Origin of the sequence: Burkholderia sp. BCC0397, from assembly GCF_902832865.1 — a bacterium.
Lineage (GTDB): Bacteria > Pseudomonadota > Gammaproteobacteria > Burkholderiales > Burkholderiaceae > Burkholderia.
The window spans coordinates 1-442,581 of record NZ_CADFDL010000005.1 but is presented as its reverse complement, the minus strand read 5'-3'; the positions used below and the strand labels follow the sequence as shown (position 1 = coordinate 442,581).

Below are 442,581 nucleotides of genomic sequence, written 5' to 3'. Positions count from 1 at the left end.
CGCGACGCTGCCTGCGATCAAATCGGCAGCATGATTGCCTCGGACGTTCCACTTAAAAATCTCAGAAAACTGTCCGAATGAGCGAGGCCACCTCTCGGCTTTGGAATGTCCTATACACAATTCTCCTATTCCGGCTTGCAATGGCACCACGACGGACGCGCTCTGACCGCGGTCTTTACGATCAGCAACACCGGAAAGCGCTCAGGATCCGACGTTGCGCAGCTCTATGTTCGATTGCCTGATACCGCGGGCGAGCCCTGGAAGCGCCTGGTCGGTTGGAAAAGAGTTTCGCTTGCCGCAGGCGAGTCAAAACAGGTTGAGATCACGGTACCTCGGCAGCGATTGGCAATCTGGGATGCGGCGAATCACGGTTGGAGCGTTCCAACCGGGAGGTATGACGTGGTCGTCGGGCCTTCCTACAGCGAGGATGCTCTCGCCGACAGTTTCGCGATTCACTGAGGGCGAGCCGTTGCATCGGGTCACCGACGTCGTGAGGCCGGCCCAATTTCCATCCCGATCTTAGTTGGAAAATTCCGGCTCTTCGGGGCGGGCCGAATCGGCCCGATCGGTGCACTGGCAGGCGAATTCCGCCGTCGCAACGCATGGCTGGCGACTCAAGCCGCGCCGAACGCCGCCTTGACGCGCTGTGGCGTCATCGGCAAATCACGCACGCGGCCGCCTGTCGCTGCGGCTACCGCATTAGCGAGCGCCGCCGCGGCGGGGCCCACCGAGAACTCTCCCGCACCGAGCGACGGCATCTCCGGTCTGTCGATCAGCACGATGTCGACCGGCGGCACGTCCTCGAACGTAAAGATCGGATAGTCGGCCCAGCCGCGCGTCGTGATCTCGCGCCGGTCGAAATTCACGCGCTCCTTGAGCGACCAGCTGAGCGCCTGCAGCGCACCGCCCTCGATCTGGTTTTTCGCGCCATCGGGGTTGATGACACGACCGAGATCGGCCGCAATGGTGACGCGCGTGATCTTCACCACACCGCTCTCGCGCTCCACGTCTACGTCGACGACCACCGCCGCATACGCCTGAATGCTCTTGTAGCGCGAATAGGCGAGACCGCGCCCGCGCCCCGGCGGCAACTTCTCGTCCGCGCGCCAGTTCGCCTTCGCGAGCGCCGCATCGAGCACGGCGAGCGCGCGCGGATCGGTCAGATGCCTGCGTCGGAACGCCGCGGGATCGACATTCGCGATGAGCGCGAGTTCGTCCATGAACGACTCGATTGCGAAGATGTTGCCGAACGCGCCGAGCGTGCGCAGCGAACTCGTGCGAATCGGCGAATCGAGCAACAGATGATTGACGACGCGCTGCCGTGGCAACGCGTACACCGACACCGCATTGCGATCGCCGTTACCGTACGGTTGAGGAATGCGCAGGAACGGGGACGGCGTGAAAGGCTTGTACAGATGCCATGCCGCGAGCAGATTGATGCCGCCGTGCTGACCCGGACGCGCCGCATGCGTGTTGCTCCATACGTCGTACTGCCAGTCGGCGATGCGGCCTTGCGGCGTCAATGCGGCGCGGATGCGCATGGACATGGCCGGACTGATCGGCGCCCACGCAAACTCATCGTCGCGCATCCATTGCAGCTTCACGGGCCGGCCCGCAACCGCGCGGGCGACGAGCGCCGCATCGAGCGCCACGTCGTCCGCGCCGTTGTGGCCGTAGCAGCCCGAACCCGGCACGTGCACCACGTCGACAGAATCGACGGGCATGCCGAGCACCGTCGCAAGATCGCAGCGCAGCGGATACGCACCCTGTGTGTGCGACCACACCGTCATGTGCGCGCCCTTGAACCAGGCGACCGCACAGGAAGGTCCGATCGACGCCTGCGACAGATAAGGCCGAGAATAATTCGCGTCGATCCAGCGAACATCCGAGGGCGCCGGTACGTCCTGACCGGTTGCCGCCGCGACCGTGTCTTCGATGTGCCAGCTGCGCAGCGCGGCCGGCAATGCGTCGACATCGGGAAGATCGGCGTGGGCATCGCTCCAGCGGGCGGTATTCGCGAGCACTGCGCGCGCGGCGATTGCCTGTTCTTCGCGTCCGGCGGCGAGCGCGAGAAAGTCCCCGTCGCGGACCACTGCGACGACGCCCGGCATCGACCGCGCTCTCGCGAGATCGACATCGATCAGATTGGCGCCCGCGCGAGGCGGCCGCACGACGCGGCCGAACAGCATGCCGGGCAAGCGCATGTCCTGCACGAAGGCAGCCTCGCCCGTGAACTTTGCCGGCAGATCGATGCGCGCAATGGAATGGCCAATCAACCGGTAGTCGGTGGGCCGCTTGAGGGGCGCATCGGCTGTCACCGCGCCCTCCAGCAGCGATCTTGCGCCGCGCGCGAGATCGCCGTAGCGTACGGTGCGGCCATCAGGCGCGTAGATTACGCCGGCACGCACAGTGAGCCCATCCGCTGGAACGCCGAGTTGCCGTGCCGCAGTGCCGACGAGCACCGCGCGCGCCTGCGCGCTGGCAGCCTGCAATGCCGCGCCGCTTTGTTCGACGGACTGACTGCCATATGTATAGCCCTCGTTCGGGCCTCGCGACGTGTCGGCAGAAACGATCGATACGCTCGCAAAGTCGACGTCCATTTGTTCCGCGGCGATTTGCGTCAGCGCGGTGAGGATGCCCTGTCCGAGTTCAGCCTTGCCGGTGAACACGGTCACATGCCCTCGTTCGTCGACGCGAATCCAGCCGTCGAGCCGCGGGTTCTCACGAAAGCTGGCCGGCAGCGGTGCCTTCTGCACGGTCTGCAGAGGCGTTTGCGCACGCGCAGCAAACGGCGCAAGGGAGAACAACGCCACCAACGCGCCCGCCTGTTGACCGAAGCGGCGGCGCGGCGCTGAAAATTCCGGGGATCGCATTGCTCTGGCTTTCATGAACGCATCGCCTCCGCGGCGCGCAGCACGGCGCGCACGATCCGATTGTGCGCGCCGCAACGACACTTCTGGCCCGCCAGTGCGCTGCGCACGGCCGTCTCGTCTGCGTGCGGGTTCGCGTCCAGCAATGCCTTGGCCGCCATCAGCATGCCGCTCGAACAGTAGCCGCACTGCGCCGCCTGTTCGTCGAGGAAGGCCTGCTGCAACGGGTGCAAATGCCCTGGCGAGCCGAGCCCCTCGACGGTCGTGACCGACTGCCCGCGCAACGCGCCGACCGGAAATACACACGACCGCACCGGCGTCTCGCCGAGCATGACCGTACACGCGCCGCATTGCGCCTGTCCGCAGCCGAACTTGGCGCCGTTCAGCCCCAGATCATTGCGTAGTACATAAAGCAGAGGTGTGTCGGGCGACGCGGGGACGGTGCGCCGTTGCCGGTTCACCAGCAGCGAAATCGTCATCTGAATACTCCAGTGGTACAGCAGAAAACACGACGGCCGCGCCAGTGGCGCATTCGGGATCAGGCGGCTTCCGTCGATGGCTTGCGCGTCGGCGCGAGGCGGCGCTCGCGCGACATGGCGTACAACATCACGGCCGACAGGAGCGCCGGGACGGCCGCCGCGCAGAACAGTTGCTGCGCGCTCCAGTGCAGTTGCATCAGCGCACCCGCCACGATCGGTCCGACGATCGACCCGGCGCGGCCGATGCCGAGGCTCCAGCCGACTCCGGTCGCGCGCAGCGTCACCGGATAGAGCGCCGCGGAAAGCGCGTTGTTCGCGGGTTGTCCGCCGACGATCGTGAAACCACTCGCCGCGACGACCGCCAGCAGCATCGCGAGCGAGACAGCGGCGACGTGGCTGATGGACAGGATCGTGACGGTCGCGACCAGATACGCCGGTACGAGCACGCGAAAGAAGCCCCAACGGTCGATCAGCGGCCCCATGACAAGCGTGCCGATCACGCCGCCGACCTGCAACGTCGTGCCGATGACAGCCGCCTCGGCGAGGCCGTAGCCGAAGTCGATTGCAAGGGTCGGCAGCCAGTTCGCCAGGAAGAACAGGTTCAGCAGGTTCATGAAGTTGACGCCCCACGCAAGCACCGTGACGCGTGCTCGACCGTCGGCGAAGAGCGCGGCGACGGCGTTTCCGTCGTGGGTGCGCGCCGGCGCGATGAAGCGCGTGTGCGCCGCCACGTGTACGGCAGGCGCGACGCGTTGCAACAACACGCCGATACGTTCGGCATGTGCACCGCGCGCGATCAGGAATTGCATCGACTCGGGCAGAGCAAACATCATTGCCGCGGCGATCAGCAGCGGCACCACACCGCCGAGCGCAAACACCGCGCGCCAGCCGGCAAGCGGAATCAATACCGCCGACACGACGCCGCCGAACACCGCACCGAGCGTGAAGCCGCACGACACCCACATCGTCAACGTCGCGCGCTTGCGCGCCGGGCTGTACTCGCTCACGAGCGCAACGGCGTTTCCCATGATTCCGCCGAGACCGCAGCCGGTCAGGAAGCGCAACGCGAGCAGATGCGCGAGCGAGCCCGCGAACGCGGTTGCGATCATCATCGCGCCGACGAACGCCGTGCAGCCGAGCAGCACGGGGCGACGACCGACACGATCAGCGAGGGGCCCCATCGCGAGCGCGCCGATCAGCATGCCGACGAGGCTCGCGCCGAATACCGGCCCCATCGCCGCGCGCGACACGTGCCACGATGCGATCAACGCCGGGGCGACGAACCCCATCGACTGCACGTCGTATCCGTCGATCACCACGCACAGTGCGATCAATGCCATCAGCCGCTTCTGGAAAGCGCCGACGGGCTGCGCGTCGATGGTGGCCGCGACGTCGATTGCGTCCGGCTTTTGCGCGTATATGCTCATGCAAGACCAAACAATCGGCGCGCGTTGTCCCGGCCGATCTTGCGCCGGTCGTTCTCGCTGATTTCGCAGCGATCGAACCAGCGCGCCGCGTCCTCGTGCTTCTCGAACGGGTAGTCGACCGAGTACATGATCCTGTCGCTGCCGACCTCGAGCATCGTCGAAAGAAGGGTCGGCGTACGGAAATTGCCGCTTGTCGTGATGTACACGTTCTCGCGCAGGTAGTCGCCGATCTCACGTTCGCACGGCATGCCGCGGCGGCCTTTGCGCAGGATGTGATCGACGCGCCAGACGTTGAACGGGATGCCTTCGCCGAAATGTCCGAGGATCATCTGCAACCGCGGATGACGGTCGAAGAGCCCGCTCGACAGCAGGCGCAGCGCATGCATGCTGGTTTCCGCCGCGAATGCCCACGTCGGCCCGGTCAACCAGTGCGCGCCGTCGAACACCTTCGCGTGCGCCAGAAGCGGATCGCGCGGATGCATGTAGAACGGCCGGTTCAGCGCAGCGGCGCGCGCCCAGAATCCGTCGAAGCGCGGATCGTCGTAGTAGACGGCCGTGTCCGTGTCGCCGACCTGCGAAAAACCGTTGACGAGAAAGCCGTGAAACCCCAGCTCGTTCACGCAGCGTTCGAGTTCCCGAGCGGCGAGTTCGGGATCCTGCATCGGCAACGCGGCAAAGCCGCCGAAGCGCGTCGGGTGACGGCCGATCTGTTCGGCGAGAACGTCGTTGGCGCGGCGCGCGACATCGTTGGCACGGCCGGCATCCGGAATCGCCTGCACCGCGGGCGAATTCAACGACAGGATCGAATACGCGGTGCCCCACTCTTCCATCTGCTCGAGGCGCTGCTGCTCGAAGTCGAGCAGGTTTGCGCGCAGCGTCGTCCATACCTCCGGACGCGCATAGACCTGCGAATCGCCGATGGTCTGCTCGATGGCGAAGTGTTCTTCCAGCGCGATCTTGTCTTTCATGGCATGCGTCCACGGAAATTTACTTGAAAAATCATCTAAACTGCTGGCGAGTATATACTTGATTTTTCAACTATGCACTGGGGACTACCCGAACGGCATCACGCTGGACCAGATCATTTCTCCCTGAATGAAGACAGGATATCCGTGAGAACGGCCGCGTCGGCGACGGCGGTATATACTTGAGCCTTCAACTATTAAGCCGCATGATGGACATGAAGAAACCGAACCCGCCGCTCATCGAACACGATCTCGAACGCGCCATTCCGTACCTGGTCGCGCGCGCGGGCAGTCGGATGGGCAGTTCGTTCTCGAAAGTGCTGCGCGGCTACGGTCTGTCGCTTAGCGAATGGCGCGTGTGCGCGTCGCTCGGTCATCGCCCGCATCAACGCCTGTCGGAGCTGGTCGACCGTGCCTGCGTCGACATGTCGGCGCTGTCGCGGATCGTCGATCGCCTCATCGCGCAAGGCTTGGTGCTGCGCGAGAAAAGTTCGTCGGATGGGCGCGCCGTGCAGCTATCGCTCACCGCCGAGGGCGCGAAGCTGACACGCAAGATCGTGCCGCTCGCGAAGCACTTCGAGGTCACGGCGCTGAACTGCTTCAGTCAGGTGGAAATCGACTTTCTGCGCGATCTGCTGGAGCGCCTGTATGCGAACGCCGAGTCGCTCGAGCATTTCACCGAGGTTCCGATGGAAACGGCTGCAGAGTCGAACCGATAGCCTCGACTTCCCCGCGAACGCCGCCGCGCTCACTGCCCGCGTCTTCAGAAGCAGTGCGTGAGATATGACGATATGCGGTCGACGAATGTCCGGACAGGCGCTTGAACGCGTTACTGAATGCGCTTACGGACGAATAGCCGAGTGACGGAACTCATCGCATGCGTCATCGGCCGTCAGCATCGGCTGCGCCACGGGCCATCGCGCCTGCCCGCAATCGGTACAGGCACTTTCGCATCAGGCTGACATGGCGCTCTATCGCGCGAAGCGCGAAAGGTCAAACTCGGGGTTGTTGCGCGGAAGCTGAACCGTTCGTAGGCTCGGCGTGATCGGCTCCGGTCGAATCAAGATTTTCCAACGAGCGCCACCCATACCGAGATCACCCCGGCGGCGCTCGTTCATCACGAACTGACACGAAAAGTTGGCGCCGCCTCCCTACCGCCCCAAAATCCGCTCCACCAACCTCACGAAATAACTCGCGCCCACCGGCAGCAACGCATCGTTGAAGTCATAACTGGCGTTATGCAGCAGGCAAGGCCCGCCGCCATGCCCATGCACGCGATGATCGCCCACTCCATTCCCGAGGAACGCATAGCAACCCGGCTTCTCTCGCAGCATGAACGAGAAATCCTCCGCCGCCATGGTCGGATCGACGGCCGCATTCACATGCGCGTCGCCCACCAGTTCGCGCATCGCCGCCACCGCGACCGCTGTCTGTTCGGCGTCGTTCACGGTAGCCGGATACTGGCGCTGGAAATCCACCTCGCTCTCGCAGTCGAAGGCCGCGGCCGTCGCGGCCACCACGGCGCGCATGCGCGTCTCGATCAGGTCGAGCGTCGCATCGGAGAAGGTCCGCACCGTGCCGCCGAGCCAGGCATCGGTCGGCACCACATTCATCGCCTCGCCCGCATGCACCTGCGTGACCGACAGCACCGCGCCGTCGATCGGATTACGGTTGCGCGTGACGATCCCCTGCAGGGCGCTCAGCACCTGTCCCGCCGCGAACACCGGATCGCGGCCCAGGTGCGGCATGGCCGCGTGGCAGCCGGCACCGCGCAAGTCGATCCGGAACAGGCTGGTCGAGGCCATCAGCGGCCCCGGCCGCACCGCGAAATCGCCGGCCGCGATGCCGGGCCAGTTGTGCAGCCCGAACACGGCATCCACCGGGAAACGCTCGAACAGGCCGTCCTCGATCATCGCGCGCGCGCCGCCGCCCGACTCCTCGGCCGGCTGGAAGAACAACTGCACGGTGCCGTCGAACTCGCCATGCCGCGCCAGATGGCGCGCGGCCCCCAGCAGCATGGCGGTGTGCCCGTCGTGGCCGCACGCGTGCATCGCGCCGGGCACCGTCGAACGATGCGCAAAGGTGTTGGCCTCCTGCACGGGCAGCGCATCCATGTCGGCGCGCAGGCCGATCGCGCGCGCGCTGCCGCCGCGCTTCAAGGTGCCCACCACGCCGGTGCGGCCGACGCCGCGCGTGACGGCGTAACCCCATTGCTCGAGCCGCTCGGCGACGAGTTCGGCGGTGCGGAACACGTCGTAGCCCACCTCGGGATGGGCATGGATATCACGGCGTATCGCCGTCAGTTCGTCGGCGTGCGCGACGATGGAATCGATCAGTTTCATGCGGATGGGAACGCGCTTGTCGGTCGTCGCGGCACGGCGGCGGGCCGGTTCATGCCGCCCGCCGCCGCGCCGCGAGAGGAGAGATCAGATATGGAACAGCTGCGCCACCAGGGTCGCGCCGATGAAGGTGCCGGCATTGGCCACGAAGGACACCAGCACGATGCGCCAGCCGAGCCGGCGGAAAGCCGGGATGTCCTTGGCGATCGACAGCCCCGCGAACACCAGCATCGGCGTGGTCACCCCGAGGAAATCGTTGTGCGAGCTGAGCGCGGCGATCTGCGAAGCCCACGGGCACCACGGCGAGGTCAGGAACATCGCCACCACCGATACCCAGCAGACCGCCGGAATCCGCCGCCCCGTCACGCGCGCCAGCGCATCGCCGACGATCGTCGCGCACACCATGATCGCGATTCCCGGCAGCCCCGCCAGCGGTGTGGTGCCGTGGGTGATCCAGTCGCACACCAGCGCCATCGCGGCCGTCACGATCCAGGCCAGCAGCTTGCCGCCGTAGCCGAGCGCGGGCGCCTCGGTCCGCACTTCGCCCAGCGACGGGCTGGCCGCCTCGGGCTGCGCCGATGCCTTGGTGGTGCGGCCGATCAGCGGCTCCAGCACGCGATAGCCCCAGACCGCGAGCGGCAGCGAGATGAACAGCGTGAAGTAGGTACCGATGGTGGTGGTGATCAGGTTGCTGGCCGCGGCGAACGCGAGCACCGATTTCGCCGTCTCCGGGTCCTGCTGCGCGGCGATCGCGCCCGAGGCGGCCGCCATCATGCTGCCCGAGCCGACGCCCGAACCCATCGCCAGCGCGAGCGGATCGAAGATGCCGAGGCTGCTCACGAAACCCGCGAACACGGCGATGAACACCGCACCGAACACGGTGCCGGTCAGGTACTCGGCCAGCACGCCGCGGCCCTCGGCCGAATCCATGCCGTACTTCTCGCCGATGATCGCCAGGCTCGGCTCGCGGCCCACCGAGAAGGTTGCGCCAATCGCCTCGCGCTTGATGCCGAGCAGCAACGCGAGCGGCAGGCCGAGCAGGATGGTGCCGACGAAGTGGCCGAATTCCTGGAAGGCCAGCGCCCAGCCCGCCGAAGCCAGCTTGGGCAGCGCGCTGCCCACCATCAGCCCGAGCTTGGAGACGAACAGCAGCAGCGCCGGCTGCAGGATCGCGGCCGCGAAGAACTGGTCGGGCACGCTCAGGCGCGCGCTGCTGTTCCAGCGCGCGCTGGCCAGCCCCACCGCGGCGCCGAGCAGCAGCGCCCAGATCATCGGCAGCAGCACGACCTTGCCCGGTCCGAGCTTGAACGTGAACGAGCCGATCCATTCGGCGACCAGCAGGATGCCGGCCGCGTAAAGCAGGACCTTGGCGGTGGCCGCGCCGCCAAGCTCGCGGCGCTCGATACCCAGTGCGTGTTCCATGACGAGTCTCCCCTTGAAGCCCGGCTGCCGTCGAATGCGGGCCGGTAGTTACAGATAACCGAACGCGGTGGGCGGCGCTTCGGCCGTCTCGACCCACACGCTCTTGGTCTGCGTGTATTCGTACAGCGCCTCGACCCCGCTCGAGCGGCCGTAGCCGCTCATGCCGTAGCCGCCGAACGGGGAAGCCACGTTGATGGTCTTGTAGCCGTTGACCCAGAAGGTGCCGGCATTCACCTGCGCGGCCACGCGATGCGCGCGCGCCACGTCGGTGGTCCAGGCCGCGCCGGCCAGGCCGAAGTCGGTGTCGTTGGCGATCGCGATCGCCTCCTCCTCGGTGTCGAACGGGATGGCGGCCACCACCGGCCCGAAGATCTCGGTGCGCGCCACCTCCATCGCGTTCGACACGCCGGCGAGCACGGTGGGTGCCACGAAGTAGCCGCCGCGGCTCTCCCCGACTCGCTCGGCCGAGCCGCAGGCGAGCGTGGCGCCAGCCTCCACCCCGCGCGCAATCATCGACATCACGTGGTCGTACTGCTTGCGATTGTTGATCGGGCCCACCTCGGTCGCATCGTCGAGGGGCGCGCCGACACGGATCTTCTTCGCCCCGGCAGCCACCATCGCGACGAATTCGTCGTAGACGGCGCGCTGCACCAGCAGACGCGAGCCGGCCACGCAGCTCTGGCCCGCGCCGGCGAAGATCGCCGCCTGGGCGGTCAGCGCGGCGCGCTTGAGGTCGGCATCGGCGAACACGATATTGGCCGACTTGCCGCCCAGCTCCAGCACGCAGGGCAGCACGCGGCGCGCGGCGGCCTCGGCGATGCGCGCGCCGGTGGCCGGCGAGCCGACGAACACCACCTTGCTCACCACGCGATGCGCGATCGCGGCCTGTCCGGCGGTGTGACCGAAGCCGGCCAGCACGTTGACCAGGCCGCGCGGCAGCCCGGCCCGCTCGCCGAGTCTGGCGACCGCCAGCGAGGTGAAGGGCGTCAGCTCCGAGGGCTTGAGCAGCACGCCGTTGCCCATCGCCACCGCGGGCGCCACCTGCCAGCCGCAGGTGAACACCGGCGCGTTCCAGGGCGTGATCTGCAGCACCACGCCGGCCGGCTCGCGGCGCGTGTAGTTGAGGTGCGAGGTCGGCACCGGGATCACGCTGCCGTAGAACTTGTCGGTCCAGCCCGCGTAGTACTCGAACATCTCGGCGACCTTGGCCACCTCGCCCCGGCAGTCGCGGATCGGCTTGCCCGAGCCCAGCGCCTCCAGCCGCGCGATCGCCTCGGCCTCGGCGCGGATCGCGCGCGCCACCTCCTGCATCACGCGGCCGCGCGCGGCATGCGTGAGCGCCCACCATTCGCGCTGCGCGCGGCGCGCGCTTTCGGCGGCATGGTCGATCACGGCTGCGCCGGCGTCGCGATAGGCAAGCGTGGCCTCGCCCGTCGCCGCATCGTCAAGCTGGATCGTATCGCCCTGGCCGGCGACGAGCTCGCCGTCGATATACGAGCCGATCGTGGCGGCACCGGGGAAGAAATGCGCGAAGGCGGCGAGCAACTGGTCTGCGTGCTGGGTCATGTCGGGTTTCCGTATAGGTGGGTCGAGCGGGATCGTGACGCGGGCTGCCCGGCCTCAGGCAGGGTCGACGAAGTCGACGATGCGGTTGAAGTCCTCGCCGTCGGCGACGGATACCTCGCTGGCGGCCCACACGCGCGCCGCCTCGCGCGCCACCGGCGCGACGCTGTCGAACTGGTCGAGCAGCCCCAGCGCGAGCCGCACGTCCTTGCGCATCAGCTTCATGGTGAAACCGGAATCGAACTTGCCGTTGAAGATCCACGTCGGGTAGTTGGTCAGCGTCGCGCTGTTGCGGCCCGAGCCGCCGTTGAGCGCCTCGACCAGCTTTTCCGGATCGACGCCGGCCGCGCGCGCGGTGCGCACCGCCTCGCTGGCGGCCAGCAGGTGCACGCCGGTCAGCAGATTGTTGAGCAGCTTGGTGACGTGGCCGGCGCCCACCGGGCCCACATGCACGCGCTTGGCGCTGATCACCGCGAGGATCGGCTCGATGGCCGCGATATCGCTGCCCGAGCCGCCCAGCACCATGGTCATGGTGGCGCTGGCCGCGCCCTTCGGGCCGCCGCTCACCGGGCCGTCGACGAAACCGATGCCGCGCTCGGCCAGGGCCGCCGCCACGCGCCGCGTGCTGTCCGGATCGGCCGTGGTGGTGTCGATCACGATGCTGCCCGGCCTCGCGTTCTCGAGCACGCCGCCCGCGCCCAGCACCACCGCCTCCACCACCGCCGAGGTCGGCAGCGACAGCAGCAGCACGTCGGCGTCGCGCGCGATCTCGGCCACCGAATCGCGCGCCGACAGCACCGCCTGCCCGGCCAGCGCGAGCGCCACGCCGGGCGCCGCGTCGTAGCCGAGCACCGTATAGCCGCCGCGCCGCAGTGAACCCGCCATGCCGCGCCCCATGTTGCCCAGACCGATCACGCCCACCGTTTTCATCCGACGACTCCTGATAGCTGTTGGTTCGAGGCCGGCGCGCCAGCTTGCGCCCGCCATGCATGACAACGATGTTCGGTCCGGCGATCCGTATAATCAATCAACGCCAATATTGATATTGTTCTCTTTTTTAGAACACCCAGATCATGAGCGATACCCTCACCGACAGCCGGATCGTCTATTTCTACGAGGCCGTGCGCTGCGGCACGATCCGCGCCGCGGCCGACTGGCTCGACGTGGCGCCCTCGGCCGTAAGCCGCCAGATCGGGCTGCTGGAGAAGGAGCTCGACGCCACCCTGGTGGAGCGCCACGCGCGCGGCGTGACGCCCACCGAGGCGGGACGCTGCGTGATCGAGTATTTCCGCGAGCAGCTCGCGCACCGCGACGACCTGATCTCGCGCCTGCAGGAGCTGCGCGGGCTCAAGACCGGCCAGGTCAGCCTGGTGCTCGGCGAGGGTTTCGTCTCGGACCTGCTGGCCGGGCCAATGCAGCAGTTCTGCCGGCAGTTCCCCGGGATCCGCGTCAACCTCGACGTGGGCAGCACCAACGACGTGATCCGAAAAATCTCGAACGACGAGGGCGAGATCGGCCTGGTCTACAACCCGCCCGCCGAGCCCAAGCTGGTGTCGCGCGCCTCGAAGCGGCAGCCGATGATGGCAATCGTCGGCCCCGACTTCCCGCGCCGCAGCCACAAGGTGCTGACGGTGCAGCAGCTCGCCACCTACCCGATGGCGGCCACCCACCCGTCCTACGGCACGCGACAGATGATGGAGGCGGTGGAATACGCCGAGCGCGTACGGCTCGCGCCGATCATCACCACCAATTCCTTCGCGATCCTGAAGGAATTCGTGAAATCCGGGCTCGGCATCTCGGTGATGCCGGCCTTCGCGGTGACGGCCGAACTGCAGGCCAGGGAGTTGTTCGCGATCGAGATCGCGCATCCGATCCTCGAGAACGCCGAGGCGCACATGGTCACGCGCGTGGGCCGCAAGCTCTCGGTGGCTGCCAACAAGATGCTGCAGATGATGACGGGGCAGATGCGGGCGTTCCGCTAGCGGGGCCTGCCCTGGCCCGTGCTCCTGCCCGCGACGCGAGTTCACCTTCGAAACAACGAGAAGGTTAACAGGGACGATCGAAAGTAAACAACCCCGAGCGTCATTTTGTTGAGGCTTCCTAGCCCTGACGTCCAGGTCATGGCCGGCCCCGTGACCGGACAGGTGCCGGCCACGCTTCTTACCGCCTGCAGGGGTAAGCAGTCTTCAATGCCTGTGTGATCATGGTCGCAGCCGGGGCGTCCAGGTCGCGCGATGGAAGCTTGGTCAGATACCCGTAGGTCGCGACAACCAGCTCGGTTGTTGCCATCTTGGGCGGCGGGCACCATGCCTTACCGGCGGTCGTGTCGGCCACTCCGTAGATAAAACTCGTGGCCCTGTTCGTCGAGATGGTTCGTTGCCTCACCTCTCCTTCTTCGGCGCCTGCCAGCGTGCCATTGTCGATTCCGGAGAGCAGAGCCTCTGCCGTTAAAGGACGATAAACGTCTGCGGATGGCGTTGCCGCCCTTGCCTGCGTAATCGAAACGAATCCACTGAACGTAGTTGCGGCCACCATCGCTACAAATAGTCGAGTGTACCAACGCATCGGATCTCCTATTGGGTGAGAGGTGGATTTGGGGTTAGTCGCACTGATAGAGCGATTGCGCCTTGTCGAACCGATGACTCAGCAGATCCTCGCGATGAATCATAAGGTAGGTGGTCCCGTCTCCACCGGAGGGCGCGTGCATCCGCCGGGTGCCTGCGTAGTATTCGCCGCCCCAGGAAAAGAGGTGACGAATCCTGTCGTCCCCGGGGTTGAGAAAACTGTGCGCATCCCCGATGAACATGCGTTCCGGATCGGCCTGGATCGGCTTCGGCCAGCCGCCGAGGCGGTCGCCGAAATTGCCGGCCTGCTCGCCTTCGATGACATCCGGCTGGGGGAAATGGCCGCCGACAGGCCTGTGCAGGAAATCGAATACCGCGTTTCGCCGGGGGCCGCCGGCCTCGATCCAGTGAAAAGGCACGACCAACGTGGAATGTGGCTGCAATACTTCCGCCATCGTCTGTTCGTGCCAAGGAAAATCCGGTTGCCGGGCGTCGGACAATTCGATCAACGTCGCGGGGGGCGCTTGGCGCTCAAGCGTCTCGGCGGCGACGTCGAACCAATGCAACTGGAACGAGCCGTCGCCATCGCGAGCCGTCAGATCCTCGAACAGGCTGAGAACGCCGCGCCGAGGTAAATCACCGTCGAAGCCTGATTCATTCGACAAAGCGCCGAGGTTGATCTGTGCAAGAAAAGCCAGCGGGAATTCGCGGCCCAAAGCAACTGCCATCAGGTCGTCGTAACGATCCTCTTGAGCCTGGATGGCCCTGAGCTTGTCTGGATCGGGGCGGCTGGCTTCTATCGAGCGAAGCCACGCATCCCGCTCGTGTTCCGACAGCAAGACCAGGAGGTCGTCACTGGGCCGTTGCGATCTGGACGAGGCCGAGCGCTCCCGGTGGCGAATGCGCTGTTCGCGCAATGCCCGAATCCGTGTATCGGCATCCGCCGGCGATCGCCGGTGTGGCCACGCGAAGCCCGGTGGCAGATCGGGAAGGCCGCCGATCTTGCTCGTGCCAGGCGGCAGTGCGTCGTCGGGCTGCTGTCGGCGAACGAACTGAATGGCGGGACGCATCGTCGCCACGATCCGGTCCGCCAACGCGTCCAATCCGGCCTCGCTCAATGCGTGCCGAAGATCTTGTTCGGTGCGGAATGTGCTCATCCGATAATCCTTTCTATAGCCGGCCAAAAGTTGAGTCAGTGGTCGCTCGTAGCCGGCGCAGCCAGATCTTTCGCTTCGAACAGGCTATCGCCCTCAAACATCCGGATCCGGAATCCGCGCCGACTGAATCACCACCAGCGTATCGCCCGCCTCGATCCTGCACGGCGGATCCTCGTAAAACGAATAGATCTTCCCGCAGCGATCGAGCCCGACCACGATCGCGCCCGGCACGACGTTCGTCAGGCAGCCGATTTCATGCGGCAACGCCTCGCGCTCCAGCAGCGTCGCGCGACCGCGCGTCGACAGCATGTCGTTCACGAACGGCACGATGTAGCGGCTATAGACCGCATCCGCCAGCAACAGCGCGCCGATCTTCGTCGACGACACGATCACGTCCGCGCCGGCCTGCCGCAATTGCCGCTGGTACAGGTTCTCCTGGATCCGCACGACGATCTTCGTATCGGGCGCGATGCTGCGCACCGACAGCGTCAGCAGGATCGCGGTCGGATCGTCGGTCACCGAAATGATCACGGCCTTCGCCGCGCGCACCTGCGCCTGCTGCAGCAGATCCTCGTGCGCCGGATCGCCGAGCAATCCCGTCACGCCGAGCGACGTCGCCGCCTCGAGGGCCTGCTGCTGCGAATCGATCACGATGATCGCCGCCGGATCGACGCCGCTCTCCAGCAACTCGCGCACCGCGATCGACCCCGACAGGCCATAACCGCACACGACGATGTGATCGGACAGTTGCTTCTGCAGGCGTTTCATGCGGAATTCCTCGACGACGCGCTGGATCACGAACTGATACGCCGTGCCCAGGAAAATGAACCAGATGCCGATGCGGATCGGCACGATGAAGAATGCATCGAGCAGGCGCGCCCGCGCCGTGACGGGCACGATATCGCCGTAGCCGACCGTCGCGACCGTGACCATCGTGAAGTACACGAGATCGGCCACGGTCATCGGCGTGCTCTTGGTCGAATCGCGCAGGCCGTCTCGATCGAGATACAGCACGAGAAACGCAAGCGTGCACAACAGCACGACCGCGCCGAGACGGAACAGCAGCGTGCGGTGCGGCGATGTCGCGGGGCGCGTGAACAGCGTGCGCGTACGCGGCGCCTGCCACGGATTGCGGGCGCGACGCAGGCGCTGGCGCAACGAGCGGCGCTGATCGGATGGCGTTGCCAACGGAAAGTCTCCTGAAGGATGCGGGCTCGATTCTACGACGGGAACGCATGCACCCGGCCAGTCACAGCATGCTGCGCGGCCGCACCATCGTCCCGTCGACGAAACGCCGCGCGCGAAACGCCGACAGGTCGAGCGACGGCGCGCCCGTGTCGATCCATTCGGCGAGCAGCCGGCCGACGATCGGCCCCATCGCGAAACCGTGCCCGCAGAACCCTGTCGCAATCGCGAGCCCCGACGGCGTGGCGGGCGCATCGATCACCGGAATGCCGTCGGGCAGTACGTCGATCAGGCCGGCCCACGCCTCGACGACCTGCGCATCCTTCAGCGCGGGAAAGATCGCCTTGAGCTTCGCGAGCGCGCGCGGCGCATGCGCGCGATTCGGCTGCGGCTGCGGATCGCGCGGCTCGATCGGCCCGGTCGCGCCGTTGATGCGTGCGAGCACGTCGCGCCAGACGGACGCATTCAGGTGCAGCCGGAATTTGTCGCGCTGCGACCAGAATTCCGGCCAGAAGAGGCTCAATCCACGCAGGTGGCCGAGCGTCAGATCGACGTCGACCTGCATGTCGTCGGCGAGATTGATCGCGCCGTTCTTGCGCTGCCGGATGCCTAGACCATGGCCCCACACCGTCGCCGCGGACACCGGTGGAACCACGTTGGTGCGCATGCAGGTGCCGCGCACGGCCTGCTGCGGCAGCCGGATGCCGACGCCGTCGAGCAGCCGGAAACTGGTCGCGCCGGCCGCGCAGATCACGCGCCGCGTGCGGATCGTGCCGCGTTCGGTCGCGACACCGACGACCGCGCCGCCCGCCGTCTCGATCGCGGTCACGCCGCAGCCTTCGAAGAAACGCGCGCCGGCCTCGGTCGCGCGCGCCGCGAATGCGGCAGCCACGCGACGCGGCTCGGCCTGCCCGTCGGTCGCCGTATACAAGCCGCCGAGCGTACGCGCCTGCGTCGACAGCCCGTTCACGCGTTCGTCGATCTGCGCGCGCGTCAGCGTGCGCGTGTCGAGCCCGTGCTCGCGCGCGACGGCGAGCCATGCCTGGAACGACGCCCAGCCGTCTTCGTTGTCCGCCATGTAGAGGCAGCCGCCCTGCCGCCATTCGAGATCGAAGCCGAGTTGTTGCTCCAGGCCCTCCCAGATTCGCATGCCGGCCATCATCAGCGGCACTTCGGCGGATTCGCGCCCCTGCTGTCGCACGAAGCCCCACGCGCGCGTCGATTGCTGACCGGCGATGCGCGACTTGTCGAGCACGACGGCTTTCAGGCCGCGCAGGCCGAGGTAGTAAGCGGCCGCGCAGCCCATGATGCCGGCGCCGGCGATCACGACGTCGGCTTCAGGCGGAAACGCCGTATCGGCGTGGCTCAATGCGTCGTGCAGCGGATAGGTGGTGGTCATTGTTTTGTGTCGGGTGTCGATGCATGACCGGCAAAGCTTATCGCGGCCACGTCGCCGCATGAAGCGATAAATTGCGGAAACCGGTCATTCGGCCATCTCTTCCGCGTCCACCATCGCATTGACGCCGACTGCGGTGACGTGGCCTGCCGAAGCCACGGCGCCGGAACCGCGTGTTGCACCGACGGTTGCCGTCGCTTGCGCGTCGATACCGGCAGCGGTGGAATTGTCGGTCGATGCCGGCTCTCCGGCACCCAACGCCGTTGCGGATATTCCATTCGACGATGCGAGGTCGCAGAGCGCAACACGAACTGCTGCGTCGAGAGAGACTCGCCGCCCGACGCGATCGTCTCCTCGCGCATCCGGATTTTTTATCGATCAGGACTGCAAATGTAATGGCAGACAATGCCCGATCGATGCCGGAGCTGTTCGCGCTGGATCAACTCCAGCGGCTGCTGTCCGTCGAGCAGGACGACGGCGCGCCGCCGTTCACGTATATGCCGACGTAGCGCGAACGCGCAATCAATGCGCGTCGGCTCGACGGCGTCGACGGCGACATGTCGAACGCTCGATAAACCACGCGGCCATTCAGCCAGGGCTTCGCGGTCTGCACGGGGGCACCGCTACGCCAGCGTCCTCAGTGCGAATAGCGCGTTTGAGTACCTGCCGTGCGTTCGAACGGCTGCAGCCTCGCAAGCTGCTCGATCGACATCGAGACGACTTCGAGAACATGCCGCGCGATTTCGTCGTCGGCCATGCCGGCGTTGACGTACCGCTCGATGCTCATCGTGCGGGGCGGATAGCTGCCGGCTTCATCATCGATGATGTCGATCCTGGCGGTACGCTGCTCGGGCGACAGCACGATCTGGACAGTTTTGCCGTGAACGACGGTCTGCATGCACAAAGTGGACATTCGCAGTCTCCAAATTGCGTTGCCTTCGGACGATCGATATCTCTCAACAGGAGTCGTCAATCTACAAATTTCCCGACGCATTCGCAATATCCAGGCAGGAATTTCCCGTCGTTCGGGGCGCCGTACCGCCGGTCAACCCGATGCCCGCATTGCACGGGCGTGGGCACGCGCCGCGCTACGCATAGCGGCTCAGCCACTCTTCGGAGAATTGTTTCGCGTACGCGACCGCTTCGGCTTCGGTCTCGAATTCACCCAGCTTGCGGAACGCAGCCTCACGGCTGAAACCCACCTTCGTGACCTCGACCTGCGCGGCATATTTGCCGGCCTCCGTCACGCGCGGCTCGCAGTTCATTTCGTATCCGCGCATCAAGAATGTCTTCTGCATCGGTTCAACACTTTTTTGAGACGGCGAAATCGTAGCACCCAGCTGCGCTGGCTTAAAAAATGTATCTATGTTGGTTACACTAGAGGAAACCGTCGATCGATCGATCGTCCTGCAAGGGTCTCGGCCGGCCGTCGCGCGATATCCTGCAAAATGGGTCGGATACATCGGTCCGGGCGAGTACGCGCCCTGCGTTGGTGCATCGTGCGACGATTACCTGTCGCCCCGTGCGGAATCACATCCCGGTCGTTGAAATCCCGACCTGAAGGTGTCGAACGTACGTTCGCGCACACGCGCCAAGGCAGGCCGAGCGTAACTTCATGACACACCTTTCACACAAACGCACCTTTCACAACACTGAATGACGACCATTTTGCGGTAAAGTTATCTTTTCCGTGCGTGGCCGGTCGGCTCGCCCCTGGACGTCATGAAGACTGTCCGCCGAGACTGCCGCAAGGCGTCGTTCTGAACGTCACGATCCGTTCCCGTAGCATGACCACTGAAGCAATCACCACGGATTCCCTCGCGGTTGCCGAGCGCGTGCGCGAGCTGATGACCCGCAACGGCATCGGCAAGCGCCAGCAGACTACCGAGCTGTGCCGCATCCTCGACCTGAGTTTTTCGCAAGGCCACCGCAAACTGCGCGGTAGCAGCCCCTGGACGCTCGCGCAGATCAAGAAAGTCGCCGAAGCGTACGGCGAACCCGCCGCGCAGTTGTTCGGCGCGCAAACGCTCGACCCCGGCATGGTCGGCGCCTATTCCCAGGAAGCCGTCCTGTATGCCGGCGTCGCCGAGATTCCGTGCACCGCCTGGATCGGCGCGCCGCTCGAAGCCGGCGCGCGTCCCGAGTTCGTCGCGTACGAACAGAACGGCCGCTGGCGCGTGCTGCGCCATACCGGCGTGCTGTACCAGAACGCGTACGACGTGCACAAGATCGAGATCTACCCGCGCCGCGCGGAGAGCGACAAGCTCGTCGTCGCGGTGATCGATCCCGATCGCGTCAGCGCGACCGAGCTGTGCCGCTATCTCGAACGGCAGGGTTTCGCGACGGCCGCGTTCGACGGGCTCGCAGCGTTCGTCGACGCGCTGCAGGGCCAGGCCTTCGACGCGGTCCTGACCGAATGGCTGTTCGACGACGGGACGGCCGCCACCGCGATCAAGGCCGTGCGCACGTCCGACAACCCGGGCGCGCCGATTTTCGTGCTGACGGGCGACCTGCTCACCGGCCGCGCGAGCGAAGCCGACATCAGCGAAGTGATTCGCGCGTTCGACGTGGTGTGCTACGAAAAACCCGCGCGCATGGCGATTCTCAGCGCCGATCTCGCGAAGCGGCTCACGCGCGGCTGACGTCCGCCGGGCCGGCCGCCCGTCGAATGGCCAACGCACGCGCGTCGCCGCGGGCATGAACCGGTTCCTCAGTACAATAGCCGCACCCGTTCACGCCCACGCCGGCATCCGCCGCCCGACGCCATGGCCCGCCTCATCCCCGACGACTGGAAAAGCCTCGCCGCGACCGGCGCGGCCGAACGCGAGCGCGAAACGCTCGCCGCGCTCGAACACGCGCTGCCCGATAGCTACACCGTGTATCACGGCGTCCACTGGACGCGCGCCGACCAGGCGTTCTCGGTGTTCGGCGAAGCCGCGTTCGTCGTCGTGAGCCCGGCCGGCCGCGTGCTGCTGACCGAGCAGAAGGCCGGCTTCCTGCGCGAAACCCCGAAAGGGCTCGTGAAGGTCTACCTGCAGAAGGAGCGCAATGTCCCGATCCAGCTCGCGCGCACGCAGGAGACGCTGCACCGGCGCCTGACGGCCGCGCTCGGCGCGGGCGTCTACGGCGTCGAGGCGCTGCTGTACTGCCCCGACTACTCGATCCGCGACGCGTCGATCGCCGGCGTCGCGCCCGACCGCATCGTCGATGCGTCGCGCAAGGCGCAGCTCGCGCAAGTGATCCTGCAGATCCTGCCCGAAGACGACGAGCACTTTCCGAATGCGCCGAAGCTCCACCATTTCCTTGCGGACGAGCTCGCGCTCACGCCCGACACGAGCGCGCTCGTCGGACAGGCCGGCACGCTCGTCACCCGGCTGTCGGGTGGGCTCGCCGCATGGGCGCGCCAGCTCGAATTCACGCCGTTCCGGCTGCGCGTCACCGGCACCGCCGGCTCGGGCAAGACGCAGCTTGCGGTGCAGGTGATGCGCGATGCCGTCGCGGCCGGCCAGCGCGTGCTCTACGTATGCTTCAACCGGCCGCTCGCCGATTACATCGCGCGCATCGCGCCGCCCGGCGCGAAGATCGCGAACTACCACCAGTTGTGCGACTGGGTCGCGCGCGACGGCGGCTATACGCCCGACTTCCAGGTGCCCGGCGAATTCGAGCGGCTCGAGGCGCGCTTCGCGCAAGCGCCGATTCCCGAACGCTGGCGCTTCGACGTGCTGGTCGTCGACGAAGGGCAAGATTTCCATGCGCCGTGGGCGGCCGCGCTGGAGCGCTTGCTCGCGCCGGACGGCGCATGGTGGTGGCTGGAAGATCCGCTGCAGAACCTGTACATGCGCGAACCCGTCGCGCTGCCCGGCTGGGTCACGCTCAAGGCGCTCACGAATTACCGCAGCCCGCGCGACCTGCTCGAATTCGTGCGCGACGTCGTGGGCCGGGCCGAGCCGCTCGCGGCCGAACTGCGCTCGGGCAGCCCGTTCGACGGCTCCGATCCGTCGGTGTCGGCATACGGGGACGATGGCGCGTCGAGCGACGCATTGGCGCAAGCCTGCATCGACGCGACCAAGCGTGCGATCACGCATGCGCTGTCGCTCGGCTTCCGCAAGCAGGACATCGCGGTGCTGTCGTACCGCGGCCGCGAAGGCTCGGTGCTCGCCCCGCTCGACCAGCTCGGCCCGCACCGGATCAAGCGCTTCACCGGCAAGTACGACCTGTTCGGCAACCCCGAGTATCGCGAAGGCGACGTGCTGCTCGATTCGATCTACCGCTTCAAGGGCCAGTCGGCGCCGTGCGTTATCCTCACCGAAGTCGACTTCGACACGCTCGACGCGCGTGCCGCGCGCAAGCTGTTCGTCGGCGCGACGCGTGCGACGATGAAGCTGCTGATCGTCGCGTCGTCGCGCGCGGCCGCGCAACTGGCGGACGCGGCCGGTTGACGCGGCGGGCGGGCGAACGCCTGTCCGCCCCCGGGACACTCTCCGATATCGTGGTCGTTGACACAATCGGGCACATTTCTCGATGCTCCGGACCCTTGTCCACGCTCGTTTCGATCTGTTTCGGCAATACCGGGCGGTTTGTCCGCTTGCAACCGGCCTCTACGATGCCAGGCCATTCGTTGCAAACGGAATAGTCCATGGCCGACGTAAAAAAGCTGCCGTACTACAAACCGAAAAAGGGGTTGTTCGGATCGGAGTTGAGGGAATACAAGGGTTCCCAAGGGTGCGTCCCGCTTGATACGCAAAGGAGCGTATCGATCGACCGGCTTGCACCGGGGGAAAAGCCGCCGCCACCGCCTCCGAAAGCGATTTCCAGGCCTTCGAATGTCCCGAAGCCTCCTGCAGCACCTCAACCGCCGCCGCAAGCCAATCAGGCAATAACCAAAGCACCACCAACGCAGGCGGAATCGGAGGTTTGCGAAAACCCGCCGCCTTTCGATCTCCAGGACGTGCCGATTGCGATGGACAATCTGGGCTGGAAGGTTTCAGCCAGACTTGCGCGGATCTGGTTTGCGGGCGCTGCGCATACCTACAATGACGATCCAACGTCGGCCCAGCCGATGAACAACGATGACGTTACCCTTGACTGGGTGTTGAAATTCGGAAATGTCAGGAAAAAATACGAGAAACTTCTTACGAGCGATATCTACAGCGAGCGCGCGATACGCACAGCATCAGATATCACGAAGTCTTTTGTCAAAGAGCTATTTTTTTACAGAAATTCGACATTCAATTTCAACACCACCTCGTTTACAGGAAATTTGCAAAAATTTCACAACACCTGGCAATTTCAACTATCTAAAATAGGAAATTTTGACACCCTGGAAAATCTTTCCCCAACGGATCTCACAGGGGCATTGGCCAATTTCAACATTTATGCAGCCATTGGAAATGTTGAAATTTCCAGCGAAAAATACTTCAAATATGAAAAATCAAGCACCTTTTATTGCCTGAGCGCCACAGGGAAAATTACGCACATCTATATTTACGTGAAAGACAACTACTCATTCAACGGAAAACAATATTTAGGCCACTGGAACAAGCATGGAGTGATCATTGCGACAGGGTCGCTTCTCACCGGATCAGGATCGCCAAGGCGAGAATTCGACATTGATATTTGGTCAAAAAATATCAACAAACCAGTCGACACCCGAAGAAGCATGTTCGGAAAATTCAAAAGATCCGACGTTTACTTTCCGATCTACAACGCAGATTACAGTCGCTGGAGAGAGAGGCACCACAGAGGCAGAGACTTCATGATATATTCAAAGCCAGTCTATTTTAAGCTGAATAAGCCGATCGACCTTAATCTTGGTGAAATATGCCGAATAGAGCCATCAGATACATTGGCCTAGCCATTGCCATTTACGTATGCGCAGGTTTGATCATTCATTTCAGTCGCCCCGCCTACGGACGATGCGATTTCTATGATCGCGCGGATACATTGGATGGCGGCACAAAAAACATGAATGGCGTTTGGTATCGATTCAAGCTGTGTGGCACTGGCGGGAATGATCAGGACGCGACCGACGACAACATCGAACTAAGCGTGTTTAGTGAAAATGGCGAGCTTCTTGCGAGACGATATTTCTCCGTCAACTGGTATCACGGAGATAGCTCTCACCCGCCCCTGCGTTACGAGGGCAACCTGGTTCGCTATATCGACTTGACCGATGAATCGAATATAAAAAAACATCTGATGATCCCCCCCTCCAAGTGGGATTGGCTTCGCGCCAGATTGCCTTTGTTTTAAAGGTTACAACCTAAGTTTTTGATTTATAAGAAACAAAGCCCCGCTAGCGGGGCTTTGTTTCTCGACAGACTGCGCGCTCGGATCACCGACGAGAGCATCGACCAACCCGTAAAACAGGTCACATCAGCCGACAAATCCGCGGCGACTCACCTCGAACCCGCTCAAGCCACCCGAAACGCCCCCACCGTGCGACGCAGCCCATCAGCCTGTTCCTCGAGCGACGCGGCAGCCGCGGCCGCCTGCTCGACCAGCGCCGCGTTCTGCTGCGACACCTGATCCATCTGCGACACCGCGCGGTTCACCTGCTCGATCCCGTCGCGCTGCTCGCTCGATGCGGCCGCGATCTCCGTCATGATGCCCGTCACGCGCCCGATCGCCTGCTGGATGTCCTGCATCGTCGCGCCGGCCGTACCGACGAGCCGCGAGCCGGTCGCGACACGTTCGACCGATTCGCCGATCAGCGTGCGGATTTCCTTCGCCGCGGACGCCGAGCGTTGCGCCAGCGTGCGCACCTCGCCCGCGACCACCGCGAAGCCGCGGCCCTGCTCGCCCGCGCGTGCGGCTTCGACCGCCGCATTCAGCGCGAGGATGTTGGTCTGGAACGCGATCCCCTCGATCGTGCCGATGATGTCGGCGACCTTCTGCGAGCTCCGGTCGATCTCGTTCATCGTGCCGATCACCTCGCCGACGACCGTCGCGCCGCGCGTCGCGATCTCGCTCGCGCTGTCCGCGCACGCCTGCGCCTCGAGCGCGTGGTCGGCGTTCTGCTTCACGGTTGCCGTCAATTGCTCCATGCTCGCGGCCGTCTCCTGCAGCGCCGACGCCTGTTCCTCGGTGCGCTGCGACAGATCGGTGTTGCCGGCCGCGATCTGGTGCGTCGCCGTCGAAATCGCTTCCGAACCCTGGGTCACCTGGCGCACCGTATCCGCGAGGCTGCGCTGCATGCCGGTCACGCCCTTGACCAGTTCGGCCATCTCGTCGCGCGACGACCAGCGCAATTCCGACGTGAGGTCGCCGTCCGACAGCCGGCGGAAATGCGACAGCAGGCGATTCACCGGTTGCGTGATCGCGAAATGCAGGCCGATCGCGCAACCGAGGCACGCGGCCAGGCCAAATGCGATGCCCGCGATCGCGCCCATGCGCATCCAGCCGTAATAGGTCTGCGCGGTGTCGTACACGTCCTTGCCGCGGGCGGCCTGGTACGCATCGAGCGCATCGGTCGCCTGCGTGAGCGCGACCGACAGCGGTGGTGCAACCGTCATCAGCAGCCGGTCGGCTTCGTCGCGCCGCCCTTCGCGGATCGCATCGGTCATCGGCTTCAGCGCCTGTCCGATCAGCGCCTGGCGCGCGGCATCGAGGCGGCTCGCGAGCGGGCCTTCGTCGTCGCCGTGCGGCATCGCCGCGTAGTTGCGCCAGGCCGTGTCGGCCTTCGCGAGATAGCCGTCGGCCTTCTTCACGAGATCGAGCACCTCCGGCGCTTCCGGATGCAGCAGCGCACGGTCGAGCGTCGTGCGCACGATCGTCAGGTTCAGGCTCGCCGCGGACAACGCGGTCTTCGCCGCCAGTTGCCGCGTATAGGCTTCGTCGAGGGCGCGGTTCGAGCTCTGCATGCCCGCGAGGCCGATCAGCCCCGACACGACGAGCAGCGCGGCAACGAGGCCGAGCGTGGAGAAGATCCGCGTACGGATCGAGAAACGGGAAAACAGGGCGTTCAGGTTCATGACGGGACGTGAGCGATGAAAAATGCCGCGGCAATCGGTCCGCGGCACTCTGTATTACGGTTTGCCTGCGAAAAACTTGAGTCCGTCCCTGCTTTGCAGCTGATCGTGGTCAATTTTTCGGGCGGGCAATCTCCTGTTACGACTGCAACATATCGAGGCTGAGCAGAAATTGACCAGTCAACCATCTATGGCTATATTTCGACTCAATTCCCTGCCATGGCAGATATCTCGATGACAACGAACACCCTCCTCACTCCGCCGGCCGCCGACGCGGCCCGCCGCGACGCGTCGACCGGGCTGATCGTCGCCGCGCTGCTGCTCGTCATGCTGCTGTCCGCGCTCGACCAGACGATCGTGTCGACCGCGCTGCCGACGATCGTCGGCGAACTCGGCGGGCTCGACCAGTTGTCGTGGGTCGTCACCGCGTACCTGCTGTCGTCCACCGTCGTGCTGCCGCTGTACGGCAAGCTCGGCGACCTGTACGGCCGCAAGATCGTGCTGCAGGCGGCGATCGTGCTGTTCCTCGCTGGCTCCGCGCTGTGCGGCATCGCGCAGGACATGACGCAACTGATCGTGCTGCGCGCGCTGCAGGGGCTCGGCGGCGGCGGCCTGATGGTCGTCACGATGGCCGCGATCGGCGATCTGGTCCCGCCCGATCGCCGGGCGCGCTACCAGGGGATGTTCGGCGGCGTCTACGGCCTCGCGACGATCGTCGGCCCGCTGCTCGGCGGCTTCCTGGTCGAGCATCTTTCATGGCGCTGGATCTTCACGATCAACCTGCCGCTCGGCTTGCTCGCGCTCGCGGTGATCGGCATGGCGTTCCGGCCGCACACCACGCACGTGAAGCACCGGATCGACTACATGGGCGCCGCGTTCCTCGCGACCGCCCTCACCTGCGTGATCCTGTTCACGAGCGAAGGCGGCTCGCTGCTGCCGTGGACGTCGCCGCAGCTGTGGATGACGCTCGCGCTCGGCCTCGTCGCGATCGGCGGCTTCATTTATGAGGAGCGCGTCGCGGCCGAGCCGATCATGCCGCTCGACCTGTTCCGTCATCGCACCTTCGTGCTGGTCAGCCTGATCGGCTTCGTGGTCGGCATCGCGCTGTTCGGTTCGGTCACGTTCATCCCGCTCTACCTGCAGGTCGTGAAAGGCTCGACGCCGTCGCAGGCCGGCATGCAGTTGCTGCCGATGATGGGCGGGATGCTCGTGACGTCGATCGTCAGCGGGCGGCTGATCTCGCGGCTCGGCTCGTACCGGCCGTTCCCGATCGCGGGGACGCTGATCGGCGGCGTCGCGATGGCGCTGCTGTCGACGCTGACGCTCGATACGCCGCTGCACACGATGTACGCGTATATGGCGTTGCTCGGGATCGGACTCGGGATGGTGATGCCCGTGCTGACGCTCGCCGTGCAGAACACGGTCGAATTCCGGCACATGGGCGTGGCGACGTCGGGCGCGACGCTGTTCCGCTCGATCGGCGGCTCGCTCGGCGTCGCCGCGTTCGGCGCGCTGTTCTCGCACGGGCTGCAGTCGCGCATGATGCACGCGCTGCCGGCCGGCACCGAGCTGCCGCCCGCGCTCGGCCCGGCCGCCGTGCACCAGTTGCCGGATGCCGTGCGCGACGCGTACCTGCACGCGTTCGCCGGCTCGCTGCACGTCGTATATCTGTCGGCCGCGACGGTCATTGCGATCGCGTTCGTGCTCGCGTGGTTCGTCGAGGATGCGCCGCTGCGCAAGCACAACTGAGCGCCCGCGGCTCGCGATCCGCCCGCGCCCGCCGTCACGCCAGCAGCACGACCCCGCCCGTCGTCGCGCGCGACTCCAGCAACCGGTGCGCATCGGCCGCCTGTTCGAGCGGCAGCCGCGCGCCGATCTCGACGTGCATCCCGCCCGCCAGCCGGTCGAGCGTCGCACGCGCGGCGTCCCGATACGCGCCGACGTCGCGCGCGATGAACCCGAGCACGCTCGGCCGCGCAAGCGCAATCGAGCGGGCCGGGCCCAACTCGTCGAGGTCGAACGTCTGCCGCGCGCCGATCGCGGCCACCTGCCCGATGCTCGCGACCATGCCGAACGGACGAATCGCCCCGAGCGTGCGGGTCAGCACGTCGCCGCCGATTCCGTCGATCGCATAGTCGACGCCTGCACCGCCGCCGAACGCACGCACGGCCGCGACGAAATCCTCCTCGCGATAATCGACCACCGCTTCGGCGCCGTGCGTGCGCACGAGCGCGGCTTTCGCGGCCGATCCAACCGTGCCGATCACCCGCGCGCCGAGCGCACGCGCCCACTGCGTCGCCAGCAGCCCGACGCCGCCGGCCGCCGCATGCACGAGCACCGTATCGCCGGCGCCGACCTGCCGGACGCGATGCAGCAGCATGTAGACGGTGATCCCTTTCAGCAGCCCGGCGGCGGCGGCTTCGTCGCTCAGCCCGTCGGGAATCGGCAGCACGCGCTCGGCCGGCATCGTGCGCAGGCTCGCATAGCTGCCGGTCGGCATGCCGGCATACGCGACACGCTGACCGGGCACGAGATCCGTCACGCCCGGCCCCACCGCGTCGATCACGCCGGCCGCCTCGACGCCGAGCGCCTCCGGCAGCGCGGGCAACGCGTGCGCGCCCGTCCTGAAATAGATGTCGACGAAATTCACGCCGATCGCGGTCTGGCGAATCCGCACTTCGCCGGCCCCCGGCGGCGCGACGGGCGCATCGACGCGGCGCAGCACGCCGGCGTCGCCGTAACGGTCGATCCCGATCCGGATGGCATGGGCAGTTTGGGTCATGACGTTCTCGCTATCGAATGAAGTGACACGATCATCCCATCGTGCATAATCGAACGGAATTCACGTTGAACGCCCATCTACTGTGCAAAATTCGACCGATCACGATGCTGCCGCCGCCCCCTCGCTGCCGATGAGCTGGGACGACATCCGCTACTTTCTGGCGGTGATACGCGGCGGCAGCCTGTCGGCCGCCGCCCGGGCGCTGCAGGTCCAGCATTCGACGGTCGCGCGGCGCATCGACGCGCTGGAGTCGGCGCTCGGGATCCGGCTGTTCGACCGGCTACCGCGCGGCTGGCCGCCGACCGACGAAGGAGGGCTGCACCTCGCCGAACACGCCGCGCGCCTCGAAGCCGACGCGCATGCGTTCGCGCGCGCGGCGCAGGGCGCGGCCGCGCTCGACGGTGTGGTGCGGGTATCGGCGTCGCCGGTATTCGCCAGCCATTTCCTTGCGCCGCGCCTGGCCCGTGCGCAGCGCGCGTGGCCGGCGCTGCGGATCGACCTGATGGGCGAGATGCATGCGGCGAACCTGTACGCGCGCGAAGCCGATCTCGCGGTGCGGCTGTCGCGGCCGAGCGAACCGGGGCTTGCCGCGCGCCGGCTCGGCACGATGCGCTTCGCGCTGTGCGCGTCGCCCGACTGGGCCGCCGTGCCACCCGACACCTGGGCGTTTCTCGGCTACGACGACGCGCTCGCGCAAATGCCGCAACAGCAGTGGCTCGAACGCTTCGCGGCCGGGCGCCGGTTTGCGTTCATCGCCAACGATCTGGCCGCGCTGCATCGCGCGTGCGTGGCCGGCGCGGGGATCGCGTTGCTGCCGCGCTTTCTCGTCGACGATTTGGCGGCGAGCGCAGATGGGGGCGCGGGCGCGCCGGCCGCGGCCGCTGCGTCGTCGTCGGTGCCAACACCGCTCGTCGAGTTGACGTCCGCGCCCCGGTGCGATGTCGAGCGCGAGATCTGGCTCGTCGTCCACCCCGACGTGCGGCGCTCGCCGCGCGTGCAGCGCGTCGCGGACGCGATCGCCGACGCGGTGCGCGATGCGGACGGCCACCTGTAGGCCGAGCTCTGCAGGTACACAACGCGGTCGACGCCTTTACCGCGCCACCCGATGGCCGGCATAGTAACGGTTTCATCCGCCCACTCCGCCACCATGCCTACCGCTCCCGCCTGCGTCGTCCGCGACGCGACCGATGCCGATCTCGACGCCATTCACGCGATCTATGCGCACCACGTTCACCACAGCGTCGCGTCGTTCGAGGAAACGCCGCCCGACGTCGCCGAACTGCGCGCACGCCGCGACGCGGTGCTGCGCCACGGGTTGCCGTATCTCGTCGCCGAATGCGACGGCCGCGTGGCCGGCTACGCATACGCGACGCCGTACCGCACGCGCAGCGCATACCGCTTCACGATCGAGGATTCGATCTACATCGACGATGCGCAGCGCGGGCGCGGAATCGGCCGCGCATTGCTCGCGGCACTGATCGCGCACTGCGAAGGCGGCCCGTGGCGACAGATGATCGCGGTGATCGCCGACGGCGGCACCGGCGGCTCGACGGCGCTGCATCGCGCGTTCGGCTTCGAACCGGCCGGCCTGCTGAAAGCGGTCGGTTTCAAGCACGGCCGCTGGATCGACACGGCGCTGCTGCAGCGCCCGCTCGGCGACGGCGCGGACACGCGCCCCGCCTCGCCCGAGCCTGCCGCGGCGCGCTAAAATGACCGCATGTCAAAACAGACTCATTCCACGCCTGACGAGGCCGCGCCGGATTCCCGCAACGAGTACACGGTCGACGAACTCGCGCGCGTGTCCGATACCACCGTGCGCAACGTCCGCGCCTACCAGGATCGCGGGCTGCTCGCGCCGCCGGAGAAACGCGGACGCGTCGGTATCTACGACGACACGCACGTCGCGCGCCTGAAGCTGATCAACCATCTGCTCGCGCGCGGCTACACGCTGTCGAACATCCAGGACCTGATCAAGGCGATCGACGAAGGCCACGACCTGCGCTCGATCCTCGGCCTCGAAAACGCGATCGGCGGCCGCTGGTCGCACGAGCTGCCGAAAACCTATTCGCTCGCCGCGCTCGCGCAGATGTTCGGCCCGCAGGCGACCACGCAACTGTCGCGCGTGACCGAGCTCGGGCTGCTCGAACGGCGCGGCCTGTCGTTCGTCGCGAAAAGCCCCGCGCTGCTTGAGGCGGCGGCCGCGATGACGAAGGAAGGGATTCCGCCGCGCGAGCTGCTCGACGTGATCAGCCTCGCGCGCCCGCATTTCGACGCAATCGCGCGGCTGCTCGTCGATCTCGTCGTGAAGCGGCTCGACCGCTACGACGCCGGCACGCTGCCGCCGGCCACCGACGTGCCCGAACTGGTCGACGCGATCTGGCGCCTGCGCCCGCTCGCGGCCGTGTTCGTCGAAGGCGAGACGAACCGCGCGCTCGAAACCGCGGCCAGCGCGTATCTCGGCGGGCGGGTCGCGACGATCCTCGACAAGAAGCTCAGCGACGAAGCGGCGCGGCAGTCCGGTACGAGCGATACGCAAGGCGACGGCGACAACACCTGAGGCCACCGCCGTCATGCATGCGTCGGCTTGTCGCTACGACGCGTGCGTATCCGGTTCGCGGAAAAACCGACGGCCGTTGCCGGTGACAACCGCCGCTCGCATGGGTCGGCGAATGGCCGGCAGCGCCGTTCGGCCCTCATTCCAGCCCGACGGCGCCGCATCGCTCCGCCCACAGTAACCGGCCGCGCCGCGAAACAGTTACAAGTTATCGGTTGACGCAAACCCGCCCGGCGGTTAATGTTTGCGCCGAAGTCCAAGAAGTTAGATTGCTGTTCATCAATTGCTCGCTCCTCCCAGCGGTATTCGTTGTCCTCTCCCTCCTTGACGCTTCAGGCGCTCTTCAACAGAGCAAATCTTCGTATATTTTTCTCAAGGAATCTTCATGGATACCGGTATCGTCAAGTGGTTCAACGACAGCAAAGGCTTTGGCTTCATCACTCCGGACAAGGGCGGCGACGACCTGTTCGCTCACTTCTCCGAAATTCGCGCCGACGGCTTCAAGACGCTGGCTGAGAATCAAAAAGTGAGCTTCGAAACGAAGCAGGGCCCGAAGGGTCTGCAAGCGGCCAACATCAAGCCGCTGTAAAGTTTGAAGGGCCCGGCCTCCCGCGACGGACGCCGGGTCGCAGCGACATCCCCACGGAGCTTCGTCTCCTAAAGTTGGCGCGATCGGCTTGAGCTGCATCTGTTTAGTTAGCAGCTTGCCAGACGCCACACGTCTCGTTGCACTTCATCCCCCCTCTGGCCGCAACGCCTTATTTTCGCTTTCCGACTGCGTCAGATTCCGCTCGCAATGGCGTTGAATCAGCGTACCCGTGCGCATTTCGCACGGCACGCGCGCACTCGATCATCATTAAAATTAAAATGCATAACCAACGAATTCAACAGTACAACGGCTATGCCGTCCAACCCTCGGCGCATCGCCTGCCCGACGGGCGCTTTTCATCCAACCTGCTGCTCGAACGTGCCGATAGCACGCGCGACGAAGGCCGCTACCAGTTCTATTCGCTCGATTACTTCGCGAGCGAAGCGCAGGCGCTGGCGCATTCGGCACGCTGGGCACGCAACTGGGTCGATACGCGCGGTTAACGGCAGCGCCCCTATACCGGCACGCATCGCGCATGAGTCATCGATGCGGTCGGTTCGAACTTCCGGATCGCCCCTCCGACGTCGTCGTCAAGCTGCGCCCTCTCCGCGTGGACGTTGACGACGTCCCTGCGATTTCAGAGCAGCTGACAGGCATAAAAAACGGCGGGCAACCTGCCCGCCTTTTGCACTGACGCCCGTTCACCTACTTCACCGCCCCCGCCACCTTCTTGTGCCGCCACAAGCACAGCAGATCGCAAGCCACATGCGCAGCCGCGATCGCCGTGATGTCCGCGTGATCGTACGCAGGCGCCACCTCCACCACATCCGCCCCGACCAGATTCACCGCGCCGAGCCCCCGCACGATCGCCAGCGCCTGCGCTGACGACAACCCGCCCGCGACCGGCGTCCCCGTCCCCGGCGCGAATGCGGGATCGAGACAATCGATATCGAACGTCAGATACGCAGGCCGCGCGCCGACGATCCCGACGATCCGCTCGACCGCCGCCCGCGAACCATGGTCATGCACCCACGCGGCATCGAGCCGCTCGATCCCGAGAAAGTCGTCGTTCCACGTGCGGATCCCGACCTGCACCGACGTCGCAGGATCGATCAGCCCTTCCTTCACCGCCTTGTAGAACATCGTCCCGTGATTGAGGCTGTCCGGATCGTCGTCGGCCCACGTATCGCAGTGCGCGTCGAAATGGATCAGCGACAGCGGCTTGCCGTAGCGCTCCGCGTGCGCGACCAGCAGCGGATACGTGATGTAGTGGTCGCCGCCGAGCGTCAGCATCTTCGCGCCCCAGCGCAGGATCGTGCGCGCATGCTCGACGATCGCCGGCTTGATCGACAGCGGGTTGTGCGCGTCGAACCAGCAGTCGCCGTAGTCGACGGCCGCGAGATCGTCGAACGGATCGAAGCCCCACGGGTAAGGATTGAGTTCCGCGAGCTGCACGCTCGCCGCGCGGATCGCGGCCGGCCCGAGCCGCGCACCGGAACGATAGGTCGTCGCGAGATCGAGCGGCACGCCGGAGATCGCGACATCGACGCCGTCGAGCGCGCGCGAGTAATTGCGGCGCATGAACGACAGCACGCCCGCATAGGTGTTTTCGATCGAGGAACCGTACGGCGTCGTGCGACGGATCGCGCCGTCGCCGTGGAGAAGTTCGGTCATGGTCGGACCTGTTTTCGTGGTGACCGGGCCGCCCCGCTTCGACAGAGCGCGCGGGCCGGGCACGGCGGGGATTCATCGGGCATGCACCGGCTCGCGCATCCAGTCGCGACGCAAGGCGGGACATCGACAGCGGCAACGGCAATACCGCGGCGATCATAGCAAGCCGATTCGCAGCCGTTGCCCCGGTTCAGCCGGGGCAACACGCGGAAAAATCCGGTGGCGGCATCGCGGCCCGTCGCCGTCGTTTCCTAGAAGGATTCGCCGGTTTTCGCGCACCCGTTCTTCCGGATAATGGCCGGCAGCCGCGCCGTCGAGCGCGCGCCGTCCGCCGCAGAGAACAACCAACCGGAGACACCCGCCTTGATCGCCACGCTTCCCGCCACCTACCGCCGGCTCTGGCCGCTCGCCATCGCCGCGGCGCTGCTGTACGGGCTGTCGCTCGCCGCCGCGCCCTATCCGGGCCAGGCCGCCGCGAAAGCCGCGATGGGCATCCTGCTGCTCGCGGCGGGCAGCACCTGCGGCGCGCCGCGCGAACGCGCGTGGCTGTGCGCGGCGCTCGCGACCGCCGTGCTCGGCGACGTGCTGCTCGCGCTGCCCGACTGGCCGCTGTCGTTCGTCCTCGGCCTCGGCGCGTTCCTGCTCACGCACCTGTGTTATTGCGCGATCTTCTTCCGATGGCGCGCGCGGCCGCACGGCTGGCGCATCGTTGCGCTCGTCGGGCTGTGGATTGCCGCGCCGGCGTTCTACCTCGCGTTCCTCCCGCACCTCGGCGAGCTGCTGGCGCCGGTCGCCGTCTACATGCTCGTGCTGTGCGTGATGGCGAGTTTCGCGCTCGCCGCCCGCACGCGCGGCTCGCTGGTCGCGATCGGCAGCCTGATCTTCGTCGGCTCCGACACGCTGATCGGCGTCGGCCGGTTCCTCGGCGGTTTTCCGGGCATCGACTATTTGATCTGGGGCCTCTATGCGCTCGCGCAGGTCACGATCGTGGCCGGGGTTTTCCATGAGACGGCTGCCCGCTCGATCCGTCCGTGATTCGAGTCCAAATCGACCGGGCCCTCCGTGGTCTACCACGGTGCATCACCCATGATCGACAACCACGGCCGCGCTATCCTCAAGTCATCTTTCGACATGCCGGATGTCGACAACTTCAGTCGTACGGCTCGTTGACGCTCGCTATGCTGCAGGAATCTCGTATTCGACGAGTTCCAAGCCACCATCGGCGTCTTCGAAAATCTCAAGCTCCAAATTGATCAACGCCTCCCTCGGCGCCACTTCGTCAAGCACGGCTCGAAAGAGGCGATGCTGACGCGGTATGTCCATGCTGTACGTCGGAATTGAGACAAATGAGGCCAGCATGTATCTCCTCGCGCCGATGAAGGCCTCCAGGACCGTCATTGGCAAGTCCACGGAAATCCTTGCTGTTGCACGTCACGAGTATGAAGTCGCCATCGATCACATGACGCATCAGTTCATGGTCCTTGAGCCCAAGCCAACCTCGATTACGCACGCAGGTCGACTCCGTATGTCCTGCCTCGATTGCAGCATCCAACAGTTCGGGTGAGAGACACTCGTCAATGAGGAACCTAAGGCTCATGCGTCCGCCGATCCTGAGCGAATCGACTTACGGGACACCTGCTTCCAGCCCGACGCGGCGCCATCAAGTCTGCGTGGGCGGCCACGACGCGGATGAACCTTCAGATAAACCTGCGCATCTTCAATCAGAGATTCCGTCAGGAACGGCCAAGACGATTTGAGACGCTCAAATTCGACGCCGGAGGCAAGTGAACTGATGACGATATCAATGGGCACGCGCGTGCCAGCAAATATCGGGGCCCCACCCATGATTTCCGGATCGGAGACAATGGTCCGACTGGCGCGATCGGCCTCAGCGGCGCGCTCCTGCACCACGACCAGAAATGGGACCATTTCAATCCGGAGATAGCTGCGTTGTACCTGCCACTCGACCGGTTCCCATGAATTCAGGTTGCTCAGCGTCAGATACAGCCGCCGGTCATCCACGCTCATCGTAAGCAGACGATCCGTGAGTTCACTGATGACCGACTTCCGGATCTCGCTCGTCAGGCTTTCACTAGTTGCGAAGTAAAACCGCGCAAAAGCCGCAGCGATTCTCTCGAACCAACGCCCGTCCTCAACACGGAAAAGCGGATCGGGCAGGATTTTCTCGTCGACCAGGCGATTGATTTCGCGATCGCTGACGCCTGCTATGAACGCCACTTCCGCCGTGGATACCATTTCACGGGTGGCTTGCATGGTAAACCTCTCTCAAAAATATTCCGACGTATCGGATATTTTATTCCAACTCTTGGCTTTCTTCAAAATGCATCCGGCTCGTTCCGCAGTCGAGATGCATGCCCCGTCTCAACGAATCTCCGCCTCGGCGGGCTGCTGCGATGGGTGAAAGTACGGGGGCCGGGGTTTTCCATGAGACGGCCGCCCAAACGATCCGTCCCTGATACCGTTTCAAACAGGCCGCCGCGCGCCGGCGGTCCTGCTTCCTCCCTGTCTCGCCCTGCCGACGGCCTTTTCCGCTCATCCCGCATCGCGGAAACCGGACCGTTCCAAACCCCGCTCAGCCTTTTCCCGCTTGGTTTCCGGTCCTTAGAGCGCCGCTTCTAGTCTCTTGCGGTTTCCAGGTTCAGCCACTATCGTTACATCAACCAATGTAACATTAAAAAATGAGCCAAATCGGAGACACCCGGATGAATGCTCGCACGTTGCCTTTCGGTCCACCCGGCCATGACGGCCTGGACGAAACCATCGACATCGCCATCATCGGCACCGGCTTTGCCGGTCTCGGGATGGCGATCCGCCTGAAACAAACCGGTGTGACCGACTTCGTCGTCCTCGAGAAGGCCGCGTCGGTCGGCGGCACATGGCGCGACAATCATTACCCCGGGTGTGCATGCGACGTGCAATCGCACGTCTATTCGTTCTCGTTCGCGCTGAACCCGCGCTGGACGCGCATGTTCGCGCCGCAGCCGGAAATCCGCGCGTATCTGGAAGACTGCGTGCAGCGCTTCGGCGTCGGCCCGCACCTGCGGATGAATCACGAACTGCAGCGCGCCGAATACGACGAAGCCGCGCAACGCTGGCGCCTCACGTTCGCGAACGGCAAGCGGCTGTCCACGCGCGTGCTGGTATCGGGAATGGGCGGCCTGTCGCGCGCCGCGCTGCCGGCGATTCCCGGCGTCGAGAATTTCCAGGGCCGCGCATTCCATTCGCAGCAGTGGGATCACGACTACGCGCTCGAAGGCAAGCGCGTCGCGGTGATCGGCACCGGCGCGAGCGCGATCCAGTTCGTGCCGCAGATCGCGCCGCGCGTGAAGGCGCTCGCGCTGTTCCAGCGCACGCCGCCATGGATCATGCCGAAGCCCGACCGCAACCTGACCGGCATCGAGAAATGGCTGTTCCGCACGCTGCCGTTCACGCAGAAGGTCGTGCGCGGCGGCATCTACTGGATGCTCGAATCGCGCGTGCTCGGCTTCGCGATCCATCCGTCGCTGATGAAGAACGTGCAGAAGCTCGCGCTGCGCCACATCCGCAAGCAGATTCCCGATCCGGAACTGCGCAAGACGGTCACGCCGAACTACACGCTCGGCTGCAAGCGCGTGCTGATCTCGAACGACTACTACCCGGCGCTGTCGCGCAAGAACGTCGACGTGATCACGACCGGCATCGACCATATCGAAGCCGACGCGGTCGTGACGACCGACGGCAAGCGTCATGAAGTCGACTGCCTGATCTACGGCACCGGCTTCCAGGTGGCCGACCCGTATCCGCGCGGCGCGATCATCGGCCGCGGCGGGCTCGACATCGTCGACGCGTGGCGCGACGGCGCGCACGCGTATCTCGGCACGACGCTGCCCGGCTACCCGAACTTCTTCATGATCGTCGGCCCGAACACGGGCCTCGGCCACAACTCGATGGTGTTCATGATCGAGTCGCAGATCGAATACATCCTCGGCGCGCTGCAGGCGATGCATCGCGAACGCGCGGAGGCGATCGAGGTGCGCCCGCTCGTCGAAGCGCAGTTCAACAGCGACCTGCAAGGCAAGCTCAAGAAGGCGATCTGGTCGACGGGCGGCTGCAAGAGCTGGTACCTCGATCCGCGCACCGGCAAGAACACGACGCTGTGGCCCGGCTTCACGTGGCGCTTCCGCCAGGTCACCGCGCACTTCTCGATCGCCGATTACCACGCGTATCGCGCACCGCAACACGACACGACCGCGCGGCCCGTCGCCGCGCCGGCCGCCTCCGCTTCCGCTTCCACGTCCGCCGAAGCGGCCTGAGCCAGACAAGGAGCCACCGACATGAGAGATTTCGCCAACAAGGTCGCCGCGATCACGGGTGCCGGCTCGGGCATGGGCCGCGCGCTCGCGATCCAGCTCGCGCAGGCCGGCTGCCACGTGTCGCTCGCCGACAAGAACGGCGTCGGCCTCGCCGAAACCGAACGGATCGTCCGCGCGATCGCGCCGAGCGTGCGCGTGTCGACGCGCGTGCTCGACGTCGGCGATCGCGACGCGATGTTCGCGTGGGCCGACGACACCGCGAAAGAGCACGGCAAGGTCAACCTGATCTTCAACAATGCGGGCGTCGCGCTGTCGAGCACGATCGAAGGCATGGAATACAGCGATCTCGAGTGGATCGTGAACATCAACTTCTGGGGCGTCGTGCACGGCACGAAGGCGTTCCTGCCGCACCTGAAGGCATCGGGCGACGGCCACGTGATCAACACGTCGAGCATCTTCGGGATCTTCGCGCAGCCGGGCATGAGCGGCTACAACGCGACCAAGTTCGCGGTGCGCGGCTTCACCGAATCGCTGCGCCAGGAACTCGACATGATGAAGTGCGGCGTGTCGGCGACCTGCGTGCATCCGGGCGGCATCCGCACGAACATCGCGCAGTCGAGCCGCGTCGCGAAGAACATGGTCGGCTTCATCGTCGAGAGCGAACAGCAAGGCAAGGACAGCTTCGAGAAGTTCTTCATCACGACCGCCGACGACGCCGCGCGCACGATCCTCGCCGGCGTGCGCAAGAACAAGCGCCGCGTGCTGATCGGCCGCGACGCGAAGGGCGCGGACTGGATGGCGCGCATCCTGCCCGCCGCCTACCAGGCGCTCGTCGTGCTCGCGACGCGCCGCGAGGCCGCGAAGGCCCGCCGCCATGCCGCTCGCGGCACGCCGGCGCCGGCACCGGTGCACGCCACCTACAACAATGCAGGCAATCAGGGAGAACAATCATGACGACACCGAACATGATGCCCATACGGCGCGACATCCGTTTCGCGCTGCCGCCCGAACGCGCGAAGGACTGGCACGTGCAGGGCGTGCCGGTCACGCACTTCATGAACGCGCTGTCGCTGCTGTTCCCGGCTGGCGAACGCTTCTTCATGGATTCGGTGCGCCACTACCGCGACCGGATCGAGGATCCCGAACTGAAGAAGCAGGTGCTCGGCTTCATCGGGCAGGAAGCGATGCACACGCGCGAGCACATCGAGTACAACGACCTGCTGCAGGCGTCCGGCCTGCCCGCGCACAAGCTCGACAAGCGCCTGTGGACGATCCTCGGCTGGTTCAAGAAGGTGCTCCCGCACTCGATGCAGTTGGCGATCACGATCGCGCTCGAGCACTACACGGCAATCCTCGCGAACCAGTTGCTGTCGGGCCACGAGCACCGGATCGACGGCTCGGTCGAAGGCTACCAGCAGATGTGGATGTGGCACGCGATGGAGGAAACCGAGCACAAGGCGGTGTCCTACGACGTGTGGCGCACCGTGATGAAGCCAGGCCTCGGCAGCTACCTGCTGCGCACTGGCACGATGCTGACGACGACCGTATTCTTCTGGGCCATCGTGTTCGACTTCCACGTGCGGCTGATGCGCGCGCACCGTCGCGAACATGGCAAGTTCGGCGGCATGTGGCGCCTCGTGAAGTATCTGTACAGCCCGAAGAACGGGGTGTTCCCGAGCATCGCGCGCGAATGGCTCGACTACTTCCGCCCGGGCTTCCACCCGTGGGATCACGACAACCATCAGTACCTGCAGGAGCTCGACACGCTGCTCGACAACATCGACGCGACCAACGCGCGCTATGCGGCGCAAGCCGCCCCGCGCCGCGTGCCGCTGCATTCGGTGGCGCAGGCATGACGCCATGGCGCGCGCTCACGAGATGCTGACCGTCCAGTCCGGCGACGTGAAACTCGCCGTCTACGTTAGCGGGTCGCGTCGCGCGCCGCCGCTGATCCTCGTGCATGGCTATCCCGACTCGGCGGCCGTGTGGGCGCCGATCCGCGCGCGGCTCGCGAAACGCTACCGCGTGATCGCATACGACGTGCGCGGCGCCGGCGCATCGGATGCGCCGCGCCGCCGGGCCGACTACACGCTCGAACGGCTCGCCGGCGACCTGAAGGCAGTGGCCGATGCGACCTGCGGCGGCCGGCCGTTCCACCTGGTCGGCCACGACTGGGGCTCGATCCAGTGCTGGGAGGCCGTGACCGACCCCGCGTTCCGCGGCCGCATCGCGTCGTACACGTCGATCTCCGGCCCGTGCCTCGATCATGTGTTCCGCGCGAAGATGCGGCTCAAGCAGAGCCTGAAGTCGTGGTACATCGCGTTCTTCCACCTGCCGCTCGTGCCGTCGCTGGTATGGCGGCTCGGCGGCGCCGCGCTGTGGCCGCGCTGGCTGCAGCTCACCGAACGCGTGCGCGCCGAGCGCGATCCCGTGCAACTGAAGAACGCGCTGAACGGGATGCAGATGTACCGCGCGAACTTCCTCGCGCGGGCCCGCAAGCCGCGTGAACGGTACGCGCAGGCGCCGGTGCAGATCCTGGTTCCGGTGCGCGACCGCTACGTGACGCCCGAGATGTCGGTCGGCCTCGACCGCTGGCTCGGCGACCACGTGCGCGAGGAAATCGACGGCACGCACTGGATCGTGCTGCGTCACCCGAACATGATCGCGTCGCGGATCGACCGCTTCGCGTCCGCGCAGGAGCGGCCGGCAGTGACGAACGCCGCGGTTCAGCGCGCCGTCGGCGGCGCCGGCAGGCGTCTGAACAGCGTCTCGTAATCGACGACGAGCCCGTCGTCGTCGATGTCCATCTCCGCGGTGAAATTCCGGAAGATCCCTTCGTAGCGATAGCGGCGGCCCGGTTCGATGCACGCATAAGCCTGCTTGACTAGCGTGACCGTCAAGTCCGGCGTCGAGATGTACACGACGTCGATCGGCCGCCGCTCGCCGCGCGCGAGCCCGAGGCGGCCGATCGGCAGCGAATTCGTGAACGGCGTCGCGGCAATGTCGATGTCGATGCAGCCATCCAGTTCCGGCAGTGCACGGCCTGAACCGTCGCGCCAATGCCCCGCCCCGTCGCCATGCAGTTCGAGCGTGCCGCCGCCCATCACCTTGAGCACCGCGTAAGTCACGCGCCATTGCGCATCGCACTCGACGCGATACGCGAGCCCGTATGCGCGACCGTACCGCTGGCCGACCACCGCGCTTTCGACGACGATCGCGCCGCCGCTCCGGTCGAACGTCAGATGTTCGACCCCGTCGCCTTCGAGCGACGCCCACCGCACTTCACGCATCGTCCCGCCTCCTTGGTATCCCGCGTCGGGGCATCGTCACATAAATCCTCGTTATCCGGAATGCCACCGTCGATGAGCACAGCGCTCAGTGTCCAGCCTCTCGAACGGCGATCGCTCGCTGGAGCTGTGAAACCGACGTGCATGGATCAGTCGCGTGACGAACAGCATGCACACGAAAACAATAGCGACGACCCGAATTTGGTATTGAATCGCCAAAATCTCGCGAAAACGCTAAAAAACATCTCGAATACGCGCGTTTGGTCTCTCCGCGCCTCAATTTGGGGCATCCGCCACAAATCCTGACTATCCAGCATTCCCTATTCCGGTGCATCCCAGAGTGTCCTATGCTCGCGGCTCATCCTGTTCCGCCGCCCTCATGCCTACCGCCCGCCCCGCCTCGCCGTCGATCGACCTGCGCATTCTGCTGCGCGGCATCGGGCAGATCGTGCTGCAGGCGAACGCGCTCACCGGCGCGCTGCTGCTCGCCGCGCTGGCGCTGACCGACCTGCGGCTCGCGTGCGCGGCGCTGGTCGGCTCGGCCGCCGCCAGCATGACGGCCGTGCTGACGGGCGCCGAACGCCGCAACGTCGAACAGGGGCTGCACGGCTTCAACGGTGCGCTGGCCGCGCTGATCGCCGTGCTGTTCGCGCCCTATCCACTCGCCGCCGTCGCGCTGGTGCCGCTGGTGGCGATCGGCGCGGCGCTCGTGCAACGCGCGATGCGGGTGTCGCTCGCCCGCTGGCGCCAGTGCCCGTATTCGAGCCCGTGCCTGGCCGTCACCGCGCTGTGGCTCCCGTTTGTCGCGTTGCAGCATGCGGACGGCGCGACTGCCGTCCCGCTGCTGACGCTCGCTTCCGCAGCCGACGCGCTGCTGTCGGGCGTCGCTCAGACCACCTTCGCGCAAGGCGCATGGGCCGGCGCGCTAGTCGTCGCCGGCCTCGCCGTCGCATCACGCCGCGCAGCCGCGTTCGCGCTTGGCGGCGCGATCGTGTCGACCGTGCTGCTGGTCGCGCTGGGCGCAAGCGACGCGTCGTTCGCCGACGGCCTGCTCGGCGTCAACGGCGCGCTCGCCGCGCTCGCGCTGATGCCGCGCGGCCCGCGTGCGGCGCTCGCGGCCGCCGCACTCGCCGCGCTGATCCAGTGGCTCGCGATGCGCGCGGGCATCCCCGTGTTCACGGCCCCGTTCGCGCTCGCGTCGTGGATCACGGTGGCCGTCGCGCGCCGCCTCACCCTCGGAGAACCCGATGTCATTCGCACACCGTCCTGATGCCGTGAAGCCCGGCGGCCCGATCTCGGGCGCCGAGCGCCGACTGCGCGTCGACCTCGCCGCCGCCTATCGCCTCGTCGCGCTGAACGGCTGGGACGACCTGATCTACACGCATCTGTCCGCGACCGTGCCCGGCGAGCCCGGCCACTTCCTGATCAACCCGTTCGGCCTCACGTTCGACGAGGTTTGCGCATCGAATCTCGTGAAGATCGACCTGGCCGGCCACCGGATCGGCGACGGCGAACACGCGGTCAACGTGACCGGCTTCGCGCTGCATGCGGCCGTGCATGCCGCGCGCGCCGACGCCGTCTGCGTGATGCACCTGCACAATACGGCCGGCATCGCCGTGTCGATCCAGCGCGACGGGCTGCTGCCGGCGTCGCAGCACGCATTGCGCTTTCATGGCGATCTCGCGTACCACGACTACGAAGCGCTCGCGTTCTCGCCGGCCGAAGGCGCGCGGCTGACCGCGAGCCTCGGCGCGAAATCCGCGATGCTGCTGCGCAATCACGGCACGCTGACGGTCGGCCGGACCGTCGCCGAAGCCTACGTGCTGATGGATACGCTGATCAAGGCGTGCGACATCCAGTTGCGCGCGCAGGCAGGCGGCGGGCCGCTCGTGCTGCCGCAGCCGGCCGTCGCCGACCGCACCGCCGAACAGCTGCGCGACGGCGGCGCGATCGAAGGCGAACTGGAATGGCCGGCGCTGCTGCGCCGGCTCGACCGGATCGATCCGTCGTATCGCGACTGACGCCGCCGCCGCACCCGACCGAATCGTCAATCGTTCAATCCCAACCGGAGCATGTGTCATGCCGACTTTCAATATCCAGCTGTTCGAAGGCCGCACCGTCGAGCAGAAGCGCGCATTCGTCGAAGCAATCACGCGCGTCACGTGCGAGACGCTCGGCTGCGCGCCGGGCTCGGTCGACATCATCCTGACCGACGTAAAGAAGGAGAACTGGGCGACCGCCGGCAAGCTGTGGAGCGACGAGCGCTGAGCGCCGAGGGAGCGTCGCTTCGGCGTCGCCTGCCCTGCGCTGAACCACACACCGCGGCGCGCTCGACGGGCGCTGCACGCGGGCGGCTCCGCCCACCGCCGTTGTGCGCCCGCACATCGCTTTGTCACGCAATCGGCGCATAATGCCGGACAGACGCAGCAGCCAATGGCCACCCGACGGAGACCGCCATGGAAGCGAAGAACGAGGAAGTCGTCGCACACCTGCTCTCCGATGTCGTCGAATTCGCGCGCGGGCGGCTGCCCGAAGCCACGTTCCAGATCGTCGAACCTTTCCTGCGTCATTACTACGATTTCGTCGATGCCGACGATCTGCAGAACCGCGGCATCGCCGACCTGTACGGCGCCGCGATGGCGCACTGGCAGACCGCCCAGAAATACGTGCCCGGCAGCGAACGCCTGCGCGTGTACAACCCGATCCTCGAACAGCACGGCTGGCATTCCGACCACACGGTGATCGAGATCGTCAACGACGACATGCCGTTCCTGGTCGACTCGGTGACGATGGCCATCAACCGTCTCGGGCTCGCGCTGCATTCGGCGCTGCATCCGGTGTTCCGCATCTGGCGCGGCGCCGGCGGCGGCATCGAGCGGGTCGACGCGGGCGGCGCGACGTCCGGCTCCGGCGACGGCCAGTCGCAGCTCGCGTCGTTCATCCATTTCGAAGTCGACCGCTGCGGCGACGCCGCATTGCTCGACACGCTGCGCGAGGACATCGCGCGCGTGCTCGGCGACGTACGCGCGTCGGTCGAGGACTGGCCGAAGATCGTCGACATCGCCCGCGCGACGATCAAGGAGATGAAGGCGCGCGAATCGACCGCGGAGGACCTCGAGGCGCGCGCGTTCGTCGAATGGATGGCCGCCGATCACTTCACGTTCCTCGGCCAGCGCGACTACGCGCTCGTATCGGACGGCACGGGCTTCGGCCTGCGCGGCATCGAGGGCTCGGGCTTCGGCATCCTGCGCGAATCGCTGCGCACGTCCGGCGCGCCCGACGTGACGCCGCTGCCGCCCGCCGCCGCCGAAATCATCACCGGCCCCTGGCCGATCTTCCTGACCAAGGCGAATTCGCGCGCGACCGTGCACCGCCCCGGCTATCTCGACTACGTCGGCGTGAAACTCGTCGGCGCCGATGGCAAAGTGATCGGCGAGCGCCGCTTCATCGGGCTCTACACGTCGACCGCGTACATGGTGTCGAGCGCCGAGATCCCGATCGTGCGCCGCAAGTGCGCGAACATCGTGCGGCGCGCGGGCTTCTTGCCGAAGGGACATCTCGGCAAGACGCTCGTGACGGTGCTCGAAACCTATCCGCGCGACGAACTGTTCCAGGCCGACGAAGACCAGCTCTACGACATCGCGCTCGGTATCCTGCGCTTGCAGGAACACCAGCGCACGCGCCTGTTCGTGCGCCGCGACCGGTTCGACCGCTTCGTGTCGTGTCTCGTGTTCGTGCCACGCGACAAGTACAACACCGACCTGCGCCGCCGCATCGCGAAGCTGCTCGTCGACGCGTACAACGGCGTGAACGTCGAATTCACGCCGCTGCTGTCGGAATCGGCGATCGCGCGGATTCATTTCGTCGTCCATGCGGAACCGGGCACGATGCCCGACGTCGACACGCGCGAACTCGAAACGCGGCTCGTGCAGGTCGCGCGCCGCTGGCAGGACGATCTCGCCGACGCGCTGCTCGACGCATTCGGCGAAGAGCAAGGCAACCGCCTGCTGCAACGCTATGCCGATTCGTTCCCGGCCGGCTATCGCGACGACTATCCGGCGCGCACGGCCGTGCGCGACATCGAGCTGATCGAGCGCGTGAAGGATTCGGGCCAGCTCGCGATGAACCTGTACCGGCCGATCGAGGCCGAGGCGCGCGCGTTCCGCTTCAAGGTGTATCGCGCGGGCGACCCGATCGCGCTATCGCGCAGCCTGCCGATGCTCGAACATCTCGGCGTGCGCGTCGACGAGGAACGGCCGTACCGGATCCAGACGCAGGACGCCGCGCACGCGTGGGTGCACGACTTCGGCCTCGAGCTCGCCGACGATACCGAATTCGACATCGAGCGCGTGAAGGGGCTGTTCGAGGATGCGTTCGACCGGATCTGGAGCGGCCGGATCGAGAACGACGACTTCAACCGTCTCGTGCTGCGCGCGCACCTGAGCGCACGCGAAGTGACGATCCTGCGCGCGTATGCGAAATACCTGCGGCAGGTCGGTTCGACCTTCAGCGACGCGTATATCGAACGCGCGCTGACCGGCAATCCGGCGATCGCGCGGCAACTCGTCGAGCTGTTCCTGCTGCGCTTCGACCCGCGCATCGGCGACACGCGCGACGTGCAGGCCGAACGGCTGCTGAAGGCGATCGAAGGTGCGCTGGACCAGGTGCCGAACCTCGACGAGGACCGCATCCTGCGCCAGTTCCTCGGCGTGATCAACGCGACCGAGCGCACGAACTACTTCCTCGCCGACGCGAACGGCGAATCGAAGCCGTACCTGTCGTTCAAGTTCAACCCGGCGAAGGTGCCCGGCCTGCCCGAACCGAAGCCGATGTTCGAGATCTGGGTGTATTCGCCGCGTGTCGAGGGCGTGCACCTGCGCGGCGGGCGCGTCGCGCGCGGCGGCCTGCGCTGGTCGGATCGCCGCGAGGATTTCCGCACCGAGGTGCTCGGGCTGATGAAGGCGCAGATGGTGAAGAACGTCGTGATCGTGCCGGTCGGCTCGAAAGGCGGCTTCGTCGTGAAGAACCCGCCTTCGCCGAGCGATCGCGAAGCATGGATGCGCGAAGGCATCGCGTGCTACCAGACGTTCCTGCGCGGGCTGCTCGACCTCACCGACAACCTCGCCGGCAACACGATCGTGCCGCCGCCCGACGTGGTGCGTCACGACCCCGACGATCCATACCTGGTCGTCGCCGCCGACAAGGGCACGGCCACCTTCTCCGACTACGCGAACGCGATCTCGCACGAATACGGCTTCTGGCTCGACGATGCGTTCGCATCCGGCGGCTCGGTCGGCTACGACCACAAGAAGATGGCGATCACCGCGCGCGGCGCGTGGGAATCGGTGAAGCGGCACTTCCGCGAGATGGGCGTCGACACGCAGACCACCGACTTCACCGTGGTCGGCGTCGGCGACATGTCAGGCGACGTGTTCGGCAACGGGATGCTGCTGTCGCCGCATATCCGGCTCGTCGCCGCGTTCGATCACCGGCACGTGTTCCTCGACCCGAACCCCGACCCGGCGACGAGCTTCGCGGAGCGTGAGCGCATGTTCGCGCTCGAACGCTCGAGCTGGGCCGACTACGACACGGCCGCGATTTCGCCGGGCGGCGGCGTGTATCCGCGCACCGCGAAGACGATCCCGCTGTCGCCGGCCGTGCAGGCCGTGCTCGGCATCGACGCGCACGCGCTGCCGCCGACCGAGCTGATCCGCGCGATCCTGCAGGCGCCGGTCGACCTGCTGTACAACGGCGGCATCGGCACCTACGTGAAGGCGGCGCGCGAAACCCACGCGCAGGTCGGCGACCGCGCGAACGACGCGGTGCGCGTGAACGGCGCGGACCTGCGCTGCAAGGTCGTCGGCGAAGGCGGCAACCTCGGCTGCACGCAGTTCGGCCGCATCGAATTCGCGCAGCGCGGCGGCCGCATCAACACCGATGCGATCGACAACTCGGCCGGCGTCGATTGTTCGGATCACGAAGTCAACATCAAGATCCTGCTCGGGCTCGTCGTGTCCGACGGCGAGATGACCGAGAAGCAGCGCAACGCGCTGCTCGCCGAGATGACCGACGAAGTCGGGCTGCTCGTGCTGCGCGACAACTACTACCAGACGCAGGCGCTGTCGATCGCGGGCCGCTATGCGGTCGAATTGCTCGACGCCGAGGCGCGCCTGATGCGCTGGCTCGAACGCGCGGGCCGCCTGAACCGCGTGATCGAATTCCTGCCGACCGACGATGAAGTCGCCGAGCGCCAGGCCGCGAAGCTCGGCCTCACGTCGCCGGAGCGCGCGGTGCTGCTCGCGTACAGCAAGATGTGGCTCTACGACGCGCTGCTCGAATCCGACGTGCCCGAGGATCCGCTGGTGGCCACGATGCTCGTCGACTACTTCCCGAAGCCGCTGCAACAGCGCTTCAGCGAGCCGATGTGCCGCCATCCGCTGCGCCGCGAGATTCTCGCGACGCACCTGACCAACGCGCTCGTGAACCGCGTCGGCTGCGCGTTCGTGCACCGGCTGATGGAGGAAACCGACGCGAAGCCTGGCGACATCGTGCGCGCGTGCATCATGGCGCGCGACGTGTTCGACCTCGATGCGGTATGGCGCGACATCGACGCGCTCGACAACCGCGTCGCCGACGACGTGCAGGCGCGCATGTTCGTCGACGTCGCGCGGCTGCTGGAGCGCGCGGCGCTGTGGTTCCTGCGGCATCTGCAGTCGGGTGCGGTGACCGACGGCGGCGTCACCGGATTGATCGCGCGCTGCCGCGACGCGGTGCAGCGCATCGCGCCGCAACTGCCGTCGCTGCTGCCGGCCGACGATCTCGATGCACTGTCCGAGCGGCAGCGCGTGCTGGTCGACGCCGGCGTCGACAGCGCGCTCGCGATACGCGTCGCGAGCGGCGACATCTCGGCCGCGCTGCTCGACATCGCCGAAGTGGCAGCGACCTGCAACCGCAGCCTCGAACTCGTCGCGGGCGTCTATTTCTCGCTCGGCACGCTGCTCAATTACGGGTGGATCGGCGAACGCGCGGCAACCCTGCCGACGCCGACGCACTGGGACATGCTCGCGCGCGCCGCCGCACTTGCGGAAGTCGCGCGGCTGAAGCGCACGCTCGCGACCAGCGCGCTCGCGGAATCGCCGGATTCGACCACGCCGGACACGATCGTCGGCGCGTGGCGCACGCGCCGCGAGGCCGCGCTTGAGCGCTACGAGCACCTGCTCGCGGACCTGCGCGCATCCGGCGGCGCGAGCCTCGCAGTGCTGCTCGTGGTCGTGCGGGAGATGGCCGTGCTCGAACGCGCGTGACGAGAGTGGCGAGCGTGACGGGTCAGACCGTCGCAACGAGCAATTCTTCCGCGCGGTTCGGCGGCCGCAGACCGTCCGTGCGCTCGGCGAAATAACGGCGCGTCAGCTCGGCGGCCGACACGTGTTCGGCCTTCGCAAAGCCGGCCTCCCGTGCGAGCGCCTGGATCTGGTCCGGCATGAAGAAGCTGATGAACGGCGTGCCGCTCGCCCGCGCGCCCTTCGCGGCCATTTCCATTCCCGGGCGCACGTCCGGATCCGCATTTTCCAGCGGCAGCAGGAACGTCATCGCGAACGTCGAACCCGGCGCGAGCGACGCGACTTCGCGCAGCGCGGCCGCATTCGCTTCGCGCGTCAGGTACATGCTGACGCCGGTGGACACCACGACCGCCGGCTGGCCGACATCGAAGCCCGCGCCGACGAGCGCGTCGCGCCACGACTGCTTCGCCTCGAAATCGACCGGCACGAAGCGCAGCCAGTCGGGCACGCCGAAACCGAGTTCGACGAGGCGCCGCTGCTTCCAGCGCTGCGGCGCCGGCGGGTCGACTTCGAACACGGTCACGCGCGACGCCATGTCCGGCCGGCGCTGCACGAAGCTGTCGAGCCCCGCGCCGAGGATCACGTACTGGCTCACGCCGCGCGCGGCCTGCTCGGCCACGAGATCCTCGATGAAACGCGCCCGCGCGACGATCGATGCGCGAAACGGCCGCGTGAACTGCGGATCCATGTCACCGCGCTGCTGCCAGCCGGGTTCCGGCGCGAGCAATCGAAGCCCGATTTCGTCGGCGAGCACAGGCGGCGGCGCATCGAGCTCGACGTGCAGCGCGCGCCACAGCGCGACGCGCGCGGCCGTGCTGTCGGGCGCGTCGTCTTCGCGGATATCCGTCATGTCGACCTCACGCGCCCGGCTTGCCTGGCGCCTGCAGGCGCCACAAGCGGCCGTCCGGATCGCGCACGGTCATGTCGCGCGTGCCCCAGTGCGTGTCCTCGAACGGCGTGACGACATCGACGATCGGCTGAGGCTGCACCGCCTGCTCGTCGGCCACCTTGATCACGACCTGCATGTCGGGCTTTTCGCTCGGCGGCACTTCGGCGATGAACAGGAACGGGCCGTCGCCGCTGCGCAACTGGCCCGAGTGGTGATCGGTTTCGAATTCCAGCGTGAAGCCCAGCGCCTGAAAGAACTTCGCCGACTTGCCCCAGTTGTGGGTGGTCAGATACACGGCTTCGATTCGCTCGGATGACATGTCACTCCTCCTTGTCGGACGGTCCCGCGCCGGGCGGCGGCGCGGCCAGGTACGCGCGCAACGCGTCGGCCACGAGCGCGGACAGCGATTGCTCCGTCTCGATGGCGCGATGCTTGACCTGCCGGATCAGGCCAAGCGGCAGGTACACGTTGAATTGCTTCACTTCTTCGTCGGTCATGGATGCTAGTATGCTAGCAATCTAGCAAAAGTCAAATACGGGCAATGACGGAGGGGGTCGACTCGGGCGCGGCCCGTGTCGGGGCCGCCGTCGGATTGCGTGCGTCCGCGTTACCTCGCGGGACGCGTCGCGAGCCGCGCGAACAGCGCGTCGAAATCGAATCCCGCCGTATTGACGCCGATCGTGTCGCGCAGGCACGCCGCCCAGTCGGCTGCATTGTCGAACGTGATCGTGCGCCCGGCCCCCGCCGCGTCGCGCAGCGTCAGCACGGTGTTGAGCAGCGCCGCGCGGCCGTCCGGCAGCACGCGGCACGCGATCAGGTCGTTCACGAAGATCGATTCGGGATACGTCGACGTGAACCAGTTCGCGGCCTCGTAATCGATCCATTCGGCCGGCTTCAACGAGAAGCGGTAGGTCGTCTGCCAGCCGTCGGGGATCTCGAACTGCATGTCGAATTCGCCGTCGACCGGCGCGTCGATCACGCGAAACGCGCCGTGCGGCGTCAATTGCCGCTCGCCCGGCACGAAGCGTAGCGGCGCGGTCAGCGTCGCGCTGCCGAAGCCGATGTCCGCGAGCCACGCCGCGCCGTCGAGGTCGATGCGCAGCAGCATATGCGTCTGCGCGGTGACGATCTCGGGCGGCCGCATCCAGCGCACGCGCGCGATCAGCGGCGTCACGCGAAAACCGATCGTCGTGAGCGCGGTGTAGAACAGCTTGTTGAGTTCGAAGCAGTAGCCGCCGCGACGGCGTTCGATCACCTTGTCGACGATCGTGGGCAGGTCGAGCGCGACGCGCGCGCCGGTCAGCGGATTGAGGTTTTCGAACGGAATCGCCTGCGGATGCAGCAGATGCAGCCGGCGCAGCACGTCCAGCGTCGGCTCGGCCGGGCCGTCGTAGCCGATGCGGGAGAAATAGCGCGAGAGGTCGAACGAGTCAGTCATGAACCGGCACCGATAAAGGAACACGCCACGATAGCATCGCGCGAAATCCCCATGTTGTGCGGGACCATGGTTCGTTGCTGGCGCACGCGATGCCAACCACGCATCGTGCACGCCTGCGCCTCGCGTTACGGCAGCAGCTTCAGCGCGGACGACGCAACCGACGGCACCGAAATACCCTGGCTCGTCGCGAACTGCACGGCCTGGCCGAGCGTCGCGGCAAGCGACTGCAACTGGCCCGGCGCGCTTTGCGCGATATACGACGCGGCCTGCATGTTCTGCGGATTCAGGCCCGATTGCAGCAGCGACGCGGCGCTCGTCGAGCCGAGATTGCCGAGCCCCGACTGCAGTTGCGAATACTGCGTGAGCCCCTGCCCCAGCGACGCGAGGCCGTTGCTGAACGCCTGCTTGTCGATCGGGCCGTGCGTGGCGCCGCCGCTCGCGAACGCCTGGCCGAGCGCCTGCGACACCGATTGCTGCGCGCCGCCCATCTGCGACAGCGTGGCCGGCGACAGCGCATCGCCGCCGGACAACTGGCTCGCGGCCTGCTGCGCCTGCCCGGCCGCCCCCGTCAGCCCCATCGCCGACGCGAGCGACGACTGGCCATTCAGCACCTGCTGGTTCGCACCGACATAGGCCTGCAGCAACTGCGCGACACCGCCCTGCGCAGGCGCCGCCTGCTGCTGCCCGCCGCCGAGCAGCGACGCGCCGATCGACTGCAGGTCGAGCTGCGCGTGTGCGGCGCCGCTCACCAGGATGCCGAACGCGATGCCTGCCGAGGCCAGATGCCGGCCCGTCGCGCGAATGTGCTTCATGTGTTTCCCTCGTGCCCGAATTGTCGAGGCGATATTGTCGAAGCGCGTCGCGCGCCGCCGCAACGACTGAAACACCTCGAAACGAAATCGGGCCGCGCCGCCGCTTGCAATTCGGCGGCCGACGGGCGCCGTCACGCAGATTCGCGCGCGTTTGCCGCGCGATGCCGCGCACGTACCGCGATTCTTTCTCCGGTTGCATCAATGGACGCCGGTTTCGGCCTGCGTCGGCGCGCTTCGCGTCGAGCGATGCAAAACGAAACGGGCAGCCCGTCGCCGCCCGTTTCGTCACCCGGCTTACCGGCTGCCTGCCGGCCGCGGTATTACGCTGCCATCCACGCCGGCACCCGCCGGGCCACCCAGTCGGCCGCCTGCTCGTAGCCGCGCGCAAGCTGCAGCACGGCGAGATCGGCGCGCGGACGCCCGATCAGTTGCATCCCCATCGGCAACCCTGCGTCGTTGAAACCGACCGGCACGTTGATCACCGGGCAGCCGGCCAGCGTCCACGGCACGACCGTTTCCATCCAGCGGTGATACGTGTCCATCGCGCGGCCCGCGATCTCCTTCGGCCAGCGCTGGTCGACGTCGAACGGGAACACCTGCGCGGTCGGCGCCGCGATAAAGTCGTAACGGTCGAAGAAGCTCAGCACCGCCTGATGCCACGCGGTCCGTTCGACGCTCGCGTCGAACACCGCCGCACCCTGCATCGCGAGCAAACCTTCGACCTCGTAGATCGCCTCGGACTTCAGCAGCGCGCGGCGCGCCGGGTCGCGATAGTGCGCGAGCAGCCCGCCGCCCGACAGCAAGTGCCGGTGCGCGAGCCACAGGCGCCAGATCCGGTCGGGCGCGAACGCCGGCAGCGCGGCATCGACGTCGCAACCGATCTCGCGCAGCGTCGCCAGCCCGTGCTCGCACTGCGCGAGCACGCCGGCCTCCGTCGCGAGATAGCCGTTCCAGTCGCCGACCCACGCGACGCGCTTGCCGCGCAGGTCCGCGTCGAGCGGCTGCGCGAACACGGCCGGATCTTCCGCGAGCGACAGCGGATCGTTGCGATCGTAGCCGGCCTGGATCGCGAGCAGCTGCGCGACGTCGCCGACGGTGCGGCCCATCGGCCCTTCGATGCCGAGCTGCTGCACGAACACGTCGACGCCCGGCCAGCGCGGCACGCGGCCCTGCGACGGACGGAAGCCGACGACGTTGCAGAACGCGGCCGGATTACGCAGCGAACCGCCGAAATCGCTGCCGTCCGCCACCGGCAGCATCCGCGACGCGAGCGCCGCCGCCGTGCCGCCGCTGCTGCCGCCCGCGCTCTTCGTCAAGTCGTACGGGTTGCGCGTCGCGCCGTAGACCTCGTTGAACGTGTGCGAACCGAGCCCGAACTCGGGCGTATTGGTCTTGCCGATGAAGATCGCGCCGGCCGCGCGCATCCGCGCGACGCCGACGGAATCGGCCTGCGGCACGTTCTCGCGGAAGATCGGCGAGCCGTAGGTCGTCCGCAGCCCCTTCGTCATCGCCAGATCCTTCGGCGCCTGCGGCATCCCGTGCAGCCAGCCGCGGTACTCGCCGCGCGCCAGCTCCGCATCCTTTTCCGCGGCTTCGGCCAGCAGCGCATCGCGGTCGCGCAGCGCGACGATCGCGTTGACCGCGCCGTTCACGCGCTCGATGTGATCGAGATACGCACGCATCGTCTCGACGCACGAAACCGCCTTGCTGCGGATCGCCGACGCGAGCTCGCCGGCAGACAGGCGCACGATCGGATCGACGGAAATGGAAGCGGGAGCGAGAAACTGCGGGGCGCCGTGCGGCATGCGGGGTCTCCTGGGAAGCGGTATCGGATGGCGCGCCGCCGGGCGGCGGCCGACGCTCTACTCTACGCGACGCCATCCGGGCGACCTCCGATATTTTGCGGCGCAATTCATTGCGGATCCGACTGAATCGCGATGGTGCGGACAGCCGGCGACGACCGGGCGGGGCCGGCGCCGCCGCTCGCTGCCGTTTATGCGCATAAACTTAAATTTCTTATATTTTTAGTCGGTGCGTCACAGGACAGGACCGCGCGTGTTAACGACATTTTTATGCGGCCGGCCGATCTCTTTAGATCGTTTCGTCCGGCCGCCCGCTACGCTGGAAGCACTTCGTTTCCGGGTTTATCGTCCATGCTCAAGCTGCTGGTTCCGGTCGGCCATTCACCGCGCTCGCTTCAGGCCGTCCGGCACGCGACGTTTCTGTATCGCGAGCGCTGCGCATCGGAAATCGTGCTGATCAACGTGCAGGCGCCGCTGGAATCGACGCGGCTCGAGGCCTATCACCCGCTGTCGCGGTTGCGCGCGATCGAGACACGATTCGCGGCCGACGATCTCGCGATGGCCGAGCGGATCCTGCGCGATGCGGACGTGAAGTTCAGCGTCGTGATGAAGGTCGGGCCGGTGGCCGATACGATCGCGGCCGCGGCGGCCGAAACCGGGTGCGACGAGATCGTCGTGGCCGGGCCGAGACGCGATCCGCTGCATGCATTGATGTCGGTGTTCCGGCGCAGCGTGATGGCCCGGCTGGTGCGGATTTCGAATGTGCCGGTGACGGCGGTGCAATGACCGGCACGGCGCGTCACGCGTGCGCACGCTGTCGCGCAGCGCTTAGTCGATGACCTTGCGCCAGAACACGAAATAGGCGGCCGCCGAAGAAGCCAGCAGCAGGATGGCCCACATCGGGGCAAGGCTGATCAGGACGGAAGAGACGTTCAACATTTGGATTCCTCACTATTTCGACAGCGATATTCAACACCTGCCTGCTTGCCGGACCCGGTGCGTCGACCCCGCATCGCGTTCCGTCAAATCATGCAGTCATGCTATCGCCTTGAACGGCCGCGCGACCGCTACCGCCCGCCCGCACCCTGACATTCGTCAAACTCGCGCGCATTGCCCGCCCGTCGAGCGGCGACGGAAAAACAGGACAGGATCACCCTGCCCCGCTACGGCTTTCAGCAGACGTTTACCGGGGGAAGCCCCAAGTGCTTCGTCGAACGTGTCCGCGTTACGCTTGAGCAACGAGGAGACGAACCATGAGACGATCCGTACATATCGCTGTTTTCGCCCTGCTGGCCTATCTCATCGGCGATCGCGCGATCCTGCACGCGCAGGGCCGCGACGCCAGCCCGCTCGCGTGCGAGCAAGGCGCCGCTCAGGTGAAGGCCGATGCCCTCGGTCGCGGCTTCGGCGAGGCCGCCGCCGGCAGCCAGAGCGAGGCCTTCATGTCGGGCTGCCTGGTGACGGGACGGAGTAACCAGGACGTCGCGATGGCGGCCCGCTGACGCGTATCATCCGGCGGCGAGCCAGCTACGCCCGAAGTCGCAAGCACGGGCGCCGGTTCGTGCTGCCTGCCGCCACGTCCCGATCGACGTTTCGACGGACGTCACCGTCCGCCCTCCCTTCCCCGTTACGCCCGACATGACTGATCCGAACACCGCGTTGATCCAGCGCTTCTACACGGCCTTCCAGCAGCGCGACATCGACGCGATGCTCGCGTGCTATGCCGACGACGTCGTATTCAGCGATCCCGCATTCGGCGAACTGCGCGGCGAACTCGCGCGCGACATGTGGCGGATGCTGGTCGCGCGGGCCCAGGAGTTCTCGCTGACGTTCGGCGAAGTCGCCGCGGACGAGCAGGCCGGGCGTGCGACGTGGAGCGCGCACTACCGGTTCGCCGCGACCGGACGGTGGGTGGTCAACCGGATCGATGCGCGCTTCCGGTTTCGCGACGGACGCATCGTCGAGCATCGCGACCATTTCGACCTGTGGCGCTGGGCGCGTCAGGCACTCGGGATGAAAGGCGCGCTGCTGGGCTGGACGCCATTCATGCAGCGCGCGATCCGCGCGCAGGCCCGGAAAAATCTCGACGCGTATCGCGCCAAACGCAAATAAGCCGCGCGCCGCGGCACCCCCGCTACGGGTTCATCGTCGCGTCGATCAGATCGTAGGCCCTCTCCGGCAACACACCGTCCGGATTCTCTAGGCCGTTCTGGCGATACCCGTCTTCATCGACCTCCGGATGCGGGCCGGCGCGGCCGACGCGCCCCTTGCCGTCACGGTACGTGGCGGCCGCGATGCCCTTGTTCGGATAGGTCGCCGGCACGACCCCGCCGGCGCCGGCCGGCGCGGCCGGCAGCATCGCGCCGTCCCGTGTGCCGTTTTCTGCGGGCTTGTGCAGATATGTGCGACGCCGGCCACCTGAACCGACACCCTGCATCCGCGCGCCGCGCCATGCCCGACAAGGCCGCCCCCCCCATCCCGCCGCGCCTTCCGTCTTTCGCGCCATCAACTCTTATATAAGACATAAGACATTTGACGTTCCACACCATTGAGATTAGAATCCCGCTCAAAGCAGTGCCTGGAATAGCCCCGGAGTGCCGGCAAGGCCTTCCCCTCAAACGCAATATCAGCAGGTCTCCCCATGCTTGAAAACTTTCGTGCTCACGTGGCCGCCCGCGCCGCGCTCGGTATTCCTCCCCTGCCGCTGACGGCTCAGCAAACCGCCGAACTGGTGGAACTGCTGGCGAACCCGCCCGCCGGCGAAGAGCAGACGCTGCTCGACCTGATCACCTATCGCGTGCCCGCCGGCGTCGACGAAGCCGCCCGCGTGAAGGCCGGCTTCCTGGCCGCCGTCGCGAAGGGCGAGACCGCCTGCCCGCTGATCTCGCGCGAACGCGCGACCGAGCTGCTCGGCACGATGCTGGGCGGCTACAACATCCAGCCGCTGATCGAGCTGCTGTCCGACGAAGCAGTCGCGGCCGTGGCTGCCGACGCGCTGAAGAAAACCCTGCTGATGTTCGACCAGTTCCATGACGTGAAGGAACTCGCCGACAACGGCAACGCGCACGCGAAGGCCGTGCTGCAGAGCTGGGCCGATGCCGAATGGTTCACGAGCCGTCCGGAAGTGCCGGAAAGCCTGACCATCACCGTGTTCAAGGTCACGGGCGAAACCAACACCGACGACTTGTCGCCGGCACCGGACGCCACCACCCGCCCGGACATCCCGATGCACGCGCTGGCGATGCTGAAGAACGCGCGCCCGGGCATCACGCCGGAGGAAGACGGCAAGCGCGGCCCGGTCAAGTTCATCGAATCGCTGAAGGAAAAGGGCCACCTGGTCGCCTACGTCGGCGACGTGGTCGGCACCGGCTCCTCGCGCAAGTCGGCCACCAACTCGGTGCTGTGGTTCACCGGCGAAGACATCCCGTTCGTCCCGAACAAGCGCTTCGGCGGCGTGTGCCTCGGCGGCAAGATCGCCCCGATCTTCTACAACACGATGGAAGACGCCGGCGCGCTGCCGATCGAGCTCGACGTGTCGCAGATGGAAATGGGCGACGTGGTCGAACTGCGCCCGTACGAAGGCAAGGCGCTGAAGGACGGCAAGGTCATCGCCGAATTCCAGGTGAAGTCCGACGTGCTGTTCGACGAAGTGCGCGCCGGCGGCCGCATTCCGCTGATCATCGGCCGCGGCCTGACCGCGAAGGCGCGTGAGGCGCTGGGCCTCGCGCCATCGACGCTGTTCCGCCTGCCGCACCAGCCGGCCGACAGCGGCAAGGGCTTCTCGCTCGCGCAGAAGATGGTCGGCCGCGCCTGCGGTCTGCCGGAAGGCCAGGGCGTGCGCCCGGGCACGTACTGCGAACCGAAGATGACCTCGGTCGGCTCGCAGGACACCACCGGCCCGATGACCCGCGACGAACTGAAGGACCTCGCGTGCCTCGGCTTCTCGGCCGACCTCGTGATGCAGTCGTTCTGCCACACCGCCGCGTATCCGAAGCCGGTCGACGTGAAGACGCACCAGACGCTGCCGAACTTCATCAGCACGCGCGGCGGCATCGCGCTGCGTCCGGGCGACGGCGTGATCCACTCGTGGCTGAACCGCATGCTGCTGCCCGACACCGTCGGCACCGGCGGCGATTCGCACACGCGCTTCCCGATCGGCATCAGCTTCCCGGCAGGCTCGGGCCTGGTCGCGTTCGCGGCCGCCACCGGCACGATGCCGCTGGACATGCCGGAATCGGTGCTGGTCCGCTTCAAGGGCAAGATGCAGCCGGGCGTCACGCTGCGCGACCTCGTCAACGCGATTCCGCTGTACGCGATCAAGCAAGGCATGCTGACGGTCGCCAAGCAGGGCAAGAAGAACATCTTCTCGGGCCGCATTCTCGAAATCGAAGGCCTGCCCGACCTGAAGGTCGAGCAAGCGTTCGAGCTGTCGGATGCGTCCGCCGAGCGTTCGGCAGCCGGTTGCACGGTGCACCTGAACAAGGAACCAATCATCGAATACCTGAACAGCAACGTCACGCTGCTCAAGTGGATGATCGCGCAGGGCTACCAGGATCCGCGCAGCCTGCAGCGCCGCATCGCGGCGATGGAACAGTGGCTGGCCGACCCGCAACTGCTGTCGCCGGATGCCGACGCCGAATACGCGGCCGTCATCGAGATCGACCTCGCCGACATCCACGAGCCGATCGTCGCCTGCCCGAACGACCCGGACGACGTGAAGACGCTGTCGGACGTCGCCGGTGCGAAGATCGACGAAGTGTTCATCGGCTCGTGCATGACCAACATCGGCCACTTCCGTGCCGCGTCGAAGCTGCTGGAAGGCAAGCGCGACATTCCGGTCAAGCTGTGGGTCGCGCCGCCGACCAAGATGGACCAGAAGCAGCTGACGGAAGAAGGTCACTACGGCGTGTTCGGCACGGCCGGCGCCCGCACCGAAATGCCGGGCTGCTCGCTGTGCATGGGTAACCAGGCACAGGTGCGCGAAGGCGCGACGGTGATGTCGACGTCGACCCGCAACTTCCCGAACCGTCTCGGCAAGAACACGAACGTGTATCTCGGCTCGGCGGAACTGGCGGCGATCTGCTCGCGTCTGGGCAAGATCCCGACCAAGGACGAGTACATGGCCGACATGGGCGTGCTCACCGCGAACGGCGACAAGATCTACCAGTACATGAACTTCGACCAGATCGAAGACTTCAAGGAAGTGGCCGACACCGTGCAGATGTAAGCACGCAGTCGGGCTGCGGCGGGTGGTCGACGTCGCAGCGCACTGAAAGGCGCCGCGGGCCGAATGGCCGCGGCGCTTTTTTTCATGCGTTCGCGAACGGAAGCGCTCGCCCGGTCAGTCGTACAGCGCGTGTAGCCGCTCAACCACGTCGAACGGCAAGCCTTCGTCATACCCGTCCGCTTCGTCGAGATCGACGTACTCGCGGCCGTCGGTCGGCTGCAGCATCAGTGCCGGCACGGGCCGCGCGACCGGTACGTCCGGATAATCGTTCGGCCCCGCGCCATCGAAGTCATGCGGATCGAACCAGATTCCGTGATTGGCGTAATAGCCATCGGCGTAACGTTGCTCGATTTCGCGAAGCAACCGGAACGTATCGAGTTGATACGACGCGTCGCCCAGATCGCTTTCGTTCGCATACTGCACGAACCACGCGGCGCCGAGATTCCAGTAGATCAGCAGTGCGGTCGCGCGATCGACGTTGCGGTTGTCCAGCAGCCAGCGCAACGCGCGGCCGTTGCCGTCGTAATTGGAGCGTGCGGCGAACCGGTGCCACTGCTCGGGTGTCGCGCCTTCGAGCCAGGCCCGGACGATGTCCCACGCCTTCTGTTCGATTTCGGTGTCGTCCATGGATTGCGTCTTGCGGAATGAGCGGTAAAGGGAAAGTCTTCGATGAGCGGCGATTCTAGCGCCGCTGCCCATTCACGTGGCGTCGCCGCCCGACTCGCGACGGATCACCAGTTCGTTGAAGCCGGTGCCCGCATCCGGCTCGCGCGAGAAGCGATGCGCGGGCAGCAGCGCGAGCAGGATCTCGGCCGTCGTGCGCACCACGCAGCCGCTCGCGACATGGCCGCCCGTCACGCGGCCGTCCGCACCCGAGATCGACATGTGCAGATGCGCGCCGTCCGGCGACACCGAGCCGGCCAGCGTCAGGATTTCGAGGTCGCCGCGCAGCTCGGTCGGCTGGTCGACGCCGGCGAAGCGCAACTGCGCGACGCTCAGGCTGCCGATGCCCTGGATCACGAAGGCCGCGTGCAAATCGTGGCGACGCAACGCTGCTTCGATCGCGCCGCGCAGATCGTCGCCGGGGGAAAGACGCAGAGGATGAGCTTGCATGGTCGAGAACCTGTTGATCGATCGTGGTGTCGACCAAGCGTACGTTCACTCGGCGAATCAGGCAAGTCGGCCACTTACGCGCCGCGATCGCTCGCCAGCAACCCGTACAACGCGCTGTCCGACACTTCGTCGCCGACGATCCAGCGTTCGCGCAGCAGCCCTTCCCGCACGAAGCCGAGCCGTTCGAGCAGCCGCGCCGACGCGGCGTTGCGCGGATCGATATCGGCCTCGATCCGGTTCAGCTTCAGTGCACCGAATGCATGCTCGATCACGGCCGACGCCGCTTCGCGCATGTATCCGCCGCGCCAGAATGTGCGCCGCAGGCTGAAGCCGATCTCGGCGCGCCGGCACTGCTCGTTCGCGTGGAACAGCGAGCACTCGCCGAGCGCTTCACCGGTTTCCCGCAGTTCGAGCACGCAGATCAGGCCCTGCCCGCTCGCGGACGTCTTCAGGTTGCGCGCGACGCGCTCCGCCGCCTGCTCGATCTGCGTCATCGGCGAGAATGAGAAATAGCGCATCGCTTCCGCATCCGACCAGATCTCGAAGAACGCCTGCGCATCTGCTTCGCGAAGCGGGCGCAGGACGAGGCGAGAGGTATGCAGCGTGACGGGTTCGAACAGGGGCATGGCGCGGCCTGATGAAAATCGGGACCGTGAATTAGAACACGCCAGCCGTGCGCCAACAATCGCGCGACCACTCGGCACCCTGCACGCCACTGCGGGAGTGCCCCGAAACAAAAAGACCCGGCGCACATCGCCCGGGCCTTTCCGTTCACTTCATCCACCGCTGCGGAATACGCTTACGCTTCAAGCGCTTCCAACACCTTGCCTTTCGTCTCGATCCCGACGAAGTGCACCGTCAGCGCCGCGATCAGCGGCACGATGCCGATCAGGTAGAACGCCGGCGCGAGATTCCCGCCGATGATCGCGTGCGGCACGATCATCGGCGCGGCGAACGACGCGATCTTCAGCCACGCGCTGCCGAGCCCGCAGCCGGACGCGCGGATGCTCGTCGGATACTGTTCCGGCGTATAGACGTACGCGGTAATGAACCCCGACGCCATCAGCCCGAGCGACAGCGAGCAGAAGATCGCGACCACATACACCGACGACGCGTGATAGATGCCCGCGAGCGCCAGCGACAACGCGCACAGCACGAACGACCACACGATCACCGGCTTGCGGCCGAGCTTGTCGACCAGCAGCGCGGAGGCCAGCGACCCGAGCACGCCCATCACCGAGCCGATCACCGCGAGGTTCAGCGCGAGCTGCAGCGGCGCGTGATAGAAGTTCTTGTAGATCGTCGGCAGCCACGTCGACAACCCGTACTGGATGAATCCGCAGGTCGCCCACAGCGTCGCCACCGCGAGCGTGCGCTTGCGGTACGCTGCGCTGAACAGGTCGCTCATCCGGCGCTTCGGATGCTGGCGCACCATCTCGTCGAACGCGGCCACCTGCGTGACCGGCGGCAGTTCGCCGCGCACCGATCCTTCGAACACGCCGACCGCGCGCCCGGCTTCCGCGAGCCGTCCGCGCGACGCGAGCCAGCGCGGCGATTCCGGCACGAGGTGCGTGAGCACGAGCGACAGGATCAGCGGCAGCCCGCCGACGAAGTACATGATTTCCCAGCCGAAGCGCGGCACGAGCCACGCGCCGAGCGCCATCGACACGAGCAGGCCGATCGGGAACACGATCTCGTACAGCAGCACGAAGCGGCCGCGGCCATGTGCGCGCGTGATCTCGTTGATGTACGTGGCGGCAACCGGCAACTCGCCGCCGAGCCCGAGCCCCTGCAGGATCCGCAGCAGCACGAACACCTCGAACGTCGGCGCGAAGCCGCATGCGATGCTCGTGATGCCGATCACGGCCGAGCTCCACGCGATCGCCTTCACGCGGCCATGTTTTTCCGCGAGCGCGGGAAACAGGAATGCGCCGATCAGCTGACCGATCGCGCCGGACGCGATCAGCATGCCGATCTGCGTCGGCGACAGCCCCCATTTGTGAATCAGCAGCGGCAGCGTCGCCGCGATCGTGATCACGTCGAAGCCGTCGAAGAACGTCGCGGTGCCGATCAGCACGCGTGCGCGGATCTGCATCGCGTTGGCCGGAAGCCGCTCGAGCCGCGCGATGATCGCGCCGGGCGTGGAGGCGGCAGCTTCCATCGTGGCCCTGCCGGCCACGACGTTGTCGAAAGTGCTCATGCGGGATGTCTCCTGGATCTCTTTCCGGTTGGGCCGGTCAGGCAAGCGCTCGGGTCGTGTCTGCCAGGGCTTCCGTATCCACTGCCCGGCCCTGGTTCATCCACTTGCGCGCGAGCTTCAGCTCGCGTGCGTTGTTGACGGCGATGACACCTCTCACATGCCCATCGCCCAAGAAAAACAGCGTCGCGCGGCGCGCGGCGAGATCGCCGCGCACGACGAGCTGCGCATCGGCCGGCAGATCACCGAGGATCTGCAGGTTCACGTCGTATTGATCGGACCAGAACCATGGAATCTCCGCGTACGGTGCGCGCACGCCGAGCACGGCTTTCGCCGCCGCGATCGCCTGGTTCTGCGCGTTCGCCCACGATTCGAGCCGCACGCGCCGCTTCAGCCAGCCGTTGTGATGGTTCGCGACGTCGCCGCACGCGAAGATCGCCGGGTCGCTGGTCGCGCCGTATTCGTCGACGACGATGCCGTCGTCGAGCGCCAGCCCCGCATCGCTCGCGAGCGACGCGTTCAGCGCGAGACCGATGCCGGCCACCGCGAAATCGGCGTCGATCGTCGTGCCGTCGGCGAGCGTCGCGCGCACCTTCGACGCGTCGTTCGGCTGCGGGTCGAGCGACGCGAGCGCCGCGCCCGTCCGCACGTCGACACCGTTCGAACGATGCAGGTCGAGCAGGAAGTCGGACACGATCTGCGGCACCGAGCGGCCGCACAGCCGCGGTGCGCCTTCGACCACGACGGCTTCGACGCCGAGCTTGCGCGCGGTCGCCGCGACCTCGAGGCCGATCCAGCCGCCGCCGATCACGAGCACGCGCCGGCTCGCGCGCAGCTTCTCGCCGAGCGCGGCCGCTTCGTCGAGCGTGCGCAGGTAATGCAGGTTCGGCGTGTTGACGATCGCATCGGGCAAGCGGCGCGACGTGCCGCCGGTCGCGATCACGAGCCGGTCGTATTCGATCTCGCGGCCGCTTTCGGTTTTCACCACGCGGCGCGCGCGGTCGATCGAGGCCGCGCGTTCCGGCTGCCACGCTTCGACGTTCAGCGCGTCGAATTCGTCGGGTCGCACGACGCGCACGGTTTCGATATCGGCGTCGCCGGCCAGCACGGCCTTCGACAGCGGCGGGCGCTCGTACGGCAGGTGCGGCTCGTCGGCGATCATCACGAGGCGGCCCGCGAAACCTTCCGCGCGCAACGTCTTCAGCACCCAGCCGGCGGCCTGGCCGCCGCCGATCACGACGACCGTGCTCGGCGCGGCCAATTCCTGCGTGTTTGCTTCGCTCACGATTTCCGCTCCGTCATGAACTTGCCTTCCGGCGCCTTCGCGTTCTTCTGCCGGCGCGTATTGCCGTCGAGGCCGCCGTCGACGGCCCACTCGGCGAACACGGTCGGGCCCGGCTCGAATTCGCGCGGCTGCCATTCGGGCGTCAGCACGTCTTCATCCGCGTAGTACTCGATCAGCGCGCCGGCCGGATTCTGGAAGTACCAGAAGTACGCGGACGACACCGGGTGACGCCCCGGGCCAAGTTGCGTTTCCCAGCCGCAGCGGTCGATGTGCATGCCGCCGCCGAACACTTCGTGAATGTCGCGCACGGTGAACGCGACGTGGTTCAGGCCGCGTTTGCCATTCGGCAGCGCGAGCAGGAACAGGTCGTGATGGCCGCCGTGCGGCGCGCAGCGCATGAACGCGCCGCGGCCCGGATAGCGATCCGACGTCTCGAAGCCGAGCAGCGCGTGATAGAACTTTTCCTGCGCGTCGAGGCAGTTCGAGAAGAACACGACATGCCCGACCTCCACCGGCTCCGCACGTGCATAGATCGGACTCGGCTGGTCGACGCGCAGCGTCTGGCCCCACACGTTCGACGGCGAGCCGGTGATGTCGAGTGCGCGCTTGCGCGTGACTTCGATGCGAATCGCCATCCCGTTCGGATCGATGCAGCCGACCGCATCGTCCTGCGCGTAATAGCCGGGCTGGCCGGCCAGCTTCGTGCGCAGCGCGTCGAGTTCGCCTTGCGTCGCGACGCCCCACGTGACTTCCCGCAGCGTCGGGCCTGCTTCGAACGCGGGCGGCAGCGACGGATCGTCGGCTTTCACGACCAGCACGGTGCAACCGTTCAGCGTCTCGAAGCGTGCGCGCGTGTCGTCGTGCGCGACTTCCTTCATCCCCCAGTCGGCGAAAAAGCGCCGGCACGTCGCGAGGTCATCGACACCGTACGTGATCTGCTCGATTCCCAAGATGCTCATTGCGTCATTCCCCTTCGCTCAGTTCGCCCACGGCAGCGGCGCGTCGTTCAAGCCCCAGTAGAGGCTCTTCTGCTGCATGTATTCGCGGATGCCGAGACGCCCCTTCTCCCGCCCCATCCCGCTCTCCTTCCAGCCCGAGAACGGCGTGGAGATCGAGAACAGCTTGTACGTGTTGATCCAGACGGTGCCCGTCTCGAGCGCGCGCGCGATGCGCCACGCGCGCTTGTAGTCGCGCGTCCAGATGCCGGCGGCGAGACCGAACACGCTGTCGTTCGCCTGCGCGATCAGCGACGCTTCGTCGTCGAACGGCATCGCGACCAGCACCGGCCCGAAGATTTCTTCCTGACAGATACGCGCACTGTTCGGCAAGCCTTCGAGGATCGTCGGCTGATAGAAGAAACCGTCCTCGCGCCCGTCGCCCGACGGCCGCTCGCCGCCGCACAACAGGCGGCCGCCTTCTTCCAGCCCGAGCGCGACGTAGCGTTCGACCGACTCGCGATGCTTCGCGGTGATCAGCGGGCCCATCTGCGTGTCGGGCCGCGTCGGGTCGCCCACGCGCAGCTTGCGGGCGCCGGCCACCAGCCGCTGCATGAATGCGTCGTACACCGCGCGCTGCACGAACAGCCGCGAACCGGCGATGCATGCTTCGCCCGACGAGCTGAAGATGCCGTACAGCACGCCGTTGACCGCGTGATCGAGATCGGCGTCGTCGCATACGATCGTCGGCGACTTGCCGCCGAGTTCGAGCGACACGGGCATCAGCTTCTCGGCCGCGATGCGGGCGATGCCGCGGCCCACTTCGGTGCCGCCCGTGAACGACACCTTCTTCACCAGCGGATGACGCACCAGCACGTCGCCGATCACCGAGCCCTTGCCCGGCAGCACGCTCAACACGCCCTTCGGCACGCCGGCTTCCTCGCAGATGCGCGCCAGCGCGAGCGACACGAGCGGCGTGACTTCGGCCGGCTTGAGCACCACCGCGTTGCCGCCGGCCAGCGCCGGCGCGAGCTTCTGCGCATCGGATGCGATCGGCGAATTCCACGGCGTGATCGCGGCGATCACGCCGATCGGCTCGTACACGCTCATCGTCAGGTAGTCGCCGCGTGACGGCGTCAGCTCCTCGTCGAGCGTTTCGAGGCACGCCGCGAAATAGCGGAACGTGTTGGCCGCGCTGGCCACCAGCACGCGCGTCTCGCCGATCGGCTTGCCGTTGTCGCGGCGCTGCAGGTTGGCGAGCGCCTCGTGGCGCTGCATGATCAGGTCGGCGATGCGGTACAGCACCTGCGCACGCTGGTGCGGCTTCAGGCCGGCCCAGTCGGCGCGGCGCCACGCGGCATCGGCCGCCACGACGGCGTCTGTCGCGTCTTCCGCGCTCGCCGTCGACACTTCCATGTTCACCGACTGGTCGGCCGGATAGATGCTCGTGTAAGGCGCGCCACGGCCGCGCCGCCACTCGCCGCCGATCAGGATGTTGCCGTCGGGTACGAGGCTCGTATCGAAAGAAGTCATGTCACAAGTCCCACAAATCTGTCTCTGCACGTCCGCCCTCGCCGTGGCGCGGGCGGACGCTCGATGGTCCGGTCAGATCACGCAGCAGGCCGCGCGGTTGCGCAGCGCGCGGATCGCGCTGTACGCCGTCAGCGCGGACGTCTTCGGGTTGTCGGGCAGCGGCTTGCCGCTCATTTCCAGCGACATCTCGCCGAATGCGCCGCGCGCGGTGATGCGGTGCACGTTGCGCTCGACCGCCGGATCGGCGATCAGGCGCACGTGCGTCGCGTCGAGGCCGAGGCCCGCGAGCGCAACCGTCGCCGCGACATTCGCGTTCTTCGGGTACAGCCGCGCGGCGTCGCGCGCGGTGCCTTCGAAGATCACCTTTTCCTCGGTCATCGCGCGCAGGTCGCACTGCGCCTCGGCCGGCGTGCCGAGCCAGCCGAGCGGCGGCTTGCGGCCGACGTACAGCACTTCGTCGAGGCCGCCCTGCTTCGCGGACGCCAGCGCATCGATGCCGCCGATCGCGCCCGACAGCAGCGTCACCGTCGAGCTGCCCTCGTCGGCCGCTTGCGACAGCATGTCGAGCAGCACGAGATCGGACAGCGCGCCGATCGACGCGACCGCGCAGTCGGTACCGGCCTTCAGCAGCGGCACGACGTGATCGACGAGCGCGCTGTGGCCCGCGCATTCGAGCGCGAACTCGGGGCGGCGGGCCAGTACGTCGACCGACGACACGACCTCCACCGCGCTGCCGAGCGCGCCCTGCACCGCCGCGCGCTGGTGCTCCGGTACGATCACGTGCGCAACGCGCAGCGACGTATCGTGCTCGACCGCGCGGTACACGGCCGCGCCGATCGCGCCGAAGCCGATCATCGCGACGTCGATGGGGGCGTGCGTGTTACGCATACTGGCGCTCCGTCGGCGCTTCCTTCTTCACCGGCGGGCCCGCGAATGCCGACGCGAACGAGCCGACCGACAGCATGTCGACCTCGACCATCACCGGCCCCTCCTTCGCGATCCCTTCGCGCACGATCGCTTCGGCCTGGTCGAGCGACGTGATCCGGTAGTGCGTGAGGCCGAAGCTCGCGCAGAACTGCGCGAAATCGGGCTGGTGCAGCTGCACGAAGCAGCGGCGGCCGCCGTAGTGCGCGTCCTGGATGTTGCGGATCACGCCGTAGCACTGGTCGTTCATCAGCACGATCATCACGTTCGCGTTTTCCTGCACGGCCGTCACGAGCTCGCCGACGTTGACCATCAGGCCGCCGTCGCCGACCAGGCACACCGTCTTCGCCGCCGCGCCCGCGAGCGCCGCGCCGATGCCCATCTGGATACCCTGGCCGATGCCGCCGCCGAGCGCATGCACGCCCGAGCGCGGCTCGAAGATCTTCAGCAGGCGGTTGCCCCACGTGCTGTTCGAGATCGTCACATCGCGCACCCAGTTGTAGTCGCGGCCGACGGCACCCTGCAGCGTGTCGACGAGCTTCTTGTACGGCCCGAGGCCCTTCGCCACGTCGGCCACCGCGTCCTCGCGGGCCGCCGCGAGGTCGGCGGCGAATTGCGGATCGACCGACAGGCGGCCTTCGAGGCGGTCGGCCAGCTCGGCCAGCACGCGCTTCGAATCGCCATGCACGAACAGCGCGTTGCGATAGCCGCGGTTGTCGGCGAGCGCATCGGCATCGACGCGGAACAGCGGCTGCGGCAACGCGAGCTTGTATTTCAGCGTTTCGTTGCCGCGCAGGCGCGAGCCGACCACGACGAGCGCGTCGCAGGTCTTGTAGAACGCTTCGACGGACGCATGCACGTTGAACGCGCCGAGCGTCGCCGGATGATCTTCGGGCAGCACGCCGCGGCCCTGCACGCTCGTCACGACACCGAAGCCGAGCTTCACCAGGCGTTCGACTTCCGCGCGGGCATGACGCGCGCCGCCGCCGAGCCACAGCAGCGGGCGGCGCTTGGCCGCGAGTGCGTCGGCGAGCTTCGCGACGCGTGCTTCGTCGTGCTCGCACACCGCGACGTGTGCCGGTGCGAGGTCTTCCGGCCATTCGATTTCGGCCGCCTGGATGTCGATCGGAATCTCGACGGACACGGGGCCCGTCGGCGCGGTCTGCGCGATGCGCACGGCTTCGCGGATCGTCGGCAGCACGGTTTCGACGGTGCGCACACGGAACGCGGCCTTCGAGATCGAGTCGAGCATCGACAACTGGTCGGGCGCTTCGTGGATGTACGCCAGATCCTGGTCGAGGTACGGCGTCTCGATCTGCCCGGTGATGTGCAGCAGCGCGGTGCCGGCCGTCAGCGCCTCGACCATCGCGCCGGCGGCATTGCCTGCCGCCGTGCCCGTGCTCGTGAACGCGACGCCGAGGCCGCCCGACACGCGGGCCAGCCCGTCGGCCATGTTCAGCGCACCCGCTTCACCGCGTGCACCGACATACCGGATGTTGCCGCGCGAGTTGATCGCGTCGAGGATCGGCATGTTGTGGATCGAGATGACACCGAATGCGGTTTTCACGCCGCACTGCTCGAGAAAGGCGGCAATCAGCTCGCCAACCGTGGTTTTTTCAGACATGGCGTGCAAAGCCTCCAGAAACGTCGATATGGCTGCCCGTCGTGTAGGACGACAGATACGTTGCGAGATAAAAAAGTGCCCAGGCGGCCTCGTCGGGCTTGCCGAAGCGGTTCAGCGGAATGTTCTTCTTGCGGGCGAGCGCGCCCGTCCAGTCCTCCCAGCTTTCGCCGGCCTGCGCCTGCGTGTCGTAGCGGCGACGCCACTGCCCCGACTCGACGATGCCGATCAGGATCGAGTTCACGCGGATCCGCTGCGGCGCCAGTTCGGTCGCGAGCGACTTCACGAGGCTCAGCACGCCGGCACGCGCCGACGACGTCGCGACCATGTGCGGCTCGGGCTGCAGCGCGAGCAGCGAGTTCACGCAGGTGATCGTCGGCGCCTGCGCGTCGCGCAGCAGCGGCAGGAATGCGCGCGTCGGGCGGATGATGCTGAAGTACTTCAGTTCGAGCTCGTCGCGCCATGCGTCGTCGGTCGTGTCGGCGAAGGTCGACACGCGGCCCTGGCCGGCGTTGTTGACGAGCATGTCGGCGCGGCCGAAGCGGTCGGACACGGCTTGCGCGAATGCGGTCAAGTCGGCTTCGTCGAGCACGTTGCAGCGCGCGGCCAGCAGTTGTGCGCCTGCGTACTTGTTGCGCAGCATCGCTTCGGCGCGTGCGAGGCGGTCGCCGTCGCGGCCGCAGATCGCGACCGACGCGCCGGCCTGCAGGAACCGTTCGGCCGTCGCGAGGCCGATGCCGGACGAGCCGCCCGTCACCACCGCCACCTGCTCGGTCAGATCGATCTCAATCATCGGAGTCCTAACGCCTTCATAAACGTGTGCTCGTCATCCGAGCGGTAATTGAGCCGCCGCGACAGTTCCGCCGCCGCGCGCTGCACCTTGTCGATCAGCCCGTCCGCGATCAGCGCCGCGTCGATCTCCGGACGCGGCACCGTCACCGTGATGCACGCGACGATCCGTTGCGTCTCGTTGCGCACCGGCGCCGTGACGACCGAGATCCCGCGCTCGAACGACGAATTGCTGACGCCGTAACCGCGCAGCGCATCCTCGCGGATCACGTCGTACAGCGCATCGACCGTTTCCGGCGTCGCGCTCGTCATCCGGTTCAGCGCGCCTTCCGGATACAGCGCATGCAGTTCCTTCAGCGACAGGTCGCCCATCAGCACGTGGCCGTGGGTCGTCGCATAGGCGGGCAGCCGCGTGCCGACGTTCACGCGGATCGAGCTGAACACCGGCGACTGGCTCTGCGCCTTCGCGACGAACACCACGTCGCGGCCGTCGCGGATCACGATGTGCGTCGTGAAGCCGGTCGCGTCACGCAGGCTCTCGATCACCGGCAGGCCGAGATCGGTCAGCTCCAGCGAGCTCAGGTATTCGAAGCCGAGCCGCAGCACGGCGATGCCGAGCTTGTAGTTGCGATCCTTGTCCGCGCGTTCGAGAAAGCCGAGCGATTCGAGCGTCTGCAGCAGACGGAACACCGTCGTGCGCGGAATGCCGAGCCGCTTCGACAACTCGGGCGCGCCGAGCACGGGCTCGCGCGGCGAGAATTCGGCGAGGATGCGCAGCCCGCGCTCGAGGCCCGGCACCACGTAGCTGGCTTCGGCCTTCGTGTTGTCTGCGTCCTGCTGTTGCAACGGTTCGCTCATACCAGCCCCCGCTGTTGATCGCATTGGCGACAGAAACTGTCGATCAGCGCGGAATAAGCGGCCGGCGCTTCCACATAACCCGCATGCCCCGCCTGCGGAATCACCTGCAGCCCGACGTGCGCGACCGCGGCGATCCGCTCGCAAGCAGCCGGCGGCGTGATCGCATCGTTCGCGCCGACCGCCACCGCCGTGCGGCCGCGGAAACCGGCGAGATCGGCCGCAAGATCGGCGTTCGCGAGCAGATGCGTGGCCTGCGCATAACCGGCCGGCACGATGCGCGCCATGTTCCAGCGCACCCACGCCCGCGCCTCCTCGTTCGCGAACCCCGACAGCATGTTGCCGCTGCGCTGCTCGGCGAGCCCGGCCGGGCCGAGTTCCGCGAGCATCGCGAGCCGCGCGTCGCGGCGCGTGTCGCGCGTTTCGGCCGGTGCGCTGCCGTAGCCGCCCGCGGGCGAGATCAGCAGCAGGCCGGCAATTCGCGCGGGCATCAGGCGGGCCAGCCCACCCGCGATGATCGCGCCGAGCGAATGCCCGACCAGCACGCAGCGTTCGATGCCGAGTGCCTCGAGCCACGCGTTCAGCGACGCCGCGTAATCGGCGGCGGCCGGCGACGCGCCGTGCACGGGCGTCGACACGCCGTAACCGGGCGCATCCCACGCAAGCACGCGGCGCGATGCGCCGAGTGTGTCGAGCTGGCGGACCCACGATGCGGCGCCCGAGCCGATCCCGTGCAGCAGCACGACGGGCAGCGCGCGGCCCGCCTGCTGCGCGCCGGCTTCGCCTGCGCCAGCCTCACGGTAGCCGATCGTGCCCGCCGCGCCGGCTTCGCAACGCTGCTCGGGAAACTGCGCGAGCAGCGCGGCGAACGCCGCGGTGCGGTCGCGTTCACGTTTGTCGATGACACTCATTGCTTTACCCGCCCCGTCTCAACGCTTGATCTTCGCGAGCGGCGAATCGGGTGGATACGTCGGCGTGATCGGCTTCGACGAACCGAGCATCACGCACATCAGCGCGTCTTCCTCGCCGATGTTGATTTCCGTGCGATACACGCCCGGCGGCACCGAGATCAGGTCGCGCTCGCCGAGGATCGCTTCCCACGTCTCGCCGTCGCGCTCGCAGATCACCTTCATCTTGCCGCGCAGCACGAAGAAGATTTCCTCGACGTCGATGTGGATGTGGCTCGGGCCGATGTTGCCGGCCGGGATGACCATCGTCGAAAACGTGAAGTTGCCGGCCGGCACCGTGTTGACGTCCTTCGCGACGCCCGTGCCGCCCGTGCCGACGTAGCGCATCTGCGCACGGCGGTACTTCGGGTCGTAGTCGGCCTGGAACTTCAGCGCGTCCCAGTCGTAGCGCCGCGTCGCGTAGCGCGCGACGCGCCCTTCCATCCAGTCGCCGAAGCTTGCGTCTTCCGGCTGGTCCCACGACTTGCGTTCGAGATCTGCATCCGCCATCGTCCTCTCCTTCATTCCGAGTGAAAACTTCAATTCATTACGAAGCCGCCGTTGACCGGCAGCAGTTGGCCCGTCACGAAGCGCGCGCCGTCCGACAGCAGGAACAGCACCGGGCCCGTCACGTCCTCGGGCACCTGCGCGCGCGTCAGCGCACGGCCCTCCATGTAGAACGCGTGACGCTCGGCCGGCACGTAGGCGGTCGCCTCGACTTCGGTCAGCCCCGGCGCGATCGCGTTGACCGTCACGCCGTGCGCGCCGAACTCGCGTGCCTGCGCATGCGTCATCGCGATCACGGCGCCCTTGCTCGCGACGTACGCGAGCAGCTTCGGCGCGCCCCACAGCGCGGTGTCCGACGCAAGGTTCACGATCGCGCCGCGGCCCGACTGCGCAAGGTGCGGCAACGCCGCATTGCTGACGAGCCACACGCCGCGCACGTTCACGTTCATCACGGCATCCCAGGTCGACACGTCGAGTTCCGTCGACAGCTTGCCGCCCGAGTTCGTGATCGCCGCGTTGTTGATCAGCGCGTCGATACCGCCGAGCGCCGCCGCGCCCTGCGCGACGAATGCGTCGATGCTGGCCGGGTCGGCGAGGTCGAGTGCGAAGAAATGTGCGGTGTGGCCGGCTTGCGCGAGCTGCGCGGCCAGCGCGCGGCCCTCTTCCACGAGCACGTCGCCGAACGCGACCTGCGCACCCGCTTCGACCAGCGCCTTCACGAAGGCGGCGCCGAGACCGCGCGCGCCGCCCGTGACGAGCACGCGGCGACCAGGCAGCGCCACGACCGGAGCGAACTCAGCCATTCGCGGGCTCCGAAGTGGCATGCGCCGCGCGATGCGCATCGAGCGCGGACAGGTGCTCCTGCGCACGCTGGCGCAGCATCCGGCGCACGCGCGTGATGCCGACGTCGTGCTGGTACAGGTATTCGTGATCGCGCGCATGCGGCGCGAGGCTTTCGAGGACGTAGCGGTCCTGCTCGAGCACGTCCCAGTGCAGGCCTTCGAGGCGGTTGCGGTACATGAAGCGCCACACGTCGCGCTGCCAGCCGCTGACCTTGCGGGTACGCCAGAAGTAGACCTGGCAGTGGTCGCCGTCGACCGGCGTCGCGAAGCCGATGATCCCGAAGTTGCCGCCCGGGCCGAACTTCTGCTTGTACGGAATCGCAAGGCGCATCCACAGGCAGCCGGTTTCGCCGAGTTCGACCCAGTCGAAGTTCACGTCGCGCTGGCCGACCTTCTCGAACATCAGGCCCGTTTCCGTCTTGCGCACGCGCATCTCGGCCTGCTTGTCGCCTTCGGCCATCGAGTGCGACGTCGCGTGCAGATACGCGCCGTGCATCGGGTCCATCACGTTGTCGATCGCGTACTGGTAATTGCACGTCCAGTTCGACACGCACAGGAAGTGGCCGTATTCGTCGGCGACCAGTTCTTCCGGCAGGTTCAGCGGCGCCGGCTCGCCGTGCGCTTCGTCGCCGAACCACAGGAAGATCGCACCGGCCTTCTCTTCGACCGGATACGACTTCACGCACTTGGTGCCCTCGAGCGGACAGTTCGACACGGCCGGCACACGGTTGACCGTGCCGCCGCCGTCGATTTCGATGCCGTGATACCAGCACGCGATGTTGCCGCCGAGATTCCAGCCGAGCGACAGGCGCGCGCCGCGATGCGGGCAGCGATCTTCCAGCGCATGGACTTTGCCGTCGTGATCGCGCCACAGCACGATCTGCTCGGACAGGCGCGTGAGGCCGACGGGCGCGTTCGACACCTGCCAGCTCGGCGCGACGGGATACCAGTAGTTCTTGATGCCGCGATCGAGATAGTCGCGGACCGGGTCGTGTTGGGCTTCGTGTTGTACGGGGGACGTCATCAGTGTGCTCCGGATGCGGTTGTCGGGTCGGCGCTCAGGCGCGCGGCGCGGTCGGCGCGCTCATTCCGCCAGCGAGGCCATTTCGGCGCGGAAACGCTCAGGTGTCCAAACCGTGCCGTCCGGCGCGCGGAAGCCGATGCGGTTCAGGCCCGCGACGACATCGTCCAGCTCGGTCGCGCCGCTCTCGAACACGCGTTCGAGCGCATCGCCGAGGTCGTTCTCGTACTGGGTCGGTTCGGCCTTGCGGTTCTGCCAGACCTGGTTCTCGGCCTGGCCGGGGATCTCGATCTGCCCCTTGCCCGCGATGTTGTTCGGCTGCGGCGCCACCCACGGCTTCAGGAACGGATTGAAGTTGACGGTCGCTTCTTTCATGTCATTCCACCTTTACTTGGATTTCTTCGCCGGCCAGGCGCACCGCGTACTGCTTCAGCGCACGTCCGCCCGGCCCCTTCAGGCATTCGCCCGTCTTGATGTCGAACACGGCCTCGTGCAGCGGGCATTCGACCGTGCCTTCGTCGACGAACCCCTGCGTCAGCAGCGCGTACGCATGCGGGCACACGTTCTCGAGCGCATACACGTCGTCGCCGACGCGGTAGATCCCGATTTCCACGCCGTCGGTCCGCTTGAACTCGATCGGCGTGTCTTCCGACAGCGCGCCGGCGTGACCGGCGCAAACCCATTGTTCAGACATCTCGCACCCTTCCTTCTGATCGACTCTCGGCCTGCTCCGATTTGTTCCATATTAGGAACAGCAGTTTATGGATGGTGATTATAGAAGTGACTTTCCACGAGTAAAACAAAAAGCTGCATGTCCTAGGGAAAACACCGACCGGCGGGTCGACGATCGCCGCCGCCGCTCTCGTCGAATGTAATTTTTTGTTTGACTGCGGGGATTTAAGTCTGTTTTTCTGGATTCTCGGACCCGTGTCGCGGATCATCGCGCACCCCATCCGGCCCGATAAATTTATTTTTGACCACGCGTGCGACACCTCTATACTCCATTCCATCAGAGGCACGTTGTTCCTTATATGGAACGCACGAATGCCCACTCAGTGATGAACGTGCGCGACGGCCGGCCGTCCCCGCGCAGGCCGTCACAACACGTTTTCATCAGGTTGGAGAGTCAGGAGACAAAATGGTCAAGCATGCGGTAGCAGCGGCAGTCATCGGAATGGGCGCCGCGTCGGGCGCGTGGGCGCAGAGCAGCGTGGTGCTGTACGGCAGCCTGGATGCGGGTGTCGCGTACGTGAACAACGTCGGCGGCCACGCGAAGTGGGCGATGATCCAGGGCAATACGCAGCCCGATCGCTGGGGCCTGAAGGGCAAGGAAGATCTCGGCAGCGGGCTGTCGGCAATCTTCCAGCTGGAAAACGGCTTCTATACGAACAACGGCCAGTTCGCGACCGCGAACACGATCTGGAACCGCGCGGCGTTCGTCGGCCTCAGCTCGGAGCGCTACGGCACGCTGACGCTCGGCCGCCAGACCCCGCTGGCGTTCGACTATCTCGATCCGCTCAGCACCGCGTACCTCGCGATGAGCTGGTATGCGTTCCACCCGGGCAACATCGACGGGCTCGCCGCGACCGGCAACGTGCCGTACAACAACGCGGTCAAGTACCGTTCGCCGAGCTTCGCGGGCTTCTCGGCCGCGGCGACGCTCGCGCTCGGCAACACGACGAACTTCTCGACCGGCAAATCGGTCGGCGTCGCGCTGAACTATGCGAACGGGCCGTTCAAGGCGTCGGCCGTCTACTCGAACGAGCACGACCGCTCGATCCTGATCGGCCAGGCCGGCATCACGTCGTTCCAGGGGCAAAACACCGCGAACGGCTACCTCGCGAACAAGGTCGAGAACATCGGCGCGGGCGCCTCGTACCAGATCGGCGACTTCCTCGTGCACGGCCTCTACACGCGCGTGAAGATGCAGTCGAACGGGTTTTCCGACACGTTCCAGAGCTACGACGCGGGCGTGAACTACCGCAGCAGCGCGTTCAACACGATCGCGGGCGGCGCGGCGACCACGACGCTGGCCGGCCGCCGCTGGACCCAGGTCGAACTCGGCGACATCTACGCGTTGTCGAAGCGCACGCAGCTGTATGCGAACGTGCTTTATGAACATGGTTCGGGAGGCGCAAAGGCCGCGTTCTTCACGGCCGGCACGTCGAGCACCGCGAACCAGGTGATCGTGCTGACCGGCATTCATCACTCGTTCTGAGCGACGGCGGACGCCGTTGCCCGATGCCGGAAACAAAAAGAGCAGCCCGCGGGCTGCTCTTTTCTCATTGGCGACGGCTTGTCGGCGATCGCCGATCGGCGAAGCCGCACGATGCGGCGCGTTCGACGGATCAGAACATCGCGACGCGATGGCGCGCATGCGCGAACGTCGGGTCGCTTTCGAGCGGTCGATAGTTCAGCCGTTGCGACAGGTCGACCGCCGCGCCGCACACGGCTTCGACGAGCCGCTCCTTCTCGCCGGCGTCGCCGATCTCCGAGCGCGGCACCGTCGCGGTGATCGCGGCGACGATCGAGCCCGAATGATCGCGCACGGGCGCGGTCACGGCCGAAATGCCGCTCTCGAACGCCGCCTCGCTGACCGCGTAGCCGAGCCGTGCGTAGTGACGCACGCGTTCGTACAGTTCGTCGACGGTGCCGGGCGTGCGCTCGGTGAACTGTTCGAGTTTCTTCTCCGGATAGAGCTGCCGCAGCGCATCGCGCGTCAGGTCGCCCATCAGCACGTGGCCGTGCACGGTCGCATGCGCGGGCAGGCGCGTGCCGACGTGCACCTTCACCGAACCGAACATCGACGCATTGCTCTGCGCCTTCGCGACGAACACCACGTCACGCTGGTCGCGGATCAGCAGGTGCGTCGACAGGCCGGTCGAATCGCGCAGCCGTTCGAGCACGGGCGCGCCGAGATCGGTCAGTTCGAGCGAATTCAGGTATTCGAAGCCGAGCCGCAGCACGCCGACGCCGAGCCGGAAATAGCGGTCGCCGTTCACGCGTTCGAGGAAACCGAGCGCCTCGAGCGTCTGCAGCAGGCGGAACGTGGTCGTGCGCGGAATGCCGATGCGCTTCGACAGCTCGGGCGCGCCGAGCACGGGCTCGCGCGCGGAGAATTCGGCGAGGATCCGCAGCCCGCGTTCGAGCCCCGGCACCAGATAGGACGAACCGCCGCCCGACGGCTCGTCGTCGCCGGGCGCCGCCGGATCGGGTGCATCGCTCATCTTTGTCTTGACCATGTGGACATGGACGGAAGGAAGTCAGTCACGAAACAGGCCATGGATCGTCGTGGATATTCAGTCATGCTACCTCAGTGCGCGCGTGGGCTCGCACCGGCGCGCGCCGCCGCGAGGCGGCATGCGCGTCCACGCCGCCATGGCGCGTCATTCAAGGTCGAGAGGATAGCAGCGTTGGACCGCGCAACGCCATGCGGATATCGCCGAACGGCGGGAAGGCGGCCGCGCGGCGCTTGGGCGCGGCCGCCATCGGCTGGCGGGGGAGACAGCGTGAGATTTAACGCCGGACAGCCTACAGACGCGACAGATAGACGCGAATGGTCGTGCGGTCGTACGTGAAGCCGCCGGCCGGATCCGGCTGCAGCACGCGTGCCAGATCGACCGGATGCAGCCATCCGGCGCCCAGCAGGCCGCCGTTGATCCCGCGGATCCGGGTGCCGCCGACGGCGATCGCGGCGTGAAAGACATTGGCGCCGCGGGCAAAGCCGACCGCGGTGCCCGCCGGAATGCTCGCGCGCCCGTCCCACTGATCGCCGGTCTCGAAGTTGAAGCGCGTCTTCCACAACTGGCCGATCGTATCGAGCAGCGCGGCGGGCGCGATCATCGCGTCGGCGCGCAGCAGATACCGGACATACGCCGCGGCGTCGTAGCAGACGCCGCCGGACATGTACTCGTCGATGTTCGCCATCCCGAACATCAGCGCCTGCGCGTGTTTTTGCCGCTCGGCGATGCCGGATTGGGCGACATGCCCGCCTAACTGGGTCAGTTGCATGGATAGCTCCTTTCAGGAATGCGGGACATCATCGTCCCGCCGATGCGATAACGTCATATCTTATTATGATATCCGCTGACGTCGATCCGATCCGATCCAGGACGTCACGGCGTGCGCGCCGCCGGCGACGCCGATTCCGGTGCAGCCGCCGCCGCGTCCGGATTCGGCGCGAGCCGCAGCCGCACGCGCAGCGGCTGCAGCATGTCGGGCGGCGGCGGCTCGGCCAGCGGGCCGGCCGTGAGAAGTTGCCGCAGCGTCGCGTCCGCATCCGGATCGCCGAGCGACGCGAACTCGACGCGTGTCACGACGCCGTTCGCGCCGATCCATGCACGCACGACGATCGCGGGCGGCGGCGCATCGGCGCGCGCGTTCAGCACGCGCGTCTCGAGATAGCGGTGCAGCCGATCGGCCGCATCGCCGTCCGCTTCGAGCCACGTCTGAAACTGCTGTCCGGCGAGCTGGCCATAGCGGATCCACGTTGGCGGCACGTCGGCCGTCTGCGCGACGGCCGGTGCGGCACCCCCTGCCAGCACGGATACGACTACGACGATCGCCCCCAGCCATCCCGATGCGCCCCGCTTCCGCATACGCTTCATCCCGCCTCCCGTTTCGACGATGGGTCCACCCGGCCGATCTCGATCGGCACATACAGCCGCGTACCGCCACGCTGCACCAGCAGCGCGACGTTGCCGTGCGCGGCGTCGATCCCGGCCATCAGCGCGCCGATGCTCGCGACCGGCACGCCATTGACCGACAGCACGACATCGCCGGGCTGCAACCCCGCGCGCGCGGCCTGGCCGCTCGCCTGCTCGACGACGAGGGCCTGGCCGATGCCGAGCCGCTGGCGCTCCTGCTCCGTCGCCGCCCGCAGCGCGAGCCCGAACCGCGCGGGCCCCTGTTCGCCGCCTGCCGGCCCCGTGCCGCTGTCGAATGCGCCGACCGTCGCGATCACGTGCATCGCCCGGCCCGCGCGCCATACGAGCAGATCGGTTTGCCGCCCCGCCCGCATGCCCGCAACCGTGCCGAGCAGGTCCGCCGATTCCGCGACCGGCTTGCCGTCGACCGCGAGCACGACGTCGCCTGCCTGCAGGCCCGCGCGCGCGGCCGGGCCGTCCGGCTCGACCATCGTGATCAGCGCGCCGTCCGGGCTCGCGAGCCCGAACGAACGCGCGAGCGCCTGGCTCACTTCCTGCAGCGCCACGCCGAGCCGGCCGCGCGTGACCTTGCCGGTGCGCAGCAACTGGTCCTTCACGTCGAGCGCGATGTCGATCGGAATCGCGAACGCGAGCCCCTGGTAGCCGCCCGTCTTCGAGAAGATCATCGAGTTGATCGCGATCACGCGGCCGTCGAGATCGAACAGCGGGCCGCCCGAATTGCCGGGATTGATCGGCACGTCGGTCTGGATGAACGGAATCGCCTGCTCGCCGGGCAACGAACGCGATTTCGCGCTGACGATGCCCTGCGTGACGGTATTCGCGAACCCGTACGGCGACCCGATCGCCATCACCCAGTCGCCGACCTCGGTGCGCGCCGGGTCGCCGGTCGCGACGACCGGCAGGTCGTGCGCGTCGATGCGGATCACCGCGACGTCGGATACGGGATCGCTGCCGATCACGCGCCCCTTGAACTGGCGCTTGTCGGTCAGCTTCACGTCGATGGCGACCGCGTCGCCGACCACGTGCCGGTTGGTCAGGATCACGCCGTCCGCGCTGACGATGAAGCCGGAGCCGAGGCTCACCTCCTCGCGGTTGCCGATCACGCGCCGCGCGAGAAACGGCGCGAGCGGATGATCGGGCGCGATGCCCGGCGGCAACTGGATGCCCATCTGCGTGACTTCGCGCGTGACGCTGATGTTGACGACGGCCGGGCCGACGCGCCTGACCAGCGCGGCGAAGTTCGGCAGCGCGACGGTCAGCGGTGCGGCGGTCGGCGGCGCGGCGACCGCCTGCGCGGGCGGCTCGGCGGACTGTGCCGCCATGCAAGCGCAAGCGAACGCGAGCGCGCCCGCAATCGCCCGCAGCACCACCGCCCGGCCCGTGTGCCTGCCCGCTTTCAAGTGACTGCTCCTCGTCGGTTCGCGCCGGCACGCCGCCGGCTCGTCGCTGCTCCGCGCCGCGTGACCGGCTGCGCCATGACTTACCTCGGCGGCACCGCAACCGGTGCATCGGGCCGTTGCGGCGTCACCGACCGGCCCCAGTTCGACCCGAAGCGATTCTTCTCGGTCGACAGGTTGAACGTGCCGAGCCGGTTCGACGGCTGTTTCGACAGCCGTTCCGAATCCGTTTGCGACGCGCCCGCCTGCGGCTCGGCCTTCGGCTTCAGTTGTTCGCTCAGGCAGTCGTATGACAGCGCGCGCTTGCCGTCGACTTCCGCGTCGACGCATACCGGCTTCGCCGCCGAATCCGAACCCGAACCCGGACCGGCCGACGCGGGTGCACCCACGCCCGCGCGGCTGCTCTGCGCCTGTACGCCGGCCGCCAGCAGCAGGCAAGCGATCGCCGCGATGCCGTTTCGTCGCATCTTCATCCGCGCCTCCGTCGGTAATGATTCCATCGCGCGCATGCCGTCATGCTCCCGCGCCGGCCCCCGGCGCGCGGGCCAGGAAGCGTCCGAACGCCGCGCGATCGGCTGTGTCGACGGCCGCTTCGCCCGCATCGACATGCCGCGCCCACGCATCGCGCATGCCGTCGACCGGCTGCCACGCGTGCACCTGCGCGCCGGTCGGATACGGCGTGACGAGCGGCTCCCGGTAGTCGACGCGAAACAGCGGCGACGCGTCGTTGCCGGCCGCCCATAGATCGCCGACGTCGCGCACGCTCGCGTCGAACCAGAAGCGCACCCAGCGAACCGCTGGCGCGCGCGCATCGTCGGCCGGCGTACCGGCAGCGGGCGTACCGGCAACGGGCGCAGCGGTGCCCGACGCATCCGGCACACGCAGGAAACCGGCCAGCACGAGCAGCACGGCCGCGAGATCGTCGTCGCGCAACGTCCGGTACGACCAGAGATCCGCGACATCCGCGCACGAGAGCACCGCGATGAAGCGCCCGATCGTGAGCGCAGGCCACGCGCGCCGCATCAGCGCGTAATGGCGCGGCCACTGCGCGATGAAACGGTCCCGATGACGAGCCGCGACCTGCACGTCGCGCGAGCCGCGAATCGTCAGCTCCTCCGGTTGATACTGGCGTGTGGTGAGCACGCACTGCGCGGAACATCGCGCGCTCCGGTGCCGCGCATAGCCGCCCGCACCGGGCAGCGGCTCCAGCGCGCCGAAGCACAGCGGACAATGCGTCGGCCACTCGCCGGGCCGGCCCGGCCACGGGTTCGCCTTCGGCAGGCGCGGACGGTCGGAGGCGGTGGCGGAGCGACGACGCCCCGGCGTGCGCGCGTCGGGCGCCTCGACGCGCGGCGTCGAACGGAGCGTTGCCATGAGCGCGCCTACCGAGCCGACGCGAGCGCTTTCTTCAGCGCGTCTTCGTTGATCGGTGCGTTCGCGGCCAGCTTCGCGAGATACGCCTGTGCATTCTGCTGCGTGCGCTGTGCACGCAGCATCGCGCGCAGTTGCTCCTTCACGTCGGCCAGCGGACGCGGCGCGGCCGCGCGTATCTCGATCAGCTTCACGACGTGAAAACCGGCCGGCGTCTGGATCGGTGCGGAGACCTGGCCCGGCTTCAACGCGTCGGCTGCCTGACGGACCGCCGGCACCATCATCTGATCGGGCACGAAACCGAGATCGCCGCCGTTCGCGGCGCTCGCCTTGTCCTGCGAGCTCACCTTCGCCAGCGCCGCGAAATCGCCGTTGCGTGCGCGGCTCGCGAGATCGGCGGCCTGCTTGCGCGCCTTGTCGAGTGTCGCGGCATCCGCGTTCGGCGGCACCGCGATATAGATCTGCGCGACGTGCAGCGCGCGCGGCGCCGTGAACGCCGCGCGGTTCTTGTCATAGGCGGACTGGAGCTCCGCGTCCGACGGGTAGTCGGCCGGCGGTGCATTCACCGACGCCAGATAGCTGCGCACGACGATGTCGCGCTGCTCCTGCTCGACGGCCGCCTGCACCTGCGGCTGCTTGTCCCAGCCCTTCGATTTCGCCTCGGCCAGCACGGCCTTCTGCGCGAGCGTCGAACGCACGACCTGGTCCAGCGCCGCGGGATCGGCCGCGAGACGCTCGCGCCCTTCCGCGCTCACCGCTTTCAACAGCCCGGCGATGTCGGCCTGCGTGACCGACGCCTGCGCGGCATTCGCGATCACGTCGTCCTGCGCGCATGCCACGAGCGGCTCGCCCAGCACGAGACTGCCTGCCACCATCGCCAGCACCTTCATCTTCGTCATCATCGTTCGCCTGCCCTCTGGATTGCTTCTTTTAAATGCGGACGCCGTATCAGCGTGCGCCCGTCAGCATCACGCGCAGGACGAGCGGTTGCGCCATCCCGCGTGGCGGCGCCATGCCGACCTCCCTGCCGGCAAGTGCTGCGTGCAGTGCGGCGTCGAGCGCCGCTTGCCCGGCCGCCGCGCTGTCGACCCGCGTCACCCGCCCGCGCCGGTCGAGCCACGCTCGCACCGGCAGCACCGGCCCGTCGTCGCCGGCATCGGCCAGCGCGTCGGCCCAGCGTTCGACGTCCGCGCGCAGGCGGCCCGCGGCCGCATCGTCGCCATCGAGCGCCGTCTGCAGCCACTGCGCGACGTGTTGCGCGTACAGGCCCCACGCGGCAGGCGCGTCATGCGCGGCCGTCGCGTCGGGTCGCGTGCGGCCCGGCAGCAACGCGCGCAGCGCGGCACCGAGCCGGTGCGCGACGATCATGATTGTGCGGCCGCCTCGACGGCTGCGGCCGTGGCGTGCGGTTCACCGGCCGCGGCCCGCGCCGCCGCTTCCTGCTCGGCCATCGCGGGGCGGTTGCGCAGGTGCAACAGGAATTCCTGGATCAGGCGATCCCACAGCTCGACCGTCGAACGCAGATAGCGCTCGGACACGCCGCCCGCGACGACGACGTCCATCTCCAGCGCGAGAAACTGCCCGTGGCTCGCGAGACGCGCGAAGCGCTTGGTGCGGTTCCAGTCCGCGACGAGTTCGGCCGGCAATTCGCCCTGCACCTGCAGCACGCACGACAGCGTGTAGTCGATGTACGGCAGCGCGGCGAGCGGCGCGTCGGCGCCCTGCGGCGCTGCCGGGTTGCCGAAGCGCACCGCGAAGCCGACGCCCTGGCTCGCGCTCATCAGCTGCACCGCGCCGTTCTGCTCGGCGGCCGTCACGCGGTAGCCCGCACGGCGCAGCACGTCGGCCAGGTGGTCCGCGCTGATCGCCTCGATCGGCGCATCGTGTGCCGCGCGTTCGGCGCCGGCGTTCGGTTGCTTGTCTTGCATGTCGGTGTTCTCCGTATTCGACGAATCGATGGATTCCAATGCGGTATCGGGCTGCGCGCTCACGGTGCGCTCGCCGCCGATGCCGGTGCCGCGGCGGCCGCACGCGCGGCCGGGTCGTACTTGCCCGCATACAGCGCATCGCCGTAGCGCTGCGCGAGATCGTCGTACTTGACGCGCGCCGACTGCGCGAACGGCTGCCGCGACGAGAGGAACGTGCCGACCCCGACATGCTCGTACGCGTCGAGAATCTCGTGCCCGACGCGATACAGCTCGGCATTGTGTGCCTGGCAGGTTTTCAGTTGCGTGTCACGTGCGGCGACGTCCTTCTGCAGTTGCGTGTGCTGCGCATCGCGGGCGCGCGACACGGCGAGCAGGTCTTCGTAAGAAGACTTGTATTTCGCGAGCGACTTCGCGTCCTGCTCGCGGCCGGCCCGCTCCTGCGCGAGCGCGCGCTTCGTGGCCGCCTCGGCGCCCGAGTCTCCGCGCGCCGCTGCAAGCTGCCCCTGCATCGCCTTCAGTTGCGCGAGCGCATCGTCGCGCTGCTTCTCGGCCGCCGCCTTGTCGCTCTGCAACTGCGCCTGGCCGTCCTGCAACTGGCGCAGCTCCTGCACGGTCGAGCGCAGCTGGCTGCGCAGCTTGTCCTCGATGCTCTGCGCGTGCGCGCCGCCGGCTGCGAACAGCAACGCGCCGGCCACGGCGGCCGCCAGCATCGTGCGAGTGGTCGTGTTCATTCGCGGCTCCGGTCAGAAGCGAGCATTGAGCTCGATCTGCAGCACGTCGATCGACACCGGCGGCCCGTACACTTCCTTCGAGCTCAGATAGCGGGCCGACACCCACGTGTCGCGCGCGACCGCATAGGCTGCGCCGATCACGTAGCCGCGTGCGTTGGTGCCGCCGAGATGGAAATCGGGATCGTTGAACGCGTCGAGCACGGCGTCCGGCTGCAGGTACTTGTACGCGATCGAGAAATTCCACTGGCCCTTCTCGCGCGGCTCCGGCTCGCCGACCGTCGCCTTCGCGAGGAAGCCGTTCGGGCCGCTGCGGTAGTCGGCGCGGGTCGCGTTCACCGACGTCGCTTCGTAGTTGTTGACCGGCAGCGACGCCGCCGCGAACGCCTTGTTGTCGTTGTACGCGAGGTTGCGCACGAATTCGCCGTCCAGACGCAGCTTGAAGCGGTCGGCCACGACCGTATCCCACTGCGCCTTCAGGTCGAGCAGCCGGTAGTTGTATGCGAGCCCGAAGAGCTGCGGCTGCGGCGTCATCCCCGGCGCGAGGTTCGGGTTCTGCACGATGTTGCGCAGCGCGATCAGCGTGTTGCCGCCCTGCATGAACGCGGGCGCCTCGTTGTCGGTGCTGCAGTTGGTCGCGCCGAGATACAGCGCGCACGGCGACGACAGCGTGCCGCGCATGTTCTGGAAGTCGTAGTACGCGACCGCACCGCGCAGCCGGTTCTTCGCATCGATCTTCCAGTCCGCGCCGAATTGCGCGCCGAACATCCACTTCGTGTCGCTGCCGGCCTTGTCGGTGCTGTTCGACGGGAAGTTCTCGCTCGTGTACTGGATCGGAAACACGCCGAGCGTGCCGAACAGCGTTACGTCCGGATTCCACGGCAGCGCATGGCGCAGGTTCGCCGCGAGCCCGTCCATCATCAGGTCGTCGGAGAACACCAGATCCGACTTGAAGAACGGATTGTCGAAACGGCCGGCCGTCAGGTTCAGCCACGACGTCGGCCTGTACGCGAAGAACGCCTTGTTCAGCCAGATGTTCTTCTTCCCCCAACCGCCGCCCGCGGTCGACGTGGTCGACACGGGCCCGTTGTCGTTGCCGCTCGCGAGCTGGAGGCCGGCGATCATCTCGTCGGACAGCGTCGCCGTCACACCGAGCCGCGCGCGGTAGCGCAGCAGGTTGTTGCGGTTCTGCGTGGTGTTCTGCGTCGGCAGCTGCGTCGTATTGGTGTTCGGGTTGATGTCGAACCCGTTGCCCTGGTTGATCGCCGCGAAGTTCGTGACGTTGTTCGCGTTGCGGCTGCCGTAGAAGTGATACTCGTCGCGCACGCGCAAGTCGCCGTCGAGCTTGATGCGCGACACCCAGTCGGGGAACGTGTTCGGCTGCGCCCAGTTCTCGGCCTTCGCCTGCGCGATCACTTCCTGCTTCACCTGGTCGCGAATCTGGTCGCGCACGAGTTGCGGCACATACGGCACCGCGACGTCGCCCGGCTGCGTCGGCGGGTTGACCACGCCGCCCGCCACGACCGGCGCGCCCGACGCGCGTGCCGACCTCGCCTGCACGGCTTCCGTGCGCGCCTCGCTGATCAGCTCGTTCGCGTTCTGCTGCGTGAGCACGCCGCGCTTGACGAGCAGGTTGATCAGGTTGATCACCACGCTTTCCGTCGGCGCGGCCTTCCCCGATGCAGCCTGCGCCTCGAGCGATTGTCCGTGCGCAGCGGACGCGCACGTCAGCCCGAGCATCAGCACCGCCGCGCCGACACGCGACAGGCGCGCGGGCAGCGCGCCGTTGCGGGGCACCCCACCCCGTCCGTTCATCTTCCGAATCATCGAAGCACTCCGAACAATTTTCGTTTCTTTTCCGGCAGCATCCGCATCACGGTGCTGCCCCATGATTCTTTCGTGGTCTCTGGCGCGCATCGTCATGCCGGCTTGCGGCCCTGGAGCTTGACGAGCACCGGGTACGACGTCGCCGGCGGCGGCACTTCGTCGACCTTGCCGAGCGCCTCGACCGCCGCGACGACGGCCGCGTCGATCTTCGCGTCGCCGGTCGACTGCGCGATCGTCACCTTCGTGATCCGCCCCGACGCATCCATCCACAGGTTCAGGCTGCCGGTGAACCGCGCACCGCCCGCCTCCTGCACGCCCTTGTCCTGTTCGATCGCACGCTGCAGCACGTACACCATGTACTGCGCATAGCTCGCGTTGCCGAACTTGCCGCCCCCGCCGCTGCCGATCATTCCCGAGCCGTCGCCCGCGCCGATGTTGAAGCTGTCGGTGCCGGCCTGCGCGGGCGCGTTCATCGTCATCTGCTTCGGCTGGTTGTCCGACGGCTTCGGCGCTTCGGACGGCTTCGGCGCGATCGTCGGCCGGTCGACCGGCGTCTTGACCTCTTCCTTCACCTTCTCGGGCGGCGGCTTCTGTTTCGGCGGCGGCGGGGGTGGCGGCAACGGGATCACCGTCGTCACCTGCGGCGCGCTCACGCGCTTCACGCCCGCCGTATCGCCCGCGAAATGCCAGATCAGCGCGGCTAGCCCCGCGAGCACGAGCGCGATCGCCACCGGCTTCACGAAGCGGCCGGGGCCTTTCTGCGGCGGGCCGCCGTTGTAGGTCATTTCCATCGCGTCAGCCGCCCTGCTTGGCCTTGCCGGTCACGAGCCCGACCTGCGACAGGTCGAGCCGGCGCAGCAGGTCGAGCACGCCCATCACCTTCTGGTACTGCACGGCCGCGTCGCCCTTCAGCACGATCGGGAATTCCGGATTGGTCGCCTTCTCGGTGCGCAGCCGGCTTTCGAGCTCGTCCATCGTCACCGGGTACGCATCGAGGAACACCTGCCCCGAATCGGCGACCGTGATCGCCTTCGTCTTCGGCTTCGCGAGACTCGCGGACGAGCTCGCCTTCGGCAGGTCGACCTTGATGCCCTGCACCGACGCGGTCGTCATGATGATGAAGATGATCAGCAGCACGTACGCGAGGTCGAGCATCGGCGTGATGTTGATGTCGTCGTACGGCTTGTCGTCGTCCTGAACCTGCATGGTGGTCTCCTGCGTGCGGTCAGTCGGCCAGCACCGCGTGATCGGGCGTGCGGTGCGCTTCGGCGAGGCGCGTGACGAATTCGTCGACGAACACCTGCATGTTCGCGGTCACGTTCTTGTTGCGGATCAGCAGGTAGTTGTAGCCGAACAGCGCGGGAATCGCGACGAACAGGCCCGTGACGGTCGCGAGCAGCGCGGCCGCGATACCCGGCGCGATCGCGTTCACGTTCACGTCGCCGGCCGCCGCGATCGCCGCGAACGTGATCATCACGCCGACCACCGTGCCGAGCAGGCCGAGGAACGGGCCGCCCGAGATCGCGATCGTCAGCAGTACCATCGATTTCGACAGCCGCTGGTTCTCGCGCACGAGCGTCGCGTCCATCGACGCGCGGATCGCCTCGATCGATTCGGACGTGATCACCGTGCGGCCGTTGCCGTCCACGCGGCTGTGGATTTCATGCACGCCGGCCTTGTACAGCCGGTACAGCGACGACTGGTACAGCCGGCGGCCGTCGTCGCTCGCTTCGTCGACATGCGCAAGGCCGACCAGATGACGCCCGGCCACTTCGCGGAAGCGCTGCACGAAATACTGGTTCGCCTTGTCGACGGTGCCGACGTAGCGCGCCTTCGTCCACATCACGACCCACGACACGAGCGCCATGCCGAGCAGGATCGCGATCACGACCCATGCGTCGACGGTCACCGACTGCACGATCACGCCGAAGTAGCCGAAGCCGAAGCCCGACTGCTTCTCGTCCGCGCCATACGCGACGAGCTTCGATTCCGAGCCTTGCGCGAGCGCGTCGACCGCGATCGCGGCGGGCGAGCGTGCGATCTTCGACAGGCGCAGTTCATCAAGCGCGCCCGCATACGCGGCGAACCCGGCCGGCGCGCCGGGCGCATCCGCGCCGATCGTCGCCGCGCCGTTCAGTGCAGGCAACGTCGCCGCGACCTGCGCGGCCTGCTTGCCGTTCACGTAGACGGTCAGGCTCTTGCCGTCGGCCGTGACCGCGAGATGGGTCCACTGGTTCGCGGCGACGGGCGGCGCGGCCGGCGTGCGCACCGGCGCCGGATTGTTGGCCGCGCCGGCGACTTCCGCGAACGGCACGCCGTTGTCGAGGCCGATCAGCAGCGCATTCGCGCCGTCGCGGCGGCTGTACAGCAGCGCGTTCGGCGCCAGCGCCGACGGCTTCACCCACGCGCTGAACGTAAAGCTACCGCCGGCCGGCACGTTCAGCGACGCGCTCGCCGGCAGCGTCAGCGACCCCGTGCCGTCGAACCGCGCGCCCTTGCCGACGATGCCGTCCTCGACCGTGCGGAACGTCGCGTTCTGCGCGTTGTTGCCGTATGCGGTCGCGTCCTTCGGCGGGGCGCCTGCCGCGCCGTTGAAGTGATAGACGAGCGTGTAGTCGGCATCGAACGTCTCGGCCGGCTTGCCGCCGTCCGGCGCCTTCTTGTTGCCGTAGTACATCCAGATCGACTCCGCGGCGCCGGCCGGCATCTTCGGCACGTCGACCCAGATCAGCGCGACGCCGAGCACCGGATCGTATTGCTCGACATGGAAATTCAGCGGCGTCTTGTCGTCGGCCGCGACGAAGCGGATATCCGCGCCGTTGTCGGCCAGCCCGTCGAACTGGAAGTTGCCGGAATGCAGGCGAATCAGCAGCGGTACGCGGCCGGCCGATTCCGCGAGGTTCGCGCCCTTCGCGCTCGCGTCGATCGTGATCGCCTTCCGGTACGACCAGTCGTTCTGCCACCATGCGTTCGCAATGCCGGGCAGCACGCCGAGCATCACCGCCAACAGGAAAAACAAGACTCGCTTCACGATCCACTCCCCGAATGGGCGGGCGCCGCGCTCGTCGCATCGCCCTGCCACGATCAAAAAATCCGTCAGAACCCCAGCCTTACGTAGAAATCGAACCGCGGGCTGTACTGCCGCGTATAGACGCCCGCCTTCAACGGCCAGCCGGCCTCGAAATCCGCGCTCGCGTATTTCATCAACTGCAGCCGCGTGCCGACGCCGACGCTCATCAGGTTGAAGCGCGACGTCTGCTCCGGCAGCGGGCTCAGCAGCCACAGGTGCGCCGCGTCGAAGAACGCGTGGAAGCGCCATTCATTCACCCGGCTGCCGACCGCACCGCCAAGCCACTTCGACAGCGACGGGCTGCGCAACTCCAGCGACGCGATCACGCCGCTGTCGGCCGTGTTCTCGGCCTGCATGTAGCCGCGCACGCTGTTCATCCCGCCAGCGGCGAACTGCTCGCTCGACACGAGCGGCGAGTTCGAGATCTGCGCGTTCACGTGCGCATTGGCCTGCATGTCGTTCGCGAAGCGCTGCGTGTGGTTCACGTCGAACTTGCCGTACACGAAATCCGGTGTCGCGTTGTAGCGCTTGTTGTCCCACGCGCCCCAGTCGCTGCCGAGGCCGCGGATGTTCGTCGTCAGCGACGCGGAGAACGAGGTCTGCGAGTTCTTCAGGCTCAACTGGCCGTTATACGACAGCGTCACCGGCACGTAGGTCAGTGGCGCCGTCGAGCTGCCCTGGCCCGGCAGCGACACGTCTTCGTCGTAATGCTTGCGGTCGATCTCGATGCTGACCGAATGCGCGTAGGTCTCCGTTGCCGGCAGCGAATAGATCGCGGTGAAGCCGTACGTGGTGCCCTTGCCGAGCACATTGGTGTTGCCGACCGATGCGACGTTGCTGTCCGAATGCACGACCGTCGCGAGGAAGCTCCAGCGTGTGTCCTTGATCGGCGCGAGATACGAGAACGCGTAGACGCGCGCATCGTTCGGATGCTGCGGCGCGATCACGTAGGTGCCGGAAATCACGTGGCCGAGCTGCCACAGATTCGAATAGCTGAGGCTCGCGGTCGTGCGCAGCGTCGACGTGCCGGGGCTGTTGTCGTTGTTCAGTTCGAGCGAGCCGTGCAGCGGGCTGTGATCGTCGACTTTCAGGTCGACGTCGACCGTCTGCGGCAGCGCGCCGGGCTTGAGCACCGGAATCACCTGGCGGTCCGCCGAGCGGTTCAGGTCGGTGAGCTGCTGCTGTGCCTGGTTGAAATCGGGCACCTTGCCTTCGGCGAGCGCGGGCACCGCGTCGCGGATGTTCTGCGGCGAGTTGTATTGCGCGCCGTCCACGCGCAGGCGCCCGACCTTCGCCTCGGTCACCTGCAGCAGGATCACGCCGTTCTTCACCTGCTGCTGCGGCAGCTCGACGACGACCGACTGGTAGCCGCGATCCTGATAGGCCTTCTGCAACGCGTCGCGGGCCGCGTTCACGTCGGCGAGCGTGCGGCCCGGCCCTTCGAACGGATACACGGCCTTCTCGATCTCGAGCGTCGGCAACGTCGTATTGCCGCGCACCACGAAGGCATTCACGTCGAACGACTGCGGCGCAGCCGGCGCCGCCTTCACGGCCGGCGCGGCTTCCTGCGCATGAATGCCCGGCGCGACGCTCAATCCTCCGGCCAGCACGGCACCAGCCAGGCACCGGCCATTCAGCCGCCATCGTTCGCGTGACTTGCGGTCTACTCTCGGCGGCATGCGCCATTCCCCTTTGTTGTGCCCGAGCGCAGCGAAGCCGCGCTGCACCAGCCGCTCGCCCCGCTATCAGCTGCCTGTTTCACTTTGATGACGATTGATTCGCCATCCTTATCATGAACTGCGCAATGCTTTTTATACTGTCGATCCGAACTCAGCCGTGCTGCGTCAGCGCCGCCTGCGCATCGGCCTGGAAACCGAACTGCGTCACGGCGAACTGCATCAGCATATCGACGCACGTCGCGAGCGGCGAGCGGCCGGTATCGATCGTGAGATCGGCTTCCACCGGCGGTTCGTACGGCGCCGAAACCCCCGTGAATTCCGGCAGCTTGCCGCACCGCGCCTTCGCATACAGCCCTTTCGGATCGCGCGTTTCGCAGCAGGCCAGCGACGTGCTCACATACACCTCACGGAATGCCGGCCCCACGATCGCTCTCGCTTCGTCACGCATCGCCGCGAGCGGCGAAATGACCGCGACGATCGCCAGCGCGCCGGATTCGCTCGTCAGTGCCGCGACTTCTGCGATGCGCCGCACGTTTTCAAAACGATCCTGCACCGTAAAACCGAGATCCCGATTCATCCCCGTGCGCAGCCGGTCGCCGTCGAGCACCACCGGATGCACGCGTCGTTCGCGCAGCCGCGCCGCCACCGCGTCGGCCAGCGTCGTCTTGCCCGCGCCCGACAACCCCGTGAGCCACAACACCCCGCCGGCCCGCCGCGGCGACGCGCCCCGCGCTGCGCGAGCCACGTCTACCGATAAGGACGAAACGACGTCGGGAAACCCGCAACGATCGATCTTCATCACGCGCGCTCCGCCGCCTTCGCGGGTTCGTCGTCCTCGCGCGGACGCGTCTGCCAGAAGCCGCCCTGCATCGTCACGATCGACGGCGTCTCGGCCCATTGTTGCGGGCTCAGGATTTCCGCGCGCCGCACGTTCGGGATCACCTGCACGTCGAAGATCTCGTCGACGCCGTTGAAGAACTGCAGGATGCCGAGCACGTCGCCGGTGTTCGCGTCGAGTGCGGCGACCCCCGCGACCAGCCCATCCGATTCGCTCTCGATCGGCAACCCCTGCGGACCGCGTTTGTCGCGCAACTTCGACAGCCCGACGAACAGCACGCCCCCGTACTCGGCGAGACCGTGCGTAAAGCCCGGCAGCTTCGCGAGCACGCGCCGCGCACCGGACTGCGGATCGATCTGCAGCACGTGGCCGCGGCCGCCTTCGAGCACATGCAGGCGCCCGCCGATCACGCGCGGCGAATGCGGCATCGACAGCCCGGATGCGACGACCCGGCCGGACGGCACCTCCATCACGATGCCGTTGCCGGCCATCCCGCCCCGCCAGCCGAACGGCTCGTTGCTCATGCCGAGCGCCGTCGCGAACCGTACCTTGCCGTCGGCGAACGCCATGCCGTTCAGGTGGCAGCGATCGTCGGGCGCGGTCTCCGTCACGAACGGCGGCTGCCAGATCGGCGTGAAATTGAAATAGCCGTCGATCACGCTGATGCAGGAATAGCGCGTGTTGACCGCGAGCAGCACATGCTTGTCGAACGCCATGTCGTGCAGGTCGAGATCGCCCGTGTAGTACGACATGCGCGGCACGAACATCGCGTCGTAGTGATCCGGTCGGGCCGGATAGTGCGGCGCGAGCGTCGACACGTTGGCGAACACCATCAGCTCGTGCATCGTCGCGACCGCGAGCCGGTTGCCCGACACGGCCATCCCCATCGAGCGCGGCAACAAGCACGCGGACAGCGTGGGCACGCCGTCGTCGACGCCGATCACGGCCACGCCGGACGGGCGGCGACTCACGGCCAGCGAGCACTTGAGCGCCTCGAGCACCTGCAGGATGCGCCCGGTGTCGCGCAGGTTGATGACCGGCGACAACGCTTCCGCCTGCCGCGCCGATACGTCGTCCGGCGGCGCGCCGCTTTCGCCTGCCGGCCGGGTTTCCTCGAACTGTTCCACTGTCATGCACCTGTCGGCTTCACGCCGCCTGATGAGAAAAAATGCCCGCTTGCGTACTCCCGCCCGCCGGCGCGATGCACGCGCATCGGTCGCGAACGGGGCCGCGTACGGCGCACCAAGTCGCAGCTCCCACCTACCTAGACGGAACGAAGCGCGCATTGCCGCAATGTTTTTTTGCGTGACGTCGACCGTTGCGCCGGCACGGGCAAGCGGTCGACGCAAGCGGCCTGCAATGCGCGCGCAGCCGCCCCTCGCGCAAAACGCGCGACACACGGCGCATGACCTTGCGTGGCCCCCGTTTCGTGTACATGTCGTTGCCTGGCCGACGTGCGGCGCAACGGCGGCCCGCCGTTGCGCACGGACCGCCGGCAAACGCGTCGCCGTCCGTCCGACCCACGCGCGAAAACGCGACCGGCCAGCGTGCGGCCCGACAATCCTCGGGTTTCAACCGGGAAGTTTTTGTGACATTCCGCTGAAGATATTCACGAAACACTCGCGAAACACGGGGCGCGATCGTCGGGACCGTTTACGCCGCACCGCAGACCGCCGGCACGCACGAAATCCTGCGGCTTGCGGCTGTTCGCTTCGTCCTAACTATTGAGAACAGAACACGTCAACGACAGGACACTCCATGTCATTCGCTACGATGCTCGTGCGGTGGCTCGCCGGGCGGTTGTCCGGCGCCACCGGAATGCCGGGCCGATCGCTTCCGTCCGCCGCTCATGCCGCGTCGAATCCGCCGCTGCGTTGGCGCGCGCCGTGGCTCGCGTGGCAACTGCTGTCGTGGTCCGCGCTCACGCTGCTCGCGCCGCCGATCTGGATGATCGGCACGCTGCTGCTGATCAATCCGTCGAGTGACCAGCCGCTGTTCTGGGCGCTCGCGATGGCGATCGTGCCGGTCGCCAACGGGGTCGCGATCGTCGCGACGAACCAGCGGCATCACCGCACGCCGTTCACCCGGCGCCCCGCGGTTGCAGCGCACACGTTCGCGATCGCGATGATCGTCAGCTGCACGCTGTTCGTGCTGCTGCTGTGGCGCTCGCACGCGATCGCCGGCCTCGTCGGCCCGCTTGCCGACGACGGCATGCGTCCCGCGACGCTCGCGTGCTGGGTCGCGGGGCTCGCCGCGCTGTTCGGCGTCACGTCATCTGCGCATGCGAGCATCGCGCATGCGTGGCTGGCGTTCGAGGTGTGAGCGCGCCGCGCCGACACTGCGGGGGCACGCGGATGCATCGATACGGGACAGGACGGACGGCGCACGCACGGCGCGAACGCGGCATCGCGATCGTGACGGTGCTGCTCGTCGTCGCGCTGGCGGCCACGCTCGCGGCCACCGTGCTGTGGCGCCAGCAGGTCGCGACGCGCGACGTCGAGAACCAGCGGCTCGCGACACAGACGATGTGGATCGAGCGCGCCGCGGTCGAGTGGGCACGCGCGACGCTGCGCGCGCAAAGCGCGACGTCGAACGTGACGTTCGCCGGCCAGCCGTGGTCGTTGCCGGTCGCCGACGTGCCGCTCTCGGACCTGCTGCCGTCCGACGCGCTGGCGGTCAATGCCGAACTGTCGCGCGCGTCGATCTCGGGCAGCGTCGAGGACGCGCAGGCGCGCTTCAACCTGATGAACCTCGTATCGCGCGCCGCGCCCGGCAAGCCGTGGCAGTCCAGCGGCGAAGGCGTGCTGGCGTACCGGCGCCTGCTCGGCCAGCTGTCGCTCGATCCGGCGCTCGCGCAACCGACGGCCGACTACATGCTGCGCTCGCTGCGCGACGCGAACGGCCCAGGCGGCTGGCCGCTGCAGCTCGTGTCCGTCGACGATCTCGCACGCATTCCCGGCTACGACGCGCATGCGATCGAAGCACTCGCGCCGTTCGTCACGATCCTGCCCGACCTGACCGTCGTCAACGCGAACACCGCGACCGAACCGGTGCTGGTCGCCGCGATCCCGACGCTGTCGGCGAGCCAGGCCAAGCGGCTCGTCGACCGGCGCGCGACTGCATACTTCGTCAGCACCGGCGACATCGCCGAGTACCTGCTGCCCGCGCAGGGCGGCAACCCGACGTTGCCGGACGGCTCGGCCGTCGGCGTGAACAGCGGCTATTTCATCGTGCATTGCCGCGTGCATTCGGCACGGATCAACGCGCGCATCGACACGCTGATCGCGCGCTACGGCAGCGGCAATTTCGCGTGGACGTCGGTCATCTGGGTGCGGCGGCTCACGAGTTGAGGCCGCAGGCCGCATGCGCCGGCGCGGCGAGCCGCCTGCCGGGCCAACCGGCGATCACCGCCCCGCACTTCCGGATCGGCACGCGCTAATTCAGCGACGATTCGCTCAACGTCACCGCGCGGATGCCCAGCGACGCGGCGGCATCGAACGACAGCCGCGTGAGGCTCGTCTCGCGCACTTCGCCGAGCAGCCGGTTCCAGTCGTCGATCGACACGAGCAGCGCGATCGGCCGGTTGTACTTGGTGATCATCACGAGCGCCTCGCCCGCGTGCCGCAGCGCCTTCGACGGATTGCTGCTGAAGTCGCGCGTGGCCATCGCGATCGTGCGCAGGCTGAATACGTGCGCGGCCGGATCGCCACCGTCGTCGTGTAGCAGGCGTTCGAGCGTCGCCGCGCGCAGCAGCGCCTGCGATTTCGCGGACAGCCGGTTGTCGCGGCGCCTGCGCCGTTCGCTGCGAGGATCGACGTGCACGGCCAGCATCCGCACGATCTGGCCGAGCGTCGACGCGGGCAACTGGTCGTAGCGCCGCCACCAGTCGGGCGGCAGCGCGATCATCATCCCCGGGTAGGTGGCCGCGACGCCGTCGGCGATGTGTGCCGGCACGCGTTGCGCGTCGCGTTCGTCGAGGCCGAGCGCGCCGGCGACGACGCGCGTCATCACGCTGAACGCGTTGTATGCGAGTGCCGCGATGCCGCTCGCGAGCAGCGATGCGCGCGCGGGCACGCCGCCGAACGGCGCGCCGCCCGGCACGGGATCGAGCGGCAACGGCAGTGCATCGCGCCAGCGGCGGCGCGACAACTGGATGATCCGGCATGCATCGAACGGGTCGACCGGCAGGTTCGTCAGCACCTCAACCGTCGCAACCGTGTTGCGATCGGGCTCGTGACCGCGCCATTCGATTCGCCTGAGCGTACCGGCCGCGCCGCCGTCGCCCGCGATGCCGACGGCCTGCTCGCGCACGGTACCGCCGTCCAGCAGGCCGGCTTCGCGCCAGTCGCCGAGCGGCCGGCACGCGGCGTGGCCGCCGCCGTCGCGCAGCACGAACGCGCCGCCGCGGCGCGGCCATCCCGACACGATCGCATCGGTATCGAAACGGCCGTCGATGAGCCACAGCTCGCCGGGCCGCACCGTTTCCAGCAGCGCGCCGACGAATGCGCGTTCGTGCGCACGGCCGCGCTCGAGCGGCAGCAGGTCGACGATCATCGCGAGATCCGGATCGTAGACGGGCAACACGCGTGCGCCCGTCATGCCTAGCGCGGCGTCGCGCGCCGGGTCGTCGCAAGCGTGGCCGCAACCGCAACCGGCGGCGCCGGGCGCGCAACCGTCGCCCGCGCCGTCCAGCACGCGCAGCCGCATCCCGCCGGACACGTGCGCCCGTTCGTCCGCTCGCCCCGCCGCGACGGGCAACAGCAGATCGACGCTGTCCCTGACGAGCGCGCGCCCCCAGCCGGCCCGCCATCGGCTCATGCCGTCGTGAAGCGCAGCCACGGCGGCGCCGGACACGGACGATACGTTTCCAGCCCTCGCCTGCGGCGAATGCGGGATATGCGGGGTCTGCAGGTGCGCGGCAATCGCCGCGATCGCGTCGACCGCCAGCGCGAACAGCGTCTCGCGAATCGACTCGTCGTCGGGTTCTTCGTCGGCTTCGGCCGCCGTGCCGATCCAGTCGTCATGCAGCGCACACTGCAGCACGAGCCGCGTCATGATCGTCATCGGGCTCTGTTCGACGAAGCGTTCCACGATCGTGCGCATCATCCGGTCACTCCCCACTGTTCGGCCCGGTGTGCCGGCCAGCCTGCGTCGCGGCGCAATCGCACTTGACGGGCCGCGCGCGACCCCGCAGCATCGTGGGCGACCCGATCCGCGCGACGATGCGCCGTCGCGGCGGTCCGCCCGCAATCGATGCACGAGGCACCGGCATGTACGTAGATCCCCGCGTGGCGCACGGCCGCGCCCGGTTCGACCTGAGCGGCTCCCCGCGGCTCGTCGCCGACGAGCGCCGCTGGGAGATCAGCGACATCGTCACGCGCGGCCTCGACGATTTCACGGGCGTGCGCAATCGCCGCAACCTGCTGCGGCTGCTCGAACGCCAGATCGCGCCGAAACTCGTGCGCCTCGGGCTCGAACCGTACGTCGGCGCGCTCGGTCACGCGGAAGGGCTGTTCGTCCATTTCTCGACGATGAGCGCCGAGCACGGCTTGCGTGAATTCCAGCTTCAGTTGACGGTGCCCGACCTCGTGCTGCGCAGCTTCGCGTCGAACGTGATCCGGCCGCACGCGGTCGCGCGCTGCATGCAGCGCAACGGCGTGATGTCGCTGGCGGAAATCGAGCATGAGACGCGCATCGCGTTCGTCATGGCACGCGTGATGCGCGCGCTGGCCCTCGCGGAGGGCTGGCAGCAGATCGGCGTGCCGACGCCGCACGGGCTGTTCGTCGGCACGCTGACGGACGCGCGCGACGTCGCGATGAATACCTATTTCCGCCCCGGCGACAACGACCGCCCGTCGCGCTGGAGCGGCTTCTCCGCCCTCTTCTCGACGATGCCGGACTGGCGGCCGGAACAGGTCCGGCACGGCGGCGAACTGCTGCAATGGATGGTCAACCATATCGTGGCCCTGCAAGAATCCGCACCGTTCGTCGAACGCTTTCCGTTTCTGCGCGAGCCGCTGCGCGACGCCGACGATCCGCTCGACGCCGCCTGGATCGGCGCGCGCGCCGACCACCGTGCGTGAACGGTGGTCCGGGAGCCCATTCCGGCTCCCGGCCCCGGTCTCCGCCTCTCGGCCCCTCTGTACGGCCCCTCGCTCTCTCGTATACAAGGTCGAAGCGGGCGCGCCTAACCCGCAGACTTTCTTGCGACGCCCGGGCACCGCGTCAATGCGTGCGCGGCGACCCGCCCGGCTCGCCGGGCTCCTGGCGACCGACCGTCTCCAGCACGGCCCACATCCAGATCAGCTCGCGGACCGTGCGCGCATGCTCGTCGCTCTGCGCGCGCCAGCGCCCGAAAGCGTCGCGTTCCCGTTCAGTCGTGTCGCCGGCGCGCAGCCACAGCAGCCAGCGCACCGCGCCCTCGCGGATCGCGTCGGCGCGCGTGTCCGCGTCGCCGGAATCCGACTCCCGTTGCGATTCGTTCATGATCACGCCACCGCCCGAAGCTCCCTCGACACACATCCCCCCACCGCGCATCACCGCGCGGCCGGGGCGCTTGCCACCCACGCCTCGGGTCCGACGACGCCCCGCCGGGCCATCGCGAACGACAGCCCGGCGTTTGCCGGCCCTCATGGATAAGGTCGTATCGAGGGGCCGTAACCCGCAGCGCGGGCGGCCGCGAAGCAGGCGGACGCACCGCCTGGCGAAGACGAGGAGAAAGGAAGAAAGCGGATGACGCGGGAAGCCGCGTCAGCTCAGCAGCACGATGTTGCCGGGCAGGCGCGTGATGTGCGCGCCGTACAGGCGGCCGACCATGTCGATCACGTCGTCGAGCCGCGTGATCGGGAACTGCGCCTGCATCCGGTTCGCGCCGAGCGACGCGCTGCGCAGGATGACCTTGCCGCGCCGGTAGCGGTTGATCTCGTCGACGACGTCCGACAGCGGCACGCCGTTGAACACCAGCATGCCGCGCCGCCACGCGCTGACGGCGACCGGATCGATCCGCGACACCGGCTGCACGCCGCGATCGTCGTAGACGACCTGATCGTCGGCGTTCAACGTACGCGCGCCGCGCGGATGCTCGAGCGCGACCGTGCCGGACAGGCAGGTCACGCACACCTGCGAGCCCGTGCGCCGCACGTTGAAGCGCGCGACCGTCGCCTGCATGCGGCCGCCGCCCGCCACCACCGTGACCGGCTGGATCGGCGTCGCGCGGCCAGCCGGCGGCGCGACCGCATCGATTTCCGCCTCGCCCGCGACGACTTCGACGCCATGCGCGGCATCGCTCGCGGGCAGCACGTCGAGACGCGTTTGCGTATTCAGTTCGACCGTCACGCGCGACGACAGCGCGACGCTGCGCTGTTCGCCGGTACCGGTGTGATAGTCGGCCGCGAGTTCGCCAAGCGACAGCCACATCTGCATCGGTGGGCGCACCGCGAGCCATGACGCGCCGGCCGCGACCGCGAAGCCGATGAACGCGCGCCGCCCGGTGCGCATCGTGCGCTCGCGCTTGGCAACATCTGCCCAGGCAGCGGCCGTGCGTTCCTCGTGCGAAAGCTCGGTCGCCGCCGTACGCAGCGAACTCCAGGTATCGCGCAGCAGATCGGCGGCTTGCGGACGATCGGCACACCAGCGCTCGAACGCATCGGCTTCGGCCTGGCTCGCTTCTCCCGAGCGCAGACGCAGCAGCCACGCACTCGCTTCGTCGAGTTCGTCGTGGGCAGGTTGGGCCTGGGCTTTCGTCATCGTCCGGATGCTCAAAATTTGCGCGGGCCGCCTCGCGTGCCCGTGTACGGATCACCGTCTTCCTGCATGCGTTGCAGGCAGTACTTCATCGCCGCGCTCAGCTCGCTTTCGACGAGCCTCAGCGAAATGCCGAAATGCTCGGCGATCTCGCGGTTCAGCAGGCCGTCCACGCGAGCGGCCAGCAGGATCGCGCGGCGTCGCGGCGGCAGGCCGCGCAGCACGTCCTTCAGCGTCTCGACCTTGCGGCGCGCCGCGACGATGCGCTCGGGATCGGCCAGTTCGTCGGGCATTTCGAGCAGCGTCTCGACGTCGTCGTCGTGCAGATGCCGCCGTTCGCGCCGATGCTGGTCGATCGCGACATTGTTCGCCATCCCGAGTATATAGGCGTCCGCGTTCGTCACCTGCGTGGAGACGTTCGCGTTCTCGAGGCGCAGCCAGGTTTCGTGCAGCGCGTCGGCGGCGCCGTCCTTCGACCCCGTCACGCGTTCGAGCCGCCTGACCAGGTACGCGTAGCGCGTCGCCAGCAGATTCCGGAGCCCGGAGCGGTTGCTGTCGGACATGGCGGCCTAGCCCCGAACGGCCGGCTGCGGCGCCGGGCAACGGAAATGCACGCCGTTGCCGGCCGGGCGCAGCAGGATCGTGACCGGCTGCGGCAAGTCCGCCGGCGGCGCGTCGTCCAGCTTCAGCGCGCGCAGCGCGCGCATCACCGCCGCGTCGCGGACGGCCGAACCGCTCGATGCCACCATGTTGACCGCCACCACCGCCCCCCTGTTGTCGATGCGCACCTGCGCGACGAGTCGATAGCTGCCCGGCACGGCCGCCGGCTGCGCGCACAGCGCATCGATCAGATGCGCCTGCAGCAGGCCCGCGAACGCGCGCCGATCGCCGGCATCGCCGATCCCGTCGATCGGCAGCGCGGCATCCGCCGGCGTGTCGGCCGGAGCAGGCGGCGTCTCGGCGGCCTGCCGCGCGACGATGATCGCTTCGTCCGGACGCGAGAATTCCGCACGCAACCCCGTTCCCGCCAGCATCCGCTCGAGCGCGTCGCGCGGCGCGAAATCGCCCTGGACCGGCGCACTCGTGCGCCCGTCGAGCAGCGGCGCCGGCGCCAGCACGATCAGCTCCGTGAGCCGCGCGAAGTCCTGCAAGGTCTTCGCGAGCGGCTGCGCGGGCAGATCGAAATGCACCGCGCTGCCCGGCTGGCGGCCGATGGAACCGGTCTCCTGCGCGTACGCGCCGCGCATGCACAGCACGACGAACGCGAGCCACGCGACGAGCGCCAGGACACCGGTCGGCGCCCGTGAACGAGTCATGAATCCCTGGACGGAAGTGGAGTTGCACGCTGCGTGCCGAAGCGCGCACCCCCGTGAACGGCTCGGTCGCAAGCGAACGACAGATTGTGAGCGGGCACTGTGACAGTCAGGTGAAGCGTATCGCCGCGCGACTCGATCGCGCCGCACCGCTTTCGTGCATCACCGATTCGCATGCGCACCACGACGCCTGCCGCTCATGGCCGGCGCACGACGAAGTTGCCAATGCCCGTGCCGACGACGGCCATCCGCACATCGCCGGACCACAGCGTGATCGTCACCGGCACATCGATGCTTTCGCTGCCGAGCACGAGCCGCGACGGCGTTTCGCCGCCGCCTGTATAACGCACCGACACGCCCGTCACCTCGCTGCCCCAGCGGCGTGCGCGATACAGGTCGTCGGTCATCGGCGCCCAGCCGCCGCTTTCGGTGCGCTGTACGAAGCGATAGCCGCCGCCGACCGGCTGCCATGCGATCGGCATCGAGCGCACCTGCGCTTCGTCGCCCGCCGATTCGAGCAGGTTCGCCAGGCGCTGCGCCTCCTCGGCGAGATCGGTGCGGCGATTGCGCGACGGCGCGAGCGTCACGACCGCGACCAGCAACCCGACGATCAGCAGCACGACGAGCATCTCCAGCAGCGTGAAGCCTGCTGCACGGCGGGCCACTAGCGGCCGCCGCTTCCCGATGCGCGCGATCGTCATGCCGTCACTGCCACGAGCCGATGTCCGCATCGTTCCCCTCGCCGCCCGGTTTGCCGTCCGCACCGTAGCTGAACACGTCGATCGCGCCGTGCGCGCCCGGGTTCAGGTATTGATACGCATTGCCCCACGGATCTTTGGGCAACCGCTCAAGATAGCCACCGTCCTTCCAGTTGTTCGGCGCCGGATCGACCGTCGGCTTCTGCACCAGCGCGGTCAGCCCCTGCTCCTGCGACGGATAACGCCCGTTGTCGAGGCGATACAAGTTCAGCGACTGCATCATCGTGCCGATGTCCTGCTTCGCGGCGATGCGGCGCGCCTCGTCGGGACGGCTCATGATCTTCGGCACGATCAGCGCCGCGAGAATCCCGAGGATCGCGACCACCACCATGATCTCGATCAGCGTGAAGCCGCGTTGCAGGCGCCGATGCATCGGTCCTCCCGGTCGCGCCACCTGCGATGTGCGCGCTTCGTCGTGCCCCGTCATCATGCATTCACCCTTGCGTCAAAGAATGGAAAGCGTCTTGCGTCTTCTTTCTTCCGTCATCCGAACCGATCGATCGCCATGAAACCGCTCGCCCTGCTCCGTACCATTCCGTCCCCCGCCGATTTCGTGCCCGTCGCCGCCACGCTCGCCGCAGCGGCTGCGCTCGTCGCCGTGTCGCTGTGGGCCGTGCACGTGCTGACCGCGGCCGATGCACCGGTTGCGGCCCCTGCGCCGCGCGCGCCGATCGACGTCACGGCCGGCGCACGACTCTTCGGTGCGAAACCCGACGACGGCCGCGATGCCATCCAGCTGCTCGGCGTGCTCGCGTTCGACGCGCGCCGTGCGGCCGCGATCGTCAGCGTCGGCGGCGATGCATCGCGTGTCGTCTCGCTCGGCGCCACGATCGGCGAAGCCGCGAAGCTCGCCGAGGTGCGCGCGCGCTCGATCGTCGTCGACCGCAACGGGCTGCAACGCGAGATTGCGCTGCCCGCCACCGAGAAAGCCAACGCGTTCGTGCGCTGAGCCGCGCGTCACTGCACCATGTTGTTCAGCTCGATGATCGGCATCATCACCGCGAGCACGATCACGAGCACCACGCCGCCCATCGCGAGGATCAGCAGCGGTTCGAGCAAGCTCGTGAGAAACATCGTGCGGCGCTCCAGTTCGCGCGACTCGCCTTCGGATGCCCGATCGAGCATCGTCGTCACGTCGCCGGTCGCTTCGCCCGAGCGGATCAGGTGCACGAGCACCGGCGGGAACGTCTTCGTATGGGCCAGCGCGCGCGACAGCGCGGAGCCTTCGCGCACGCGGACGATCGCGTCGTCGACGTTCGCGCGCATCGCACGGTTCGACAACGTCTCGCCGGCTGCCTGCAACGCGCGCAGGATCGGCACGCCGGCCGCCGTGAGAATGCCCAGCGTGCTCGCGAAGCGCACCGTGTTGTAGCCGCGCACGAGCTTGCCGGCGAGCGGTGCGGTCAGCACCCACGTGTCGAACCTGAGCCGCGGCGCATCGCGCGACAGCACCTTGCGGATCGCATAGACGATCGCGACCGTCGCCGCGAGCGACGCCCACCACCAGTGCCGCACGAAGTCCGACAGCGCGAGCATCACGACCGTCAGCGTCGGCAGTTGCTGCTTGGTGCTGGTGAATACGTTGGCGACCTGCGGCACCACGTAGCTCAGCAGGAACGTGACGATGCCGAACGCGATCAGCGTGACGATGCCCGGATACGTGAACGCGAGCAGGATCTTTTGTTTCAGCGCGTTGCTTTGTTCGATGTAGTCGGCCAGGCGCGACAGCACGATACCCAGCTTGCCCGTGTGCTCGCCGGCCGCGACGAGCGCTCGATAGATTTCCGGGAAATCGCGCGGATGCTGGCTCAACGCATTCGCGAACGAATGGCCGCCGACGATTTCCGCGCGGATCGACGCCATCAGCTCGCGCACGTATTCGCGCTCGGCCTGCTCGCTCAGCACCGACAGCGATTCGTCGAGCGGCAGGCCCGCGACCAGCAGGCTCGCGAGCTGGCGCGTGAGGATCGCCTGCTCGCGCTGCGACAGCTTGCGGCCGAGCGACAACCGTTGATGACGTTCGCCGTGCAGGCGCTGCGCGGCGAGTTCGACGACGAGCGGCGTGAGCCCCTGCGTGCGCAGATGGCTGCGGCCGGCGCGTGCGCTATCGGCTTCGAGCACGCCTTTCAGCGTGCGGCCGGTGGGATCGATCGCTTCGTAGCGGAATGCCGACATGCCGATGCTCTCCTGTCACGTGCGCGACTGCTTTCGATGGCGTCGCGCAGCATGCCGGACGGAGTCGCCGGGGAAGACTACGGAGCAAACCGGCGCAAATTTGTGACGGATGTTGGGCTACCTTTTTGACGGGCTTTATTACCTGACGTCGTTATTCTTATAACGTAAAAACGATTACACCATTACCCAGCCAATTAATCGATCACACATTAAATACACGCGACGGTCATCGGCCTTCCATTTACAGACTCGCGCGACAACCCGGAGAAATACATCAAAGTGGAAGATATTCATCGACGTGCAGAATGTTCCGTAACATCCGCCACAAAACCGTCTTGAAGTTGGGATAGGCCTGCCCGGACTCGCAGGCTGCGTCAACGGTCTCCATCAAGCATGATGCGGGCCCCCGCGCGCTATCCGCCGAATGATTGCGGCTGAATCCCAGTATCTGGACGCTCCAGCTTGTGCCGAATGACGCTCCCATCGACGCTTTATCAACTCAAATAACTCAATAAATTTCTCGATAAAAATGTTACGCACCATTCGTTATGAAAAATTCACACGCGTCATTCTGATTTCAACCTACATTTACCCGGCGGTCCATAAGCATTCCAACCGCAGTAGCAGGGGTTCCCGTTTATCTTCGTCCAAGGAAATTTCTCATGAAATCCAGCAAGCGCAAGATCTGTCAAGTCCTCGCTCTCGTTGTTTCCGGTCTGGGCGCCACGGCCGCGATGGCCGCGGACATCCACGGCGGCGGTTCGTCGCTCGTCGCCCCGACCATCGGCGCGATCGGCAACGCCGCGACCGAAATCGGCCTGTTCGGCACCGCCGAAGGCTCGTTCACGTATTACTCGGTGGGCTCGGGTGCCGGCCAGAACGCATTCCTGAACAACCAGCCGACGTACTTCGGCTCGACGGTCACGGGCACGGTCCACTTCGCGAACAGCGACGCGGCGCTGTCGAGCGCCCAGCTCACGTCGTACAAGACGAGCCCCGGCCTCGGCGCGACCAACGGTCCGCTGATCCAGATTCCGTACATCGTCACGCCGATCACGATTCCGGTCGTCAACGGCCCGGCCGTGACGAGCACGACGACGCCGCAAACGACGCCGGGTCAGGCGCACAGCATCGCGCTGAACGACGACGATCTGTGCGGGATCTTCTCGGGCAAGCTGACGAACTGGAACCAGGTCATCAACCCGCAAACGGGTTCGGCGTACACGACGACCAGCTCGCCGATCAAGGTCGTCTATCGTGCGGACGGCAGCGGCACGACGGAACTGCTGACCCGACACCTGGCCACGCCCACTGTCTGTACGACGAACAATACGGCGACCGGCGTAACGTTCGTCGATTCGCTGACGTTCACGGCGTCGTTCCCGAGCGGCGTGCCGTCGAACTTCGTTGCGGCTTCCGGCAGCGGCGGCGTGCGCACCGCGCTCACGTCGCTGTCCTCGGCCGGCACGGCCGCGATCGCCTACCTGAGCCCGGACTACACGAACACGTTCCTCGCCCCGTCGAGCACGGTCGTGACGCCGGCCGGCGCACTGCAACTGCCGGTGGCGAGCCTCGTGAACAAGACGAACGGCGTTTACTACGCACCGACGTATGCGAATGCGACGACGGCCCTGAGCACGGCGACGGTTCCGAGCGGCCAGGCTCGCGCCGCCAACCAGGCAAACTGGGTGCCGAACGTCGGCAATCCGGGTTCGGGTTATCCGGTTTCCGGCACCAGCCAGATCATCCTGAGCCAGTGCTACGCGGATTCCACCGTCAAGACCGCTGTGCATGATTTCCTGAACGCTCACTTCACGGATGCCCGCTTCGCGTCGATCGTTCACGGCAACGGTTTCGACACCGTGTCGTCGAACTTCCAAACGGCGATTTCGGCTGACTTCCTGAGCAACACGAGCGGTTACAACCTCGACATCGGCAACACAAGCGTCTGCACGGGCACGGTCACCGGTCGTTAAGCAGTTGGCGGACTGAATGGTCCGCGGCTGACTCGACTGCGCCCCCGGTTACCGGGGGCGCAGTTTTCAACTGTAATATAGATATCACGCTGCAGAATGCAGACATCACGACGTACTAGACCGGCTTTGGCACGACCAACGACCCGCTGATCCGGATTCCGTATGTCATTACGCCGATCACGATTCCTATCGCCAATGGACCGACCGTAACCAGCACGACAACGCCGCAGACGACACCCAACCAAGCACGCTGCATCGCGCTGAACGACGACGATCTCTGTGGCATCTTCTCAGGCAAGCTCACAAACTGGAACCAAGTTTCCAATCCAGAAACTGGTTTGAGCTACTCATTCAATGCTCCGATCACGGTCATCTATCTTCCCGGAGGCGACGAAGGCACGAACAGGATGCCAAGCCGCCATCTGGCCTCCGTCTGCACACCCTCCAATACAGCTTCAGGTGTCACATTTGTCGAGGCCATCATGTTCGCAGCTTCGTTCCCGAACGGACGTGTCCCGGCATAACGCGAGCGTCTGCACGGGTCAGGTTATCGGTCTCCAAGTAATCTTCGAGAATTTCTTGCGCTCGTCACAACTTAGACCCTGAGTCACGATGCACGGAACGTTTCACCCGTGAATCTCCTACGATCGACGCATGCACGGTTCGTCCCCTCTTCAGTCAATATAAACACGAGCCGCCAGCCAGGCTGACGGCTCACGTCCATTGCCTCCTTTCAGATCTTACCTAGCCGCGCGCGCTCTTCGGCCGTGAGCGTTGCCCGTTGCGACGGCCCCGTCTGCCCGAAACCGAGGATCGACACCGCGCTCGACGGGTCATAGCCAACCTGCTGCTTGTGCTTCTTCCCGCCGTCGCCGTTCGCATCGCCGAACCCCTCGACCTGCACCGAGATCGTCCAGCGCCGTACCGCCCCACCTGACGCGTTGTTCTTCGCGATATCCTGCGCAACCTGGGTCGCGGCAGATGCCGCCGAACTCGCGGCCGTCAATGCGCCCGTGTTCACCGCCTGTACGAGCGGAATACCGCTTGCCTTGCCGGTCACCTGTATGTTGTCAGCGTTCACGACGCGCAGCGCCGCAACGTTCAGGTTGCCCGCACGAATTCCCGCATCGCCCGCATCGACCGTGCCGCGCGGCGCGATCAGATTGATCGTCCCGATCGGCACACCCGGTACGCTCTGCAACGTCGCGATGCCCGCTCCCGTGACCTGCCCGCGTGCATCGACCGTGCAGTAGTGGTTCGCATCGCATACGTATTGCGGCGCCGGCGTATCGGCCGACGACTTTGCCCCCTTGCCTGCGTTGATGTCGCCGTTCGAGCTCCAGATCGTCATGTCGCCACCCTGCTCGGTGAAGATCCGGCTCTGCGCCAGCAGGACACTGCGGTCCGTAAAGATGTCGATGTCACCCTTCTCGAGGGTAAGGATCCCCATCGTTCCGGGCCCGGCAATCGTCTTGCCGGTAGTAGCATTGACGATCTGCGGCGGTGCGGATGTACTGCCGATCAGCGCCTGTCCACCCGGGCCGAGAATCGATACGTTACCGCCCTGCTGTGTCTGGATCGTCGTGCTGCGAATGTCCAGGTCGCCCGTATCGATCAACTTGTTCGCACCGTTGCTGCCGCCGCCGAGATTGTTGGCCGTGTAGCCCAGCGAAGCCGGGAACATCGTATTGAGCGCCTCGTAGCCGCGCGCGTATTTCTGATAGTACGGACTGGCCGGGTTGTTGTAATCCTCACCGACGCTGGCCAGCACCTTGAACAGCACCTGCTCGGCAAAGAGCTGCTGGACATACTGCGGCAATGCCTTGAATTTCGACCAGGCCTCGTCCGCACTCAACGGCTTAACCGCCGGCTGATCGTTGACTAGCCCCGTGTCGACCGAGAGCCCCGCCTCGTATTGCTCCATGAACGTGACGAGCGCGGGCGTCGCGCTGGAAACACCCGGCACGGACTTCGCCGGATCGACATACGTCGAAACGAACGACGCAGTGTCGATGCCCGGCCCAACACCGAACAGCACATTGACGCTCGCACTTTCATGCGGCAAATACGGGTTGTTTGCATTCCCGATTGCATCAATCCCCGTCGCAACCCCCTGCCGAGGATAACTTCCGTCACCGAGGCTCGCATAGGCTTGCGCCTGACTCGTCAGCGGCCCGATATTTCTGCCTGCTTCGACATCGAACATCCCGGGGCCGCCGAGCATCAGCGCTGGTATGACCAATCCACCGAACGGCGCGTCGTAGATGTCTCGCCCTGCGACGATGCGCGTCACATCCGACTTGCGTAGGTTTTGTCCAGAGAACGCCAGATTCACGATGTCACGCCCTGCCTGAACCAAAGCGGGCTTGTCTATCACGACAGGTACCAGATTTCCGTAGGAACCGGAGGTACCGCCGGTCGTCTGCAAGACGCCATCGACGATATCGCCATTCAGACTATAGATTCGCGCCGGTACGGTATCGTCGCCATGCAGGGCAACCGGATCATGAGCCGCCGCCGATGCAATCGTCGGGTTCGCGACGAGAACATTCGGCTTCGCCGGGGACGGCATCGAGGACGGATCGACATCGAGCATGCCGAACGCAGGAAACCCGCTGACAATCAATCCGTTGACACTGGACAGATTGACGGACTGGTCGGCAATCAGGCTAAGGTTGCCGTCCGCCGACGGATAGAGCAAGCCGCTCGCCGCCACCGTGATGCCACCGTCAAACGCAGTGAGGTTCACCGACGCCGGCAGAACGGACGACAAATCGTTCACCCCCGGCAGATCCGAATTGGTCGCTCCGCCGCCGATCAGGCCGACTGCCGAGAGCGTGCCGATCGCGACGTCACCCGTCGTCGATACGATATTGACGGCGGACGTCGACGAATAGCCCTTCATGTCGGCCTGTAGCTTGTACGCACCCAACAGCGCATTGCTCTGCGCATACGACGGGTCGAACACGCGCCCGATGCTGACGCCTTGTCGCGCGCTTACGTCGAGCACGCCATCCTGTGTCGCCAGCAGCGTATCCATCGTTACCGGGGGGCTGCCGAGAAATTGCGAAGGCACCGCAATGTCCGATCCGATCTTCCCGCCAGCCGTGATCGTTCCCGTTCCCTTCGCAACGAAATAGCCGCCGCTCAGAATATCGCCGCCGGCCCGCACCGTCAGGTTGCCGCCGCCGACCGTATTGACGGTCGGGGTGTCCGTATTGGCGCTGGTCACCCACCATGTGGTCGGCAACGACACCGACAGGTCCGAGATATTCCCGCCCGCCGACACGGACACATTCCCACCCGCGCTCAACACACCTTGATCGAATGCGCCGAAGTTGATCGACGTCTGGACCGTCTGCATCACGGGATTGGTTGCACCGACCAGGCCCGTCGGATTGCCGATCTGCATCCACTGCCACCAGAACTGGCTGATGTTGGTGCCGGTCCGTCCGGTCACCGTTCCGTTCGTATCGGTCAGGTATTCGGCGCCAGCGATGTCGCCCTGTGCATGGATCGTGATGTCACCTGCCGAATCGGGGCTGACTGTCGGCGTAATCAAAATGTCCTGGTAACCGGTTCCGGCATGCACGATCGCCAACGTGGGGCTGCCCGACGGTGCAGACGCCGCAGGTGCGCCACCCGTATAAATCACGCCCGGAACGACTACATGCGTATCGTTCGCTTGCGCGGCACCCGCATCGAACAATGCGACGTTGCTGCCCGCTGCCACGTCAATCGCTCCCGTGCCTGTACGGATCATCGTCGGTGCAAGCACGGCAAACCCGCTGCTGTCGACGTACGTCGTATGGCCATCGAAGGTCACGCTCTTGCCGCTCGTTGTTCCTCCTGCCGTCAACGGCTGAAGCGCGAGCGGATTCGTGCTGTTCAGATCGGCGCCCGCCACTACACGGAACGAACTGCTTGCTCCGCCTGTCAGCGACGCGGACTGCAACGGGATCGGATTGGTCGCAACGGGTGTCGGTGACGGTGAGTTGTCAGTCACGGCCGGCAAGTCGATCGTGGGCGTCGTGATCACTGCAACGGGTTGAACGGCGGGCGCCGCAGGAACGTCCACCAGAGGAAACTTGGCGGTCTGATCCTTGAATCGAACCGAGTCGGCCAGATATTTCTGATACTCATTCAGATAAATCAGGTAGGACCCGGGATTCGCCGCTTGCTCGGAAGCGGACGGCGCAGTTGGCGCCTTGGGTTGCCCGGCAACCACACCGGCACTGTTGCTCCGCAGCTTGTCGACGATACCGATGTTGGTGAAACTCGGATCCAGTACAAGAATCGACGAAAGACTGGTTGCGGTCTGATCAAGGAAATTGGCATACGCCATATAGAGTGCGTAGTATTCCGCGATTTCGTCCGGAGTACCGCCAACGGGTTGCCCAGGGGCGAACGCCTCATTTTTCTTCGCGTAGTACCAGATTCCATAGCCGTAAACTGCGTTGTAACCTGACGCCAGTTTGAAAATGGCGTACGCCGCGCTCAGCGTCGACAACGGCGGCACCGCAATCGTCCCTCCGCCGCCCAACGGGTTCGCGATCTGGAAGAACCCGTCCGACAGGCTCGCATTCACCTTCACGTTGTTCTCGGCACGCAACGTCACGACCGGCGCCTGCCCGTCGAAGCGAAACGCGAGATTCGTCGGCGATGCACCCGCGCCGAGGTTCCAGTTCGTCAGCACCTGAATATCGCCGCCGTTGATCGCCGGGCTCGGGTTGTCGAGCTCGATCCCCGGCACGATGCGTGCGTTCGCGATGTTCTTGCCGGCAAACGGATCGACCAGCGTATCGAGCCCGTGCTGTACAAACCCCATCAGCGTGCCCGGTGCCGCGGTCGACGCATCGCCGTTCTGATATCCGTAGAAGGTCTGGTGATCCGTATTCGCGCCGCCGCTCGCGGGCGCGAAGTACATGTTGTTCAGCCCGCCAAAGCCAATGTCTTTATCACCGCCTTGAAGCCGCACCTGCGTGATAGTCGACGATACTCCCGTCGTCTGGTTCGTCAGCGTGCCGCCGCCCGAACCGTCAGGCGCGAACGAGAACGTCGCCGGCGTGCCGGACGTTCCTTGTGCCGTGAACGTGCCGGCCAACAGATGCCCGCTCTTGTCATACCATCCCGCCGGGTCGATGACGCCGTCGAAGTGCTGCGCCCCCGTCGTCGCGTCCGTCGTGCTCCATACCGCATATGCCTCGAGCGTCGTCGCGCGCGAGCCGACGATGCCCTTGCCGTCGTTGAACGTATCCGGCAGGTTGACCTTCACGCCGTTGTCGGCCAGTAGCGGCGCGCGGAAATTCACCGTGCCGCCCGACAAACCACCGGCCGTCCCGCCCGACACGTCGATCAGCGCATTCGCGCCGAGCGTAATGGCGCCCGCGTTCGCACGCAGGATGTTCTCGTAACCGTAGGTTGCGTTGTACGCGACCGAGTTGCCGTTCGCGTCGACGATCGTCGGGTCGAACAATGCCGTCGTGCCAATGTTGATCTTGCCGCCGCGCTGGTTCGGATCGGAGCCGCGTGCCAGCAGCGAACCTTCGATGTCCACGCCGTTGCGGCCGTACAGGTCGATCTCGCCGCCTGCCTTGCCGGACGCGTCGATCGTCCCGAGCACGTTCACGTTGCCGTTTGCCGTATCGGCCAAGCTTCCCGAACCGCCGTCGGCCGTCAGCAGCACCGAGTGCGCGGTCAGCGTGTTGCCCTGCGACAGCGTCAGGTTGCCCATCTTCGTGTGGACGGTGATCGCCTGGTTCACGCCGCTCGATGCAAGCGTCTTCGACAGCGCATCGAGGTCCGCAGCACCACCGGTATTCAGCGAGAACGACCCGCCCGCATAACCGCTCGCCGCGCCGCCCTTGATCGTGCCGTTCAGGTTCACGACCTGTTGCGGCGCCGACAGCGAAAGGCTGCCTGCCGCGCCACCGCCGCTGGCCCCGGAGAAATCGAGCGTCGAGCCCACCTGCACGTCGACGGTGCCTGCATCGGCCGTCAGCGTGATCGAGCCTGCCGGCGCGTAGCGCGTCACATCGAAAAACTGTTTCGACACGCCCGCCGCGCTGACCGTCGATCCGCCGCCGATCGTCAGGTTGCCGGTCGTCGCCTCGAGCGTCACGTTGCCGGCCGGCGCGCTGATCGTCGCGCCGTTGTCGACGACGGTACCGCCGATGAAGGTCCATGCGCCGCCGACCACATCGCGCTTCAATGCCGTGCCCGACGCCCCGTTCAGCGTCAGTGCGCCCGTCGTCTTCACGGTGGCGGCCGAGCTCGTATCGGCAAGGTAGACCGGCGCATTGAGCGTGACCGGCAATGCGCCGAAGTCGAACGTGCCGGTACCCTGTCCGACGATGCCGCCCGTCGCGTTCATCACCGCCGAGCCGAAGCCGCTGGCCGCCTTCGTGCCCGTGCCGAAGTCGATCTCTTTCGCGTTGACCGTCAGCGTGCCGTTTCCGGCCGTCGTCGTGCCGGGCGCAGCGCCCATCTCGTTCGTGAACGCGACCTGCTGCGCATTCAGCGTGACGTGGCCGCCATCGCTCGTGAACGTGCCCGCACTCAGATCGACGCCGTTGCCGAACGTCGCGTTCACGTCGCCGACGAAACCGATCGCGCCGTAGCTGCGCAGCGTGACCTGCTGCGCGTTCGCGAACTGCGCGAGGCCGGCCGGATCGACGACGAAGCCCGGCAGGCTCGCCGCCGAGGCACCGCTCGCGTTGGTGAACGTAATCGCGGAGCCGTCCGCCGTGATCGCCTTGGCCGACAGCGCGGCGGACGGATCGACCTTCAGGTCGCCGGACGAATCGAGCAGCAACGCTTGGCCGCCCGCGAGCGTCGCGCCCGCGCCGACCGCCAGCAAGCCATTGCCCGTGCCGCCCGTGCGCGTCAGCGGTGCCATCGCGCCGTTCGACACGCGCAGCAACGCGCCGTCGCCGGCGATCGCGAGCGGCTGATCCTTGGCTGCCGGGTAATCGCCCTGCGCGGCGATCGACGCACCGGCATCGACGCGCAACCCGTTTGCCGCGTTCGGATCCGTGCCGCTGCCGTCGGTTTTCGTGACGAGCAGGATCTCGGGGCCCTTCAGCGCCGTGTTGCCGTCGTTCGACACGACGACGCTGTTCGCGATCGGTGTGATCGTGACACCGCTCGTCGTCGCCGCGCGCGTGCCGCCGATCAGCAGGCTGCCCACGTTCAGCGAATCGAGCGCGTCGCTGCCGATCTGCAGATAGCCCGGCAACGCCGCGCTGCCGTTACCGGTGATCTGGATGTCCTGCGACGCGATGTCGACCTGAGCCGGCGCGCCGCCCGCACCGGCGGCCGCATTCAGCGTCGCGCCGAGCGTCAGCGCCTTCGTCGCCGCCAGCACCAGTTGACCGCCGTCCACCGGTAGCGGCGGCGTCACGTTGCCCTTCGTCGCGGCGAGTTTCGTGAAATACGCGTTCGCGCCCGTCATCGTGTATTGCGAGTACTGCTGCCACACGCTGTTCGACTGCACGTTGAACAGCGTCGGCGTCGCGCTTCGGCTGCCCGTCAACGCGTCGGCGAAATAGCCGGCCGTCACGACCGTGCCGTCCTGCAGCACCTGGCTCGCGCCCGGCACGAGATTGCCGGCCGTGCTCGACACCGTGACGCGATACGCGCCCGGCAGCGTCGCGTACTTGCCCGGCAGCAGCGTGTAGTAGCCGGGCGCCAGCCCAGGCACGCCCGACAGATACACGGCCTTGCCGACCGGGTCGGTCAGGCTCGCCTGCCCGACGCCCATCGTCGCCGTCGCGGTCGTTGCCGTGCCGTTTGCGTTGGTGGAAGGCTGTACCGTCTGTGCGAGGGTCGGGTCATACGCCGCGACCGGCGACTGCTTGCCCGGCACGATCGCATACACGTTCCCAGCCCCGACATTGACCGGCACGGCCGTCCCGCCCTTGCCGCTCGCAAAGCTCACGTTGTATTGCGACAGCACGTCGCGCGTGCCGCCGGTGCCCGGCACCCATTCGATGGCCTGCAGGTCGCCGCCGCCGGACAGGTCGATCGTCGCGCCCTTGTCGAGCGCGACGTTGCTGCCGTTCACGCCGACGTATTTCGCGGGCGGCGCGGTCAGGTCGGGCGTCGTCGTGTTGCCGGCAAGCGGATTGAACTGCCACTCGACCCCGTCGATCGTCGTGCCGTACGGAATGACCGCGCGGCCGTTCGAGACCGACGTCACGCTTCCGTTCGCCAGCTTGACCGAATCCGTTGCAACGAGCGAAAGACCCGCGAACTGCGCTTGCGTCGCCGCATTCGACGGATCGCCCACGCCGAACACGATCGTGCCGGACGGCGCGCGCACCGTGCCGCCCTGCACGATGTTCGTCGCGTCCACGAGCAGCGCGCCGCCCGCCGACAACGGCGTGCCCGACACGCCGTTCGACGCGAACGTGACCGTCGTCGGCGCCAGTTTGCCGGTCGTCGAATCGCTCGGGCCGACCGCAGCGACGACGAACATGCTGCCGGTCGACGGATACAGATCCGCCGCCTTGAAGGCCAGATCGCCTGGCGTATAAAGAATCCCCGGCGGGGTGCCGGCCGCGGACTGACCCGCGTTCGTCGAGCTCAGGCGTATATCGCCGCTGCTCGTGAAGTTCGCATGAGCGAAATTGTTGAGCTGGGCCTGGTTCTTCAGATCGATGAAGGTTGCGTTCACGTTCAGCGTCGCGTCGGACAGTGCCGCGATCGGATTGAACTGGGGCGACTGTGACTGGATGAGCGGCCCCGACAACGCCACGTACGGTGCATCGATCTCGACCGTCGTGCCCAACGATGGCTGCGGTTGCGCGAGCAAGCCGTCGACGGCGGCCGCGAGCGTCCCGTCGGCCTTGCGCGCGGGCGTCGACAACAGCGACGACAGTTGCCCCATGCCGACGGCGGCGACGCGCCCTGTGTTCAACGTCACGGATTCCGGCAACGACAGCGTGACGTTGCCGGCAAACAGGATCGGGGTCGATTGCGCGCCGTTGGGCGGTGTGCCGCTGCCCAATACCAGATTCGCGATACCGGATCCGTCGAGCCGGTCGGCCGCGAATTGAATGATGCCGCTCGACTGCCCGATCGGCAAGCCGGTGGTCGAATCGATCGCCGACGAGAAACTCTGCCCGGGCATCAGGCCCGCCGGCACGAATGTACCGTCCTGCCGCACGACGAGCGCAGTGGCGGTCGAGCCGTTACTCTGCGGGCTCGCCTGGCTCGGCACGATCGTCAGCGTGCCGCCCCGCGCTTGCGCGGCACCCGGACGCCCGGCCAGCGTCGCATCCGCGAACAGGCCGTTCGCCGCCGACAGCGTGATCGAGCCGGCGTCGCTCCAGGCCGGCTGCGACGCGTATGTGCCATTGGACTGCAACTGGTCGAATGTCGTCGACATGCCGGATACGTCGATCTTCGAGCCCGACTGCGCTACCACGTAACCCGTATCGCTCGACATCGTGACCGAGCCGCCCGCCAACACCTTGCCCGTGTTCGGCACGACCGTCGTCGCGCCGATCTTGACCGGCGCCGCAATCGGATTGGTCAATGCGGTGCCCGATACGTCGAGTGACGCGTCCGCACCAAGCCAGACCGACTGGCTCGCGCTCATGAAACCGGTACTGAACTGCCCGGCCTGCGCGTTCGTGCCGTTCCCGTCCGCGCTCAGCGTGATCGACCCGCCCGGCGCGACGATCGAGCCGAGTACGGTTACCTGCGCCGGCGAGCCAAGGCCGATGCTCGCGCCGGCATCCGCGTGAATCGACGCACCTTCCGACAGCGTGACCGCACCGGTCACGCCCGGATACGACGGCGTGGCAGCGGGCTGGCCCTGCCGCCACGACGTATCGTTGCCGGCCGTCAGGACGAGATCCGTTGCCTGCCGGTGATAGGCATCGAGCTGGCCGATCGTGGTCAGGCTGCCCGCCGCCAGGTTCGCACCGGTGGCCGCCTGCTGAAGCGCGAACATGTCCGGAATACGATTCAATTGCGTGACGGCAACCGACGCGCCGGGCGCGACCGTCGTGTCGTAGAACGCATTCAGCACATACTTGCCGAAGCCCTGCCGTGCAAAGAAGCTTTCCGGGAGATAGACGTCCCATGGCGACGCGGCGGCTTCGGCACCGCCGATCCGGAATCCGAGCGCCTGCAGCGTGAGCGTGCCGCCGCCCGAAAACCCTTCGCTCAGGATCGTGCCGCCCAGTGCGATCGTGCCGGCCGTCGGCTGCACGCTGGGCAAGGTCGGCGCGCCGTCCGACCCGCCAAACTGTTTCAGCGGTGTCGCAGAATACGCCTGCAACGTCACATTTCCACCGCGTCCGGCAGGCACGCCGTTCTGCATCAGCAGTTGGCCGTTGGACAACATTTGGCCGCCGCCCGATACGTCCAGTACGCTGCCTGGCTGCAGCAGCACCGAACCCGAGGTGTCGCCCACCAGCCCGCCGCCGATAACGTTCGATCCGAGCAACGCGGAGAGCGTGATGCTGCCGCCGTTGATGAACTGGCTGTTGCCGGGCGTCGTACCCGGTGCCGCCTGCACATCGTTGTTCACCCACTGCCCCGCGGCACTGATCGCGCCCTGCGGGCCGACGATCACGTTGCCGCCGCTCGTGATCGAAATCACGCCCGACGGCGCGGACAGGCGGCCTACCACGTTGACGTCGGTACCGGCCACCGGGCTGTTGACGGTGATGGAACCGCCTGGCTGCAAGTTCAACTGCGTGCCTTGCGGCACGACGATGCCCTTGCCGCCGACCTTGTCCTCGGTCACGTTCAGGTTCGCAAAGCCGCCGTTGTTCAACGTCGCGACCGGCACCACGGTAGTCGTCAACACGTTGCGCGGGTCGTTCGCGGGCAACGCCTGCAGCGCCGTCTTGTCGAGCGGCGTATCGATCGAGAAGCCCGGCGCGATGTCGGCGAGCCGCGGCGCATTGTCCTGCAGCACCACGAGGCCGGCGGTACCCGACGCGACATCGTTGTTGTTCGACGTCAGGTGCACCAGCGCCGCGCCGTCGAGCTTCGGATCGGCGCCGAGGTTGAACGTCCCGCCGCTCGGCAGGCTGTTGCCCTGCATCTGCATCTGCTTCGCGCCGCCGAACGCCTGTGCGCTGATGTCGCCGTCCAGCACCGTGGACTGCAACCCGTAGATATCGAGCGTGCCCGCGTTGCCGCCGACGATGTAGTCGCCCTGATACGTGCCCGTCGTCTGCAGCGGGTTGTACCAGGACTTCGTCACGCCCCAGCGCGGATGCGACTCGACGAACTGGCCCGCGACACCGACGTAGGTGTCGTACGGGCTCGCCTTGTCGATCGGCACGATTGCGCCGTTGGCATCGACCAGCCGCGTCGTGTTGACGATCCCACCGTCGACATGCACATAGCCGCCGTTCAGGTTCATCGACGAACCGGTCGCGGTCATCACCTCGTTGCCCGACAACGTGATCGAACCGCCGTTGGTCAGCAACTGGTCGACGGTGCGCGGAATCAGGTTCACATAGCCCGACAGATTCAGGATCGGGCTGCCGACCCACGATACGCCGTCGCTGCGCGTGCCCGTCAGCGTGCTGTCGAACACGAGATTCTTGTACCCGAGCAGAAACCCGTTGCGCAGCAGCGGCGAATCGGCGAGTTCGTTCTGGCCGATGCGGTCGACCGTCACGAGCGTCTGCGCGATCGGCACCTCGACGTTCGCGAGACCCGACACGTCGATCGTCGCACCGCTGTCGACATAGATCCGGCCCGGCACGGCCGTCTGGCCGGCCGGCGCCTGCGCGCCCGATGCGGAAGGCGTCAGCGCCGTGACGGACACCTTCGAGCCGGGCGCCTCGATCAGCGAGCCGCCCTGGAACCAGACCGAGCCGGCCGTCATCCCGATGCTGCCCGGCGTGAAGGTTGCGCCGGGCGTCGACGGCGTCGTCTGGCCGTTGCCGTCCGGCATCACCGTCGTCACCGAATCGGGCCCGAAGCTCAGCAGGCCCGCGCGACTCGTGGTGCTGCCGGTGCTTTGCTGGCTCGTCGTCACGATCCCCTGCCCGAGATACCCGGCGCCGGTCGGATTGTTGGAGGAATATTCGTCGACCGTGGAAATCGTGATCGTGCCCGGTGAGTTGACGCTCGTCGTCACGCCCACCACGCCGTTCTGCGCGACGCGGCTACCGAGCAGGTTCACGTTGCCGCGCGCGGCCTCGACGATGCCGGTATTGATCAGCGTGCCGGCCGGCGTGATGTCGGTCGTCTGGCCGTTCGGGCCGAGCAGCGCGATCTTTCCGCTGAGCTCCGGCAGCAGCACCTGAGGATTGATCTGCGGGCCGCCTGCAGGCAGCAGACTCACCCCGACGCCGGCCGCGAGCACTACCTGCCCGTCCGTCGCCTTGATATGCCCCGCGTTCGTCACGTTCGGCGCAGCGATCATCACGAAGCCGCCGTCGCTCGCGTTGCCGTTCGCGTGCGTGGTGATCGATGCACCCTGCTCGATGGTGACGTCGCCCCACGGCTGATACTGGCTCGCGGACGTGAGATTGACCTGGTTGCCGAGACCGAGCACCTCGTTCGGAACCCGGCTGTTGCCGTTCGTCCCGGCGGAGCTGCCCGACTCCGGATATGCGAGCCCGCCCGTCGTTCCCGCCGGCAAACTCAGGAACTGCTTGTTGCTCGCGACGATCCCCGCGGCATCCTGCGCGAGACTGCTGTCCGTCACAACCGGAACCCGGTTCTGCAGGGTCTGGTTGTAGTTGTTCATGTTCAGCACGTCGAGCGACGACGCCACCAGCGAATGCACGTTCACCTGCGACCCGGCGCCGAACAGCACGCCGTTCCGGTTGATCACATACACCGCCCCTTGCGCGGTGATGTTCCCGAGAATCTGGCTCGGCCTGCCGCTCGGATCGTTGATCCGGTTCAGCACGGCCCAGTTGTTCGCGCCATTGGTCTGCGTACCGCCCGACTGGTCGAAGTTCAGCGTCGTCTGCCGGCCGACGTTCATCGTCTCCCACGTCAGCACCGCGTTCTGCCCGGTCTGCTTCACGTCGACGTTCACGTGGCCGCTCGCGTCGGTATTCTGCGTCGGCGCATTCGCGTTGAACCACAGCACCGGATTGTTCGTATCGCCCGACGCGCCCGCCGCCACCTGCAGCCCGCCCGGCGCCAGCCCGTTCGGCACGGTCGACGGCAGCTTCGCCGCGGCCGCCGCCGCATTCTGCTGCGCGGCGATCTGCGCGGCGATCGCGTGCGCGGCATAGCCGAGGTTGCGGATCGACGGCTGGCTCGCCTGCAGCGCCTGCTGCGGCGACACGCCGAGATTCGGCATGCCCGGCACCCCGCCGGCACCGCCCGCGCCGCCGCCGGACACACGTGCGGTCGCCTGCCCGAGGTTCGTGATGCCCGCCGCATGCGCATGCGCGGACACGCCCGCCGCGAGCATCAGCACGACCGCCCGGTAAAGCGGGCTCAGCTCCGATTTCAGGACCGACCGCGAGGCCGTTGCGCGAAGTTGCCGTTCCGTACGTGCGCGTGCTGCCATTCTTGCCACCCCGATGCTAGGAATTTGCGCGCGGCGCCGGGCCGGCACCGCACATGTCGTTGCGCCCGAAACAGGCCGCTGGAATCCGAAGACCATACGAAGCGCGAATGGCAGCGACATGGCGACTGTTACGGACCATTCCGGCCGCTGTGAAAAGGTCCGTAGCTTTTGTCATGGAAGGTCGATCACGCCGCCGCGGGGCGTACCGGGCGCGCCGTGCCGAGCACGTCGACCACGCGGCCGATGACAGCCGGCCAGTCTCCCGGCCGCGTCTGCCGAAACAGCGTCGCGGTCGGATACCACGGGCAGTCGTCGCGTTCGAGCAGCCAGCGCCAATCCGGCACGCGCGGCAGCAGCACCCAGACCGGCCGCCCGAGCGCGCCGGCCAGATGCGCGACCGACGTGTCGACGCTGATCACGAGATCCAGCGTGTCGACCAGCGCAGCCGTTTCGGAGAAGTCGTGCAACGCGTCCGCGAACGACAGCACGCCGCTCCCGGCGAATGCGTCGGCATCACGCGCACGCACCTGCGGCTGCAGGCTCACGAACGTCACGTCGAGCGCCTCGCACCCGACGAGCGGCGCGAGCGTGACGAACGGTATCGAGCGGCTTTCGTCATTCGCGTGGCGCGGGTTGCCGGACCACGCGAGCCCGATGCGCAACCGGCCCGGCGGCGACATCGCATCGATGCGCTGCGCCCACGCTTCGCGCCGCCGCGCATCGGCGCGCAGGTACGGCACGTCGGCCGGCACCGTATCGAGCGTCGTGCGGAACGCGTACGGCAGGCTCATCAGCGGACACTGCAGGTCGAACGCCGGCATCGGCTGCCCTTCGGTAACGACCCGGCTTACGCCGCGCAGCGTGCCGAGCAGCTCGCCGAGCGCGGCCGGCGCCTCGACGATCACGGTCGCGCCCGCGTCATGCGCCAGGTTCGCGTAGCGGCAGAACTGCAGCGTGTCGCCGTAGCCCTGTTCCGCGTGCAGCAGCAGCGTGCGGCCCGCGAGCGGTTCGTCGCCGGTCCACCGCGGCCGGTCCGCATGACGCCGGTGCAGCATCACGTCGGCCGCCTCCCAACGCGCCTCGTGCTGCCGCCAGCCTGCGTCGAAATCGCCCGTCAGCAGCCGGCAGAACGCCTCCGAGCGGCGAGCGGCGCCATGATTCGGATCGCGACTGCATGCATCGGCGTAATCGGTCAGCGCCGCTGCGTCGTCGCCGACGTGCTGGCGCGCAAGCGCACGCGTGAACAAGGCCTGCGCCGTGTCCGCCGGCGCGGCCGCCGCCGCCGCATGGCTCGCGAGCGCCTCGTCATAGCGGCCGAGCTGCTGCAGCGCGAGCGCGCGGTTGTAATGCAGCTCCGCATGCGGGCCCGTCAGCGCCAGCGCCGCGTCGTAATCGGCGAGCGCATCGTCGAACCGGCCGAGCGCACGCAGCGCGGCCGCGCGGTTGCGGCGCGCATCGATATCGTCGGGATTGCGTGCCAGCGCTTGCGCGTAGGCTTCGGCGGCTTCCGCATGACGCTCGAGCCCGAGCAGCGCATTGCCGCGCCCGACCCACGCGGCGACGTTGCCGCGATTCAGCGCGAGCAGCCGGTCGCAGCGCTTCAGCAATTCGTCGCGGGCGTGCAGCAGATCCAGTGCGACGCAACTCGCGTACAGCAACTGCTCGTCCTTCGGCAGCCGGGCGAGCCCTTCGTCGAGACACGCGAGCGCATCGGCCGGGCGGCCCAGTTCGGTCATCACGACGCCGCACGCATAAACAAGCTCCGGCGTCTTGCCGCGCACGACCATCGCGAGCTGATAGCTGTGCAGCGCCTGCTCGCGATGGCCGAGTGCGCGCAGCGCATGCCCGCGCTCGATGTTCGCGGCCGCGTCGTTCGGGTCGATCCGCAACGCGCGCTCGATGCTGATCAGCGCATCGGCGGGCCGTTCGAGCCAGCGCAACGTCTCGCCGCGCTTGCGCCACGCCGTGACGTGCGCCGGTTCGCGCACGAGCGCCCGATCGTAGGCCGCCAGCGCCGCGTCGTATTGCCCGAGCGCGAGCAGCGCATCGCCGCGCGCCGCATGCGACGGCGCATGGTCCGGATTGGCCGCGAGTGCGCGATCGGCGAGCGCGAGCGCGTCGCGATGACGGCCGACACCGATCAGCGCCGCCGCGTGGTTCGCCAGATTCCACGGCTGGTTCAAGCCGAACCTCATCGACCGCGCGATCAGCGGCTCGGCCCGTGTGGGATCGCCGAGCTGCAGATACACGAGGCCCAGCAGGTGCAGCGCCTCGACATGATCGGGCGCCATCGTCAGCACGCCTTCGTAGAGCCGTCCAGCCCCCGCGAAGTCGCGCTGTTCGAGACGCGCGCGCGCATTGCGCAGCGCATCGGCGAGCACCGCATGCAGCGGCATGGCCACGGCGCCCGGGACGGCGCCCGCCATCGACGCAGCCTCGCGGCCCGCACTCATCGCGCGCCTCCGCCGACGAGCATCGGCAACTCGGCCGCGATCCGCTCGACGACGGGCGCCCACTGCCCGCCCTCGGGCTGGCGGAACAGCCGCGCGGACGGATACCACGGGCTGTCGTCGCGATCGAGCAGCCATCGGAAATCAGGCGTGTGCGGAATCATCAGTGCAAGCGGCCGGCCGAGCGCGCCGGCGAGGTGCGCGACGGACGTATCGACGCTGACGATGCCGTCCATCAGCGCGGTCAGCGCCGCGGTATCGGCGAAATCCGCGAGCGCATCGCCGACGAAGCGCACCGCGCTCGCGTCGAGCACCGGACGATCCTCGTCGCGGACCACCTTCTGCAGGCTGATCCACTCGTAACGGTCGTCGAACAGCGGCAGCAGATCCGCGAGCGTCATCGAGCGGTTGCGGTCGTTCAGGTGCAGCGGGTTGCCGGACCACACGAGGCCGATACGCGGCCGCGTCGCTGCGCCGAGCCGTTCGCGCCACTGCGCGACACGCACGGAATCGGCGGCGAGATACGGCACGCCGGCCGGAATCGACGCCAGGTCCGTGCGGAATTCGAGCGGCAGGCTCAGCAACGGGCAATGCAGGTCGAACGGCGGCAGCGGCTCGCCGCGCGCGACGAGCGTGTCGACGCCGTCGAGCGTCGCGAACAGCGTCTTCAGTTCGACCGGCGCTTCCAGCACGACGCGTGCGCCGAGCGCTTTCACTAGCGGGACATAGCGGCAGAACTGCAGCGTGTCGCCGAGTCCCTGTTCCGGGTACAGCAGGACCGTCTTGCCGTCGAGCGGCATCCCGTGCGTCCAGCGCGGCTGCGCGAACGTGCGCCGGCTCGCATCGAGCTGCGTGTCGCGCCAGCGCCATTCGTACTCGGCCCAGCCGGCCTCGAAATCGCCAATCGACAAACACAGGAACGCGCGCATGCAGTGCGCGAGCACGTAGTCGGGATCGACGTCGATCGCGTCCGCGTAAGCCTGCCGCGCGGCGTCGTGATGCCGCAGCGCGCGCAACGCATTGCCCTTGTGAAAGTGGGCGAGCTTGTCGCGCGGCGTCGCGTCGATCACGCGTGCGAAATCGTCGAGCGCGGCCGCGTAGCGGTGCGTTTCGAGCGCCACACGGCCGCGCGTGAACCAGGCCGGCACATAGCTTCCAGCAAGTGCGAGCGCGCGGTCGCACATGTCGCGCGCGTCGTCGTGACGCTCGATGCGCATCAGTGCATTCGCGTAGTTGCACAGCACGCCGGGACTACCCGGTTCCACGTCGAGCGCGCGCGCATAGCTGTCGACCGCGTCGCGATAGCGCTCCAGATGACTGGCCGCATTGCCGCGGTTCGCCAGTGCCCGCGCATGATGCGGATCGATCGCGAGCACGCGGTCGCAGCGCACGAGCGCCTCGTCGTGCCGGCCGAGCTGCTCGAGCGCGATCGAACTGTTGAAGATCGCATCGACGAAGGTCGGGCTCACCGCGATCGCCGCGTTGAAATCCGCGAGCGCGCGTTCGGGATCGTTCAGGTCGAGATAGGCGACACCGCGCAGGAACAGCACTTCGGCACTGCCAGGCGTCTGCGCGAGCGCGTAGCCATAGCTGTCGACCGCATCGCGGAAGCGGCCGAGTTCGCGCAGCGCGAGGCCGCGCCCGCGCATCGCATCGAACGAACGCCCGGCCAGCGCGATCGAGCGATCGCAATCGGCGAGCGCCTGTTCGTGGCGGCCAAGCGCGCGCAGCATGTCGCTGCGCTTCACATAGCCGTCGGCGAAACCGGGCGTCAGCTCGAGCAGCCGATCGTAGACCGCACACGCGTCGTCGTACCGCGCGAGTTGCGCGAGCAGGCCCGCGCGCTGAAACAGCACGCGCTGATGGACCGGATTGATCGCGAGCGCTTCGTCGAGCCGCGCGAGCGCGTCGTGCTCGCGCCCGAGCCCGGTCAGCACCGCCGCGTAATTCGCGAGCGCGAGCGGCACCGGCTGACGCTCGATCGAGCGCCGCATCAGCGGCTCGGCATCGTCGAGGCGCCCTTGCTGGAAGCGCACCGCGCCGAGCAGGTGCAGCGCCTCCGGATGCTCGGGATCGAACGTCAGCAGTTCGGCATACGCGCGTTCCGCATGCTGCAGCGCGCCCTCGTGATGCGCCTTGCGCGCGCGCAAGAGCAGCCGTTCGAGTTGCGCGGCGTCGGGCGGACGGCGATCCGGCGCGACCGGCGCGCTCGCGAGTGTCGTCCCTTCCCCGTTCGGTGTCATCGTGTGGCCCTCACTTGTCGCTGTTCGTATCGTGTCTAACGTGTCATCGGCGCGATCGCGGCACGCACCGCGCCGATCGCGCTCGTCCAATCGCCCGGCGCCGCCTGCCGGAACAGCCGCGCAGACGGATACCACGGGCTGTCGCCGCGGGTCCGCATCCAGCGCCATTCCGCCGGCTCGGGAAGCAGCACCCAGACCGCATGGCCCAGCGCGCCCGCCAGGTGCGCAACCGCGGAGTCGACCGCAATCACGAGATCCAGCGCGCCGATCAGCGCGGCCGTGTCAGCAAAATCGCCGAGTTCGTCGTCGACGCGAAGCACCGGCGCCTCCGCGAGCAGCGCCTCGTCGCGTTCGCGCACGGGCTTTTGCAGGCTGATCCAGTCGACGTCGAGATCGAACAGCGGCGCGAGCCGCGCGAAATCGATCGAGCGGTTGTGATCGTTCCGATGCTCCGGATTACCGGCCCAGGCGATCCCGATCCGCGGCCGGCGCCGTTCGCCGAGCAGCGCCTCCCACTGGCGCGTGCGCTGCGGGTCGGCATGCAGATAGGCGCCGGCATACGGAATCGTGGCTTCATCGGTGCGGAACGCATGCGGCAGGCTCAACAGCGGCGCCTGGCAGTCGAACGCCGGCAGCGGTTCGCCGCGCGCGATCACGTCGACCGGCCCGGGCAGCGACGCCATCAGCGCGCGCAGCTGCGGCTGCACCTCGAACACGACCCGCGCACCGCGCGCGGCCACCAGCGGCACATAGCGGCAGAAATGCAGCGTGTCGCCGAACCCTTGTTCCGCATGAATCAGCACCGTCCGGCCGTCGAGCGGTGTGTCGCCCTGCCACGCCGGCTGCGTGAACGGCCGGTAGTGCCGCGCCAGTTGCGCATCGCGCAGCCGCCATTCGTATTCGGGCCAGCCGCGCGTGAAATCGCCTTCGATCAGATACAGCGATGCGCGCGCGAAATGCGCTTCGGCGTAGTCGGGATGCAGCGCGATCGCGCGGTCGTACGCGGCGAGCGCGTCGTCCGCGCGCGCCGTCTCGAAATACAGGTTGCCGCGGTTGAGCCAGTTCGTCGCGTGATCGGGACGCAGCGCAAGCGCACGGTCGAGCGACGCCATCGCTTCGTCGTAGCGATGCAGGTCCTGCAATACGTTGCTGCGGTTGGTCCAGGCCTCGGCGAACCCTGCGTCGCGCGCAAGCGCGGCGTCGTAGCTGGCCAGCGCGTCGTCGTAACGCTTCAGGTAACGCAACGCGGTGCCGCGGTTGCACAACGTCTCCGCCGAGTGCGGATCGAGCGCCAGCGCACGCGCATAGGCCGCCAGCGCGTCGTCGTGGCGCTTGAGCTGCAGCAGCGCGTTGCCGCGACTCGCATGGGCGCGGACATGATCCGGATCGAACGCCAGCACGCGCTCGCAGCGGGCCAGCGCTTCGTCCGCGCGGCCGAGCCGTTCGAGCGCGACCGCGCTGTTGTAGAGCACGTCGATCCGCGCGGGATCGGCCGCGATCGCTTCGTTGAACGCGTCGAGCGCCTCGCCCGGCCGATCGAGATCGATCAACGTACGGCCGCGCTCGGCCATGATCGCGGCCATGCCGGGCCGGATCGCGTTTGCGCGCTCGAAGCACTGCAGCGCATCGGCCGGCCGCTGCAGCTCGCGCAGCACGAGACCGCGGTTGAACCACGATTCGAACGAACGCAGGTCGACCATCAGCGCGCGGTCGTAGGTGTCCAGCGCGTCGTCGAAGCGGCGCAGCGCACGCAGCGCGCTGCCGCGATTGCACAGCGCATCGAGCACGAGCGGCGACACCGCGAGCGCGCGGTCGAACGACGCGAGCGCGTCGTCGTAGCGTCGCAATCCGAGCAGCGTATTGCCGCGGCGCACGAGCGTCTGCACGTCGTCGGGCGTCGCACGCAGCGCTGCCGCGAAATGCTCGAGCGCCTCGCCGACGCGGCCGCGCTCGCCGGCGATCGCGCCGAGATCCGACAGGACGCGCGTGCCGGGTGCGATCGCGACCGACTGGCGCAGCAACGCTTCGGCATCGTCGGCCGCGCCGCGCTGGAACTGCAGCACGCCGTACAGGTGCAATGCCTGGGGGTTGTCCGGCTCCTTCTCGAGCACGGCGAGATAGTCGCGCGCCGCGTCGTCGAACCGTCCGGCGCTGTGCCAGTTTTGTGCGCGGCTCAGGATCGCCGCCGATTGCCGTTGACCGCGCGCGTCGAGTCCCGACGCGCCCGCGTGTGCATCATGCCGGTGCTCGACCGTCACGTTCGCCCCCTTCCCGTTTGCCGATGCCGCCGCTGGCCCGGTTCAATGGAACCGGTCGCGGCGGTCATGCTCGTCACGAGACTAACGGACGGGTAATAACAGACGTATGACGAAAGTTACGGACCATTTTGTCCGGGGGACGGAACACGTTCCGCGCCGTGAGCAACCCGCGCCGTCATCACTGGCCGATCGGGATCGTCCGCACGTATTCGACTGCCGGCGCGCCCATCGTGACCGCGAAGCGCACGCCGCGCGGCAGCGGCATGCCCAGCGACGTGATGTTGCTGACGCCGTGCTGCGCGAGAAACTGCGCATAGCTCTGCTCGATGACGGTCTGGCTCGTCGTCCAGCCGCCCGGTGGAATCCACACGGAAAGCTGCATCGTCCGCGCATCGTTGCTGACCACCACGCGCGCGAACGCATCCATGTGGTGCAGCGCGTCTTCGACTTCGGCCAGCGACGCGAGCGGCTGCGACGCGCTGCGCACGAGTTCGCGCCCGTTGAGCCGGTAGCGCACGACCTGCATCTGCGTCGGCCCGCCGCCGACGCCAAGATGGCGCACCATCACGAGTTCGTTCGGCCGGATGCGCAGCGGCGGCCCGAACACCTCGTCAGCCGTCACGAGGTTGATCAGGTCGAACTGCAACTGGGAGAAATAACGGCCGAGCAGACGCGTTTGCGCCAGATTCGATGCGATATCGTCGCGACCGCGGATCGTCGCGTCGAGGCCGCGCCACGACAGCAGCGCGATCACCGCGAGCAGCGCGATCGCGACCAGCATCTCGATCAGCGTGAAGCCGCGGGCGCGCCCGGCCCCGCGACGTTCAGCGGCGCGCTTCATTCTGGATCACCGTGACGGCTTCGGCGAGCACGTTGCGGCTCGATGCGGACGGATAGACGCTCACCGTCACGCGCCGCACGAGCGGGCTCGGCAGCGCGGCCACCGACTGGCGGCACACGAACCGGTAGCGGCCCTGCGGGCACGCGAACGTGTTGGTGCCGACGGACGGCCAGCTCGACGCGATGCGGATCTCGCCGAGCGCGTTGTCGGCGCTCCACAACGCGAGCAGGCGCATGCGCGCCATGTCAGTGTCCGACGCGAGCGCGCCGATCGCGCGCATCACGGCGCCCAGCGCCACGGCCACGATCGCCAGCGCGATCAGCACCTCGATCAGCGTGAATCCCCGTTCCGGCGCCCGCGTCGGGCGCGGTCCGCCGCGCGCATGGCGGTGGTAGTCGGTTCTGTCGTCGCACATGACCTGCATCATTCTTGTCGATGGGTCGGCGTCCGGCGTTCAAACCGCGGCGCAGGCCGCCTCGCCGACGCGACGGACGCCGTGCTCGGACGTTAAGCGCGACGTATGGCACGCACGTGTCGAATGGTACGGACCATTTGGCGCGGCGCGCGCGGGCGGACAGGCGCGCTGGCGCCCGCACGATGCATGCATCGCGCGGGGCAAAGGACTGAAAACGGAAAACGATCGGGAAAGCACCGCCCGGCAGCGAGCGGCCAAGGGTGAAGGCGATCCTCGGGCGGGACGCCGCGACGGCGTCAGGCCGTCACGGCGGCGTCATATTCGGCGCGGGCAAGCTGGCCGGCGGCGTATGCGTCGGCTTCGCCGCGAAAGCCTTCCGGGCTGAACGCCACGACTTTCACGCCGACACCGGTCGCCCGCTTCACCGTCAGCGCCCATTGCCATCCGCCGTCTTGCTCGAAGACGTGCAGCGAGGGTGCGAAGGAAGGGTCGAGTACGGTCACGCGTTTTGCTCCTGCCCCATTGCGCGCTGCGTCGGCAACACACGGAGGCATGTCGAAAGGGTCGCGCCGGCATGCCGACGCACTTCTGTCATTCGACAGTCTATTCAAGAATTGTTGCGACGCACCATCAGAGGTTTCACTCACCTATCGAAACCGGGCGGTCGATCGAATCTACCTGAAACCCTTGCGGGACGGGCCTCAGCGCCACGCCGGGCCGCCTGGCATCGCTTTCATGCGACAACGCGCCGCACGCCCGGCCGATTGCTTGCATCGACCTTTCGTGGATCAAAAAAACGGGGCGCGACCTATCCGCCCATCATCGACACGCGCCGGAAGGTCAGGTTCACGCGTTCGCCCTGCACGCCCGGCGCCTTCGGCACCCGGTGCTGCCATTCGGCCTGCGTGCGTCCGCGCATCACGAGCAGGCTGCCATGCACGAGGCGGTATGCATGCGTGACGCCGGTCGCGCGATGACGAAGATCGAACACGCGCATCGCGCCGAGGCTCACCGACGCGATCACCGGCGCGTCGCCGAGTTCGGGTTCGTCGTCCGCGTGCCAGCCGAGGCTGTCCAGCCCGTTGCGATAGCGATTGAGCAGCACGCTGTTGAAACGCACGCCGCACGTCGTCTCGACCGCGTGCTTCAGCCCGAGCACGGCCGGCGTCCATGGCTCGGGTACGTTGCGGATGCCCGAGTACACGTACACGGCATCCGGTTCGCCCTGCCATGCGGTGAGCCGCGGCAACGGAATGCGCCCGCGCGGCGTGCGGATCGTGTCCTGCCGCCACGCGACCTCGTCGATCAGCGCGGCCAGCGCGCGGTCGGCCGCGGGCGGCGCCAGCCAGTCCGGGTGCCAGTCCACGTCGGGCACGGGCGTATCAGCGAAGAGATCGGACGTCGACATGTCGGCAGGAACCGGCGAGGAACGGAACGGGCGAGGCATGTCTGCATACTAGCCAACGGCGCCGTGCGCCGCCATGCGCTGTCATTCGACGATCAAGGGAAACCGCCGTGCGCTGCGATGAAGCGCAACCGGGTCGCGATTCCCGGCCACGGCGAGCCGCCCTGTTCCCGCGCACCCCAAGCGACGGCTTCGACGCTATCGCATGCATCGAACAACAGCCGCCTTCCGGCCTCCCGCTAGCCGCGCGTCAGCCGGATCAGCGTGATCTCCGACGGCACGCCGAAGCGGTTCGGCGGCCCCCAGTAGCCGGTGCCTCGGCTGGTATACAGCCACATGTCGCCGAAGCGGTTCAGCCCGCCGATCACCGGCTGCTGCAACCGCACGAACGGCGGCCACGGCAGGAACTGGCCGCCATGCGTGTGCCCCGACAGCTGCACGGTGAAGCCCGCGCGGTTCGCCGCTTCCGCGCTGCGCGGCTGGTGCGCGAGCAGGATCTTCGTGCCGACGTCGCGCGGCGCACCGGCCAGCGCCTGCGCGGGGTCGCTGCGATGGGCGGGATCGAAGCCGCCCGCCGTGAAGTCGGTCACGCCCGCGAGCACCGCCCGCGCGCCGCCGCGCTCGATCAGCACGTGCTCGTTCAGCAGCACCGTCAGCCCGATACGACGAAACTCGTCGATCCACGCATGCGCACCCGCGTAGTACTCGTGGTTGCCCGTCACGAGGAAGGTGCCGTGCCGCGAACGCATCTCGCCGAGCGGCGCCGTGTGTTCGCGCAGGCGCTTGACCGAACCGTCCACCACGTCGCCCGTCACGACCACCAGGTCGGCGTCGAGCGCATTGACCGCGCGCACGATCCGTTCGATGTAGGGCCGCTTGATCGTCGGCCCGACGTGGATGTCGGACAGCTGCACGATCGTCAGCCCGTCGAGCGCGGCCGGCAGCCCCGCGACCGGAATCGACACGCGCTTGACCGCCGCCGTGCGGCGCGCGCCGACGAACCCGATCACGGTCGCAAGCACCGCCGCCGCCAGCACGCCGAGCGCCGTGTCGGGCGCGGCGCCGCTCCACGCGCCGTCATGCCCGAGATGCCGCCACGCGAGCACGCCGAGCAGCACGATTTCGCGCAGGAACGTCAGCACCAGCAGCGACGAAAAGAAGCCCATCGCGAGCGCGCCGGCCCAGCCGACCAGCGTCGCCGCCCACCCTTCGTCGAAGCGGCGCGAGAACATGCCGACCGGAATCAAGATGACGAAACTCGCCAGCACGAGCGCCGCGATCGTGCGCGCGAGCGGCGACACGAACGCATCGGGAATGATCCGCATCCCGACGTACAGATGGAACAGCACGCCGATTGCAATGAACCGGACAAAGAAACTTCGCATGGAACGTTCACCTTCGTTGCACTACCGCTTCCGCGACGCGCGCCGCACCGGCCGTGATGCCCGGTGCCGCGCGTCGTGCCATACGCACGATGGTACACAGATCCCGGCCGCGACGACGGGTCCCGGCCGGCGGTGCAGCGCCGTGCGGCTTCGCGCGATAATCGGCCATCCTCCCGCCGCCACGTCCATGCGCTTCGATCTCGTCGACCTCAAACTTTTCACGCACATCGCGGAAGCGAACAGCCTCACGCGCGGCGCCGAACGCGCGCACCTGTCGGTGCCGGCCGCCAGCACGCGGATCAAGCACCTCGAGGAGCAGGTCGGCGTGAAACTGCTGAGCCGCAGAAGCCAGGGCGTCACGCTGACCGCGCCGGGCGACACGCTGCTCGCGCATGCGCGCCGCGTGCTGCGCCAGCTCGAGCAGCTGACCGGCGACCTGCAGGAATATGCGTCGGGTGTGAAAGGCCACGTGCGCGTGTTCGCGAACACCACGGCGATGAGCGAGTTCCTGCCGGGCGTGCTGCGTCACTATCTCGTCGATCATCCGGACGTGACGATCGACATGCAGGAGCGGCTGAGCCCCGACATCGTACGCGCGGTGCAGGAAGGCATGATCGACATCGGCATCGTCGCCGGCGACGTGCGCACCGACGGGCTGCAGGCGATGCCATACCGGCGCGACCGCCTCGTGCTCGCGACCGCGCTCGGCCACCCGCTCGCCGGTCGGTCATCGACGCCGTTCGTCGCGACGCTCGACCACGACTTCATCGGCCTGCCCGAGGCGAGCGCGATCCACGCCTTCCTGAAACGCGCGGCCGCCGACGTGCAGCGCACGCTGCGCTGGCGCATCCAGGTCAGCAACTTCGAGACGGCCTGCCGGATGATCGAGGCGAACGTCGGCGTCGGCGTGCTGCCCGAAGGCACCGCGCGCCGTCATGCGAAGACGATGGCGCTGCGCCTCGTCGCGCTCGAGGACGACTGGGCCGAGCGCCAGTTGCAGATCTGCGTCGCCGATCTCGATGCGCTGCCGCGCTTCGCACGCGATCTCGTCGACCTGCTCGTCGAGGACGCGTGCGGGCAGCCGGACTGACCGAATTCGCATGCGTTCGAGCGGCAATCGGCGATTTGCGTGCCGATTCCACTGCGTCGGCATCGCAAATTCCGCTGCGTGATTTCGTCTGACGATCCTTTACAGTCCGTTAGCAACCCTACGCGCGCGGGTGCCGGCAGAATCGCCGCGCTCCGGCCATCGCTGCCGACGCGCACGGCCGGACCGTCCGGCATGACCGGCGGCGCGGCCGCGGCCGGCCTCGGCCCATGCCGTGAACGCGTGCCGGATCGCTGGCGATCCGCATCGCGCTGATTTATGATCGGCTCCGTATCCTGGAATCGTCGTCGCGGCCCGGCCGGTCGCGACGATCCGCATTGCGCCGCGCCCGGCATCCACCCCCAACGTCGAGCTCGTCACACCATGAGAAAAACAACGCCGCGCGCGCCCCTGCGCGTCGCCGCCGTCCTGGCGCCCGCCCTGCCGCTCGCGGGCTGCGCATCGCGCGGCGCGCCGTCCTACGTGCTGTTCGGCGCGTATTTCCCGCTGTGGCTCGTCAGCGCGATCGTCGGCATCGTCGGTGCGATCGTCGCGCACCGCGTGTTCGTCGCGACCGGCTGGGCCGCGACGGTGCCCTACCAGCTCGCCGTCTGCACCGCGATCGGGCTCGTGGTCGCCGTGATCGTCTGGCTCGCCGGCACGGGGCCGTTCGCATGAAGGCCGCCGGCATCGCCCGCCCCTCCGTCAAAGGCCGCGTGATCGCGCTCGCGATCGTCGCGCTCGGCATCGCGGCGCTCGCATACGCGTACCACCGCACGACGGCCTACCCGTCCACCGACGACGCGTCGATCGACGCGGATGTCGTGCACGTCGCGTCGCCGGTCGGCGGCCGCATCGTGCAGCTCGCCGTGCATGAAAACCAGCGCGTCGCGAAAGGCGACCTGCTGTACGTGATCGATCCCGTGCCGTACCGGCTGACCGTCGCGCAGGCGCAGGCCGACCTCGAACTCGCGCGCGCATCGCTCGACACGCGCCACCGTTCGCTGATCGGCGAGCGCTCGAATGCGTCCGTCGCCGCCGAGCAGGTCAAGCGCGCGACGCAGAACTACGATCTCGCGACGCGCGACGTGAACCGGCTCGCGCCGCTCGCCGCGCAGGGCTACGTCAGCGCGCAGCAGTTCGACCAGGCGAAGGTGCGCCAGCGCGACGCGTCCGTCTCGCTCGCGCAGGCGCAGGAGCAGCAGCGCGCATCCGCGCAGACGATCGGCGACGACGCCGATGCGATCGCAACGCTGCATGCGCGCGAAGCCGCGCTGGCCCGCGCGCAGCATGCGCTCGACGATACGGTCGTGCGTGCACCGCACAACGGGCTCGTGACGGGCCTGAGCGTGCTTCCCGGCGAAACCCTCGCGCCGAACCAGTCGATCTTCACGCTGATCGACGCGAGCGAATGGTTCGCGGTCGGCAATTTCCGCGAGACGTCGCTCAATCGCATCGCGGTCGGCGACTGCGCGACCGTCTATTCGATGATCGACCGCGACCGCCCGATGACGGGCAAGGTCGTCGGCATCGGCGCCGGCATCGCGGACAGCGACCGCATCAACCTGCCGCGCTCGCTGCCGATCGTGCAGCGCTCGGTGAACTGGGTGCACGTCGCGCAGCGCTTCCCCGTGCGCGTGAAGCTCGACGAACCCGACGGCAAGCTCGTGCGTGTCGGCGCAAGCGCGATCGTCGAGGTCCGGCATGGCTCAGCCTGCCGCTGACGTCCGCTCGCCGGGCCCGCGCGAAGTCCTGCGGCTGCTCGCGCCGTTTCCGGGGCGCGCGGCCATGGCCGTGCGCGTCGCGCTGATCTGTGCGCTAACCGCGCTCGTGACGGCCGCGTACGGCACGCCCGAAGCCGCGTTGTCCGCGTACGTCGTGTTCTTCATGATCCGCGCCGACCGCGTGACGAGCGTCGTGCTCGCGGCCGCGCTGCTGCTGATCGTCACGATCGTGATCGGGCTCGTGCTCGGCATCGCGATCTTCAGCATCGATTATTCGATCCTGCGGGTCGCGTGCATGGCCGTGCTGTCGGTCGCCCTCCTGTACCTGACTTCCGCCAGCAAGCTGCGCCCGGTGGGCGCGATCCTCGCGATGATCGTCGGCTTCGGGCTCGACCAGCTCGGCCTCGCGCCGTTCGGCGAAGCCGCCACCCGCGCGCTGCTGTACATCTGGCTGACGATCGCGATCCCCGTCGGCGTGGCGATCGTCGTCAACCTGCTGATCGCGCCGTCGCCGCGCAAGCTTGCGCATGCGCAGCTCGCGAAGCGGCTGCGGCTCGCCGCACGGCGACTGCGCGGCGACGACGATGCCCGTGCCGCGTTCGACGCGAGCCTGCGCGAAGGCGACAAGCCGTTGCTCACGTGGCTCAAGCTGTCGAAGCTCGAAGGCTCGTCGACCGCCGCCGACGTCGCGGCGCTGCGACGGGCCATCGCGTCGAGCACCGCGCTGATGGTCGGCGTCGCGCTGGCCGATCGCGAGCCGGACGCGCGGCTGCCCGATGCGTTCGCCACGCCGATCGCCGCGACGCTCGACGACATGGCCGCCATTCTCGAATGCGGCGGCTACCCGGTCGACGTGACGCTCGCGCTGCCGCCCTCCGACGCGCTGCCGCCGCTCGCGCGCATCGCCGCGACCGATCTCCAGGCAGCGATCACGCATTTCGCGGAGGCGGGCGCGACGGTGCCGACGGCCGATGCGGCGACGCAGGCTTCGGCCAACGCAACGCCCGCCGCCGCTGCAGCCACGCTTGAAGCACCCGTTGCCGCGCCAGTACCGGCCCCACGCGGCGGCTTCTTCCTGCCCGACGCACGCACCAATCCCGACCACATCCGCTATGCGCTGAAGACGACCGCCGCGGCGATCTTCTGCTACCTGCTGTACTCGCAGCTCGACTGGTCGGGCATTCATACCTGCGTCGTCACCTGCTACATCGTGTCGCTCGGCTCGACGGCCGAAACGGTCGAGAAGCTCACGCTGCGGATCTTCGGCTGCATCATCGGCGCATTGCTCGGCACCGCCGCGCTCGTGTTCGTCGTGCCGGCGCTGTCGTCGGTCGGCCACCTGATGGCGCTGGTGTTCGCCGGCGCGTGGCTGTCCGCGTGGATCGCCTTCGGCTCGCCACGCATCGCGTATGCGGGCTTCCAGGTCGCGTTCGCGTTTTTCCTGTGCGTGATCCAGGGCGCCGGCCCCGGCTTCGACCTGACGATCGCCCGCGACCGTACGATCGGCATCCTGCTCGGCAACGTCGTCGTGTATCTCGTGTTCACGCGCATCTGGCCGGTCAGCATCGGCAAGCAGATCGACGTCGCGTTCGCCGCGCTGCTCGACCAGTGGCGACGCATCGCGCAGATCGCGCAGCCGGCCGAACGGCGCACGCTCGCGGCCGACGCGTTCGCGCGTCACGGGGCGATCTCGCAGGAACTCGGCCTGGTCCATTACGAACCGTCGTGGGTGCGGCCGGCCGCGACGTGGCTCGCCACCCGGCGGCGCGCGCTCGCGGAACTCGGCGCGATCGAAGGCCCGCTGTTCCTGCTCGCCGAACGCCAGCCCGGCGACGCGGCGATCGGCGCGCAACTCGCGCGCGTGACCGAACCGGGCGACGACGACACTGCGCCCCGCACGCATGCCCCGGCGCCACCGACGGACGCCGCCCCCCCCGACCCCGCGCGCGATGCGCTGCTGAACCTGATCGACACGCGGCTCGCGCATATCGCCGACGACGCCCGTCAAGCCACCCCGAAGGAGCCTGCCCCCCATGCGTCGACCTGAACCGCCGGCCGCCTCGATCGCCGTAGCTGCCCTCGCGACCGCCGTCGCGCTGGCCGGTTGCGCGACGTCGTCGATCGATCTGGCGCCGGAGGCATCCGACCGCCCGTGGCAGCCGCAAACGTCGGCTGCGGGCGACATCGTGGCGGCGCCGCCGCGCGCGTCCGCGCAAGGTGCGCACGACTACACGCTGCCTGCATCGCCGGCGCTCGCGTCGGTTTCGGCGCCGGCCGCGCTCGATGCCGCGCATGCGTACACGCTGCCCGAACTGATCGATCTCGCGGAATCTGCGAACCCGCTGACCCGCATCGCATGGAACGACGCGCGCAACGCGGCGCTCGCGGTCGGCCTCGCCAAATCCGCCTATTTGCCGCGCCTGTCGGCGACGGCAATGGGCGCGTACCAGGCGAACCACGGCTCGACGTCGACGATCCTCGGCGATTCATCGAGCAACACCACCGTGCACGGCACGATTTCGGCGCTGTCGCTGCAATGGCTGCTGTTCGATTTCGGCGGCCGCGCGGCGCGCGTCGAAGCGGCCGAACAGGCGTCGATCGCGTCCAACGTCGCGTTCACGGCCGTGCACCAGCAGGTGATCCACGACGTGACGGTCTCGTACTACCGCTACGAAGCCGCACGCTCGCGCGCGCTGAGCGCGCAACAGGGACTCACGAACGCGGATGCGATCCTCGCCGCGTCCCGCGCGCGGCTCAAGCACGGCGTCGGCACGGTCGTCGAGCTCGCGCAGGCGACGCAGAACCGCGCGCAGGCGAACCTCGCGCTCGTGCAAGCGAACGGCGCCGAGAGCGACAGCTACCTCGCGCTCGTCTCCGCGCTCGGCATCTCGCCGCTGTCGAAGCCGACGATCGCCGCGCTGCCGAAGCGGCCGCTGCCGCCCGCGCTCGGTTCGTCGGTCGACGCAATCGTGTCGGACGCGATCGCGCGCCGCCCCGACCTGCAGGGCGCGTTCGCGGTCGAAAAGGCCAATCGCGCGAAGATCAAGGCGGCGGAAGCCGCGTTCATGCCGAAGATTTTCCTGTCCGCGTCGACGTCGTATGCGAGCGGCGGCACGGCCATCTCCGCGCTGCCGGCGATCGGCGACCAGGCGCCGACCGTCAACCTGAACGGCAGCCGCTACGGCGGCGGCGTGTTCGTCGGCGTGACGATCCCGCTGTACGACGGCGGCCTGCGCTCGGCCATATTGATGCAGGCGCGCAACGACGCGGAAAGCGCCTCCGCGCGCCTCACGCGGACCAAGGAGGAAGCCGTGCGCCAGGTCGTCGCCGCGCAGAACGCGGTGCAGACGAGCCTGGCGTCGCACGACGCCGCGAAGGCGCTCGTCGATGCCGCGCAAACGAGCTACGACGCGGCGCTGACCGCGTACCGGAACGGCGTCGGCTCGGTCACCGACGCGACGATCGCGCAAAGCCAGTTGCTCGCCGCGCGCAACGCGGAAGTCGACAGCTATGCCGGCGCCTTGTCGGCCGCCGCCGCGCTCGCGCTCGCGACGGGGACGATCGGCTCGGCGCAGTAGCGCCGCCGCAAGGCGGTTGACGCGGGCGCGCGCCGCCCACTAGAATGCCGCCCATTCTTCCTTCAGGAACCATCGTGGACAGTAGCAGCACTCCGTTGCGTGCGCCGCTTGCCGCCTGAACGCCTGTCCGCCGCAGTTCTCCTGCCCCGGCTCGCGTTCCGCGAGCCGCACGCCATCCGTTTCACATTGAATGACGCATTCGCGCGGTACAGTACCGCGCGATGACGGCTATCGCCGCGTCGCCTTCGGCCTTGCGCCGCGGCGACGCGAGCCGGCATGCGCTTTTCGCACGGCAGGACAACCATGACTTTCGATTTCGCACTCCGTCTTTTCACTGCGTTCGCCTGCGGCGTCGCCATCGGCCTCGAGCGCCAGATGCGCCAGCGCACGGCCGGCCTGCGCACCATCACGCTCGTCGCGAGCGGCGCGTGCCTGTTCGTCACGCTCGGCGTGCTGACCGGCAACGGCGTCGCGGGCGTCACGCAGATCGCCGCGTACGTCGTGTCGGGCGTCGGCTTTCTCGGCGGCGGCGTGATCATGCGCGACAAGGGTTCGATCCAGGGCATCAACACGGCCGCGACGCTATGGTGCTCGGCCGCCGTCGGCGTACTGGCCGGCTCCGGCCACTACGTGCCCGCGCTCGCCGGCACGGGCGTCGTGCTGCTCACCAATACGGTGTTGCGCGGCGTCAGCCAGGCCATCAACGCGACGCCCGTCTCGAATGCCGATCTCGTGCGCGAATACCAGATCACCGTGATCTGCCTCGCCGCCGACGAAGTGCACATCCGCACGCTGCTGTCGAACGCGATGTATGCGAAGCCGCTGTCGTTCCAGAGCCTCACGAGCGAGGACGTGCCCGACCAGCCGGACCGGCTGAAGGTGACCGCGACGCTGAAGCTGCATCCGAAGGATCAGCAGAAGCTCGAGCAGATCGCGAGCCGGATGAGCATGGAGAAAAGCATTTCCAGCGTGAGCTGGACCGCGAAGGAAGCGGAGCCGATGATGGAATGAGCCGCGTGGCGGCCGCCGCGGCCGCCGCATCCGGCGCCGCCGTCGCGTCACGTCACGTCAAGGCGCTTCGATGAGTCCGGCCGAGATCGCCTTGACGACCGCCTGGACCTTGTTGGTCGCGCCGAGCTTCTCGAGGATGTTGTTCACGTGGAAGTTGACCGTCCGCTCCGAGATGCTGAGGATCTGGCCGATTTCGCACGCGGTCTTGCCTTCGGCCGTCCAGCACAGCACCTCGCGCTCGCGCGCGGTCAGCGTGACGCCCGCCGCGGGCGACAGCTTCGGCACCATGAAGCGGCTCATCAGCGAATGCGACAGGTTCGCGAGCCAGTTCGTCTGCAGCGTCAGCATGTTGATCTCGGCCGGCGTCAGCCGGTCGGCATGACGGGCGATGCTCAGCAGGCCGAACGCGCCGCGCGCCGCCCAGCTCGACTGCGCGACGCCCACCGACAGCCCGAAATCGCGCGCGTTCTGCCACAGCGGGCACGGATCGATGTTATCGACGTCCGGCCAGACGATCATGTTGGTGCTGAGCGCGCCGTCGCGAACCGTCGAGTCGATCTCGATATAGTTCTGCGCCTGATAGTGCGCCATCCAGCCGTCCGGATAGGTATTGAAGATGGCGACCGCCGGCTTCGAAACGGGCAGCGGTACGCGAATGCCGTAACAGCAATATTCGAATCCCAGCCGCCTGGAATAGGCGGCGATCCGCTGGAAGAGCTGCTGCTCGTCTTCCGCGGCGCTGAATTGTTGGTAGGCATCCTGCCAGCGCAGTTCCATTCTTTCTCCGACAACGTCACGCTGTCATACTTTCACGCTGTCATACTTGTCAGGTTCCAGCACCCATTCGAGGCTGATACATTCCGCGCATGACTTCACCCTTGCTGCACCCTGTCCCCGGCCCGTCCCCGGACGGCTACGTACGCCTGTCAGAAGGCGCACTGGCCGCACTTGTACTCGACCATGTCGCGAGCGGCCTCGACCCCTCGCTGCTGGCCGAACTGCGCGACAACGCGATCGATGCCCGCCTCGCCGGCTATACCGAATGGCATCGCGCGGCCGGTGCCGGCGTCGCCTACGTGACGGTCGGCTGGGACTGGTACCTCGAACGCGCGACGGGCACGTTCGTGATCGCGGGCGGCGACGTCCGCAGCAACGTGATGGCCATCGACGCCAAGGGCGCCGACATCGGCATGTTCCGCACCGCCGCCGCGCTCGCCGCGCGGCTCGCCGCGATCGACTGGCCTGCCGCGGTCGCGTCCGCCCTGCTCGGGCACAACGACGCCTATCATGCCGGTCCCACGCTCCAGTGACAACTGGCCGCGCATTCCTCTGACGATTTTGCAAGACTGGCGCTCTTTATAAGCAAAAGCGGCCCGGTTTTCAATCCCGTCGATCAAGAAACCGTTACCACCACGCAAATGGCGTCTTTACGACGTCACCCTGTAAGAGTTACCAGTTACAGGCTCCTCGTGCTGCGCGCTGTAATGCGTGCATACAAAAGCACAGATCCGAGGACATCCATGCAGACCTTCGTTCACGAGGAAGGGCGGTTGCCACACGCACTCGCGGCGGATCTCGGGCGCTATCGGCGCCGCGTGTTCGTCGAACAGCTCGGCTGGGCGCTCCCGTCGGCGAACGAAAGTTTCGAGCGTGACCAGTTCGATCGCGACGATACCGTCTACGTGTTCGCGCGCAACGCCGACGGCGACATGTGCGGATGCGCGCGCCTGCTGCCGACGACGCGCCCATATCTGCTGAAGTCGCTGTTCGCCGACCTGGTCGCCGAGGACATGCCGCTGCCGCAATCGGCCGCTGTCTGGGAGCTGTCCCGGTTCGCGGCGACCGACGACGAAGGCGGAGCGGGCAACGCCGAATGGGCGGTGCGCCCGATGCTCGCGGCCGTCGTCGAATGCGCGGCGCAGCTCGGCGCGCGGCAGCTGATCGGCGTGACGTTCGCGAGCATGGAGCGGCTGTTCCGCCGGATCGGCATACACGCGCACCGCGCAGGCCCGCCGAAGCAGGTAGACGGACGTCTGGTGGTCGCGTGCTGGATCGACATCGATCCGCAAACGTTTGCTGCGCTAGGAATCGAGCCGGGGCAGGCTACCCGGCAAGCTATCGCCGCCTGAGCCGGAACGCACGTTTCCGTCCGGGTGGAATCGTAACGAAGGAGAACCAACGTGGACCAGTCCCAGGTCTTTCGCGCGATGATGCCCGGGTTGACGAGCGCCAGCGGCGCCCGCATCGCGGTCGCCTATCCGTCGTTTCCCAGGCCGTTGCCGCTCGTGCGGCTCGATCGCCGCGGGCTCGTGTTTCGTGCCGCCGGCGCCGCGCCGCTCGTGTGCGGGCTGCCGCGCCCGGCCACCCTGCTGGTCGCGGACGAGCCGCTGTGCTCGCTGCGCCTCGTGATCCGCGACATCACCGCGATCGGCGACGGCCGGCACGACCTGACGATGCAGCCGTCCGGCGCCGCCGGCGACGAATTGCTGTGGCACGCATTGCGCGATCGCGAGCCGTACCGGCGGATTCGGCATCCGCTCGCGCCGGTCGATCTGCCCGTCGCCGTCGACCGCGAGCCGCATGCGGCGGCCGGCGAAATCGCGGCGCGCCCGTCGCGCAGCGCGGCTTTCCGCCTGCCCAGCCACAGCGACGCGCTGTTCTTCGCGGACTGGCTCGAATATCACTTCGACGAATTGCGCGCGCTGTCCCAACAGCACGGGCCGCAACTGCAGCTCAATCAGCTCGAACGACAGGTTGACGATGACGAGGTCGGCGTGCGTTTCGTCTACGACATCGACGGGCATGCGACGCGGCACGCATTGACCGACTGCGCGCGCGAGGCGTGTGCATGGATCGAGACGGAGATGCGCAGCAAATATGCGCTGCCTGTCGCGCAAGAGCGGTTCGGCGGGTTCGCGGCGCATGCACGGGCCGCCGCCGGCATGTAAATGAGCCAGGCCGCGCGCGGCCACCAGGCGGGCTGCGCGGCGGCAAGTTGTGCGGATACAACGAGGGCTTGCAAACGTCCGGGTTTTCCCTTAAATTTACGTCTGTCTCCTCCATGTCTCCAAACATGGATTCAGCCCGCTCAAGCAGCGGGCTTTTTTATTGCCTGCGCGGATTGCGGGGCCATATCATTTTCCGCTCCCGCTAACCTGCCGGACGCATGCCGGCCGGGCGTAGCCAGTAGTGATGCACCGCAAATATCAGCGCGACCGCCACGACCACGATCAGCAGCAGGTACAACCAGCCCTTCCTGGTCGACGGCAGGTCCGTCAGGCCGCCGACGTCGCCCGTCAGCGCCGCCAACGCGACCATCGCCAGCCCGGCCAGTACCAACGTCCCCTTTGCCACCCATCCGAAAGCGGCCTCCAGTCCGCCGCCCATCGCGACTGACGATAAGGTCCGGCAACCGGCCGACGCAGATCGGGCTTACCCATTCGTCACCTCCCTACCGGCATGCGCGTATCCGCGCGTCGTACGGCAGGCGCTGCCGAACGCATGCATTCGAAGGTCTTGCTGACGAGTGGCCGCTGCGACGCGGGGTGCCCACACAGGATCGAGAAGTGTCATGTTTTTTCTTTCGCGAAACGAGGCTCGACAATTCGATCCGTTTGGCCGAGCCGAATCGATATCGTTCGATACGGCGAGTATCGCCGGAAACACGATTCGCTTGCCTCGCTCAATCCGGATCGGCCGGCTTATCATTGACCAGCCCGCCACTTCCCGCCGAGGCCATCTTGCACGCCCATCTGCGCATTGCCCGCCCGGTCAGCAACCTCGCCCGCACCGAGCGCATGTATCGCGACGCCCTCGACTTGTCGGTCCTCGCGCGCTTCGAGGATCACGACGGCTTTTCCGGCGTGATCCTCGGACGCGAAGGCCTCGACCATCACTTCGAGTTCACGCATTGCCCCGACCATCCGATCGCGCCGTCACCGACGCCCGAGGACCTGATCGTGTTCTACCTGCCCGATCGTCCGGAATGGGAAGCAGCCTGCGAGCGCGCGACCGCACACGGCTTCATGCCGGTGACGTCGTTCAATCCGTACTGGGAAATATCAGGCCAGACCTTCGAGGATGCCGACGGCTACCGGATCGTGTTGCAGAACGGTACGTGGCGCTGACAGGCAGACACGCGTGAGCCGTTGCACGCCGGCGTGGCTACCCGGGCGATAGCGCATCCGCCGATCGCCGACGATGCAGCGTCAGGCGTTCGTATCGATTCGACGGCGTGATCGTCACGGGAGTACGGAACGGACGGACGCCGCGCGCAATGCAACTGACGTCACGAGAACCCGGAACCGGAACGAATGAGGGGGAGAAAATCGCGATCGTCGCTTGTACCCGCAACGATCGGAAGAACAGATGACGAGAAACGGGCGCCGGCGCGCCCGCTCCAGTTACTCGTTTTCTTCGAAGTAATGCCCGAACTTCGTCTGCTTCGTGCGGATATAACGCTCGTTTTCCTCGCGCACGGGCACCGCGAGCGCCACGCGCTCGCAGACGGGAATGCCGTGCTTCACGAGCGTATCGAACTTCTTCGGATTGTTGCTCATCAGCCGCACCGACGTCACGCCGAGGATGCGCAGGATCGCAGCGGCCGAATCGTATTCGCGAGCGTCGTCGGGCAGGCCGAGATCGAGGTTCGCCTCGACGGTATCGCGCCCCTGCTCCTGCAGCGCGTACGCACGGATCTTGTTGCTCAGGCCGATGCCGCGGCCTTCATGCCCGCGCAGATACAGCAGCACGCCGCGGTCTTCGGCCGCGATGTAACGCAACGCGAGATCGAGTTGCTCGCCGCAATCGCAGCGGTACGAGCCGAACACGTCACCGGTCAGGCATTCGGAATGCAGCCGGGTCAGCACGGACTGCTCGCCTGTCACGTCGCCCATCACGAGCGCGAGATGTTCGGCATCGCTGCCCGATACGCGAAATGCGTATGACGTGAACGTACCGTAGCGCGTAGGCAGCGACGCTGTGGCGACGAGCGTCACGCACTCGTCGGCCTGGCCATTGCCCGGCGTGGGCGATTGGGGACGCGAAGACATCATGAATTCAATCGAAACGTTCAGGAATGTAGGAGTTGTGTGGATGGTGCGTGACGGGAGTTTACCGCTAATCTGGAAACGTCACGCGACTGCCGCCGCCCGCCCGGCTATACTGGGCTCACCGGGTGACGCGCATCACGTCCCGCCTGCCCTGCATCGACCTGCATACGGAGAAAGCGAATGAGCACGACTGTCGCGCAGATTCTCAAGGCCAAGCCGGATTCGGGCCGCACCATCTACACCGTCACGAAGACCGATCTCGTCTACGACGCCATCAAGCTGATGGCGGAAAAGGGCATCGGTGCACTACTCGTCGTGGACGGCGACGACATCGCGGGCATCGTCACCGAGCGCGACTACGCGCGCAAGATCGTCCTGCAGGACCGCTCGTCGAAAGCCACCCGCGTCGAGGAAATCATGACGGCGAAGGTCCGCTACGTCGAACCGTCGCAATCCACCGACGAGTGCATGGCGCTGATGACCGAGCACCGGATGCGCCACTTGCCCGTGCTCGACGACGGCAAGCTGGTCGGCCTCATCTCGATCGGCGACCTCGTGAAGAGCGTGATTGCCGATCAGCAATTCACGATCAGCCAGCTCGAACACTATATCCACGGCACGCCTAACGTCACGTCCGTCTGATCCGCCTCAGCGAAAAAGGCCCAAACGCATCAGCGTCTGGGCGGAAAGCCGCCGGCGTGCGGCGACGGAGGTTCTGCTCCTGCGGGCGAACGACGCGCGCGACTGGCGCGCGTCTCGTCAATTCAGCGGTGCACTCGGGCAGACCCGCGGGGTGTTCAATCAGTTACCGAAGTAGACCGAATTCACGGGATTCGGCGCTTCGCGCGTCACGCGGCGGCCGCCTTGCGCGGCACCCGTCGCCACGGCACCGTAGCCGCTCGTATCGGCTTGCGCGAGCATCGGCTGGTTCGGCTGGATACGCTGCTCGGCGGCCTGGATGTCGCTCGGATATTGCGAATCGCTCGCCAGCGGCTTGTAGCCGTTCTGCTCGAGTTGCACGAGGTCTGCCTTGACCTGAGCGCGGGTCAACCCCTGCTCGGACTGCGCGAACGATGCAATCGGAGCGGCAAGGATGGATGCGGCGATGGCTGCGTAGATGATCGACTTCATGATTTACCTCCGGAATATGTTCTCTTTTGACGTCGCCTCGGCACGACTTGTCTGAAGCGATTGAATGCAGTGTAGTGCTCGTCATTCCAAGGGGAAACCCTTAGTTTGAATATACAGCGTTGCATTTTTGGCAAATATCGCCCACTGTTTCCGGACAGGGTCGCTGCCACTTGCTTCATCTACACAACAATCGCTGACGAAACGCCAACAGTCGGATCACATGTTCGGAAGGTTGTGTTGTAGAATCGTAAGGTTTTATTCGCCAGTCGATATTCCATCCACCATGTACGCGCTCACGCCCCTTTCGGTTTCGCCGTCCGGCCCGGCCGGCGTGCGCGCGTGCGCCGGCCAGCCGGCGCATCCCCTCGTTCGACGCACGGCCCAGGCGCCGCTCGCCCCTGCCCGGCGCCTGATCTGACCGCTCGGTCTCCACCCGGAGCCAGGTTAGACAGGCTCCGGGCGATCCTCATAGGCACGCCACGCCTGCCCCCCTGCCGATCATTTGGAGAACCACCATGAAACAACGCCTTTACCAGCTGACCGAACTCGACGTCGCTCGCCTCGAAAAGCACGCCGAGCACAACCCGCGCTTCCAGACGATGCTCGACACGCTGCTCGAACGCGCCGATATCGTCCAGCCCGACGCCATCAAGGCGAACGTCGTCACGATGAACTCGCAAATCACGCTGCTCGACGAAGCGACCCAGGAACAGGCCACCTGGACGATTGTTTATCCGGATGCCGCCAACCTCGAACTCGGACGCCTGAACGTCTTCTCGCCCGTCGGCATGGCGCTGCTGGGCACGCAACGCGGCCAGATGGTCAAGGTGATGCAGCCGAGCGGCGCCGAAAAGCTGATGAAGGTCGCCGCGATCGTGTTCCAGCCGGAAGCCAAAGGCGAATACACGCGCTGAGCCACCGGCGACCAGCGCCGCGCCATACGGGCGCAGAACGAAAAAAGCGAGGCACAGGCCTCGCTTTTTTGCATCCGGACGATCCGGATTATCGTCATCGCCTTCTGCACACAAAAAAAAGGCGCCCGAAGGCGCCTTTTCGATGCTGCGAAGCGGGTTACCCCGCCCGTCACGCTTAGAAGCGGTGACGCAGACCAACCGTTGCTGCGGTTTGGTTGATCGACGAGCTCGGCAGGTTGTCGTTGAAGCTGTTGCCGTTGTAGATCGACGCGCCGATGCCGTTCTTCGCTGCACGCTGGTACACAGCTTGTGCGTAGACGTCCGTACGCTTCGACAGTGCGTAGTCAGCTTGCAGGCCGAACTGGTTCCAGTGCGTGCTGCCGTTGTTGATCTTCGCGTTCGTGTACGTGTAAGCAGCACCCAGGCCGAGAGCCGGCGTCAGGTTGTACTTTGCGTTGACTTCGTAGTTGTCGGTGCGCAGCGTGCCCAGACCAACTGCGTTGTTGTCGAGACGTGCTTGCGTCCATGCAGCGCCGACTTGTGCCGGGCCGAATGCGTAGCCAGCAGCAGCACCGTACGTGCGGACGCGGCCTTGGTTAGCGATGCCACCGATCGCCGACGACGTTGCGCCGTTTGCGTTCGTACCGTCACCCAGGTTCGCTTGCGAGTATGCAGCAGCCAGCTTCAGACCTTGGAACTGGTATGCAGCACCTGCGCTGTACGCACGGTTGTTGCCGAAGTTCGTGTTGTTCGAGAACGAGTACGTGCCGCCGAATTGCAGGCCAGCGTAGTTCGCGCTCGTGAACTTGATCGTGTTGTTCTGTGCGACATCACCGTTCGTGCTCAGACGGTCGAGGTTCAGCGGGTGCGCGAAGTACGTGCCGCCCCACGAGCCCGTTGCCGTCAGCGGCGCCAGGTAGTCTTGCGTTGCGTCATACTGCTTACCCAGCGTGACCGTGCCGTACTGGCTCGACAGGCCGACGAAAGCCTGGCGGTTGAACATGCCGCCGTTGCCGTTTGCGAAGCGGCCGTTACCGATGTTGAAGCCGCTTTCCAACGTGAAGATTGCCTTCAGGCCGCCACCCAGGTCTTCCGAGCCACGCAGGCCGAAACGGCTCTGGTCAATGCCCGAACCCATCGCCCAACGCGACTTGCCAGCTTGGCCGAGTGCCGGCTGGACGTTGCTCGTGTAGGTGATGCCTGCGTCCAGCACGCCGTACAGCGTGACGCTGCTTTGCGCGTGAGCGACGGTAGCGAACGATGCTGCAGCTGCTGCAACGATCAGAGTCTTGTTCATTCGTGGAGCTCCCTTTTAAAAAGAGGCAGGTCTCGCGACCTTGTTCATAAACGGTCTTCAACCGCCCGGGAGCGCCATCGGTCCTGCTGGCGGCGCCCGGATAGTTGCCCGTTTGGGAACCGTGAGTTTAGGGGTGTACCCTAGGGGAGCGATCCGCAAATAAAGAAATAAGCTTTTCCAGAACTAGAAATAATGAAAGTGGGGCCGCGTCATAAGTATTTGTTTTAACGTTTGTTTTTGACTTCTTGACGAGGTCTTTTTGAAGGCTTTCATCGCACCATTCTTACATGTCATCGTCTTGACGGTTGCATAGAAACAACAAACGGATTCGGTTCGGCACCCCAAATCGGTAATTCCTACCCGACTCGATCTCAAATATTGGCCGTCCCGCATCTACGACGTCCCCGTCGACCGTAAACAAGGAGCGACGCCCGTGCCCCGGCGAGATCCCGTCAGCCGCCAGAAAGGGAAAGGCGGCTCGCGCCTGCCGTGACACTCGGTAACAGCCTTGACCGTCCGCGTAACCCGGCGGGCGTCCCGGCAAGCTAATGTAAGGCGGCCTCGAATCCAGAACAGGAACCGCCATGAATCGACGCTCGCTGCTGCGCGCCATCGGATTGACAGCCGCCTTCGTCGGCACCGGCTGGCTGCGTGCCGCCTCGGCCCAGCCCGCCCCGCCCGTGTACCGGCCGTCCGGCCCGAACCGCGTTCCCGGCGGGCCGCCCTATGCGGATCGCCCCGGCTTCGCGCCGCCGGCGGCACGCCACGACCGTCGCCCGCTCCCACCCCGGCCGCACGGCTATATATGGACGGACGGCTACTGGCGCTGGCAGCGCGGCCGCTATATCTGGGTGTCCGGCCGCTGGGTCGCACGGCGCCCCGGACGCCGCTGGGTGCCCGGCTACTGGCGCCGCCAAGGGCCGGTGTGGGTCTACGTCGACGGTTCGTGGCGGTGAGCAGCGGCTCGGCTCCCGCCGATGAAGGTCCGGAGCCGAGCCGCGCGCGAGAGCCGGCGCCGTCCGCGCCACGGAACCATGCGCTACGGCAGCCGTGCTGCGGTCAACATATCGCCTGGCCGCCGTTCCAATGACATCGTTCGGACAACGAAGTCACGCGATGGCGATGCGAATGCATCCGGACATGCTTCAACCCGTCGCGCTCGTCTGCCGCATACCGTCAGCCAACGAACCGATGCGCGCACCGCGCTCAGCGCACGCCCGCTTCCAGCTCGCGTGCACGACGGCGCGCCGCGCAGATCGCGCGATGGTGTTCGTCGGCCCACCGGATCATCGCCTGCATCGGCGTCAGGAACGAACGCCCGAGGTCGGTCAACGCGTATTCGACACGCGGCGGCACTTCGGCGAACAGCGTGCGACTGACGAAGCCATCCTGTTCGAGCCGCTTCAGCGTACGCGACAGCATCTGGTTCGACACATCGCCGATCGTACGGCCGAGCTCGTTGAAGCGCATCGTTCCGCCGGCCAGCGCCTCGAGCACGAGCAGGCTCCACTGGTCGCCGATGCGGTCGAGCACATCGCGGATCGGGCACGGCTGATCGAGTTCGACGGATTCGTCGGCGGACGGGAGCGGCATGGCGGGATTCTCTTTCACGGGCGAGGCACGGTCATCGCGGCGTGACCTGTTCACACCGCGGTGACTTCTTGTGACGGGTTCGCGGCAACTGTACCATTCGACCGGCCCGACAGCCGCCCGGATTCGCCAGTTCAACGAAGCATGACGAGGCCGCGCGGCCTCGCCCTATCGGCAGCGGCAAACTCATGGTCTCGTCGGCGAATCCTTCATGCCGATACGGCGTGCATGTCGCGGCTACGCCTCCACCGCGTGCCGGTCGTCGCGACCCGCGCAACCCGCAGTCGCGCTCGCACATCCATCCACGCATCGTCAGACAAGGAAAACGCTACATGTCATCGTCCCGCTCCCCCGTTCGCGCCGTTGCTGCATTCGTTTTGCTGGCCGCATCGACGGTTGCGCTGGCCGCCGGCCCGGCCGCGCGCGACCTGGCCGCCGAGGAAGCCAACCGCCAGCTCGTGCTGACGTTCTACGACCGCTTCTTCAACCGGCACGAAGCAGTCGAGGCCGCCGCCGTCGTCGCGGACGACTACAAACAGCACAACCCGCACGTGCCGGACGGCAAGAAGCCGTTCGTGTCGTACTTCGTCGGCGCGTTCCAGAAGAACCCGGCGTCGCGCGCGCGCATCGTCCGCAGCGCGGCCGACGGCGATCTCGTCTATCTGCACGTGCATGCGACCGAACGTCCGGGCGATCGCGGCGAAGCGGTGGTCGACATCTTCCGCGTGAAGGACGGCAAGATCGTCGAACACTGGGACGTGATCCAGCCGGTACCCGAAACATCCGCGAACCGGAACACGATGTTCTGATGCACGCGGCCGGCGCGCGGCACGTTCACGCCAACCCGCGTGATCGAAACGTGCTGCCACAGTGAAGCCGTGTCTGCCGCGCCGGGCCGGGTCGGGCCGACTGCCGCGCGAATCCGGCCGCCATCACGCGACGCCGAGCGCCAGCACCTGCTCGGTCGTCAGCACGTCGCCGAACGTGTCCGACAGCGCGGCCAGCGTCGCACGATGGAGGTCGCGATGCGGCACCGTGCCGCCGTCCGCGACGTCGAGGTCGCGCGTCGCACAGGCATCGTCGACGACGATCACCGCATAGCCGAGCGGCACCGCATCGCGGGCCGCGCCGGCCACGCACGCATGCGTCATCAGGCCGGTGACGATCAGCGTGTCGATGCCGGCCGCCTTCAGCCGCGCATCGAGGTCCGTCGTCGGGAATACGCTCACCGACGTTTTCTTCACGACCGCGTGATGGGGCGCCGGCTGCAGGTCCGCATGAAAGCGGAAGCCGTCGCTGCCGTCGGCGAAGATCGGGCTGTCGGCCGTATCGACGTGCTGGACGTGAAACACCGGAATGCCCGCGCGGTCGGCGAACGCGATCACGCGCCGCGCATTGCCCAGCGCACGCGGCCCGTCCGGAATCGGCAGGCGGCCGCTGAAGTATTCGTTCTGGAAATCGATCACCAGCAGCGCGGTGCGGGCGGCGGCGATCGACGTCGGCGCGCGCGCGCCGGCCAGGGTACGGATGGTCGGATGTTGCATGGAATGCTCTCTCGGTTGGCACATTGACGGAACGGCGCGCCGGGTCTGCCGGCGCCGCCGCACGCGGCCCGGAACCTCCCCGGCCGCGACGCGCCAGTGTCGGGCCGCGCGGCGTGACGCGACAGCGGCGCGCGGGACAACGTCCGACAGGATCGGGCCAACGTGCGTGTGCGCCGCCTACGACAGCACGGCCGTTCGCGCGCCCGGCCGCGTGCGGCCGTACGCGACCATCATCGCGAAGCTGAGCAGGAAACCCGCGCCGCCGATCAGCAACAGTCCAATTTCGCCGAATACGGGCAGCAGGTTCGTCAGCGCGCCCGTCACGACCCACGCGACCGCCATCACCGAGCCCGCGACGCCGAGCGCCCAGCCCTGCCGATCGTCGCTGACGGCATCGGAGAACGCCGTATACATCGTCGTGTACGCAACCATGTCGAAGCAGCCGACGACCATCGCGAGCGCCCACAGCACCGGTTCGTGCGGAAACAGCGCGGACAGGATCTGGCCAACGCCGGCCACGAGCAGGCCCGTCTTCGCGATATCGATCACGCGCCACACGCGCAGCATCAGCCGCACGACGCACAACAGGCCGAACACGAAGCAGATGCCGATCACGCCGCTGAACAGCCCGAGCCGCGCGCTCGTATAGCCGAATTTCGCCTGCAACAGCAGCATGATGGTCTGCAGGTAGAGCCCGTAGCCGACCTGCATCAGGAAGAACACCACCGACAGGAACGCGACGTTGCGCTGCCGCGCCGCCTCCAGGATGATCCGCAGCGGCAGCAGCGGATCGATGCGCGTATCGCCGCGCGGCGCGGCGGAATCGCGATACGACGCCCAGGTCCAGCACGCGCAGATCAGCGACAGCGCGGCGACCAGCACGAACGGCGTGCCGTAGTCGAACAGCGGCGAGATCGTCCGGTCGGACGTGACGCCGCCGAGCACCGGGCCGACGATCACGCCCGCGCTGAACGCGAGCGACATGATGCTCATGTTGTACGCCTTCGTGTCGGGCGTGCTGAGATCGGTGATGGCCGCCTGCGCGATGCCCTGGCAGCCGGCCATCAGGCCGGTGAGCCCGCGGCCGGCCAGCAGCAGCGCGACGCTGGCATGCCACGCGCCGGCCGCCATCATCGCGTAGCCGGCCGCGAGGCCGAGCACGCACAGCAGCAGGATCCGGCGGCGGCCGTAGCGATCGGACAGCTCGCCCATCAGCGACGAGCCGAAGAACATGCACAGCGGGTAGATTCCGTAGCCGAGGCCGAGATAGAAATTGCGCGCGTGCGCGCCGGCGTCGGCCGGCAGGATGCCCGCATGCGGATCGCTGAAGATCGCGGACATCATCGGATAAACGAGCCCGAACCCCATCGCGTCGAGCGCGATGGCGAGCAGGCAGGGGCCGAGCAGTGTGTAGTCGAGCCGGGACATGGCGACCTTCCGGACAGAGTGGATGATCGCCCAAGCGTAATGACCGGGCGGCCGCCGCGGTAGGCCGCCGGCCGCGATGCTAAGCATCGGCTCGCGCAATACCCTGCATGCGGCCCGCGCCGATGGATCGCCGTCCCGGCCGTGCGGCCGCTACTCGACGCTCAGCGGCTCGCGCTGAAACTGTCGGCGCGCGACCACGCACGGCGCGCCGTCGTGCATGAACACGCTGGCGAGCAGCCCGAACGACGCCGCGAACAGCACGTACCACGCGGGCGCGACGGGCGACCCGCTCGCACGCGTCAGCCACGTGACGATGAACGGCGCGAAGCCGCCGAACACCATCACCGCGACGTTGTAGGCCAGCGCGATGCCGGTCGAGCGCGAACGGGTCGCGAACTGCTCGGCCAGCGTGGTCGGCGCGGGGCCGTAGCAGATGCCGATGATCGCGCAGATCACGAGTTGCATCATAAGCAGGCGCCCGATGCCCGGCGCCGCGGCCAGCCACGAGAACAGCGGATACGTGACCGTCAGCAGCGCGAATGTGCCCGCGATCAGGACCGGCCGTCGGCCGACGTGATCGGAGACGATCGCCGCGACGGGTATCGTCACCGTCAGCAGCGCGACTGCCGCCATCTGCACCTTGAACACCTGGTCGAGCGGCAGCCCGAAGGCCTTGTGCACGAACGTCGGCATGTTCACCAGCATCACGTAGAACACGGCCGTGCCGGTGATCGTCTGCCCCATCGACACCAGCACGCCGCGCAGGTTGTCGCGCAGCACGCGCGACACGCTCGCCGGCGGCTCGAGCGTCGACTTGCTCGCGTCGAGAAATGCCTCCGTCTCCTCCATGTGCCGGCGGATCCACAGCCCGACCGGACCGATCAGCAACCCGAGCGCGAACGGCACGCGCCAGCCCCAGCTGTGCAGCGCGGCCTCCGACAGCGACTGCGTGGCCCATGCACCCATCGCGGCGCCCGAGAACACCGCGAGGCACTGGCCGATCAGTTGCCACGATCCGTACAGCCCGCGCCGGTTCGCGGGTGCGCTTTCGACGAGAAATGCGGTCGCGCTCGCGTATTCGCCGCCGGTGGCGAAACCCTGCAGCAGCCGCGCGACGACGATCACGACCGGCGCCGCCGGGCCGATCGCCGCGTACGGTGGCGCGAACGTGATCAGCGCGATCGACAGCGTCATCAGCAGGATGATGAGCTGCATCGCGGCCTTGCGGCCCTTGCGGTCCGCATAGAGGCCGAGCAGGATGCCGCCTACCGGACGCATGAAGAAGCCGACGCCGAACGTCGCGAGCGACATCAGCAGCGACGCGTACTGGCTCTCGGCGGGAAAGAACAGCCGCGCGATGATGCCGGAGAAGAAACCGTAGACGATGAAGTCGTACCACTCGAGGGTATTGCCGACGACGGCGGCGATCACCTGCCGCTGTCGCGAATTCCGACGTGAGTCGCGCATGCTTGTCTCCTGCAGTCTCGTGGTGCCGCGCCGCATGCGTGCCGTCTTCGGTGGCGGGCATGGGCGACCCGGCCGTTCGCATCGCCGCCGATACGGGACAAGTACGACGGACCCTCCCGGCCCATGCACGATCGGCGTGAATCGATCATAGGGATGCCGCAAACCCGCATCAATCAATGCCCACGGCAGATGATTAGCCTGAGATTAAATGTCGTTTCCGCAGGCTTCGCCGCGCGAAAACCCCGGCAATCCGCGCATTGTTGCGGCCGCGGTTCTGCGGCAGAATCGTCGGCCGCCCTTCCCGTCTTCCGCATCATGCGCAACCGCATCAACGAAGAGATCACGTTCCGCAAGCTCGAAGTGCTGCTCGCGTTCATGGAAGCCGGCAGCCTCGCGAAGGCGGCCGAGGCGCTGGGCATCAGCACGGTCAGCGTGCATCGTGCGCTGCATACGCTCGAGGAAGGGATGCACTGCGCGCTGTTCCGCCACGAAGGGCGGAACCTGATGCCGACCGACGCCGCGCAGGTGCTCGCCGAAGTCGCGGGCGAAGTCCTCAAGACGATGACGGACGGGATCCGTTCGACGCGCGAAGCGGCCGGCTATGGCGCGGGCCAGTTGAAGATCGGCTCGCTGTATTCGCTGACGATCCGCACCGTGCCCGAGGTCGTGATCGCGCTGAAGGCGCGCCGCCCCGATTTGCAGGCCGAACTCGTGCTCGGCTCGAACGCCGACCTGCTCGACAAGCTCAGGCACGGCGCGATCGACGCCACGCTGATGGCGTTGCCCGAACCGGACGCCGAGATCGAATCGATCGCGCTGTTCGAGGACGAGATGTTCTTCGCCGCGCCGGTCGATTCGCCGTATGCGCAATGCGATGCGGTCGATCTCCACGCGTGCGGCGCCGAGCCGTTCGTGTCGCTCGGCGAAGGCTTCGCGACGCACCACGGTTTCACGGAAGCGTTCCGCGCGGCCGGCGTCACGCCGAACGTCGTGATGCGGGTGGGCGACATCTTCTCGCTGATCAACCTCGTGTCGGGCGGCGTCGGCTGCTCGCTGCTGCCCGGCCGTGTGCGCGACCTGTTCGCGCACCGGATCGCGCTCGTGCCGCTCGCCGGAGCGACGATCCGTCAGACCTTCGGCCTGAGCTTCCTGCATCGCCGCGAGCGAGACCCGAACCTGCTCGCGCTCGCGACCGTCTGCCGGCTGACGGTCAAGGGGCCGAACGCGCGGTAACGCGTCGAGCGCTTCCCGCGCTTTTCAGCTCGCGCACGCATCGCGTCGGGGCACCGCACCACACGACTCCACGCGCCGCCGCATGCGGCGTTCTCGTCCGGTTGGATAACACGAAGCGCGCCTTGTTGCGATCATGGGCCATGCGGCGCGGGTGATGCGATGTCAGTGCGCCGCCTCGGCCGACGGCGCGCGGCATGCGATCAGGCCCCGTTGAACGGCCGGCCGCGCGGCGATCTCGGCGAGCCAGCGCTCGACGTGCGGAAAGCCGGCAATGTCGAGATCGAGCTCGGCCGCCGTGCGCAGCCACGTAAACGCCGCAATGTCGGCGATCGAATACCGCGACGACGCGAGATGCGCCGATTCCGACAAGCGGCCGTTCACGACCCCGTAGAGACGCAGCGCCTCCTTCCGGTAGCGGTCGATCGCTTCCGCATTGCCCGTCTTCGAGGCGCGCAGGAACCACCACAGCTGGCCGAGCATCGGCCCGATCCCGCCGATCTGGAAATGCAGCCATTGCTGGACCGTCGTGCGCTCGGCCAGCGTGTCAGGCTGCAGGCAGCCCGTCTTCGCGGCGAGATAGCTGAGGATCGCGCCGGATTCGAATACGGCGAGCCCCGTGTCGTGGTCGACGATAGCCGGGATCTTGCCGTTCGGATTGATCGCGAGATACGCCGGGCTACGCTGCTCGCCGGCGGACAGGTTCACCTGCACGCGATCGTGGGCAAGCCCGGCCTCTTCCAGGTAGATCGCGATCTTGTGTCCGTTCGGCGTGTCCGCCGTATAGAACGTGAGGGAGTGCGTCGAGGTCATGTCGGTCCTTGTCATCGGTTTATAGTTGCAACCGCAATCGTTGCAATTGCAATCCTATGCGGAAACCGATGGCGCCAGTGACATGCCAGTACTCGAAGGAGGGATATGCAGACTGCGCGACCCGGTTCGCCCGTGCGGACGCCCGATACCCGCCGGGCCGCAGCAGCCTGCCTCTAACGGCCGACGCCGCGGCGGCTCGCACCGCAAGGCCGCGCGGCGTTTCCGCTCGACGTTCGACGCGCGGCGCGCGGCCGCTCCGTGTGCCGGATATCGTTACTTCGCGTCGGCCGCCGCGTCGCGCGCCGCGGCGGTCGCGCGGTCGAGCCCGGCGGTCATCGCGGCCCGCTCCTTGCCGGTGAACTGGTCGAGAAACAGCTCGGCGACCGTCGACTGGTACACCTTCCACATCTTTTTGCGCAGCGTCCGGCCCTTGTCGGTGATGCTCGCGAACGCGGCGCGGCCGTCATCCGCCGAACGCGTGCGCGTGACGAGCCCCTCCTGTTCGAGCCGGTCGACGAGCCGCGTCAGGTTGTAGCGCTCGAGCGCGAGCACGTCGGCCAGTTCGTGCATGCGACGCGTGCCGTCCGGTCCGCTTTCGAGCCCCCACAGCGCGTCGTACCACGCGTACGCGGGCAGGCGGGCCGCCGCGAGGCGACGCTCGATCTCGCGAATCATCGTCCGGTGTGCGCGGACGAACGAGAACCACAGATCGGGTTCGGTTGCATTCATGTCAGGTCGTTCCTCTCGCTTAATTGCAGTTGCAATTAAATTTTACCGCGAGAGCGATGGCCTTTTCATGCGATTGCAATTACCGCCATCTTGCCCGCCGATCGGCGAGCATTTCGTCGCGCGACGCGGCGCCACGACCGCCGCGTCGCACTGCTCGCACTACTTCCCCGACTGCGCGAGCGGGCCTTGCATGCCCTGCCCCGTGCCCGACGGCCAGCCGCCCGCGAGCGCCTTGTACAGCGCGACCGTCGACGCCGCGCTGCGCATCCGCCCGTCGGCCGCCGCATCCTGCGCCTGCAGCAGCGTCCGTTGCGCGTCGAGCACTTCGTAGTAGTCGATCGCGCCGGCCGAGAAGCGGGCCTGCGCGAGCTGCGCGGCGCGTGCGCTGTCGTCGGCCGCGCGCACGAGGTGCGCGGTCTCGTCACGCGTGCGGGCGACACGCAGCAGCGCGTTCTCGGTTTCCTCCAGCGCGCCGAGTACGGTCTGCCGGTACTGCGCAAGCTGGCCGGCCGCTTCCGCGTCGCTCGCGGCGATCCGTGCACGCACACGGCCGACGTCGAGGAACGACCAGTCGATGCCGAGGGCGATCAGGTTCGTGTCGCTGCCCGCGCGGAAGAACCCGTAGCTGCTCGTCGCGCTGCCGAGCAGCCCCGACAGCGTGAAGCGCGGAAACAGGTCTGCGGTCGCGACGCCGACGCGCGCGGTCGCCGCATGCAGCCGCGCCTCGGCGGCCGCGACATCGGGGCGGCGGCGCAGCAGGTCGCCCGGCGTGCCGGGATCGATGTCGGCCGCGAGCGCCGGCAGCGGGACAGGCGTGCCCGTCGGCGCCGCCGTCTTCGGCAGGTCGAACCGACCGATCAGCGCATCCGGCGTCTGCCCGGTCAACACCGCAAGCCGATGCTCGTCGACGCCGATCGCGGCTTCGTACACGGCGATCCGCGATGTCGTCGATTCGTACTGCGCACGTGCTCGCGCCGCGTCGAGTTCCGAGCCTCGTCCCGCGCCGACACGCGCATTGATCAGCGCGAGCGTCTGCTTCTGGTTGTCGGCGTTCTCGCGGGCGATCCGCAACCGCTCCTGAGAACCACGCAGATCGACGTACGTACTCGCGACCTCCCCCGCGATCGCGACGCGCACCGCGCGTACGTCGGCCGCGCTGGCCGCCGTTTCCGCGCGCTGCGACTCGATCGAGCGGCGCACGCGGCCGAACAGGTCGAGTTCCCACGCGGCATTGATGCCGACGCTCGACGTCGGCGCATCGCGCTGGCTGCGCGGCGCGCCGAACGCCTGATCCTTGCTCATCAGCTGATGGCCGATCTGGCCGCTCGCGGTGATCGTCGGATAGCGGTCGAAAGTCGCCTGCGACAGCAGCGCGTTCGACGCGTCGTAGCGCGACACGGCGACCTGCAAATCCTGGTTCGCCGCGAGCGCCGCATCGATCAACTGCGTCAGCACCGGATCGCCGAACCCGCGCCAGAGCGTGGCATCGGCGTCGGCCGACGCGTCGGGCGGCGTATCGGGCTGTGTATCGGCCGGCGCCGCATCGCGCTGCGTCGCCGGGTGGGCGTCGCGCGCGAACCGCGCGGCGGTGGCCGAGTCGGGCCACTTGAAATCGGGGCCGACCGCGCATGCAGCGAGCGTCACCGACATCGCGAGCGCGGAAAGACGGAAAGCGGCGCTCATCGGTTTTCTCCTTCGAGGGTGCCGTGCTGTTCGCTCCAGACGGCCGGCGTGCCGCCCGCGAGCTTGCGGATCGCCACATAGAACACGGGCGTCAGGAACAGCCCGAACAGCGTGACGCCCAGCATCCCGGCGAACACGGTGACGCCGGTGGCCGCCCGCACTTCGCTGCCCGCGCCGCTGCCGATCAGCAGCGGCACCGAGCCCGCGATGAACGCGACCGACGTCATCACGATCGGACGCAGCCGCAGCTTGCACGCTTCGAGCGCCGCTTCGACCGCGCCTTTGCCCTGGATCTCGAGCTCGCGCGCGAATTCGACGATCAGGATCGCGTTCTTGCACGCCAGCCCCATCAGCACGACCAGACCGACCTGCACGAACACGTTGTTGTCGCCGCCGGACAGCCACACGCCGAACAGCGCCGCGCACATGCACACGGGCACGATCAGGATCACCGCGAGCGGCAGCGTCCAGCTCTCGTACAGCGACGCGAGCACCAGGAACACGAGCATCACGGCCAGCGGGAATACGACGATCGCCGCGTTGCTCTGCGTGACCTGCTGGTAGCTGAGGTCGGTCCATTCGAGCGTGATGCCGGGCGGCAGCACGTCCTTCGCGATCTGCTGGAGCTTCGCGATCGCCTGCGACGACGACATCATCTTCGGATCGGCGTCGCCGATCAGGTCGGCGGCCGGATAGCCGTTGTAGCGGACGACCGGGTCGGGACCGTACGCGGGCCCGACCGTCACCATCGAGCCGATCGGCACCATCTCGCCCTTCGCGTTGCGCGTGCGCAGGTTCGCGATGTCGGCGGCCGTCTGCCGGTGGCCGGCATCCGCTTGCGCCATCACGCGATACACGCGGCCGAACACGTTGAAGTCGTTCACGTACATCGAGCCGAGATAGACCTGCAGCGTATTGAACAGATCGGTCAGCGCGACGCCCTGCGCCTTCGCCTTCAGCCGGTCGACCTTCACCTCGAGCTGCGGGATGTTCGCCTGGTACGAGCTGACGGGATAGCTCATCCCCGGCGTCTTCGCGACCGCGGCCTGGAACGCGGCGAGCGCCTTCTGCAATTCGCCGTAGCCGAGCCCGCCGCGATCCTCCAGGTACAGCGAGTAGCCGGAACCGTTGCCGAGGCCCTGGATCGGCGGCGGCATCAGCGCATAGGTGATGCCGCCGCCGATCGCCGCGAAGCGAGCGTTCAGGTCTGCGTTGATCTGCGCGGCGCTGCGATGACGCTGGTCGAACGGCTTCAGGATCACGTACGAGTTCGTGATGTTCGGCGTGTTCACGCCCTGCAGCGCATTCAGCCCCGCGAACGCCGGCACCATCTCGACGCCGTCGGTGCCGAGCGCGATCTTCGTCATCTGCTCGGTCACCGCGCTGGTACGTGCGAGCGATGCGCCTTCCGGCAGCTTCGCACCCGCGAACAGGTACAGCTTGTCCTGCACGGGGATGAAGCCGCCCGGCACCGCGTTGAACAGCAGCGCGGTCGCCGCGAGCAGCGCCGCATAGACCGCGAACACCACGCCGCGCCGCTTCAGCGTGCGACCGACGACGCCATGATAGCGATCGGCGCTGCGCTCGAAGAAGCGGTTGAACGGATGGAACAGCCAGCCGAATGCGCGATCGAGCGCGCGCGTCAACGCATCCTTCGGCGCGCCGTGCGGACGCAGCAGCTTCGCGGCGAGGGCGGGCGACAGCGTCAGCGAGTTGATCGCGGAGATCACCGTCGAGATCGCGATCGTCACCGCGAACTGCCGGTAGAACTGGCCCGTGACGCCCGACATGAACGCCATCGGCACGAACACCGCGCACAGCACGAGCGCGATCGCGACGATCGGCCCCGACACCTCGCGCATCGCCTGGTGCGCGGCATCGCGCGGGCTCAGCCCCCGAGCGATGTTGCGCTCGACGTTCTCGACGACGACGATCGCATCGTCGACGACGATCCCGATCGCGAGCACGAGCCCGAACAGCGTCAGCGTGTTGATCGAGTAGCCGAGCAGATGGAGAAACGCGAACGTGCCGACCACCGACACGGGCACCGCGACGAGCGGAATGATCGATGCGCGCCACGTTTGCAGGAACAGGATCACGACGAGCACGACCAGCACGACGGCCTCGATCAGCGTGTGCTGCACCGCGCGGATCGATTCGCGCACGAACACCGTCGGGTCCCACACGGGGCGGTACGCGACGCCGGGCGGGAAGCGCTTCGACAGCTCGTCGAGCTTCGCATACACGGCCTTCGCGACGTCGAGCGCGTTCGCACCCGGCGACAGGAAGATGCCGACCACGGCCGAATGCTTGTCGTTGAAATACGAGCGCAGCGTGTAGTCGCCCGCGCCGAGCTCGATGCGAGCGACGTCGGACAGCTTGACCACCTGCCCGTCGTCGCCGTTGCGCAGCACGATGTCGCTGAATTCCTGCACCGTGCGCAGGCGGCCGCGCACGTTGATCGACACGAGGAAGTCGTTTTTCTTCGGCGACGGTTCCGCGCCGAGCTGACCGGCCGACACCTGCACGTTCTGCTCGCGCACGGCCGCGATCACGTCGCTCGCGGTCAGCCCGCGCGACGCGAGCCGGTTCGGGTCGAGCCACAGCCGCATCGCGTAGTCGCCGGAGCCGTACACGCCGACGTCCCCGATGCCGGTGAGCCGCGACAGCTCGTCCTTCACGTGCAGCGTCAGGTAGTTGCGCAGGTACAGCGAATCGCGGCTGTTGTCCGGCGAATAGAGGCTCACGTACATCAGCGGCGTGGGTGACTGCTTCTGCGTGGTCACGCCGTACTGGCGCACCTCGTCGGGCAGGCGCGACAGCGCCTGGCTCACGCGGTTCTGCACGCGCACGGCGGCCGTGTCGGGATCGACACCCTGCAGGAACGTCACGACGACCTGCAGGCTGCCGTCCGAGCCGGCGACCGACTTCATGTACATGATGCCTTCGACGCCGTTGATCGCCTCTTCCAGCGGCTCGGCCACCGATTCGGCGATTTCCTTCGGGTTCGCGCCCGGGTACGTTGCGCGCACGACGACGCTCGGCGGCACGACTTCCGGATATTCGCCGGCCGGCAGCATCGGAATCGAGATCAGGCCGATCGCGAAGATGACGATCGACAGCACGACCGCGAAGATCGGCCGGTCGATGAAGAATCGGGAGAAATCCATCGTATCGCTCCCGTTATTGCGCGGCGGGCGTGCCGGCATCGGCGACCGCCTGCGTCGCGCTGCCCGCATCGGCGCGCGCGGGCAGCGCCTTCGGCTTCACCTGCGCGCCCGGATAGTAGATCCGCTGCACGCCATCGATCACGACGCGGTCGCCCGCCTGCAGCCCCTTCTCGACGATCCGCTCGCCGTCGAGTTCGCGGCCGATCGTCACGTCGCGGCGCAGCGCCTTGTCGCCCGGGCCGATCACGTACACATACTTGCGGTCCTGGTCGGTCAGCACGGCCTTGTCGTCGACCAGCAATGCATCCTGGTCGCGGCCGCTGACGAGCTGCACGCGCGCATACAGGCCCGGCGTAAACGTATGGTCCGCATTCGGCAGCCGCACGCGGGCGCGGATCGTGCCGGTCTGCGAATCGAGCCGGTTGTCGAGGAAATCAACGGTGCCCGCATGCGGGAAGCCCGTCTCGTTCGCGAGGCCGATGCGCACCGGATCGGCGCCGATCGCGCGATGTGTCGGATCGGCGCGCCGCGCGTTGTAGCGCAGGTAGCTCTGCTCGTCGCAATCGAAATACACGTAGACGGGATCCTGCGACACGACGGTCGTCAGCAGCGTGTCGTCCGCGCGCGCGAGGTTGCCGGCGGTCGCGACCGCGCGGCCGACGCGGCCCGCGATCGGCGCGCGTACTTCGGTGAAACCGAGATTGAGCTTCGCGTCGGCAACGGCCGCATCGGCCGCCTGCAGATCGGCGCGTGCCTGCTCGGCCGTGGCGCGCGCGTTGTCGAGTTCTTCCTGCGACGTCGCATGCGCATCGATCAGCGTCTGCACACGCTTGAGCTGCACGTTCGCGAGGCTCGCGGCCGCACGGGCGCGCTGCTGCTGCGCATTTGCACGGTCAAGCGCGATCCGGTACGGGCGCGGATCGATCTCGAACAGCAGCGCGCCCTGCGCGACCACGTCGCCCTCCTTGTACGCGACACGCTGCAGATAGCCGCTCACGCGCGGCCGCAGCTCGACCGCGTCGACCGCTTCGACGCGTCCGTTGAATTCGTCCGCGAGGCGGACGGTACGCGGCGCGACGGTGGCGACGCCGACTTCGGGAAGCGGATGGGCCGACGATGCGCCTTTGCCGTCGTGACAACCCGACAACGCCAGCAACAGGGCACAGGCGGCGCCCAAAGGCGGCGTCCTGCGTAAGGAAAAGGAGAGCATGATGCCTCGCGACGGGTTAAACTGCCGCGTAGCATAAAAGTTGAAGTTAACTTGAAGTCAAGCTTTCCCGGAGGGCGTCATGGGTATCCAGGAAACCCCGCAATGGCCGCTGATGTCGATCCGCGAAGTAGCCGCACGCAGCGGCGTGCCGGCGTCGACGCTGCGCTTCTACGAGATGCGCGGGTTGATCAAGTCGCATCGCAACGGCTCGAGCCATCGCCACTATTCGCGTGCGGTGCTGCGGCTGATCGCGTTCATCGTGTTCGCGCAGAAGATCGGCTATTCGCTCGACGAAATCGCCGAACAGCTCGTCAGCCTGCCCGAGGACACCGCGCCGAGCAACAAGGACTGGCAGCGGCTGTCGCGCGGCTGGAAGCAGCGCGTCGCGAGCCGGATCGAGGAGTTGCAGCGGCTCTACATCAACCTCGACGAATGCATCGGCTGCGGCTGCCTGTCGCTGAAACGCTGCAAGCTGACCAACCCGGAAGACCGCGCGGGCCGCAACGGGCCCGGCGCGCGGCGCTGGCTCGGCGACAAGCCGCCGACCGGTTCCGAATGACGCGCCGGTCGAGCGGGCGCGGCGTCACCCGACGCGCCAGCCACCGTTTACCGCGATCGTCGCGCCCGTGACGAACGACGCGCGCGGCCCGGCGAGCCACGCGACCGCGTCCGCGATGTCGTCCGGCTGCCCGGCGCGGCCGGCCGGCGTCTGCTCGCGGATCGTCGCCGCGATGGCCGGCGCGACCCCGCTGTCGCCGAAGAAACGCGTGTCGGCGATATAGCCGGGCGCGACCGTATTGACCGTCGCACCGCGCGGCCCGAGTTCGCGTGCCAGCGCGACGGTGAAGCCTTCGACGCCGGCCTTCGCGGCCGCATACGCGAGGCCGCCCGGCAACAGGCTGCCGGCGCGCGCCGCGATCGAGCCGATGTTGACGATCCGCGCGGCGTGGTCGGCCAGGTGCGGCAGCACGGCCATCGTCGTCAGGAACAGGCTTTTCAGGTTCGCATGGAACACCGCGTCCCATACGGACTCAGCCTCCGCCGCTTCGGTATCCGCGCCGACGCGCCCGGTCAGCCCCGCGTTGTTGACCAGCACGTCGATGCGCGACCAGCGCGCGACGATCGCGGCGACTACCGCTTCCGCGTCGCGCCGCACGCCCAGGTCGCCAGCCCGCCCGATCGCCGCGCCGCCCAGACGCTCGACGGCCGCCTCGAGCCTTTGCCGGTCGCGCCCGACGATCGCGACGCGATACCCGTCCTGCACCAGCCGGCGCGCGATCGCGAAGCCGATCCCGCTCGACCCGCCCGTGACGATCGCCGTTCGCTGCCGTTCGTTGCCCGTCATGACCTGCCCTCCTTTCCTCGGTGTTGACGATTGGTGACACTGGCAGTCTGGACAACGCACGGCGATAGGTAAAATACGAATTCGATAACCGACTGATACGAAAAAGGTATCACCATGATCGATCTGCGCCAGTTCCGGCAATTCATCGCGGTCGCCGAAACGCTCAGCTTCCGGCGCGCGGCCGAGCGGCTGCACATGGCTCAACCGCCGCTCAGCGCGGCGATCCGCAAGCTCGAGGACGCACTGGGCGTCGCCTTGCTCGAACGCGACAACCGTGGCTCGCGGCTCACGCCGGCCGGCGAAGCATTCCTGCTCGAAGCGCGGCGCGCGCTCGAACAGGCCGAGCGCGCGGTGGCCGTGGCGCGCCGGGCAGGCGCCGGCCTCGGCGGCACGCTGCGGCTGCGCTTCGTCGACAGCACGGTCAATGCGCTGTTGCCGCTGATCCTGCGCGCGTTCCAGGAACGGCATCCGGAGGTCGATTTCCAGCTCGAGGAAGGCACGACCGCCGAGCAGGTGCTCGCGCTGCGTCAGGACCGCACCGACGCCGGCCTCGTCGTGCTGCCGGTGGCCGACGCCGGCGACGTGCGTGTCGAGCCGCTGCTGCGCGACCGGATGGTGGCCGCGCTGCCCGACGGCCACCGGCTCGCGCACCGCCGCCGCATCGCACTGGCCGAACTGGCGGACGAACCCTGGGTCATGTTTGCCGCGCACCACGGGCCCGGCATGCATGCGCTGATCGTGACGGCGTGCGCGCAGGCGGGCTTCGCGCCGCACGTGGTCCAGCAGCCGCGCCAGATGCAGACGACGGCCGGGCTCGTCGCGGGCGGCATCGGCGTCGCACTGATGCCGCGCCTGTTCGTACCGATGCAGCCGCAAGGCATTACGTTCTGCGAACTGAAGGATGCGGGCAGCCCGCTCGCGTACGAACTGGCGCTCGCGTACCGTACGCCGTCACCGCTCGTCGATGCGCTGCGCGACACCGCGCGGAACGCGGTGCGCGAACTGGGGCTGGTTGCCGCGACGTGACCGCGCGCATCGCGCGCGCGGCGCTCAGACGCTCAGGATGCTGAACACGACGCCGAGCACAGCCTCGCGGAACGCCTCCGGCCGCGTCGGCAGCGACGTGTACTCCAGCATCATGTGGCTGTACGACACCGTCGTGCCGATCGCGCTCGCGATCATGAAGAACAGCACGTTCGGATCGACCGGACGGATCGCGCCGGCCTCGACCGCGTCCGCCAGCAGCCGAAACATCGCGTCGTGATACGGGCGCACGATCCGCTCCTGCAATCGATCGAGCCGCCCACCCTCCTCGGTCGCCGCCGTCGAGAAGAACATGCCGATATCCGGCTCCGCGAATTCGTGATCGACGCACAGCTCGAGCGCGCGCCGCACGCGCTCGCGCTGCGGCAGCGACGACGTGCGCAACGCGCGCAGCGCGTCGAACATCGGTTCGGCCAGCTCGACGATCTGCTCGACGACGGCCAGCCACAACGTTTCCTTCGTACCGAAGTGATGGGCGATTAGCGCCGCGTCGATGCCCAGCTCGCGCGCGACTTCGCGCACGCTCGTCGCGTCGTAGCCGCGCTTCGCGAACGTGCGGCGCGCGGCCCGCAATATCACGTCCGGACCGACGGACGCATCCGCCAGCGGCCGTCCGCGCGTACGCCGCTTCGACGGCGCGCGCTCAGTGACTTCTGCCACGTTTTTCCTGCTCCTTGAAACGATTCGAATGCCCGCGTTCGGTCCCCGATATCACGTACGGGAAGCGGGCGGCCTGCCCCGCTCCGTTGACACGCGGAGCCGGGAAGCGCTAGGATCATACCTTATTCATCACGTGATGATTTATCCATGACAACCCTTACACGTATCGTCATCGTCGGCGGCGGGATCGCCGGACTGCAGCTCGCGACCCGTCTGGGCGAGCGTCTCGGCCGGTCCGGGCGGGCGCAGATTACGGTCGTCGACCGCAGTCCGACGCACATCTGGAAGCCGATGCTGCACACGATCGCGGCCGGTACGCGCGACGTCCAGCAGCAGCAGGTGATCTTCCTCGCCCACGCCCGCGATCACGGCTACACGTACCAGCCCGGCGAACTGAAGGGGCTCGATCGCGCGCGCCGCCGCGTGCAGCTCGGCGAGATCCGCTCGCAGGACGGCGACGTCGTGATCGACGCACGCGAACTCGAATACGACGTGCTGATCCTCGCGCTCGGCAGCCAGGCCAACGATTTCGGCGTGCCGGGCGTGCGCGAGCACTGCTACTTCATCGACAGCCAGCAGCAGGCGGAGACCTTCAACGAAGCGTTGCGGATGCGCGTGTTCCGCAGCATCGCGCGCGACGAGCCGTTTCGCGTCGCGATCGTCGGCGCGGGCGCGACGGGCGTGGAACTCGCGGCGGAGTTGAGCCGTTTGCTGGAAGTGGCGGAGGCGTACGGCGACGAAACGGTGCGCGAGCGGCTGCAACTCACGCTGCTCGAAAGCGGCCCGCGCATCCTCAACGCGTTTCCGCCGCGGATTTCCGCGTCGGCGCAGCGGCGGCTCGAACAGATCGGCTTTCACGTGCTGACGTCGACGCGCGTCACGTCGGCCGACGCAAACGGCTTCCACTACGGCGACGGTTCGTTCGCCGAAGCGGACCTGATGGTCTGGGCGGCCGGCGTGAAGGCGCCCGATTTCATGCAGGGGCTGGGCGGGCTCGACACGAACCGCGCGAACCAGATCGTCGTCGGCCCCACGCTGCAGGCGACCGGCGACGAGCACGTGTTCGCGATCGGCGATTGCGGGAGCCTGCTGCCCGACGGCCACGAACGGCCGCTGCCGCCGACCGCGCAGGTCGCGACGCAGCAGGCCGAGCATCTCGCGAAGCACTTGCCCGCGTGGCTCGACGGCACGCCGGTTCCGCCGTTCGCGTTCCACGATTTCGGCGCGCTGGTGTCGATCAGCGATTACGACGCGTTCGGCACGCTCGGGCAGTTCGGGTTCTTCCGCGGCGGCTTCATCCAGGGGCGCTTCGCGCAGTTCAGCCACCTGATGCTCTACCGGCGGCACCAGCAGGCGCTGCACGGTTTCTCCAAGGCGACCTTGCTGTGGATCGCCGAACGGATCAACGGCTGGGTGCAGCCGCGCATCCGCCTGTCGTGATGCCGCGCGTCGCGGCACCGCGTAACGTTTCGAGGAACAGAAACATGAACAACCGTCCAATGCCCTGGCTCATGACCGTCGCCGCAATCAGCAGCTTCGACATGCCGTCCGTCTCGTGGGGCGCGCCGCGGCGGCGCAGCGTCACGCGCGACCGACTGCCGTCGTGGGACGCGACGAGCAAGCCGACCATCAGCGTGCTCGAACGGCCCACGGCCGACACCGTGATGATTTCGTGGCGCGACGCCTGCACCGGGCACTACGGCTACCAGAAGTGGCGCCTGTTCACGACGCGCAAGCGCGGCGTATGCGCGCTGTCGGGGCGACCGATCGAGATCGGCGACAGCGTCTATGCGCCGCAACTGCTCGGCTCGACGCCGGGCAACGCCGCCGCGATGGTGCTCGCGGCGTGCATCGACGACGCGCTGGCGGCCTGAGCGTCAGGTCGACGTGGCCTGACCGGCGCCATAGGCCGGAGCGCGGTTCTGCCGTTCGAGTTCGGCATCGAGGTGCGCGGCATGTGCGTTTGCTTCGGACTCCGACATCAGTTCGCCTTCCCATTTCGCGACCACCGCGCTCGCGATCGAGTTGCCCACCGCGTTCGTGGCCGAGCGGCCCATGTCGAGGAACGTGTCGACACCGAGAATCAGCAGCAGTCCGGCTTCCGGGATGTCGAACTGGTGCAGCGTCGCCGCGATCACGACGAGCGACGCGCGCGGCACGCCGGCCATCCCCTTCGACGTGAGCATCAGGATCAGCAGCATCGTGACCTGCGTGCCGAGCGACAGGTGGATGTTGTAAGCCTGCGCGATGAACAGCGACGCGAACGTGCAGTACATCATCGAGCCGTCGAGATTGAACGAATAGCCCATCGGCATCACGAAGCTCGAGATCTTGCGGCGCACGCCGAACCGGTCGAGCGCGTCGAGGATCTTCGGATACGCGGCTTCCGAGCTCGCGGTCGCGAACGACAGCATGAACGCTTCCTTGATCAGCACAAGCAGCTTGAACACGCGGCGGCCGAGGAACAGCAGCCCGGCCGCGACGAGCGTGGCCCACAACAGCACGAGGCTCACGTAGAAGTCGCCCATGAACACCGCGAACTTCAGCAGGATCGACAACCCGTTGACAGCGACGGTCGACGCCATCGCGGCCATCACCGCGAGCGGCGCGAGCTTCATCACGTAGCCGGTGATCTTCAGCATCACGTGCGCGAGCTGGTCGATCGCGGCGACGAGGATCTTGCCGCGCTCGCCGAGTGCGGCGAGCGCGACGCCGAAGAACATCGAGAACACGACGATCTGCAGGATCTCGTTGTTCGCCATCGCCTCGGCGATCGACTTCGGCACCATGTGCCCGACGAAATCCTTCAGCGTGAACTTGGACGTCGCGAGATGCGCGGACGCGCCGATGTCCGGCAGCGGCAGGCCGAGGTTCTCGCCGGGCCGCAGCAGGTTCGCCATCAGCAGGCCCAGCAGCAGCGAGACCAGCGACGCGGTGACGAACCAGCCGAGCGCCTTCACGAACACGCGCCCGACCGATGATGCATCGCCCATGTGCGCAATGCCGACGACGAGCGTCGAGAACACCAGCGGGCCGATCACCATCTTGATCAGCCGCAGGAATACGTCGGACACGAGCGAGATGTAGCCGGCGATTTCAGCGGCCGACTGCTTGTCCGGAAACTGCGTGTAGATCAGGTAGCCGATCAGGATGCCGGCTGCCATCGCGAGCAGGATCCAGCCTGCCGCAGACATTCGTTTGTTCATGACGGAATTCGCCGCACGGCGATGGAGTTGACGGAAGAAAGGTGCGCGTCCTGCGCCACGGTACGCACGGCGCGAGCCGCTCAGGCTCGCGGAGGTCCGTTGACGGGCGCGCTGTCGCCGCCCCGGCATTCACGTGAACGCGAAGGCCGGTAGCAGCGATTCGGCATGAAGCGATCGGGTCAGTAGCCGATCGCCGAGCCCGCCGGACGGCGCGGGTCGTTGTAGCCGTAGATGAAGCCGACGCGCACGTTGCCGGACACGGACGAATCGTTCCCGGAACTCTGGCGGCTCGCCGCTTCGGTGTCCGGCAGGCCGACCATGATCAGCTCGGCGGCGCCCCACGGCGTCTGCTCGACCATCTTGTAGCCCATGTTGCGCAGGATCGCGAGCGTGTCGGGCGACAGGCCATAGGTTTCGTAATAGACCGCGTCGGGCAGCCACTGATGATGGATGCGCGGCGCGGCGACCGCGTCCTGCGGCGTCATCCCGTAGTCGATCACGTTCAGCACGGTCTGCAGCGTGATCGTGATGATGCGCGAGCCGCCCGGCGAGCCGACCACCATGAACACCTTGCCGTCCTTCTTCACGATGGTCGGCGCCATCGACGACAGCGGACGCTTGCCCGGCGCGATCGAGTTGCGCGTGCCCTGCACGAGGCCGAACAGGTTCTGCGCGCCGACCTTCACGGTGAAGTCGTCCATCTCGTCGTTCAGGAAGAAGCCCGTGCCCGGCGCGATGACCACGGCGCCGAAGCGGCCGTTGACCGTATAGGTCGTCGACACCGCATTGCCGTCGTGGTCGACGATCGAGTAATGCGTCGTTTCCGGCTTCTCGTGCACGCCGACACCGGGCTGCACGTCGACCGACGGCGTCGCCGTATCGGCATGGATGCTCTTGCGGATCTGCGCCGCGTATTCCTTGCTCGTCAGCTTCGCGACCGGGTTATCGATGAAGTTCGGATCGCCGAGCAGCGTGTTGCGGTCTTCGTACGCATGGCGCATCGCTTCGGTCATATAGTGGACCGTCGCGGCCGAGTGGTAGCCGAGCTTGCGCAGGTCATACCCTTCGAGGATGTTCAGCGTCTCGCACATCGTCACGCCGCCCGAGCTCGGCGGCGGCGCCGACACGAACTCGTAGCCGCGATACGTGCACGTCAGCGGCGCCATGTCCTGCGCGCGATAGGACGCGAAATCGGCCGCCGTGATCACGCCGCCGCCGCGCCTGGCCGCCGCCTCGACGATCTTCGGGATCTCGCCGTGATAGAACGCGTCCGGCCCCTGCTCCGCGATGCGCTCGAGCGTGCGTGCCAGGTCCGTCTGCACCAGGCGGTCGCCCGGCTGCAGCGCCGTGCCGTCCGGGCGCAGGAAGATGCGCGCGGCTTCCGGATCCTTCTTGAAGCGCTCGACCGTCGTATCGAGGATGTCGGTATCGCCGCGCGTCAGCACGAAGCCGTCGCGCGCGAGCCGGATCGCCGGCGCCATCACCTGCTTGCGCGTCAGCTTCCCGTACTTGCGCTGCGCGAGATCGAGCCCGGCCACCGTGCCCGGCACGCCGACCGCGCGATAGCCGTACAGGCTCTGGTCCGGGATGACGTTGCCCGCCGCATCGAGATACATGTTCGCGGACGCCGCGGCCGGCGCGGTCTCGCGGAAATTGATGAAGCGGTCGCGACCGCCGGCCAGATGGATGGTCATGAAGCCGCCGCCGCCGATGTTGCCGCAGCACGAGTTGGTCACGGCCTGCGCATAGCCGACGGCCACCGCCGCGTCCACCGCGTTGCCGCCTGCCTTCAGGATGTCGACGCCGATCTGCGACGCGAAGTGCTGCGACGACACGACCATGCCGTTCTTCGCTTCGACCGCAGGGTCCGACGCGGCGAACGCGCACACGCTCATCGCCGACAACAGGGTGAGTACTACGAGCCGCCTCATGACGGAATCCTCCAGACGAATAAACCGGGCCATGCCGGGATGCATCGGCGCGCAACTGCGCATCAACGCTGCCTATCCGACATGTAATAAACGGTACATTTCAGCAAGGCCGCGATCATAACACTCGCTTTTTTGCGCCAAAAACTAGGGTAATCACTGAATTTAAGGCGAATGGACATCGACACGCCTAGTGAGGTATGTTGGTTTTATTACATATATGAACGTGTTCGCCGACCGGGTGATACGTCCCTCTAATTTCAGACCGGACGCGGCCTGCCGCACGTCAATCGGCTAACATGCGTGCAGTTGCCGGCAGGCGCCGGTCTACCGTTTGGTCATTCAATTCGTTCAATTCAGATAGAGAGCCGGAGTGCCGATGGGGACGAGCATCAGGGCGTTGCTGTTATCCCAGATGGATAGCTTCACGCCGTCGGAACAGAAGGTCGCGCAGGCGTTGCTGGATCGCTATCCCAGTCTCGGGCTGGGCCCGATCGCGCAGTTTGCGAAGCAGGCTGAAGTCAGCGACCCGACCGTGTTCCGCTTCGTCGTCCGGATCGGCTTTCCGAACTATTCGTCGTTCCAGCAGGCGCTGTACGACGAGATCGACACCGCGATGAATTCGCCGCTCGCGCGGATGGATGCGTTCCACTCGGAAACGGGCATGCGCGACAGCCATGCGGCGATTTTCCAGCGGCTGTCCGAATCGCTCGCGACCACGATCGAAGGCCTCGACGCGGCCGCGTTCGATGCAGCGGTGGCGGTGCTGGCCGATCCTGACGTTCGCGTGTTCTGCGGCGGCGGGCGCTATACAGCGCCGCTCGCGTCGCTGTTCTCGTTCACGCTGACCTATGCGCGGCCGCATGTGCAGTACGTCGAGCCGAACGTGAATCTCGCCTCCGTCGCGTTGGCCGACATGGGGCGCGACGACGTGCTCGTGATCTTCGACTTTCGCCGCTACCAGAAGGACAGCATCCGCTTCGCGCAGGCCGCGCATCGGCTCGGCGCGCGGATCCTGCTGATCACCGACGAATGGCGCTCGCCGATCGGCGAGTTCGCGGAGATCGTGCTGCGGATCCAGGGTCGCCCTTTCGCGATGCTGCAGACCAACGTGCCGGCGCTGGCGCTCGCCGAAGCGCTGGTGATCGGCGTGACGAACCGGCTGCCGGAACTCGCGCGGCAGCGGATGGAGAAGATCGAGCAGCTCAATGCGGGCGGGATCGAATGGGATACCAACCAGCGCGATTTGCCCGAATGACGACTGGTCGCCATTCGGGCGTGGGTCTCAACTCTCGACATCCTCCAGACTGAACACTTCCGTCTTGTCGTTGTACGAAAAAACTTCGCCGTACCGCCCCCAGTCGATCACCGCATCGAGCGTTTCCTCCGCCGCTTCGTCGGACAGAAAATCCTCCAGCTCCTGCTCGAAGCGCACGCGCGGCGCACGATGGCCCGGACGCTCGTTCAGCACCTTCCGGATCCGGGCAGCAAGCGGTACATGCTTCAGCAGGTGATCGGCGAACATCAGCTTGCGCTCCTGCGTGCCGAATTCCGCGAACACGCGTGCGGGTGGCGTCAGGAACACGTCGCCTTCGCGCACGTCCGCAAAGCCGAGGTACTGCAGCACTTCCGCGATCGGAAACAGTTCGTCGACTTCCAGATGCAGTGAGCGTGCGATTTCCGGCATGTCCGCACGGCCGTGGTACGGCGCCATCGCAAGCGTCTCGATCAGGCCGGCCATCAGGTTGGTCGACACACGCGGCATCCAGCTGCCGAGTTCCAGCCCCTTCTTCGTCGCTTCGCCGGTCTGACGCGCGGTCATCTTCGCGTAGATATCGTCGACGAGCTTGCGGAAATCGGTGTCGAGCCGGTTGCGCGGATGCTTGAACGGCACCTTGATCTCGGCGATCACGCGGCCCGGATTCGACGACAGCACGAGGATCCGGTCGCACATGAATACCGCCTCCTCGATGTTGTGCGTGACGATCAGCACTGACTTGATCGGCATGCGGCCCTGCGTCCACAGATCGAGCAGGTCGGTACGCAGCGTCTCGGCGGTCAGCACGTCGAGCGCGGAGAACGGCTCGTCCATCAGCAGAATGGTCGGATCGACGACGAGCGCACGCGCAAAGCCGACGCGCTGACGCATGCCGCCCGACAGCTCGCGCGGATACGCGTTCTCGAAACCGTCGAGACCAATCAGGTCGATCGCGGCCAGCGCACGCTCGCGCCGCTCGCGTGCGCCGACGCCCAGCGCCTCCAGCCCGGCTTCCACGTTCTGCAGCACGGTAAGCCACGGGAACAGCGCGAAGGTCTGGAACACCATCGCGACGCCTTCGGCCGGGCCGCGCAGCGGCTGGCCGAGATAGGTCACTTCGCCGCCGGTCGGCTCGATCAGCCCGGCGATGATCCGCAGCAGCGTCGACTTGCCCGAGCCCGAGCGGCCGAGCAGGCCGACGATCTCGCCTTCGCGCAGCGACAGGTTCGCGTCGTCGAGCACGAGCAACTCGCCCTGCGTCTTGTTGAAACCGCGGTTCACGTGCTCGACGCGCAGGATTTCTTCACCCAGCCGGGGCGGCTGCAGCGGCTGGGACGTCTTGACGGGGGCGTTGATAACGGTCGAATTTTGCATCGCGCTTACTCTCAATCGAGACGGAGCCGGGATTCCGCATAGGCGTACATCGGACGCCACAGCAGGCGGTTGAACAAGGTAACGAACAGGGACATCACGGCGATGCCGAGGATGATCTTCGGGAAATCGCCGGCGGCGGTCGTTTGCGCGATATACGAGCCAAGGCCGTGCGCGACGACCTTCGTGTCGCCCCACTGCACGAACTCGGACACGATGCTCGCGTTCCACGCGCCGCCCGATGCGGTGATCGCGCCGGTCACGTAGTACGGGAAGATGCCGGGCAGGATCGCCTGGCGCCACCACTGCCAGCCGCGGATGCGGAAATTCTTCGTCGCTTCCTTGTAATCGTTCGGATAGGACATCGCGCCGGCAATCACGTTGAACAGGATGTACCACTGCGTGCCGAGCACGATCAGCGGCGACAGCCAGATATCCGCGTTCAGGTGGAAGCGGACGATCACGATCACGAACACCGGAAACAGCAGGTTCGCCGGGAACGCCGCGAGAAACTGTGCGAGCGGCTGGATCTTCTCGGCCAGCTTCGGGCGCAGCCCGATCAACACGCCGAGCGGCACCCAGATCACCGACGCGATCGCGATCAGCACCAGCACGCGCAGCAGCGTGATCAGGCCGAGCACCAGCACGTGCCCGACCTCGCCCATCGTCACGCCGGTCGCGACGAAGCTGACGACGCGCCACGCGACGTACACCGTCAGCAAGATCACGAACGCGCCCCACACGATGTCGCCGATGCGCGACGAACGGCGCGACGATGCGCCGCGCGCACGCGTGCCCTTCAGCGCCGGCACGCGCAGCGGAATCCGCGCGGCCTGCGACAGCAGCCAGCCGGCCGGCACGAGCAACTGATGGATCAGGTGCGTGCGACGCATCATGTCGAGCAGCCAGGATTGCGGCGCATCGCCCGACGCGGTGTTCTCCATCCGGAACTTGTCGGCCCACGCGACGAGCGGGCGAAACAGGAACTGGTCGTAGGCCAGGATCACGACCGACATCGCGACGATCACCCAGCCGACCGCGCCGAGATTCTTGTCCGAGATCGCCTGCGCGAGATACGCGCCGATGCCCGGCAACGTGATCGTCTGGTTACCAACCGTGATCGCTTCCGATGCGACGACGAAGAACCAGCCGCCCGACATCGACATCATCATGTTCCAGATCAGGCCCGGCATCGAGAACGGCACTTCGAGCTTCCAGAAGCGCTGCCACGACGTCAGGTGAAAGCCTCGCGACACTTCGCTCAGATCACGCGGCACCGTGCGCAGCGACTGGTAGAAGCTGAACGTCATGTTCCATGCCTGGCTCGTGAAGATCGCGAAGATCGCGGCCAGCTCCGCACCGAGCACGCGCCCCGGAAACAGCGCGAGGAAGAACGTGACGGTAAACGAGATGTAGCCGAGCACCGGCACCGACTGCAGGATGTCGAGGATCGGGATCAGCACCATCCCGGCGCGGCGGCTTTTTGCGGCGAGCGTGCCGTAGACGAGCGTGAACACGAGCGACGCGACCATCGCGGCGAGCATCCGCAGCGTGGTGCGCAACGCGTATTCAGGCAGGTTCGACGGATCGAGCGAGATCTTCTGCGTCTGCAGCACGCCGATCGGCGCCATCGTCTGGTGAAACCCGACGATCGCCATCGCGAGTATGCCGATGATCAGCGGAAACGCGATCGCATCCCAGCGGTTGGGCAGCACGCGCCACGCGGACGCGTTGGCGGTGCGATTCGGATCGAAGAAACGGATATCCATCGGTAGCGTCTTGTGTTGAATTGAAAATCGATGGGTCCGGCCGCATGCCGCGCGGTCGGGCGTCGCACCCGCGGTGCGAATCAGAACAGCCCGTGCTGTGTCCGGTATGAGGTGGCCGGCAGCGCGAACGGCAGCACCGAGCCTTCCTTGACGAGGCGAAGATCGGCGCGGGGACGAATGCCGACATGGGCGATGCCGCAGGCCATGATCAGAAAAAACAGCGCGAGGCTGAGGTTGCGCGTGCGGTGACCGACCGCACCGACCGTGTCCGTTGCCGCGAGGTTCGGCATGAAGGGCTCCGGAGAGGTGATTCGGAGTGGGAGGCTATCGGGCGGTCGTGACGCAAATGTGACGTGTCACTTACAGGACATTGACAGGTCATCCGGAGCGAGTCGCGCATCGCCGCGCCGGCCGCCGACACGGATGTTCGATCTCGCAACGGTCGGGAATAAATCCGCCGCTTCGCCGGTATCGCATGCGAAGGCGCCGGCTTATTCCAGGACGATCCGGCCGTCCGGTTTCGTCACACGAATGCGAGGCTTACATGTCTTCATCGACCCCCACCCGCCCGTCGCGCCGCAAGGCCCTGCAATGCATGGCCTTCGGTGGGCTCGGCACGCTGTTCACGCTGTCGGGCGGCATCCTCACGCCGTTCGACCTCGCGCTCGCGCAGACCGGCGACGCGCGCCCGGCCGACGCGGGCCGGCCGCTGTTCGTGCAGATCAGCGATACGCACATCGGCTTCAACAAGGACGCGAATCCCGACGTGTCGGCCACGCTGAAGCAGACGATCGACCTCGTCAACGGGATACCCGCGCTGCCCGCGCTGACGATCCATACCGGCGACATCACGCACCTCTCGAAGCCCGAGGAATTCGACCACGCGTCGCAGTTGCTGTCCGCGCTGCGCGTGCCGGAACTGCATACGGTGCCCGGCGAACACGACGTCACCGACGGTTCGGGCGCCGAATATTTCGGCCGGTTCGGCAAGGCGTCGGACAACCGCGGCTATTACAGCTTCGACCATGCGGGCGTGCACTTCATCGGCCTCGTCAACGTGATGCACTTCAAGCCGAACGGGCTCGGCAGCTTCGGCGACGACCAGCTCGCGTGGCTAGCACAGGACCTCAAAGGCCGCTCGTCGAGCACGCCGATCGTCGTGTTCTCGCACATGCCGATGTGGACCATCTACGAACCGTGGGGCTGGGGCACCGGCGACGCGCCGCAGACGATGGCGCTGCTGCGCCGCTTCGGCTCGGTCACCGTGCTGAACGGGCACATCCACCAGATCGTGTCGAAGGTCGAAGGCAACGTGACGTTCCATACCGCCCGCTCGACCGCGTTCCCGCAGCCGACGGCCGGCAACGGCCCGGGCCCCGTGCCGCTCACGGTGCCGCACGACCGGCTGCCGTCGATGCTCGGCGTGACGACCGTCGAGTTCGCCGGCCACCCGGTCGCGTCGTCGCTGCACGATGCGACGCTCGCCTGATCAATATAAGGAGACCGACATGATCCGCTTCAAGCCATCTCGAATCGTCGCGGCGCTGATCCTGTGCGGCGCGGCCGCCGGCACGCCGCCCGCCGCATTCGCGCAGGGCCCGAACGGCCCGCTCGTGACGATCCGCAATTTCATGTTTTCGCCGATGGCCACCACGATCAAGGCCGGCACGACGATCACGTGGAAGAACCTCGACGCGGAGCCGCACACCATCGTCAACGACGCCGGCATCTTTCGTTCGAAGGCGCTCGACCAGGACGAGACGTACGCGTTCCGCTTCGACAAGCCGGGCGTCTACAAGGTGTTCTGCGGGATTCATCCGTACATGAAGGAGACGATCACCGTCGAATGACGCGGGCCGCCACGAAACGCGCGAGCGAACGACGGGCGGCGGCCGCCTACAATGACCGTCGTCCCATTCGCCCGCGAGGCACGGAGCCGGTCATGCCCAAAATCGATCTCGACGCCGTGCCCGAACGCCGCGGCAGCGGCTACCCGCGGCCGTTCGACGCGCCATGCGCGCAGCGCATCCGCCAGCGTCTCGGCGATGCCGGCGGCCTGCGCGATTTCGGCGTCAACCTGATGCGCGTACCGCCGGGCGGCTGGTCGGCGCAGCGCCACTGGCATTCCGACGAGGACGAATTCGTCTACGTGCTCGAAGGCGAACTCCTGATGATCGAGGACGGCGGCGAAACCGTGCTGCGCGCGGGCGACTGCGCGGCATTTCCAAAAAATTCGGGTAACGGCCATCATCTGGTCAACCGGTCGGATGCGGTCGCCATCTATCTCGAGGTCGGTTCACGCTCGCCGGACGACGTGATCACCTGCCCCGACATCGACATGATGAGTCCGAGCCGCGACGGCCGGTTCCTGCACAAGAACGGCACGCCTTACCCGGACGCGTGACGTCCGTCGCCGGGCCGGCCCGCCGCACCAAAGGGCCGGAAGCGGCCGGCGCAGCAAGAAGCGCAAGCCGCCATGGCGCAGCGGGCCGCCCCGCGCTGCCGATCGCCTACACTGAATCGAACTGTTCGGTTCCGATCCACCGTCACACGCAGCGAGGCAAGCCATGACCGCGAGCCAGCCGGCACGAATGGACCTCCCCGGGCAAGTCGTGCTCGTGCTCCAGGGCGGCGGCGCACTGGGCGCGTTCCAGCTTGGTGTATTCCAGGCGATGGACGAAGCCGGGATCCGGCCCGACTGGGTGGTCGGCACGTCGATCGGCGCGATCAACGCGGCGCTGATCGCGGGGAATCCGCCGGAACGGCGCTACGACAAGCTGTCGGCATTCTGGCATCGCGTGACCGAGCGGACCCGCTTCGACGTCCCGCCGCTGCTGCCCGGCTGGGACCGGGCACTGGCCGAGCTGATGATCATCGGCGGCGGCATCGCGGGATTCTTCCAGCCCAATCCTGCGTCGTGGCTCGGGCCGATGGTGCGGCTCGGCGTCGATCGCGCGTCGTACTACCGGATCGCGCCGCTGCGCGACACGCTGGCGTCGCTGATCGATCCCGACCTGCTGAACGCCGGCCATCCGCGCCTGACCGTCAGCGCGGTCAATGCCTGCACGGGGACGATGCGCTATTTCGATTCGCGCGATACGCGGCTCGGAGTCGAACACATCATGAGCTCGGGCGCGCTGCCGCCCGCGTTCCCGGCGATACGGATCGACGGCGCGCCGTACTGGGACGGCGGCGTGTATTCGAATACGCCGGTCGAGGTCGTGCTCGACGACAACCCGCGCCGCAGCTCGATCATCTTCTCGGTGCAGATGTGGAATCCGGCCGGCCCGGAGCCCGAGAGCATCTGGCAGGTGTCGGAACGACAAAAGGACATCCAGTACGCGAGCCGCACCGACAGCCACATCGCGCGCCAGCAGCAGATTCACCGGTTGCGTCACGTGATCCGCGAACTGGTCCGGCACGTGCCGGAAGCCGACCGCGCATCGCCTGTCGTGCGCCAGCTCGCCGCGTGGGGATGCGAGACCACGATGCACCTGATCAAGCTCGCCGCGCCGCGGCTCGACGGCGACAATCAGTGGAAGGACATCGATTTCACGCCGGCCGGCATCGCGGCCCGCCGGCAGGCTGGCTACGACGCGGCGAAACGGGCCATCGCCGCCCGGCCGTGGGACCTGCCGATGGACCCGACGGAAGGCTTGACGGTGTTCGATCCGGACGCCCCGCCGGTCGCGGAAAAAACGGCATGACGCGCGGGAGACACCGTCGCGCGCCGACTGCCCTGCACGGTCAGGCGCGCGCGGCCCGGATATGCGCGCGGCCGGCTTCGCTCACTTCGACCTCGGCCGCGCCGCCCGGCGCATGATGGCGGACCAGGTAGCCGCGTGCGCAGGCCTCCTCCCACACCGGCAGGCGCGGGCACGACGTGCGCCACGCGTCGATCACCTCATCGTACGGCCGCGCGCCGGGCCCGATCCATTCGAGCAGGTCGAGAATCAACGGCTCGATCGATGCCGCTTCGCGCTCGGGTACGTCCGGGTGGACGACGTGGATCGGCTGCCCATCCGGCTTGCGAGAGTCGTCGAGGATCGGGATGTTCATGGGGACGCTCCTGGGAACGCTGTCATCCTGAACCACGAAGGCCGCGGGGGGAAATGAATTTATCTTGCCGATTCCTGCATTTTTCTGATCGATCGATTTTCGTCGGGCGCACGCAAGTCCGCCGCGGTGCCGGCCACCACCGGACACGACTGCGGCAATACCTGCCCGAACAGCACGGCCAGCCCGCAAGCAGACGTGAACATGCCGAGGCCGTCATGCCCGACGCCCGGCACTTCGACGACCTGCTGCGCGAGATCGTCCGGATGCCGCTTCTTCAGGTAATCGAAATAGGCCAGCCCGCGCGCGAGCCGGTACGGGCCCTGCGCCATCGCCGCACACGAACGGTCGATGAAATGCGTGGTCGGGTTCGTGTCGGCCTGTCCGAGCAGGTACACGACACGGCGCGCGACGTAGCGTGTTTCGAGTTCGCGCACGTCCTGCGACGCCACGTAAGGCGGCGCCGACTTCAGCCCGTATTTCCATTCCGTCGCGCGCGGGCAGGTGTCGCCCGCGATCGCGTCGGCATTCGGACGTTCGTCGTCGAAGTACAGGTAACTCGACGGGTTCGCGACCACATAGCGCACGGCGATGCCGGCCCGCGCGAGCGCGTCGCCTTCGCGCCCGGCTACGGCGTAACGCTGCAGCAACTGCGCGCCGGCGGAGTGGCCGATCAGGACGACCGTTGTCAGTGACGGGTACAGGCTGCGGTCGGCGAAATGCGCGAGCAGCGCGTCGAGCGCGGCAAACGAGCTGATCGGGCCCGGCTGGCGGGCCGGTTCGCCGCCCTTCCATCCTTCCTGGGTCCACGCGAGCGTCGCTGCGGGCAACGAGAGCGCGTGCGTATCGGCACGTGTCAGGAACTGCGGCGCGACGACCATCGTGCCGTTGCCTGCCGCGCCGGCCTTCTCGACGACCTTGCGCCCCGATGCGTAGTAAGCGTCGGCATTGCGCAGCGTGCCGTGAATCACGATGAATACGCGCGTGACGTCGGGCGCCGCTTGGTCGACCGGATGGTCGGCGTACACGGGCAGCATCGCGCTGCCCTGCGGCGTGTCGACGGCCAAACGCTGGTCGGCAACGGCCTTCACCGGCGCTTCGAGACGTTCGCGCTGGGTGGGCGTCGCGGCTTCGGCCCGGTGCGCGCCACCCAGGACGCCGATGGCCGCCGCGAGCGGAATCGCGAACGACAGGAATCGGGCGGCCGGCAACACGCGTGAGCGCCGGATGCTTGCAAAGGCAACGGAAATGACGGACATGGCGGCGGATCGAGTGGCGGATATCGCTTTAACGGCGATGGTCGCAGAATCCGTCGCGCGCCGCCGGCCCGTTGCGGAAACGGGTCAGCCGGCCGGTTGCGCACCGCGTTCGACGTCGGCACACGCTTCGCCCGATCGGCGCTGCATCTGCTACACGATGCCGGCCAGTTCGCCGATATGCGTCGGCACCGCGTGCTTGCCGGCGCGCGCCCACGCGTCGAACGACGTCATGCCGCTCACCGCGCCGACGAACGGCACGCCGGCACGCTCGGCCGCCTGCGCGTCCACCGCGTGGTCGCCGACGTAGACCGCCGCGGCGGCAGACAAACCCAGCCGCGCCAGCGCCTGCGCGAGCCCTTCCGGGTCCGGCTTGTGGCGCTGTACGTCTTCTCCGCCGATCAGCACGTCGACCAGCGATTGCAAGCCGTTGCGTTCGAGAATCGCCTCGATCCGGTAGCGAAACTTCGACGACACGATCGCGACGGCAAGCCCTTGCTCGCGCAACGCCGCAAGCAGCGGCGGCACTTCGGGATAGATGCGGGTACCGGGCACCATGATTTCGTCGGCGCGCGCGACGAAGTACCGCGCGAACGCATCGGCCCGCGCCGCCACGGTTTCGCCCGTCAACGAACGGAACATGTCCGGCAGCGGCAGCCCGATCACGGCGCCGATCTGTGCGGGCGTCGGGCCGGCGGCGCCGAGCTGATGTAGCGCGTACGCGGTGCACGCGATGATCGCGGCGGACGAATCCGCCAGCGTCAGGTCGAAATCGAATATGACGACCCGAACAGACATGAAAGGACTCCGTCAGCAAAGCGCGATGCCACGTATGTTACGCGGGTGGGGATATGGGATCGTCGACGAGATGACCTGAAACCGCGCGGCCGCGTTGACGGCGCTTTGCCCGGATTGATCCGCCCCCGCGATCGCCGCACGCTATCAACCCCATTGCCGACAGTGCTTTCAGACATATCGTCAAAATACGATATAAGATTCGCCCATCGACGATACCCGTTTGCCTGACCGAAACACCCACTCCTTCCATGCCGACCGAACTCGACATCGACGCGATCCTGAAAGCGCTCTCGAACCCCGTGCGCCGGGAGATCCTCGTCTGGCTGAAAACGCCCGGCGAGCATTTTCCGCAACAGACGCTGCCGTACGAACACGGCGTCTGCGCGGGCCAGATCGACGCGCGCTGCGGGCTGTCGCAGTCGACCGTCTCCGCGCACCTCGCCACGTTGCAGCGCGCGGGGCTCGTGACGTCGACGCGGATCGGGCAGTGGGCGTTCTTCCAGCGCAACGAGGCCGTCATCGACGCATTTCACGACGCCCTGCGCCGCGAACTCTAGCCAACGGCCGAACCGGCCATGCGGGACGCCATCGCACATAACGCGACGGCTTCCCCGCCTTTCGTGAAGAGGTTATCTCCATGCCCACGCTGTTCGATCCCGTTACCCTCGGCGACCTGACCCTACCGAACCGCATCGTGATGGCGCCGCTCACCCGCTCCCGTGCGGGCGCGGCGCGCGTGCCGAATGCGCTGATGGCGCGCTACTACGCCGAGCGCGCGTCGGCCGGCCTGATCATTACCGAAGCGACGTCGGTCACGCCGCAAGGCGTCGGCTATGCCGACACGCCGGGCATCTGGTCCGACGAGCAGGTCGAAGGCTGGAAGCAGATCACGCAGGCCGTGCACGCGGCCGGCGGGCGCATCGTGCTGCAACTCTGGCACGTCGGCCGGATCTCCGATCCGATGTTCCTGAACGGCGACCTGCCGGTCGCGCCGAGCGCGATCGCCGCGGGCGGCAACGTGAGCCTGGTGCGTCCGCCGCGTCCGTTCGTGACGCCGCGCGCACTCGAACTCGACGAAATTCCGGGCATCGTCGCCGCGTACCGCAAGGGGGCCGAGAACGCGAAGGCGGCGGGCTTCGACGGCGTGGAGATCCACGGCGCGAACGGCTACCTGCTCGACCAGTTCCTGCAGGACAGCACCAATCGCCGCACCGATGCGTACGGCGGCCCGATCGAGAATCGCGCGCGCCTGCTGCTCGAAGTGGTCGACGCGGCGATCGACGTGTGGGGCGCCGGCCGGGTCGGCGTGCACCTCGCACCGCGCAGCGACGCGCATACGATGGGCGATTCCGATCCGGCGGCCACGTTCGGCTATGTCGCGCGCGAACTCGGCCGCCGCAAGATCGCGTTCATCTTCACGCGCGAATCGTATTCGGGCGACCAGTTGAGCCCGCGCCTGAAGGAAGCGTTCGGCGGCCCGCTGATCGCGAACGAGCAGTTCACGCTCGATACCGCGCAGGCCGCGCTCGCGAGCGGCAGCGCCGACGCGATCGCGTGGGGCAAGCTGTTCATCGCGAACCCGGACCTGCCGCGCCGCCTCGAAATCGATGCGCCGCTCAACAAGCCGGTGCCGGAGACGTTCTACGCGGAAGGCGAAACGGGCTACACCGACTACCCGGCGCTGAGCGACGCGGCCTGACGGTAGACGACACACGCGGCGCACAGCCCGTGCGCCGCGCCCTTCCCGTCGCCTGGACACGCCGTGTCAGCGTGCCGTTTCCTCGCGAAACAACGCCAGGCCGACGAGCGTCGCCACCCCGCCGCCGAGCACGTACCAGGCCGGCGCATAGAAGCTGCCCGTCGCACGCCACAGCGCGCTGACGATCAACTGCGCGAAACCGCCGAAGATCGTCACGCCCAGCGCATAGATCATCCCGAGCGACGTCGCACGGACTTCGGGTCGCAAGGCTTCGAGAATCATCACGAAGCCCGCGGGGCTCGACAGCGTCATCAGACCGATCAGCACGATCACGACCGCCAGCACGGTGAAGACCGACGGCCATGTGCGCATCGCATGAAACGCCGGCAGCACGAGTGCCGTCGAGATCGCGCACACCGTTCGCAGCATCGGCTTGCGGCGGCGCAGGCGGTCCGCGAACCGGCCTGCGAACGGTGAGCCGACCAGCATCACCCCGCCCGCCGTGCAGCCGGACAGCAACGAGACGGAAGCGGGCATGCCGAGTGTCAGCGTCAGGAACGACGGCAGGAAGAACACGATCGTATACATCGTCGACGTGCCGCCGATCACCAGCAACGTGCCGGCCGCGACCTGCCGCCACGGAATGCGGCGGCTGACACGCGGAGCGTTCGCTGCCTCATGCGGCAGCGTGTCGTCGAGATGGCGTCTCAGATAAAACCCGACCGGCCCGATCAGCAGGCCGAGCACGAACGGCACACGCCAGCCCCAGCCTTGCAGCGCATCGGGCGGCAGCCAGCGCGACAGCGTCAACGCGACGAGCGCGCCGGCGAGCGCCGCGCCGCCCTGGCTGGCCATCTGCCAACTGACCAGTTCGCCGCTCCGACGGGCGCCGCCCGACTCCATCAGCAACGTCGTTGCGGCCCCGACCTCGCCACCTGCCGAAAAACCCTGCAGCAGCCGGCCGATCACGATCAGCAGCGGCGCCGCGATGCCGATCTGCGCGTAGGTCGGCGCGAATCCGATGATGCCGGTACCGAGCGCCATCAGCGCGACGGTCAGCACCAGCGCGGGCTTGCGCCCGACACGATCCGCATACGCGCCGATCGCGACGCTGCCGAGCGGCCGCGCAACGAAACCGACGCCGAATGTCGCAAGCGACAGCATCAACGCACCCGCATCGCTGGACGCCGGAAAGAACAGCCGGCCGATCAGCACCGCGAAGAAGCTGTAAACGGTGAAGTCGAAGAATTCGAGTCCGTTGCCGAGCGCAGCCGCGGCGACGGTCCGCCGCATCGCGCGTCGCGCGTCGATTGTCTGCGCGGCAGCCGCGCGATTCAGGGTGCTCATCGGAAGCCCTCGTTCAGAAGTTGTGATACATCCCGAGCGACACCGTCACGGGCGTCGTGCCGGTGCGCGGCGTCGTACCGCCGGGCTCGGTCGGCAACGGATTGCCGTTCAGCAGCACGGTCGACATGCCGTAGTTTCGGATGAACCCTCCCCGCGCGTAGAGGCCGGTACGTTTCGACAACAGGTAGTCGTAGCCGAGCATGACGCCAAGCGCCGAATCCTTCGCCGGCCGGCCGGCGGCATCGCGCACGCCCGACGTATCGCGATAGACGACGGACGCGCGAACCGCATTCACGCCGAACGGCACGATCGTGCCAAGGGTGTACACGCGTGCGATCCCGTCGCCGGCAAGTTTCGGCGCATATTGATTGAACGACGCGGACAGCACGAGCCGCCCCGTGTCGTACACGGCGCCGAGCCCGTACAGGTCGTTGCGTACCGTGCTCGCGCCGTTGACGCCCCACACCTGGTTGTAGCTCGCCGCCAGATAGGTCGTGCCGTTGTACCACTGCAGCAGCGCGCCCTGCGCGGACGCGGCCGGTGCGCGCCCCGCGACATTGCTGGGCGCGTACATCAGCATCAGCGTCGTGGTGCCGGCCACGATCGGCGTGCGATAGGTCATCGCGTTGTCGACGCGTGCCGGCAGTTGCGTCGCGCCCGGTCCGAGGTCGCTGTTGTAGCCGACGCCGCGCGCCGTCTGCACGGCGGCCGCGCCGAGCCACGTGTAAACCGAATTGGTACCCACGGAGCCGAACACGTCGATGAACAGCGGCAGCCCCGTGCCGATCTGCTTGCCGACTCGCAACCGGCCGTAGCGGTCGGACATGAGGCCGATCCACGACTGCCGGTTGAAGAACGACTGCGTATCCTGCTGCGCGCCGTTGTTCGCGAGAAAACCGCTTTCGAGATTGAATTCGGCGCGCCACCCGCCTCCGAGATTCTCGCGCCCGAAGAAGCCGAATTTCGACGTCCACTCGCCGCCGCTCTGGGTCTGCCACATCGACCGTCCACCCACCGTCTGGTAGTTGATCCCCATGTCGACCGAGCCGTACAGCGCCACGCCCTCCTTCAACCCGCCATTGAACTCCGGCACCGCCGCGAGGAGTACGTCCTGATACGGCGCCGCGCAGGCACTGCCGGTGCCCAGCGCCAGACACGCCGCGCCCCATGTCAGTCTCTTCTTCATTCGTTTTCCTTATTTTTCATCGGGAAAATTCCGAATTTCCGCGACGGGCCGACGCTCTCGTCAGACCGCGGCCAGGAAGCGTTCCGCGACGCCGACGAAATAGGCGGCGCCCCAGCCGAGCGCCTCGTCATTGAAGTCGTAGCCCGGGTTGTGAACCGAGCAGCCGCCGTGCGAATCGATACCGTTGCCGAGCATCACGTAGCAACCCGGCACGCGTTCCGTCATCCATGAAAAATCCTCGCTGCCCATCACACCGTCGGCAAGCAGCGTGAACGCACCGGCGCCGGCGAGCGCCGTGATCGTCTCGACCGCGAGATCCGCGGCGGCGGCGTCGTTGACGACCACGCGCGAGATAGCCTGATAATCGACCTGCGCAACGGTCCCGTAGGCCTGCGCCTGCGCGTCGGCGATCCGGCGAATCCGCGCCTCGACCTCGTCGCGCGTGGCCGCATCGAGCGAGCGGACCGACAGTTGCAGCGTCGCGGTCTCCGGAATCACGTTCGGGGCCGTGCCGGCATGGAACGTACCGACGGTCACCACGGCCGCCTTGGCCGGATCGATGTTGCGGGCGACGATCGATTGCAGCGCGGTCACGATGTTCGCCGCCGCAACGATTGGATCGCTCGCGTGCTGCGGCATCGCGCCGTGCCCGCCCTTGCCCGTCACGGTAATCGTCACCGAATCGGACGACGCCATCATCGCTCCGTAGCGCAACGCGAAATGACCGACCGGTACGCCAGGCGCGTTATGCAGCGCATAGACGCGCTCGCAGGGAAAGCGCTCGAACAGGCCCTCCTCGATCATTCGCCTCGCGCCGCCAAGTCCTTCCTCCGCAGGCTGAAAGATCACGTTCAGCGTGCCGTCGAAGCGCCCCTGTCCGGCCAGATAGTGAGCAGCCGCAAGCAGGATTGCCGTATGGCCGTCATGACCGCATGCGTGCATCGTCCCGGCGACCGTGCTCGCATGGGGTAGGCCCGTTTCTTCCCGGATCGGCAGCGCGTCCATGTCGGCGCGCAAGCCGAGCGTGCGCGACGACGTACCGCGCCGCAACCGGCCGACCACGCCGGTGCCGCCGATGCCGGTCGTCACGTCGTAGCCCCATTCGGCCAATTGCGCGGCGACGAGCCGCGCGGTGCGGGTTTCGGCAAAACCGAGCTCCGGGTGGGCATGGATGTCGCGTCGGATCGCGACAAAGCGGGGGGCGGTTTCACGGATCGCCGCGAGCGTCCGGGCAAGGTCCTGCGTCATGTCTGGCTCCATTGGATCGGCTGCATCGCAACCGCTGCGGCCAAGTATGGAGAGACCCATCGGGTCAAAAAACACATCAATTTTGATACGGATAAGATTTGGTTATATCCTCCGCATCATGAAAAACCATCAATTGCGCGCGCTGGTCGCAGTGGCCACGGCGGGCAGCATCAAGGCTGCCGCGAAAACGATGCACGTCAGCCAGCCGGCCGTCAGCAAGGCGATTCAGGAACTGGAAAGCGAATTCGGCGTGGTGCTTCTCGAACGCAAGCCATGGGGTGTCGTGCCGACGCCGGAAGGCGACGTATTGCTCGGCCGCGCGCATGCAGTCGTGCGGGAACTCGAGCGTGCGCGCGACGACATGGCGCATCTGAAAGGGCTGCGTGAAGGCAGGCTGGTGCTCGGCTTCACGCCGATCGTCGCGATAACGGGGTTCGCGCACGCCTATGCCGAATTTCGACGCCACTGGCCGCATGTCGAGTGCGAACTGCGCGAACTATCGTTCAGTCAGTTGACCGAACAGTTGCACAGCCGGACCCTCGATCTCGCGTTCGCGGCCATCACCGGTACGGTCGCCGAGTCCGCCGACGTGAAGACGATCCGCGCCTTCGACACGGCATTCGTCACCCGCGAGAACGGGCGTTTCGCCGGCGCGACATCGCTGGACGCGCTACGCGATGCCGAGTGGATCCACACCGATGCGAGCGACAATTTTCCGACGCACATTCGCGATCTCCATGCGCACGCGGGCCTGCCGGCGCCGCGCTGCATCACGCGCTGCACGTCGTATGCGCTGTTCTACAGCCTGCTTCTCACGACGGATGCCATCTTCTCGTGGACCCGGCACTCGCTGTCGGAAACCGTGTTCGGCCAGGCGCTCACGCCGCTCCCGCTGCCGCTGTCGCCGCCACCTCTGCAGTTCTATCGGCTCACGCCGCCCGGCCTGCAGTTAACGCGCCCCGCAACGGATTTTCTCGCGTACATCGACGCTGCGTTCGCGTCGCGTTCGTTCGGGAGCGGCACGCGGGGCTGACTACGCCGGAATCGGTCCGCATCGTGCATCAGGCCACCACGGCGCGCCGCATGAACACGCGCTGCGTTTCGTCGAGACCGAGCGCGATGTGGTGCGCGCGGATCGCGTGCAGCGCGTCGTCGAGCGCTGCGTCGTCGATGATCCGGAAACCGAGGCGCGCGTAGTACGGCGCGTTCCACGGCGCGTCGCGGAACGTCGACAGCACCACCTGCTCGACGTGCTCCCGCGCCGCGCGCGCCATCACTTGCTCGATCAGCCGCGCGCCGATCCGCTGTCCGGCATGCGACGGCGCGACGTCCAGTTCCTCCAGATACAGCCGCTGCGCATCGAGCAGCCGGTAGAACGCGAATCCGACGCACGTGCCGTGCGGATCGACCGCGACATACGCGCGACCGTCGTCGATCCGCACGCGCACGGCGGCCGCATCGGTCGGCTCGCCGTCGGCGATGTCGGCCATGCCGATCGCGCGAAACCGCTGCGCGGCGGCGACTTCCACGGCGGCCATCGCGGCCGCGTCTTCCCGCGTGGCGGGGCGAATCAGGATCGATGCAGGCATGACGGCAATTCAGGCAGGCAGTCTGGAACGGCCGTCACTATAAGCGAAACTTCAGACGTATCGTTTCGAACGATTTCGAATGCCCGATCCACGCGGTCCGGACGCGGTAGTCCGCGGCGACTCTCCGCCCACTAACAGCGAAACGCCTTGCGCCAGACGCCCTGCTCCGGCGTGTGATCGTTGCATTCGATCAGCGCGCGCACCAGCGCCCAGTCGTCGTCATCGCAGAAATCGAGCAGCACCGCGCCGTACGGGCCGCGCTGCTCGCGCAAGCGCTCGGCCAGTCGCGCATGAATGCCCTGCACCCGGCCATCGCCGTGTGCGACTACCGACGGATTCGCCCCCATCCCCGTGCCACTGCAGAAACTGAGCGCCCAGCGGCCGCTGTCCGGCAACGGCAGATGCGTCAGCAGCGCGTCGATCGCGCGCCACTTCCATGCGATCGACGCGGCCACCGGTACGCGATATTCGTCCTGGATCACGAACGCGCCGTCCGGATGGTCGATCGTAAACGTCGCGTTGTCGGGCCACGCGGTCAGGTCGATGCCGAGCGGCCGGCCACTGCGAAAGCGCCGCAGCAGCACGACCGCGCCGCGCACGTCGCCGAGCGTCGGCAGCGTGCCGCCGGCATGCCAGCGCAGCCGCGGATGACGCGCGCGATGCGCGTCGAACGTCGCATCGAAACTGCGCGTGCACGCATGCGCCGGCCACTCGTCCTTCACCGACATCACGATGCATTCGTGCGGATGCGCGTCGAGAAAGCGCGTACAGGTGGCCAGCACGTCGTCGAACGTCATGCCGAGCGCGATGCCGCCGTGATGGATGTCGAACGCATCGCGCACGTGCCGGCAGCGGATGTCGAGCAGCCGCACGCCATGCGCGAGCTGCGCATCGAGCGGCGCACGCTGCGTGCGCACCAGCCGATCGTCGACCGTATACGCACAGGTGTCATGGCTGCCCGGTAGGATCAGCGTATGCAGCGGCCGCGCGTCGTCGAGCGCCGACATCCAGTCGGCAGGCGGCATGCACGTATCGTGGCTCGAAGGAATCATGAATCGATGAATGACAAGGAAAGAAAACCGTGGGTGACGGCGTCGGATGTCGCGGCGCGGGCCGGCGTGTCGCGCTCCGCGGTGTCGCGCGCGTTCTCGCCGACGGCGAGCATCGCGCCGCAAACGCGCGAACGCGTGATGGTCGCCGCGCGTGCGCTGGGCTACCAGGTCAACCTGATCGCGCGCGACATGATCACGCAGCGCAGCAGCATGATCGGCGTCGTGACGGCCGGGTTCGAGAACCCGTTCCGCGCGCGGCTGCTGTCGGACCTGATGGCCGCACTCGGGCAGCGCGCGCTCACGCCGCTCGTGACCAATGCGGAAGATCCGCGCCAGGTCCGGCAATCGCTCGAACAACTGCTCAGCTACCGGATCGCGGGCCTCGTGATGACGTCCGCGTCGCCACCGCTGTCGGTCGCGCAGCAGTATCTCGAACACCGGATTCCGGTCGTGATGATCAACCGCGAAGCGAACCTGCCGGGCGCGGATGTAGTCGTCAGCGACAACACGGCGGGCGCCGCCCATGCCGCGCAGCGGCTCGTGCAGGCCGGCGCGCGCCGGCTCGCGTTCGTCGGGCCGCGCGGCACGAGCTACAGCGCGCGGTCGCGCGCCACGGCGTTCGAGCAGGCGATCGGGCCACACGACGCGTTCGACGCGACGCTCGTACGCATGCTCGACACGCCGTCCGACACCCATGCCAGCGGGATCGACGCCGCGCGGCAACTGTTCGCGGCCGGCGAGCGGCCCGACGGCGTGTTCTGTTCGTCCGACCTGCTCGCGCTCGGCGTGATCGACGTCGCACGCCGCGAATTCGACTTGCGCGTACCGGACGACCTGCGCGTGATCGGCTTCGACGACATTCCGGCCGCCGAATACGATGCGTATCGGCTCACGACGCTGCGGCAGGACACGCGCGGCCTCGCGCATGCGGCGATCGACTTGCTCGCCGACCGGATGCAGACGTTCGACGGCCCGTCGCGCACGCGCGTCGTGCCGGTCACGCAGGTGGTGCGGGACAGTTGCGCGTGACAATGCAAGACCGGGCGCGGCGACGCCGCGCGTCACTTCAACCCGCCCGCGAACCCGCGTAACAGGTAGCGCTGCACATAGCCGGCCACGGCCAGCGTCGGCAGCGACGCCATCAGCCCCGCGCTCATCAGGTCGCCCCAGTCGATGCCGTTCTCCGTCACGTAGCCGGCAATCGCGAGCGGCAGCGTGAAGCGGCTCGGCGTCGACACGAACAGTAGCGCGATCAGGAATTCGTTCCAGGCCGCGATGAACACGAAGATCGCGGTCGCGATCAGCCCCGGCGCGCACAGCGGCAGCACGATCTGCACGAGCCGCCGCGCGAGCCCCGCGCCGTCGATGCACGCCGCTTCCTCGTATTCGATCGGGACGTCGCGCACGAACGCGAGCAGCATCCAGATCGCCATCGGCAACGCATAGATCTGATACGCGAGCATCAGGCCGAGCGTCGAATCGAGCAGGTGCAGCCGCTTCGCGAGCGCGAACAGCGGCACCGCGATCGTGATCGGCGGCATCAGCTTCAACGCCAGCACGAGCACCAGGAACAGCAGGTCGAGCCGCGCCGGAAACCGCAGCCGCACGAGCGCGTATGCAGCCGGAAACGCGAGCGCCAGCGCAAGCAGCGTCGTGCCAAAGCCGACCAGCAGCGAATTGGCGAGCGGCGCGCCGATGCCGTTCGACCACACCGACACAAAATGCTCGAAGGTCGGCGCGGCCGGCCAGATCCGCAACGGATGATCGAGGCGTTCGAGCGTCGGCATGAAGGCCGCGCCGGCCATCCACAGGCACGGCAGCAGCAACAGCGCGAGCGCGACGACGCGTAGCGCCCACGGCATCGCGCGACCGAATGCGGCACCCGTTCGCGCGTGCGAGATGCCTGCGGCTTGCGTCGTCATGCGCGCCGCTTGCGAACCGTCTGCCATACGTACCCCGAGACCAGCAGCGCGGACGCCGCCAGCATCAGCACCGACGCGGCGCTCGCCGGCCCGACGTTGAAGAAGCGGAAGCCCGTGTCGTAGATATAGGTCGACAGCGTCTGCGTCGCATTGCCGGGGCCGCCGCCCGTCAGCGCATAGACCTTGTCGAACAGCTTGAACGTGTCGATCGAGCGCAGCAGCAGCGCGAGGCCGATCTGCGGCGCCGCGAGCGGCAGCGTGATGTCGCGCAGGCACTGCCACTCGCTCGCGCCGTCGGTGCGCGCGGCTTCGTACAGCTCCTGCGGGATCGACTGCAGCCCGGCCAGCACGATCAGGAACGCCATCGGCGTCCACTGCCACACGTCGACGAGCGCGAGCGACCACAGCGCGAGATGCGGATCGGACAGCCAGCGCACGCCTTCGATGCCGAACGCCGCGAGCAGCGCGTTCAGGAACCCGTCGAAGTTCAGCCAGTTGCGCCAGATCGCCGAGCACACGAGCGTGGACAGCATCATCGGCAGGATCGCGAGCGGCAGCGCGATGCGTCGCCCCGGAAACGCGCGCACGAACAGCAGCGCGAGGCCGAAGCCGAGCGCGACTTCGGCGAGCGACGCGACGATCGTGAAGCGCAGCGTGTTGCCGAAGCCGGCCGTAAATGCCTCGTCGCCGAGCACCGCGCGATAGTTCGCGAGCCCCGCGAACGCGCGGCGGCCCGCCGAGTAATCGACCCGGCAGAACGAGTCGATCAGCACCTGCGCGACCGGATACAGCGCCAACGCGGCGAGCACCAGCAGCGCGGGCCCGAGCAGCGCGACGAACGGCAGGCTGCGGCCGAACGCTTTCATGCGCGACCTCCGGCCGACGGATCGACGTGCGCGGTCACTTGCCGGCCGCGGCCGTCGCCTGCGCGATCTTCTGCTGCGCCTGGCGCAGCGCGGCGTCGGGCGCGGCCTGCCCCGTCAGCGCAAGCTGCAGCTGGTCGCCGAGAATGCTCTCGACCTGCTGCCAGTCCTTCACGCGCGGCCGCGCACGGCCGGCCTCGAGCGCCTTCAGTTGATCGGGATACCACCGGTACTGGCGCACCAGCGCCGGATCGTTGAACACGCTGCGGCGGGTCGGCGGAATGCCGATGCCGGCGAGGCGCGTCTGCGTATCGCGCGCGCTCAGGTAAGCGAGGAAGTCCTGCGCGAGCTTCGCGTGCGGCGCATCCTTCGGAATGCCCATCTGCCAGATGCCGAGCATCGGCGCCGGGCCCGAGGTTTGTCCCGGCGGCGGCTGCAGCGCGATCTGCCCGACCACGCGCGACTGCTTCGGATCGTCGAGCGCCGGCACCCATGCCGGCCACACCTCGATCGACTGCGCGGCCGTGCCGCGCTGCAATGCGTCGCGCACTTCGGCCGCGCCGTACACGTCGACGTCCTTCGGCGCGAACGCCTTCAGCGCGAGGAACGTCTTCAGCGCGGCCTGCGCCTCGCGCGAATCGATCGTCACGTTGCCGGCATGGTCGAACACGTCGCCGCCGTACGCCCACAGGATCGGCAGGAAGCCCGTGACGACCGGGTTGCCCTTCGTGCCGCGAAACACGACGCCCGACACGCTCTTGTCCGCGCCGCCGACGGTCTGCGCGATCTTCAGCACGTCGTCCCAGTTGCGCGGCGGCTGCAACTTGTACTTCGCGAGCAGATCCTTGCGGTACGCGAACATCTCGACGTTGCCGACGATCGGCAGCGCGTACAGCGCGCCGGCCGCATTGCGGCCGAGCGCGACGGCGGACGGCACGAGGTCGGCGTCCGCGAGCGACGCGGGCAGCGGCTTCAGCCAGCCGTTACCGATGAATTCGGGCGCCCACGTGTCGTCCATCATCACGAGGTCGTACGCCCCGGTGCCTTCGCGCATCGACAGCTTGAGCTTCTGGTACAGGTTCGCGTTCGGCAGCTTGAGCAGCTCGATGTCAGTGCCCGGGTGCAGCTTGGTGAAGCCGGCGACGGCGTCGGCCAGGCCCTTGCCGTAGATGTCGTCGCGGCCTGCGATGACGAGATCCGCAGCCACGGCATGCGTGGCGGCGAAGGACAGCGCAACGGCGGCGGACAGCGCGCGCAGGCGGCTCAGCAGGGTCATGGGGTCTCTCTCGTTCGGCGTGGTGGCGGGACGGCCAGGCGTTGCACACGTGTGCAACGCGGGGGATGCGGCTGGCCGCCTGATGCGAACGCCATTGTTCACGCCGATCGTTAAGAATTTATGGCACGCGGCGGGAGAAGCAGCCGATCCGCCCGACTGCCCCGCGCCGCGGGGCCATCGTTGCCCCCGGCCGGACCTCCCCGGCCAGATCAGAAGTTCACGCGGATCCCGGCCATCACCGCCAGTTGCCGGCTCGAATTGCTGTTCGCGAGCACCGGAATCTGCGCATAGTTCGCCGCGTTTCCGTCCGCGTCGGTGCCGAGCCCCGCGCCGCTCGCGATCTGGCCGATCGCGACCGCATACAGCGCGGTGCGCTTCGACAGGCTGTAGTTCGTGCCGACGTTCAACTGGTGGAACCGCGTCGTGCCGCGCCCGGCGGTATGCGCGGCGTTGAAGATATACGCGACGCCGCCTTGCAGCGCCGGCGTGAACATGTACGTGACGTTCAGCTCGCCGATGTCGAACGTGAACGCCTGCGTGCGCGGCTGCGCGGCGGTCGAGAAATAGCGGCTGTCGCCGAGACGCGTATGCGTGTAGGTCAGCGCGACCGTCGCCGCGCCGAGCGTGACCGACCCGCCCGCGCCGAACGCGCGCATCGAGCCGGCATCCTGCAGCAGGCAATACATCGCGCCCGGGTTGCTGCACGCGAAATCGCCGATATAGCCGCTCGCGCCGCCGAGCGCCGCGTCGAGCGGCTGATGCAGGTCGAGGTAGCCGACCGAGAACGCCACCGGCGCCCGCGTGTACGTCGCGGCCACCGCATAGCCGCGCTTCGCGGAAAAATCGCCGGCCTGCCCGCCGAAGCTGAACGTGCCGCCGAACGTGAGCCCGTTGAAATCGGCGCTGGTGAATTTCACCGCGTTGTTGAAATTGAACGCGGCGTTCAGGTTGTCGACGTCGCCGAGATGCGAGCCGTACGGCGTCGCCCAGTTGTTGCTCGACACGTACGCGCCGAGCATGTCGGTGTACGAGTCGTATTGCCGGCCGAGGCCGAGCGTGCCGATCCCGTCCTGGCGCAGCCCGACCCACGCCTGCCGGCTGAACGCGGTGCCGCCCTGCAGCGCCTGCCCGCTCGCCGACAGGAACTGCTGCTCGAGCGTGAATACCGCGTCGAGGCCGCCGCCGAGCGGCTCGGCGCCCTGGAAGCCGAAGCGGGACGGCACGAGGTTGCCGCCGCCCATCTGCCACGCATGGCCGCCGCCCGTGCTGCCGTCGGCGCGCGTGAACTGCTGGTTCGTCGAGTAGATGATGCCGGTGTCCACGGTGCCGTACAGCGTCACGCTCCCCGAAGTCTGCGCATGTGCCGCATGCACGCAAGCCAGCATGGCCGCGGCCGCGGCCGCGGCCGCGGTCAGTCGTCGCCCGTTCTTCATGTCCCGCCCCTCAATGTTCATCGATTCGCAGTGCAAATCGATGGTGTTGTCGATATGGGTGGCAGGACTTTATCCAGCGAAAATTCCGGACCTCTATCCCAAATCAGCAAATGGTGACGAGGACGGGCGATACATGACGGCGCGCGGCGACGCCGCCACGGCGGGAAGACGTCATTCGGGACGCAAGGTTTGCGACGGCAGCTCGCCGAACAGGTCGCGATACTCGCGCGCGAAATAGCCGAGGTGCGTGAAGCCCCAGCTCGCGGCGGCTTCGCCGACGCCGAGCTGCTGCACCGGCGTCGTGCGCAGCAGGCGACGCACCGCGTTCAGCCGGATCGTGCGCAGGTAGCCGACCGGCGTGACGTCGGCCACGCGCTGGAAGCTCGTTTGCAGCGTGCGGCGGCTGCAGCGCAGCGCGCGGCACAGTTCGAGCACGGTGACGGGTTCTTCGGGCCGCTCGCGCAGATGCTTCTCGCAGCGGCTCACGATATCGCTGTAGGTGGCGTGCGTGATGTCGCGGCGCTCGACGCCGATGCCCTGTTCGAGCGCATCGAGGAACATGCCGAGCATCGCGTCGCGAAACATCTTGCGGGTGGCCGCATATTCGAGGCAGCCCGGGTTGCGCTGGGCATCGTCGATCAGCGCCGACAGCCGCACGCCGAGCGCGACGCCCTGCGCATCGGATAGCCGCGTCACGTGCCGCAGCCTGCGCGCGGCGGCCGCGCCGAATTCGGCTTCGCACAGCTCGTCGACCATGTCGGACGCGGCGCTGATCCCGACGAGCCCCATCCCTTCCGGCGTGTGGAATTCGAAATCCTCGCCGGCGCGCAGCGCGAGCAGCGCATAGCCGTCGACCGGCTGGCCCTGGAAGGTGCCCGCGAGCGGCACGGACAGCGGCACCGCGAGCGACGTGCGCCCGACCGGCGCGAGCCCGGTTTGCGCGACGCGCCGGTTGGTCGTCTCGCGAAAGAAGTGGAAATCGTCGTACAGCACCTGCGTGACGGTGCCCTTGAAGGGGCCCGGCGTCATTTGCCGGTAGACCTGATGCCAGCCGGCGATCGCGAGCCCGTGATCGTGCACGTCTTCGTGTGAGCGTGACTGGAACAGCATCGGCGTCTCCGGTAAAACCCTTGGGTGCTGGATGCGGCCGCCGGGTTCGCGCGGCACGCATCGCCATAGCTTACCCTCGCAAAATCCTGCGTAGTGCGGTTTCGAACGCAAGACAGGCCGCCGACAGCGCGGCGGCCTGCTCGTCGATCAGCCTGACATAGCGGCGAAACGACGGCATCCGGTTCACGACCTCGCTGCCGCCGAACGGCACGATCGCGAGCGTCCAGCGGCCGTCGCGCGCGTCGATCGTGCAGTCGGTCAGGTGCAGCGGCCGCAGCGCGTCGGCCAGCGCCGGCTCGGCAAGCAGCGCGGCCAGCGTGTCGATGAAGAGAGGGTCGCATCCGGGCACGGGCATCGCATCGATGCCGGTGCGGCGCAGCCAGCCGGTCTGCCGCACGCGCGCGCTGCCCTGCGCGGCCGGGCCGCGGGCGACTGCCGTCACCTTCACGCTGACCGTATGCATCAGGAACTGGCGCTCGACGCGCTCGTCGACGCTCACACGCACGCCGTTCGGCAGCCGCGCCGTGACGCCACCGACGCCGACGCCACCGTCTGCATCGCGCACGGCCCGCAAGTCGGCGAGCACACGCGCGGCGATCGCGCCGGGCCGATGGCCGCGCGGCGGCGCATCGGGCGCCGCGCGCCACCGGGCAAGCACGGCCTTCACGATGCGACGTGCTCGTTGCGCAGCACGTCCTCGACCGGCACCGGCTTGAACGGATGCCGGCGCTGCACGACGAGCGTCCAGAACAGAGCGTACAGCGCGGTGAGCCCGAGCATCGCGCCGAACGGCACGTAGATGTCCCGAGGGTTCATGCCGGGCGGCGTGATGTACCAGATCGCGAGCACGATGCCGACGCTCGACACGATCTGCGGCAGCGGGAACAGCGGCGAACGGTACGGCCGCGGCAGGTCCGGGCGGCGGATGCGCAGCATCACGACCGACGCGGTGACGAGCAGGTACGCGGTGCCCCACGCGCAGGTCGCGGCGAGCACGAGATGCAGGATGCTGTCGAGATTGCCGTTGATCAGCCACGCATGGACGATCGGCACGATCGCCGCCGCGACGATGCCGACCACCGGCGTCTTGAAACGCGGATGCAGGTACGCGAAGCAGCGCGGCAGCGCGCCGTCGATCGCCATCCCGTACAGGATGCGCGGCAGCCCGGCCATCAGCGTGTTGATCGTCGCGGCGCCCGCGCACAGGAACGCGATGCCGAACCAGATCCGCCCGAACGGTCCGAGCACTTGCAGCGCGAACGCGGGAATCGCGCCCGGCGTGTCGAGCAGGTGCGTGAGGCCGTCGGGGCTCACCGGCACGTTCGCGACCTGGCGCCGGATCGCCGCGCCGTACAGGAACATGCAGATCGCGACGCCGACGAGGCCGAGCGCCATCGCGCGCGGGATCGTGCGGCCCGGCGCCTTCATTTCCGGCGCGAGCGGCGTGACGAACTCGCAACCGACGAACATGAACATCGCCATCCCGACCAGCGACAGCACGGCCGGGATCGACGTGCCGACTTCCGAGCCGCCGAACCAGCCGTCGAGATGCACGGCCGGCGCGGCCGCGAGCCCGAGGATCCCGAAGATCATCAGCGACAGCCACATGCCGGCCGTCAGCACGATCTCGAGCTTGCTGAACACCTTGATGCCGATGATGTTGGTGATCGCGAACGTGACCACGAGGCCGACGCCGACGAGCCACGAACTGTTGTGCTTCTCGAATGCGGCGTTCAGCGATTCGAAATTGACGAGCGCCATGATGCCGCTCAGGATCGTCTCCGCGGTGCCGGCGAACACGTGCACGAGGAAATACGCGGAAATCGTGCCGGTGATCGCCCAGAAGCGGCCCAGCCCGCACGACAGGTAATCGTAAACCGAGCCGGCCGTCGGCAGCATCGCGGCGGCTTCGGAGAACGTGGTGGCCTGCGCCTGCATCATCACGAACGCGATGATCATCGCGACCGCGAACGCCCAGCCGCCCATCCCGAAGCCCGACGTCGCGGTGAGGATCACCGGGCTCGCCATGATGAGGCCGACGGCGCTCGCCAGCGCGGTCGGGAAACCGACCGCACCGGCCTTCAATGCGGCGCCGCCGCCCGCTTCAGCCGGCGAGCCGGCGGGCGTATCGCCCGCGGCGCCAGTCATTCCCGACCATCCCGACATCGTTGTCTCCTTCGTTGGTTGGCCTGAACCGGCGCTTCGTCAGCGGCCGGGGCCAGATGTTTCGCGGTCGGCCCCGGGCGGTACTTCAGCGCTTCGATGCCCGGGCCCCCTGTCGATCACGGCGTGATCCGATGTCGAAAAAATACGCAGGCAAAATAATCCGGTCATAGCGCAAATCGGCAAACCCGCGCTGGCGTTTACCCGCCGCCGCGGGTTTGCCGTCATGCGGTCATGCGGGTCAAGCCGTCATGCGAACGGCACGGCCTCGAAGCCGGCCGCGAGCGCGTCGACGATCCGGTCGAGCTGTTCGCGCTGAATCACGAGCGGCGGCGACAGGATGATCTTCGTGCCGACCGGACGCACCAGCACGCCGTTCTCGCGCGCGACTTCCGCGACCGCGTTCGCATAGCCGGACAGCGGATCGATCGGCTCGCGCGTGTCCTTGTTCGCGACGAGATCGAGCGCGAGCATCAGCCCCTTGCCGCGCACCTCGCCGACCGCCGCGAAGCGTTCCGGGAACGACCGCAGCGCTTCGAGCAGATACGCGCCCTGCTTCGCCGCATTCGCCGGCAGGTCTTCCTTCACGACGATGTCGAGGCTCGCGATCGCGGCCGCGCACGCAACCGGGTGGCCGGCGTACGTGTAGCCGTGCATGATCGCGCCGCCGAAGTCCGCATTCGCGGCGAATGCATCTTCGATCCGTGCGTTCACGACCGTCGCGCCGAGCGGCACGTAGCCCGACGAAATCCCCTTCGCGAGACACATGATGTCCGGGCGCACACCCCAGCCGCGACTGCCGAACAGGCTGCCGCTGCGGCCGAAGCCCGTCACGACTTCGTCGGCGATCAGCAGCACGCCGTAGCGGTCGCACACCTCGCGCACCAGCGGCCAGTAGTTGGCCGGCGGCACGATCACGCCGCCCGCGCCCTGGATCGGCTCCGCGATGAACGCGGCGACGGTGTCCGGGCTCTGGAACTGGATCTCGCGCTCGAGCATTTCCGCGCAGATCCGGCCGAGTTCCTCCGGGTCCTGCGTGAACGGGTTGCGGTACAGCCACGGCGTCTCGACGTGGAAGCAGCCGGGCAGGTTCGGCTCGTAGTTGCGGCGGAACACCGTGTTGCCGTTCACCGACGCGCCGCCGAAGTGCGTGCCGTGATAGCCCTGCTTCAGCGAGATGAACTTCGTGCGATCGGCCTGGCCGCGCACCTTCCAGTACTGGCGCGCGATCTTCAGCGCGGTCTCGATCGCATCGGAACCGCCCGAGCTGTACAGCACGCGGCGCATCCCTTCCGGTTCGAGCATGTCGATCAGCTTCTTCGACAGCTCCTCGGCACGCGGATGCGAAATGCCGTCGAACAGCTGGAAATATTCGAGCTCGTCGAGCTGACGCACGATCGCGTCCTTCACTTCCTGGCGGTTGTGCCCGACGTTCACGTTCCACAGGCCCGCGACGCCGTCGACGAGCTTGCGCCCCTCCTCGTCGAACACGTAGCAGCCGTCGCCGCGCACGATGCGGATCGGCTTGCGCTGTTTCATTTCGTTCGGGTGCAGCATCGGGTGCCAGAATTTCGCTTCGTTGTAGCTCATTGCAATCTCCACTGTCGGATCGGTTGAACCTTGATCGCTCAGGTTCAAGGTTCGAGGTTTTCGGGATTGGCGCAGCGTCAGTGCGCGATGCAGACGGATTTGGTTTCGGTGAAGCCTTCGATCGCGTACTGGCCGAATTCGCGGCCGATACCCGATTGCTTGTAGCCGCCGAACGGCATCGACGGATCGAGCGGGATATGACAGTTCACCCACACGGTGCCGGCCTCGATCTGCGGCACGAGGTTCATCACGCGTTTCAGGTCGTTGCTCCAGATGCTCGCGGCAAGGCCGTACGGCGACGCGTTCGCGAGACGCACGGCGTCGGCCGCGTCGTCGAACGGCACGACGACGATCACCGGGCCGAACACTTCGTCGCGCACGATCGCGCTGTCCGGATGCGGATCGGCGATCACGGCCGGCTTCACGTAATAGCCGGGCAGATCGTCGGCCGGCGTGCCGCCCGCGAGGAACGTGAGACCCGCGCGGCGTGCGCCTTCGATGTGCTCGACGACCTTGTCGCGATGGTGCGCGGAGACCAGCGGGTTGATCTGCGCGGTGGTGTCGAGGCCCGCGCCGAGCTTCATCGACTGCGCGACGCCCGCGAGGCCGTCCGCGAGCTGCGCGAACTTGCTGCGATGCACATAGATGCGCGACGCGGCCGCGCACACCTGCCCCTGGTTGAAGAACGCGCCGGCGGCGACGCCGTCGAGCGCCTGCGCGACGTCGATATCGTCGAGCATCACGATCGGGTTCTTGCCGCCGAGCTCCAGCGAGAAGCGCGTCATGTTCTGCACGGCCGCCGCGCCGACCAGCTTGCCGGTCGCGGTCGAGCCGGTGAACGAGATCTTCGCGATCGACGGATGGCTCGCGAGCGCCGCGCCGCAGACGCGGCCGCCCGTGACGACGTTGAACACGCCGGGCGGCACGCCGGCTTCGCGTGCGAGTTCGGCCAGGCGCAGCGCGGTGAGCGGCGTTTCCGGCGACGGCTTCAGCACGATCGTGCAGCCGGCCGCGAGCGCGGGAACCAGCTTCCACACCGCGATCATCAGCGGGAAATTCCACGGCACGATCGCGGCGACCACGCCGACGGGCTCCTTGCGCGTATAGGCCGTATAGCGCGCGCCGGGCGGAAACGGGATCGACACGTCGAGCGTCTGGCCGGTGATCTTGGTCGCCCAGCCGGCCATGTAGCGCACGTATTCGACACTCGCGCCGACTTCGATCGCGCGCGACACGTGAATCGACTTGCCCTGGTTCAGCGTTTCGAGCTGCGCGAGCGTTTCGGCGTCGGCTTCGATCAGATCGGCGAGTTTCAGCAGGATGCGTTCGCGATCGGCCGGCCGCAGCCCGCTCCAGACGCGCGTGTCGAATGCGTGTTTCGCGCTCGCGACCGCGCGGTCGACGTCGTGTGCGTCTGCATCGGCGACGGTCGCGAGCCGCTCGCCCGTGGCGGGGTCGTACACGTCGAGCCGCGCAGCCGCATGCGCGGGCTGCATGGCACCGTCGATGAAGAGGCCGAAATCGCGCGCAACGAAGGTGCGCACGGTGTCGCTGACGGCGACGAAGTTCGTGTTGCTCATGGGCGTCTCGTTGATTGTCGTGGCTGGACCGCGTGCCGGTGAGGCACGCGGGCGTCGGACCACTGTATCGACGAGGGATCACGCCCGGTGAGCGCAAATTGGCAGCGCGTGGCGTGGCGGAAGGTGGCGGGTGAGAACCCGCGGGGCGGCCCGGGGGCGACGCGCGTGATCGGCCGGGGCTACTGTGCTTTTGGCGCCGGACCGAAGCCCGGCCATTGAATCGTCAGTTTCTGAAACCGTGCGCCATCGACGCGAGGAAGTCGTACGCCTGGTAGTCCAGCCAATAAACGCCCAGCGCAAGCGGAATCAGGAAGTACAGCGAGTCGTAGGTCCCGCTTCTGACGGTCCTGACGATGAAGATCGGCAGCGCAATGCTCAACGCGATGACCAACAACGAAGCGGCAATGATCGCGACGTCCATGTTCCCGGCCCTTTTCTTGATTGTTATCGATATGACGATTGCACATGGTACTGGACAACGTCGAGGGCGGCGTGCAGTACCATGACGGGATCGAAGCGCCGGTCAGCCACTGACCTCCATGCAGCCCGCGAGCCCGACCAGTTCGTTTTCCCCGGCGCTGTGCGATGTGAACAGGCAGAAGCTGGCGCCGAGGTCGCTTTCGAATTCCATCAGGAAGTCCGGCCGGCCGTCGCGATCGAGATCCCCCGCCCAGATCAGGGACGCACGGAATGGCGGCGTGCTGCCACCGAAGTCATGCAGGACCGACCGCTTGCCGCTGCCTTCGGCAATCACCGAACCGGATACCGTGTAGCGCAGCGCGTACTGACGGCCGTGAAAACCGAAACGCAGCGGCTTGACGCCAGGATCGATCGTCCTTCCGTCGCTCGGGAAGCGCAGGTTCGCCGCGTCGACCCTGCCCTTCCCGAGCGGTTTGCAATGAAACAGCGCAACGGCCCTTTTCAGGTCGGACATGATGTCGACGACCTCGCCGTCCGGCTGCGCCGGTTCGAACCGAATGCGGGTCGGCGCGAGCTTCCAGTGGTTTCCGTCCGGTGCCAGTCCGAGCCACCCGTCGCCGGGATAGGCACCGGCCTCGCCGACGTCGTCCGAGGCAATCCGGGTCGGTTGCAGCACGATGCAGGCGTCGCCATCGCCTGCTTGCGCGAAGGCCGCGGAGGAACCCAGCAAAGCGAGCAACATGGCCAGCAGCGGTTTGGTATTCATGAATCCGCGATCGCGAAAGGGAAGATATCCGGACCGCGATTATCCGCTGAATTACAGAAACAACGCCCCCACCAGCTCCGTGCGATTCGACACGCCGAGCTTGCGGTACATGCGCATCAGGTGCGTCTTGATCGTCGGTTGCCCGAGCGCGAGATCGCGCGCGATCTCCTTGTTCGAGCGGCCGTCGCGCACGAGCCGCGCGATCTGCTCCTCGCGGTAGGTCAGCCGTTCCTCGCAACCGATCCGGTGGATCCCGCGCCGCGCGCGCAGCAACGGGCTCAGCGCGGCTTCGGCGACCGGCTGCAACCGCGCGAGCGCGTCGATCTCGCCGGGGGCGAACCGTCCTGCGGTGCGGTTGCCGTTCGCGTCGCCGATGTCGAAGCGCAGCAGCGAGAACGCGCCGACCGTCCGGCCCGCGTCGCGCAGCCAGATTTCGACGACGTCGGCCACGTCGTGGCGCCGCAGAAAACGGGTCCAGTACGCGGATGCAGCGCGTCGTTCGTCAGGCAATTGAGACGCGAGCGTGACGACCGCGCATTCGCCCGCCGCGCAGCGCGACGGATGCAGCGGATCGAGCATCCGGTAGCGGGCGACATAGGTGCGGTGCATCGATTCCGGCATCCCGAACAGCTCGAAATCGGCCGGCTCGCCGCTCTGGTCGAGCCGGTAGAACACGATCGCCGACGGGCTCGCAAACGCGTCGAACGCGTCCACGCATGCGCGCAGCGCGCGTTGCCAGTCGGCGGGAGCGTGGTCGGCGGGAACGGACAAGGTCGGCATGGGGAATCGGCTGGGTGGCGAACGCATCGAATCTCGACGTCCGAGCCAGCCTACCGGCGCCGAAAAGTGCCGGTGAGCACAAATCGGCAAATCGTCCCGGTCCGGCCGCGGTGGTCGGTTCAGCCGGTTCAGCCGGTTCAGCCGGTTCAACCGGTTCAACCGGTTCAACCGGTTCAACCGGTTCAACCGGGACGATACGGGCGCGCGAAGGTGCGCGCGCCTTGTTTCAGCGTGCGTTCGCGGCGAACGTATCGCAGGCGCTCACCTCGCCCGAGTCCATCCCGCGCCGCAGCCAGTACACGCGCTGCTCGCTGGTGCCGTGCGTGAAGCTTTCCGGCACGACGTAGCCCTGCCCTTGCTGCTGCAGCCGGTCGTCGCCGATCGCCGCAGCGGCCTTCAGCCCCTGCTCGAAATCGCCCGGTTCCATCAGCCGCTGGTTCGCGCGCTGCGCGTTGTTCGCCCACACGCCGGCAAAGCAGTCAGCCTGCAACTCCATCCGCACCGACAGCGCATTCGCGCGCGCCTGGCTCGACCGCCGGCGCGCGGCGTCGACCTTGTCGGCAATGCCGAGCAGGTTCTGCACGTGATGGCCGACTTCGTGCGCGATCACGTAGGCCTGCGCGAAATCGCCGCCCGCGCCGAAACGCTTGCGCAGCTCGTCATAGAACCCGAGATCGATATACACGTTGCGGTCGCCCGGGCAGTAGAACGGCCCCATCGCGGTCTGGCCGGTACCGCACGCGGTCGGCGTCGAGTTCGTGAACATCACGAGCTTCGGCGGTTGGTACTGCGCGTGCAGCTGCGTGTTGAACACACCCGTCCACGTGCGTTCGATATTGCCGAGCACCTTGCGCGTGAACACCGCGCCGGGATCGTTCGCCGGTGCGCCCTGGTGCTGGGTCGGCGCGGGCTGCGCCTGCTGCTGGCGGCCCTGCAACGCCGACGCGCCTTCGAGCACCACGCGCGGGTCGATCCCGAAGAAATACGATGCGGCCAGCGCGACCACGATCGTGCCGATGCCGATCGTCGCGCGCCCGCCGCCGAACCCGCCGGCGCCGCGTCGATCCTCGACGTTGGCGCTTTCTCTTTCGTCGTCCAGCCTCATTGCCGGCCCCTCCCTTCCTTGTCGATGTGCTAACCGGACAGCCCCCCCGGCAGGCGATTGATTCCAATGGCGACGGGCAGCGTCCGGCTCGCTATCGCACGGCGGCACCGCCCGGTCATTCGTGCAGACCCGTGCAGACCTCTGTCGATACACGGCGCACGCGGCACCCGGATGACAGGCTGGCGCACGCGCCATTTTGCCGGCCTTGGTGCCTTGTCTCAAAAATATGGAGCATAGAGCGACCGGACCGGCAACATCGTCATTCTTTGCAAAATGACGGCACGTGCTGCCCGGGAGGACGAGATGACCAGTGGAAAACCGGGCTTGCCCGCCCGCCGCACGGCCGGGCCTGCCGCGGCTTACTTCGCGCGACCCCGGCGAACGTCGCTCACTGCGTCGAGCAAGCGATACTTGCGGATCTTTTCATAGAGCGTGCTCTTCGCGATGCCGAGCTGACTCGCCACCTGCGTCAGGTTGCCGGCATGACGCGCAAGCGCGCGGCGGATCGATTCCGCCTCGGCCATCTTCAACGAGTCGCCCGGATCCGACGCGAGCGCGTCGACGGGCCGCGCGGCGCCCGCGTCGATCGACGCCCCCGCGCCGATCTCGGCGGGCAGCTTGTCGGCCCTGATCTCCGGGCTGTCCGACAGCAGCAGCGCCCCCTCGATCGCGTTCCGCAGTTCGCGCACATTGCCGGGCCACGGATAGCGCAACAGGCGCGCATACGCATCGTCGTCGAACGACCGCGGGGAGAGGCCATAGGACTCGCACAGATGCCCGAGCCAATGCGCAATCAGCGCCGGCAGGTCCTCGCCACGCTCGCGCAAGCTCGGAATCGACACGGTCGTGACCGCGATCCGGTAGTACAGATCCATCCGGAACTGGCCTTTCGCGACGGCATCCTTCAGATCCCGGTGCGTCGCCGCGATCAGCCGGAAATTCACCTTACGCGGCGTATTCTCGCCGAGCCGATAGATTTCGCTCTCCTCCAGCACGCGCAGCAGATGCGGCTGGATATCGAGCGGCATCTCCCCGATCTCGTCGAGAAACAGCGTGCCGCCATCGGCCGCTTCGATCTTGCCCGCCGCACCGGACTTGCGTGCGCCGGTAAATGCGCCTTCCGCGTAGCCAAACAACTCGCTGGCGAGGAGGTCTCTCGACAACCCGCCGCAGTTGAGCGCAACGAACGGACCGTCGGCGCGATCGCTCGCCTGATGGATACCCTGCGCGAACAGCTCCTTGCCGACGCCGGTGTCGCCGAGCAGCAGCACCGGCACCCTGGACGGCGCGAGCTGGCGCGCACGATTCACGGCTTCCCGCAAGGCAGCGCTGGCGCCGACGATGCGCTCGAACCCGCGCGGCTCGCCGCCCTGCCGTTCCCGTCCGCGCGCGATCGGGACGGCCCCGCGGGGATTCGCGATGCCCGGCGTTACGATCATGTAGCCGAGCACGTCCGCGCCATCACGCACGGTTTCGATGTGGCTGCGCGACAGCCATGCCGGCGCACTCGCCGGCAGGCGGCCGTCGCCCGCGTAGTGCTGGAGTTCGGGCAGCGCGAACGCCGCGTCGCACCGGATATCGAATCCGAGCCGGCGCAACACCGGAACGACCTGCGCGTTGGCCTTGACGAGTTGGCCGCATTCGTCGACGACGATCACCGCATCGGCGGAAGACGCACCAAAGCGCGACGCGCAGCGGTCGAGCAGGCTCAGGCGGCGCGCCATGCCCTCCTTCGCGAGCCGGCTTTCGATACGGCCCGCAAGCGATACCGCAAGCGCCAGGCTGTATGGGTTGTAGGTCTGCGCGAGCCCCGAAATGTCGATCACGCCCAAGACGCGCCCGTCGCGCGGATCCTGGATGACGGTCGCCGAGCAGGTCCAGCGCTTGATGCCCGCGCAGAAGTGCTCCGCGCCATGGATCTGGACCGGCTGCCTGAGCGCGAGCGCGGTGCCGATCGCATTGGTGCCGCAATTCAGCTCGGTCCACTCGCAGCCCGGAACGAGGCCGACCTCGCGCGCAGGCTCGACGATCCGCATGTCGCCCTCCTGCTGGAGGATCATCCCGCTCGGATCGGCCAGCAGCATCACCGTGCCCGTCTGCGAAAGGAAATCCCGGGTCTGCTGCATCAGCGGCAGACTGGCATCGACGAGGCGACCGCTCGACGTGCGCCACTGCACGAGCCCGTCTTCGTCGAGCGGCGGCGGCGCGCGGTCGACGCCGGGATCGACGCGGCTGACGAGACAGCGCTGCCACGAATCGTCGACCACGCCCCGTACGTCGGGCGAACGCCACTCGCTGCCTGTCACCAGATGCTCCCATGCGGCCATGATGCTCGCGTCATGGTGCGGACTGGGAAACCAGTCCATCGGCGTGCCTCTCTGTTGCATGTCTGTCTCCTGGCGGTTTCGTGGGGGCACGAACCGCAAGGCCGTCACAGCGGCCTTTTTGTCGACTTTGTGGGGCGCCCGACCGCAGCCGGCGGCGAGCGTAGCGACTATCGTACTCCGTCCCGGCACCGCGACGGGCATCCGGACACCCACCACTGCAAGCAATGCGCGCGCCAGCCGGCGGTCGCTCGCCAGTCGTCGCGCGGCCCGGCGCGCCGCCGAAAACCGATGGCCGAAAAGAAACCGGCCGTTCGAAAATCGAACGGCCGGAAATCGAACGCTTCCCGCGAACGAAGCTGAAGCGAGGCCGGCGCACGCCGAGCCCCGCAGACAACGTCAAACGTCAGATCATTGCACGCGCTCCGGAACCGGCAGCTTCACCCATTCCGCGTAGAACGCATCGATGTCGGGTTCGAAATCGTGAATGACCGGGTACCACGGCGTAGGCGCCTCGACGTCGTGCATCGCGCCGCAGGTCGGGCAGTAGTATTCGCGATAGACCTGCCATTGCGTGTCGGGCGCCATCAGGCGTGGATAGACCTCGTCCATCGCCTCGTCGGATTCGCGCACGAAGATGTTCGCGTGCAGCTTCCAGTTGTCGCGGTAATCGCAGAACACGTGGCCGCAGTCGCACTGCGTGACCCAGTGCTTCGTCGCCCATTGCTGCACGATGTACAGGTGCGGGCCCAGCGGCAGCACGATGCGGTCCTTCCAGCCGAGCTTCTGCTGCAGCGCATCGACATACATCCGGAAGCGCTCGCCGTCCTTCGGCATCGACAGCATGCGCAACGTCGTGTCCCAGTCGAGCTTGCCGTCGACCATGTTCCTGATCTGTTCCTTGGTGTAGGTAGACATCTCCAGTCCTCCATGTGGGTGATAGTGCGCAGGGTCCGGCTCACTCCTCGACCAGCACCACCGTATTGACGTCGGGCATCTTCGACAGGTCCATGCGGAATTTCGAGCCATAGGTCGGCACGTCGAGCTCGTCCTCGGTGAGCGTCCACGTGTCCGGCAGCTCCCAGAACGCGCGGAACTGCTGCTCGAATTTCGTCGACAGGCCAAAGCTCGTCGCGAACATGTGCTGCACCTGCGTCGATGCTTGCTTGATCAGGATCCGCTCGCGCTCGCCCTTCATCCATTCGCGGGTCGGTTGCGAGCGCGCGAGACGCGCGTTGCGGATCCCGATGCGCTGCAGCGCGGTCGCTTGCGGATCGACCGTCCAGATGCCGTTGGCATCCCGTGTCGCGACCGCCCCATAGACCTTCTGCGCGTATTCGGGCAGCAGCACCGCGTTGTTGAGATCGCGTTCGATCGCGTCGATCTCGCGGTCGAGCGGATCGCCGAAGCCGGGGCCGCCGCGCAGATAGTTCAGGTAGAGATCGTAGTTGCTGTAGCAGTCCTCCGTGGTCATGCATTGCTGGTCGCGCTTGACGACCGCGCCGGCGTTCAGGTGGTTTTCGTAATCCGGCAGGTCCGGATTCGTATCGCCGCCGAGCGGCAGGCTTTCGCCGAGCGCGATGCGTTCCTTGATGCCCGTGCGATGCGCTTCGAAGCGATAGCCGGTGGCGGGCGGGTAACCGCCCATCAGACCCCAGTCGCTGTTCATGTAGCCGTTGCCCATGAAGAACATCGTCCAGTCCTGCGCCTTCCAGACCATGCGCAGCGTCTCGAAACCGCACCCGCCGCGGTACTTGCCGTAGCCGCCCGAATTCGACTTCACGTTGCGGCCGAGATACAGCAGCGGCTCGGCCATTTCCCAGATCTCGATGTCGCCCATGTCGCCTTCGGGGTTCCAGATCGCGGCCGCGTGATTCAGGCCGTCCTTGATCGCGCACGCGCCGGTGCCGCACGACGAGGCCTCGAAGCTGTTCACCGCATGGATATCGCCGTCCTGGTTGATCCCGCCGCCCTGCAGCCAGTTCGACGTGTTGGCGTTCCCCGCGTTGACTTCCTCGAGATAGCCGCGGCTGAAGTACGCCTGCGACAGCGCGCGCCACATCGCGCTCCAGCCCGACACCAGGAAGTGCCACGCGTAGGCGTGTCCGGTGCGGCGGTCGTCCGGGTTCATCCACGCGCCCTTGGGCAGGTGGAATTCGGTGCCGAAATACGCGCCGTCGTTGATGCGCTGCGTCGGCACCAGCGTCTGCGTCATCATCACCCAGATGCCGCTCGTGAACGCGACCTGGTGCGCGTTGTACGAGTGCCAGCCCCAGCGGCTCGCGCCTTCGAAATCGAGCCGCCACGAGCCGTCCTTGCGGATCTCCATCTCGACCGGCGAATGCATGATCGAGTCGAGCTTCGCAAACGCCGACGACGTCTGCACGTCCGGATGGTTGTACGGCACGTCGACGAACGCGACCTTGCGATACTTGCCCGGCAGCGTCATCGCCTTGATGCGCGTCTGCAGGCCGCGCCGTCCTTCCTCGATCACCTCGAAGCCGAATGCCTCGTATGCATCGAGGCCTTCCTCGTCGATCACTTCCTCGATCAGGTCGCGGATCATGTGGCAGCCGGCGATACGCGTGCGCTCGTCGAGAATCCAGTACTTCGGCGTGCGAACCGAGCGCTGGCTCTCGTGCAGCCAGTCGCGCAGCGGCGTGTCGTTCACCCCTGTCTTGCGGCACGTGATCATGTAACCGTCGCCGAAACGCTGCACCTGGCCCGTCGACATCGAGCCCGGCGTCACCGCGCCGGTATCGATCACGTGCGTGACGCCGCCGACCCAGCCGACCAGCTTGCCGTGGGCGAAAATCGGCACGATGGTCGCGATGTCGCACGGATGGACGTTGCCGATCGAGCAGTCGTTGTTGGTGAACATGTCGCCGGGCTGAATGCCCGGATTGGCTTCCCAGTTGTTCTCGATCATGTACTTGATCGCCGCGCCCATCGTGCCGACGTGGATGATGATCCCGGTCGACGTGAGCACGCAGTCGCCCGCCGCGTTGTAGAGCGTGAAGCACAGCTCCCCTTCCTGTTCGACGATCGGGCTCGCGGCAATCTTCTTGGCCGTTTCGCGCGCATGCACGAGCCCGCCGCGCAGCTTCGAGAACATCTTCTCGTAGCGGATCGGATCGCGCTCGCGCAGCGCGAGCCGTTCGAGCCCGTTGTAATGGCCGGTTTGCGCGGTGCGCTCGAGAATGCCGTCGCGAAACTGCTTGAGCGTCTGGCCGTTCTTCAGCAGATCGGCGAAGCCGACTTCCTGGCTGGACATCATGTTCATCGCATGTCTCCTTACTTGACTTCGCTGAGATGGAAGAGGCGGTGCTTGTCGAGCGTGGTGGCGAAGCCCTTCGGGACGACGAACGTCGTCGCGTCGGATTCGATGATCGCGGGCCCGGTGATCTCGTTGCCCGGCTTGAGCGACTCCATGCGCCAGATCACCGCGTCGTGCCACTGCTTGTGCCGATACAGGCGCCGCGTGCCGACACGCGCGTCCGCCGGCGGCGTGGGGCCGGCGACCGGGTCTTCCGGCAATACCGGCTTCTGCGTGACGACCATGCCGCGCATGATCGCGCCCGTGACCGAGAAGCCCAGCTCCGGCGAGCGCGCGGAGCTCGCGTATACACGGCCGTAGGTGTCTTCGAAGGCCGTCACGATCTTGTCCCAGTCGTCCGCACCGGACGCGTCCGCGATCGGCGATTCGATTTCGAGGTCGTTGAGCTGGCCCATGTACTGCATCCGGAAACCCGGCCGCAGGATCACGTCGCGCTCGCTGAAGCCGTTGATGCGAAACTCGTCGATCACCTTGGCAGTCAGTTCGGCCCATGCTTTCTGGATCGTCTGCGCGGCCCGCGCCTTCTCGGCGTCGGACGCGAGCTGCGGCAGCGCGAGATCGACGCTCTTGTCGTAGCGATACTCGAAATCCGCGCACGCGCAGCCGAAGGCCGAGAAGCCCGCCGCCCACGCCGGCACGACCACATCCTTGAAGCCGAGACCTTCGGTATAGCCATAGGTATGCACCGGCCCCGCGCCGCCGTACGAGAAGCACACGAATTCGGTCGGGTTGTAGCCTTTCGCGCTGACGTTCGAGCGCAGGTATTCGCGCAGCTGCAGGTCGAGCAGTTCGATCACGCCGGCCGCCGCATCCTCCACGGAGAGTCCGAGCGGCTCGGCGATCTGCACGCGGATGTGCTCGCGGGCGCGATTCACGTCGAGCTTGATCTGGCCGCCGAGGAAGTTGTCCGGATTCAGGTAGCCGAGCACGACGTGGCAATCGGACACGGACACCGTCGTCAGGGCGCTGTCGGGCCAGCACGTGCCGACGCGATAGCCGGCGCTGTCCGGCCCGAGCTTGATGGCCCCGCTGTACGGATCGAGCCGCACGAAGCTGCCGGCGCCCGCACCGACCGAATCCATCGTGACGAGCGGCAGCGACAGCACGAGGCGCGCCATGTCCGGGTCGGACGCGATCGCGAATTTGCCCTTCGTGATGAGCGCCATGTCGAACGACGTGCCGCCGATGTCCGAGCATGCGATGTTGTCGTAGCCGAGTGCCTCGCCGAGGAGCTTCGAGCCGATCACGCCGCCGATCGGCCCCGACACGATGGTGCGCGCCAGTTCCTTCGCTTTCCAGCTGATCGTGCCGCCGTGTGTCGCCATCACGCGCAGGTCGAATTTCGCGCCGTGCTTGCGGAAGCGGTCGCTGACTTTCCTGAGCGTCTGCCGCGACGGCTCGGCCGCATACGCTTCGAGCACCGTCGTGTTCATCCGGTGGCTTTCCTTGCGCTGCGGGTAGTAGTCGACCGATGCGAACACCGGGAGATCGACGCCGCGCGCAGCCAGCTCGTCGCGCACGAGGTCCCGCGCCTGGCGCTCGCTCGCCGCGTTCTTGTGCGACTGGAGAAAACAGATGACGATCGCTTTCGCGCCGGCGGCGATGAGCTCCCGCGTGGCCTGCCGCACTTCGTTTTCCCGCAGCGGAATGACGATCTCGCCCTGGACGTCGGTACGCTCGGTAACGCCGCGCGTTCGCGACAGCGGCACGAGCGGCTCGTCGTAGCGGTGCGTATTCAGGTGGATGCGCTCTTCGAGCGCATACCCGAGGTAGCTCTGGATCGCCCGCCCCATCAGGTGCACGTGCTCGAAGCCCTTGTTGACGAGCAGCCCGACGTCGAGCCCCTTGCGCTGCACGACGCGGTTGAGCATCGCCGTGCCGGAATACACGCAGGTGACGAGTTCCGGATAGACGTCGTCGACGTCGCGTTGCCAATGCGCGAGCGCGTCCTGCGACGAGTTGAAGATCGCGAGTGACTCATCCTCCGGATTGCTTTGCGCCTTGCCGACGACAAACCGCCCGTCCTCGCGCACGAAGAAGGTGTCGGTCATCGTGCCGCCCGCGTCGATGCCCAAGACCTGGACTTGCGAAAGTCCTTCCATGGTGATGTCTCCAATGATTGAAGTCGTGATGAGCCGCGTTCCGGTTCGAGCGGGGTCATCGTTCGATCCCGGGCGTCGGCTCACCTGCAAGGAGGCAACAACCGTGCCATTCGGCGGCTCCGGCCGATCGGCGCGACCCGGCCAAGCCAGGCGGGGCGTTCACCGAATGGAGCGGGTTGCGTCGGGCAGGTGACGCACCGGCGGACGTCCGGATTTCGGACTGGTCTGGCGTCCGAATATCAGCCGGCTGCACCGGCAGACGGTCGCATGCTCGCGCCGGATCCGGAACAACGGCAACGCGGGTGCCTCGCCGTGCGGCGTTGCGTCATCGCCGGCTGTCATCTGTCATTCGCGTTCATCCTTTCGGCTGATACCGGCGCGAGCCGGCGCCGCCTAAAGTGACCGGACACGACACCCCTCCGGAGAACGACATGACGCACCCGCAACCCCGCACGATCGCGATCACCGGCGCGGGCACCGGCATCGGCGCCGCGTGTGCGCGCCGCTTCGCCAGCCGCGGCGACCACGTCGTGCTGATCGGGCGGCGTCAGGCGCCGCTCGACGCGCTGGCCGCCGAAACGGGCGGCCTCGCACTCGCCGGCGACGCCGCGAGCACCGACGACTGGGCCGGTTTCCTGCCGCGGATCGCCGACCGCTTCGGCCGCGTCGACGCGCTCGTCGCATGCGCGGGCGGCCACGGCGTCGGCCGCGCGGACGAAACCGACGACGCGCAGTGGCGCGATGCGATGCACGCGAACCTCGACACGGCGTTCGTCAGCGCGCGTGCGTGCGTGCCCGACCTGATCGCGCAACGCGGCAGCATCGTGCTGGTCGCGTCGATCGCGGCGCTCGCGGCCGGGCCCGGCGTGTGCGGCTACACGGTCGGCAAGCACGCTTTGCTCGGGCTCGCGCGGTCGCTCGCGCGCGACTACGGCCCGCACGGCGTGCGGGCGAACGCCGTCTGTCCGGGCTGGGTCCGCACGCCGATGGCCGATGCGGAAATGGAGCCGCTGATGGCCGCGCATGGCGACACGCTCGACGGTGCATACGCACGCGTCAGCGCCGACGTGCCGCTGCGGCGCGCGGCCGATCCGGACGAAATCGCGGCCGTCTGCGCGTTCCTCGCGTCGCCCGATGCGTCGTTCGTGACCGGTGCGACGCTCGTCGCGGACGGCGGCGCGATGGTCGTCGACGTGCCGACGCTTGCGTTCGACAAGCTTTGATTCGCGAGGGCGCGCCGCCCGCGTGACCCATCGCTGCGGGCCGCGTTCCGTGCACGTCGTCCGGCACTTCGCCGCCCGTCCCGGCGCCTGCTACGGCGCGCGCTCCGCACCGCCCGCTCGTTTCCCGTCCCGAAAATCCGCTACCATCGACCGATCCCGCTGCCCCGCCTGGCGCAGCCTCACCGCTCGGACATCGATGAACATCCGGTTTCTGGAAACCTTCGTCTGGCTCGCGAAGCTGGAAAACTTCCGGCTCACGGCCGAGAAACTGCACACGACGCAGGCCGCCGTGTCGAGCCGCATCGCGTCGCTCGAAGAGGCGTTCGACGTGCGCCTGTTCGACCGCAACACGCGCTCGGCCACGCTCACCCCCGCGGGCCGGCGCATGCTGGCCTACGCAGAGCGGATCGTGCGGCTCGACGGCGAAATGCGACGCGACATCGACGCGGCGAGCGATGCGGGCCTGATCCGGATCGGCGTGATCGAATCGATCGTGCACAGCTGGTTCCCGGCGCTGATGGCGCAACTGCGCGAGCGCTATCCGCGCCTCGACGTCGAGATCACGAGCGACACGACGCTGCACCTGATCCGTCTGCTCAGCACCGACGGCGTCGACCTGATCCTGCAGACCGACCCGGTGCCGGGGCCGGATTTCACGAACCTGCCGCTGTGCGAATTTCCGGTGCGCTGGGCCGCGAGCCCGCGCCTCGGGCTCGGCGGCGAGCGGCTCGACGTCGCGCGGCTTGCCGCGTACCCGATCATCAGCTTCTCGCGCCACTCGGGGCCGCACGCGACGATCGAGCGGCTGTTCGCGGCCGTCGAACGGCCGGCCAGCATCAACTGCATCACGTCGGTCGCCGCGATGATCCGCCTCGTCGCCGACGGCTTCGGCGTGGCCGCGCTGCCACCTGCGATCATCGGGCGCGAGCTGCACGAAGGCACGCTCGAACTGCTCGACGTCGAGCCCGAATTCCCGGCGCTGCCGCTCGTCGCGACGTACCGCAGCCAGGGGCTGCCGGTTGCCGCGCGTATCGCGGAACTCGCGAGCGAGGTCGCGCGCGCGATGGCGGCCGCCGCGAACATCGCGAAGCCGGCCGCCGCCGATTCCGCCGACGCAGCGCCCGTCGGGGCAACACCCGCGCGCAAGGCAACCGGGACAAAGACGAACACGTCGGCGAAAACGAAGCGCGCAACGAAAGCCGCCTCGCCTGCCGCACCCGCCGCAAAACGCCGCCCGCGCCGCTCATAAGAAAACCTGTTCACCGCGAATTTGTTTTCTTGTTGGACGGGCGCGGCCCGTCTTCGGGACACTGCGGTTCCTGACACCCCCGTCACGAGGAACCCCGCGATGACCCGCCTTTCCCTTCCGCACGGCCAGCTTTGCGTCTGGACGGATATCGACCCCGCACACGAAGCCGATTTCAACGCGTGGTACGACCGCGAGCACATGCAGGAACGTGTCGCGATTCCCGGCTTCACGCATGCGCGTCGGTTTCGCGCAACCGACGGCGGCCCGCGCCGATACCTCGCGCTGTATGTGACGGACGCGCTCGACGTGTTCCGCGGCGACGCGTACCGGCGCGCGTTCACGCAGCAGACCGCGTGGTCGCTCGCGAACTTCGCGCGCATGACGGGCACGCAGCGGCGCGTCGGCGAGCTGATGATCGAGGCCGGCGACGGCGAAGGCGCGCATCTGGCGCTGTTCGTGCTGCCGCCGGACCGCATCGACGTGCCGCACTTGCGCGAGCGCTTCGACGCTGCGCTGCACGAACCGGGCATCCATGCCGCGCGACTGTTCTGCACCGCGCCCGACCTGTCCGCGCCGATCGGCGCCGATGTCGCCGCCCGCCCGGCCGCTGATGCGCTTGTGCTGATCGAAGGCAGCGACGCAGCCGCGACGCGCCGCGTGGCCGCCGCGCTCGCCGGGCACGACGACGTGCGCACCTTCGACCTGCTGTGGCGCGCCGCCGCGCCGCTGCCGGTTGCACGCCGCGCCGCCGAAGCGGAACCGGCCACCGCCGCCGCGCTGCCTGCCTGAACGCCGACGCCGGCCGGTTCCGCTTCCGCTTCCGCACGCGGCCGACACGCCGGCTCCGCGCTTCATCCCGTCATCCGTCACGACCTGCCCGATACCATGAGCACTCTCGCCCAGCCCGCCGCCCACGCGCCCCGCCGTGTCCGCAACAGCCGACTCGCGACCGCGAGCATGATCGGCACGTCGCTCGAGTGGTACGACTTCACGATCTACAACACGCTCGCCGCGCTCGTTTTCAACCATCTGTTCTTCCCGTCGGTCGATCCGCTGGCCGGCACGATCCTCGCGTTCTCGACCTACGCGGTCGGCTACGTGTCGCGCCCGCTCGGCGGCTTCGTGTTCGGCAACCTCGGCGACCGCATCGGCCGCCGCGCGGTGCTGATGCTCACGCTCGTACTGATGGGCGTGACGACCGCGCTGATGGGCGCGCTGCCGACCTATGCGCAGGCCGGCATCCTGAGCCCGATCCTGCTCGTCGCGCTGCGCTTCGTGCAGGGCGTCGCGCTCGGCGGCGAATGGGCCGGCGCGGTGCTGCTGTCGGTCGAGCACGGCGACCAGAAACGGCGCGGGCTGTCCGCATCGTGGACGCAGATCGGCCCGTCGTTCGGCACGCTGCTCGGCACCGGCTGCATCGCGCTCGTCACGCTGTCGACCACGTCCGACACCTTCCTGTCGTGGGGCTGGCGCGTGCCGTTCGCGGCGAGCGCGCTGCTCGTCGTGTTCGGCTTCTGGCTGCGGCGCGGCGTCGACGAAACGCCGCAGTTCGAGCAGCTCGCCGAATCGCACGCGACCGCCGACGTGCCCGTCGCCGACGTGCTGAAGTATCACTGGAAGCGCCTGCTGATCGCGGGAGGCTCGCGGATCGGCTCGGACGTGCTGTATGCGCTGATCGTCGTGTTCACGCTGACCTACGTGACGACCGTCCTGCACCTGTCGCGCCCCGTCGCGCTGACGGCCGTGATGATCGGCACGGCCTGCAACGCGCTCGCGGTGCCGTTCTTCGGCGCGCTGTCGGACCGTTTCGGCCGCCGGCCCGTGTATCTCGCCGGCGCAATGGCCGGCATCGTGTGGGCGTTCGTGTTCTTCGCGCTGCTCGATTCGGCGCGCCCCGCGGCGATCGTCGCGGCCGTCGCGATCGGCCTCGTGATCCATGCGGTGATGTACGGCCCGCAGGGCGCGTTCGTGACCGAACAGTTCCCGACGCGCGTGCGCTATGCGGGCGCGTCGCTCGCGTACACGCTCGCCGGCATCGTCGGCGGCGGCTTCGCGCCGCTCGTGATCGCCACGCTGTTCCGACAGACGGGCACGACGACGGCCGTGTCGCTGTACGTCACCGTCGCGCTCGTCGTCACGTCGATCGCGCTCGTCGCCGCGCGCGAGACCGCGCACCGGCCGCTCGAGGATTGAGCGCCGCCGCCAGCCGAGTCATTCCTTCGCACTTCAAACGGATAGCTGCATGCCAACCCTGTCGTTCAACGTGATTTCCCTGCACGGCGCGCCGGCCGCCGTCGACGCCGACATCGAACGCGTCGTGATCGCCGGCTGGGCCGGCCGCGACCCGGCCGCGATCCACGCGCACATCGACGAACTCGCGGCGCTCGGCGTCGCGCCGCCGTCGACCACGCCGTGCTTCTATCGCGTGTCGTCCGCGCTGCTCACGCAGGCGCCGTCGATCGGCGTGCTCGGCGCGCGCTCGGGCGGCGAGATCGAATGCGTGCTGGTCGACAGCCCGGCCGGCACGCTGGTCACGGTCGGCTCCGACCACACGGATCGCGAAGTCGAAGCGTACGGGGTCGCCGTGTCGAAGCAGGTATGCGCGAAGCCGCTCGGCCGCGACGCATGGCGTTACGCGGACGTCGCGGAGCACTGGGACGCGATCGAGATGCGGTCGTGGCTGATTGCACGCGATGGCGAACGAATTGCGTACCAGCACGGCGCGGTCAGCGGCCTGCTCGCGCCCGACGTGCTGTGGCAGCGGTTCGACGCGCGCCGCACGATGCCCGCGCGCTGCGCGATGTACGGCGGCACGGTCGCCGTGCACGGCGCGATCGCGGCGATGGGCGACGGCGATGCATTCGAGATGGAACTGCACGATCCGGTGCTCGGACGCAGTCTCACGCATCGCTATGCAGTCGAGGTGTTGCCGGTCGTGGCTTGACGGGCAACGGAAAATCGCACGGCATTAGGGGGGCGACTGCGTTCTGTCGTCGCGCCTGTTCCTACCTGTACGACTCAAAGCAGTGGTAGTCCGGGAAGTTGAATTGCGAGTTGCCGCAGTACAGCACACCTGTCAGGTTGGTACACCCGCTCAACGTGAACATGATGGCCCCCGCAACCGACGCTTTCCATCCGAAATGCGCCATCTCGCCCCCCGTTTTCCGTTGATCGACGTTGACGACATGATGCGCATCGGATGCGCGCGGGTATGTGGAAAATTGTTGTCCCGGGGATTCTTCGGTCCGCCGTAACGCATTTCCGTGCCCGGGCGCAGCCTGTGCTACACCGCCATTGCTCACCCGAGACACCCGAGCCCCGCCAGCGTCGCCTCCACCGCCGTATCGAGCGGCGTCACCGGCTCGCGGCCGAGCACCGCGGTCACGCGCGCGTTGTCCATCCGGATCGGTTCGCGCCACAGGTAGCGCATCTCGAGCAATTCGCGCAGCGTCGTGACGAACGGCGCGGCTACCCACACGAGCCACCACGGGAAATCGCGCAGCGCCGGCCGCATGCCGTGCCGCTGCGCGACGCGTTGCACGGCCTGCGCCATCTGCATGCCGTCTTCATCCCAATGCCCGCCCAGATGAAAACGCGCGAACGGCTCCAGCGTCTCGCGCCGCTCGATCAGCTCGACCATCACGCGGGCCACGTCCGGCACATACGACCATTGATGGCCGACGCCGCGACTCGGCACGCTGATGGCCGCGACCGGCCGCCCCGGCTTGATCAGCCCCTGAGAGAACCAGCTGTTGCCGAGCTGCGGCCCGAAGAAATCGCCAGCGCGCACGACGATCGCCCGCACGCCGTGCGCGCTGGCGTCCTGCAACCGCCGTTCCAGCTCGACGCGAATCGCGCCCTTGCGGGTCGCCGGATGCTGCGGCGCATCTTCCCGCAGCACCGGAAACGCATCGGCGCCGAAGTTGTAGACCGTGCCCGGCAGCACGACGGTCGCCTGCGCGGCCCGGGCCGCCGCGATCGTGTTGTCGATCATCGGCAGCACCTGCGTGGCCCAGTTCCGGTATCCGGGCGGGTTCACCGCATGCACGATCACGCTGCAGCCGCGTGCGGCGCGCACCACCGCATCGCGATCGAGCGCGTCGCCGCGCATCCATGCAATGCCGTCGCGCTCCACGACCTCGGCATCGAGCCCGCGCTTGAGCGCCCGCACCTGCCAGCCCGCAGCGCGCAACTGCCGCGCGACTTCCCCGCCGATCCCGCCGCTCGCGCCGAGCACGAGTGCCTGCCGTTGCGTCCCGCCTGCGTTTCCCGTCATTGCCGCTCTCCTTGAATGGAACCATCACGAACGCATTCTGGCGCGCCGGTCGCTATCAAGGAATTGCCGAACCCCATAGATCAGCTATACATTTATGCATGACCACCGATCTGAACTGGGAACGCTACCGCACCTTCCTCGCGGTGCTGACGGAGGGCTCGCTGTCCGGCGCGGCGCGCGCGCTCGGCATCACGCAGCCGACGGCCGGCCGCCATGTCGCGGCGCTCGAAGCCGCGTTCGGCCAGACGCTGTTCACGCGCTCGCCGTCGGGCCTGCTGCCGACCGAGGCCGCGCTCGCGCTGCGCGGCCATGCGGAGGCGCTGCGCAGCGCGGCGGCCGCGTTCGAGCGCGCGGCGGCCAGCCACGGCGCCGGCGTGCGCGGCATCGTGCGGATCTCGGCCAGCGACGTGATCGCCGTCGAGGTGCTGCCGCCGATGCTCGTGCAGTTGCGGCGCGACCATCCGGGGCTCGTGATCGAACTGGTGCCGACCGACCGCATCCAGGATGTGCTGAAGCGCGAGGCCGATATCGCGGTCCGGATGGCGCCGCCCGCGCAGGACGCGCTCGTCGCGCGGCGGGTCGGTGAAATCGAGGTCGGGCTGTATGCGCGCGACGATTACCTGGCGCACCATGGCGCGCCCGCGACGATCGACGCACTCGCGCATCACGCGCTGATCGGCTTCGATACGGTCACGCCGTTCATCCGCTCGGCTGGGCGCGGCATGCCGCTGTGGAAGCGCGACGCGTTCGCGCTGCGCACCGACAGCAACCTCGCGCAGCTCGCGATGATCCGCGCCGGCTACGGGATCGGCTTCTGCCAGACGGCGCTCGCGAAACGCGACGCGCGGCTCGTGCGCGTGCTGCCGGACGGGCCCGCGATGCGGCTGGAAACCTGGGTCGTGATGCACGAAGACCTGCGGACGAGCCCGCGCTGCCGGGCCGTGTTCGATGCACTGGCCAACGGACTGCGTGCGTATGCGGACGGTGAAGTCGCCGAGTAGCAAGCGGCGCGCGTGAATCGCGCGGGCCGCCTATTCGTAGCTTTTCCCGGCGAACAGGATGTCGGCGATGCGCCGCCACGGGTTGTCGCGCACGTCGTCGCAGCGCAGCTCCTCTTCCGACGCCTCGGCCCAGTCGATCATCGCTTCCAGGTATTCGCCGATCGAACGATTTTCCCAGCCGAGCGCCGCGTGGGCATACGGCGACAGCGGCGCATCGGCCTCGAGCTGCCGCTCCGTGTGCCAGTCATGGCCGAGCACCCGCAGGAAGTGGATCAGCGAACGCTCGTCGACCACGCGCTCCAGCGCGTGCTGCAGCTTCGCGGCCATCTGGTTCTTCAGTTCGTCGTCGTTCATGCCTGTAGCCCCCGGGCGCGCCTGTCGGTGACGCGCGGCATAGTTTTACATCAGCAGTTGGCGCGACAGCACCTCGCGCGCCTGGGTGACGGTCTCGCGCTCGCCCGGCAACGGCGGCGTCAACGAAAACACCGCGTCGGGCAGCGGCGGCAGCCGGTATTTCGTGCCGAGCCGCATCAGGCCGTCGCCGATCGCCGACGCGCACAGGCAACCCACCCCGAGCCCCGCCGCGAGCATCGACTGCAAGCCCGCGACCCCCGACGCGCTGTGCACGAGCACGTACGGCGTGTGCTGTTCGTCGAGCGAGCGCACCGCGACCTGATGCATCATGCAGTCGTCCGGCAGCAGCACCAGCGGCAGCGGTTCGGGCAACTGTTCGGCGAGCGCGGGCGACGCGACCCACGACAGCGGTTCGCGCCGCAGCACCCAGCGCGTGTCGGCCGACGCCGGCCGGAACGGCCCGCTCGACATGTTCATCACGACGCCGAGATCGATCTGCCCGCGTGCGTGCGCCGCTTCGATATCCGCGCTCTTCATCGCGCTCACGTGCAGGCTCAACTGCGGGTAGCACTCGCGCAACCGCGCCAGCATGCCCGCCACTTCATTCGTGCGGTAGTAGTCGGTGATCGCGACGCGCAGTTCGCCCTTGATCGCCTGCCCGCGCAGCTCGTCGAACGCGGCCTCGTTCAGCGCGACGATGCGCCGCGCATGTTGCAGCAGCCGCGAACCGGCCGGCGTCGGTTCGACGCCGCGCTTGCTGCGCACGAACAGCGGCACGCCGGCGCGCGATTCGAGCTTGCGCACCTGCTCGCTGACCGTCGATTGCGACAGGTGCAGCCGCGGCGCGGCGGCCGTCAGGCTGCCGGCGTCCGCGACCGCCGCGAAAGTGCGCAACTGGTCGAGATCGAAACCGCGCATCGTCATTCCTTATCCATCGATTAACCCGATGGATGCTACCACTCTTTCCCGCTTTTCCGAACCATGGGCGATGCCCAGAATAAGGGTCAACGGCCTGTGTGCGTCGATCGCCTATCGGGCCCTCATTTTTTCGGATCCTGCTTTCATGACGAACAACACCCTTGCCCCCTGCGCGCCGGCCGGCGCGGCTGCCGCGGCGACGCCGCGCAGCCATCACGGCTGGGCGCTCGTCGTCCTGCTGGTCGGCGCCATTCTGCCGCCGCTCGACTACTTCATCGTGAACCTCGCGCTCCCGGCCATTCGCGACGGCATCGGCGCGCGCCAGGCCGAGTTGCAGCTCGTCGTGTCGGCCTATGCGTGCGCGAACGCGGTCGTCCAGATCACCGGCGGGCGTCTCGGCGACCTGTACGGACGCAAGCGCATGTTCATGGTCGGCATGGCCGGCTTCGTGCTCGCGTCGACGCTGTGCGGGCTCGCCGACAACGGCACGGTGCTCGTCGGCGGCCGCGTGCTGCAGGGCCTGTTCGCCGCGATCCTCGCGCCGCAGGTGCTCGCGACGATCCGCAGCGTGTTCAGCCCGCAGGAGCAGGTGCGTGTGATGGGCTTCTACGGGTTCGCGTTCGGCCTCGCGGCCGTGATCGGCCAGCTCGGCGGCGGCGCGCTGATCAGCCTGCATCCGTTCGGGCTCGGCTGGCGCGCGATCTTCCTCGTCAATCTGCCGATCGGCATCCTGGCGCTGATCGGCAGCTGGCGCTTCATCCCGGAAAACCGCGCGCCGCGCGGCCAGCGCATCGACGTGCCGGGCACGGTGCTGATGTCGCTGTTCCTGCTGATGCTCGTGTACCCGCTCACGCACGGTCGCGAAGCCGGCTGGCCGCTGTGGATGATCGCGTGCGGCGTCGGCGCGCTGCCGATGCTCGGCGCGCTGCTGACGGTCGAAGCGCGCCGGCTCGCGCGCGGCCACGATCCGCTGCTCGACGTGCGCCTGCTCCGCAACCCGGTCGTCGCGCTCGGGCTGCTGCTCGCGTTCCTGTTCTACATGCTGAGCGCATTCTTCCTGAGCTACGGGATCTATCTGCAGGGCTGCCTGAACTGGTCGCCGCTCGCGTCCGGGTTCGCGATCCTGCCGCTCGGGATCGGCTTCCTCGCGAGCCCGCTGTTGATGCCGCGCCTCGTCGCCCGCTTCGGCGGGTATCGCGTGCTCACGCTCGGCTTCGCGATGCTGGCGGCCGGCGTCGCGATCGCTGCCGCGCTCGCCCGCGACGGCGCGCCGGGGCCCGGCTTCTACGCGGGCATCGCGGCGATCGGCATCGGGCAAGGGCTCGTGCTGCCGTCGGTCGTGCGGATCGTGCTCGCGGAAGTCGATGCGGCCCGCGCTGGGGTCGCGTCGGGGATGGTCAGCGCGATGCTGCAGATCGGCGCGGCGGTCGGCGCCGCGACGATCGGCGGCGTGTTCTTCGCGCGGCTCGGCGTGCATCCGGCCGCGTTTGATTACGTGCAGGGATTCAGGGCGTCGATGTTCACGCTGACGATCGTGTTGCTGGGTTGCATCGCGTTGTCGATGGCGCTCGGGCCGCTGCATCGGCGGCTGCATGCGGATGCGTGACGCGTAACGCGTAACGCGCGACGGAAATGGCCTCGTCAGTCCAACGGCGGCAACCGATGCGGTGCATGCAACGCAGGGCCGCTCGCCGGCATCCGGTTTATTTGCTATGCGCGCGCTGCGCTTGTCGCGCTTCCCATTCGGCCAGCTCGACGCGATAGCGCGCGAGCGCTTCGTCGTACAGGTCGAAAACGCACGGCGAGCAGCCGCTGTTGCAACAGTCTTCCAGCTCGGGTTGTATAGGCGGGGTCGGACGGGGATCGTCGACGGACGGATCTCCGGAAACTTGGTTCGGCACGGCGTGGTCCGGTAATGTGGAGTGGTCAGTATAGGGCGATCCGGGCCGCCGCCGCGTTCGGCAAGCCGGGCGGACCGACGATGAACGCGTCCATCATGGCGCGATCGCCGAACGCGGCACTCCGCTGCGTTCGCCCCATTCCGACCCCACCGGAGCTGCGCGATGGCCGAAGCCGTGAATCCACCGGAAGTCTGGGCGCCGTTCGGCGCGTTCTCGATGGCCATGATCCAGGGCGACGGCCGGATCGTGCATCTGAAGGGGCAGGTCGCGCTCGACCGCGACGGGCAGGTAGTCGGCGCCGGCGACATGCGCGCCCAGGTTCGGCAAACGCTCGACAACATCCGCGACGTGCTGGCCGCACTGGGCGGACAGATGCGCGACGTGATCTCGCTCGTCCATTACGCCAGCGACATCGACGCATTCATGCAGGCCGGCGACATCCGCAAGACCTACTTCGCCGAACCCTATCCGGTGACGACGACCGTCCAGGTCGAGCGTCTCTACCATCCCGACCTGCTGATCGAGATCTCGGCCATCGCCGAGATTCCGCTGGCGCGGTTTCGTCGTCCGCTGTCGCCTGCTTGAAACGCGTCGGGCACGCACGAAAACGCGCGCCGGCCGCTGTATTTCCGACCGGCGCGCGCGTGCTCGCAACCCGCTCGCCTACTTCGCGGGCGCGCCCGGCTTCACCGCCCCCGGCTTGTCGGCCAGCGGCTGCCACGCGGCGCCGAGCGAATACCAGTCGACGCGGCGCGTGAGCGTCATGATGCCGGCGAGAATCGCGAACAGCAGCAGCGAACCGAGCATCAGCGCATTGTCTTCCGACAGCAGCAGCCCGTAGAGCGCCGCGTACAGCATCGCGAGCAGCACCGTGAACGTCGCGCCGCGCTTCACGCTGTGCAGCACGAACGACAGGTAGAAACCGAGCAGGCCGATGCATGCGCCGCTCGCCGCGAGATACGCATAGCCGAACGCAATATGTTCGGACAGGCTCAGCAACAGCAGGAAGAACAGCGCGAGCGACAGGCCAACCAGCGTGTACTGGATCGGGTGAATGCGCAGCCGCTTCACGAGTTCGTACATGAAGAAACTCGCGAACGTGAGCATCACGAACAGCGCGCCATACTTCGTCGCACGCTCGGCCCGCAGATAGACGTTCACGGGTTCGATCACCGACACCGACGCCATCTCGATCTCGCCGCCGCCGTTGCCGGACGCCACTTGCTCGCGCGCCTTCGTGTTGAACGACGTCACGTGCCAGTTGCTGACGAAGCCGCGCGCATCGATCGTGCGTTCGGCCGGCAGGAATTCGCCGCCGAAGCTCGGATGCGGCCACGTCGATTTCAGCGAGAAGTCGTTCTGGTCGCCCACCGGCGCGAACGCGACCGATTCCGCGCCGGCCAGCGGCAGGCCGATGCTGAACGGCACGACCGTCGCCCCCGCGTTTGCCTCCGCCAGCGCCGCGAGATCGACGTTCGCATGCACGCCCTGGCGCAGGCTGTCGAGCCGCGTGCCCTGCTCCACGTCGATCCGCTTGCCGCCGATGCGCAGGTCGGGCTGCGCCTTCAGCCCGCGAAGGTCGCCGATGCCGAGCGCGACGTACGTGCCGTCGATCTTGAAGCTCACGTGGCCGTCGGCCTGCGGCAGCTTCTTCAGGTCCGGCAGCGGCAGCGTGCCCGTCATCCTGCTGTCGAGCCCGTACACGAGCGCCTTGTGAATGCCGCGATAGCGCTCGCTGACCGACAGCGTGCCGTCGACGTTCAGCGTCTTCGGGAACACGAGCAGCCGTTTCGTCTCGCTTTTCAGGGTGGTTTTCGCCTTGCCGCCGGCCCGCACGTCGTCACTCACGCGCGTGACTTCCGTGTAATGGATGACGAGCACCGGCCCCGTCACCGTCTGCGGCCCCGCATAGCTCGCCCAGATGCTCTGCAGCGCACTTTGCCGATAGTCGGCGCGTTCCCGCACGATGCTCTGGACCATCTGTAGCGGGATCAGGATCGCCAGCGCGAGAAACGCGGTAATCATGGACTTGAACAACAGGACTCGATTCATTGCTGGCTGGTACCGGAGTGGAAGGTACGGTCAGCATGAGCGGCTCCGGTGAAGGGCGATTGAAGCCGGCGTGAAGCGAATGTGTGGCGAACGTGAAGCGCGCGGTCAGCCCGCCGACGGCAGCGTGAGCGTCGCGCACGCGCCGCCTTCCGCGCGATTCGCGAGCGCGACCTGGCCGCGGTGCAGCATCGCGACTTCGCGGACGAAGCACAGCCCGAGGCCCGTGCTGCGATCCTGCCCGTCGGGGCGCGGCAGCGAGTAGAAACGCTCGAACACGCGCGACAGCGCATAGTCGGGCACGCCGGGGCCGTCGTCCGCGACGCGCACGATCGCAACGTGCGCCCTGCCCGCCGGCTGCCGCTCGAGCGCGATCCGGATCGTGCTGCCCTGCGGCGCGAAATCCAGCGCGTTGTCGAGCAGGTTGCCGAGCGCCTGCCGCAGCAGGAACGGATCGCCGTCGACGATCGGCGGATCGGCCCCATCGTTCGCATCGTTCGCGTCGATCCGCAGGTTCACGCCGCGCTGCCGCGCGCGCGGCTCGAGATCGTCGACGAGCTGTTCGAGCACCGGCCGCAGCGCGACCGGCTCGTGCACCGACAAGCGCTGCTTCTGCTCGACCTCGGCCAGCGCGAGCAGCTTGCGGATCATCTGTTCGAGGCGGCCGGCCTGGCGGCGGATGTTCTCGGTGAAGCGCCGGCGGTTCGCGACCGGCATGTCTTCCTGCAACAGCTCGGCCGCGCCGCTGATCGCGGCCAGCGGGCTTTTCATCTCATGCGTAAGCGTGTGGATGTAGGTTTCGACGTACTGCCGGTCTTCCAGCCGCTGATGCATGCTTTCCACCGCGCGCCCGAGCTCGGCCAGCTCGTTCGCGCCCTGCAGCGGCATCGATGCGCGTTCGCCGGCCGCGATCGCGCGCGCATAGCGCTGCAGGCGCCGCAGCCCGAGCACCAGCCACCACGTGCACGCGGCGCCGATCAGGATCGCGCCGCCCATCAGCAACGCGCCGTACAGCATGATCTTGCGCTGGCTGCGCGCGATGAACGGCGCGACCGTCTGGTTCGGTTTCGCGATCGTCAGCACGCCGATGATCTCGTTGCCGCGCCGGATCGGTGCCGCCACGTGCATCACGGTGCTGCTGTCGTCGTTCGGATCGCTGCGCGTGCTGCGTGCGCCGTATTCGCCGCGCAGCGTCCGGTACACGTCGTTCCAGCGCGAATAGTCCTGCCCGACCGCGCTGCCGGACGAGTCGTAGCGCACGATGCCGTGCGCGTCGGTGATGTAGAGGCGGTAGCCGATCGCGTTCTTCTGGATCCCCCACACGTTCGCGCTGACCGGGCGCTCGTGCAGTTTCCCGAGCTGCCGCGCAAACGTGCCGTCGGCGATATGCCCGTTCGCCATGTCGTCGGCGGCCAGCGTCGCCAGCACCTGCGCGGTATCGACGAGCGTGTCCTCCATCGCTTCGCGCACGCCGGGCTTCACCTCCTGCACGAACACGCGCAGCGTGATCAGCGCGGCCAGGCCGACGATCAGGAAAAAGCCGAAGAAGATGCGCAGGCCGATATGCATGGGCGGTGCCGGTCGTTACGGTTGCAGCGAATAACCCATCCCGCGATGCGTGCGGATCGGGTCGCGCTCGGGATCGATCGCGCGCAGCTTGGCGCGCAGCGTCTTGATGTGCGTGTCGACCGTGCGGTCAGCCGAATCGAACGCCTCGTGCCACACGAGATCCATCAATTGCTCGCGCGAGTAGATGCGCCCCGGATGCCGCACCAGCAGCGCCAGCAGCCCGAATTCGTAGCGCGTGAGGTCCAGCGCATGGCCGAGCCACGACACGCGCGCGCCGTCGGTGTCGAGCGTGAAGCCGGAGGCGACCGGCGCAGGCGCGCCGGTGGGTGCGGGCGCCTCGGCAGGTGCGAGTGCGGGCGCCGGTTCCGGCGCGGCCGTCCGGTGGAAGCGGCGCAGGATCACGCGCACCCGCGCGGCCAGTTCGCGCGGCGAAAACGGCTTGACGACGTAATCGTCGGCGCCGATCTCGAGCCCGACGATCCGGTCGATCTCGTCGTGCCGCGCGGTCAGGAAGATCACCGGAATATCGGTGAACGTGCGCAGCCGCCGGCATACCTCGAAGCCGCCGAGGTCCGGCAGGCCGACGTCGAGCACCACGAGATCGACACGCGTATCGCGCAGGCGGTCGAGCGCCGCCTGCCCGAGCGTGCAGTGGACGGTCTGCATGCCGTCGGTGCCGAGGGCATAGACGATCGTGTCCGCGATCGCCTGTTCATCTTCGACGATCAGGATGGTGGGCTGAGTCATGGTCTCAGGTTCGGGTCTCGGGTTCGGGTCGCGCAATCCGGTGCGACATTGTACGCACGGCCGGCCCCGGCGAGCCCTCCCCCGGCGCACTACGCCACGCGGCCGCTCACCGGAATCGACGCACCGGTGATCGCCTGCGCGTCGGCCGACAGCAGGAATCCGATCGTCGCCGCGAGCTGTTCGGGCCGGACCCAGCGCGAGAAGTCGGCGTCGGGCATGTCCTTGCGGTTCGGCGGCGTGTCGATGATGCTCGGCAGCAGCGCGTTCACGGTCACGCCGCGATCGAGCAGTTCCGCCGCCAGCGCCTCGGTGAGCCGCGCGACACCTGCCTTCGCGGCCGCATACGCGCCCATTCCCGCGCCGGCCTTGAACGCCGCGCCCGCGCCGATGTTGACGATGCGGCCGGCCTGGCTCGCCACCAGGTACGGCAGCGCGGCCTTCGACGCGTTCAGCGCCGTCTTCACGTTCAGTTCGTACATGCGGTCCCACGTGGCGGCATCGCCGTCGGCGATCGTCTGCCACACGAATGCGCCGGCGATGTTCAGCAGCGCGTCGACCCGGCCGAATTCGCGGTTGATCGTTTCGAGCGCCTGCGCGGCGGCCTGCGGGTCGACGAGATCGATGCCGCCGATGCGCAGCGCATCGGCCGGCACGCCGGGCAGCGCCTGCGCCGCCGGGGCCGCGCCGCGGCCGATCAGCGCGACGCGTGCGCCGCGCGCGCCGAGCCACGCGGCCGTCGCGACGCCCAGATGACCGAAGCCGCCGGTGATCGCGACTGCCTTGCCTTTCAGGTCGTGTTCCATCGATGTGTTCTCCTGGATCGAGGGTGGTGGGATGAAATGCCGACAGCGTAGCGCCGTTCACGCGTTCGTGCGCACGGCGATGAGGGCGCGGTGGCGCAGCTTCCCTGTCGTTTCGCTGTGACCATCGGGCGCAAGCGCGGCTGGCACCGTCGCGAGACGCATCGCGATCCATGCGCCGCAGGACGTCACGACGTTGCCGGCGCGGCTCGGCAAGCGCGCAGTCGGACGGCCGGGCATAATGCGCGATGGTCGCCAGGCGTGGCGCGCGGCGCGACAGCCGGCCCGGCCAGCCCGACGGCCCGCGCCCGCGCCGCCTCGCATCCCGAACCTCAACCCGTCAATCCCATGCAAGTACTCGTCATCGGAACCGGCAAGCTCGCCAACGAGTTGCTCGGCTCGCACAAGCTCGACCCGGCCACCTGTCGCGTGATGCCGTGGTCGGACAGCACGCGAACCGACGCCCGGTCGATCGTCGTCCATGCCGGTTCCGGCCGCGAACTCGCCGCGGCGATCGCGTTCTGCCAGGCCACCGCGTCGCCGCTCGTCGAGTTGTCGACCGGCTCCGACCTCGAAACCGGGACATACGGCTTTCCGGTCGTGCTGTGTCCGAACACGAACATCCTGATGCTCAAGTTCATGAGCATGCTGGAAACCTGCGGCCACCTGTTTCGCGACTGCGAGATCGGCGTGACCGAGTCGCATCAGGCCGGCAAGACGTCCGTCCCCGGCACGGCCGTCGGCATCGCCCAGTCGCTCGGCGTGCAGCCGGAAGACATCCGCTCCGTGCGCGACCCGGCCGTGCAGCGCAGCGAATTCGGCATCCCCGACGATCAGCTCGGCCGCCATGCGGTTCACCGGATCCGCATCGACGACGGCGCATGCAGCCTGCAGTTCGAATCGCGCGTATCCGGCGCGACGCCCTATGCGGATGGCGTATCGCGCATCGTCGAGGCCGTCCGGCAGCACGATCTCGAGCATCGTCGCTATTCGATCGTCGAATTCATCCGCAACGGCTGGCTGTAGTCGCGGCGGCGGCATGCGGCACGGCTTCGCATGGCGCGGGCCGCACCCTATGCCGGCACGGCCTCGCCGCAACCACCGCCCTCGCTGGCTCATCGCTACCCGTCCCCCAGCACCGCCCCGCTCTCCGGCAAGGTCGCCCCGCCGTCGACGACGATCGTCTGCCCGGTGATGTACGCGGCGTCGGCCGATGCGAGAAACAGCATCGCGTTCGCGATGTCCTCCGGCTCGCCCATCCGTGCCAGCGGAATGTCGCGCGCGATCTGCGCCGCGACCGACGCGTCGCCGAGATTGCCGGCCGCCGGCGTGCGGATCATCCCCGGTTCGACGCCGTTGACCGTCACGTTGCGCCGCGCCAGCTCCAGCGCCGCCGCCCGAATGAAGCCGTTCACGCCGGCCTTCGACGCCGCGTAATGCGCCAGCCCCGGATAGGCGACGCGCGGCCCCGTCACCGACGACGTGACGAGCAGCCGCCCGGCCTCCGCGCGCTCGAATGCCGGCAACGCGGCCTGCGCAAGCCAGAACAGCGCCGACAGGTTGACCGACAGCGTGCGGTCGAGCGTCGGCTCGTCGATCTGCATGAACGGCGTCAGCGGAAAATACGCGGCATTGTGGACGACGACATCGAGCCGGCCGCCATCGCGCTCGACGGCCGCAACGAGCGCACCCAGTTCATCCCGGCTCGCGACATCGACCTGATACGCGCGTGCGTCGCCGCCCGCGCTGGCCAGCGCGTCGGCCTGTGCGGCTGCCGCATCACCGTTCAGGTCGGCGACCGCGACGAACGCGTCGGATTCCGCGAAACGGCGCGCGATCGCCGCGCCGATCCCTTGCGCGGCGCCCGTGACGAGCACGACCCGCCCGCTGAAGTCCGCACGCAAGCGGCCGCTGCCCCGCACGGCAGTCATCGCTGCGCCTCGCCGCCGAGCGGGTGCACGGTTTCGTTCAGCACCTGCGCGTAAGCGCCGATCTGGAAATTCGACAGCGTGCCGAAATCGCCGCCCTGATAACCGAAGATCTTGCCGTCGGTCTTGCGCTGCGCGAGGTCGATCAGCACGACGCCGAGCGTCGGCACCACCTTTTCGCGCCACACGAACAGATACAGTTCGTCTGCGATCCTGAAATAGTGACAGCGGTCGACGTCGGCCAGCCCGCCTTCGACGCCCTTCAGGCATTGCCACGCGTAGAAATTCTCGTTCAGGTAGATGTGCTCGTAGCATTCGGTCGGGCTGTAGCGGTACATCGTCCGCTTGCCGATCAGTTCGCGCGTGGGCGCATGCAGCGGCCCCGGCTGCATATGGCCGCCGAGCGTGCCGTGCCGGAATTGCGCATCGACGGCCGTCAGCGGCAGCCCGCGCGCGACGCGCGTGAACGCATCGATGCGCGTGTCGGCTTCCGTCGGCAGCGTACCGACGACCGACGTCCACACGCCGGTGTCGAGATCGATCACGAGGCTCACCGATGTCGCCCGAGCGGTGGCATCGATGTAGTCGACGAAGTACAGGCCGTCGCGCAGCCGCGTCACGCGGCACGGCGCGCGGCCGTCCGTATCGGCGGCCGCATCGCGCCACTGCAGCGCGCCCGGTTCGAACGTATAGACGCGCCACGCGCCCGATGCGTCACCGAGCGCCAGCGTCCGCCCGACGAGCGCGTCGACGGGTGCGAGGACGTTCGCCTCCGGCGCGAAGCCGTCCGCGAGCGCGCCCACCTGAATGAATACCGGATCCTGTCGTTCCACCTGCCGTCTCCCGCGCAGCTTCAGGCCCGGCGGGCCATGTACGCTGCTCATGTGCACATGGTGCGGGCTGCGCGCGCCGCGCGGTATCCGCCAAAAGGATGAAGGGCGCGTGGCGCCGGAACGCGCTAAAGTGCACGTGATCCGCGCCGCAACCGGCGCGAGGAGCGCACATGCACCGTGTCACCCACTACCGACGCACCGGCGAAGGCATCGAGGCAATCAGCCTCGAATCCGATCGCGCGTTTCCGCGCCACGCGCACGACGAATTCGGGGTCGGCGTGATCGTCAGCGGTGCGCACCGGTCGTGGAGCGGCCGCGGGCAGGTCGACGCGCGGGCCGGCGACGCGATCATGGTCAACCCCGGCGAGATGCACGACGGCTCGCCGCTCGAGGCCGGCACCGGCCGGCGCTGGCGGATGCTGTACCTCGCCCCCGCGCTGGTCGCGGGCGTCGCGGCGGAAGAAGGCCTCGGCGGCGTCGAGCTTGCGCATCCGGCCGTGCGCGACACGCGGCTCGCGGCCGCCGTCGGCCGGCTGCATGCACGCATCGTCGCAGGCGAAACCCAGCCGCTGGCCCGCGACGAAGCGCTCGTGATGCTCGTCGCAGGGTTGCTCGCCCGGCACGCGAACCGCACGCTGCCGGTGGCGGGCGTCGCGCCGGCGGTCCGCGTCGCCCGCGAGCGGCTCGACGCGGCGCCGGCCGCCCCCGTGTCGCTCGCCGAGCTGGCGGACCTGAGCGGCGTCAGCCGCTTCCAGTTGCTGCGCGGCTTCGCGCGCGAGCTCGGCATCACGCCGCATGCCTATCTGGTTCAGTCGCGCACGCGGCTGGCGCGCGCGCTGCTGGCCAGCGGCCTGCCGATCGCCGATGCCGCGGCCGAAGCCGGCTTCGCCGATCAGAGCCACCTGACGCGCGCGTTCGCGCGCCAGTTCGGGATCACGCCGGGGCGGTTCACGCAGACGGGTTAAGTAACGCTGTCGCCCGCGCAGTGCGAGGCCGCACTGCATTCGAAATGCGGTTGCCACCTCGACGGCAGCCGCGACCTATTGCGTCCATACATGTCGACGGCGCACCGCATTCAGCACCTCCCTCTGCTGCAATTTCGTTCAAGACGCACCCTGCCGCCGTACGCGACGATGCGGCGCATGAAGACACGACTGATTGGCTATCTCTATCTCGCCGCCGCGATGGCGGGCGTCGGCAGCACCGTCATCGCGAGCCGTCTCGCGGCCGGTGGCCTGCCGCCGTTCGCGGCCACCGCGCTGCGCTTTCTGATCGCGACCCCGCTGCTGTTCGCGCTGATGCGCGCGCAGCGCATGCGCTGGCCACGCATTTCCGCACGCGACGCCGTGCTGCTCGTCATCCAGGCTGCAGCGGGCGGCGTCGGCTATACGGTGCTGCTGATCAGCGGCACGAAGCTGTCGTCGCCGCTCGATGCGGGCGTGATGCTCGGCACGCTGCCGGCCATGTCGACGCTGATCGCGGCCGTCGTGCTGCGCGAGCGGCAGACGCCGCGCGACTGGCTGGCCGCCGCGCTCGCCACGGCCGGCGTGCTGTTCGTCACGTTCGCGCCGGGCCACGCGCCGCCGTCGCTCCAGACGCTTGCCGGCGATGCGCTGGTGCTGGCGGCCGTCGCATGCGAAGCGGTCTTCATCCTGCTCAACCGGCGGCTTGCCGCGCCGTTGCCGCCGCTCGCGCTTTCCACCGCGATGTCGGGCCTCGGCTTCGTGCTCGCACTCGTGCCGGCCGCGCTCGAATGGCGTGCGGCGGCGAGCGGCTGGACCGTCGGCGCCGTGTCGGCGATCGTGTACTACGCGCTGATTCCAACCGTGCTCGGCTACCTGTGCTGGTATGCGGGTTCGGCGCGCACGAGCGGCACCGAGGCGGCCCTGTTCACGGCGGTCGCGCCGGTTTCGGCCGTGCTGTTCGCGGTCGCGCTGTTCGGTGAAACGCTGACCGCCACGCGTGTCGCCGGCATCGCGCTCGTCGTCGCCGGCATGCTCATCGGCGCGACGCGACGGCGCGAGCCCCCCGTCGAATCACGCGGTACGCTCGCCGCGCAGACCGCCATCGACTGACTCGCGTTCATCGCGTCCAGCGGAATCGGCGGCGGCTCCCTCCCGTCGCATCCCCTGTCGGCCCCGCCTTCCCGCCACGCAGCCGGCGACTGTAGGAATGTGTCCGCGCACCGCAAATCCGTTGCGCACGGCTACGCAAGATGCAATATTCGCGTGGCCGAACCCTTTGACAACCATCGAACAACAATCCGCCAGGCAATGAACAGGAAGGAAGCCAAAACAAGAATCGCGGTGCTGCTATCCGCGGGAACGAGGAAGGCCGACGCACTGGCCGAACTGTCCGGACAGGGGCTGAAGGATCGCGTGCTCGCGCACCTGATCGCGTCGAGCCCGGACCCCGAACGCTGCCGCAAGAACAAGGTGCACGTCCGGATCCTGATCGCGCTCGGCATCGCACAGTTGGTCATCAGCCTGATGCTTGCGTACTACTTCTTCGCATCCGGCGCCGGCGGCGTCCTCGTCACCGTCTTCCTCGCGTTGACCGTGCCGCTGTCGCTGCTGTTCATTTGGGGCTTTGCGACCAATCGTGTCGGCGCGTATCACGCGTTCATCCTGCTTTCGCTGCTGCAGGTGCCGAAGACCGTCGCCGATCTCGGGCGCGACCCGGCGGCCGCGCTGCCGAGCCTCGCGATCACGGTCGTGCTGGTCGGTTACGTGTGGTTCGTCCGCAACCGGTTGTTCCCCGACTACGGCTGGTTCACGCCGCGCAAGGTCGAAGGCCGCTACGCGTTCGTGGAACGCGCCTGACGCCGCCCGCATCGACTCGGGCGCAAAAAAAGGCGCCGGGCCGCCCCGCAATTGCGAGGCGGCCCGGCGCCTTCTGCATTCCGGAACCGGTCGGCTTACTTGGCCTTTTCAGCCGAATCGCTGATCGCCTGGCCACCCTTCGAAATGTCCTGGCCCACGCCGGCGACCGTATTGCAACCGGCGAGCGCGGCGGTCACCACCAGCAACATTGCAGCAATCGTACGCGTCATTCTCATTCTCCTTCGAATCAACAAGCCCGACCGGGCGAATCGTTTGTGGCGCGGCGCCCGGCACGCTACCGGACACGGGGCCTGACCTGATTATACGGAGACGCACGCCGCGCGCCAGTACGGCCCCGCCGAGTGTCATGCGCGCCACACCACCCGTGCGCGCAGATTTTTCTTGACTTCACTGCGCCAGGAACTAATATACGCACCGCGTATATTTTCCGCCAGGAGCCGCCGATGACCGTTCCCCAGCAAGCCTTCCTCCGCGACGCGATGCGCCGCCTCAACATGACCCGCGAGGCATTCGCGAATCGCATCGGTGTCAGCCGGCGCGCGCTGGATACCTGGCTGCTTCCGGACGATTCGCAGGAATCGCGCGGGATGCCCGAGATCGTCGAGCGCTTCGTGTCGGAAATCGTCGAACGCTCGGCACCGGACGGCGAGAACTATACGCAAAGCGTAGACAAACAAGGGCTCTCGAAGCAGTTCCTGTTCGAAGGCAAGCCGCAATTGATCTCGGTCGACCAGTTCTCGCGGGATTCGGTCGAGGCGCTGTTCCGCGTGGCCGATGTCATGCAGCCGATCGCGCGACGCCACAAGATTTCGCGCGTGCTCGAAGGCGCCGTGCTCGGCAACCTGTTCTTCGAGGCCAGCACGCGCACGCGCGTGTCGTTCGGCGCGGCCTTCTGCCGGCTCGGCGGCTCGGTGTGCGACACGACGGGCTTCACGTTCTCGTCGATGGCCAAGGGCGAATCGATCTACGACACGAGCCGCGTGATGGCCGGCTACGTCGACGCGCTCGTGATCCGCCATCCGGAAAAAGGCTCGGTGGCCGAATTCGCGCGCGCAACCAACCTGCCGGTGATCAACGGCGGCGACGGCCCCGGCGAGCACCCGAGCCAGGCGCTGCTCGACCTCTACACGATCCAGCGCGAGTTTTCGCGGCTCGGCAAGATCGTCGACGGCGCGCACATCGCGCTGGTCGGCGACCTGAAGTACGGCCGCACCGTGCACTCGCTCGTCAAGCTGCTCGCGCTGTACCGCGGGCTGAAGTTCACGCTCGTATCGCCGCCCACGCTCGAGATGCCGACGTACATCGTCGACCAGATCGCGACGAACGGCCATGTGGTCGAGCAGACGACCGACCTCGCGGCCGGGCTGCGCGGCGCGGATGTCGTCTACGCGACGCGGATCCAGAAGGAGCGCTTCACCGACGAGTCGTTCGAAGGCTACACGCCGGATTTCCAGATCAACCAGGCGCTCGTCGACTCGGTGTGCAAGCCCGACACGCTGATCATGCACCCGCTGCCGCGCGACAGCCGGCCCGGCGCGAACGACCTGTCGGTCGACCTGAACCGCGACCCGCGCCTCGCGATCTTCCGGCAGACCGACAACGGCATTCCGGTGCGGATGGCGATCTTCGCGGTGCTGCTCGGTGTCGAGAATCTCGTCCAGCATTCGATGCGCGACGCGACGTGGCGCCCGCCGGCATACCTCGGGCCGGAGGATGCGGTGTTTCACGGAATCGACTGACGCCGCACCGGAAGTCTCGCGCCCGCCATCGCCTCCGGGAGCGGGCACGCTTGCTCGATTCGAAACGCGCGGTGTTGCACGGCGCGTTTTTCATTTCGGCGCGGTGAAAGAACCGACGATCGCGGACTACTCACCCCATGGGTCGATGACGCGCAGGCCCAACGCCTGGAACGGCGCGACGTCGCGCGTGGCCACGATCAGGCCGTTCGCCTCGGCCGTGGCGGCGATAAAACAATCGACATCCGCGATCGTGTTACCTGCAACACGGGCCCGCGCCCGAAAGCTCGCGTATGCTTTACTCGCCGCATCGTCGAACGGCAGAATCCGGCCTCGAAACAGCGACAACACGCGCTGCTCGATGCCCTGATGCAGCCTGTCTCGCCGTCGCCCTTCCGGCAACGCCGCAATGCCGAATCGAATTTCGGCGAGACTGATCGCGGCGAGAAACAACGTCTCGACGTTCTGCGCATCGAGCCACTCGATCACCGCCGCGTTCGGCTCGCGCCGGAGCGGCTCGGTCATGACATTCGTATCAACAAGGATCATTCGAAGCTCATCGGATGGGTTGGCGTGTTGTCGCGCTCGACGTCGAAATCGACGCCTCCGGCTCCCCGCCCGACTTCTATCAGCAACGTGCCGAGCTTCGGTCGTCCGTCTGGCAAAGCGGCCTGCTCGAGGATGGCGCGCACCTCGGCTTCGGTACTGCGCCCATGCCGGGCTGCACGAATCCGAAGCGCGCGATGCACCTCATCAGGCAAATTTCGAACAGTCATGACGGGCACGTTTCAATCCTTCAAAATACTTTCGATGCATTCATCTTAGCATTTTGCAGTCACTCGGCGGCACGCGACGCAACCACTCTAATCCCACCGCCACACCCTTCATACTCGGCCAATTGGCCATCCTTCCGCGCCCGACAAGCCTTCGCCCTCCGCAACATTCGTCAACAATTCCCTTACAAACGAGAACAAGAACGCTTCTCATTCAACAGAAAATTACATAGAATGCGGCCTGAAAACAAATCGTAATAATTCCCGGCGGCATGCACATTTCCGCAGTACCCCGGGGCCACACCGCGAGGTCGAAGCGCACCATGAAGTCCCGTCCCGACGAGCTGAAGCTCGGTAAATTCACCACCCTGTGCAGCGTGCTCGCCGCGAGCCCCGCCTTTGCCGACGGCACGCCGCCCGCGGCGCCCGCCAGCACCGAAGGCCACCTCGCGCCGATCGAGATCCAGGGCAAGACCGAGCACAGCTACAAGGCCGACTTTTCCGCTTCGGCGAAATTCACCGCGCCGCTCGTCGATACGCCGAAATCCGTCACCGTGATCCCGCAGGAACTGATCCAGAGCAGCGGTGCGGCGACGCTGACCGAAGCGCTGCGCACCGTGCCCGGCATCACGTTCGGCGCCGGCGAAGGCGGCAACCCGCTCGGCGACCGTCCATTCATCCGCGGCTACGACACGCAGGGCAGCATGTTCGTCGACGGCATGCGCGACACGGGCGCCACCACGCGCGAGATCTTCAACACCGAGCGCGTCGAGATCACCAAGGGTTCCGACGGCGCGTACGGCGGCCGCGGCGGCGCCGGCGGCAGCATCAACCTGATCACGAAGGCCCCGCACCTCGGCACGACGGCCGCCGCGAGCGCGGGCCTCGGCACCGACCGCTATCGCCGCTTCACCGCCGACGGCAACTGGCAGTTCGCCGATCACGCCGCGTTCCGCCTGAACCTGATGAGCCACAACAACGACGTCGCCGGCCGCGACGCCGTCAACAACGAGCGCTGGGGCGTCGCGCCGTCGATCGCGTTCGGCCTCGGCACGCCGACGCGCGTGACCGCGAGCTACTACCACCTGCAGACGGACGACATGCCCGACGGCGGCATCCCGTACTTCTACACGACGTCGAACAAGCCCGCGAACGTCGGCACGATCTATCCGGCGCCCGTCGATCGCCACAACTTCTACGGCCTGATCGACCGCGACTTCCGCAAGACCACGTCGGACATCAGCACGATCAAGATCGAGCACGACATCACGCCGAACCTCACGGTGCGCAACACCACGCGCTACACGGAATCGACGCAGGACTACATCTGGACCCAGCCCGACGACAGCCAGGGCAACGTGGTGAACGGCAAGGTCTGGCGCCGCAACAACAACCGCGACAGCTCGATCAACAGCCTCGCGAACCTGACCGAATTGTTCGGCGAATTCCGCACCGGCCCGTTCAAGCACAGCTTCACGACCGGTATCGAGCTGTCGCGCGAATGGGGCAAGCGCGATTCGTACACGGTCGCGACCGACACCGGCAAGATCTGCCAGAAAGGCATCGGCGCGCCATCGGGCTACAACTGCACGAGCCTCTGGTCGCCGAACCCGAACGATCCGTGGGCCGGATCAGTCACGCGCAACAACGACTACGCGCATGCGCGCACCACGACGAAGTCGATCTACGGCTTCGACACGATCGAGCTCACGCCGCGCTGGCAGGTGAACGCCGGCGTGCGCGTCGACGACTACTCGACCCGCTTCACCGACACCAAGGCGAACGGCGGCAAAACCTATACGCGCGACGACACGCTGTTCAACTGGCAGGCCGGCCTCGTATTCAAGCCCGCGCAGAACGGCAGCATCTATGCGTCGTATGCGACGTCGTCGACGCCGGCCGGCATGCTGCTCGGCGAAGGCAGCGAGACGCAGTCGCTCACGCCGGGCCGCGGCGGCGTCGGCCCGAACGCCGACCAGATGGCGCCCGAGAAGAACCGCAGCATCGAGCTCGGCACGAAGTGGAACGTGCTGAACGACAAGCTGTCGCTGACGGCCGCGCTGTTCCAGATCGACACGACGAACGCACGCGTGACGCTGCCGAACAACCAGTACGCGATGGTCGGCAACAAGCGCGTGCAGGGTCTCGAGCTCGGCGTCGCCGGGCAGATCACCAAGCAGTGGCAGGTGTTCGGCGGCTATACGTACATGAAGAGCGCGCTGCGCGACAACGGCAAGGACGCCGCGAACAACGGCAACCGCTTCCCGAACACGCCGAAGCACAGCCTCACGATGTGGTCGAATTACGACGTCACGCCGAAGTTCACCGTCGGCGGCGGTGCGTTCTATATGTCGGAAGTGTTCGGCGATCCCCAGAACCTGCGTGCCGTGCCGTCGTACTGGCGCTTCGATGCGATGGCGCAGTACCGCATCAACAAGAAGCTCGACCTGCAGCTGAACGTGAACAACCTGTTCAACCGGACGTACTTCGATCAGGCGTATCCGGCGCACTACGCGTCGATCGCGCCGGGCCGCTCGGCGTTCGTCACGCTGAACGCGCGCTACTGATCGATGGAGGCCATATCGCTGAAGGCGCTCGCGTCGGTGTCGCCGCGCGAATTCGCCGACATCCTGGCCGGGCCGCCCGAGCGTGCCGCCGCGTGGGTCGCTGCGGCGGCCGATCACGGCATCGTCGACGCGCAGGCCGTCTACGGGCAATACCTGCTCGACGGGCACGGCGTCGCGCGGGATCCGGCCGCCGCGTTCGGCTGGTTCCGGCATGCGGCGCGGGCTGGCCATCCGATGGCGATGAACATGCTCGGCCGCTGCTACGAGTTCGGCTGGGGCACCGCCGCGTGCGCGCCGGTCGCCGTGTACTGGTACCGGCTCGCCGCGCAGGCGGGGCTCGACTGGGGCATGTACAACTACGCGACGGCGCTCGCGCTCGGCAATGGCATCGATGAAGATCGCATCGACGCGCTCGACTGGTTCCGCCGCGCGGCCGCGCTCGGCCATGCGAAGTCGATCAACCTGATCGGCGGCTTCTACGAGGACGGCTGGGTCGTATCGGTCGATATCGACGCCGCGTTCGACCACTATCGCCGCGCCGCCGTTGCCGGCGACTTCCGCGGCCAGTTCAACTATGCGCGGCTGCTCGCCGAGCGCGGGCGCGTCGACGAAGCGCTCGTCTGGCTCGCGCGCGTGCCGGCTACCGCGACTCCCGCGTTCGTCGCGAAGATGCGCGCGTATCTCGTGTCGTCGCCGGTCGACGCTTTTCGTTCGGTGGCCATGCAACTGGCGCCGCACGCCATGGAATCCGCATCATGATGCTTCATATCCCCGGCGTACTGACCCAAGCGCAAGTCGCGCAATGCCGCGACCTGCTCGATGCGGCCGAATGGGTCGACGGCAACGCGACGTCCGGCGCGCAGTCGGCGCTCGCGAAACGCAACCGGCAATTGCCGGAAGGTTCGCCGGCCGCGCGCGCGGTGGGCGACGCGATCCAGGACGCGCTCGCGCGCCATCCGCTGTTCTTTTCGGCGGCACTGCCGCTCAAGGTGTTTCCGCCGCTGTTCAATCGCTATGCAGGCGGCGAAACGTTCGGCACGCACGTCGACAATGCGATCCGGCTGCTGCGCGGCACGGATTTCCGCGTGCGCAGCGATTTGTCGGCGACGCTGTTTCTCGCGGAACCCGATGCGTACGACGGCGGCGAACTGTGCGTCGAGGATACGTACGGCGTGCATCGCGCGAAGCTGCCGGCGGGCGATCTCGTGCTGTATCCGGCGTCGAGCCTGCATCACGTGACGCCGGTGACGCGGGGCGAACGCGTTGCATCGTTCTTCTGGATTCAGAGCATGGTGCGCGACGACGGCGATCGCACGCTGCTGTTCCAGCTCGATACGCAGATTCAGGCTTTGTCGGCGGAAAAAGGAGCGAAGGATCCGATGGTCATTTCACTGACCGGGATTTATCACAACCTGCTGAGACGGTGGGCGGATACCTGAGCCATGTGGCGGGGCCCCGCAACGTCCTGAAACGCGTGCCCCCTTCCGGCCACTGCCCGTCCACCGTCCCACGCAGCCGCCTTATGCCCGCTGCAGGATATCGATCGCCTTGTCTGCATCGTCCATCGAATCGACCGCGAAATAGGCAATGAACTGGGAACCCAGCACCGCGGCCGAGACGCCACGGAGATTGATCGCGCCGTCCGCGAGCATCTGGGTCAGTTGCCCGATGATGCCCATTTGATCCAAACCCATTACGCGGACGGAGTGAACGCTCGGGGTGACGCTGAACCCCACCTGCGTGGCCGCACGAATCACCGCCTCTCCCTGCAGTGGCGCGACAAACACGACGCCCTTGCCCGGCGCCTCCGATGTGCGGCGTGCGACGATGAACTGCAAGTCTGCGCCGGCAGTCCGCAGAGCGCTTAATACTGCCGCGAGGCCGCCCGGCTTGTCCTCGATGGTCGCCGCCCAGACATCGACACGTTCTACGCTCAGTTCCATGGCAGTCCCTCCCACCTGAGAACCCGGATAGAAAAAATCTAGATCACAGCAAGCACGCAAGCAAGGCTGGCAGCGTCTTCCGGCCCCGGCATCGACGCACCCTGTCGCGCTTCGCATGCATCCGGCGACGCTTGACCTTCGAGACTTGCCTCCCTTCGCCGCACCGCCATAAAATGACTATCGTCACATGACCAGGCCCATATCATGATGCCGCACGTTCCCGTTTCGAAATCCGAATTCAAGGCTCGCGCACTCGAATATTTCCGGCTGGTCGAGGCGTCCGGCGAAAGCCTCATCGTCACCGATCACGGCAAGCCGACGCTCGAAATCCGCCCCTATCGCGCACCCGAAGCTCAGCCGTTGGACATATTGCGCGGTTCGGTCTCGCGCTACGACAATCCCATCGATCCGATTGCGGAAGATGATTGGGAGGCGTCGCGGTGATCGTGCTGGATACGCATGCATTGGTGTGGTGGGCCGCTGGCGATCCGGCGCTCAGCAAGAAGGCGCGCAGCGCGATCGACCGCGCGCGCGGCGACAGTGCACTCGTCGCGTCCGCCATCTCCGCATGGGAAATCGCGATGCTTGTGCGTCATGAACGGCTCGTGCTGACGATGGACGTCGATGCGTGGCTCGCGACGGTCGCGCAGATCGACGGCATGCGCTTCGTGCCGATCGACGCCGATATCGCCGCGAAATCTGCGTCGCTCCCCGGCACGTTCCACAAGGATCCGGCCGATCGCATGATCGTCGCGACCGCGCGGCGGCTCGGCGCGCCGCTCGTCACCCGCGACGAAAAAATCCGCGCGTACGCGCACGTCAAGACGCTCTGGTAAGCGTTGCCCGCCCGTGGGTCGAACCACGACACATCCTCCGCCGGACTCAGGCATATTGGCGATTCGTCTGACTAAAACGACCGCGGCCGCCGCACTCGATATCGGCTCGTGGCCCGCAACCGTCCTCGCGCCACTTGTCCGCTACCGTGATACCGCTCTCCGATCCCGCCGTCCGGTCGATCGCCCTGCAGGAGTCGCACGAAGGGTTTGTCGATCTCGCCGCATTCGATGAACGCATCGCCGTCGACCTCTCGCGCAGCGTCGTTTCCAACCCAAGCCCGCATTTCCTGAAGGTGCGCCGCGGTGTCGCCGAACGGCTGGTTGCCGCCGCATACTCATTGCCCGCCGGCCTGCGCCTGTACGTCAAGGAAGGCTACCGCCCCCTCGCGCTCCAGCGTGAATACTTCACAAGCCATCTCGCGCAATTGCGCGCAACGCTGAATCCGCCGCCGCCCGACGACGCGCTGTACGAACTCGCGAGCCACTATGTCGCGCCACCGGAAGTCGCGGGCCATCCGACCGGCGCTGCCGTCGACCTGACGTTGATGTCTGCAGACGGCACCGAGCTCGACATGGGGTGCATGCTCGACGCCACCGACCAGGAATCGTCCGGCGCGTGCTACACGCACAACGCGTTCATCAGCCGCGCGGCCGCGGGAAACCGCAAGATCCTGATCGACGCGCTGACCCGCGCCGGCTTCACGAATTACCCGTCCGAATGGTGGCACTGGTCGTTCGGCGATCGCTATTGGGCCGTCATGCAGAACGAATCGCACGCAATTTACGGTCCTGTCGAGGAAAGCATGCTCGACGAAGCATCGCGATGACAGTTTTCCCGATCCGACACGCGTGACTCGGTAACATCCTCACTTGCCGATCCCAGTGTGCTCCCGCACAATCGCAGCACCTGTCTCATTCCCCCCCGCGCCGATGTCCTATGCGTCACTCGCCACCGGCGTCCTGCTCGCCGGCGGCCTTGGTCAGCGCTTCGACCCAAGCGGTCTGCACAGCAAGCTGCTCGCGCTGCTTCCCGACGGCACGCCGGTTGCGGTCGCCGCCGCCCGTCATCTCGCCGCGGCCACGGCGGACGTAATCGCCGTCGTGCGTCCCGGCGCCGAAAAGCTTGCGATTCTGCTGAACGAAGCCGGCTGCCAGGTCGTCTATGCACCCGACGCATTGCGCGGCATGGGCGCGAGCCTCGCGGCCGGCGTCCGCACGACGCCCGACGCGAACGGCTGGCTCGTCGCGCTCGGCGACATGCCGTGGATTGCCGCTTCCACCTACGAATTGATCACACGCGCGCTCGAAGCCGACCACGCGTCGATCGTCGCGCCGGCGCATCGCGGCGTGCGCGGCCATCCGGTCGGTTTCGCCGCGCACCACTTCGATGCGCTCGCCGCCCTCGACGGCGACACGGGCGCCCGCGCGCTGTTCGCCAGCACGCCGGTGACACTGCTCGACGTCGACGATCCCGGCATCCTGCGCGACGTCGATACACCGGCGGATTTGCGCTGACTTCGATCGAGCGGGCCCGCAAGATCCCGCACGTAAGCCGTCAATGGACGGCTTTCTCCGACGATGGACAACCCGCCGCAAGAATCCCGCTGCAAACGCGCGCCCGATTGCCTATAACGGAGACGAGGCGCCTCCACTGCGCCACCGCCGTCATGCACTGCGCGAGTTCTCCATGAGCGATCACACGACCCCGACGCCCGAGCCACCGGCCGACCCGAACCGCGATCCGGAAGACGATCCGTTCTCGTCGCCGCCCGGTCATCACGACAACCCGCAGCAGCCGGACGGACCGCCGAGCAAGGATCCGGTCTAGCCGCGCGCCGGCCGTTCCGTGAACTCAACCCGCTACTTCGGTGACGGGGTCTAGCGCGCCGTATACCCCCCGTCGATCGGCAACGACACGCCGCTGATCATCGACGCCGCGTCGCTCAGCAAAAACAGGATCGGCTCGACGACTTCGTCCGGCTGCGCGAAACGGCCGATCGGAATCGCGGCCAGCATCGGCGCGCGCTTCTCCGGTTCGCTCCACGCGAACTGCGCCATCGGCGTGAGCGTGACGGTGGGGTTCACACTGTTCACACGAATGCCGTGCGGCCCGAGTTCGATGCACAGCACGCGCGTGATCGCGTCCATCGCCGCCTTCGACGCGCAATAGCTCAGATGCGCGGGCAGGCCGACGAGCGCCGCCTGACTCGACACGTTGACGATGCTGCCGCGCGCACGCGCAGCACCGCGTCCGTCGCGCTCGATCATCTTTCGCGCCACGGCCCGCGCGACGAGCGCCGCGCCGCGCGCATTGACGGCCATCACGCGATCGAAATGCGCGGCGCCGACATCGAGCGCCGGTTCGAGCGACGCGATCCCCGCGCAATTGACGAGGCCGTCGAACGCATCGTACGCGGCGAGTGCGGCATCGATCGCGTGTTCGTCGCCGCCGACATCCATGCGCAACGTATCGCACGCAATCTCGCCGGCGAGCGTGTCGAGCGCGGCCATGTCGCGCCCCGCCGCGACGACGCGCGCGCCCGCGTGCGCCAGCGCGACCGCGCACGCGCGCCCGATGCCGCTCGATGCGCCCGTGACGAGCACCGTTGACCCGCCGAAATCGAATCGTGTGTTCATGATGACGCGCGCAGCCCGTGCATGATCGGCTCGAGTGCCGGATACAGCGCCGTGTACAGCGAAAAGCGCGCATCGTAGGTTTTCGCGCGATCGGCATCGGGCCGTGCGCGCTCGACGAGCGTGACCCAGCCGCCCTGCGCGTCATCGCGCGACACGAGCCCTGCCCCGACACCCGCGAGCAGCGCAGCGCCCATCGCGGCTTCGACGTCCTGCTCGATCGTCCACACCGGAAAACCCGTCACGTCCGCGATGATCTGCATCCACAGCGCCGAATGCGCGGCGCCGCCGACGACGATCAATCGATCGTCCAGCGCCACCGCGCCACGGCGGCCGGCCTCGATGTTGTGGCGCAACGCGTACGCGACGCCTTCGAGCACCGCACGATAAAGATGCGCACGCGTATGCGCGAGACTCAGCCCGACGAACGCGCCGCTCGCCTTCGCATCCCACACGGGGCTGCGCTCGCCCATCAGGTACGGCAGGAACAGCACGCCGTCGGCGCCGGCCGGCACGCGCTCGGCCGCCTCCTCGAGCAGGATGTGCGGATCGCCGTGCGGCAGCAGGCGCGCCGCATCGATTTCCGCGTGACAGAACTGGTCGCGAAACCAGGCGACCGACGCGCCGGCCGTGATCGCGCCGCCGAACACGTACAGGTCGCGCTGCCCGTCGAACACGTGCGGCATGCTGACGAGGCCGTGGCGCGCATCGACATGCCGGTTCACATAGCCCCAGCACATGCTGGTGCCGATCATCGCGACGTGCTGCCCGGTACGCGTCGCGCCGGCCGCGAAGGTCGCCACCGCCGCATCCACGCCGCCCGCGACGACGGGCGTGCCGGCCGGCAGCCCGAGTTGCGCGGTCCATTGCGACAGCAGCCCGCCGACGATGTCCGTCGAGTCGACCAGCCGCTCGGGCATCATCGTCGCCGGAATGCCGAGCATGTCGAGCGCGTCGTCGGACCACTCGCGGCGCGCGACGTCGTACACGCCGCCGATATTGCCGGCCGAACTGTGATCGACCGCCACTTCGCCGGTCAGCAGGTAGATCACATACGCGTTCGGCGGCAGGAAATAGCGCACGTTCGCCCATACGTCCGGCCGCTGGTCGCGCAGCCACAGCATCTTGGTGAACCCGTAGTAGCTGTCGACGCCGTTGCCGGTGATCACGCGCAGCCGCTCGACGTTCACGTGTTCGTTGACCCAGTCGACTTCCGCGGTCGCGCGCCGGTCCATCCAGATCAGGCACGGATGCAGCGGCCGCATGTCGATGTCGACCGGGATGCCCGAGCCGCCGTACAGGCTGCTCACGCACACCGCACGGATCGCATCGGCCGGCACGCCCTGCGCACGCGCGTCGCTCACGCAGCCCGCGATGCAGTCGAGCACCGCGTCGAACCACACCTGCGGCCACTGCTCGGCCCACAGCGGGCGCGGCGTATCGGGCTGGTAGCCGGCCGAGCGCCGCGCGACGATCGTGCCGTGCCGGTCGACGAGCAATGCCTTGGTGCTCTGCGTGCCGATGTCGACGCCTATGACGTATTCCATGATGTCTCCGGTGAGGCGCACGCCGGCCATCAGCGGGCCGGCTTCAGCAGCACCTTGATCGATTCGGGCGATTTCGCGACGCGGATCGCGTCGTCCCAGTCCTCGAGCGCGAAACCGTGCGTGACGATGCCTTTCGACGTGACGAGCCCGCGCGCGAGCAGGTCGATCGCGACCGGATAGCAGTAGGGCCCCAGGTGTGCGCCGCGTACGTCGAGCTCCTTGCGATCGCCGATGATCGACCAATCGGCGGTCGTGTCCTCGCCGAACACGCTGAACTCGACGAAGCGGCCGAGCTTGCGGATCAGGTCGAGCCCCTGGTTCACGCCGACCGGCGCGCCGGTCGTCTCGATGTACACGTCGCAGCCGTAGCCGTCGGTCAGCGCGCGGACGATCTCGCGCGCGTCGTCGCGCTGCGGGTTGATCGTCACGTCGGCGCCGTACTGCCGCGCGAGTTCGAGCCGTTCGTCGATCAGGTCGATCACGACGAGTTTCTTCGGCGTCTTCAGGTGCGCGACCTGCGTCATCATCAGCCCGAGCGGGCCCGCGCCCGCGATCACGACGACGTCGTCGAGCTGGACGTCGCCGCGGTTCACCGTGTGGATCGCGCACGACAGCGGCTCGATGATCGCCGCATCCTCGAGCGATACGCCGAGCGGGATCTTGTGGACGATCGCGGTCGGCGGAATGCGCATGTAGTCGGCCATTCCGCCGTCGGCGACCTCGCGCTGGAAGCCGAAGATGTTGTGCACCTCGCACATCCAGTACTGGCCCGACTTGCAATAGCGGCACTTGCCGCACGGCACGATCTGCTCGGCGATCACGCGGTCGCCCATCGCCACGCCGAAATGCTCGGCCGCGCCGTCGCCGAGCGCCTCGACATAGCCGAAGAATTCATGGCCGGGAATCACCGGCGCCTTCACCCACGGGCTCGGTCCGCCCCAGAACATCTTGGCGCCGGTGTAACACTTGCAGTCGCTCGCGCAGATCCCGCACGCGGCGATGCGGATCACGAGCTCGTTCGTACCGGGGTGCGGCTTCGCGACCTGTTCGACGCGATAGTCCTCGGGGCCGTGGCAGACGACCGCGGTCATGCGCGGCTGGGTGTCGGGTGTCGTCATGGGTAGTCTCTTTCCTGAGTGATTCGGATGACTGATAAATTGATCTTTACCGCGATCGTTCGCGGCTGATATAGATCGCGAGCAGGATGATTCCGCCCTTGATCACGTTCTGCACATACGGGTTCACGCCGATCATGTTCAACCCGTTGTTGAGCACGCCGAGCAGCAGCGCGCCGACCAGCGTGCCGAGGATCGCGCCACGCCCGCCTGAGATCGACGTACCGCCCATCACGACGGCCGCGATCGCGTCGAGCTCGAAGCCCACGCCCGCGTTCGGCTGGCCGCTCATCAGGCGCCCGGTCAGCACGATCGCGGCGAGCGCCGACGTGAGCCCGGCCAGCGTGTAGACGATCAGCTTCACGCGCGCGACCCGCACGCCGGTGAGCCGCGTCGCCTGCTCGTTGCCGCCGATCGCGTACACGTAGCGGCCGAACGGCATCCGGTCGAGCAACAGCCACGCGATCGCATAGACCACCAGCATGATCAGCACCGGCGCCTGGATGCCGAGCACCTTGCCGCTGCCGAAGAACGCGACCCAGTCGGGCAGCCCGTCGATCGGATAGCCGCCCGTGTAGATCAGCGCGAGGCCGCGCGCGATGCCCATCGTCGCGAGCGTGACGATGATCGGCGGCATCCCCGCGAACGCGACGAACACGCCGTTCAGGAAACCGAAGCCGAGGCCGACCGCGATACCGATCGCCAGCGCGGCGACCGCGTTGACGCCCGCGACCATCAGCCCGGCCGCGAGCGTGCCCGACAGCGCCATCACCGAGCCGACCGACAGGTCGATCCCGCCCGTCAGGATCACGCAGGTCATGCCGACCGCGATGATCGCGTTGATCGAGACCTGGCGCAGCACGTTTTCGAGGTTCGCGGCGGACAGGAAGCTCGGGCTCGCGATCATCATCGCGATGCACACGACGATGAGGCCGACGAGCGGATAGAACAGCGTCGAGCGGCGCAGTTGCGCCCACATCGCGCGGGGCGGCGGCGCATCGGCGGCCGTGGCCGCGAGCGTCGTGGAAGGCGTGGAAGAAGAATCAGGCAGGTTCATGGGTCGCTCCTCGCGTGCCGGCCGTGGCATAGGTCATGACCGTGTCGGGATCGATCTCGTCGCCTTCGAGCGTCGCCTCGATGCGGCCCTGCCGGAACACGGCGACGCGATCGCACATGCCGACGATTTCCGGCAATTCGGACGAGATCATGATGATGGCGTAGCCGCGCGCGGTGAGTTCGCGCATCAGCCCGTAAATTTCGGCTTTCGCGCCGACGTCGATGCCGCGCGTCGGCTCGTCGAAGATCAGCACCGACGTGTGATGGTTCAGCCAGCGCGCGATCACGACCTTCTGCTGGTTGCCGCCGGACAGCGTCGCGACCTCGGTGTGGATCGACGGCGCCTTCACGCCGACGCGCCGCATCACGTCGTGCGTCGTACGCGCCTCGCCGCGCCGGTCGATCAGCCAGCGCATCGACCGGTACTTGCCGAGGTTGTTCAGCGAGATGTTGTCGCGGATCGAGAACGACGTGACGAGCCCTTCCGTCTTGCGGCTTTCCGGCAGGATGCCGATACCGGCGCGCAGCGCGTCGGCCGGATCGGCAAGCTTCGCCGCCGCGCCGCGTACGCGCAGTTCCTTGCGATGCGCGCGCGTCGCGCCGATCACCGCGAGTGCGGTTTCCGTGCGGCCCGAGCCGACCAGCCCCGCGAAGCCGAGGATCTCGCCGGCCCGGAGCGCGAAACGGTTCACCGGGCCGTCGCGCTCGATCTGCAGCGCATCGACCTCGAGCACGGCCGGCGCGTCGGCCGGCAGCGCCGGCTTCGGCGGAAAGCTGCTTTCGATCCGGCGGCCGACCATCATCCGCACCAGTTGCTCGACGTCGGTGCGCGCGACGTCGGTCGTCGCGACGTACTGGCCGTCGCGCAGTACCGTGATGCGGTCGCACACGGCGAAAATTTCGTCGAGATGATGCGAGATGAAGATCATCGCGACGCCCTGCCGCTTCAGCTCGCGCATGATCGCGAACAGGTGCTCGGCCTCGGCCGGCGTGAGCGTGGCGGTCGGTTCGTCGAGGATCAGGATGCGCGCGTCGAGCGACAGCGCCTTGCCGATCTCGACGAATTGCTGCTGCGCGACCGACAGCGTGCGGATCGGCGCGTCGAGATCGATCGCCACGCCGAGCCGCGCGAAGATGGCCGCCGCGGCAGCGCGCATCCGCTTGCGGTCTCGCGCGCCCCAGCGGTTGCGCAGCTCGCGGCCGAGGAACAGGTTGTCGACGGCATCGAGGTGCGGAATCAGGCTGAATTCCTGGAACACGATGCCGACGCCGGCCGCGACCGCGTCGTGATAATCCGTGAAATGGCGCGCGGTGCCGTCGATCTCGATCGTGCCGGTATCCGGCTGGTGGATGCCGCACAGGATCTTCATCAGCGTCGACTTGCCCGCGCCGTTCTCGCCGAGCAGCGCATGGATCTCGCCGCGCGCGATCTCCAGATGAATGTCGGACAGCGCCTTCACGCCCGGAAAGCTTTTCGTGATGTGGCTGAGCCTGAGTATCGTGTCCATCGGCTTCTCCGTGCGAAGGGCGTCGGCCGCGCCGCCGCCCTTCGCGTCGCGTCGCACGTCGTTCACCAGCTGAAACCCTTCGCGTTGCCGCGATCGACGACCTTCACGTCGACCGGAATCGCCTTCGGCACCGTCGCGCCCCACTTGCGCGCGATCGCGATGCCGAGCGCGATGCGCACCTGGTCGGCCGGGAACTGCGCGGTCGTCTCGATGAACTTCGAGTTCGGCTTCTGGATCGCGGCGATCGCCTCGGGCGCGCCGTCGACGCTCGTCAGCTTGATGTCCTTGCCGGAACCCTCGATCGCGGCGAGCGCGCCCATCGAGCCGCCGTCGTTCACGCTGAAGATGCCCTTCAGGTTCGGATGCGCGGAGATCATGTTTTCGGTCACCGACAGCGCGGTCGCACGCTCCTGCTTGCCGTTCTGCGTGTCGACGAGCTTCACGTTCGGGAATTTCGCGAGCCCGGCCTTGCAGCCGCGCACGCGTTCGAGAATCGGCACGACCGGAATGCCGTCGAGGATCGCGACTTCGCCGCTGCCGCCGATCGCCTTCGCGAGGTATTCGCACGACATCACGCCCGCGTCGTAATTTTTCGAGCCGACGAACGAATCGACCGGGCCGTTCGCGTTCGCATCGACGGCCACGACCACCGCGCCGGCCTTCTTCGCCTGCGTGATCGCCGACTGGATGCCGGTCGAATCGGTCGGGTTCACGAGCAGGATGTCGATTTTCTTCTGCAGCATGTCCTCGACGTCGCTCACCTGCTTGCTGACGTCGTGATGCGCATCGGTAACGACGACCTGCGCGCCGATCGACGCGGCCGCGTCGTTCAGCGCCTTCTGCATCGTCACGAAGTACGGATTGTTCAGTTCCTGGAACGTCATGCCGATCCGCAGCGGCGCGGCGTGCGCGGCGGTGGCGGGCAACAGGGCCGCGACGGCGAGCGCGGCAACGACCGCCACGCGGGCGGCGCGGCGGGGGGAGGAAGCGGGCAATGCGTTCGTCATGACGGTGTCTCCAGAATTGTGTGCAGCTTTTTCGTGGGTGAATGCGCCCCTCGCGACGTGAGCGACGCGATCGGCTGGGTAAAACGACGGGGAAAACTCGGGCGGGCGGCGGCCCGGCGATCATCCGGGCTGCGGCGCGAGCTCGGGTGCACCGGGCGTCAGCACGCGCGGCGGCAGCGGGTTACCGGTAGGCGCCGCATGCAGCGCCAGCTCGCGGCTGCGCGCGTTCAGGCGCTGCAGCGCGCGGAATTCGGATGGCGCCATCCCCTTCACCGCGCGGAACTGGCGGTTGAAGTTCGACACGTTGTTGAAGCCGGCCTGGAAACAGATGTCGGTGATGCTCGCGTCGTCGGCGAGCAGCATCTGGCAGGCGGATTCAATCCGCAGACGATTCACGTACTGGACGAACGGCATGCCCGTGTGGCGATGGAACGCGCGAGAGAACGCGCTGACGCTCTGGCCGGTCAGTTGCGCGAGATCGGATTCGCGCAGCTCGGATGCGAGGTTCTTGCCGATATACGACAGCGCATGGCTGAGCCGCGTCGGCGTGACGTCGGCCTGATCGTATGCGGGGCTCGCGAGCAGCGTGCGTTCGGCCGCGCCGCACAGCCGCTCGAGGATCGTCATGAACAGCGCGATGCGACGCATGCCGCGCGCGGTCAACAGTTCGTCGAACAGCGGCGCGATCGCGGCGCTCGTCGCCGCGTCGAAGCCGACCCCGCGCCGCGCATCGTCGAGCAGCGTCTGCGCGTCGCGGCATTCGGGAAACGCATCCATGCAGCGGCGCACGAACGACGGATCGAACTGGATCACGAGATTGCGCCGCTCGACGGTTTCGCCTTCGGCCATGTCGCTGACCCAGTTGTGCGGCAGGTTCGGGCCGAGCAGCACGAGATGGCCGGGGCCGAACGAGCCGATGTGATCGCCGACGAAATACTTGCCGTGCGTCGCGACGATCAGGTGCAGCTCGAATTCGGGATGGAAATGCCAGCGGATCGTGCGATACGGATAGCCGTGCGACCAGACCTTGAACGACTCGTCGCGTCGCACTTCGACCACTTCGAGATCGGGGTGCATCATGTTGGCGTCTCCATTCCCATGTATCGCTGGCCGGCCTGTTCGGCTCGTTCGCGCGTCCGCCGGCGGTTTCGCACGGCGAGGCGGACCGGTCGCATGGGAAGCAATGTAGGTCGATCGCGCGCGCGGCTCCACCAACTTTACGCCTGATTTCCGATACTTTTTTGCGCAATCCGGCCGGAAATGGCGCCGGACGGCAAATTTGTTGCAGCGCGGAACGGCGCGGACGGCCGCCCGCGCCGGCTTACGCCGCCGCGTGCTCGCGTGCCGTGCGCGCCTCGTAGGCCTTCAGATGGTTGTACGCGATCCGCAGCAGCGACAGCGTATCGGCCGCCTGCGGGTCGCGCCGCGCGAGCAGGTCGCCGATCACGTGATCGGCTTCGACGCGCGCATGGTTCTCGACGTCGCGCAGCATCGATGCGGTCAGCGGCGACGGCGTCAGCACCATCCGCTGCATCCGCTCGCTGGCCGACGAGTCGGGCCGGTGGCCATTGTGTTCGGCGATCGCGCTGCATTCGGCGAGCATCGTTTCGAGCAGGCGGCGGCCGTCCGGCGCGGCGAGAATGTCGCCGATCGAACCGCGAAACAGCGACGTGCTCGCGGCGAGCGTCGCGAGGAACACCCACTTCTCCCACATCCGCGCGGCGATGTCGTCGCTGAGCGTGGCGTCGAAGCCCGCACCGCCGAGCACGTCGGCCACCGCGTGCACGCGCGGCGATTCGCCGCCGGCAAGCTCGCCGAACGATACGCCGTGCGTGTCGTTCAGATGCACGATGCGCTGCTCGCGATCGAGCGTCGCCGCGATCACGCACAACCCGCCGAGCACCTGCGCGGCGCCGAAGCGCTCGCGCAGCACGTCGAGGTGGCGCATCCCGTTGAGCATCGGCAGGATCAGCGTCTGCGGCCCGACGAACGGCGCGAACGACAGAATCGCATCGTCGAGGCTGTACGCCTTGCAGCTCAGCAGCACGAGATCGAACGGCGCGACGCCGGCGCCGGCATCGCCCGCGCGCACGGTCTGCACGTTCGCGAGCGCCAGGTCGCCGCGCGGGCTGCGGATCAGCAACCCGTCGCGCGCAAGCGCGGCCGCGCGGCCGTCGCGCACCAGGAACGTCACGTCGCGCCCCGCCGCGGCCAGCCGGCCGCCGAAGTATCCGCCGACCGCGCCGGCCCCTACCACCAGAATCCGCATCGTTGCCTCCTTTCGGTTTCGTTCGGTGTCGCGCTGCCGCCCGTGCGGGCGCGACGCACACACCATCGCCCGACAGTATAGCGGTCGCTGTTATGCATATGCATAGATGCCCGCGCCCGCATCGCGGGCATCGGGAAAAGACGGCGTCTAAGGGATTTCCCGCCTACGGCGACACGCATCGCGCGCCGTCAAGACACTTACCCCGTCACGCCGTCCCGGCGAGCTTCCTCGACTGACCGACCTCATACCATGCGCAACCTTTCCCTGAATCAGAAACTCGCCTCGATGATCGTCATCCTGTGGCTCGGCCTGCTCGTGATCGCCGGGCTCGGCGCATGGCAGACCCGCGCGTCGATGATCGCGGACCGCCGCGACCAGCTTGCGTCGCTGGTCGCGCAGGCCGCGAGCGTGACCGACCATTACTACAAGCTGTCGCAGCAGAACGCGCTGCCGGAAGCCGATGCGAAGCAGAAGGCGCTCGAGGCGATCGCCGCGATGCGCCACGGCGCCGACGGCTATATCTCGGTCAACGATTCGAAGCCGGTGATCGTGATGCATCCGATCAAGGCCGATCTCAACGGCAAGGACGTGTCGAATTTCACCGATCCGAACGGCAAGCACCTGTTCGTCGAGATCGTAAAGGCCGGCAACGCGGAAGGCGGCAAGGGCTTCGTCGAATATCTGTGGCCGAAGCCGGGCGCGGACAAGCCGCAGGAGAAGACCAGCGCCGTGGAGCGCTTCGCGCCGTGGGACTGGTATCTGGTGACCGGCATGTACATGAACGACGTGCGCTCGGCGGTGCTCGCGAGCATCGGCCGCTGGCTCGCGATGACGGCCGTGCTCGGCGCGATCGCGACGGCCGTGATGGTGCTGGTGCTGAAAAGCGTGCGCGCGAGCCTCGGCGGCGAGCTCGAAGCGGCGCTCGACGCCGCGCAGCGCATCGCGCAGGGCGACCTGACCGCGCGCGTGAGCGTGAAGCACGACGATCGCGGCAGCCTGCTGCATGCGCTGCACACGATGCAGGGCGGGCTGATCGACATGGTGTCGCGCGTGCGGATGGGCACCGAAAACATCAACGTCGGCGCGAGCGAGATCGCATCCGGCAACACGGACCTGTCGCAGCGCACCGAGGAACAGGCGGCCGCGCTCGTGCAGACCGCGTCGAGCATGGACGAGATGACCGCGAACGTGAAGCAGAACGCGGACAGCGCCACGCAGGCCGCGTCGCTCGCCGGCCAGGCCGCGCAGGTCGCGACGCGCGGCAGCGCGGTAGTCGACGACGTCGTACGCACCATGAACGAGATCACCGACCGCTCGCACAAGATCGGCGACATCATCGGCGTGATCGACGGGATCGCGTTCCAGACCAACATCCTCGCGCTGAACGCGGCCGTCGAAGCGGCACGGGCGGGCGAACAGGGCCGCGGCTTCGCGGTGGTCGCGGCCGAGGTGCGCTCGCTCGCGCAACGCTCGGCGACGGCGGCCAAGGAGATCAAGTCGCTGATCGTGTCGTCGAACGAGACGGTCCAGCACGGCGCGACGCTCGTCACGCACGCGGGCGAGACGATGGCCGAGATCGTGCAGTCGGTGCGGCGCGTCAACGAGATCCTCGACGAAATCAGCCACGCGTCGCGCGAGCAGAGCGCCGGGATCGAGCAGGTCAACCGCGCGGTGGGCGAGATGGACCAGGTCACGCAGCAGAACGCGGCACTCGTCGAACAGGCCGCGGCGGCCGCGCATTCGCTGCGCGATCAGGCCGAGGCGCTGCGCGACGCGGTGACGCGGTTCGCGTTGCCGGCCTGACAGCGCCTCGCCCCACCCTGCATTCACGCCGCGCTGCCCGCCCGCAGCGCGGCCTCGCCGCTACCGAGCCCCAGCCCCGCCGCGCGCTGGATCAGCTCGACGTCGTTGCTCGCGCCGAGCTTCTTCATCGCGCTGATCTTCTGCGCGCTGACCGTCTGCTTGCCCTTGCTCAGGCGCTGCGCGATCGTCTTGATCGGCACGCCCGACAGATACAGGCGAATCACCTCGATCTCGCGCGCCGACAGCTTCACGGGTGCGTCGCCGCGCGTGCCGAGCGCATCGACCGCTCGGCGAACGGACGGCGATACATAGGCCGCGCCGCTGTAGCTCGAATGGATCGCCGTGACGATATGGCCAACCTCGTCGAGCTTGCTGACGACGCTCACGCCGCCGATCGCGAAAATCGACCGGAAGATCAGCGGGTTCTCGTTCGCGACCAGCGCGACGATCCCGACGTTCGGCCGCGTGCGGCGCAGCCAGTCGAACAGCGCGAGGCCGTCCATCTGCTCGTCGCCGCGAATCGCGTAGTCGACCAGCACGACATCGCAATCGATGCCGCCGAGCGACGCGACCAGTTCGGCCGCGCTCCGGTAGACCGCGGCGAGCTCGATCGCGCAGGCGCCGCCGGCGATCTGCTCGATACCGGCCAGCGTCAACGGCCAGTCGTACGCGAAGACGATGCGAACATTGAATTTCCTCATGCGGAGTTCCTGGTGGTTCACCGGCCGCGCCACGTTGAACGGGCGACCAGTTGGGCGTTGAAAGGACATTCAGGCTATTTTTAGCCTGAATGTCGATTCTATGAACGTATGCGCGAGCGCGATATCGGACGGCGTACGAATTGGCTGCCGAAGACGTAATACGGGTTTGATATTTGCACCGGTTCAACACCCGGCGGCCGGCGGTCGACCGTCGCGGCATCGGCCCGATGGCCGGTGTTGCGCGCCGCACGGCCGGCCAGCAGGTAAAATTGCGCGTTTGCATGCCACCCCGGCCCGCCGGCGGCGAGCGACGCGCCGATGCCGGCCGCGCGCCACCGCCCGTTCGCCGGCTTGCCCGACCTCCCCGCTTTCCTCATGACCGATTCCGACCTGCAATCCGACGACACCTCCATCCACGAAGACGGCCTCTGGCGCGACAACGGCTGGACGGCCCGCATCATCAAGAACGAAGACGACGACGGCTGGGCCGTCGAGATGGTCAAGGACGGCGAGTCCGAACCCGCGCTCGTCGGGCCGTGGACCATGGGCCGCGACAAGAAGAACCCGAAGCCGATGGACGCGAACGCGTTCCGCACGCTCGTGAAGACCGCGACCGAAGTGCTGATGCGGCACGAACAGCAGCGGCGCGCGATGCTGCACAAGGAAGTGACGGTGCAGGACGAAACCGGACAGGATGTGTCGGTGACGCTCGACATCGTGCCGGACGAGTTCGAGCCGTATGCGCAGCTCAAGGCGTTCGATCCGTATGGCGGGCTGCTGGCCGAAGCGAAGGTGTCGGCCGGGTTCAAGCTCAACAAGGCCAGCGCCGAACGCTGGGCCGCGTCGGGCTTCGACCGGCCGGCATAGGGCCTGTTCACGCGCCGAAGCGCGCGATCAGGCGCCGGCGCCCCGCTCCGCGCGCGCAAGCCGGCGGGCGGCCAGCTTGCGCCGCACGAGGGCCTCGAACTGCGGCGTCGCGACCTCCGGGTCGCGTGCGGCCAGGCCCAGCAGGTTGCGCGCGAGCTGGATCGGCGTCAGCACGATGCCCCACGGCAGCCCCCACCAGCCGAGCGTGGCCGACGCGAGCAGCGCGACCGCCTGCTTCCTGCGGCCGCAGCGGCGGCAGCACACGTGGCGCCGCGTCGCCCAGCGCGTGACGAACACGAGCGACACGACGCGATGCGACGCGTGGACGTCGACCGGCTGCCCTTCGCGCAGGCAGATCGGGCATGGCCCGTAGCGCCAGTCGTCGACGTACTGCCGCACCTTCGCGTCGGGCACCCGTTCGGCCTCGACGACGACCGGATGCGCCTGTGCGCACACCGGACTGCAATAGCGGCGGCCGTCGATCGACCGACCGCCGACCAGGAACGTCCTGCCGCACTGACTGCACTCTGCCACGATGACCTCGGATAAGCGTGATGCGCCACGTGCCGGTTGCGCGCACCTCGATGCGCGCGCTCCGGCCGGGCCATTTCATGTTTTAACGGCTGCCGTCGCGAGGTCTTGAGCGGTCGCGCACCGCGGCGTGTCAGCCATGCAGCCCGTGCGCGGTCATCAAACGGTACAGCGTCGCGCGCGAGATGCCGAGCTCCGCCGCGACGTCCGCATGCTGGTGGCGGTGACGCAGCAGCGTTTCCTCGATCGCGTGCCGCTCGGCCTGCCGGCGCGCCTGCGCGAGCGTCGGCGGCCGCAGTGCCGTGTACGGGCGCAGTTCGAGATCGGCGGCCGAGATCAGCGGGCCGTTCGTCATCACGACCGCGAAGCGGATCCGGTTGATCAGCTCGCGCACGTTGCCGGGCCACGGATAGTTGTGGATCGCCTCGATCGCGCACGGCGTGAAGCCGCGAATCCGGTACGAGCCGTCGCCGCGATAGCGCCGCAGCACGTCATCGGCGAGCAGCATGATGTCGCGGCCGCGCATGCGCAGCGGCGGTTCGTCGATACGCAGCACGCACAGGCGGTAGTACAGGTCGGCGCGGAATCGGCCGGCCTGCATCGCGGCGTCGAGATCGACGTGAGTCGCCGACACGATCCGCACGTCGACCGGAATCGACGCATGTCCGCCGAGCCGCTCGATCTTGCCCTCCTGCAGGAACCGCAGCAGGCCCGCCTGGCTCTCGAACGGCATATCGCCGATTTCGTCGAGAAACAGCGTGCCGCCGTGCGCGGCCTCGATGCGGCCGATCTTGCGCTGGTGCGCGCCGGTGAACGCGCCGCGCTCGTGCCCGAACAGTTCGGCCTGCAGCAGCGTCGGCGGGATGGCCGCGCAGTTCACGGCGACGAACGGTGCGTCGGCACGCGACGACTGCCGGTGGATCGCCGCCGCCGTCAGCTCCTTGCCGGTGCCGGATTCGCCGGCAATGAACACGGTCGCCTCGGTGTTCGCGACCTTGCGGATCGTCGCGAACAGCCGGCGCATCGCGTCGCACGCGCCGATCATCGCGCTGCCGGGCGGCGGCGCCTCCGCGGCCGGGTCGCCGTCCGCGAGCTTCAGCATCCCGTATGCATGGCCGACGAGATAACCGATCGTCGTGTAGGCCGTCGCATTGCGCACGTAGTCGAAGCAGCACCGGCGGATCAGGCGCGCGATCGTGATGTTGCGCAGCCGCTCGCCGTCGGCGAGCGCGACCCAGCCGACGCGCGGGTCGCGCAGCAGCGCCTCGAACGACGCGACGTCCAGCGACGCGAAGCTGCCGAAATCGACGATGCCCGCATGCGGACGGTTCGCCTTGACGAGATTCAGCGCATCCGCCACGGTTTTGGCGCGCCACACGTCCCAGCCGCGCGACGCGAGCACATCGACGAGCGCGGCATCGTGTTGCTGCGACAGGTAGACGAGCGGCCGCGACGACGCGACATGGTTGCGCCGGACCGCGATGAACGGCAGCGTGCTCACCTCCCGTTCGAGATCCTGCGGGCCTGGCATGCCGAGCTGACAGCAATGGTTCACGATCGTCTCGCCCCATAAGGTTGTGTATCGAAGCGGCCGTTGGCCGATCGCGCGTGGCGGGGCCCATGGCCCTGCGGCGCGGCGCCGCTCCGTCCTCGAATCGATGCCGCGTTATCGGCAGAACACGACGCGCTGCATGTAGATCTGCGGCTCGATGACGGGCTTCGCCGATCCGTTGAGATCGTCGCGATAGGCGCGGTAGGTCTTGCCGTTGACCGTCACGTCCGACGCGCGGGCCGTCTCGATCCTGTCGAGCCCGGTGTGCCGCCATTCGTTCACCTGGTTCGCCGCCGTGACGCTCGACTCGCCCGCGATCTTCTGCGTGATCGCGCTGCCGTCGCTCCACGGTTGCGTCTGCATGTCCTCGGTGTGCTGCATCGCGCCGACCGTCTTGCCGGTCGACTTCGGCCCGTTCTGCGCGTCGAACGGCGCACCGCGGCCGTACACCGGCGATTGCCACGACGGCGCATGACCCGCTTCCGGCATCATGTAGACCATCTGCGGGTCGCCGATCATCATCATCGGCGCGCATGCGGTGTTGTCGGGACGGCCGAGCGTCGACAGCGCCTGCTGGACGCTCGCGGCGTTCGCGAGGGTCTGCTCGTTCAGGATGACGAAGACCGCGGGATTCTGGAAAACCGACTGCGCAGCGGCTTGCACGCTGGCCAGCAGCAAAGCGACCAAAAAGATCCTCATGGTTGAGGCCTCCTTGCATCCTCGTCACGCAAAAAGAGGTGTTGACCTCGGGGATGGGAGCAACACCCGTCAAACAGGAAAAGACTGTCGGGCAGCGAGCTCCGCGGCGGCCGTGCGACCGGCGCTCCGGTCGCACGGCAGGCCGGCCCGCATGCCTACGACGAGGTACTCGTCGAGATGACGGTCGGTGCCGGCGCGACCGGTGCAGCCGGTGCGGCCTGCTGGTCGACCGTGGCCGGCGACAACGCTTGCGCCGGATCGGTCAACGACGGCATGCCGGCGGCTCGTGCGGCCGCTATGCCAGCCGATTCGACCGCGTCCGGCACTTTCGCGTCCGCTGCCGGCACGTCGGCGGGCGCCGCGGCGACGGCAGGCTGCGCGGCCTCCGGTGCAGGCGCTTCGGCTGCCGGCGCCGCGACGACGGCAGCCGCCGGCATCGGTTCCGCAACCGGCGCGCCTGCGGCCTGCACCGGGTCGGTCGCGGCCGGCATCGGGTCCGGTGCCTTGTCGGCGACGGGCTGTGCAGGCTCGGGCGTCTTGTCCGCGACGGCCGGCACCGGCTCGGGCGCCTTGTCGGCAACTGCCGGGGCAAGCTCGGGCGCTTTGTCGGCGACTGCCGGGGCAGGCTCGGGCGCTTTGTCGGCGACTGCCGGGGCAGGCTCGGACGCCTTGTCGGCGACCGGCTGCGCGGGCTCCGGCGCCTTCGTATCGGCGACCGGTGCGGCAGGCGCCGGCGATGCCTTGTCCGCCACAGCCAGCGCGGCGATGACGGCGGCAGCCGGCACGGCGGCCATTGTGGCGGCCGGTACGACCGACGCTGCGGGCGCGGCAGCGGCGACGACGGCAGGCACCGCCGCAGCCGCAGGTGCCGCGCCCGCAGGGACTGCGGCGGCAACGGCCGGCGCTGCAACAACCGGTGCTGTAACTGCCGGTGCGGCTGCGGCAACAGTCGGCGTCGCAACGGCCGGTGCGGCTGCGGCAATAGCCGGCGTCGCGGCGGCCGGAGCGGCGGCGACAGGCGCCATCGCCGGGACCGGCACCGGCACCGAAACGGGCGCAGCGCGCATCGAAGCCGTCTCGACCGGGCGCGTCGGTGCGGGCGCCAGCGCGGCCGAGCCGAGCGGCGGCAGGCCCATCCGGTCGCGCACGATCGGATCGCGATACTTGATGTCGTCCGCGACGGTCGCTTCGACGCTGGGCGCCACGTTCGAACGCGCGAGCGGTGCGGTCGTGCCCGGGCACAGGTGCCCGGTCGCTTCCACCGCGCGCCGGTTCGCGTCGCTCTGGCACAGCAGCGCGAGCGCCACGTCGGTCAGGCCCATCGCACGGAATTCGCGCGCATCTAGACGCCGCACGCAGGCCTGGTCGACCAGCGTCGTGCCGCCCGTCGCACCGAACCCCGGGAACGACACGCCGACGCTCACCGAGCCCATGCAGGTATCGGACAGCGTGGTCGTGAGGCCGGGCGCCTGGATCGACGGGTTCGTCTTGATCGTCTGCGTGCCGGAGTAATTGACGTTTTCCGTCGCCTGGGTGTTGTACGGGCTGGTGCCCGGTGCGCTGGTCGCGAGCGCGTTCGTGCTCTGCGGCGTCACGTTGCCGCCGGCCGTGCCGGACGGCATCGTCACGTTGACGTTCACGCTCGAATTGCCGCTGCCGCGCACCCCGCTGGAGCTGCTGGCATTGCCGCCGCGCGAACTCGTCGTATTCGTGTTCATGCTCGAGCCGCCGCCCTGGCTGATCGCAGTCGACGATGTCGACGATTGCGCGCTCGACGTCGAATCGGCGGTTTGCGCGTGGGCACCGATCGTGGTCATCGCGAACATCGCCGCACATGCCACCTTGATCCTGTTGCTGTTCATTTCATTCTCCGGACGAGGTTTGACCTCCCACCCAGGCAACCGTACTAATTCCCCTGAATGCCTTCAGTTTTTGCTGCTTCCCCGAACTGCTTCCAGCCGCTGCCCAGCTGGGACCACGAGCCGGCCGACATGCCCTGCCATTGCTGGGGGTTCGGTCCGCCGATGGCACTGCCCGACGAAAGCGTTTGTTGTTCTGACGGTTTGGTTGTCTGAGAAGGGTTGTTTGACGTCTGCATATTCGATTGCCCACCATCGGCAGCACGGTCAGCGCCATACGCCGTCAGGGACGCAAGCATCAGAGCGGCGGCAATCAGGTTCTGCTTCATGCCAACTCCTTACGTGACAACGATGCGGAAAAGAGACCAGCGTCGTTGGGAAACTGGTCCCCCCACACCTGACTAATGACTGCTCCCGGTCGCGCTCGAGTCGCCCTGGCTTCCGCCCGATGCGGACGGCGAACCGGCCGGACCGGTACTCCACACGGTCGACGCGTTGGTGTGATTCGAACCCGCGATCGCGCCCGACCCGCCACCGCCCGTCCACCCCACGGCACCCGCGTTGGCCATGCCGTGGTCGTTCGCGCCCGTGGCCGTGTAGTGGTTCGCGCCGAGTACGATCGTGGCGGTCACCCCTCCCGAAAGCGCATTCGCGTTCTCGTTCGTGCTGCCGTTTCCGGCGAACGAGCCTGCGGCACCGATACCGCCGCCTGCCGCGAACGCGCCCCCGTTCGTGCCCGAACCGCTGGCCGTCGAAGTCGAGTTGTGAAAAGCGGACGCCGTGCCGGCGGAGCCGGCGGGTGTCACGGTACTTCCTGCATTCGCGCCGGCCGTCGAAGTCGAATTGCTGGTATAGCTGCCGGAGCCGACCAGCACCGAACCGGAAACACCCGCCGCAACGGATTGCGTCTGGTTGGTCGTGGACGATCCGGCCGCCAACGCAGCGGACGAAATGACGGTGAGCGCCGTCGCTAACATGACTTTGGCTTTCATAGCAATTCCTTGCTGTGAGGAAGTTCGACGGTGGCGGAGCCGGGCCTGCCCTTGCGGGACAAAACCCGGCATCCGTACCGCCAGCCAATGACGAACGCTACGCGTCGCGGCTTAGTGGTGATACGTCCAGCCGGTCGAGCCCGCGTTCGCGCCGCTGCTGCCGCCTGCTTGTGCGCCGCCGAAGCCGAAGCCGCCGACCGTCGACGTTTGCGTGTGGTTCGTGTACGAGATCGAACCGCTGCTGCCGCCACCGGCCATTGCACCGGCTGCGCCGAGTGCCGAGCCGGAATCGGTTGCGGTGAAGTGGCCGAACCCGGCGACCCCGGCCATCGTCTGGCCACCGCTCGACGAATTGCTGCTCGACACCGTGCCGCTCGCTGCAAACGCTGCACCCGAAACCGCCAGAACTGCTGCTGCAATCAGAAGCTTCTTCATGGTGGACTCCATAACGGCGTGGAGAGAATCAGCATGGAAGATCGCACGCCATCAATCTTCCTGCCTCGAGCAATCCTTAAAAATAAGGATTACTATCAAATCAATAAATTATTGTTGGCTCATAAATTTGCTTTTTGTTTTTTTGGCCAACCGAAGTCTAGTTTTATGTTTTTAAGTTGTCCAAAATTTATGCGCAGGTGTTTTCTATTATTTTTATGAACATTAATATTTCTTCAAAACACCCTTGATTTAATCAACCGAAATGACGCACACATCTTTCCGGCTCGCTATTTTCAATACCCCGTCGAAAACCGATGCCGGCACTGGCAGCCGTTTCCGGAATTGAAAATGAGAGAATCTATTAACTACCGCAAAATGCAGCGCCCGCTCGACAAGCACCCTTCAGCCGGGCGACGACGAGCCTGCATTGCAGCCAGACGACATGCCTGCTCCCAGAGCTAACGAAGAAAGGCCTTCCGGATAACCCGGCCGACGCGCGTTCGATCTAATCCGGCCGGCGCCGGCACTGGCCCGGCGCGATCGAAACGGCTCTGCACGGTTGAAGAGGAATCGGCGCCACGCTGTCCGGCACGAACAGCGTGCCCCATCCGGGAACGCTGAATGAAGTCGAGCATCGCTGTCGCCGGGCTGTCGCGCGAAACGACAACCGCTCCAGCACGCGACGCCCGCGGAGGGCGGGAAATCTGCAAGGCGCTACCGACGACGCTGGCACTGCGTCGCAAGCGCTACCCCGATCGTGCCGACTACCCCTGTGGTGCGCTAGAAACGCGCGGATCAAGCCACTGCTTATAGTGTTCATCGCCGCTTCCCCGACTGGCTTGTGACGAACTGGCCGCCCCCACATCGTTGTTGCATCGTGTCGACCGCTCGCCGGTGCGTCCAATGTCGCAAACCGCATGCCATGCGATATTCCACCGAGCATTGCGTGCGGCGTATGGCCGTCAGGCCCGACCATTTCGCCAGGAACGGCATTTTTTGTTTCAGGAATGTATCGCGATAACGGGGCGCTCGCGGCAGCGATCCTTGAACAGCGTGACGCAATGCCATGATTTGACGGACGAATTCGGCGCGCCGGGCCTTGCCGGACGCCCCTGCGAACGGCTGTTTCAAACTTGAGAAGCGAACCTCGACTCACGGCTCGTGGTTCGCGCGTTTCCGCTGACAAACCGCGTGTTGCGGCATGCCGGCAGCCGTCCATTACCCCGGCGAACGGGGATCCAGTCGCTCGATGCTCCATGCCGAACAGCCACCGATACGGCAGAACACGGGTTCCCTCCGAAATACGAAACGAATTTGATTCATCCGTGAAAATACCCACACGATCATGCGGTGAAAAACCTTGCCATCCGGCACGCTGCGGCGCGCAATAATTAAAACAAATTTAAACGCGCGATCCCGACCAAAACGCGCTCGTCATTTTTTATTTCCATTCAACCAGCCTTTCACTCATGGAACTCCGACGAGCGATTCATTGAGACGTCTTCGACCAGTTGCCCGCTTGATTCTCATCACTGAAACATGTCGATTCAAAACAGATTTCACGTCGTCAATCTCGTAAAGGCCTGATTTATCGCGCGTTTCGTCGGCTCGAACCGTATCGATCCCGTGATCGCGGCGAGCGCTTCCCTGTCCCCACAATTCATGCGTGAAACACGAACGTGCATGCCGAACGGTCATCAAGCGGCCACGCCCGCATGCAGCGGGACTGCGTCATGCATGGCATGCCGATTGCCTGATGTCCGGCGCTCATCGAGCGGCACGCCACGGCACACGCAATACAGGCGGCGGCCCCTCGTCAATCTGCGTGTCGGGGAAAAGGCGATGAAGATCACCACCGATCGATCGATGCTTGCGTCGTTCGAGCATCAACGGGGTTGTCAGCGAAACCGGAGCGCCTGTCGCGGCGCTTCGTCGACATCGGCACATGCGGACCGGCGCCTGCCGAAGCGATGCCCGTGCAGCGGGATGGAACGCGTGCGCGACGCCGTCGAGCAAATCGACGTGTGGTTCCTCGAGATGCTCGACGAAGAAGAAAGCCATGAATGATGCTCGGTCGCCGCGCTGGAGCTCGGCTGACAGCCGGTGCTCGATATCGATATCGACGAAAACCTGCGTCGGACGCTCGACCCTTTCAGTCGCGAACCGTGGCACGAGCCAGCGCTGCGCAGGACCGGAACGGTCGCATGAAGGTGCTCGTGACACGGGGAGCGGGCAATATCGGCAGCCATCCGTGCAAGGCGCTCGCGAAAGCGGAACACGAGCCGTGTCGCATACGACAACCCCTCGCCCGGCCATTGCGACGCAGTCCGCAGTGGGCTTGTCGCGGCCGACATCCTCGACCGCAACGCGCTGTCGTCGCGAAATAACGATCGATGACCGGCCGGCCGCCCGTCAGCCGAGCAGCTCCTTCTTCCGCAGATGCACGACGTCGCGCATCGGCGGCGCGCCGAACAGCCGGCTATATTCGCGGCTGAACTGCGACGCACTTTCGTAGCCGACGACGGCCGCCACCGACCCGACGTCACCGCCCTGCCGCAGCAACAGCCGCCGGGCCTCGTGCAGCCGCAGCTGCTTCTGGTATTGCAGCGGGCTCAGCGTCGTCACGTGCTTGAAATGATGGTGCAGCGACGACACGCTCATGTTGACCGCCTGCGCGAGCGACTCGACGCGCATCGGCTCCGCGAAGTGATCGCGGATCCATTCGATCGCACGCGCGATCCGGTGCGTCTGGCTGCCCGCGATCGCCATGTGCCGCAACCGCGTGCCCTGCCCGCTCGTCATCAGCCGGTACAGCACTTCCTTCTCGATCAGCGGCGCGACGACCGCGATGTCGGCCGGCGTATCGAGCAGCCGCAGCAGCCGCAACGCCGCATCGAGCAGCGGCGGCGTCAGCTCCGCGAGCGCGATCCCCTCTCCTTCCGGGCCCGCGTCGGGCTCGGGCAGCCGCATCTCGGCCGCCAGCTCGACGATGCGCTGCGGATCGAGCGTCAGCGACAGGCACAGGTACGGTTCGTCCGCCGACGCACGCGTCACGCGCGAGAGGATCGGCAAGTCGATCGACGTAATCAGGCAATTGTGGGTGTCGTATTCATAAGCGTGGCCGGCCACGATCACGCGCTTCGCTCCCTGCGCGGCGATCACCAGCGCCGCGCGCGACACGGTGCAGCCGAGATCCACCGGCCGCGTGTGCCGATGCAGCATCAGGCCCGGCACGGCCGTCGAATGCGAGCCGTCCGCCGGCGCGAAACGGCTGATCAGCGACGCCAGTTCGCGCCGCCCGGATTCGCGCGACGCCACGATATCGGTCATGTCCATGACGCATCCTCGAATGATTTCCCGTGTCGCGCGAGCATAGCGAAACGGCTCGCGGCGTGCGGGGGATTTGCAGGATTGTTCAATAAATTTGCAGGATTGGGTAGACGCAAAAACCGATGCCTCGCGCACACTGCCGGCTAATCCGGCCCATGCCGGGTTTCCCCCCACGGAGACAATCAAAATGCCTACCTCGTTTGTCCTGAACGGCAAAAACGTCACGCTCGACGCCGATCCGTCGATGCCCGTCCTCTGGGCGATTCGCGAACACGCGGGACTGACCGGCACGAAATTCGGCTGCGGCATGGCGCAGTGCGGCGCGTGCACGGTGCATCTCGAAGGCCAGGCCGTCCGCTCGTGCGTGCTGCCGCTCGCCGGCATCGCGGGCAAGCACATCACGACGATCGAAGGCCTGCAGAGCAAGCCCGCGCAGGCCGTGCAGGCCGCATGGGTCAAGCTGCAGGTGCCGCAATGCGGCTACTGCCAGTCCGGCCAGGTCATGTCGGCCACCGCGTTGCTCGAACAGAATCCGAAGCCGACCGACGCGGACATCGACGCCGCGATGAACGGCAACCTCTGCCGCTGTGCGACCTACGCCCGCATCCGGGCCGCGATCCACGACGCGGCCGCGACGCTGGGAGCCTGACCATGACGATCGAACTCGACAACACCGATTCGGTGCGCCCGTCGCGCCGCACGTTCCTGAAGGCCGCGGGGGCTGCCGCCGCCGTCAGCCTGACCATCGGCTTCGACTGGGCCGGCCTCGGCCGCCGCGCGCTCGCCGCGACCGCGCCGGCCGGCGATTTCGCGCCGAACGCCTTCCTGCGCATCACGCCCGACGGCGCCGTCACGGTCATCGCTAAGCACGTCGAAATGGGCCAGGGCGCGTATACGGGCATTGCGACGATCGTCGCCGAGGAGCTCGACGCCGACTGGTCGAGCGTGCGCGTCGAAAGCGCGCCGGCCGATGCGAAGCGCTACGCGAACCTCGCGTTCGGCACGATGCAGGGCACGGGCGGCAGCTCGGCCATGTCGAACTCGTGGCAGCAATTGCGCGAAGCGGGCGGCAAGGCGCGCGCGATGCTCGTGTCGGCCGCGGCGGCCCGCTGGAAGGTGCCGGCCGCCGAGCTGACCACCGCCAACGGCGTCGTCACGCACACGAAGAGCGGCAAGACGGCCGCGTACGGCACGCTCGTCGCCGATGCGTCGAAGCTCCCCGTGCCCGACAAGGTCACGCTGAAGCAGCCGGCCGATTTCAAGCTGATCGGGCACCGGATTCCGCGCGTCGACGGGTCGTCGAAATCGAACGGCACCGCGCATTTCACGCTCGACACGACGTTTCCCGGCATGCGCGTCGCGCTGCTGCAGCGGCCGCCGCGCTTCGGCGCGACGGTGAAATCGTTCGATGCGACGGCCGCGAAGGCCGTGCCGGGCGTCGTCTCGGTCGTGCAGGTGCCGGGCGGCGTCGCGGTCGTCGCGACCGGCTTCTGGGCCGCGAAACAGGGCCGCGACGCGCTGAAGATCGACTGGGACGAAACGAAGGCGGAGAAGCGCGGCTCGGATGAGCTGATGCGCGAATACCGGCAACTCGCCGAGAAGCCGGGCACGTCGGCGCGCAAGGACGGCGATGCCGATGCGGCGATCGCCGGCGCGGCGCGCAAGATCAGCGCGACGTACGAATTTCCGTATCTCGCGCATGCGCCGATGGAGCCGCTCGACGCGGTCGTCAAGCTGACGGCCAACAGCTGCGAGATCTGGGCCGGCGACCAGTTCCAGACGGTCGACCAGGGCAACGCGGCCAGGACGGCCGGACTGAAACCCGAACAGGTGCGGATCCACACGCTGTATGCGGGCGGCAGCTTCGGCCGGCGCGCGAATGCGTGGTCGGATTACGTGGTCGAGGCCGTGTCGATCGCGAAGGCGCTCGGCGCGGATGGCAAGCCCGTCAAGCTGCAGTGGACGCGCGAGGACGACATCCAGGGCGGCTTCTACCGGCCGATGTACTTCCACAAGCTCGACGCGGGCCTGACCGCGGACGGCCGGCTGGTCGGCTGGCGCCATCGGATCGTCGGCCAGTCGATCCTCGCCGGCACGCCGTTCGAGGCATTCATGGTCAAGAACGGCGTCGACGCGACGTCGGTCGAGGGCGCCGCGAACCTGCCGTACGCGGTGCCGAACGTGTCGGTCGAGCTGACCACCACCCAGGTCGGCCTGCCGGTGCTGTGGTGGCGCGTGGTCGGCAGTTCGCACACGGCCTACGCGGTCGAGGCGTTCATCGACGAAGCCGCGCACGCGGCCGGCAAGGACCCGTATGCGTTCCGCCGCGACCTGCTCGCGAAGGAGCCGCGCATGCGCGCGGTGCTGGAGCTGGCCGCGCAAAAGGCCGGCTGGGATCCGGCCAAGCCGCTGCCGAAGGGCCGCGGGCGCGGGATCGCGGTGGCCGAGGCGTTCAAGAGCTATGTCGCGCAGGTGGCCGAGGTATCGGTCGACGCGGACGGCAAGGTGAAGGTCGAGCGCGTGGTGTGCGCGGTCGACTGCGGGATCGCGATCAATCCCGACATCGTCGCCGCGCAGATGGAAGGCGGCATCGGTTTCGGGCTCGGTGCGGCGATGCACAGCGCGATCACGCTGAAGGACGGCCGGGTCGAGCAGCGCAACTTCGACGGCTATCACGTGCTGCGGATGGCCGAGATGCCGAAGGTCGAGGTGCATATCGTGCCGTCGGCCGAGGCGCCGACCGGGGTCGGCGAGCCGGGTGTCGCGCCGGTCGGGCCGGCCGTGGCGAACGCGATCTTCGCGGCGACGGGCAAGCGGCATTACGTGCTGCCGTTCGATTCGGCGGATAGCGCGAAGGCTTGATGCGCCGGAACGCCGGCTGCGGGGCGAGGCATGCCCTGTGGCCGGCGTTTTTCCGATGCCGATGTAGGGTTCGATGTCGGCAAAAATCTTCGCCAACCGATTGATTCGAAAAGAAAACCCAGCAAACCCGGTAGGGTTCGATGTAGGGTTCGTTATCCGGCCGAAACCTCGTCCGCCCACCCCCCGAAGTCCGTACCTCCCCCACGTTACGTCGGACGTAACGCCCGTAACGTCGCGGCGCGATGCTACGTAACAATCCTTCAGCATTGCTCCGCCCCTTTCATCGATCGTCCGGCGTTTCCCGTTAAAAATTCTTTTAAATTCAAGGCTGCCGCGCCGTCCGCGCCGCTACCGCCGGCTGTTACCACCTGACGCGCCTCCCCCTGGCCCGGAAGTTGCAGCACAAGGCCCGCAAACACTCCTTTACGGACATGCGAGGGCCACCATGGATTGCAAATACCTGTACATCGACAACATAAAAATCAACTTCGTGCGCCGCACGATCGAAATCGACAACAAGGTCGTCGACGTTACGCCGCGCGAATTCGACGTCGTCGAATTCCTGCTCGACAACATGAACAAGATCGTGCCGCGGCAGGCAATCCAGGAAGCCGTGTGGGGTCGCGAGCTCGGCGTGTCGTCGCGCACGCTCGACACCCATATCTCGCGGATCCGCTCGAAGCTGCAGCTCGAACACGACAAGAACCTGCGGATCATCCCGATCTACGCGGTCGGCTATCGGCTGGTGCTGTTCGGTGCGGCGATGACGCACGTCGAACGCCACGACGCGGCGCCGATGCTGCGCATGGCGCCGCAGCCCGCGATGGCCGCCGACTACGCGTAACGCGTCACCGGCGCGCCGCCCGTTCGCGGCACGCCGGCAACGCTTCCCCCACCGCGCTGCGCGGATTCGCAGCACCTCGCGGCCTGCCAGCCGGATGCGGCCTGCACGCCGCCCGGCCCGCCAGCCAGTCGCGCCCCAACCGCCGCCTCCGGGCGGCGCTTGCTTTTGACCGCCAGCCGTCGCACCGCCCGCTTCATCGCGCTCCGCCGCAGTTCATCACGCTTCGTAGCGCCCCGCTCCCGCCGTCTCCGCGCGATGGGCGCGACTACGGATTCCGGCGCGGCACGCGGCTATCGCCGTCCCTACAATCGACGCAGCAGCCGCGCGCCCCTCGGCGCCGCCGGCCCCAGAACAACCCGTCGAACCAACGCCGAATCCGCCCCGATCCCGCCGTGCCTGCGCTGTTCCTGACGAATGCCGACGCCGGCGACGCCGCGAACCGGGCCATGCCCGCCGCTTCCCCGCCGCCCGCCGCCGCGCCGGCCGCGGTCGCGCTCGACGCGTCGCCCTACCTGCCGCGCCTGTCCGCCGCCGCCGCGCGCGGGCTGTCGCATGCATACGGCGCGACCGGCGCCGTCCCGGTCACGCTCGGCGAGCATGCATACGAGGTGCGCTGGCGCGTCGACGCCGAGCCGGCCGCCGATGCGCACGCGTACCGCTTCGTCGTCGGCCCGGCCGCCGGCACACTGTGGATCGACCCGCTCGCGGAAACCGAATGGCTCGGCGACGCGGCCGACCCGGCGGTCCCGGCCGTGATCCGCGCGGCGTTGCTCGCCGACCTGTGCGCGCCGCTCGCGGCCGTGCTGCAGGCGGCGACGCGGCAGCGTGTGGAACTGCTGCCGCCGCCCGACGGCGCGCCCGCCTGGCACGCCTCGCCGGCTGCGCTCCGGTTCGAGCTGCGGCGCGCCGACGGCGCATGGCGCTGCCACGGCGCGCTGCTGTTCGACGCGCAGGATGCGCTGGCCGTGTTCTTCGCGGCCGCGCCGGCCGCGCTCGCCGACGCGCGCGCGGCCTACGCGAGCCTGCCCGTGCCGCTCGTGTTCGAGATCGGCCGCACCGAGCTGACGGCGGCCGAGCTGGCCGACGTCGTCGGCGGCGACATCATCGCGATCGAGCGCTGGCAGGCGCACGAGCAGAACCTGCTGTGCGTCGCGCGGCTGCCGGCCGCGCCGGCGTGGGAGATCACCGGACGGCCGTCGGGCAACCGGCTGACCGTCGAACGAATCAGGGAGATGCCTTTGGAACCGACCCGCACCGACTCCGCGCCGCCGACGACGCACGACGCGCCACCCGCCGACGCGCCGCGCTCGCTCGACGGCCTCGCCGTCGACCTGCGCTTCGAGCTGCCGCCCACGTCGATGCCGCTCGGCGAACTGAGCGCGCTGCAGCCGGGCGCCGTGATCGAGCTGCAGCAAGGCATCAACCAGAGCGTGATCCATCTCGTCGCGAACGGGATGCTGATCGGCACCGGCCACCTGATCGCGGTCGGCCAGAAGCTCGGCGTGCGCGTCGTCACGCTGACGCAACCCGCGCCGCGCGAGCGCTGAACGATGGGCAACCTGCCGAATCCGGTCGCGCTGATCGCGGTGATCGCCGCGCTCGGCATCGCGCCGTTCGCGGCGCTGATGGTGACGAGCTACACGAAGCTGGTGGTCGTGCTCGGCCTGCTGCGCTCCGCACTCGGGATCCAGCAGGTGCCGCCGAACCTCGTGCTGAACGGCATCGCGCTGATCCTGTCGCTGTTCATCATGGCGCCCGTCGGGATGTCGATCCGCGACGCGCTGCAGGCGCATCACTTCGATGCGTCGGGGCAATTGTCGACTTCGGACATCGGCGTGCTCGCCGATGCCGCGCTGCCGCCGATCAAGGATTTCCTCGTGTCGCATACGCGGCAGCGCGACCGCGAATTCTTCGTGCGCACCGCGACGTCGGTGTGGCCGAAGAACCGCGCGGACGGCATCAAGGACGACGACCTGCTCGTGCTGGTGCCGAGCTTCACGCTCGCCGAACTGACGAAGGCGTTCCAGATCGGCTTCGTGATCTATATCGTGTTCATCGTCGTCGACCTGCTGGTCGCGAACATCCTGCTCGCGCTCGGGATGCAGATGATCTCGCCGACGACGATCTCGGTACCGTTCAAGCTGCTGCTGTTCGTCGCACTCGACGGCTGGTCGCTGCTCGTGCACGGGCTCGTGCTGTCGTACCGCGTGGCGGGTGCGGGATGAACGCGCGCCGCCTGCGGACATTCGCTGCGTGCCTGTGCGCGCTGGCCATGCTCGCGCTCGCATGCCTGCCGGCGCGCGTCGCGCAGGCGGCAGGCGGCGCCGGTTTCGCGCAACTGGCGCGCGCCTGCGCGCCGAACGTCGATCCCGCGACGCTCGCCGCGCTCGTGCGTACCGAGTCGGGTTTCAATCCGTATGCGATCGGCGTGGTCGGCGGGCACCTGACGCGCCAGCCCGCATCGCTCGACGAGGCGCGTGCGACCGCGCGCGAACTGTCGTCGCGCGGCTTCAGCTACAGCGTCGGCCTCGCGCAGGTGAACGAACGCAATTTCGCGAAATACGGGCTCGATGAAGCGACGATGTTCGAGCCGTGCCGCAACCTGCAGGCCGGCGGCGCGATCCTGACCGAATGCTTCGCGCGCTCGTCGGGCACCGGCCGCGCCACGCAGGCCGCGTTGCGCGCGGCGCTGTCGTGCTACTACAGCGGCAACTTCACGACCGGCTTCTCGAGCGGCTACGTGAGCCGCGTGGTCGCGAGCGCGCAGCGCAATGCGCGCGAAGGCGGCGTCGAACCGATTCCCGTCGTGAGCGACACGCCGCCGCCCGAGCGCCAGCGGCGCATGGCCGCGGCCGCCACGACGCCGCCCGAACGCGCGCGCCGCCTGCCGTCGGCCGCCGCGTCCGCCGATGCGCCGTCGTGCCATGCGCGCCCGGTGGTGATGATGTGCCGCGGGCTGCCGGCGAACCAGGCGAAGCGGCTCTGTGTGCGGTGTCTCGATCAGTGACGACGTGCGGCACGGGCCGCCGTGCGCTGATCGAACGCCCGGCCGTGCGCGCCTCGTAGCACGCGTCGCGCGCGTGTCCCGACCGCGCCGCCACGCTACGAAACAGCGGCATGCCGGCCGCGATGCGTCTCCTTACACTTGAAAGCTGGCGGCGCGGCATCCCGTGCGCCGGGTGCCCCGCGCGTCGCGCGGCTCAACGGAGACGAGCATGCTGTTGATCGACGGAATGGGACTGGGCGTCAACTGGCAGCGCTTCCTGTCGGAAACGCTGAATCCTGTCGTCGCGCCCCCGCCGCCATCGCCGCCGAAACAGGACGATCCGGCGGCCGGCCCCGCGAACCCGGTCACCGCCCCGCCGATTCCCGTCAACGCGTCGCTTTCCACCGATCCGTCGAAACCGACCAACGCGGAGATCGCCGACGCGACGTCGCTGATGCAGCGCATGGCCGCGCAATATACGGCGCCGCCGCCCGACATCACCGTCGAGAACGAGACGACGCAAGCCGTGCGGCAGGCGATCCAGGACGCGCAGACGAAATACGACGACGCGTCGAAATCGCTGCAGGGCGCGCAGAACGTGCTGCACGTGGTCAACCGCGATCCCGAATCGACGCCGGAAGCCCGCAAGGCCGCGCAGGCCGATTACGCGAAAGCGCGCACGGCGGCCGACACCGCCCAGCGCGAGCTGAACGTGACGACCGACGCCGGCTACACGATCCTGTACCGCGAACAGGCCGACGCCGACAAGCCGTCAGGCATCCAGATCGACGACGACGGCAAGGTGACGAACCCGGGCGACGCGCAGAACGCGGCCAACGACAAGCTCAAGGCGCTGCAGGCCACCTTTCCCGACCACGTGAACGACCCGCAGTGGGTACCGAAGCCGGGTGACTGCAAGACCCCGGAGCAATCGAAGCTTTACGACGACTGGAAAAGCGCCGACGCGCACGCGGCCGCCGGTACCGCGAAATACTTTTCGGATCTGTCGAACGCGTACCTCGCCCGTACGCAGCTCCGGTCGTACCTCGTCGATCCCGACTACAAGGCGGCACTCGACGCAGGCATCGGCCGGCTGAACACCGCGTTGGCGAAGCAGGATCTGCAGGTGAACCTGCCGGAGGCGCCCGAATCGCCGGAAGCCGCGCAAAAGGACGTCACGGCTGCGGCGAAATCGGCGAACCTCACGAACGCGGCGGTCGCTGCGGCCAACGACGCCATCGCGCTCGCGCAGGCACAGCAGAAATTCGACGTGGTCGCCGGCAGGCAGGGGACGGTGATCGTCGCGCCGAATTCGGCGTCGGACGCGAACGCCGCGCTCAAGCGCGCGCAGACGGCCGCGAACACGAGCGGCGGCTATCTGCAGATGCTGGCCACGCAGCAACGGGTCGACGGCGCACAGGACGACTGTGCGGTCGCCCAGCAGGCGTCCGACAAGTGGCACAAGGACAACCCGCCGCCGCCGCACCTGCCGCCCGTCGACGCGAAGGTCGATCTCGATCTCGCCGACGCGTACGCGAAGCTCTACAAGGCGAAACAGCAGGCGAGCATCGCGCACGACAGCTTCGTCGCCGCGTACGGTGCGACGCTCGCGCAGCAGTACGACGATCAGGCGTCGAAGATCAGCGCGCAGGTGAAGGCGCAGCAGCCGCTGCTGAAGCCGTTCTTCCAGCAACCGCCGCAATTGACGTCGACCGCCGCCGCGCAGCCGGGCCCGTCATCGTCGCTGTCGACGGCCGCCGGCGCCGCGCCGGGCACGAGCCCGTGGCTGCCCACGGCCTTCCCGGCCCCTGCGCCGACCGGCAAGGATGCCGCGTCGTCGCCGATCCTGCCGCTGACCGACCCGTCTCGATCGACGACGCCGCTGCCGGCTGCGCCGAGCGGCCCCACGCAGCTCGACGCCACGCGCCTGCAGGTGGTCGCCGGCGCGCTGCGGATGGCCAGCAACCGGCTGTCGGACGACGTCAATTCGCGTGCGGCCGACGCCGCCCTGAACAACGCACAGGGCGACGTCGACCAAGCCAAGCGCGCGCTCGCCGCCAAGCAGAAGCAGTACGACGAATGGGCCGCCGCCAACCCCGCGCCGGTGCGGCTGCGCACGCTGCCGGACGGCGATGTGATTCCCGCGCCATCGTATCGCCCGAACCTGTATCAATCCGAGCTGAACGACGCGCGGACCGCCGTCACGAAGGCGGAGAACGCCGTCGCGCAACTGAAGCTGCTGCGCGACACGTCGCGCCAGCAGGTGCTGCTCGATCAGTTCGACGCGGGCCTCGACGAGCGGCTGCGCTATGTCGACGAGAAGTCCGACGCGGCGGACGACTACAAGAAGGCGATGCACGACTTCTACGAAGCGCATCGCACCGAAATGTCGAACTCGATGCTCGACGCGGCGAGCCTGAGCACGCAGAACGGCGGCACGATCGCGTTCGGCTCGCTCAACGAAAACCAGCAGCGCAACCTGATCGGCGTCGCGCTCGGGCAACAGCCGGACGTGCCGGCCGATGCATCGTCGCCATCCGTATCGGCCGCCGACGATTCGACTGCGCGCTTCGTCGACAAGGACAAGCTGTCGGCGATCGACACCGTGCGCGACAAGCTGCTGTCGGTCGGCGGCGGCAAGGACACACGGATCAGCGTGCTGCCGATGGTGTATGCCGCGAAGGAAACCGGCACGATGACGAGCGCGCTGTTCAAGGTAACGGACCAGGACGGCAAAACGCACTACATCGACGAATCGGCCGGCAACTACGACAGCGTCGACGACTATCTCGACAGCAACCAGCTGTCGTCGGACGGCACAGTCGACATCCTGACCGGCCACAACGAGGACGGCTCGCAGCAGGTCGTGTCGAAGGCCGCGCACAACGACAGTACGTTCGACTCCGTGCTGAATTTCTTCACGGGCACCGACGTCAACGTGGGAATGCTGCTCGGCGGGATGGCGCTCGAGGTGATCGGCACGGCGCTCGACGGCACGGTGATCGGCGCGGCGATCGGCGTGCCGCTGAACATCATCGGCGCGGGGATGACCTACACGGCGATCGGTTCCGCGATGACGAAAGCGGGCCTCGATCTCGCCAACCGCGTCCAGCACGACCAGAGCATCAGTCCGTTCGACGCCGGCGCCCGCGCCGACTACATCAACCTCGTGCCGATGGCTGCCGGCGGCGCCGCGAAACTCGCAGGCACGAAGCTGTTCGAGCGCGCGGTCACGACGAAGGTCGCATCGGTGATCGCCAAGGGTGCGCAACGGACGGCGTTCGCGACCGGTATCGCCGGCGCCGGCGAGGCGTTCGTCGAATCCGGTGTCGACCTGTTGCAAGGCAATACGAAGGCGGCCGGCGAAGCGTTCGAATCCGGCGTCATCAATACCGCGCTGATGGGCGCGGGGGTCGCGAAGCAACGCGCGGTCACGGGCATCCGCACCCGCACCGGACGGCCGATTGCCGCGCATACGACGGATGGCAACGTCGTCAAGGTCGATGACCAGACGATCGGCCAAATCCTGAACAGGGACGGCGCCGCGTCGCTGTCGGCCGGCCGTACACGTGCGACGCTCGACGGCGAGGCCGTGAAGGTCGCGCCCAACGGCGTACTGATGGTCGGCGACAAGGTGCTGACCTACGAAGACCAGCCGATCCGCGTGCTCGACAAGGCGTCGGCGAAGCGGATGCCGCCCGGCAAGTCGGTGGTGCTCGGCCAGGACGGCACGCTGTCCGTCGTGTCGGCTTCACCGAAAGCCTGGACCCACGGCACGCGGGTCGACAGCGTGACGGACACCGGCGAGCGCATGACGTTCGCCCCGGACGGCGCCATCGGCACGACGTCGAACATCGTCGCGAAATCGCGGCTCGACAGGCTGGACGAGGTCATCGACCAAGGCAAGGACCTGCACCACCAGTTGCGTGACGCCGCGGCGAGGGAGGCGCGCCGCGTCCAGCAGGCCGCCGCCGAAGGCGAAAGCGCGAATGCGGCACACGATGCCCACAGTACGCAGCGCACGAGCGAGGCGCGCGTGCAGGCCGACCGGCAGCACGACGACGTCGACGCGGACCGCACGACGGCCACCCGCAGCGCCGCCGCGCGCGCCGCCGATATCGACGAACCGGCCGGCGCCGGCTCGCGCACGCAGCCGGACGGCACGCCGCCGCGCGTCAATGTGCGGGTCGTCGACCTGACGGACGAAGCGCCCGCCACCCGGCCGGCGACATCCGACCCGGCCGGCATCGCAGTGCCGCGCGGGCCGAGCGTCGAGCCGATGCAGGTCGGCGAGCGCACGGTCTATCTCGTGCGCAACGGCGCGGCACACGATCCGGGCGCGCCTGCCCCGCGTCCGCAGAATCTTGACGAACCCGTGATCGTCGTCGCCGGCGAGCACGACGCGGCACTCGCGCCCGAGCTGGCGAACCGCTGGCAGAAACCCGTCTACGCGGCCGCGCCCGACGCATTCGGCGCCGATGGACAGTTGCGCGCCGACGCGCGGGTGCTGCGCTTCGATCCGGAGCCGGAAACGGTGGCGACGGAAAACGGCCCTTCCGCAGCCGGCTCGGCCGCGGCCGAAGAAGCATCGCCGGCGTCGGCGCACCCCGCTGCGCCCGACGAAACGGTGATCGTGCTCGCCGGCAAGCGCGGCCCGAACGAGCCGGCGATGCCGCGCGCGGCCGCGACGCCCGAACCCGTCACCGCGCACGACGGCCTATTCAGCGCGCCGAACCGCGTGCTCGTGGTGGTCACGCCGGACCACCCCGTCACGGCCAAAGCAGCGGCCGAACCCGCAGTGGCGCGCGGGTCGGCCGTCGCCGCTCGGGGCGACGAGACGCCCGCCGAAGCCGCCCGCGGCAAGACCGTCGGCACACATGCCGGCGAAGAACGCCCGCCCGCGCCGACCGACGATCCGGCGCGCGCGGCACCCGCGGACACACCCGGCGCCGCGCCGCCCGATTACGCCACCCCGCATCCCGGCTGGATCACGCGGATGCAGATGCGCCTGGGCGGCGCACCGCTGCCGGAAGCCGTACAAGCGCTCGCGATGCAGTCGGGCACGCTCGCGACGCAGTTGCGCATGCTGCAGGACGCCGGCTGGCGCGTGACGATCGGCAAGCGCGGCCGCGGCAGCCACGTCGATACGCGCAAGCGCCGCGTGACGATCGACGGCGGCCTCCGCGATGCCGGCAGCATCACGTACGTGCTCGCGCGCGAATCGCGCAAGGCCGTCGAAGCGATGGCCGGCGTACTGGACCACGACTACGGGCAGCGCGGCGGCTTCACGCGCAAGGCGCTCGAGGCCGAGGCACGCGCGCAGATCAGCGCGTTCGAGGCCCGCTACGAAATCAAGCTGACAAGCGGCACCGACATTGCCGCACACCTCGTTCACCCGGACGCCATCGCGCGCGAGGGCGCGAACTGGCGCGGACGGTCGCACGACTACGCAGGCACGGTCGACCGGCTGGCGAGCACGCTGGGCGGCGTGCATACGTCGGGCGCGGACGGGCCGACCTATCGCGCGTTCTACAACGACGCGTGGTCGCGCCAGAAGGGGCGCGGCGGTATGCCGCGCCGGATGCCCGCGCCGCGGATGGACGAAACCGGCACCGCCCCGCGCGGTGTCGCCCGCTTCGATGCGCGCGTCGCCTGGAGTCGCGCGCATGCCGAGATCGCGTCGCCGTACCGCGCGGGCGAGCGCCCCGATGCGGCCGAGCTTGCCGCCGCGCGCACGCGTCATTTCACGATCGATCCCGAACGCCGCGTGGTCGTGCTGCACGCCGACACGCGCGCGGACGGCACCTTGCTCGTCGACGGCCAGCCGGTCAGCGCGCACGAATACCTGCTCGAGATGGCGCCGCCGTTCGTGGTGCAGGAAGGCTATGCGATCGTGCTCGCCGCGAAGCACGACGGCGCCGCGCATGCGGCGCGGCTCGCGAACCTGTGGCAACGGCCCGTGTATGCGGCGCCCGCGGAGGCGGTCGGCGCGCACGGCGCGCTGCTCGATACCGGCACATTCCATCGTCTCGATCCGGCGCCCGCCGCGCCGCACGATCTCGGCCCGCTGAACGCCGACCCGCTCGGCGTCTATGCGCACGGCGACCGCAACACGCGCGTCGACGTCGCACACGAAGCCGGCGAACTGCTCGGCGCCGGCGGCGAAAAAACCGTATTCGCGCTCGGCGACGACGCCGCGCTCGGCATCTACGATCGCCACGCACACCCGGAATCCGGTCACGTACGCGCGGCTGTCGACGAACGGCTCGCGCTCGGCGATCTGCGTTCGTACGGATTGCAGACGGTCACGATGAGCGGCCCGTTCTCGGTGCTCGGCCGCGTCGGCGTCCTGTACCGCCCGCTCGGCGTCCTGCATACGCACACGATGGTCGCGACCGGCGCGCTGCCGCGCGTCGTCACGCGGGCCGCACTGGAACACGTCCGGAAGATTCGCGCGGTCGTCGAACGCGAAGGCCTCGCGTTCGACCTGCAGGGCATCTTTACGCGCAAGGGCGACTTCCTGCTGAGCGATCCCGGCCCGGTGTCGCGCGACCCGATCGAACACCTGCACACGCTCGAGAAACTCACCGAACTCGAACGGCTGCTCACGCACGGCCTCGAACAGGGCGACATCGCGATCGCGCGCCCGGTCATCGCCGACACGCTGCCGCCCGATGCGTTCGTTCAAAAGCCGTCCGTCATCACGCAGATCCGGATGCGGTTCGGCGGCGCGCCGCTGTCGAAGGAAGCGCTCGCGCTCGTCGACCGCTCGACGCTGCTGAGCGGGCAGCTGGCGCAGGCGCAGGCCGCCGGCTGGAAAGTCGTGGTCGGCCGGCCCGGGCGCGGCAGCCGGATCGATACGGACAAGCAGCGCATCGTGCTCGACGGCCGGATGCGCCACACCGGTACGCTCGTGTACGCGCTCGCGCATGAAGCGCAGCATGCGGTCGATGCGATCGCCGGACGCCTGCTGCTCGACGGCGCGCCCGGCGACACGCTGGTCGATCGCGCGCTGATGGCCGAAGCGCGTGCGCAGGCGAACGCGTTCGCGGTGCGCCGCGAGCTCATCGACGACATGGGCATCGACATCTCGCAGGATGTCCTTCTGCCCGACGGGATCGCGCGCGAAGCCGACCGCGTGATGCCCGGCGACGAAGCCGGCTTGCGCCGGCTCGCGGATGCATTCGGCGACGTCGAGCCGTCGGTGCCCGGCTACGCGACCTATCGCGACTACTACGCGAGCCAGATCGCGCGCATGCAGGCCGGCGGCGTACCGCGCGAAATGGCCGCGCCGGCCTCCCCGGCGCATCGACCGGCGCGCGGGCTCGCCGCTCGCAAGGCCGCCAAGCGCGAACAGCGCGCGCTCGATCTGCTCGCGTCGCACGGCAGGCGCGACCTGCTGCGCGTCGACGGCGACCAGCTCGACAGCATCGACGCGATGAAGGCCGCGTTCGGCACCGACGCGCATGTGCTGATCGCGCTGCGCACCGACCGCCCCGCCGACCAGCGCGACGCGATCCACCCGCGGCCCGAATTCATCGCAAGCTTCCGGACCAACGCACAGGGCAGGTTCGTCGACAAGACGGCGGCATCGGCCGATATCGATCCGCAGCGGTTGCAGGACGCGTTTCTCGCACTGAAGGACAAAGGCGCCGCGAGCCGCGGGGATTACGATTACTACGTGTCGCCCGTCACGCTCGCCGAGTTGCGCAAATTCGGCGGCGCCGCGCGTGTCGACGCGTATTTCGGCGAACGCCGCGCGTGGGACGTCGAGCCGTCGGACACGGGGGTCGACGCGGAAGTCGTCGCGAACGTGAGTCAGCTCGACAGCGCGCCGCGCTTCACGCGGCCGAAACCGGCGGCACGGCATGCGCGCACCGATCCCGGTGCGGACACCACCGTCTATGCGATCGAACGCGAGACCGGCAAGATGCTCGGCTATGCGACGCTCGAGAACGGGGAATGGACGTACGTCGAAACGACGGAGCTCGGCAACGCGGAGATCCAGTCGCGCGAACTCGCCGCCGCATTCCGGCGCCGCTGCTGGATGCTGCCCGGCGGGCGGCGCGGCGTGCGTTTCGTCGTCGCGAACGTCAAGCACGACGTCGTCGAAAGCTACGGCGGCTTCGCGCCGGCCAAGATGCGCCGCCCGATCAGCAAGCCGAAGACGCCGCTGTCGAAGCCGGACGTGTACGTGCAGCGCTTGCTCGGGAGCACACATCCATCGCTGCGGCGCCAGAACCGCGCGGCGGCCGAGGCGGACCTGCCCGACATTCTCCCGACGACGGCGGACAGCGCGCTCGACTTCAACGCGCACCACGCGGACGAGCTGAAACGCGCGCTCGAGATGGGCAAGATTCCCGACGGACACTACGTGTACGTGTACGACCACGAAGGCACGGTCACCGATGTGCTGACCGGGTCGCCGACCGGCCTCATCGCGGTGGAGAACGGCACGGTGCGCTGGTACGACGACGTCGGCCAGTTCCGCGATCCGGACAATCCCGGCCTGCCGCTGGAGCGGGCGACGATCGGCCGCGGGCCGTATGGCGGCAATCAGCATTTCCTGCTGTCCAAGCTCACCCCCGACGTGTTCGCGCCGCGCGCCGCCGCGCTCAAGGCGGCCGCGCTGCAAGCCGCGCAGCCGGCAGCAGCAGCAGCGCCCTCGCCCGCTGCGCGCCCAAGCGGCACAGGCCCGCAAGCGGGCAAAGGCGGCAAGGCCGGCCGAAAAGGTCGCAAAGGCAAGCAGGCCGCGCGCGGCGGCCAGCAAACGCAGCCGGCCGCCGCACCGGCCAGGCCGACCGCCGCGCCTGCCGCGCCGCCCCCGAAGCCGATCGTGCTCAAGCCGTTCCAGCCCGCGTACGTATCGGGCGCGATCGTCGAATCGGTCACGCGCTACGGCAACGCGAAGATCGCCGATTTCGCGTCGACGCTCGAGCGTCTCACCGAATGGGGCAAGCGCGACGCGGGGCGCAAGGAAGGCAACGGCCTCACGTTCACCGACGCGCCGAAGGCCATCCTCGCCGATGCCGTGCTGGCGAAGAAGATCTTCGGGACGCTGCACATGTGGCGTGAAGCATCGAGCCTGCACCCGCACGGCGCTTTCACGCGCGTCCCCGCCGAGCGCAATCTGGTCATGCGGGGCGCGCAATGGATCGGCGCCGCGCGCAGCACGGATAGAAAACTGATCAGGCAATACGTGAGGCTGGCCACGCAGGCCGATCTCGCCGACCGCTTCGTCCCGATGTCGCGCTCGTTCTCGCTGCGCGACGATCCCGAGCAGATGAAGCGCTACATCAAGCGGTATGGCGGCGCGCTGCCGGCCGTCGCGCTGGAGGTCGATCCGTATTCGCTCGCCGCCGCGATGGGCGCGCTGCAGGATCCGGGGTTCATCCAGCGCGCCAAACGCTTCGGCGATCCGTCCGGCGCGCGCTACGACGACGAGACGGCGACGCTCACGCGCACGGACGCCGACGGCACGCAGCACACGCTCGAACTCGACGATCTCGCCCACTTGCACAAGTGGCTCACGGCGGCCTCGGAATACGGCTTCCTGCTGCGCATCGAAGCCGCCCCGTCGCGGCCCCGCGTGTCGCTGGAAGACGGCCATGCGATGGCCGGCACGAACAACGGCTACGCGGAAATGCGGCGCATCGGCGAGGCGCTCGAAGGGTGGGCGGCGCAGAACGGCGGCAAACCCTCACCGCTCGTGCTGCTGACCTTCCACGGTTCGGACGCCGTGCTCGAGCCGGTGCCGGGCGAAGGCCACGTCGCGTTGCTCGACGCGATCCTGAGCCGCAAGCAGCTCGACTGGGTGCATGTCGGCCTGTCGTGGGGCACGCACGGCGACGACTTCATCGCGAATGCGGACCTGACGCGCGCCTTGGCGGCGAAGATCGCCGACTACAAGAAAAACGCCCCTGAAAAATTCGCGCGACTGCACGGCGGCGATGCGCTGACGCGCGTGTTCGAACCGGTCGGCGCGCAGGACTTCGCGAACCAGCAGCGATTCCTGTTCTCGGAAATCGAGCGCATCGCGAAAAAGGTGCACCAGATGTCCGACGCCGAGATCGCGGAACTACGCGACGCGCTGTACGAAGGCAACACGTCGACGCTGCTGAATCTGGCACGCCGGGCGACGAACGAGACGTCGCAAACGCGATGGAACGACAAGGCGCCCCACAACCGGCTCGCCAAGCGGGCTCACGAGGCCGGCAAGAAATGGCTCGACCGCTATCGCGGCAGCGTTCCCGAGCGTCCGTCGCTTGCATCGGTATCGGCGGCCGACAGTCACGAATACTGGAAGGACGTCACCGGCCAGAAAGCGCTGCAGTATGACGCGTCGCTGCCGATCGGCGCCGCACGCAAGGCCATCGCGCAGCCGGATACGCCGAGCGCCACGATGGACGAGGCCAGCGCACGGCTCAACGCGCTGCGTGTGCACCGACTGTCGAAAGAGCCGGCCGACCTGCGCAAGGCGAAGATCGCGGGCGGGATCGTCCTCGGCACATCCAGCCTGATCGGCCTGGGCGCCTGGGTGCATCGGCTGGACACGACCGCACTGGGTAACGCATCGTCGTCGTTTTCGCTCGCGTCGCGTCTCGGACGCGTGTTCCAGGTGATGCATCAGGGCGCCATCCGCAGCCTCCAGTCGGGCGACCCGAGGGCCGCGGTGGCGGCCCTCACGAGCCTCGGCACCACGCTCGCGCGCCAGTTCAACTCCACGACGCATGACTACGGCGCGCATCGGCTCGCTCAGCTGGAGTCCGCGGTACGCCATGCGCAGGCAAAGGCGACGCAATACGTCGAGCAATACCAGCAGGGGACGATGAGCTTCGACGACGCGAAGACGAACATCACCGCGCTCGCCGAGGACGTGCTCACGCAAATGCAGGGGTTCGTCGGCGGCACGTCGCTGCAGCAACTGCATGCGGGCAATCCGCGCAGCACGCTGGGCATCACGGCGCGCGCGGGCATGACCGTCGCGTCGGTTGCGACGGTCGCGACCGGATTCCTCAAGCTCTTCCATCCGGCCCACCCGCTCACGGCACTCGACGTCACGACGGGCTGGACGGCCATCGCCAGCGGCGTGATCGGCACCGCCTACGCCGGTACGTCGCTCCTGATGGTGTCGCGACGCGTGAACGCGGACAAACGCAGCCGCGTCGTGCGCCTGCTCGATTCGACGGGCGACTTCACGTCGGTCGCGCTCGGCGGACTCTCCACTGTGTCTCAATGGCAACAGGGCGACTACAATCTCGCGATCGCAACCGGCACCATGACCTCGCTGCTGCTCGCCGGCCGGCTCAATACGCACTTCCCGAACGCGACGCCGTTCGTCAAGAAGATCCCGACCGCGGTGATCATGATTCCGGTCGCCGCCTACGGCTACAAGTTCGTCATCGGCATCGCGCCCGTGATCGGCGGGGTAATCAACTGGCTTTTCGGCGGCGGATCATCGCAGTCGAACGTCGCGCCGGGCGCATCGTCGAGTGCTTCGCCCAGTGCATCGCCAAGCGCGTCGCCGTCGCCGTCGACGACCGCCTCGCCGTCCCAGCCGCAACCGTCGCCAGGCACGCCGTCGAGCCCGCCGTCACCGTCGAACACCGCGCAGCCCTATATCGTCGTCGACGGCGATTCGCTGTGGGTGATCGCGGATCAGCATCGCCAATCGCTGCTCGACGCCGCGCATGTATCGCGTGCCGACCAGCAGGCGATGACGCGCGGCGAGCAGGATGCGCGTGCGCTGAACGAGATCCTGCAGCTCAATCCGTCGGCCGCGCGCGATCCCGCGCACTTGCCGATCGGCACGCCGCTCGTGGTCGGATGACGGTCGGCCCGCCGCGCATCACGGGCGGCGGGCACGACGAGGCCGTCACCCCGCGCGCTGCGCCTCCAGCCACGCCTGGAACATCAGCACCGTCCACAACTGGTGCTGCCAGTTCATCCGGCCCGTCTGGTGCTGGCGCCACAGCCGCTCGACCGCCGCCGCATCGAAGAAGCCTTCTTCGCGCAAGCGCGACGGCCGCAGCAGCGCCTCGGCCCAGTCGCGCAACGCGCCGCGCAGCCAGTGGTCGACGGGCGCGCAGAAGCCCTGCTTCGGCCGGTCGATCAGCGCGGACGGCACGTACCGGTCGAGCAGCCGGCGCAGCAGCGCCTTCGACTGCCCTTCCGGCAAGCGCACCGACGCCGGCACGCGCCACGCGAATTCGACGACGTGATGATCGAGGAACGGCATGCGCGTCTCGAGGCTCACGGCCATCGCCGCGCGATCGACCTTCGCGAGGATGTCGGTCGGCAGGTACGTGAGCGTGTCGATCGCCATCGCCTGCTCGGCGAAGCTCAGGTGCGCGGGCCACGCGGACACCGTGTCGAGCGGCGTCGGCGGCTCCTGCCCCGACAGCGCGATGCGCTCCGGATGATGCACCGACGACATCAGCAGCCGGTACAACCCGATGCGGCTCTCGGCCGTCATCACATGGCCGAGCTTGTGCAGGCGATCGCCGATGCGCGACGACGATTCGCGCGCCTCCACGCCGCCGCCCCACGCGCCCTGCGCGACGGCCGCGAGCTGGTCCGCGTGATCGGGCCGCAGCGCATGCAACGCGGCGGCGATCCGCGCGCGCACGGCGGCCGGCACGCGATGCAGCTTGCGCCACAGGCGCGGCGTCAGGAAATAGCGCGTATAGCCGCCGAACAGCTCGTCGCCGCCGTCGCCGGACAGGCTCACCTTCACGTGCCGGCGCGTCAGTTCGGAGACCAGAAAGGTCGGGATCTGCGACGCATCGGCGAACGGCTCGTCGTAGATCGACGGCAGCTTCGGTACGACGCCGAGCGCATGGTCGGCCGTCACGTAAAGCTCGGTATGGCGCGTGCCGAGATGGCGCGCGACCGCCTTCGCGTAACCGGCCTCGTCGTAGCCGGCCTCGTGAAAGCCGATCGTAAACGTGTCGACCGGCGTCGCCGATTGCGCCTGCATCAGCGCGACGATCGCCGACGAATCGATGCCGCCCGACAGGAACGCGCCGAGCGGCACGTCGGCTTCCATCTGCCGCGCGACGGCCTGACGCAGGATCGTGTCGAGCTGGCCGACGGCTTCGTCGGCGCTGCCCTCGAACGGCTCCGCGCGGCCCGCCTCGATCGCCTGTTCGAGCGTCCAGTACGCCCGCAGGCGCGGTGTGTCGCGCGCATGTTCGAACTGGATGTACGTGCCGGGCGGCAGCTTGCGGATGCCGCGATAGATCGTGTAAGGCGCGGGCACGCTCGACTGGCGCAGGTACAGGCACAGCGCGTCGCGGTCGACCGTGCCGTCGAAGCCCGGATAGCCGCGCAGCGCCTTCAGCTCGGACGCGAACACGAGCGCGTCGCCGATCCGGCCGTAGTAGAGCGGCTTCTCGCCGATCCGGTCGCGCGCGAGCGTCAGCACCCGCGACGCGCGATTCCACAGCGCGAACGCGAACATGCCGGTCGCGCGGCGCAACGTGGCCTCGACGCCCCACGCGACGATCGCCGCGATCAGCACCTCGCTGTCGGAGTGGCCGCGCCATGCCGGTGCGCGCCCCGCGCGCTCGAGCTCGGCGCGCAGTTCGCGATGGTTGTAGATTTCGCCATTGAAGACGAGGACGTAGCGGCCGCACGCGGAAGCCATCGGCTGCCGGCCGTGCACCGACAGGTCGACGATCGCGAGCCGCCGGTGGCCGAGCGCGATGCCGGCTTCCGGGTCGACCCAGATCCCCTGCCCGTCCGGCCCGCGATGCGCGAGGCTCGCCGTCATTCGCGCAAGCGTGCCGCGCGCTGTCTCCTCATCGAAGGCGACGCTATTCAGAAAGCCGTCGATTCCGCACATTGATTTGTCTGCCCCTGTTGACCTGTTCCGTCACGCGCGGCGCCACCTCGCGGGCCGCCGTCGGGCATGACGGTCGAGCCATATTACGAAGAAATAAATCAGCAATAATTCACCAGTGAATGTCGGCAGGGTTCGGAAAAAAATGGACGTCAAGCGCCGCGTGCACATGGCCGTATGACGGGGCCATATCGAATCGGACCAGATGGCCGGCAAGCATGGCAGACAAAAAAGGGGCCGCATGCCGACGTGACGCCACCCCGCCCCGCCGCGTCAACCCGCGCCGGTCGCCCATTTCAGCAATTGCGCGACCTCGCGGAAATGCTGCGGCTGGATCGTGCCGTTCTCGGGCGTCGTCTCGTACAGCGCCTGCGCGAGCCCGACGTTCGCGAGCGTCGGGCGCAGCGCGTCGCGGGCCAGCCGCACGATCCGCTCGGCCGCGTCGCCCTCGCCGCGCGCGAGCACCCACGGCAGCGAGCCCATCCCGCCGTAGTAGAGCGCGACCGCGACGCGCGGCGAATAGACGACCACCGACGCATAGCCGATCCGGTCGGGCAGCGACGCGAACTGCGCTTCGCGCGCGAGCTGGCGGCGCTTCGCCTGGACGTGCGGATCGCCTTCGTCCTCCTTGTGCTCGCGCCGCACTTCGTCGATCGACATCTTCATCTTCTGGTTGAACTCGTGCCGCTGGTGCACGATGTCGATCAGCGCCATCACGATGTAGATCAGCGCGGCCCAGCCGAACAGCAGCATCAGCAGCTTCACGATCAGCGCGAGGATCGAGACCGGCCGCGTGAAGCCCGACTGCACGGCCGGATCGAGCGACTCGACGATCAGCCAGCCGAGCGTCGCGACGAGCAGCGCCGTTTTCAGCAGCATCTTCGCGAGGTTGACGAGGTTGCGCAGCGACCACAGGTTCTTCATCCCCTCGGCCGGGTTGAGCCGCGACAACTGCGGCACGAGGCGGCTCCATGCCATCACGCCGCCCACCTGCACGAAGCCCGCGAGCAGCCCCGCCAGCAGGCCGGCGGCGACGATCTGCGCGGACAGCGTCGCCCAGTCGCGCGCGGCGCCGTCGATCAGCGTCGCGAGCCGCGCGGACGGGTCGGCCGCGCCGACCGCGTCGAACACGAGCCGGAACAGCGCCTGCAATCGCGCGAACAGCGAACCGATGCCCACCGCGAGCGCCACGCACACGCCGACGAAGAACGCCGACGACACCGTCTCCGCGCTCTTCGGCACCTCGCCTTTCTCGCGCGCCTCGCGCAGGCGCTTCGCGGTCGGCTTCTGGTCCTTTTCGGCCATCTCGGCTCCGGCGCGCTCAGCCGCCGCCGTGCGCGGCGAACAGCGCGCGCAGCAGCGCCATCAGCCCGCTGTCGGGGCTCAGCAGCGAATGCAGCGACGCGTACACCACCGGCAGGAACAGGATCATCATCAGCAGCGCGAGCGCGCTCTTCAGCGGCTGCGAGAACACGAAGATGTTGAGCTGCGGCACCGCGCGCCCGACCAGGCCGACGCCGAGCTCGACGAGCACCAGCACGATCGTGACCGGCGCGGCGAGCTTCACCATCCATTCGAAGATCGTGTCGGTCTGCCGCACGATGAAGGTCTGCAGCATCGACGAGAAATCGGGGCCGAGCGAGCCGATCGGCCACCATGCGTACGACTGCGCGAACAGTTGCACGAGCACCTGCAACCCGCCCGCCGTGACGAACAGCGCGATCGCGACGAAATTCAGGAATCCAGAGGTCGGGCCGCCCTCGTGCCCGCCCATCGGATCGAAGAACGCGGCGCTGCCGCTGCCGGTCTGGAAATCGATCAGGTAGCCGACGCCCTGGATCGCGAACAGCACCGCGCTGAACGCGCCCGCGAGCAGCATGCCGACCATCGCCTCCTTCGCGACCAGCAGGCACCACATCAGGAACGGCAGCGCGGCCACCTGCGCGGCATCGATCGTCGGCGCGACGAACGCGGCGATCACGACCGCGATCCCGTTGCGCACGAGGCCCGTGATGATCTGCTCGTTGAACACCGGCACGACGAACATGATCGGCAGCAGGCGCGGCATCACGTAGAGCAGCGGCCGCAGCATGCCGGCGACGTCGTTGAAGCCCGCGGCCTGGTCTAGCATCGGCGCTCCGCGGCGGCGGGCGGGGCGGGATCGTCGGGCGCGGCGGAGGTGTCGGCTTCAGCGGCGATGTCGGCGCCCGTTTCCGCGTCGGTCATTGCCGCATCGAACGCGGCGGCGGCCTCCGGCGGCGCGGACGCATGACCGGCCGCGTCACCCGCGCCGGCCACCCAGGTGCCGCCGGTCGCGAAGCGCCGCACCGCATAGCCGTCCGCGACGTCGTCGGCATCGCGCTCCACCCGCGCGGCGCGCGCGTGCAGCGCCTTCTCGCCGGCTTTCTCCAGCTTGTCCTCGGCGGCCTTCGCCTTGCGCGCGGCGCGCTGCAGGTCGGCGAGCGTCGCCTCGTGGCCGCGATGCACGTGCGCGGCTTCGCTCACCGACGCGTTCGCGGTGCCGATATGCCGGTCGAACGTGCGCGTATCGGCCGCCGCGTTCTGCAATGCACGCGCTTCGCGCACGTCGTCGGCGAGGCGCGTCTGGATCGCCGCCTTCGCGGCGACCTGCTGCGCGAGTTGCGCCTGCGCGGCCGCCAGCGCGCGCCGGCTCTGCGCGGCGATGCCCTGCTGGCGTGCGGCCGCGACACGCGCGATCTGGCTGCGCATCTCGCGCACACGCTTCAGGCGGGCGAGCGTCGCGAGCACGACGCGGTCGTCGGCTTCAGACATGATCGTTCGCCAGCTTCGTCAGCTTCGCGAGCAGCGCGTCGAAACGCACGTCCTCGTCCGACGCCTGCGCGCAGAACGCGCCGATTGCGTCGCGCGCGCGCAGCGCGAGATCGCCGAGCCGGTCGCTGCCTTCGCGATACTCGCCGATCTGCACGAGCAGCTCGATCTCCTGGTACTTCGCGATCAGCTCGCGCACGCGCGCGGCCGCAAGCTGGTGCGCGCGGCTCGCGACGAGCGGCATCACGCGCGACAGGCTCGCGAGCACGTCGATCGCCGGATAGCGGTTCGCGAGCGCGATCTTGCGCGACAGCACGATATGGCCGTCGAGGATCGAGCGCACTTCCTCGGCGATCGGATCGGACTCCTCGTCGCCTTCGACGAGCACCGTGTAGAGCGCGGTGATCGACCCGTGCGCGCCCTGCCCCGCGCGTTCGAGCAGGCGCGGCAGCACCGCGAACGTCGACGGCGGAAAGCTGCGCCGCGTCGGCGGCTCGCCGCTCGCGAGGCCGACCTCGCGCTGCGCGCGTGCGAAGCGCGTCAGCGAATCGACCAGCAGCAGCACGCGCTTGCCCGCATCGCGGAAGTGCTCGGCGATCGCGGTCGCGACCAGCGCGGATTTCACGCGCTCCATCGCCGGACGGTCCGACGTCGACACGACGACGATCGAACGCGCGCGCACCTCGGGCGACAGGCTGTGCTCGATGAATTCGCGCACTTCGCGGCCGCGTTCGCCGACCAGCGCGATCACGTTCACGTCGGCCTGCGCGCCGCGCGCGATCATTCCGAGCAGCGTGCTCTTGCCGACGCCCGACGGCGCGAAGATGCCGACGCGCTGCCCGATGCCGAGCGTCATCAGGCCGTCGATCACGCGCACGCCGGTCGGAAACGGCGTGTCGATCATCTGGCGCGCGAGCGGGTTCGGCGGATCCTGCTGCGTCGATACCCACGCGGCGCCCGTCACCGGCCCGCGATCGTCGAGCGGCCGACCGAGCCCGTCGAGCACGCGGCCGAACAGCCCTTCGCCCACCGGAAACACATGCTCGCGCCCGGACGGCACGACGATCGTCTCCGGCGACAGCCCGGCCACGTCGCCGAGCGGCGTGAGCAGCGTCGTCTGCCGCGAAAAGCCGACCACCTCCGCGAGCAGCGTCGGCTGGTTCGGCGTGCGCAGCTCGCAGATCTCGCCGAGCCGCGCGCGAATGCCCGTCGCATTCAATATCTGCCCGACCGCGTGGTTGACGCGGCCCTGCACCGACACCGGCGAGAAGAACGCGAGCCCCGCGTCGAGTTCGCCGACGAGGCGGCCGCGATCGAACGGCGCGCCGTCGTCATCGCCGAACGATGGCTGGTCGTCGAGCGGCGCGCTCATCGCGCGGCGCCCTTCAGCGCGTCGCGGCGGATCGCCTGGCGCAACGCGTCGATCTGCAGGTCGAGGCTCGCGTCGATGCGTCCGGACGGCGTCTCGACCGTGCATGCGTGGCGTTCGAGCTGCGCGTCCTCGACGATGCGGATCTTCTGCCGGCTCGACTGCCCCGCGAACGCGCCGTCGAGCGCATCGCGCATCTCGTCCGTGCGGCCGGGCGCGATGCGCACGATCAGGAACGCCTCGTCGCGCACGAGCGGCGCGATCCGCGCGAGCGCGGCCTCGTACAGCTTCTGCGTGCTCATCTCGCCGACGATCGCGCGTACGGCCTTCACGACGATATCGGCCATCGCGTCCTTCATCGTCTCCATCGTGCGCGTGGCGGCGAGCGCCTGCGTGTAGGCCTGCGCGGCCTGCTCGCGCTGCGCGCGGCGCATGCCTTCGTCGTAGCCGGCCGCCTGGCGCTTGTCGAATTCGCGCTGCGCATCGGCGACGATGCGCGCCGCCTCCTCATGCGCGGTCGCGATCACCGCGGACGCGTCGAGCAGCGCCGCGTATTCGCGCTCCTTGAGCACCTTGCGCTCCGACAGCAGTTGCAGGTTGTCGCTCGTGATCAGAAAAGCCAGTCCCATGACGCAAGCCTCTCGGGAATCAGAAACAGGAACATCAGTTCGCCGAACTGGTCGCGCTGCGCGCGGTTCAGCCAGTACGGCGCTTCGTCGTCGATCGCGCGGTTGAATTTCAGGCGCACGCGCCGCGCCACCGCGTCGCCGGCCACGCCGATGAAATCGGCGAGCAGCCGGCCGCCGCGCGCGCGGATCACGACCGGCAGCGCGGCGGGATCGGCGCGCCACGGTTCGAGCGTTTCGGCGAGCGCGCCGAATTCCGGCGCGCGTTCGAGCGCGAGTTCGAGCGCATCGCCGCCGAGCCGCGCCGCGACTTCCGCGCGAATGCGCCGCCCGGCCAGCGCGTCGCGCAGCCAGGCGCGATGCAGCAGCAGCCCCGCATACGCGGCCAGTTGCTCGAGCGCCGCGCCCGGCAGCAGCGCGAGCCGCGCGCACGGGTTCGCCACGTCGAAGTCGTGCCGGTCGGCCACGCCGTTGACGTCGAGCAGGTGCCGCGCGAGCAGCTTGCGGCCGGCCGCGCCGAACGCGTCCGGCGAACGGTAGCGCGCGGGCCAGTCGGCCGGCACGCGCGTCACGTGCAGATAGCGGTCGGGCCGCAGGTTGAAGTCGCAAACCAGCGCATGAAACGCGGCGGCACGTGCGGCCGGCGGCGCCGCAAGCGGCTGCAGCCACGGCAGCAGCGCTGCCTCGACTGCGGCGGCCGTATCGCCCGGCGGCAGCGCGTGCGGATCGCTCATGCGCCGTCGCGCGCGCCGTCCGGCGTACGCAGCCCGCCGCCGGCCTGCTGCGCGGCCGCGCCGCCGCCACCGTTCGCGCCGCGCGGCGCGCCGAGCAGGCCCGCGAGCCGCACGCCGAACATCCCGCGCCGGGCGGCCGACAGCGCGATCACCGCGCAGGTCAGCAGGATCAGCGCGAACACGAGCCAGCCGAGCGGCGAGCGCAGCCGCAGGATGTCCGACACCGCGCTGCCGATCCCGTCCACCCGCGTCGCGCGTGCGGCGGCCGGCTGCAGGAACAGCGACACGTTGTCGTACTGCAGCCCTTCGATGCTGTGCGCGACGAGATCCTTGACCATCGGCGCCATCGCGCGCAGGTCGACGCCCTGCCGGTAGCGGATGTACACCGCCGCCGACGACGGCTTGATCTTGTCCGCGAGCGGATCGTTCTCCGGAATCACGACCTGCACGCGCGCGACCACCACGCCTTCGATGTCCTGCAACGTGCGCGACAGGTCCTGCGACACGCCGTACAGGTAGCGCACGCGCTCCTCGGCCGGCGTCGACACGAGGCCCTGTTTCTGGAACAGCTCGCCGAGGCTCGCATAGCTCGGCTTCGGCAGCCCGTTCGCCTGCAGCACCGCGAGCGCCGACTGCATGTCGCCGTCCGCGACGCTCACGAGCCACGCGTTGCGGTCCGACGTGTCGCGCGCATCGTTGTCCTTCGACGCGCTGATGCCCGCGTCGCCGAGCACCGCGACCATCTGGTTCGCGTCGCGCTCCGACAGGCCCGAGTACAGCTCCTTCTGGCACCCGGCCAACAGCACGAGCAGCCCCGCGAGCAGCGCGCGCGCCGCCCGGCTGCGCCACGCATGCATGCGCGGCGTCGAATCGATCGTCGTCATCGTTTGTCCGCTTCAGGGCGCGTGAGGCCATATCCGGCCCACGCGCACTATCACTCCTGCGTCTTCAACACGGTATGCGTGAAGCCGTTCGCCGCCTGCGCAACCGACAGGCTCAACTGGTATTCCGAAATCGTGGTGGTTGCCGTCCACTGGAAATCCATCGCCTTCACCATCGTCATCAGCGGGTCGCTGCGGCTGTCCGCCATCGACGTCAGCATCTCGCTGCGGTGCTTGTCGATGTTCGCGTACCGCGAATCGAGATCGTTGCCGTACGTGCGCAACCGCTCGACGAGCGACGACTGGTTCGCCTGCGCGGGCGTCATCTGCACGGCCGGCGCCGCATCCGCCGGCGCGCGCGACATCGCGACGCCCGACGAAGACGGCGGGGCGGCCGCCGACGCGCCCGGCTGCATCAGCGCATCGAACTGGCGCACCTGCGCCGGATCGGACGTCGCGCCCGTTTGCTGCGCGGCACTCGCGAGCGCAGCTGCGCCCGGCGGCGCCGCGCCTACGCCTGTTACCGACATGATCGTGTCCTCCTTGACCGGCAGAGCCGGGAACGGGCCGGCCGGCACGCACATACGCCACGCCGGGCGCCCGTCATGGGCGGCCCCGGCACTCGGCGTCGCGCGGCACGGCCGGCGACCGGCGTCACGCGCGGCCGGCGGAACTCAGGTGTTGCGCAACCTGGGCGTTCGCCGTCCCTTCCTGCGCGGTCACTGCGTTGCTGGTTTCGAACGTCGCAGTCGATTGCTGAACCTGGAAGTTGATCTTCGTCAGTTCGAGCTGCGTCTTGGTCAGGTCGTCGGCCTGCTGCTGGACCTGCTTCGTGTCGGTTGCACTACCCGTGGGACCCGGCATGATTCGCTCCTTTACGTGAAGTTCACTTGCGTTGCCGGCGGCAGCCCCATGCCCCGCCGATGACGTGACGCGCCGCCTGCCGGCGACGTGTCGCGTAATGCGCGCATCGCGAAACGCGCTGCGCCTGATCCGTCGCGACGCTAATGCGCCGCCTCCTTCGTCGATACACCGGCCGCCGGCTCGCCCGGCAACAGCGTCGGCCCCGGCACCGGCTGCGCGACGCCCGCGGCCGCGCCGCTCGCGAGCGGCGCCACGGGCGGCGCCGGCGCCTGCTCGGGCGCACGCGCCGACGGGCCGCCGAGCGGCATCGTGATGCGCTGGCCGTTGCGTTCGAACACCACTTCGTCCGGCCCGATCGACACGACGGTCGCGCCCTCCTTGAGCCGCGCGCCTTCGAAATAGCGGCTGCCGTCGACCGTCTCGATGTAGCGCTGGTCGCCGTCGCCGGCGAACACGGTCGTGATCTCCGGAATGCCGGCCGTGCCGCCGAGCGTCGTCGCCGTGCGCGGCGCGGCCGCATCGGCATCGCGCACGTGATCGACCACCTCGAGCGCCGGGCGGGCGTCCTTCATGTAGTTGCGGATGCGCGGCTCGATCTGCGCGCGCGCGGCCGTGCCCGTCAGCTCGATCCGGCCGCGGCCGAGATACGTGACCGTCAGCGCCGTATCGCTGAAATAGGTCTGCGCGGTCGCGACCAGATCGCTGACCACATAGATGTTGCCGAGCGCCGCGTTGTCGACGCCCGCGACGATCTGCGCGACGCGCTCGCGCGCGGCCGGGTCGCTCACGTAGCCCGACACGATCACGCCGTCGTCGCGCGGCGCGACGGCCAGCTCCGGATACGCGTGCAGCAGTTGCTGCAGCCGGTGCGTGCGCGCGAGCACCGATTCGTGCTGCCACGGCAGCCGCCCCGACCACGCGACAAAGCCGTAGCCGAGCGCGCCGAGCAGCACGCCTACCCACAGCGCGACCAGCGCGATCACGAGCCGCCGGCTGCCGAGGCGGCGCAGCCCGCCGGTGAGCCAGCCGAGCCACGCGGCTTCGCGCGCGGCGTCCGGCGCATCGGTTTCGTCGGGCACCGCGACACTCGCCTGCGCATGCCGCGCGATGCCGAGCCGGATCGAGCCGACCGTCACGACGTCGTTCGGCGTCAGCGAGCGGCGCCCGCTGCCGAGCGGCGCGTCGTTGAACAGCACCGGCGCGCCGGTGTCGCCGCCGTGGTTCTGCACCGTCACCGCGAGCGCGCCGACCTGCAGGCACACCTGTTTCGCGCCGATCTCGCGATCGGGCAGGATCACTTCGCAGTCGGCCGCCGTGCCGACCCAGTTCGCGCCGCGCGCGAGCGACATCGTGCGGCCGTACATCGGCCCGCTCAGGAAGCACAGGTTCCACGGCGACGCGAGCGCGGCCGCGCCGGCCCCTGCGCCTCCCGCGCCGCCGGGCAATGCGCCTTCGCCGTGCGAATCAATGATGCTCGTCGACATGCGTGACCACTCCTGCGGTCGTCGCCGGCTGCGACGCGGCACCCTGCGGCGGCGGCAACGCGGGCGGACCGAACTTCGTGCCGGGCAGCGGCTTCGGTGTCAGCGGCACCGCGACGTCGTTGTCCGGCGGGCGATACATCGACATCCCTTCCTGGCTCGCCGGACCGTCGGCGCCCGGGTTCACGGGCGCGCCGTCCGGCGCGTACATCGACGCGCTCGTCACGACGCGCGGCGTCAGCAGGTAGAACCGCTCCATGTGGTTGCCCGACTTGTCGGTGTACTTGAACAGGTTGCCGATCAGCGGGATGTCGGACAGCCAGGGCACGCCGCTCTTGTTCAGCCGCACCTCGTCGTCGTTGAACCCGGCGATCAGCAGGCTCTTGCCTTCGTCGATCATCGTCTTGGTGACGATGTTGCGCTGCTGGATCACCGGCACGTTCGACACGGCCTGCCCCGGCACGATGTTGCCGTCCTGGATGTCGATCGACATCATCACGCTCTGCGGGTTGCCGGACACGGCCGCCGCGTTGCGGATCGCCTCGTCGACGATCATCGGCGTCACCTTGATGCTCGTGCCGGTCGTCACGCTGTACAGCGACGAATCCTGGTAGCCCGGCACCTGCACGTAGAACTGCGTGAGGTTCTCGAGGATCGCCTCGGTGTTGTCGAGCGCGAGCACCTTCGGCTTCGATCGCAGTTGCGCCTGGCCCTTCTGGGCGAGCGCGTTCACGCGCGTGAGCAGGTAGTTGCGCAGCGACCCGCCGATCGACGCGGTCAGCGCGATGCCGGTCGGCATGAAGGTGCCCGTCTGCCCGGTTTCCGACGTGCCGATGCCGAACGTCAGCGGCGGGTTGCCGACGCCGTTGTACTGCGTGTTGCCGTTCAGCGCGTTCTGGCCGTTGCCGATCTGCACGTCGCCGTGCGTCGTGTGCAGGCGCCAGTCGATCCCGAGGCTGTCGAGCGAATCCTCGTTGATGTCGATGATCGTCACGTTGATCTCGACGATGCGCGGCCGCTCGTCGAGCTGGCCGATCAGCGACTGGTAGCGATACATGTTCTCCGGCAGGTCGCGCACGATCACGGCATTGATCGCCGGATCGGCGACGATCTGCGGCAGCGTGTCGCCGCCGTTGTTCGAGAACGGCGAGAACCCGCCGCCCGTGCTGCCGTCCGCCCCGCCATAACCGCCCTGCCGCGGGCCGCCGGAGATGTCGGGAAAGTCGAGCCGCGGCACCGCGATCGTCAGCCCCGAGCCGAGCTTCACCTGACGCGCGGCCTGCCCGAGCGGCGTGCTCGACGGCGCCGCGGTCGTGCCGCCGCCCTTGCCGAACAGCTTGCGCAGGATCGTCGCGACGCCCGGCACCGTCACTTCCTTGCCCGAGCGGTTGATCGTGAAGTCCGACGCCCAGCCGTATTTCAGCCGGAACGCGCGGATATCCGCATGCGCGCCGTTCGCCGCCGGATCGCCGACCGAGCCGACCGCCTGCCGCACGAGTTCGACATAGCGACGCGGGCCGGCCACGTACACGCTGTTCGCGCGGTCGTTGATCACCAGCGTGTAGCGCTTGTCCGGAATCTGCATCGCCTGCAGCGCGCGGCCGATTTCGCCGGATGCGTTCGGCGGGATCGGGATCATCTGCGTCTGCGACTGGTCGGCCGGATCGACGTACAGGAACGAGCCGTCGTAGTACCACGTGAGCCCGTAGGTCGAGCAGATCGTGTCGAGCGTCTGCTGCGGCGTGCCGGAGAAGCGGCCGCTGATCACGCCGTCGACCTTCGGGTCGACCACCGCCGTCACGCCCTGCGACGACGCAAGCTCGCGGATGAAGTCGCCGATCTTCTTGCCGTTCGCGACGATCGTGAACGGCTTGTTGCGCCAGCGCAGGTCCGCGGCGCGCGCAGGCTGCGCGGGCGCCATGCACAGCGACGCCGTGAGCAGCGCGGTCGCGCACACGGCAAGCGCGGCCCGTTGCAGGCTGCGCGGTTGAAACCGGATCGAGGCGACGCGTCGACGCATCAAAGGACTCCTGTGGAAGAAACGAACATGCGTTCCAGCGCCTGCTGCGCGAAGCGCAGCACTTCGCCGCCGAGCCAGCCCGACAGCAGGACGAGCGCGACCATCACGGCGATCAGCCGCACCGCGATGCCGATATTGGCGTCCTGCACCTGCGTGACGGCCTGCAGGATCGCGACGACGAGGCCCGTGACGGTCGCGATCAGCACGATCGGCAGCGACAGCAGCAGCACGAGCATCAGCGCCTGGCGCGTCAGGTCGAGGATCGTCGAGCTCGTCATTGCATGGCGCCCGGCGCGCGCACGTCGGCGCCCGCGCCGACCGTGCCGTCGTCCGGCGGGTTCTTCACCCAGCCGACCGTATGCAACTGCACGTCCTCCTCGACTTCCTGGTACGACAGCACCGCGAGTTCGGGCAGCACCGGCTGCAGGATCGTCTTCACGTAGCGGCGCGCGCCGAGCGCGACCATCACCGCGAGCCGCGCGGCGCCCTGCGCGTTGCCGTGGCCGCCGGGGCCGGCCGCCTGCGCCGCCTGCACGATCGCGCGCACCTGCTCGCCGATGTCCTGCTTGACCGCGCTCGACAGCGCGAGGAAATTGCCCTGCTTGGTGCGCATCACCGCGCTCTCGATCCGCTCCTGCAGGTTCTGCTCGAACAGCACGACCCGCAGCTGGCGCGCCGTGCCCGCGTGACGGTCGGTGATCATCCGGCGCAGGTCGACGCGCACGAGTTCGACCAGCGCGATCACGTCGTCGGGCTCGTTCGGCGCCCACGTGATCAGGCTCTCGAAGATTACGCGCAGGTTGCGGATCGGCACCTGTTCGGCGAGCAGCCGCCGCAGCACTTCGGTCACGCGCTGCAGCGGCACGAGCCGCGTCAGTTCGCCGACGAGCTCCGGATGATCGCGGCGCACCAGATGCACGAGCGCCTGCGTCTCCTGGATGCCGAGCAGCTCGTCCGCATGCTGGCGCACGATCTGCTCGACGTGCGCGGCAAGCGCGCTCTCGCTCGACAGCCACTTGCCGTCCGGCGCCGCGCCGTCCGGCTTGATCCACAGCGCGGTCGAGAACGGGCCGAACGCCTCGGCCGGCTGGCGCTCCGCGCGCTCGGGCAGCGGCGCGACGCCGTCCCACAGCAGCCAGCCCGGCTTCAGCGCGCCGTGCGCGACGAGCACGTCCTGCAGGTAGATCCGGTACGTGCCGGCCGCCGCGCCCTCGTCGTCGTTCAGCGTGATGCGCGGAAACACCGTGCCGATGTCCGCATCGACGCGCGCCTTCGCGCTCGACAGCGCCGCCTGCAGTTGCGCGAGGTTCAGGCTCGTGCGCAGGTCGTCGGACAGCGATACCGCGATCAGCGACGTGACGCCCGCCGCGTGCGACACCTTCGCGGGCTCGCCGTCGTCGGCCGCGCCGACGCGCCCGGCGACATGAATCAGGTTGAAGCTCGGCGCGGACGTCTTGCGCTTGAGCTGCGAGACCGCGAAGGCGCCGAGGCCGAACGCGATCAGCGCGAACGACCATTTCGGAAAACCGGGCACGACGAGAAAACCGGTCAGCACGAACGCCGCGATCAGCAGCGCGCGCGGATGCGCGCCCAGTTGCTCGCCGAGCTGTTCGCCGAGCTGGCGCTGCCGCGCATCGCGCGTCGCGACGCGCGTCGTCACGATGCCGGCCGCGATCGACACGAGCAGCGACGGAATCTGCGACGCCATCCCGTCGCCGACCGTCAGGATCGCGTAACGCTGCAGCGCCTCGCCGATGTCCATCCCGTGCATCAGCGTGCCGACCGCGATCCCCGCGACGATGTTGATGAACGCGATCACGAGGCCCGCGATCGCGTCGCCCTTCACGAACTTCATCGCGCCGTCCATCGCGCCGTGCATCTGCGATTCCTGCTCGAGCTTCTCGCGGCGCTCGCGCGCTTCGTCGGCGCTGATAATGCCCGCGCGCAGGTCGGCGTCGATGCTCATCTGCTTGCCCGGCATCGCGTCGAGCGAGAAGCGCGCGCCGACTTCGGCCACCCGCTCCGACCCTTTCGCGATCACGATGAACTGCACGACCGCGATCACGAGGAACACCACGCCGCCCACCACCACGTTGTTGCCGACCACCAGCCGCCCGAACGCGTCGATCACGTGGCCGGCGTTCGCATGCAGCAGGATCAGCTTGCACGACGCGATGTTCAGCGCGAGCCGGAACAGCGTCGTGAACAGCAGCAGCGCGGGAAACGACGAGAAGCTGACCGCCGACGGCACGTAGGTCGACACCGTCAGCAGCACGACGCTCGCCGCGAGATTCAGCGAGATCATCCCGTCGAGCGCGGCCTGCGGCAGCGGCAGGATGAACAGCGCGACGACCGCGACGATGAAGGTCGCGAGAAACAGGTCGGCGCGCGGCGAGGCGCCCCCGAGGCGCCGTCCGGACACGCCGCGGCCGGCGGAAAACAACCGCTGCCAGTCGCGGGGAAGCGCCTTCGGTTCAGCCATCGTGCCGTTGTCCTGTCGTTATCGCCGGCTGGCACGGGCAACCCTTCCCCGTGCTGCGCGGACCGTTGAATGGGACGAGTGTAGCGACGGGAAACGGCGGAAAAAGAAGCGCGCCTCGTAGCGTGAAAGCGCGTTTTCCTCAGACGATCGAATCGGACTACGAAACCCGGCGGCCGGTTCGGGCACGCGCCGCCGGAACCGCTTCCATCGCGCGCCGGGCGGCCGGCGCGCGCCTCCGGCAGGGGTCGGTCAGGACGGCAGCCGCCGCGCGGCGAGGTACGCGAGCTGTGCGCGGTTCTGCACGTTGAAGTGCTTTTCGAGCGAGCGGATATGGTGCCCGACCTTGTGCAGCGACGTCCGCAGCGCGCTCGCGATCTCCTGGTCGGACAGCCCGTGCACGAGCCGGTCGAGCACCTGCTGCTGCTCGTCGGCGAGCGCGAAGCCGCGCATGCGCGCGACACGCGCCTCGAGGAACGGCAGCGCGACGCGATGCACGGCAAGACTGACCGACAGCGCGCCGCCGATCACGCGATCGTCGATCCAGTCGGTGCCGTGCGTTTCCGACGTCAGGTTCACCGCGACGCGCAGGTCGAGGCGCGGCGCCGACAGGCTGAAGATCACACCGCTGTTCATCGCATGCGCGCGCAGATGGCCGGCGAGCGCCAGCACCTTGCGGTCGCCGCTGCCCTGCGCGGCCGCCTCGATCTCGTCAAGCCGCCACGCGACCGGGAAGCCGCTCTGCCGCACCTGCGCGAAGCGCGGGTCGCTTTCATACAGCATCCCTTCGATGAACGGCTGCATGAACGTCGCCGGCGCGAGGTCGCGCAGCAGATGCGCGCGCAGAATGCGCCGCCCGATCATTTCGTAGGCGCCGTAACCGAGCGTACTAAATCCGATTTGTCGCAATCGCGCATGGCATTGCGCGAAGTCGAATGACGCAAGGTCGCTTTTACCTGCTGTTATTTGAATACCGGTAAAAACGTCACGCTCGATTGCGTGATATTCGTTCGAATAAGCGGCAGCGGCCGCTATATCGGATTGTGAGAACCACTCGACGCGTGGTGCGCCGTCAGCATATGTCATGAGGAGCCCGCCCTTTCCCAATATGTGAAACTGCGCCCCGTCACGATCTGGTCTTTTCTTTATGATTTTCTGGTCGTCGTTATATGCGTGCGAACATGAACCTTTCGCCGACATTAGTATTACGGCATATTACGCGCACACCGGCATTTTTGTACAATGCCCCCGCGTTTCGTCAGGGATGACGATCGGCGCATATCACAACGATGCTCGGTCGCACCGCCGCGAATGCCGTACACGATACGGCCGCCGCAGGCGATGCGCGTCGATTCCGAGGGATGGCTCATGTCCGATATTGCATTGCATGAAGAAGCGGTCGCCCCAACCACCATGCCGCGCTCGTCGCGCGGATTGAACGCAGGCGCGGACGCGCTGCGCGAGCGCACCGTGCAGGTCGTCTGGTGCGACGACGTGAAACGCGGCGACGACGCGCAGCCGCACGCGCCGAAGCTCGGCGTCGCCGATACGCTCGCGCATGCGCAGAGCACGGCCGAGCGCAACCGGATCGTCACGAGCCTGCTGCATCTGACGGGCTTCTCGACGTTCGCGTACTTCGCGCTCGAATTCTCGCGAGAGCGCGTCGAAAGTCTTTACCTGCACGAAGCGTTCACGCCGGCCACCTATCGCGGCGACTACGTGCGGCACAACCATCACGACGTCGATCCGCGCACGCTCGGCGCGCGCGTGTGCAACATGCCGATCGTGTGGGACCTGCAGCAATTGCGCCGCGAACACCGCGAGCGCGACGACGCGCCACGCGTGAGCCCGGCCGCGCTCGACGGCTTCCTGCAGACGATGCAGGACGACGGGATGTGCAGCGGCATCATGTATTCGATGGCCGTGCCCGGCACGCGGCTGCACGCGTTCATGAGCTTCACCGCACCGCGCCGCACGCGCGAATGGATCACGCCGGCGACGATCGAGCAGGCGCTGTCGATCGGGCTGTCGGTCCACAAGTTCGCGTCGCCGCAACTGATCGCGACGTCGCGCGAGCGCACGGTGAACGGGCTCACGCCGTTCGAGCAGGAGCTGCTGCTCGGCATCGCCGAAGGCGCGTCCGACAAGGAAATCGGCCGGCGCCTCGACACCAGCGCGCACAACGTCGACTATCACCTGCGCAAGCTGCGCAAGCGCTTCGGCGTCGCGAACCGGATCCAGCTCACGTACCTGACGTCGAAGCTCGAGCTGATCTGAGCACGGGCGCCGTTTCCTGAAACCGGGCACGTAAACGCGCATGCCGGCCTCGCGGGCCGGCATGCATGGGTTGCGGCGCGGCGCCGGGTCCGGCGCCGCCTCCTGACAGACGGGCTGCGTTACTTCAGCAGCGTCATCTGAACGACCTTCACGATCACGAGGCCGACCGCGATCACCAGATAGCCGCGCAGCACGGCCATCCAGATCCGCGTCGCGAGCGTCATGTTCTGCGGCTCGAGCGTGTCGAGCGGCGGCATGCGCCACGTGTCGCGCAGCGAACGATCGACGGCCGGCTCGACGACGCGTTTGTTGCGGCGAATCAGCACCGTCGCGAGATAGCCCGCGATGGCGAGCACGGTGCCGCCCACCAGCACGTCGACGATCGCTTCGCCGCTGATATCCGGATACATCACCGATGCGGTCAGGATGATCGAAAGCAGCACCAGCACCCAGATCACCGCGCCCGTGAACACGTTGAACTTCGTCGAGTTGACCCAGGGCCCAAGCACCTGGCGGTCGTTGCACAGCACGAGCAGGAACACCGTCGCGCTCGGCAGCAGCACGCCGGCCAGCGTCTGCACGGCTTCGGTCAGCAGGCCGAGCGGGCTGCCCGGGATCAGCACGAGCGTGGCCGCGGCCGCGACGATGCCGAAGTAGACGAGATAGAAGCCCTTCGCGTCGGTCACGCCGCGGTGCAGCGAGTGGCGGATCTTGAACACGTCGCCGATCGCGTACGCGGTCGACAGCGACACGGCCGCCGCGCCGATGATGCACGCGTCGAGCAGCGCGACCGCGAACAGCGTCGCGCTCGTGCGGCCCGCATACCTCTCGAGGCCCGCGATGATGCCGCCCGCGTCGGTGAAGTTGCCGGCTTCCGGATGGCCGCCGAACAACGCCGAGCTGAAGCCGATCATCGCGACCGCACCCACCAGCACGAACGCGATGCCGATCCACAAGTCGGCCTTTTCATATTTCATGAAGCGCGGCGTGATGCGCTTGTCGATCACGTAGCTCTGCTGGAAGAACAGTTGCCACGGCGCGACCGTCGTGCCGACGATGCCGATCACGAGCAGCATCACGTCCGACAGCTTCGCGTGCGCGGGCCAGTTCGGCACGAAGAAATCGCGCGTCATCTGCGCGACGGGCGGGTGGATCGACACGAGCACCGGCACCAGCAGCAAGCTCAGCACGCACAGCCCGATCGCGAACCGCTCGAAGCGCCGGAAATCGCCGGTACTGACCGCGGCCATCGTCAGCGCGGCCGCCACGCACACGCCGGCCACCTTCGGCAATCCGAAGAAATCCAGCACGAACGTGATACCGATGAACTCGGTGACGATGGTCAGTGCGTTGAGCAGGAACAGGTCGATCACGCTGAACGCGCCCCAGAACTTGCCGAAGCGTTCGAAGATCAGGCGCGCATGGCCGACGCCCGTGACCGCGCCGAGGCGCAGCACCATTTCCTGGTTCACGTACAGCACGGGCACGAGCAGCAGCAACGTCCACAGCAGCGTCGTACCGTAGTTCTGGCCGGCCTGCGTATAGGTGCCGAATGCACCGGCGTCGTTGTCGCCGACCATCACGATCAGGCCCGGGCCGATGATCGCGAGCAGCGTGCGCAGGCGCGCCCACCACGTGCCGCGCGCGCCGGTGTCGTGGTGGGCGATCGTGCCGAGCGCACCGCGGATGTCGCCCAGGTGGGCTTCGTCGAGCACGGCGCCGCGATCGACCGCGATCGGTGGAGAGACGTTGGAGGGCGTGGACATGATGTGTTCCGTACGGCTAAGGGTTATTCGATAAACGTGTGACCTTGGAATGCGCACGCGGCGCTTGCCCGCAGGCAGCCGCGCGTGCGCATGCCGAGGCGCGCTCGGCGTTTCTTTTCAGCGGATCAACGATTTCAGCTGGTTCAGCAGGCGGGAGAACACCCGCGGACGGGCGTCGAGCGTCAGCATCGTGTCGTAGTGGTGGCGCGATTCCGTGACGTGCGGAAGGGTCGACAGCAGAAGGCCGAAGTTCATGGTCTGGCTCCGTGCGGCGACGGCAGGCGTGCCGGCCGCGTGGTGGGCGCGGGCCAGTCCGGGGCCTGAACGACGTGTCAGGCTAGTCGGCCGGATTGTCCCCGCGACCCGGGTTCAAAAGGGTCTGCGTATGCAACGGGCATAAGGGACAACTGTCACTGTCGTTCATGGCGGCTCCTGTGCGGTGTTCCGGGGAACACGGTTGACCGCCGTCCAGCGTGCGGGCCGGCATTCGCACGCCCGGAGAACGGATGCGCGAACGCGGCCGCCTGCCAGGCGGCGGTGAAACCGGGCAACGCATGCGAAAACGCATCACGCTAACCGGCGCGAATCAGGGTGCACGTAGGGAGTTGCTGCGGAATACTGCTGCGCGCACCGTTTGCCCGGGAGACAAACGGCGGCTTCGATGAGGCGCGGACGTCGGTCGCTCAGGCGGAAATTTCGTTCGAAGATCGACTACTGCAGGCGTCCAAGGCGGCGGCCCCAAGAGTGAAGATGGCGGATTCTATGGACCGCGCGAAAGTGAAGTCAACCCCTTGAAACCCCATTTTTCGAAATAAATTTCCCGCCTGACGCGACTGAAAGATTTGCCCTTGAAATAACGTTCCGTAACCTTTCAGCGCCGTCATGACGCAACCCCGCGCCGATGCGTGCGAGCAACGGCCCGGCCCCCTGCTGCGCCTCCTTTGCACCATCGCCGGGTGGCCGTGTGGCGGCCCCGCTCCGCTGCGACGCACACACCACGCAGCGCATCTTTCGTGCGTTTTCTACTTGCGCCGCAGCAAAAGTCGCGACTACAATCCGCCCCAATTCATTACGGGAGTCCCTCCGTGGACACATGCTCTAGTTGCAGTTCGATGCCGGTCCAGGCCGGCCAAGCCATCGCGAGATAGCAGCCAGACGCATGTCTTTTGCCGCTAGCTCGCACTCGTCGGGTTAGCGCGCCTCCACCCGGGCCGGCCATCGCCGGTTCGTCAGTCGCACGCTCCGTCATGTTCCATCCTCCGATCGCAGGCCGCGTCACGCGCCCGCGCTCGATCACGTCGTCCGGCGTTCGCCGGACGGAACGGAGGCAGCGTCATGCTCTTTCAATCGTTCGCGGTCAGACTCAAGCGCATCGTGCACGTCACGTGCAACCGCTCGTTTTCCGGCCGCTCGCCGTTCGCCCGGGCATTCAGCCACTGGCGCGGCCTGGCCCTCGCCCATGTGCCGGCGGCGCCCCGCCCGCTCGATTGCGTGCTGATCGCCGCGACGGCGGCCGCGGTCGCGCTCGTCGCGCTGCTGTGCTCGGTCGCGCCACACGTCGGCTTCGCGCAGGCGTGGCGCGTCGGCGGCTGGCTGCCGTAAGCCCTCTCCGTCCGTGCGGGCCGTCTCGCCATGCGTCCCGCATCCCGTTCCCGTTTCTTCAGCCTAACTAATCAAACTGCCAACGGAATCGAAATGAAGAACCCTCTCGCCCCCGTCCCGCGCAAGCGTCGCGTCGATGCGCTCGCCGCGCTGCTACTGTCGTTCGCCGCCGCGCCCGCATTCGCGCAAGCGACGTCTCCCGTCACAACCGAACCGGCGGCCGGCGCGAGCGATGCCGCCGCCCCCGCACAACAGGCCGCCGATGCTGCCGCGCCCGCTCCCACCGGCTTGTGGGAACGCTCGAATCTGCTCGGCAACATGGGCGGCCTGCGTGACGTGCTCGACGAGCATGGCGTCACGCTGAGCCTGCAGGAAACCAGCGAGTACCTGTACAACACGTCCGGCGGCACGGGTCGCGGCGGCGCGTACCAGGGGCTCACGCAATTCGGCTTCAACGTCGACACCGGCAAGGCGATCGGCCTGCCGGGCGGCACATTCAACGTGTCGGGGCTGCAGATCCACGGCACCAGCCTCACGCAGCGCTACCTGCAGACGATGCAGACCGCGACCGGCATCGAGGCCAATTCGACCACGCGCCTGTGGGAACTCTGGTACCAGCAGTCGCTGCTCGACGGCAAGGTCGACGTGAAAGTCGGCCAGCAGAGCGTCGACCAGGAATTCATGGTGAGCGAGAACGCGGCGACGTTCATGAACGCGACGTTCGGCTGGCCCGTGCTGCCGTCCACCGACCTGCCGTCCGGCGGCCCCGCGTATCCGCTGTCGTCGCTCGGCGTGCGGCTGCGCGTGAAGCCGGCCGACGCGTGGACCGCGATGGTCGGCGTGTTCGACGGCAACCCGGCCGGCCGCAGCGACGGCGACGCGCAGGTGCTGAACGCGCACGGCACCAACTTCAACCTGCGCAGCGGCGCATTCGTGATCGGCGAAGTGCAGTACGCGCTGAACGCGCCGCCCGCCGATCCGAAGGCGCCGCAGCCGGCCGGCCTGCCCGGCACGTACAAGCTCGGCTTCTGGTATCACTCGCAGCACGCGAACGATCCGCGCTACGGCACCGACGGGTTGTCGCTCGCCGATCCGGCAAGCAACGGCACACCGGCCACGCATCGCGGCAACTACGGCTTCTATGCGGTCGCGGATCAGATGGTGTGGCGGCCGGCCGCCGACAGCCCGCGCTCGATCGGCGTGTTCGCACGCGTGATGGGCTCGCCGGGCAACCGCAATCTCGTCGATTTCGCGGCCAACGCCGGCGTGACGCTGAAGGCGCCGTTCGCCGGACGCGACAACGACGTCGCCGGCATCGCGGTCGGCTACGCGAAGATCGGCTCGCATGCGCGCGGCCTCGACGGCGACACCGGCGCGTACACGACGCCCGGCTATCCGGTGCGCCGCGCGGAGACGGTCGTCGAAGCGACCTACCAGTACCAGGTCGCGCCGTGGTGGCAGGTGCAGGCCGACCTGCAGCACTTCTTCCGTCCGGGCGGCGGCATCCCGAACCCGAACGCGGCCGGCGCGCGCATCGGCGACGAAACGGTGGTCGGCGTGCGCACGACGATCACGTTCTGATGCCAGCCGCATGAAAACACGGGCCGGACGGCCGCTTGCGCGACGGTCCGGCCCGTGCGGTTGCCTGCCGTGCGGGCACGCGGCCCACGCCGCGCCTTACTCGCCGTGCATGAGTCGCTTGTGCATTACTCGCCGTACAGCCCGAGCAGCTTCAGCGTGACGCCGTTGGTCCAGCCGAAGCCGTCCTGCAACGGATATTCGCCGCCTCCGCCGCCGCCCGTGCCGGTGCCCTCGACCACGTACTTCTCGACGAGCTTGCCTTCGGTCGCGTACACGTGCTTCACGTCGGACAGGAAACGCGTGCCGATGTCCTTCGCGAGCGCCGGTTCGCCGTAACGGCGCAGCCCGTCGATCGCGATCCACTGCAGCGGCGCCCAGCCGTTCGGCGCATCCCACTGCTGGCCCGTGTTCTCGGTCGTCGTCGCGAGGCCGCCCGGCTGCAGCAGCGTCTTGCGCACTTCGCGCGCGGTCGCCTTCGCGCGCTCCGGCCACGCGACGCCCGCGAACAGCGGATACAGCGCGGCCGCCGTCACGCCGTCGCGCGGCTTGCGCAACTGCCAGTCATAGTCGCCGTAATAGCCGCGACGGTTCCACAGGTAGTGATTGATCGCGGCCGCACGCCGCGCCGCGCGCCCTGAAAAATCGGCCACGCAGGCGATGTCGCGCGTGACCGCACAACCCTTCACGATCGTCGTCTCGAGATGGAACATCAGGCTGTTCAGGTCGACCGGCACGATCGCGGTCGTGCGGATCGTCGCGAGCGTCTTGCCGTCGCCGAACCAGCGCGAGCTGTAGTCCCAGCCGCTTTCGGCGCCCGCGCGCAGGTCGCGGTACACCTCGTTCGCCGGCCGGGACGGCACCGATTTCGCGGTGGTCACGTCCTCGAGATACGACTCGTCGCGCGGCGTGTCGCTCGCATCCCAGTAGCGGTTCAGCACGGCGCCGTCGGGCATCGCGACCACGTTGCGTGCGGCCTGCCCGCGCGGCGTCGTGGTTTCGCCCTGCATCCAGTACGCATGCTCCTTGCGCAGCGCCGGCAGGTATTTCTGGTAGACCTTGTCGCCTTCGGCCTGCGCGGCGAGCGTAACCATGTACGCGAAGAACGGCGGCTGCGAGCGGCTCGCGTAGTACGTGCGGTTGCCGTTCGGGATGTGCCCGATCGTATCGATCAGGTATGCGAAGTTGTCGAGCATGTCGTCGACGAGATCCTCGCGCCCCGACACCTGCAGCCCGAGCATCGTGAAATAGGTATCCCAGTAGTAGCCTTCGCGGAAGCGGCCGCCCGGCACGACGTACGGCTTCGGCATCGGGATCAGCGAACTGTATGGGGGCGCCGTGACGCTCGTGCGCGTGAGCTGCGGCCACAGCCAGTCGATGTGCTGGCGCAGCGTCTGGTTCGGCGGCGGCGTCACGCCACCTGCCGGGGGCGGCGTGAAATGCTGGTCGACGAACGTCTTCAGCGAGAAGCCCGGCTGCGATTTCTGTTGCTGATACAACTGCACGATCGTCGCGGGATTGGTATCGGGCGTGGCATCGACGAAGGTCTTCTGGTCGGGATAGAGCTGCGCGGTCTGCACCGCGACGAACAGGTCGCCGTAGAGCTGGCTCGGCGGCGGCAGCAGCGCGCCCGACGCGGGAGCGGGAGCCGCTGCGGTGGCGGCAGGCATCGCGGACTGGCCGGCCGCTTGCGCGGCGGCCTGGTTCGCATTGTCGGCCTGCGCGGCGCAACCGGCGACGGCGAGATAGGCGATGGCCAGTGCGGCGGCCCAGCGCAGACGCGGCGCGGGCGGTGACTGACGCGACGGGAAGCGAGATGCAAGCGGTGCGGCACGACGTGACGTCATGGCGTGTCCCCTCCTTTCGATGGTGAGTGGATCGGCACGAGGTCTCGTTCGCGCGCGCGTTCGTCTCGATGGCCTTCGATCGATACGCGTCGTGTTGTGGTGCGAGTGGGTCCGACTGTCGCACAAAACATGCATGTCAAGCAAGTTTCTCGGCCAGCGTGACCGGACCGTCATGTGTCATCCGTCATGTGTCATGTCACGCACGACGGACGAGGCGGCAGTCGTCTCACCTTCCGAACGCGGAAACAGGAACGACTGTTGCAACATGCGGAACAACTGTTGTCGTACGTGACGCAACGGTCACATTGTGGGCATAATGGCGTCTTTACCGCGCGCCCTGCCCATGTCGCCCGTCTTTCTAGCACCGCTCATCGTTGCCTGTGCGTTGTTCATGGAAAGCGTCGACGCGAACATCATCGTCACCGCGCTGCCTGCGATGGCGAGAGACTTCGGGCACAACCCCGTCACACTGAACATCGCGATCACGGCCTACGTGGTCGGCCTCGGCGTGTTCATCCCGATCTGCGGCTGGCTCGCCGACCGCTTCAGCGCGCGCGCCGTGTTCCGCACCGCAATCGGCATCTTCGTCGTCGGCTCGCTGATGTGCGCGGCGTCCAACTCCCTCGGCTTGCTCACGTTCGCGCGCTTCATACAGGGCGTCGGCGGCGCGATGATGGTGCCGGTCGGCCGCATCATCATCTTCCGCGCGGTGCCGCGCTCCGATCTCGTGCGCGCGATGAACTACCTCGCGATTCCCGCGCTGTTCGGGCCCACGGTCGGGCCGCTCGTCGGCGGCTTCATCACGACCTACCTGCACTGGCGGATGATCTTCTTCATCAACGTGCCGATCGGCATCTACGGGATCTACCTCGCGAGCAAGCATATCGCGAACACGCACGAGCCCGATCCCGGCCCGCTCGACTGGTTCGGCTTCCTGCTGTCGGCCAGCGGCGCCGCGCTGCTGCTGATGGGCCTCACGCTGATCGACGGCTCGCTCACGTCGCGCTCGAACGCCATCATCATGTGCGCGGCTGGCGCGGCGATGCTCGCGCTCTACGTGCCGTACGCGCGCCGCAAGGCGCGCCCGGTGCTCGACCTCAGTTTCCTGAAGATCCCGACGTACCACGCAAGCGTCGTCGGCGGGTCGCTGTTCCGCATCGGGCTCGGCGCGGTGCCGTTCCTGCTGCCGCTTGCGCTGCAGGAAGGGCTCGGCATGAGCGCGTTCCACTCGGGGCTCATCACGTGCGCGTCCGCGCTCGGCGGCGCGGTCAGCCGCTCGACGGCCACGCATACGCTGCGCCGCTTCGGTTTTCGCACGGTGCTGATCTACAACGCGGCATTCGCGGGCCTCGCGATCGCCGCGTACGGCGTGTTCCATCCCGGCATGGCGACCTGGGCGATCTGGCTGATCGTGCTCGTCGGCGGCATCTTCCCCGCGCTGCAATTCACGAGCCTGAATTCGATGATCTATGCGGACATCTCGCCGCGCGACGCAGGCCGCGCGACGAGCCTCGGCAGCGTCGTGCAGCAGATGTCGCTCGGCCTCGGCGTGACGGTGGCCGGCCTCGTGCTGCACGTGTCGCACTGGCTCCAGGGCCATCAGGCAATGGTGTGGTCGGATTTCTGGCCCGCGTTCCTCGTGGTCGGGCTGTGCTCGTTCGCATCGATTCCGATCACGCGGCGGCTGCCGCCCGGCGCCGGCGACGAAGTCGCGCGCGGCAAGCGGCAATGAATGGCCGGCGCGACGGCATGACCTGTCGCGCGGCAACGGATGAAAACCGGAAAAACAAAAAAATCAGCGGACATCCACACGGGGCCGGTGCACAGCCGCATGGATGTCCGCTCAGGGCTCCGGGTCTCCCGATGGGGTCGGGAATCCCGGATTCGCTTCCTGCGTGCCATGGACATATGTGCGTCGGAAGCGGAATCGTTGCGCGCACGTGTCGTCGCGCCATGAACTGCACTATAGGGAAACTTGCAAAACGCATCTGTCAAGCATTGTCAGACGCGTTGCAGCCGCGCGTCGCACGCGCGCGCCGCTTTCGCGCTAAAGTGGTTCCCGATCGCCACCCTCAACCGTCCTTCCGATGCTCACGCTCTCGCCCGCCGCCGCCCGCGCACTGCATCTCGCCGCCCAGGGCCTGCTCACACCGCCGCGCCGCAAGGCGACCAAGTCCGACGTGCTCGACACGATCCGCCGGATGGCGCAGTTGCAGATCGACACCATCCACGTCGTCGCGCGCAGCCCGTATCTCGTGCTGTTCAGCCGTCTCGGCGATTTCTCGCCGCACTGGCTCGACGAACATCTCGCCGAGGCGCGCCTGTTCGAATACTGGTCGCACGAAGCGTGTTTCCTGCCGATCGAGCAGTTCGGGCTGATGCGCTACAAGATGCTCGATCCGTCGGGAATGGGCTGGAAATATGCGGCCGAATGGCATGAGCAGAATCGTCCTGAGATCGAACGGCTGCTGGCGCGGATTCGCGAAGAAGGCCCGGTGCGGTCGGCCGATTTCGCCCGTGAGGATGGCGTGAAGGGCAACGGCTGGTGGGATCGCAAGCCGGAAAAGCGTCACCTGGAAGTGCTGTTCACGACGGGCGACCTGATGGTGTCGGAGCGCCGCAATTTCCAGCGCGTGTACGACGTGCGCGAACGCGTGCTGCCCGGCTGGGACGATACGCGCGACCTGCCGCCGCGCGATGCCGTGCTGCCTGCGCTGCTCGGCTACACGTGTCGCGCGCTCGGCGTCGTGCGCGCGGACTGGGTGGCCGACTACTATCGGCTGCCGCGCCGTTCGTATCGCGCGGAACTCGAGCGGCTCGCCGAGGCCGGCGACCTGATTCCGGTGCAGATCGACGACTGGAAGGAACCGGCCTACGTGCATCGCTCGCTCGATGCGCTACTGCCGGCGGCGGCTGCCGACACGCTGCGCTCGACGGTCACGACGCTGCTGTCGCCGTTCGATCCGGTCGTGTGGGATCGCCGGCGCGCATCGACGCTGTTCGGTTTCGATTACACGATCGAGTGCTATACACCCGGGCACAAGCGGCGCTACGGCTATTTCTGCCTGCCCGTGCTGCATCGCGGCCGGCTGGTGGGCCGCATCGACGCGAAAGCGCATCGCACGCTCGGCACGTTCGAGCTGAAGGCCGTGCACGTCGAGCCGGGCGTACGGTTCGGCACCGGGCTCGCGACCGACGTCGCGAAAGCAGTGAAGAAACTCGCGGCGTGGCACGGCACGCCGGAGGTCACGGTCGCCCACGCGCCGCCGGCCCTCGTACAGGCATTCGCGCGCACCTGACGGTCGCGTGCCGCCGGCACGCCTGGGCCTGTTCACGCTAATGACGGGCTTGCGCCGGCCCTAGCCGAGCATGTGCATGCCGGCGTCGATATAGTGCGTGCCGCCCGTGATCGCCCGTGCGCCGTCGCTGGCAAGAAACGCGCAGAACGCGCCGACGTCGTCGATGTCCAGCGCGTGATGCAGCGGCGCCCGGCGCGCGGTGTCGTCAAGCAGCCGGCCGAAATCCGGCAGGCCCGACGCCGCGCGCGTCGGCAGCACGCCCGGCGAAATCGCGTTGACGCGAATGCCCGCGCCGCCGAGTTCGGCCGCCAGGTACCGCACGCTCGCTTCGAGCGCGGCCTTGACCGGCCCCATCACCCCGTAATTCGCGACGACCTGCTCCGCGCCGAGATAGCTCATCGCCATCAGGCTCCCGCCTCGCGTCATCAGCGGCTCGGCGAGCCGCGCCATCCGGATGAACGAATGGCACGAGGTATCCATCGCCAACGAAAAGCCTTCCGGCGAACTGTCGACCACGCGGCCCTGCAGATCGGCCTTCGGTGCATACGCCACCGAATGCAGCACGAAGTCGATCGCGCCCCATTGCACCGCGATCGCGTCGAACACCGCCGCCATCTGGTCGGGCCGCCCGACGTCGAGCGGCATCCGGATCGGCGCATCGAGTTGCGCGAACAGCGGCTCGACGTGCGGCAAGGTCTTGTCCGACTGCCAGGTCACCGCGAGCGTGGCGCCCGCCCGGCAAAACGCGCGCGCGCATCCCCACGCGATGCTCTGTTCGTTCGCGATACCGACGACGAGCCCCCGCTTGTGTCGCAACGTCATGTCGCCTCCCTTGCCGATCCGCGCCGGCCTAGCGTTGCGCCGCGATCCATCGCGCGATGTCCGGCCACACCGTCTTCAGCGTGCGCGACCCCATGAACAGGCCGATATGGCCGCCCGGCACGAGCCGGGTCTCGATCCGCGACGCGGGCGTCCCGAGAAGATCGTGCGCGCCGAACACCTGCTCCGGCGTCGTGATGTCGTCGGCCTCGCCGGCGAGCAGATAGGCCGGGCACGCGACGTTCTTCAGGTCGAGCGTGCGCCCGAGCGCGACGAACGTGCCCTTCGCGAGCCGGTTCTCCTTGAAGATCTGCACGATCGCCTGCAGGTACCAGCGTCCCGGCAGGTCGATCGGGCTTTCGTACCAGTTCGCGAACACCTCGCGCTTGCGCAGGTATTCGGGATCGTCGAGATGCTCGTACAGGTCGACGTGCTCGGCGAGATAGTGCTGGTCGGGATGCATGTTCTTCCAGCCGCGCAGCATGAAGCGCCCGCGCATCAGCCCGCCGCCCATCGCGACGAGTTCCTCGTAGAACGACGTTGGATACGTGTGCACCATCCGCTTGATCGGGCCGTCGCCCGCGTCGGTGTCGATCGGCGAGCCTGCCAGCACGAGGCTCGCGACCTTGTGCGGGAAACGCGCCGCATACATCGCGGACATCCAGCCGCCCTGGCACAGCCCGACGAGATTCACGCGGCCGCCGAGTTCGTCGACGCACACGTTCAGCTCGGCCAGATACTGGTCGATCTCGAGGTCCTTCATGTCCTCGGTGGCCGAGCGCCAGTCGGTCAGGTACAGACGCGTCACGCCGTGCTCGCGCAGCGTCTGCATCAGGCTCTGCCCCGGCTGGTAGTCGGCGATCATCGCGCTGTGCCCCGCGTACGGCGCATCGACGATCGTCGGCAGCCCGTGCGCCGGCGCGACCGAATAATCGCGAAACGTCATCGTCCGCAGTTCCAGCAACGGCCGGTTCGCCGATGCCAGCGCCGGGTGCGCTTCGAAATGAAGCTTCTCCTCTTCCGCGAGGAAGCGGAGATTGCGCGCCGCAATCTCGGAGCCGGCCGCAAACATCGCGGTAGCGGCGGCCATCGGCCAGAAAATCGGCAGCGCGGGGGCGCTGACGGCAGGGAAAGATGTGTCGCGGGCTGTCATCGAAGGTCTCACCGGGTCGGATACGGCGTGGAAGGGATCGCGTCGTCCAGCACGCGGCGCGTGTGCCGCGCGATCATCAGGTTCTCGTCGGTCGGGATCACGCGCACCGTCACGCGCGACGCGTCGCTCGAAATCACCGGCAGGCCGGCAGCGTTCGCCGCGTCGTCGAGCACGATGCCGAGCCACGCGGCGCGGCTGCAGATCCGTTCGCGCACGCGCGGTGCGTGCTCGCCGATGCCCGCCGTGAACACGAGCGTGTCGAGACCGCCGAGCACGCCGGCCAGCGCGGCGAGTTCGCGGGCCGCGCGATAGGCGAACAGCTCGACCGCATGCGCGGCCGACGGTGCGTCGCTCGCGAGCAGCGTGCGCATGTCGCTCGACACGCCGGACACGCCGAGCAAGCCCGATTCGGCATAGATCAGATGCTCGACCTCGTCGAGCGACCGGCCTGCGTGACGCTGCAGGTACAGGATCACGCCCGGATCCAGCGCGCCCGTGCGCGTGCCCATCGGCAGCCCGTCGACGGCCGTGAACCCCATCGTCGTCGCGACGCTGCGGCCGTTCGCGAGCGCACACAGGCTCGCGCCGTTGCCGAGGTGCGCGACAACCGTCCGGTGCTGCACCCACGATGGATCGAGGGCCGCGAGCGCCGTCGCGATGTACTCGTACGACAGCCCGTGAAACCCGTAGCGCACGATGCCCTGTTCGGTCAGCGCGCGCGGCAACGCGAACTCCCGTTCGAGCGCCGGCACCGTCGAATGGAACGCGGTGTCGAAACACGCGACCTGCGGCAGGTTCGGCGCAACCGCGGCCACCGCGCGAATCGCATCGACGTGATGCGGCTGGTGCAGCGGCGCGAGCGGCGAAAGCGACGCTATCGCATCGAGCACGCGCGCGTCGATCCGCACCGGCGCGGTGAAATACGGGCCGCCATGCACGACCCGGTGCCCGACGCCGTCGAACGCAGCCTCCTGCCCGACGTGAGCGGCGAACCACGCGTGCAGCGCCTCGATCGCGCCTTGATGCCCCGGTCGCGCGACGGGGCGGTCGGCGAGCGCCGCGCCGTGCGCATCGGCCACGAACAGATGCGGTGTGCCATGCAGGTTCTCGACCTGCCCGTGCAGGCCCGCATCGAGCGAGCGATCCTCGCGCGTGTCGTAGACCGAGAACTTGAGGCTCGACGAGCCGGCGTTGAGCACCAGGACGGGATGTCGCATCGCGGCCCCGTCAGTGTGCGTCGGCCACAACCGCCGGCGCGGCCACCGGCGGCGCCGTGGCGCGCGCCGCCGCCGCGACGAGCGCCGCGACCGCGCAGCTCGCCAGGCGCGTGCGTTCGCTGTCGGCACGACTCGTCAGGATCACCGGCACGCGCGCGCCGAGCACGATGCCGGCTGCATCGGCATTCGCCAGGAACGTCAACTCCTTCGCGAGCATGTTGCCGGCCTCGAGGTCGGGCACGAGGAGGATGTCCGCATCGCCCGCGACCGCGGAACCGAGATGCTTGAGCCGCGCGGCCTCCGGGCTGATCGCGTTGTCGAGCGCGAGCGGCCCGTCGAGCAGCGCGCCGGTGATCTGGCCGCGCTCGGCCATCTTGCACAGCGCGGCCGCGTCGAGCGTCGACGGCAGCTTCGAGCTGACCGTCTCGACCGCCGACAGGATCGCCACCTTCGGCCGGGCGATGCCGAGCGCGTGCGCGAGATCGATCGCGTTCTGCGCGATGTCGACCTTCTGCTCGAGCGTCGGACGGATATTGACGGCCGCGTCGGTGATGAACAGCGGCTTGTGGTAAGTCGGCACGTCCATGATGAACACGTGGCTCAGGCGCCGCCCGGTGCGCAGCCCCGTATCGGCGCGCACCACCTCCTCCAGCAATTCGTCGGTATGCAGGCTGCCCTTCATCAGCGCCTGCGCATCGCCCGCGCGCACCAGCTCGACGGCGCGCGCCGCCGACGCATGACTGTGCGGCGCATCCACGAGCCGATAGCCGGACAGGTCGATACCGAGCGTCGCGGCGAGCATCGTGATCCGCGCCACCGGGCCGACCAGGACGGGCACGACGATGCCGACCCGAGCGGCAGCGGCCGCCGCGTGCAGCGATACCTCGTCGCAAGGATGCGCGACCGCGACCGTCACCGGGCGTAATGCGCGGCAACGCGCAATCAGCGCTTCGTATTTCTGATGCGTGCGCAAATCGGTCATCGACTCCCCCTTCGCAAGGATCACGTGAACGGATTCTGGTGCGGGACCGGACGAAGTCGTTTGATTTCCGTCAATCGTTTCAGGTGAAGTCCCGATAGCATGAAGCCGCACGATGACATCCGGATGGCCGCAACGCCCCCCCTGACATGCACATACGCGAAATCCGCTCGAAGATCGCCAGTACCTCGTCCACGCGCAAGATCACCAAGGCGATGGAAATGATGGCGCGCACCAAGATGGCGAGCGCGCAGCGACGCGCGCGCGAGTTCCGCCCGTACGCGGCGCGCATCGGCGCGATGGCGGAACGCGTGCTGCGCGACCGCCCCGACCACGTATCCGCGCTGATGGCGCGACGCGATACCGTGCGCCGCGTCGGCCTGATCGTCGTCAGCACCGATCGCGGGCTGTGCGGCCCGCTCAATGCGCGGCTACTCGTCGAATGTGTGGATGCGATCGAACGCTGGGACCGGGCCGGCGTCGCATGCGAACTGAGCGTGATCGGTGCGCGCGGCCTCGCGCCGCTGCTGCGCCACGGCGCGACCATCGCGGCACGTGCGAGCGGCCTGGCCGCCGAGCCGCACTTCGAACAGTTGCTCGGTGCGCTGCTCGTGCCGCTGACCGCGTTCGTCAACGGCGAGCTCGACGAAGTGCACGTCGCGTACAACCGGCTGACGAGCCCGCTCGCGTACGAGCCGCGCATCGATGCGATGCTGCCGATCGCGGGGCTCGACACCGGCGCGCCGACCGACGGCGCGGCCGCGTCCGACTATCTGTACGAGCCCGCGCCCAAACCGGTCGTGGACACGTTGCTGCTGCGCTACGTCGAGGCGACGCTCTATCAGGCCGTCGTCGAAAACTACGCGTGCGAGCAATGCGCGCGGATGTTCAGCATGCAGACCGCGACGGACAACGCCGACCGCGTGTTGCGCGAACTGCGGCACCTGTACCAGAAGACGCGACAGGCGCAGATCACCACCGAGCTGTGCGAAATCGTCGCCGGCGCGGCGGCAGTCTGAAGGAGTGCGCATGAAGACGTCGATGAGGCTCGACATCGTGAGCGTGGAAGCGGTGCTGTATGCCGGCGACGCGCATTTCGTCGTCGTCCCGGGGGAAAGCGGAGAACTGGGGATCTACCCGCACCACGCGCCGCTGCTCACGCGGATCCGGCCGGGCGTCGTGATGCTCGTCGATGCGCCGACTGGCGAGCATCGCCGCCTCCTCGTCGCGGGCGGCGTGCTGGAGGTCAGCCGCGACGGCGTGACGCTGATCGCCGATCACGCACTGCGCACGCCCGAACTCGACGATCTGCGCGCACGCGAGGCGCGGCATGCGGCCGACGACTGGCGCCGGCGCTACGCGCACGAAAACCGGCGCGCGTTCGATTTCGCGTCGGCCCGCGCGGAATTGATGGATGAAATCCGGCGCTTCTTTGCGATGGCGCTGCGGCAACAGGGGCCGCACGACAAGCCGGGCGGCGTCGGTTAGGGCCTGTTCCGGTGCCGCCCGCTCAGTCGCGCAGCTTGCGAAAACGCGGCGTGCCGTCTTCGAGATTGCCGTTGAACATCGCTTCCGGCCGCACCCACAGGCCGCGCGCATGCGGCCACAGATGCTCGTATACGACCACCGATTCCTCGGTTTCGGAATGGCGGGCCACGCCGATGTAGCGGCAAAGGCCGCCCTTGTAGTGGCGGTGCGTCGCGAGTTGTTCGGCTTCCTGTTCGGTCATGGTGTGCTTCTCTTCGGCAAAAACGGAAAGCGCGTATTGTATGCGCTGCGCCGCGCGTCAGCGTTTCGTGTAGATGTCGGGGCGGCGGATCTCCATCAGCCGCTCGGGGTTCGCGGACGGGCCGAAGCCGACCGGCCGGTACAGCGCGTGTGCGTCGGTCGTGACGAGCATGATGCGGCGCAGGCGCTGCACCATCTCCTGCGCGAATATATGGTCGATCAGTGCGCGGCCGTAGCCGTGGCCGCGTTCGGCCGGCAGCACGAACACGTCGCACAGGTACGCGAACGTCGCGTGATCGGTGACGAGCCGCGCGAACCCGACGAGCCGGTCGCCGACATACGCGCCGAAGCACAGCGAGCCCTCGATCGCCCGCTCGACCACGTCGCGCGGAATGCCCTGCGACCAGTACGCGTCGCGATGCAGGAAGTCGAAGATCGCGTCGATGTCGAGTTCGCGCTTGTCGGTGGAAAATCTCAGCGTGGCGGGGATGGCTGCGGGCACGTCTGTTCTCCGGTTCGAGTGGCGGAAAGCGGAGCATCGACGATACCGCGCTGCTCAGTGCGGGACAAGAGCGCGGCCGGGCCGCCGCGGGAGAATAGACGCGCATCACCCTGCCGCATGGCGCCGTTCAACATGCACGGCGCCTCGAGACCTGTACAGCATTTTGTACATATATCTGGTCAGTGCTATACTTGTACTTTTACACGTACAAGTGAGGCATACCATGCGCACGATTCATTTTTCGGATGCCCGTGGCAATCTGAAGACCGTCATCGACCAGGTCGTCGACGATGCAGACGTGACGCTCATCACACGCCGCGATGCACCGAACGCCGTCATCATGTCGCAGGACTATTACGACAGCCTGATGGAGACGGTTCACCTGCTGCGCTCGCCGGCCAACGTCGCCCATCTCGAACGTTCGATCGCGCAACTGCGCAAGGGCAAAGCGAAAGAACACAAGCTCGCCGAGGATGATGAATGAGCGTACGTCGCGTGCTCTTTACTTCCGACGCATGGGACGACTATGTCTACTGGCAAGGGCAGGATCGCAAGACGCTCAAGCGCATCAACCAGCTCATTCGCGAAACCCAGCGAACGCCGTTCGAAGGCATCGGCAAGCCCGAGCCATTGAAGGCCAATCTCTCCGGCTTCTGGTCGCGCCGTATCGACGATACGAACCGTCTGGTCTACGAGGCTGACGACTTTCAGATCAGCATCGTGTCCTGCCGCTACCACTACGCGTAGTACCACGTACCGATGCGCGCCCAAGCCGCACTCACCGTCCCGGCCACCCGCCATCCCGTCGCGCGCCGCGTTCCGGCTCGCTGCCGCAGCACTCGCATCTGCCGCACTGCCCGCCTCGATTCGGTGACAATGTCGTCCACCCGATAAACCCGCCACGCTGCTTCATGACCTACCGCCTCGTCGCTTTCGACTTCGACGGCACGCTTGCCGATTCGCTCGACAGTTTTCTCGCCGCGCTGTCGGAGGCGTCACGCCTGCACGGCTTTCGCGACGCCACGCCCGAACTGCGCCCGGCGCTGCGCGGCATGTCGGCGCGCGACATCATTCGCGCGCTCGACGTGCCGATGTGGAAAGTGCCGCGCGTGACGATCGACATGCGTCGCCTGATGGGGCCGCGCGTGGCCCACGTGAAGCTGTTCCCCGGCGTCGACGAAACGTTCGACGCGCTCGCCGCGCGCGGCATCCGCATCGCGATCGCCACGTCGAATACCGAAGAGATCGTGCGTGACCGGCTCGGCCCGCGCGCCGGCGCGCGCGTCGACCATTTCGCATGCGGCATTCCGCTGTTCGGCAAGGCGCGCCGTCTGCGCGCGCTCGTGCGCGAGGCCGGTGTGCGCGCCGACGAAGTGCTGTACGTCGGCGACGAAATCCGCGACGCCGACGCGGCACGGCGTGCACGTATCGCGTTCCAGGGCGTCGCGTGGGGCTACACCGCGCCCGACGCGTTGCAGGCACATTGCGCGACGCCGTTGCTGCCGCGCCTCGATGCGCTGCTCGATCGCGTGTAACGCTTTCTTTCACGCACGCCACACACACGCAGCCCTCTCGCCCGACGCGCCGCCACGGCAGCGGCCACGACAACATCACGCCGATGAAATGCCGATGACACGTACGTGCATCTCATGCATTGCATGCGCCCCGCGCGCGCAAAAATTGCCGCTGCCGCATGCGCATCAGGTACGCACTACCTGCCTGCGCCTCTGCCCATCGATTCGTCTTACCAACCGTTACACAAGCCACAGCACGGTTGCACCTGCTACCCGACCGCTCTCCTAGAATCAGTCGGGCCGGGAAACACTTCGAACGCCGCCGCGGCAGAGCGGCCATCGAATCCGGCCCGGGCGCGCCCGGTCTCTCGCACAGCGACGGATCACACGATCCGTTTTTTAACCAGAGCCCCGATCGAGGAGGTCCCCCATGAACCGCTTTCCCCACATTTCGCGCCTTGCTTTGTCTGCCGCTGGCCTGCTTCTCGTCGCCGTGACGGCGACCGCGCAAACCGCACAACCGGCACCCGCCGCGTCCGCTGCGCCGGCCGCGACCGCGACGCGCATCCACGAAGCCGACCAAACCTTCATCACGGACGGCACGAAGACCGTGTCGACCCAGCACGACGCCGCGCGCATCGCCGATTCGCGCACGTCGGACAGCCAGGTCAAGGCGTTCGCGCAACGCGTGTCGACCGACGATGCAAAGATCATCCAGGCGATGCGCGCAGCGAGCCCGCGCGGCGTCGACGTGCCGGCCAACGACCCGGACACGACCGTGCTGAGCAGCATCAAGAGCCTGCGTGGCGCCGAGTTCGACAAGGCGTATATCGAACAGGTCGCGCTCGCCGGCCAGCAGAAGGCGATCTCGGCGTTCCAGGCCGAAATCGCATCGGGCCGCGACACCAAGCTGAAGGAAGTCGCACGCCAGGCGCTGCCGATCCTGCAAGCGCACTACGCGGACGCGCAGAAGCTCGCGCAGCGTCATCACCTCGCATCGGCGCAGTAAGGCGATGCAGCGCCGCGCATCGTGCGCGGCGCACCGTTTCCCCCGCCGTCGCGCTGCCGCCTCCCCTGCCGGCGGCGCGACGCACGTCGCGCATCAAGCGTCCCGCGTCACCCGTTACGTCGCCAGCTTCGCTTCGAGTCGCGCACGCACTTCCGGCCATTCGTCGTCGATGATGCTGAAGCGCACTGAATTGCGCTTGCGGCCGTCCGGCATGATCCGTTCGTGACGCACGATGCCCTCCTGTTTCGCACCGAGCCGCAGGATCGCCGCGCGCGATTTCTCGTTCAGCTCGTCCGTCGTGAACTGCACGCGCACGCATTGCAGCGTGTCGAACGCATAAGCCAGCAGCAACCACTTCGCTTCGGTATTCGCGCGCGTACGCTGCGCCGATTCGCCCAGCCACGTATGGCCGATCTCGAGCTTGCGATTCTTGCGGTCGATCTTCCAGAAGCGCGTACTGCCGATCACGCGGCCCGACGCGCGATCGACGATCACGAACGGCATCACGGTGCCGACCGCCCGCCCTTGCAACGCCGTGTCGATGTAGGCGTCGATCGTGTGCGCGCCCGGCACGACCGTGACTGTCAGGTTCCACAACTCGCCGTCGGCCGCGGCGTCCAGCAGCGCCTGCCGGTCGGATGCATCGAGCGGGCGCAGGACGACGCGTTCGCCGGTGAGGGTCGGTTGTTCGAGGGCAGACGATGCGTCGGTCATGACGGGATTCCGGAAAATGAGGACGATGGCGGCGAAACGTCGATCATACGGTGGCGCCGCTAGCCGAGGTGTGCGGCGAGCCGACGGCGGATCGCCTTCGCTTCGCCGCGCAGCGCATCCGCGAACGCATCGACGAGCAGGCTCTTCGGCCGGTGCTCGGGCACGATCACGCTGACCCGGTACGGAAACGAGCGCGTCAGCGGCCGCACGTGCAGGTCGCGGCCGACGAAATCGAGCGCCGTGAGCGGGTTGACGATCGCGGCCCCGAGCCCTTGCCGCACGAACGCGCACACCGACACGGCCGACGGCGTGTCGACCACCGAACGCGGCGCGACGCCGAGCTGCGCGAACGCCTCGTCGATCAGGATGCGGTACGGATCGTTCAGCGACAGGCTCACGAACGGACGGTCGGCGAGATCCAGCAGGTCGATCGCGTCCTGCGCGAGCAGCGGATGGCCATCTGGCAGCACGCACACCTCATCGACTTCGAGCAGCGGCGTGAGCACCGTGCCGGCCGGCGCGACATCGTGCTCGGTCAGCCCGAGGTCGTAACGTTGGGCAGTGAGCCACTCCTCGAGCACCGGCGATTCCTGCGTCGCGACCGACACGCTGACGCCCGCATGCGCGTCGTGAAAGCGCCGGCACGCACCGGGCAGGATCGCGTGCGAGAACGCCGGCAGCGCGATCACCGACAGTTGCCCGTCGCGAAACTCGCGCAGGCGCGCGGCCGTCGCCGCGACGCGTTCGAGCCCCACATACGCGAGCCGCACGTCGTCGAACAGCGTGAGCGCGGCCATCGTCGGGCGCAGCCGGCCGTGCGCGCGTTCGAACAGCGCAAAGCCGACGACCTGCTCCATCCGCGCCAGCTCGCGGCTGATGGTCGGCTGCGACGTGTACAGCATCTCGGCCGCACGCGTCGTGCTGCCGGTGACCATCAGCGCACGAAAAACCTCGATATGACGGTGCGTCAGCATGAACGTATATATCAAAAATGAATCGAGTATCGATAGATAGGCATTTTACTGTATAGCCGATCAGGCGCATCATCCGGCTATCCGTTCATTCAAACCGATTCATCCGCCATGTCCCTCGATTCCCGCCAGCTCGCGACGCTCGCGCAGCAATACGGCACCCCGCTGTGGGTGTACGACGCCGACGTCATCCGCGACCGCATCGCCCAACTGCGCCAGTTCGACGTGATTCGCTATGCGCAGAAGGCGAATTCGAACATCCATATCCTGAAGCTGATGCGCGAGGAAGGCGCGTGTGTCGACGCCGTGTCGCTCGGCGAGATCGAGCGCAGCCTCGCGGCGGGGTTCAGTCCGGCAGGCGATCCTGCGGCAGGCGAGCCGGAAGGCGTCGTGTTCACGGCCGACCTGATCGACCGCCCGACGCTCGCGGCGGTGCTGAAGCACGGCGTGACCGTGAACGCCGGTTCGCTCGACATGCTCGCGCGCATCGGCGAGCATGCGCCCGGCCACCGCGTGTGGCTGCGCGTCAACCCCGGTTTCGGCCACGGCCACAGCAACAAGACCAACACCGGCGGCCCGCAGAGCAAGCACGGCATCTGGATCGACGACATACCGCGCGCGATCGAGATCGTGCGCCAGTACGGGCTGAAGCTGGTCGGCATCCACATGCACATCGGTTCGGGCGTCGACTACGGCCACCTGTCACAGGTGTGCGATGCGATGGTCGATCTCGTCACGTCGCTCGGCCACGACATCGACGCGATCTCGGCCGGCGGCGGCCTGTCGATTCCGTATCGCGACGGCGAGCCGCGTGTCGACGTCGGTCACTACTTCAGCCAGTGGGACGCCGCGCGCAAGCGGATCGAACGGCATCTCGGCCACCCGGTGCGCATCGAGATCGAACCGGGCCGCTTTCTCGTCGCCGAAGCCGGCACGCTCGTCACCGAAGTGCAGGCCGTCAACCGTCGGCCGAAACACGATTTCGTGCTGATCGACGCGGGCTTCAACGACCTGATGCGCCCGTCGATGTACGGCAGCTATCACGCGGTGTCGGTGCACGCGCACGATGGCGCGCCGCCGGCCGGCCGGCCGCTCGTCGATCTCGCGATCGCCGGGCCGCTGTGCGAATCGGGCGACGTGTTCACGCAGGATGCAGGCGGCGTGGTCACGCACCGCAAGCTCGCGCAGCCGCAGATCGGCGACCTGCTGTTCCTGCACGACGCGGGCGCGTACGGTGCGTCGATGTCCTCGAACTACAACAGCCGGCCGCTCGCGCCGGAAGTGCTCGTCGATCGCGGCACGCCGCGGCTGATCCGCCGCCGGCAGACGATCGGCGAATTGCTCGCGCTGGAAACGTTCGAGTAACCCGCGCCCGGCGTGACGAACGCCAACGGCCAGGCTTGCCGCTACCGGCAGCCTGGCCGTTTTGCTTTGGGTCGCGGCGTCGGGCGCACGATCGCGATCATGCGCACCGGCAGCAACCGGCTTGCCGCAAGCCTCGCGCCCGGTTATGTCAGCCTGATGCGCGGCACGCCGCCGCGCCTGCGTCATCCCGCGCGCTGCACGGGCGCCATCTTCGAGAAGTACTTCGCGCCCGCCACGCAGCCAACCACCACGACCGTCACGACGACCATCGACGGCGGCACCGTCTCGTGCAGCAGCCCGGCCGCGAGCAGGAAGCCGAAGAACGGCTGCAGCAGCTGCAACTGGCCGACGCCCGCGATCCCGCCGAGCGCAAGCCCGCGATACCAGAACACGAAGCCGATCAACATGCTGAACAGCGACACGTACGCGAGCCCCCACAGCACGGCGGCATCGATGCCGTCGAACGACGCGGGCCAGGTCAGCCACGTGAGCGGCAGCATCAGCGGCAGCGACAGCACGAGCGCCCACGAGATCACCTGCCAGCCGCCGAGCTGGCGCGACAGCCGCGCGCCTTCCGCATAACCGAGCCCGCACGCGACAATCGCGGCCAGCATCAGCGCATCGCCGACCACCGACGCCTGCCCGCCGTTGCGCAGCGCAAACGCGGCCACCGCGCCGCTGCCGACGATCGAGAAGATCCAGAACGGCAGCCGCGGCCGCTCGCCGCCGCGCCACACGCCGAACAGCGCGGTCGCGAGCGGCAGCAGCCCGACGAACACGATCGCATGCGCCGACGTCACGTGCTTCAGCGCAAGCGCCGTCAGCAACGGGAAACCGACCACGACACCGAGCGCGACGATGGCCAGCGACACGGCCTCGGCACGCGATGGCCGCTTCTGCTTCAGCACGACGAGCAGCAGCAGGCCGAGCGCGCCGGCGATCGTCGCGCGGGCGAACGTGAGAAACAGCGGATCGAGCCCTTGCACCGCGACACGCGTCGCGGGCAGCGAGCCACTGAAGATGATCACGCCCAGCAGGCCGCTGAGCCATCCGTCGGTCGTCTTTTGCACGGTCAACCCTGAATGGAGGTAGATGACCGATGATCCGCCGCCGGCGAAAACGGCGTAAGCTACAGCCCAATACAATTCAGACAAACTGTACTGAACAACCAGCCGTACAGTTCATCGTCCATCATGAGCCCTTCCGCCCCGACTCCCGCTCCGCCCGCGCCGTCGCGCACGCGCGTGGAAACCGTCATGGATACCCTGCGCGCGCGGATCGCGAGCCGCGCGCTGATGCCCGGCGCGCGCGTGCCGTCGATCCGGATGATGGCCGACGCGCTCGGCGTGTCGAAATCGACGGTCGTCGATGCGTACGAGCGGCTCGCGAGCGAAGGCGTGCTCGCCGCACGGCGCGGTTCGGGCTTCTACGTGTCGGGCCACGCACCGCCGCTCGCGCTCGCCGAGCTGGGCCCGCGCCTCGATCGCGAGCTCGATCCGCTGTGGCTGTCGCGCCAGTCGCTCGAAGCGGCGCCCACGTCGATGAAGCCCGGCTGCGGATGGCTGCCGTCGTCGTGGCTGCCAGACGAGAGCCTGCGCCGCGCGCTGCGCGCCGTGTCGCGCGACGAATCCGATGCGCTGACCGACTATGCGACGCCGCTCGGCCTGCCCGCGCTGCGCCAGCAGCTTGCATGGCGGCTCGCGCAGCACGGCGTCCACGCGGAACCCGCGCAGATCATGCTGACCGACGGCGGCACGCACGCGCTCGACCTCGTGTGCCGCCTGCTGCTGGAACCCGGCGATACCGTCGTGCTCGACGATCCGTGCTACTTCAACTTCCAGGCGCTGCTGCGCGCGCACCGCGCACGGATCGTCAGCGTTCCGTTCACGCCGAACGGCCCCGATCTCGTGCGCTTCGAACAGGTGCTCGCCGAGTACCGGCCGCGCCTGTACATCACCAACGCCGCGCTGCACAACCCGACCGGCGCGACGCTCGCGCCGCCCGTCGCGCACCGGCTGCTGACGCTCGCGGCCGAGCACGGGCTGCTGATCGTCGAGGACGACATCTTCGCGGATTTCGAGAGCACGCCCGCGCCGCGCCTCGCGGCGTTCGACGGGCTGTCGCGCGTCGTGTCGATCGGCAGCTTCTCGAAGACGCTGTCGGCCGCGATCCGCTGCGGTTATGTCGCCGCGCGCCCGGAATGGATCGACGCGCTCGTCGACCTGAAGCTCGCGACGTCGTTCGGCAATGCGCAGATCGGCGCGAACGTCGTGCACCGGCTGCTGATCGACGGCACGTACCGGCGCCATCTCGACAGCCTGCGCGCGCGTCTCGCGGATGCGATGGGCGAAACGATCCGGCGCCTCGCGCGAGCCGGCCTCGGGATCTGGACGGAGCCGCGCGGCGGGTTGTTCGTGTGGGCGCAATTGCCGGACGGGCTCGACGCCGCGCGCGTCGCACGCCACGCGCTGGACCACGACGTGGTGCTCGCACCCGGCGACGTATTCAGCGCGTCGCGCAGCGCGACGTCGTACATGCGCTTCAACGTGTCGCGCTGCAAGGGGCCCGCTGTGTTCGATGCGCTTGCGCGGGCGATGGAGGCGGCGCGTGTGGTGGAGCGCGGCGGTGTGCCGGCGGATGCCGGCGGCCGTGTGCTGGCTGATGAATGATCGAGGCCGGCAAAATTCCTCTTGCCGAACAGATCCGCACTGCGCAATTTGCCTCGATCAAGATGCCGTGATTCACCCTTCTAAAATCGTACCTGTCTCATAGACGGGCATGCCTTCTTGAATCGATAGTCATCCCCTCCTTCCGGATAACTATCGAGTCCATGGGCATAACCTTCCATTCACCCGACACCACACGCCAAGAAGAAGACGAAGAGTGGATTTGCGTCGGGACCACCTGTACGAACACAATACCCGGCTCCACTCACACCATCGAACTCGACATGACGCAAATCTGCGAGAACATGTCGAACAAAACGTTCAGGCGGTTAATTGCACGTCTGCGCGACGCTGCAGTCGTCCTGATTCGCGAGCGGATGGAGAGGCTCGCCGCCTGGGACCACGAAGAACAAAGCCGCGTCCGGACCTGGTTCGGGCGATCTGACGAAACAGTCCGGCAACGTTTGAGCATTGGGTTACCCAAGCTTCTAGGCGTCATGCAGCAACTCGAACCCGAAAACGTCATCAGATGGGACGAGCAAACGCAGAGGAACATAACGTGCACCGTGTTTCCCGACAATGGAATCACGGATGCAGCAGTATGCAAACCTGACTCACACAAACGAATAATTGCGATTTACCCGCACTTCTGCACGCTTCCCGATGCTCGGCTTTCTACGAACTGCAAGCTGAAAGTTCTGATTCACGAGTGCACGCACTATATCGATACCTTCGATTCAAACGACGAAATCTATGGATTCGGCACCGGCCTGAAATACTGGGCTCAGACACACGCGGATGTGGCAATCGACAATGCAGACAGCCTCGCTTGCTATATTTCATTTTTCGACGACCGGACCCTGTGGTGATATCTCCCGCTCGCGTGATCAGCATGGCAATCTGTACATGCCTCTCATTCCCGATTCCGTCCGCTGCATGTACCGTTTCCGAAGACATGCTCGACAGCGTCCCGCTCAATTCCGATGCGATTCCCAACAAGGATCGCGTCAGAATCGCGGAGATGGTCATCCGTGCTCGCGAGTGGCCTGACGCCGAAATTCGAGGCATCGTCACGGCCGGCGCCTACATTGGCGAGACGAATCCGCAGGCACTCGCGCAGCAAAGATCGGTGCACTTGAAAGAGTATCTGGTTCAACTCGGCATCAGGAGCGAGAACATATGGTCGGACACCCACATGATTTCGAAACCGTATCCGAAAGACAGTGCTGGTTACGAAGGCTATCTTCAGATTGGCGTGACGCTGGTCCCCATTTGCAAGGACGGATGCCGGCATCTGTGCGGTGACCCGCGTATCACGCCGACATCCCGGGCGCTCCAGTGACGAGGTGGGCCGTTAGACGATATCTCCGTTGCAGCTTGCCAGCGCCAAAGTACCGGAAACGTGTCTCACGGCCTCGTCTGCGTCACACCTCCCCCGCGTGCGCCCTCGCCCGCACCTCGGCGAACGACGTATCGACGAGCAGACGCCCGGTGTCGAACACCGTCTCGAGCGCCTCGTCCCATTCGCCTTCCAGCGCACGATCGTCCCACGCAACCGGCAATGTCACCGTCCGATACTCGCCGGTGCGGCGATTGCGCAGCAGCGTGAGCCGCCCCCGCTTCGAGCGCTTGCCCTGATCGGTGACCGGATCCTTGCTGACGTCGTGCCACACGCCGCCGCGCCGGATCGCCGAACACTTCATCGCAAAGCGCTGCGTATCGCGGTTCACGCGCTGCAACAACGCACCACCCATGCCGAATACGACGTTGCCGGCCGCGTAGCCCGCGTCGTCGAGTGCGGCGAGGATTGCTTCGATCGACTGCTCGTCGACGCCGTCGCCCTGGATCACACGCACGCGGTTCAGCACGCGCCGCCCCTTGCCGTTCACGGTCGAACCGAACGACGCATCGAGCGCCCGCACGGTCTGCATCACGATCGTCACCGGGTCGCCGGAATCGGGACGCACGACGAGCGTCGCGCCCGAATCGATCACCGCCTGCCGAAGTTCGCCGCCCCACAGATCGAGCGCGGCAAACAGATCATAGGAGTCCGACACGACCGATACGATCGCACCCGGCAAACCGAAGCGGCTGATCATGTTGCGGTATGCATCGGCCTCGCCTTCGCGCCCCCACGACGTGATCGTGCTGTGCTCGGCCGCCGGCACCGAGTATGCGGCCATCGGCTCGCGATAGAAGCGGTTCGCGGCCAGCACGCCGAGCACCGTGTCCGAGCCCATGAAGCTCACGAGGTGCGCGGCGCCGCCGATCGCGGCCGATTCCGCGCTCGACACGCCGCGCGCGCCGAAGTCGTGCAGCTTGAACGGCAGTTGCGCGAGATCGTCGTCGGTCCTTTCGAGGAAGCGGCGAATCGTTTGCCGCAGGTGCCAGCTGCGGGTCGCTACCGTCACCGGATACCAGATGCGCAACAGCATCGTCTCGAGATACGACGCGAGCCAGAACACCTGCGGATCGTCGCATTCGACCGTCATCAGCACGTTGTGCACCGGCACGATCGAACCTTCCGGCACCGCGCGGATCTTCACCGGCAGGTAGCCGTCGTAGTGCTCGACGATATGGCGCCATCCTGCTTCGTTGAACGGCTCGCCGTGCACCGTGAAGAAATCGCACGCCTCGTCGATCATCGCGTGCGTGACCGGCTTGCGCAGATACTCCTTCAGCAGCATCTGCAGGCCGAAGAACAGCGTGCGGTCGTAACGGCCGCCGCGCGATTCGACGTACGAGAACATCGCCGAGGCGTCCGGCGGATATTGCAGGAAGTGGGAAGCCTTGTACGAATCCGTGTTGAGAATCGGATTGGCGAGAACCGCGGCAAAGCCGCCGGGATCGTTTTGCATGGCTAGAGCTCCTCTAGGCCGTTGAAGTGCCGCCGCGTCTGTCGCGGCGGACCGAATGCGGGGAATCAGCGCGTCACAGCTTCCCCAGGAAGTGATACGCGATGTCGAAGTGATCCTCGAACATCACGTTGCGCATCTGCGCGAATTCGTTGAGCGGCACCCAGCGCGCCTTGTCGGCGTCGTCGCTGCCCTTCACGCGCGGCAGCTCGCCGGTCGGGAAGTTGAACAGGCACGCATGCGTGATCGTGCGGCCGCGCAGCGAACGCGTCGGGTGATCGAACACCTGGCGATCCTTGATCGAGCCGCGCAGCACGGGCTCCGGCAGCTTGAGGCCGGTTTCCTCGCGCAATTCGCGAATGCACGCCGCATCGAGCCGCTCGTCCTGGTTCACGAACCCGCCCGGCAGCGCCCACAGGCCGCGGCCCGGTTCGCTGCGGCGGCGCACGAGCAGGATATGCCCGGAGTGCACGACCACCGCGTCGACCGTCACGAACGTGACGGGATACGGCGCGGCCGCCCAGGCCTTGCGATACGCAGCAATGAATTCGGCTTCCGATTTCAGTTGCGCGAATTCCGGCTGTGTGCGGAACCGCTCGAGCCAGCCGAACACGGGTTCCGGCACGGCCCACTGCACGAAGCTGTTGGTCCGTTCGGCGAAATACTGGTCGCGGATTTCGGTGGCGGAAATGTCTTCCGTCGCGTCGACGTCGACGAGCTCCCATTGCGGGAACATCCGCAGGTAATACGACGTGGCGTCCTTCTCGTGGCCGATCAGCCCGACCTTGCGCTGCGCGATATCGCCGAGCATGGACGCGACGACCTCCTGCACCCAGCGCACCCAGTCGCCGTCGTTGTAGGTCGAATCCTGCAGCGGGGCGATCGTCACGCGATCGCGCTCGGACACATCGAGCAGCGAAGCCAGCATCTGGCGGCGCTCGTCGAACGAAAACGGATCCTTGATGGTGCGGGGCTTGTCGGTCGACCCGATCAGCACGCACACGCGCTCGGCCCGGCTCAGTGCCGACTTCAGCACATTCAGGTGACCACGATGCGGAGGCTGGAAACGACCAATGAAAACGAGCGCGTCGAAGCGCCGGTTCTGTTGCGTACTCATGAGGCTCCCTCAAGAGATTGAAACGCTTCGGGTCTTTCCCGAAGGCATGGGATTAATCCTAGGGGAAATCCCGAGGTGCGTCAATCGAGCCTATTCGAGCACGCGCTCGACTTGACGAACTCTGACAAACACGTGTTATTGGCGCGGTACACTCGATCGCATCCCAATCCGCACCCTGGCGCCCGCCCTCATGAGGATCTCAGTCAGCCGGACCGTCGGCGTCGATCGCAGACGCCTGTTCACGTGGTCGCAGGACTACGGACGGCGGCTCGTGTGGGACAACTTCCTCATCGATGCGTATCTGCTCGACGAAACGACCGCCGATGTCGGCGTCGACGCGTTCTGCCGCAGCCAGTCGGGCGCGACGATGGTGTCGCGCTACATCTCGTACCGTCCGCCGCAGGTCGCCGCCGTCGAAATGGTCGAAGGACCGAAGGTGCTCGAACGCTTCAGCGGCAGCTGGAACTTCACCGAGCACACGCCCGGGTCGACCGAGGTGAAATTCACGTACCACTTCCGTGCACAGCCGTCGTGGCTGCGCTGGCTGCTCGAACCGCTGATCGGCGCGTTCTATCTCGTGCAGACGCGCCGGCGTCTCGATTCGTTCAAGCGCTGGGCCGAAGCCGAAGCGCTGCCGCGCTGACCGGCGCGCGCCGGCGGCCGCGCCATCGGATATTTGCCAGATTCGCCGAACCCGGGGAAACTACGGGCGGCCGCCATCCCGACGGCCAGGCCCTGACCGAGAGAACAGGGCTCCCTCCCTGTAACGGCATCGACACAAACAACATCCGATGAGCCTGATATCCCGATTCTTTGGCCGCAAGGAAGAGCCCGACCACCCCGTCGCACTGGTCGCCGCACCCGACGTCGAGCATCCGCTGAGCGTGGCGGTCGTCTTCGACGGTCCGCTGCAGGTCGATATCGCCGCGCTGACGGCCGCGCTGCGCGCGTATCACCCGAGCATGAAGCAGGCGCGCGTCGAAACCGAACCGACGCTGGAACAGGTATTCGGTCTCGCCGGCTGGGGCAACCACGTCGTCCGGCTGGTCGGCTTCGATTCGCCCTACCCGGCCGACGCGCTGGAAGCGTGCGTCGCGCCCGCTCACTACGGGCAAGACCTGAAGCAGCAGGTACGCGCGAACCGCAGCCACGTGATCCTGTACTACGCCGGGCATGAAGCGAATCCGCTCGACCAGTATGTCGCGCTGGCGGCCGTCGCCGGCGCGCTGGCGGAACAGAACGGCCTCGCGGTGCTGAACGAGCACGCGCATACGTCGCTGCCGGCCGGCGTGTTCGATGCGAAGGAACTCGGCGACGAAAGCCTCGAAGTGCTGCGGGATATCCCGCTGAACCTGTTTTTCTGCGGCTTCGTGAAATACGAAGTCGAAGGCGTCGACGGCGTATGGATGCGCACCTATGGCGCGGACGTGTTCGGCCTGCCCGATTTCGCCGCGCTCGCCGCCGGCCATCACGAAGGCGAACGCTACTCGGGCATCTTCAACAACGTGATGCATTACCTGCTGGACAGCGGCGCGCGCATGCATGCGGGCGAAACGATGCAGATCGGCGCGGAAACGTTCATGAAGCTGCGCGAACCGCTCGAGAGCGAGTACTACCTGCAAGGGCCCGCGCAAGTGCTGGTGGCTGAACTGATCTCGGCGGACGAAATCAATCGCTGACACGCAGGCCGATGCATAGCGCGCATCATCCGTTCAGTCCAATGCGCCGGGACTGCTCGCGCGGCGCGATGCCGACGGCCCGATGGCATTCGCGCATGCCGGCCTGTCCGGGTTGTCGCCGTTCGGGAAAGCGTCGTACTGGGGGCACGCTGGCCTGACGACCGTCGTTCGTCATTGCAGCGCCACCACCAGCCGCTATAATCGCGCGACATTCCGACTGCATTGAGCAGGCCGACGGTGGCGCGCCGTTCGACGCGCCGTACGCCCTTCTCGACAACAACAATGACGAACCGAACCCTTCGACGCCTTCGCCCGGTCGTGCGCGCCGCCGCGCGCGTGCTCGCGTGCGCCCCGCTGCTCGGCGCACCGCTGGCGCTGCACGCGGCCGACACCGCCGGCACTTCCGTTACCGAGCCCGCGACCGGGCGCTATATCGTCGTCGACACCGGCCATACGCCGGCGCATCCGGGCTCCACCGGTGCGAGCGGCCGCGTCGAATACCTGTACAACCTCGACCTGTCCGGCGCGGTCGCCGACAAACTCGCCGCGCATGGCGACCGCGTGCTGCGCACGTCGGCGGACGGCCGCGAGATCGCGCTCGATCAGCGCTCGACGCAAGCGCCCGACGCGAACCTGTTCGTGTCGATCCATCACGACTCGATGCAGCAGCAGTTCATCGACGCGGGCCGGCAGCGCGAATTCCGCGGCTTCTCGGTGTTCGTGTCGGCGCGCAATCCGCACTATGCGGAAAGCCTGCGCTGCGCGAAGGCGATCGCCGAGCGGCTGGTCGCGGCCGGCGAACGGCCGTCGCTGTATCACGCGCAGCCGATCCGCGGCGAGAACCGCCCGCTGATCGATCCGCAACTCGGCATCCACCGCTTCGACGATCTCGTCGTGCTGCGCACCGCGCCGGTTCCGGCCGTGCTCGTCGAAGCCGGCGTGATCGTCAATCCGGACGAAGAAGCGCGGCTCGCGCGGCGCGAGACGATCCAGCGCCTGTCCGCCGCGATCGCGGGCGGCATCGACGCGTGTACGACGCCCGAATAAACGACGGTATTGTCCGTCGAGTTCAACGGTTTTCACCCAGTCAGGAGCATCACCTATGAAGAAGAATCTGCTCGCATCCTGCGCATTGCTCGCGCTTGCCGTTCCGTTCGCCGCGCATGCGGCCGGCTGCGGGAAGCCGCGCAGCGCGTTCGACCAGGTGTATTGCACGAGCACGCAGTTCTCGCAGTCCGACCGCGATCTCAACGACGAATACGGCCGGCTGCGCAAGCAACTGAGCGGCGACCAGCAGGCGACGCTGAAGGCCGGCCAGCTCGCGTGGCTGAAACAACGCGACGCGCAGTGCAGCGAGACGCGCGGCAGCAGCTACCTCGTCGATATCCAGTGCGCGAACGACATGACGCAATCGCGGCTGTCGTTCCTGCGCGAGCGTGAGCGCGAATGCTCGAGCACCGGGTGCGTGGCGTCGAAGCTCGGCGAGTAAGATCGTCGGGCGTGGCGTACCACGACGCATGTCGCGGCACGCCACCTTCGAAAGGAACGACGATGCGGCATGTATTCTCCGAAGTCCTCAACGACCTGATCGACTGTTTCCTCGTCGGCGATCTTCTGCTGCTGAAGCGCTACAAGGAAACACATCGACTGTCGGACGACGTAGCAACCGAGTTCACGATCGGCGACAGCGGCGACAACGCCGTGCTCGAAGGTGTCGTCATTCCGCTGGCCGGTATCGAGAACCATCCGTATACGGTCATCTTCACGCTGGACGACGACACGCCCGAATTGCTCAAGGCCGGAAGCCGCCTGCAGCATCGGCGCGGCGGATACGTGCTGCGCGTCGAGCATCGTTCGGTAATGCTTTACACGTGGCGTATTCTCGAGCGCTTCACCGATGAATCGGTGAACGCGCTGCTTGCGCGTTATCGCGAACCGGGCAGGCCCGTGATCGACATCGACAACGGCTGGTACGACGTCGAAGTCCTCGGTGGCGAATTGCCACGCAACGGCTGGTTCGAGCCCGCGTTCGAGTTCGTACTGAAGAGAACCGACGCGCCGGGCGACGCGTCGCAAGTGGATCTCGGCTACCGTTTCGCAATCGACGGCAGCCTGGACCCGGCGGAATGAATCCTCCGCGTGGCAACGCGGCAAACGGCACACGATCTGGCGAGGTACGCATGGCACCGAACACGACGACGATCGACATCCGCGCGGCCACCTCCGCCGATGCACCGGCCATCGCCGACATCCACGTCGCGTCGTGGCAAGCCACCTACACGGACATCATGCCGGCGCCGTTCCTCGCCGGTCTGTCGGTCGAGAAGCGCACGGCCGCCTGGCGCCAGGCACTTGACGCAGGACGACCGCGCGTCGCGCTCGCGTTCACGAACCACGCACCGACCGGCTGGATCGCGTACGGCCCGACGCGCGACACCGACAAGGATCGTGCGTGGGGCGAAATCGAAGCGATCTATCTGCATCCGTCGCATTGCGGGCAAGGCATCGGCGCGCGGCTGGTCGACCATGCATGCCGAGCGCTGCATGACGCGGGCCATGCTTGGGTGTCGCTGTGGGTACTGGTCAAAAACCGTCGCGCAAGAGCGTTCTACGAACGTGAAGGTTTCGTCGCCGAACACGACATCAAGACATTCGAGATCGACGGTACGCCGATCGAAGAAGTGCGCTACTTGCGCGCCCTACCGAAGTGATCGCGATGGCGGCATCGCCGCCTCCATCGCCAGCCGTTCCTGCATCAGCTGGAGCAACTCGCGAATCTTCGCGTTGACCGAATTCCGGCTCGCGTAAGCGGCATGCAGTTCCAGCGGCGCCGGCGCCCTCTCCAGCGGCACGCGCACCAGCCGCCCTTCGGCAAGCTCGACCGCACACGCACGCTCGACGAGAATCGCGAAGCCGATCCCGTTCACCGCGGCCAAGCCGGCCATCTCGCCACTATTGACGCGATACCGGCTCGCCACCGGAATCTTGTGAATCCACCCGTCGCGGTCGGCGAACTGCCACGGCTGCCCTTTCAGCGTGCTCAACGTCGTGATGCACGGCAACTGCCTGAGCTGCTCCGTCCGTGTGGGCATCCCGACCCGCGCGACGAGCGACGGCGCGGCCACGACGACGCTCGGCAAACTCACGAGCGGCCTGACGACGAACGCGCTGTCGTCCAGCTTCCCGCGATTGACGATGATCGACAGGTCGATATCGTCGCGCAGCGTCGACACGCCCGCGAGGCTGGTATCGCAGTCGATCTCGACATGCGGATGGCGGCTCGCGAACTCCGCGACGATCGGCCCGAGCATACGCGGCCCGATTTCGCCCGGTACGCAAAGCTTCAGCACGCCGCGCAATTCCGTCTGCTGCGACGTCAGCTCGCATTCGGCCTGCGTCAACGCATCGAGCATCGGCCGCGCACGTTCGTGCAGCAAACGCCCGGCCTCCGTCATCCGCAGGTGCCGCGTGCTGCGCTCGAGCAGGCGCACACCGAGCCTCGACTCCAGTTGCGCCACATGGCGGCTCACGTTGGAACCCGGCAGCGCGAGCACGCGCGCCGCGCCGGCAAAGCTGCCTTCGTCGACGACCGACACGAATACGCGCACCGCATTCAGATCCAGCTTGCTACGCATCATTATCCCGTTTCAGATATCAAAGCCTGCCGATTTTCATGGCTTATCCCGCCAGAGACCATAATTTACGATGCTCATCCCGTCAATGCGACGCCGACGCACGAACCCGCGGCCAGGCGAGCGTTCGCACGACACAGGCAAGGAGCATCATGAACATTGCAATCCTGGGCGCAGGCGTGGCCGGCATGAGCACCGCACTCGCGCTCGCCGGACGCGGCCACGAGATCCGGCTGTACGAACGCAGGCCGTCGGAATCGACGATGGGCGCGGGCGTGGTGCTGTGGCCGAATGCCGGCTTCGTCCTCGCGCAGCTTGGCCTGCTGCCGGACATCGTCGAGGCCGGCGGCTACCTGCACGCAATGCGACGCATCGACCGGCACGGCACCCTGCTCAAGGTCACCGAGATCCGCGCGCTCGACCGCCGCATGGGCTTCCCGACGGTGTCGATCCTGCGGCGCGACCTGCAGGCCGTGCTGGCACGGCACCTCGCCACGCGCGGCATCGATGTCCACTTCGGCCATGGCGCAACGACCATCGACGCCGGGGCGGATGGCCGCGCCGTCGTTCGCTTCGACAACGGCACGACGATCGCCCCCGACCTCGTGATCGGCGCGGACGGCCGCATGAACTCCGTTGCGCGACGCCATGTGGTCGGCGACGACACACCGGTCTATCAGGGCTTCGTCAACTGGATCGGCATCGCGCAAGGCGATGCGCCGCTGGTCGACGAAGTGTCGATATTCGATTACTGGGGCCGGCGCGAACGCTTCGGCATCGTCGCGCTGGACCGGCATCGTATGTACTGGGCGGCGGCATGGCCGGAAGCGAACCTGGCCGATGCGGCGGAAGACGATCCACGCGCGATGCTGGAGCGGCGCTTCGCGTCGTGGCCGGCGCCCATCGCGAACGTGATCCGTGCGACGCCAGCGGACACGATCGCGAAGATCCGCGTGCACGATCTCGATCCGGTCGACGTATGGCACCGCGGCAATGTTCTGCTGATCGGCGACGCCGCGCACGCGCCGCTCCCGACCTCCGGACAAGGCGCATGCCAGGCGCTCGAGGATGCGTGGCATCTTGCCCGGTGTCTCGACGAATACGATTCAGGCAACGGCAGCGATCTCGATGCAGCGCTCGCGTCGTTCACGCTACGGCGCAGCGGGAAAACCGCGGCGATCACCGAGCGTGCGCGTGAATTCGCGCACCTGTTATTCGGCGACGACGTGAGCGACAGTGCCCGACAACAGATCGATCCGGTCGCGGAAATCGAAGCGCTGACGAGCGCGTGGAGCGCGCATCTGCCGATGGAGCAGGCGCGCGGCCGATAAGCGGTGCGGACGGCGGCAGGCAATCACAGAAACCACCGATACTCCCGCGCGCCAATCTCGTTGCGGAAATCCAGCTCCTCCTGCCGCTTGTTCTCGCAATACACCATCACGAACTCGCTGCCGAGCCCTTCGCGCACGGCCGGATGATCCTGCATCGCGGCGACCGCCGACAGCATCTCCTTCGGAAAATCGATGCCGCTGCCGCGATCGTCGTTGAGCGGCGCGATCGGCTCGAGCCGCGCATCGAGCCCGTGCTCCATCCCGCTCAGGATCGCCGCAAGCACCAGGTACGGGTTCGCATCCGCGCTCGCGAGCCGGTGCTCGATCCGCAGGTTGCGTGCATCCGACTCCGGAATCCGGATGCATGCGTCGCGATCCTCGAAGCCCCAGCTCGCGCGGCTCGCCGCGTTCACCATCGATCCGTAGCGGCGGAACGCATTGTGATTCGGCGCGAACACGGGCATGCAATGCGGCAGCAGCGCGAGGCAGCCGGCCACCGCATGCCTCAACGGCCGCTGTTCGTCCGCCGCAAGCAGGTTGCGGCCCGCGTCGTCATACAGGCTCACGTGCACGTGCATCCCGCTGCCCGGCGCATGCAGGTACGGCTTGCCCATGAAGCTCGCGCGATAGCCATGCCGCAACGCGACGCCGCGCGTGCTGCGGCAGAACAGCGCCGACCAGTCGGCCGCGCGCAGCCCGTCGTCGGTATGACCGAAATTGATCTCGAACTGGCCAGGCCCGAGCTCGGCGGTTATCACCGTCGCATCGACACCCTGTTCACACGCGGCGTCGACCATCTCGTGCAGCACGTCGGCGAAGCGCGACAGGCGCTCGATATGCATGTTCGGCTGATCGTCGCGGTCGTCGCTCAGGCGGTCGCGCGGATACTGCGGCATGCCTTCCGCGAGCTGCGCGGCGAACAGGTAGAACTCGAGCTCGAAGGCGACGACCGGCCGGATGCCGCGCGCCGCGAATCGCCGCAGCACGCGCGCGAGCACCTCGCGCGGCTCGAATTCGATCGGGGAATCGGTGCCGTCGGAGCTGATCAGCATCTGCGCGAGCGGCTGCCGCTCCCAGCGCACGGGCTTCAGCGTGCCGGGAATCAGGCGGCGCGGCGCATCGGGATCGCCGTCATTGAAGCAGTAATCGCCGATCTTGTAGAGGCCGCCCTGCGTGCCGAGCAACACGCAGTTCTGCGGCAGCTTCAGCAGCGCGCCCGATGCGACTTTTTCCAGCGCGTCGATCGGATAGCGCTTACCGTAGAAATGCCCGGGCAGGTCGAGGCAGATCAGGTCGACATAACGGATCTCGGGGTGCGCCTGCCGGAATGCGCGGACTTCACTGACCAGCGCGGGAACGACGTCAGCCATGTCTCCTCCTCTCCATGTCTTGTATGGCGGCGCCGCAACGCGGCGAACCGGATTCATGCGGTATCCAGCGCAACGCACGCCGCATGTCGATCAGTACTGCAAACAGGCTGCGTGGCGCGACGGCCTGCAACACCGCCTGCCCCGCCTGAAAACTCAGGTGAATACCCAGATCACGCGCGTCGGCGCGTCGGTCAGGTTCGCGTAGCGGAAGCGCTTGTGCGCGGGAAGTTGGAACGCATCGTTCGGGCCGAGCGTGACCGGCGTGTCGTCGCCGTCGATCCAGATCGTCAGTTCTCCTTCGAGCACGAAACCGCCCTGCTCGTCGCTGTCGTCGACCGGCCGCTCGCCGCTGCTCGCGCCCGGATCGAGATGGCTTTCGAGGATCGAGAAGCGCGAACGCATGTTCGGCGACAAGAGGATGTCGGTAATGCCGGCCGCGTAATACACGGTGCGGCGTTCGTCGGGCCGCGTGACCCACGGCACGCTGCGCGGCTTGCTCAGGCTGTAGAAATACGTGGTCGGCACACCGAGCGCCTCGCCGATCGCGGTGAGATCCGCGACCGTCGGGCGCGACAGCCCGCGCTCGACCTGCGACAGAAAGCCGACCGAGCGGCCGATCCGTTCGGCGAGATCGTTCAACGTGACCTTGCGATGCTTGCGCAGGTCGCGGATCAGGATCGCCAGGCTTTCTATCTCTTCCTGTTCATTCATGATGGATTCCGAAGTGACGTCAAACGGTATCGCGCAGCCGGTACCAGGCCTTGCCGATCGCTTCGAGCGGCGCGGCCAGCCGGTCGCCGCCGGGAAAGCGCGGGTTGCGGATGCGCTGGTACTGCGCGAGCAGGTGTGCGTCGCCAAGCACGGCGTCGGCCACAGCGCGCGCGCCGGCGAGCGTCGGCAGCACGCCGTGCCCCGAAAAGCCCTGCAGCCAGAAGCGCTGCCCGCGGCGGCCGATGTCCGGCGTGCGGCGCATGCTGATGTCGATGTGACCGCCCCACGCGTAGTCGAGCGGCACGCCGGCCAGGTGCGGAAACACGCGTTCGAGGTGCGGGCGCGTCGCCGCCGCGATATCGGCCGGGATGCCGCCGAGATAGGTGCAGCCGCCGCCGAACAGCAGCCGGTTGTCGGGGCTCAGGCGGAAATAGTCGGGCACGAACTGGTTGTCGATCACGCAGCTGTTGCGCGGCAGCAGCGCACGCGCGACGTCGGGCGCGAGCGGCGCGGTTGCGACCTGGTACGTGCCGACCGGCAGCAGCCGGCGCGCAAGGTCGCGATCGAGCCGGTCGACGTACGCATTGCAGGCCAGCACCAGCACGTCCGCGCGCACTTCGCCGCGCGCCGTGCGGGCGACGTGGCCGCCCGCCGTCTCGCGACAGTCGAGCACGCGGCTCTGTTCGAAGATGCGGCCGCCCGCGCGCTCGATCGTCTGCGCGAGGCCGAGCGCGAGCTTCAGCGGGTTAAGGTGGCCGGCCTCCGGATCGTGGAGCGCCGCGAGATAGCGCGTGCCGCCGATCCATTCGGGCATCTCGTCACGCCCGATCACGCGCAGCCGGTCGTAGCCCCACCGCTCGGCCGCCTCGTCGCGCGCCTGCGCCAGCATCGCGACGCGCCGCGGCCGCACCGCGGCCCACAGGCTGCCGGGCCGGTAGTCGATGTCGAAACCGTGCCGCGCCGGCAGTTCGCGCACCTCGGCCGCTGCCCAGCGCATGCTGTCCCACAGCAGCCGCGCGCCGTCGCGGCCGAGCGCATCCTCGAGCGGCTGCATGTCGCACGACCAGCCGAGCAGCGCCTGTCCGCCGTTGCGGCCCGACGCGGCCCACGCGACGCGGCTCGCTTCGAGCATGACGACGCGCTTGCCGGCGAGCGCGAGCCGCAGCGCCGTATGCAGCCCGCTGAAGCCCGCGCCGACGACCAGCACGTCGGCGTCGACGCGTTCGTCCAGCGCCGGCCGATGCGGGATCGGCGCCGGGTAGGTGCCGGCGTAGTAGCTTGCGACGTGACGGTCGGACTGCACGAACATGCGGGCTCCCGTGAAAATTTCTCAGAGAAATTTCATGAAAAACTAGCACGACAATTTCATGGAGGCAAGGCCGGGCTGTCGAGATGCATCCAACTTGGAATTTTTTTCGTCCAAGTTGAAACCGACCCTAACCTGAGTCCACAAGACTGTCCCATGTGGAAGTGGAAAATTCCGGCATGACGTTGTCACCGAGACCAGGAGATCATGCCGTGAAGAAGAGAAAGTTCAGCGAAGAACAGATCGCTTATGCATTGCAGCATGCCGAGCTGGGCATGCCGGCAGTCCGGCATGGGCACTGCAGCCATAGGAGACTAGGTCGCAGCAAGTGTGAAGAAAGACGCGACATCTTCATCACCGATAAAGTGCAACCGTTGCTTTGCTCTCGACAGCCCGTAAGCATTCGCGATTCTCCGGCGGATCTGTCAATGCCGCGAACTGCCGCTACTAGGCAAAATTCGGCACAGCATCGACATGATCGTGCGATAGCAGACGCCTCGCACGCAGTCGCGGTGAAGCAGCGTGTGGACTGTCGGCTGCATCAGGCCGGTGCTTCCGAATTCCAACGACCGGCCCGATCCCTCGGGGGTACATTCGCCTTATGGGGAACTGGCACGCTTACCAAACTTCAGACTCCCTATAGCCACTACAGTATTTCTGGCGCCAGATACAATTATGTAAAATAGTTTGAATGCCAAAATTTGCGGTCGCTGGGCACCATTCCTAACATTACTTCGGCGGACACCCTACTAGAGCGTTTCCGCCAAGCGAAATCCCATCGCATAGATCGCCCCCGGATACCATCCGTGCCGGCGCCGGCATCGCGCGAGGTCGCCGAACCGCGTGAAGCTTCCGCCTCTCGCGACGCGATACGTACCGCAGATCCGCAGCAGGTCGTCGTCAATCGTTTCGCCGCCCGGATAGACAGCGTAGTCGTCGGCCGTGTATTCCTCCACGTTGCCGCCCATGTCGTCGATCCCAGCGGCGCTTCGTCCTCGCGGATACATGCCGACCGGGCTTGTGAACAACGGTCCGTCCTCGGCAGTATTCGCGCACGCCGGATCAAACTCGTCGCCCCACGGATACTCGCGCCGTCCGCCGTCCGACGCGGCGTACTCCCATTCAGCTTCGGTCGGCAGCCGAAACCGCCGCCCGGTCCGCTCGTTCAGCCACGCCGCATAGGCGTCGGCGGCGGCCGGCGGAACAGTCCAGACGGGATGATTTGCGAACCACGCCGGATACATGCCAAACTGCCATGAAGTCGGCAGAAGGTCGCTGTGCGTTGCCTCCAGAAACGCGCGATATTCGGCGTTTGTCACGGGAAACCGCGCCAGCGCAAACGGCGCGACGTGGCACTCATACTCAGGACACTCCTTCAGGATCCATTCCCGCTGCACGCCGTGATGCGCCCATTGCGCCACCACCCGCTCGACCCCGTGCCGGCTCAACCCGAGCGTCACCCGCCCGCCGGCCAGCCGGATCATCTGTGGTCGTTCGACCGATATGCGCGGATCGCCGCGCAACCCGAGCATCAACCCCGCTGCGAAGCGGCGTTGGCGGTCCGCCGAGATCGACTCCAGCACTTCGATCAGTCGCACCGCATCGCATTCGACCAGATCCTCATGCGCAGACAGCAGGTTAAGGCCGAGTCGGTCGTGGAATCGGCCGGGCAAACCCATCGCGGTCCGCGGATCAAGCAAGTTCGGATTGCGCATGCGACTCGCCCTGCACGATTTCAGCGGCAACATCCAATTCGTATACGTGTCCGTCGTACGAACTCATCAGGAACGTGCCGCTCGCTGGTCCGTTGCAGATCGACGAAATGCCAGATGTCGTCGGGCGTACCGTCGCGACCCAGCGCGCGTCGATCACATCGAACACCGCAACGACGCCGGAATAGGAACCACTCGCGATGTAGCGCCCGTCGCGCGACGTAGCCACGCACTTGATCGAATGTTCATGTGGCGTATCCAGCGTTTCCACCTGCTCCTCTCGCCAGATGCGCATCTTTCGGTCCCGGCTTACGCTCACGAAGCGACGCTCCGGCAGCGGCGCAGCGCCGTTCGCGATCCGATCGTGTGCGTCGTCAACCCGGCCAATCTCATCAAGGGTATCGACCGAGAACCACGCGGCGCCCCGGTCGGCGCACACTGAGAAAATGACACCGTCGGATACCGCGACAGACTTGACGGCGTTCGTATGGAGCCGCAGGATCCCGACCAGCACGGCCCCGCTGTCCTGCGCCATCCTGAATACGAGGCCTTCACCGGTATAGGTCCCGATTAGTGCATGCGCATGCCCGTCGCGCGTGAACGCGACGCCGCAATTGAGTGGCGAATGATGCTGATAGAGCACTCTGCCTGTCAGCGCGTTCATCACCTGCCCCAATTGGCCGCCGGTGAGGATGTGTCCGTCGGTTAGCGTGATGAAGTTGCACAGGCTGCCGAGATGCGTAACCGGTTGGCCATCGATCGCGAACACACCGTTGTCGCCGACCGTCAGCCGGTGCCCGTCGTGCAGCGCGACCGCGTTAACGCCCGCCGTCGGTCCGACGCGGGTTAGGTCCCAGCTATCGGTGTCGATGTGATACACCGCATAGGAGTTGCCGAACGTCGCGAATGCCAGTGTGGCGCGGTCGATGAACGCGCACGAGCGGGCCCAGATCTCAGCGGGCAGTAACGCCGTGGCGATCTTGTCGAGCGTCTCGCCGACGTGCCATACACACAGTGTGCGGTCATAGCTGAGACTGACGAGCAGCTTCGCACGCGAGTTGTACACTAGACGCTTGATACCCGCCGCATGTGCGCGGATCGTCTCGACGCGACCGCTGCGGATTACTACGATATTGCCCTCGTCGTTGCCTGCGTAAATTCCGCCCGCTGCGTCGATCGCGATCGTGTCTGTTTCGACGCCGCCCACGTCGACGTCGGTCACTAGTTCGCCGGTCTCGAGCGACCAGCGTTTGACGGTGCCGTCGTCGCTCGACGAAATCAGGTAGTCGCCGCACGACGACCACACGACCGAGATTACGTCGGCGCGATGGCCATTGAAGCAGCGCACCAGATTGCCGGTCAGGTTGTAGACCATGATCCGCTGATCGCGCGATGCGGTCGCGATTAGTTCGCGATCCGGGTGGAACACTGCCATCTCCACGTCGTCGACGTGATCGGACAGCACCGCGTGCAGTTTCATATCGGGAAGCATCCATACCCGTGCGGTGTGGTCGCTCGACGCGCTAACGAGATATCGGCCGTCCGGACTGAACTCGACCTGGTTCGCCAAATGGTCGTGCAACCCGCGGCCCAGCGCGCGCTGGGTAAGCGCGTCCCATAGGATCACCTGGTTGTCGTAGCCGGCCGTCGCGACGAAGCGTCCGCCGAATGCGGCTACGCCGCTGATGGGAGAGCGATGCGCGATCATCTGATCACCTCCGGATTGTCCATGCTTATTGTGTGGTGCGCGACCCGCACCTTCGCTTCCAGATAGCGCCGATTGTGCTCGGCGACGAATACACCCGTCGGTATCCGCTCCGCGACGATGATGCCCGCCGCCTCGAGCTGCGCCTGCTTGTCGGGGTTGTTGCTCAACAAGCGGATCCGTGACACGGACAGGGCCACGAGCATCGCCGCCGCACTCCCGTACTCGCGTTCGTCGTCGCGAAAGCCGAGCAGTCGGTTCGCTTCGAACGTGTCATGCCCGTCGTCCTGAAGACGATACGCGGCAAGTTTCTGGTACAGGCCGATTCCCCGCCCTTCCTGCCTCAGATACAACAGGTAGCCGCCCGCGTCGTGCAGGCACTGGATCGCCTCATTCAGTTGAGGGCCGCAGTCGCACCGGATCGATCGGAGCACGTCACCGGTCACGCATTCTGAATGCACGCGAACCAGCGGGCACAGCGGATCGGGCGAACCCAGCACCAATGCGAAATGTTCGAGCCTATCGTGGAGCCCCGAAAAGCTCACGATCTTGCCGGACGAGACGCCGCCGCCCGGCAACTCGAGCGGCAGCGTCACCATCGACCTGATGGTTGCGGATTTCTTCATAGGACACCGTGCATTCCAAGGTCGGCAAGAATCGGCCGACAATCGATGGCCACGTCGCGTGGCATGCTGGCTACCGTCGTACTTCGCGCATGCCGCGCGGCCGGAGCGCTTGCGCGTAGTTCACTACATGCCGTACGGGTAAGCGCCGGCCTCGCTTCCTTGGGACCTGACCTCGGACAACGCGTCCGCATAGCGCGCGAGCTTCCCGATCGCGTAACGGCAACGCTCAGCGATCGGATCGCCGGCGAACTGCGGCGCCGTTGTGAGTGAGTTCTCGACGTCCCGAATAATCACGTGCTCAGGGATGTAGCAGAGTTTCGTGTTCTTGTAGCCGCTCGACCGCAGTTCCGATACGACATACGCACCGCCGACCCCTGCGCTAATGGCCACGATAAGGGCTGGCTTGTCCTCAAGGCTGCCGGTATCGCCGAACAAGAAATAGTTCTTCAAGCGCGGCGGTGCCATCCCGTTCCACTCGGGACAAACAAAGATCAGCGCGTCGGCTTCGCGCTGGTCGCAGCGTACCCGCTCGAGCTTCACATCCCACGGCGATGCGTCGTCCCATACCGTCTCGTCCCAGAACGGAAGATCCATTTCGCTTAGATCGTGGATGGTGATGCTGGAGAAATGTGCGGGCAGGAAATGCTGACACAGGGTTTTCGCCACCCGGCCGCTTTGCGACTGTGCTCGATGGCTACCGCTGACGATCAATGCTTTCAAGATTCACTCCACGAGTGATTGCCGAAGGCTTTCGGAAACAATGCCGCATAATCGGAGGCGCCTTCCTGCTTGTCCTTTCCTAGCAGGTTCCTCAGATGCGGCGCGAACGGGATGATAAGCGTCGCGACTAGCGCACAAGTGAAGAGGCTGCCCAGCAGCGCACCGCTTCCCCACCCGCGAGCGACCCAGCCGGCGACGTACAAGGCGCCCGGCAGAAAGATAGACGAGATGAACATGGTGTTGGCGATGACGCGTGTCCGATAGTCGGGCGGCGTCGCTTGAAGACGCAGCGCGGTGAGATTGGTCGCGACGAGCACCGACGCGAAGCCGAGCGCGAAGCCGCCGGCCACCACCAAGGGCACGACCCTCGCACACGCGAACAGCACGACGAACGCCGCAACGTGCATTAGCAAGCCGAGGACCACCGTGCCATAACGGCCGAATCGTCCGTTCAGCGGTTTCACGACGAGGGTCGCGGCCACGAAGACGCCGAATCCAAACGCACCGTCGACCGCGCCCATTACCCATGCGCCGAGCGTCTCCTGCGCGAGCTGGGGCAGCGCGATCAACATGAACGTGCTTACGGCGACCGTCAGGAACGAGTTGCCGAACGCGATCGCCAGCTCGGTCCGAATCGCGATCACGCTGAGGAAACCATGCGCCAATTCTCGGACCCATCCGCTGGACTTGCGCGACGTAGCACCCACTTGGTCACGAGCGCGCGGGCGTCCCGCGCCGGATGCCATGCACATGTAACCGCCGACGACCAGCGCCGCTGCGGCGAGATACAGCGTGATGGACGGCCCCATCATCGCAGTAACCGCCCCCCCGACAACCGGCCCGAGGATTCGAGACAGCGTGCCAAGCGCCCGACGCACGCGCTCACCGTCGACCAGTGCGTCGTTACCGATCAGTTGCGGAAGCAATGAGTCCGCGAGAGGATCCCGCGCGGCGTCGGCGAGTTGCGAGATCACCAATAGAGGCACGACGGCGACGAGGCTGAACGTCTTCAGAAACAGCGCGGCCGACGCGAGCATGAACAGGCACAGCGCTTGGATCGCGAACGTGACTTTGATCAGCTTTGCGCCGAAGCGATCGCCGAGCGGCGCCGCGAGCGGAACCGCGAGCAGTTCGAGTAGCACGGACGCGGAAATGACCGAGCCGAGCGCCACGGTGCTGTGCGTTTTTGCAAGACACCACCACGACGTGCCCAGGACCATCAGGCGCAATGCAAAATACCCAAATATGATCCCACCTTGGAAGAGATAGAACTGCCGCGGCAACGAAAAATAGATAGGATTCTTGATCATGGTGTCATCCGGAACGGGCATCCGCGTCACGCTGCGTGAAAGATTCAGTGATTCGTCTTCTCGAATATCTTCAGGCAGATCACCTGCGCATCGTGCAGGCAAAACTTCTTCATGATCATGTCGCGGCCGTAGACTAGGAATTCACTCTCCGAGTCTTGGACTCGAATCATCCCCTTCGCGTAGTCGAAGTCCCAGTAGCTCGAACTCAGAAGTTCGCCCGTAGCAACGTCCCACACCATGATCAGTTTGTTATATGTGATGCCGACCAGAAACTTGCCGTTCTCGAGCGCGAGGAAATCCTCGACGGTGTTCGATTGGCCGTTGTAAAAATTCTCGTCATGGCGCCACTTGCCGTCGATGCACGTAATCCTGTCGATCGCGGAGCTGTGCACCGCGAGCAAGACGTCCTGATTCAGCCATTTCATCCGCTTGGGGATGCGCGACGATGTGTCGATCACTTCCTGCATCTCGCCTGCGTCGTCGCGCGTCAGAATGACGATTCGGCCCATCCGCTCGCCGACCGCGACTGTTCGGTTGTCCGGGTGGATCGCCAGCGACCAGAGCGGCTCGCTGGCACTCTTGAAGACCGTCCGGCAGGCGTCGGAATGTCGCCATGGGATCTCGACCAGACTGCCATCCTCCAGGCATGCCAGCACCGTGTCGGCGTCGACGAAGGCCAGATCGCGGACTGCCGCGCCAACTTCGCGGCGGCGGATACCGTCCGGATCGACGAGGACCATCGTCTTCGCAGACGTCCCGCAAGCCAGCTTGTTGCCATGCGACACCAGACGCTTGATGTAGTGACCGCCCGGGACGATGTCGTCGTCGCCCAGCGAGGGCCAGCCGGCGACCGTGTCGCCTACTGCGCGGAACAGCCCCCCCTCGCCACCGATCACCAAATCGTTGCCGAAATAGGCGGCGCTCCATAGAGCGGGAAGCGCCGTATGAATCGCCGCCTCCACGTGCCCGGTGTCGTAATCCACTTTCAGGAAGCTGCCGTTCCGGACTTGCAGGTACAGCTTCACCGCACCCGCTTCCGTGCCGGCCCGGATCCAGCGCAGCTTGAACGGCGCCTTGAATGCGACGCGCGTCGGTGCTAGCGACAAAGGGTCGATCTCGTACACGTTGCGATCGAACGACGACGCGAAGATCTTGCCCGTCGACGGCTCGCGCGTCACGTGCTCGAAATCGTCGTTCGCGAATGGAGGGCCGATCTCATATTCGAGGGTCCGGTCGTCGAACCGAACTAGACGCCGTGCGTCTGTCGCGACAAGCCATGTGCCGGACGGCTCGCGCTCGAACCAGTGAATCGTTTCGTTGATGCCCTCGATGCGGGTCAGTGTCTGGTGCTCGCTCTGATAGTCAAAACGCACAATGCTGCCATCAATCAGGCCAACCAGCAGAACGGTATCGGACGCCCATGCTGCGGTGGTCGGTGCCGCCGGGCTTTCATGCCGCAACGAGCGCCACGCGACGATCTGCATCGCATCGTTCAGATCGAAGATCAGCGTCCGCCCGGTCGGACCGTTCACCGCAATCCGATGGCCACCAGGACTGAACGCTATTTCCTGACTTTCCGAAAAGGCAATCTGATAACCGTCTTCAACCATGTACTCGAGACTGTTGATCGACGTGACGATTTCAAGATTTTCATATGAAACCTTCAATATCGTGATCGTGAAATCCTTGTTCAGTGTGGCCACGAGATGACGCGCGTCGCAAACCGAGATGGCCTGAATCGTTGTGCTGCCAACGCTCGCCAGAGAGACAGTTTTCAGGTCCTCCGACTTAACCAGTTCTACACTTCCTTTCTTGTCGCCTAGAACAAAAAGACCATCCTCTCTGAAATAGGCTAGGGAATTGATATGGTGCATGGTTTATGGTCGCGCATTCGTTCCAATCGACTCCGAACGAGTCGTTCCGCATGGCGCAACACCAAGCCATGCGGAACGACCTACAGATGATGCCGTTACTTTTGCGTGAAGATCTTAACCGCACGATCCGGGCGGGTTGTGCTCGTCTTTTCCATTTTCGTACTCCTAAATGTAAATTAAGAACGCAAAAACCACATGCGCACCATTGGCCGAAATGGCCCTTCACATCGCCGAGGCGAGGTGATCCACTGCCGGATCGAAAAGGTGGGGTCACCTTGATCGAACGGCGATTCCTGAAAAACTGAAAATATTCTGCCTATTGCGCGAAGCGAATCAATGGAGAGCCGTCTCTGTAATTAGGTTCGCTTCGAATGTTCGTATGATATTTCCAGACGAAAAACGTCGCGTCAACATTTTTTTGACCACATCAAAAAAGTTTTGATGCGCGCCAGATCCATCATTATGAAAATGTAATATATCGTTTAATAATAAGTAAGTTATTGATTTGTAAGTATTTCGCTTGAATGCTGGAATAACCAGAGACAAACCCGGCAATGCGTTCAGTGGTTATCGGCCATGCCTCGTATCTGCGGTCACCGTTAGCAGAAACTTCGAACACCAACAGCTTCTGCCAGCGCGGCTTGATGAAGTCAGTCGGCGCGTCCGCAGGCACCTTGCGGGCGTTGCCGCTGTTCATGCCGCGCAACACCTCGATGGCGTCGTGCACATCCTTGGCGGCGGGCGCGGCCCGCAGCTTGAGCACGGCGAGGAGTTCCGGCGCGTACCGGCGCAGCGTCGTGTAGCTCTCGCCGATGCGGTGCAGGAAATCGAAGTCCTCGGGCCGAGCGAGCTTCTGCGCCTCGGTGACGCTTTCGGCGAAAGCATCCCAGGACATGACGGCTTCGATGGCGGCGAAGGGATCACGGCCCGCTTGCTTGGCCTCGATCAGCGCCTGGCCGATGCGCCCGAACAGTCGCACCTTGGCGTTGATTGCCTTGCCGGACGCCTGGAACTGCTGCTGATGCTTGTTCTTGGCGACGTTGAACAGCTTGCCCAGGATGCGGTCGTGCAGGTCGATGATTTACGTCGGTGACGGTACCCTACCTCAACTCGCCGATTATCAGCAGCCGCGGGGCATAGACAAACAGCCCTTCGCTGCGCCTTCGTCAGTGGCCGTCGGCGCGAGGTAGAGTGTTTTCTCATAGCTTGATTGCCAGTGCCACCAACATCAAAATTTACCGGACGCCCGTCCCCGCATCGGATTCGCTGACTCCAAGCATGCCCAAGCATCTCCGAGCCTCGAACGGAAAGTCACGCCTTGCGGCCACGGCGCTCCAGTTCGATCGTAGTTCGCTCCAATTCTCGAGCAAACGTGGCCTCATCCGGCAGGACCATCTGATACTCCGCTGCGAGTATCTTGTTCGGTAGGTTGTCGAGTGCATAATGCGCCTCGGCCGCGCCTTTTTCAGCACACAGAATCAAGCCAAGCGGGGGGTTTTCGCCGGGCTTCATCCAATGTTCACGCGCGTAGTTGAGGTAGAGATGCATCTGCCCCGCGTCCGCATAGCTGAAGCGCCCGACCTTCAAATCGATAATGAGCAGGCATCGCAGGCGCCGGTGAAAAAACACGAGATCGACTCGAAACCAGGTGTCATCGATCCGTAGACGCCGCTGCCGACCTATGAACGCAAAGTCATCGCCGAGCTCGAGGAGGAAATCTGCCAAGTGCTGGATCAAAGCCGCTTCGAGATCCGACTCCGAATATTCGTCCTTCATGTCGAGAAATTCGAGGACAAACGGATCGCGGATCGCGGATCGCTTCCTCAGGCCGATAGAAGATCGCCGGGTTGCGCTACAGCCGCCTTTCCTAGCAAGGACGCTTTGTTGCGTGACATCACCAGCCGCTCATAGAGCTGACTGCTGACCTGACGGCCAAGCTGTCGCACAGACCAGCCCTCACGCAATGCTTCAGCCTCGTAAAAGTCGCGAGCAGCTTGCGCTTTCACCGCGAGGAGGCGAACGTAGACGGACCAGGGCAACGGAAAAGCCTGAGCGATTGAATTTAGCTCAAACGCCACGCCCGTCGACGCCTTCACAGCTGCCTTGGTTGATTTTGCAGACGCTGTCGGGACAATCCGGGCGGGCGTGGATTGTGCAGACAGTGTCTGCACAATCCGATCCGCAGGCCACGTCAAGTAAAAGGCGCGCATCTGTGCGAGATTGCGCCATCCGAAGCCGCGACCGAATCGCTCTGACAGATCGGCGCCCAAACGGCGGATCACCGCCTCGCCATAAGCGGCCCGTCCCTCCCCACCCTGCTCGAACTCAACGATTCGTCGCCCGATCTCCCAATATGTCGCCGTCATCAGGGCGTTCACCATGCGAGCCGTCGCTTCGCGCGCCGACGCGACTACATCAGCAATTTCGCGGTGCAGTCCGGCATAAGCGGCCTGCCCGACATCGCGCTGCGTCACAGTGCGTTCACCGCGTCCTTGAACGCCTTGCCGGCGGTGAACTTCACAGTATTCGCGGCCGGGACGGCAATCTCCGCGCCCGTCGTCGGATTACGTCCCGTGCGGGCGGCTCACTGCCCCTGCGAAAACACGCCGAAACCGATCAGCTGTACCGATTCGCCGCGACTCACGGCGTCCGCGATCGTATCCAGGACCGCCTGGACGGTTTTGCTCGCGTCGGTTTTGGCGACACCCACGCCCGCTGCGACCGCGTCAATGAGTTCCTGCTTGTTCATGAACAGCCTCGGCAACAAAGTCAAAGCTGCACCCTACCTCATCCCGCTGCACACACGAAAATCGCTGGCGATCAGTGCAGCAACGTGTGCATTCCTGGCCAGCTCCTGTTGTGACCACGCCAAAAGTGCTCGCGCAGCCTTCACTTGCTCGGGAAGAACGTTCTCGTCCACGGTCAACCTCATATTTCTAATATGAAGTCAATCCAGGATGCTGATCGAGAGAAGTCAAACTGGACTCACGGGAGATGCGCTCCAGATATTCAGCGGTACTTGCGTACTTTCGCAAAAAGCATCACATGTCGCCAAAGTTCAAGGTTAAGTAAACGGTGAGCGCGCTAGTTCAACGTTACATGAACTACGAGTACAAACTTCGCCGAGCGACGCCTCGGCAGAGCGTTGCCACATCGTGGAGTAACCGTCAAAGGTAAGTGAATCTCGACAACTGGGTCGGGCCGTCCGAATCGTCTGCCGGTTTATTCGCCGCACGCTCCACCGACGCCTGCCCGACGCCCGGCAGGTGTGACGGCAACGAAACGAGCATCGGGAATTCGACGCGATTGCATTCCACGCCATCCAAATGATATGGACTGCGAAGTCAATCGAATCGACCTGGACGACGAAGCGTCGGCCATCCCACCGCGTGTCGCCTCACCACCGACGCGCGATCGTCTTCCGTCATCGAAGCGCCGCGATACCGCCGACGACGGCACGGTGTGACCGCCGTCGTCCGGCAGCCCTCGCTCGCGCCGATGCGCGACGGACATCACGATCACGTCCGGCAATCGCGCTCCGCCGTCCATCGCCTCGCCGCCTGCGCCCGAATCATCCGCCGCTGCACGCCGCCTCGAAGTGCAATAACTGACAGTTTCTCGCCCCCGGGCTTTTCATTAGATTGGCGACACGATCCATGCAAAGCCCCGCGCCCCGACATGACTCTCACTGCCAGCGAAGCACAGCACACGACGACCGCCGCATACCGGGACATCGCCGAACGCCATGCGCGGTCCGCCCCTTGCGGCGCCTTCCATCGCGATGCATGGGATGCATTATCCGACGCGGGACTGTGGCGCCTGCCGGTACCGCGTGAACTCGGCGGCGCGGGAGGCACGTGGCACGACTTCGTCGATGCCTTCGAAGCGGTCGCCGCGACGCTGCGCTCCGTCGGCTTTGCGATGGCGCTCGCCAATCAGGCGACGCTGATTCGCGCGGTCGTCGCATACGGTTCCGACGCGCAGCGCACACGGCATCTGCCGTCGCTGCTGTCCGGCGCCATCGGCGCCACGGCGATCTCGGAGAAAGGTACCGGCACCGAAGTGCGCGCGCTCGAAACATGCCTCGTTCGCGACGGCGACCACTACCGGCTCGACGGCCACAAGTACAACATCAGCCACGCGCCAGAAGCGCGCCTGATGATGATCGTCGCGACCCTGACCGGCGACGGCAAACCGGCCACCGCGCTGGTGCTGATCGATCCCGAACGCGCGGGCGTGCAGCGCAGCGCCCCGCAGGCGACGTTCGGCGTCGCGGATCTTCCGATCGGCGATCTCGCGCTGTCCGGCGTGCGCATCGACGCCGACGAACTGCTCGGCACGCCCGGCGACGGGCTGCGCCTGCTGATGGACATCGCGTCGATGAATCGCGCGCTGTTCGGCCTGCTGTGCGCGAACGTCACCCAGCCGTTTCTCGCCGACGCGCTCGCGCACGCCGGCGCCCGCAAGACGCTCGGCGTCGCGCTGGACGCCCATCAGCACGTGCAGCGCCGGCTGGTCGAGGTTCAGGTCGGCATCGAGCGCACTCGCTCTACGGCGCGCGCTGCGCTCGACCTGCTCGTCGCGCAGCGTCCCGAGGCGCTCGCGAACTGCTCGATCGCGAAGCTCGGGGGCGCGCGCGATCTCGCGCAGGCCGCGCTGCACCTGCTCGCGATTCACGGCAGCGACGGCTACCGGCGCGGCCCGCTCGCCACCTTCGTCGCCGACGCGCTCGCGATGGGCTCGGCCGGCGGCACCGAGGAAATGCATTACCGGAACATCTTCAGCCAGATGCAACGACGCGCGGCCGCCACGGCGCGCGCGGCGTGACCGCTCACCCTCAATCACCCCTTCAGGAGCTGCCCTTGACTATCCAGACTGGCCTGCGTGCCCGCGCCACCCACCGCGTCGACACGATTTCGCTCGCCGATCAATGGGGAGGCGAAGCGCACGCGCTCGCGAGCCCGATCATGATCATCTTCATCGAACAGACCTGCATGCAGGCGACCGACCATCTGCTGCCGGCCGGGCAGATGACGGTCGGCTACAACTTCGAGATCAAGCATCTCGCACCGACGCCGCCCGAATGGGAGGTGACGGTCGACGCCGAACTGATCGAGGTCGACGGCCGCATGATGACGTACCGGGTCGAGGTGCGCGACGCGGTGGGCGTCGTCGGCGAAGGCGTGCATACGCGCTGCGCCGTCAGCCGCGACGGCTTCCACCGCCGCCTGGACGAGCGGCGCGACAGCGCGGCGCTCGCACGCTAACGAGCCGGAGCCCGACCATGATTCCGCTTCCGCTGCAGGGTCTTCGACTGCCGGTGATTGCGTCTCCGATGCTGATCGCGAGCTATCCCGAGATGGTGCTCGCCCAGTGCAGGAGCGGGATCGTCGGCGCATTTCCGGCGCTCAACGCGCGGCTCAGCGCGCAGCTCGGCGACTGGATCGACACGATCGACGGCACGCTGCGCGCGTACCGGGATGCCCATCCCGATGCGCCGGTCGGCCCGTACGCGGTCAACCATATCTGCCATCCGTCGAATCCGCGCGTCGAACAGGACCTGCGCATCTGCATCGACCGGCGCGTGCCGCTGATGATCACGAGCCTGCGCGCACCGTCGCGCGATGTCGTCGACGCGATCCACGCGTACGGCGGGATCGTGCTGCACGACGTCACGACGGTGCGACATGCGCAGAAGGCGCTGGAAGCCGGCGTCGACGGCCTCGTCCTCGTCGCGGCGGGTGCGGGCGGCCACGCCGGCACGCTGTCGCCGTTTGCGCTGGTCACGGAAGTGCGGCGCTTCTACGACGGCTTCATCGCGCTGTCCGGCGCGATCGCGACAGGCGACGCGATCGCCGCCGCGCGCGCGCTCGGCGCCGACTTCGCGTACATCGGGACGCGCTTCCTGGCGTCGCACGAAGCCAACGTGGTGCAGCGCTACAAGGACACGATCGTCGAAGCCAGCGCTGCCGACATCATCTACACCGACGCGTTCACCGGCGTCCACGGCAACTACCTGCGCCAGAGCATCGAGGCGGCCGGGCTCGACGCGCGCCGGCTCGCACGGGTCGACGGCGCGCAGCTCGATTTCTCGCCGGACGGCGGCGCGAAGCAGTGGCGCGACATCTGGGGGGCCGGCCAGGGCGTCGGCGCGATGGACGCGGTACTCAGCGTCGCCGAAATCGTCGAGCGGCTCGAGGCCGAATACGAGCGCGCCGTCGCACGTATGCAGCCGGGCGCGGCGACGCACCTCGCCACGCACCGGCCGGCCGTTTCCCCGACTTCACGGATCGACACGCCATGACGCCGTCCGAACTTGCCGCCCCGTCGTCCGTCGACGATGCGATCGCGCGACGCCGCGCGCAGATCGACGTGATCGACGACCAGCTTCTCGATCTGATCGGCCAGCGCATCGTTCACGCAACCGAGATCGGTCATCTCAAGCGGCATGCGGGGCTCGCGGTGCGACAGCCTGCCCGCGAAGCGTCGATCGTGGCCGAGCTGTGCACGCGCGCGCCGTGGGGGCTGCGCGACCGTGACCTGCGCGCCATCTGGCAGACGCTGTTCAGCGCGAGCCGTGACGCGCAATCGCTGCCGTCCGTCGCGTTCCTCGGCCCGTCGGGCACCTACACCGAAACCGCGATGCTGCGTCACTTCGGCGAGTTCGCCCGCGGGCAGGCGCACGAGACGATCGACGCCGTATTCGAAGCGCTCGCGCGCGGCGACGCGGAATGCGCGGTCGTGCCGGTCGAGAATTCCTCCGAAGGCGGCGTGACCCGCACGCTCGACCTGCTGATCGCGCAAGCGGCGCCCGTCACGGGCGAGATCGAACTGCCGGTCGCGCACTGCCTGCTGAGCGCCAGCGGATCACTCGCCGGCGTCGACAGCGTGGTCGGCCATCCGCAGGCGCTCGCGCAATGCCGCGCGTGGCTCGACGCGCACGCGCCCGACCTGCGCCGCATCCCGGTATCCAGCAACGCGGTGGCCGCACGCGAGGCCGCGCACCTGTATGACTGCGCGGCGATCGCCGGTGAACCCGCGGCTGCACTTTATGGACTGCGAATCGTTGCCAGCGCGATCCAGGATCACCCGGACAACCGCACGCGCTTCGTGATCGTCGGCGGCCAGGCGCCCGCCCCGACCGGCCATGACCGCACGAGCATCGTGCTGCGGCCGACCGATGCGCCCGACGCGCTCGCGCGCGTGTTCGACGCGCTCGCCCACCACCGCGCACCGCTGCTGTGGGTCGACGTGCGCCCGGCACGGGGCGCCGGCCATGCGTATCGGTACTGCATCGATTTCGGCGGGCACCCGCTCGATCCGAACGTGCACGCGGCGCTCGACGAGATTGCGCTCGCCGCTTCCGAGCTGCGCGTCCTCGGCGCCTACCCGCGTGCCGCGGGCGGTACCGACCGGCACGCCGACGGCCCGGTCGCATCATGACGGCGGCGCCCGCTTCGTCCCGCGTCGCCGCCCGGCTGCTCGCGATTCGCGACGGTCGCGACGATCGCCTGCTCGTGCTGTGCGGCATCGCCGCGGCGGACGGCCTGCCGCTCGCCGCCGGGCGATGGCTGCGCGCGCTGCGCGCCGAATACGACGACGAACTGGAGCTGCTGCCGTTCGTGCGCGGCACGCCCGACGCCGCCGGCACCGCGTGCCTGCTGCGGCGCTGCGAGCGTCTCCGCCTTCCGGCGGTGGCGATCGGCGACACCTCGGCGACCGCCTATGGCCGCTGGCGCGCCTGCCTGCCCGCGGCGCCGCTGACCTGGCGGGTGCTCGAAACGTCCGCTGCACGGGCCGCGACGCCGCTGCCCGGCGGGCTGCTGGCGCGCTGGCCGGTACGCCCGGCCGAGCCGGTCGACTGGCCGCGCTCGCGCCGCGTCGTCGCAGATCTCGGCGTTGCGTCACCGGCACTTGGCGCGCGCATCGGCGCGCTCGCCGACGCACTGTGCGACGGCACGCTCGTGGTCGCCGGCATTGCGCTGGACACGGCCCCCAGCGCGCCTCACACCTTCATCACCGATGCGCTCGACCCGCTCGCCAACTACGTGCGGATGCAGCGCATCGCCGCCGTGACACGCCGCGCGCCGTCGCTGCGGAGCCGCCTGTGAGCCCGCGCCCGCATGCCGGCTCGACGCGCATCGCGCTCGTCGGCATGCCCGGCGCCGGCAAGACGACCGTCGGCAGCGCATTGGCCCGCGCGCTCGCGTTGCCGTTCGTCGACGCCGACCGCGAACTCGAACGCCGCTTCGGCGCACCCGTCGCCGCGCAATTCCATGCGGGCGACTTCCGCGCACGCGAAGCCGGCGTCATCGACGCGCTGACGCGTGGGCCGGCGCTCGTGCTCGCGACCGGCGGCGGCGCCGTGCTGCGCGACGACACGCGCGCCCGGCTCGGCCAGCGCTGCTTCGTGATCCATCTCGCGAGCGATCTCGACACCCTATGGCACCGCACGCGCGGCGACGCGTCCCGCCCGCTGCTGAACGTCGCCGACCCGCGTGCGGCGCTCGCCGCGCTGCACGACGCGCGCGAATCGCTGTACCGCGCCTGCGCGCACTGCCGCATCGATACCTCGGGCCAGTCCGTCGCACAAACGCTCGCGGCAGCGCTCGACGCACTCGCCATCGCGTAATCCGCGCGCCTCTGTCCGCCCCCTCCGCTGTTTTCAACGATGCCGGCCGGTGCGGCCGACTGCCATTTCTACCAGTTGCCGATCGCCAAATAATATCTAAAGATATATTTTTAGATACAGATCGTTCGCCTTTACGCGACAGGAAACCGACCATGCCTCTACTCATCGACCGAGCGTGCGGCGCCCGCCGCCTGGTTCCCGCGCTCGCCGCGCTCGCGATCGCCGGCTGCGCCCCGTTCGGCCCGCAACGCCCGGCGGCCCGGATCACGCCCGTCGAGCAGCTCGATGCGGGCGCCGCGATCCGCTCCGCCGGCGCCGGCTCGCCGACGATCGCCGAACGCTGGTGGACCGCGTTCGGCGACGCGCAGCTGGATCGCCTCGTCGACGATGCGCTGGCCGGCGCACCGACGCTGCAGGCGCAGCGCGAACGTGTCGCGCAGGCGCTGGCCGACGCCGACGTCGAAAACGCCGCGCTGCTGCCGCAGCTCGGCGCGACGGCGAGCGCGGTGCCGACGCGCCTGCCGGGCAGCTATCGGACGCCGCCGCCCGCGGCCGGACACTGGCAGGTCGACGCGCAGGCGCTCCTCGGCGCGTCGTGGGATCTCGACATCGCCGGCCGGCAGCAAGCGCTGGCGCGCGCCGCCGCGCTGCGTGCGGACCAGCAGCGCGCGCTCGAGCGCGCAGCTGCCGTGTCGCTGCAGGCGGCGATCGTCGAGACGTACCTGCAGCTCGCGCTCGAACAGCGACTGCTCGCGATCGCGCGCGATACGCTGCAGCAACACAGCTATCTGCTGCGCCTCACGTCGCAACGCGCCGACGCCGGACTCGACATGCAGGTCGCCGTGCTCAAGGCGAGCGAACCGATTCCGCACGCGCAAGCCGACATCGACACGCATGCGGCCGCCTCGGCCCGGCTGCGCCACCGGCTCGCCGCGCTCGTCGGCCGAGCGCCCGGTTACGCCGATGCGCTGACGCCCGCCGCGCCGCCGGCAGCGGCGCTGCCGATGCCGGCCGTCCTGCCCGCGGCGCTGATCGGCCGCCGGCCCGACGTCCTGGCCGCGCGCTACCGGGTCGAAGCCGAAGCGGCGAACATCGACGCGGCGCGCGCCGCGTTCTATCCGGATGTCAACCTGCTGGCCTTCGCCGGCGTGCAGAGCTTCGGCTTCCGCGCGCTGTTCCACGGCAACAGCGGCACGTTCGGCGCGGGCCCCGCGATCACGCTGCCGATTTTCGAGGGCGGGCGCCTGCGTGCCGGCCTGCGTGCGCAAACCGCCGCCTACAACGCCGCCGTCGCGGTGTACGACGACACGGTCGTCAACGCGCTCGCGCAGGTCAGCGACACCCTCGTCCAGATCGACACGCTCGGCCGGCAGCGCGCGCTTCAGCGCGAGGCGCTGTCGCGCGCGCAACAGACCTACACCCTCGAAACGCAGCGCTACCGGAAAGGCATTTCCGGCTACCTCGACGTCCTGCTCGCCGAAGGCCGGCTGCTCGAGGATCGCGCATCGGTCGCCCGTGCGGACGCGTCGTTCGCGATCGAGCATGCCCGCCTGATCGCCGCGCTCGGCGGCGCCACTTCCACTGGAGTCACACAATGAACCGTCCCGAATCTCCCGCCGCCGAGCCCGCGCTGCAACGCGCGCGCCGGCGCTACTTCCGCTGGTTCTTCATCGCGCTCGCCGGCGCGGCCGGTCTCGCCGCCGTCGCGTGGGCCACCACGCGCGGCACCGAGACGACCGACGACGCGTACGTCTCCGGCGACGTCGTGCAGATCTCGCCGCAGATCGGCGGCACCGTCGACGCCGTGCGCGTGCAGAACGCCGACTGGGTCCGTCCCGGCGACCTGCTCTTCAGCGTCGACAAGACCGATGCCCGGCTCGCGCTGGACGAAGCGGTCGCGCAACTCGCGCACGCGGTGCGCCAATACCGCACCGCGCATGCGGACGCGGTGCGCGATGAAGCGCAGATCCGGGTGCGGCGCACCGAATGGTCCAAGGCGAACGACGACCTGCAGCGCCGGCTGAGCCTCGCGCAAGACGGCGGCGTGTCGCGCGAGGATCTTCGCCATGCGCGGGATGCGATGGACGGCGCGGCAGCCGCGCTGAACGCGCAGCAGGCCGCCTACGACGCGACGCTCGCGCGCACCGACGGCACGTCGATCGACACCAATCCGCTCGTGCGCGCGGCGGCGTCCCGGGTCCGCAGCGCGGCGCTCGCGCTGCGCCGCACCGAAATCCACGCGCCGCTCGGCGGGCTCGTCACGCGCCGGGTCGTGCAGGTCGGCCAGCACGTGTCGCCCGGCACGCCGTCGCTGGCGCTCGTGCCGCTCGATCACGTGTGGGTCGAGGCCAACTTCAAGGAATCGCAACTGCGCGGCATGCGCGCCGGGCAGCCGGTCGAGCTGTTCTCGGACCTGTACGGCAGCGACGTGGTGTTCCACGGGCGCGTCGTCGGGCTCGAGGCCGGCACCGGCGCCGCGTTCGCGGCCGTGCCCGCGCAGAACGCGACCGGCAACTGGATCAAGGTCGTCCAGCGCGTGCCGGTCCGGATCGCGCTCGATCCTGCCGAGCTGCGCGCGCACCCGCTGCGTATCGGCCTGTCGATGACGGCCTCGGTGCCGGTCGATCACGGCCCCGGCACCGCATCGGCGTCGCCGCCCGCCCGTCCGTCCGAAGCGCGCCGGTCGATCGACGCCACGTCGATCTATCGTGACGACGACGAAGCGGGCGACGCGCTCGTCATCGAGACGATTCGCGCGAACAGCGGCGCACGCCCGCTCGCACCGGGAGCCTGACGATGCGCTTCTTCGCCCGGAACGCGGCGCCGAAACTGCCGCTGGAGCCGCTCGCCGGCATGCCGCTGGCGCTCGTCGCGATCGCGGTCAGCGTCGCGAATTTCATGCAGACGCTCGACCTGACGATCGCGAACGTCGCCGTCCCGACCATCGCAGGCGATCTCGGCGTCGCACCGGACATGGGTACGTGGATGCTGACCTCGTTCGCGACGCCGCTCGCGATCACGCTGCCGCTCACCGGCTGGCTCACGCAGCGCTTCGGCCAGGTGCGGCTGTTCCGCGTGTCGGTGCTGCTGTTCGTGCTCACGTCGATCCTGTGCGGGATGGCGCCGAACTTCGAGTCGCTGCTGCTGTTTCGCGCGCTCCAGGGCGCCGCGTCGGGCCCGATCACCGCGCTGTCCCAGGCGCTGCTGCTCGCGGTATTCCCGTCGACGCGCCGCCACGTCGCGCTGGCCGTGTGGCAGACCACGACGTTCGTCGCGCCGGTGCTCGGGCCGATCGCCGGCGGCTGGATCACCGACAACCTGAGCTGGCCGTACATCTTCTACGTGAACGTGCCGCCGGGCGTGCTCGTGCTGGGCGTGCTCGCGCGGCTGCTGAAGGGACGCGACAACGCGACGCGGCGGCTGCCGGTCGACATCGTCGGGCTGCTGCTGCTCACCGCCGCGTTCGGTTCGTTCCAGTTGCTGCTCGATCGCGGCCAGAACCTCGACTGGTTCGCCTCCGACGAAATTCGCCTGCTGGCGGTCGTGGCCATCGCGTCGTTCGTCGCGCTGATCCTCTGGGAGCTGACCGACAGCCATCCGATCGTCGACCTGCGGCTATTCGCGGACCGCAACTTCACGACGAGCACGCTCGCGATCACGGTCGGCTTCGGGCTCTACTTCGGCGCGCTGGTGCTCGTGCCGCTGTGGCTGCAGACCCAGCAGGGATACACGGCCACCTGGGCCGGCATCGCCACCGCGCCGCTCGGCGTCGCGGGGATCGTGATCGCGCCGCTGCTCGGCCGCTTCCAGGGCCGCACCGACCCGCGCCTGCTCGCGACCGTCGCGCTCGTCGGCTGGGGCGCGGCCTCGTTCTGGCGCATGCATTTCAACAGCGACGTGACCCTCGGCGACATCGCCGCCAATTCGCTGCTGATGGGCGCCGCCACCGCATTCTTCATCACGCCGCTCGTGTCGCTTTCGCTCGCCGGGCTGCCCCGCGAGCGGCTGCCCGCGGCATCCGGGCTGCAGAACGCGCTGCGCCGGATCGGCACCAGCGTCGCGACCTCGGTCGCGCCGACTTACTTCGAGCGTCGTTCCCGCGTGCACAACACCTATCTCGTCGACCACATCACGCCGTACGATTTCGCGTCCAGCGACTGGTTTGCGCGGCTCGGTCACGCGGGGCTGTCGCCGTCCGCCGCGCTCGCGTCGGTCTCGCATGCGATCGACGTCGAAGCGCACATGCTCGCGCTGAACGATTTCTCGTTCGGCTGCCTGCTGCTGTTCGGCGCGACGCTGCTGACGGTCTGGTCGATCCGCTACCGCCATGCGTGACGCGCGAGGACGAACATCCGGAAGCCTTCTCGCCCGGCGGGAGCGACCGACCGGGTAACCGGGCGGCGGGCGGCAGAAGCCTCTGCCGGATCGCATCGCCGTCACCGATGAATCGACCGCGCGGGCCGCGCTCGACGGCACCCCGAACGAAAAAGGGGCTCCGCGCCGATCGACACGGCGCGGAGCCCCTTCACCTGCGCCGCTTAACGCGGATCGCCGGCCACCGGCACGTAGCCGTCGGCAAGGATGCCGATCGTCCGCGCGGCCGGCTCGCGCAGCCGCTTCGCCGCCTGATAGCCCTCCGACCGATACCACTCGCGGGCGCGCTCCGCCGACTCGAATTCGAGCACGACGACGCGCTTCGGCGCCCAGTCTCCTTCCAGCGTCTCGACTTCGGCGCCGCGCACCAGGAAGCGCCCGCCGTACGCGGCCACCGTCGGCGCGCCGAGCCGGCGGTACGCCTGGTATGCGTCGACGTCGTGCACGTCGATATCGAACACCACGTACGCGCTCATGATCGCGCCTCCGCGGGCGTCGCCGCATCGGCCGGCGCGAGCTGCACGAACACGCGGCCGTTCTCGATCTTCACCGGATAGGTGTGCACGCACGTCGTCAGCGGCGCGCACAGCGCAATGCCGGTCCGCACGCTGAAGCGCCCCTGATGCAGCGGGCATTCGATCTCGTCGTCGAGCAGGAAGCCGTCGCTCAATCGCGCGTCGCCATGCGTGCACTGGTTCTCGGTCGCGAAGATCTCGTCGCCGACCGCATACAGCGCGATGTCGCGGCCGCCCACCCAGACGCCCAGTATTCCGTCGGCGCGCACCGCTTCCGGCGCGACTGCATCGATCCATTCCGTAGTCACTTTCGGCACCTCGTTCAGATCGGATAAATCAGCGAGTTCGGAATCATCTCGCTGTCGTAGACGCAGATGCGCGACTCGAAACGCAGCCCGTGCGGCGTGCGCACGATCCGGTCCAGGTAGCGCCCGGTGTTGTACACGTCGCTCATCTGCTCGGTCTTCGTGCGCAGCACCGCGTAGTTCGTCTCCGCCTCGATCACCGTGTCGTCGAGATACGTGACGAGCGGCAGCCCGATCACGTGACGCTGATAGTACGGATCGAAGAACAGCGTCTCCTTGATCCCGTAGACGCGATCCTTCAGCATGCCCTTGCTCTCGAAGTCCATCACGGCGAGCGGCAGGTTGCGCTCGTGGTTCTCGCGCGGCACCACCGTGTACCGGCATTGCTCGACGAAGAATTCCGGCCACGCGTCCCAGTCGCCGCCGTCGAGCACGGCCGCATACCTCGCATTGAGCTGGACGAGTGAATAGAAATCCTCGAAGTTCGCGCCGCCCGCGTGCGGCTCGGCGGATGGCCGGCCCGTTCGTGTCGTGATCGTGCTCATTCAGGCCTCCATCACTTGGCGCCAGTACTGGTACATGCCGCGCACCAGCGTTTCGCTGACCATATGGTCGGTCTGCTCGTCGATCTGCCGGCCGCCGAGCTCGTTGTAGACGTTGCCGTGCTGGATCTGCTCGAAGCTCTGCTGCACGCATTCGATGACCTCGCCGTCGTCCGCCGACACGAAGCCGGCCGGCCCGAACAGATTGGCCTGACGCAGACGGCGCCGCGTCATTTCCTCGGTGTCGGTCTCGAAACCGAAATGCGTCCACACGTAGTCGAATACGCCCGGGCCGATCGGCCGGATGCGGCGCGTCGACAGCGCATTGACCTGCTGCTGGATGATGACGCTCGGCATCAGCGTGAGCATCACGACGGTCGGATCGCCCCACCATGGTTCGTGCACGACATCGAGGAAGCGGTCGTCGTGCAGCGTCATGCGCTCCTTGAAGCTCGTCACGTTGTGGGTCACCTCGCCGCCACCGCCGCCGCTGCGGATCGACACCATCGCGCCATGCCGGTGATGCGCATCGGTCACGAGCCTCGCGGGATTGTCCGCGCGCCACAGGCCGAAGTTGACGAACCAGGTATGCAGCAGCCCCGCGTGATACGGATCCTTGATGTTCTCGACCATCAGCTTCCAGTTGCTCGGCACGCGCTGCCGCGTGTAGCCGAGCACGGTCAGCTTCGGGCCGTGGAACAGGCGATCGTAGTAAGGCAGGATGCGCGGGCCGAGGAAATCCTCGAACGATTCGACGTTCTCGTCGAACGACGCGAACACGGCACCGCCGCGCGTCGACACGCGCAGGCGCCGCAGCGCATGCTTGCCCGGCTCGAAATCCGCCGGCATGCCGCCGTTGATCGTGCCGCCCTGACGCACGCCGCGCCGGAACGGCACACCGATCAGGTTGCCCTTCAGATCGTAGTTCCACTGGTGATACGGGCAGTGGAAATCCTTCGCTTTCCCCGAGCGCTCGCGGCAGAACTGCATGCCGCGGTGCGCACACGCGTTTTCGAAGACGACGATCTCGCCGTCCTCCGTGCGCGTCATCACGACGGATCGCTCGCCGACTTCCGTGCGCTGGAAATCGCCGGGAGACGGCACTTCGGCCTCGAGGCCGATGTAGCACCAGTGATTCGCGTAGAACAGGCGCTCGAGTTCCCGCTGGTACAGCGCTTCACTCGTATACGCCTCGTATGGTGTGCGGCTGGCGCCGTCGCCTTTCCAGTCGAGCGCGCGGGCAATGTCGATGGGTGAGTTCAAGAGAGCTCCTTTCATTCAGTAAGAAACGGCCTGCCTCGCGACGGCGGCGCCGTGCGCGATGAAGCCGGCTGGCGAACGCCGCCGCGCAACCGCCGCGGCAGCCAACTGCTCGACGAGTTCGGCCGTGTGATCCCAGCCGAGACATGCGTCGGTAATGCTTTGGCCGAACACCGGCGGCGTGCCCGGCACCAGGTCCTGCCGCCCCTCGACGAGGAACGACTCGATCATCACGCCCACGATCGCGCGCTCCCCGCGATGCAGTTGCGCGGCGAGGTTGCCGCAGACGTCGATCTGCGCGCGGGTCTGCTTGCCGCTGTTGCCATGGCTCGCGTCGATCACGACGTACGGGGGAAGATGTGCGTCGCGCAGCGCGGCGCAGGCGGCCGCGACGCTGGCGGCGTCGTAGTTCGGGGTCTTGCCGCCGCGCAAGACGATATGCGTGTCGGGATTGCCGGGCGTGGTCGCGATTTCCACGCTGCCGGACACGGACGACCTCAGGTAACTGTGCGACACGCGCGACGCGCGGATCGCGTCGATCGCGACCTTCACGTTGCCGTCGGTGCCGTTCTTGAAGCCGATCGGCAGGTCGAGCCCCGATGCCGCCTGGCGATGGATCTGCGATTCGGTCGTCCGCGCGCCGATCGCGCCCCAGGACACGAGGTCGTCGAGATACGGCGCGGTCATCGGATCGAGAAATTCGGTCGCGGCCGGCAAGCCCAGCGCATTGATGCCGAGCAGCACCTTGCGCGCGACGCGCAGGCCGTCCTCGATCCGGAAGCTGCCGTCGAGATACGGGTCGTTCAGCAGCCCTTTCCAGCCGACCGTGGTGCGCGGCTTTTCGAAATAGACGCGCATCACGATCTCGAGCACATCGGCGTACCGCTCGCGCAGCGGCGCGAGCCGGCGCGCGAACGCCAGCGCGGCCTCCGCATCATGGATCGAACACGGGCCGACGATCAGCGCAAGCCGGTCGTCCTCGCCCGCGATGATGCGCGCCAATGCGCGCCGCGCATCGCCGATCGACCGTGCCAGGCCGGGATCGCAGGGCAACTCGGTGCGCAACCGCTGCGCACTGATCACCGCCACGCCTTGCGTCAACGCTGCCTCAACGGGTTTTTCCATTTAACGCTCCACTCTCGCTGATCGGATGCCGATTTACGGAGGCAATTAGAGCGCGGTCAAATCCCCGGTGATACTGTCATTTATCTCAGAAGCATTTCACATAGTGGATATCTGTGATTTCCGACAGTATTCCGATATGCGGATCACGTCTAACTTAACTCCTGCAAAAACACGTTCTCACCAGCCGTTCTGCCAAGGAGCCTCGTAATGACAAGGAAATATTTTGAAACCCGAATCGACGTGAAGTATCGGGAAACGGACGCGATGGGCCATGTGAGCAGCCCCGTCTATTACGACTATCTGCAGCACGCGTACCTGACCTACATGCACGATCTGCTCGAGCTGCCCTATTCGGAAAAGCTGCCGCACATCATGGTCAAGACCTCGTGCGAATATCTGAAGCCCGCGCAGTACGGCGATACGATCACGGTCCGCAGCAGCGTCACGCGCTTCGGCTCGAAGAGCTTCGAACTGGAATACCTGATGGTGCGCGACGGGCAGGCGGACACCGACGATTCGGCCGACGATCATGCGGTGGTTGCGCGGGCCGTGTCCACGCATGTGATGTTCGACTACGGGAGCAAGACCACGGTACCCGTGCCGGAAGAGTTCAGGACGCGCGTGCTGTCGTTCCAGGGCGCGATCTGATGCCGCAACCGGGCGTCCACGAACGGACGCCCCGGTGCCGTTCATGCAAACACGATCAGGCCCATCAACACGGCTTTCACGACCGCATTGGTCTTGTTGGACGCGTTGAGCTTGACGATCGATCTCGAAATATGGAAATTGATCGTCCGCTCGGTCAGGCCGAGAATGATGCCGATCTCATACGCTGTCTTCCCCTCCGCCGCCCATCGCAATACCTCGCATTCGCGCATACTCAGCGCGACATCCACGGGAGCCTCTATATTCGCCGCACACTGAATCATTCGTTTCTCCATCCAGAATAAGACGCCAATGTTTCAGATTCATTATTTCCATCGTTCACCTCAATTCACATACCCCTCGGATTGGATGTTTATTATTTAAAGGCGTCACGAATATTCGGCGAATTCAAAAGCAACGATCGTCCTACCCATTATCTCCGGTGTTGTCACAATGGAATCGAGCATACCGAATCGATTTACGCTTCGGAAGATGCATGAGACGCAATGTATCAATGACGTTGACGCACGCCACCAGAGTTGCATGACGCGTCACATTGAAGCGACCGCCTGACTAACGGGCGCGATCGCATCGGCCACGCGCGGTGCGCAGATCCTGCGCACGCAATCGCGCAGCCAGCGATGCGCGGGGTCGCGATCGAAACGCGGGTGCCAGATCTGCGAGACGGTCAGGTCCGCGATCGGCAACGGCAGCGTAAAGCTGTACATGCCGACGCGGGACCGCTCGGTCTGCCGCTCCGGCACGCTGGCGACGAAGTCCGAGCCGCGCGCGAGCGACAGCGCGGTCGGGAAGCTCGACACGACGGTGGTCACCGTGCGCACGATGCCGAGGGAATCGAGCAGCGTATCGATCGGGCCGTTGAACTGCCCGCGGCGCGACACGCTCACTTGCGGAAACGACGCGAAGCGTTGCGGCGTGATTTCGCCGGTCGCCAGCGGATGATCCGCGCGGACCACGCCGATGAAGCGGTCGCGAAACAGCGCCTGCACGCGCAGTTCCGGGCCGGCCTGGCCGATCACGCCGACTTCGAGATCGATGTCGCCGTTGCGCAGCGCATCGACGTGCTTGTTGGGTTTCGGCGCGAAGCGCAGTCGCACGTCGGGCGCGGCGCGCGACGCGTGTTCGAGCAGCGCCGGCGCGAACGTCTCGACGAATGCCTCGTTCGCGCGAATCGAGAACGTGCGCTTGAGCGTACTCATGTCGACCCGCTCGCACGGGCACATGACCGAATGCGCCTCCACGACGAGCGCATGCACCCTGTCGCGCAACTCGAGCGCGCGCGGGGTCGGGACGAGATCGCGCCCTGCCCGCACCAGCAACGGGTCGCCCGTCATCACCCGCAACCGCGCGAGCGAGCGGCTGAGTGCGGACGGACTGAGGCCGAGCGCGTTGGCCGCGCCCACGACGCTGTTCTCGGACAGCAACGCGTCCAGAACGACGAGAAGATTGAGGTCGATGGAAGTCGCCATGTTGCGCTCTGCTGTACTGTCGGGACCGGCCGGCCGATGGGCCAACGGCATCGTGCCTCGAGCGTATGTGCTCCGTGATTCGCGATAGACCGGAAATCGGCAGTCGCGCCGCCGAGCCTGACGCACGATCATGCGTCCGCCGACATGGCGGGCAGTGAATGGCGGGGAGTATTCGTGCCGCTGAGAAAATCCGCTGCGGATTTATTGCACTTGTGAACGATTGTGCACCGCGTTGCAATAAATCGCAACCGGACACGATGCGTATCTGATTTAAATGAAACGATGCACGCGAATGAACAATAAAACAAAACCGATTCGATTGCGTCGATCCGCGCATCGCGCTCGCAAGCCGGCCGGTGAAGCAAAGCCTGCCGCAGCGGAGCCCGCGCGAGCCTCACCAGGCGCTGCATGGCCGACCGGCACGGCTTCCGCGCAAAAACACGGTACATTCAGTGCATTGCGATCGAATGACAGAAATTTTAGACGCTTCTATTGACTTTCACACCGATATTCCGCCTTGGCTCGCCTACGTTTCACGAAATAAATCCCGATCGAAATCCCGATCGACCGATTCGGGAATCCATTTTGTTTCGTGTCTGACCGAAAGCATTCACCTGCCGGGGCGTTTCGACACCTTCCCGAAACGACGCGGCATTACGCGTGTGGCGGAGCTCGATCGCGCCGGCATCAACGTGAGCTTCGGTCAGGTTTCGATCAAGGGTCCGTGGTATCCCGTCGACAGCGGCAACATCCTGCGCATCCTCGACGTCGGCCTGCACGTATGCCACATGCTCGGTTATGACGACTTGCAGGGATGCGTCGACTTCGTCACCGAGCCCAACGCAGATGCGATGTCGCTGGGCGATCGCCATGGCACCGCCGTCGGGCGGCCGGCGAGCCGGCGCGACACGCTCGAGGCGGCCATTCTCTCCGCTGCCGAAGAATCGTTTTCCACGTACGGATTCGAGGGAGTTCCGTTGCGACCATTGACCGCCTCCGTCGTCATTCGTGCACCGCGATCACGGAGGCTTACCCGGCTATCCTCGCCGGGGGACGTGCGGGACGACGTCGCGACGATACTCGCTTCGCCGCCGTGCGCTCGCCCCCACCGCGGCTCGCCGGGGAACCGCGGGTCAGTCGTCGTGCTTGTAGCGCTTTTTGTTCTTGTGCTTGTTGCCGTGGTAATGATCGTTGGAACGCGCGTTGTTGCGCGACACGTGGCCACCGAGCGCCGCACCCGCGCCGCCGCCGACGGCGGCACCGACGAGGCTGCCGGCCGTGCCGCCCATCGCGTTGCCCGCAGCGGCGCCCGCGCCGCCGCCCAGTGCGCCGCCGACGACCGCGCCCGTGCGTTCCCGCTTGTTCGACGTCACCGCACCGCCTGCGCCGCCGCCCACGGCTCCGCCGATGATCGCACCCGTGCTCCCGCCGATCGCGTTGCCGACCGCCGCGCCGCCGACGCCACCCAGCGCGCCGCCCAGTGCGTTGTTCGTGTCGCCTGCCACGGCAGGCAGCGACGCCACCGCAGTCGCACCGACCACCACTGCCATCCCGGCCAATTTCTTCAGCATCTGTCTGCCCCTTTCCGCTTTATGAGATATCGGTGGCGAATCTAGCATCTTTCCGGTAAGCCCATCGTAATGAAGCGTTAAATCGGGGTTTTCCGCCGGATCCGGCCGGCACGTTCGACCCCGCCACGATGCGGCGGACGTTCCGTATCGGCGCGCCGGATTATCCCGCCGCGTTGTTCCTTCCCGCGCCCGCGATCCTGCATTACCATCGTGCGTCCGCCGCGCCTGCCCGCTTCCGGCAAGCAAGCCCCACCTCCCCGTTCCCGCACCGATGCTCGCCCTCATCATCCTCGCCGGCCTCTGGGCCGGCCTCCAGAACGCCCTCGCGGGCGGCGGTTCGTTCGTCACGCTGCCCGCGCTGATCGTGTCGGGGATGTCACCGCTCGCGGCCAACATCACGTCGACGGTCGCACTGTTCCCCGGCCAGGTCACGACGGGCTGGGCGAGCCGGAACATGGTGAGCGGCGTGGGCAGGCTGCCGTTTCGCGCACTGTTCGCGATCAGCGTGGCCGGCGGCGCGCTCGGCGGCCTGCTGCTGCTGAAAACGCCGTCGTCGATCTTCTCGCACCTGGTGCCGTGGCTCGTGCTGTTCGCGACGGTCGTGTTCGCGTGGGGCAGTTTCTTCCGCAAACCGGGCGCCGGCGCGCAACATCTCGGCCCCGTCTCGGCCGGGGTCTCGCAGTTCCTGATCGCGATCTACGGCGGCTACTTCGGCGGCGGCATCGGATTCCTGATGATGGCCGCGCTGACGATGGCCGGCCTGCCGCCACGTCACGCGATGTCGACGAAGAATGCGCTCGCGGGCGTGATGAATGCATCGGCCGTCGTGCTGTTCCTGACGTCGCCGCACCTGCACTGGCGCGCGGCGATCGCGCTCGGCGCCGGCGCAATCGTCGGCGGCCTGCTCGGCGCGTGGGCGCTGCATCGCGTGAACGAACGCGTGCTGCGCATCGCGATCGTCTGCATCGGCGCTGCGCTGACCATCGGGTTGTTCGTCAAACCGATCTGAACCCACGCTCATCCGTGCCGCGACCGCGGCAATTGATGAGCAAACCGCAAGGCAGGCAGCCGGCGCGAAGCGCCGCTGACGCGCGAAAGGCCGACCGGCGTGCGCGTTCCGTTCAGCCGAACGGCCGCACGCCGATCAGCGGGCCGTGCAGGAACAGCGCGAACACGGCCCACGCGACGAGTCCGGCCACAATAGCCGCGACGTCGCCGGCCAGCGCGCCGGCCGGATAGCGGACACCGTCGCGGCGATCCCGCGCACGCGACACGACGAAATCGACGATCGACCACACGAGGAACGCGCCGAACAGCACGACCGCGTGCACGGTGCCGTTCACGAGCAGGTGCGCAACCGCCCAGACCATCACGCCGGCCAGCATCGGATGCCCGACGAGCGTCTTGATCCGGTTGCGCGGCACATACGATGCGGCGATCAGCACGAACGCGACCGCGGTCAGCATGCCCGTCAGGTGGCGCACGCCGACCGGCGACACCCACAGCAACGTCCCGCCCGTACGGGCGATCCCGTACCCCCAGATGATCAGCACGAAGCCGACGATCGACGCGAGCGCGTAACCGCCCTTCCAGCCCTTCTCGCCGATCCGCGCGATCGTCGCGGACCGCCAGCCGTCGGCGACGATCCGAATCGAATGCACACCGAGGAAGATCGCTAAACCGAGAATCAGGACGAGCATCGGCTGTCTCCGTCTGGAATGATGAGTGGGGAAGCGTTCCGCGCGGCGTCCGGTGCGCCGTTCGCGGGGCCGGCGGCGAGGCCGGCGCGGGTCGCGCGAGGCACGGGCGCAACCCGCGCCGATCATAAACGCCGGGGCCGCCGTTGTGAAGCATGCACGATGTGCGGCGCGTCAAGCTCGATGCGTTCGGGCGCCGGATCGTGCGGGCAAATTGTTCGCGCAGCGTGCTGGTCGGCCGCGACGGGCGAGAAAGTAAGGAAAGCGAAAATCGCGAGGCTGTCGCTTCTCGTGATCGGTACTACGTCTGCTTGCGCTTCGTCGCTGGCTTCGGAGTCGGCGCGGGCGATGATTTCGATGCCGGTTTCGTTTTCTGCGCCGACGCCGGTTTCGATGCGGATTTCGCCGCTGGCCTGGATACCTTTTTCGGCTCCGGTTTCGGTGCAGGTTTCGGTGCAGGTTTCGGTGCAGGTTTCGCTGCGGTTTTCGCTGCAGCTTTCGGCGCGGCTTTCGGCCCCGCCCCGGATACCGTCTTCGACGCCGCCCTCGCCTTGCGCTTCGGCGGCCCGGCCAGCAGCGCCGCGCGATACGCGCTGCGGCACCAGTCGAACAGCGCGCCCGCATCCTCGAGCACGTCGGCCGGCGTTTCGTAATAGCCCTCGAGCGCGACGGTGCGCGTGGGCCGTGCATACGAGAACGGCCCCATCCCCGCCGCGACGAACGCCGGGCGGTTCACGTCGTCGACACGCAGGAACAGCGACCCGCGCGACATGAAGCCGAACATCACGCCGTCGAGCCGCAAGGCCGCACCGCTGAAGAACCGTGCGACGGCGACCGTACCGAGCGGCGCAAGCTGATACGCGATTTCCTCGCCGTGCGCCTTCTCCGCCTGCCAGCTCATGCGGATGCCTCGCAGCGCTGCGTCCACGCATCGAGCTCGGCCGCGTCGAAACCGACGGCCGCCGCGCTCTCGCGGATCTGCCGCCACGTCGCGCGGTCGACCGGAATGCCGGCCGTGCCGCGTGTGGCGCGGCTCGCCTCTTCCGGCTCGCCGGGCACCCGCACCGGCGCATCGCCGGCCTGCGGCGACGCCTTCGCCCACGCGACGAATGCATCGGCTTCGCGTTCGGCATCGGCCGCGTCGAACGCTTTCGGATCGATCAGCACCGACAGCATCCCGTTGACGATCGCGCTCGTCTTCTGCAGCGTATCGCCGTACGTCGTATGCCCGCCCACGAGCGCGCCGCCGAAGATCTCGCACATTGCCGCGAGCGCATACCCCTTGTGCAGCCCGAACGGCAGCAGCGCGCCGAACGGCTGCTCGTGCATCACGGCCGGATCGTCGGTCGGCTCGCCGCGATGGTCGATCAGCGACCCGGCCGGCACCCGCTTGCCCTGGTTGTATGCGACCCGCGTCTTGCCGTACGCGATCGCGCTCGTCGCGAAATCGAGCAGCAGCGGCGGCTTGCCCGCCCGCGGATACGCGGCGCAGAACGGGTTCGTGCCGAAACGCGAATCGGTGCCGTGCAGCGGCGCGACCAGCAGGTCGCCCGGCACGTTGACGAAATGGAACGACACGAGCCCCGAGCGCGCACACTGCTCGGCCCAGTGCCCGATGCGGCCGAGGTGATGAACGTCGCGCAGCCCGATCGCGCAGATCCCCATGCGCCGTGCGCGCTCGATCCCTTCGACCATCGCCTCGAACGCGATCACCTGGCCGAAGCCGCGCCCGCCGTCGATCGTCAGCACCGCACCGCCGTCGCGGACGATCGACGCGTGCGCGTTCAGTTGCAACTGCCCTTCCCGCCACGATGCGACGTAATTCGGGATCATCCCGATCCCGTGCGAATCGTGGCCCGCAAGATTCGCGCCGAGCAGGTGATCGGCGACGAGCGTCGCCTCGCGCGGGTGGCTGCCGGCCCGTTCCCAGAGCGCCGCGACGAATGCATGCAGCGGTTCGGCGCGCATGCGCAGCGGTTCGGTATCGGGCGTCGGCAGTGCGGTCATCGGCAACATTCCATCAAGTCAGTTCGGGTCGGGCAATCGGTACGTCGGACGTTGCGACGATCAGCGCGCGGTCGCGATCACGTCGGCCACCGCCGCCGTGAGCTTCTTCGCGTACGGCACGTGCAGGAACTCGTTCGGGCCGTGCGCGTTCGACTTCGGCCCGAGCACGCCGCACACCATGAATTGCGCTGCGGGGAAGCCTTCCTGCAGCACGTTCATCAGCGGGATCGTGCCGCCGAGGCCCATGTACGCGCAATCCGCGCCGAAGTGGCGGCGCGATGCGGCGTCGAGCGACGATGCGAGCCACGGCGCGAGATCGGGCGCCGCCCAGCCCGTCGCGGCGCCCGCGTCCGGCTTGAACGTGACCTTCGCGTTGTACGGCGGATCGAGTTCGAGCAGTTCCTTCAGTTGCTGCACGGCTTGCGCGGCATCGACGAGCGGCGGCAGGCGCAGCGACAGCTTGAACGCGGTGCGCGGACGCAGCACGTTGCCCGCATCGGCGAGCGCCGGCAGGTCGGCCGCGCCCGTCACCGACAGCGACGGACGCCACGTCGAATTCAGCAGCGCCTCGCGCGGATCGGTCGTGGTCGGCAGCACGGGTTTGCCATCCTGGCCGCACGCCCACGGCAGCCCCTTCCACACCGTGTCGCCGAGGATCGCGGCGGCCGCTTCGGCTTCGCGCACGCGGCTCGACGGAATCTCGCAATGGAACGCGCCCGGCAGCAGGTTGCCGTTCTTCGCGTCTTCGAGGCGCTCGAACAGCTGGCGCATCACGCGGAAGCTCGACGGCGCGATGCCGCCGTACACGCCCGAGTGGATGCCTTCTTCCAGCACCTCGACCTGCAGGTCGCCGGACACGAGGCCGCGCAGCGACGTGGTAAGCCACATCTGGTCGTAGTTGCCGGCGCCCGAATCGAGGCACACGACGAGCGATACCTGGCCGAGCCGGTCGCGCAATGCGTCGACGTACGGCAGCAGGTCGTAGCTGCCCGACTCCTCGCAGGTCTCGATCAGGCCGACGCAGCGCGGCCGTTCGATGCCCTGCTCGTCGAGCGCGCCGAGCGCCGCGAGGCTCGCGTAGATCGCATAGCCGTCGTCCGCGCCGCCGCGGCCGTACAGCTTGCCGTTCTCGAACTTCGGCGTCCACGGGCCGAGGTCCGCGCGCCAGCCGTCGAATTCGGGCTGCTTGTCGAGGTGGCCGTACAGCAGGATCGTGTCGGTGCTGCCGGAGCGCGTGGCCGGCGACTCGAAGAAGATCACCGGCGTGCGGCCCGGCAGACGCACGATTTCCAGCTTCAGGCCCTTCACGGGCTGCCGTTCGGCCCACTGCGCGGCGTCGGTGACGACGCGCTCGAGATAACCGTGCTTCGCCCAGTCGGGATCGAATGCGGGGCTCTTCGCGGGAATCTCGATGTAGTCGGTCAGGGCGTGGAGGATTTCATCGTTCCACTTGCGCTCGATGAAGGTCACGAGCTTGTCATGGTCGAGGACGGGGGTAGTGTCGACGGAGGTCATGGTGGGGGTGCCTGGATCGGGCTGACGAAAATCCAGATCATACGCCGATGCTCCCCCGCCGGCGCCCCCTTCCTCGGCCGTTCAGACAGCCTGCGGGAAGGCGTCGCGCAGCCCCGCGGCGCACGCCAGCGCGTCGTCCCACAGGCGCCGCGTCAGTTCACCTGCATCCTCTTCCCGCGCAAGCGCCGCGGCCTCGCCCGACCACAGCAGCGAGAAATCGTCGCGGCCCTGCCGCTCGAACGCGCCGCGCAGCGGATCGACCGCGGCCGTCGCGAGCGGAAACGCGGGCGCGAGCGCACTCATCGGCCCCTGTTCGCGCATGAAGCGCGTCAGCAGCCCCCGTGCGGGACGGCCCGTGTACAGGTTGGTCATGCGCGTGCCGTCGTCGCGGGCGGCGCGCACGGCCGCTCGATGCTGCGCCGAACGGCCGGCCTGCGGCGTCAGCAGGTAGCCGGTGCCGATCTGCACCGCGCGGGCGCCGAGCGCGAACGCGGCCGCGATGCCGCGCCCGTCGGCGATCGCACCGGCTGCGATCACCGGCGCGCGGACTGCATCGACGATCTGCGGCAGCAACGCGAACAGGCCCGGTTGCGCGTGGATATCGTCGGTCAGGAACATCCCGCGATGGCCGCCGGCCTCCGCCCCCTGCGCGACGATCGCGTCGACGCCGCGCGCATCGAGCCAGCGCGCCTCCTCGACGGTCGTCGCGGACGACACCACCTGCGCCCCTGTGCGGCGCACGCGGTCGAGCAGCGCATCGTCCGGCAGTCCGAAATGGAAGCTCACGACGGCCGGCCGCAGTTCCTCGACGACCGCGCACATCGCATCGTCGAACGGCGCGCGGCCGGGGCCGCCTTTCACGTCGGCCGGGTCGAGCCCGGCTTCCGCGTAATAGCCGGCGAGCGCCGCGCGCCAGCGCGCATCGATCTCGGCATCGGGCGCGGGCGGCGCATGACAGAAGAAATTCACGTTGAACGGCGCGGCCGTGCACGCACGGATCGCCGCGATCTCGTCGCGCAACTGCTGCGGGCCGAGCGCCGCGCACGCGAGCGAACCGAGCCCGCCGGCTTCGCACACGGCAATCGCGAGCGGGCTCAGCGAGCCGACCATCGGGGCCTGGATCAACGGCAAACGGGAAGGCAGCATCGTCATCGGCATCCTTTTTCGGAATGAGTGGCCGTCGCCACATGGGTGGTTCTTTTCATCATCGCGCACGAACGGCCGCGTTCGGCGCGTGCTACGTGCCGCCGCGATCCATCCCGCGCCGGTACGCGGCCGGGCTCGTCGCCGCGACGCGCCGGAAATGCCGGCGCAGCGATTCCTCGGAACCGAAGCCGGCACGCGCCGCGATCTGCGCAAGCGACAACGCGGGCTGCGCTTCGAGCATGTCCTTCGCGACGTTCACGCGTTCGCGGATCAGCCACGCGAGCGGCGACATTCCCGTCGCGTCCGCGAACTGACGCTGCAATGTGCGCGTGCTCATCGCAGCCTGCGCGGCGAGCGATGCGAGCGTGTGCGGCTCGGCCGCATGCGCGCGCATCCAGTCGATCAGCTTCGCGAGCCGGTCGGTGCCGCCCGGTGCGACCGGACGCGGCACGAACTGCGCCTGCCCGCCGTCGCGATGCGGCGGCAGCACGAGTCGCTGCGCGACGCGGTTCGCGATCGCGCCGCCGTGATCGCGGCGCACGAGATGCAGCAGCATGTCGAGCCCCGCCGCCGAGCCGGCCGACGTGACGATCTGCCCTTCGTCGACGTACAGCGCATCGGGATTCACGCGCAGCGCCGGATAACGCGCCTGCAGGCGTTCCGCATACCGCCAGTGAGTCGTCACGGTGAGACCGTCGAGCACGCCGGCCGCCGCCAGCACGAACACGCCCGAACAGATCGAGCAGAGCCGCGCACCGCGCCGGTGGGCGGCCCGCAGCTTCTTCAGCAACGGCTCGGGCGGCAGCTCGTCCGGATCGCGCCAGCCGGGAATCACGATGGTGTCCGCGCGATCGAGCGTCGCGAGCCGGTAGGCCGCGGCAACGGTAATGCCGCCCGCCGCGCGCACGGGCCCCGGCTCGCTCGCGCATACCGCGAAGCGATACCAGTCGACGCCAAGTTCCGGGCGCTCGAGCGCGAACAGTTCGACCACGCAGCCGAATTCGAACGTGCAGAGGCGATCGTAGGCGAGCGCGACGACGAGATGATTGTGCATGGCGCGATGTTACTGGAACTTGTCGATCGCGCCACTGCCGCGAAACGCGCCGAACCGCGATACTGCCCTTCATTGCGGCGCGTTCCGTGCCCGTTCAACCAGGAGAGCCTCACCATGTCCTACGTCACCGACGTCCCCGCCGCCGACAGCCCCGCCGCCCTCGCGCATTTCGAGGCATCGCTGCGCTTCGAGACCGATTGCTGGGACGTGCACGACGCATTCGCGTCCGGCACGCCCGATTTCGTGCTGCTCGACGTGCGCGGCCCCGACCAGTTCGCTGCCGGCCACGTGCCCGGCGCGCGCAACCTGCCGCACCGCAAGATCATCGAAAGCAAGCTCGCCGGTTACCCGGCCGGCACGCTGTTCGTCGTCTACTGCGCGGGGCCGCACTGCAACGGCGCCGCGCGCGCGGCGATCCGGCTCGCGCGCCTCGGCCGCCCGGTCAAGCTGATGATCGGCGGCGTGACGGGCTGGCTCGACGAAGGTTTCGCGCTGAGCAACGAAGTGCAGCCGGCGGACGCCGAAGCCGCCTGATCGTCACTAAAAGCGCAACAATCAATTGCCTGCACACAAACGGAAAAAGCGCGACAATCAGCCTCATTGCAGTTCGGACGGAGCAGCACCATGCATGATGCAGTCCTGATTCAAGTGGCCGGTTCAGTCGCAGCGATCGCGCTCTATTTCCTGCCGGCCGTCATTGCCGACCGGCGCGGCCGGCACGACAAGCTGACGATTGCGATGTTCAACGCGCTGTTCGCGTGGACGGGCATCGGCTGGCTGATGACGCTGTACTGGGCGTGCCAGCCGAATCCGAGCACCGACGTCGCGCAGACGATCCTCGCGAAGCGCCGCGGCGTCAGCATGCGGACCTTCTCGACCGGCCTCGTCGAACGCGTGCAGCGCCGCGTCGCCGCCCAGGAGCGATGGGCGGAAAAGCAAGGCTGCCGTTAAGTCCCTCTTTCCCCTTCACCGCATCGCGTCGAACTTCGGCATCCTGACGTTGGTCGACGCGCGGTAATCCCACTTCAGCGCATCGCGCGGCGGCCAGCCGCCCGCGCGCAATCGCGCCGCGAACGCCCCCGCCGTCACCGCCCGTGCGATCCGTTCGCCCGGACATCCATGCGGCCCCGTGCCGAAGCCGAAATTCGGCCCTGCCGTGCGGCCGGGCATCAGCCGGTGCGGATCGCGATGCACGGCCGGATCGCGGTTCGCCGCGGCGAGCACGACGAGGATCGCGTCGCCGGCTTCGACGCTCACGCCTTCGATCGTCGTGCGTGCCGCGACGAAGCGGCGCGTGTTCTGCACCGGTGAATCGAAACGCCCGACTTCGGCGACGAATGCGTCGAGCGCGGCCGCGTCCGGCATCACGCCTGCTTCGCCGTTCCATGCCACGAGTGCATTGCCGAGCCATGCGGCCGTCGCCTCGCACGTCTGCGACAGCAACCCGACGAGATTCGCTACTAGCGCGCCGCTCGCCTGCCAGCCCGACGCGCGGGCTGCCTGCTGCACCGCGGAGACCAGCGTGCCGTCGTGCGCCTGCGACTGCGCGACGCGTTCCGTCATACGGTCGAGCAGTTGCCGCGCAGCGTCGCTCGCTCGCGCCAGCGCCGCGGCATCCGACAGCGGCGACAGCGCGGCGACGAACTCGACGACCCGCGCCGCAACGTCGTCGAGTTGCGTTTCGTCGAAGCCGAGCAGATCGGCGACCGCGCACACGGGCACCGTCATGCACCACGCGTTCAACGCGTCGGCATCGCCGGGCGCGGGCAGCCGTCGCGCGGCAAGCGCGTCGGCGCGATCGCGCAGCGCATCCGTGTCGATCGGCGCGAATGCCGCGCGCAACGCCTGCTTCGGCACGTCGTGTCGCGACGCGCCATCGTTCATGCGCACCAGCTCGCCGAACAGCGCACCGGCCGTCGTGCCGCGCAACGCGGGCGGCACCGGCGCGTCCAGCGGGCGCACCCGGCAGGCCGGATGGCCGAGCACGGCCGTCACGGCTGCCGAGCGGCTCGCGACCCACAGGCCGAGCGTAGCGTCGAACGCCAGCGGCGGCCCGTCGACGAGCGCGGCGTAATAGGGATAGGGATCGCGGTGCGTGACCGCGGCAATCGGATCGGTCGGGTTCATGCGTTCAGTATCGGCGCAGCGCACCGCCGCATGTTTCGGGATGGCGTGAAATGTCGTCGCACGGGCGCCACGCGCCGCCGGCCGCCGGCCGCCCGTCGCCCGGCGGCATTGCAGCGCCCGGCCGGCGTCAGGCCGCCGACCGGTAGCGGTGCGACTGCATGCGCAGCCGGACCCGCCCGGCCGAAATCGCGCGCGGCTCGGGCACCACCGTGTCGTGAGGGAACATTTCCTGCCGGAACTCGCCGTTTTCGTCGAACCACTGGCAGATCAGCCAGTCGCCGTCGTCGAACACGACCGGTCCCGCATACGTGACGGTCATGCGCGGCCCGCCCGTTTTCAGCGTCACGACATCGCCCACGCGAAACCTGACTCGGTGATTTTCTCGGATCGTCATCGCTCTCTCAGCTTTTTATATATTGAATATATTGATATTCCCGGCGGCCCACTCACCGGTCATTGGAACGTGCCGCAGATTATCAATCAAAAAATAATCCGGCAACTCCCCTGCACTGAAACGTTCTGAACGGCAACCTGCAACAATGCGCGGCATCGTCACGTATGACGGCCCGCCGAGCCTCATACCCGGCGCGGTTTGCGCGCCGGCTGCAGCCGATCGGGCGGAATGCGGAGAATAAACGACGATTTTCTCGTCGCCATCGACAATTAATGCGGACGCGAAACCGGTTGATTATTGTCAATCAATGCTTAAGTGGAAACGATTCCTGATTTTATTGGGGCTCATTCATCGAACAAAATCGGTGAATTATCCGGCGCAGCGAACCAGCGGTTGATATCGCGCCCCGGTACGGCCGCCCGGGTAAACGTGAACGTGCCGTCGCGCCTCATCTCCGTCGCCGCGCGCAGGAATGCGCCGAACGCGGCCCGCGCCAGCGCGCCGCCGACGCTGACGCGCTTCACGCCGAGCGCCGCCAGCTCGTCGAGGCTCAGCAACCCGCCCTGCAGGCCCATGACGACATTGACGGGCGCGCCGACCGCCCGGGTCACCGCCGCAATCTCGTCGGCGTCGGTGATGCCCGGCGCATACAGCACGTCGGCGCCGGCGTCGCGATAGGCGACGAGCCGCGCGATCGTGTCGTCGAGATCGCGGCGGCCGTGCAGGTAGTTTTCGCAGCGCGCGGTCAGCGTGAACGGAAACGGCAGCGCGCGCGCCGCGTCGACGGCCGCCGCGATGCGCTCGACCGACGCGTCGCGCGCATAGATCGGCGTATCGGCGCGGCCGGTCGCATCCTCGATCGAGCCGCCGACCGCGCCCGCCTCGGCCGCCAGCCGGATCGTTTCGGCTACCGTGTCGGGCGCGTCGCCGAAGCCGTTCTCGAGATCGGCGCTGACGGGCAGGCCGCCCGCGGCGACGAGATCGGCGATGTGATCGAGCATCGCGTCGCGGTCGATCGCGTTGTCGGGCTGCCCTTTCGAAAACGCGTAGCCGGCGCTGGTCGTGGCAAGCGCCTCGAAGCCGGCCATCGCGAGCAGGCGCGCGGTGCCGGCGTCCCACGGGTTCGGGATGATGAACGCGCCGGGGCGCGTATGCAGCGCACGGAAGGCTTCGGCGTGGCGGGCTTGCAGGTCGGAACGGGGCATCGCGAACTCCGGGAAGGTGTTGACGGTGAGCTTACGCCGGTCGTGCACGCGACGTTTCAGCGTTCGCCGAAATGTCGTCGCGCAACAGGAAAAACTCGCCAGTGCCGACTGCCAGCCGCCACGCATGGCCGCCCGCGTCGGTTCACGTCGATGCCGGCAGCCCGGCGTCGACGCCGAGCAACACGTCGGTGACGGCCTCGGAGAAGCGCATCGCGCGACCGTCGATCAGCACGCCATCTGGATTCGACGGATCGCGCACCGCTGGCGGCACGCCATGCGCGAGCAGCACGCGCGCGCACGCTTCCCAGTCGGCGTCGCCGACGCCCTCCGGTTCGTTGATGGACGCCCACGACAACGTACCGAGCGCGTCGCTGCCGAACCCGTGCAGGTCGCGCCAGCTTGCGCCGTGCGCGAGCAGGAACGCCAGCAGTTCGGCGTCGCCGCGGAACACCGCGTGATTCAGCGCGCTCGCGTCCCAGTCGCCGCCGCGCGCGGCGATCGGCCAGCCCAGTTCGACCATCACCTTCACCGCATCGCGCGAACCCCACGCGGCGGCGTCCGGCAGCAGCCGCAGCCGGTCATCGGACAGCGCACCGGGCAGTTCGCGATGGCGTGCCTGGATGCGCCGCGCGTCGTCGGCATCGGCGCGCGCGCAGGCCGCCACGAACGCGTCTTGCGCATCGAGCGCCTCCTCCGCGCCGGCCGCGCGCAACAGCGCCGCGACGTCGGACAACCCGGTCTGCATCGCGAGCCGGTACGCGCTGACGCCCGCGGCGGTCCGCGCGCGGGGATCGGCGCCGGCCGCCAGCAGCGCGGCAACATGGCGCGCCGGGCAACGCACCGCGATCGCGCGCAGCAACGGCGCGCCCCACATCTTCGTCGGCCCTTCGCCGGCCGGTTCGTTCGGATCGCCGCCATGCGCGAGCAGCCATTCGAGCGCGGCCGCGTCCGGCACGTCGAGGGCGCGCCGCAACGCATTCGTCCCGCTCACGCGTGCGCCGTGCTCGAGCAGCAGGCGCGTGCACGCCGGGTTCTCCACCGAGTGATACAGCGATTCGCCGTCGTTCGGATCGGCGCCGGCTTCCAGCAGCATCGCGGTGAGCGCCGGATCGCGATTGACGCCGGCGGCGCCATACAGCGCCGACAGCGGTGCCGACTCGTCGGGCTCGGCGAGCGAGGCCGGCGGATACCGGTTGCCGATCCGCTGGTTCGGATCGGCGCCCGCATCGAGCAGATGACGGGCGCACGCACGCAGCCTGGCCGCGAATTCGGGAAGCTGCCCGAGCCGCGAATGCGTGACGGCGACGAGCGGCGGCAACTTCAACGCACCGCCGGCGCGCGCGATCCAGCCGGGATCGGCGGCCAGCGCCGCCTTCACCGCGTCGAGATCGCCCGCCGCGCACGCGATGGCCGGGTCCGCCGACACGAGATCGGGATGGTCGAGCAGCAATTGCGCGGCGACGCGCGGCCGGGCCGCGTCGAAGCCGCCGGTCACGTCGGCGCCGTAGGCGAGATCGAGCCAGCGGCGAATCAGCAGCGACCGTGGCTGCCGCGCGAGCGCATGCGTTTCGACGAAAACGCCGAGATCGGCCCATGAAGCAAAACCGTACTCGCGCGCGATGCAGGACTGCGCGTCGTGCAGGCGGAGCCCGAGCGCGAGCGTTTCGTCATGCGTGCGATTCGCGGCGGCGGGCAGAAATTCGACGAAGCGCGCGACGGCATCGGCGTCGCCCTGCCGATACAGGCGCAACAATGCCTTGGCCTGCTTTTTCAGATGATCGGGATGGGCGTGGGGAGGCAGCTTTTTCATGCGGATCCTCGTGCATGGATGGCCGAAGGTCCGCAATACCGCCAGCACAAAGGATGTGGAAAGACTGGATTTGCTGCGACAGGTGGGTTGAACCCTTTCCGCGGACCCGGAAGCGACCTGCGTCGCTGCCCGGTATCGTAGGCGACGGCCGTCGGCATCGTCAACCGTGCGGCGCGGCGCCGCTCAGCCCGCGAGTGTCTTCGTCAGGAAGATGCGGGTGTGCCCGACCGGATAATCGGGCAGCTCGCCGAAGCGGACATAGCCGCGCTTCTCGTAGAACGGCCGCGCCTGGAAGTCGAACGTGTCGAGCCACGCGCTGTGGCAGCCGCGCGCGATGGCCTCTCGTTCGGCCAGATCCATGATGCGCGTGCCGGCGCCCTGGCCGCGCGCGGCCTCGGGCACCACGAGCAGGTCGACATGCAGCCAGCCGAATGCCGTACCGCCCCACAGGCCGCCGACCACCGTGCCGGCCGCGTCGGTCACGATCACGGCCAGCGGCCGGAAGTCGGCCGGGCCGGCCTGGCTTTCGTTGAAGCGGATGAGCGGCGCGACGATCTGCTTGCGCACCTCCGCGTCGCCCGCATCGGTCACTGCATAGGTCAACGTCATCGGTTACGTCGGGTCGTCAATGAAGGTTGGCTGAAACCGCACATCCCGCGCCCGTCAAACGACGTACGCGCCCTTCGCGTGCAGTTCCGCTTCGGTCCGCTCGAGCGCCGCGATCGCATCGCTGCCTTCGAGCGCCAGCAACTGCGCGACCAGCGCCTCGGCCATCGCATGCGCGGCCACCAGCGACGGAAAGAACGACGGGCTGTCGTGCGTGAAGATCAGTTGCGCGTCCGCGTGCAGCGCGATCGGCGACACCGCGCTGTCGGTGATCGCGACGATCCGGCTGCCCTGCGCCTTCGCGGCCTGCGCGACGCGCGTCGCTTCGGCCGAATACGGCGCGAAGCTGATGATCACGGTCACGCTCTGCTTCGCGATCGTTCGCAGCTCCATTTCGAGCGAACCGGCGACGCCGTTGAGCAGCGACACGGTCGGACGGAACAGCCGGTAACCGTAGACGAAACCGAACGCGACCGGATAGCACGAGCGAAACCCCGCCACGTGCACGTGCGATGCCTTGCGGATCAGCCTCGCCGCATCCGCGAGCGCGTGCTCGTTCTGCGCGGCGGTCGCCGACAGGTTGTGCTGCTGCGCGGCGAGCAGGTCGTGCGCGAGCGACGCCTTCGCGTCGGGCCGCACGAGCGAGCGCGCGCGCTGCGTGAGCGGCTCGGGACGCGTGCGCACGCGCGCGACGCACAGGTCGCGCAGCTCGTTCCAGCCGGGAAAGCCGAATTGCTGCGCGAGCCGCACGAGCGACGCAGGCTGCACCTGCGCGCGCTGCGCGACCTTGCGCATCGACGACGTGGCGACTTCGTCGGGATGATCGAGCAGGAAGGCGGCGCCCGCCTGGAATTGCGGGCTCAGCTCGGAAAATTGCGCCCGGATCCGGGACGCGAGTTCGTCGAAATTGGCGGCCATCTTGGTGAGAACGGGAACCGGTCGTCCATGGTATCACCGGCCCCGCGCCCACCGGTCAGCGCAGTACTTCGACGTGATCGGCGTCGACCTTCACGCGGCCCGACCATTTGCGCTCGAATTCGCCGGTCAGCTTCACTTCGTTCTGGTCGCTGACGGGCTGGCCCGCTGCCCACAGCTTGTGGTCGATCTCGACGCGGATCGAGCCGGTGGCGTCGGCGAACTCGTAATCCTCGCCGCCGACGTGCTTGACGATGCGCCCCTGCAACTGCACGTGCTGGTCGTCCCGGCCGTTGGCGAGCAGCTCCTTCACGGTCGTCGTGGTCAGCGCGGACGGCCCCGTGTATTGCGCGTAGACGGCGGCAGGCAGCGCGACGAGCGCCACCGCCAGGATTCTGGCCAGGTGTTTCATGATCGTGGTCCTCTTCTTCGATGCGGCGCCGCGCTCCGTTGAACGCGACGGCGCCAGATTACGGACCGTAAGATTAAGCAAACCTGAAGGGTATACCGAAGCGACACGGTGCCGCATTGGACGAGTACGAAAGCAGGCCGCGCACCGCGCGCATTTAAGCTCGGCCTAAGACGCGTGCGCTTATCATGACAACCCCGGGCGCCGTGGCGCCCCCGTTGGAGAGACACGAATCCATGCGCGTACTGCTCGTCGAGGACGATCCGCTGATCGGCAGCGGGCTCGAACAGGGCCTCAAACAGGAAGGCTTCGCGGTCGACTGGGTGAAGGACGGCGACGCCGCGTCGCTCGCGCTGCGTGCCACCGGCTACGGGCTGCTGCTGCTCGATCTCGGACTGCCGAACCGCGACGGTTTGTCAGTGCTCGCCGCGCTGCGCCGCCGCGACGAAAACCTCCCCGCGATCATCATCACCGCGCGCGATGGCGTGCCCGACCGCATCGCGGGCCTCGACAGCGGCGCGGACGACTATCTCGTCAAGCCGTTCGAGCTCGACGAGCTGCTCGCCCGCATCCGCGCGGTCAGCCGCCGCCATGCAGGCCGCGCGCAGACGACGCTCGCGATCGGCCCGCTGCGGCTCGATCCCGTCAAGCATCTCGTCTGGCTCGACGACGACGAAGTGCCGCTGTCGCCGAAGGAATTCGTGCTGCTGCACGAGCTGATGCGCGAACCGGGCGCGGTGATTTCGCGCGAACAGTTCGAGGAACGGCTGTACAGCTGGGGCGAGGAAATCGAGAGCAACGCTGTGCAGGTGCATATCCACAACCTGCGCAAGAAACTCGGCCACGACATGATCCGCACGGTGCGCGGCGTCGGCTACCGGATCGGTGACGGCACGTGACGCGCATGCAACGCGCGGTCGCGCGCTGGCGCAACGCATCGCTGCGGCGGCGCCTGCTGACGTGGCTGCTGCCGGCCGCGTGCGTGATCGGCCTGGTCGCGAGCGCCGGCACTTACTGGGGCGCGCTGCGCGAACTCGACGACCTGCTCGACGACCAGATGCGCAGCATGTCGAAACAGATCGTCGTCGGCCCGAACGGCGAGCTGTCGTTCAGCAACCACGCCAAAGGCAAGCACGGCTTCGAAGCGAGCGACCCCGATGCGGTACTGCTGCAGGTGTGGCGCAACGGCACGCTCGTGTATTCGACCGACCGCGATTCGAAACTGCCTCCGCCCGCGCAGCAGGGCATCGCGAGCGTCGACGTCGGCGGCCAGCCGTGGCGCACCTATGTGACCGAGCGCGGCGGCACGACGATCCGGCTCGCGCAGGCGCGGCATGCGCGCTGGGAAGCGATCGCGGGCATCGCCGTCCACCTGCTGTGGCCGGTGTTCTCGATGCTGCCGCTGCTCGCGCTCGGCCTGTGGTTCGGCATCGGCGCGGGGCTGCGGCCGCTGCGGGCGATTGCGTCCGGCCTGAAACGCAGGAATGCGAACAACCTCGAGCCGGTCGACGTCGCATCGATGCCGAACGAGGTGCGCCCGCTCGCCGAAGCGATCAACGACCTGCTCGCACGCCTCGACCGCTCGTTCACGTTGCAGCGGCACTTCATCGCCGATGCCGCGCACGAGCTGCGCACGCCGATCATGGGGCTGTCGATCCAGTCGGAATTGCTGCGACGCGCGGCGAGCGCCGACGAACGCGAGCACATCCTCGCGCAAATCCATGCGGGCACGACGCGCCTCGGCCACCTCGCCGAACAGTTGCTGACGCTCGCGCGCCTCGAACCCGATGCGCAGGCGGCCGCCTCTGCGTCGGCGCCGGTCGATCTCGCCGCGCTGTGCCGCTCGGTGGTGTCGGACCGCGCGCGCGTCGCCGACGCGCACCGGATCGATCTCGGTGCGATCGTCGGCGCACCCGTGATGGCCGCGGGCAATGCCGACACGTTGCGCGTGCTGCTGAACAACCTCGTCGACAACGCGATCCGCTATGCGGGCGAAGGCGCGCGCGTCGACGTGTCGGCGCGCATCGACGGCACGACGCCCGTGCTCGAAGTCGCCGACGACGGCCCCGGCATCCCGGAGGCCGAACGCACGGACGTGTGGGAACGCTTCTATCGCGGCGAAGGCGCGCAAGCCGCCACGTCGTCGGGCAGCGGGCTCGGGTTGTCGATCGTCAAGCGGATCGCCGAACAGCATCGCGCGACCGTCGCGCTCGGGACCACGCGCGGCGGGCGCGGGCTGACCGTCACGGTGCGCTTTCCGCGGCCGGCCTGATGCGCGGGCGGCGGGCGGCTTGTCCACAGATAATGTTGGCAAGCTTGTGGACAACCTTCCATTAACGGCACCAAGCCCTTGATCGAAAAGGGTTTGTCGTGCGTGCGCGGCAAATGCGCCGGCGCGGGGCAAGCACGCGCTCGCGTCAGTTGTCCTAGACGATCCGCTCGATCCGAAGGCCGGTCGAGGTTTCGACGATGTTCGCGTGCTTCTCCACGCTGCAATACAACAACCCCTTCGTCTGGTGACGCTCATCCGTCAACTTGACAACCAGTTGTCCATTACGTAAAGTAGTTGTCAATTTACGATCCGAGCTGGATATGACGAAATCCGACAAGTTGACCGCCGTCGCGCTGTCCGTATTCCGGTTGAACGGCCTGCTGATCGAATGGGGCAACACCTTCGCCGGGCCGCACGGCTTGACCAGTGCGCGCTGGCAGGTGCTGGGCGCGATCTCGATGGCGCCGGACGCGCCGAACATTCCGCAGATCGCCGATGCGATGGGCATCACGCGGCAGGCCGTCCTGAAACAGATCAACGTGCTGACCGACGAGGGGCTGGTGCTGTCGTTGCCCAATCCGGCGCACAAGCGCTCGCCGTTGTATGCGCTGACGCCGCGCGGCGAAGTGGCCTATCAGGCCGTGGTCGAGCAGTGGCAGCGGCATGTTCGCGACATCGCCGGCGACTTCAGCTCGACCGATCTCGACGCGGCGCTGCGCGTGCTGTCGGCGATGTCCGGCGCGCACGGCCAAGACGGCCACGCATAGCTGCCCGTTTGCCCTCTACCCCACCAGGAGTGCCCATGCCTCAGTTCAAGCCGATGGATCCGGCCTTTCCGATCCAGCAACAGATCGCGATCGACGCGGCGCCGGTCGTGCTCGTCAACGTGTTCACGCTGGCGCCCGCCGACGAAGCCGACTTTCTCGCCGTCTGGAAGGACGACGCGGCGTTCATGAAGCGGCAGCCGGGATTCATTTCGACGCAGCTTCATCGCGCGCTCGGCGACAGCCCGACCTACCTGAACTACGCGATCTGGGAATCGACGGACGCGTTTCGCGCGGCCTTCACGCATCCGGAGTTCGTCGCGAAGCTGTCGGCCTATCCGTCGTCCGCCGTCGCCAGCCCGCACCTGTTCCAGAAGGTCGGCGTGGCCGGTATCTGCACCGCGTAAGCCCGCGTGCGAAGCGTGGCATCGGCCGCATCGCGAACGCGGACTTCTCCACAGAAAATGTTGGCAAGCTTGTGGATATCCTGCGCACCACGACGCTAAACCCTTGATCCGATGGACTTTGGCACGCGTGATGCAGACGAGGCGCGAGTCATGGCCATCGCGCACACCGCTTCGCCGCACTTCGCATCACGACGCCACGACGAGGTACGTCGTCCGATGCTCGTCGTCACCACCGCAGGCCTGCCGGGCCGGCGCCGCGCCACTTACCCACAGATTTTGTTGGCAAGCGTGTGGATATCCTGCGCAAGCCTGCGCTAACCCGTTGATCGGCCTACGATTCGTGCCGCGCGTCACCGTTTCGGCAACGTGCGGCATCGGCATGCGCGAACACGGACGATCCGGCGCGATCGCAGCGTCCTGCCGATGCCTTGACGCCCGCGCCCGTCACGCCTCAAGATCACGCAAGCCGCACATGGCCGCGCATCGTGAAGCCGCGCGCGATAAATCGGGCCGGGTAAGCGCGATAAATCAGGTGCAGCAATAATTTCGTGTCGGAAAACAGGATTACACCACACGAAACTGACGGTTACCGCCGATCACGAGACGACGACGTCGACCACGTCACCCTCGATAGCAACCGGTGTGCCGGCAGCAACAGGCAGCGCATGGATATGCAGACGCGTTCCCCGGGCGTATGCCGGCAATAACAGCTCAGATCCAACAACCGTCAGCCGGCCGGCAATCGGCACCTGCTGCTCGGGGCCGCCCGCGACAGCGACGCGCACGTCGGCACCGACCGCGCCATCCAGTTCCCACGTCACCCGTTGGCCACCGTCGGCCATTCGCGACGCTGCCAGATTGAACAGACGCGCGACAACCCGCTCGCCGCTCGCCACACCCGGCACGTTGCCGAGTCCCCATTCCAGCGGGTAGTACTCGGCCACCTCGTCGCGTGCCGTGATCCGCACGCGGCGATCGCTGCTCGGCTCCGTTCCGATGATCCGCACTCGCTTGCCCGGCGTCGGCGCGGGGCCGGCCAGCCAAGTCCAGTCCTCGGGCACCGTGTCCTCGTAGAACGAGCTGGCGGCCGAGTTCGGCTCGCTGGCATCGAGCCAGCCCGGGGCGCTGTCGGCCGACCAGACGTCGAGCAGTTCCACCTTGCGAGTTCGCCCCACCGGCCGCGCGCATCGGTACGAGACCGGATCTGCACCTGGAGGCGTCACCATCAACCAGAACTCGGTGTCACCCGGCACTGCCTCGACCTCGGCCGACAACGTCACGCTCCGCACCCGGCCGGCGTCGACGTCGATGGCGATCAGGCGACCGCTGTAAGCCCAACGTGTCAGGTCATGCGCAAGCTGGATCACGTCGCCGGTCGCCACTGTCAGACCGAACGCTGTGCTTTCCCACGTGATCGAGCGCCGGAAGTAGTGCTTGGCTGCAGCGAGTAGATTGACCAGCCGTTGCGCCTGGCTGCGCGGCATCGAATACGCAGCGTCGACCGACTGCCAGTTCACCGGCTGGGTGACGCCGGGCAGCGTTGCGCGTACCTCATCGGGCTGGTAGTCGTTGTCGGCCTGGGTGTAGGACATGACGAATCCGTCGACGGACTCGTCGGTGTCGTAGGCGATCTTGAACGTGCCAGCGACGATGTTACTGGCGCCGAACGCAGCCGTCGAAGGCTGGCCCGCGGCCTCCCACCAGACGCTCAGCTTGCCCGGCGCCCAGCTCATGCGCGCGCGGCCGGCGGCTGCGATCGTGTTGAGCACCGTGAAAACGCTCTTCACGTCGGCCAGGCTGAGATGGCATTCAAGATTCTGCGCTGCGCACCACTGAGCCCAGGCGATCAACGTGCCGTAGTCGATATCGGTGTTGGCGAGGCCCGCGCCGAAGATCCGCTCGCCGTTGGTCGGGTTCGGCTCGTCGAGCCAGCCCGCGAGCCCGAGGTGTGCCGGCGCGGCGCTCGCGTTGAGAAACCCGCCACGGGCGTAGTAGAGATACAGGAACCCAGGATTGACCGACGCCTGCCAGATCCAAGCGCCGTTGCCGGTTCCGGGTATCGACCCGTCCCAAGGCTGATTCGATGCCCACACCCAGCATTTCATTTCGACGAGGGCCGACAGACGATCGACCTGTCCATTGAGCTGGCCAGTCGCGCGAATGATCAACCCTTCACGACGCTGAGCGGGATACAGAGCATCACCATCACGGAAGAATTTGATCCGTATCAGTTGGAGCTCCGAGACCTGGTTCGCATCGGTCGGCTCGACCGTCGTCCGCCGCACGCGGACCTTGATGGCGACTTGGTCGAGGTATGCGGAGAATGTCTCGCGCACGATCCGCGTCGAGCCATTTGTGATCGTCATCGGTGAAAACGGAAACGGCAACCATGTGCTGTTGCCCGGCGTCTGATACTCGGCTTCGAAGGTGCACGACAGGTTGGCGATATTGCCCGCCTCCTGACGTAGCAGGCGACCGCTGATGTCAATCTGGATGAACCGTGCGGCGATCGATCCCTGGCGCTCGATCCAGCCTCCATTCAGCACGTTGGCGTGCTGCTCTAATGCACCGCCCTCGATCGTTTGCACATTGCCCGGATAGCTGTTGCTTGGCCAATTCGGGCTGCTGTAGCCGATCAGTTGGGTGCGATCGCCTTGCCCGGGTGGCACCGAGCTGACATCCAGCTGCACCGCGTTGTACTGCGCCAAGTCGTTCGCGCCAACGCGCCGATCGCTGACAGAAAGGTCGCCGAACCCATAGTTGAAGATGCTGACGAGCTGCTCGGTCTTGTACGTCACCGTGTAGCCGTAGCGCGTGATAACGGCTTGCGGCGTATCCATCGGCAACCATTGCGGCGGGAAAAAACCGGAAGGATCCGCCTGTACGAACTGCTCGTAGGTCGTAGCCTGATCCGGCCCACTGCCGGAACCATCAGTGCTGTGCCTTGCGACGAACGTATGAGGCTGAGTGACCGGTCCGTCCGTTGTCACATACGACCGCACAGCGTTGTCGCCGTAGTAGTCGTAGTTCGCGTCCGAACGGATTAACACCCACGGCTCATCCACCTCTGGCGGAAACCCACTGAACCCGAACTCAGGTGGAACCAGTTGCACCGTCTGCGGTGTGGCGTTGATGACCTCGGTCGTCGTGCTTGGGTCGAGGATAAATTCGCCGAACGGGCGCGAACCGTAGTCGGCAAACACGCGGTGCCGACCGAGCACGATCAGCAGTGGATCGTACGGCCGAGCGCTGTTGCTGCCGCCCTCGATCGAAAATGCGGTCGGCGAATCGTCATTGGAGCCCGAGGAGGTCGACGGCCGGCGGGCGGTTAGCGAGCCAAGGATCGTCGTTGCAACGAAGGCGATCGCCGCACCGACCGCAAAGCTGACCGTCGCACCGATCACGGCGGCCACTGTTGCACCGACCTCTAACTGCATGATGGCCCAGGCTGCAACCTTGCTGGCCTCGACGCCGGCGACCGTCTGGCGAATTACGAGCATGTCGCCACCCGCGACCACCGTGCTCGATAGCAGATCGTTCGGAATCGCGCGCCCATTCAGCAAGACGGCCAAAACCGTACCGCCCAGCCCGATCCGGTCAATGATCGCGCGCACGGTATCGCCGCCTGTCAGCGCGACGCTTCGGCTTTCCCGGTCTGCAGCCGGCCGGAGCGGATTCGGCGAATAGACGACCTGAGCGGCCGGAAGTACGGTTACAGCCATGCGTAATAGCCCTCGATTCGATACCAAGCGGGAAGCCGATGGAGCGGAGACAAGACCGAACTGCCAGTGGCCTGGTCGCTATGCAGGATGTAGGGGATGCCCTCGACGACGACATACAGACCAATGTGAGCGCGGCGGCCGCGCGCCCACATCAACACACCACAACCGTCGACAGGCGCTGCAATCGGTTCCGCGAACTCGGCAGCGTGATCGACGATCAGCGATGAGCGGTGCGCGAGGTCGTCATGTTGACGGCGCGGGAATCGTACGTTGCGGCCGAACTGCTCACGTAACACTCGCTCGACGAGCTGTCCGCAGTCGAGTTCCGCATGCGGGATACCGAGATAGCGCTCAGTCCAGTGCGCCATCAGAAAATCCCCGGCGCCGTTTCCGGCCGATACGTATATGCAGTGCCCGGCATGTCGAGAATTCGTGCATAGCCCAACTGTCCCGATACGGCGACAGTCGTGACCTGGATGTTTCGCAGATCGAGGCGCAATTCGTCTTCAATGAAATCGGGGTTGCTGCGCATGATCTGCCGGGCGGTCACGCGCGTTCCCTTGCCGCCGTGCGTACGCTCGAAGAACGCACCGAGCCCACCGCCGAGATTACCGATTGAGAGTTGCGAGACAGGTGCCTGCTGATCCTGGTCGTCCGGCCACACGAACTGGAAGGCGCAGGCGACGTAGTTGTTGCCGTTGCTCATGATGTCCTGGTTGTCGTTGACGTATCGCAGCGGCTCGGCGAGCAGCGCGTGCGAAATCTCCAGCAGGATGAGCGGCATGTCGGCCGGCGCAAGTTGCTGGGCCGCGCGGCGGAAAATGGGCGACTTACGTGCCACGGGGTTACCTCCAGAATTCGAGGGTGAACGAGACGGAGAAGTTTTGCATCAGCTTGTCGAGCAGCTTGTACGTGACCGTCCCGTTGACGATGCGTGCGCGCCGGACAGCAGTCCCGGCCGGATCGAAGATATCCGGCCAAGCGAAGTAACGGGCGCCCTGGACGAGCTCCGTGCTGCGCCAGTGCTCGAAAGCCTCGCGATCCTCGGGACTGCGGAGCCGATACGTCAGTCCAACCTCGTACCGCGAGAGCGATTGAATCGGCACCTGTGCGATGAAGCCGTCGTCCATCTCGGTGCGCTCGACGCCCGTCGTTGCCTGCAACTGTGTGTCGTCGAGCATGTGCTGTGCATAGGCGGGAAACTTGGTATAGGCCATATCAGCTCCGGCTCAGCGCACCCTTGAGCGCACGCGTCATTGGCCCGTTAGTGTTCGCATCTGCGAGCACCACCCGGGTGACCATGTCTTTCCCGTCGAAATAGGATTCCGCCGAGACTGCGCGCTTGGGCGTGTCCTGGTTGACCAGCTCGACCCGCGTCGAGGTCGCGCTGCTCGTCGTCGGCGTCGCACTGGAGACTGCGCCGCCGGTCGCAAAGCGCGAAGCCGCGCGAGTCGCCGACACGAGCCCGCCGAACGCGAACGCCGGCTTCGGAAGGCGCAGCGTTCGAACGGCCTCCATGAACGGAAGGCCGTAGTGCTGCACCGCGCGTTCGTTCTGGATGAACTCGCCGTTGCTCACGGCGATCGGCCGTGCACCGCCGACCAAAGCCGGAATGCTGTCGCTCGTGCCCGTGCCGGGGCCGCGAATCAGCCCGCCCTCGGCGAATCCGAAAATGCTCTTCACGCCACCGATGATGGACCCGAAGAACGTCGCACCGCCTGCGGTCGAATCGGGCGTGAACAGGTTTGTCAGCAGACGTTTGATGTCGGAGCGCACGATGTCCGCTGCGATCTGTTTGAGCACGGTCGATGCGGCTTGCCCGAGGTTCTCGAAGTTCGACACCGCGGACGCGGCAGCGTCGGCAGCACCGTCGACGAGGGTGTTCTTGAGGCGCGTGCCGAGATCCACGACGACCGGAGTCGCTGCCGCCACCTGGTTCTGCAGCGCACCGACGCTGGTTGACATCTTGTCGATCGCGGCAGCAGCATCCGCCGGCATCGCTCCCTTGATCCGCTGCAATTCGTCGACGATCGCCTGCAGCACGGGAACCTGCGCGGCTCGCGCATGATTGATCTGCGCTTCGGCCTCAATTTGACTGATCTGCCCGCGGGCTGCGCGCTGTTGGTATTCCTGCTCGATCACACCCAGCTGCGCCTGCAGACGCGAAGCTTCTTCCAGCTTCGCATTGAACTCAGCTTGTGCAGAACCGGCCTCGATCAACATCTCGATTCGCTGCTGCGAATCAATGACTTCAGCCGGGTCGCTCAGCGAAAACGATGCTTTGATCTGGTCGGCATACTGCGTCCGCAGTTGCTGCTCGATTGCTGACCGATCGAATTGCCCGGTCAAATTCGCCGTATCGATACGCAGCTTGACAGTAAGATTCGCGAGTTTGAGTTCCTCCTTCCTACGCCAATCGTCAAGTTGGCGGTCGCCCTTGGCAAGCTCAGCGTCGAGACCCTTGATTTGCGCTTGAATCTCGATGCGCCGCTGCTTGCTCGTCTTCGGATTGACGAGTTCGGTCTCAAGGATTTCTCGCTCTGAAGCAACTTCCTTATGCAGTGCATCCGTGCGTTTATCGTAAGCATCGTTGATGGACAGGCGGCCATTTTCGAGCGCCTTGACGATCAGTGCATCGGATTCCTGGAACGTCTTGCGCAACGTTTCGAGATCGGCCTTCGCCTGTGCGGCAGCGATCGCACCGGCATTGCCTCCCTGGCCCCGGTTGGCTCGGTCGGTGACGGCCTTCAGGCGCTCGTTGTACTGAGCCTGTGAAATGCCGCCGCCGGCCGGGCCGGCCGCAAGCAACTGATCGAGCTTCTTCTTCTCGTCGGCGATCTTCTCCCGCGCGGTCTGATACGTCTTCGTCTGCGACTCAAAATCGTCCCGCAAAGCCTTGATGTGCCGATCCTTCGCCGCCTTCGCCTCGGCTTCGTCGGCCGCCTTGTCTTCGGCGGCCTTCTTTTGTTTCAGGTTCGCCAGCTTCGTCTGCTCGTCGGCCAGTGCCTTGTCGGTGCCGAAAAGCGCTGACATGGTTGGCGACGTGTTCCGACTGGTCAGTTGCTCGATCCGCGCCTGAGAATCCTTGATCTGCTGTTCGAGCGACGATTGCTTGCCGAGCGACATCATCCAGCCGACCGCTTCCTTCGCCGCATCGGAGATACCTTTGAGCGCACGCTGCAGCACGCCGAGGTTCTCCGGCAGCAACTTGCCGAAGCGCTGCGCCAATGCCTCGCTGATCTGCAGCTGCGCCTGCTCGGTTTGCCCCTGTTCGATGAGCTGATTGATGTATGCCCGCTGTGCCGGCGTCAGCAGATTGAACTGGTCGTCCAGTTCCTTGATTGCTTGCTTCGGGTCAACAAACATCCGAGCGAGGCTTGCGGCCGCTTTGTCCGTGTCTTGACCGGTCGTCTCTGCATAGCCGGAGATCGCCTTCGTCAGGTTGCCGATTGTCTCGATCCCGAGGCGCCCGGTCTGCACCATCGCAATCGCAGCCGACTGTGCTGCAGCCTCGCTAATCCCGCTGACGTCGTGCGCTGCCTTCGCGACTGATTCGATGCGGCCGAGCGTCGCGCCCGCCGCGTTGCCGGTCGACTGCAGTGCGATATTGAACGCCAGTAACTGCTGTTCGCCCTTGTACACGCTGAGTGCGAATGCCCCGATGGCACCGCCGATGACCGCGATCGCGGCGGTGACAGGGGTGATGAGCGAGAACACACCACGCAACGCGGCACCGAACCCGCCGAACGAATCGCGGATCTGGCCACCCTGCTGAATCGCAACCATCCACACCGGCATGCCTGACGACAGACTGGTGACGACGTCGGTGATCTGCGCCGGCAACTGGCGCATGGCCTGCACGGTCTGACCGGCGGATGCGCCGGTACCTCCAAGCTGCTTTTGTGCCTGCGCCATCAATCGGTTGTGTTGATCGACAGTAATCAGGCCCTTGGAGAGCGCCATGTTGAGCTCGTTCTCTGCTGCGGCCAGGCGCTGCGCGCTGTATGCGGTGGGGTCGAGCTGTCCAATAAGGCGTTGGATCGCTTCGCGCTCGCGATCGGTAGCAGCAGCCGCGGCCGTGGTCGCCTGCGTCTGCTGCTGGGTCTGCGTGGTGAGAGCTGTGGTCTGAGCGGTTGCGCCTTGCGTCGCGGTGGCCTGCTTGGCTGCAGCCTGCGCCGCCTGGCCGGCAGCCTGTGTTTGCTGCTGTAATGCGGTCGTCGCCGTGGCCGAAGCGCTTGCCGCCTGGTTGGCTGCAGCTGCGTTTGGGTCAGTCGCCGACGTCGACGTCGGCGAGCTCCCCGCCGAGCTGACCGCAGCCGTCGTCGATTGCGCGCTCTGGCGCAGGTCGTTGAGTTCCCGCTTGAGTTCGCTGAGCGCGCGCCGGGCATCATCCAGTTTGGGCTGTACGCGCAGTGCGACGGAAAGCTCTGATGTCACGTGGTGCTCCGATTACGATCCATGTCCCGCCAGGGCGGCGACCGTATGGATCGCCTGGTGCTGGGCTTTCAGTTCAGCCTGCTCCGCGATCGCGTGCAGGTATCCGGTCAGCTCGCCGAGGGTGTAGCCGCGGAGGGCACCTCGGTCGTGGCCGGCGCCGATGAGCTGCTGAGCAATGGCGAACCAGTCAACGGCATCCGGTTTCTGATCGCCATACACGTCCTCAGGCTCTGCAAAAAAAAATCCAGATTCACTTCCATGATGAGGAGCACTGCTTCCAGGAGGATCATGACCGGCATCGCCTGGACGTCACTCGCCGAAAGGCGCTTCACGCGAGCTTCCTCGCCCTGTGGCGCGACTTCATCAGTCGGCATCGAAATGCAACCGGTGACAATGCGGTCGATCGCGCTGCGCAAATCACTGTCGGATCGCAGCTTCGCCAGATCCTCAATGGTCGGCATCATGTCGGGGAACTGCTGCATCCACGTGCCGATCGCGATCGCGTCGTCGAACTGGCTCCATGCCAGCAGCGTGACCTCGACGTCGACGTCGCCGAGCTTCTTCGGTGTGGGGCGGTTAAACAGGTTCATCAGAGTCACCACTAATGTAAGAGGTTGTAAATGCGTTGGGCGTTTAAATACTCCGTAGCGCACCCGACAAGTAACTAGCGGCATTCCCGCCTCCGATAGAAGGCGCGCCACTCGTCGCTGCAAGATTTGCGTACGCTTCGACGTAGTCACCCACTGAAAGGACACACTGAGCCGTGAGCTGTATCGTGATGGTGTTCGTTCCAGCTGCGACGTTTTGAACACAAGTCCTCATCTCACCCCCGTTCCGATAGAGCGAGAGCTGATGTGTCGCGAGAGACGAGTTCGTCGCCGTGACTCGGATCAGCACACTGAAGTCGTATACGCCCGGCACCTGGCACGTGAACCGCTGATTCGAAGGTGCGTAGGAGTTGCCGTTTTGGAAGTCAATCGTGTTGAAATTGATCTTCGACCACGTGGCCGGGGTCGGTGCCTGGGCCGCCGACATATACGCATTGAACGTCGGATTGCCCGGGCCGTTTCCGTAGAAAAGCCCGGCAACTCCCTGAACGGCGACGCCGACATGATTGGCGAAGAAGTTCGCGAAGGTGGCCTGCACCGCACCCGTATTGATACTCGGGTTGCTGATGACGTTGCTGTAGCCCTGCAGCGCATCGACCGCATGCGTCATCCCCGGAACGTAAACATGCGTTCCGCCACGCCATTCGTTGTTGTGTGCATTCGGCGTGTCAATCTTGATATTGGATTCGACGTTTTCCTCGAAGTCGATACCGATGAACAGATTCCCGGCGATCGTCCCGTAGGGACTCTCGTTGAACATGAGGTGCATCCCGCGTTGCGCCCACGTTCCCGCTCCGCCGATCCACGTACAAAACGCAGCCGCACAGAGTCTCCATGCGTCACCGCCGTGATTGTTTGCAGCGACGACGTTGTCGAATTTCGATCCCAACACATAGTTGACCTGGATCGCGTTTGCATCCCCAGACGTGCTGTGGTTGCCGACCCACAGGTTGCTGAACTCGATCGCGTTCAACGCTGCGGAATTGTCCGCCGGCCCAAGCATCAGCAACGTGCCCGGCATGTTGCCGCGAATGGCAAAATCTCGGAACGAGCTGTAAAAACCCGCCCCGTCGCTGTCTGGCAAAGCGGTAATGAGGATGGCGGGTGAAGTGGTGACGTCGTTGACGTCGATAAACGACGTCTGCTGCCCATCACCGAATATCTTCAAGCCCTTCGGCGATGCGGAGCTGAGATCAATGACCCATGGCGTCCGGCGCTTGTACACGCCTGCGTCGAGATAACCGCTTCGTCCCGATGCCAGAAGATACGCACACCACAGGTCGAGTGCGTCGTCGTCGTACGTAACGCCATCACCCTTTGCCCCAAACTGTTTTGGGCTCACCGGTGCGATTACCGGAACGCGCCAGCTCGTGCCGGTATTGGTCCAGATCGAGCCGTTCAGTTCGACGAACGTGATGCCCTTGAATGCCGGATAGCGTTTCCATGCGCTCCCGTTATAAATCGCGTATGTACCATCGGTGTAGATTTGACCATCGCCGTTTGCAGCGTCTTCCGGATACGGTTCGTCAGGCGCGACCGGACCGTTCAGCGTATACGGGCCGATGTGGTCGTCGATTAGACGCAAGTTTTCTTCCATCCCGTTCGGGCTCTGGAAGGGATTTTCGATCGTGCCGAATTGGGCAAAGATCCCGCGCGCAAACTGCTGGTTAGGCATAGGCACCTGCCATATGAGTCCCGGTGATGCGGCGATACCAACGGAGATCGCCGCGGCCAAAGCGTACGGGCATGAGGTTGAACGTAAGCGTGACGACGCCGATCGATTCGCTGATCATCGGCATGCCGTCGACAGACGCGATGCTGGCGCGATAGCAGTCCAGACGGACCGCCGATCGGTCGTATCGATTGATCCCGGCGTAGGCGAGGCTCATCTCGCCGATGCGGTAGCTTCCCGACACTTCCTCGGCACCACCGGCCGACGTATACGACACCTGGATCGATGCGCCACTCGGACCACTGGAACCGACCAGGATCTGCGGGCCGTGCTCGGTTCGAGTCCAGTGCACACCTTCTTCCCACGTCGTCCAGCTGGGCTGGCAGATGACAGGAAAATTGACGTCGACAAGATGACGTGTGAAGAGCATGCTGCCGGCCGGCATTGCGGCGTGACTTACCTGGATGACGTCGTCGTGTCGCGTGCCGACCGCCTGACTGTGCGAGCTGCCTAACGCCACGGCGAGGTTCGCTCCACCATGGCCGTACAGCTCCAGCGCGAGCGTGACACCATCGACGATCGTGTTGTCCGTCGCGTCCCACGCAGAGACGTTCAGCCGCGTGAGCTGCGGCGTGACGTCCAGGCGTCGCGCATTGCCGATCGGCCGGCCCGGCGGCAGCTGCAATGCAGATCCGGCCGCACGTTGCTGCCAACCAAGCGCGTCGACCGAGCCGTCGCCTCGCAATGGCCGGCCGACGTGGACAGCACCACGCCCAAAATAGGCAGGGCTGTAGATCGCCTGGTAGTCCGTCAGCATGGTCAGATCTTCAGCGTGCCGAACTGCGAGAACGGATTGCTGAGCGTGCCGGCCGAGCGAGTCGGATCGCGCTCGACCGTGCCTTTCAGCTCGAGCTGCGCGAGGTTGTCGCCGATGACGTTCACGGTCGCAGCCGGGCCGAATACCACGCGGTACAGGTCGAACTGCACCGGCACGACGGGCTTCTCGGCGACGTTGTAGCCGTCGAAATGCAGCGCCATTTCCGGCGTCGGCTTCGAGTACAACTGGATCAGCTGCTGCGATTTGCGCGTGTAGCTGACGTGGATGTTCGGCTGACCGACGCCCAACGTGATGGTCGGTGCCGGAATCGCGCTGCCGTCCAGTGCCCGAATCGACCCAGCCGCCGTCAGCTCGTAGTCGGTACCGGCCACATACGTCGTGTTGCCGTCGACGGACGTGACAATGACCGGCACGGAGTCGTCGATCAGGTTGGCGAGTGGCTCGACCGTACCGGGCCACAACACATGCGGTTCGTCGACGATCGCTTGCGAAGCGACGTCCTGGTCGTCGCCTGCACCGCTCGTCGCGAGCGACCAGTTGCGCGGCGAGTGGCAGCGCAACGTCAGGTCGATCCCGATCGTGTCGATCTCGCGCAGCGTGCACGCGGTGCCGCCTGCCGGGTTCTGGTAATCCTTGACGGTTTCGGTGGTCTCGGTTGCAGTCAGGTTGAAAACCGGAGCGTTGCCGACCGACACGAAGCCGGCCGTGCGCGCGAGACGCTTCGCATATTCGACCAGGCCGATGTCGCCGCGGCCCTTGAAGCAGCAATACTGTTTGGTGGCCATGTCTATCCTCAGGTGGGGGTGGTAGATGACGCGCCAGGCGGTCAGCGCTTGGCGGGCGTCGCGGTGCTCTTGCCGTCTTCGGCCCCGGTGGCTTCCTGGGCGGCCGGCGCGACAGCAGCGGGTGCAGCGGGTGCAGCGGCCGGCGTCGACGGAATGTCGTCGAGCGCGTCCTGCGCCTGCAGAATCTTGATGACGCGATCCGGCGTGCCGGCCGGCAACGGCTTGCCTGCCTCGATCGTCGTGACCGCGCCGCGTGCGTGGATCGCTACGGGGCGCTTGGTGGTAAGTGCCATGTCGGTTCCTTGTCAGAAGTTGCGAGGCGAGCTGCAGTGCGAGCTGCTCGTGCCGAATACCAGCGGGTAGTACGCGAATCGCGCCGGGCTGTAGTACGGCCGCGGCGGTGTGCCAGCGATGAGTGGCTCGCTGCACTCGGGCGGCGTATAGCCATGCAGACCAGACAGCAGCTGTCCGATATACGGGCCGGCCAACTGGTTGAGCGCCTCGGCCTCGCGTTGGCTCGCGGCCGTCCCCATGGCCAGCACGACGAGCCAGCGATGGCTGAGCGACAGCGTGAACTCGTCGGTCTCCGGCAGCACTGCGAAGCCGTCGTACACGACATAGATGGCCGGCACGGTCTGCATTTCCTCGGCGACGGTGGCCAGATCCTTGCGGGTGCCGACAAGGCGTGCCCAGGCGGATCCGGGCGCCTGGCTAATCGCCTTGCTCCGCTCGACGATGCCCGTTTCCGCGACGAGGAAATTCCACGGATGGTCGTTCATCCGAATCCCCGCAACGTTTCATCTCGCACGGCACGGGGCCCGAAGTCGTGCCGAACTTCCATGCCCTGTTGCGCGTCGGCCGCGACCAGTTCACCAGGCGAGCCGCCCCACGGGCACGACAACATCGTCTTGCCGTTGGCGATCGCATCCAGATCCTTCAGCGCCAGTTGGTAACGCCGATGCACTTCGTTCTCCGGTGACAGGTCGTCGTAGAGGTAGAAGCGTGCGATGTCGCAGGTCAGCCGCACCAGGACCGGCGGCATCGCGTATTCCGGATCGGCAGCCGGGATCAGCGGTTTCAGGCACCCGCGCAGCGGCAGGCGATAGACCTGACCGATGTAGCCGTCCACCGCAGCGCTGGCGTCGTCGAGTGCGCCCTGAATCCGCACGTTGTCCATGGCGGACGGCGGGATGTTGTCCCGATCGGTCAGTTGGACCAGCTCCAACTGACCGAACCGGGCCACCATGTCATCGACGATCGCGTAGCTCACGTGCCGGCTCCGATCAGGCGGTGTGCGTGTGACGGTCGATCTCGACCTCGATCAGGTCGCCGGCAAGACCAGCGCCCAACGCACGCGCGCAGTACTCGGTCGCATCGCCGACGATCGCAGTGCCGCTGCCGTCGCCGGCCGGCTTGAGCAGATCGCCAAACGCGACCGTCGCGCCGATGCCGATCTGCACGAGGTACGAATAGCCGGTCACGACCGAGGTTGCTTCGCCAATGTCAGCGGCGAATTCGCTGATGCCCTGGGAATCGTGGACGCCCTTGGCACTCGTCGCGTGTGCGCCGTCGTAGCCGACGAAGCGATTTGCTTCGATGCGTGCGGTCGCGACGACGGTGGTCGCGTGTTGCTTGTCGTATTGGCGTCCGGGGTTGTTCTGAGACGGCATGGCTTGCTCCTGTGATCAGTGGTGGTTCACCGCCCAACCCGGCCCGGTACTCATGACCGGGCCGGGGTCGCTGCTCGCGGGGGTGGTGTGCTATTCCGTCTTCGACTTCTCGTCGGTTTCGGGAACCTGGGTGGATTCGCGCGCCTCGATCACGGCCTGGCGCTCGGCCTCGAACTCGGCGCGAGCGTCGCGCTCGCCCTTGTTGCGCTCCCTCGCAGCCTTCGCTTCGTCGGCCTCGTCGTAAATCAGCCCGGAGAGCTTCAGCTCGCGTGCATCGTGAGCACTCAGGCCCGTGACTTCTTCGCCTGCCGCGATGGAGACGCGCTTGCCGTCGACGACGGTGTCGACGCGTACGTTGGCGATCAGCTTGCCCATTGCGCGCCTCAGTTCGGGTTGGTGAAAAGGAACGCCGCGGCGTTGTACGCGATGTTCGGTTGCCGCTCATACGTCGCGCCGTAGATCCACGACTTCGAACCGTTGTCGTAGTACGGTTGCTCGGCGAACGGATGGCCTTCGAGGACGTTCGTGAACCCGAACGCCGGTTCGGCCAGGCTCAGCGTCGAGCTGCCGTTCGCGGCGATCTTCGGCACGTAGGAGAGGATCGCGTTGTTGCCCCACACGTCCTGCCCGACGTTCTGCCCGTTGATCCAGACCGCATCGCCGACGTCGAGCTGATCGACACCGAAGATCTGCTTCAACTGATCGTCGGTGGCCACACCCTGCTGCGTCGACGGCAGGTAGCTCTTGACCTCGGGATTCGCACGCACGGCCGTCGCGGCATCCGCCGACAGCGTCAGCGTGTTCGGCTTCTTGCCGATCTTCTTCCGGATGGTGTTGGCGGCCGCCCGAATGTCGGTGACCGGCGTGCCCGTAGCGGCCGACCATTTCGTGCCGCCCGCCAGCGCGACGACATGCCCGGCCGCGTACGAATCCGGGTTGGTCGCGATCGACGCCGCTTCGAGCTCGTAGTCGAGCAGCAACACGTCGTTGGCCGTCGTCATCGCGATCTGCGACACGTCGAGGTAGTTGCCGACGTTCAGCTTCTTCGACTCGTCGGCATCACGCAGCAGTTCGCGCGGCATCGGAACCTCGACCGAATACTGCTGGACGTTGTACACAACGCCCTCGAAGCTGATGTCGACGCGCTTCGTTGCCGTGCCTGGGGCGCGACGCAGGTTGTAGCGACGCAGGCGTTCGTCGCCGAGCTTCGCCAGGGTGACCCCGGACAGCGCTTGCGGCAGCGCCGGGAACAGACGGCCGGCAACGAACGTGCCTTGGCCCATACCCAGCAGGAGGCTGGTCAGAACGGGGTTCTGCTTCAGCCGGATTTGTTCGAGCGTCATCATGGTGATGGTGTCCTCGGTGGTAGATGGATCGGCGCGACGGTCAGAACGTCACGGCGCGCAGCGCCTCGGCGTAGCTGACGTTGTGCTTCTTCGCGTGTGCCTGGGCCGCCTTGTCGATCTCGGCGTCCGACTTGCCCTTAGCCGAGTCTTCGGCACCGTCCAGCCGAACGGCGCCGCGCTCGCCGAATTCGACCTTCGGCGCGCTGCCCGAAATCAGGTCTTGCAGCCACTGCGACGGGCTGACCGTGCGGGTCGTGTCGCCTTCGCTGAATTCGACCGGTGCGCTTTCGGCCAAGCGGTCGAGGGTCACGACGAGCATTGCCGAGTCCTTCGGCAGCAGCTTGCCGTCCTTCACGCGTGCTTCGGCGAACGACACATGCGCAGCGTGGCGCTCCGTCTTCTTTGCCTCGGCGAACGCCGCGAGCTGCTCGGCCGCGGTCTTCGCTTGTGCCAACGCATCGTCCGCGCGCTTCGCGGCGGCAGCTGCCGCTGCCTCCGCGTCCGTCTTCGCCTTGTTCGCGGCTTCGAGCTGTTCCTGCAGTTCCTTCGACATATCGGGTTGCTCCTGGTGGTCGTCGGGTTCGGAGAAGTAGACGAGGCCGAACTCGGTGTTGCCGGCATCGCCTTCGGTAAAACTCGGGTCGCGCAAGCCCTTGACCGACGGCGGCTGTGCGCCGAGGAAGCCGACATGGCGCACGTACCACACGCCCGGTTTCGGGTTCGCGGGGTCTTCGGGGTGGTAGAAGGCGGCCGAACGTTTCTTCACGCGGCCGGCAGCCACGTATTCGGCGAATGTCGGATCGACCTGCTGGTGATCGGACTGCAGGACGTCGTTGGCGACGTGCAGTGCCTTGACCCAGCCGTAGGCCGGCTTGTCGTGTTCGGGGTGACCAATGACGAGCGGCGCTTCGTGAATGGTCGGATCGTAGGCAGCAGCGGACGCGGCGAGATCGGCCGGCGTGATGTTGTAGATCTGACCGTCCTGCGCCGTGCGGCGGCCGGCCCGGAAAATCTCTAGGCGGTCAGGCAGCGCCGGCTTCGTCGTAGTGGGTTTGGATGTGCTCATGTCCGGCATCGTGCCGGGGCACGCGCGGACGCACTAAATAAAGGGTTTTAGAGATTTCGCGGCAATGCGCGGATGGGGAGCGAGGTAGCTGCTTTTTCAGCATACCCCGGGTGCGGGTGGAAATGGCAAGCGATCTGCGTGTGCAAAATGTGCCGGGTTCGCGTCAGATCGCTCCCAAAGCCTCCCAAAATGATTTCGCGGGGATTCGGGTGTCTCGGCCCGGTCAGCGGCGCGTGCGCTGCGCCGCGCTCAGGTCACTCGGATGGCAAATCGAGGCTGCCCTGACGGGCGAGAAACTGCTCACGGCGCCAGCTGTCGACGATCTGCCGCACGCGCATCTCGGTCAGCTCATAGCGGTCCGCCAGCTCAGCGTAGTTGTCGCCGCGGAACTCGGCGCACATCTGCTGGTTGCGCGGCGTCAGCCGGTAGCTGACGCCCTTGTGCATGTACATGGTGTGCCCGCCGAAGTCGGCGGACAGACGTTCGGTCTGCGCGATCGCCAGATCGGCCAGCGCCGGCCGCCCAAGTGCGTCGACGAGCTCGACGCGTTCGAGCAGCTCGGCATACAGGCTCGTGGCGATCTCGCGCAGGCGCTCGGGATAGCCGACGTCGAGCTGCCGATTGAGCGGCTCGACGTCGTGTGCGGTCAGCTGGTGGCGGCCGGCGCGCATCGTCATTGCTTCGCGTCCTCCCGCGCGGCCCACTTCTTCAGCGACTCGATCACGGCGTTGATCTGGTAGCCATTCAGCCAGCGCCATTGCTCCGCGCCGGTCTGGCGCTTCACGTACGACAGCAGCGCGGCGTCGGTGTCGACGCGTACGTGGCCGGCCGCGGCGAGCCCGGCCCACAACGCGCGAGCCATGTTCCAGCGGTCGTCGCGCGGATCGTCGGCCGAACGACGCGCTGCCGGCCGCGTTGTGCCTTTCTGGACGCTGTGCAGGTGCTTCAGATATCTGCGGCGCTCGGCGTCCGACATGTCGCCGCTGGACGCTTTGCCGATCACCTGCAGCTTGAGATCGCGCGCGGCGTCGCGGTCGTCGCCGTAGAGCTGCTTCTCGATCATATGGATGGCCGCGAGATCCGCGCGGCGATCGCGCGGTGCCCGGGCAATGTTGCGGGGCGTCGTCATCATCACCTCACGACTGATCGAGCAGCGGCCGCGCTGCGGGTGCGCCGACGCCGCGGTCCAGGCGCGCGCTCTTGCCAGCCCGGAACCCGGCATCCGCGTGACCCTCGCGGGCGACGCGACTGCCGCGGTCGACGATCTCGGCAGTCGCCAGATCCGGGTGGCGCTCGTTCATGTACTGCTGCACGAGCTCGGCATTGGCCGGTTCGATCGTCATGTTGGTTACGAGGCCGCGCACCGCCTGGACCCAACCGCGCGCAAACTCGTCGCCGCGAGCCGTCTTGGTCGACGACTTGCAGCGCTTTGACTGGCGACCGATGTACCACGCGCGCGCCTTCGCGCACTGCCGGCCGAGCACCTCGTATGCGTAGCCGGCGACCTGCGGTGCCGCGTCGATCCCGACGAACACGACGAACCGCACCCGCCGCGTGAACGACTCGTCGAACTGGCGCGACGAGTACACGTCGCAGCCGAACGCTTGGGCGATCAGGCGCGTGAGCGAGGCTTCCCATACGACCATGCCGGACGTGGCGGCCGGGACCGAGATCTCGGACACCGAGAACAGCGCCACATCGGTCTGCGTCGCACCGTACGCGCGCATCAGGCTCTGCGCCTGACGCATCGCCGCCGCAGCCTCATGTTCGTTGGCCGACTTCGCCAGCTCGAGGCACTTCTTGATCTTGCGCAGCACGTCGTCGCGGTTCATGTCGTGCTCCGGTTCGGTTGGTGGATGACGTCGGCGGCCGGTGCCGTGTCGGCGTCGCTGTCCGGGTTCTGGATGCAGGACAGCTGGCCGCGCAGGCTGAAACACCGCACGCCAGCCGCGCGGTGCTCGACGATCCCTGATTCGTCGCCTTCCTCGTGCATGCGTTGCAGAACGCCGGCCAGTACCAGGACAAGCAGCAGGAGGCTGACAACGATCAGCGTGCCGACGATGGCTTTATACGTTGCTTTCATTCGCGAACTCACGGTCAAACGCGCGCAGCTTCTTCAGGCGGGCCAGCACTGCGCGGCGTACGGTTTTCTGGAGATTGGGCACCTTCAGGGCGGCCTCGCACTTCACGCGATCGAAGTCGCGCACCATGCGGATGCGATCGTCGGCCGAGCAGTACTGCGTCTGGACGTCGCCGTAGCGCGGGCCGAGGAACGGGTTGTTGAGCTCTCCCATGGTGAACTCGACTAGATGGCGGCCAGATCAAGACTGATCGGCGTGTACTCGTCGCTGTCGCCAATGCGCTCGTACAGCCGCACATAGGGCTTGCTGCCCGTGACGCGGATGCTGTCGGAGATCGCCTCCATCGCGGTCTTCCACTTCGCATCCTTGATGTCGTAGCGGCGCAGCGCGAGCACACGGCCCGTGTTCACGTTGCCTTCCTTGTCGACCTGGAACGCCTCGTTGACCAGCACCTTGAGGTTGTCGTTGCTGCCTTGCGACCATTCGACGATGCACTGGTCGATCAGTTCTTTGGCCGCCTGCAGCTGTTCGCCGAACTGGATGCGCTCGGCGATCTGGCGCACGACCTTGTAGCGGCCGTCGTACGACACGAGTGTGATGTTGCCCTTGGTGCCGCCGATCTTGACGCCGTACTGTTCGTTGCTGGCCTCGACGAACGCGGCGATATCGGCGAAGGCACGAGCCTTGTACTCGCCCATCAGACGCTGCAGCTTCTTCGCGTCGGTGACGAGCGCCATGATGGTCTGGTCGCGCAACTGGTCGACCGGCTTGACGAGCGCCTCGGGAACGAGACGGCCGCGCGCGTCCCGCACGTAGCCGGCCGGAGTGGTTTCGATAGTCATGGTGCCTCGGTATGGTGAGATGTTTCGGGAGTGGTCAGACGCTTGCCGGAGCACCAGTCGCTGCCGCTTCGCGGTCGAGCTGTTCGCTCGCAGCGAGCAGCAGCGCGGTCGCCTTGTCCAGGTTGCGGCGATCGTCGCCGGGCTTCCACCATTCGGACGCACACGGCCACATGTCGGGCGGTTCGCCAGCCGGATAGTTGGTGGTATCGGCTCCGGCGTAGCAGATCGCGGCGCATATGAGGCGACCGACCTCGTGCTCGTCGTCATGCTCAGGCGTGAAGCCTTCCGCGTCGATCTGGCGGCGACGCTCGGCAAGCGCACGGTGCGCTGCCGGCGTGAGGGCGACAGGCTGATGCGTGTCGGCTTCTCGCAAATGCGCCAGCGGGCTGCCGGACACGGTCAGCGCATCCAGCACGTTGGCTGCGGCTTCGATGGACTGGCCGCCTGGCCGACCCGGAAGTGAGAACGCGGAGATCGCGATTGACAGGAAATGCCGCGTGCGCTCCCACGTCGCCGGATGCGCGACCGCAACGTTCTCCGCTGCCTGCGGCTTGAGCACCAGGTATCGATTCACGATCTGGATGATCCGATCCAGTGCATCGGCCTTGCTGATGCCGACCGGTGCCAGGAAAAGCTCCAGCACGTTGTCGACATCCACCAGCGCCTCGGCGGCGGTGTATTGATCCATGGACATGCAGACCTCTCAATGTGCCCGGCGGGGCACGATTCCTACCGTTTGCGGGTAAGCGACCAGGGCGGCGTCGATCGCAGCCCAATCGCTCGAAAAGAGCCCGTCGAGGGTTCGGCGCGAACCGTCGAGCAGGACGATACGAATGAGGTAGCGGCGCATGGTCAGCAGCCAGCGATGACCTGCGCGTCGACCTTGGGCCAACCCGCACGCGCTGCCGCATTCATGGCGCGCGCGACGAGGTTGTTGACGACGAGCGGGTAACATACGCTGATCGCCTCGGTCGGCTTCGCGCCGCGTGGCAGGAATACCAGGCGCGCACGGATCGCCTCGATTGCGTCACGATCGAACACCGCGTCGAAGTCGAATTCGAACCGCTTGAACTTGTGGCGCAGGTAGCCTTCGAGATCACCGTCGAGCGGCGGCAGCGTGACCAGCTCGCAGCGCTGCGCGACTTCGCGGACCTCCGGGTTCTGGCTGGCCAGCTTCACCGCCAGCTCGGGCTGGCCGATCAACGCAACGCCCAGGAGGCGACGCAGACCGTCCTTCAGCTCCAGAAACCGTTTCAGGTGCTTCAGCGTCGCCAACGGCAAGCAGTGCGCCTCTTCGATCACGACCAGGTGACGCCGGCCCGATCGGTGGCTCGCCTTCAGCAGCTCGTGCAGCTGCTTGAATCGCGCCTGCGGCGAACCGAGGTTCACCTTGGCCGGATCGAGCGCCGCCGTCAGCGCCTCGGCAATGTGCAGCGACTTCAGGGTCTTGCCCTCACGGTCGTTGGACTCCATGGCGAGCGTGTACGGCTTGACGACCAGGACGTCGCGATCGTCGTCCTGCAGGCGTTCTTCAAGCTCTTCGACGAGCGTCGACTTGCCGGCACCGCTCTCACCGACGACGCCGACGAAGCCGTGATTCGTGGCGGCGTCCATCAACGCGGCGCGCACGTAGCGGATGCTGGACGTCTGGTAGACGTCTTCACGCGACGCGACGTCGTCGAGGAACGGGCTGCGCGGCAGGCCGAAGTGCTGGCGGGTTTCCTGGGACAGGTTTTCGTTGCGGAGTAACATAGGCTCTCCCTCTGTGGTTTCGGGTGACTTCGGGGTTGCAGGGGCGGCCTCGGACAGGTGCGAACTGTCCGGGGCCATCTTTTGAGGCAGGACCAGATCACGCAGCTGGATCAGGTCGACGCCTCGGGATGTGAAAAAGTCGAGCGCCGCGCGTCGGATCTGGTCCGAATTGCGCTTCGGCAACTGGCCGTGCGTCACAAATCGGCTGGTCGCGCTGCGCGACAAACCGATGGCGCGACCGAGATCCGCCTGCAGGATCTGCTTTTCGGCCATCAACGCCGCGATCTGGCTGGACATCGATATCTCCTTTCTTCTAGGGCTCACGAACCGCCGGCCACGACGCGCAGGCCAGCGCGTACCGTGAGGCGGTTCTGCAGTTCGTCAAGCTCGGCCTCGGGCACGCCGTCCGGATGCAGGCTGCGCAGCGTTGCATTGAGTTCGGCGTTCATCTGGATGCCGCGGCGGGCCAGCTCGCTCGCGGCCTGAAAGTGCGTAAGGATCGTCGGCGCGGCCGTGCCGACCGTGGTGCTGATCGATACGTCCGTGCCGCGTCGCGGCAGGTAGGTTTGCTGCGGCGCCTGGTCGATGACGCGCATCGCGTCGATCCGACCGCCGAACGGCAACTGTTTCGCCTTGCGAGCTGCGGCGGCCGCTTCGAGGGTCGGCGCGTCCATCGCCGCCAGCTCGACCTCTTTGCGGTTGCGGTCGGCGACTGTGTCGGCACGGCGCTGCCAGTCTTCGCCGATCACGTTCCCCGTCAGGGCGAACCCGGCATCGTCGCGCTCGATGACCGGCACGGCATGCAGGATCTCGCGACCCTCGGCGTCGACGTCGACGACCATGGCCTGTTCGGCCTGGTACGGGTTGTACGTCACCTGCAGCGTCTCGCCGACCATCACGTTCGGAACACCAGACACGTCGTATTCGCGGCCCTTGAACTCGACGCGCAGGTAGTCGTTCACCTTGCGCTTGACCGGCGCATGCGTGAGCAGCTCGCGGCAGAGTTCGATGCTCGGCGCAACGCGCAGCTGGTCGGCCGTGATCGTCATCCACTGCGCGAAGCGCGTGCGGCCGTGGCGCGAATGCACCTTCGTTTCGTTGTACCAGCGAGCCCAACGGCGAGCGTTCGCATTCAGCTCGTCCAAGTCGCGCACGCACTGCAGCTTGAGGCCGGGCTCGAAGGAGCGCTCGATGATGTCGCGAGCCTTCTCGACCTGACCAGTCGCACGCGCATTGCCGACCGCGTGCGGCAGCAGCTGGACCTGCAGGCGACGCGCGAGGTTGGCGAACAGCCCGCTGGTGTTCGCGCTGCCCATGTCCATCATCAGGATCTGCGGCACGCCGTAGAACGGCTCGTCGTCGCGCTGCTGGATCGCGCCGATGAACGACTCGGCGAGGTTGGTGCCACTCTCCGCGCCGAGCACATACTGGACATAGATCGCGCCGCTGTTGTGGTCGGTTACCTCGTACGACCAGACGCGGTCGTTCTCGATCCGTTTCAGGTTGCCCGGCTTGTTCTTGTAGAACCGGTCGCGCTCCATCACCTGCAGGCCGGTCTCGCGTTCGGTGCGTGCGTTGAGGTAGTACAGCACGCACAGCGACGCATCGATCTGCCAGACGTGATTCGGATGCAGGCTGCGCAGCTCGGTCGCGGGCGCCGGGCGCAGCAGTTGATCCGGATGCAGGCCGTAGTGGCGCAGCGCACGCGCGATCGCGCTATTGGACAGCGGCGTGCACTCGCCCGTGTCAGGGTCGATGCGCTCGGCCCGCACACCCTCGGTCGGGTTGGCGCGCAGGATCTCGATTGCGCGGCCGATCGACAGCAAGCGCTTGGCGTTCTTGCGGTGGCTCTCCATCAGCAGCGCGCTGATGGTGACCGCCTCGGCACGCGGAAGCCAGACCTGTCCAGCATCGCTACGGCGCTTGCGTGGCACACGCACGGACACGGTATGCAGCGAACGCATGAGCGTCGAGCGGCTCACGCCGAGTTCGGCGCACGCAGCGGCGTAGATACCGTCCTTCGCGCCGTGGCCGACGCGCTGCGCTGCAGCCGCGATCTCGACGAGCCGTTGTGTCATGGCGGGGGAGCGCTCCATAGTGCTTAGCCCTGCGTGGCCCAGGCGGTTTCGTCGGTCGGCTCGATCTCGGTCAGATCAAACTCAGCCATCAGCGCGCGGCAGTCCGCGATGAGCTGCGACACGAGCCCGGCCGCGAACGGCGCCGTACGATCGCTGTCGTGGTCTTTCAGCGCGACGAGCGCCTGGCGCAGGTTGCCGCGCACGAACCCGACCGCTTCGTTCCCGACCGACGCGACCTCGCGCAGCAGGTCGGCGAGCTGCTCGTCAGGCGACGCGGCGGCGATCCGCTTGGCCTTCGCCTTCGCCTGGTCGAGCTTGCGGTTCTTGTCCTCCAGCAACTGGTCCTTCGCCTTGCCTTCTTCGCGGGCCTCGCGCAGCGCTGCCTGCAGTTCGCGATGGGTCATTTGCTCGATGTCGTCGAGGGTGTGGCCAGCCAGCGTGCCGCCCTCAGTGAGCGCAGCGAGCTCCTCATCGTCCTCGGTCATCAGCTCGAACAGCTTGGCCTTGCCGAGTTGCGCGAGGCGCGGAGCCTTGTCCGTCAGTGCCGGATTAAGCAAATATTTCACTGCTGACTGCATCAGGCGCTGTGCCGTCCGCTTCGGAATGCCGAGCCGATCCTCAACAATTTCAACGAAGTCGCCGTGCGGCTCGTTTTCTTTGATGACAAGCAAGCGGCGGCCAGCTTCCAGCATCGCCTCTGCCGCTTGGCCCATATAGAACTTCGTTTCCTGCACGACACGCTCACGGTCGTACGACAGTTCGTAGCCAATCTGGTCCATAACGTCGCGGATCTGCGCGGCGAGAGCCGGTGACGAGCCGTCGACTACGGCCGGGGCGGAGAGTTTGGGTCGTGCCATGTGTGGTGCTCCTGGTTTTTAAATGTGCCAGCGCTGGCACATTTGGTAATCGTTCTCATTTCCAAAAGCGTCAGCGCTGACGCTTTTGAGTTACAGCGACGTTGCAGACATTCGTTGCCGGACTTCGTCGAGGCGACGCTGGCGACGGTCGAGCACTGACATAGCGGTCAGCGCCTGGCGCGGCAGGCGCGGCGTCAGCAGCCAGCGGCCCGTCGACTCGTCTCGTTCGGCCAAGCCGGCCGTGCGCAGGTTTTCGAGGTCACGCGTGACTGCGGCCGGCGAGCAGCCGACCTCCCGCGCAATCGTGCTGTTGGTGACGCCGTCGACGATGTCCGAGAACAGGACCGTCAGGACGCGGATCAGGCGCTGCTGTGCAGCGTTCGTGTAGTCGGCCATTGTCAAAACTCCAGCTCGGGCGTCGTGTAACGCGCCACGTTTTGGTGGTGGTAGGCGATCTGTTCCAGGTGCGTGCGCAGCGCGTTGAGCGTCGCGTCGGCGTTGCCGGATGCGGGGTGGGCGTAGAACTCGGTCAGCAGCTGCAGGGCTTGCGCGCAACCGCTGTTGACCTCCAGAAGCTCGGTATCGGCCGCGTGGCGTCCCTTCGGCATGTCGACGACGAGCTTGCCGGCGCTGGTCGCGAGCCACGTGCTAACGAAATGGCAGCCACACGCGAGCTCGTACGTCGGAATGAGGATCGTCGGCATGCGACCGTTGGCCAGCCACTTGTAGAGGACGTCATGCGTCACGGCCATGCGATCGGCGATCCGCTCGACCGACAGGTGATGGACGTCCAGGGCGTAATCCTTACAGCCGCGCAGCGCGGCTGTGAGGCTGGTCGGCCGGAACGATTTCCAAAGTCGGCGGCTCATTGGAAATCCTCCCGCGGGAAGGTTTCCGAACAAAGGTCACTTTGGACGGGTGACGAGTGGCACAGTGCTTCCACTACTTCGGGAGCCAACGATGGACCAACAGGAAATTCTGACCGCCCTGGTCGAACAACTCGATCACCAGAGCATGCAGCTGGCTGTGCTGCGTAGCGCGTACGTTGTACTGGCGCGCCAACTTGAGATTCGGGGTCTGCTGCCGTTAACCGATCTGCAAGCCGATCTGCAGACGATGGCTGCGGCCCAGCCTGACGAAGACTGGAGATGTGGTCACGAAGAGCTCGCAGCGGCAGTGCAGCACGTGCATGCAATGCAAGGATCGCATCGGCGATCCGCGCGGCGTCCCCACTTGAAAGGGCTGTAATATGTCGGCTGGACATAGCGCGCCCCGTCACGCCCGCACCAGTTCGGTCGACACCTCGCCCTCTTTCAGGCCGAGTTTGACCGCGATGTTGTGCGAGGTGCCGCGGCGGCACGGTCGCTTCGGACTGTCATCGTTGTCATTGATGATTTCGATGACGAGACCAGTCGGGAAGCCGTTTTTGGAAGCCCAGCTCGAGTACGACCAGCCTTTCTTGGCGAACTCGGCACGGACCTGAGAGCGTGTTTTGACCATCATGCTACGTCCCTGTTTGTGTGCACTTGCGCCAACAAGTGCTAACTAGTTGAAACTTGTGTGAACGGATTATGGTTCACGTTTGTGAACCTGTAAAGAGGTTTTGTTCATGAATTTGGACTTTGGGGAGCGCCTCAAGGAGGAACGTGGGCGACTCGAAATGAACCAGACCCAGTTCGCGGCGATCGGTGGCGTCGGTAAGACGACGCAGATCAACTATGAGAGTGGCAACCGCCTTCCCGACGCCGGCTATCTCGCGTCTCTCTCAAAGGTCGGGTTGGATGTCCAATACGTCATAACTGGCGTGCGCTCGAGCGCGGCCCTGTCACCTGACGAACAGGAGCTTGTGGCCCGCTATCGCGCCGCATCGCTCGAATTGAAGGCTGCCGCTGTTGGTGCGCTGGCGGCTGGCACCCGCTCGTCGGCCGATGCCGCTCGTAAATCCCAGGTGTTTCATGGCTCCGTCGGCCAGAGCATCTCGGTCGAGGGCGATCTCGATCAGCGTGGCACGCGGTTCACGGTGAAGGGAAGCAAGAAGAAATGACGCAGGACGACCAAGACTCACACGCACGGCAAGAATTCAATAGCTCGGTAGGACAAGTAATCCAGGCCGACGATGTACATGTCGATGACCAATCGATCACGATCGGAACAGTTGCAGACAGCGTTGCTGGACGAGACGTCGTCAACCACCACTATGGTCAAGGGCGGTTGCTTACAAGAGCCGAACGAGCAGACCTGAATAAACTGGTCCGCCAACTTGAAATTGAGTTTGGTACGCCCGGCTGGCAGACGTGGAAGTTTCTCCATCGCACGATCGGCGTCGAGAACATCGAAACCATGTACCTGATTCATCGCGATCCGGCGGAAACGATCCTCGGATTGCTGCTCGATCGAGCAAAGTTGCAACAGACGCCCCCGAGTCCTCAGTCAACTACATCGACCGACTCCGTTGCACTCGCTAACACGAAACGAGAATTCGCCGAGTTGGATAGCAGGTTCCGAAAGCAAGGCGAGGCTATGCAAGCGCTCCGAGCCGATCTCGGTAAGGCACGGGCTGAAGCCAGCAAACGTGTTGATGAAGTCCTGAAGCTGGTAGATTCGGTCGCTACTCTTAAGAAAAAGCTCGAAACGAGCCAAGGCAACAATCGTGACCTATCTGCGGCCCTTGATAAGGCGAAGCAGCGTATCGCAGTGGGACGTCGGAACCTTGCTGCGTTGGCCATTGCGTTGCTTGTAGCCGTGACGTGTGGTGCGATTATCTGGCGTAAGGCAGATACTTCGGCGAAAGCACTCCAGATACTGGAGTCGCAGCAATGCATGTACGCTGGAAAGCCCTACGCGGTTGGAAGCGTCATTGATAACCCCTCTGCGCCTGATATCGAGTGTGTTGCCACAGATGCAGATGGGTCACCTGAATGGCAAGAGTTGAAACCACGTCGCCGCAAGTAGTCAAACAATCGAAAATCACGGGGTGAAGAATGAAACGAGGCGGGGTTGGGCTTGTTATCGGCATGCTGTTTTACGGACAGTATGCCTTGGCTGAACAGGTCAAATGGGACAGTTTAGGGAAGCGTGACGACTATGAACTTTCATGGGCAAGTGACGCTCAAGTGCGGAAAGGTGATCGCGTCGGAACCATGATCCGAATGCAGTTTGAGCGACCTGACCAAGCACCAAATAACGCTCGATTCGACAATAAGCGAATCACTCTCAATATCGATTGCGCGACACGTCGCCATCAGGTCTTGCAAGTCTTCTACAGCATGGGGAACCGAGCAGTCTATTCTCAGTTTATCGGCGGGGATTTCACACCAAACGATGGTACGTTCGTCGAGAAGATCGCGACAAAGGTTTGCCCGAGCGGTACCTGATCGAAGATCGATTCGATTCAATATCTAAAACGTTTTATTTAGTCGGCTTCGCGCGCGCGCGGCACATTGCCGTGCATGACTACGACAGCCGACACACTTCTCCAGTCCGTCACCACGACGGCTATCAATCCCGCGCTGAAGCTGCTGCCGCCTGCAATGGACAGCGCCGCAGCACGCGTTCTGTTGCTCGCTATCGGGCTGCAGGAAAGCGGGCTTACGGTACGTCGCCAGCACGGTAACGGCCCGGCACGCAGCCTTTGGCAGTTCGAGCTCGGCTCGCAGATGCGCGGCGGTGGAATCTGGGGAGTTTTCCTGCACGACTCGTCACGCGGCCTATTGCAACGGCTTTGCGATGCCCGCCATTGCGCGTTCACGCCGACGTCGATTTACGCGGCCATCGAGATCGACGATGTGCTCGCCGCAGGTCTCGCACGACTACTGCTCTTCACCGATCGCCTGCCGTTGCCGGCCGTAGGGGACGTCAGCGGTTCGTGGATGCTCTATGCGAAGCGCACGTGGGTGCCCGGCAAGCCGCGGCCGGATGACTGGCCCGCCAACTATCTGCGCGCCATGCGCTTCGTGCAGGGGGGCGCGTGATGAAGTGCCCTCGACTGATCTGCGGCTGGCGCCATGCGTTCACACTCAAAACCGTATGGGTCGGCGCCGCCATCACCTTGCTGTCGCTCCTGCAGTTGCAGGTTCTGCCGTTGTTCCAGTTCGTCATTCCCGCTGACGTGTTCCCGTGGCTGACCAGCGTGCTCGGCACCGCCGTGATCGTGCTGCGCCGGTTCGAGCAGCCCGAAGGCTGGCCGATGTCCTGGCGGCTGCATTCGGTCTACCTGTCCGGCGCGCTCGCCGGCCTATCGCTGCTGCAGGCGCAGGTGCTCCCCCTGTTCGCGTTTGCGATCCCCGCCAACGTGTATCCCTGGATCACTGCCGTGCTCGGTGCAGTTCTGATCGTCGGCCGTCTGATCGCGCAGCCGAGCCTGAATGGAGTTGACCAATGATCCCGATCCCGAGCTGGACGAAGTTCGCCGCGTTCGCCATCGCCGTGGCCGCCGTCGTAGGCACGCTTCTGTACGGCCGCGCGCACTACATCGCGATCGGCGAGGCAACTGCGCAAGCTGAGTGCCAACAGGCCAACGACAAGCGCGAACGTGAAGATGCCGAGGCCGCACGGAAACGTGAAGCCGCGGAGCGCACGAAGGAGCAAATCCGCCAACAGGAGGCCGACAGGATCGCCAATGAACAAGCTCAAAAAGACCGCGCGCGTGACGCTCGCGATCAGCGCGCTGCCGTTACTACTCGCAGCCTGCGCGCAACCATCGACGAACTCAACCGGCAGCTCGAAGGATTGTCCGGCACCAGCACGGACCCCGAGCGTGCCTCCCTCGTTAATGGCACCCGTGTCGCCCGAGAGCTACTCGGATCGTGCGCAGAGCGATATCGCGAAGTGGCAGCAGACGCTGACCGGTACCGCGACCAAGTAGGCGGATTGCAGTCGTTCGCCAAACACGCGTGCGACGCCGGACAGGCCGACGCACCACAAAAACCCTGAGGGGCCAATGCAGATCGATAACGAATCCATACGCACACTGATTCTTCTGTTCGGCAGCGTCGTGCTGCCGATCGGCACCGCGCTCTATACCTGGATCGCGACGCGCGACAAAGACAATTCGCGGCACATCAAGGCTGTCGAGAAAGTCCTGAACGAGCGCGTTGCCGACCTCACCAGTCGCGCCGATCGCCACGAGGCCGCGCTGCAGCACCTTCCGCGTGCCGACGAGTTCGCCGAGCTCAAGGGCGACCTGCGTGCGATGGAGGCCAAGCAAGAAGCGGCATTGCGCGAGACCAAGGATACCCGCGCTGCCGTGAACCGTATCGAAGACTATCTGCTGCGGAACAAGCCATGAAGACCGATTTCGCTACCCACCTCGCCGAAGATCGCCGCCTCGTTATTCTGCGCGTGCTGCACGACAGCCTCGCATATACGGCGAACGAGTTCATCCTGCTGGATATGACCAACCGCTTTGGCCATGTCGTGTCGACCGATCGCCTGCACGCTGATCTCGACTGGTTGCGCGAACAGGATCTGCTGACGTTCGACGTCGTCGCCGACGTGCGCATCGCCAAGCTGACGGTGCGCGGCGTTGACGTCGCAACCGGCCGTGCGATTGTGTCCGGCGTCAAGCGCCCGCGTCCGGAGTAATCGACCATGGCTCGCAAAAGTACTGTGGCGGTGCTGCCCGAAGAGATCGTGTCCGAGGTCAACAAGCTGATTCGTGACGGCAGCACGATCGACGAGATCCTGCGCGCGCTGTCGCCGCTCGGCGTTGAGAACATTTCGCGCTCGGCGATGGGCCGCTACGTCAAGACCGCGCGCGAGTCGATGGAGAAGTACCGCCAGGGGCAGGAAGTCGCAAAGGTCTGGCTCGACCGGCTCGAAGCCGAGCCGAACGGCGACGTTGCGCGTCTTCTGCCCGAGATGCTGCGCGCCGTCGCCTTCCAGACGTTGAGCACCATGGGCGAGTCGGACAACCCGGTCAAGCCGATGGAAGTCATGTTGCTGGCGAAGGCGCTGAAAGACCTGGGCGGCGCCAGCAAGGACAACATCGCGATCGAGCTCAAGATGCGGCAGGTCCGCGACGACGAACGCAAGGCGCTGCTCGCCGAGCAGGCGAAGTCCCTGCAGGAGGTCGGCAAGCAGGACGGCGTGTCGGCCGACACCATGGCGAAGATCCGCGCAGCATTGGGGATTGTGTGATGGCCGCCCGCAAAGGCAACGCGAAGATCATCCCGGCCGATCCGGAAGCGATCTTTCTGCCGTTCCAGTCGAAGTGGATCAAGGACGATTCTCGCCTCAAGCTGATGGAGAAAAGTCGGCAGATTGGCATCTCGTGGTCGACGGCGTACAAGGCGGATGAACGCACCGCAGCTGCGGGCGCGCGACACGACCAATGGGTATCGAGCCGTGACGATCTGCAGGCACGCCTCTTCATCGAAGACTGCAAGATGTGGGCGCAGGTGATGAATCAGGCCGCGCGCGACCTAGGCGAGATCGTGCTCGACGAGAAGAACAAGCTCACGGCCTACGTGCTCGAATTCGCGTCGGGTAAGCGCATCCACAGCATGAGCAGCAACCCAGATGCGCAAGCGGGTAAGCGCGGCGGCCGTATCCTCGACGAGTTCGCGCTGCACCCTGATCCGCGCAAGCTGTGGGCGATCGCCTACCCGGGTATTACGTGGGGCGGCAGCATGGAGCTCATCAGCACGCACCGCGGCTCGCACAACTTCTTCAACCAGTTAATCCGTGAGGTCCGCGAGAAGGACAACCCGAAGAACATCAGCTTGCATCGCGTCACGCTGCAGGATGCGCTCGAACAGGGGTTCCTGTACCGACTGCAGCAGATGCTGCCGGCGGACGCTGAACAGCAGGCGATGGACGAGGCGGCTTATTTCGACTTCGTGCGCAAGGGCTGTGCCGACGAAGAATCGTTCCTGCAGGAGTACTGCTGCGAACCGGCCGACGACGACGCGAAATTCCTGGAGTACGGGCTCATCACGTCGTGCGAGTACTCCAACGGCACGCAATGGCAGCGCAGTCTGACCGATCCCGTGCAGGGCCGTCTGTACTGCGGCGTCGACATTGCACGCAAGCGCAACCTGACCGTGCTGTGGGTCGTCGAGCAGCTCGGCGACGTGCTCTACACGCGGCACGTCGAGGCCATGCGCAACATGCGCAAGAGCGCGCAGGAAAAGATTCTCTGGCCGTGGTTCGAGCGTTGTGACCGGATCTGTATCGATGCGACCGGTCTCGGTATCGGCTGGTCCGACGACGCGCAGGATCAGTTCGGCGAGCATCGTGTTGAAGCGGTGACATTTACCGGGCCGGTCAAGGAATCACTCGCATACGCGCTGCGTGGCTCGATGGAGGATAGCGGTATTCGCATCCACTACGACCCGGAGGTCCGAGCCGACCTGCGCAAGGTGAAGAAAGTCGTCACCGCCGCCGGCAACATCCGCTTCGTCGCAGAAGACGACGAGGCTGGCCACGCTGACCATTTCTGGGCGCTCGCGCTCGCCAAACATGCCGCGTCGTCACCGGCCGCTCCGATGGAGTTCACAAGCAACGGCCCTGTCGTGTCCTCTACCGATATTCAAGGATTCCTCCATGGCTAAGCGCCGCCATACTCGTACGCGCCGGCCGCAGCCGGACTATGCCGAATACGTTACTCGCCCGGAGCTGGAAACCGAGATCGCAAACCGCCTGGTCGATCCGTTCGAGCCGCTGTACATGGGCGTGCTGCGCACCAACGATCCGCTGTTGCTCGAACGCGGCCAAGGCAGCATTGCGATCTATCGCGACCTGCGTCGTGATGGGAAGGTGTTCGCCTGCATGCAGAAGCGCCGCCTCGCGCTGATCAGCTACGACTGGTCAGTCACACCTGTTACTTCATCGACGAAGGCGGATGCCGATGCGAAGACGGTCAGCGACATCCTGAAACAGGTGTCGTTCGATAGCCTCTGCAGCCAGATGCTCGAGGCGAACCTTACCGGAATGGAGGTGTTTGAGAAGGTCTGGACCGTGCGCGATGGCATGGTCGTGCCGGATCGCATCGTCAAGCGCGCGCAGCGCCGTTTCGTGTACGTCCAGGACGATCCGAACCAGCCGCCTGCGCTGCGCATGCTCACGCGCGAGGACATGCTGCGTGGCATCGCACTGCCCGATCGCAAGTTCATCGTCCATCGAGTCAATCCGGAAGATGACAATCCATACGGTACGGGGCTCGGCCTGCAGACGTATTGGCCTGTGTTTTTCAAGCGCGCCGGCATCATCGCGTGGAACAAACGACTGAGCCGTTCGGGGTCTCCGGTGCCGTGGGGCAAGTACCCGAACAACGCGAGCCCGAAGGAGAAGAACACACTGTTCGACGCGCTGCGTGCGATGAGCAACGACGGCGTGCTGATGACGCCGTCCGGCATGGACATTTCGCTGCTCGAAAGCAAGCTCGCCAGTGCCGGCGGCATCAGTTCCGAGCGTGAGCTGGCCGAGTACATGGACGACTGGATCGCGGAGGTATGGACGGGTGAAGTGCCGCGCGGCAAATCGGGCGGCGCTGTCGCTGCGGCCAGCAACGAGCGTGAATCGGTGCGGCTCGGCCTGACCAAGGGCGACAGCGATCTGTTGTCCGAGACTTTGAAGGCGCAGTTGCTCGACGATATCTGTTTCTATAACGGTCTCGAACCGTGTCAGGTCTATCGCAACATTCGCGCGGCGGCTGATCTCAAGTCGCAAAGTGAGACCGACAAGAACGTCGCAGAGATGGGTTTCGAGCCGTCCGAAACATACGTGCAGGACCGTTACGGCGAGGGTTGGACGAAGAAGCCTATGCCCGCGCCTGGCGCGAGCGGCCCGACGTCAGGTACGCGCCCCGCGGCTGCGCCAGCTTTCGCTGAACCGGGTGATGAAGCTCAGAACGCAATCGACGCCGCGATCGCGGCCGTACCGGATAGCGAGCTGCAGGACGCTCTGGCCGGCATCTTTGAGCCGCTGCTCGCGGCGATCGAGGGTGCCGCGACGTACGAAGACGCGCTCGCGGCCGCGCAGGCTGCATATCCGGAAATGGACGGCACAAAGCTGCAGGTGCTCATTGCGAATGCGATTTTCGGCGCCGAGACCTACGGTCGCGCGACGGGAGATTGATGCTATGGAGGCACATTTCCCGCTTCAGCAAGGCGCACCCATTCTCAGTCCGGACGATGTCGAATTCGCGATCGTCGACGAGCTGTACTACGTGTTTCCCGGCACGACGATGACGGTGTGCTGCCTGGTGCTCAACAACGGCTTCAAAGTGCTCGGCAAGCACGAGGCGAACACTCCTGCTGGATTCGTAGCCGAGCTCGGCCGGCAGTACGCGCGCGCGAATGCCGTGCTACAGGCTATTCCCTTCATGTCGTTTCTGCTGATGCAGGAGCTATATGAGGTCGTTTGCCCCGAAGTAGCGACCAATATCACTGACCATAGGAGCGTATCGTGAACGACCAGGCAATCGAGCAGGAAATCCAAGCGAAGGGAAAGACGGCGCAGCGCATCACACCGGCGGCAGTCGCGGACGTGATCGCGGGCGAGTATTACTTCACGGCAGAAAGTGCCGTGGGCGGCTTCGTGGTGGGAGATGAGATTCGCAGCGCTCTGTCGTTGCTTACTTTCTGCGTGCTGGTGCTACGCAACGGCTTCACCGTGACAGGTGAAAGCGCCTGTGCGTCGCCGGAGAACTTCGACGCCGAGATCGGCCGCAAGATCGCACGCGCAAATGCAGTCGAGAAGATCTGGCAGTTGGAAGGCTATCTGCTGAAGCAGCGTCTGCACGACGCCAAGTAAGCGGGAAGGTGACCGATGGCGACCATCGCTGCAAATCTCCGTCTTGAACCGGCCGATGCAGTCGCGTATTTCCGGTCCAAGGGCATGGAAATCACGTGGGACTGGCACGATATGCGCCGCGAAGCGCACGCGCAAGCGTTCACCGTCGCGAAGGCCACCTCGCTTGACGTGCTGCGTACGATCCGCGACATGGTCGACAAGTCGATCAGCACCGGGATGACGTTCGAGGAATTCCAGAAGGCACTCCGGCCACAACTCCAGGATCTCGGTTGGTGGGGCACGCAGGAAGTACTCGACGGCGAAACCGGCGAACTCACGAAGGCGCAGCTCGGCAACACCCGCCGCCTGCGGACGATCTACCAGACCAACGTCCAGACGGCCAACATGGCCGGCCGCTACAAGCGGATGCTCGACAACGTCGACAATCAGCCGTATTGGCGGTACGTCGCCGTGATGGATGGCCGCACGCGGCCCGCGCATCGCGCGCTGCACGGGAAGGTATGGCGCTGGGATGACCCGATCTGGGACGTGATCTTTCCGCCGAACGGTTGGGGGTGTCGCTGTCGTGTCCAGGCGCTGAGCGAAGAGGAATTCAAGCGCCTCGGTGTGCCGCTGGAGGACGGCTCAGACGCAATCCAGACGGTCCAGGTGCCGATCAACAAGGCCGGCGATACGATGGACGTCCGGGTTGTTCGCTATACCGATGAGGCCGGCCGCGAGCGTATTTTCCGGCCTGATCCGGGCTGGGATTACAACCCTGGGGCCGACTATGCCAGTGAACAGGCGCTGTCTCGCGTCTTGGGCGAGAAGATCGACAAGGTGCCGCCTGAGATGGGCGCGGCCGTCGCCGCCAACATTTCCCGCGCCCCGGAGGCTCAGCAGCTGCTCGACAGCGCTTGGCAGAGCTGGGCGGGCGACGTACTCGACGACGCTGCCGCGCGCGAGCGCCAGATGCTGCTCGGCTTCGTGCGGCCCGACGATGTCGACGCGCTCGCTGCGCGCGACGTGCAGGTTGAGAGCATTCCGGTCGTGGCCGACGACAATTTGATCGTGCGCGGCAAAGAGCAACTGCCGGAGGTGGCATCGGGGCCGCTGTCGACGACAGACTGGCTCGATTTGTCCTCGACACTGCGCGAACCGCAGGCCGTGCTCGTCGACCGCACAGCTGGCACGCTGCTATACGTGCTCCCGCGTAGCGGCGATGACGGGCAGCGCATTGTTGTCGCGTCGGCCTATGGGCAGAACCAGTCGAAGAGGCTGAGCGCGACGGTCAGATTGGCCTATATTGCCGCTGCACGGGCGCTGCAGTCGCTCTTGGAAAACGACGGCGTCGAGCTCGTCGACGGCTCACTGGATTGAGTGCACCATGGCCGAGCTCTGGGACATCGTGGTCGATATCGGGGATGCCGAGGCGAAGCTGGATGCGGCTGACCAGCTGCTCGCCGGCACGGTCGACCTGTATCGGGGGATTGCTGGCGTTCTGGAGTCGGTCACCGAGGGCAACTTCGCGGCCCAAGGCCGGCCTGCATGGGTGCCGCTGGCCGAATCGACGAAGGCAGAGCGACTGAAGCGCAACAAGGGCAGCTCGACGCTGCTGATCCTGCAAGACCGTGGCATCCTGGCCAGCAGTGTCTCAGCGGAATACGGCTCGGACTATGCCTTGATCGGTGCCGGCGGCGCCGCGGCGGCCTATGCGGGCATCCATCAGTTCGGTGGGACGGTGACCCATCCGGCCCATAGCACCAAGGTGCGACTGCGGACGGATTCGAAGGGCAACCTCGTCCGGCAGGCCGACCACAAGAACCTGGCGGTCTTCGCGAGGAATTCCCATAAACGGGTACGGGAGAGCTGGCACGAGGTCGGAGAGTACACTGTCACGATTCCGGCCCGGCCGTATCTGCCGTTCAGCGGGCCGCCGAACGCGACCGTCCTGCAGCCCGAGGCGGAGACGGGCATGCTTGAGCTTGTGGATAACTTGCTGCGGCGCGCGTTTGGGTGAAGCGATCGGCGCCGCGCGCGTCTTTCGCCACACGAAACGTTATTTCGAAGTCGTTTCGTTAAATCCCGGACCCGAACCATCAAATCCCGGATTTATCGCACTCGATCCCCTGGAGTTATCTCACTTCCCTTCAGCATCGCCGGCCATACGCGTCGGCCCCGGGCCGGCCGTTCCGCCGGCACCGCACTACGGTACTCACTCCGAGGAAGACCATGGAACACTTCACCGCGTGGCAATTGCTCGTCTCGCTCGTGCTCGTCGCCATCGTCGTCTATCCGTACGTCCGCATCGTGCGGCGCACCGGGCATTCGGGCTGGTGGATCCTGACGATGTTCGTCCCGGTGCTGAACTTCATTATGTTGTGGGTGTTCGCGTTCGCGCGCTGGCCCGCCGTCGGCGATCGGCAGCCCTGAGCGTTGCCGCCGCGGCCGCGCGCGAGCTTGTCCACAGATTGTGTTGGCAAGCATGTGGATAGCCTGCGCATACCGCGATCAAGCACTTGATCCGAAAGACTTTGTTTGCGCCGCCTCGAAAACGGCACACGGCCGCGCAAGCGCCGGTTGCGTGCCGCCTCGGCGCGTGACGCGCCGTCTGCCACGCCGGCTGCCATGCTTGTCCACAGATTGTGTTGGCAAGCGTGTGGATAGCCTGCGCATACCGTGGTCAAGCGCTTGATCCGAAAGACTTTGTCCGCGCTGCTTCAAACGCGGCACGACGGCATGCGTCGCGCCGGACGCCGCTGCTGGCGTGCTTATCCACAATTTTTGTTGGCAAGCATGTGGATATCCTGAGCATGCGCGACCTAAGTCGTTGATCGCACAACGTTTGATCGCGCGGGTCACGACTGCGGCACGGCGCGCCCGCGGCGCTCGCCACGCATGCCATGCCGCGCGGCTCAACCGAACGTCTGCGCGACGATACGCGCGACCGACGCGATCACGTCGTCCTTCGCCCGTGCATCGGCTCGCGTCTGCGTGTAGTACACGGCCAGCACGATCGGCGCGCGCGACGTCGGCCAGATGACGCCTGCGTCGTTCGTCGTTCCGTAATCGCCGGTACCGGTCTTGTCGCCGACCGTCCACCCGGCCGGCACACCCGCACGAATCCGCTTGTCGCCGACCTTGTTGCCGCGCAGCCATGCGACGAGCTGCGCACGCTGCGCGGCCGGCAGTGCGTCGCCGAGCGTCAGCACGCGCAGGCTGGCGGCCATCGCGGCGGGTGTCGTCGTGTCGCGCGGGTCGCCCGGCAGCGCAGTATTCAGTTCGGTCTCCCATCGATCGAGCCGGAACATGTCGTCGCCGATCGAACGCGCGTAGGCCGTTACCGCCGACGGGCCGCCGATCAGCTTCATCAGCAGGTTCGCGGCCGAGTTGTCGCTGTACTGGATCGCGGCCTCGCACAGCGCGGCGACCGTCATGCCCGCTCCGACATACTTCTCCGATACCGGCGAATAGTTGACGAGGTCGGCCTGGGTGTACGTCACGCGCTGTTGCAGCAAGCCCGGCCGCTCGACGCTCTGCGCAAGCACTGCCGCACTCAGCATCGCCTTGAACGTACTGCAGAACGGGAAGCGCTCGCCCGCGCGATGCTCGATGACCCGGCCGCTCGCCGTGTCGATCGCGCACACGCCGAGACGGCCGCCCGCGTCGCGTTCGAGATCGGCGAGCGTCGCCGCCGCCGCGGCGGGCGCAATGGCGTCCGCGGCAGCCGCCGCTGCTACCGTGGCTTCGTCCGGTGCAGCGGCCTGCCGCGACGCGCACGCGCTGACGGTGAGAACGAGCGGCGCCGTCGCGGCGGCCAGCAACAGGGTGCGACGTTTCGATGAGTAGGTCATGTCGGTTGTCTCGTGGTGGAATGGCGGCGAAACGGTGTTGACGCGTTGAAAGCGGCCGGCCGCCGAGACAGCACTATCGAGACTTTACGGTTGCCTGACAAGCAACGATAATTGAGCGCTGGCAAAAGAAATTCTTATGACGAAGCTCCGCCCTCATCTTCCGCTCAATGCGTTGCGCGCGTTCGAATCGTCGGCGCGCCACCTGAACTTCACGCGCGCCGGCCTCGAGCTGAGCGTGACCCAGGCCGCGGTCAGCCAGCAGGTGCGCTCGCTAGAAGAGCGCCTCGGCTGCACGTTGTTTACGCGGTTGCCGCGCGGCCTCGGGCTGACCGACGAGGGGCGCGCGCTGCTGCCGGTACTGAGCGATGCGTTCAGCCGCATCGAGACGGTGCTCAAGCAGTTCGACGGCGGGCGCTTCCACGAAGTGCTGACGCTCGGCGTCGTCGGCACCTTTGCCCTAGGCTGGCTAATGCCGCGACTGAAGCAGTTCGGCGACACGCACCCGTTCGTCGAGTTGCGGCTGCGGACCAACAACAACGTCGTCGACCTCGCCGCCGAGGGCCTCGATTTCGCGATCCGCTTCGGTGAAGGCAACTGGCCGGCGACGCGCAACGAGCGGCTGCTCGATGCGCCGCTCACCGCGCTGTGCGCGCCGGACATTGCGCGACGCCTCGCGCAGCCGGCCGATCTCGCGAACGAAACGCTGCTGCGCTCGTACCGCACCGACGAATGGCTCGGCTGGTTCGACGCCGCGCAGCTCGAACCGTGGGCCGTCAACGGGCCCGTGTTCGATTCGTCCCGGCTGATGGTCGAGGCCGCGATGCAGGGCGCGGGCGTCGCGCTCGCGCCCGCCTGCATGTTCGCGCGCGAACTGCAGCTCGGCCAGCTCGCGCGACCGCTCGACATCGACGTGCGCGCGGGCGGCTACTGGCTCACGTCGCCGAAGTCGAAACCGCTGACGCCCGCGATGACGCTGTTTCGCGACTGGATCGTGGCGGAAGCGGCCGGCGCGGCGCTCACCGAGTAACGCGGCCGCGCTTGTCCACAGAAAATGTTGGCAAGGATGTGGATATCCTGGGTACCCGGGGCCTAAGCCCTTGATCGGGCACGCATTCGTGCGCCGATGCACGGCGCAGGCAGCCTTTGCGCACGGGCTTCGCGTGCCGTCGCATTCCGGCCGGATCCTCAACCCCTGCGACGCAATCGATTGCGAGTTGTCCACAGATTTTGTTGGCAAGCCTGTGGATATCCGTCAGATCGGGCACATAACATCTTGATACACAAGGGGATTCGATCCACGGACCTTGACCGGTCAATGGTGCGGCACCGGAGCGGTTGTCGAACCGCCCCCCGCGCAGGTGTGGCGCACCCGGCCGACGGCCGGGCGGTTCTCCACAGATTGTGTTGGCAAGCTTGTGGATATCCTGCGTATCGGGCACCTAACTGGTTGAGCGCACGGGGTTTTGTGCTGCGTCTGCCGAATCGGGCAGCGCGTGCGCCGCCCGTACGTCAATGGTGGTCGAGGCCGCCGCGCAATTCGCTCGCCTTGTCGCGCAGCGCTTCGTAGCCCGAACGCGCATGCTCCGGCAGGTCGGGATCGCCGATCAGTGCGCCGAGCGTTTCGATCAGGCTGAACAGGATGCCCTTCGCCGCGCCGACCGCAATGCTCTGCGATTCGATCGACTTGTGCAGGTGGTCGACCGCCGCTTCGAGATTCTCGAGCTTGTGCTCGCCGTCGTCGGGCCGGTTGTCGGTCGTCATCGTCTACCTCCGCCATCGTTCAAGGGTCATGTCACGATTCTATGCCGCTGCGCGCGAACGTGGCGCGACATCGCGCAACGTTCGCGCAGCCCCCCGCTACAGCACCGCGACCACCTTCACGCGGCCCGGCTGCTCCGCCGACGCGACGACCTGCCCATCGACGCGGCGGAACGTCAGCGACACGGTTTCGTCGCCGACGCGCAGCGCATCGATCCGCAGCCAGTCGACGCCTTCCGGCAACGCCGGGCGCTCGACGCGCACCTCGTGGCGCGACGCGTCGATGCTCACGCCGAGGCACGCCTGCAGCATCATGAACGGCGCGCCGGCCGCCCACGCCTGCGGCAGGCAGGCCACCGGATACGCGGTCGGCGGTTCGCCGCGCCGGCGCGGGAACCCGCAGAACAGCTCCGGCAGACGCATCTCGAAGCTCACCGCCGCCTCGAACAGCGCGCGCAGCAGATTCACCGCGGCCGTCTTGTCGCCGTAGCGCGCCAGGCCGCGCGCGATCAGCGCATTGTCGTGCGGCCACACCGAGCCGTTGTGATAGGCCATCGGGTTGAAACGCGGCTGGCCGGCCGCGAGCGTGCGGATGCCCCAGCCCGTCTGGAACAGCGCCGAGCCGAGCACGCCGGCGACCGCCGTGCCGCGCGCCGCGTCGGGCAGCCCGAACGCAAGCAGGTGGCCCGCATTCGACGCGAACACGCGGCACAGCTCGCCATGACCGTCGAGCGCGATCCCGTAGAAATCGCCTTCCGGCATCCAGAACAGCGCATCGACCTGGTCGCGCAGCGTCTTCGCGCGCAACGCGTAGCGCGCCGCGTCAACCTCTTGGCCGCGCCTGTGCGAGCATGCCGACATCGCGTCGAGCGCCGCGCATGCATAGGCCTGCACTTCGACGAGCGCGATCGGCCCGTCCGGGAAACGGCCGTCCGCGTGGAACACCGAATCGTGGCTGTCCTTCCAGCCCTGGTTCGCGAGGCCGCGCTCCGACGTGCGCTGGTAATCGAGCAGTCCGTACGGATTGCGGTCGCACTTGTCGATCACCCATTGCGCGGCGCGCTCGAGCGCGGGCCACAGCTCGTCGATCAGCGCATCGTCGCCAGTGCGTTCGACATACGCGCCCGCGAGCACGATGAACAGCGGAGTCGTATCGACGCCGCCGTAATACAGCGCGAACGGCACCTCGCCCGTCGCGGCCATCTCGCTGCGGCGGAACTCGTGCATGATCTTGCCGGGCTCCGCGTCGCGGAACGCGGAGGTCTCGCGCGCCTGATGCTCGGCGAGAAAACGCAGCACGCCGTGCGCGAGCGACGGCTGCAGCCACAGCATCTGCAGCGACGTGATGATCGCGTCGCGGCCGAACGGCGTGGAGAACCACGGAATGCCCGCATACGGGTACGGCCCCGTGTCGAGCTGCGTCGTGAGCAGCCCGAGATCCGCGAGCGAACGATCGAGCCAGGCATCGAACAACGGATTGCCGGTGTTCACGCGCGCCATCGACTCGCGCCGTGCACGCATCTCGCGATGCACGCCGACGAGCGCGGTGCGCAGCGCGACGCGGCCGCATCCGGGCCCTTCGCCATGCGCGGGGCCAAGCGTCGCATCGACGGTCAGGTAGATCGACACGCACGCCTGCGCGGCGATCGTCAGCGTGTAGTCGGCACGATCGACCGACAGCGCGTCGGGTGCCGGCGAGAAATGCACGGTCACGTTGCGCTCGACGCTGTCGAGACCGTCGTAGCGCAGCCGCACCGCGCCCGCGTCGACGCGCGGCGCGCCCACCGTGCCGCGCTTCGGCCGCTGCGTGCCGCGCACCTCGAACATGTCCTTGAAATCGGCCGCGAACGACAGCGACAGCGGCACCTCGGCTTCGCTCGCGCCGTAGTTCGTCAGCGTCAGCGCTTCATACAGCACGTCGCCCGCGAGCACGCGCATCCGTTCGATATGGATCACGCCCTCGGGCGTCTCGTGGCCGCCGAGCGGCGGCAGCGGGCGGTTCGTCAGGTGCGCGGTGAACGACGCGTTGTCGGCGCTCGTCGCGCCCGACAGCAGCGACGGCGCGCGGCCGCCGAACGTCAGGCGCCATGTCGACAGCACGCGCATGTCGTCGACGAACAGGCCGTCGTCACGCCCGCCGATGTCGCCGAGCGCGTCGCTGACCACGAACGCGTCGCCGGATTTCAGCACGTACTGGTTGTTGCGCGCGATGGCCTGCGGATCGGCTTCGGGCGCGATGAAAGCGGGACCCGACGCGGGGGTCGGGGCAATGGGCGCGACTTGCGGCGCCGGCGTCGTCGTGGCTTCGGCGTGATTCGGCATCGATGCTCCTGTGTCGAGGCGCAACGCGCGGCGCGCGTCGCGTGTTTCGCACAGGATAGGCCAGAACCGGGAACGTGCGCAGCGCCGAAACGGCCGCGGCGCCAGGCGACGTTGCTTCGTCGCCGGGCGCCGCGTACGGGCTCGTCAGTTGCCGGTCAGAATTTCCACAGGATGTTGCCGAGGATCGCGTTGTCGCGCACGCCGCTGCCGTATTGGCCGCTGTACGTGAGGCCGAGCGTCAGGCGTTTCGTGATGTTCGCGTCGATGCCGGCTTCGAGCACCGCGCTGTCGCGAGCAATCGGCACGCCCGACACCTGGAACGACGTGCCGCCGTTCGCGAACGTGAACGCCGACGACGGCCGCACGTTGCCGAACGCATGCCGCCAGCCGACCGTGCCGCGCGCGGTGAACGTGCCGCTCGCGATCGAGCCGAGCTGCGACGCCGCACGCAGGCCGAGCGTCGAGAAGCCGACGTGAGTCGTCTCGCCGCCGGCGCGCAGCGCGGCCGCGCCGCCGGTTTCCGTATAGCCGTCGGTATGCAGGTTCACATACGCGAGGCCCGCGAACGGCTCGATCGCGACCGGCCCGACCGGCAGCGCGTAGCCGACTTCGCCGAACACCTGCGCCGAATGCGCGTTGTAGCCGGCCGAGTCGTGATCGGAGAAGCCCGCGAAGCCCGGATAGCGGTCGCTGTTGATGCGATACCACGTATACGACGCACCGCCGCGCACGCCGAGCGCGCCGTACTGCGCGCCGCCGTACAACGACAGGTAGTAGCTGTTCACCGCTGCCGACGAGCTCTGGTCGTTGTCGAGCGAGCTGTGCGTGACGCCCGCGGCCAGACCCGCGCGCCACTTGTCGTTGAGCGCCATGTCGGCGCCGGCGATGAAGCCCGTCATGCTGCGGTTGATCGTCGACGCATTGCCGTCGCCGGTGAGCCGGCTGCGGCCGCCGAACGCCTGCCCCCAGACGACCGGCTGATAAGGCGTCCCGCCGTAGCACCCGTCGCGCGAACCGATCCGGCGTTCCGGCGGCAGCGTCGCGTCGGCCACGCCGGCCGTGTTGTCGCCGCACAGCGCGGCGCCGCCCGACGACAATGCCGCGAGCGGGCCCGATCCGGGCGCGAGCCCCTGACGGACGCGATCGGTCACCGCGTCGCGCACATAACGGCTGTCGAGCAGCAGCATGCTCTTCAGGCTCGCCTGCAGTTCGCCGTCGAGCAGCCCGTACGCGCGGCGCGCGGTGGGCGCGTCGGTCGTCAGCACCGCGTCGTACAGCGGATTGCCGGTGCCGAGCCCGCCCAACGCGGTCGCGACCGAGCGCTGGTTCGGCGTCGTCGCGACATCGGGCAGCGACGTGCCGTTCTGAACCAGTCGCAGGTACACGTGACCCGGATCGTAGCTGAGGGTCGGCGTCAGGAACGCGTAGTTCGCGCTCACCTGGGTGAACGCGCCCTGCACGCCCGACGACGCGCTGAGGATCGTGTACGTCGTGCTCGGCTGGTAGCCGCTCTGGTTCGCGAGCACCTGCACGGTGCCGCCATTCAGCGTCGCCGCGCCGCTCGCCGCGAGGCTGCCGCTTTGCTGCGGCGTGGCGGCGACCTGGAACGTCGAACCCGGCTGGAACGTGACGTTGCCGCCCACGTTCAGCGCCGCGCCCGGCTGCGTGGCGGCCGCCGTCGCGCCGCCCTGCACCACGAGGCCGCCGATCGTGCCGGTGCCCGTCAGCGTCGCGCCGTTCTGCACGGTGACGGTCGACTGGCCGAGCGAACCGTTGACGGCGAGGGTACCCGCGCCGACCGTGGTCGGGCCGCTCAGCGTGCTCGTGCCGGTCAGCGTGAGTTGTCCGCTGCCGGCCTGGGTGAGCGAGCCGGTACCGGACAGCACGCTCGCGATCGTCACGTTGCCCGATTGATTGACGATCAGCGCACCGTTGTCGACGACGTTGCCGGCCACGCTGCCCGACGTGCCACCGTTGCCGAGTTGCAGCGTGCCGCCGGCTGCGATCGTGGTGCCGCCGGTGTACGTGTTGCCGCCGGTCAGCACCTGCGTGCCGCTCGCCACCGTCACACCGCCCGAGCCGCCGATCGTGCCGCCAAATGTACTGCTGCCGCTGCCGTTCAGCGCCAGCGCATTCGCACCGAGATTCACGTTCGTGCCGGTCGCCCCCGACAGCGCACCGATCGTTTGCGTGCCGGTCGCACCGCTCACGTCGAACGTCGCCCCCGTGCCCGCGAGATTCACCGCGCCCGTCGACGCGAGGCTGCCGCCCGCGCCGAGTGCGAGCGTGCTGCCGCCGTTGATCGTCGTGCCGCCCGTATACGTGTTCGCACCCGTCAGCGTCTGCGTGCCGGTGCCGGCCAGCGTCACGCCGCCCGTCCCGCCGATCGTGCCGCCGAACGTGTTGTTGCCGCTGCCGTTCAGCGTCAGCGCATTCGCGCCGAGGTTCACGTTCGTGCCGGCCGCGCCGGTCAGCGAGCCGATGGTCTGGGCGCCGGTCGCGCCGCCCAGGTTGAACGTCGCGCCGGTGCCCGCGAGATTCACGGCGCTACCGGACGCGAGACTGCCACCGGCTCCCAGCGCCAGCGTGCTGCCGCCGTTGATCGTCGTGCCGCCCGTGTACGTGTTCGCGCCCGTCAGCGTTTGCGTGCCCGTGCCGGCGAACGTCACGCCGCCCGTCCCGCCGATCGCGCCGCCGAACGTACCGTTGCCGCTGCCGTTCAACGTCAGCGCATTCGCGCCGAGATTGACGTTCGTGCCGGCCGCACCGGTCAGCGTGCCGAGCGTCTGCGCGGCCGTCGCGCCGCTCAGGTTGAACGTCGCGCCCGCGCCCGCGAGGTTCACGGCGCTCCCCGACGCGAGGCTGCCGCCTGCGCCGAGTGCGAGTGTGCTGCCGCCGTTGATCGTCGTGCCGCCCGAATACGTGTTCGCGCCCGTCAGCGTTTGCGTGCCCGTGCCGGCGACCGTCACACCGCCCGTCCCGCCGATCGTGCCGCCAAACGTACCGTTGGTGGCGCCATTCAGCGTCAGCGCATTCGTGCCGAGATTCACGTTCGTGCTGGCTGCGCCAGTCAGCGTGCCGATGGTCTGCGCGCCCGTCGCGCCGCTCAGATTGAACGTCGCGCCCGCGCCGGCCAGATTCACCGTGCCGGTCGATGCAAGGCTGCCGCCTGAGCCCAGCGCCAGCGTGCTGCCGCCGTTGATCGTCGTGCCGCCCGTATACGTGTTCGCGCCCGTCAGCGTCTGTGTGCCCGTACCGGCCAGGGTCACGCCGCCGGTGCCGCCGATCACGCCGCCGAACGTGCTGGCGCCGTTGCCGCTCAGCGTCAACGCATTGGCGCCCAGGTTCACGTTCGTGCCGGCCGCGCCCGACAGCGCGCCGATCGTCTGCGTGCCCGATGCGCCGCTCAGGTTGAACGTCGCGCCCGCGCCGGCCAGATTCACCGTGCCGGTCGATGCAAGGCTGCCGCCCGCGCCGAGCGCCAGCGTGCTGCCGCCGCCGATCGTCGTACCGCCCGTGTAGGTGTTCGCGCCCGACAGCGTCTGCGTGCCGGTGCCCGACAACGTGAGACTGCCGGTGCCGCCGATCACCCCGCCGAACGTGCCGCCTGCCGTGCCGCCGAGCGTCAGCGCATTGCCGCCCAGGTTGACGTTGGTTCCCGCGACGCCCGACAGCGCGCCGAGCGTTTGGCCGCCCGCCGCGCCGCTCAGATCCAGCGTCGCGCCGGCGCCCGCGAGGTTCATCGCGCCGGTCGATGCAAGGCTGCCGCCCGCACCCAGCGCGAGCGTGCCCGCGTTGATCGTCGTGCCGCCGGTGTACGTGTTCGCGCCGGTCAGCGTGGTGGTCGCCGCGCCGTTCTTCACGAGCGCGCCCGCACCGGTGATCGCGCCGGTCAGCCCGAGGGCATTGCTGCCGCCCAGCGTCAGCGTCGCGCCCGTGCCGACATCGATCGCATTGCCGACCGACAGGCTCGCGTTCGTATCGAGCGTCGCCGTGCCGCCGACGGTCAGCGCGCCGGTGCCGAGCGCCGTGTTGTTGCCGAGCACGAGGCCACCGCTGTTCAGCGTCGTGCCGCCCGAATATGTGCTCGCGCCGTTCAGCGTTTGCGTGCCGGTGCCCGACAGCGTCAGGCTGCCGGTGCCGTTGATCGCACCGCTGAACGTGCCGCTGGCCGTCCCGCCCAGCGTCAGCGCGTTGCCGCCGAGATTCACGCTCGTGCCGGCCACGCCCCCCAGCGCCCCGATCGATTGCGCGCCGGTCGCGCCGTTCAGATCGAGCGTTGCGCCGGCGCCCGCGAGATTCATCGTGCCGGCCGATGCAAGGCTGCCGCCCGCGCCGACTGCCAGCGTCCCCGCATTGATCGTCGTGCCGCCGGTGTAGGTGCTTGCGCCCGTCAGCGTCGTGGTCGCGGCGCCGTCCTTCACGAGCGCGCCCGCGCCGGTGATCGCGCCGCCGAGCCCGAGCGCGTTGGTGCCGCCGAGTGTCAGCGTCGCGCCCGCGCCGAGGTCGATCGCATTGCCGACCGACAGGCTCGCGTTCGTATCGAGCGTGGCCGCCCCACCGACGTTCAGCGCGCCAGTGCCGAGCGCGCCATTGTTGCCGAGCACCAGGCTGCCGCTGTTCAGCGTCGTGCCGCCCGAATAGGTGTTCGCGCCGTTCAGCGTCTGCGTGCCGGTGCCTGACAACGTCAGGCTGCCGGGCCCGCCGATCGTGCCGCTGAACGTACCGCTGGCCGTCCCGCCCAGCGTCAGCGCGTTGCCGCCGAGGCTTACGGTCGTGCCGACCCCGCCGGATAGTGCGCCGATCGCCTGCGGGCCGCCCGCGCTGATGTCGAAGGCGGCGCCCGGACTGACGAGATTCACCGTACCCGTGGACGACAGGCTGCCGCCGGCGCCGATCGCCAACGTGCCGGCGTTGATCGTCGTGCCGCCGGTATAGGTGTTCGCGCCGGTCAGCGTGGTGGTCGCCGCGCCGTTCTTCACAAGGCTGCCCGCGCCGGAAATCGCGCCGCTCAACCCGAGGTTGTTGCTGCCGCCGAGCGTCAGCGCGGCGCCCGTACCGAGATCGATCGCGTTGCCGACGGTCAGGCTCGTGGTCGTATCGAGCGTGGCCGCCCCGCCGACGCTCAGCGCGCCCGTGCCCAGCGCCGCGTTGTTGCCGAGCACGAGGCCGCCGCTGTTCAGCAGCGTGCCCCCGGCATAACTGTTCGCACCGCTCAGCGTCAGCGACGCCGCGCCGTTCTTCACGAGACCGCCGCCGCCGGAAATCGCGCCGCCGAGCCCGAGATCGGTGCTGCCGACCAGCGTGAGCGTGGTGCCGGTGGCGAGATTGACGTCGTTCGCAAGCGACACGTTGGTGGTCGTATCCAGCGTCGACGAGCCGTTGACGTTCACGGCGCCCAGGCCAAGCGCCGCGTTGCTGCCGACGGCGAGGTTGCCGCCGTTCAGGTTGGTGCCGCCCGTATAGATGTTCGTGCCGGTCAGCGTTTGCGTGCCGCTACCGGACAGCGTCACGCTGCCCGCGCCGCCGATCGTGCCCGCGTAGGTCGCATTGCCGCTGCCGTCGAGCGTCAGGGAATTGCCGCCGAGGTTGACGTTCGTGCCCGCCGCGCCTGCCAGCGAGCCGATCGTCTGCGCGCCGGCTGCACCGGCCAGGTCGAACGTCGCGCCCGCGCCGGCGAGGTTCACCGTGCCGGTCGCGGCCAGGCTCCCGCCTGCGCCCAGCGCGAGCGTGCCGGAATTGATCGTCGTATCGCCCGTATACGTGTTGGCGCCGGTCAGCGTCGTGGTGGCCGCGCCGTTCTTCACGAGGCCGCCGGCACCGGCGATCGTGCCGGCAAGCCCGAGATTGTTGCTGCCACCGAGCGTCAACGTCGTGCCGGTCGCAAGATTGACCGCATTGCCGAGCGTCACGTTCGTGCTCGTGTCGAGCGACGCCGTCGCATTGACGTTCAGCGTGCCGGTGCCGAGCGCCGAATTGTTGCCGACCACCAGGCCGCCGGCGTTCAGGTTCGTGCTGCCCGTGTAGGTGTTCGCGCCGGACAGCGTCAGCGTGCCGCCGTCGTTCTTGGTCAACGCGCCGACGCCCGACACCGCGCCGGACAGCGTCAGCCCGGTCGTGCCCTGCACCGTCAGCCCGCCGGCGTTGAGCGTCACGTTGTTGGAGACGTTGAGCCCCGCCGTGCCCGCCTGCAACGCACCGCCGTTGCTCGTGACGGCGCCGGTGCCGAGTGACGCATTGTTGTTGATGATCGCCACGCTGCCGCTGCTCAGCGTCGCGTCCTGCGCGGTGGACGCACCGTTGATCGTCCAGGTGCCGCTCGTGACGTCGAGGTGATTGAAGTTGATGTAGTTGTTGGCCGCGATCGTGCCGTTCGCTGTAGCCCCTTGCTGCAGGTTGAGCGTATTGTTGCCGCCCGCGCCGCCGTCGACGACGCCGGTTGCCGCCACGCCGAGCGTGACCGGGCCGACCGTGATGTTGAATGCGCCGCCGGTGCCGCCGGCCGTGTTGACCGCCGAGCCCGTCACGGCATTGAACGTATTCGTGCTGTTCGCCCCCATCGACACGCCGCCGTTGATCACGCCCGAGTTGGTGAACGTATTGCCCTGTCCGGGCGTGCCGTTCGAGCCGAGCGACACGCGACCGGTGATCGTTCCGCTGTTCGACATGTTGACCGTGCCGCCGCCGTATGCGGCGACCACCGGCGCATCGGCGCCGACGAGGGTCGCGCCGACCAGTGGGGTGGAGCCGATCGAACCGGTGTTCGTGATGTTCGACGTGCCGCCCGTGCCGTTTTGAACCGACAGCGCCATGCCCGTCACGCCGCTGATCGCCACGCCGGTCGAGCCCTTCATCGTGCCGTTGTTGGTCACGGTCGTGGTGCTCGCCGCCGCGTTGCCGACCACCGTACCGCTCGACAGCACCCCGAGCCCGGAGCCGAGCGCGGACGGATCGATCGTGCCGTTGTTGGTCAGCGTGACGCCGTTGCCGGTCAGCGACATCGCCGTGCCGCCGACGCCGAGCAGCACGCCGACGCTTGCACCGGGGTTGACCGTCGCGTTCAGGTTGTTGGCGCTGTTCGAATAACTGGGCGCCAGCGGGTTCGCGACGCCGGAACAGGTCACCGTGGTGCCCGCCGTGCTGCAGGTCGCATAGGCGGGGACGATGCCCGCGCCCGACAGCGCCAGAAACACGCCCGTGGGCAACAGCAGTCGCGGAAACGGCTCACTCGCTTTTTTCGAACGGACAGGGTTCATGCTTTCCCTCTTTATTGATTTCGGCTTTGGTATTGGTATGGCTGCCGCAGCGGACGGCACGCAGCAGAAAATCGCGGATAAAAGCGTCCGCTCCGGCAATCGCGACGCGCTGTCGGTTTATTCGTGGATGAATTCTTGATCGACCCGGGAATGCAGATCGAAACTAGTCGAATGACATGATGGCGGCCCCTGTTTTTTTGCAGCGACTTTCTGGTTGATTTGATTACTGCCCTGCTTTTATCAGACAAGGCTATATCAAACTCAAACCGTTTTCCAGTCGATGTTTCCCCACCGGATCAGGAGTCGACGAACATGTACTTTTTACTCGGCGGGAGGAGCGCTCGATCACGGTAGCCAACACGTTTTTCGCCGGCTTATTTTGTTTTTTCGCAAAGATATCGGACGTGCCACATCCGTGAAAACGCTGATATATGGCTTTGATCCAATACGCACGGATCTTGCAACGCAATATTTTTACCGTGATGAATCGTCAATGCGGATAATCAGCACCCGCTTAACAAGCGGACGAATCCGAATTTTTGAGCGTCCAGCGAAATCGCTTAGATTTGTCGCCTTGCAAGGATTTGCAACGCGAATCGTTATCGTTTGTCCGGTGCCAATGACGTTCGCGCAGCCGGCATGAGGCGACCGGAACCCGGAGAAAACAACGAAACCACCCACCCCGGAAGCGTGCGCTCCCGGGGCCGCCACGTCACGAAAACAGGCTCATCAGATAAAGCATCGGCCGAAACGAAACCGGCCGCGCATCGGGATTCACCCACAACCGCACCGCATACACCGCGTAGGCCGGCACCTCGCGCCAGCTCGAATAGACATCGCGCCACTGGAAGCGGCGCGGATACGCGGCGGAAATGTTCGACCGCGCAATGCCGACGCGCTCGAACGCGAGGCGCGCCCGCGCAAGGTGGTAATACTGGCTGACGATCAGCACGCGCGACACGCGATGCGCGTGCAGGTAGGCAAGCGTGTGCTGCGCGGTCGCGAGCGTGTTGTCGCCCTGGTCGTCGACGGCAATCCGGTCCGCCGGCACGCCGCGCGCCACGAGGTAGTCGCGCATGGCCGTCGCCTCGTTCAGCCCGGGGCCGTCGATCGCGCCGCTGACCAGAAACGCCGGGCACTGCCCTGCACGGTAACAACGCACGCCGACATCGAGCCGCGCCGCGAGCACGGGCTTCGGCGCGCCGGTTTCGTCGAGCGCGTTGCCGAAGATCACGGCGACGTCCGCCGGGTCGCTCGGCATCCGCATGCCATGGACGACGATCGCGGCCGCCGCCGCGGCCCAGACGCACGCGACGACGGCCAGCACGCGGCCCGCCCGGGCCGCGAAGCCCCGTTTGGTTCGATATTTCAAGGTTGGTGGTCTCTCAGGTGTCGTCGGGCGCATCGGCCGACCCGGCCCCGAACGGGCGCGTCACGCTAGCACGGCGCGCCCGCGCCTGTCCATGCGATGGATCGATGCCGGCCGAGCGGCCCGGCAACACGGAGATAGAAAGAATGTGAAGCCAGCGCCGCACAGCGGCGCCCGGCCGGCACCACCCTGGCTCAATCGGCCGGGCACATCGCGAGCCGCCCCATCGCCTCGCCGGCGCCGCGCACCGCGCAGGTGGCCGGCTCGTCGGCGATCCGCGCGACCAGCCCGGTCTCGTCGTACAGCAGGCGTTCGAGATCGGCGAGCAGCGCGCCGCCGCCGGTGAGCACCACGCCGCGATTCGCGATATCGGTCACGAGTTCGGCCGGCGCGTTTTCCAGCACCGACTTGACCGCGCCGATCACCTGCTTGAGCGGCGCGGCCAGCGCGTCGGCGACGTCGTGATTGGACAGCTCGACCGAACGCGGCAGGCCGTCGCCGATGCTGCGGCCGACGGCGCGGGTCGACGTGCGCGGCACCGCGCTGGTGGCCGAGCCGATCGTCTTCTTCACGTGCTCGGCCGTCTGCTCGCCGAGCAGCACGCCGTACAGGTTGCGGACATGGTTGACGATCGCCGCGTCGAACTGGCTGCCGCCGACGCGGATCGCCTCACGGTACACGATGCCGCCGAGCGCGATGACCGCGACTTCGGTCGTCCCGCCGCCGATGTCGATGACCATCGAGCCGACCGGCTCGGTCACCGGCAAACCCGCGCCGAGCCCGGCCGCGAGCGATTCCTCGATCAGTTCGACCTCCGATACGCCGGCCGCGAACGCGGCCTCGCGGATCGCGCGGCGCTCGACGGCCGTCGCATCGGACGGCACGCACAACGTGACCTCGACGCGGCGGCCGAAGCGCGAGCGGGTGCGCGACATGTCGATGAAGCTGCGGATCATCTGCTCGGCCGCGTGCGCGTCCGCGATCACGCCGTGCCGCATGGGCCGCACGGATTCGAGATGCCCCGGTTCGCGGCCGAGCAGCGCCTTCGCGAGCTCGCCGACGGCCTCGAGCGTCGGCCGCGCGTCGCTGGCGCCGCCCTTGCGGAAGCAGACGACCGACGGTTGGTTCAGCACCACACCGCGTTCGTGCGTATAGATCTGCGTACTTGCCGTTCCCGGGTCGATCGCAACGGGTTGCGCAAACAACTTTCCGAACAACGGTGTCGACATATCAAACCTTGGTGAGGGAACGGGCCGGGACAGCCGCGCCGCACTTTTTGCCGCGCGTCCGTGCCGCCCCATCACGAGCTTAGCGGCAAATCGTTCCGATACTTTAGGCAATTCCCATGATTTTTTCGCGACGAAATTGCCGAATGTGGCGTTTCGGGCACGTCCGGCTACGCAACGGCCTCTCGCGTCGGGCCTGTAAAACACGGTAATCTCTCGGTCTTGCCTGCTTCCGGCAGGCCTCAGACGCACGATCACGCCAGGTATGTTCACCATGACAGCGACCGTTTTCTTCCGCTGGGCGCCGGTGCGCCCGCTCTGCACGACGCTCGTTGCCTTCTGGTGCTGCACGGTCGCCGCGCAACCGCTGCCGGCCACCGAATCCGCCGCCGCCCGGACCGCTGCCCCTGCCGCCGACGCGCCGGCTGCCGCCGCGCCCGCCGCCCCCGCTGCGTCGGCGCACACCTGCGCGGCCGACGGCGGCCCGGCCGGCCGCCCGTCGATCGGCCTCGTGCTGTCTGGCGGCGGCGCGCGCGGCTACGCACACCTCGGTGTCCTGAAAGTGCTGGAGGACAACCGGATCCCGATCGACTGCATCGCAGGCACCAGCATGGGCGCCGTGGTCGGCGGCCTGTACGCGAGCGGGATGGCGGCCGACGAGATGCAGAAGCGGCTGTCGGAGGTCAACCTGGCGGATATCGCGTTCGACGTGACCGACCGCGCGGACCTGCCGCAAACCAGCCGGGAAGACGAACGCCTGTATATCAACGGGCTGACGCTCGGCTTCGGCAAGAAAGGCGTCAAGGCGCCGGTCGGCCTCGTACAGGGCAACCGGCTGCAGGCGCTGCTCGCGAACTGGACGGCCGCCGTGCCGACCAACCAGCCGTTCGACCACCTGCCGATCCCGTATCGCGCGGTCGCGACCGACCTGCAGACCGGCCAGATGGTCGTGCTCGACCACGGCTCGCTGCCGCTCGCGATTCGCGCGAGCATGGCGATGCCGGGCCTGTTCGCGCCGGCCGAGATCAACGGGCGCGCGCTCGTGGACGGCGGCCTCGTCAGCAACCTGCCCGTCGACACCGCGCGGCAGATGGGCGCGAACATCGTGATCGCCGTCGACATCGGCTCGCAACTGCGCCCGCTCGACGCGCTCGCGTCGCCTGCCGACGTGATGCAGCAGATGGTCGGCATCCTGATCCGCCAGAACGTGACCGCGCAGCGCAAGCAGCTCGACGCGCAGGACGTGCTGCTCACGCCGGACCTCGGCGCGCTCGCGTTCACCGATTTCCAGAACGCGAAGCAGGCGATCGCCGCCGGCGCGGCCGCCGCGACCGCGGCGCTGCCGAAGCTGCGGCGTTTCGCGCTCACGCCGGAACAGTACGCGGCCTACCAGTCCGCGCACGCGCAGCCGCTGCCGCCGCCGATCCGGATCACGCGCATCGACATCAAGACCAGCGGCGGCGTGCCGAAGCGCGTCGTCAGCAACGCGCTGCACGTGAAACCCGGCGACATCTACGATCCGAAGACCGTCAGCCAGGATCTGCTCGGGCTCACGACGGGCGGCAACTTCGAGAGCGTCACGCAGCAGATCGTGAGCCGCGGCGACGACAACGTGCTCGAGATCGACGCGCGCGAGAAGTACTGGGGGCCCAACTTCCTGCTGTTCGGGCTCGGCATGTCGAGCAGTTCGACCGACGAGGGCGGCTTCCGCCTGCACGTCGGCTACCGGCGGCCGTGGCTCACCGAATCGGGGCTCGAATTCCGCGCGGACACGACGATCGGCAGCGACCTGCAATCGGCACGCGTCGAATTGCGCCAGCCGCTGTCGACCGCCTACGGCGTGTACCTGTCGCCATACGCGGAATACCAGCGTCGCTATGCGAACCTGTACGACGACTCCGGCGACGTGAAGATCACGCAGTACCTGATGCAGACGGCGCGCGCGGGAATCGATTTGGGCCTGCCGATCGCGCGGCTCGGCGATTTCCGGATCGGCCTCGGTTACGTGACCGGGCACGGTTCGCCGACCTACAACCTGCCGTTCGACGACGGCAGCGGCCAGAGCCTGCTGTGGCCGAGCTTTACGTCCCAGGCGCTGATCGCGCGGGCGCGGCTCGTGATCGATCAGCTCGACGACCCGATGTTCCCGCGCAAGGGTTATTTCGGCGAACTGCGGATCGAACACTCGCTGGTGTCGCGCAACGGCGGCTCGGCGCAAACATTCGACGACGGGATCAACAACGCGCCTTATACCGAGATCTACGGCAAGGCGATGATTGCGCAGCAGTTCGGCCGGCACAGCGTCAGCGCGACGATCGAGGGCGGCAAGAGCATCGGCGGCACCAACCTGATCAACGCGTTCAACTTCACGCTCGGCGGCTTCCAGCATCTGTCCGCCTATGCGGCCGATCAGCTGAACGGCAACGAGCTCGCGTACGGACAGATCACGTACATGAACCAGTTGATGACGTTCAATGCATCGCCGATCAAGGCGCTGTCGGTGGGCGCCAGCGCGGAACTCGGCAACGTGTGGGCGGCCGGCCAGAAAATCGGCGGCGGCGCGCTCAAGCAGAGCTATACGTTCTTCACGAGCCTGTCGACCGCGTTCGGGCCCGTCTATATCGGCGTGGCGCTCGCGCCCAGCGGCCGACGCAACTTCTACCTGCAGCTCGGCCGCACCTACTGAGCATGCGCGGATGCCGCTTCCGCGGCATCCGTGTTGCGGTCGCGCCTGCGTGTTCTCCTGGCAGAAATCGGCAGCCATCGCGACCGCGGCTGTCGCGGGTCGCGCCCCGCTCGGCCTGTCGCTAGACCGGCCAGCTGATCTCGAACCGCGCGCCGCCGAGCTCGACCGGATCGACGACCGCGATCCGGCCGTTGTGCGCGTGGAGCACCTGCCGCGTGATCGACAGGCCGAGCCCGTAGCCGCCGGTGCGGCGGTCGAGGCGCACGAACGCGTCGAAGATCCGTTCGCGCTCGCTCTCGGGCACGCCGGGGCCGTCGTCCTCGACGAAGATCCCGATGTTGCCGTGCACGAGCGAGATCCCGACGACGATCCGCGATTTAGCGTACTTGCTCGCGTTGCGCAACAGGTTGCGCATCGCATACGACATCAGCCGCCGGTCCATCTTCACGCGCAAATCCGGCCCGATCGCGATGCGCGACTCGATCGCACGGTCCGGATACAGCAGTTGCGCGTCGTTCACCTGGTGCTCGAACCACGCGACGGGCGCGGTCATCTCGAGGTTCGACTGCAGCGAGCTGTATTCGAGCCGGGCATACGTGAGGCTCATGTCGATCAGCTCCTCGAGCTCGGTCACGTCCTGCGCGATGCTCTCGAGCGCGCCCTGGTATTCGGCGGCCGAACCCGGTTCGCGCAGCATTTCGAGCGCGAAGCGCACGCGCGCGAGCGGCGTGCGCAGTTCGTGCGAGATCCCGTTCGTCAGATCGCGCTGCGCGGCGATCAGCCGCTCCATGCGCATCGCCAGCGCATTCAGCGTGCGCGCGAGCGGGCCGATGATCACGCTGTGCGATTCGCGCGCGCGCGTGTTGAAGCGCCCGCCGGTGAAATCGATCGCGCGCTCGCGCACCATCACCAGATCCGACCAGACCGGCCGCATCCACCGATACGCGGCGAGCGCGGGCGCGGCGAACACGAACGCGAGCACGATCCAGATGTCGCCCGGCAGCGAATCGAACGCATGCCACACGACCTGCGGCGACAATTCAACGCACAGCGCGAGCGCGGGCACCAGCGCGGTCAGCAAGACGAGGCCGAGCAGATGCAGGTAGGTGCGCACGTACAGGCGCGACCAGCTCGGAATGCGATCGGCGCGCGTGTCGGTCCACGCGCGGCGGAAATGCAGCCAGCGCCATTTGACGTAACGCAGCGTCGGCAGCGGCGGTGCATCGGGGTGCGAACGGGTGCGTCGGATCATCGCGGCTCCCGGCCGGCGGGCAGAATGCCCGCGCGGAACGTGACGGCGTCGCGCGACGGCGGCGTCATTCCCACGCGTGCTTGCTGAATTGATAACCCTTGCTACGGATCGTCTTGATCCGCTGCGGGTTGCTCGCGTCGTCGCGCAGCTTGCGGCGCAGCTTCGAGATGCGCCCGTCGATCGTGCGGTCGAGGCCGTCGAATTCGACGCCGCGCAACTGCAGCATCAGATCGTCGCGGCTGACGACTTCGCCCGCATGACATACGAGCGCCCACAGCAGGTCGAATTCGGCCGAGGTCAGATCGGGCGTGCTGCCGTCGGGCAGCACGACGGTGCGGTCGGTGCGGTCGATCGAGAACTTGCCGAACGCGTAGCGCTCCGGCTGCGGCGCGGTGCTCTCGGCCGCGCGCGCGGGCGCACGGCGCAGTTGCGCCTTGATCCGCGCGAGCAGGATGCGCGGCTCGACCGGCTTGTGCACGTAGTCGTCCGCGCCGAATTCGAGGCCGAGCAGCTCGTCGAACGGCTCGTCGCGCGCCGTCACCATGATGATCACGCCGTCGTACTGCTTGCGCGCCTCGCGGCAGATTTCGAAGCCGTCCTTGCCCGGCAGGTTCACGTCGAGGATGACGAGATCGGGACGAATGGACAGGATCGCCGGCACCGCGGCGTCACCATGCAGCACAGTGTCGACTTCATAGTCGTTCTTGCGCAGGTAGCCGGCGATCAGCGTGGACAGGCGGGTGTCGTCTTCGACGAGCAGGATGCGAAAAGACATGGGCGGCGGTCGGATCATCGGGGAGGCCGCGGCGGCGCCGGCCGGTGCCGGACGCCGGCCCTCGGCCGAAACGTACCGCATGATACTGCGCCCGCCGCTTGCCTGTTTGCCGGTCTTGAAAATAAGGGCGCGATTCCGGCCGCGCTTGACGAATCGGCGCCGGGACGGTTCCATACGGGCTCGCCGGAATCCGGCCATGCCTCTACCCAGCCTGACGTGATGAATTACCAGACGATCCTCGAACGCATCCACACCGAACTCGCCCCCTGGATTGGCCAGGGACGAGTGGCCGACTACATTCCCGAACTCGCGAAAGTGCCCGCCGACAAGTTCGGGATGGCCGTCGTGACGCTCGACGGAAACGTTTACACGGTCGGCGATGCGCACGAGCGCTTCTCGATCCAGAGCATCTCGAAGCTGTTCGCGTGCACGCTCGCGTTCCAGCTGCTGGGCGACGAGCTGTGGGAACGGGTCGGCCGCGAGCCGTCCGGCACCGCGTTCAATTCGCTGGTCCAGCTCGAAAGCGAGCGCGGCAAGCCGCGCAATCCGTTCATCAACGCGGGCGCGCTGGTCGTCACCGACGTGCTGTGCCGCCGCTTCGTGAAGGCCGAGACGGCGCTCGTCGAATTCGTGCGACGGCTGATCGGCGCGAACGACATCGACTACGACTCGCGCGTCGCGACGTCGGAGTTGCAGCATGCGGAGCGCAACCGTGCGATGGCGCACTTCATGGCGAGCTTCGGCAACATGCAGATGCCGCCCGATACGGTGATCGACGCGTATTGCCGCCAGTGCGCGATCACGATGAACTGCGTCGAGCTCGCCAGCGCCGCGCTGTTCCTCGCGAACGGCGGCGTCGCGCCGGCGACCGGCGAGCGGGTCGTCGATTCGAGTTCGGCGAAGCGGCTGTCGGCGCTGATGCTGACCTGCGGCACCTACGATGCGGCCGGCGATTTCGTGTATCGGGTCGGGCTTCCGGCGAAAAGCGGCGTCGGCGGCGGGATCGTTGCGGTGCTGCCGGGGGAGATGGCCGTGTGCGTGTGGGCGCCGGGGCTGGATGCGAACGGGAATTCGTTGGCAGGGACCAGAGCTCTTGAATGGTTGACGACCTATTCGGGACGCTCGATCTTTTGAAGCGTCGAAGTCAAGCATGCCTCATGTGGCGCGACGGCGGCAGATTCCTGTCGGCGCGCGCCAGAGCGCTCAATGGGAAATTCGGCCATCGGCAGCAATCGACCCATCTCGGCCAGTCGACGGCGTAGCCGCGGATTGATCCAATTGCCCACAATCACGTCCCCTCTTTCGCGAGCGACCGCCAAGTAGCACAGAATTCACTGCGAGGAATGGCTGGCCGCGCAGCGCGTGCTCATCCCACCTGCGGTGGACTCGTCGCCGTCAATGCTTCTGCTACTTGCCACAGGCGAATCGAATCCGCGCTCTTGGCGGAGCGGGGCTGTTTGGCAACGTGCGAGTTCCCGACGAGCAGAAAACGTGGGCCGTAGAATGCGCCCTGAGTCGCTGTCGGATCGACTGCCGCGTGCAAGAGCGAGTCCGTGGCCCATTCCACGTCCATGGACGGTACAAGTCGGAACGATAGCCTCTTGCGGGTTGAATCAGTACCCATATTCGGACCGCTCGTCTGAAGATTGGTGCGCGTATGGCCTGGATGGGCACTCGTACTGAGCAGGGGCCAGCCACGCTCGCGCGCAATTTCTGCCAATCGATTTGCCAAGAGCAGGCAGGCTAGCTTGGACTGCGCATACGCCGTCATGGGCTTGTACGACCTTTCGCCTTGAAGGTCGTCGAAATTGATTGTGGCACCAATTGCGGCGCTGCTTGTCATCGTGGCGACGCGAGGAGACTTCGCTTCAAGCAGAAGCGGCAACAGCAGATTGGTCAGTGCAAAGTGACCTAGGAAATTGGTGGCAAACTGTAGCTCGAATCCGTCCGAGCTCAGTACACGCGTCGGCGGCATCATGATCCCTGCGTTGTTTACGAGCACGTCGAGAGGGCGTCCCTCCTCGAGCAACTGGCGACCAAAATTCCTCACACTCGCGAGGCTGGAGAGATCCATCGTGCGGACGTCAATCGATGCCCCTGGAAACTCCTTGCGTATATCCCGGCGGGCGGCATCGCCTTTCGACTCGCTGCGTACCGCCATGATGACGTCGGCACCAGCCGCCACCAATCGCCTAGTCGCCTCCTTGCCGGTGCCGCTATTGGCTCCGGTAATGACAATACGGCGCCCCCGCTGATCAAGAGGTTTGTACATTCGCGTTTCTCCTATGATTTCATTCGATAAAGCCGGGCTCGGACGCGGACAGTTGGCAGGCATTCAGCTTCAGCCGACAAGGCACGTGCAGCTGAGAAATGGGTCTGGTGTCGGCCGGTCCGGGTGGACCCGCAGGGATTACTTTGGTGAAGTACACCGCATAGTGTAGTTTTCTTGACGAAAAGTAAACTCACCGGTGTAAATTTTCGGCTGCTTAGGCAACCCATCCCGACGTGCCTTACCGACCGCAAGGGGCCGAACTCGGTCGTCGAAGGCAGCACGGCACTCGCCCGTCCGTCGGTACCGATGGAATCACATGCGAGTTTATATATGCGTAGCGCAGGGACGCTGGCGCTGGAGTGGTTGACGACTTATACGGGGCGGTCGATTTTTTGAGGGGGCGATGTTGGGCGGACCTATCCGTCATTTTGTGGGCGGGGCATATCATGAGAGGCAAAAGTCATGGATATGTCGATGAAGAAGAAGAGGCAAACCGTAGCGCGTCAGGCAGCGGCCCGCGGGCC

General features: G+C 67.1%; 405 protein-coding genes and 9 pseudogenes. 157 read left to right on the top strand and 257 right to left on the bottom strand.

The genetic code is table 11. The features are described 5' to 3' along the window. Positions 1–105 precede the first annotated feature (105 nt). On the top strand, positions 106–459 hold the full coding sequence (locus HWX03_RS19460; protein ID WP_175872302.1) for a fibronectin type III-like domain-contianing protein: 354 nt from the start codon (positions 106–108) through the stop codon (positions 457–459). A 155-nt stretch (positions 460–614) separates the two neighbouring features. Here the strand turns inward: HWX03_RS19460 and HWX03_RS19455 are convergent, their stop codons facing one another. The 4 genes from HWX03_RS19455 to HWX03_RS19440 are packed head-to-tail and all read right to left on the bottom strand — an operon-like array spanning position 615 to position 5,744. Next, on the bottom strand, positions 615–2,873 hold the full coding sequence (locus tag HWX03_RS19455; protein WP_347879529.1) for a molybdopterin cofactor-binding domain-containing protein: 2,259 nt from the start codon (positions 2,871–2,873) through the stop codon (positions 615–617). Between the two features lie 11 nt (positions 2,874–2,884). Continuing rightward, the gene (locus HWX03_RS19450; RefSeq protein ID WP_174387511.1) at positions 2,885–3,349 is read right to left on the bottom strand and encodes a (2Fe-2S)-binding protein; all 465 of its coding nucleotides are present in this window, start codon (positions 3,347–3,349) and stop codon (positions 2,885–2,887) included. 59 nt (positions 3,350–3,408) lie between these two features. Further along, a complete protein-coding gene (locus tag HWX03_RS19445; protein ID WP_175872301.1) occupies positions 3,409–4,776 on the bottom strand; it encodes an MFS transporter in 1,368 nt (455 codons plus the stop codon). Then, a complete protein-coding gene (locus HWX03_RS19440) occupies positions 4,773–5,744 on the bottom strand; it encodes an amidohydrolase family protein (RefSeq protein WP_175821690.1) in 972 nt (323 codons plus the stop codon). Before HWX03_RS19440 ends, HWX03_RS19445 begins: the two co-directional genes overlap by 4 nt. A 206-nt stretch (positions 5,745–5,950) precedes the next feature. Between HWX03_RS19440 and HWX03_RS19435 the strand changes: the two genes are divergently transcribed. After that, positions 5,951–6,460 (top strand): MarR family transcriptional regulator, encoded by a 510-nt coding sequence (locus HWX03_RS19435; protein ID WP_174387530.1) that lies wholly within the window; start codon positions 5,951–5,953, stop codon positions 6,458–6,460. 172 nt (positions 6,461–6,632) lie between these two features. Continuing rightward, positions 6,633–6,786 (top strand): annotated as a pseudogene (locus HWX03_RS36960) (GGDEF domain-containing protein); the annotation flags it as partial. 106 nt (positions 6,787–6,892) lie between these two features. On the opposite strand, the gene HWX03_RS19430 reads toward HWX03_RS36960, so the two are convergent. The 4 genes from HWX03_RS19430 to HWX03_RS19415 all read right to left on the bottom strand — a co-directional run bounded on the left by HWX03_RS19430 (position 6,893) and on the right by HWX03_RS19415 (position 12,052). Continuing rightward, entirely contained in the window at positions 6,893–8,083 is a 1,191-nt protein-coding gene (locus HWX03_RS19430; RefSeq protein WP_175872300.1) for a M20 aminoacylase family protein, read from the bottom strand. An 84-nt stretch (positions 8,084–8,167) separates the two neighbouring features. Further along, positions 8,168–9,502: a DUF3100 domain-containing protein gene (locus tag HWX03_RS19425; protein WP_174433842.1), complete on the bottom strand. Its 1,335-nt coding sequence runs from the start codon at positions 9,500–9,502 to the stop codon at positions 8,168–8,170. Between the two features lie 48 nt (positions 9,503–9,550). After that, complete coding sequence (locus tag HWX03_RS19420) at positions 9,551–11,068, bottom strand: aldehyde dehydrogenase family protein (RefSeq protein WP_175872299.1); 1,518 nt, start codon at positions 11,066–11,068, stop codon at positions 9,551–9,553. A gap of 54 nt (positions 11,069–11,122) precedes the next feature. Beyond that, positions 11,123–12,052: an NAD(P)-dependent oxidoreductase gene (locus HWX03_RS19415; protein ID WP_175872298.1), complete on the bottom strand. Its 930-nt coding sequence runs from the start codon at positions 12,050–12,052 to the stop codon at positions 11,123–11,125. Between the two features lie 86 nt (positions 12,053–12,138). Between HWX03_RS19415 and HWX03_RS19410 the strand changes: the two genes are divergently transcribed. Beyond that, positions 12,139–13,047: a LysR family transcriptional regulator gene (locus HWX03_RS19410; RefSeq protein ID WP_175821695.1), complete on the top strand. Its 909-nt coding sequence runs from the start codon at positions 12,139–12,141 to the stop codon at positions 13,045–13,047. Positions 13,048–13,225: 178 nt separating this feature from the next. Here the strand turns inward: HWX03_RS19410 and HWX03_RS19405 are convergent, their stop codons facing one another. The 6 genes from HWX03_RS19405 to HWX03_RS19380 form a co-directional block, all read right to left on the bottom strand. After that, positions 13,226–13,630: a Rap1a/Tai family immunity protein gene (locus HWX03_RS19405; protein WP_175872297.1), complete on the bottom strand. Its 405-nt coding sequence runs from the start codon at positions 13,628–13,630 to the stop codon at positions 13,226–13,228. A gap of 34 nt (positions 13,631–13,664) precedes the next feature. Beyond that, positions 13,665–14,786: a DUF1963 domain-containing protein gene (locus HWX03_RS19400; protein WP_175872296.1), complete on the bottom strand. Its 1,122-nt coding sequence runs from the start codon at positions 14,784–14,786 to the stop codon at positions 13,665–13,667. A gap of 93 nt (positions 14,787–14,879) precedes the next feature. Further along, positions 14,880–15,974, bottom strand: coding sequence for a potassium channel family protein (locus HWX03_RS19395; RefSeq protein ID WP_175821698.1), 1,095 nt, complete (start codon positions 15,972–15,974; stop codon positions 14,880–14,882). Between the two features lie 61 nt (positions 15,975–16,035). After that, entirely contained in the window at positions 16,036–17,370 is a 1,335-nt protein-coding gene (locus tag HWX03_RS19390) for an FAD-binding oxidoreductase (protein WP_175872295.1), read from the bottom strand. Positions 17,371–18,004: 634 nt separating this feature from the next. Continuing rightward, a complete protein-coding gene (locus HWX03_RS19385) occupies positions 18,005–18,280 on the bottom strand; it encodes a hypothetical protein (RefSeq protein WP_175872294.1) in 276 nt (91 codons plus the stop codon). A gap of 175 nt (positions 18,281–18,455) precedes the next feature. After that, entirely contained in the window at positions 18,456–18,665 is a 210-nt protein-coding gene (locus HWX03_RS19380; protein WP_175872293.1) for a hypothetical protein, read from the bottom strand. A gap of 489 nt (positions 18,666–19,154) precedes the next feature. Between HWX03_RS19380 and HWX03_RS19375 the strand changes: the two genes are divergently transcribed. From HWX03_RS19375 to HWX03_RS19360, 4 genes are all read left to right on the top strand, one after another. Further along, entirely contained in the window at positions 19,155–20,009 is an 855-nt protein-coding gene (locus HWX03_RS19375) for a helix-turn-helix domain-containing protein (RefSeq protein ID WP_011547464.1), read from the top strand. A gap of 123 nt (positions 20,010–20,132) precedes the next feature. Then, positions 20,133–21,806, top strand: coding sequence for an ATP-dependent helicase (locus HWX03_RS19370; RefSeq protein WP_175872292.1), 1,674 nt, complete (start codon positions 20,133–20,135; stop codon positions 21,804–21,806). Between the two features lie 197 nt (positions 21,807–22,003). Continuing rightward, the gene (locus tag HWX03_RS19365) at positions 22,004–23,221 is read left to right on the top strand and encodes a DUF6402 family protein (protein ID WP_175872291.1); all 1,218 of its coding nucleotides are present in this window, start codon (positions 22,004–22,006) and stop codon (positions 23,219–23,221) included. Positions 23,222–23,247: 26 nt separating this feature from the next. After that, on the top strand, positions 23,248–23,619 hold the full coding sequence (locus tag HWX03_RS19360; RefSeq protein ID WP_244132680.1) for a hypothetical protein: 372 nt from the start codon (positions 23,248–23,250) through the stop codon (positions 23,617–23,619). 161 nt (positions 23,620–23,780) lie between these two features. Here the strand turns inward: HWX03_RS19360 and HWX03_RS19355 are convergent, their stop codons facing one another. After that, on the bottom strand, positions 23,781–25,340 hold the full coding sequence (locus tag HWX03_RS19355) for a methyl-accepting chemotaxis protein (protein WP_175872290.1): 1,560 nt from the start codon (positions 25,338–25,340) through the stop codon (positions 23,781–23,783). Between the two features lie 231 nt (positions 25,341–25,571). Between HWX03_RS19355 and HWX03_RS19350 the strand changes: the two genes are divergently transcribed. Further along, positions 25,572–27,086, top strand: a complete 1,515-nt coding sequence (locus tag HWX03_RS19350) for an MDR family MFS transporter (RefSeq protein ID WP_175872289.1) — start codon at positions 25,572–25,574, stop codon at positions 27,084–27,086. A 34-nt stretch (positions 27,087–27,120) separates the two neighbouring features. Here the strand turns inward: HWX03_RS19350 and HWX03_RS19345 are convergent, their stop codons facing one another. Beyond that, positions 27,121–28,119 (bottom strand): quinone oxidoreductase, encoded by a 999-nt coding sequence (locus tag HWX03_RS19345; protein ID WP_175872288.1) that lies wholly within the window; start codon positions 28,117–28,119, stop codon positions 27,121–27,123. Between the two features lie 130 nt (positions 28,120–28,249). On the opposite strand from HWX03_RS19345, the gene HWX03_RS19340 reads away from it, so the two are divergent. The 5 genes from HWX03_RS19340 to HWX03_RS19320 all read left to right on the top strand — a co-directional run bounded on the left by HWX03_RS19340 (position 28,250) and on the right by HWX03_RS19320 (position 31,765). After that, complete coding sequence (locus HWX03_RS19340; RefSeq protein WP_175872313.1) at positions 28,250–29,173, top strand: LysR family transcriptional regulator; 924 nt, start codon at positions 28,250–28,252, stop codon at positions 29,171–29,173. A gap of 93 nt (positions 29,174–29,266) precedes the next feature. Continuing rightward, positions 29,267–29,827 (top strand): GNAT family N-acetyltransferase, encoded by a 561-nt coding sequence (locus HWX03_RS19335; protein WP_175872287.1) that lies wholly within the window; start codon positions 29,267–29,269, stop codon positions 29,825–29,827. A gap of 9 nt (positions 29,828–29,836) precedes the next feature. Then, on the top strand, positions 29,837–30,676 hold the full coding sequence (locus tag HWX03_RS19330; RefSeq protein ID WP_174390050.1) for a MerR family transcriptional regulator: 840 nt from the start codon (positions 29,837–29,839) through the stop codon (positions 30,674–30,676). A gap of 382 nt (positions 30,677–31,058) precedes the next feature. Next, the gene (locus HWX03_RS19325) at positions 31,059–31,262 is read left to right on the top strand and encodes a cold-shock protein (RefSeq protein WP_011549079.1); all 204 of its coding nucleotides are present in this window, start codon (positions 31,059–31,061) and stop codon (positions 31,260–31,262) included. Positions 31,263–31,540: 278 nt separating this feature from the next. Beyond that, positions 31,541–31,765, top strand: a complete 225-nt coding sequence (locus tag HWX03_RS19320; protein ID WP_174390049.1) for a hypothetical protein — start codon at positions 31,541–31,543, stop codon at positions 31,763–31,765. Positions 31,766–31,967: 202 nt separating this feature from the next. Here the strand turns inward: HWX03_RS19320 and speB are convergent, their stop codons facing one another. Further along, a complete protein-coding gene (speB, locus tag HWX03_RS19315; protein WP_175872286.1) occupies positions 31,968–32,936 on the bottom strand; it encodes an agmatinase in 969 nt (322 codons plus the stop codon). Positions 32,937–33,296: 360 nt separating this feature from the next. On the opposite strand from speB, the gene HWX03_RS19310 reads away from it, so the two are divergent. Beyond that, positions 33,297–33,968 (top strand): lysoplasmalogenase, encoded by a 672-nt coding sequence (locus HWX03_RS19310; RefSeq protein WP_175872285.1) that lies wholly within the window; start codon positions 33,297–33,299, stop codon positions 33,966–33,968. Between the two features lie 141 nt (positions 33,969–34,109). Here the strand turns inward: HWX03_RS19310 and HWX03_RS36955 are convergent, their stop codons facing one another. The 3 genes and pseudogenes from HWX03_RS36955 to HWX03_RS19300 form a co-directional block, all read right to left on the bottom strand. Further along, positions 34,110–34,331 (bottom strand): hypothetical protein, encoded by a 222-nt coding sequence (locus HWX03_RS36955; protein WP_244132687.1) that lies wholly within the window; start codon positions 34,329–34,331, stop codon positions 34,110–34,112. Positions 34,332–34,389: 58 nt separating this feature from the next. Next, a pseudogene (locus tag HWX03_RS36950) lies at positions 34,390–34,530 on the bottom strand (hypothetical protein); the annotation flags it as partial. Beyond that, on the bottom strand, positions 34,527–35,207 hold the full coding sequence (locus HWX03_RS19300) for a DUF433 domain-containing protein (protein ID WP_175872284.1): 681 nt from the start codon (positions 35,205–35,207) through the stop codon (positions 34,527–34,529). The pseudogene HWX03_RS36950 and the gene HWX03_RS19300, both read right to left, overlap by 4 nt. 449 nt (positions 35,208–35,656) lie before the next feature. Here HWX03_RS19300 and HWX03_RS19295 point away from each other — a divergent pair, with 449 nt between their 5' ends. From HWX03_RS19295 to HWX03_RS19280, 4 genes are read left to right on the top strand one after another with little or no spacing between them, the layout of a single operon-like run. Continuing rightward, positions 35,657–37,246 carry an NAD(P)/FAD-dependent oxidoreductase gene (locus HWX03_RS19295; protein WP_175872283.1) on the top strand — a complete coding sequence of 530 codons (1,590 nt, stop codon included), beginning with the start codon at positions 35,657–35,659 and terminating at the stop codon, positions 37,244–37,246. 21 nt (positions 37,247–37,267) lie between these two features. Continuing rightward, on the top strand, positions 37,268–38,200 hold the full coding sequence (locus HWX03_RS19290; RefSeq protein ID WP_175872282.1) for an SDR family oxidoreductase: 933 nt from the start codon (positions 37,268–37,270) through the stop codon (positions 38,198–38,200). Beyond that, a complete protein-coding gene (locus HWX03_RS19285; protein WP_175872281.1) occupies positions 38,197–39,102 on the top strand; it encodes a metal-dependent hydrolase in 906 nt (301 codons plus the stop codon). Before HWX03_RS19290 ends, HWX03_RS19285 begins: the two co-directional genes overlap by 4 nt. Before the next feature lie 4 nt (positions 39,103–39,106). Further along, positions 39,107–40,021 carry an alpha/beta fold hydrolase gene (locus HWX03_RS19280; RefSeq protein WP_175872280.1) on the top strand — a complete coding sequence of 305 codons (915 nt, stop codon included), beginning with the start codon at positions 39,107–39,109 and terminating at the stop codon, positions 40,019–40,021. On the opposite strand, the gene HWX03_RS19275 is transcribed toward HWX03_RS19280, so the two are convergent. Next, positions 39,973–40,536: a putative glycolipid-binding domain-containing protein gene (locus HWX03_RS19275; protein WP_175872279.1), complete on the bottom strand. Its 564-nt coding sequence runs from the start codon at positions 40,534–40,536 to the stop codon at positions 39,973–39,975. The two genes, HWX03_RS19280 and HWX03_RS19275, sit on opposite strands and share 49 nt — an antisense overlap. Before the next feature lie 376 nt (positions 40,537–40,912). Here HWX03_RS19275 and HWX03_RS19270 point away from each other — a divergent pair, with 376 nt between their 5' ends. The 4 genes from HWX03_RS19270 (at position 40,913) to HWX03_RS19255 (ending at position 47,837) form a co-directional block, all read left to right on the top strand. Continuing rightward, entirely contained in the window at positions 40,913–41,803 is an 891-nt protein-coding gene (locus HWX03_RS19270) for an urea transporter (protein WP_175872278.1), read from the top strand. Then, a complete protein-coding gene (locus HWX03_RS19265) occupies positions 41,781–42,554 on the top strand; it encodes a class II aldolase/adducin family protein (RefSeq protein WP_175872277.1) in 774 nt (257 codons plus the stop codon). Before HWX03_RS19270 ends, HWX03_RS19265 begins: the two co-directional genes overlap by 23 nt. Before the next feature lie 58 nt (positions 42,555–42,612). Then, entirely contained in the window at positions 42,613–42,801 is a 189-nt protein-coding gene (locus HWX03_RS19260) for a 4-oxalocrotonate tautomerase (protein WP_124699615.1), read from the top strand. A 188-nt stretch (positions 42,802–42,989) separates the two neighbouring features. Further along, a complete protein-coding gene (locus HWX03_RS19255; RefSeq protein WP_175872276.1) occupies positions 42,990–47,837 on the top strand; it encodes an NAD-glutamate dehydrogenase in 4,848 nt (1,615 codons plus the stop codon). Between the two features lie 22 nt (positions 47,838–47,859). Here HWX03_RS19255 and HWX03_RS19250 read toward each other — a convergent pair whose 3' ends face one another. The 6 genes from HWX03_RS19250 to HWX03_RS19225 all read right to left on the bottom strand — a co-directional run bounded on the left by HWX03_RS19250 (position 47,860) and on the right by HWX03_RS19225 (position 52,817). Then, positions 47,860–48,723: a class I SAM-dependent methyltransferase gene (locus HWX03_RS19250; RefSeq protein ID WP_175872275.1), complete on the bottom strand. Its 864-nt coding sequence runs from the start codon at positions 48,721–48,723 to the stop codon at positions 47,860–47,862. A gap of 7 nt (positions 48,724–48,730) precedes the next feature. Continuing rightward, positions 48,731–49,081, bottom strand: coding sequence for a VOC family protein (locus tag HWX03_RS19245; protein WP_175872274.1), 351 nt, complete (start codon positions 49,079–49,081; stop codon positions 48,731–48,733). Between the two features lies 1 nt (position 49,082). Continuing rightward, positions 49,083–49,259 carry a ribbon-helix-helix protein, CopG family gene (locus tag HWX03_RS19240; RefSeq protein WP_174390034.1) on the bottom strand — a complete coding sequence of 59 codons (177 nt, stop codon included), beginning with the start codon at positions 49,257–49,259 and terminating at the stop codon, positions 49,083–49,085. A 110-nt stretch (positions 49,260–49,369) separates the two neighbouring features. Then, positions 49,370–50,200: an arylamine N-acetyltransferase gene (locus tag HWX03_RS19235; RefSeq protein ID WP_175872273.1), complete on the bottom strand. Its 831-nt coding sequence runs from the start codon at positions 50,198–50,200 to the stop codon at positions 49,370–49,372. Positions 50,201–50,325: 125 nt separating this feature from the next. Next, a complete protein-coding gene (locus HWX03_RS19230) occupies positions 50,326–51,012 on the bottom strand; it encodes a hypothetical protein (protein WP_174431546.1) in 687 nt (228 codons plus the stop codon). Between the two features lie 320 nt (positions 51,013–51,332). After that, entirely contained in the window at positions 51,333–52,817 is a 1,485-nt protein-coding gene (locus tag HWX03_RS19225; protein WP_175872272.1) for an amidase, read from the bottom strand. A 348-nt stretch (positions 52,818–53,165) separates the two neighbouring features. On the opposite strand from HWX03_RS19225, the gene HWX03_RS19220 reads away from it, so the two are divergent. The 3 genes from HWX03_RS19220 to HWX03_RS19210 all read left to right on the top strand — a co-directional run bounded on the left by HWX03_RS19220 (position 53,166) and on the right by HWX03_RS19210 (position 54,926). Next, a complete protein-coding gene (locus tag HWX03_RS19220) occupies positions 53,166–53,600 on the top strand; it encodes a universal stress protein (protein WP_174431555.1) in 435 nt (144 codons plus the stop codon). A 467-nt stretch (positions 53,601–54,067) separates the two neighbouring features. Continuing rightward, positions 54,068–54,316 carry an adhesin gene (locus tag HWX03_RS19215; RefSeq protein ID WP_175872271.1) on the top strand — a complete coding sequence of 83 codons (249 nt, stop codon included), beginning with the start codon at positions 54,068–54,070 and terminating at the stop codon, positions 54,314–54,316. A 136-nt stretch (positions 54,317–54,452) separates the two neighbouring features. Continuing rightward, positions 54,453–54,926, top strand: a complete 474-nt coding sequence (locus HWX03_RS19210; protein WP_175872270.1) for a nuclear transport factor 2 family protein — start codon at positions 54,453–54,455, stop codon at positions 54,924–54,926. A gap of 22 nt (positions 54,927–54,948) precedes the next feature. On the opposite strand, the gene HWX03_RS19205 is transcribed toward HWX03_RS19210, so the two are convergent. Continuing rightward, the gene (locus HWX03_RS19205) at positions 54,949–55,173 is read right to left on the bottom strand and encodes a hypothetical protein (RefSeq protein ID WP_244132678.1); all 225 of its coding nucleotides are present in this window, start codon (positions 55,171–55,173) and stop codon (positions 54,949–54,951) included. Between the two features lie 282 nt (positions 55,174–55,455). Between HWX03_RS19205 and acnB the strand changes: the two genes are divergently transcribed. Further along, entirely contained in the window at positions 55,456–58,041 is a 2,586-nt protein-coding gene (acnB, locus tag HWX03_RS19200) for a bifunctional aconitate hydratase 2/2-methylisocitrate dehydratase (protein ID WP_175872269.1), read from the top strand. A 114-nt stretch (positions 58,042–58,155) separates the two neighbouring features. On the opposite strand, the gene HWX03_RS19195 is transcribed toward acnB, so the two are convergent. The 17 genes from HWX03_RS19195 to HWX03_RS19115 form a co-directional block, all read right to left on the bottom strand. Next, positions 58,156–58,668, bottom strand: coding sequence for a DUF4274 domain-containing protein (locus HWX03_RS19195; protein ID WP_175872268.1), 513 nt, complete (start codon positions 58,666–58,668; stop codon positions 58,156–58,158). Positions 58,669–58,740: 72 nt separating this feature from the next. Continuing rightward, positions 58,741–59,154 (bottom strand): PPC domain-containing DNA-binding protein, encoded by a 414-nt coding sequence (locus HWX03_RS19190; RefSeq protein ID WP_175872267.1) that lies wholly within the window; start codon positions 59,152–59,154, stop codon positions 58,741–58,743. Between the two features lie 74 nt (positions 59,155–59,228). Further along, positions 59,229–59,780, bottom strand: a complete 552-nt coding sequence (locus HWX03_RS19185) for a GNAT family N-acetyltransferase (protein WP_175872266.1) — start codon at positions 59,778–59,780, stop codon at positions 59,229–59,231. A 173-nt stretch (positions 59,781–59,953) separates the two neighbouring features. Further along, a complete protein-coding gene (locus HWX03_RS19180) occupies positions 59,954–61,354 on the bottom strand; it encodes an MFS transporter (RefSeq protein WP_175872265.1) in 1,401 nt (466 codons plus the stop codon). A gap of 37 nt (positions 61,355–61,391) precedes the next feature. Further along, on the bottom strand, positions 61,392–62,636 hold the full coding sequence (locus HWX03_RS19175) for an FAD-dependent oxidoreductase (protein WP_175872264.1): 1,245 nt from the start codon (positions 62,634–62,636) through the stop codon (positions 61,392–61,394). Then, positions 62,633–63,595 carry a VOC family protein gene (locus HWX03_RS19170; protein WP_175872263.1) on the bottom strand — a complete coding sequence of 321 codons (963 nt, stop codon included), beginning with the start codon at positions 63,593–63,595 and terminating at the stop codon, positions 62,633–62,635. Before HWX03_RS19170 ends, HWX03_RS19175 begins: the two co-directional genes overlap by 4 nt. A gap of 18 nt (positions 63,596–63,613) precedes the next feature. After that, positions 63,614–65,104, bottom strand: coding sequence for an aldehyde dehydrogenase (locus HWX03_RS19165; protein ID WP_175872262.1), 1,491 nt, complete (start codon positions 65,102–65,104; stop codon positions 63,614–63,616). Between the two features lie 72 nt (positions 65,105–65,176). Further along, complete coding sequence (locus HWX03_RS19160) at positions 65,177–65,992, bottom strand: aspartate dehydrogenase (RefSeq protein WP_175872261.1); 816 nt, start codon at positions 65,990–65,992, stop codon at positions 65,177–65,179. Further along, positions 65,985–67,652 carry a thiamine pyrophosphate-binding protein gene (locus tag HWX03_RS19155; protein ID WP_174387910.1) on the bottom strand — a complete coding sequence of 556 codons (1,668 nt, stop codon included), beginning with the start codon at positions 67,650–67,652 and terminating at the stop codon, positions 65,985–65,987. The genes HWX03_RS19160 and HWX03_RS19155 overlap by 8 nt, the downstream gene beginning before the upstream one ends. Continuing rightward, positions 67,645–68,442, bottom strand: coding sequence for an SDR family oxidoreductase (locus HWX03_RS19150; protein WP_175872260.1), 798 nt, complete (start codon positions 68,440–68,442; stop codon positions 67,645–67,647). Before HWX03_RS19150 ends, HWX03_RS19155 begins: the two co-directional genes overlap by 8 nt. After that, a complete protein-coding gene (locus HWX03_RS19145; RefSeq protein WP_175872259.1) occupies positions 68,439–69,296 on the bottom strand; it encodes an IclR family transcriptional regulator in 858 nt (285 codons plus the stop codon). Before HWX03_RS19145 ends, HWX03_RS19150 begins: the two co-directional genes overlap by 4 nt. After that, positions 69,293–70,204 carry an alpha/beta fold hydrolase gene (locus HWX03_RS19140; protein ID WP_175872258.1) on the bottom strand — a complete coding sequence of 304 codons (912 nt, stop codon included), beginning with the start codon at positions 70,202–70,204 and terminating at the stop codon, positions 69,293–69,295. Before HWX03_RS19140 ends, HWX03_RS19145 begins: the two co-directional genes overlap by 4 nt. Positions 70,205–70,222: 18 nt before the next feature. Further along, positions 70,223–70,750: a cupin domain-containing protein gene (locus HWX03_RS19135; RefSeq protein ID WP_031399108.1), complete on the bottom strand. Its 528-nt coding sequence runs from the start codon at positions 70,748–70,750 to the stop codon at positions 70,223–70,225. 29 nt (positions 70,751–70,779) lie between these two features. Then, positions 70,780–71,550: an SDR family oxidoreductase gene (locus HWX03_RS19130; protein WP_175872257.1), complete on the bottom strand. Its 771-nt coding sequence runs from the start codon at positions 71,548–71,550 to the stop codon at positions 70,780–70,782. Then, positions 71,543–72,613, bottom strand: a complete 1,071-nt coding sequence (locus HWX03_RS19125) for an aromatic ring-hydroxylating dioxygenase subunit alpha (protein ID WP_175872256.1) — start codon at positions 72,611–72,613, stop codon at positions 71,543–71,545. The genes HWX03_RS19130 and HWX03_RS19125 overlap by 8 nt, the downstream gene beginning before the upstream one ends. Positions 72,614–72,673: 60 nt before the next feature. Next, positions 72,674–72,985, bottom strand: coding sequence for a recombinase-like helix-turn-helix domain-containing protein (locus HWX03_RS19120; RefSeq protein WP_175872255.1), 312 nt, complete (start codon positions 72,983–72,985; stop codon positions 72,674–72,676). Position 72,986: 1 nt separating this feature from the next. After that, positions 72,987–73,304, bottom strand: coding sequence for a non-heme iron oxygenase ferredoxin subunit (locus HWX03_RS19115; protein ID WP_174387903.1), 318 nt, complete (start codon positions 73,302–73,304; stop codon positions 72,987–72,989). Positions 73,305–73,748: 444 nt separating this feature from the next. Here HWX03_RS19115 and HWX03_RS19110 point away from each other — a divergent pair, with 444 nt between their 5' ends. After that, positions 73,749–74,828, top strand: a complete 1,080-nt coding sequence (locus HWX03_RS19110; protein WP_175872254.1) for a porin — start codon at positions 73,749–73,751, stop codon at positions 74,826–74,828. 130 nt (positions 74,829–74,958) lie between these two features. Here the strand turns inward: HWX03_RS19110 and HWX03_RS19105 are convergent, their stop codons facing one another. The 17 genes from HWX03_RS19105 to HWX03_RS19025 all read right to left on the bottom strand — a co-directional run bounded on the left by HWX03_RS19105 (position 74,959) and on the right by HWX03_RS19025 (position 91,248). Further along, complete coding sequence (locus HWX03_RS19105; protein ID WP_175872253.1) at positions 74,959–75,852, bottom strand: IclR family transcriptional regulator; 894 nt, start codon at positions 75,850–75,852, stop codon at positions 74,959–74,961. 289 nt (positions 75,853–76,141) lie between these two features. Then, positions 76,142–76,621: a type 6 secretion system effector deamidase TecA gene (tecA, locus tag HWX03_RS19100; protein ID WP_174431523.1), complete on the bottom strand. Its 480-nt coding sequence runs from the start codon at positions 76,619–76,621 to the stop codon at positions 76,142–76,144. Between the two features lie 104 nt (positions 76,622–76,725). Further along, positions 76,726–77,217, bottom strand: a complete 492-nt coding sequence (locus HWX03_RS19095) for a YbaB/EbfC family DNA-binding protein (RefSeq protein ID WP_175872252.1) — start codon at positions 77,215–77,217, stop codon at positions 76,726–76,728. Continuing rightward, on the bottom strand, positions 77,214–78,599 hold the full coding sequence (locus tag HWX03_RS19090) for a Do family serine endopeptidase (RefSeq protein ID WP_244132685.1): 1,386 nt from the start codon (positions 78,597–78,599) through the stop codon (positions 77,214–77,216). The genes HWX03_RS19095 and HWX03_RS19090 overlap by 4 nt, the downstream gene beginning before the upstream one ends. A 158-nt stretch (positions 78,600–78,757) precedes the next feature. Then, the gene (locus HWX03_RS19085) at positions 78,758–79,147 is read right to left on the bottom strand and encodes a hypothetical protein (protein WP_175872250.1); all 390 of its coding nucleotides are present in this window, start codon (positions 79,145–79,147) and stop codon (positions 78,758–78,760) included. Between the two features lie 40 nt (positions 79,148–79,187). Continuing rightward, positions 79,188–80,048, bottom strand: coding sequence for a hypothetical protein (locus tag HWX03_RS19080; protein WP_175872249.1), 861 nt, complete (start codon positions 80,046–80,048; stop codon positions 79,188–79,190). Between the two features lie 8 nt (positions 80,049–80,056). Continuing rightward, entirely contained in the window at positions 80,057–80,947 is an 891-nt protein-coding gene (locus HWX03_RS19075; RefSeq protein WP_175872248.1) for a peptidylprolyl isomerase, read from the bottom strand. Between the two features lie 46 nt (positions 80,948–80,993). Further along, positions 80,994–81,413 (bottom strand): hypothetical protein, encoded by a 420-nt coding sequence (locus HWX03_RS19070; RefSeq protein ID WP_175872247.1) that lies wholly within the window; start codon positions 81,411–81,413, stop codon positions 80,994–80,996. Continuing rightward, complete coding sequence (locus HWX03_RS19065; protein WP_175872246.1) at positions 81,410–81,973, bottom strand: YbjN domain-containing protein; 564 nt, start codon at positions 81,971–81,973, stop codon at positions 81,410–81,412. Before HWX03_RS19065 ends, HWX03_RS19070 begins: the two co-directional genes overlap by 4 nt. Positions 81,974–82,032: 59 nt before the next feature. Continuing rightward, the gene (locus tag HWX03_RS19060) at positions 82,033–82,704 is read right to left on the bottom strand and encodes a hypothetical protein (RefSeq protein ID WP_175872245.1); all 672 of its coding nucleotides are present in this window, start codon (positions 82,702–82,704) and stop codon (positions 82,033–82,035) included. A 12-nt stretch (positions 82,705–82,716) separates the two neighbouring features. After that, positions 82,717–84,528 carry a putative porin gene (locus HWX03_RS19055; protein WP_175872244.1) on the bottom strand — a complete coding sequence of 604 codons (1,812 nt, stop codon included), beginning with the start codon at positions 84,526–84,528 and terminating at the stop codon, positions 82,717–82,719. Positions 84,529–84,620: 92 nt separating this feature from the next. Continuing rightward, a complete protein-coding gene (locus HWX03_RS19050) occupies positions 84,621–85,319 on the bottom strand; it encodes a TonB family protein (RefSeq protein ID WP_175872243.1) in 699 nt (232 codons plus the stop codon). Between the two features lie 4 nt (positions 85,320–85,323). After that, a complete protein-coding gene (locus tag HWX03_RS19045) occupies positions 85,324–85,734 on the bottom strand; it encodes a biopolymer transporter ExbD (RefSeq protein ID WP_175872242.1) in 411 nt (136 codons plus the stop codon). 19 nt (positions 85,735–85,753) lie between these two features. Beyond that, entirely contained in the window at positions 85,754–87,559 is a 1,806-nt protein-coding gene (locus HWX03_RS19040; protein WP_175872241.1) for a MotA/TolQ/ExbB proton channel family protein, read from the bottom strand. A 65-nt stretch (positions 87,560–87,624) separates the two neighbouring features. Beyond that, the gene (locus tag HWX03_RS19035; protein WP_244132676.1) at positions 87,625–89,277 is read right to left on the bottom strand and encodes a ShlB/FhaC/HecB family hemolysin secretion/activation protein; all 1,653 of its coding nucleotides are present in this window, start codon (positions 89,275–89,277) and stop codon (positions 87,625–87,627) included. A gap of 151 nt (positions 89,278–89,428) precedes the next feature. Then, positions 89,429–90,076: an adenylyl-sulfate kinase gene (cysC, locus tag HWX03_RS19030; protein WP_244132675.1), complete on the bottom strand. Its 648-nt coding sequence runs from the start codon at positions 90,074–90,076 to the stop codon at positions 89,429–89,431. After that, positions 90,076–91,248, bottom strand: a complete 1,173-nt coding sequence (locus HWX03_RS19025) for a TIGR03032 family protein (RefSeq protein ID WP_175872239.1) — start codon at positions 91,246–91,248, stop codon at positions 90,076–90,078. Before HWX03_RS19025 ends, cysC begins: the two co-directional genes overlap by 1 nt. A 625-nt stretch (positions 91,249–91,873) precedes the next feature. Between HWX03_RS19025 and HWX03_RS19020 the strand changes: the two genes are divergently transcribed. Beyond that, a complete protein-coding gene (locus HWX03_RS19020; protein ID WP_175872238.1) occupies positions 91,874–92,437 on the top strand; it encodes a hypothetical protein in 564 nt (187 codons plus the stop codon). 32 nt (positions 92,438–92,469) lie between these two features. Beyond that, on the top strand, positions 92,470–93,465 hold the full coding sequence (gspK, locus tag HWX03_RS19015; RefSeq protein ID WP_175872237.1) for a type II secretion system minor pseudopilin GspK: 996 nt from the start codon (positions 92,470–92,472) through the stop codon (positions 93,463–93,465). Between the two features lie 85 nt (positions 93,466–93,550). Here gspK and HWX03_RS19010 read toward each other — a convergent pair whose 3' ends face one another. Next, complete coding sequence (locus HWX03_RS19010; RefSeq protein ID WP_175872236.1) at positions 93,551–95,221, bottom strand: type II toxin-antitoxin system Phd/YefM family antitoxin; 1,671 nt, start codon at positions 95,219–95,221, stop codon at positions 93,551–93,553. A gap of 164 nt (positions 95,222–95,385) precedes the next feature. Here HWX03_RS19010 and HWX03_RS19005 point away from each other — a divergent pair, with 164 nt between their 5' ends. Then, positions 95,386–96,198 carry a hypothetical protein gene (locus HWX03_RS19005; protein ID WP_175872235.1) on the top strand — a complete coding sequence of 271 codons (813 nt, stop codon included), beginning with the start codon at positions 95,386–95,388 and terminating at the stop codon, positions 96,196–96,198. Positions 96,199–96,340: 142 nt separating this feature from the next. Here the strand turns inward: HWX03_RS19005 and HWX03_RS19000 are convergent, their stop codons facing one another. From HWX03_RS19000 to gspG, 6 genes are all read right to left on the bottom strand, one after another. Further along, positions 96,341–96,601 carry a DUF4880 domain-containing protein gene (locus HWX03_RS19000; RefSeq protein ID WP_244132674.1) on the bottom strand — a complete coding sequence of 87 codons (261 nt, stop codon included), beginning with the start codon at positions 96,599–96,601 and terminating at the stop codon, positions 96,341–96,343. Between the two features lie 264 nt (positions 96,602–96,865). Beyond that, the gene (locus HWX03_RS18995) at positions 96,866–97,861 is read right to left on the bottom strand and encodes a FecR domain-containing protein (RefSeq protein WP_175872234.1); all 996 of its coding nucleotides are present in this window, start codon (positions 97,859–97,861) and stop codon (positions 96,866–96,868) included. 11 nt (positions 97,862–97,872) lie between these two features. Continuing rightward, positions 97,873–98,421: an RNA polymerase sigma factor gene (locus tag HWX03_RS18990; protein ID WP_011354683.1), complete on the bottom strand. Its 549-nt coding sequence runs from the start codon at positions 98,419–98,421 to the stop codon at positions 97,873–97,875. Between the two features lie 6 nt (positions 98,422–98,427). After that, entirely contained in the window at positions 98,428–99,174 is a 747-nt protein-coding gene (locus tag HWX03_RS18985) for a secretin and TonB N-terminal domain-containing protein (protein WP_175872233.1), read from the bottom strand. 194 nt (positions 99,175–99,368) lie between these two features. Then, positions 99,369–99,872: a GspH/FimT family pseudopilin gene (locus tag HWX03_RS18980; RefSeq protein ID WP_244132672.1), complete on the bottom strand. Its 504-nt coding sequence runs from the start codon at positions 99,870–99,872 to the stop codon at positions 99,369–99,371. Between the two features lie 4 nt (positions 99,873–99,876). Beyond that, on the bottom strand, positions 99,877–100,302 hold the full coding sequence (gspG, locus tag HWX03_RS18975) for a type II secretion system major pseudopilin GspG (protein ID WP_175872231.1): 426 nt from the start codon (positions 100,300–100,302) through the stop codon (positions 99,877–99,879). Positions 100,303–100,434: 132 nt separating this feature from the next. Between gspG and HWX03_RS18970 the strand changes: the two genes are divergently transcribed. Then, positions 100,435–100,878, top strand: a complete 444-nt coding sequence (locus tag HWX03_RS18970; protein WP_175872230.1) for a general secretion pathway protein GspC — start codon at positions 100,435–100,437, stop codon at positions 100,876–100,878. 8 nt (positions 100,879–100,886) lie between these two features. On the opposite strand, the gene gspF is transcribed toward HWX03_RS18970, so the two are convergent. Next, positions 100,887–102,104, bottom strand: coding sequence for a type II secretion system inner membrane protein GspF (gene gspF, locus HWX03_RS18965; protein ID WP_175872229.1), 1,218 nt, complete (start codon positions 102,102–102,104; stop codon positions 100,887–100,889). 662 nt (positions 102,105–102,766) lie between these two features. Between gspF and HWX03_RS18960 the strand changes: the two genes are divergently transcribed. Next, complete coding sequence (locus tag HWX03_RS18960; RefSeq protein WP_175872228.1) at positions 102,767–104,080, top strand: substrate-binding domain-containing protein; 1,314 nt, start codon at positions 102,767–102,769, stop codon at positions 104,078–104,080. A 146-nt stretch (positions 104,081–104,226) separates the two neighbouring features. Next, entirely contained in the window at positions 104,227–104,604 is a 378-nt protein-coding gene (locus HWX03_RS18955; RefSeq protein ID WP_175872311.1) for a substrate-binding domain-containing protein, read from the top strand. A 209-nt stretch (positions 104,605–104,813) separates the two neighbouring features. On the opposite strand, the gene HWX03_RS18950 is transcribed toward HWX03_RS18955, so the two are convergent. From HWX03_RS18950 to HWX03_RS18910, 9 genes are all read right to left on the bottom strand, one after another. Continuing rightward, the gene (locus HWX03_RS18950; RefSeq protein WP_175872227.1) at positions 104,814–117,590 is read right to left on the bottom strand and encodes a filamentous haemagglutinin family protein; all 12,777 of its coding nucleotides are present in this window, start codon (positions 117,588–117,590) and stop codon (positions 104,814–104,816) included. Between the two features lie 185 nt (positions 117,591–117,775). Next, positions 117,776–120,016: a tetratricopeptide repeat-containing glycosyltransferase family protein gene (locus tag HWX03_RS18945; RefSeq protein ID WP_175872310.1), complete on the bottom strand. Its 2,241-nt coding sequence runs from the start codon at positions 120,014–120,016 to the stop codon at positions 117,776–117,778. Positions 120,017–120,039: 23 nt separating this feature from the next. Further along, entirely contained in the window at positions 120,040–122,283 is a 2,244-nt protein-coding gene (locus HWX03_RS18940) for a tetratricopeptide repeat protein (protein WP_175872226.1), read from the bottom strand. Between the two features lie 35 nt (positions 122,284–122,318). Next, positions 122,319–124,541: a tetratricopeptide repeat protein gene (locus HWX03_RS18935; RefSeq protein ID WP_175872225.1), complete on the bottom strand. Its 2,223-nt coding sequence runs from the start codon at positions 124,539–124,541 to the stop codon at positions 122,319–122,321. A 178-nt stretch (positions 124,542–124,719) separates the two neighbouring features. Next, complete coding sequence (locus HWX03_RS18930) at positions 124,720–125,382, bottom strand: prepilin-type N-terminal cleavage/methylation domain-containing protein (RefSeq protein ID WP_175872224.1); 663 nt, start codon at positions 125,380–125,382, stop codon at positions 124,720–124,722. Next, positions 125,366–125,797 (bottom strand): type II secretion system minor pseudopilin GspI, encoded by a 432-nt coding sequence (gene gspI, locus HWX03_RS18925; protein WP_175872223.1) that lies wholly within the window; start codon positions 125,795–125,797, stop codon positions 125,366–125,368. The genes HWX03_RS18930 and gspI overlap by 17 nt, the downstream gene beginning before the upstream one ends. A 296-nt stretch (positions 125,798–126,093) precedes the next feature. Continuing rightward, entirely contained in the window at positions 126,094–126,300 is a 207-nt protein-coding gene (locus HWX03_RS18920; RefSeq protein WP_175821739.1) for a hypothetical protein, read from the bottom strand. A gap of 305 nt (positions 126,301–126,605) precedes the next feature. After that, entirely contained in the window at positions 126,606–127,205 is a 600-nt protein-coding gene (locus HWX03_RS18915) for an alpha-ketoglutarate-dependent dioxygenase AlkB (RefSeq protein WP_175872222.1), read from the bottom strand. A gap of 236 nt (positions 127,206–127,441) precedes the next feature. Further along, complete coding sequence (locus tag HWX03_RS18910; protein ID WP_175872221.1) at positions 127,442–128,587, bottom strand: metallophosphoesterase; 1,146 nt, start codon at positions 128,585–128,587, stop codon at positions 127,442–127,444. A gap of 187 nt (positions 128,588–128,774) precedes the next feature. On the opposite strand from HWX03_RS18910, the gene HWX03_RS18905 reads away from it, so the two are divergent. The 6 genes from HWX03_RS18905 (at position 128,775) to HWX03_RS18880 (ending at position 135,987) form a co-directional block, all read left to right on the top strand. Further along, positions 128,775–129,677: a LysR substrate-binding domain-containing protein gene (locus HWX03_RS18905; protein WP_175872220.1), complete on the top strand. Its 903-nt coding sequence runs from the start codon at positions 128,775–128,777 to the stop codon at positions 129,675–129,677. 381 nt (positions 129,678–130,058) lie between these two features. Then, the gene (locus HWX03_RS18900; protein ID WP_069620939.1) at positions 130,059–130,352 is read left to right on the top strand and encodes a hypothetical protein; all 294 of its coding nucleotides are present in this window, start codon (positions 130,059–130,061) and stop codon (positions 130,350–130,352) included. Next, positions 130,349–131,398: a multidrug transporter subunit MdtN gene (mdtN, locus tag HWX03_RS18895; protein ID WP_174431489.1), complete on the top strand. Its 1,050-nt coding sequence runs from the start codon at positions 130,349–130,351 to the stop codon at positions 131,396–131,398. Before HWX03_RS18900 ends, mdtN begins: the two co-directional genes overlap by 4 nt. After that, positions 131,379–133,445: an FUSC family protein gene (locus HWX03_RS18890; RefSeq protein WP_175872219.1), complete on the top strand. Its 2,067-nt coding sequence runs from the start codon at positions 131,379–131,381 to the stop codon at positions 133,443–133,445. The genes mdtN and HWX03_RS18890 overlap by 20 nt, the downstream gene beginning before the upstream one ends. Next, the gene (locus HWX03_RS18885; RefSeq protein ID WP_175872218.1) at positions 133,432–134,976 is read left to right on the top strand and encodes a TolC family protein; all 1,545 of its coding nucleotides are present in this window, start codon (positions 133,432–133,434) and stop codon (positions 134,974–134,976) included. The genes HWX03_RS18890 and HWX03_RS18885 overlap by 14 nt, the downstream gene beginning before the upstream one ends. Positions 134,977–135,279: 303 nt before the next feature. Beyond that, positions 135,280–135,987: an MgtC/SapB family protein gene (locus tag HWX03_RS18880; protein WP_006483946.1), complete on the top strand. Its 708-nt coding sequence runs from the start codon at positions 135,280–135,282 to the stop codon at positions 135,985–135,987. 57 nt (positions 135,988–136,044) lie between these two features. Here the strand turns inward: HWX03_RS18880 and HWX03_RS18875 are convergent, their stop codons facing one another. After that, positions 136,045–136,764 carry an autoinducer binding domain-containing protein gene (locus HWX03_RS18875; protein WP_175872217.1) on the bottom strand — a complete coding sequence of 240 codons (720 nt, stop codon included), beginning with the start codon at positions 136,762–136,764 and terminating at the stop codon, positions 136,045–136,047. A gap of 89 nt (positions 136,765–136,853) precedes the next feature. On the opposite strand from HWX03_RS18875, the gene HWX03_RS18870 reads away from it, so the two are divergent. The 3 genes from HWX03_RS18870 (at position 136,854) to HWX03_RS18860 (ending at position 138,935) form a co-directional block, all read left to right on the top strand. Then, on the top strand, positions 136,854–137,297 hold the full coding sequence (locus HWX03_RS18870; protein ID WP_175821748.1) for a DUF4902 domain-containing protein: 444 nt from the start codon (positions 136,854–136,856) through the stop codon (positions 137,295–137,297). Positions 137,298–137,507: 210 nt separating this feature from the next. Further along, complete coding sequence (locus tag HWX03_RS18865; RefSeq protein WP_175872216.1) at positions 137,508–138,116, top strand: acyl-homoserine-lactone synthase; 609 nt, start codon at positions 137,508–137,510, stop codon at positions 138,114–138,116. Between the two features lie 51 nt (positions 138,117–138,167). After that, positions 138,168–138,935, top strand: a complete 768-nt coding sequence (locus tag HWX03_RS18860; protein WP_175872215.1) for a hypothetical protein — start codon at positions 138,168–138,170, stop codon at positions 138,933–138,935. A 202-nt stretch (positions 138,936–139,137) separates the two neighbouring features. Here the strand turns inward: HWX03_RS18860 and HWX03_RS18855 are convergent, their stop codons facing one another. Continuing rightward, positions 139,138–139,341 (bottom strand): hypothetical protein, encoded by a 204-nt coding sequence (locus tag HWX03_RS18855; protein ID WP_244132670.1) that lies wholly within the window; start codon positions 139,339–139,341, stop codon positions 139,138–139,140. Positions 139,342–139,727: 386 nt separating this feature from the next. Here HWX03_RS18855 and HWX03_RS18850 point away from each other — a divergent pair, with 386 nt between their 5' ends. Continuing rightward, complete coding sequence (locus HWX03_RS18850) at positions 139,728–140,114, top strand: VOC family protein (protein WP_175821752.1); 387 nt, start codon at positions 139,728–139,730, stop codon at positions 140,112–140,114. A gap of 276 nt (positions 140,115–140,390) precedes the next feature. Here the strand turns inward: HWX03_RS18850 and ribA (HWX03_RS18845) are convergent, their stop codons facing one another. Further along, positions 140,391–141,041 carry a GTP cyclohydrolase II gene (gene ribA, locus HWX03_RS18845; protein ID WP_006480964.1) on the bottom strand — a complete coding sequence of 217 codons (651 nt, stop codon included), beginning with the start codon at positions 141,039–141,041 and terminating at the stop codon, positions 140,391–140,393. Between the two features lie 177 nt (positions 141,042–141,218). Between ribA (HWX03_RS18845) and HWX03_RS18840 the strand changes: the two genes are divergently transcribed. Next, positions 141,219–141,680 carry a CBS domain-containing protein gene (locus tag HWX03_RS18840; RefSeq protein WP_174431480.1) on the top strand — a complete coding sequence of 154 codons (462 nt, stop codon included), beginning with the start codon at positions 141,219–141,221 and terminating at the stop codon, positions 141,678–141,680. Positions 141,681–141,839: 159 nt separating this feature from the next. On the opposite strand, the gene HWX03_RS18835 is transcribed toward HWX03_RS18840, so the two are convergent. Continuing rightward, entirely contained in the window at positions 141,840–142,169 is a 330-nt protein-coding gene (locus tag HWX03_RS18835; RefSeq protein ID WP_175872214.1) for a DUF4148 domain-containing protein, read from the bottom strand. 515 nt (positions 142,170–142,684) lie between these two features. Here HWX03_RS18835 and HWX03_RS18830 point away from each other — a divergent pair. Beyond that, positions 142,685–143,083: a GreA/GreB family elongation factor gene (locus HWX03_RS18830; protein ID WP_175872213.1), complete on the top strand. Its 399-nt coding sequence runs from the start codon at positions 142,685–142,687 to the stop codon at positions 143,081–143,083. A 175-nt stretch (positions 143,084–143,258) separates the two neighbouring features. Here HWX03_RS18830 and HWX03_RS18825 read toward each other — a convergent pair whose 3' ends face one another. After that, positions 143,259–144,380 (bottom strand): porin, encoded by a 1,122-nt coding sequence (locus HWX03_RS18825; protein WP_175821754.1) that lies wholly within the window; start codon positions 144,378–144,380, stop codon positions 143,259–143,261. Between the two features lie 584 nt (positions 144,381–144,964). On the opposite strand from HWX03_RS18825, the gene HWX03_RS18820 reads away from it, so the two are divergent. Beyond that, positions 144,965–145,336, top strand: coding sequence for a YXWGXW repeat-containing protein (locus tag HWX03_RS18820; protein WP_175872212.1), 372 nt, complete (start codon positions 144,965–144,967; stop codon positions 145,334–145,336). A gap of 250 nt (positions 145,337–145,586) precedes the next feature. Here the strand turns inward: HWX03_RS18820 and HWX03_RS18815 are convergent, their stop codons facing one another. Beyond that, positions 145,587–145,973 carry a helix-turn-helix domain-containing protein gene (locus tag HWX03_RS18815; RefSeq protein ID WP_175872211.1) on the bottom strand — a complete coding sequence of 129 codons (387 nt, stop codon included), beginning with the start codon at positions 145,971–145,973 and terminating at the stop codon, positions 145,587–145,589. 329 nt (positions 145,974–146,302) lie between these two features. Between HWX03_RS18815 and HWX03_RS18810 the strand changes: the two genes are divergently transcribed. Then, positions 146,303–146,779 carry a nuclear transport factor 2 family protein gene (locus HWX03_RS18810; protein WP_175872210.1) on the top strand — a complete coding sequence of 159 codons (477 nt, stop codon included), beginning with the start codon at positions 146,303–146,305 and terminating at the stop codon, positions 146,777–146,779. Positions 146,780–146,902: 123 nt separating this feature from the next. Here the strand turns inward: HWX03_RS18810 and HWX03_RS18805 are convergent, their stop codons facing one another. The 3 genes from HWX03_RS18805 to HWX03_RS18795 form a co-directional block, all read right to left on the bottom strand. After that, entirely contained in the window at positions 146,903–147,514 is a 612-nt protein-coding gene (locus HWX03_RS18805) for a cysteine hydrolase family protein (RefSeq protein ID WP_175872209.1), read from the bottom strand. 177 nt (positions 147,515–147,691) lie between these two features. Further along, complete coding sequence (locus HWX03_RS18800) at positions 147,692–148,942, bottom strand: MFS transporter (protein ID WP_175872208.1); 1,251 nt, start codon at positions 148,940–148,942, stop codon at positions 147,692–147,694. Between the two features lie 150 nt (positions 148,943–149,092). Continuing rightward, positions 149,093–150,409 (bottom strand): MFS transporter, encoded by a 1,317-nt coding sequence (locus tag HWX03_RS18795; protein WP_175872207.1) that lies wholly within the window; start codon positions 150,407–150,409, stop codon positions 149,093–149,095. Between the two features lie 315 nt (positions 150,410–150,724). Here HWX03_RS18795 and HWX03_RS18790 point away from each other — a divergent pair, with 315 nt between their 5' ends. Continuing rightward, entirely contained in the window at positions 150,725–151,642 is a 918-nt protein-coding gene (locus tag HWX03_RS18790; RefSeq protein ID WP_174431006.1) for a LysR family transcriptional regulator, read from the top strand. A gap of 162 nt (positions 151,643–151,804) precedes the next feature. On the opposite strand, the gene HWX03_RS18785 is transcribed toward HWX03_RS18790, so the two are convergent. From HWX03_RS18785 to HWX03_RS18765, 5 genes are all read right to left on the bottom strand, one after another. Further along, positions 151,805–152,452: a glutathione binding-like protein gene (locus HWX03_RS18785; protein WP_175872206.1), complete on the bottom strand. Its 648-nt coding sequence runs from the start codon at positions 152,450–152,452 to the stop codon at positions 151,805–151,807. Between the two features lie 273 nt (positions 152,453–152,725). Continuing rightward, positions 152,726–153,181: a MarR family transcriptional regulator gene (locus HWX03_RS18780; protein ID WP_175821761.1), complete on the bottom strand. Its 456-nt coding sequence runs from the start codon at positions 153,179–153,181 to the stop codon at positions 152,726–152,728. 159 nt (positions 153,182–153,340) lie between these two features. Beyond that, positions 153,341–154,864 (bottom strand): efflux transporter outer membrane subunit, encoded by a 1,524-nt coding sequence (locus HWX03_RS18775; RefSeq protein WP_175872205.1) that lies wholly within the window; start codon positions 154,862–154,864, stop codon positions 153,341–153,343. Beyond that, positions 154,861–158,034 carry a multidrug efflux RND transporter permease subunit gene (locus HWX03_RS18770; RefSeq protein WP_175872204.1) on the bottom strand — a complete coding sequence of 1,058 codons (3,174 nt, stop codon included), beginning with the start codon at positions 158,032–158,034 and terminating at the stop codon, positions 154,861–154,863. Before HWX03_RS18770 ends, HWX03_RS18775 begins: the two co-directional genes overlap by 4 nt. Before the next feature lie 13 nt (positions 158,035–158,047). Beyond that, positions 158,048–159,244 (bottom strand): efflux RND transporter periplasmic adaptor subunit, encoded by a 1,197-nt coding sequence (locus HWX03_RS18765; RefSeq protein ID WP_175872203.1) that lies wholly within the window; start codon positions 159,242–159,244, stop codon positions 158,048–158,050. Positions 159,245–159,323: 79 nt separating this feature from the next. Between HWX03_RS18765 and soxR the strand changes: the two genes are divergently transcribed. Beyond that, entirely contained in the window at positions 159,324–159,803 is a 480-nt protein-coding gene (gene soxR / locus HWX03_RS18760; RefSeq protein WP_175872202.1) for a redox-sensitive transcriptional activator SoxR, read from the top strand. Between the two features lie 24 nt (positions 159,804–159,827). Here the strand turns inward: soxR and HWX03_RS18755 are convergent, their stop codons facing one another. Beyond that, positions 159,828–160,589, bottom strand: coding sequence for an SDR family NAD(P)-dependent oxidoreductase (locus HWX03_RS18755; RefSeq protein WP_175872201.1), 762 nt, complete (start codon positions 160,587–160,589; stop codon positions 159,828–159,830). A gap of 114 nt (positions 160,590–160,703) precedes the next feature. Here HWX03_RS18755 and HWX03_RS18750 point away from each other — a divergent pair, with 114 nt between their 5' ends. Continuing rightward, positions 160,704–161,615 (top strand): LysR family transcriptional regulator, encoded by a 912-nt coding sequence (locus tag HWX03_RS18750; RefSeq protein ID WP_175872200.1) that lies wholly within the window; start codon positions 160,704–160,706, stop codon positions 161,613–161,615. 24 nt (positions 161,616–161,639) lie between these two features. Here the strand turns inward: HWX03_RS18750 and HWX03_RS18745 are convergent, their stop codons facing one another. After that, on the bottom strand, positions 161,640–162,293 hold the full coding sequence (locus HWX03_RS18745; RefSeq protein WP_175872199.1) for a TetR/AcrR family transcriptional regulator: 654 nt from the start codon (positions 162,291–162,293) through the stop codon (positions 161,640–161,642). Positions 162,294–162,440: 147 nt separating this feature from the next. Between HWX03_RS18745 and HWX03_RS18740 the strand changes: the two genes are divergently transcribed. Beyond that, entirely contained in the window at positions 162,441–163,733 is a 1,293-nt protein-coding gene (locus tag HWX03_RS18740) for an NAD(P)/FAD-dependent oxidoreductase (RefSeq protein WP_175872198.1), read from the top strand. 44 nt (positions 163,734–163,777) lie between these two features. Continuing rightward, on the top strand, positions 163,778–164,167 hold the full coding sequence (locus HWX03_RS18735) for a DUF3331 domain-containing protein (protein WP_175872197.1): 390 nt from the start codon (positions 163,778–163,780) through the stop codon (positions 164,165–164,167). Positions 164,168–164,170: 3 nt separating this feature from the next. Here HWX03_RS18735 and HWX03_RS18730 read toward each other — a convergent pair whose 3' ends face one another. Together HWX03_RS18730 and ggt are read right to left on the bottom strand one after the other, a co-directional pair. After that, positions 164,171–165,499, bottom strand: coding sequence for a dicarboxylate/amino acid:cation symporter (locus HWX03_RS18730; RefSeq protein ID WP_175872196.1), 1,329 nt, complete (start codon positions 165,497–165,499; stop codon positions 164,171–164,173). A gap of 179 nt (positions 165,500–165,678) precedes the next feature. Beyond that, the gene (gene ggt, locus HWX03_RS18725) at positions 165,679–167,430 is read right to left on the bottom strand and encodes a gamma-glutamyltransferase (protein ID WP_175872195.1); all 1,752 of its coding nucleotides are present in this window, start codon (positions 167,428–167,430) and stop codon (positions 165,679–165,681) included. 376 nt (positions 167,431–167,806) lie between these two features. On the opposite strand from ggt, the gene HWX03_RS18720 reads away from it, so the two are divergent. Beyond that, a complete protein-coding gene (locus tag HWX03_RS18720) occupies positions 167,807–168,685 on the top strand; it encodes a MurR/RpiR family transcriptional regulator (protein WP_175821771.1) in 879 nt (292 codons plus the stop codon). A 27-nt stretch (positions 168,686–168,712) separates the two neighbouring features. Here the strand turns inward: HWX03_RS18720 and HWX03_RS18715 are convergent, their stop codons facing one another. From HWX03_RS18715 to HWX03_RS18705, 3 genes are all read right to left on the bottom strand, one after another. Next, positions 168,713–170,059 (bottom strand): nitrate/sulfonate/bicarbonate ABC transporter ATP-binding protein, encoded by a 1,347-nt coding sequence (locus HWX03_RS18715; protein WP_175821772.1) that lies wholly within the window; start codon positions 170,057–170,059, stop codon positions 168,713–168,715. Positions 170,060–170,070: 11 nt separating this feature from the next. Beyond that, positions 170,071–171,825 (bottom strand): ABC transporter permease subunit, encoded by a 1,755-nt coding sequence (locus HWX03_RS18710; RefSeq protein ID WP_175872194.1) that lies wholly within the window; start codon positions 171,823–171,825, stop codon positions 170,071–170,073. Positions 171,826–171,905: 80 nt separating this feature from the next. Further along, a complete protein-coding gene (locus HWX03_RS18705; RefSeq protein WP_175872193.1) occupies positions 171,906–172,115 on the bottom strand; it encodes a phosphate transporter in 210 nt (69 codons plus the stop codon). Positions 172,116–172,369: 254 nt separating this feature from the next. Between HWX03_RS18705 and HWX03_RS18700 the strand changes: the two genes are divergently transcribed. The 4 genes from HWX03_RS18700 (at position 172,370) to HWX03_RS18685 (ending at position 175,532) form a co-directional block, all read left to right on the top strand. Beyond that, positions 172,370–173,314, top strand: a complete 945-nt coding sequence (locus HWX03_RS18700; RefSeq protein ID WP_175872192.1) for a metallophosphoesterase — start codon at positions 172,370–172,372, stop codon at positions 173,312–173,314. A gap of 19 nt (positions 173,315–173,333) precedes the next feature. Further along, entirely contained in the window at positions 173,334–173,675 is a 342-nt protein-coding gene (locus HWX03_RS18695) for a cupredoxin family copper-binding protein (protein ID WP_174431025.1), read from the top strand. Between the two features lie 92 nt (positions 173,676–173,767). Continuing rightward, entirely contained in the window at positions 173,768–174,229 is a 462-nt protein-coding gene (locus HWX03_RS18690; RefSeq protein WP_175872191.1) for a cupin domain-containing protein, read from the top strand. A gap of 163 nt (positions 174,230–174,392) precedes the next feature. Continuing rightward, positions 174,393–175,532, top strand: a complete 1,140-nt coding sequence (locus HWX03_RS18685) for a patatin-like phospholipase family protein (protein WP_175872190.1) — start codon at positions 174,393–174,395, stop codon at positions 175,530–175,532. 40 nt (positions 175,533–175,572) lie between these two features. On the opposite strand, the gene HWX03_RS18680 is transcribed toward HWX03_RS18685, so the two are convergent. The 3 genes from HWX03_RS18680 to HWX03_RS18670 form a co-directional block, all read right to left on the bottom strand. After that, a complete protein-coding gene (locus tag HWX03_RS18680) occupies positions 175,573–175,884 on the bottom strand; it encodes a 3-phosphoglycerate dehydrogenase (protein WP_175872189.1) in 312 nt (103 codons plus the stop codon). Positions 175,885–175,943: 59 nt separating this feature from the next. Further along, a complete protein-coding gene (locus tag HWX03_RS18675) occupies positions 175,944–177,140 on the bottom strand; it encodes an alpha/beta fold hydrolase (protein WP_175872188.1) in 1,197 nt (398 codons plus the stop codon). A 150-nt stretch (positions 177,141–177,290) separates the two neighbouring features. Next, positions 177,291–177,935 (bottom strand): HAD-IA family hydrolase, encoded by a 645-nt coding sequence (locus tag HWX03_RS18670; protein ID WP_175872187.1) that lies wholly within the window; start codon positions 177,933–177,935, stop codon positions 177,291–177,293. A gap of 248 nt (positions 177,936–178,183) precedes the next feature. Here HWX03_RS18670 and HWX03_RS18665 point away from each other — a divergent pair, with 248 nt between their 5' ends. Next, a complete protein-coding gene (locus HWX03_RS18665) occupies positions 178,184–178,492 on the top strand; it encodes a helix-turn-helix transcriptional regulator (RefSeq protein WP_006496873.1) in 309 nt (102 codons plus the stop codon). Between the two features lie 80 nt (positions 178,493–178,572). After that, positions 178,573–179,634, top strand: a complete 1,062-nt coding sequence (locus HWX03_RS18660) for an alkene reductase (RefSeq protein WP_175872186.1) — start codon at positions 178,573–178,575, stop codon at positions 179,632–179,634. A 66-nt stretch (positions 179,635–179,700) separates the two neighbouring features. Here the strand turns inward: HWX03_RS18660 and HWX03_RS18655 are convergent, their stop codons facing one another. Genes HWX03_RS18655 through HWX03_RS18645 form a run of 3 tightly spaced genes read right to left on the bottom strand, consistent with a single transcriptional unit; the run spans position 179,701 to position 183,415 of the window. Next, positions 179,701–180,981 carry an MFS transporter gene (locus HWX03_RS18655; protein WP_175872185.1) on the bottom strand — a complete coding sequence of 427 codons (1,281 nt, stop codon included), beginning with the start codon at positions 180,979–180,981 and terminating at the stop codon, positions 179,701–179,703. Between the two features lie 13 nt (positions 180,982–180,994). Continuing rightward, complete coding sequence (locus HWX03_RS18650) at positions 180,995–182,167, bottom strand: porin (protein ID WP_175872184.1); 1,173 nt, start codon at positions 182,165–182,167, stop codon at positions 180,995–180,997. Between the two features lie 60 nt (positions 182,168–182,227). After that, the gene (locus HWX03_RS18645; protein ID WP_175872183.1) at positions 182,228–183,415 is read right to left on the bottom strand and encodes a M20 aminoacylase family protein; all 1,188 of its coding nucleotides are present in this window, start codon (positions 183,413–183,415) and stop codon (positions 182,228–182,230) included. A gap of 118 nt (positions 183,416–183,533) precedes the next feature. On the opposite strand from HWX03_RS18645, the gene HWX03_RS18640 reads away from it, so the two are divergent. Next, a complete protein-coding gene (locus HWX03_RS18640; RefSeq protein WP_175872182.1) occupies positions 183,534–184,448 on the top strand; it encodes a LysR family transcriptional regulator in 915 nt (304 codons plus the stop codon). A 28-nt stretch (positions 184,449–184,476) separates the two neighbouring features. On the opposite strand, the gene HWX03_RS18635 is transcribed toward HWX03_RS18640, so the two are convergent. Together HWX03_RS18635 and HWX03_RS18630 are read right to left on the bottom strand one after the other, a co-directional pair. After that, the gene (locus HWX03_RS18635; RefSeq protein WP_175872181.1) at positions 184,477–185,004 is read right to left on the bottom strand and encodes a GNAT family N-acetyltransferase; all 528 of its coding nucleotides are present in this window, start codon (positions 185,002–185,004) and stop codon (positions 184,477–184,479) included. Positions 185,005–185,135: 131 nt separating this feature from the next. Next, positions 185,136–186,056 carry a phosphatidylinositol-specific phospholipase C gene (locus HWX03_RS18630; RefSeq protein WP_175872180.1) on the bottom strand — a complete coding sequence of 307 codons (921 nt, stop codon included), beginning with the start codon at positions 186,054–186,056 and terminating at the stop codon, positions 185,136–185,138. A 6-nt stretch (positions 186,057–186,062) separates the two neighbouring features. On the opposite strand from HWX03_RS18630, the gene HWX03_RS18625 reads away from it, so the two are divergent. Beyond that, on the top strand, positions 186,063–187,085 hold the full coding sequence (locus tag HWX03_RS18625) for a LacI family DNA-binding transcriptional regulator (RefSeq protein ID WP_175872179.1): 1,023 nt from the start codon (positions 186,063–186,065) through the stop codon (positions 187,083–187,085). Positions 187,086–187,117: 32 nt separating this feature from the next. Here HWX03_RS18625 and HWX03_RS18620 read toward each other — a convergent pair whose 3' ends face one another. The 17 genes from HWX03_RS18620 to HWX03_RS18540 all read right to left on the bottom strand — a co-directional run bounded on the left by HWX03_RS18620 (position 187,118) and on the right by HWX03_RS18540 (position 208,827). Further along, a complete protein-coding gene (locus HWX03_RS18620; RefSeq protein WP_175872178.1) occupies positions 187,118–187,978 on the bottom strand; it encodes a carbohydrate ABC transporter permease in 861 nt (286 codons plus the stop codon). Continuing rightward, positions 187,975–188,844, bottom strand: coding sequence for a sugar ABC transporter permease (locus HWX03_RS18615; protein WP_175872177.1), 870 nt, complete (start codon positions 188,842–188,844; stop codon positions 187,975–187,977). The genes HWX03_RS18620 and HWX03_RS18615 overlap by 4 nt, the downstream gene beginning before the upstream one ends. A 34-nt stretch (positions 188,845–188,878) precedes the next feature. Beyond that, positions 188,879–190,117 (bottom strand): ABC transporter substrate-binding protein, encoded by a 1,239-nt coding sequence (locus HWX03_RS18610; protein ID WP_175872176.1) that lies wholly within the window; start codon positions 190,115–190,117, stop codon positions 188,879–188,881. Between the two features lie 209 nt (positions 190,118–190,326). After that, positions 190,327–191,550 carry a porin gene (locus HWX03_RS18605; RefSeq protein ID WP_175872175.1) on the bottom strand — a complete coding sequence of 408 codons (1,224 nt, stop codon included), beginning with the start codon at positions 191,548–191,550 and terminating at the stop codon, positions 190,327–190,329. A 171-nt stretch (positions 191,551–191,721) separates the two neighbouring features. Next, positions 191,722–192,660 carry a helix-turn-helix domain-containing protein gene (locus tag HWX03_RS18600; RefSeq protein ID WP_175872174.1) on the bottom strand — a complete coding sequence of 313 codons (939 nt, stop codon included), beginning with the start codon at positions 192,658–192,660 and terminating at the stop codon, positions 191,722–191,724. Between the two features lie 70 nt (positions 192,661–192,730). Beyond that, positions 192,731–193,327: a DUF3156 family protein gene (locus tag HWX03_RS18595; RefSeq protein ID WP_175872173.1), complete on the bottom strand. Its 597-nt coding sequence runs from the start codon at positions 193,325–193,327 to the stop codon at positions 192,731–192,733. Continuing rightward, positions 193,324–194,826 carry an APC family permease gene (locus HWX03_RS18590; protein WP_175872172.1) on the bottom strand — a complete coding sequence of 501 codons (1,503 nt, stop codon included), beginning with the start codon at positions 194,824–194,826 and terminating at the stop codon, positions 193,324–193,326. The genes HWX03_RS18595 and HWX03_RS18590 overlap by 4 nt, the downstream gene beginning before the upstream one ends. A 246-nt stretch (positions 194,827–195,072) precedes the next feature. Further along, on the bottom strand, positions 195,073–196,413 hold the full coding sequence (locus HWX03_RS18585; protein ID WP_174431043.1) for an aspartate aminotransferase family protein: 1,341 nt from the start codon (positions 196,411–196,413) through the stop codon (positions 195,073–195,075). Between the two features lie 77 nt (positions 196,414–196,490). Beyond that, entirely contained in the window at positions 196,491–197,993 is a 1,503-nt protein-coding gene (locus HWX03_RS18580) for an aldehyde dehydrogenase family protein (RefSeq protein WP_175872171.1), read from the bottom strand. 223 nt (positions 197,994–198,216) lie between these two features. Then, entirely contained in the window at positions 198,217–198,414 is a 198-nt protein-coding gene (locus HWX03_RS18575) for a hypothetical protein (RefSeq protein WP_175821796.1), read from the bottom strand. A 102-nt stretch (positions 198,415–198,516) separates the two neighbouring features. Next, on the bottom strand, positions 198,517–199,179 hold the full coding sequence (locus tag HWX03_RS18570; protein ID WP_175872170.1) for a hypothetical protein: 663 nt from the start codon (positions 199,177–199,179) through the stop codon (positions 198,517–198,519). A 51-nt stretch (positions 199,180–199,230) separates the two neighbouring features. Next, positions 199,231–199,959 carry a LuxR C-terminal-related transcriptional regulator gene (locus HWX03_RS18565; protein WP_175872169.1) on the bottom strand — a complete coding sequence of 243 codons (729 nt, stop codon included), beginning with the start codon at positions 199,957–199,959 and terminating at the stop codon, positions 199,231–199,233. A 226-nt stretch (positions 199,960–200,185) separates the two neighbouring features. Beyond that, complete coding sequence (locus HWX03_RS18560; protein ID WP_175872168.1) at positions 200,186–201,064, bottom strand: neutral zinc metallopeptidase; 879 nt, start codon at positions 201,062–201,064, stop codon at positions 200,186–200,188. Between the two features lie 359 nt (positions 201,065–201,423). Continuing rightward, complete coding sequence (locus tag HWX03_RS18555; RefSeq protein ID WP_244132669.1) at positions 201,424–203,451, bottom strand: sigma 54-interacting transcriptional regulator; 2,028 nt, start codon at positions 203,449–203,451, stop codon at positions 201,424–201,426. 348 nt (positions 203,452–203,799) lie between these two features. Next, positions 203,800–204,306 carry an acetone carboxylase subunit gamma gene (locus HWX03_RS18550; protein WP_174431047.1) on the bottom strand — a complete coding sequence of 169 codons (507 nt, stop codon included), beginning with the start codon at positions 204,304–204,306 and terminating at the stop codon, positions 203,800–203,802. 40 nt (positions 204,307–204,346) lie between these two features. Continuing rightward, complete coding sequence (locus HWX03_RS18545; protein WP_175872167.1) at positions 204,347–206,671, bottom strand: hydantoinase B/oxoprolinase family protein; 2,325 nt, start codon at positions 206,669–206,671, stop codon at positions 204,347–204,349. Positions 206,672–206,682: 11 nt separating this feature from the next. Beyond that, positions 206,683–208,827 carry a hydantoinase/oxoprolinase family protein gene (locus HWX03_RS18540; RefSeq protein ID WP_175872166.1) on the bottom strand — a complete coding sequence of 715 codons (2,145 nt, stop codon included), beginning with the start codon at positions 208,825–208,827 and terminating at the stop codon, positions 206,683–206,685. A gap of 431 nt (positions 208,828–209,258) precedes the next feature. Here HWX03_RS18540 and HWX03_RS18535 point away from each other — a divergent pair, with 431 nt between their 5' ends. From HWX03_RS18535 to HWX03_RS18515, 5 genes are all read left to right on the top strand, one after another. After that, positions 209,259–210,050: an SDR family oxidoreductase gene (locus tag HWX03_RS18535; protein ID WP_175872165.1), complete on the top strand. Its 792-nt coding sequence runs from the start codon at positions 209,259–209,261 to the stop codon at positions 210,048–210,050. A gap of 196 nt (positions 210,051–210,246) precedes the next feature. After that, positions 210,247–211,299: a LysR family transcriptional regulator gene (locus HWX03_RS18530; RefSeq protein ID WP_175872164.1), complete on the top strand. Its 1,053-nt coding sequence runs from the start codon at positions 210,247–210,249 to the stop codon at positions 211,297–211,299. A 99-nt stretch (positions 211,300–211,398) separates the two neighbouring features. After that, positions 211,399–212,088, top strand: coding sequence for a DUF4286 family protein (locus HWX03_RS18525; RefSeq protein ID WP_175872163.1), 690 nt, complete (start codon positions 211,399–211,401; stop codon positions 212,086–212,088). A gap of 84 nt (positions 212,089–212,172) precedes the next feature. After that, positions 212,173–213,492, top strand: coding sequence for an MFS transporter (locus HWX03_RS18520; RefSeq protein ID WP_175872307.1), 1,320 nt, complete (start codon positions 212,173–212,175; stop codon positions 213,490–213,492). 49 nt (positions 213,493–213,541) lie between these two features. Further along, complete coding sequence (locus tag HWX03_RS18515) at positions 213,542–214,243, top strand: DUF2848 domain-containing protein (RefSeq protein WP_175872162.1); 702 nt, start codon at positions 213,542–213,544, stop codon at positions 214,241–214,243. Positions 214,244–214,597: 354 nt separating this feature from the next. Here HWX03_RS18515 and HWX03_RS18510 read toward each other — a convergent pair whose 3' ends face one another. Further along, a complete protein-coding gene (locus tag HWX03_RS18510) occupies positions 214,598–215,575 on the bottom strand; it encodes an NAD-dependent epimerase/dehydratase family protein (RefSeq protein WP_175872161.1) in 978 nt (325 codons plus the stop codon). Between the two features lie 98 nt (positions 215,576–215,673). Between HWX03_RS18510 and HWX03_RS18505 the strand changes: the two genes are divergently transcribed. After that, a complete protein-coding gene (locus HWX03_RS18505; protein WP_175821804.1) occupies positions 215,674–216,576 on the top strand; it encodes a LysR family transcriptional regulator in 903 nt (300 codons plus the stop codon). Positions 216,577–216,606: 30 nt separating this feature from the next. Here the strand turns inward: HWX03_RS18505 and HWX03_RS18500 are convergent, their stop codons facing one another. Together HWX03_RS18500 and HWX03_RS18495 are read right to left on the bottom strand one after the other, a co-directional pair. Next, positions 216,607–216,930, bottom strand: a complete 324-nt coding sequence (locus HWX03_RS18500) for a hypothetical protein (RefSeq protein ID WP_175872160.1) — start codon at positions 216,928–216,930, stop codon at positions 216,607–216,609. A gap of 45 nt (positions 216,931–216,975) precedes the next feature. Beyond that, positions 216,976–217,848 carry a LysR family transcriptional regulator gene (locus HWX03_RS18495; RefSeq protein WP_175872306.1) on the bottom strand — a complete coding sequence of 291 codons (873 nt, stop codon included), beginning with the start codon at positions 217,846–217,848 and terminating at the stop codon, positions 216,976–216,978. Between the two features lie 145 nt (positions 217,849–217,993). Between HWX03_RS18495 and HWX03_RS18490 the strand changes: the two genes are divergently transcribed. Continuing rightward, positions 217,994–219,454, top strand: coding sequence for an MFS transporter (locus tag HWX03_RS18490; RefSeq protein WP_175872159.1), 1,461 nt, complete (start codon positions 217,994–217,996; stop codon positions 219,452–219,454). A 97-nt stretch (positions 219,455–219,551) separates the two neighbouring features. On the opposite strand, the gene HWX03_RS18485 is transcribed toward HWX03_RS18490, so the two are convergent. Then, positions 219,552–219,749: an oxidoreductase-like domain-containing protein gene (locus HWX03_RS18485; protein ID WP_175872158.1), complete on the bottom strand. Its 198-nt coding sequence runs from the start codon at positions 219,747–219,749 to the stop codon at positions 219,552–219,554. Positions 219,750–219,911: 162 nt separating this feature from the next. Here HWX03_RS18485 and HWX03_RS18480 point away from each other — a divergent pair, with 162 nt between their 5' ends. Next, complete coding sequence (locus tag HWX03_RS18480; RefSeq protein WP_175872157.1) at positions 219,912–220,334, top strand: RidA family protein; 423 nt, start codon at positions 219,912–219,914, stop codon at positions 220,332–220,334. A gap of 78 nt (positions 220,335–220,412) precedes the next feature. Here the strand turns inward: HWX03_RS18480 and creD are convergent, their stop codons facing one another. From creD to HWX03_RS18460, 4 genes are all read right to left on the bottom strand, one after another. Continuing rightward, the gene (creD, locus tag HWX03_RS18475; protein WP_175872156.1) at positions 220,413–221,801 is read right to left on the bottom strand and encodes a cell envelope integrity protein CreD; all 1,389 of its coding nucleotides are present in this window, start codon (positions 221,799–221,801) and stop codon (positions 220,413–220,415) included. A gap of 105 nt (positions 221,802–221,906) precedes the next feature. Next, positions 221,907–223,367: a two-component system sensor histidine kinase CreC gene (gene creC, locus HWX03_RS18470; RefSeq protein ID WP_175872155.1), complete on the bottom strand. Its 1,461-nt coding sequence runs from the start codon at positions 223,365–223,367 to the stop codon at positions 221,907–221,909. A gap of 15 nt (positions 223,368–223,382) precedes the next feature. Further along, on the bottom strand, positions 223,383–224,114 hold the full coding sequence (gene creB, locus HWX03_RS18465; RefSeq protein ID WP_175872154.1) for a two-component system response regulator CreB: 732 nt from the start codon (positions 224,112–224,114) through the stop codon (positions 223,383–223,385). An 89-nt stretch (positions 224,115–224,203) separates the two neighbouring features. Continuing rightward, entirely contained in the window at positions 224,204–224,917 is a 714-nt protein-coding gene (locus HWX03_RS18460) for an SDR family NAD(P)-dependent oxidoreductase (RefSeq protein ID WP_175872153.1), read from the bottom strand. A 345-nt stretch (positions 224,918–225,262) separates the two neighbouring features. On the opposite strand from HWX03_RS18460, the gene HWX03_RS18455 reads away from it, so the two are divergent. Next, positions 225,263–225,940: a dihydrodipicolinate reductase C-terminal domain-containing protein gene (locus HWX03_RS18455; protein WP_175872152.1), complete on the top strand. Its 678-nt coding sequence runs from the start codon at positions 225,263–225,265 to the stop codon at positions 225,938–225,940. A gap of 95 nt (positions 225,941–226,035) precedes the next feature. Here the strand turns inward: HWX03_RS18455 and HWX03_RS18450 are convergent, their stop codons facing one another. Beyond that, positions 226,036–226,845 carry an SDR family oxidoreductase gene (locus HWX03_RS18450; RefSeq protein WP_175872151.1) on the bottom strand — a complete coding sequence of 270 codons (810 nt, stop codon included), beginning with the start codon at positions 226,843–226,845 and terminating at the stop codon, positions 226,036–226,038. After that, positions 226,842–227,675: a molybdenum cofactor biosynthesis F family protein gene (locus tag HWX03_RS18445; protein ID WP_175872150.1), complete on the bottom strand. Its 834-nt coding sequence runs from the start codon at positions 227,673–227,675 to the stop codon at positions 226,842–226,844. The genes HWX03_RS18450 and HWX03_RS18445 overlap by 4 nt, the downstream gene beginning before the upstream one ends. Positions 227,676–227,845: 170 nt before the next feature. On the opposite strand from HWX03_RS18445, the gene HWX03_RS18440 reads away from it, so the two are divergent. The 3 genes from HWX03_RS18440 to HWX03_RS18430 all read left to right on the top strand — a co-directional run bounded on the left by HWX03_RS18440 (position 227,846) and on the right by HWX03_RS18430 (position 230,497). Continuing rightward, entirely contained in the window at positions 227,846–228,640 is a 795-nt protein-coding gene (locus HWX03_RS18440) for an AraC family transcriptional regulator (RefSeq protein ID WP_175872149.1), read from the top strand. A 177-nt stretch (positions 228,641–228,817) separates the two neighbouring features. Continuing rightward, positions 228,818–229,750 (top strand): DMT family transporter, encoded by a 933-nt coding sequence (locus HWX03_RS18435; RefSeq protein ID WP_175872148.1) that lies wholly within the window; start codon positions 228,818–228,820, stop codon positions 229,748–229,750. 198 nt (positions 229,751–229,948) lie between these two features. Beyond that, positions 229,949–230,497, top strand: coding sequence for a permease (locus HWX03_RS18430; protein ID WP_175872147.1), 549 nt, complete (start codon positions 229,949–229,951; stop codon positions 230,495–230,497). A 95-nt stretch (positions 230,498–230,592) separates the two neighbouring features. On the opposite strand, the gene HWX03_RS18425 is transcribed toward HWX03_RS18430, so the two are convergent. Further along, positions 230,593–230,727, bottom strand: a complete 135-nt coding sequence (locus HWX03_RS18425; protein WP_006485835.1) for an entericidin A/B family lipoprotein — start codon at positions 230,725–230,727, stop codon at positions 230,593–230,595. A gap of 234 nt (positions 230,728–230,961) precedes the next feature. Here HWX03_RS18425 and HWX03_RS18420 point away from each other — a divergent pair, with 234 nt between their 5' ends. Next, entirely contained in the window at positions 230,962–232,257 is a 1,296-nt protein-coding gene (locus tag HWX03_RS18420) for an aspartate carbamoyltransferase (RefSeq protein ID WP_174386841.1), read from the top strand. Between the two features lie 126 nt (positions 232,258–232,383). Here the strand turns inward: HWX03_RS18420 and HWX03_RS18415 are convergent, their stop codons facing one another. Both HWX03_RS18415 and HWX03_RS18410 read right to left on the bottom strand, forming a co-directional pair. Continuing rightward, positions 232,384–232,803 carry a type II toxin-antitoxin system VapC family toxin gene (locus HWX03_RS18415; RefSeq protein ID WP_174431071.1) on the bottom strand — a complete coding sequence of 140 codons (420 nt, stop codon included), beginning with the start codon at positions 232,801–232,803 and terminating at the stop codon, positions 232,384–232,386. Then, positions 232,800–233,039, bottom strand: a complete 240-nt coding sequence (locus HWX03_RS18410) for an Arc family DNA-binding protein (RefSeq protein WP_175821819.1) — start codon at positions 233,037–233,039, stop codon at positions 232,800–232,802. Before HWX03_RS18410 ends, HWX03_RS18415 begins: the two co-directional genes overlap by 4 nt. Positions 233,040–233,350: 311 nt before the next feature. On the opposite strand from HWX03_RS18410, the gene HWX03_RS18405 reads away from it, so the two are divergent. The 3 genes from HWX03_RS18405 to HWX03_RS18395 are packed head-to-tail and all read left to right on the top strand — an operon-like array spanning position 233,351 to position 237,033. Beyond that, positions 233,351–235,594 carry a TonB-dependent siderophore receptor gene (locus HWX03_RS18405; RefSeq protein WP_175821820.1) on the top strand — a complete coding sequence of 748 codons (2,244 nt, stop codon included), beginning with the start codon at positions 233,351–233,353 and terminating at the stop codon, positions 235,592–235,594. A 3-nt stretch (positions 235,595–235,597) separates the two neighbouring features. Next, positions 235,598–236,353: a tetratricopeptide repeat protein gene (locus HWX03_RS18400; protein WP_175872146.1), complete on the top strand. Its 756-nt coding sequence runs from the start codon at positions 235,598–235,600 to the stop codon at positions 236,351–236,353. Continuing rightward, entirely contained in the window at positions 236,350–237,033 is a 684-nt protein-coding gene (locus HWX03_RS18395; protein WP_175872145.1) for a Fe2+-dependent dioxygenase, read from the top strand. Before HWX03_RS18400 ends, HWX03_RS18395 begins: the two co-directional genes overlap by 4 nt. 81 nt (positions 237,034–237,114) lie before the next feature. On the opposite strand, the gene HWX03_RS18390 is transcribed toward HWX03_RS18395, so the two are convergent. Continuing rightward, the gene (locus HWX03_RS18390) at positions 237,115–237,537 is read right to left on the bottom strand and encodes an amino acid-binding protein (RefSeq protein WP_175872144.1); all 423 of its coding nucleotides are present in this window, start codon (positions 237,535–237,537) and stop codon (positions 237,115–237,117) included. A gap of 204 nt (positions 237,538–237,741) precedes the next feature. On the opposite strand from HWX03_RS18390, the gene HWX03_RS18385 reads away from it, so the two are divergent. The 5 genes from HWX03_RS18385 (at position 237,742) to HWX03_RS18365 (ending at position 240,201) form a co-directional block, all read left to right on the top strand. Then, on the top strand, positions 237,742–237,981 hold the full coding sequence (locus HWX03_RS18385) for a type II toxin-antitoxin system Phd/YefM family antitoxin (RefSeq protein ID WP_174431077.1): 240 nt from the start codon (positions 237,742–237,744) through the stop codon (positions 237,979–237,981). Next, positions 237,978–238,373, top strand: a complete 396-nt coding sequence (locus HWX03_RS18380) for a type II toxin-antitoxin system VapC family toxin (protein WP_175821824.1) — start codon at positions 237,978–237,980, stop codon at positions 238,371–238,373. The genes HWX03_RS18385 and HWX03_RS18380 overlap by 4 nt, the downstream gene beginning before the upstream one ends. Positions 238,374–238,519: 146 nt before the next feature. Then, on the top strand, positions 238,520–239,200 hold the full coding sequence (locus HWX03_RS18375; protein WP_244132668.1) for a M15 family metallopeptidase: 681 nt from the start codon (positions 238,520–238,522) through the stop codon (positions 239,198–239,200). Positions 239,201–239,303: 103 nt separating this feature from the next. After that, on the top strand, positions 239,304–239,888 hold the full coding sequence (locus HWX03_RS18370) for a nucleotidyltransferase family protein (protein ID WP_175872142.1): 585 nt from the start codon (positions 239,304–239,306) through the stop codon (positions 239,886–239,888). 172 nt (positions 239,889–240,060) lie between these two features. Beyond that, the gene (locus HWX03_RS18365; RefSeq protein ID WP_012339712.1) at positions 240,061–240,201 is read left to right on the top strand and encodes a hypothetical protein; all 141 of its coding nucleotides are present in this window, start codon (positions 240,061–240,063) and stop codon (positions 240,199–240,201) included. Between the two features lie 50 nt (positions 240,202–240,251). On the opposite strand, the gene HWX03_RS18360 is transcribed toward HWX03_RS18365, so the two are convergent. The 8 genes from HWX03_RS18360 to panE form a co-directional block, all read right to left on the bottom strand. Next, the gene (locus tag HWX03_RS18360; RefSeq protein WP_175872141.1) at positions 240,252–241,010 is read right to left on the bottom strand and encodes an SDR family oxidoreductase; all 759 of its coding nucleotides are present in this window, start codon (positions 241,008–241,010) and stop codon (positions 240,252–240,254) included. Continuing rightward, positions 241,007–242,554: an FGGY-family carbohydrate kinase gene (locus HWX03_RS18355; RefSeq protein ID WP_175872140.1), complete on the bottom strand. Its 1,548-nt coding sequence runs from the start codon at positions 242,552–242,554 to the stop codon at positions 241,007–241,009. Before HWX03_RS18355 ends, HWX03_RS18360 begins: the two co-directional genes overlap by 4 nt. Positions 242,555–242,583: 29 nt before the next feature. After that, positions 242,584–243,672 (bottom strand): alcohol dehydrogenase catalytic domain-containing protein, encoded by a 1,089-nt coding sequence (locus tag HWX03_RS18350; protein WP_175872139.1) that lies wholly within the window; start codon positions 243,670–243,672, stop codon positions 242,584–242,586. A 46-nt stretch (positions 243,673–243,718) separates the two neighbouring features. Next, on the bottom strand, positions 243,719–244,726 hold the full coding sequence (locus tag HWX03_RS18345) for an ABC transporter permease (protein ID WP_175872138.1): 1,008 nt from the start codon (positions 244,724–244,726) through the stop codon (positions 243,719–243,721). Next, positions 244,713–246,233 (bottom strand): sugar ABC transporter ATP-binding protein, encoded by a 1,521-nt coding sequence (locus HWX03_RS18340; RefSeq protein WP_175872137.1) that lies wholly within the window; start codon positions 246,231–246,233, stop codon positions 244,713–244,715. Before HWX03_RS18340 ends, HWX03_RS18345 begins: the two co-directional genes overlap by 14 nt. A gap of 62 nt (positions 246,234–246,295) precedes the next feature. After that, complete coding sequence (locus HWX03_RS18335; protein ID WP_175872136.1) at positions 246,296–247,240, bottom strand: substrate-binding domain-containing protein; 945 nt, start codon at positions 247,238–247,240, stop codon at positions 246,296–246,298. Between the two features lie 120 nt (positions 247,241–247,360). Then, positions 247,361–248,320: an AraC family transcriptional regulator gene (locus HWX03_RS18330; protein WP_175872135.1), complete on the bottom strand. Its 960-nt coding sequence runs from the start codon at positions 248,318–248,320 to the stop codon at positions 247,361–247,363. 241 nt (positions 248,321–248,561) lie between these two features. Then, positions 248,562–249,509, bottom strand: coding sequence for a 2-dehydropantoate 2-reductase (gene panE / locus HWX03_RS18325; protein WP_175872134.1), 948 nt, complete (start codon positions 249,507–249,509; stop codon positions 248,562–248,564). A gap of 249 nt (positions 249,510–249,758) precedes the next feature. On the opposite strand from panE, the gene HWX03_RS18320 reads away from it, so the two are divergent. After that, entirely contained in the window at positions 249,759–251,312 is a 1,554-nt protein-coding gene (locus HWX03_RS18320) for a methyl-accepting chemotaxis protein (protein WP_175872133.1), read from the top strand. Between the two features lie 23 nt (positions 251,313–251,335). Here the strand turns inward: HWX03_RS18320 and HWX03_RS18315 are convergent, their stop codons facing one another. Further along, a complete protein-coding gene (locus HWX03_RS18315) occupies positions 251,336–252,013 on the bottom strand; it encodes a response regulator transcription factor (RefSeq protein ID WP_174386823.1) in 678 nt (225 codons plus the stop codon). A 375-nt stretch (positions 252,014–252,388) separates the two neighbouring features. On the opposite strand from HWX03_RS18315, the gene HWX03_RS18310 reads away from it, so the two are divergent. Continuing rightward, complete coding sequence (locus tag HWX03_RS18310; RefSeq protein WP_175872132.1) at positions 252,389–252,880, top strand: hypothetical protein; 492 nt, start codon at positions 252,389–252,391, stop codon at positions 252,878–252,880. A 27-nt stretch (positions 252,881–252,907) separates the two neighbouring features. Here the strand turns inward: HWX03_RS18310 and HWX03_RS18305 are convergent, their stop codons facing one another. From HWX03_RS18305 to HWX03_RS18275, 7 genes are all read right to left on the bottom strand, one after another. Then, complete coding sequence (locus HWX03_RS18305; protein ID WP_174386821.1) at positions 252,908–253,414, bottom strand: hypothetical protein; 507 nt, start codon at positions 253,412–253,414, stop codon at positions 252,908–252,910. A 130-nt stretch (positions 253,415–253,544) separates the two neighbouring features. Next, positions 253,545–254,942, bottom strand: coding sequence for a sigma-54 dependent transcriptional regulator (locus HWX03_RS18300; RefSeq protein WP_244132683.1), 1,398 nt, complete (start codon positions 254,940–254,942; stop codon positions 253,545–253,547). Positions 254,943–255,077: 135 nt separating this feature from the next. Then, positions 255,078–255,662, bottom strand: a complete 585-nt coding sequence (locus HWX03_RS18295) for a hypothetical protein (RefSeq protein WP_175872130.1) — start codon at positions 255,660–255,662, stop codon at positions 255,078–255,080. A gap of 155 nt (positions 255,663–255,817) precedes the next feature. After that, positions 255,818–257,524, bottom strand: a complete 1,707-nt coding sequence (locus tag HWX03_RS18290; protein WP_175872129.1) for a chemotaxis protein CheA — start codon at positions 257,522–257,524, stop codon at positions 255,818–255,820. 44 nt (positions 257,525–257,568) lie between these two features. Further along, positions 257,569–257,850 (bottom strand): hypothetical protein, encoded by a 282-nt coding sequence (locus HWX03_RS18285; protein ID WP_174431093.1) that lies wholly within the window; start codon positions 257,848–257,850, stop codon positions 257,569–257,571. A 72-nt stretch (positions 257,851–257,922) separates the two neighbouring features. Continuing rightward, positions 257,923–258,513 (bottom strand): hypothetical protein, encoded by a 591-nt coding sequence (locus tag HWX03_RS18280; protein ID WP_175872128.1) that lies wholly within the window; start codon positions 258,511–258,513, stop codon positions 257,923–257,925. 111 nt (positions 258,514–258,624) lie between these two features. Then, complete coding sequence (locus HWX03_RS18275) at positions 258,625–258,948, bottom strand: hypothetical protein (RefSeq protein WP_175872127.1); 324 nt, start codon at positions 258,946–258,948, stop codon at positions 258,625–258,627. Positions 258,949–260,790: 1,842 nt separating this feature from the next. Here HWX03_RS18275 and HWX03_RS36945 point away from each other — a divergent pair. Further along, complete coding sequence (locus HWX03_RS36945) at positions 260,791–261,015, top strand: hypothetical protein (RefSeq protein ID WP_244132667.1); 225 nt, start codon at positions 260,791–260,793, stop codon at positions 261,013–261,015. Between the two features lie 345 nt (positions 261,016–261,360). Here HWX03_RS36945 and HWX03_RS18265 read toward each other — a convergent pair whose 3' ends face one another. After that, complete coding sequence (locus HWX03_RS18265) at positions 261,361–262,284, bottom strand: AraC family transcriptional regulator (protein ID WP_175821842.1); 924 nt, start codon at positions 262,282–262,284, stop codon at positions 261,361–261,363. A 181-nt stretch (positions 262,285–262,465) separates the two neighbouring features. Here HWX03_RS18265 and HWX03_RS18260 point away from each other — a divergent pair, with 181 nt between their 5' ends. From HWX03_RS18260 to HWX03_RS18230, 7 genes are all read left to right on the top strand, one after another. After that, positions 262,466–262,927, top strand: a complete 462-nt coding sequence (locus HWX03_RS18260) for a (2Fe-2S)-binding protein (protein ID WP_174386814.1) — start codon at positions 262,466–262,468, stop codon at positions 262,925–262,927. Positions 262,928–262,929: 2 nt separating this feature from the next. Further along, positions 262,930–265,140 carry a xanthine dehydrogenase family protein molybdopterin-binding subunit gene (locus HWX03_RS18255; RefSeq protein ID WP_175872125.1) on the top strand — a complete coding sequence of 737 codons (2,211 nt, stop codon included), beginning with the start codon at positions 262,930–262,932 and terminating at the stop codon, positions 265,138–265,140. A gap of 445 nt (positions 265,141–265,585) precedes the next feature. After that, positions 265,586–265,984, top strand: coding sequence for a winged helix-turn-helix domain-containing protein (locus HWX03_RS18250; protein ID WP_175872124.1), 399 nt, complete (start codon positions 265,586–265,588; stop codon positions 265,982–265,984). A 392-nt stretch (positions 265,985–266,376) separates the two neighbouring features. Further along, positions 266,377–267,531: a type III secretion system cytoplasmic ring protein SctQ gene (gene sctQ / locus HWX03_RS18245; RefSeq protein ID WP_175872123.1), complete on the top strand. Its 1,155-nt coding sequence runs from the start codon at positions 266,377–266,379 to the stop codon at positions 267,529–267,531. Between the two features lie 3 nt (positions 267,532–267,534). Then, a complete protein-coding gene (gene sctR, locus HWX03_RS18240; RefSeq protein WP_174391221.1) occupies positions 267,535–268,209 on the top strand; it encodes a type III secretion system export apparatus subunit SctR in 675 nt (224 codons plus the stop codon). Then, entirely contained in the window at positions 268,206–268,991 is a 786-nt protein-coding gene (locus HWX03_RS18235) for a lytic transglycosylase domain-containing protein (RefSeq protein WP_175872122.1), read from the top strand. The genes sctR and HWX03_RS18235 overlap by 4 nt, the downstream gene beginning before the upstream one ends. A gap of 208 nt (positions 268,992–269,199) precedes the next feature. Then, the gene (locus HWX03_RS18230; RefSeq protein WP_175872121.1) at positions 269,200–280,800 is read left to right on the top strand and encodes an LWXIA domain-containing protein; all 11,601 of its coding nucleotides are present in this window, start codon (positions 269,200–269,202) and stop codon (positions 280,798–280,800) included. 45 nt (positions 280,801–280,845) lie between these two features. On the opposite strand, the gene asnB is transcribed toward HWX03_RS18230, so the two are convergent. The 15 genes from asnB to HWX03_RS18155 all read right to left on the bottom strand — a co-directional run bounded on the left by asnB (position 280,846) and on the right by HWX03_RS18155 (position 297,143). Then, the gene (gene asnB, locus HWX03_RS18225) at positions 280,846–282,816 is read right to left on the bottom strand and encodes an asparagine synthase (glutamine-hydrolyzing) (RefSeq protein ID WP_175872120.1); all 1,971 of its coding nucleotides are present in this window, start codon (positions 282,814–282,816) and stop codon (positions 280,846–280,848) included. Positions 282,817–283,086: 270 nt separating this feature from the next. Continuing rightward, complete coding sequence (locus tag HWX03_RS18220; RefSeq protein WP_175872119.1) at positions 283,087–284,118, bottom strand: EscU/YscU/HrcU family type III secretion system export apparatus switch protein; 1,032 nt, start codon at positions 284,116–284,118, stop codon at positions 283,087–283,089. A 16-nt stretch (positions 284,119–284,134) separates the two neighbouring features. After that, entirely contained in the window at positions 284,135–284,944 is an 810-nt protein-coding gene (sctT, locus tag HWX03_RS18215; RefSeq protein WP_175872118.1) for a type III secretion system export apparatus subunit SctT, read from the bottom strand. Next, positions 284,938–285,606, bottom strand: coding sequence for a hypothetical protein (locus HWX03_RS18210; protein WP_175872117.1), 669 nt, complete (start codon positions 285,604–285,606; stop codon positions 284,938–284,940). The genes sctT and HWX03_RS18210 overlap by 7 nt, the downstream gene beginning before the upstream one ends. Next, on the bottom strand, positions 285,599–286,975 hold the full coding sequence (sctN, locus tag HWX03_RS18205) for a type III secretion system ATPase SctN (RefSeq protein ID WP_175872116.1): 1,377 nt from the start codon (positions 286,973–286,975) through the stop codon (positions 285,599–285,601). Before sctN ends, HWX03_RS18210 begins: the two co-directional genes overlap by 8 nt. Continuing rightward, a complete protein-coding gene (gene sctL, locus HWX03_RS18200; RefSeq protein WP_175872115.1) occupies positions 286,972–287,601 on the bottom strand; it encodes a type III secretion system stator protein SctL in 630 nt (209 codons plus the stop codon). The genes sctN and sctL overlap by 4 nt, the downstream gene beginning before the upstream one ends. Next, a complete protein-coding gene (locus HWX03_RS18195) occupies positions 287,583–288,332 on the bottom strand; it encodes a SctK family type III secretion system sorting platform protein (protein WP_175872114.1) in 750 nt (249 codons plus the stop codon). The genes sctL and HWX03_RS18195 overlap by 19 nt, the downstream gene beginning before the upstream one ends. Further along, entirely contained in the window at positions 288,329–289,216 is an 888-nt protein-coding gene (gene sctJ / locus HWX03_RS18190; protein WP_175872113.1) for a type III secretion inner membrane ring lipoprotein SctJ, read from the bottom strand. The genes HWX03_RS18195 and sctJ overlap by 4 nt, the downstream gene beginning before the upstream one ends. Before the next feature lie 50 nt (positions 289,217–289,266). Beyond that, a complete protein-coding gene (locus tag HWX03_RS18185) occupies positions 289,267–289,743 on the bottom strand; it encodes a hypothetical protein (protein WP_174388384.1) in 477 nt (158 codons plus the stop codon). Between the two features lie 124 nt (positions 289,744–289,867). Next, positions 289,868–290,077, bottom strand: coding sequence for a hypothetical protein (locus tag HWX03_RS18180; protein WP_174388383.1), 210 nt, complete (start codon positions 290,075–290,077; stop codon positions 289,868–289,870). Positions 290,078–290,217: 140 nt separating this feature from the next. Further along, positions 290,218–291,561 carry a type III secretion system inner membrane ring subunit SctD gene (gene sctD / locus HWX03_RS18175; RefSeq protein WP_175872112.1) on the bottom strand — a complete coding sequence of 448 codons (1,344 nt, stop codon included), beginning with the start codon at positions 291,559–291,561 and terminating at the stop codon, positions 290,218–290,220. Then, the gene (sctC, locus tag HWX03_RS18170) at positions 291,542–293,578 is read right to left on the bottom strand and encodes a type III secretion system outer membrane ring subunit SctC (RefSeq protein WP_175872111.1); all 2,037 of its coding nucleotides are present in this window, start codon (positions 293,576–293,578) and stop codon (positions 291,542–291,544) included. Before sctC ends, sctD begins: the two co-directional genes overlap by 20 nt. Continuing rightward, positions 293,578–293,856, bottom strand: a complete 279-nt coding sequence (gene sctS / locus HWX03_RS18165; RefSeq protein WP_006480854.1) for a type III secretion system export apparatus subunit SctS — start codon at positions 293,854–293,856, stop codon at positions 293,578–293,580. The genes sctC and sctS overlap by 1 nt, the downstream gene beginning before the upstream one ends. Further along, on the bottom strand, positions 293,853–296,060 hold the full coding sequence (sctV, locus tag HWX03_RS18160) for a type III secretion system export apparatus subunit SctV (protein WP_175872110.1): 2,208 nt from the start codon (positions 296,058–296,060) through the stop codon (positions 293,853–293,855). The genes sctS and sctV overlap by 4 nt, the downstream gene beginning before the upstream one ends. A 249-nt stretch (positions 296,061–296,309) precedes the next feature. After that, a complete protein-coding gene (locus HWX03_RS18155) occupies positions 296,310–297,143 on the bottom strand; it encodes an autoinducer binding domain-containing protein (protein WP_175872109.1) in 834 nt (277 codons plus the stop codon). A 282-nt stretch (positions 297,144–297,425) separates the two neighbouring features. Here HWX03_RS18155 and HWX03_RS18150 point away from each other — a divergent pair, with 282 nt between their 5' ends. Continuing rightward, entirely contained in the window at positions 297,426–298,334 is a 909-nt protein-coding gene (locus HWX03_RS18150; protein ID WP_175872108.1) for a LuxR family transcriptional regulator, read from the top strand. A gap of 119 nt (positions 298,335–298,453) precedes the next feature. On the opposite strand, the gene HWX03_RS18145 is transcribed toward HWX03_RS18150, so the two are convergent. Together HWX03_RS18145 and HWX03_RS18140 are read right to left on the bottom strand one after the other, a co-directional pair. Next, positions 298,454–300,100 (bottom strand): NRAMP family divalent metal transporter, encoded by a 1,647-nt coding sequence (locus HWX03_RS18145; RefSeq protein WP_175872107.1) that lies wholly within the window; start codon positions 300,098–300,100, stop codon positions 298,454–298,456. A 117-nt stretch (positions 300,101–300,217) separates the two neighbouring features. Beyond that, positions 300,218–300,355, bottom strand: coding sequence for a hypothetical protein (locus HWX03_RS18140; RefSeq protein ID WP_174388375.1), 138 nt, complete (start codon positions 300,353–300,355; stop codon positions 300,218–300,220). 1,080 nt (positions 300,356–301,435) lie between these two features. Here HWX03_RS18140 and HWX03_RS18135 point away from each other — a divergent pair. Then, positions 301,436–301,702: a hypothetical protein gene (locus tag HWX03_RS18135; protein WP_175872106.1), complete on the top strand. Its 267-nt coding sequence runs from the start codon at positions 301,436–301,438 to the stop codon at positions 301,700–301,702. A 93-nt stretch (positions 301,703–301,795) separates the two neighbouring features. Next, positions 301,796–303,283, top strand: coding sequence for a carbohydrate porin (locus HWX03_RS18130; RefSeq protein WP_175872105.1), 1,488 nt, complete (start codon positions 301,796–301,798; stop codon positions 303,281–303,283). Between the two features lie 125 nt (positions 303,284–303,408). On the opposite strand, the gene treA is transcribed toward HWX03_RS18130, so the two are convergent. Further along, complete coding sequence (treA, locus tag HWX03_RS18125) at positions 303,409–305,127, bottom strand: alpha,alpha-trehalase TreA (protein WP_175872104.1); 1,719 nt, start codon at positions 305,125–305,127, stop codon at positions 303,409–303,411. Positions 305,128–305,470: 343 nt separating this feature from the next. Here treA and HWX03_RS18120 point away from each other — a divergent pair, with 343 nt between their 5' ends. Both HWX03_RS18120 and HWX03_RS18115 read left to right on the top strand, forming a co-directional pair. After that, positions 305,471–306,859: an MFS transporter gene (locus HWX03_RS18120; protein WP_175872103.1), complete on the top strand. Its 1,389-nt coding sequence runs from the start codon at positions 305,471–305,473 to the stop codon at positions 306,857–306,859. Between the two features lie 355 nt (positions 306,860–307,214). Further along, positions 307,215–308,426, top strand: a complete 1,212-nt coding sequence (locus HWX03_RS18115) for a crosslink repair DNA glycosylase YcaQ family protein (protein ID WP_175872102.1) — start codon at positions 307,215–307,217, stop codon at positions 308,424–308,426. A gap of 60 nt (positions 308,427–308,486) precedes the next feature. Here HWX03_RS18115 and fabI read toward each other — a convergent pair whose 3' ends face one another. Genes fabI through HWX03_RS18095 form a run of 4 tightly spaced genes read right to left on the bottom strand, consistent with a single transcriptional unit; the run spans position 308,487 to position 312,618 of the window. Continuing rightward, positions 308,487–309,248 carry an enoyl-ACP reductase FabI gene (fabI, locus tag HWX03_RS18110; protein WP_175872101.1) on the bottom strand — a complete coding sequence of 254 codons (762 nt, stop codon included), beginning with the start codon at positions 309,246–309,248 and terminating at the stop codon, positions 308,487–308,489. A 28-nt stretch (positions 309,249–309,276) separates the two neighbouring features. Beyond that, positions 309,277–310,398, bottom strand: a complete 1,122-nt coding sequence (locus HWX03_RS18105) for an alpha/beta fold hydrolase (RefSeq protein ID WP_175872100.1) — start codon at positions 310,396–310,398, stop codon at positions 309,277–309,279. Positions 310,399–310,406: 8 nt separating this feature from the next. Next, positions 310,407–311,615: an acetate/propionate family kinase gene (locus HWX03_RS18100; protein WP_175872099.1), complete on the bottom strand. Its 1,209-nt coding sequence runs from the start codon at positions 311,613–311,615 to the stop codon at positions 310,407–310,409. Between the two features lie 10 nt (positions 311,616–311,625). Next, positions 311,626–312,618, bottom strand: coding sequence for a phosphate acetyltransferase (locus HWX03_RS18095; RefSeq protein ID WP_279612232.1), 993 nt, complete (start codon positions 312,616–312,618; stop codon positions 311,626–311,628). A gap of 125 nt (positions 312,619–312,743) precedes the next feature. On the opposite strand from HWX03_RS18095, the gene atpG reads away from it, so the two are divergent. Then, positions 312,744–313,613 carry an ATP synthase F1 subunit gamma gene (atpG, locus tag HWX03_RS18090; RefSeq protein WP_175872097.1) on the top strand — a complete coding sequence of 290 codons (870 nt, stop codon included), beginning with the start codon at positions 312,744–312,746 and terminating at the stop codon, positions 313,611–313,613. Positions 313,614–313,623: 10 nt separating this feature from the next. Further along, on the top strand, positions 313,624–314,082 hold the full coding sequence (atpC, locus tag HWX03_RS18085) for an ATP synthase F1 subunit epsilon (protein WP_175872096.1): 459 nt from the start codon (positions 313,624–313,626) through the stop codon (positions 314,080–314,082). Positions 314,083–314,104: 22 nt separating this feature from the next. Here the strand turns inward: atpC and HWX03_RS18080 are convergent, their stop codons facing one another. Together HWX03_RS18080 and HWX03_RS18075 are read right to left on the bottom strand one after the other, a co-directional pair. Continuing rightward, the gene (locus tag HWX03_RS18080) at positions 314,105–314,323 is read right to left on the bottom strand and encodes a DUF1653 domain-containing protein (protein ID WP_175872095.1); all 219 of its coding nucleotides are present in this window, start codon (positions 314,321–314,323) and stop codon (positions 314,105–314,107) included. 57 nt (positions 314,324–314,380) lie between these two features. Then, positions 314,381–314,824 carry a GNAT family N-acetyltransferase gene (locus tag HWX03_RS18075; protein ID WP_175872094.1) on the bottom strand — a complete coding sequence of 148 codons (444 nt, stop codon included), beginning with the start codon at positions 314,822–314,824 and terminating at the stop codon, positions 314,381–314,383. A gap of 223 nt (positions 314,825–315,047) precedes the next feature. On the opposite strand from HWX03_RS18075, the gene HWX03_RS18070 reads away from it, so the two are divergent. The 4 genes from HWX03_RS18070 to HWX03_RS18055 all read left to right on the top strand — a co-directional run bounded on the left by HWX03_RS18070 (position 315,048) and on the right by HWX03_RS18055 (position 317,347). After that, complete coding sequence (locus HWX03_RS18070) at positions 315,048–315,308, top strand: type II toxin-antitoxin system prevent-host-death family antitoxin (RefSeq protein WP_011547275.1); 261 nt, start codon at positions 315,048–315,050, stop codon at positions 315,306–315,308. Then, complete coding sequence (locus tag HWX03_RS18065; RefSeq protein WP_174388362.1) at positions 315,305–315,571, top strand: Txe/YoeB family addiction module toxin; 267 nt, start codon at positions 315,305–315,307, stop codon at positions 315,569–315,571. Before HWX03_RS18070 ends, HWX03_RS18065 begins: the two co-directional genes overlap by 4 nt. Positions 315,572–315,735: 164 nt before the next feature. Beyond that, positions 315,736–316,359, top strand: coding sequence for an HAD hydrolase-like protein (locus HWX03_RS18060; RefSeq protein ID WP_175872093.1), 624 nt, complete (start codon positions 315,736–315,738; stop codon positions 316,357–316,359). A gap of 409 nt (positions 316,360–316,768) precedes the next feature. Beyond that, positions 316,769–317,347 (top strand): DUF4142 domain-containing protein, encoded by a 579-nt coding sequence (locus HWX03_RS18055; RefSeq protein ID WP_174432313.1) that lies wholly within the window; start codon positions 316,769–316,771, stop codon positions 317,345–317,347. Positions 317,348–317,461: 114 nt separating this feature from the next. Here HWX03_RS18055 and HWX03_RS18050 read toward each other — a convergent pair whose 3' ends face one another. Continuing rightward, positions 317,462–318,061, bottom strand: a complete 600-nt coding sequence (locus HWX03_RS18050) for a GNAT family protein (RefSeq protein ID WP_175872092.1) — start codon at positions 318,059–318,061, stop codon at positions 317,462–317,464. A gap of 59 nt (positions 318,062–318,120) precedes the next feature. Then, entirely contained in the window at positions 318,121–319,035 is a 915-nt protein-coding gene (locus HWX03_RS18045; RefSeq protein WP_012493476.1) for a LysR family transcriptional regulator, read from the bottom strand. An 87-nt stretch (positions 319,036–319,122) separates the two neighbouring features. On the opposite strand from HWX03_RS18045, the gene lysA reads away from it, so the two are divergent. Beyond that, positions 319,123–320,397, top strand: a complete 1,275-nt coding sequence (gene lysA, locus HWX03_RS18040; RefSeq protein WP_279612231.1) for a diaminopimelate decarboxylase — start codon at positions 319,123–319,125, stop codon at positions 320,395–320,397. Between the two features lie 66 nt (positions 320,398–320,463). After that, positions 320,464–320,568, top strand: a pseudogene (locus tag HWX03_RS37345) (ABC transporter permease); the annotation flags it as partial. 11 nt (positions 320,569–320,579) lie between these two features. On the opposite strand, the gene HWX03_RS18035 reads toward HWX03_RS37345, so the two are convergent. Beyond that, positions 320,580–321,467, bottom strand: a complete 888-nt coding sequence (locus HWX03_RS18035) for a DMT family transporter (protein WP_175872090.1) — start codon at positions 321,465–321,467, stop codon at positions 320,580–320,582. Positions 321,468–321,590: 123 nt separating this feature from the next. Between HWX03_RS18035 and HWX03_RS18030 the strand changes: the two genes are divergently transcribed. From HWX03_RS18030 to HWX03_RS18020, 3 genes are all read left to right on the top strand, one after another. Continuing rightward, positions 321,591–323,066 carry a PLP-dependent aminotransferase family protein gene (locus tag HWX03_RS18030; protein WP_175872089.1) on the top strand — a complete coding sequence of 492 codons (1,476 nt, stop codon included), beginning with the start codon at positions 321,591–321,593 and terminating at the stop codon, positions 323,064–323,066. Between the two features lie 161 nt (positions 323,067–323,227). Further along, complete coding sequence (locus tag HWX03_RS18025; protein ID WP_175872088.1) at positions 323,228–323,932, top strand: M35 family metallo-endopeptidase; 705 nt, start codon at positions 323,228–323,230, stop codon at positions 323,930–323,932. 86 nt (positions 323,933–324,018) lie between these two features. Continuing rightward, on the top strand, positions 324,019–324,405 hold the full coding sequence (locus HWX03_RS18020) for a hypothetical protein (protein WP_175872087.1): 387 nt from the start codon (positions 324,019–324,021) through the stop codon (positions 324,403–324,405). A gap of 82 nt (positions 324,406–324,487) precedes the next feature. On the opposite strand, the gene HWX03_RS18015 is transcribed toward HWX03_RS18020, so the two are convergent. Both HWX03_RS18015 and HWX03_RS18010 read right to left on the bottom strand, forming a co-directional pair. Continuing rightward, a complete protein-coding gene (locus tag HWX03_RS18015; RefSeq protein WP_175872086.1) occupies positions 324,488–325,921 on the bottom strand; it encodes a nicotinate phosphoribosyltransferase in 1,434 nt (477 codons plus the stop codon). A gap of 73 nt (positions 325,922–325,994) precedes the next feature. Continuing rightward, entirely contained in the window at positions 325,995–327,035 is a 1,041-nt protein-coding gene (locus HWX03_RS18010; RefSeq protein ID WP_175872085.1) for a bifunctional nicotinamide-nucleotide adenylyltransferase/Nudix hydroxylase, read from the bottom strand. Between the two features lie 190 nt (positions 327,036–327,225). Here HWX03_RS18010 and HWX03_RS18005 point away from each other — a divergent pair, with 190 nt between their 5' ends. The 7 genes and pseudogenes from HWX03_RS18005 to HWX03_RS17980 all read left to right on the top strand — a co-directional run bounded on the left by HWX03_RS18005 (position 327,226) and on the right by HWX03_RS17980 (position 331,425). Beyond that, positions 327,226–327,678, top strand: a complete 453-nt coding sequence (locus tag HWX03_RS18005; protein WP_175872084.1) for an SRPBCC family protein — start codon at positions 327,226–327,228, stop codon at positions 327,676–327,678. Positions 327,679–327,826: 148 nt separating this feature from the next. Beyond that, positions 327,827–328,714 carry a DUF4261 domain-containing protein gene (locus HWX03_RS18000; protein ID WP_175872083.1) on the top strand — a complete coding sequence of 296 codons (888 nt, stop codon included), beginning with the start codon at positions 327,827–327,829 and terminating at the stop codon, positions 328,712–328,714. A 40-nt stretch (positions 328,715–328,754) separates the two neighbouring features. After that, a pseudogene (locus HWX03_RS37340) lies at positions 328,755–328,940 on the top strand (hypothetical protein); the annotation flags it as partial. Between the two features lie 56 nt (positions 328,941–328,996). Then, positions 328,997–329,761 (top strand): N-acetylmuramoyl-L-alanine amidase, encoded by a 765-nt coding sequence (locus HWX03_RS17995; RefSeq protein ID WP_175872082.1) that lies wholly within the window; start codon positions 328,997–328,999, stop codon positions 329,759–329,761. A 55-nt stretch (positions 329,762–329,816) separates the two neighbouring features. Further along, a complete protein-coding gene (locus HWX03_RS17990) occupies positions 329,817–330,203 on the top strand; it encodes a lysozyme inhibitor LprI family protein (RefSeq protein WP_175872081.1) in 387 nt (128 codons plus the stop codon). Positions 330,204–330,265: 62 nt separating this feature from the next. Continuing rightward, entirely contained in the window at positions 330,266–330,844 is a 579-nt protein-coding gene (locus tag HWX03_RS17985) for a hypothetical protein (protein ID WP_175872080.1), read from the top strand. 50 nt (positions 330,845–330,894) lie between these two features. Then, positions 330,895–331,425 (top strand): GNAT family N-acetyltransferase, encoded by a 531-nt coding sequence (locus tag HWX03_RS17980; RefSeq protein WP_175872079.1) that lies wholly within the window; start codon positions 330,895–330,897, stop codon positions 331,423–331,425. Here HWX03_RS17980 and HWX03_RS17975 read toward each other — a convergent pair. After that, complete coding sequence (locus tag HWX03_RS17975; protein ID WP_175872305.1) at positions 331,414–332,349, bottom strand: LysR family transcriptional regulator; 936 nt, start codon at positions 332,347–332,349, stop codon at positions 331,414–331,416. The genes HWX03_RS17980 and HWX03_RS17975 overlap by 12 nt on opposite strands. A 149-nt stretch (positions 332,350–332,498) precedes the next feature. On the opposite strand from HWX03_RS17975, the gene HWX03_RS17970 reads away from it, so the two are divergent. After that, entirely contained in the window at positions 332,499–333,677 is a 1,179-nt protein-coding gene (locus HWX03_RS17970; RefSeq protein WP_175872078.1) for an FAD-dependent oxidoreductase, read from the top strand. Positions 333,678–333,700: 23 nt separating this feature from the next. Here the strand turns inward: HWX03_RS17970 and HWX03_RS17965 are convergent, their stop codons facing one another. The 12 genes and pseudogenes from HWX03_RS17965 to HWX03_RS36940 form a co-directional block, all read right to left on the bottom strand. Beyond that, on the bottom strand, positions 333,701–335,047 hold the full coding sequence (locus tag HWX03_RS17965; RefSeq protein WP_175872077.1) for a glutamine synthetase family protein: 1,347 nt from the start codon (positions 335,045–335,047) through the stop codon (positions 333,701–333,703). Between the two features lie 153 nt (positions 335,048–335,200). After that, complete coding sequence (locus tag HWX03_RS17960; protein ID WP_175872076.1) at positions 335,201–335,758, bottom strand: XRE family transcriptional regulator; 558 nt, start codon at positions 335,756–335,758, stop codon at positions 335,201–335,203. A gap of 19 nt (positions 335,759–335,777) precedes the next feature. Continuing rightward, positions 335,778–337,067, bottom strand: coding sequence for an FAD-binding oxidoreductase (locus HWX03_RS17955; protein ID WP_175872075.1), 1,290 nt, complete (start codon positions 337,065–337,067; stop codon positions 335,778–335,780). Positions 337,068–337,813: 746 nt separating this feature from the next. Beyond that, complete coding sequence (locus HWX03_RS17950; RefSeq protein ID WP_175872074.1) at positions 337,814–338,779, bottom strand: SUMF1/EgtB/PvdO family nonheme iron enzyme; 966 nt, start codon at positions 338,777–338,779, stop codon at positions 337,814–337,816. Then, positions 338,757–340,484: a WD40 repeat domain-containing protein gene (locus HWX03_RS17945; protein WP_175872073.1), complete on the bottom strand. Its 1,728-nt coding sequence runs from the start codon at positions 340,482–340,484 to the stop codon at positions 338,757–338,759. The genes HWX03_RS17950 and HWX03_RS17945 overlap by 23 nt, the downstream gene beginning before the upstream one ends. Next, the gene (gene ribA / locus HWX03_RS17940; protein ID WP_239468995.1) at positions 340,481–341,080 is read right to left on the bottom strand and encodes a GTP cyclohydrolase II RibA; all 600 of its coding nucleotides are present in this window, start codon (positions 341,078–341,080) and stop codon (positions 340,481–340,483) included. Before ribA (HWX03_RS17940) ends, HWX03_RS17945 begins: the two co-directional genes overlap by 4 nt. Positions 341,081–341,230: 150 nt before the next feature. Further along, positions 341,231–341,827 (bottom strand): NAD(P)H-dependent oxidoreductase, encoded by a 597-nt coding sequence (locus HWX03_RS17935; protein ID WP_175872072.1) that lies wholly within the window; start codon positions 341,825–341,827, stop codon positions 341,231–341,233. Further along, entirely contained in the window at positions 341,824–343,137 is a 1,314-nt protein-coding gene (locus tag HWX03_RS17930; RefSeq protein WP_175872071.1) for an MFS transporter, read from the bottom strand. The genes HWX03_RS17935 and HWX03_RS17930 overlap by 4 nt, the downstream gene beginning before the upstream one ends. 44 nt (positions 343,138–343,181) lie before the next feature. Next, positions 343,182–345,011 carry a WD40 repeat domain-containing protein gene (locus HWX03_RS17925; RefSeq protein ID WP_175872070.1) on the bottom strand — a complete coding sequence of 610 codons (1,830 nt, stop codon included), beginning with the start codon at positions 345,009–345,011 and terminating at the stop codon, positions 343,182–343,184. 616 nt (positions 345,012–345,627) lie between these two features. Next, positions 345,628–346,092: pseudogene (locus HWX03_RS17920) on the bottom strand (Tn3 family transposase); the annotation flags it as partial. 230 nt (positions 346,093–346,322) lie between these two features. Next, positions 346,323–347,377 (bottom strand): annotated as a pseudogene (locus tag HWX03_RS17915) (PDDEXK nuclease domain-containing protein). A gap of 104 nt (positions 347,378–347,481) precedes the next feature. Beyond that, a pseudogene (locus HWX03_RS36940) lies at positions 347,482–347,760 on the bottom strand (HU family DNA-binding protein). A gap of 929 nt (positions 347,761–348,689) precedes the next feature. On the opposite strand from HWX03_RS36940, the gene HWX03_RS17900 reads away from it, so the two are divergent. The 9 genes from HWX03_RS17900 (at position 348,690) to HWX03_RS17860 (ending at position 357,978) form a co-directional block, all read left to right on the top strand. Then, positions 348,690–349,838, top strand: a complete 1,149-nt coding sequence (locus HWX03_RS17900) for an acyl-CoA dehydrogenase family protein (RefSeq protein WP_175872068.1) — start codon at positions 348,690–348,692, stop codon at positions 349,836–349,838. 35 nt (positions 349,839–349,873) lie between these two features. Then, positions 349,874–350,278, top strand: coding sequence for a hotdog domain-containing protein (locus HWX03_RS17895; RefSeq protein WP_174432333.1), 405 nt, complete (start codon positions 349,874–349,876; stop codon positions 350,276–350,278). 17 nt (positions 350,279–350,295) lie between these two features. Then, on the top strand, positions 350,296–351,315 hold the full coding sequence (locus HWX03_RS17890) for a nitronate monooxygenase family protein (protein ID WP_175872067.1): 1,020 nt from the start codon (positions 350,296–350,298) through the stop codon (positions 351,313–351,315). Beyond that, a complete protein-coding gene (pheA, locus tag HWX03_RS17885) occupies positions 351,312–352,454 on the top strand; it encodes a prephenate dehydratase (RefSeq protein ID WP_175872066.1) in 1,143 nt (380 codons plus the stop codon). Before HWX03_RS17890 ends, pheA begins: the two co-directional genes overlap by 4 nt. After that, a complete protein-coding gene (locus HWX03_RS17880; protein WP_175872065.1) occupies positions 352,451–353,122 on the top strand; it encodes a hypothetical protein in 672 nt (223 codons plus the stop codon). Before pheA ends, HWX03_RS17880 begins: the two co-directional genes overlap by 4 nt. After that, positions 353,119–353,643, top strand: a complete 525-nt coding sequence (locus HWX03_RS17875) for a shikimate kinase (RefSeq protein WP_244132664.1) — start codon at positions 353,119–353,121, stop codon at positions 353,641–353,643. The genes HWX03_RS17880 and HWX03_RS17875 overlap by 4 nt, the downstream gene beginning before the upstream one ends. A gap of 152 nt (positions 353,644–353,795) precedes the next feature. Next, entirely contained in the window at positions 353,796–355,241 is a 1,446-nt protein-coding gene (locus HWX03_RS17870) for an efflux transporter outer membrane subunit (RefSeq protein ID WP_175872064.1), read from the top strand. Then, the gene (locus tag HWX03_RS17865) at positions 355,238–356,437 is read left to right on the top strand and encodes an efflux RND transporter periplasmic adaptor subunit (RefSeq protein ID WP_175872063.1); all 1,200 of its coding nucleotides are present in this window, start codon (positions 355,238–355,240) and stop codon (positions 356,435–356,437) included. Before HWX03_RS17870 ends, HWX03_RS17865 begins: the two co-directional genes overlap by 4 nt. 2 nt (positions 356,438–356,439) lie before the next feature. Next, a complete protein-coding gene (locus tag HWX03_RS17860; RefSeq protein WP_175872062.1) occupies positions 356,440–357,978 on the top strand; it encodes a DHA2 family efflux MFS transporter permease subunit in 1,539 nt (512 codons plus the stop codon). Between the two features lie 203 nt (positions 357,979–358,181). Here HWX03_RS17860 and HWX03_RS17855 read toward each other — a convergent pair whose 3' ends face one another. From HWX03_RS17855 to HWX03_RS17835, 5 genes are read right to left on the bottom strand one after another with little or no spacing between them, the layout of a single operon-like run. Next, positions 358,182–358,493 (bottom strand): DUF1330 domain-containing protein, encoded by a 312-nt coding sequence (locus HWX03_RS17855; RefSeq protein ID WP_174434040.1) that lies wholly within the window; start codon positions 358,491–358,493, stop codon positions 358,182–358,184. Next, a complete protein-coding gene (locus HWX03_RS17850; protein ID WP_069617317.1) occupies positions 358,490–358,840 on the bottom strand; it encodes a non-heme iron oxygenase ferredoxin subunit in 351 nt (116 codons plus the stop codon). Before HWX03_RS17850 ends, HWX03_RS17855 begins: the two co-directional genes overlap by 4 nt. Positions 358,841–358,854: 14 nt before the next feature. Beyond that, positions 358,855–359,382 (bottom strand): aromatic-ring-hydroxylating dioxygenase subunit beta, encoded by a 528-nt coding sequence (locus HWX03_RS17845; RefSeq protein WP_175872061.1) that lies wholly within the window; start codon positions 359,380–359,382, stop codon positions 358,855–358,857. Next, positions 359,383–360,642 carry a Rieske 2Fe-2S domain-containing protein gene (locus HWX03_RS17840; RefSeq protein WP_174434038.1) on the bottom strand — a complete coding sequence of 420 codons (1,260 nt, stop codon included), beginning with the start codon at positions 360,640–360,642 and terminating at the stop codon, positions 359,383–359,385. Between the two features lie 15 nt (positions 360,643–360,657). Then, positions 360,658–361,764, bottom strand: coding sequence for a 3-deoxy-7-phosphoheptulonate synthase (locus HWX03_RS17835; RefSeq protein WP_175872060.1), 1,107 nt, complete (start codon positions 361,762–361,764; stop codon positions 360,658–360,660). 207 nt (positions 361,765–361,971) lie between these two features. On the opposite strand from HWX03_RS17835, the gene HWX03_RS17830 reads away from it, so the two are divergent. Next, complete coding sequence (locus tag HWX03_RS17830) at positions 361,972–362,412, top strand: thioesterase family protein (RefSeq protein WP_047902668.1); 441 nt, start codon at positions 361,972–361,974, stop codon at positions 362,410–362,412. 41 nt (positions 362,413–362,453) lie between these two features. Here HWX03_RS17830 and HWX03_RS17825 read toward each other — a convergent pair. After that, positions 362,454–362,651: pseudogene (locus tag HWX03_RS17825) on the bottom strand (LuxR C-terminal-related transcriptional regulator); the annotation flags it as partial. A 309-nt stretch (positions 362,652–362,960) separates the two neighbouring features. Continuing rightward, positions 362,961–363,899, bottom strand: coding sequence for a LysR family transcriptional regulator (locus HWX03_RS17820; RefSeq protein ID WP_175872059.1), 939 nt, complete (start codon positions 363,897–363,899; stop codon positions 362,961–362,963). Positions 363,900–364,471: 572 nt separating this feature from the next. On the opposite strand from HWX03_RS17820, the pseudogene HWX03_RS36935 reads away from it, so the two are divergent. Next, positions 364,472–364,798 (top strand): annotated as a pseudogene (locus HWX03_RS36935) (amidohydrolase family protein); the annotation flags it as partial. A 234-nt stretch (positions 364,799–365,032) separates the two neighbouring features. Here the strand turns inward: HWX03_RS36935 and HWX03_RS17810 are convergent. Next, positions 365,033–365,470 carry a hypothetical protein gene (locus HWX03_RS17810; protein ID WP_175821904.1) on the bottom strand — a complete coding sequence of 146 codons (438 nt, stop codon included), beginning with the start codon at positions 365,468–365,470 and terminating at the stop codon, positions 365,033–365,035. A gap of 271 nt (positions 365,471–365,741) precedes the next feature. Here HWX03_RS17810 and HWX03_RS17805 point away from each other — a divergent pair, with 271 nt between their 5' ends. Continuing rightward, positions 365,742–366,479, top strand: coding sequence for a sulfite exporter TauE/SafE family protein (locus HWX03_RS17805; RefSeq protein WP_174434032.1), 738 nt, complete (start codon positions 365,742–365,744; stop codon positions 366,477–366,479). A gap of 112 nt (positions 366,480–366,591) precedes the next feature. Here HWX03_RS17805 and HWX03_RS17800 read toward each other — a convergent pair whose 3' ends face one another. The 6 genes from HWX03_RS17800 to ftrA form a co-directional block, all read right to left on the bottom strand. After that, positions 366,592–367,170 carry an NnrU family protein gene (locus HWX03_RS17800; RefSeq protein WP_175872057.1) on the bottom strand — a complete coding sequence of 193 codons (579 nt, stop codon included), beginning with the start codon at positions 367,168–367,170 and terminating at the stop codon, positions 366,592–366,594. A 298-nt stretch (positions 367,171–367,468) separates the two neighbouring features. Further along, positions 367,469–368,068, bottom strand: a complete 600-nt coding sequence (locus HWX03_RS17795; protein ID WP_175872056.1) for a TfoX/Sxy family protein — start codon at positions 368,066–368,068, stop codon at positions 367,469–367,471. After that, complete coding sequence (locus HWX03_RS17790) at positions 368,065–369,174, bottom strand: malate/lactate/ureidoglycolate dehydrogenase (RefSeq protein ID WP_175872055.1); 1,110 nt, start codon at positions 369,172–369,174, stop codon at positions 368,065–368,067. The genes HWX03_RS17795 and HWX03_RS17790 overlap by 4 nt, the downstream gene beginning before the upstream one ends. Before the next feature lie 60 nt (positions 369,175–369,234). Beyond that, a complete protein-coding gene (locus tag HWX03_RS17785) occupies positions 369,235–370,689 on the bottom strand; it encodes a M20/M25/M40 family metallo-hydrolase (RefSeq protein ID WP_175872054.1) in 1,455 nt (484 codons plus the stop codon). Between the two features lie 81 nt (positions 370,690–370,770). After that, a complete protein-coding gene (locus tag HWX03_RS17780; RefSeq protein WP_175872053.1) occupies positions 370,771–371,841 on the bottom strand; it encodes a nitronate monooxygenase in 1,071 nt (356 codons plus the stop codon). 85 nt (positions 371,842–371,926) lie between these two features. Further along, on the bottom strand, positions 371,927–372,889 hold the full coding sequence (gene ftrA / locus HWX03_RS17775; protein ID WP_175872052.1) for a transcriptional regulator FtrA: 963 nt from the start codon (positions 372,887–372,889) through the stop codon (positions 371,927–371,929). A gap of 114 nt (positions 372,890–373,003) precedes the next feature. On the opposite strand from ftrA, the gene HWX03_RS17770 reads away from it, so the two are divergent. Together HWX03_RS17770 and HWX03_RS17765 are read left to right on the top strand one after the other, a co-directional pair. Then, positions 373,004–373,423 (top strand): rhodanese-like domain-containing protein, encoded by a 420-nt coding sequence (locus HWX03_RS17770; protein WP_175872051.1) that lies wholly within the window; start codon positions 373,004–373,006, stop codon positions 373,421–373,423. Between the two features lie 90 nt (positions 373,424–373,513). Next, the gene (locus tag HWX03_RS17765) at positions 373,514–373,840 is read left to right on the top strand and encodes a superinfection immunity protein (protein WP_174434023.1); all 327 of its coding nucleotides are present in this window, start codon (positions 373,514–373,516) and stop codon (positions 373,838–373,840) included. A 15-nt stretch (positions 373,841–373,855) separates the two neighbouring features. Here the strand turns inward: HWX03_RS17765 and HWX03_RS17760 are convergent, their stop codons facing one another. The 7 genes from HWX03_RS17760 to HWX03_RS17730 all read right to left on the bottom strand — a co-directional run bounded on the left by HWX03_RS17760 (position 373,856) and on the right by HWX03_RS17730 (position 380,358). Continuing rightward, entirely contained in the window at positions 373,856–375,016 is a 1,161-nt protein-coding gene (locus tag HWX03_RS17760) for a cytochrome P450 (protein WP_175872050.1), read from the bottom strand. A 127-nt stretch (positions 375,017–375,143) separates the two neighbouring features. Then, on the bottom strand, positions 375,144–375,410 hold the full coding sequence (locus tag HWX03_RS17755) for a YodC family protein (RefSeq protein WP_126368973.1): 267 nt from the start codon (positions 375,408–375,410) through the stop codon (positions 375,144–375,146). 344 nt (positions 375,411–375,754) lie between these two features. Further along, on the bottom strand, positions 375,755–376,615 hold the full coding sequence (locus tag HWX03_RS17750; protein ID WP_174434021.1) for an isocitrate lyase/phosphoenolpyruvate mutase family protein: 861 nt from the start codon (positions 376,613–376,615) through the stop codon (positions 375,755–375,757). Between the two features lie 142 nt (positions 376,616–376,757). Then, the gene (locus tag HWX03_RS17745) at positions 376,758–378,425 is read right to left on the bottom strand and encodes an ankyrin repeat domain-containing protein (protein WP_175872049.1); all 1,668 of its coding nucleotides are present in this window, start codon (positions 378,423–378,425) and stop codon (positions 376,758–376,760) included. A gap of 183 nt (positions 378,426–378,608) precedes the next feature. After that, on the bottom strand, positions 378,609–379,034 hold the full coding sequence (locus HWX03_RS17740) for a GNAT family N-acetyltransferase (RefSeq protein WP_175872048.1): 426 nt from the start codon (positions 379,032–379,034) through the stop codon (positions 378,609–378,611). A 54-nt stretch (positions 379,035–379,088) separates the two neighbouring features. Beyond that, complete coding sequence (locus HWX03_RS17735; RefSeq protein WP_174388330.1) at positions 379,089–379,949, bottom strand: MurR/RpiR family transcriptional regulator; 861 nt, start codon at positions 379,947–379,949, stop codon at positions 379,089–379,091. A 55-nt stretch (positions 379,950–380,004) separates the two neighbouring features. Next, on the bottom strand, positions 380,005–380,358 hold the full coding sequence (locus HWX03_RS17730) for a NirD/YgiW/YdeI family stress tolerance protein (protein ID WP_174434018.1): 354 nt from the start codon (positions 380,356–380,358) through the stop codon (positions 380,005–380,007). 233 nt (positions 380,359–380,591) lie between these two features. On the opposite strand from HWX03_RS17730, the gene HWX03_RS17725 reads away from it, so the two are divergent. From HWX03_RS17725 to HWX03_RS17705, 5 genes are all read left to right on the top strand, one after another. Then, positions 380,592–381,254 (top strand): response regulator, encoded by a 663-nt coding sequence (locus HWX03_RS17725; RefSeq protein WP_027781177.1) that lies wholly within the window; start codon positions 380,592–380,594, stop codon positions 381,252–381,254. Further along, positions 381,251–382,627 carry an ATP-binding protein gene (locus HWX03_RS17720; protein WP_175872047.1) on the top strand — a complete coding sequence of 459 codons (1,377 nt, stop codon included), beginning with the start codon at positions 381,251–381,253 and terminating at the stop codon, positions 382,625–382,627. The genes HWX03_RS17725 and HWX03_RS17720 overlap by 4 nt, the downstream gene beginning before the upstream one ends. Positions 382,628–382,947: 320 nt before the next feature. After that, entirely contained in the window at positions 382,948–383,394 is a 447-nt protein-coding gene (locus HWX03_RS17715; RefSeq protein WP_175872046.1) for a MarR family winged helix-turn-helix transcriptional regulator, read from the top strand. A 35-nt stretch (positions 383,395–383,429) separates the two neighbouring features. Then, entirely contained in the window at positions 383,430–383,798 is a 369-nt protein-coding gene (locus HWX03_RS17710) for an antibiotic biosynthesis monooxygenase family protein (protein ID WP_175872045.1), read from the top strand. A gap of 150 nt (positions 383,799–383,948) precedes the next feature. Continuing rightward, positions 383,949–384,116 carry a hypothetical protein gene (locus HWX03_RS17705; protein WP_175821921.1) on the top strand — a complete coding sequence of 56 codons (168 nt, stop codon included), beginning with the start codon at positions 383,949–383,951 and terminating at the stop codon, positions 384,114–384,116. A gap of 278 nt (positions 384,117–384,394) precedes the next feature. On the opposite strand, the gene HWX03_RS17700 is transcribed toward HWX03_RS17705, so the two are convergent. The 28 genes from HWX03_RS17700 to HWX03_RS17565 form a co-directional block, all read right to left on the bottom strand. Beyond that, positions 384,395–387,520, bottom strand: coding sequence for a phage tail protein (locus HWX03_RS17700; protein WP_175872044.1), 3,126 nt, complete (start codon positions 387,518–387,520; stop codon positions 384,395–384,397). Further along, the gene (locus tag HWX03_RS17695) at positions 387,511–387,888 is read right to left on the bottom strand and encodes a hypothetical protein (RefSeq protein WP_175872043.1); all 378 of its coding nucleotides are present in this window, start codon (positions 387,886–387,888) and stop codon (positions 387,511–387,513) included. The genes HWX03_RS17700 and HWX03_RS17695 overlap by 10 nt, the downstream gene beginning before the upstream one ends. Beyond that, positions 387,888–388,361 (bottom strand): DUF1833 family protein, encoded by a 474-nt coding sequence (locus tag HWX03_RS17690; protein ID WP_175872042.1) that lies wholly within the window; start codon positions 388,359–388,361, stop codon positions 387,888–387,890. Before HWX03_RS17690 ends, HWX03_RS17695 begins: the two co-directional genes overlap by 1 nt. 4 nt (positions 388,362–388,365) lie before the next feature. Continuing rightward, positions 388,366–388,737 (bottom strand): hypothetical protein, encoded by a 372-nt coding sequence (locus HWX03_RS17685; RefSeq protein ID WP_175872041.1) that lies wholly within the window; start codon positions 388,735–388,737, stop codon positions 388,366–388,368. A 1-nt stretch (position 388,738) separates the two neighbouring features. Then, positions 388,739–391,957, bottom strand: coding sequence for a phage tail length tape measure family protein (locus HWX03_RS17680; protein WP_175872040.1), 3,219 nt, complete (start codon positions 391,955–391,957; stop codon positions 388,739–388,741). Between the two features lie 107 nt (positions 391,958–392,064). After that, positions 392,065–392,547, bottom strand: a complete 483-nt coding sequence (locus tag HWX03_RS17675) for a hypothetical protein (RefSeq protein ID WP_175872039.1) — start codon at positions 392,545–392,547, stop codon at positions 392,065–392,067. 43 nt (positions 392,548–392,590) lie between these two features. After that, on the bottom strand, positions 392,591–394,240 hold the full coding sequence (locus HWX03_RS17670) for a hypothetical protein (protein WP_175872038.1): 1,650 nt from the start codon (positions 394,238–394,240) through the stop codon (positions 392,591–392,593). Then, entirely contained in the window at positions 394,233–395,054 is an 822-nt protein-coding gene (locus HWX03_RS17665; protein WP_175872037.1) for a hypothetical protein, read from the bottom strand. The genes HWX03_RS17670 and HWX03_RS17665 overlap by 8 nt, the downstream gene beginning before the upstream one ends. 2 nt (positions 395,055–395,056) lie before the next feature. Beyond that, complete coding sequence (locus HWX03_RS17660) at positions 395,057–395,860, bottom strand: hypothetical protein (RefSeq protein ID WP_175872036.1); 804 nt, start codon at positions 395,858–395,860, stop codon at positions 395,057–395,059. A 41-nt stretch (positions 395,861–395,901) separates the two neighbouring features. Next, positions 395,902–396,153, bottom strand: coding sequence for a hypothetical protein (locus HWX03_RS17655; protein ID WP_175872035.1), 252 nt, complete (start codon positions 396,151–396,153; stop codon positions 395,902–395,904). A gap of 12 nt (positions 396,154–396,165) precedes the next feature. Next, positions 396,166–396,639, bottom strand: coding sequence for a hypothetical protein (locus tag HWX03_RS17650; RefSeq protein ID WP_175872034.1), 474 nt, complete (start codon positions 396,637–396,639; stop codon positions 396,166–396,168). Further along, positions 396,636–397,130: a DUF1320 domain-containing protein gene (locus HWX03_RS17645; RefSeq protein WP_175872033.1), complete on the bottom strand. Its 495-nt coding sequence runs from the start codon at positions 397,128–397,130 to the stop codon at positions 396,636–396,638. The genes HWX03_RS17650 and HWX03_RS17645 overlap by 4 nt, the downstream gene beginning before the upstream one ends. A gap of 13 nt (positions 397,131–397,143) precedes the next feature. After that, positions 397,144–397,530 (bottom strand): DUF2190 domain-containing protein, encoded by a 387-nt coding sequence (locus HWX03_RS17640; RefSeq protein WP_175872032.1) that lies wholly within the window; start codon positions 397,528–397,530, stop codon positions 397,144–397,146. 90 nt (positions 397,531–397,620) lie between these two features. Further along, a complete protein-coding gene (locus HWX03_RS17635; protein WP_175872031.1) occupies positions 397,621–397,905 on the bottom strand; it encodes a hypothetical protein in 285 nt (94 codons plus the stop codon). 8 nt (positions 397,906–397,913) lie between these two features. After that, a complete protein-coding gene (locus HWX03_RS17630; protein ID WP_175872030.1) occupies positions 397,914–398,876 on the bottom strand; it encodes a major capsid protein in 963 nt (320 codons plus the stop codon). A 40-nt stretch (positions 398,877–398,916) separates the two neighbouring features. Beyond that, positions 398,917–399,942, bottom strand: coding sequence for a hypothetical protein (locus HWX03_RS17625; protein WP_175872029.1), 1,026 nt, complete (start codon positions 399,940–399,942; stop codon positions 398,917–398,919). 254 nt (positions 399,943–400,196) lie between these two features. Then, entirely contained in the window at positions 400,197–400,619 is a 423-nt protein-coding gene (locus tag HWX03_RS17620; protein WP_175872028.1) for a Mor transcription activator family protein, read from the bottom strand. Beyond that, positions 400,616–401,074 carry a regulatory protein GemA gene (locus tag HWX03_RS17615; RefSeq protein ID WP_175872027.1) on the bottom strand — a complete coding sequence of 153 codons (459 nt, stop codon included), beginning with the start codon at positions 401,072–401,074 and terminating at the stop codon, positions 400,616–400,618. The genes HWX03_RS17620 and HWX03_RS17615 overlap by 4 nt, the downstream gene beginning before the upstream one ends. A 4-nt stretch (positions 401,075–401,078) precedes the next feature. Continuing rightward, positions 401,079–401,774, bottom strand: coding sequence for a DUF2786 domain-containing protein (locus HWX03_RS17610; RefSeq protein ID WP_077219122.1), 696 nt, complete (start codon positions 401,772–401,774; stop codon positions 401,079–401,081). Beyond that, complete coding sequence (locus HWX03_RS17605) at positions 401,771–402,025, bottom strand: hypothetical protein (RefSeq protein WP_077219121.1); 255 nt, start codon at positions 402,023–402,025, stop codon at positions 401,771–401,773. The genes HWX03_RS17610 and HWX03_RS17605 overlap by 4 nt, the downstream gene beginning before the upstream one ends. After that, positions 402,009–402,236 carry a hypothetical protein gene (locus tag HWX03_RS17600; RefSeq protein WP_077219120.1) on the bottom strand — a complete coding sequence of 76 codons (228 nt, stop codon included), beginning with the start codon at positions 402,234–402,236 and terminating at the stop codon, positions 402,009–402,011. The genes HWX03_RS17605 and HWX03_RS17600 overlap by 17 nt, the downstream gene beginning before the upstream one ends. Positions 402,237–402,247: 11 nt before the next feature. Beyond that, complete coding sequence (locus tag HWX03_RS17595; RefSeq protein ID WP_175872026.1) at positions 402,248–402,865, bottom strand: DUF3164 family protein; 618 nt, start codon at positions 402,863–402,865, stop codon at positions 402,248–402,250. A gap of 34 nt (positions 402,866–402,899) precedes the next feature. Further along, positions 402,900–403,559: a hypothetical protein gene (locus tag HWX03_RS36750; RefSeq protein ID WP_208456807.1), complete on the bottom strand. Its 660-nt coding sequence runs from the start codon at positions 403,557–403,559 to the stop codon at positions 402,900–402,902. A 158-nt stretch (positions 403,560–403,717) separates the two neighbouring features. Further along, positions 403,718–404,914 carry an AAA family ATPase gene (locus HWX03_RS17585; RefSeq protein ID WP_230462097.1) on the bottom strand — a complete coding sequence of 399 codons (1,197 nt, stop codon included), beginning with the start codon at positions 404,912–404,914 and terminating at the stop codon, positions 403,718–403,720. Positions 404,915–404,937: 23 nt separating this feature from the next. After that, complete coding sequence (locus HWX03_RS17580; RefSeq protein WP_244132662.1) at positions 404,938–406,695, bottom strand: integrase; 1,758 nt, start codon at positions 406,693–406,695, stop codon at positions 404,938–404,940. Between the two features lie 23 nt (positions 406,696–406,718). Continuing rightward, entirely contained in the window at positions 406,719–407,552 is an 834-nt protein-coding gene (locus tag HWX03_RS17575; RefSeq protein ID WP_175872024.1) for a DUF3102 domain-containing protein, read from the bottom strand. 90 nt (positions 407,553–407,642) lie between these two features. After that, entirely contained in the window at positions 407,643–407,948 is a 306-nt protein-coding gene (locus tag HWX03_RS17570; protein WP_060274750.1) for an IclR family transcriptional regulator, read from the bottom strand. Positions 407,949–407,950: 2 nt separating this feature from the next. After that, positions 407,951–408,421 carry a hypothetical protein gene (locus HWX03_RS17565; protein ID WP_175872023.1) on the bottom strand — a complete coding sequence of 157 codons (471 nt, stop codon included), beginning with the start codon at positions 408,419–408,421 and terminating at the stop codon, positions 407,951–407,953. A gap of 91 nt (positions 408,422–408,512) precedes the next feature. Here HWX03_RS17565 and HWX03_RS17560 point away from each other — a divergent pair, with 91 nt between their 5' ends. After that, on the top strand, positions 408,513–408,800 hold the full coding sequence (locus HWX03_RS17560) for a hypothetical protein (protein WP_175872022.1): 288 nt from the start codon (positions 408,513–408,515) through the stop codon (positions 408,798–408,800). A 27-nt stretch (positions 408,801–408,827) separates the two neighbouring features. Here the strand turns inward: HWX03_RS17560 and HWX03_RS17555 are convergent, their stop codons facing one another. Continuing rightward, positions 408,828–409,055: a DNA-binding protein gene (locus HWX03_RS17555; RefSeq protein ID WP_208456806.1), complete on the bottom strand. Its 228-nt coding sequence runs from the start codon at positions 409,053–409,055 to the stop codon at positions 408,828–408,830. Between the two features lie 157 nt (positions 409,056–409,212). Between HWX03_RS17555 and HWX03_RS17550 the strand changes: the two genes are divergently transcribed. The 16 genes from HWX03_RS17550 to HWX03_RS17475 all read left to right on the top strand — a co-directional run bounded on the left by HWX03_RS17550 (position 409,213) and on the right by HWX03_RS17475 (position 419,720). After that, on the top strand, positions 409,213–409,596 hold the full coding sequence (locus tag HWX03_RS17550) for a helix-turn-helix domain-containing protein (protein ID WP_244132660.1): 384 nt from the start codon (positions 409,213–409,215) through the stop codon (positions 409,594–409,596). Beyond that, positions 409,593–410,504, top strand: a complete 912-nt coding sequence (locus HWX03_RS17545; RefSeq protein WP_175872020.1) for a hypothetical protein — start codon at positions 409,593–409,595, stop codon at positions 410,502–410,504. The genes HWX03_RS17550 and HWX03_RS17545 overlap by 4 nt, the downstream gene beginning before the upstream one ends. Before the next feature lie 29 nt (positions 410,505–410,533). Next, positions 410,534–410,926, top strand: coding sequence for a hypothetical protein (locus tag HWX03_RS17540; protein ID WP_175872019.1), 393 nt, complete (start codon positions 410,534–410,536; stop codon positions 410,924–410,926). A gap of 75 nt (positions 410,927–411,001) precedes the next feature. Beyond that, a complete protein-coding gene (locus tag HWX03_RS17535; RefSeq protein ID WP_175872018.1) occupies positions 411,002–411,523 on the top strand; it encodes a hypothetical protein in 522 nt (173 codons plus the stop codon). After that, positions 411,520–411,933: a hypothetical protein gene (locus HWX03_RS17530; RefSeq protein ID WP_175872017.1), complete on the top strand. Its 414-nt coding sequence runs from the start codon at positions 411,520–411,522 to the stop codon at positions 411,931–411,933. Before HWX03_RS17535 ends, HWX03_RS17530 begins: the two co-directional genes overlap by 4 nt. Then, complete coding sequence (locus HWX03_RS17525) at positions 411,930–412,484, top strand: DUF2514 family protein (protein WP_175872016.1); 555 nt, start codon at positions 411,930–411,932, stop codon at positions 412,482–412,484. Before HWX03_RS17530 ends, HWX03_RS17525 begins: the two co-directional genes overlap by 4 nt. A gap of 7 nt (positions 412,485–412,491) precedes the next feature. Then, positions 412,492–412,839, top strand: a complete 348-nt coding sequence (locus HWX03_RS17520) for a hypothetical protein (RefSeq protein WP_060274730.1) — start codon at positions 412,492–412,494, stop codon at positions 412,837–412,839. Then, positions 412,836–413,135, top strand: coding sequence for an ArsR family transcriptional regulator (locus tag HWX03_RS17515; RefSeq protein ID WP_175872015.1), 300 nt, complete (start codon positions 412,836–412,838; stop codon positions 413,133–413,135). The genes HWX03_RS17520 and HWX03_RS17515 overlap by 4 nt, the downstream gene beginning before the upstream one ends. A gap of 6 nt (positions 413,136–413,141) precedes the next feature. Beyond that, entirely contained in the window at positions 413,142–413,690 is a 549-nt protein-coding gene (locus HWX03_RS17510; protein WP_175872014.1) for a phage protein Gp27 family protein, read from the top strand. After that, the gene (locus HWX03_RS17505) at positions 413,690–415,105 is read left to right on the top strand and encodes a terminase family protein (protein WP_175872013.1); all 1,416 of its coding nucleotides are present in this window, start codon (positions 413,690–413,692) and stop codon (positions 415,103–415,105) included. The genes HWX03_RS17510 and HWX03_RS17505 overlap by 1 nt, the downstream gene beginning before the upstream one ends. After that, the gene (locus HWX03_RS17500) at positions 415,098–416,630 is read left to right on the top strand and encodes a DUF935 family protein (protein WP_175872012.1); all 1,533 of its coding nucleotides are present in this window, start codon (positions 415,098–415,100) and stop codon (positions 416,628–416,630) included. Before HWX03_RS17505 ends, HWX03_RS17500 begins: the two co-directional genes overlap by 8 nt. Positions 416,631–416,634: 4 nt before the next feature. Then, entirely contained in the window at positions 416,635–416,964 is a 330-nt protein-coding gene (locus HWX03_RS17495; RefSeq protein ID WP_175872011.1) for a Gp49 family protein, read from the top strand. After that, positions 416,961–417,308, top strand: a complete 348-nt coding sequence (locus HWX03_RS17490) for a Gp49 family protein (RefSeq protein ID WP_175872010.1) — start codon at positions 416,961–416,963, stop codon at positions 417,306–417,308. Before HWX03_RS17495 ends, HWX03_RS17490 begins: the two co-directional genes overlap by 4 nt. Before the next feature lie 15 nt (positions 417,309–417,323). Further along, entirely contained in the window at positions 417,324–418,667 is a 1,344-nt protein-coding gene (locus HWX03_RS17485) for a phage minor head protein (protein ID WP_175872009.1), read from the top strand. Between the two features lie 7 nt (positions 418,668–418,674). After that, positions 418,675–419,307 carry a phage virion morphogenesis protein gene (locus HWX03_RS17480; protein ID WP_175872008.1) on the top strand — a complete coding sequence of 211 codons (633 nt, stop codon included), beginning with the start codon at positions 418,675–418,677 and terminating at the stop codon, positions 419,305–419,307. Between the two features lie 212 nt (positions 419,308–419,519). Further along, positions 419,520–419,720 carry a hypothetical protein gene (locus HWX03_RS17475; RefSeq protein WP_174388325.1) on the top strand — a complete coding sequence of 67 codons (201 nt, stop codon included), beginning with the start codon at positions 419,520–419,522 and terminating at the stop codon, positions 419,718–419,720. Positions 419,721–420,202: 482 nt separating this feature from the next. Here the strand turns inward: HWX03_RS17475 and blaPEN-B are convergent, their stop codons facing one another. Next, positions 420,203–421,141 carry a PEN-B family class A beta-lactamase gene (gene blaPEN-B / locus HWX03_RS17470; protein WP_175872007.1) on the bottom strand — a complete coding sequence of 313 codons (939 nt, stop codon included), beginning with the start codon at positions 421,139–421,141 and terminating at the stop codon, positions 420,203–420,205. A 136-nt stretch (positions 421,142–421,277) separates the two neighbouring features. On the opposite strand from blaPEN-B, the gene penR reads away from it, so the two are divergent. Further along, on the top strand, positions 421,278–422,168 hold the full coding sequence (penR, locus tag HWX03_RS17465) for a beta-lactamase transcriptional regulator PenR (protein WP_175821923.1): 891 nt from the start codon (positions 421,278–421,280) through the stop codon (positions 422,166–422,168). 482 nt (positions 422,169–422,650) lie between these two features. Here the strand turns inward: penR and HWX03_RS17460 are convergent, their stop codons facing one another. The 3 genes from HWX03_RS17460 to HWX03_RS17450 form a co-directional block, all read right to left on the bottom strand. Continuing rightward, positions 422,651–422,902: a hypothetical protein gene (locus HWX03_RS17460; protein WP_174434011.1), complete on the bottom strand. Its 252-nt coding sequence runs from the start codon at positions 422,900–422,902 to the stop codon at positions 422,651–422,653. 96 nt (positions 422,903–422,998) lie between these two features. Then, positions 422,999–425,221 (bottom strand): amylo-alpha-1,6-glucosidase, encoded by a 2,223-nt coding sequence (locus HWX03_RS17455; RefSeq protein WP_175872006.1) that lies wholly within the window; start codon positions 425,219–425,221, stop codon positions 422,999–423,001. Between the two features lie 155 nt (positions 425,222–425,376). Beyond that, positions 425,377–432,477, bottom strand: a complete 7,101-nt coding sequence (locus HWX03_RS17450; protein ID WP_175872005.1) for an autotransporter-associated beta strand repeat-containing protein — start codon at positions 432,475–432,477, stop codon at positions 425,377–425,379. Here HWX03_RS17450 and HWX03_RS17445 point away from each other — a divergent pair. After that, positions 432,476–432,616 (top strand): hypothetical protein, encoded by a 141-nt coding sequence (locus HWX03_RS17445; RefSeq protein ID WP_175821926.1) that lies wholly within the window; start codon positions 432,476–432,478, stop codon positions 432,614–432,616. The two genes, HWX03_RS17450 and HWX03_RS17445, sit on opposite strands and share 2 nt — an antisense overlap. Before the next feature lie 573 nt (positions 432,617–433,189). On the opposite strand, the gene HWX03_RS17440 is transcribed toward HWX03_RS17445, so the two are convergent. Both HWX03_RS17440 and HWX03_RS17435 read right to left on the bottom strand, forming a co-directional pair. Next, positions 433,190–433,882, bottom strand: coding sequence for a YdcF family protein (locus HWX03_RS17440; protein ID WP_175872004.1), 693 nt, complete (start codon positions 433,880–433,882; stop codon positions 433,190–433,192). A 158-nt stretch (positions 433,883–434,040) separates the two neighbouring features. After that, on the bottom strand, positions 434,041–435,075 hold the full coding sequence (locus tag HWX03_RS17435) for a rod shape-determining protein (RefSeq protein ID WP_174430342.1): 1,035 nt from the start codon (positions 435,073–435,075) through the stop codon (positions 434,041–434,043). A 271-nt stretch (positions 435,076–435,346) separates the two neighbouring features. Between HWX03_RS17435 and HWX03_RS17430 the strand changes: the two genes are divergently transcribed. Continuing rightward, entirely contained in the window at positions 435,347–437,758 is a 2,412-nt protein-coding gene (locus tag HWX03_RS17430; protein ID WP_175872003.1) for a patatin-like phospholipase family protein, read from the top strand. A 121-nt stretch (positions 437,759–437,879) separates the two neighbouring features. On the opposite strand, the gene HWX03_RS17425 is transcribed toward HWX03_RS17430, so the two are convergent. Together HWX03_RS17425 and HWX03_RS17420 are read right to left on the bottom strand one after the other, a co-directional pair. After that, a complete protein-coding gene (locus HWX03_RS17425; protein ID WP_175821929.1) occupies positions 437,880–439,010 on the bottom strand; it encodes an ATP-binding protein in 1,131 nt (376 codons plus the stop codon). Between the two features lie 64 nt (positions 439,011–439,074). Continuing rightward, positions 439,075–439,785 carry a response regulator gene (locus HWX03_RS17420; protein WP_006498855.1) on the bottom strand — a complete coding sequence of 237 codons (711 nt, stop codon included), beginning with the start codon at positions 439,783–439,785 and terminating at the stop codon, positions 439,075–439,077. 219 nt (positions 439,786–440,004) lie between these two features. Between HWX03_RS17420 and HWX03_RS17415 the strand changes: the two genes are divergently transcribed. Continuing rightward, on the top strand, positions 440,005–440,919 hold the full coding sequence (locus HWX03_RS17415) for a glutaminase (protein WP_175872002.1): 915 nt from the start codon (positions 440,005–440,007) through the stop codon (positions 440,917–440,919). Positions 440,920–441,151: 232 nt separating this feature from the next. Here the strand turns inward: HWX03_RS17415 and HWX03_RS17410 are convergent, their stop codons facing one another. Then, complete coding sequence (locus HWX03_RS17410; RefSeq protein WP_175872001.1) at positions 441,152–442,057, bottom strand: SDR family oxidoreductase; 906 nt, start codon at positions 442,055–442,057, stop codon at positions 441,152–441,154. Positions 442,058–442,581 lie beyond the last annotated feature (524 nt).

What these genes read in the sequence shown, in the direction of transcription:
- HWX03_RS19180 (WP_175872265.1), bottom strand. Translation starts at nt 61,354, where the DNA reads ATGAGCACTTTCGACAACGTCGTGGCCGGCAGGGCCACGATGGAAGCT.
- HWX03_RS18510 (WP_175872161.1), bottom strand. Translation starts at nt 215,575, where the DNA reads ATGACGGGAAACGCAGGCGGGACGCAACGGCAGGCACTCGTGCTCGGC.
- HWX03_RS17550 (WP_244132660.1), top strand. Translation starts at nt 409,213, where the DNA reads ATGAACCAGACCCAGTTCGCGGCGATCGGTGGCGTCGGTAAGACGACG.
- sctD (WP_175872112.1), bottom strand. Translation starts at nt 291,561, where the DNA reads ATGTCGACGAGCATCATTGATTCGCACGGCGAAGGCGCATTGCCCGGC.
- HWX03_RS17430 (WP_175872003.1), top strand. Translation starts at nt 435,347, where the DNA reads ATGACAGCGACCGTTTTCTTCCGCTGGGCGCCGGTGCGCCCGCTCTGC.
- HWX03_RS18930 (WP_175872224.1), bottom strand. Translation starts at nt 125,382, where the DNA reads ATGAAGCGCGCCGCTGAACGTCGCGGGGCCGGGCGCGCCCGCGGCTTC.
- soxR (WP_175872202.1), top strand. Translation starts at nt 159,324, where the DNA reads ATGGGTATCCAGGAAACCCCGCAATGGCCGCTGATGTCGATCCGCGAA.
- HWX03_RS17700 (WP_175872044.1), bottom strand. Translation starts at nt 387,520, where the DNA reads ATGGCTGTAACCGTACTTCCGGCCGCTCAGGTCGTCTATTCGCCGAAT.
- HWX03_RS18815 (WP_175872211.1), bottom strand. Translation starts at nt 145,973, where the DNA reads ATGCCGCTCCCGTCCGCCGACGAATCCGTCGAACTCGATCAGCCGTGC.
- HWX03_RS19435 (WP_174387530.1), top strand. Translation starts at nt 5,951, where the DNA reads ATGGACATGAAGAAACCGAACCCGCCGCTCATCGAACACGATCTCGAA.
- HWX03_RS18680 (WP_175872189.1), bottom strand. Translation starts at nt 175,884, where the DNA reads ATGAACATCCCGATCCTCGACGACTCTCGCAAGCCGGATGGGCAGCCG.
- HWX03_RS19290 (WP_175872282.1), top strand. Translation starts at nt 37,268, where the DNA reads ATGAGAGATTTCGCCAACAAGGTCGCCGCGATCACGGGTGCCGGCTCG.
- HWX03_RS17765 (WP_174434023.1), top strand. Translation starts at nt 373,514, where the DNA reads ATGCATGATGCAGTCCTGATTCAAGTGGCCGGTTCAGTCGCAGCGATC.
- HWX03_RS18010 (WP_175872085.1), bottom strand. Translation starts at nt 327,035, where the DNA reads ATGAGTACGCAACAGAACCGGCGCTTCGACGCGCTCGTTTTCATTGGT.
- HWX03_RS19165 (WP_175872262.1), bottom strand. Translation starts at nt 65,104, where the DNA reads ATGACTTCTTTCGATACGAGCCTCGTACCCGACGGCAACATCCTGATC.
- HWX03_RS17860 (WP_175872062.1), top strand. Translation starts at nt 356,440, where the DNA reads ATGCGCTTCTTCGCCCGGAACGCGGCGCCGAAACTGCCGCTGGAGCCG.
- HWX03_RS18065 (WP_174388362.1), top strand. Translation starts at nt 315,305, where the DNA reads ATGAGCGTACGTCGCGTGCTCTTTACTTCCGACGCATGGGACGACTAT.
- HWX03_RS19345 (WP_175872288.1), bottom strand. Translation starts at nt 28,119, where the DNA reads ATGACCCAAACTGCCCATGCCATCCGGATCGGGATCGACCGTTACGGC.
- HWX03_RS17925 (WP_175872070.1), bottom strand. Translation starts at nt 345,011, where the DNA reads ATGCACCATATCAATTCCCTAGCCTATTTCAGAGAGGATGGTCTTTTT.
- HWX03_RS19370 (WP_175872292.1), top strand. Translation starts at nt 20,133, where the DNA reads ATGGCCCGCCTCATCCCCGACGACTGGAAAAGCCTCGCCGCGACCGGC.
- HWX03_RS18650 (WP_175872184.1), bottom strand. Translation starts at nt 182,167, where the DNA reads ATGAAGAAGAGACTGACATGGGGCGCGGCGTGTCTGGCGCTGGGCACC.
- HWX03_RS17865 (WP_175872063.1), top strand. Translation starts at nt 355,238, where the DNA reads ATGAACCGTCCCGAATCTCCCGCCGCCGAGCCCGCGCTGCAACGCGCG.
- HWX03_RS19160 (WP_175872261.1), bottom strand. Translation starts at nt 65,992, where the DNA reads ATGCGTAACACGCACGCCCCCATCGACGTCGCGATGATCGGCTTCGGC.
- HWX03_RS18310 (WP_175872132.1), top strand. Translation starts at nt 252,389, where the DNA reads ATGACCGATTCCGACCTGCAATCCGACGACACCTCCATCCACGAAGAC.
- HWX03_RS18785 (WP_175872206.1), bottom strand. Translation starts at nt 152,452, where the DNA reads ATGACCTCGACGCACTCCCTCACGTTCTATACGGCGGACACGCCGAAC.
- HWX03_RS18515 (WP_175872162.1), top strand. Translation starts at nt 213,542, where the DNA reads ATGCCAACCCTGTCGTTCAACGTGATTTCCCTGCACGGCGCGCCGGCC.
- HWX03_RS18415 (WP_174431071.1), bottom strand. Translation starts at nt 232,803, where the DNA reads ATGATCCTTGTTGATACGAATGTCATGACCGAGCCGCTCCGGCGCGAG.
- HWX03_RS18395 (WP_175872145.1), top strand. Translation starts at nt 236,350, where the DNA reads ATGATGCTTCATATCCCCGGCGTACTGACCCAAGCGCAAGTCGCGCAA.
- HWX03_RS17575 (WP_175872024.1), bottom strand. Translation starts at nt 407,552, where the DNA reads ATGGCACGACCCAAACTCTCCGCCCCGGCCGTAGTCGACGGCTCGTCA.
- HWX03_RS17945 (WP_175872073.1), bottom strand. Translation starts at nt 340,484, where the DNA reads ATGATCGCGCATCGCTCTCCCATCAGCGGCGTAGCCGCATTCGGCGGA.
- HWX03_RS18250 (WP_175872124.1), top strand. Translation starts at nt 265,586, where the DNA reads ATGGATTGCAAATACCTGTACATCGACAACATAAAAATCAACTTCGTG.
- HWX03_RS19455 (WP_347879529.1), bottom strand. Translation starts at nt 2,873, where the DNA reads ATGCGATCCCCGGAATTTTCAGCGCCGCGCCGCCGCTTCGGTCAACAG.
- HWX03_RS17770 (WP_175872051.1), top strand. Translation starts at nt 373,004, where the DNA reads ATGTCCTACGTCACCGACGTCCCCGCCGCCGACAGCCCCGCCGCCCTC.
- HWX03_RS18730 (WP_175872196.1), bottom strand. Translation starts at nt 165,499, where the DNA reads ATGAACAAACGAATGTCTGCGGCAGGCTGGATCCTGCTCGCGATGGCA.
- HWX03_RS17600 (WP_077219120.1), bottom strand. Translation starts at nt 402,236, where the DNA reads ATGGGAGAGCTCAACAACCCGTTCCTCGGCCCGCGCTACGGCGACGTC.
- HWX03_RS19035 (WP_244132676.1), bottom strand. Translation starts at nt 89,277, where the DNA reads ATGCCGCCGAGAGTAGACCGCAAGTCACGCGAACGATGGCGGCTGAAT.
- HWX03_RS18580 (WP_175872171.1), bottom strand. Translation starts at nt 197,993, where the DNA reads ATGAGCAACACGAACTTCGTCGCCGTCAGCGACACCGTGCGCACCTTC.
- HWX03_RS18365 (WP_012339712.1), top strand. Translation starts at nt 240,061, where the DNA reads ATGAGCGATCACACGACCCCGACGCCCGAGCCACCGGCCGACCCGAAC.
- HWX03_RS18990 (WP_011354683.1), bottom strand. Translation starts at nt 98,421, where the DNA reads ATGTCCGACAGCAACCGCTCCGGGCTCCGGAATCTGCTGGCGACGCGC.
- HWX03_RS19240 (WP_174390034.1), bottom strand. Translation starts at nt 49,259, where the DNA reads ATGACCGACGAAGAAGTGAAGCAATTCAACGTGTACCTGCCGCTTGGC.
- HWX03_RS19195 (WP_175872268.1), bottom strand. Translation starts at nt 58,668, where the DNA reads ATGGACGACACCGAAATCGAACAGAAGGCGTGGGACATCGTCCGGGCC.
- HWX03_RS18865 (WP_175872216.1), top strand. Translation starts at nt 137,508, where the DNA reads ATGCAGACCTTCGTTCACGAGGAAGGGCGGTTGCCACACGCACTCGCG.
- HWX03_RS18800 (WP_175872208.1), bottom strand. Translation starts at nt 148,942, where the DNA reads ATGTCCCGGCTCGACTACACACTGCTCGGCCCCTGCCTGCTCGCCATC.
- HWX03_RS18130 (WP_175872105.1), top strand. Translation starts at nt 301,796, where the DNA reads ATGAAGAACCCTCTCGCCCCCGTCCCGCGCAAGCGTCGCGTCGATGCG.
- HWX03_RS18070 (WP_011547275.1), top strand. Translation starts at nt 315,048, where the DNA reads ATGCGCACGATTCATTTTTCGGATGCCCGTGGCAATCTGAAGACCGTC.
- HWX03_RS18140 (WP_174388375.1), bottom strand. Translation starts at nt 300,355, where the DNA reads ATGAACTTCGGCCTTCTGCTGTCGACCCTTCCGCACGTCACGGAATCG.
- HWX03_RS18455 (WP_175872152.1), top strand. Translation starts at nt 225,263, where the DNA reads ATGCAAGTACTCGTCATCGGAACCGGCAAGCTCGCCAACGAGTTGCTC.
- HWX03_RS18195 (WP_175872114.1), bottom strand. Translation starts at nt 288,332, where the DNA reads ATGAGCGATCCGCACGCGCTGCCGCCGGGCGATACGGCCGCCGCAGTC.
- HWX03_RS19275 (WP_175872279.1), bottom strand. Translation starts at nt 40,536, where the DNA reads ATGCGTGAAGTGCGGTGGGCGTCGCTCGAAGGCGACGGGGTCGAACAT.
- HWX03_RS17820 (WP_175872059.1), bottom strand. Translation starts at nt 363,899, where the DNA reads ATGGCGACTTCCATCGACCTCAATCTTCTCGTCGTTCTGGACGCGTTG.
- HWX03_RS17810 (WP_175821904.1), bottom strand. Translation starts at nt 365,470, where the DNA reads ATGCTGAAGAAATTGGCCGGGATGGCAGTGGTGGTCGGTGCGACTGCG.
- HWX03_RS17545 (WP_175872020.1), top strand. Translation starts at nt 409,593, where the DNA reads ATGACGCAGGACGACCAAGACTCACACGCACGGCAAGAATTCAATAGC.
- HWX03_RS18690 (WP_175872191.1), top strand. Translation starts at nt 173,768, where the DNA reads ATGCCCAAAATCGATCTCGACGCCGTGCCCGAACGCCGCGGCAGCGGC.
- HWX03_RS18430 (WP_175872147.1), top strand. Translation starts at nt 229,949, where the DNA reads ATGAACAGGAAGGAAGCCAAAACAAGAATCGCGGTGCTGCTATCCGCG.
- HWX03_RS19330 (WP_174390050.1), top strand. Translation starts at nt 29,837, where the DNA reads ATGTCAAAACAGACTCATTCCACGCCTGACGAGGCCGCGCCGGATTCC.
- HWX03_RS18970 (WP_175872230.1), top strand. Translation starts at nt 100,435, where the DNA reads ATGAAACCGCTCGCCCTGCTCCGTACCATTCCGTCCCCCGCCGATTTC.
- HWX03_RS18180 (WP_174388383.1), bottom strand. Translation starts at nt 290,077, where the DNA reads ATGCCGGGTCCCACGGGTAGTGCAACCGACACGAAGCAGGTCCAGCAG.
- HWX03_RS18350 (WP_175872139.1), bottom strand. Translation starts at nt 243,672, where the DNA reads ATGACGACACCCGACACCCAGCCGCGCATGACCGCGGTCGTCTGCCAC.
- HWX03_RS18655 (WP_175872185.1), bottom strand. Translation starts at nt 180,981, where the DNA reads ATGAGCACCCTGAATCGCGCGGCTGCCGCGCAGACAATCGACGCGCGA.
- HWX03_RS36750 (WP_208456807.1), bottom strand. Translation starts at nt 403,559, where the DNA reads ATGTCCATGGATCAATACACCGCCGCCGAGGCGCTGGTGGATGTCGAC.
- HWX03_RS18450 (WP_175872151.1), bottom strand. Translation starts at nt 226,845, where the DNA reads ATGACTGCCGTGCGGGGCAGCGGCCGCTTGCGTGCGGACTTCAGCGGG.
- HWX03_RS18100 (WP_175872099.1), bottom strand. Translation starts at nt 311,615, where the DNA reads ATGCGACATCCCGTCCTGGTGCTCAACGCCGGCTCGTCGAGCCTCAAG.
- HWX03_RS18460 (WP_175872153.1), bottom strand. Translation starts at nt 224,917, where the DNA reads ATGGAACACGACCTGAAAGGCAAGGCAGTCGCGATCACCGGCGGCTTC.
- HWX03_RS18610 (WP_175872176.1), bottom strand. Translation starts at nt 190,117, where the DNA reads ATGACCCTGCTGAGCCGCCTGCGCGCGCTGTCCGCCGCCGTTGCGCTG.
- HWX03_RS18765 (WP_175872203.1), bottom strand. Translation starts at nt 159,244, where the DNA reads ATGCTCTCCTTTTCCTTACGCAGGACGCCGCCTTTGGGCGCCGCCTGT.
- HWX03_RS18805 (WP_175872209.1), bottom strand. Translation starts at nt 147,514, where the DNA reads ATGCAACATCCGACCATCCGTACCCTGGCCGGCGCGCGCGCGCCGACG.
- HWX03_RS19400 (WP_175872296.1), bottom strand. Translation starts at nt 14,786, where the DNA reads ATGAGCACATTCCGCACCGAACAAGATCTTCGGCACGCATTGAGCGAG.
- HWX03_RS17965 (WP_175872077.1), bottom strand. Translation starts at nt 335,047, where the DNA reads ATGGCTGACGTCGTTCCCGCGCTGGTCAGTGAAGTCCGCGCATTCCGG.
- HWX03_RS17685 (WP_175872041.1), bottom strand. Translation starts at nt 388,737, where the DNA reads ATGGCCTATACCAAGTTTCCCGCCTATGCACAGCACATGCTCGACGAC.
- HWX03_RS18880 (WP_006483946.1), top strand. Translation starts at nt 135,280, where the DNA reads ATGACTTTCGATTTCGCACTCCGTCTTTTCACTGCGTTCGCCTGCGGC.
- gspF (WP_175872229.1), bottom strand. Translation starts at nt 102,104, where the DNA reads ATGTCGGCATTCCGCTACGAAGCGATCGATCCCACCGGCCGCACGCTG.
- HWX03_RS18740 (WP_175872198.1), top strand. Translation starts at nt 162,441, where the DNA reads ATGACAACCCTTACACGTATCGTCATCGTCGGCGGCGGGATCGCCGGA.
- HWX03_RS19405 (WP_175872297.1), bottom strand. Translation starts at nt 13,630, where the DNA reads ATGCGTTGGTACACTCGACTATTTGTAGCGATGGTGGCCGCAACTACG.
- HWX03_RS17640 (WP_175872032.1), bottom strand. Translation starts at nt 397,530, where the DNA reads ATGCCGTCTCAGAACAACCCCGGACGCCAATACGACAAGCAACACGCG.
- creD (WP_175872156.1), bottom strand. Translation starts at nt 221,801, where the DNA reads ATGAATCGAGTCCTGTTGTTCAAGTCCATGATTACCGCGTTTCTCGCG.
- HWX03_RS18905 (WP_175872220.1), top strand. Translation starts at nt 128,775, where the DNA reads ATGCGCTTCGATCTCGTCGACCTCAAACTTTTCACGCACATCGCGGAA.
- HWX03_RS17760 (WP_175872050.1), bottom strand. Translation starts at nt 375,016, where the DNA reads ATGAACCCGACCGATCCGATTGCCGCGGTCACGCACCGCGATCCCTAT.
- HWX03_RS18820 (WP_175872212.1), top strand. Translation starts at nt 144,965, where the DNA reads ATGAATCGACGCTCGCTGCTGCGCGCCATCGGATTGACAGCCGCCTTC.
- HWX03_RS18750 (WP_175872200.1), top strand. Translation starts at nt 160,704, where the DNA reads ATGATCGATCTGCGCCAGTTCCGGCAATTCATCGCGGTCGCCGAAACG.
- HWX03_RS18605 (WP_175872175.1), bottom strand. Translation starts at nt 191,550, where the DNA reads ATGAAGAACGGGCGACGACTGACCGCGGCCGCGGCCGCGGCCGCGGCC.
- HWX03_RS18385 (WP_174431077.1), top strand. Translation starts at nt 237,742, where the DNA reads ATGATGCCGCACGTTCCCGTTTCGAAATCCGAATTCAAGGCTCGCGCA.
- HWX03_RS18335 (WP_175872136.1), bottom strand. Translation starts at nt 247,240, where the DNA reads ATGACGAACGCATTGCCCGCTTCCTCCCCCCGCCGCGCCGCCCGCGTG.
- HWX03_RS19255 (WP_175872276.1), top strand. Translation starts at nt 42,990, where the DNA reads ATGGAAGCGAAGAACGAGGAAGTCGTCGCACACCTGCTCTCCGATGTC.
- sctS (WP_006480854.1), bottom strand. Translation starts at nt 293,856, where the DNA reads ATGACGAGCTCGACGATCCTCGACCTGACGCGCCAGGCGCTGATGCTC.
- HWX03_RS18575 (WP_175821796.1), bottom strand. Translation starts at nt 198,414, where the DNA reads ATGGACGTCGCGATCATTGCCGCTTCGTTGTTGGTCATCGCGTTGAGC.
- HWX03_RS17740 (WP_175872048.1), bottom strand. Translation starts at nt 379,034, where the DNA reads ATGACGTTGACCTATGCAGTGACCGATGCGGGCGACGCGGAGGTGCGC.
- HWX03_RS19205 (WP_244132678.1), bottom strand. Translation starts at nt 55,173, where the DNA reads ATGCTGCCGGCCGCGCCGGCCGGCGCCGGCGGGGTCGTGCCGGCGACC.
- HWX03_RS18555 (WP_244132669.1), bottom strand. Translation starts at nt 203,451, where the DNA reads ATGCAACAGAGAGGCACGCCGATGGACTGGTTTCCCAGTCCGCACCAT.
- HWX03_RS18565 (WP_175872169.1), bottom strand. Translation starts at nt 199,959, where the DNA reads ATGCCGACCTTGTCCGTTCCCGCCGACCACGCTCCCGCCGACTGGCAA.
- HWX03_RS18720 (WP_175821771.1), top strand. Translation starts at nt 167,807, where the DNA reads ATGGGGACGAGCATCAGGGCGTTGCTGTTATCCCAGATGGATAGCTTC.
- HWX03_RS19190 (WP_175872267.1), bottom strand. Translation starts at nt 59,154, where the DNA reads ATGCAAGCTCATCCTCTGCGTCTTTCCCCCGGCGACGATCTGCGCGGC.
- HWX03_RS19140 (WP_175872258.1), bottom strand. Translation starts at nt 70,204, where the DNA reads ATGAGTGTCATCGACAAACGTGAACGCGACCGCACCGCGGCGTTCGCC.
- HWX03_RS17715 (WP_175872046.1), top strand. Translation starts at nt 382,948, where the DNA reads ATGACGAAATCCGACAAGTTGACCGCCGTCGCGCTGTCCGTATTCCGG.
- HWX03_RS18875 (WP_175872217.1), bottom strand. Translation starts at nt 136,764, where the DNA reads ATGGAACTGCGCTGGCAGGATGCCTACCAACAATTCAGCGCCGCGGAA.
- HWX03_RS18320 (WP_175872133.1), top strand. Translation starts at nt 249,759, where the DNA reads ATGCGCAACCTTTCCCTGAATCAGAAACTCGCCTCGATGATCGTCATC.
- HWX03_RS18360 (WP_175872141.1), bottom strand. Translation starts at nt 241,010, where the DNA reads ATGAACACACGATTCGATTTCGGCGGGTCAACGGTGCTCGTCACGGGC.
- HWX03_RS18185 (WP_174388384.1), bottom strand. Translation starts at nt 289,743, where the DNA reads ATGTCGGTAACAGGCGTAGGCGCGGCGCCGCCGGGCGCAGCTGCGCTC.
- blaPEN-B (WP_175872007.1), bottom strand. Translation starts at nt 421,141, where the DNA reads ATGACCTACTCATCGAAACGTCGCACCCTGTTGCTGGCCGCCGCGACG.
- HWX03_RS19095 (WP_175872252.1), bottom strand. Translation starts at nt 77,217, where the DNA reads ATGAAGCGTATGCGGAAGCGGGGCGCATCGGGATGGCTGGGGGCGATC.
- HWX03_RS18025 (WP_175872088.1), top strand. Translation starts at nt 323,228, where the DNA reads ATGGGCATAACCTTCCATTCACCCGACACCACACGCCAAGAAGAAGAC.
- HWX03_RS36945 (WP_244132667.1), top strand. Translation starts at nt 260,791, where the DNA reads ATGAAGATCACCACCGATCGATCGATGCTTGCGTCGTTCGAGCATCAA.
- HWX03_RS17870 (WP_175872064.1), top strand. Translation starts at nt 353,796, where the DNA reads ATGCCTCTACTCATCGACCGAGCGTGCGGCGCCCGCCGCCTGGTTCCC.
- HWX03_RS18150 (WP_175872108.1), top strand. Translation starts at nt 297,426, where the DNA reads ATGTCCGATATTGCATTGCATGAAGAAGCGGTCGCCCCAACCACCATG.
- HWX03_RS18790 (WP_174431006.1), top strand. Translation starts at nt 150,725, where the DNA reads ATGCGCAACCGCATCAACGAAGAGATCACGTTCCGCAAGCTCGAAGTG.
- HWX03_RS18480 (WP_175872157.1), top strand. Translation starts at nt 219,912, where the DNA reads ATGGCCGAAGCCGTGAATCCACCGGAAGTCTGGGCGCCGTTCGGCGCG.
- HWX03_RS19325 (WP_011549079.1), top strand. Translation starts at nt 31,059, where the DNA reads ATGGATACCGGTATCGTCAAGTGGTTCAACGACAGCAAAGGCTTTGGC.
- HWX03_RS17795 (WP_175872056.1), bottom strand. Translation starts at nt 368,068, where the DNA reads ATGAGCTGGCAGGCGGAGAAGGCGCACGGCGAGGAAATCGCGTATCAG.
- HWX03_RS19210 (WP_175872270.1), top strand. Translation starts at nt 54,453, where the DNA reads ATGACTGATCCGAACACCGCGTTGATCCAGCGCTTCTACACGGCCTTC.
- HWX03_RS19235 (WP_175872273.1), bottom strand. Translation starts at nt 50,200, where the DNA reads ATGACTGACTCGTTCGACCTCTCGCGCTATTTCTCCCGCATCGGCTAC.
- HWX03_RS17515 (WP_175872015.1), top strand. Translation starts at nt 412,836, where the DNA reads ATGAAGACCGATTTCGCTACCCACCTCGCCGAAGATCGCCGCCTCGTT.
- HWX03_RS19245 (WP_175872274.1), bottom strand. Translation starts at nt 49,081, where the DNA reads ATGTCATCCGAGCGAATCGAAGCCGTGTATCTGACCACCCACAACTGG.
- HWX03_RS17780 (WP_175872053.1), bottom strand. Translation starts at nt 371,841, where the DNA reads ATGACGATGCTGCCTTCCCGTTTGCCGTTGATCCAGGCCCCGATGGTC.
- HWX03_RS17595 (WP_175872026.1), bottom strand. Translation starts at nt 402,865, where the DNA reads ATGACTATCGAAACCACTCCGGCCGGCTACGTGCGGGACGCGCGCGGC.
- HWX03_RS17520 (WP_060274730.1), top strand. Translation starts at nt 412,492, where the DNA reads ATGCAGATCGATAACGAATCCATACGCACACTGATTCTTCTGTTCGGC.
- HWX03_RS18665 (WP_006496873.1), top strand. Translation starts at nt 178,184, where the DNA reads ATGCCGACCGAACTCGACATCGACGCGATCCTGAAAGCGCTCTCGAAC.
- HWX03_RS18020 (WP_175872087.1), top strand. Translation starts at nt 324,019, where the DNA reads ATGCTCGACAGCGTCCCGCTCAATTCCGATGCGATTCCCAACAAGGAT.
- HWX03_RS18915 (WP_175872222.1), bottom strand. Translation starts at nt 127,205, where the DNA reads ATGTCGACGTCCGATCTCTTCGCTGATACGCCCGTGCCCGACGTGGAC.
- HWX03_RS18945 (WP_175872310.1), bottom strand. Translation starts at nt 120,016, where the DNA reads ATGGCGGGCGCCGTCCCGGGCGCCGTGGCCATGCCGCTGCATGCGGTG.
- HWX03_RS17410 (WP_175872001.1), bottom strand. Translation starts at nt 442,057, where the DNA reads ATGTACAAACCTCTTGATCAGCGGGGGCGCCGTATTGTCATTACCGGA.
- HWX03_RS18120 (WP_175872103.1), top strand. Translation starts at nt 305,471, where the DNA reads ATGTCGCCCGTCTTTCTAGCACCGCTCATCGTTGCCTGTGCGTTGTTC.
- HWX03_RS17800 (WP_175872057.1), bottom strand. Translation starts at nt 367,170, where the DNA reads ATGCTCGTCCTGATTCTCGGTTTAGCGATCTTCCTCGGTGTGCATTCG.
- HWX03_RS19185 (WP_175872266.1), bottom strand. Translation starts at nt 59,780, where the DNA reads ATGCCCCTGTTCGAACCCGTCACGCTGCATACCTCTCGCCTCGTCCTG.
- HWX03_RS17635 (WP_175872031.1), bottom strand. Translation starts at nt 397,905, where the DNA reads ATGGGCAAGCTGATCGCCAACGTACGCGTCGACACCGTCGTCGACGGC.
- HWX03_RS17665 (WP_175872037.1), bottom strand. Translation starts at nt 395,054, where the DNA reads ATGCTGACGGACTACCAGGCGATCTACAGCCCTGCCTATTTTGGGCGT.
- HWX03_RS19440 (WP_175821690.1), bottom strand. Translation starts at nt 5,744, where the DNA reads ATGAAAGACAAGATCGCGCTGGAAGAACACTTCGCCATCGAGCAGACC.
- HWX03_RS19115 (WP_174387903.1), bottom strand. Translation starts at nt 73,304, where the DNA reads ATGTCTGAACAATGGGTTTGCGCCGGTCACGCCGGCGCGCTGTCGGAA.
- HWX03_RS19265 (WP_175872277.1), top strand. Translation starts at nt 41,781, where the DNA reads ATGTCATTCGCACACCGTCCTGATGCCGTGAAGCCCGGCGGCCCGATC.
- HWX03_RS18630 (WP_175872180.1), bottom strand. Translation starts at nt 186,056, where the DNA reads ATGATTCCTTCGAGCCACGATACGTGCATGCCGCCTGCCGACTGGATG.
- HWX03_RS17955 (WP_175872075.1), bottom strand. Translation starts at nt 337,067, where the DNA reads ATGTTCGTGCAGTCCGACCGTCACGTCGCAAGCTACTACGCCGGCACC.
- HWX03_RS17950 (WP_175872074.1), bottom strand. Translation starts at nt 338,779, where the DNA reads ATGCGCAATCCGAACTTGCTTGATCCGCGGACCGCGATGGGTTTGCCC.
- HWX03_RS17835 (WP_175872060.1), bottom strand. Translation starts at nt 361,764, where the DNA reads ATGGAAAAACCCGTTGAGGCAGCGTTGACGCAAGGCGTGGCGGTGATC.
- HWX03_RS19340 (WP_175872313.1), top strand. Translation starts at nt 28,250, where the DNA reads ATGAGCTGGGACGACATCCGCTACTTTCTGGCGGTGATACGCGGCGGC.
- HWX03_RS17535 (WP_175872018.1), top strand. Translation starts at nt 411,002, where the DNA reads ATGACTACGACAGCCGACACACTTCTCCAGTCCGTCACCACGACGGCT.
- panE (WP_175872134.1), bottom strand. Translation starts at nt 249,509, where the DNA reads ATGCGGATTCTGGTGGTAGGGGCCGGCGCGGTCGGCGGATACTTCGGC.
- HWX03_RS18985 (WP_175872233.1), bottom strand. Translation starts at nt 99,174, where the DNA reads ATGACTCGTTCACGGGCGCCGACCGGTGTCCTGGCGCTCGTCGCGTGG.
- HWX03_RS19450 (WP_174387511.1), bottom strand. Translation starts at nt 3,349, where the DNA reads ATGACGATTTCGCTGCTGGTGAACCGGCAACGGCGCACCGTCCCCGCG.
- sctL (WP_175872115.1), bottom strand. Translation starts at nt 287,601, where the DNA reads ATGGGACTGGCTTTTCTGATCACGAGCGACAACCTGCAACTGCTGTCG.
- HWX03_RS19120 (WP_175872255.1), bottom strand. Translation starts at nt 72,985, where the DNA reads ATGAAAGAAGCGACCGTCAACTTCAATCCGTTCCTGAAGCCGTGGGTG.
- HWX03_RS19375 (WP_011547464.1), top strand. Translation starts at nt 19,155, where the DNA reads ATGACCACTGAAGCAATCACCACGGATTCCCTCGCGGTTGCCGAGCGC.
- HWX03_RS19075 (WP_175872248.1), bottom strand. Translation starts at nt 80,947, where the DNA reads ATGATGACGAAGATGAAGGTGCTGGCGATGGTGGCAGGCAGTCTCGTG.
- HWX03_RS18050 (WP_175872092.1), bottom strand. Translation starts at nt 318,061, where the DNA reads ATGACCGACGCATCGTCTGCCCTCGAACAACCGACCCTCACCGGCGAA.
- HWX03_RS19425 (WP_174433842.1), bottom strand. Translation starts at nt 9,502, where the DNA reads ATGGAACACGCACTGGGTATCGAGCGCCGCGAGCTTGGCGGCGCGGCC.
- HWX03_RS17660 (WP_175872036.1), bottom strand. Translation starts at nt 395,860, where the DNA reads ATGGCCACCAAACAGTATTGCTGCTTCAAGGGCCGCGGCGACATCGGC.
- HWX03_RS19060 (WP_175872245.1), bottom strand. Translation starts at nt 82,704, where the DNA reads ATGAACACGACCACTCGCACGATGCTGGCGGCCGCCGTGGCCGGCGCG.
- HWX03_RS19385 (WP_175872294.1), bottom strand. Translation starts at nt 18,280, where the DNA reads ATGTCCACTTTGTGCATGCAGACCGTCGTTCACGGCAAAACTGTCCAG.
- HWX03_RS19000 (WP_244132674.1), bottom strand. Translation starts at nt 96,601, where the DNA reads ATGAACGAATCGCAACGGGAGTCGGATTCCGGCGACGCGGACACGCGC.
- HWX03_RS17500 (WP_175872012.1), top strand. Translation starts at nt 415,098, where the DNA reads ATGGCTAAGCGCCGCCATACTCGTACGCGCCGGCCGCAGCCGGACTAT.
- HWX03_RS17730 (WP_174434018.1), bottom strand. Translation starts at nt 380,358, where the DNA reads ATGAAACACCTGGCCAGAATCCTGGCGGTGGCGCTCGTCGCGCTGCCT.
- HWX03_RS18275 (WP_175872127.1), bottom strand. Translation starts at nt 258,948, where the DNA reads ATGAAGAAGCTTCTGATTGCAGCAGCAGTTCTGGCGGTTTCGGGTGCA.
- HWX03_RS18495 (WP_175872306.1), bottom strand. Translation starts at nt 217,848, where the DNA reads ATGCGCGGTTTCGATCTCGACCAGTTGCGCACTTTCGCGGCGGTCGCG.
- HWX03_RS18795 (WP_175872207.1), bottom strand. Translation starts at nt 150,409, where the DNA reads ATGCGCGACTCACGTCGGAATTCGCGACAGCGGCAGGTGATCGCCGCC.
- HWX03_RS18825 (WP_175821754.1), bottom strand. Translation starts at nt 144,380, where the DNA reads ATGAACAAGACTCTGATCGTTGCAGCAGCTGCAGCATCGTTCGCTACC.
- HWX03_RS17540 (WP_175872019.1), top strand. Translation starts at nt 410,534, where the DNA reads ATGAAACGAGGCGGGGTTGGGCTTGTTATCGGCATGCTGTTTTACGGA.
- HWX03_RS17890 (WP_175872067.1), top strand. Translation starts at nt 350,296, where the DNA reads ATGATTCCGCTTCCGCTGCAGGGTCTTCGACTGCCGGTGATTGCGTCT.
- HWX03_RS17615 (WP_175872027.1), bottom strand. Translation starts at nt 401,074, where the DNA reads ATGATGACGACGCCCCGCAACATTGCCCGGGCACCGCGCGATCGCCGC.
- HWX03_RS18960 (WP_175872228.1), top strand. Translation starts at nt 102,767, where the DNA reads ATGAAATCCAGCAAGCGCAAGATCTGTCAAGTCCTCGCTCTCGTTGTT.
- atpG (WP_175872097.1), top strand. Translation starts at nt 312,744, where the DNA reads ATGCACATACGCGAAATCCGCTCGAAGATCGCCAGTACCTCGTCCACG.
- HWX03_RS18775 (WP_175872205.1), bottom strand. Translation starts at nt 154,864, where the DNA reads ATGAGCGCCGCTTTCCGTCTTTCCGCGCTCGCGATGTCGGTGACGCTC.
- speB (WP_175872286.1), bottom strand. Translation starts at nt 32,936, where the DNA reads ATGACCGAACTTCTCCACGGCGACGGCGCGATCCGTCGCACGACGCCG.
- HWX03_RS18670 (WP_175872187.1), bottom strand. Translation starts at nt 177,935, where the DNA reads ATGTCTGTTCGGGTCGTCATATTCGATTTCGACCTGACGCTGGCGGAT.
- HWX03_RS18000 (WP_175872083.1), top strand. Translation starts at nt 327,827, where the DNA reads ATGAGCCTGATATCCCGATTCTTTGGCCGCAAGGAAGAGCCCGACCAC.
- HWX03_RS18890 (WP_175872219.1), top strand. Translation starts at nt 131,379, where the DNA reads ATGGCTCAGCCTGCCGCTGACGTCCGCTCGCCGGGCCCGCGCGAAGTC.
- HWX03_RS18400 (WP_175872146.1), top strand. Translation starts at nt 235,598, where the DNA reads ATGGAGGCCATATCGCTGAAGGCGCTCGCGTCGGTGTCGCCGCGCGAA.
- HWX03_RS17525 (WP_175872016.1), top strand. Translation starts at nt 411,930, where the DNA reads ATGATCCCGATCCCGAGCTGGACGAAGTTCGCCGCGTTCGCCATCGCC.
- HWX03_RS17560 (WP_175872022.1), top strand. Translation starts at nt 408,513, where the DNA reads ATGGACCAACAGGAAATTCTGACCGCCCTGGTCGAACAACTCGATCAC.
- HWX03_RS17565 (WP_175872023.1), bottom strand. Translation starts at nt 408,421, where the DNA reads ATGAGCCGCCGACTTTGGAAATCGTTCCGGCCGACCAGCCTCACAGCC.
- HWX03_RS19350 (WP_175872289.1), top strand. Translation starts at nt 25,572, where the DNA reads ATGACAACGAACACCCTCCTCACTCCGCCGGCCGCCGACGCGGCCCGC.
- HWX03_RS17855 (WP_174434040.1), bottom strand. Translation starts at nt 358,493, where the DNA reads ATGAGCGCGTACGTGGTGTTCGATATCGACGTGCACGACGTCGACGCA.
- HWX03_RS17710 (WP_175872045.1), top strand. Translation starts at nt 383,430, where the DNA reads ATGCCTCAGTTCAAGCCGATGGATCCGGCCTTTCCGATCCAGCAACAG.
- HWX03_RS17610 (WP_077219122.1), bottom strand. Translation starts at nt 401,774, where the DNA reads ATGAACCGCGACGACGTGCTGCGCAAGATCAAGAAGTGCCTCGAGCTG.
- HWX03_RS18995 (WP_175872234.1), bottom strand. Translation starts at nt 97,861, where the DNA reads ATGACGAAAGCCCAGGCCCAACCTGCCCACGACGAACTCGACGAAGCG.
- HWX03_RS18255 (WP_175872125.1), top strand. Translation starts at nt 262,930, where the DNA reads ATGACGATCGAACTCGACAACACCGATTCGGTGCGCCCGTCGCGCCGC.
- HWX03_RS19065 (WP_175872246.1), bottom strand. Translation starts at nt 81,973, where the DNA reads ATGCAAGACAAGCAACCGAACGCCGGCGCCGAACGCGCGGCACACGAT.
- HWX03_RS18330 (WP_175872135.1), bottom strand. Translation starts at nt 248,320, where the DNA reads ATGATGCACCCCGATCTCGAAGTGGTCGAAGTGCGACGCGACGAGTCG.
- HWX03_RS17900 (WP_175872068.1), top strand. Translation starts at nt 348,690, where the DNA reads ATGACTCTCACTGCCAGCGAAGCACAGCACACGACGACCGCCGCATAC.
- HWX03_RS18810 (WP_175872210.1), top strand. Translation starts at nt 146,303, where the DNA reads ATGTCATCGTCCCGCTCCCCCGTTCGCGCCGTTGCTGCATTCGTTTTG.
- HWX03_RS17675 (WP_175872039.1), bottom strand. Translation starts at nt 392,547, where the DNA reads ATGAACCTGTTTAACCGCCCCACACCGAAGAAGCTCGGCGACGTCGAC.
- HWX03_RS18285 (WP_174431093.1), bottom strand. Translation starts at nt 257,850, where the DNA reads ATGAAGCAGAACCTGATTGCCGCCGCTCTGATGCTTGCGTCCCTGACG.
- HWX03_RS18835 (WP_175872214.1), bottom strand. Translation starts at nt 142,169, where the DNA reads ATGAAGTCGATCATCTACGCAGCCATCGCCGCATCCATCCTTGCCGCT.
- HWX03_RS17570 (WP_060274750.1), bottom strand. Translation starts at nt 407,948, where the DNA reads ATGGCCGACTACACGAACGCTGCACAGCAGCGCCTGATCCGCGTCCTG.
- HWX03_RS18295 (WP_175872130.1), bottom strand. Translation starts at nt 255,662, where the DNA reads ATGAGGATCTTTTTGGTCGCTTTGCTGCTGGCCAGCGTGCAAGCCGCT.
- HWX03_RS17725 (WP_027781177.1), top strand. Translation starts at nt 380,592, where the DNA reads ATGCGCGTACTGCTCGTCGAGGACGATCCGCTGATCGGCAGCGGGCTC.
- acnB (WP_175872269.1), top strand. Translation starts at nt 55,456, where the DNA reads ATGCTTGAAAACTTTCGTGCTCACGTGGCCGCCCGCGCCGCGCTCGGT.
- HWX03_RS18660 (WP_175872186.1), top strand. Translation starts at nt 178,573, where the DNA reads ATGCCCACGCTGTTCGATCCCGTTACCCTCGGCGACCTGACCCTACCG.
- HWX03_RS17485 (WP_175872009.1), top strand. Translation starts at nt 417,324, where the DNA reads ATGGCGACCATCGCTGCAAATCTCCGTCTTGAACCGGCCGATGCAGTC.
- HWX03_RS17880 (WP_175872065.1), top strand. Translation starts at nt 352,451, where the DNA reads ATGACGGCGGCGCCCGCTTCGTCCCGCGTCGCCGCCCGGCTGCTCGCG.
- HWX03_RS18490 (WP_175872159.1), top strand. Translation starts at nt 217,994, where the DNA reads ATGACGAACAACACCCTTGCCCCCTGCGCGCCGGCCGGCGCGGCTGCC.
- HWX03_RS17480 (WP_175872008.1), top strand. Translation starts at nt 418,675, where the DNA reads ATGGCCGAGCTCTGGGACATCGTGGTCGATATCGGGGATGCCGAGGCG.
- HWX03_RS17755 (WP_126368973.1), bottom strand. Translation starts at nt 375,410, where the DNA reads ATGACGATCCGAGAAAATCACCGAGTCAGGTTTCGCGTGGGCGATGTC.
- HWX03_RS19445 (WP_175872301.1), bottom strand. Translation starts at nt 4,776, where the DNA reads ATGAGCATATACGCGCAAAAGCCGGACGCAATCGACGTCGCGGCCACC.
- HWX03_RS19270 (WP_175872278.1), top strand. Translation starts at nt 40,913, where the DNA reads ATGCCTACCGCCCGCCCCGCCTCGCCGTCGATCGACCTGCGCATTCTG.
- HWX03_RS18545 (WP_175872167.1), bottom strand. Translation starts at nt 206,671, where the DNA reads ATGAACATGATGTCCAGCCAGGAAGTCGGCTTCGCCGATCTGCTGAAG.
- HWX03_RS19355 (WP_175872290.1), bottom strand. Translation starts at nt 25,340, where the DNA reads ATGAACCTGAACGCCCTGTTTTCCCGTTTCTCGATCCGTACGCGGATC.
- HWX03_RS17985 (WP_175872080.1), top strand. Translation starts at nt 330,266, where the DNA reads ATGCGGCATGTATTCTCCGAAGTCCTCAACGACCTGATCGACTGTTTC.
- HWX03_RS19130 (WP_175872257.1), bottom strand. Translation starts at nt 71,550, where the DNA reads ATGGCTGAGTTCGCTCCGGTCGTGGCGCTGCCTGGTCGCCGCGTGCTC.
- HWX03_RS18235 (WP_175872122.1), top strand. Translation starts at nt 268,206, where the DNA reads ATGAACGCGCGCCGCCTGCGGACATTCGCTGCGTGCCTGTGCGCGCTG.
- HWX03_RS17505 (WP_175872013.1), top strand. Translation starts at nt 413,690, where the DNA reads ATGGCCGCCCGCAAAGGCAACGCGAAGATCATCCCGGCCGATCCGGAA.
- HWX03_RS19125 (WP_175872256.1), bottom strand. Translation starts at nt 72,613, where the DNA reads ATGACGTCCCCCGTACAACACGAAGCCCAACACGACCCGGTCCGCGAC.
- HWX03_RS18265 (WP_175821842.1), bottom strand. Translation starts at nt 262,284, where the DNA reads ATGGACATGACCGATATCGTGGCGTCGCGCGAATCCGGGCGGCGCGAA.
- HWX03_RS18260 (WP_174386814.1), top strand. Translation starts at nt 262,466, where the DNA reads ATGCCTACCTCGTTTGTCCTGAACGGCAAAAACGTCACGCTCGACGCC.
- HWX03_RS18560 (WP_175872168.1), bottom strand. Translation starts at nt 201,064, where the DNA reads ATGAGGCTGGACGACGAAAGAGAAAGCGCCAACGTCGAGGATCGACGC.
- HWX03_RS19050 (WP_175872243.1), bottom strand. Translation starts at nt 85,319, where the DNA reads ATGGAAATGACCTACAACGGCGGCCCGCCGCAGAAAGGCCCCGGCCGC.
- HWX03_RS18540 (WP_175872166.1), bottom strand. Translation starts at nt 208,827, where the DNA reads ATGGAAGGACTTTCGCAAGTCCAGGTCTTGGGCATCGACGCGGGCGGC.
- HWX03_RS18570 (WP_175872170.1), bottom strand. Translation starts at nt 199,179, where the DNA reads ATGAATACCAAACCGCTGCTGGCCATGTTGCTCGCTTTGCTGGGTTCC.
- HWX03_RS17445 (WP_175821926.1), top strand. Translation starts at nt 432,476, where the DNA reads ATGCTTTCCCTCTTTATTGATTTCGGCTTTGGTATTGGTATGGCTGCC.
- HWX03_RS18950 (WP_175872227.1), bottom strand. Translation starts at nt 117,590, where the DNA reads ATGGCAGCACGCGCACGTACGGAACGGCAACTTCGCGCAACGGCCTCG.
- HWX03_RS17695 (WP_175872043.1), bottom strand. Translation starts at nt 387,888, where the DNA reads ATGGCGCACTGGACTGAGCGCTATCTCGGTATCCCGCATGCGGAACTC.
- HWX03_RS17605 (WP_077219121.1), bottom strand. Translation starts at nt 402,025, where the DNA reads ATGAAAGCAACGTATAAAGCCATCGTCGGCACGCTGATCGTTGTCAGC.
- HWX03_RS19390 (WP_175872295.1), bottom strand. Translation starts at nt 17,370, where the DNA reads ATGACCACCACCTATCCGCTGCACGACGCATTGAGCCACGCCGATACG.
- HWX03_RS18420 (WP_174386841.1), top strand. Translation starts at nt 230,962, where the DNA reads ATGACCGTTCCCCAGCAAGCCTTCCTCCGCGACGCGATGCGCCGCCTC.
- HWX03_RS19365 (WP_175872291.1), top strand. Translation starts at nt 22,004, where the DNA reads ATGGCCGACGTAAAAAAGCTGCCGTACTACAAACCGAAAAAGGGGTTG.
- HWX03_RS18635 (WP_175872181.1), bottom strand. Translation starts at nt 185,004, where the DNA reads ATGCCTGCATCGATCCTGATTCGCCCCGCCACGCGGGAAGACGCGGCC.
- HWX03_RS17785 (WP_175872054.1), bottom strand. Translation starts at nt 370,689, where the DNA reads ATGACCTCCGTCGACACTACCCCCGTCCTCGACCATGACAAGCTCGTG.
- gspI (WP_175872223.1), bottom strand. Translation starts at nt 125,797, where the DNA reads ATGTGCGACGACAGAACCGACTACCACCGCCATGCGCGCGGCGGACCG.
- HWX03_RS19415 (WP_175872298.1), bottom strand. Translation starts at nt 12,052, where the DNA reads ATGGCGGGCGCAAGCTGGCGCGCCGGCCTCGAACCAACAGCTATCAGG.
- HWX03_RS17580 (WP_244132662.1), bottom strand. Translation starts at nt 406,695, where the DNA reads ATGACACAACGGCTCGTCGAGATCGCGGCTGCAGCGCAGCGCGTCGGC.
- HWX03_RS19250 (WP_175872275.1), bottom strand. Translation starts at nt 48,723, where the DNA reads ATGACGGATATCCGCGAAGACGACGCGCCCGACAGCACGGCCGCGCGC.
- HWX03_RS18505 (WP_175821804.1), top strand. Translation starts at nt 215,674, where the DNA reads ATGACCACCGATCTGAACTGGGAACGCTACCGCACCTTCCTCGCGGTG.
- HWX03_RS19280 (WP_175872280.1), top strand. Translation starts at nt 39,107, where the DNA reads ATGGCGCGCGCTCACGAGATGCTGACCGTCCAGTCCGGCGACGTGAAA.
- HWX03_RS19300 (WP_175872284.1), bottom strand. Translation starts at nt 35,207, where the DNA reads ATGCAAGCCACCCGTGAAATGGTATCCACGGCGGAAGTGGCGTTCATA.
- HWX03_RS17975 (WP_175872305.1), bottom strand. Translation starts at nt 332,349, where the DNA reads ATGCGTAGCAAGCTGGATCTGAATGCGGTGCGCGTATTCGTGTCGGTC.
- gspG (WP_175872231.1), bottom strand. Translation starts at nt 100,302, where the DNA reads ATGCATCGGCGCCTGCAACGCGGCTTCACGCTGATCGAGATCATGGTG.
- HWX03_RS19085 (WP_175872250.1), bottom strand. Translation starts at nt 79,147, where the DNA reads ATGAAGATGCGACGAAACGGCATCGCGGCGATCGCTTGCCTGCTGCTG.
- sctV (WP_175872110.1), bottom strand. Translation starts at nt 296,060, where the DNA reads ATGGCTGAACCGAAGGCGCTTCCCCGCGACTGGCAGCGGTTGTTTTCC.
- HWX03_RS17970 (WP_175872078.1), top strand. Translation starts at nt 332,499, where the DNA reads ATGAACATTGCAATCCTGGGCGCAGGCGTGGCCGGCATGAGCACCGCA.
- HWX03_RS17625 (WP_175872029.1), bottom strand. Translation starts at nt 399,942, where the DNA reads ATGAGCACATCCAAACCCACTACGACGAAGCCGGCGCTGCCTGACCGC.
- HWX03_RS17960 (WP_175872076.1), bottom strand. Translation starts at nt 335,758, where the DNA reads ATGAATGAACAGGAAGAGATAGAAAGCCTGGCGATCCTGATCCGCGAC.
- HWX03_RS19335 (WP_175872287.1), top strand. Translation starts at nt 29,267, where the DNA reads ATGCCTACCGCTCCCGCCTGCGTCGTCCGCGACGCGACCGATGCCGAT.
- HWX03_RS18625 (WP_175872179.1), top strand. Translation starts at nt 186,063, where the DNA reads ATGAATGACAAGGAAAGAAAACCGTGGGTGACGGCGTCGGATGTCGCG.
- HWX03_RS18115 (WP_175872102.1), top strand. Translation starts at nt 307,215, where the DNA reads ATGCTCACGCTCTCGCCCGCCGCCGCCCGCGCACTGCATCTCGCCGCC.
- sctR (WP_174391221.1), top strand. Translation starts at nt 267,535, where the DNA reads ATGGGCAACCTGCCGAATCCGGTCGCGCTGATCGCGGTGATCGCCGCG.
- HWX03_RS18280 (WP_175872128.1), bottom strand. Translation starts at nt 258,513, where the DNA reads ATGAAAGCCAAAGTCATGTTAGCGACGGCGCTCACCGTCATTTCGTCC.
- HWX03_RS17735 (WP_174388330.1), bottom strand. Translation starts at nt 379,949, where the DNA reads ATGGCCGCCAATTTCGACGAACTCGCGTCCCGGATCCGGGCGCAATTT.
- HWX03_RS18390 (WP_175872144.1), bottom strand. Translation starts at nt 237,537, where the DNA reads ATGGAACTGAGCGTAGAACGTGTCGATGTCTGGGCGGCGACCATCGAG.
- HWX03_RS17450 (WP_175872005.1), bottom strand. Translation starts at nt 432,477, where the DNA reads ATGAACCCTGTCCGTTCGAAAAAAGCGAGTGAGCCGTTTCCGCGACTG.
- HWX03_RS19215 (WP_175872271.1), top strand. Translation starts at nt 54,068, where the DNA reads ATGAGACGATCCGTACATATCGCTGTTTTCGCCCTGCTGGCCTATCTC.
- HWX03_RS19010 (WP_175872236.1), bottom strand. Translation starts at nt 95,221, where the DNA reads ATGATGCGCACGATCGTGGAACGCTTCGTCGAACAGAGCCCGATGACG.
- HWX03_RS18885 (WP_175872218.1), top strand. Translation starts at nt 133,432, where the DNA reads ATGCGTCGACCTGAACCGCCGGCCGCCTCGATCGCCGTAGCTGCCCTC.
- HWX03_RS18300 (WP_244132683.1), bottom strand. Translation starts at nt 254,942, where the DNA reads ATGCCAGGCCCGCAGGATCTCGAACGGGAGGTGAGCACGCTGCCGTTC.
- HWX03_RS19080 (WP_175872249.1), bottom strand. Translation starts at nt 80,048, where the DNA reads ATGGCAACGCTCCGTTCGACGCCGCGCGTCGAGGCGCCCGACGCGCGC.
- cysC (WP_244132675.1), bottom strand. Translation starts at nt 90,076, where the DNA reads ATGAAGATCGATCGTTGCGGGTTTCCCGACGTCGTTTCGTCCTTATCG.
- HWX03_RS17455 (WP_175872006.1), bottom strand. Translation starts at nt 425,221, where the DNA reads ATGCCGAATCACGCCGAAGCCACGACGACGCCGGCGCCGCAAGTCGCG.
- HWX03_RS18220 (WP_175872119.1), bottom strand. Translation starts at nt 284,118, where the DNA reads ATGGCCGAAAAGGACCAGAAGCCGACCGCGAAGCGCCTGCGCGAGGCG.
- ftrA (WP_175872052.1), bottom strand. Translation starts at nt 372,889, where the DNA reads ATGCACAATCATCTCGTCGTCGCGCTCGCCTACGATCGCCTCTGCACG.
- HWX03_RS17705 (WP_175821921.1), top strand. Translation starts at nt 383,949, where the DNA reads ATGGCCATCGCGCACACCGCTTCGCCGCACTTCGCATCACGACGCCAC.
- HWX03_RS17650 (WP_175872034.1), bottom strand. Translation starts at nt 396,639, where the DNA reads ATGAACGACCATCCGTGGAATTTCCTCGTCGCGGAAACGGGCATCGTC.
- HWX03_RS19220 (WP_174431555.1), top strand. Translation starts at nt 53,166, where the DNA reads ATGCTCAAGCTGCTGGTTCCGGTCGGCCATTCACCGCGCTCGCTTCAG.
- HWX03_RS19070 (WP_175872247.1), bottom strand. Translation starts at nt 81,413, where the DNA reads ATGATCGTCGCGCACCGGCTCGGTGCCGCGCTGCGCGCGTTGCTGCCG.
- HWX03_RS19090 (WP_244132685.1), bottom strand. Translation starts at nt 78,599, where the DNA reads ATGGCGGCACAGTCCGCCGAGCCGCCCGCGCAGGCGGTCGCCGCGCCG.
- HWX03_RS18370 (WP_175872142.1), top strand. Translation starts at nt 239,304, where the DNA reads ATGTCCTATGCGTCACTCGCCACCGGCGTCCTGCTCGCCGGCGGCCTT.
- HWX03_RS18590 (WP_175872172.1), bottom strand. Translation starts at nt 194,826, where the DNA reads ATGTCGGGATGGTCGGGAATGACTGGCGCCGCGGGCGATACGCCCGCC.
- HWX03_RS17845 (WP_175872061.1), bottom strand. Translation starts at nt 359,382, where the DNA reads ATGAGCACGATCACGACACGAACGGGCCGGCCATCCGCCGAGCCGCAC.
- asnB (WP_175872120.1), bottom strand. Translation starts at nt 282,816, where the DNA reads ATGTGCGGAATCGACGGCTTTCTGAATAGCGTCGCCTTCGATGAGGAG.
- HWX03_RS17830 (WP_047902668.1), top strand. Translation starts at nt 361,972, where the DNA reads ATGACAAGGAAATATTTTGAAACCCGAATCGACGTGAAGTATCGGGAA.
- HWX03_RS18405 (WP_175821820.1), top strand. Translation starts at nt 233,351, where the DNA reads ATGAAGTCCCGTCCCGACGAGCTGAAGCTCGGTAAATTCACCACCCTG.
- HWX03_RS17930 (WP_175872071.1), bottom strand. Translation starts at nt 343,137, where the DNA reads ATGATCAAGAATCCTATCTATTTTTCGTTGCCGCGGCAGTTCTATCTC.
- HWX03_RS18735 (WP_175872197.1), top strand. Translation starts at nt 163,778, where the DNA reads ATGAACAACCGTCCAATGCCCTGGCTCATGACCGTCGCCGCAATCAGC.
- HWX03_RS19260 (WP_124699615.1), top strand. Translation starts at nt 42,613, where the DNA reads ATGCCGACTTTCAATATCCAGCTGTTCGAAGGCCGCACCGTCGAGCAG.
- HWX03_RS17745 (WP_175872049.1), bottom strand. Translation starts at nt 378,425, where the DNA reads ATGAAAAAGCTGCCTCCCCACGCCCATCCCGATCATCTGAAAAAGCAG.
- HWX03_RS18695 (WP_174431025.1), top strand. Translation starts at nt 173,334, where the DNA reads ATGATCCGCTTCAAGCCATCTCGAATCGTCGCGGCGCTGATCCTGTGC.
- sctJ (WP_175872113.1), bottom strand. Translation starts at nt 289,216, where the DNA reads ATGACGACGATCGATTCGACGCCGCGCATGCATGCGTGGCGCAGCCGG.
- HWX03_RS17475 (WP_174388325.1), top strand. Translation starts at nt 419,520, where the DNA reads ATGGAACACTTCACCGCGTGGCAATTGCTCGTCTCGCTCGTGCTCGTC.
- HWX03_RS18585 (WP_174431043.1), bottom strand. Translation starts at nt 196,413, where the DNA reads ATGAGCTACAACGAAGCGAAATTCTGGCACCCGATGCTGCACCCGAAC.
- HWX03_RS18770 (WP_175872204.1), bottom strand. Translation starts at nt 158,034, where the DNA reads ATGGATTTCTCCCGATTCTTCATCGACCGGCCGATCTTCGCGGTCGTG.
- HWX03_RS17425 (WP_175821929.1), bottom strand. Translation starts at nt 439,010, where the DNA reads ATGATCCGACGCACCCGTTCGCACCCCGATGCACCGCCGCTGCCGACG.
- HWX03_RS18230 (WP_175872121.1), top strand. Translation starts at nt 269,200, where the DNA reads ATGCTGTTGATCGACGGAATGGGACTGGGCGTCAACTGGCAGCGCTTC.
- HWX03_RS18780 (WP_175821761.1), bottom strand. Translation starts at nt 153,181, where the DNA reads ATGAATGCAACCGAACCCGATCTGTGGTTCTCGTTCGTCCGCGCACAC.
- HWX03_RS18700 (WP_175872192.1), top strand. Translation starts at nt 172,370, where the DNA reads ATGTCTTCATCGACCCCCACCCGCCCGTCGCGCCGCAAGGCCCTGCAA.
- HWX03_RS18675 (WP_175872188.1), bottom strand. Translation starts at nt 177,140, where the DNA reads ATGTCCGTCATTTCCGTTGCCTTTGCAAGCATCCGGCGCTCACGCGTG.
- HWX03_RS19170 (WP_175872263.1), bottom strand. Translation starts at nt 63,595, where the DNA reads ATGAGCATCTTGGGAATCGAGCAGATCACGTACGGTGTCGATGACCTC.
- HWX03_RS19410 (WP_175821695.1), top strand. Translation starts at nt 12,139, where the DNA reads ATGAGCGATACCCTCACCGACAGCCGGATCGTCTATTTCTACGAGGCC.
- HWX03_RS18425 (WP_006485835.1), bottom strand. Translation starts at nt 230,727, where the DNA reads ATGACGCGTACGATTGCTGCAATGTTGCTGGTGGTGACCGCCGCGCTC.
- HWX03_RS18015 (WP_175872086.1), bottom strand. Translation starts at nt 325,921, where the DNA reads ATGCAAAACGATCCCGGCGGCTTTGCCGCGGTTCTCGCCAATCCGATT.
- sctC (WP_175872111.1), bottom strand. Translation starts at nt 293,578, where the DNA reads ATGCGTCGACGCGTCGCCTCGATCCGGTTTCAACCGCGCAGCCTGCAA.
- HWX03_RS19055 (WP_175872244.1), bottom strand. Translation starts at nt 84,528, where the DNA reads ATGATTCGGAAGATGAACGGACGGGGTGGGGTGCCCCGCAACGGCGCG.
- HWX03_RS18715 (WP_175821772.1), bottom strand. Translation starts at nt 170,059, where the DNA reads ATGCAAAATTCGACCGTTATCAACGCCCCCGTCAAGACGTCCCAGCCG.
- HWX03_RS18440 (WP_175872149.1), top strand. Translation starts at nt 227,846, where the DNA reads ATGCACCGTGTCACCCACTACCGACGCACCGGCGAAGGCATCGAGGCA.
- HWX03_RS17510 (WP_175872014.1), top strand. Translation starts at nt 413,142, where the DNA reads ATGGCTCGCAAAAGTACTGTGGCGGTGCTGCCCGAAGAGATCGTGTCC.
- HWX03_RS18345 (WP_175872138.1), bottom strand. Translation starts at nt 244,726, where the DNA reads ATGAACCTGCCTGATTCTTCTTCCACGCCTTCCACGACGCTCGCGGCC.
- HWX03_RS17990 (WP_175872081.1), top strand. Translation starts at nt 329,817, where the DNA reads ATGAAGAAGAATCTGCTCGCATCCTGCGCATTGCTCGCGCTTGCCGTT.
- HWX03_RS18615 (WP_175872177.1), bottom strand. Translation starts at nt 188,844, where the DNA reads ATGAAAGCGTTCGGCCGCAGCCTGCCGTTCGTCGCGCTGCTCGGGCCC.
- HWX03_RS19380 (WP_175872293.1), bottom strand. Translation starts at nt 18,665, where the DNA reads ATGCAGAAGACATTCTTGATGCGCGGATACGAAATGAACTGCGAGCCG.
- HWX03_RS18980 (WP_244132672.1), bottom strand. Translation starts at nt 99,872, where the DNA reads ATGACGATCGCGCGCATCGGGAAGCGGCGGCCGCTAGTGGCCCGCCGT.
- HWX03_RS17495 (WP_175872011.1), top strand. Translation starts at nt 416,635, where the DNA reads ATGGAGGCACATTTCCCGCTTCAGCAAGGCGCACCCATTCTCAGTCCG.
- HWX03_RS17435 (WP_174430342.1), bottom strand. Translation starts at nt 435,075, where the DNA reads ATGTCGACACCGTTGTTCGGAAAGTTGTTTGCGCAACCCGTTGCGATC.
- HWX03_RS18080 (WP_175872095.1), bottom strand. Translation starts at nt 314,323, where the DNA reads ATGACCGAACAGGAAGCCGAACAACTCGCGACGCACCGCCACTACAAG.
- HWX03_RS19110 (WP_175872254.1), top strand. Translation starts at nt 73,749, where the DNA reads ATGGTCAAGCATGCGGTAGCAGCGGCAGTCATCGGAATGGGCGCCGCG.
- HWX03_RS17620 (WP_175872028.1), bottom strand. Translation starts at nt 400,619, where the DNA reads ATGACGATGCGCGCCGGCCGCCACCAGCTGACCGCACACGACGTCGAG.
- ribA (WP_006480964.1), bottom strand. Translation starts at nt 141,041, where the DNA reads ATGATGTCTTCGCGTCCCCAATCGCCCACGCCGGGCAATGGCCAGGCC.
- HWX03_RS18685 (WP_175872190.1), top strand. Translation starts at nt 174,393, where the DNA reads ATGACCGCGAGCCAGCCGGCACGAATGGACCTCCCCGGGCAAGTCGTG.
- HWX03_RS18600 (WP_175872174.1), bottom strand. Translation starts at nt 192,660, where the DNA reads ATGCTGTTCCAGTCACGCTCACACGAAGACGTGCACGATCACGGGCTC.
- HWX03_RS17420 (WP_006498855.1), bottom strand. Translation starts at nt 439,785, where the DNA reads ATGTCTTTTCGCATCCTGCTCGTCGAAGACGACACCCGCCTGTCCACG.
- HWX03_RS17790 (WP_175872055.1), bottom strand. Translation starts at nt 369,174, where the DNA reads ATGACCGCACTGCCGACGCCCGATACCGAACCGCTGCGCATGCGCGCC.
- HWX03_RS19430 (WP_175872300.1), bottom strand. Translation starts at nt 8,083, where the DNA reads ATGAAACTGATCGATTCCATCGTCGCGCACGCCGACGAACTGACGGCG.
- HWX03_RS17415 (WP_175872002.1), top strand. Translation starts at nt 440,005, where the DNA reads ATGAATTACCAGACGATCCTCGAACGCATCCACACCGAACTCGCCCCC.
- HWX03_RS18535 (WP_175872165.1), top strand. Translation starts at nt 209,259, where the DNA reads ATGACGCACCCGCAACCCCGCACGATCGCGATCACCGGCGCGGGCACC.
- HWX03_RS18045 (WP_012493476.1), bottom strand. Translation starts at nt 319,035, where the DNA reads ATGCTGACGCACCGTCATATCGAGGTTTTTCGTGCGCTGATGGTCACC.
- HWX03_RS18435 (WP_175872148.1), top strand. Translation starts at nt 228,818, where the DNA reads ATGAAGACACGACTGATTGGCTATCTCTATCTCGCCGCCGCGATGGCG.
- HWX03_RS18155 (WP_175872109.1), bottom strand. Translation starts at nt 297,143, where the DNA reads ATGACATATGCTGACGGCGCACCACGCGTCGAGTGGTTCTCACAATCC.
- HWX03_RS19150 (WP_175872260.1), bottom strand. Translation starts at nt 68,442, where the DNA reads ATGATTGAGATCGATCTGACCGAGCAGGTGGCGGTGGTGACGGGCGGC.
- HWX03_RS18620 (WP_175872178.1), bottom strand. Translation starts at nt 187,978, where the DNA reads ATGACGACGCAAGCCGCAGGCATCTCGCACGCGCGAACGGGTGCCGCA.
- HWX03_RS19105 (WP_175872253.1), bottom strand. Translation starts at nt 75,852, where the DNA reads ATGGTCAAGACAAAGATGAGCGATGCACCCGATCCGGCGGCGCCCGGC.
- HWX03_RS18340 (WP_175872137.1), bottom strand. Translation starts at nt 246,233, where the DNA reads ATGGACACGATACTCAGGCTCAGCCACATCACGAAAAGCTTTCCGGGC.
- penR (WP_175821923.1), top strand. Translation starts at nt 421,278, where the DNA reads ATGACGAAGCTCCGCCCTCATCTTCCGCTCAATGCGTTGCGCGCGTTC.
- HWX03_RS19155 (WP_174387910.1), bottom strand. Translation starts at nt 67,652, where the DNA reads ATGTCTGAAAAAACCACGGTTGGCGAGCTGATTGCCGCCTTTCTCGAG.
- HWX03_RS17585 (WP_230462097.1), bottom strand. Translation starts at nt 404,914, where the DNA reads ATGTCCAGCCAGATCGCGGCGTTGATGGCCGAAAAGCAGATCCTGCAG.
- HWX03_RS19225 (WP_175872272.1), bottom strand. Translation starts at nt 52,817, where the DNA reads ATGCCGCACGGCGCCCCGCAGTTTCTCGCTCCCGCTTCCATTTCCGTC.
- HWX03_RS18645 (WP_175872183.1), bottom strand. Translation starts at nt 183,415, where the DNA reads ATGACGCAGGACCTTGCCCGGACGCTCGCGGCGATCCGTGAAACCGCC.
- sctT (WP_175872118.1), bottom strand. Translation starts at nt 284,944, where the DNA reads ATGCTAGACCAGGCCGCGGGCTTCAACGACGTCGCCGGCATGCTGCGG.
- HWX03_RS18135 (WP_175872106.1), top strand. Translation starts at nt 301,436, where the DNA reads ATGCTCTTTCAATCGTTCGCGGTCAGACTCAAGCGCATCGTGCACGTC.
- HWX03_RS18840 (WP_174431480.1), top strand. Translation starts at nt 141,219, where the DNA reads ATGAGCACGACTGTCGCGCAGATTCTCAAGGCCAAGCCGGATTCGGGC.
- HWX03_RS18145 (WP_175872107.1), bottom strand. Translation starts at nt 300,100, where the DNA reads ATGTCCACGCCCTCCAACGTCTCTCCACCGATCGCGGTCGATCGCGGC.
- HWX03_RS19420 (WP_175872299.1), bottom strand. Translation starts at nt 11,068, where the DNA reads ATGACCCAGCACGCAGACCAGTTGCTCGCCGCCTTCGCGCATTTCTTC.
- HWX03_RS17440 (WP_175872004.1), bottom strand. Translation starts at nt 433,882, where the DNA reads ATGCGCCCGACGACACCTGAGAGACCACCAACCTTGAAATATCGAACC.
- HWX03_RS19020 (WP_175872238.1), top strand. Translation starts at nt 91,874, where the DNA reads ATGTCATTCGCTACGATGCTCGTGCGGTGGCTCGCCGGGCGGTTGTCC.
- HWX03_RS19045 (WP_175872242.1), bottom strand. Translation starts at nt 85,734, where the DNA reads ATGCAGGTTCAGGACGACGACAAGCCGTACGACGACATCAACATCACG.
- HWX03_RS19460 (WP_175872302.1), top strand. Translation starts at nt 106, where the DNA reads ATGTCCTATACACAATTCTCCTATTCCGGCTTGCAATGGCACCACGAC.
- HWX03_RS17670 (WP_175872038.1), bottom strand. Translation starts at nt 394,240, where the DNA reads ATGCCTAACCAGCAGTTTGCGCGCGGGATCTTTGCCCAATTCGGCACG.
- HWX03_RS18830 (WP_175872213.1), top strand. Translation starts at nt 142,685, where the DNA reads ATGAAACAACGCCTTTACCAGCTGACCGAACTCGACGTCGCTCGCCTC.
- HWX03_RS18005 (WP_175872084.1), top strand. Translation starts at nt 327,226, where the DNA reads ATGAGGATCTCAGTCAGCCGGACCGTCGGCGTCGATCGCAGACGCCTG.
- HWX03_RS18030 (WP_175872089.1), top strand. Translation starts at nt 321,591, where the DNA reads ATGAGCCCTTCCGCCCCGACTCCCGCTCCGCCCGCGCCGTCGCGCACG.
- HWX03_RS19135 (WP_031399108.1), bottom strand. Translation starts at nt 70,750, where the DNA reads ATGGCGGATGCAGATCTCGAACGCAAGTCGTGGGACCAGCCGGAAGAC.
- HWX03_RS17995 (WP_175872082.1), top strand. Translation starts at nt 328,997, where the DNA reads ATGACGAACCGAACCCTTCGACGCCTTCGCCCGGTCGTGCGCGCCGCC.
- HWX03_RS19230 (WP_174431546.1), bottom strand. Translation starts at nt 51,012, where the DNA reads ATGAAGCACATTCGCGCGACGGGCCGGCATCTGGCCTCGGCAGGCATC.
- HWX03_RS17655 (WP_175872035.1), bottom strand. Translation starts at nt 396,153, where the DNA reads ATGGCACTTACCACCAAGCGCCCCGTAGCGATCCACGCACGCGGCGCG.
- HWX03_RS17805 (WP_174434032.1), top strand. Translation starts at nt 365,742, where the DNA reads ATGCTCGCCCTCATCATCCTCGCCGGCCTCTGGGCCGGCCTCCAGAAC.
- HWX03_RS19145 (WP_175872259.1), bottom strand. Translation starts at nt 69,296, where the DNA reads ATGAGCGAACCGTTGCAACAGCAGGACGCAGACAACACGAAGGCCGAA.
- HWX03_RS18055 (WP_174432313.1), top strand. Translation starts at nt 316,769, where the DNA reads ATGAACCGCTTTCCCCACATTTCGCGCCTTGCTTTGTCTGCCGCTGGC.
- HWX03_RS18315 (WP_174386823.1), bottom strand. Translation starts at nt 252,013, where the DNA reads ATGAGGAAATTCAATGTTCGCATCGTCTTCGCGTACGACTGGCCGTTG.
- HWX03_RS18705 (WP_175872193.1), bottom strand. Translation starts at nt 172,115, where the DNA reads ATGCCGAACCTCGCGGCAACGGACACGGTCGGTGCGGTCGGTCACCGC.
- HWX03_RS18900 (WP_069620939.1), top strand. Translation starts at nt 130,059, where the DNA reads ATGAGAAAAACAACGCCGCGCGCGCCCCTGCGCGTCGCCGCCGTCCTG.
- HWX03_RS19005 (WP_175872235.1), top strand. Translation starts at nt 95,386, where the DNA reads ATGTACGTAGATCCCCGCGTGGCGCACGGCCGCGCCCGGTTCGACCTG.
- HWX03_RS17555 (WP_208456806.1), bottom strand. Translation starts at nt 409,055, where the DNA reads ATGATGGTCAAAACACGCTCTCAGGTCCGTGCCGAGTTCGCCAAGAAA.
- HWX03_RS18870 (WP_175821748.1), top strand. Translation starts at nt 136,854, where the DNA reads ATGACTTCACCCTTGCTGCACCCTGTCCCCGGCCCGTCCCCGGACGGC.
- HWX03_RS18210 (WP_175872117.1), bottom strand. Translation starts at nt 285,606, where the DNA reads ATGTCTGAAGCCGACGACCGCGTCGTGCTCGCGACGCTCGCCCGCCTG.
- HWX03_RS18105 (WP_175872100.1), bottom strand. Translation starts at nt 310,398, where the DNA reads ATGACAGCCCGCGACACATCTTTCCCTGCCGTCAGCGCCCCCGCGCTG.
- HWX03_RS17460 (WP_174434011.1), bottom strand. Translation starts at nt 422,902, where the DNA reads ATGACGACCGACAACCGGCCCGACGACGGCGAGCACAAGCTCGAGAAT.
- HWX03_RS18940 (WP_175872226.1), bottom strand. Translation starts at nt 122,283, where the DNA reads ATGACACCGAACGGGGAAGGGACGACACTCGCGAGCGCGCCGGTCGCG.
- ribA (WP_239468995.1), bottom strand. Translation starts at nt 341,080, where the DNA reads ATGGTGACGCTGCCGCTCGAGTTGCCGGGCGGCGGCGTCTCGTCCGGC.
- creB (WP_175872154.1), bottom strand. Translation starts at nt 224,114, where the DNA reads ATGACTCAGCCCACCATCCTGATCGTCGAAGATGAACAGGCGATCGCG.
- mdtN (WP_174431489.1), top strand. Translation starts at nt 130,349, where the DNA reads ATGAAGGCCGCCGGCATCGCCCGCCCCTCCGTCAAAGGCCGCGTGATC.
- HWX03_RS18910 (WP_175872221.1), bottom strand. Translation starts at nt 128,587, where the DNA reads ATGCGAAGTTTCTTTGTCCGGTTCATTGCAATCGGCGTGCTGTTCCAT.
- tecA (WP_174431523.1), bottom strand. Translation starts at nt 76,621, where the DNA reads ATGCAACTGACCCAGTTAGGCGGGCATGTCGCCCAATCCGGCATCGCC.
- HWX03_RS18290 (WP_175872129.1), bottom strand. Translation starts at nt 257,524, where the DNA reads ATGAACAGCAACAGGATCAAGGTGGCATGTGCGGCGATGTTCGCGATG.
- HWX03_RS18525 (WP_175872163.1), top strand. Translation starts at nt 211,399, where the DNA reads ATGACCCGCCTTTCCCTTCCGCACGGCCAGCTTTGCGTCTGGACGGAT.
- HWX03_RS18640 (WP_175872182.1), top strand. Translation starts at nt 183,534, where the DNA reads ATGAAAAACCATCAATTGCGCGCGCTGGTCGCAGTGGCCACGGCGGGC.
- HWX03_RS18710 (WP_175872194.1), bottom strand. Translation starts at nt 171,825, where the DNA reads ATGGATATCCGTTTCTTCGATCCGAATCGCACCGCCAACGCGTCCGCG.
- HWX03_RS17630 (WP_175872030.1), bottom strand. Translation starts at nt 398,876, where the DNA reads ATGATGACGCTCGAACAAATCCGGCTGAAGCAGAACCCCGTTCTGACC.
- HWX03_RS18500 (WP_175872160.1), bottom strand. Translation starts at nt 216,930, where the DNA reads ATGAACGACGACGAACTGAAGAACCAGATGGCCGCGAAGCTGCAGCAC.
- pheA (WP_175872066.1), top strand. Translation starts at nt 351,312, where the DNA reads ATGACGCCGTCCGAACTTGCCGCCCCGTCGTCCGTCGACGATGCGATC.
- gspK (WP_175872237.1), top strand. Translation starts at nt 92,470, where the DNA reads ATGCATCGATACGGGACAGGACGGACGGCGCACGCACGGCGCGAACGC.
- HWX03_RS19285 (WP_175872281.1), top strand. Translation starts at nt 38,197, where the DNA reads ATGACGACACCGAACATGATGCCCATACGGCGCGACATCCGTTTCGCG.
- HWX03_RS18755 (WP_175872201.1), bottom strand. Translation starts at nt 160,589, where the DNA reads ATGACGGGCAACGAACGGCAGCGAACGGCGATCGTCACGGGCGGGTCG.
- treA (WP_175872104.1), bottom strand. Translation starts at nt 305,127, where the DNA reads ATGACGTCACGTCGTGCCGCACCGCTTGCATCTCGCTTCCCGTCGCGT.
- HWX03_RS18355 (WP_175872140.1), bottom strand. Translation starts at nt 242,554, where the DNA reads ATGGAATACGTCATAGGCGTCGACATCGGCACGCAGAGCACCAAGGCA.
- creC (WP_175872155.1), bottom strand. Translation starts at nt 223,367, where the DNA reads ATGCATATCGGCCTGCGCATCTTCTTCGGCTTTTTCCTGATCGTCGGC.
- HWX03_RS19320 (WP_174390049.1), top strand. Translation starts at nt 31,541, where the DNA reads ATGCATAACCAACGAATTCAACAGTACAACGGCTATGCCGTCCAACCC.
- ggt (WP_175872195.1), bottom strand. Translation starts at nt 167,430, where the DNA reads ATGAGGCGGCTCGTAGTACTCACCCTGTTGTCGGCGATGAGCGTGTGC.
- HWX03_RS19295 (WP_175872283.1), top strand. Translation starts at nt 35,657, where the DNA reads ATGAATGCTCGCACGTTGCCTTTCGGTCCACCCGGCCATGACGGCCTG.
- atpC (WP_175872096.1), top strand. Translation starts at nt 313,624, where the DNA reads ATGAAGACGTCGATGAGGCTCGACATCGTGAGCGTGGAAGCGGTGCTG.
- HWX03_RS18530 (WP_175872164.1), top strand. Translation starts at nt 210,247, where the DNA reads ATGAACATCCGGTTTCTGGAAACCTTCGTCTGGCTCGCGAAGCTGGAA.
- HWX03_RS19025 (WP_175872239.1), bottom strand. Translation starts at nt 91,248, where the DNA reads ATGACAGTGGAACAGTTCGAGGAAACCCGGCCGGCAGGCGAAAGCGGC.
- HWX03_RS18060 (WP_175872093.1), top strand. Translation starts at nt 315,736, where the DNA reads ATGACCTACCGCCTCGTCGCTTTCGACTTCGACGGCACGCTTGCCGAT.
- HWX03_RS17980 (WP_175872079.1), top strand. Translation starts at nt 330,895, where the DNA reads ATGGCACCGAACACGACGACGATCGACATCCGCGCGGCCACCTCCGCC.
- HWX03_RS36955 (WP_244132687.1), bottom strand. Translation starts at nt 34,331, where the DNA reads ATGACGGTCCTGGAGGCCTTCATCGGCGCGAGGAGATACATGCTGGCC.
- sctN (WP_175872116.1), bottom strand. Translation starts at nt 286,975, where the DNA reads ATGAGCGCGCCGCTCGACGACCAGCCATCGTTCGGCGATGACGACGGC.
- HWX03_RS17750 (WP_174434021.1), bottom strand. Translation starts at nt 376,615, where the DNA reads ATGCCCCGTTCCGACCTGCAAGCCCGCCACGCCGAAGCCTTCCGTGCG.
- fabI (WP_175872101.1), bottom strand. Translation starts at nt 309,248, where the DNA reads ATGACGTTGCGACACAAGCGGGGGCTCGTCGTCGGTATCGCGAACGAA.
- HWX03_RS18550 (WP_174431047.1), bottom strand. Translation starts at nt 204,306, where the DNA reads ATGTCTACCTACACCAAGGAACAGATCAGGAACATGGTCGACGGCAAG.